Annotated in this window: 340 protein-coding genes, 1 tRNA gene and 3 pseudogenes (1 of these 344 running past the window's edge); 132 read left to right on the forward strand and 212 right to left on the reverse strand. The window is 64.8% G+C overall.

Going from position 1 to position 347,655, the window contains the following annotated elements:
- From A3M7_RS0105165 to A3M7_RS0105180, 5 genes and pseudogenes are all read right to left on the reverse strand, one after another.
- A protein-coding gene (locus A3M7_RS0105165; RefSeq protein ID WP_027542962.1) for a 3'-5' exonuclease crosses the window boundary here: on the reverse strand, positions 1-316 show its 5' end (the start). It extends 356 nt beyond the left edge of the window; the window shows 316 of its 672 coding nt (coding positions 1-316); its start codon is at positions 314-316; the stop codon falls past the left edge of the window.
- 1 nt (position 317) lies between these two features.
- Positions 318-1,697: a putative nucleotidyltransferase substrate binding domain-containing protein gene (locus tag A3M7_RS0105170; protein ID WP_245284206.1), complete on the reverse strand. Its 1,380-nt coding sequence runs from the start codon at positions 1,695-1,697 to the stop codon at positions 318-320.
- 150 nt (positions 1,698-1,847) lie between these two features.
- Positions 1,848-2,195 (reverse strand): annotated as a pseudogene (locus A3M7_RS50380) (cyclic nucleotide-binding domain-containing protein); the annotation flags it as partial.
- A gap of 42 nt (positions 2,196-2,237) precedes the next feature.
- Positions 2,238-3,887, reverse strand: coding sequence for a cation acetate symporter (locus A3M7_RS0105175; protein WP_049823239.1), 1,650 nt, complete (start codon positions 3,885-3,887; stop codon positions 2,238-2,240).
- Between the two features lie 38 nt (positions 3,888-3,925).
- On the reverse strand, positions 3,926-4,228 hold the full coding sequence (locus tag A3M7_RS0105180; RefSeq protein WP_027542965.1) for a DUF485 domain-containing protein: 303 nt from the start codon (positions 4,226-4,228) through the stop codon (positions 3,926-3,928).
- 321 nt (positions 4,229-4,549) lie between these two features.
- Here A3M7_RS0105180 and A3M7_RS0105185 point away from each other — a divergent pair, with 321 nt between their 5' ends.
- The gene (locus A3M7_RS0105185) at positions 4,550-5,341 is read left to right on the forward strand and encodes a class I SAM-dependent methyltransferase (RefSeq protein ID WP_027542966.1); all 792 of its coding nucleotides are present in this window, start codon (positions 4,550-4,552) and stop codon (positions 5,339-5,341) included.
- A gap of 106 nt (positions 5,342-5,447) precedes the next feature.
- On the opposite strand, the gene A3M7_RS0105190 is transcribed toward A3M7_RS0105185, so the two are convergent.
- The 3 genes from A3M7_RS0105190 to A3M7_RS0105200 form a co-directional block, all read right to left on the reverse strand.
- The gene (locus A3M7_RS0105190; RefSeq protein WP_027542967.1) at positions 5,448-5,933 is read right to left on the reverse strand and encodes a hypothetical protein; all 486 of its coding nucleotides are present in this window, start codon (positions 5,931-5,933) and stop codon (positions 5,448-5,450) included.
- A gap of 166 nt (positions 5,934-6,099) precedes the next feature.
- The gene (locus tag A3M7_RS0105195) at positions 6,100-6,552 is read right to left on the reverse strand and encodes a DNA polymerase III subunit chi (RefSeq protein WP_027542968.1); all 453 of its coding nucleotides are present in this window, start codon (positions 6,550-6,552) and stop codon (positions 6,100-6,102) included.
- Positions 6,549-8,048 (reverse strand): leucyl aminopeptidase, encoded by a 1,500-nt coding sequence (locus A3M7_RS0105200; protein ID WP_027542969.1) that lies wholly within the window; start codon positions 8,046-8,048, stop codon positions 6,549-6,551. The genes A3M7_RS0105195 and A3M7_RS0105200 overlap by 4 nt, the downstream gene beginning before the upstream one ends.
- A gap of 338 nt (positions 8,049-8,386) precedes the next feature.
- Between A3M7_RS0105200 and lptF the strand changes: the two genes are divergently transcribed.
- The 14 genes from lptF to A3M7_RS0105275 all read left to right on the forward strand — a co-directional run bounded on the left by lptF (position 8,387) and on the right by A3M7_RS0105275 (position 21,983).
- Complete coding sequence (gene lptF / locus A3M7_RS0105205; protein WP_027542970.1) at positions 8,387-9,556, forward strand: LPS export ABC transporter permease LptF; 1,170 nt, start codon at positions 8,387-8,389, stop codon at positions 9,554-9,556.
- A complete protein-coding gene (gene lptG / locus A3M7_RS0105210) occupies positions 9,553-10,650 on the forward strand; it encodes an LPS export ABC transporter permease LptG (protein ID WP_027542971.1) in 1,098 nt (365 codons plus the stop codon). The genes lptF and lptG overlap by 4 nt, the downstream gene beginning before the upstream one ends.
- Positions 10,650-13,136 (forward strand): LPS-assembly protein LptD, encoded by a 2,487-nt coding sequence (locus A3M7_RS0105215; protein ID WP_027542972.1) that lies wholly within the window; start codon positions 10,650-10,652, stop codon positions 13,134-13,136. Before lptG ends, A3M7_RS0105215 begins: the two co-directional genes overlap by 1 nt.
- 68 nt (positions 13,137-13,204) lie before the next feature.
- Positions 13,205-14,131 carry a peptidylprolyl isomerase gene (locus A3M7_RS0105220; protein WP_027542973.1) on the forward strand — a complete coding sequence of 309 codons (927 nt, stop codon included), beginning with the start codon at positions 13,205-13,207 and terminating at the stop codon, positions 14,129-14,131.
- Positions 14,131-15,168 carry a 4-hydroxythreonine-4-phosphate dehydrogenase PdxA gene (gene pdxA / locus A3M7_RS0105225; RefSeq protein WP_027542974.1) on the forward strand — a complete coding sequence of 346 codons (1,038 nt, stop codon included), beginning with the start codon at positions 14,131-14,133 and terminating at the stop codon, positions 15,166-15,168. Before A3M7_RS0105220 ends, pdxA (A3M7_RS0105225) begins: the two co-directional genes overlap by 1 nt.
- Complete coding sequence (rsmA, locus tag A3M7_RS0105230) at positions 15,168-16,022, forward strand: 16S rRNA (adenine(1518)-N(6)/adenine(1519)-N(6))-dimethyltransferase RsmA (RefSeq protein WP_025576090.1); 855 nt, start codon at positions 15,168-15,170, stop codon at positions 16,020-16,022. The genes pdxA (A3M7_RS0105225) and rsmA overlap by 1 nt, the downstream gene beginning before the upstream one ends.
- Before the next feature lie 98 nt (positions 16,023-16,120).
- Complete coding sequence (locus tag A3M7_RS0105235) at positions 16,121-17,179, forward strand: alcohol dehydrogenase (RefSeq protein ID WP_027542975.1); 1,059 nt, start codon at positions 16,121-16,123, stop codon at positions 17,177-17,179.
- A gap of 74 nt (positions 17,180-17,253) precedes the next feature.
- Positions 17,254-17,484 (forward strand): hypothetical protein, encoded by a 231-nt coding sequence (locus tag A3M7_RS0105240; RefSeq protein ID WP_027542976.1) that lies wholly within the window; start codon positions 17,254-17,256, stop codon positions 17,482-17,484.
- A gap of 199 nt (positions 17,485-17,683) precedes the next feature.
- Complete coding sequence (locus tag A3M7_RS49535; RefSeq protein WP_198033704.1) at positions 17,684-17,875, forward strand: hypothetical protein; 192 nt, start codon at positions 17,684-17,686, stop codon at positions 17,873-17,875.
- Positions 17,876-17,916: 41 nt separating this feature from the next.
- Positions 17,917-18,093 (forward strand): hypothetical protein, encoded by a 177-nt coding sequence (locus A3M7_RS49540; RefSeq protein ID WP_198033705.1) that lies wholly within the window; start codon positions 17,917-17,919, stop codon positions 18,091-18,093.
- 31 nt (positions 18,094-18,124) lie between these two features.
- Positions 18,125-18,370, forward strand: a complete 246-nt coding sequence (locus A3M7_RS0105255; RefSeq protein ID WP_245284199.1) for a hypothetical protein — start codon at positions 18,125-18,127, stop codon at positions 18,368-18,370.
- Positions 18,371-18,727: 357 nt separating this feature from the next.
- Entirely contained in the window at positions 18,728-19,063 is a 336-nt protein-coding gene (locus A3M7_RS0105265; RefSeq protein ID WP_027542979.1) for a hypothetical protein, read from the forward strand.
- A 400-nt stretch (positions 19,064-19,463) separates the two neighbouring features.
- A complete protein-coding gene (locus A3M7_RS43730) occupies positions 19,464-19,970 on the forward strand; it encodes a hypothetical protein (protein ID WP_156936826.1) in 507 nt (168 codons plus the stop codon).
- Positions 19,971-20,762: 792 nt separating this feature from the next.
- On the forward strand, positions 20,763-21,983 hold the full coding sequence (locus A3M7_RS0105275; RefSeq protein ID WP_027542980.1) for a hypothetical protein: 1,221 nt from the start codon (positions 20,763-20,765) through the stop codon (positions 21,981-21,983).
- Here the strand turns inward: A3M7_RS0105275 and gmk are convergent.
- The 9 genes from gmk to A3M7_RS0105320 form a co-directional block, all read right to left on the reverse strand.
- Positions 21,916-22,575, reverse strand: coding sequence for a guanylate kinase (gene gmk, locus A3M7_RS0105280; protein WP_027542981.1), 660 nt, complete (start codon positions 22,573-22,575; stop codon positions 21,916-21,918). The two genes, A3M7_RS0105275 and gmk, sit on opposite strands and share 68 nt — an antisense overlap.
- Positions 22,576-22,578: 3 nt before the next feature.
- Complete coding sequence (locus tag A3M7_RS0105285; protein WP_027542982.1) at positions 22,579-23,466, reverse strand: YicC/YloC family endoribonuclease; 888 nt, start codon at positions 23,464-23,466, stop codon at positions 22,579-22,581.
- Between the two features lie 116 nt (positions 23,467-23,582).
- The gene (gene mltG, locus A3M7_RS0105290) at positions 23,583-24,860 is read right to left on the reverse strand and encodes an endolytic transglycosylase MltG (RefSeq protein ID WP_027542983.1); all 1,278 of its coding nucleotides are present in this window, start codon (positions 24,858-24,860) and stop codon (positions 23,583-23,585) included.
- Positions 24,861-24,985: 125 nt separating this feature from the next.
- The gene (gene fabF, locus A3M7_RS0105295; protein ID WP_027542984.1) at positions 24,986-26,251 is read right to left on the reverse strand and encodes a beta-ketoacyl-ACP synthase II; all 1,266 of its coding nucleotides are present in this window, start codon (positions 26,249-26,251) and stop codon (positions 24,986-24,988) included.
- Positions 26,252-26,359: 108 nt separating this feature from the next.
- A complete protein-coding gene (locus tag A3M7_RS0105300) occupies positions 26,360-26,599 on the reverse strand; it encodes an acyl carrier protein (protein WP_008130699.1) in 240 nt (79 codons plus the stop codon).
- A 311-nt stretch (positions 26,600-26,910) separates the two neighbouring features.
- Entirely contained in the window at positions 26,911-27,648 is a 738-nt protein-coding gene (gene fabG / locus A3M7_RS0105305; RefSeq protein ID WP_027542985.1) for a 3-oxoacyl-[acyl-carrier-protein] reductase, read from the reverse strand.
- 103 nt (positions 27,649-27,751) lie between these two features.
- Positions 27,752-28,711: an ACP S-malonyltransferase gene (gene fabD, locus A3M7_RS0105310; protein WP_027542986.1), complete on the reverse strand. Its 960-nt coding sequence runs from the start codon at positions 28,709-28,711 to the stop codon at positions 27,752-27,754.
- 172 nt (positions 28,712-28,883) lie between these two features.
- Positions 28,884-29,909 carry a fatty acid desaturase family protein gene (locus tag A3M7_RS0105315; RefSeq protein WP_027542987.1) on the reverse strand — a complete coding sequence of 342 codons (1,026 nt, stop codon included), beginning with the start codon at positions 29,907-29,909 and terminating at the stop codon, positions 28,884-28,886.
- A gap of 3 nt (positions 29,910-29,912) precedes the next feature.
- On the reverse strand, positions 29,913-30,620 hold the full coding sequence (locus A3M7_RS0105320; RefSeq protein ID WP_027542988.1) for a TetR/AcrR family transcriptional regulator C-terminal domain-containing protein: 708 nt from the start codon (positions 30,618-30,620) through the stop codon (positions 29,913-29,915).
- Between the two features lie 329 nt (positions 30,621-30,949).
- On the opposite strand from A3M7_RS0105320, the gene rpsF reads away from it, so the two are divergent.
- From rpsF to rplI, 4 genes are all read left to right on the forward strand, one after another.
- On the forward strand, positions 30,950-31,450 hold the full coding sequence (rpsF, locus tag A3M7_RS0105325) for a 30S ribosomal protein S6 (RefSeq protein ID WP_027542989.1): 501 nt from the start codon (positions 30,950-30,952) through the stop codon (positions 31,448-31,450).
- 5 nt (positions 31,451-31,455) lie between these two features.
- Positions 31,456-31,695, forward strand: coding sequence for a 30S ribosomal protein S18 (gene rpsR, locus A3M7_RS0105330; RefSeq protein WP_007592020.1), 240 nt, complete (start codon positions 31,456-31,458; stop codon positions 31,693-31,695).
- Positions 31,696-31,823: 128 nt separating this feature from the next.
- Entirely contained in the window at positions 31,824-32,801 is a 978-nt protein-coding gene (locus A3M7_RS0105335; protein ID WP_027542990.1) for a DUF2232 domain-containing protein, read from the forward strand.
- A gap of 50 nt (positions 32,802-32,851) precedes the next feature.
- Entirely contained in the window at positions 32,852-33,457 is a 606-nt protein-coding gene (gene rplI / locus A3M7_RS0105340; protein WP_027542991.1) for a 50S ribosomal protein L9, read from the forward strand.
- A gap of 77 nt (positions 33,458-33,534) precedes the next feature.
- On the opposite strand, the gene A3M7_RS0105345 is transcribed toward rplI, so the two are convergent.
- The 3 genes from A3M7_RS0105345 to A3M7_RS0105355 form a co-directional block, all read right to left on the reverse strand.
- Positions 33,535-34,002 carry a PaaI family thioesterase gene (locus A3M7_RS0105345; RefSeq protein WP_027542992.1) on the reverse strand — a complete coding sequence of 156 codons (468 nt, stop codon included), beginning with the start codon at positions 34,000-34,002 and terminating at the stop codon, positions 33,535-33,537.
- A gap of 11 nt (positions 34,003-34,013) precedes the next feature.
- Positions 34,014-34,610 (reverse strand): TetR/AcrR family transcriptional regulator, encoded by a 597-nt coding sequence (locus A3M7_RS0105350; protein ID WP_027542993.1) that lies wholly within the window; start codon positions 34,608-34,610, stop codon positions 34,014-34,016.
- 110 nt (positions 34,611-34,720) lie between these two features.
- Complete coding sequence (locus A3M7_RS0105355) at positions 34,721-35,719, reverse strand: hypothetical protein (RefSeq protein WP_027542994.1); 999 nt, start codon at positions 35,717-35,719, stop codon at positions 34,721-34,723.
- Between the two features lie 278 nt (positions 35,720-35,997).
- On the opposite strand from A3M7_RS0105355, the gene A3M7_RS0105360 reads away from it, so the two are divergent.
- The gene (locus A3M7_RS0105360; protein WP_027542995.1) at positions 35,998-37,248 is read left to right on the forward strand and encodes a cyclopropane-fatty-acyl-phospholipid synthase family protein; all 1,251 of its coding nucleotides are present in this window, start codon (positions 35,998-36,000) and stop codon (positions 37,246-37,248) included.
- Between the two features lie 3 nt (positions 37,249-37,251).
- On the opposite strand, the gene A3M7_RS0105365 is transcribed toward A3M7_RS0105360, so the two are convergent.
- Positions 37,252-37,458, reverse strand: a complete 207-nt coding sequence (locus tag A3M7_RS0105365) for a hypothetical protein (protein WP_027542996.1) — start codon at positions 37,456-37,458, stop codon at positions 37,252-37,254.
- Positions 37,459-38,009: 551 nt separating this feature from the next.
- On the opposite strand from A3M7_RS0105365, the gene A3M7_RS0105375 reads away from it, so the two are divergent.
- Both A3M7_RS0105375 and alr read left to right on the forward strand, forming a co-directional pair.
- On the forward strand, positions 38,010-39,521 hold the full coding sequence (locus tag A3M7_RS0105375) for a replicative DNA helicase (RefSeq protein ID WP_027542997.1): 1,512 nt from the start codon (positions 38,010-38,012) through the stop codon (positions 39,519-39,521).
- Positions 39,522-39,567: 46 nt separating this feature from the next.
- The gene (gene alr, locus A3M7_RS0105380; protein ID WP_027542998.1) at positions 39,568-40,845 is read left to right on the forward strand and encodes an alanine racemase; all 1,278 of its coding nucleotides are present in this window, start codon (positions 39,568-39,570) and stop codon (positions 40,843-40,845) included.
- Between the two features lie 12 nt (positions 40,846-40,857).
- On the opposite strand, the gene A3M7_RS0105385 is transcribed toward alr, so the two are convergent.
- Positions 40,858-41,076, reverse strand: coding sequence for a hypothetical protein (locus tag A3M7_RS0105385; RefSeq protein WP_027542999.1), 219 nt, complete (start codon positions 41,074-41,076; stop codon positions 40,858-40,860).
- Between the two features lie 41 nt (positions 41,077-41,117).
- Here A3M7_RS0105385 and A3M7_RS0105390 point away from each other — a divergent pair, with 41 nt between their 5' ends.
- Positions 41,118-41,888 (forward strand): exodeoxyribonuclease III, encoded by a 771-nt coding sequence (locus tag A3M7_RS0105390; protein ID WP_027543000.1) that lies wholly within the window; start codon positions 41,118-41,120, stop codon positions 41,886-41,888.
- 1 nt (position 41,889) lies between these two features.
- On the opposite strand, the gene A3M7_RS0105395 is transcribed toward A3M7_RS0105390, so the two are convergent.
- The 3 genes from A3M7_RS0105395 to A3M7_RS0105405 all read right to left on the reverse strand — a co-directional run bounded on the left by A3M7_RS0105395 (position 41,890) and on the right by A3M7_RS0105405 (position 43,554).
- Positions 41,890-42,708, reverse strand: a complete 819-nt coding sequence (locus A3M7_RS0105395) for a DUF4886 domain-containing protein (protein ID WP_027543001.1) — start codon at positions 42,706-42,708, stop codon at positions 41,890-41,892.
- A gap of 84 nt (positions 42,709-42,792) precedes the next feature.
- Positions 42,793-43,161, reverse strand: a complete 369-nt coding sequence (locus A3M7_RS0105400; protein WP_027543002.1) for a GFA family protein — start codon at positions 43,159-43,161, stop codon at positions 42,793-42,795.
- A gap of 75 nt (positions 43,162-43,236) precedes the next feature.
- Positions 43,237-43,554, reverse strand: coding sequence for a hypothetical protein (locus tag A3M7_RS0105405; protein WP_027543003.1), 318 nt, complete (start codon positions 43,552-43,554; stop codon positions 43,237-43,239).
- 187 nt (positions 43,555-43,741) lie between these two features.
- Between A3M7_RS0105405 and A3M7_RS0105410 the strand changes: the two genes are divergently transcribed.
- From A3M7_RS0105410 to A3M7_RS0105440, 7 genes are all read left to right on the forward strand, one after another.
- Positions 43,742-44,470 (forward strand): sulfite exporter TauE/SafE family protein, encoded by a 729-nt coding sequence (locus tag A3M7_RS0105410; protein WP_027543004.1) that lies wholly within the window; start codon positions 43,742-43,744, stop codon positions 44,468-44,470.
- A gap of 20 nt (positions 44,471-44,490) precedes the next feature.
- Positions 44,491-45,936: a DNA repair protein RadA gene (gene radA / locus A3M7_RS0105415; protein ID WP_025576269.1), complete on the forward strand. Its 1,446-nt coding sequence runs from the start codon at positions 44,491-44,493 to the stop codon at positions 45,934-45,936.
- A gap of 167 nt (positions 45,937-46,103) precedes the next feature.
- A complete protein-coding gene (locus tag A3M7_RS0105420) occupies positions 46,104-46,733 on the forward strand; it encodes a CvpA family protein (RefSeq protein WP_011086837.1) in 630 nt (209 codons plus the stop codon).
- Positions 46,734-46,763: 30 nt separating this feature from the next.
- Positions 46,764-48,287 carry an amidophosphoribosyltransferase gene (gene purF, locus A3M7_RS0105425; RefSeq protein WP_025576266.1) on the forward strand — a complete coding sequence of 508 codons (1,524 nt, stop codon included), beginning with the start codon at positions 46,764-46,766 and terminating at the stop codon, positions 48,285-48,287.
- A 156-nt stretch (positions 48,288-48,443) separates the two neighbouring features.
- Positions 48,444-49,184, forward strand: coding sequence for an SDR family NAD(P)-dependent oxidoreductase (locus A3M7_RS0105430; protein ID WP_027543005.1), 741 nt, complete (start codon positions 48,444-48,446; stop codon positions 49,182-49,184).
- A 91-nt stretch (positions 49,185-49,275) separates the two neighbouring features.
- Positions 49,276-50,424, forward strand: a complete 1,149-nt coding sequence (locus A3M7_RS0105435; RefSeq protein WP_027543006.1) for a hypothetical protein — start codon at positions 49,276-49,278, stop codon at positions 50,422-50,424.
- Between the two features lie 167 nt (positions 50,425-50,591).
- Positions 50,592-51,815 carry an ABC transporter substrate-binding protein gene (locus A3M7_RS0105440; RefSeq protein ID WP_027543007.1) on the forward strand — a complete coding sequence of 408 codons (1,224 nt, stop codon included), beginning with the start codon at positions 50,592-50,594 and terminating at the stop codon, positions 51,813-51,815.
- 174 nt (positions 51,816-51,989) lie between these two features.
- On the opposite strand, the gene A3M7_RS0105445 is transcribed toward A3M7_RS0105440, so the two are convergent.
- From A3M7_RS0105445 to A3M7_RS0105485, 9 genes are all read right to left on the reverse strand, one after another.
- Positions 51,990-55,256 carry an autotransporter domain-containing protein gene (locus A3M7_RS0105445; RefSeq protein WP_063629424.1) on the reverse strand — a complete coding sequence of 1,089 codons (3,267 nt, stop codon included), beginning with the start codon at positions 55,254-55,256 and terminating at the stop codon, positions 51,990-51,992.
- 176 nt (positions 55,257-55,432) lie between these two features.
- A complete protein-coding gene (locus tag A3M7_RS43735; RefSeq protein ID WP_049823226.1) occupies positions 55,433-56,707 on the reverse strand; it encodes a TCR/Tet family MFS transporter in 1,275 nt (424 codons plus the stop codon).
- Positions 56,704-58,086: a ribosome biogenesis GTPase Der gene (gene der / locus A3M7_RS0105455; protein WP_027543009.1), complete on the reverse strand. Its 1,383-nt coding sequence runs from the start codon at positions 58,084-58,086 to the stop codon at positions 56,704-56,706. Before der ends, A3M7_RS43735 begins: the two co-directional genes overlap by 4 nt.
- 177 nt (positions 58,087-58,263) lie before the next feature.
- The gene (locus A3M7_RS0105460; RefSeq protein ID WP_027543010.1) at positions 58,264-58,818 is read right to left on the reverse strand and encodes a hypothetical protein; all 555 of its coding nucleotides are present in this window, start codon (positions 58,816-58,818) and stop codon (positions 58,264-58,266) included.
- A gap of 30 nt (positions 58,819-58,848) precedes the next feature.
- Positions 58,849-59,502: a tetratricopeptide repeat protein gene (locus A3M7_RS0105465; protein ID WP_027543011.1), complete on the reverse strand. Its 654-nt coding sequence runs from the start codon at positions 59,500-59,502 to the stop codon at positions 58,849-58,851.
- A 168-nt stretch (positions 59,503-59,670) separates the two neighbouring features.
- Positions 59,671-61,263 carry a class I adenylate-forming enzyme family protein gene (locus A3M7_RS0105470; RefSeq protein WP_027543012.1) on the reverse strand — a complete coding sequence of 531 codons (1,593 nt, stop codon included), beginning with the start codon at positions 61,261-61,263 and terminating at the stop codon, positions 59,671-59,673.
- A 72-nt stretch (positions 61,264-61,335) separates the two neighbouring features.
- Positions 61,336-61,920 carry an NnrU family protein gene (locus A3M7_RS0105475; RefSeq protein ID WP_027543013.1) on the reverse strand — a complete coding sequence of 195 codons (585 nt, stop codon included), beginning with the start codon at positions 61,918-61,920 and terminating at the stop codon, positions 61,336-61,338.
- A 69-nt stretch (positions 61,921-61,989) separates the two neighbouring features.
- Positions 61,990-62,571, reverse strand: coding sequence for a hypothetical protein (locus tag A3M7_RS0105480; protein ID WP_027543014.1), 582 nt, complete (start codon positions 62,569-62,571; stop codon positions 61,990-61,992).
- A gap of 296 nt (positions 62,572-62,867) precedes the next feature.
- Positions 62,868-64,484, reverse strand: a complete 1,617-nt coding sequence (locus A3M7_RS0105485) for a peptide chain release factor 3 (protein ID WP_027543015.1) — start codon at positions 64,482-64,484, stop codon at positions 62,868-62,870.
- Between the two features lie 158 nt (positions 64,485-64,642).
- On the opposite strand from A3M7_RS0105485, the gene sugE reads away from it, so the two are divergent.
- Positions 64,643-64,957, forward strand: coding sequence for a quaternary ammonium compound efflux SMR transporter SugE (gene sugE, locus A3M7_RS0105490; protein WP_027543016.1), 315 nt, complete (start codon positions 64,643-64,645; stop codon positions 64,955-64,957).
- Here sugE and A3M7_RS0105495 read toward each other — a convergent pair.
- From A3M7_RS0105495 to A3M7_RS0105525, 7 genes are all read right to left on the reverse strand, one after another.
- Positions 64,950-65,957: an inorganic phosphate transporter gene (locus tag A3M7_RS0105495; protein ID WP_027543017.1), complete on the reverse strand. Its 1,008-nt coding sequence runs from the start codon at positions 65,955-65,957 to the stop codon at positions 64,950-64,952. The two genes, sugE and A3M7_RS0105495, sit on opposite strands and share 8 nt — an antisense overlap.
- A gap of 15 nt (positions 65,958-65,972) precedes the next feature.
- Positions 65,973-66,617: a DUF47 domain-containing protein gene (locus tag A3M7_RS0105500; protein WP_027543018.1), complete on the reverse strand. Its 645-nt coding sequence runs from the start codon at positions 66,615-66,617 to the stop codon at positions 65,973-65,975.
- A gap of 157 nt (positions 66,618-66,774) precedes the next feature.
- Positions 66,775-67,743, reverse strand: a complete 969-nt coding sequence (locus A3M7_RS0105505) for a branched-chain amino acid ABC transporter permease (protein ID WP_027543019.1) — start codon at positions 67,741-67,743, stop codon at positions 66,775-66,777.
- 1 nt (position 67,744) lies between these two features.
- Complete coding sequence (locus A3M7_RS0105510) at positions 67,745-68,614, reverse strand: branched-chain amino acid ABC transporter permease (protein WP_027543020.1); 870 nt, start codon at positions 68,612-68,614, stop codon at positions 67,745-67,747.
- A gap of 67 nt (positions 68,615-68,681) precedes the next feature.
- On the reverse strand, positions 68,682-69,899 hold the full coding sequence (locus A3M7_RS0105515) for an ABC transporter substrate-binding protein (protein WP_027543021.1): 1,218 nt from the start codon (positions 69,897-69,899) through the stop codon (positions 68,682-68,684).
- 38 nt (positions 69,900-69,937) lie between these two features.
- On the reverse strand, positions 69,938-70,684 hold the full coding sequence (locus tag A3M7_RS0105520) for an ABC transporter ATP-binding protein (protein ID WP_027543022.1): 747 nt from the start codon (positions 70,682-70,684) through the stop codon (positions 69,938-69,940).
- Positions 70,677-71,432 carry an ABC transporter ATP-binding protein gene (locus tag A3M7_RS0105525; RefSeq protein WP_027543023.1) on the reverse strand — a complete coding sequence of 252 codons (756 nt, stop codon included), beginning with the start codon at positions 71,430-71,432 and terminating at the stop codon, positions 70,677-70,679. Before A3M7_RS0105525 ends, A3M7_RS0105520 begins: the two co-directional genes overlap by 8 nt.
- A 310-nt stretch (positions 71,433-71,742) precedes the next feature.
- Between A3M7_RS0105525 and A3M7_RS0105530 the strand changes: the two genes are divergently transcribed.
- Complete coding sequence (locus tag A3M7_RS0105530; protein WP_198033714.1) at positions 71,743-72,423, forward strand: hypothetical protein; 681 nt, start codon at positions 71,743-71,745, stop codon at positions 72,421-72,423.
- A gap of 24 nt (positions 72,424-72,447) precedes the next feature.
- On the opposite strand, the gene A3M7_RS0105535 is transcribed toward A3M7_RS0105530, so the two are convergent.
- On the reverse strand, positions 72,448-72,801 hold the full coding sequence (locus A3M7_RS0105535) for an ArsC family reductase (protein WP_027543025.1): 354 nt from the start codon (positions 72,799-72,801) through the stop codon (positions 72,448-72,450).
- A 107-nt stretch (positions 72,802-72,908) separates the two neighbouring features.
- Between A3M7_RS0105535 and A3M7_RS0105540 the strand changes: the two genes are divergently transcribed.
- From A3M7_RS0105540 to A3M7_RS0105550, 3 genes are all read left to right on the forward strand, one after another.
- Positions 72,909-73,280 carry a tRNA-binding protein gene (locus A3M7_RS0105540; protein WP_011086810.1) on the forward strand — a complete coding sequence of 124 codons (372 nt, stop codon included), beginning with the start codon at positions 72,909-72,911 and terminating at the stop codon, positions 73,278-73,280.
- 210 nt (positions 73,281-73,490) lie between these two features.
- Positions 73,491-74,123 carry a TetR/AcrR family transcriptional regulator gene (locus A3M7_RS0105545; RefSeq protein WP_027543026.1) on the forward strand — a complete coding sequence of 211 codons (633 nt, stop codon included), beginning with the start codon at positions 73,491-73,493 and terminating at the stop codon, positions 74,121-74,123.
- Positions 74,124-74,126: 3 nt separating this feature from the next.
- The gene (locus tag A3M7_RS0105550; RefSeq protein WP_027543027.1) at positions 74,127-74,909 is read left to right on the forward strand and encodes a sulfite exporter TauE/SafE family protein; all 783 of its coding nucleotides are present in this window, start codon (positions 74,127-74,129) and stop codon (positions 74,907-74,909) included.
- Between the two features lie 2 nt (positions 74,910-74,911).
- Here the strand turns inward: A3M7_RS0105550 and A3M7_RS0105555 are convergent, their stop codons facing one another.
- The 11 genes from A3M7_RS0105555 to A3M7_RS0105605 form a co-directional block, all read right to left on the reverse strand.
- On the reverse strand, positions 74,912-75,616 hold the full coding sequence (locus A3M7_RS0105555; protein WP_027543028.1) for a glutathione S-transferase family protein: 705 nt from the start codon (positions 75,614-75,616) through the stop codon (positions 74,912-74,914).
- A gap of 105 nt (positions 75,617-75,721) precedes the next feature.
- Positions 75,722-75,865, reverse strand: a complete 144-nt coding sequence (locus tag A3M7_RS49545) for a hypothetical protein (RefSeq protein ID WP_198033706.1) — start codon at positions 75,863-75,865, stop codon at positions 75,722-75,724.
- 111 nt (positions 75,866-75,976) lie between these two features.
- On the reverse strand, positions 75,977-76,642 hold the full coding sequence (locus A3M7_RS0105565; RefSeq protein WP_027543029.1) for a DUF429 domain-containing protein: 666 nt from the start codon (positions 76,640-76,642) through the stop codon (positions 75,977-75,979).
- Between the two features lie 30 nt (positions 76,643-76,672).
- Positions 76,673-77,020: a carboxymuconolactone decarboxylase family protein gene (locus A3M7_RS0105570; protein WP_027543030.1), complete on the reverse strand. Its 348-nt coding sequence runs from the start codon at positions 77,018-77,020 to the stop codon at positions 76,673-76,675.
- A 3-nt stretch (positions 77,021-77,023) separates the two neighbouring features.
- Positions 77,024-77,545, reverse strand: coding sequence for an RNA polymerase sigma factor (locus tag A3M7_RS0105575; RefSeq protein WP_027543031.1), 522 nt, complete (start codon positions 77,543-77,545; stop codon positions 77,024-77,026).
- Positions 77,542-77,751, reverse strand: coding sequence for a DUF2892 domain-containing protein (locus A3M7_RS0105580; protein WP_027543032.1), 210 nt, complete (start codon positions 77,749-77,751; stop codon positions 77,542-77,544). Before A3M7_RS0105580 ends, A3M7_RS0105575 begins: the two co-directional genes overlap by 4 nt.
- A gap of 96 nt (positions 77,752-77,847) precedes the next feature.
- Positions 77,848-79,032 (reverse strand): serine hydrolase, encoded by a 1,185-nt coding sequence (locus A3M7_RS0105585; protein WP_027543033.1) that lies wholly within the window; start codon positions 79,030-79,032, stop codon positions 77,848-77,850.
- Positions 79,033-79,106: 74 nt separating this feature from the next.
- Positions 79,107-79,799 (reverse strand): GNAT family N-acetyltransferase, encoded by a 693-nt coding sequence (locus A3M7_RS0105590; RefSeq protein ID WP_027543034.1) that lies wholly within the window; start codon positions 79,797-79,799, stop codon positions 79,107-79,109.
- Between the two features lie 4 nt (positions 79,800-79,803).
- On the reverse strand, positions 79,804-80,151 hold the full coding sequence (locus tag A3M7_RS0105595) for a Lin0512 family protein (RefSeq protein ID WP_018646107.1): 348 nt from the start codon (positions 80,149-80,151) through the stop codon (positions 79,804-79,806).
- A gap of 208 nt (positions 80,152-80,359) precedes the next feature.
- On the reverse strand, positions 80,360-82,024 hold the full coding sequence (locus A3M7_RS0105600) for an acetolactate synthase large subunit (protein WP_027543035.1): 1,665 nt from the start codon (positions 82,022-82,024) through the stop codon (positions 80,360-80,362).
- A 1,020-nt stretch (positions 82,025-83,044) separates the two neighbouring features.
- Entirely contained in the window at positions 83,045-83,938 is an 894-nt protein-coding gene (locus A3M7_RS0105605; protein ID WP_027543036.1) for a LysR family transcriptional regulator, read from the reverse strand.
- A gap of 104 nt (positions 83,939-84,042) precedes the next feature.
- Here A3M7_RS0105605 and A3M7_RS0105610 point away from each other — a divergent pair, with 104 nt between their 5' ends.
- Both A3M7_RS0105610 and A3M7_RS0105615 read left to right on the forward strand, forming a co-directional pair.
- A complete protein-coding gene (locus tag A3M7_RS0105610; RefSeq protein WP_027543037.1) occupies positions 84,043-84,783 on the forward strand; it encodes an SDR family oxidoreductase in 741 nt (246 codons plus the stop codon).
- A 36-nt stretch (positions 84,784-84,819) separates the two neighbouring features.
- Positions 84,820-85,053 (forward strand): 4-oxalocrotonate tautomerase family protein, encoded by a 234-nt coding sequence (locus A3M7_RS0105615; protein WP_027543038.1) that lies wholly within the window; start codon positions 84,820-84,822, stop codon positions 85,051-85,053.
- Positions 85,054-85,110: 57 nt separating this feature from the next.
- Here A3M7_RS0105615 and A3M7_RS0105625 read toward each other — a convergent pair whose 3' ends face one another.
- Complete coding sequence (locus A3M7_RS0105625) at positions 85,111-85,743, reverse strand: PadR family transcriptional regulator (protein ID WP_027543039.1); 633 nt, start codon at positions 85,741-85,743, stop codon at positions 85,111-85,113.
- Between the two features lie 144 nt (positions 85,744-85,887).
- On the opposite strand from A3M7_RS0105625, the gene A3M7_RS43740 reads away from it, so the two are divergent.
- Genes A3M7_RS43740 through A3M7_RS0105645 form a run of 4 tightly spaced genes read left to right on the forward strand, consistent with a single transcriptional unit; the run spans position 85,888 to position 89,278 of the window.
- Positions 85,888-86,580: a GntR family transcriptional regulator gene (locus A3M7_RS43740; RefSeq protein ID WP_049823227.1), complete on the forward strand. Its 693-nt coding sequence runs from the start codon at positions 85,888-85,890 to the stop codon at positions 86,578-86,580.
- Positions 86,577-87,827, forward strand: a complete 1,251-nt coding sequence (locus tag A3M7_RS0105635) for a dicarboxylate/amino acid:cation symporter (protein WP_027543040.1) — start codon at positions 86,577-86,579, stop codon at positions 87,825-87,827. The genes A3M7_RS43740 and A3M7_RS0105635 overlap by 4 nt, the downstream gene beginning before the upstream one ends.
- Positions 87,827-88,870 carry a low specificity L-threonine aldolase gene (locus A3M7_RS0105640; protein ID WP_027543041.1) on the forward strand — a complete coding sequence of 348 codons (1,044 nt, stop codon included), beginning with the start codon at positions 87,827-87,829 and terminating at the stop codon, positions 88,868-88,870. Before A3M7_RS0105635 ends, A3M7_RS0105640 begins: the two co-directional genes overlap by 1 nt.
- 54 nt (positions 88,871-88,924) lie before the next feature.
- The gene (locus tag A3M7_RS0105645; RefSeq protein WP_027543042.1) at positions 88,925-89,278 is read left to right on the forward strand and encodes an MmcQ/YjbR family DNA-binding protein; all 354 of its coding nucleotides are present in this window, start codon (positions 88,925-88,927) and stop codon (positions 89,276-89,278) included.
- Between the two features lie 24 nt (positions 89,279-89,302).
- On the opposite strand, the gene A3M7_RS0105650 is transcribed toward A3M7_RS0105645, so the two are convergent.
- Positions 89,303-89,770 (reverse strand): MarR family winged helix-turn-helix transcriptional regulator, encoded by a 468-nt coding sequence (locus tag A3M7_RS0105650; protein ID WP_027543043.1) that lies wholly within the window; start codon positions 89,768-89,770, stop codon positions 89,303-89,305.
- Between the two features lie 148 nt (positions 89,771-89,918).
- On the opposite strand from A3M7_RS0105650, the gene A3M7_RS0105655 reads away from it, so the two are divergent.
- The 3 genes from A3M7_RS0105655 (at position 89,919) to A3M7_RS0105665 (ending at position 91,739) form a co-directional block, all read left to right on the forward strand.
- Positions 89,919-90,320 carry an Ohr family peroxiredoxin gene (locus tag A3M7_RS0105655; protein WP_027543044.1) on the forward strand — a complete coding sequence of 134 codons (402 nt, stop codon included), beginning with the start codon at positions 89,919-89,921 and terminating at the stop codon, positions 90,318-90,320.
- An 80-nt stretch (positions 90,321-90,400) separates the two neighbouring features.
- Positions 90,401-90,814 (forward strand): cupin domain-containing protein, encoded by a 414-nt coding sequence (locus A3M7_RS0105660; protein ID WP_027543045.1) that lies wholly within the window; start codon positions 90,401-90,403, stop codon positions 90,812-90,814.
- 52 nt (positions 90,815-90,866) lie between these two features.
- Positions 90,867-91,739 carry a helix-turn-helix domain-containing GNAT family N-acetyltransferase gene (locus tag A3M7_RS0105665; RefSeq protein ID WP_027543046.1) on the forward strand — a complete coding sequence of 291 codons (873 nt, stop codon included), beginning with the start codon at positions 90,867-90,869 and terminating at the stop codon, positions 91,737-91,739.
- On the opposite strand, the gene A3M7_RS0105670 is transcribed toward A3M7_RS0105665, so the two are convergent.
- Positions 91,736-92,461: an SDR family oxidoreductase gene (locus A3M7_RS0105670; protein ID WP_027543047.1), complete on the reverse strand. Its 726-nt coding sequence runs from the start codon at positions 92,459-92,461 to the stop codon at positions 91,736-91,738. The two genes, A3M7_RS0105665 and A3M7_RS0105670, sit on opposite strands and share 4 nt — an antisense overlap.
- Before the next feature lie 104 nt (positions 92,462-92,565).
- Here A3M7_RS0105670 and A3M7_RS0105675 point away from each other — a divergent pair, with 104 nt between their 5' ends.
- Complete coding sequence (locus tag A3M7_RS0105675) at positions 92,566-93,456, forward strand: LysR family transcriptional regulator (RefSeq protein WP_027543048.1); 891 nt, start codon at positions 92,566-92,568, stop codon at positions 93,454-93,456.
- A gap of 3 nt (positions 93,457-93,459) precedes the next feature.
- Here the strand turns inward: A3M7_RS0105675 and A3M7_RS0105680 are convergent, their stop codons facing one another.
- From A3M7_RS0105680 to A3M7_RS0105695, 4 genes are all read right to left on the reverse strand, one after another.
- The gene (locus A3M7_RS0105680) at positions 93,460-94,680 is read right to left on the reverse strand and encodes an MFS transporter (protein WP_027543049.1); all 1,221 of its coding nucleotides are present in this window, start codon (positions 94,678-94,680) and stop codon (positions 93,460-93,462) included.
- Positions 94,681-94,846: 166 nt separating this feature from the next.
- Complete coding sequence (locus A3M7_RS0105685; RefSeq protein ID WP_027543050.1) at positions 94,847-96,271, reverse strand: amidase; 1,425 nt, start codon at positions 96,269-96,271, stop codon at positions 94,847-94,849.
- Between the two features lie 170 nt (positions 96,272-96,441).
- On the reverse strand, positions 96,442-97,035 hold the full coding sequence (locus tag A3M7_RS0105690; RefSeq protein WP_027543051.1) for a membrane protein: 594 nt from the start codon (positions 97,033-97,035) through the stop codon (positions 96,442-96,444).
- Between the two features lie 105 nt (positions 97,036-97,140).
- Positions 97,141-97,725, reverse strand: a complete 585-nt coding sequence (locus A3M7_RS0105695; protein WP_027543052.1) for a TetR/AcrR family transcriptional regulator — start codon at positions 97,723-97,725, stop codon at positions 97,141-97,143.
- A 77-nt stretch (positions 97,726-97,802) separates the two neighbouring features.
- Between A3M7_RS0105695 and A3M7_RS0105700 the strand changes: the two genes are divergently transcribed.
- Positions 97,803-98,309: a peptide deformylase gene (locus A3M7_RS0105700; RefSeq protein WP_027543053.1), complete on the forward strand. Its 507-nt coding sequence runs from the start codon at positions 97,803-97,805 to the stop codon at positions 98,307-98,309.
- Positions 98,310-98,373: 64 nt separating this feature from the next.
- On the forward strand, positions 98,374-98,766 hold the full coding sequence (locus tag A3M7_RS51200) for a DUF3551 domain-containing protein (RefSeq protein WP_084301704.1): 393 nt from the start codon (positions 98,374-98,376) through the stop codon (positions 98,764-98,766).
- 140 nt (positions 98,767-98,906) lie between these two features.
- Here A3M7_RS51200 and A3M7_RS0105705 read toward each other — a convergent pair whose 3' ends face one another.
- From A3M7_RS0105705 to A3M7_RS43745, 3 genes are all read right to left on the reverse strand, one after another.
- Positions 98,907-99,785, reverse strand: a complete 879-nt coding sequence (locus A3M7_RS0105705) for a GyrI-like domain-containing protein (protein WP_027543054.1) — start codon at positions 99,783-99,785, stop codon at positions 98,907-98,909.
- Positions 99,786-99,943: 158 nt separating this feature from the next.
- A complete protein-coding gene (locus A3M7_RS0105710; RefSeq protein WP_027543055.1) occupies positions 99,944-100,606 on the reverse strand; it encodes a glutathione S-transferase family protein in 663 nt (220 codons plus the stop codon).
- Positions 100,607-100,708: 102 nt separating this feature from the next.
- Positions 100,709-101,506: an SDR family NAD(P)-dependent oxidoreductase gene (locus tag A3M7_RS43745; RefSeq protein ID WP_049823228.1), complete on the reverse strand. Its 798-nt coding sequence runs from the start codon at positions 101,504-101,506 to the stop codon at positions 100,709-100,711.
- Between the two features lie 89 nt (positions 101,507-101,595).
- Here A3M7_RS43745 and A3M7_RS43750 point away from each other — a divergent pair, with 89 nt between their 5' ends.
- Both A3M7_RS43750 and A3M7_RS0105730 read left to right on the forward strand, forming a co-directional pair.
- Complete coding sequence (locus A3M7_RS43750; RefSeq protein WP_049823243.1) at positions 101,596-102,138, forward strand: helix-turn-helix domain-containing protein; 543 nt, start codon at positions 101,596-101,598, stop codon at positions 102,136-102,138.
- A 59-nt stretch (positions 102,139-102,197) separates the two neighbouring features.
- Positions 102,198-102,611 carry a GFA family protein gene (locus A3M7_RS0105730; RefSeq protein ID WP_027543058.1) on the forward strand — a complete coding sequence of 138 codons (414 nt, stop codon included), beginning with the start codon at positions 102,198-102,200 and terminating at the stop codon, positions 102,609-102,611.
- Between the two features lie 22 nt (positions 102,612-102,633).
- Here the strand turns inward: A3M7_RS0105730 and A3M7_RS0105735 are convergent, their stop codons facing one another.
- The 4 genes from A3M7_RS0105735 to A3M7_RS0105750 all read right to left on the reverse strand — a co-directional run bounded on the left by A3M7_RS0105735 (position 102,634) and on the right by A3M7_RS0105750 (position 105,634).
- The gene (locus tag A3M7_RS0105735; RefSeq protein WP_156936827.1) at positions 102,634-103,095 is read right to left on the reverse strand and encodes a hypothetical protein; all 462 of its coding nucleotides are present in this window, start codon (positions 103,093-103,095) and stop codon (positions 102,634-102,636) included.
- Between the two features lie 124 nt (positions 103,096-103,219).
- Entirely contained in the window at positions 103,220-104,479 is a 1,260-nt protein-coding gene (locus tag A3M7_RS0105740; protein WP_027543060.1) for a serine hydrolase, read from the reverse strand.
- A gap of 130 nt (positions 104,480-104,609) precedes the next feature.
- A complete protein-coding gene (locus A3M7_RS0105745; RefSeq protein WP_027543061.1) occupies positions 104,610-104,972 on the reverse strand; it encodes a helix-turn-helix transcriptional regulator in 363 nt (120 codons plus the stop codon).
- A complete protein-coding gene (locus tag A3M7_RS0105750) occupies positions 104,972-105,634 on the reverse strand; it encodes an SRPBCC family protein (RefSeq protein WP_027543062.1) in 663 nt (220 codons plus the stop codon). The genes A3M7_RS0105745 and A3M7_RS0105750 overlap by 1 nt, the downstream gene beginning before the upstream one ends.
- A 145-nt stretch (positions 105,635-105,779) precedes the next feature.
- Here A3M7_RS0105750 and A3M7_RS0105755 point away from each other — a divergent pair, with 145 nt between their 5' ends.
- Positions 105,780-106,145 carry a bleomycin resistance protein gene (locus A3M7_RS0105755; protein WP_027543063.1) on the forward strand — a complete coding sequence of 122 codons (366 nt, stop codon included), beginning with the start codon at positions 105,780-105,782 and terminating at the stop codon, positions 106,143-106,145.
- Positions 106,146-106,263: 118 nt separating this feature from the next.
- On the opposite strand, the gene A3M7_RS0105760 is transcribed toward A3M7_RS0105755, so the two are convergent.
- The 4 genes from A3M7_RS0105760 to A3M7_RS0105775 all read right to left on the reverse strand — a co-directional run bounded on the left by A3M7_RS0105760 (position 106,264) and on the right by A3M7_RS0105775 (position 110,415).
- On the reverse strand, positions 106,264-108,459 hold the full coding sequence (locus A3M7_RS0105760; RefSeq protein WP_245284200.1) for a hypothetical protein: 2,196 nt from the start codon (positions 108,457-108,459) through the stop codon (positions 106,264-106,266).
- A 171-nt stretch (positions 108,460-108,630) separates the two neighbouring features.
- Positions 108,631-108,927: a hypothetical protein gene (locus A3M7_RS0105765; RefSeq protein WP_027543065.1), complete on the reverse strand. Its 297-nt coding sequence runs from the start codon at positions 108,925-108,927 to the stop codon at positions 108,631-108,633.
- A 242-nt stretch (positions 108,928-109,169) separates the two neighbouring features.
- Positions 109,170-109,553, reverse strand: a complete 384-nt coding sequence (locus A3M7_RS0105770) for a glyoxalase (protein ID WP_027543066.1) — start codon at positions 109,551-109,553, stop codon at positions 109,170-109,172.
- A 121-nt stretch (positions 109,554-109,674) separates the two neighbouring features.
- Positions 109,675-110,415, reverse strand: a complete 741-nt coding sequence (locus A3M7_RS0105775; RefSeq protein ID WP_027543067.1) for a GDSL-type esterase/lipase family protein — start codon at positions 110,413-110,415, stop codon at positions 109,675-109,677.
- A gap of 41 nt (positions 110,416-110,456) precedes the next feature.
- Here A3M7_RS0105775 and A3M7_RS0105780 point away from each other — a divergent pair, with 41 nt between their 5' ends.
- A complete protein-coding gene (locus A3M7_RS0105780) occupies positions 110,457-111,026 on the forward strand; it encodes a GbsR/MarR family transcriptional regulator (protein WP_084301706.1) in 570 nt (189 codons plus the stop codon).
- A gap of 63 nt (positions 111,027-111,089) precedes the next feature.
- The gene (locus tag A3M7_RS0105785) at positions 111,090-111,773 is read left to right on the forward strand and encodes an isoprenylcysteine carboxylmethyltransferase family protein (protein WP_027543069.1); all 684 of its coding nucleotides are present in this window, start codon (positions 111,090-111,092) and stop codon (positions 111,771-111,773) included.
- A gap of 56 nt (positions 111,774-111,829) precedes the next feature.
- On the opposite strand, the gene A3M7_RS43755 is transcribed toward A3M7_RS0105785, so the two are convergent.
- Positions 111,830-112,984, reverse strand: a complete 1,155-nt coding sequence (locus A3M7_RS43755; protein ID WP_049823229.1) for a citrate synthase — start codon at positions 112,982-112,984, stop codon at positions 111,830-111,832.
- 145 nt (positions 112,985-113,129) lie between these two features.
- Between A3M7_RS43755 and A3M7_RS0105800 the strand changes: the two genes are divergently transcribed.
- A complete protein-coding gene (locus A3M7_RS0105800) occupies positions 113,130-114,503 on the forward strand; it encodes a CoA transferase (RefSeq protein WP_084301765.1) in 1,374 nt (457 codons plus the stop codon).
- A gap of 97 nt (positions 114,504-114,600) precedes the next feature.
- Here the strand turns inward: A3M7_RS0105800 and A3M7_RS0105805 are convergent, their stop codons facing one another.
- Positions 114,601-114,966, reverse strand: a complete 366-nt coding sequence (locus A3M7_RS0105805; protein ID WP_027543072.1) for a nuclear transport factor 2 family protein — start codon at positions 114,964-114,966, stop codon at positions 114,601-114,603.
- Between the two features lie 129 nt (positions 114,967-115,095).
- On the opposite strand from A3M7_RS0105805, the gene A3M7_RS0105810 reads away from it, so the two are divergent.
- Positions 115,096-115,980 (forward strand): LysR family transcriptional regulator, encoded by an 885-nt coding sequence (locus A3M7_RS0105810; RefSeq protein WP_027543073.1) that lies wholly within the window; start codon positions 115,096-115,098, stop codon positions 115,978-115,980.
- Between the two features lie 77 nt (positions 115,981-116,057).
- Here the strand turns inward: A3M7_RS0105810 and A3M7_RS46195 are convergent.
- Positions 116,058-116,222 (reverse strand): annotated as a pseudogene (locus A3M7_RS46195) (GMP synthase (glutamine-hydrolyzing)); the annotation flags it as partial.
- Positions 116,223-116,230: 8 nt separating this feature from the next.
- Entirely contained in the window at positions 116,231-117,193 is a 963-nt protein-coding gene (locus A3M7_RS0105820) for an AraC family transcriptional regulator (RefSeq protein ID WP_027543074.1), read from the reverse strand.
- Between the two features lie 213 nt (positions 117,194-117,406).
- On the opposite strand from A3M7_RS0105820, the gene A3M7_RS0105825 reads away from it, so the two are divergent.
- Complete coding sequence (locus A3M7_RS0105825; protein ID WP_027543075.1) at positions 117,407-118,177, forward strand: alpha/beta fold hydrolase; 771 nt, start codon at positions 117,407-117,409, stop codon at positions 118,175-118,177.
- A gap of 472 nt (positions 118,178-118,649) precedes the next feature.
- Here A3M7_RS0105825 and A3M7_RS0105835 read toward each other — a convergent pair whose 3' ends face one another.
- The 4 genes from A3M7_RS0105835 to guaA all read right to left on the reverse strand — a co-directional run bounded on the left by A3M7_RS0105835 (position 118,650) and on the right by guaA (position 124,782).
- Positions 118,650-121,619, reverse strand: coding sequence for a DEAD/DEAH box helicase (locus A3M7_RS0105835; RefSeq protein ID WP_245284201.1), 2,970 nt, complete (start codon positions 121,617-121,619; stop codon positions 118,650-118,652).
- Positions 121,620-121,627: 8 nt separating this feature from the next.
- Complete coding sequence (locus tag A3M7_RS50390) at positions 121,628-122,074, reverse strand: hypothetical protein (RefSeq protein ID WP_245284202.1); 447 nt, start codon at positions 122,072-122,074, stop codon at positions 121,628-121,630.
- 79 nt (positions 122,075-122,153) lie between these two features.
- Complete coding sequence (locus A3M7_RS0105840; RefSeq protein ID WP_027543077.1) at positions 122,154-122,933, reverse strand: Hachiman antiphage defense system protein HamA; 780 nt, start codon at positions 122,931-122,933, stop codon at positions 122,154-122,156.
- Positions 122,934-123,183: 250 nt separating this feature from the next.
- Positions 123,184-124,782, reverse strand: coding sequence for a glutamine-hydrolyzing GMP synthase (gene guaA / locus A3M7_RS0105845; protein WP_027543078.1), 1,599 nt, complete (start codon positions 124,780-124,782; stop codon positions 123,184-123,186).
- Between the two features lie 150 nt (positions 124,783-124,932).
- On the opposite strand from guaA, the gene A3M7_RS0105850 reads away from it, so the two are divergent.
- From A3M7_RS0105850 to A3M7_RS0105860, 3 genes are all read left to right on the forward strand, one after another.
- Positions 124,933-125,304 (forward strand): nuclear transport factor 2 family protein, encoded by a 372-nt coding sequence (locus A3M7_RS0105850; RefSeq protein ID WP_027543079.1) that lies wholly within the window; start codon positions 124,933-124,935, stop codon positions 125,302-125,304.
- Positions 125,305-125,636: 332 nt separating this feature from the next.
- A complete protein-coding gene (locus A3M7_RS0105855; RefSeq protein WP_027543080.1) occupies positions 125,637-125,969 on the forward strand; it encodes a DHCW motif cupin fold protein in 333 nt (110 codons plus the stop codon).
- Positions 125,970-126,236: 267 nt separating this feature from the next.
- Positions 126,237-126,446 (forward strand): cold-shock protein, encoded by a 210-nt coding sequence (locus A3M7_RS0105860; RefSeq protein WP_008141931.1) that lies wholly within the window; start codon positions 126,237-126,239, stop codon positions 126,444-126,446.
- Positions 126,447-126,663: 217 nt separating this feature from the next.
- On the opposite strand, the gene A3M7_RS0105865 is transcribed toward A3M7_RS0105860, so the two are convergent.
- Both A3M7_RS0105865 and A3M7_RS0105870 read right to left on the reverse strand, forming a co-directional pair.
- Positions 126,664-127,965: an RsmB/NOP family class I SAM-dependent RNA methyltransferase gene (locus A3M7_RS0105865; protein WP_027543081.1), complete on the reverse strand. Its 1,302-nt coding sequence runs from the start codon at positions 127,963-127,965 to the stop codon at positions 126,664-126,666.
- 87 nt (positions 127,966-128,052) lie between these two features.
- The gene (locus tag A3M7_RS0105870; protein WP_027543082.1) at positions 128,053-128,475 is read right to left on the reverse strand and encodes an MAPEG family protein; all 423 of its coding nucleotides are present in this window, start codon (positions 128,473-128,475) and stop codon (positions 128,053-128,055) included.
- 156 nt (positions 128,476-128,631) lie between these two features.
- Here A3M7_RS0105870 and A3M7_RS49550 point away from each other — a divergent pair, with 156 nt between their 5' ends.
- From A3M7_RS49550 to A3M7_RS0105920, 10 genes are all read left to right on the forward strand, one after another.
- Positions 128,632-129,246 carry a hypothetical protein gene (locus tag A3M7_RS49550; RefSeq protein ID WP_027543083.1) on the forward strand — a complete coding sequence of 205 codons (615 nt, stop codon included), beginning with the start codon at positions 128,632-128,634 and terminating at the stop codon, positions 129,244-129,246.
- Between the two features lie 70 nt (positions 129,247-129,316).
- Positions 129,317-130,159 carry a metallophosphoesterase gene (locus A3M7_RS0105880; protein ID WP_027543084.1) on the forward strand — a complete coding sequence of 281 codons (843 nt, stop codon included), beginning with the start codon at positions 129,317-129,319 and terminating at the stop codon, positions 130,157-130,159.
- 141 nt (positions 130,160-130,300) lie between these two features.
- Positions 130,301-131,596, forward strand: coding sequence for an amino acid deaminase (locus A3M7_RS0105885; protein ID WP_027543085.1), 1,296 nt, complete (start codon positions 130,301-130,303; stop codon positions 131,594-131,596).
- An 11-nt stretch (positions 131,597-131,607) separates the two neighbouring features.
- Positions 131,608-132,267, forward strand: a complete 660-nt coding sequence (locus A3M7_RS0105890) for an amino acid ABC transporter permease (protein WP_027543086.1) — start codon at positions 131,608-131,610, stop codon at positions 132,265-132,267.
- Positions 132,268-132,277: 10 nt separating this feature from the next.
- Positions 132,278-132,928, forward strand: a complete 651-nt coding sequence (locus A3M7_RS0105895; protein ID WP_027543087.1) for an amino acid ABC transporter permease — start codon at positions 132,278-132,280, stop codon at positions 132,926-132,928.
- Positions 132,915-133,643, forward strand: coding sequence for an amino acid ABC transporter ATP-binding protein (locus A3M7_RS0105900; protein ID WP_027543088.1), 729 nt, complete (start codon positions 132,915-132,917; stop codon positions 133,641-133,643). Before A3M7_RS0105895 ends, A3M7_RS0105900 begins: the two co-directional genes overlap by 14 nt.
- Positions 133,644-133,674: 31 nt before the next feature.
- Positions 133,675-134,472, forward strand: coding sequence for a transporter substrate-binding domain-containing protein (locus A3M7_RS0105905; RefSeq protein WP_027543089.1), 798 nt, complete (start codon positions 133,675-133,677; stop codon positions 134,470-134,472).
- A gap of 55 nt (positions 134,473-134,527) precedes the next feature.
- Positions 134,528-134,872: a RidA family protein gene (locus A3M7_RS0105910; protein WP_018645782.1), complete on the forward strand. Its 345-nt coding sequence runs from the start codon at positions 134,528-134,530 to the stop codon at positions 134,870-134,872.
- A 62-nt stretch (positions 134,873-134,934) separates the two neighbouring features.
- Positions 134,935-135,963 carry a succinylglutamate desuccinylase/aspartoacylase family protein gene (locus A3M7_RS0105915; RefSeq protein WP_027543090.1) on the forward strand — a complete coding sequence of 343 codons (1,029 nt, stop codon included), beginning with the start codon at positions 134,935-134,937 and terminating at the stop codon, positions 135,961-135,963.
- A gap of 40 nt (positions 135,964-136,003) precedes the next feature.
- Positions 136,004-137,068, forward strand: coding sequence for a LacI family DNA-binding transcriptional regulator (locus A3M7_RS0105920; RefSeq protein WP_027543091.1), 1,065 nt, complete (start codon positions 136,004-136,006; stop codon positions 137,066-137,068).
- Between the two features lie 10 nt (positions 137,069-137,078).
- Here the strand turns inward: A3M7_RS0105920 and A3M7_RS0105925 are convergent, their stop codons facing one another.
- Both A3M7_RS0105925 and A3M7_RS0105930 read right to left on the reverse strand, forming a co-directional pair.
- Positions 137,079-137,387 (reverse strand): hypothetical protein, encoded by a 309-nt coding sequence (locus A3M7_RS0105925; protein WP_027543092.1) that lies wholly within the window; start codon positions 137,385-137,387, stop codon positions 137,079-137,081.
- A 160-nt stretch (positions 137,388-137,547) separates the two neighbouring features.
- Positions 137,548-138,570 carry an NADP-dependent oxidoreductase gene (locus A3M7_RS0105930; RefSeq protein ID WP_027543093.1) on the reverse strand — a complete coding sequence of 341 codons (1,023 nt, stop codon included), beginning with the start codon at positions 138,568-138,570 and terminating at the stop codon, positions 137,548-137,550.
- A gap of 184 nt (positions 138,571-138,754) precedes the next feature.
- Here A3M7_RS0105930 and A3M7_RS0105935 point away from each other — a divergent pair, with 184 nt between their 5' ends.
- The gene (locus tag A3M7_RS0105935) at positions 138,755-140,836 is read left to right on the forward strand and encodes a methyl-accepting chemotaxis protein (protein ID WP_049823230.1); all 2,082 of its coding nucleotides are present in this window, start codon (positions 138,755-138,757) and stop codon (positions 140,834-140,836) included.
- A 12-nt stretch (positions 140,837-140,848) separates the two neighbouring features.
- Here A3M7_RS0105935 and guaB read toward each other — a convergent pair whose 3' ends face one another.
- Positions 140,849-142,342, reverse strand: a complete 1,494-nt coding sequence (gene guaB / locus A3M7_RS0105940) for an IMP dehydrogenase (protein ID WP_027543095.1) — start codon at positions 142,340-142,342, stop codon at positions 140,849-140,851.
- A gap of 499 nt (positions 142,343-142,841) precedes the next feature.
- Here guaB and A3M7_RS0105945 point away from each other — a divergent pair, with 499 nt between their 5' ends.
- Entirely contained in the window at positions 142,842-144,332 is a 1,491-nt protein-coding gene (locus A3M7_RS0105945; RefSeq protein WP_027543096.1) for an MFS transporter, read from the forward strand.
- A gap of 9 nt (positions 144,333-144,341) precedes the next feature.
- Here the strand turns inward: A3M7_RS0105945 and A3M7_RS0105950 are convergent, their stop codons facing one another.
- The 3 genes from A3M7_RS0105950 to A3M7_RS0105960 all read right to left on the reverse strand — a co-directional run bounded on the left by A3M7_RS0105950 (position 144,342) and on the right by A3M7_RS0105960 (position 147,087).
- Complete coding sequence (locus A3M7_RS0105950) at positions 144,342-145,037, reverse strand: hypothetical protein (protein ID WP_027543097.1); 696 nt, start codon at positions 145,035-145,037, stop codon at positions 144,342-144,344.
- Between the two features lie 288 nt (positions 145,038-145,325).
- Entirely contained in the window at positions 145,326-146,012 is a 687-nt protein-coding gene (locus A3M7_RS0105955; RefSeq protein ID WP_027543098.1) for an RlmE family RNA methyltransferase, read from the reverse strand.
- Between the two features lies 1 nt (position 146,013).
- On the reverse strand, positions 146,014-147,087 hold the full coding sequence (locus tag A3M7_RS0105960; protein WP_027543099.1) for a Ppx/GppA phosphatase family protein: 1,074 nt from the start codon (positions 147,085-147,087) through the stop codon (positions 146,014-146,016).
- Positions 147,088-147,298: 211 nt separating this feature from the next.
- On the opposite strand from A3M7_RS0105960, the gene A3M7_RS0105965 reads away from it, so the two are divergent.
- Positions 147,299-149,671 carry a xanthine dehydrogenase family protein molybdopterin-binding subunit gene (locus A3M7_RS0105965; RefSeq protein ID WP_027543100.1) on the forward strand — a complete coding sequence of 791 codons (2,373 nt, stop codon included), beginning with the start codon at positions 147,299-147,301 and terminating at the stop codon, positions 149,669-149,671.
- A gap of 180 nt (positions 149,672-149,851) precedes the next feature.
- Here A3M7_RS0105965 and A3M7_RS49555 read toward each other — a convergent pair whose 3' ends face one another.
- Positions 149,852-150,652: a MaoC family dehydratase N-terminal domain-containing protein gene (locus A3M7_RS49555; protein WP_027543101.1), complete on the reverse strand. Its 801-nt coding sequence runs from the start codon at positions 150,650-150,652 to the stop codon at positions 149,852-149,854.
- Positions 150,653-150,758: 106 nt separating this feature from the next.
- Here A3M7_RS49555 and A3M7_RS0105975 point away from each other — a divergent pair, with 106 nt between their 5' ends.
- Genes A3M7_RS0105975 through A3M7_RS0105985 form a run of 3 tightly spaced genes read left to right on the forward strand, consistent with a single transcriptional unit; the run spans position 150,759 to position 154,184 of the window.
- Positions 150,759-151,262 (forward strand): YaiI/YqxD family protein, encoded by a 504-nt coding sequence (locus tag A3M7_RS0105975; RefSeq protein ID WP_027543102.1) that lies wholly within the window; start codon positions 150,759-150,761, stop codon positions 151,260-151,262.
- Between the two features lie 2 nt (positions 151,263-151,264).
- A complete protein-coding gene (locus tag A3M7_RS0105980; RefSeq protein ID WP_027543103.1) occupies positions 151,265-153,076 on the forward strand; it encodes an ABC-F family ATP-binding cassette domain-containing protein in 1,812 nt (603 codons plus the stop codon).
- 28 nt (positions 153,077-153,104) lie between these two features.
- Positions 153,105-154,184, forward strand: coding sequence for a D-TA family PLP-dependent enzyme (locus tag A3M7_RS0105985; RefSeq protein ID WP_027543104.1), 1,080 nt, complete (start codon positions 153,105-153,107; stop codon positions 154,182-154,184).
- Positions 154,185-154,373: 189 nt separating this feature from the next.
- Here A3M7_RS0105985 and A3M7_RS0105990 read toward each other — a convergent pair whose 3' ends face one another.
- From A3M7_RS0105990 to A3M7_RS0106025, 8 genes and pseudogenes are all read right to left on the reverse strand, one after another.
- Complete coding sequence (locus tag A3M7_RS0105990) at positions 154,374-155,606, reverse strand: NAD(P)/FAD-dependent oxidoreductase (RefSeq protein ID WP_027543105.1); 1,233 nt, start codon at positions 155,604-155,606, stop codon at positions 154,374-154,376.
- Between the two features lie 153 nt (positions 155,607-155,759).
- Positions 155,760-156,677, reverse strand: coding sequence for an SDR family NAD(P)-dependent oxidoreductase (locus tag A3M7_RS0105995; RefSeq protein WP_027543106.1), 918 nt, complete (start codon positions 156,675-156,677; stop codon positions 155,760-155,762).
- Positions 156,678-156,907: 230 nt separating this feature from the next.
- The gene (locus tag A3M7_RS0106000; protein ID WP_027543107.1) at positions 156,908-157,387 is read right to left on the reverse strand and encodes a MaoC family dehydratase; all 480 of its coding nucleotides are present in this window, start codon (positions 157,385-157,387) and stop codon (positions 156,908-156,910) included.
- Between the two features lie 130 nt (positions 157,388-157,517).
- Positions 157,518-159,236, reverse strand: a complete 1,719-nt coding sequence (locus A3M7_RS0106005; protein WP_027543108.1) for an AMP-binding protein — start codon at positions 159,234-159,236, stop codon at positions 157,518-157,520.
- Positions 159,237-159,368: 132 nt separating this feature from the next.
- Positions 159,369-160,265, reverse strand: a pseudogene (gene mmsB / locus A3M7_RS0106010) (3-hydroxyisobutyrate dehydrogenase); the annotation flags it as partial.
- A gap of 21 nt (positions 160,266-160,286) precedes the next feature.
- Entirely contained in the window at positions 160,287-161,354 is a 1,068-nt protein-coding gene (locus A3M7_RS0106015; RefSeq protein ID WP_027543110.1) for an enoyl-CoA hydratase/isomerase family protein, read from the reverse strand.
- Positions 161,351-162,496: an isobutyryl-CoA dehydrogenase gene (locus A3M7_RS0106020; RefSeq protein WP_027543111.1), complete on the reverse strand. Its 1,146-nt coding sequence runs from the start codon at positions 162,494-162,496 to the stop codon at positions 161,351-161,353. Before A3M7_RS0106020 ends, A3M7_RS0106015 begins: the two co-directional genes overlap by 4 nt.
- 119 nt (positions 162,497-162,615) lie before the next feature.
- Entirely contained in the window at positions 162,616-164,112 is a 1,497-nt protein-coding gene (locus A3M7_RS0106025; RefSeq protein WP_027543112.1) for a CoA-acylating methylmalonate-semialdehyde dehydrogenase, read from the reverse strand.
- A 102-nt stretch (positions 164,113-164,214) separates the two neighbouring features.
- Here A3M7_RS0106025 and A3M7_RS0106030 point away from each other — a divergent pair, with 102 nt between their 5' ends.
- On the forward strand, positions 164,215-165,138 hold the full coding sequence (locus A3M7_RS0106030) for a LysR family transcriptional regulator (RefSeq protein WP_027543113.1): 924 nt from the start codon (positions 164,215-164,217) through the stop codon (positions 165,136-165,138).
- Positions 165,139-165,234: 96 nt separating this feature from the next.
- Here the strand turns inward: A3M7_RS0106030 and A3M7_RS0106035 are convergent, their stop codons facing one another.
- Complete coding sequence (locus tag A3M7_RS0106035) at positions 165,235-165,855, reverse strand: TetR/AcrR family transcriptional regulator (protein WP_027543114.1); 621 nt, start codon at positions 165,853-165,855, stop codon at positions 165,235-165,237.
- Between the two features lie 64 nt (positions 165,856-165,919).
- Positions 165,920-166,453 carry a PaaI family thioesterase gene (locus A3M7_RS0106040; RefSeq protein WP_027543115.1) on the reverse strand — a complete coding sequence of 178 codons (534 nt, stop codon included), beginning with the start codon at positions 166,451-166,453 and terminating at the stop codon, positions 165,920-165,922.
- Positions 166,454-166,606: 153 nt separating this feature from the next.
- Between A3M7_RS0106040 and A3M7_RS0106045 the strand changes: the two genes are divergently transcribed.
- From A3M7_RS0106045 to A3M7_RS0106055, 3 genes are all read left to right on the forward strand, one after another.
- A complete protein-coding gene (locus A3M7_RS0106045; protein ID WP_027543116.1) occupies positions 166,607-167,377 on the forward strand; it encodes an enoyl-CoA hydratase in 771 nt (256 codons plus the stop codon).
- 285 nt (positions 167,378-167,662) lie between these two features.
- Positions 167,663-168,859: an acetyl-CoA C-acyltransferase gene (locus A3M7_RS0106050; RefSeq protein WP_027543117.1), complete on the forward strand. Its 1,197-nt coding sequence runs from the start codon at positions 167,663-167,665 to the stop codon at positions 168,857-168,859.
- A gap of 112 nt (positions 168,860-168,971) precedes the next feature.
- On the forward strand, positions 168,972-170,267 hold the full coding sequence (locus A3M7_RS0106055; RefSeq protein ID WP_027543118.1) for an MFS transporter: 1,296 nt from the start codon (positions 168,972-168,974) through the stop codon (positions 170,265-170,267).
- Positions 170,268-170,274: 7 nt separating this feature from the next.
- On the opposite strand, the gene A3M7_RS0106060 is transcribed toward A3M7_RS0106055, so the two are convergent.
- The 3 genes from A3M7_RS0106060 to A3M7_RS0106070 form a co-directional block, all read right to left on the reverse strand.
- The gene (locus tag A3M7_RS0106060) at positions 170,275-171,678 is read right to left on the reverse strand and encodes a carbohydrate porin (RefSeq protein WP_027543119.1); all 1,404 of its coding nucleotides are present in this window, start codon (positions 171,676-171,678) and stop codon (positions 170,275-170,277) included.
- A gap of 10 nt (positions 171,679-171,688) precedes the next feature.
- Entirely contained in the window at positions 171,689-172,705 is a 1,017-nt protein-coding gene (locus A3M7_RS0106065) for a transporter (protein WP_027543120.1), read from the reverse strand.
- A gap of 113 nt (positions 172,706-172,818) precedes the next feature.
- On the reverse strand, positions 172,819-173,601 hold the full coding sequence (locus A3M7_RS0106070) for an acetoacetate decarboxylase (protein ID WP_027543121.1): 783 nt from the start codon (positions 173,599-173,601) through the stop codon (positions 172,819-172,821).
- A 225-nt stretch (positions 173,602-173,826) separates the two neighbouring features.
- On the opposite strand from A3M7_RS0106070, the gene A3M7_RS0106075 reads away from it, so the two are divergent.
- Together A3M7_RS0106075 and A3M7_RS0106080 are read left to right on the forward strand one after the other, a co-directional pair.
- Positions 173,827-175,002 (forward strand): patatin-like phospholipase family protein, encoded by a 1,176-nt coding sequence (locus tag A3M7_RS0106075; RefSeq protein WP_027543122.1) that lies wholly within the window; start codon positions 173,827-173,829, stop codon positions 175,000-175,002.
- Between the two features lie 499 nt (positions 175,003-175,501).
- Complete coding sequence (locus A3M7_RS0106080; protein WP_027543123.1) at positions 175,502-176,578, forward strand: hypothetical protein; 1,077 nt, start codon at positions 175,502-175,504, stop codon at positions 176,576-176,578.
- Positions 176,579-176,695: 117 nt separating this feature from the next.
- Here A3M7_RS0106080 and A3M7_RS46215 read toward each other — a convergent pair whose 3' ends face one another.
- Positions 176,696-177,241: a hypothetical protein gene (locus tag A3M7_RS46215; protein ID WP_198033707.1), complete on the reverse strand. Its 546-nt coding sequence runs from the start codon at positions 177,239-177,241 to the stop codon at positions 176,696-176,698.
- 363 nt (positions 177,242-177,604) lie between these two features.
- On the opposite strand from A3M7_RS46215, the gene A3M7_RS0106085 reads away from it, so the two are divergent.
- Complete coding sequence (locus A3M7_RS0106085; protein WP_027543124.1) at positions 177,605-178,246, forward strand: glutathione S-transferase family protein; 642 nt, start codon at positions 177,605-177,607, stop codon at positions 178,244-178,246.
- Positions 178,247-178,336: 90 nt separating this feature from the next.
- Here A3M7_RS0106085 and A3M7_RS0106090 read toward each other — a convergent pair whose 3' ends face one another.
- The 5 genes from A3M7_RS0106090 to A3M7_RS0106110 all read right to left on the reverse strand — a co-directional run bounded on the left by A3M7_RS0106090 (position 178,337) and on the right by A3M7_RS0106110 (position 183,892).
- Positions 178,337-179,002 carry a TadE/TadG family type IV pilus assembly protein gene (locus A3M7_RS0106090; protein WP_027543125.1) on the reverse strand — a complete coding sequence of 222 codons (666 nt, stop codon included), beginning with the start codon at positions 179,000-179,002 and terminating at the stop codon, positions 178,337-178,339.
- Positions 179,002-179,562: a TadE/TadG family type IV pilus assembly protein gene (locus A3M7_RS0106095; RefSeq protein WP_027543126.1), complete on the reverse strand. Its 561-nt coding sequence runs from the start codon at positions 179,560-179,562 to the stop codon at positions 179,002-179,004. The genes A3M7_RS0106090 and A3M7_RS0106095 overlap by 1 nt, the downstream gene beginning before the upstream one ends.
- Before the next feature lie 10 nt (positions 179,563-179,572).
- Positions 179,573-180,997: a TadE/TadG family type IV pilus assembly protein gene (locus A3M7_RS0106100; protein ID WP_027543127.1), complete on the reverse strand. Its 1,425-nt coding sequence runs from the start codon at positions 180,995-180,997 to the stop codon at positions 179,573-179,575.
- Positions 180,998-181,428: 431 nt separating this feature from the next.
- A complete protein-coding gene (locus A3M7_RS0106105) occupies positions 181,429-182,988 on the reverse strand; it encodes an acyl-CoA carboxylase subunit beta (protein WP_027543128.1) in 1,560 nt (519 codons plus the stop codon).
- Positions 182,918-183,892 (reverse strand): IclR family transcriptional regulator, encoded by a 975-nt coding sequence (locus A3M7_RS0106110; RefSeq protein WP_027543129.1) that lies wholly within the window; start codon positions 183,890-183,892, stop codon positions 182,918-182,920. The genes A3M7_RS0106105 and A3M7_RS0106110 overlap by 71 nt, the downstream gene beginning before the upstream one ends.
- A gap of 94 nt (positions 183,893-183,986) precedes the next feature.
- Between A3M7_RS0106110 and A3M7_RS0106115 the strand changes: the two genes are divergently transcribed.
- From A3M7_RS0106115 to glsA, 4 genes are all read left to right on the forward strand, one after another.
- On the forward strand, positions 183,987-184,208 hold the full coding sequence (locus tag A3M7_RS0106115; RefSeq protein ID WP_027543130.1) for an acetyl-CoA carboxylase biotin carboxyl carrier protein subunit: 222 nt from the start codon (positions 183,987-183,989) through the stop codon (positions 184,206-184,208).
- A gap of 224 nt (positions 184,209-184,432) precedes the next feature.
- On the forward strand, positions 184,433-185,596 hold the full coding sequence (locus tag A3M7_RS0106120) for a TAXI family TRAP transporter solute-binding subunit (protein ID WP_027543131.1): 1,164 nt from the start codon (positions 184,433-184,435) through the stop codon (positions 185,594-185,596).
- Between the two features lie 43 nt (positions 185,597-185,639).
- Positions 185,640-187,838, forward strand: coding sequence for a TRAP transporter permease (locus tag A3M7_RS0106125; RefSeq protein WP_027543132.1), 2,199 nt, complete (start codon positions 185,640-185,642; stop codon positions 187,836-187,838).
- A 20-nt stretch (positions 187,839-187,858) separates the two neighbouring features.
- A complete protein-coding gene (glsA, locus tag A3M7_RS0106130; protein ID WP_027543133.1) occupies positions 187,859-189,700 on the forward strand; it encodes a glutaminase A in 1,842 nt (613 codons plus the stop codon).
- 16 nt (positions 189,701-189,716) lie between these two features.
- Here the strand turns inward: glsA and A3M7_RS0106135 are convergent, their stop codons facing one another.
- The 5 genes from A3M7_RS0106135 to A3M7_RS0106155 all read right to left on the reverse strand — a co-directional run bounded on the left by A3M7_RS0106135 (position 189,717) and on the right by A3M7_RS0106155 (position 195,932).
- A complete protein-coding gene (locus A3M7_RS0106135; protein WP_027543134.1) occupies positions 189,717-190,019 on the reverse strand; it encodes a nucleoside triphosphate pyrophosphohydrolase family protein in 303 nt (100 codons plus the stop codon).
- 25 nt (positions 190,020-190,044) lie between these two features.
- Positions 190,045-190,572: a carboxymuconolactone decarboxylase family protein gene (locus tag A3M7_RS0106140; protein WP_011086710.1), complete on the reverse strand. Its 528-nt coding sequence runs from the start codon at positions 190,570-190,572 to the stop codon at positions 190,045-190,047.
- A 98-nt stretch (positions 190,573-190,670) separates the two neighbouring features.
- Positions 190,671-192,902, reverse strand: a complete 2,232-nt coding sequence (locus A3M7_RS0106145) for a N,N-dimethylformamidase beta subunit family domain-containing protein (protein WP_027543135.1) — start codon at positions 192,900-192,902, stop codon at positions 190,671-190,673.
- Positions 192,903-192,915: 13 nt separating this feature from the next.
- On the reverse strand, positions 192,916-194,520 hold the full coding sequence (locus A3M7_RS0106150) for an ABC transporter substrate-binding protein (RefSeq protein WP_027543136.1): 1,605 nt from the start codon (positions 194,518-194,520) through the stop codon (positions 192,916-192,918).
- Positions 194,521-194,540: 20 nt separating this feature from the next.
- Positions 194,541-195,932 carry an aspartate aminotransferase family protein gene (locus A3M7_RS0106155; protein WP_371089997.1) on the reverse strand — a complete coding sequence of 464 codons (1,392 nt, stop codon included), beginning with the start codon at positions 195,930-195,932 and terminating at the stop codon, positions 194,541-194,543.
- Positions 195,933-196,059: 127 nt separating this feature from the next.
- Between A3M7_RS0106155 and A3M7_RS0106160 the strand changes: the two genes are divergently transcribed.
- Positions 196,060-196,818 carry a FadR/GntR family transcriptional regulator gene (locus tag A3M7_RS0106160; RefSeq protein WP_027543138.1) on the forward strand — a complete coding sequence of 253 codons (759 nt, stop codon included), beginning with the start codon at positions 196,060-196,062 and terminating at the stop codon, positions 196,816-196,818.
- Positions 196,819-197,277: 459 nt separating this feature from the next.
- Here A3M7_RS0106160 and A3M7_RS0106170 read toward each other — a convergent pair whose 3' ends face one another.
- From A3M7_RS0106170 to A3M7_RS0106225, 12 genes are all read right to left on the reverse strand, one after another.
- Complete coding sequence (locus tag A3M7_RS0106170) at positions 197,278-197,637, reverse strand: Zn-ribbon domain-containing OB-fold protein (protein ID WP_027543139.1); 360 nt, start codon at positions 197,635-197,637, stop codon at positions 197,278-197,280.
- Positions 197,634-198,770 (reverse strand): thiolase family protein, encoded by a 1,137-nt coding sequence (locus A3M7_RS0106175; RefSeq protein WP_027543140.1) that lies wholly within the window; start codon positions 198,768-198,770, stop codon positions 197,634-197,636. The genes A3M7_RS0106170 and A3M7_RS0106175 overlap by 4 nt, the downstream gene beginning before the upstream one ends.
- Before the next feature lie 152 nt (positions 198,771-198,922).
- Positions 198,923-200,122: a CaiB/BaiF CoA-transferase family protein gene (locus A3M7_RS0106180; protein WP_027543141.1), complete on the reverse strand. Its 1,200-nt coding sequence runs from the start codon at positions 200,120-200,122 to the stop codon at positions 198,923-198,925.
- 126 nt (positions 200,123-200,248) lie between these two features.
- On the reverse strand, positions 200,249-200,455 hold the full coding sequence (locus A3M7_RS0106185) for a hypothetical protein (protein WP_027543142.1): 207 nt from the start codon (positions 200,453-200,455) through the stop codon (positions 200,249-200,251).
- 115 nt (positions 200,456-200,570) lie between these two features.
- Positions 200,571-201,740, reverse strand: coding sequence for an acetyl-CoA acetyltransferase (locus tag A3M7_RS0106190; RefSeq protein WP_027543143.1), 1,170 nt, complete (start codon positions 201,738-201,740; stop codon positions 200,571-200,573).
- Positions 201,741-201,799: 59 nt separating this feature from the next.
- Positions 201,800-202,450, reverse strand: coding sequence for a bifunctional 4-hydroxy-2-oxoglutarate aldolase/2-dehydro-3-deoxy-phosphogluconate aldolase (eda, locus tag A3M7_RS0106195; protein ID WP_027543144.1), 651 nt, complete (start codon positions 202,448-202,450; stop codon positions 201,800-201,802).
- Between the two features lie 13 nt (positions 202,451-202,463).
- Positions 202,464-203,456, reverse strand: coding sequence for a sugar kinase (locus tag A3M7_RS0106200; protein ID WP_027543145.1), 993 nt, complete (start codon positions 203,454-203,456; stop codon positions 202,464-202,466).
- A gap of 29 nt (positions 203,457-203,485) precedes the next feature.
- On the reverse strand, positions 203,486-204,472 hold the full coding sequence (gene denD, locus A3M7_RS0106205) for a D-erythronate dehydrogenase (RefSeq protein WP_027543146.1): 987 nt from the start codon (positions 204,470-204,472) through the stop codon (positions 203,486-203,488).
- 64 nt (positions 204,473-204,536) lie between these two features.
- Positions 204,537-205,460 carry a carbohydrate ABC transporter permease gene (locus A3M7_RS0106210; RefSeq protein ID WP_027543147.1) on the reverse strand — a complete coding sequence of 308 codons (924 nt, stop codon included), beginning with the start codon at positions 205,458-205,460 and terminating at the stop codon, positions 204,537-204,539.
- Complete coding sequence (locus tag A3M7_RS0106215; RefSeq protein ID WP_027543148.1) at positions 205,453-206,403, reverse strand: carbohydrate ABC transporter permease; 951 nt, start codon at positions 206,401-206,403, stop codon at positions 205,453-205,455. Before A3M7_RS0106215 ends, A3M7_RS0106210 begins: the two co-directional genes overlap by 8 nt.
- A gap of 64 nt (positions 206,404-206,467) precedes the next feature.
- Positions 206,468-207,787 (reverse strand): ABC transporter substrate-binding protein, encoded by a 1,320-nt coding sequence (locus tag A3M7_RS0106220; protein ID WP_027543149.1) that lies wholly within the window; start codon positions 207,785-207,787, stop codon positions 206,468-206,470.
- 42 nt (positions 207,788-207,829) lie between these two features.
- Positions 207,830-208,897 carry an ABC transporter ATP-binding protein gene (locus tag A3M7_RS0106225; protein ID WP_027543150.1) on the reverse strand — a complete coding sequence of 356 codons (1,068 nt, stop codon included), beginning with the start codon at positions 208,895-208,897 and terminating at the stop codon, positions 207,830-207,832.
- 200 nt (positions 208,898-209,097) lie between these two features.
- On the opposite strand from A3M7_RS0106225, the gene A3M7_RS0106230 reads away from it, so the two are divergent.
- The 8 genes from A3M7_RS0106230 (at position 209,098) to A3M7_RS0106265 (ending at position 216,814) form a co-directional block, all read left to right on the forward strand.
- Positions 209,098-210,198, forward strand: coding sequence for a LacI family DNA-binding transcriptional regulator (locus A3M7_RS0106230; protein WP_027543151.1), 1,101 nt, complete (start codon positions 209,098-209,100; stop codon positions 210,196-210,198).
- 122 nt (positions 210,199-210,320) lie between these two features.
- A complete protein-coding gene (locus A3M7_RS0106235) occupies positions 210,321-212,150 on the forward strand; it encodes an IlvD/Edd family dehydratase (protein WP_027543152.1) in 1,830 nt (609 codons plus the stop codon).
- Positions 212,151-212,285: 135 nt separating this feature from the next.
- Complete coding sequence (locus tag A3M7_RS0106240; RefSeq protein WP_027543153.1) at positions 212,286-213,017, forward strand: SDR family oxidoreductase; 732 nt, start codon at positions 212,286-212,288, stop codon at positions 213,015-213,017.
- Between the two features lie 123 nt (positions 213,018-213,140).
- On the forward strand, positions 213,141-213,887 hold the full coding sequence (locus A3M7_RS0106245) for an SDR family NAD(P)-dependent oxidoreductase (protein WP_027543154.1): 747 nt from the start codon (positions 213,141-213,143) through the stop codon (positions 213,885-213,887).
- Between the two features lie 71 nt (positions 213,888-213,958).
- A complete protein-coding gene (locus A3M7_RS0106250; protein ID WP_245284203.1) occupies positions 213,959-215,092 on the forward strand; it encodes a serine hydrolase in 1,134 nt (377 codons plus the stop codon).
- A 3-nt stretch (positions 215,093-215,095) separates the two neighbouring features.
- Positions 215,096-215,488, forward strand: a complete 393-nt coding sequence (locus A3M7_RS0106255; RefSeq protein ID WP_027543156.1) for a GFA family protein — start codon at positions 215,096-215,098, stop codon at positions 215,486-215,488.
- Positions 215,489-215,638: 150 nt separating this feature from the next.
- Positions 215,639-216,319 carry a site-2 protease family protein gene (locus A3M7_RS0106260; protein WP_027543157.1) on the forward strand — a complete coding sequence of 227 codons (681 nt, stop codon included), beginning with the start codon at positions 215,639-215,641 and terminating at the stop codon, positions 216,317-216,319.
- A gap of 72 nt (positions 216,320-216,391) precedes the next feature.
- Positions 216,392-216,814, forward strand: coding sequence for a hypothetical protein (locus A3M7_RS0106265; RefSeq protein WP_027543158.1), 423 nt, complete (start codon positions 216,392-216,394; stop codon positions 216,812-216,814).
- Here A3M7_RS0106265 and A3M7_RS0106270 read toward each other — a convergent pair.
- The 6 genes from A3M7_RS0106270 to A3M7_RS0106295 all read right to left on the reverse strand — a co-directional run bounded on the left by A3M7_RS0106270 (position 216,802) and on the right by A3M7_RS0106295 (position 222,656).
- Entirely contained in the window at positions 216,802-217,629 is an 828-nt protein-coding gene (locus A3M7_RS0106270) for a TonB family protein (protein ID WP_027543159.1), read from the reverse strand. The genes A3M7_RS0106265 and A3M7_RS0106270 overlap by 13 nt on opposite strands.
- A gap of 20 nt (positions 217,630-217,649) precedes the next feature.
- Positions 217,650-218,114 carry a TonB system transport protein ExbD gene (gene exbD / locus A3M7_RS0106275; RefSeq protein WP_027543160.1) on the reverse strand — a complete coding sequence of 155 codons (465 nt, stop codon included), beginning with the start codon at positions 218,112-218,114 and terminating at the stop codon, positions 217,650-217,652.
- A 3-nt stretch (positions 218,115-218,117) separates the two neighbouring features.
- The gene (gene exbB / locus A3M7_RS0106280; protein ID WP_027543161.1) at positions 218,118-219,098 is read right to left on the reverse strand and encodes a tonB-system energizer ExbB; all 981 of its coding nucleotides are present in this window, start codon (positions 219,096-219,098) and stop codon (positions 218,118-218,120) included.
- Positions 219,095-219,784 (reverse strand): Fe2+-dependent dioxygenase, encoded by a 690-nt coding sequence (locus tag A3M7_RS0106285; protein ID WP_027543162.1) that lies wholly within the window; start codon positions 219,782-219,784, stop codon positions 219,095-219,097. The genes exbB and A3M7_RS0106285 overlap by 4 nt, the downstream gene beginning before the upstream one ends.
- A gap of 2 nt (positions 219,785-219,786) precedes the next feature.
- Positions 219,787-222,189 carry a TonB-dependent siderophore receptor gene (locus A3M7_RS0106290; RefSeq protein ID WP_027543163.1) on the reverse strand — a complete coding sequence of 801 codons (2,403 nt, stop codon included), beginning with the start codon at positions 222,187-222,189 and terminating at the stop codon, positions 219,787-219,789.
- Between the two features lie 227 nt (positions 222,190-222,416).
- Positions 222,417-222,656: a hypothetical protein gene (locus tag A3M7_RS0106295; RefSeq protein ID WP_027543164.1), complete on the reverse strand. Its 240-nt coding sequence runs from the start codon at positions 222,654-222,656 to the stop codon at positions 222,417-222,419.
- A gap of 399 nt (positions 222,657-223,055) precedes the next feature.
- Between A3M7_RS0106295 and A3M7_RS0106300 the strand changes: the two genes are divergently transcribed.
- The 3 genes from A3M7_RS0106300 to A3M7_RS0106310 all read left to right on the forward strand — a co-directional run bounded on the left by A3M7_RS0106300 (position 223,056) and on the right by A3M7_RS0106310 (position 228,008).
- Entirely contained in the window at positions 223,056-224,228 is a 1,173-nt protein-coding gene (locus A3M7_RS0106300; protein WP_027543165.1) for an efflux RND transporter periplasmic adaptor subunit, read from the forward strand.
- The gene (locus tag A3M7_RS0106305; protein WP_027543166.1) at positions 224,225-227,371 is read left to right on the forward strand and encodes a multidrug efflux RND transporter permease subunit; all 3,147 of its coding nucleotides are present in this window, start codon (positions 224,225-224,227) and stop codon (positions 227,369-227,371) included. Before A3M7_RS0106300 ends, A3M7_RS0106305 begins: the two co-directional genes overlap by 4 nt.
- Before the next feature lie 64 nt (positions 227,372-227,435).
- Positions 227,436-228,008 carry an invasion associated locus B family protein gene (locus A3M7_RS0106310; protein ID WP_027543167.1) on the forward strand — a complete coding sequence of 191 codons (573 nt, stop codon included), beginning with the start codon at positions 227,436-227,438 and terminating at the stop codon, positions 228,006-228,008.
- 13 nt (positions 228,009-228,021) lie between these two features.
- Here the strand turns inward: A3M7_RS0106310 and A3M7_RS0106315 are convergent, their stop codons facing one another.
- Positions 228,022-230,310, reverse strand: coding sequence for an arylsulfatase (locus A3M7_RS0106315; protein ID WP_027543168.1), 2,289 nt, complete (start codon positions 230,308-230,310; stop codon positions 228,022-228,024).
- A gap of 107 nt (positions 230,311-230,417) precedes the next feature.
- Here A3M7_RS0106315 and A3M7_RS0106320 point away from each other — a divergent pair, with 107 nt between their 5' ends.
- On the forward strand, positions 230,418-231,083 hold the full coding sequence (locus A3M7_RS0106320; RefSeq protein ID WP_049823246.1) for a TetR/AcrR family transcriptional regulator: 666 nt from the start codon (positions 230,418-230,420) through the stop codon (positions 231,081-231,083).
- On the opposite strand, the gene A3M7_RS51015 is transcribed toward A3M7_RS0106320, so the two are convergent.
- The 11 genes from A3M7_RS51015 to A3M7_RS0106380 all read right to left on the reverse strand — a co-directional run bounded on the left by A3M7_RS51015 (position 231,065) and on the right by A3M7_RS0106380 (position 240,226).
- Positions 231,065-231,190 carry a hypothetical protein gene (locus A3M7_RS51015; protein WP_256374853.1) on the reverse strand — a complete coding sequence of 42 codons (126 nt, stop codon included), beginning with the start codon at positions 231,188-231,190 and terminating at the stop codon, positions 231,065-231,067. The two genes, A3M7_RS0106320 and A3M7_RS51015, sit on opposite strands and share 19 nt — an antisense overlap.
- 31 nt (positions 231,191-231,221) lie before the next feature.
- Positions 231,222-231,584 carry a DUF1428 domain-containing protein gene (locus A3M7_RS0106330; protein WP_027543170.1) on the reverse strand — a complete coding sequence of 121 codons (363 nt, stop codon included), beginning with the start codon at positions 231,582-231,584 and terminating at the stop codon, positions 231,222-231,224.
- A gap of 174 nt (positions 231,585-231,758) precedes the next feature.
- A tRNA-Gln gene (locus A3M7_RS0106335) sits at positions 231,759-231,832 on the reverse strand.
- A 170-nt stretch (positions 231,833-232,002) separates the two neighbouring features.
- Positions 232,003-232,137: a hypothetical protein gene (locus A3M7_RS51020; RefSeq protein ID WP_256374854.1), complete on the reverse strand. Its 135-nt coding sequence runs from the start codon at positions 232,135-232,137 to the stop codon at positions 232,003-232,005.
- A gap of 115 nt (positions 232,138-232,252) precedes the next feature.
- Positions 232,253-233,062, reverse strand: coding sequence for a hypothetical protein (locus A3M7_RS0106345; RefSeq protein ID WP_156936828.1), 810 nt, complete (start codon positions 233,060-233,062; stop codon positions 232,253-232,255).
- A 457-nt stretch (positions 233,063-233,519) separates the two neighbouring features.
- Positions 233,520-234,491 (reverse strand): tripartite tricarboxylate transporter substrate binding protein, encoded by a 972-nt coding sequence (locus A3M7_RS0106355; RefSeq protein WP_027543172.1) that lies wholly within the window; start codon positions 234,489-234,491, stop codon positions 233,520-233,522.
- A gap of 57 nt (positions 234,492-234,548) precedes the next feature.
- On the reverse strand, positions 234,549-235,679 hold the full coding sequence (locus A3M7_RS0106360) for an iron-containing alcohol dehydrogenase (RefSeq protein ID WP_027543173.1): 1,131 nt from the start codon (positions 235,677-235,679) through the stop codon (positions 234,549-234,551).
- Between the two features lie 13 nt (positions 235,680-235,692).
- Positions 235,693-236,730: a 4-hydroxythreonine-4-phosphate dehydrogenase PdxA gene (gene pdxA, locus A3M7_RS0106365; protein WP_027543174.1), complete on the reverse strand. Its 1,038-nt coding sequence runs from the start codon at positions 236,728-236,730 to the stop codon at positions 235,693-235,695.
- Entirely contained in the window at positions 236,727-237,833 is a 1,107-nt protein-coding gene (locus tag A3M7_RS0106370) for a four-carbon acid sugar kinase family protein (RefSeq protein WP_027543175.1), read from the reverse strand. Before A3M7_RS0106370 ends, pdxA (A3M7_RS0106365) begins: the two co-directional genes overlap by 4 nt.
- The gene (locus A3M7_RS0106375) at positions 237,830-239,275 is read right to left on the reverse strand and encodes an FAD-binding oxidoreductase (protein WP_027543176.1); all 1,446 of its coding nucleotides are present in this window, start codon (positions 239,273-239,275) and stop codon (positions 237,830-237,832) included. The genes A3M7_RS0106370 and A3M7_RS0106375 overlap by 4 nt, the downstream gene beginning before the upstream one ends.
- A gap of 27 nt (positions 239,276-239,302) precedes the next feature.
- The gene (locus A3M7_RS0106380) at positions 239,303-240,226 is read right to left on the reverse strand and encodes a dihydrodipicolinate synthase family protein (RefSeq protein WP_049823233.1); all 924 of its coding nucleotides are present in this window, start codon (positions 240,224-240,226) and stop codon (positions 239,303-239,305) included.
- 125 nt (positions 240,227-240,351) lie between these two features.
- Here A3M7_RS0106380 and A3M7_RS0106385 point away from each other — a divergent pair, with 125 nt between their 5' ends.
- Positions 240,352-241,185: an IclR family transcriptional regulator gene (locus A3M7_RS0106385; protein WP_027543178.1), complete on the forward strand. Its 834-nt coding sequence runs from the start codon at positions 240,352-240,354 to the stop codon at positions 241,183-241,185.
- Between the two features lie 9 nt (positions 241,186-241,194).
- Here A3M7_RS0106385 and rnz read toward each other — a convergent pair whose 3' ends face one another.
- The 4 genes from rnz to A3M7_RS0106405 form a co-directional block, all read right to left on the reverse strand.
- Positions 241,195-242,100, reverse strand: a complete 906-nt coding sequence (gene rnz / locus A3M7_RS0106390) for a ribonuclease Z (protein ID WP_027543179.1) — start codon at positions 242,098-242,100, stop codon at positions 241,195-241,197.
- A 67-nt stretch (positions 242,101-242,167) separates the two neighbouring features.
- Positions 242,168-243,151, reverse strand: coding sequence for an antibiotic biosynthesis monooxygenase (locus A3M7_RS0106395; RefSeq protein WP_027543180.1), 984 nt, complete (start codon positions 243,149-243,151; stop codon positions 242,168-242,170).
- 10 nt (positions 243,152-243,161) lie between these two features.
- Positions 243,162-244,559, reverse strand: a complete 1,398-nt coding sequence (gene guaD / locus A3M7_RS0106400) for a guanine deaminase (RefSeq protein ID WP_027543181.1) — start codon at positions 244,557-244,559, stop codon at positions 243,162-243,164.
- A gap of 15 nt (positions 244,560-244,574) precedes the next feature.
- Complete coding sequence (locus A3M7_RS0106405) at positions 244,575-245,792, reverse strand: multidrug effflux MFS transporter (RefSeq protein ID WP_027543182.1); 1,218 nt, start codon at positions 245,790-245,792, stop codon at positions 244,575-244,577.
- 472 nt (positions 245,793-246,264) lie between these two features.
- On the opposite strand from A3M7_RS0106405, the gene A3M7_RS0106410 reads away from it, so the two are divergent.
- On the forward strand, positions 246,265-247,773 hold the full coding sequence (locus tag A3M7_RS0106410; protein ID WP_027543183.1) for an amidase: 1,509 nt from the start codon (positions 246,265-246,267) through the stop codon (positions 247,771-247,773).
- A 1-nt stretch (position 247,774) separates the two neighbouring features.
- On the opposite strand, the gene A3M7_RS0106415 is transcribed toward A3M7_RS0106410, so the two are convergent.
- Positions 247,775-248,380 carry a TetR/AcrR family transcriptional regulator gene (locus A3M7_RS0106415; protein WP_027543184.1) on the reverse strand — a complete coding sequence of 202 codons (606 nt, stop codon included), beginning with the start codon at positions 248,378-248,380 and terminating at the stop codon, positions 247,775-247,777.
- Positions 248,381-248,581: 201 nt separating this feature from the next.
- Here A3M7_RS0106415 and A3M7_RS0106420 point away from each other — a divergent pair, with 201 nt between their 5' ends.
- Positions 248,582-249,826, forward strand: coding sequence for an efflux RND transporter periplasmic adaptor subunit (locus tag A3M7_RS0106420; RefSeq protein ID WP_027543185.1), 1,245 nt, complete (start codon positions 248,582-248,584; stop codon positions 249,824-249,826).
- A gap of 184 nt (positions 249,827-250,010) precedes the next feature.
- Complete coding sequence (locus A3M7_RS0106425; RefSeq protein WP_027543186.1) at positions 250,011-253,199, forward strand: efflux RND transporter permease subunit; 3,189 nt, start codon at positions 250,011-250,013, stop codon at positions 253,197-253,199.
- Here A3M7_RS0106425 and A3M7_RS0106430 read toward each other — a convergent pair.
- The 16 genes from A3M7_RS0106430 to A3M7_RS0106510 form a co-directional block, all read right to left on the reverse strand.
- Positions 253,196-253,924 (reverse strand): sulfite exporter TauE/SafE family protein, encoded by a 729-nt coding sequence (locus tag A3M7_RS0106430; protein WP_027543187.1) that lies wholly within the window; start codon positions 253,922-253,924, stop codon positions 253,196-253,198. The genes A3M7_RS0106425 and A3M7_RS0106430 overlap by 4 nt on opposite strands.
- 14 nt (positions 253,925-253,938) lie before the next feature.
- The gene (locus A3M7_RS0106435) at positions 253,939-254,172 is read right to left on the reverse strand and encodes a hypothetical protein (RefSeq protein ID WP_027543188.1); all 234 of its coding nucleotides are present in this window, start codon (positions 254,170-254,172) and stop codon (positions 253,939-253,941) included.
- Positions 254,111-254,365, reverse strand: a complete 255-nt coding sequence (locus A3M7_RS49560) for a hypothetical protein (protein WP_198033708.1) — start codon at positions 254,363-254,365, stop codon at positions 254,111-254,113. Before A3M7_RS49560 ends, A3M7_RS0106435 begins: the two co-directional genes overlap by 62 nt.
- A 230-nt stretch (positions 254,366-254,595) precedes the next feature.
- Positions 254,596-255,714: a helix-turn-helix transcriptional regulator gene (locus A3M7_RS0106445; protein WP_027543189.1), complete on the reverse strand. Its 1,119-nt coding sequence runs from the start codon at positions 255,712-255,714 to the stop codon at positions 254,596-254,598.
- 111 nt (positions 255,715-255,825) lie between these two features.
- Positions 255,826-256,944, reverse strand: coding sequence for a helix-turn-helix transcriptional regulator (locus tag A3M7_RS0106450; protein ID WP_027543190.1), 1,119 nt, complete (start codon positions 256,942-256,944; stop codon positions 255,826-255,828).
- 144 nt (positions 256,945-257,088) lie between these two features.
- Positions 257,089-259,242: an autotransporter outer membrane beta-barrel domain-containing protein gene (locus A3M7_RS0106455; RefSeq protein WP_084301740.1), complete on the reverse strand. Its 2,154-nt coding sequence runs from the start codon at positions 259,240-259,242 to the stop codon at positions 257,089-257,091.
- Between the two features lie 225 nt (positions 259,243-259,467).
- Positions 259,468-259,716 (reverse strand): hypothetical protein, encoded by a 249-nt coding sequence (locus A3M7_RS0106460; RefSeq protein WP_027543192.1) that lies wholly within the window; start codon positions 259,714-259,716, stop codon positions 259,468-259,470.
- Between the two features lie 45 nt (positions 259,717-259,761).
- Positions 259,762-259,881: a DUF3455 domain-containing protein gene (locus A3M7_RS46225; protein ID WP_245284204.1), complete on the reverse strand. Its 120-nt coding sequence runs from the start codon at positions 259,879-259,881 to the stop codon at positions 259,762-259,764.
- Between the two features lie 57 nt (positions 259,882-259,938).
- Positions 259,939-260,913, reverse strand: a complete 975-nt coding sequence (locus tag A3M7_RS0106470) for an AraC family transcriptional regulator (RefSeq protein ID WP_027543193.1) — start codon at positions 260,911-260,913, stop codon at positions 259,939-259,941.
- A 230-nt stretch (positions 260,914-261,143) separates the two neighbouring features.
- On the reverse strand, positions 261,144-262,298 hold the full coding sequence (locus A3M7_RS0106475) for a helix-turn-helix transcriptional regulator (RefSeq protein ID WP_027543194.1): 1,155 nt from the start codon (positions 262,296-262,298) through the stop codon (positions 261,144-261,146).
- 296 nt (positions 262,299-262,594) lie between these two features.
- Positions 262,595-263,107: a hypothetical protein gene (locus tag A3M7_RS0106480; protein ID WP_027543195.1), complete on the reverse strand. Its 513-nt coding sequence runs from the start codon at positions 263,105-263,107 to the stop codon at positions 262,595-262,597.
- Positions 263,108-263,208: 101 nt separating this feature from the next.
- Positions 263,209-263,655 carry a MaoC family dehydratase gene (locus tag A3M7_RS0106485; protein WP_027543196.1) on the reverse strand — a complete coding sequence of 149 codons (447 nt, stop codon included), beginning with the start codon at positions 263,653-263,655 and terminating at the stop codon, positions 263,209-263,211.
- Between the two features lie 380 nt (positions 263,656-264,035).
- Positions 264,036-264,458 (reverse strand): hypothetical protein, encoded by a 423-nt coding sequence (locus A3M7_RS0106495; protein WP_027543197.1) that lies wholly within the window; start codon positions 264,456-264,458, stop codon positions 264,036-264,038.
- A 12-nt stretch (positions 264,459-264,470) separates the two neighbouring features.
- Entirely contained in the window at positions 264,471-264,692 is a 222-nt protein-coding gene (locus tag A3M7_RS0106500; RefSeq protein ID WP_027543198.1) for a hypothetical protein, read from the reverse strand.
- Between the two features lie 198 nt (positions 264,693-264,890).
- Positions 264,891-265,703: a lytic transglycosylase domain-containing protein gene (locus A3M7_RS0106505; RefSeq protein WP_027543199.1), complete on the reverse strand. Its 813-nt coding sequence runs from the start codon at positions 265,701-265,703 to the stop codon at positions 264,891-264,893.
- A gap of 243 nt (positions 265,704-265,946) precedes the next feature.
- Entirely contained in the window at positions 265,947-267,764 is a 1,818-nt protein-coding gene (locus tag A3M7_RS0106510; protein ID WP_027543200.1) for an NAD(P)/FAD-dependent oxidoreductase, read from the reverse strand.
- Between the two features lie 174 nt (positions 267,765-267,938).
- On the opposite strand from A3M7_RS0106510, the gene A3M7_RS0106515 reads away from it, so the two are divergent.
- Positions 267,939-269,564: a long-chain fatty acid--CoA ligase gene (locus A3M7_RS0106515; protein ID WP_027543201.1), complete on the forward strand. Its 1,626-nt coding sequence runs from the start codon at positions 267,939-267,941 to the stop codon at positions 269,562-269,564.
- A 55-nt stretch (positions 269,565-269,619) separates the two neighbouring features.
- Complete coding sequence (locus A3M7_RS0106520; protein WP_027543202.1) at positions 269,620-270,831, forward strand: acyl-CoA dehydrogenase family protein; 1,212 nt, start codon at positions 269,620-269,622, stop codon at positions 270,829-270,831.
- Positions 270,832-271,501: 670 nt separating this feature from the next.
- Here A3M7_RS0106520 and A3M7_RS0106535 read toward each other — a convergent pair.
- The 4 genes from A3M7_RS0106535 to A3M7_RS0106550 are packed head-to-tail and all read right to left on the reverse strand — an operon-like array spanning position 271,502 to position 275,095.
- A complete protein-coding gene (locus A3M7_RS0106535; protein ID WP_027543203.1) occupies positions 271,502-272,368 on the reverse strand; it encodes an HlyD family secretion protein in 867 nt (288 codons plus the stop codon).
- A complete protein-coding gene (locus A3M7_RS0106540) occupies positions 272,365-272,571 on the reverse strand; it encodes a DUF1656 domain-containing protein (protein ID WP_027543204.1) in 207 nt (68 codons plus the stop codon). Before A3M7_RS0106540 ends, A3M7_RS0106535 begins: the two co-directional genes overlap by 4 nt.
- Positions 272,568-274,619 carry an FUSC family protein gene (locus A3M7_RS0106545; RefSeq protein WP_027543205.1) on the reverse strand — a complete coding sequence of 684 codons (2,052 nt, stop codon included), beginning with the start codon at positions 274,617-274,619 and terminating at the stop codon, positions 272,568-272,570. The genes A3M7_RS0106540 and A3M7_RS0106545 overlap by 4 nt, the downstream gene beginning before the upstream one ends.
- A 2-nt stretch (positions 274,620-274,621) precedes the next feature.
- Positions 274,622-275,095 carry a MarR family winged helix-turn-helix transcriptional regulator gene (locus A3M7_RS0106550; protein WP_027543206.1) on the reverse strand — a complete coding sequence of 158 codons (474 nt, stop codon included), beginning with the start codon at positions 275,093-275,095 and terminating at the stop codon, positions 274,622-274,624.
- Positions 275,096-275,187: 92 nt separating this feature from the next.
- Here A3M7_RS0106550 and A3M7_RS48310 point away from each other — a divergent pair, with 92 nt between their 5' ends.
- Positions 275,188-275,346: a hypothetical protein gene (locus tag A3M7_RS48310; protein ID WP_245284205.1), complete on the forward strand. Its 159-nt coding sequence runs from the start codon at positions 275,188-275,190 to the stop codon at positions 275,344-275,346.
- Positions 275,347-275,396: 50 nt separating this feature from the next.
- Here the strand turns inward: A3M7_RS48310 and A3M7_RS0106560 are convergent, their stop codons facing one another.
- From A3M7_RS0106560 to A3M7_RS0106580, 5 genes are all read right to left on the reverse strand, one after another.
- A complete protein-coding gene (locus A3M7_RS0106560; RefSeq protein ID WP_027543207.1) occupies positions 275,397-276,305 on the reverse strand; it encodes an amino acid ABC transporter substrate-binding protein in 909 nt (302 codons plus the stop codon).
- A 148-nt stretch (positions 276,306-276,453) separates the two neighbouring features.
- Positions 276,454-277,887, reverse strand: coding sequence for an amidohydrolase family protein (locus tag A3M7_RS0106565; protein ID WP_027543208.1), 1,434 nt, complete (start codon positions 277,885-277,887; stop codon positions 276,454-276,456).
- 16 nt (positions 277,888-277,903) lie between these two features.
- Positions 277,904-278,929 carry an ABC transporter substrate-binding protein gene (locus A3M7_RS0106570; protein WP_027543209.1) on the reverse strand — a complete coding sequence of 342 codons (1,026 nt, stop codon included), beginning with the start codon at positions 278,927-278,929 and terminating at the stop codon, positions 277,904-277,906.
- Between the two features lie 40 nt (positions 278,930-278,969).
- A complete protein-coding gene (locus A3M7_RS0106575) occupies positions 278,970-279,746 on the reverse strand; it encodes an ABC transporter permease (RefSeq protein ID WP_027543210.1) in 777 nt (258 codons plus the stop codon).
- Positions 279,746-280,597 carry an ABC transporter ATP-binding protein gene (locus tag A3M7_RS0106580; RefSeq protein WP_027543211.1) on the reverse strand — a complete coding sequence of 284 codons (852 nt, stop codon included), beginning with the start codon at positions 280,595-280,597 and terminating at the stop codon, positions 279,746-279,748. The genes A3M7_RS0106575 and A3M7_RS0106580 overlap by 1 nt, the downstream gene beginning before the upstream one ends.
- A gap of 193 nt (positions 280,598-280,790) precedes the next feature.
- Here A3M7_RS0106580 and A3M7_RS0106585 point away from each other — a divergent pair, with 193 nt between their 5' ends.
- Positions 280,791-281,549 carry a GntR family transcriptional regulator gene (locus A3M7_RS0106585; RefSeq protein ID WP_027543212.1) on the forward strand — a complete coding sequence of 253 codons (759 nt, stop codon included), beginning with the start codon at positions 280,791-280,793 and terminating at the stop codon, positions 281,547-281,549.
- On the opposite strand, the gene A3M7_RS0106590 is transcribed toward A3M7_RS0106585, so the two are convergent.
- A complete protein-coding gene (locus A3M7_RS0106590) occupies positions 281,546-281,962 on the reverse strand; it encodes a hypothetical protein (RefSeq protein ID WP_027543213.1) in 417 nt (138 codons plus the stop codon). The two genes, A3M7_RS0106585 and A3M7_RS0106590, sit on opposite strands and share 4 nt — an antisense overlap.
- A gap of 162 nt (positions 281,963-282,124) precedes the next feature.
- On the opposite strand from A3M7_RS0106590, the gene A3M7_RS0106595 reads away from it, so the two are divergent.
- From A3M7_RS0106595 to A3M7_RS0106605, 3 genes are all read left to right on the forward strand, one after another.
- Complete coding sequence (locus A3M7_RS0106595; RefSeq protein ID WP_027543214.1) at positions 282,125-283,366, forward strand: amidohydrolase family protein; 1,242 nt, start codon at positions 282,125-282,127, stop codon at positions 283,364-283,366.
- Between the two features lie 79 nt (positions 283,367-283,445).
- Positions 283,446-284,651, forward strand: a complete 1,206-nt coding sequence (locus A3M7_RS0106600; protein WP_027543215.1) for an amidohydrolase family protein — start codon at positions 283,446-283,448, stop codon at positions 284,649-284,651.
- Positions 284,652-284,826: 175 nt separating this feature from the next.
- The gene (locus tag A3M7_RS0106605) at positions 284,827-285,129 is read left to right on the forward strand and encodes a hypothetical protein (protein WP_027543216.1); all 303 of its coding nucleotides are present in this window, start codon (positions 284,827-284,829) and stop codon (positions 285,127-285,129) included.
- A gap of 12 nt (positions 285,130-285,141) precedes the next feature.
- Here the strand turns inward: A3M7_RS0106605 and A3M7_RS0106610 are convergent, their stop codons facing one another.
- From A3M7_RS0106610 to A3M7_RS0106640, 7 genes are all read right to left on the reverse strand, one after another.
- Positions 285,142-286,065 (reverse strand): DUF1932 domain-containing protein, encoded by a 924-nt coding sequence (locus A3M7_RS0106610; protein ID WP_027543217.1) that lies wholly within the window; start codon positions 286,063-286,065, stop codon positions 285,142-285,144.
- On the reverse strand, positions 286,062-286,931 hold the full coding sequence (locus tag A3M7_RS0106615) for a hypothetical protein (protein WP_027543218.1): 870 nt from the start codon (positions 286,929-286,931) through the stop codon (positions 286,062-286,064). The genes A3M7_RS0106610 and A3M7_RS0106615 overlap by 4 nt, the downstream gene beginning before the upstream one ends.
- Positions 286,932-286,958: 27 nt before the next feature.
- Positions 286,959-287,642 carry a 4-carboxy-4-hydroxy-2-oxoadipate aldolase/oxaloacetate decarboxylase gene (locus tag A3M7_RS0106620; RefSeq protein ID WP_027543219.1) on the reverse strand — a complete coding sequence of 228 codons (684 nt, stop codon included), beginning with the start codon at positions 287,640-287,642 and terminating at the stop codon, positions 286,959-286,961.
- Positions 287,639-288,352, reverse strand: coding sequence for a PIG-L deacetylase family protein (locus tag A3M7_RS0106625; RefSeq protein WP_027543220.1), 714 nt, complete (start codon positions 288,350-288,352; stop codon positions 287,639-287,641). Before A3M7_RS0106625 ends, A3M7_RS0106620 begins: the two co-directional genes overlap by 4 nt.
- A 68-nt stretch (positions 288,353-288,420) precedes the next feature.
- A complete protein-coding gene (gene dctA, locus A3M7_RS0106630) occupies positions 288,421-289,719 on the reverse strand; it encodes a C4-dicarboxylate transporter DctA (RefSeq protein ID WP_027543221.1) in 1,299 nt (432 codons plus the stop codon).
- On the reverse strand, positions 289,716-290,600 hold the full coding sequence (locus A3M7_RS0106635) for an amidohydrolase (RefSeq protein ID WP_027543222.1): 885 nt from the start codon (positions 290,598-290,600) through the stop codon (positions 289,716-289,718). The genes dctA and A3M7_RS0106635 overlap by 4 nt, the downstream gene beginning before the upstream one ends.
- A gap of 30 nt (positions 290,601-290,630) precedes the next feature.
- The gene (locus A3M7_RS0106640) at positions 290,631-291,341 is read right to left on the reverse strand and encodes a TetR/AcrR family transcriptional regulator (RefSeq protein WP_027543223.1); all 711 of its coding nucleotides are present in this window, start codon (positions 291,339-291,341) and stop codon (positions 290,631-290,633) included.
- A gap of 113 nt (positions 291,342-291,454) precedes the next feature.
- On the opposite strand from A3M7_RS0106640, the gene A3M7_RS0106645 reads away from it, so the two are divergent.
- The 4 genes from A3M7_RS0106645 to A3M7_RS0106660 all read left to right on the forward strand — a co-directional run bounded on the left by A3M7_RS0106645 (position 291,455) and on the right by A3M7_RS0106660 (position 295,650).
- A complete protein-coding gene (locus tag A3M7_RS0106645) occupies positions 291,455-292,432 on the forward strand; it encodes a tripartite tricarboxylate transporter substrate binding protein (RefSeq protein WP_027543224.1) in 978 nt (325 codons plus the stop codon).
- 14 nt (positions 292,433-292,446) lie between these two features.
- Positions 292,447-293,250, forward strand: a complete 804-nt coding sequence (locus A3M7_RS0106650) for an ABC transporter substrate-binding protein (RefSeq protein WP_027543225.1) — start codon at positions 292,447-292,449, stop codon at positions 293,248-293,250.
- 181 nt (positions 293,251-293,431) lie between these two features.
- Entirely contained in the window at positions 293,432-294,355 is a 924-nt protein-coding gene (locus A3M7_RS0106655; RefSeq protein ID WP_027543226.1) for a PepSY domain-containing protein, read from the forward strand.
- Positions 294,356-294,405: 50 nt separating this feature from the next.
- Positions 294,406-295,650: a DUF763 domain-containing protein gene (locus A3M7_RS0106660; RefSeq protein WP_027543227.1), complete on the forward strand. Its 1,245-nt coding sequence runs from the start codon at positions 294,406-294,408 to the stop codon at positions 295,648-295,650.
- On the opposite strand, the gene A3M7_RS43765 is transcribed toward A3M7_RS0106660, so the two are convergent.
- The 3 genes from A3M7_RS43765 to A3M7_RS0106675 all read right to left on the reverse strand — a co-directional run bounded on the left by A3M7_RS43765 (position 295,551) and on the right by A3M7_RS0106675 (position 298,155).
- The gene (locus tag A3M7_RS43765) at positions 295,551-296,858 is read right to left on the reverse strand and encodes a cytochrome P450 (protein ID WP_049823235.1); all 1,308 of its coding nucleotides are present in this window, start codon (positions 296,856-296,858) and stop codon (positions 295,551-295,553) included. The genes A3M7_RS0106660 and A3M7_RS43765 overlap by 100 nt on opposite strands.
- A gap of 90 nt (positions 296,859-296,948) precedes the next feature.
- Complete coding sequence (locus A3M7_RS0106670; RefSeq protein ID WP_027543228.1) at positions 296,949-297,275, reverse strand: hypothetical protein; 327 nt, start codon at positions 297,273-297,275, stop codon at positions 296,949-296,951.
- Between the two features lie 106 nt (positions 297,276-297,381).
- Positions 297,382-298,155: a ferredoxin--NADP reductase gene (locus A3M7_RS0106675; protein ID WP_027543229.1), complete on the reverse strand. Its 774-nt coding sequence runs from the start codon at positions 298,153-298,155 to the stop codon at positions 297,382-297,384.
- Positions 298,156-298,312: 157 nt separating this feature from the next.
- Between A3M7_RS0106675 and A3M7_RS0106680 the strand changes: the two genes are divergently transcribed.
- The gene (locus A3M7_RS0106680) at positions 298,313-299,509 is read left to right on the forward strand and encodes an amidohydrolase family protein (protein WP_027543230.1); all 1,197 of its coding nucleotides are present in this window, start codon (positions 298,313-298,315) and stop codon (positions 299,507-299,509) included.
- Between the two features lie 124 nt (positions 299,510-299,633).
- Positions 299,634-300,302, forward strand: coding sequence for a hypothetical protein (locus A3M7_RS0106685; RefSeq protein ID WP_027543231.1), 669 nt, complete (start codon positions 299,634-299,636; stop codon positions 300,300-300,302).
- 9 nt (positions 300,303-300,311) lie between these two features.
- Here the strand turns inward: A3M7_RS0106685 and A3M7_RS0106690 are convergent, their stop codons facing one another.
- On the reverse strand, positions 300,312-300,701 hold the full coding sequence (locus A3M7_RS0106690; RefSeq protein ID WP_027543232.1) for a hypothetical protein: 390 nt from the start codon (positions 300,699-300,701) through the stop codon (positions 300,312-300,314).
- Positions 300,702-300,912: 211 nt separating this feature from the next.
- Between A3M7_RS0106690 and A3M7_RS0106695 the strand changes: the two genes are divergently transcribed.
- Positions 300,913-301,674: a CPBP family intramembrane glutamic endopeptidase gene (locus A3M7_RS0106695; protein ID WP_027543233.1), complete on the forward strand. Its 762-nt coding sequence runs from the start codon at positions 300,913-300,915 to the stop codon at positions 301,672-301,674.
- A 25-nt stretch (positions 301,675-301,699) separates the two neighbouring features.
- Here A3M7_RS0106695 and A3M7_RS0106700 read toward each other — a convergent pair whose 3' ends face one another.
- From A3M7_RS0106700 to A3M7_RS0106740, 8 genes are all read right to left on the reverse strand, one after another.
- Entirely contained in the window at positions 301,700-302,155 is a 456-nt protein-coding gene (locus tag A3M7_RS0106700) for a MarR family winged helix-turn-helix transcriptional regulator (protein WP_027543234.1), read from the reverse strand.
- A gap of 25 nt (positions 302,156-302,180) precedes the next feature.
- Complete coding sequence (locus tag A3M7_RS0106705; protein WP_027543235.1) at positions 302,181-302,885, reverse strand: ABC transporter ATP-binding protein; 705 nt, start codon at positions 302,883-302,885, stop codon at positions 302,181-302,183.
- Positions 302,882-303,673 carry an ABC transporter ATP-binding protein gene (locus A3M7_RS0106710; protein ID WP_027543236.1) on the reverse strand — a complete coding sequence of 264 codons (792 nt, stop codon included), beginning with the start codon at positions 303,671-303,673 and terminating at the stop codon, positions 302,882-302,884. Before A3M7_RS0106710 ends, A3M7_RS0106705 begins: the two co-directional genes overlap by 4 nt.
- Positions 303,670-305,559, reverse strand: a complete 1,890-nt coding sequence (locus tag A3M7_RS0106715; RefSeq protein WP_027543237.1) for an ABC transporter permease — start codon at positions 305,557-305,559, stop codon at positions 303,670-303,672. The genes A3M7_RS0106710 and A3M7_RS0106715 overlap by 4 nt, the downstream gene beginning before the upstream one ends.
- A gap of 152 nt (positions 305,560-305,711) precedes the next feature.
- Positions 305,712-306,914, reverse strand: coding sequence for an ABC transporter substrate-binding protein (locus A3M7_RS0106725; protein ID WP_027543238.1), 1,203 nt, complete (start codon positions 306,912-306,914; stop codon positions 305,712-305,714).
- An 80-nt stretch (positions 306,915-306,994) separates the two neighbouring features.
- Positions 306,995-307,579: an amino acid synthesis family protein gene (locus A3M7_RS0106730; RefSeq protein ID WP_018320970.1), complete on the reverse strand. Its 585-nt coding sequence runs from the start codon at positions 307,577-307,579 to the stop codon at positions 306,995-306,997.
- Positions 307,580-307,606: 27 nt separating this feature from the next.
- Positions 307,607-308,506: a UPF0280 family protein gene (locus A3M7_RS0106735; protein WP_027543239.1), complete on the reverse strand. Its 900-nt coding sequence runs from the start codon at positions 308,504-308,506 to the stop codon at positions 307,607-307,609.
- Entirely contained in the window at positions 308,503-309,960 is a 1,458-nt protein-coding gene (locus tag A3M7_RS0106740; protein ID WP_027543240.1) for a hypothetical protein, read from the reverse strand. Before A3M7_RS0106740 ends, A3M7_RS0106735 begins: the two co-directional genes overlap by 4 nt.
- 252 nt (positions 309,961-310,212) lie before the next feature.
- Here A3M7_RS0106740 and A3M7_RS0106745 point away from each other — a divergent pair, with 252 nt between their 5' ends.
- Positions 310,213-310,695, forward strand: a complete 483-nt coding sequence (locus A3M7_RS0106745) for a (2Fe-2S)-binding protein (protein WP_027543241.1) — start codon at positions 310,213-310,215, stop codon at positions 310,693-310,695.
- Positions 310,695-314,216 carry a molybdopterin cofactor-binding domain-containing protein gene (locus A3M7_RS0106750; RefSeq protein ID WP_027543242.1) on the forward strand — a complete coding sequence of 1,174 codons (3,522 nt, stop codon included), beginning with the start codon at positions 310,695-310,697 and terminating at the stop codon, positions 314,214-314,216. Before A3M7_RS0106745 ends, A3M7_RS0106750 begins: the two co-directional genes overlap by 1 nt.
- 235 nt (positions 314,217-314,451) lie before the next feature.
- Here the strand turns inward: A3M7_RS0106750 and A3M7_RS0106755 are convergent, their stop codons facing one another.
- Positions 314,452-315,420 carry a catechol 2,3-dioxygenase gene (locus A3M7_RS0106755; protein WP_027543243.1) on the reverse strand — a complete coding sequence of 323 codons (969 nt, stop codon included), beginning with the start codon at positions 315,418-315,420 and terminating at the stop codon, positions 314,452-314,454.
- Between the two features lie 431 nt (positions 315,421-315,851).
- On the opposite strand from A3M7_RS0106755, the gene A3M7_RS0106760 reads away from it, so the two are divergent.
- The 3 genes from A3M7_RS0106760 (at position 315,852) to A3M7_RS0106770 (ending at position 319,585) form a co-directional block, all read left to right on the forward strand.
- The gene (locus A3M7_RS0106760; RefSeq protein WP_027543244.1) at positions 315,852-317,591 is read left to right on the forward strand and encodes an ATP-binding protein; all 1,740 of its coding nucleotides are present in this window, start codon (positions 315,852-315,854) and stop codon (positions 317,589-317,591) included.
- Positions 317,592-317,864: 273 nt separating this feature from the next.
- Positions 317,865-318,446, forward strand: a complete 582-nt coding sequence (locus A3M7_RS0106765; protein WP_027543245.1) for a peroxidase-related enzyme — start codon at positions 317,865-317,867, stop codon at positions 318,444-318,446.
- A gap of 206 nt (positions 318,447-318,652) precedes the next feature.
- The gene (locus tag A3M7_RS0106770; RefSeq protein ID WP_027543246.1) at positions 318,653-319,585 is read left to right on the forward strand and encodes a hypothetical protein; all 933 of its coding nucleotides are present in this window, start codon (positions 318,653-318,655) and stop codon (positions 319,583-319,585) included.
- Between the two features lie 95 nt (positions 319,586-319,680).
- Here the strand turns inward: A3M7_RS0106770 and A3M7_RS0106775 are convergent, their stop codons facing one another.
- From A3M7_RS0106775 to A3M7_RS0106785, 3 genes are all read right to left on the reverse strand, one after another.
- Positions 319,681-322,233, reverse strand: a complete 2,553-nt coding sequence (locus A3M7_RS0106775; protein WP_027543247.1) for an HAD-IC family P-type ATPase — start codon at positions 322,231-322,233, stop codon at positions 319,681-319,683.
- Complete coding sequence (locus A3M7_RS49565; RefSeq protein WP_198033709.1) at positions 322,230-322,397, reverse strand: hypothetical protein; 168 nt, start codon at positions 322,395-322,397, stop codon at positions 322,230-322,232. The genes A3M7_RS0106775 and A3M7_RS49565 overlap by 4 nt, the downstream gene beginning before the upstream one ends.
- Positions 322,398-322,643: 246 nt before the next feature.
- Positions 322,644-323,375: a Crp/Fnr family transcriptional regulator gene (locus A3M7_RS0106785; RefSeq protein WP_027543248.1), complete on the reverse strand. Its 732-nt coding sequence runs from the start codon at positions 323,373-323,375 to the stop codon at positions 322,644-322,646.
- 150 nt (positions 323,376-323,525) lie between these two features.
- Between A3M7_RS0106785 and A3M7_RS0106790 the strand changes: the two genes are divergently transcribed.
- Complete coding sequence (locus tag A3M7_RS0106790) at positions 323,526-323,729, forward strand: hypothetical protein (protein WP_027543249.1); 204 nt, start codon at positions 323,526-323,528, stop codon at positions 323,727-323,729.
- 29 nt (positions 323,730-323,758) lie between these two features.
- Here A3M7_RS0106790 and A3M7_RS49570 read toward each other — a convergent pair whose 3' ends face one another.
- The gene (locus tag A3M7_RS49570; protein WP_198033710.1) at positions 323,759-323,902 is read right to left on the reverse strand and encodes a hypothetical protein; all 144 of its coding nucleotides are present in this window, start codon (positions 323,900-323,902) and stop codon (positions 323,759-323,761) included.
- 258 nt (positions 323,903-324,160) lie between these two features.
- Here A3M7_RS49570 and A3M7_RS49575 point away from each other — a divergent pair, with 258 nt between their 5' ends.
- A complete protein-coding gene (locus tag A3M7_RS49575) occupies positions 324,161-324,316 on the forward strand; it encodes a hypothetical protein (RefSeq protein ID WP_198033711.1) in 156 nt (51 codons plus the stop codon).
- A gap of 65 nt (positions 324,317-324,381) precedes the next feature.
- Here A3M7_RS49575 and A3M7_RS43770 read toward each other — a convergent pair whose 3' ends face one another.
- The gene (locus A3M7_RS43770) at positions 324,382-325,416 is read right to left on the reverse strand and encodes a serine hydrolase (RefSeq protein ID WP_198033712.1); all 1,035 of its coding nucleotides are present in this window, start codon (positions 325,414-325,416) and stop codon (positions 324,382-324,384) included.
- Between the two features lie 47 nt (positions 325,417-325,463).
- Positions 325,464-326,090, reverse strand: a complete 627-nt coding sequence (locus A3M7_RS0106810) for a ParB-like protein (RefSeq protein ID WP_027543250.1) — start codon at positions 326,088-326,090, stop codon at positions 325,464-325,466.
- Positions 326,091-326,418: 328 nt separating this feature from the next.
- Between A3M7_RS0106810 and A3M7_RS0106815 the strand changes: the two genes are divergently transcribed.
- From A3M7_RS0106815 to A3M7_RS0106840, 6 genes are all read left to right on the forward strand, one after another.
- Positions 326,419-326,760 (forward strand): hypothetical protein, encoded by a 342-nt coding sequence (locus tag A3M7_RS0106815; protein WP_027543251.1) that lies wholly within the window; start codon positions 326,419-326,421, stop codon positions 326,758-326,760.
- Between the two features lie 409 nt (positions 326,761-327,169).
- Positions 327,170-327,457 carry an acyl carrier protein gene (locus A3M7_RS0106820; RefSeq protein WP_007592476.1) on the forward strand — a complete coding sequence of 96 codons (288 nt, stop codon included), beginning with the start codon at positions 327,170-327,172 and terminating at the stop codon, positions 327,455-327,457.
- 10 nt (positions 327,458-327,467) lie between these two features.
- A complete protein-coding gene (locus tag A3M7_RS0106825; protein ID WP_027543252.1) occupies positions 327,468-327,938 on the forward strand; it encodes a 3-hydroxyacyl-ACP dehydratase FabZ family protein in 471 nt (156 codons plus the stop codon).
- Positions 327,935-329,140, forward strand: a complete 1,206-nt coding sequence (locus tag A3M7_RS0106830; protein ID WP_027543253.1) for a beta-ketoacyl-ACP synthase — start codon at positions 327,935-327,937, stop codon at positions 329,138-329,140. Before A3M7_RS0106825 ends, A3M7_RS0106830 begins: the two co-directional genes overlap by 4 nt.
- A gap of 18 nt (positions 329,141-329,158) precedes the next feature.
- Positions 329,159-330,436 (forward strand): beta-ketoacyl-ACP synthase, encoded by a 1,278-nt coding sequence (locus A3M7_RS0106835; RefSeq protein ID WP_027543254.1) that lies wholly within the window; start codon positions 329,159-329,161, stop codon positions 330,434-330,436.
- A gap of 8 nt (positions 330,437-330,444) precedes the next feature.
- On the forward strand, positions 330,445-331,377 hold the full coding sequence (locus A3M7_RS0106840) for a lipid A biosynthesis lauroyl acyltransferase (RefSeq protein ID WP_027543255.1): 933 nt from the start codon (positions 330,445-330,447) through the stop codon (positions 331,375-331,377).
- A gap of 132 nt (positions 331,378-331,509) precedes the next feature.
- Here A3M7_RS0106840 and A3M7_RS0106845 read toward each other — a convergent pair whose 3' ends face one another.
- From A3M7_RS0106845 to A3M7_RS0106880, 8 genes are all read right to left on the reverse strand, one after another.
- Complete coding sequence (locus A3M7_RS0106845) at positions 331,510-332,622, reverse strand: polyamine ABC transporter substrate-binding protein (RefSeq protein ID WP_027543256.1); 1,113 nt, start codon at positions 332,620-332,622, stop codon at positions 331,510-331,512.
- Positions 332,623-332,629: 7 nt separating this feature from the next.
- Positions 332,630-333,808: an aminotransferase gene (locus tag A3M7_RS0106850; protein WP_027543257.1), complete on the reverse strand. Its 1,179-nt coding sequence runs from the start codon at positions 333,806-333,808 to the stop codon at positions 332,630-332,632.
- A gap of 8 nt (positions 333,809-333,816) precedes the next feature.
- A complete protein-coding gene (locus A3M7_RS0106855; protein WP_008139644.1) occupies positions 333,817-334,143 on the reverse strand; it encodes a rhodanese-like domain-containing protein in 327 nt (108 codons plus the stop codon).
- Positions 334,144-334,301: 158 nt separating this feature from the next.
- Entirely contained in the window at positions 334,302-336,233 is a 1,932-nt protein-coding gene (locus tag A3M7_RS0106860; protein ID WP_027543258.1) for a potassium transporter Kup, read from the reverse strand.
- Positions 336,234-336,373: 140 nt separating this feature from the next.
- The gene (locus tag A3M7_RS0106865; protein WP_027543259.1) at positions 336,374-338,272 is read right to left on the reverse strand and encodes a potassium transporter Kup; all 1,899 of its coding nucleotides are present in this window, start codon (positions 338,270-338,272) and stop codon (positions 336,374-336,376) included.
- A 204-nt stretch (positions 338,273-338,476) separates the two neighbouring features.
- On the reverse strand, positions 338,477-339,307 hold the full coding sequence (locus A3M7_RS0106870) for a flagellar motor protein MotB (RefSeq protein ID WP_011086582.1): 831 nt from the start codon (positions 339,305-339,307) through the stop codon (positions 338,477-338,479).
- Positions 339,308-339,331: 24 nt separating this feature from the next.
- Entirely contained in the window at positions 339,332-340,105 is a 774-nt protein-coding gene (locus tag A3M7_RS0106875) for a motility protein A (RefSeq protein ID WP_027543260.1), read from the reverse strand.
- Between the two features lie 205 nt (positions 340,106-340,310).
- On the reverse strand, positions 340,311-341,135 hold the full coding sequence (locus A3M7_RS0106880) for an SDR family NAD(P)-dependent oxidoreductase (RefSeq protein WP_027543261.1): 825 nt from the start codon (positions 341,133-341,135) through the stop codon (positions 340,311-340,313).
- Between the two features lie 101 nt (positions 341,136-341,236).
- Between A3M7_RS0106880 and A3M7_RS0106885 the strand changes: the two genes are divergently transcribed.
- Positions 341,237-341,530, forward strand: coding sequence for a hypothetical protein (locus A3M7_RS0106885; protein WP_027543262.1), 294 nt, complete (start codon positions 341,237-341,239; stop codon positions 341,528-341,530).
- Between the two features lie 9 nt (positions 341,531-341,539).
- Here the strand turns inward: A3M7_RS0106885 and A3M7_RS0106890 are convergent, their stop codons facing one another.
- From A3M7_RS0106890 to A3M7_RS0106905, 4 genes are all read right to left on the reverse strand, one after another.
- Positions 341,540-342,259 carry an RraA family protein gene (locus A3M7_RS0106890; RefSeq protein ID WP_027543263.1) on the reverse strand — a complete coding sequence of 240 codons (720 nt, stop codon included), beginning with the start codon at positions 342,257-342,259 and terminating at the stop codon, positions 341,540-341,542.
- A gap of 221 nt (positions 342,260-342,480) precedes the next feature.
- Positions 342,481-343,362 (reverse strand): phosphatidylcholine/phosphatidylserine synthase, encoded by an 882-nt coding sequence (locus tag A3M7_RS0106895; protein ID WP_027543264.1) that lies wholly within the window; start codon positions 343,360-343,362, stop codon positions 342,481-342,483.
- 87 nt (positions 343,363-343,449) lie between these two features.
- The gene (locus A3M7_RS0106900) at positions 343,450-344,154 is read right to left on the reverse strand and encodes a phosphatidylserine decarboxylase (RefSeq protein WP_256374855.1); all 705 of its coding nucleotides are present in this window, start codon (positions 344,152-344,154) and stop codon (positions 343,450-343,452) included.
- Positions 344,155-344,231: 77 nt separating this feature from the next.
- Complete coding sequence (locus A3M7_RS0106905; RefSeq protein WP_027543266.1) at positions 344,232-346,187, reverse strand: ABC transporter ATP-binding protein/permease; 1,956 nt, start codon at positions 346,185-346,187, stop codon at positions 344,232-344,234.
- 200 nt (positions 346,188-346,387) lie between these two features.
- Here A3M7_RS0106905 and A3M7_RS0106910 point away from each other — a divergent pair, with 200 nt between their 5' ends.
- The gene (locus tag A3M7_RS0106910) at positions 346,388-346,993 is read left to right on the forward strand and encodes a TIGR00730 family Rossman fold protein (RefSeq protein WP_027543267.1); all 606 of its coding nucleotides are present in this window, start codon (positions 346,388-346,390) and stop codon (positions 346,991-346,993) included.
- A gap of 4 nt (positions 346,994-346,997) precedes the next feature.
- On the opposite strand, the gene A3M7_RS0106915 is transcribed toward A3M7_RS0106910, so the two are convergent.
- Entirely contained in the window at positions 346,998-347,375 is a 378-nt protein-coding gene (locus A3M7_RS0106915) for a VOC family protein (protein ID WP_027543268.1), read from the reverse strand.
- Positions 347,376-347,505: 130 nt separating this feature from the next.
- Here A3M7_RS0106915 and A3M7_RS46230 point away from each other — a divergent pair.
- Positions 347,506-347,655, forward strand: a 150-nt coding sequence (locus A3M7_RS46230; RefSeq protein WP_156936829.1) for a helix-turn-helix domain-containing protein, incomplete at its 3' end; no start/stop codon positions are given.

A 347,655-nucleotide genomic window follows, 5' to 3' on the forward strand; every position in this document is an offset into this window, starting at 1 on the left:
AGCCTGGCAGCACCTTCCAGACGATCGGCGACGCTTCGACGTCGGACCGGCGCAAGCGGTGAATCTTGATCGCCTCCGCCTCCAGTTCGCTATCGGGATGGACGATGGCTTCGAAACGCGCGCTGGTCAAAATCCGGTTGCCGCGGATCTTGATTGCGGCAATGGCGACAACGTCGTCCGTTCGTACATTCAGACCGGTGGTCTCGCAATCGATGACGACAAACTCGTCGTCCGGAGCGCGATCGAACATGAAGCGATACGATTGATCGCTCAGGGTCGCCTGGTGCAACAGTCGTTTGATCGCACGGGGCAGCATTCTAGAACACGCCGAGCTTGAAATGATGACCGACAGTTTCCCGAAATTTCTTCACCACCTGGAGCGCGTCACGCAATAGATGACGCTCCATGCTGGACAGTTGCGCCGGTCTCACCAGAGTCCCCGACGCGCCCGCGGATGCGGCCAGCTGCCCGTCGAGCCGAAGCATCAGCAGGAATCGGAAGGCTTGCTTCAGGTCGCGTCCAAAGTCCCGTTGCAGCACGCCGAGATCACAGAGCCGGGAAATCCGCTTGTCGGTGGAGGTCTCGCGCAGGCCCTGTTCGAGCGCCAGACTGCGAACGCCGTGCACGATGGGAAAGATTCCGCCCTTCTTGAGATCCAGCGCATCGCCGGTGCCCTCGGACGTGATCAGGTTGTTGAAGAGGCCGATCGGCGTTTCAAACGCGTCAACGGCGCGCGCGAAGTGGGCCATGAACGCCTGCTCGCCCCGGGTCATGTCGATCAGCGCCGTCTTGGCGTCGTTCAGGAGCTGCTCGTTGCCCGCGATCGCCTGCGCATCGTAGACGATGGCCACATTCATGTGCCCGGCCTGATCGGGAAGCACGATCCAGCGGCGCAAATCCGCGAGATAGTCCGAAAGTGGCCGGGACCATTGCGGATTGCGCACCATGATATCGCCCGGACAGGGCGGAAAGCCGAAGCTCTGCAGAGCGACGAAGAATTCCTGACGGAACGCCTCCAGGATTTCGCCCTGCATCGGACTTGCGAGGATAAGGCCGTTGTCCTGATCGGTACGGATGGTCTGCTCGCCCCGCCCTTCGCTTCCCATCACGATCAAGCAGCTGCTGGTGCGCAGCTCGGCCGGCGCGATCATTTCGAACAATCGAGACAGCAGGCGTCTGTTGAGGTCGGAGACAATCTCCGCAATGACCTCCACCTTGACCCCTTGCCGTCGCAGCACGCGCGTTTGCGTCTCGATTTCCCGCGCCGCGGTGGCGAGGTCCTGCTGACTCGAGGCTCGATCGATGCGGCCGGCGATGACTTGAGCGCTTCCCGCCAAGAACCCCAGCAGATCGATCTCCTCCAAAATACCGATGAGCTCTGCGCCGTCGCGCACGGCAACCCGCCGCTTGTTGTGCTTGGTCATGAGCAGGAGAGCCGAGGAGACGAAATCATCACGGCGCAGCGACACGATGTCGAAATTCGCGAGCTCGCCGACCGGCGTCTGGATGGACTGGCGACGCAGCACCACGGCCTTGGACAGGTTCATGCCGGTCACGATGCCGATCCGCTCGCCGTCCCGGACAAACAGCGCATTGCTGTTGATCTCGCGCATCAGATGCCCGGCGGCCTCGATCGTATCACTGGCGGCCAGAAACACCGGCGGATGCAGGAACAGTTCGCCGACCTTGGCGTGCATCAACGAGCCGTAGCGTCCCGTCTCCTCGTCGTTGGCGAGTTCGTCCAGCTTCCGGGATATCTCACGGTAGAAAAAAGCCGCAAAGCGCGGGTTCGCCTTGATCAGATTGAGCGCGACCTTCCTGGGGATCACGTAGCAAAGCGTCTCGTCGCGGGCGAGAAACTGGTGACCGCTATGGTCGTGAACGAGCGCGCGGCTGTCGAACGTGTCCTTGGGACCGAGCAATGCCAGCAGGTCGGCCTCGTTCCGCTCCTCGACGATGCCCTTGATCACGACATAGAGCGCCTCCGCCGGGACGTCCCGCCTGATGATCGCTTCGCCCGGACTGAAGTACCCGATGTCCAGCGCGGCCCGCAACGTCTCGGCCTCGCTCGGCGTCAGACGATCGAACGGCGGGTTGGTGATATCGAACGCCTTGGGCATTTCGGCCTTTCGAAGATGCGGACCATCCGATGATCCGACGACTGGCCATCGAAAGCGCAGCACCGGCCGGTCCATGTGAACCGGCCGGTACCGAAGCGACGTCCCGCGGATCCTCGCTTAGTGAGCCGTGGCCGAAGCAGCACCGATACCGGTCTGAGATCGGACATATTGCGCGTCAAAGCCATCGCGATCGGCCGCGGCGCGCCTGCTGCGGTCCAGGATCGAGACCAGCCAGATCCCCGCAAAGGCGAGCGCCATCGAGAACAGCGCAGGATTGTCCAACTTGATGGGAGCCGACCCCTTGGCGAAGCCAAGCGTCGCCTCCCAGACTGCCGGCGAGAGGACCACGCCCACAACCGCGCTGAACAGCCCAAGGAAGCCACCGAACACGGCTCCCCGCGTCGTCAGGCCTCTCCAGAAGATCGACATCACCAGCACGGGGAAATTGCAGGACGCCGCGATCGCGAAAGCAAGGCCCACCATGAAGGCGACGTTCTGGTTCTCGAACACGATGCCCAGGAAGATCGCAAGCACGCCGAGCACCAGTGTCGCAATCTTCGAGACCCGGATCTCGTCCTGCTCGTTTGCGTTCCCGCCCTTGATCACCATGCCGTAGAGATCGTGGCTGATGGATGATGCCCCGGCCAGGGCCAAGCCTGACACGACGGCCAGGATTGTGGCAAAGGCAACGGCCGAAATGAAGCCAAGGAACAGATTGCCGCCGACGGCGTTCGCGAGATGGATCGCCGCCATGTTGGAGCCGCCCTTGATCGCCGCGATTCCGCTCTTGGTCTTCTCGAGAATGCTCCCGTCCAGAAACATCGCGTCGGTCGAAACCAGCGTGATCGCGCCAAAGCCGATGATGAAGGTCAGGATATAGAAATAGCCGATGAAACCCGTGGCGTAGAACACCGACTTGCGGGCCGCCTGAGCGTCCTTCACCGTGAAGAAGCGCATCAGGATGTGCGGCAGGCCCGCCGTTCCGAACATCAGCGCCAGACCGAGCGAGATGGCGGAGAGCGGATTGGAAATCAGGCTGCCGGGCTCCATGATCGCGAGTTTCTTGGGATGCACCTCGGTTGCCTTGGTGAACAGCGCTTCCGGGCTGAACCCGAACTTGTAGAGGACCGCGCCGGCCATGAACGTTGCGCCTGAGAGCAACAGCACCGCCTTGATGATCTGCACCCAGGTCGTCGCCTTCATCCCGCCGAACGTCACGTAGATCATCATCAGGCCGCCAACCAGGACGACCGCGATCCAGTAGTCGAGACCGAACAACAGCTGGATCAGCTTACCGGCACCGACCATCTGCGCGATGAGATAGAACGCAACTGTCACCAGCGAGCCGCACGCCGCCAGGATGCGGATCTCGGTCTGCCCGAGCCGAAACGACGTCACGTCGGCAAAGGTGAACTTTCCGAGGTTGCGCAATTGTTCGGCGATCAGAAAGGTGACGATCGGCCATCCCACCAGCCAGCCGACGGAGTAGATCAAGCCGTCGTAGCCCGAAGTATAGACGAGGCCCGATATGCCGAGGAAGGACGCCGCCGACATGTAGTCGCCTGCGATCGCAAGTCCGTTCTGGAAGCCTGTAATTCCGCCACCGGCCGAGTAGAAATCCGCGGCCGATGCGGTCCTCTTGGCGGCCCAATAGGTGATGACGAGAGTCAGGCCAACGAACCCGACGAACATGCCGATCGCCGACCAGTTGGTCGCCTGCTTGGAGCCGCCGTCGATGCTGCCGGCGGCGAGCGCAATGGTGGGCATGCTTGCGAGCAGGATCGCCGAGAGCCAAGAGAATTTTTTCACGGGCGGTTCTCCTCGACAACCTTGCGAATGAGCACGTCGTAACTGGAATTCGCCTGGCGGACATAGATACCCGTCAGCACGAAGGCGAGCACGATGACGGACAGTCCGATTGGAATGCCGATCGTCGTCACGCCGCTGCCCAGCGGTATCCCGAGGAACTTGGGAGCGTAGGCGACCAGCAGGATGAAGCCGAAGTAGATGACGAGCATAACTCCCGACAGCATCCAGCCCAGCGACGAACGTCGGCGCACGAGCTCCTGGTAGTTCGGATCGCGTTCAATCTTGGCGAGGTTGCTCACGTCAATGATCCCCTGGATGATCCTCTGAAATTTCTTGCCATGACGGATGCCCCTTCTCTCGAGGAGCTGTCCTAGCCTGCACTGACGGCCGGCCGGGCTCCATGATCCAGATCAAGCGCGGTCGCTCCTCGTGCGAATGTGTCTGCAGGCGGCGCGTCAAACGGAAACATCCGCGCCTGCCGACGAAATGGCCCGTGTCGCTTGCGCACATTTGGAGTTACGTTGGACGCAATTTGCGTCAGCGCACTTCGGCATTTTCGGCCCAAGCGATTTCCAACCCAGGCGATATGCAAACAAAGGTATGATGAAGGGATAACTCGAATGTCTGCACCCGAACCGATCAAGTTCACCGACGGCGTGGCTTACGAGCGCTTCATGGCCCCCTGGAGCCGATCGGCCGGCGCACTCTTCCTGGACTGGCTGGCGCCAGGCTCCGGATTGACCTGGGTCGATGTCGGTTGCGGCAATGGCGCGTTTACCGAGCTCATCCTTGCGACGTCCGCCCCGTCGTCCGTTTGCGCGATCGATCCCTCCGACGCGCAGATCGCGACGGCGCGCGCGAAACTATCGGCCAAACAGGTCGAGCTTTCGATCGGCGATGCCATGGCCCTTCCCTACGACGCCAACCGCTTTGACGTTGCGGTGATGGCGCTGGCGCTGTTCTTCGTCCCCGACGCGCACAAGGGCGCCGCGGAGATGGTCCGCGTCACCAGGCCCGGCGGCATGGTCGCGTCCTACACCTGGGACATCGTCCGGGGCGGCTCGCCCACGCAGCCGCTGTGGGAGGAGATGGACACTCTCGGCAAACCCGCACAGCGTCCGCCGAGTACGGATGTATCGCGGTTCGAGGCGCTGAAGTCGCTTTGGGCGGAGCTCGGCCTCCGCGAGGTCGAAACCCGCGAACTGGTTGTCGAGCGAACGTTTGCGAATTTCGATGACTACTGGCTGTCGATGGTCGTCAGCAGCCCGGCCGGCGTATTGGCAAGGCTGTCGGAGACGGAGAGCGCGGAGCTCATGCGCCGGCTGAGGGCAAGACTGCCGGCGAGCGCGAGCGGTGAGATCACGGTTCACGCCTCGGCCACCGCGATCAAGGGACGCAAAGCCGCTCGATGATGCGGACGGTCGCGAACGACGATCACCGCAATCCGGGGACCGGGCGGTCAGATCCTGTCGTTCGAATATGCAATGCAAGGACGGCCATAGCCGTCCCGCGCTCGCCTTACGCCGACTTCTTCTTCGCCTTCGGCTTGGTCGCCTTCGGCATGACAGGCGCCTCCGGCGTGCCCTCGATCGAGGACAGGCGGCCGGCGGTGAAGGTATAGATGCCGGCGCGCGGGCCGGTGGTCCAGGTGACCACGGCGACGCGCCGGCCGATGGCATCATTGGAGAGGTTGACGGTCGAGGGCGCGCCGATGCCGCGCACCACGTCGCATTCGGTGTGGCCGAGCGCGACCGTGCCGCCCATCGGCGCCGTCGTCGACGCATTGGCATCAGCCGGTCCGGGAGGCGGCGCCATGCCGGGACAGGCCCCGTCGGCGCTAACCAGATCTTCCGCCGTTACGGGCTTGTCGGGGGTCAGCGGCGGCGATTCAATCGAGATGCTCTTGATGAACAGGCGGCTGGGCGTGTTGAACCACTGGGCATCCTTGGACAGCAGATCGCTCGCGCCCGAGCAGCCCGCGACCAGCGGTGCTAGCGCAGCCAACGCAACTATGAGCGAGCCGGGAAGCTTTTGATGTCGCACGATAAACTAAATTCCCCGCGTGAAGGACCAGCCCTAAACGATTGTCCCAACATCACTTTGCGGCACCAAGGTGGCCAAGACCAGCCTTACCCGAAAAGTGCAAATTATCATTAATTGCTGACGACCGCTAATTCCGCCGCTGCCACCGGCCCCGTTCGTCGGCTTGCCAATAGGTGACATCAAATCCCCGCGCCTTGCAATCCGTCCAGGCGCTGCGGGCGAGCGCCAGCGCGTCCGGATCGTCGCCGTTGAACAGCAGCACCATGCGTTCATAGCCCTGGGCGTCCTGCGGCAGCGCGGCGTTGTCGATCAGGAAGCGGACATGGGCGCCGTTGGGATTGCCCTCCTCGATCGCCAGCACGATCGGCTGGTCGGCGGCATCGTTCACGCGCCATGCCGCGTGCGGCAGGAAGGAATCGTCGCGATAGGTCCACAGATGCGCATCCAGCGCATCGGCGCGTTCCTCCGAGGTCGACTGCACCACGACGCGCCAGCCGCGCTCGAGCGATTTCTCGAGCAGCGGCGGCAACACGCTCTCCACCGTCATGTTTTGCAGATGGTAGAACAGCACTTCCGTCATTTGCGCTCGTAATGATCTGCCACCAGACGATTCAGGAGGCGGACGCCGTAGCCGCTTCCCCAGCTCTGGTTGATGTCGGTCTTCGGCGCGCCCATGGCGGTGCCGGCGATGTCGAGATGCGCCCAGGGCGTGCCGTCGACGAAGCGCTGGAGGAACTGCGCCGCGGTGATCGAGCCGCCATGGCGGCCGCCGGTGTTCTTCATGTCGGCGAACTGGGAATCGATCAGCTTGTCGTATTCGGGGCCGAGCGGCAGGCGCCAGACCTTCTCGCCGCTCTCGATGCCGGCCGTCAGCAGCCGGTCGGCGAGCTCGTCATTGTTGGAGAACATGCCGGCATGCTCGGTGCCGAGCGCGACCACGATCGCGCCGGTGAGCGTCGCCAGGTCCACCATGAATTTCGGCTTGGTCTTCTTGGCCACGTACCAGAGCACGTCGGCCAGCACGAGGCGGCCTTCGGCGTCGGTGTTGATGATCTCGATGGTCTGGCCCGACATCGAGGTGACGATGTCGCCCGGCCGCTGCGCATTGCCGTCCGGCATGTTCTCGACGAGGCCGATGGCGCCGACAACGTTGGCCTTGGCCTTGCGCGCCGCAAGCGCGTGCATCAGCCCGACGACGCAGGCAGCCCCGCCCATGTCGCCCTTCATGTCTTCCATGCTGCCGGCCGGCTTGATCGAGATGCCGCCGGTGTCGAAGCAGACGCCCTTGCCGACGAAGGCGACCGGGGCCTCGCCCTTCTTGCCGCCCTCCCAGCGCATGATCACGGTGCGGCTCGGCCGCGTCGAGCCCTGGCCGACGCCGAGCAGCGCGCCCATGCCGAGCTTGTCCATCGCCTTGACATCGAGCACCTCGACCTTGACGCCGAGCTTGCGGAGCAGGCTCGCGCGGCGCGCGAATTCCTCGGGGAAAAGCACGTTCGGCGGCTCGTTGACGAGGTCGCGCGCGATGATCACGCCGTCGACGACGTGGCCGGCCGAGGCAAACGCCTTCTTGGCCGCGGCGACATCGCCCACCGCAAGCGAGATGTCGGCGCGTGAGCCGCCCTCCTCGCCGTCCTTCTTCTTGGTCTTGTAGCGGTCGAACTTGTAGGCGCGCAGCCGCAGGCCCGCGGCGATCGCAACCGCCTGCTCGCTCGTCATGGCGCCGTCAGGCAGTTCCGCCATAATGGTCATGGCGGCAGTACCGGCGGAGAGCTTGCCCGCCGCCACGCCGCCGAATTTGAGGAAGTCGTTCGCCTTCAGGCCCGTCGCCTTGCCGGCCCCGATCACGATCAGGCGGGTGGCCTTCACCCCTTCCGGCGCCAGGATGTCCAGCGCGGCGCCGCTCTTGCCCTTGAAGGCGGCGGCCGCGGCCGCCCGCTTCACGAGTTCGGTACCGCCGCCCAGTGCCTTGGCGGTCGCGGGGCCCAGCTTCAAACCGTCGTCGCAGAACACGACCAGGATGCCACGGGCGGCGGCAGACAACGGGACGAAGCCGACCTTGATGGCATCGGACATGGGTAACTCCTCCAAAACATGGGGCTTTTTGCCGCTCGACGGTTCCGGCCACGGGCCGGCGCTGAACGGCGATTCACTGGACTTTCCCCACTATGGGCCACCGGCCGGGCAGATGCCAAGCACCGCCCGTGGCCGCCAGGCCACAACGAGCGAAATATTAACCATATATTGAGGGTGCCATGGGCCAGCCATTTTGTTGACGGATCAAAGGGATGGTAGTGAGAGGGTAAGCTGGCTAAGAGCTGTTTGTCCGACCTTGGGGATCCCCTTTCGGGGATTGGTTGGACGGCAGAACTTCGGCCGGCATTGGGGCTTTGGTGGGATTCGTGCGGTAGCGCATGGGGTCAATCGATAGGTATATCTTCCGCACGACGCTGGCGTCGTTTGCGCTGGTCCTGGTCAGCCTCACCGGCGTGATCTGGATTACGCAGGCGTTGCGCGGCATCGACCTGATGACGAGCCAGGGTCAAACCATCCTCACCTTCCTCGGCATCACCAGTCTCGTCGTGCCCGCGCTGGTCCTGATCATCTCGCCGATCGCGCTGATGATCGCGATCTCGCACACGCTGAACAAGCTCGCGACCGATTCCGAGATCATCGTGATGAATGCCGCCGGCTTCTCGCCGTTCCGGCTGTTCTATCCGTTCTTCTACGCGACCTGCGTGGTGGCGCTGCTGGTCGCCTTCATCGCGGCCTATCTGGCGCCCGACGGCATGCGGCGGATCAAGCAGTGGGACGCCGAGATCACCGCCGACGTGCTCACCAACATCCTCCAGCCCGGCCGCTTCGCCCAGCTCGACAAGAACCTGACGATCCGGATTCGCGAACGCCAGCCCGGCGGCATTCTCGCCGGCATCTTCATCGACGACCGCCGCGATCCCAACGAGCGCGTCTCGATCGTCGCCGAGCATGGCGAGGTCGTGAAGAACGACAACGGCTCGTTCCTGGTGCTGGAGACGGGCAATCTCCAGCGCTTCGAGGCGGGCAAACGCGATCCCGCGCTGGTGGCGTTCGGCCGTTACGGCTTCGACATGTCGAAGTTCTCGGGCCAGGGCCGCGACGTCACTCTCGGCATCCGCGAGCGCTATCTCTGGGAGCTGTTCTCGCCGTCCGAGGACGATCCCGTCTACAAGCAGATCCCCGGTCAGTTCCGCTCGGCCCTGCATGACAGCCTGTTGGCGCCGATCTATCCGTTCGCCTTTGCCGTTCTGACCTTCGCCTTCCTCGGTGCGCCGCGCACCACCCGCCAGAGCCGCAATTTCTCGATGGGCTCGTCCGTCGTCGCGGTGTTCGGCCTGCGGATGGCCGGCTTCGCCTGCTCGGTGATGGCGGTGAAGTCGCCGGGCGCTGTGCTGGTCCAATACGCGATGGTTTTGGGCGCCATCGGCGTCGGGATGTGGATGATCGTCGGCGGCATCGTGGTCGAGCCGCCGCCCCGCCTCATGGAGGCGATCAACAGGTCGAACGCGCGCATCGCACGGCTGTTCGGACGGCCGGCCACCGCATGAGCATGCTCACCAACACACTCGGGCGCTATTTCGCCGGCCGCTTCGTGGTCGCGGCGCTCGGCGTGTTCGCCGGCATCTTCCTGCTGCTGGTGCTGGTCGACTACATCGAGATGGTGCGCAAGACGTCGGGCCTTGCATCCGCCTCGGCGATCATGGTGGCCGAAACCTCGCTGTTTCGCGTGCCCCAGTTGCTGGAGAAGCTGACGCCGTTCTGCATGCTGATCGGCGCCATGACCTGCTATCTCGCCCTCTCCCGCCGGCTGGAGCTCGTGGTTGCGCGCGCAGCCGGCGTCTCCGCCTGGCAGTTCATCTCGCCGGCGCTCGGCAGCGCGCTCCTGATCGGGGTGATCGCAACCGTCGCCTACAATCCGATGTCGGCCAATCTGCGCGAGCTCTCCAAGCGCATGGAGGCCGAGCTGTTCGGCTCGGCGCCGGGCGGCGGCATCCAGGACGCCTCCGGCTTCTGGCTCAACCAGGTGACCAACGACGGCCAGACGATCATCAATGCGGCGCGCAGCGAGCAGCAGGGTGTCCGGCTCACGGGGCTCACGCTGTTCCGGTTTGACACAGAGCAGCACTTCAAGGAGCGCATCGAGGCGCGCGAGGCGGAGCTCGAAGCCGGACAATGGATATTCAGGAACGTCCGCCGTTTCTCGCTCGACGCGCCGCCGATCGAGCAGGCCGTCCTGGCGATTCCAACGACGCTGACCGAGGCCCAGGTCCGCAACAGCTTTTCCACACCCGAGACTGTGTCCTTTTGGCAACTACCGAGCTACATCCGCTCCTCCGAAAGCTCAGGCTTCGCGACAGCCGGCTATCGACTCCAGTATCACAAGCTGTTGGCGCAGCCGTTTTTGCTCGCCGCCATGGTGATGCTCGCGGCCTCGGTGTCGTTGCGCTTCTTCCGGATGGGCGGCGTGCAGAAGATGGTTTTGAGTGGCGTGGGCGCAGGCTTTCTGCTCTACGTTCTGTCGAAAGTGACTGAAGACTTGAGCAAGGCTGAGTTGATGCATCCGATCGCTGCGGCGTGGTTGCCCGTGGTGGTGGGCGGCCTCACCGGCTTCTTGGCCTTGTTGTATCAGGAGGACGGTTAGTGACTGCCGTCCGTCGAGGGCCCGTGTCTCGTCTGACGCGCCGCACCGTGGTGCGCGCGAACGGGTGCGGCTTGTCCGTTCGCAGGCTGCTGCTCGCTGTCGTCGCTGCGGCCTCGCTCGGGGCGCTGATCGACCTTGCCGCCGTGGCGCCGGCCTCCGCCCAGAGCTTCACCTACAATCCGCTGCCGCCGCGTCCGAAGCCGCCGAAGGTCGCCAACGACAACCAGATGCTGGTTCAGGCGACCGAGGTCGACTACGACTACAACAATTCGCGCGTCTCCGCGGTCGGTAACGTCCAGCTGTTCTACAACGGCACCAGCGTCGAGGCCGACAAGGTCATCTACGACCAGAAGACCAAGCGGCTCCATGCCGAAGGCAACATCCGCATGACGGATGCCGACGGCAAGATCACCTATGCCGAGATCATGGATCTCTCGGACGACTACCGCGACGGTTTCGTCGATTCGCTGCGCGTGGACACCGCCGACCAGACCCGCATGGCCGCGAGCCGCGCCGACCGCTCCAGCGGCAACTACACGGTGTTCGAGAACGGCGTCTACACGGCCTGCGCGCCGTGCAAGGACGATCCGAAGAAGCCGCCGCTGTGGCAGGTCAAGGGTGCGCGCATCATCCACGACCAGCAGGAGAAGATGCTGTATTTCGAGACGGCGCAGCTCGAATTCTTCGGCGTGCCGCTCGCCTACATGCCCTATTTCTCGACGCCCGACCCGACCGTGAAGCGCAAGACCGGCTTCCTGATGCCGTCCTACTCGTCGAATACGCCGTTCGGCTACGGCGTCGAAGTCCCGTTCTACTGGGCGATCGCGCCCGACATGGACATGACCCTCAACCCGCGCATCACGTCCCGGCAGGGCGTGTTATTCCAGGCTGAATTCCGCCAGCGCCTGCTGGATGGCGCCTACCAGATCCGCGCCTATGGCATCAACCAGCTCGACCCGGGCGCGCTCGCCGGTCAGCCCGGCGACCGCGAGTTCCGCGGCGCGGTCGACACCAAGGGGCAGTTCGCGCTGAATGACAAATGGGTCTGGGGCTGGGAAGGCGTAGTCATGTCCGACTACTACTTCTTCTCGGACTACCGCCTGTCGCAGTACCGTGACCCGCTCGGATCGTTCCTGATCCTGCCGACCGACGCGATGTCGCAGCTCTACCTGACCGGCGTCGGCAATCGCAGCTTCTTCGACGCGCGCACGATGTACTGGCTGAGCTACTCGGGCAACCAGAGCCAGGTGCCGATCGTCTACCCCGTGATCGACTACTCGAACGTGCTCAACTATCCGGTCTTCGGCGGCGAGTTCAGCTACAAGACCAATTTCGTGAACCTGTCGCGTGATACCGCCGTGTTCGATCCGATCACGACGCTCGCCAACACCAACAGCCTGTGCACGACGGCGTCGGCCGATCCGCTCGCGCGCACGCCGTCGCAGTGCCTGCTGCGCGGCTTCCCCGGCACCTATACCCGCCTGTCGGCGGAAGCGCAGTGGCGCAAATCCTTCACCGACCCGCTCGGCCAGATCTGGACGCCGTTCGTCAGCCTCCGCGCCGATGCGATCAACTCATCGGTCTCGAACCAGCCGGGCGTGTCGAACTACCTGCCGGTCGGCGACACCCAGGCGTTCCGCCTGATGCCGACCGTCGGCCTCGAATACCGCTATCCCTTCATCAACGTTCAGCCCTGGGGCTCCACCACGGTCGAGCCGATCGCGCAGATCATCATCCGCCCGAACGAGACCTATGCCGGCAAGCTGCCGAACGAGGACGCGCAGAGCGTGGTGTTCGACACCTCGAACCTGTTCAACGTCGACAAGTTCTCCGGTTACGACCGCGTCGAGGGCGGCGGCCGCGCCAATGTCGGCGTGCAGGCGACCACGCAGTTCGACAAGGGCGGCGCCGTCAAGGCACTGTTCGGCCAGTCCTACCAGCTGTTCGGCATGAACTCCTACGCGGTCCAGGACTCCATCAACACGGGCCTGGATTCCGGCCTCGACAAGCCCCGCTCCGACTACGTGGCGAGCCTCGCCTACTCGCCCAACCGCACCTACACGTTCAGCGTCCGCTCCCGCATGGACGAGCAGACCTGGAACGTCCAGCGCTTCGAGGCCGAAGGCCGCGCCAACTTCGATCGCTGGTCGATCGCCATGATGTACGGCAACTACGCGCCGCAGCCGGAACTCGGCTATCTGACGCGCCGCGAGGGCATCCTGACCACGGGCTCGCTCAAGGTCGCGACCAACTGGGTGGTGTCGGGCTCGGCACGCTGGGACCTCGAGGCCAACAAGATCAACCAGTATGTGCTCGGCGCGGGCTATGTCGACGATTGCTTCGTGCTGGCGGCGAACTATGTAACTTCGTATAGCTACTCCGCGGGCACGACGCCGCCCGTCCTGAGCCATGCGTTCATGTTCCAGATTGGGCTGCGTACGCTGGCGACCTCGTCGACGAGCAGCGGTTCCGGCGTCCTCCAGTAAACGGTTTGAAGTGCCGGTCGCGTTTTCCCAATCGCAGGTTCACCGCGGCTGACATGCGAGCGATAAAAATGACGACTGCTTTGCCTATATTCCGCCTCCTCCTCGTCCTCGCCGCCCTGTTTCTGGCCGCCGCGCCGGCGCGCGCGCAGAACATCGTCGTCATGGTCAACGGCGATCCGATCACCGATTTCGACATCGACCAGCGCTCCAAGCTCGACCAGCTGACGACGCAGAAGACCCCGAGCCGGCAGGACGTCATCAACGAGCTGATCGACGACAGGGTGAAGCTGAAGGAAGGCAAGAAGTACGGCGTCGATCCCGGCGTCTCCGACGTCAACCAGTCCTACGAGGGCATGGCGCAGCGCATGCGCATCTCGACGGATCAGCTGACCAAGTCGCTCGAGGTCAAAGGCGTCCGCCCCGAAACGCTGAAGGCCCGGATGAAGTCCGAGATGGTCTGGACCAGCCTCGTGCGCGGCCGCTTCAAGGAGAAGCTGATGGTCGGCGAGCGCGACGTCGCGCAGGCTGTGCAGGCCCAGACCGGCGACAAGCTCCAGATCGAGGGCACCGAATACAAGATGCAGCCGATCGTGCTGATCGTGCCGCGCGGCTCCTCCCCGACCTTCCTGGAGACGCGGAAGAAGGAAGCCGAGACCTACCGCTCGCGCATTGCGAGCTGCGAGGAGGCCAATTCGCTGTTCCGCTCGACACCGAACGCCACCATCCGCGACAGCGTCACCAAGACGACCGCAGAACTGCCCGATGCACTGCGCAAGGTGCTCGACGACACGCCGATCGGCCATCTCACCGCGCCCGAGGTGACCAAGGCCGGCATCGAGATGGTCGTGCTGTGCTCGCGCAAGCCGACCATGATCGACACGCCGAAGAAGCGCGAGATCCGCGAGAAGATGTACACCGAGAAGTACGAGAAGACCCAGAAGGCCTATCTCGACGAGCTCCGCAAGGCGGCGATGATCGAATATCGCAACCGCTGATGGCCAACCACGCAGCAAAGCCCCTCGCCCTGACGCTGGGAGAGCCTGCCGGCATCGGCCCCGACATCACGATTGCGGCCTGGCTCCGGCGCCGCGAGCTGAACCTGCCCGCCTTCTACCTGCTCGGCGACGAGGCGCTGATCGCGCGACGCGCCAAGACGCTAGACAAGACGCTGGGTAAGGCGCTCGGCGCCGAGATCCGGATCGCCTCCGTGACCGCGCGCGAGGCCGCGGCCGCCTTCACCGAGGCCCTGCCCGTGGTTGCGACCGGCGAGCGCGCAACGGCCGAACCCGGCCAGCCCGACGCCTCGAGCGCGCCGGCCGCGCTCGCCTCGATCCGCCAGGCGGTGGCCGATGTCCGCGCCGGCCGCGCCGGCGCCGTCGTCACCAACCCGATCGCCAAGAGCGTGCTCTACCGCGCGGGCTTCCGCCATCCCGGCCACACCGAATTCCTCGCCGAGCTCGCCGCAGAGGACGGCCGCGTGCCGCAGCCGGTGATGATGCTGTGGTCGCCGCGGCTCGCCGTGGTGCCCGTGACGATCCACGTCTCCTTGCGCGACGCGCTGTCCCAGCTGACGAGCGAATTGATCGTCTCGACCGTGCGCATCGTCGCGGCCGAGCTGAAATCCCGCTTCGGCATCACGAGGCCGCGCATCGCGATCTCCGGGCTCAACCCGCATGCCGGCGAGGACGGCTCGCTCGGCCACGAGGAGCAGACGGTGATTGCGCCGGCGCTCAAGGCGTTGCGCAATGACGGCATCGATGCAAGAGGCCCCCTGCCCGCCGACACCATGTTCCACGAGGCTGCGCGCAACAGCTACGACTGCGCGGTCTGCATGTATCACGACCAGGCGCTGATCCCGATCAAGACGGTCGCCTTCGACGACGCCGTCAACGTCACGCTCGGCCTGCCCTTCATCCGCACCTCGCCCGATCACGGCACCGCCTTCGACATCGCCGGCACCGGCAAAGCCAATCCGGCGAGTCTGATTGCAGCGCTTCAACTCGCCAGCCGCATGGCGGCTGCCAAAACCTGATGAGTGCGATCGACGACCTCCCGCCGCTGCGCGAGGTCATTCGCCAGCACGCGCTGTCGGCCCGCAAATCGCTCGGCCAGAATTTCCTGCTCGATCTCAACCTCACCGCGCGCATTGCGCGCGCGGCCGCGCCGCTGGATGACTCCACCATCGTCGAGATCGGCCCGGGCCCGGGCGGCCTGACGCGTGCGCTGCTTGCGCTCGGCGCCAGGCGCGTCATCGCCATCGAGCATGACGAGCGCGCGATCCCCGCCTTGCAGGATATTTCCGCGCGCTATCCCGGCCGGCTCGAGATCGTCCACGGCGATGCCATGACCTTCGACCCGCGCCCGCTGCTCAATGGCGAACGCGCAAAAATCGTCGCCAATCTGCCCTACAACATCGCGACCCAGCTTCTGATCGGTTGGCTCACCACCGAACCGTGGCCGCCCTGGTACGACATGATGGTCCTGATGTTCCAGCGCGAGGTCGGCGAGCGCATCGTGGCGCGCGAGGACGAAGAGGCCTATGGCCGCCTCGGCGTGCTCGCCAACTGGCGCTGCGAGACCAAGATCCTGTTCGACATTGCGCCGTCCGCCTTCGTGCCGCCGCCGAAGGTGACCTCCTCCGTCGTGCGCCTGGTGCCGCGCACCGAGCCTCTCGCTTGCGATCGCAAGCTGCTCGAACAGGTCGCGGCCGCCGCCTTCGGCCAGCGCCGCAAGATGCTGCGGCAGAGCCTGAAATCGCTGGGCGTCGATCCGGCACGGCTTGCGCAGGCCGCCGGCGTCGATGCGACGCGGCGCGCCGAGACCGTTCCGATATCGGGCTTTGTTGCCATGGCGCGTGAATTGGCGGATATACGAGCCGAAACCTGACGCATGATCCGGAAAAGTGTGAAGCGGTTTTCCGACCAGATCATGCTCAAATAACGAGCCGAAGCGCACGCTTCGGCGAAAATTCCGGAGGAAAGAAAATGGCGTTGATGCGTCGGCAGTCCCTGGTCAAGTTCGATGCGCCGCTGTGCGAGACCATCGTCGACACGCCCAAGCCGCAAGGCCGCGAAGTCCTCGTGCGCATCGAGCGCTGCGGCCTCTGCCATTCCGACCTGCACATCCAGGACGGCTATGCCGATCTCGGCGGCGGCAAGAAGCTCGACACCACGCGCGGCATGACGCTGCCCTTCACGCTCGGCCACGAGATCGCCGGCGTCGTCGATGAAGTCGGCCCTGACGTTCCGGCCGGCCTCGTCGGAGCGAAGAAGGCGGTGTTTCCGTGGATCGGCTGCGGCCAGTGCCGCGACTGCAAGAATGGCGACGAGAACCTCTGCGTCAAGCAACGCTTCCTCGGAGTCTCCATTGACGGCGGCTTTGCGACCCACGTGCTGGTGCCCGACGCGAAATATCTGCTCGACTACGATCCCCTGCCCGTCAACCAGGCCGCGACCTTGATGTGCTCCGGCGTGACCGCCTACGGCGCGCTCAAGCGTCTGGTCGACCGTCCGCGCCAGCGCAACCTGCTGCTGATCGGCCTCGGCGGCGTCGGCATGATGGGCCTGTCGTTCGCGCAAGCCATGTTCAAGCAGCCGATCACGGTCGCCGATCTCTCGCCGGCCGCGCGCGAGACCGCGCTGGAGAACGGCGCCGCGGTCGCCTACGACCCGGCCGAACCGGAAGTGATCCGGCGCATCCTCAAGGAGACCGACGGCGGTTTTGACGAGATCGTCGATTTCGCCGGCAACGAGAAGTCGATGGCGTTTGCGGTCGCGGTCGCCGCGCGCGGCGGCAAGATCGTGGTCTCCGGCCTGATGGGCGGCCAGTTCACGCTGCCGATGGTGCAGTGGGTCTACAAGCGCATGACCATCGAAGGCTTCATGGTCGGCACGCTCGCGGAGGCCCAGGAGCTGATGGCGCTCGCCCGCGCCGGCAAGATCAAGCCGACGCCGATGCGCGAGGAGCCGATGGGCGACGTCCAGAAATGGATCGACGAATTGCGCGCCGGCAAGGTGGTCGGCCGCATCGTGCTGAAGAACTGACACCGTCCGCGGCGGCCGGACGCAAGTTTCGCCCGCCGCGCGGAACGGCGTCAGCCGCGCTGCGTTGGTAGTGCATGTCCATTCGCTGCACCGTCGAGAGCGCATTCTTCATCGCCTGGAGCTTCCTGGAGGGAAGCGGAGAGCTCGGCCCTCCGGACGAGACAGCGAATGTCCTTCTCGACGCCATCGAAGCCCAGCTCAAGACCGGCGAACGCCGGCAGTTGATGCTCGCGAACAGAGCGATCGATACCTGGCGTGCCCACGCGGCGAAGAGCCGGCCGTCGCAGGAAGCCCGCTTCGGGTGACGGGCGATACCGCCGGGCCCCATTCGGGCAAATGCGCCCCCCATCGAGCCCAATGCCTGCCCCTTCGATGAAGACAGGAAGCTCCCGCTTCGCCACACCATCATCCCGATCACCAGCCGATCACTTCGGCCTGACATTGGAACGTCGCGCGCCTCGGGCGCGTTTGTCTCCCGTGAAGGCAACGACGGAGTCAGAGCTGATGACAAAGCCGCTGACGAAGACAGTGCAACCTGTTCCTGAAGAAAACCAGAGCCACAAGGGCGCCGGCAGCGCGCCGTCGATCCCGGTCGACACCACCAAGGGCCACCGCGACGACGAGAAGCCGAATATTCGCGAGCAAGCGGCGCACGGCAACCTGACCCAGAACACAAGCAACAGGCGCATGGGATAAGCGACCAGACAACGGGGGGATTGAGACGAGGAGAAACGAACGTGGTCAATCTCGGCAAGTGGTACGATCCCATATCCGAACGCTGGATCGAACCGCGCGAACCCCGCCTTGAGGCTACATCCTCCCAAGCGAGCGAGAACCACGTCCTGGAGCTTCAGAGGACGGTCGAGATCCGGCGCATCTGGCGCGCGCTCGTCGATTGCTGCGCACGCGATTGATGCTTGCGCGCAGCAGCGGAGGAACCCGCCGTTGGCTGCGCTGTTGTCATTCTGCATGACCGATCCCGCATCACCCGCAAGGCCAGTCGCGGCCGCGATACGCTACCTCTCGATCACCGCCGGTTGCGCCTGCCTGCTGCTCGCGGCCGTCTGCTTCGCCATCGCCTGCCAGGTCTTCATCCAGACCGGCGTGTTCGCGCAATCCTACGTGATGGTGGGTCTCATCAGTGCCGCATTGGGGCTGCTGGCGCTGACGCTGGCGCGCGTGTGGAAATAGGCTTCGCAGTTTCGCTCCTTCGCTTGGCTCTCGCCAGGAAGCCATCTCCCGCTCCGTCCCGGGTTTGCCGCTGGCGAACCCGGTCGCGAACGACCCAAACGTGACATCGGCTTCCGGAAGCGCAGATCTAAATGGTCATTTCTCACACCCTAACAGGACGGGGGCAGACCAGTCGCGAAATGACAGATTTTGTTGACGCAGATCAACGCATTGCGCGGGCGAAGTCATGTCCTTCGAAAGGGCGCAAGTAATGGAGGAAGCCATGAGGCAGGTGAGCAAATTTGCCAACGCGGCCGCGGCGTTCGCGTGTGCGACAACGTTCTCCTTCAATAACGTTCTCTGATTCGGGGGCAGAGAATGAAGCGCGCCCTACTGATCCTGATGTTTGGAATGCTAATGGCTCGCGCCGAGGGTGCTGCCGCGCCGTGCTCGTCCTACTACATTTCCGAAATTAATATCGTGTCGGTAGCCGATACTGATGCTGGCAACGTTCAGACTTATGTTGGATTCGGACAATCGAGTGAAGACTCGGAGAAAAATGCCATGGGGGCCTGTTCGCATCTGAGATTCGATCTTGAGACCTGCTTGGAGTCGGATCGCAGGTCGGGCCGCAATGCCCATTCTGATCCCGCCGATAACTCGCTTCATCTCAAGTACGCGAAGGCGGTGAAGCGCATTACGGGCTGCGAATGAGAATAAGGAACGATGCGCATCGGGTCGCGAAACGCCCCCGCTGAACATGCGCCGGTTCGAAAATTGCAAAGGTTGAGACTTCACCGGGGACCGGCAATGCTCAAGTTTTCCAAACTGGTCTACTTTTTCGCCACACTCATTTCGACCGTGGCGGTGACCAGCGGTGTTGCGTAGCAACACCAACTCGCAGACGGGCTTGGTGTTCAGGGACGCGGAGGCGCTCAGCCAATTCAACAGACTAGCGGATAGCACACCGCAAGCCCATTCAAGTTCGAAATCGAATTTAAGAACCATCATTCTCGTTCAGCTTCCTCGTCCAGCTTCGAGTTTTTGAGTTTTCACACGGTCTGGGCCCAAAGCGGACTTCAGGTACTGCGATGCACATGTACTGAGGGGACGAATGCGTGAAGTTGACTCTCCTTATGCTGCACTTGTTGCCATTTTTTTGGTGCAAGCCATTGCAGCATATGTTGGCGACCTTTGTCGGCGAAGGTTGCGCCCGCTTAGAAGCGAAGAGCGAGCGGACTTTGACCTCCTTAGGGCAGCGGCTCTGACACTTCTTGGCCTCATCATTGGCTTTAGCTTCGCGATGGCGGTCAGCAGGTATGATCAGCGCAAAAATCTGGAAGAAGCTGAGGCAAACGCCATAGGCACGGAATATTTGCGGGCCGACTTATTGCCTGCGGAAGTCGCAGCACGCGTACGTCACTTGCTGCGAAGCTATATCGATCTGCGTATTCTATATTATGACGCCACGGATAAGCGTCGCATAAGTGAGATCAACGCTGATACAGCAAAAGTACAAGCTGCCATGTGGTCGGCGGTTGCGAACTTGGAAAAAGATACGCCATCAGAGGACCCGGACGACCGTGCGGAGGGCGCCGGAAGGTTAACGACGAAGCGCTAGGCCCGCTGAGTAGAAGGATGCAGCGTGCCACATCTCGATCATTTCTTCCCTTCATGCACGCGAACTACTGCAGGCGCTGCACCGGGACGATGAGCGGAGATGATGACCTATCGACCCACTACGCTCTAGCCAAGCTACTTAGCTGTCCCCGTCGTAACTCCCGGCGCCGTCGTAACTCCGCGCCGCACTTGGCGCGCTTCACGGCGACCCTCGCGGCGCACTTGGCGCGCGTCACGACGATCCTCGCGGCGCTCGCGGCGTCCCTCACGTCGATCTTGACGCCTCTCCATACCAGCGGTCTGCGCCTCCGCGTCAGGGACCATCAGTACGGTCGGGAACGCGGCTATTGCAGTCGCCAAGCCCAAAGAAGAAAGCAGCTTCCGTCGAGAGATCATGACTACCTCCCTTACTTGGACTGCCCCAAGAATTGAAAGTTTACTCGCTCTGCCGTCCTCGTCTTGATCTATGTCATTGGACGGTTGCACTCACATCCGCCATCCTTCGAAGGCTCGGGCAGAACCTGCCGCGAGACTGTGGAGCCATGGTCACTGCCCGTTCCATACGCCCCCGCTCCGCGCAGCGGTTCCAAGACCTTCCGCCGCTCCAACTTGCTCGGGAACCTGGAACTCGACCAGGCAACAGCGCCGGCAAAATGCCTGATTTCGCGGCGGAACGACCGCCGCGCAGGCCCGATTTAAGCCTCATCCTCTCCGGATTTGCGGCTCATTGCCACCCAACTCTTTGAAGAGAAAGGAATGGTTAATAGTTGCGTCGCGTAATCGGGAGACCAGGATGGGCAACCGCACCGCAAAGTTCATATCCGCGCTTGTCGGCAGCATCATTGCCGGCGCGCCACTGGCTGCCGTGTCGCAGAACGCGCCGAGCGCATCGAACACGGCCAATGCGGCCGCCGACTGCCTCGCCTCGCCGAAGAGCACCGCGCCGCAGGGACAGCACTGGCACTATCGCCTCGATCGCGCGACCAAGCGGCAGTGCTGGTACCTGCGTGCCGAAGGCGGAAAGGCGACGCAGAGCGCGCAGGCGACGGCCGACACACCAGACGCAGATTCAGCCGCAACGCCATCGGTGCAGAACGCGCGCGCAGAATACATTGCACCGCAGATCGGTGCCGCACCGGGCTCGCCGAACGTGACCGCGCCTGCGCCGGCCGCAACGAGTGCACCGCCGGTCACGCAACAGCCGCCGGGCGCCATCGCCGATAACAACGCGCAACAGCCCGCCGTCGCCGCGCGCTGGCCCGATGCCTCCACGACATCCGCTGCGCCCGCGCCGCAGCCGGCGCCCGCCCCCGCGACCCAGCCGAACACGAAGCCGGCAAAGGGCCCCGCCCCGATGGCACTCGCCGCAGCCGAACTTCCCGCCGACAAGCCAACCGGCTCGCTCCAGACGCTCCTGCTCGTGATCGGCGGCGCCTTGGCGATTGCCGGCATCCTCGCCAGCGTCGTCTACCGCTTCGCCGGCGGGCGCGCGCGCGTCCGCGTCCGGGCGAACGACCACCGCCGCGTGAACTGGGACGATCGGGAGCCGCAGAACCAGGACGAGGACCGCGCGCCGTGGCTCACAGCGATGCCGGCTGTCACACCGCGCGCGCAGCCGCCGCGTCCGATCGACTTCGACGCCGCACGGCCCCAGGCGGCACAGCTCGCCGCAATCGACCGCAAGATCGATATGATCGAAGCGCACGAGCCGGCTGGCGTCACCGAAGTCGCGGAATCCGGCGAGCCCGAGATCGCGGCATTCGACAGGGAATTCGAGATCGAGGCCCGCGCACCGCGGCTCGCAGCCGACCAGGCCGACAGCAATGAAGAGCCGGCCGGTCGCGATGAGGATGCGGTCAACATCGACATCATCACCACGATGCTGGAACGGCTGCTGCAGGAAGGGCCGCGGCTGAAGCAGCCTGGCCTTGGCTCTAACCTTGGCTCTACCCCTGCAGCTGGCCTTGCAAACCTCGCACGAAACCAACGAGGCCAATCCGCCGCTCGCGCTTGAGGCGCTCGGCCTTCAGGATCGACTGCACCTCGGCGAAGGCCTCGTCGACGTCGTGGTTGATCACGATGTAGTCGTACTCGGCCCAGTGGCTCATCTCGTGGCTGGCACGGCTCATGCGCTTGCGGATCACCTCGTCGGAATCCTGCGCGCGCGAATGCAGCCGCTTCTCGAGATCGCCGGCCGACGGCGGCAGGATGAACACGCTGACGACGTCGGCGCGCGCCTTCTCGCGCAGCTGCTGCGTGCCCTGCCAGTCGATGTCGAACAGCACGTCCTGCCCGGCCGATAGCGCCGCCTCGACCGGCGCGCGCGGCGTGCCGTAGCGGTTGTCGAACACGGTCGCCCATTCCAGCAGCTCGTCGTCCTTCACCATCGCCTCGAAGCGGGGCTTGTCGACGAACAGATAGTCGCGGCCGTCGACCTCGCCGGGCCGCATCGGCCGCGTGGTCGCCGAGACCGACATTCGCAGGCCCGGCATGCGCTCGATCAACAAACGCGACAGCGTCGTTTTGCCTGCGCCCGACGGCGAGGACAGCACGAACATCAATCCGCGCCGCTCGACACCGTCAGTTCCGTGACCGTCCGTCGTCATCGATCACTCCAGATTCTGGACCTGCTCGCGAAATTGCTCGACCACGTTCTTCATGGCGAGCCCCGTATTGGTGAGCTCGATGTCGTTCGACTTCGAGCAGCAGGTGTTGACCTCGCGGTGAAACTCCTGCGCCAGGAAATCGAGCTTGCGCCCGATCGGGCCGCCCTTGCCGATCAGCTCGCGCGCCTGCGCGACATGCGAGGCGATGCGGTCGAGCTCCTCGCGGATGTCGGCTCTGGTCGCGATCAGGATCGCCTCCTGCATCAGGCGGTCGGAATCGAAACGGTCGGAGGTGTCCAGCAGCGCAGCGATCTGCTCGGCGAGCCTGGCCTTGATCGCCTCCGGCTTGCGGCCGGGCGCGGCCTCGGCCTTCTTCGCCAGTTGCTCGACCTCGTCCACCCGCTGGGTCAGGATCTGCCCGAGCGAAGTGCCCTCGCGCTTGCGCATCTCGACGAGATCGGCAAGCGCCTTGTCGAAGGCCTCGGCCACAGCAGTGCGCGCCGCCTTGTCCTCCTCCTCGTCGCCCTCGGGCTCGGCGACCTCGACGACGCCCTTGATGGCAAGGAGGCCGTCGACGCTCGGCGCCACCGCATCGACCCTGCCGGCGATCACCGCGGCGGCCCTGAGGACGGCGTTGAGCACGTCCTCGTTGACGCGGACCGTGGCGGCGGCATTGGTGCGCTTGACGGTGAGATTGGCGTAGACGGTGCCGCGCGACAAAAGCTCGCCCGCGCGCTTCTTGGCATACGCCTCGAGCTCGTCAAACCCCTGCGGCAGCCGCACCCTGAGGTCAAAGCCCTTGGCGTTGACCGACTTCAATTCCCATTCGAACGTGTACGGCCCGCTAGCGCCGTGGCTTCGGGCAAAGCCGGTCATGGACGACAGCGCCATCAGGTCAAATTCTCCAGAAACACAGGATTCGCGAGGCCATCAAGGCACGCGAATCTTAAGACTATTTTGCCGGAAAGTGGAATCCACAAAGTCCCGTAGGCAGGTCTGCGCGCGGCCTAGCGCTGGACCACCGGCGGCGAGGGCTGCACCGCGCCCTGCCGGGCAGGAGCGGGACCAGCGGGGCGAGGAGCAGCCGGCGGCTTCTTCTGCTGGTTCGGCCGTGCCGGTGTCGTCGCGGTCGGCGTGTCGGCAGCGCCGGGCGCAGCGGCTGCCGGCGGCTGCGCATCCTCGGCCGGCTCGACCGTGTCGTTCTGGATCTGCTTCTCCATCGCGCGCAGCTTGGCGACGTTTTTCTGGTGCGCGTCGTAGGTCTCGGTGAAGGCATGCCCGCCGGTGCCGTCGGCGACGAAGAACAGGTCGCGGGTGCGGGCCGGATTGGCGGCGGCTTCCAGCGAGGCGCGGCCGGGGTTGGCGATCGGGCCCGGCGGCAGGCCCTCGATCACATAGGTGTTGTAGGGCGAGGGCTGCGTGATCTCGCTGCGCTTGATCGGGCGGCCCAGCGTCCCCTTGCCGCCGACGAGACCGTAGATGATGGTCGGATCGGACTGCAGCTTGATCCTCTGCTTCAACCGGTTAGTGAACACGGCGGCGACGCGGCTGCGCTCGTCGGGCTTGCCGGTCTCCTTCTCGACGATCGAGGCCAGCGTCACCAGTTGCTCCGGAGTCTTGACCGGAATGTCCTGGTTGCGACGCTCCCAGATCTCGGCCAGCACGCGCTTGTGCGCCTGCTGCATGCGCTGGACCACCTGCTCGCGCGTGGTGCCGCGCGGGAACTTGTAGGTCTCGGGCAAGAGCGTGCCCTCACGCGGCAGCTCGCGCACGCTGCCGGTGAAGATATCGTTGTCGGAGAGCCGTGCCACGATCTGCTCCGAGGTCAGGCCTTCGGGAATCGTGACCGCATGCTGCACCACCTTGCCCTCGACGATGGTGGCGATGACGTCGCGCAAGGACGCGTTCTTCTGGAACGAATACTCACCGGGCTTGAGGTCCGAACTCGCCTTCAGCGCGGCCACGCTTGCAATGAACACCCAGGGATTGACGTCGGTCACGCCTTCCCGGTTCAGCGTCTCGGCGATGTCGCGCTTGCCGGCGCGCTGCGGGATGTTGACGATCTTGTCTTCCTTGAGCGGACCCGCCGTTTCGAGCACCTGCCGGCCGTAGTAATACACGGCGCCCGCACCGATCATGGAGATCAGGAGGAGCGTGATGATGGCGTTGCCGACGATCACAAAGGGATTGCGCGCGCGGTCCGATCGCTTCGGCGGCGGCGGGACCTGCTCGGGCTCGAGCGCTGCCCGCGGACTCCGGGGCGAAATGGGCGGCCTTTCACTCATCGAAGCAACCTGAATCCTGCCGGTTCAACCGCGGCCTGACAATCGTTTGCCCTGCCAAATGCACGCGCCCACTACCATGACTATCGCCGAATACGGCAAAACGGTGGATTCGCTTCAAACACAAACTAATTGACCAAACGGCGGACGATCACCGACGCATTGGTACCGCCAAAACCAAAAGAATTCGACAACGCTACGTTGACCTCTCGCTTCTTCGCCGCGTGCGGCACGAGATCGATCGCAGTTTCGACCGACGGATTGTCGAGGTTGATGGTCGGCGGCACGACATTATCGCGAATCGCGAGAATGGCGAAGATCGCCTCGATCGCACCGGCCGCGCCGAGCAGATGGCCGGTCGACGATTTGGTCGAGGACATCGCGACCTTGGAGGCGGCATTGCCGAGCAGACGCTCGACCGCACCGAGCTCGATCTCGTCACCGAGCGGCGTCGAGGTGCCGTGCGCGTTGATGTAGTCGAGATCGGCTGCCGTGAGGCCGGCGCGCTTCAGCGCTGCCGCCATGCTGCGGAAGCCGCCATCGCCGTCGGGCGACGGCGAGGTGATGTGATAGGCATCGCCCGACAGGCCATAGCCGATCACTTCGGCATAGATCCTGGCGCCGCGGCGCCTGGCGTGCTCGAGCTCTTCCAGGACGAGGACGCCGGCGCCCTCGCCCATCACGAAGCCGTCGCGATCCTTGTCGTAGGGACGCGAGGCCTTCTCGGGTGTCTCGTTGAAGCCGGTCGAGAGCGCGCGCGCGGCGTTGAAGCCGGCGATGCCGATACGGCTGATCGGCGACTCGGCGCCACCGGCGACCATGACGTCGGCATCGCCCAGCGCGATCAGGCGGGCGGCATCGCCGACCGCATGTGCTCCGGTCGAGCAGGCCGTGACCACCGAATGGTTAGGCCCCTTCAGCCCGTGCGCGATCGAGACATAGCCCGAGGCGAGATTGATCAGGCGGCCCGGAATGAAGAACGGCGACACCCGGCGCGGGCCGCGCTCCTTCAGCAGGATGGCGGTTTCCGCGATACCGTTGAGGCCGCCGATTCCGGAACCGATCATGGTGCCGGTCGCGCACTTGTCCTCTTCGGTTTCGGGATGCCAGTTGGCATCGTCGAGCGCCTGGCCGGCCGCGGCCATGCCGAAGATGATGAAGTCGTCGACCTTGCGCTGGTCCTTCGGCTCCATCCACTTGTCGGGATTGAAGGTGTCGTTCGACCCGTCGCCGCGCACCACCGTGCAGGCGATCTTGGTCTGAAGATCGGAGACATCGAAGCTCTCGATCCTGCGCGCACCACTTTCGCCGTTGAGGATGCGTTTCCAGGTCGGCTCGACGCCACAGCCGAGTGGCGAGACCATGCCGAGACCCGTGACGACAACCCGCCTCATATCCGAAAACTCCGCATCGAAAGACTCACGGCCAATAGCAAGAAACCGGCTGACCGCTGCGAAGCGGCCCGTCCGGTTTCAATGTTGTCCCCGCGAAAAAGAAGAGCGTTAGCTCTTCGCGTTCTTCTCGAGAAACTTCGTGGCGTCGCCGACGGTGAGAATCGTTTCCGCGGCGTCGTCCGGAATCTCGCAACCGAATTCTTCTTCGAACGCCATCACCAGCTCGACGGTGTCCAGACTGTCGGCGCCGAGGTCGTCGATGAAGCTCGCGGCGTCGACAACCTTCTCGGGTTCAACACCAAGGTGTTCGACCACGATCTTCTTAACCCGCTCGCCAATGTCACTCATTGCATAACCTCGTGTTGTTCCCTGTAGACCCGACCCCCCGGGACGATACGAGCCGTCGTGGTCGTTGACTGCCTTCGCTTACGGACTTTGATTTGGCCCCATCCTAACCGATGCAGGGCCCGGCGAACGACGGCCAAGGCTCCGCATCGCCAATATACAGGGTTTCAAAAACCTGCAATGGCGTTCTTTGCCCATCCGTTGAAGGTCCGGTTACCATACTTCAATTGCCTTGACTACAAGCCTCATTTCGCACCGGAAACGGCCGTTTGCCGCATCCCGCACCGCCATGTGGGCGGTACGGAACGAGGGCTTCAGATCATGGCCATGCCGCCGTTGACATGGATGGTTTGTCCGGTGACGTAGGCCGCTTCGTTTGAGCTCAGGTAGACGGCGGCGGCCGCAATGTCCTCGGGCGTCCCCAGCCGGGCTGCCGGAACCTTTGTCAGAATCGTCTCGCGCTGCTTGTCATTGAGCGCGTCCGTCATCGGCGTCTTGATGAAGCCGGGCGCGATGCAGTTGGCGGTGACGCCGCGCTTGGCGTATTCGGCACCCAGCGTCTTGATCATGCCGATCAAGCCTGCCTTCGACGCGGTGTAGTTGCCCTGCCCGGGATTGCCGGTGACGCCGACCACCGAGGTGATGGCGATGATGCGGCCGAAGCGCTTGCGCATCATCAATTTGGTGGCGGCGCGCGCCAGGCGGAAGGTCGCGGTCAAATTGACGTTGATGACCTCCTCCCAATCCTCGTCGCGAAGCTGCACGAAGAGATTGTCGCGGGTGATGCCGGCATTGGCCACGAGGATGTCGACCTGGCCCATCGCGGCTTCCGCGGCGGGCACCAGCGCCTCGACCTCGTCGGCCTTGGACAGATTGCAGGGCAGCACGAAGGTGCGCTCGCCGAGCTTGCCGGCAAGCTCATCCAGCACTTCCTTCCGCGTCCCTGATATCGCGACCGTGGCGCCCTGCGCGTGCAGCGCCTGCGCGATGGCGCCGCCGATGCCGCCGGTCGCGCCGGTGACGAGCGCCTTTTTGCCAGTCAGATCGAACATCGATAACTCCTTCAAAGCACGATCCGGAAAAGTGCGCAGCGGTTTTCCGGAAAGATCGTGCGCAAACTTAAAGAACCAAGGCGCGATGACGAATCATCGCGCTTCAGGCCTGCTTCGCAGCGGCCAGTGCATCCTTGGCCGCCGCAATGTCGTTCGGCCCGCCCACGGCGACACCGACGGCGCCGTCGGCGATACGCTTGACGAGACCCGTCAGCACCTTGCCGGCGCCGATCTCGAAGAAACGGGTCACGCCCTGCCCTGCCATATAGGCAACCGACTCGCGCCAGCGCACCGTTCCGGTGACCTGCTCGACCAGGCGGCGGCGGATCTCGTCGGGATCGGTGATGGCGCTCGCCAGCACGTTCGACACCAGCGGAGCTGCCGGGGCCTTGATCGTGACCTTGGCCAGCGCCTCCGCCATGGCGTCGGCAGCCGGCTGCATCAGCTTGCAGTGGAAGGGTGCGGACACCGGCAGCAGCATCGCGCGCTTGGCGCCCTTGGTCTTGGCGATCTCGACGGCGCGATCGACCGCCGCCTTGTCGCCGGAGACGACCACCTGCCCGCCGCCATTGTCGTTGGCGGCCTGGCAGACCTGCCCCTGCGCCGCCTCATTGGCGACCTCCATGGCGGCCTCGTAATCGAGACCGAGCAGCGCGGCCATCGCGCCGGCGCCGACCGGCACGGCTTTTTGCATTGCGAGACCGCGGGTGCGAAGCAGCCGCGCCGTGTCGGAAACCGTCAGGCTGCCGGCTGCGGCCAGCGCCGAATATTCACCAAGCGAATGGCCGGCGACAAAGGCCGCATCCCGTCCTACGGAAAAACCGGCTTCAGCCTCGAGCACCCGCAGGGTGGCAACAGAAACCGCCATAAGCGCCGGCTGGGCGTTTTCGGTGAGCTGGAGGGTTTCGGCCGGGCCATCCCAGATGATGGCCGTCAACTTCTCCCCAAGCGCTGCATCGACCTCGTCGAATACGGCGCGCGCCACCGGGAAGGCGTCGGCCAGGGCCTTGCCCATGCCAACCGCCTGGGACCCCTGCCCCGGAAATGTGAATGCTGCCGTCATCGGCGCTCCCTGCTTGTCGAGCACGATCCCTGCGAGAACCGGCAGCCGATTACGCGCGGCCTTGGGCCATGGTTCCGGATCGTGCGTCAAAGGGGGCCGTAGACACCGTCCGGGCCTGCAATGTCAAGCCAAGATGGGAACCTCGACCGGTATCCAACTGGGGATGCGCCCCTTAAAACCCGCCCGCCTTCTGATCTGCGCCGACCTCGGCGCCAGCCCGCGCGCGGCGCGCGCTGCTGGCCAATTGCCCCGGCCGGTCGTCTCGGTTCGGCCTGGCGGTGGCGAGCCGCAGCACGGCGGCGTAGTTCGGCTGCACTTCCATGCGGCCGGCATGCCGGCTCTCGCTGAGCAGGCGATGGACCTTCGGCAGATTGTAGCAGGGCACGTAGAACAGGAGGTGATGCTCGAGGTGATAGTTCACGTAATACGGCGCGATGAACAGGCGCTCGAGAAAATTGGCATGCGTGGTGCGGGTGTTGCGCAGCGGATCGCTGCTGTCGGGGACGACGGCATGCTCGGCGATGTTGCGGATGCGGGTGATGACCATCATCCAGGTCAGCAGCGGCACCAGCCATAGCAGCGGATAGGCCCACCACACGCCTGCCGCCGCAAGCGCTCCGAACATCGCGGCATTGACGAGGCATTGCGGGCCGAGCTTCTCCCAGAAATGCGCAGCGCGCTGCCGCCACGGCCAGTCCTGCGGGCCGAGTGCGTTGAGCAGTTGCGCCTTGCGCTGCTGGTAGCCGGTCTGCCCGGTGATGTCGCGAATGAACTTGCGGCGATAGCTCAGCTGCGTGATCGGAAATGGCGCCGACAGCACGAGATCGGGATCGTCCTCCTGCTGGGTCCGCGCGTGGTGCTGCAAGTGATAGCGGCGATAGGCGCGCGTCTCCGCAAAAACCGGATAAGCGCAGAACCACTGGCTCAGCGTCAAATTGGTGTTCTCGTCGGCGGAGAGACAACCATGCGCGCCGTCGTGCATGAGGATCGACAGGCCCAGTTGGCGCGAGCCGATAATGGCGACGGCGAAGATATAAGTGAGCGGATTGGGCCACCACGCGACCAGCGCGATCGCGCCGATGATCAGCGCCCAGGCATGCGCGATCAGTGCGACCCCCTTCCAGGTTACGCGCTGGCGCACGTCGACGAGCTGGTCCTCGGTCAGGAAATCGCGGGCACGCATGCGAAGCGCGGTCATGGCCTAGCTCTCCTCATCCGAAGTGGTCGATGCGTCGCGGTCGTCGACGAGGCGCAGGCGCGCGGCCTCGCCGGCGGATTTCGCCTGCTCGCCAAGCACGCGCAGCATCTCGGCGCAGAGCTCATCCGGCGAGCGGCCCATGGCATAGCCCTCGAGGATGACGCCGATGGCGACGGCCCAGAACCGCCGCGAGCTCTCGTCGGGCGCGCGCAGGGAACGCCAGCCGTGGCGCGCGACCTGGCTCGCATAGGCACGCGCGCCCTCGGCGTGCAGACGCTCGATGGTGCGCTCGACCAGCGGCGCGAGATCCTGGCGACGCCGCGTCAGCGTCAACGCCTCGGCGAAGAAGGCGACCGAATCGCTCGCCGTCACCGTCTCGGCCAGCGCATGGGTGTAGTCCCGCGGCGTGCGCGCCTTCAGCGCAGCCTGCTCGGTCGCGCGGGCCAGATACAGCAGCTCGCGGCAGGCGCATTCGACGAACAGCGCCTCCTTGGTGCGGAAATAATAGGTGATCTGGCTCGGAAATGCGTCCGCGGCGGCCGCGATGTCGGTGATCGAGGCGCCCGACAGCCCCCGCTCCCGGAACAACGGGCTGGCCGCATCCAGCAGCAGCGAGCGCATTTTGCGGCCGGCCGAGCGTGTGGCCCGCGCCGCATGCCTGGGGTCGCCGGCCGCCGTCTCGGATGGGGCGTGGGCAGATTTGTCTGCCATTGGATCCTCCCGCTGATTTATTTGTATGCTATACAAACAAATAAATCAAGCTGAGGGGTTCGCCCCGTCCCCCACACGGGCGCCAAGGGCCGAAACCTGGCCCTCCAACCTTGCAAAGCCGGTCAAAATCCGTATAAGGCGCGCATCCGCAGACCCCGGCCGGGAGCTGAACGGACGGTCTCAACAAATCATTCGTGATTTTGGTGTGGCAGGGCCAGTCGGCCCGTCGTCCCGTGTTTCCGCCTTCTGAGCTTAATCCCAGAGTCCTTTCCGAAGGTCTCTTAAGGGCTTGACGCCGGGCGATGCGCTAACATGAGGAAAGGACTTCCATGCCTCTTTACGAGCATGTTTTTCTCGCGCGCCAAGACGCGAGCCCGCAGCAGGTCGAAGAGCTGACTGCGCAGATGACCGGCATCGTCGAGGGTCTCGGCGGCAAGATCACCAAGACCGAGAACTGGGGCGTTCGCTCCCTCACCTACCGGATGAACAAGAACCGCAAGGCGCACTTCGTGCTGCTCAACATCGACGCGCCGTCCGCGGCGATCGCCGAGATCGAGCGCCAGGAGCGCATCAGCGAAGACGTGATCCGCTATCTCAGCGTCCGCGTCGAGGAGCTCGAGGAAGGCCCGTCCGCAATGATGCGCAAGGCCGACCGTGACCGCGAGCGTGATGACCGTGGCGGCGGCTTCCGCGGCGAGCGCGAAGGTGGCTTCCGTGGCGACCGCGAGGGTGGTTTCCGTGGCGGCGATCGCGACGGTGGCGGCTTCCGCGGTGATCGCGGTCCGCGCCGTCCGCGCGAAGAAGCTGAAACCACGACGGATGGGGAGTAAGATCAATGGCTGAAGCTGGTGCACGCCGTCCGTTTTTCCGTCGTCGCAAGAGCTGCCCGTTCACGGGCGCCAATGCTCCGAAGATCGACTACAAGGACTCCAAGCTGCTGATGCGTTACGTCTCCGAGCGCGGCAAGATCGTGCCGAGCCGCATCACCGCAGTGTCCGCGAAGAAGCAGCGTGAGCTCGCCCGCGCCATCAAGCGCGCGCGCTTCCTGGGCCTGCTGCCCTACGTCATTCGCTAAGACGAATTCGGCCGGCGGCGACATCGCCGCCGGCCGCACTCTCTAAGTTTCATAAGGCTTCCGGGTCGTCCGGTCGCCGATGGTTGGGGCGCGTTGCCTCTAACCGCTCGAAGGGAGCGGGACAGCTGATGATGGCCTTTGGACTGATAGCCCTGATCGCCGGCGCCGCGTCGGCCCTGATGTTCGCCTCGATCGTTTCGGGCGCGCTGATCTCGCTCGTCCTGTTCTATCTGGCACCGCTGCCGCTGATGGTCGCCGCGATCGGCTGGGGACCGCTTTGCGCGAGCCTTGGCGGCATCGCCGCTGCGATCGGCCTCGGAGCCCTGTTCGGCCTGCCCTACTGCATCGCGTTCGCCGTCACCGTCGCGCTGCCGGCCTGGTGGCTCGGCCATCTCGTCCTGCTCAGCCGGCAGGTGGGACACGTCACGCCGGACGCCGCCACCGAGCCGCCGGCCGAGCCAGAGCTCGAATGGTATCCGGTCGGCCGCATCCTGCTATGGATCGCGGGCTTCGCCACACTGACCACGATCGCCGCCCTGCTCACGCTCGGCACCGACGCCGACACCATCCTGGGCACGCTGCGGCGCGGCCTGATGCGCATCCTCCGCGCCACGGATCCGCAAGCCTCCGGCGAAGCCGACCAGTTCGTCGACGCACTGGTGCGCATCGCGCCAGCCGCCGCCACCATCGTCGCAATGATGACGCTGACCCTCAACCTCTGGCTCAGCGCCAAGGTGACGGCGACGTCGGGCCGGCTGCGCCGCCCCTGGCCGGATCTGATGACGGCCGAGCTGCCGCCGATGACGCTCGTGGCGCTCTGCATCGCGCTCGCCTTCTGCTTCACCGGCGGGCTGCTCGCGATCATCGCGCAGATCACCACGGCGGCGCTGATGATGAGCTATGCGCTGACCGGCTTTGCCGTGCTGCACACGCTGACGCTCGCGCTGAAGAGCCGCACGTTCTGGCTCGGCTCGACCTACGCCGTCGTCGTCGTGTTCGGATGGCCTGTCATCGCGATGGTGATCCTGGGCCTTGCGGATGCCGTGTTCGGCTTCCGCGAGCGCTTCCTGCGCAGCCGCCAGCCGCCGCCGCTGCCGACCCCTTAAGTCCAACCCTGAAACCCCGAACTCACTGAGCACTTCAAAGGAGAACGAATATGGAAGTCATTTTGCTGGAACGCGTGAACAAGCTCGGCCAGATGGGCGAAGTCGTGAAGGTTCGCGACGGCTATGCCCGCAATTTCCTGCTCAAGCGCGGCAAGGCGCTGCGCGCCACCGCCGACAACCGCGCCAAGTACGATGGCATGAAGGCCGACCTCGAGGCCCGCAACCTCGCGTCCAAGGCCGAGGCGTCCAAGGTCGCCGAGAAGATCCAGGGCAAGAACATCATCGTGATCCGCCAGGCCTCGGAAGCCGGCCAGCTGTTCGGCTCGGTCAACGTGCGTGACATCGTCGTGGCGTTCGAAGCCGACGGCGTTGCGCTGTCCCGTCCGCAGGTCCAGCTCGACGCGCCGATCAAGACCATCGGCAAGCACACCATCACCGTTGCCGTGCACCCCGAGGTCGAGGTCGAGATCTCCGTCACGGTTGCGCGCAGCCAGGACGAAGCCGAGCGCATCAACCGCGGCGAGGACATCTCGACCCGCAACGAGGACCGCGATGCGGCCGCCGAGGCGATCGCCGCCGCCGGCGAGTTCTTCGATCCGGAAGCCCAGCACGACGACGTCGAGCCGGCCCCGGCCGCGGAAGAGACCGAGAAGTAAAACGTCAACTCGTCATTCCGGGGCGATGCGAAGCATCGAACCCGGAATCACGAAGACGAATCAAAAGCCCGGCCGCTTCAAGCGGCCGGGCTTTTCGTTTGGGCGGCGACGTCCTCGCTCAGCATCGCGATCGAGGCGAGCGCGGTTGCCGTATGCTTCTCGACACCGTCGCTGACACAGAACACGTCGGCTGCGACCACGGAGACCTGGCGCCCCGGCTTGATCACCCTTGCCCGGCAGATCAGCTTCTCGCCGACAGCGGGCGACAACAAATTGAGCTTGTACTCCGCCGTCAGCGCCGGCTGGCCGCGCGAGGTGGCGGCCGCAATCGTCGTGGCGTTGTCGACCAGAAAGGCGGTGACGCCGCCGTGGAAAAAGCCGTGCTGCTGAAGCAGCTCCGGCCGGCGCTCCACCGCGATCGTGCAGGTGCCGCGCGACAATTCCGAGAGCTCGGCGCCAACGAGGTTCATGAAGCCCTGGCGGCCGACATTGGCGTGGATGCGCTCGGCTACGGCGGCAAATTCCGGATCTGCTTCGGCTCGCATGACATCTCTCCTTATTGTTTGTTGATGCGATCGGGCGGCCGCAGCGCGCGGATGGCGCAGGCGACCAGCGTGTCGGTCTCGCTCCGCGGATCGGCACGATCGCGCCCCGACAGGAACGCGCGGCAGAAGATCTGCGCCGGGCCGATGAGCTGGCTGATGAACGTCACCGGCGTCATCGGCAGGAGCTCGCCGCCGGCAACCAGCGGCGCGCGCCAGCGTTCGATGCCTTCGGCAAGGCGCGCATTCTGCGCGCGCTGGGCGTCGCGGACGTCCTCGCCCCATTCGCTGCGCGAGATCTCGAAGAGATAGCGGGCCTCGCGCCGGCTCGAGACGACCCAGTCGAGATGCGCCCGGATCAGGCGATCGATGCCCTGTTCGGCGTCAGGCACGGGATCGAGCGCGGCCAGCACTGCGGCGTGATAATGCCGCAGCACCTCCAGAAACAACGCGCCGGCCAATTCCTTCTTCGACCCGAAGACATGAAAGAAGCTGCCGTTGGAGGCGCGCGCTTTGGCGCGGATCGCAGCCACCGTCGCAGCTTCGAAGCCGACGCGGTCGAACACGATCAGCCCCGCCGCCAACAGGTCGTCACGCACGCTTGCCGACATCGGCGCCTCCTAGAGTATTACTCTAGAGTACCGCTCTAATCGCGGTCAAGACGATGCGAGGGCCGCGATGAACGCGACCCTCGCAACGCGATCCGACAATGCGGGTTGGCTTAGCGCGAAATCGGCGGCGCCGGCGGTCCTGATGACTCCGCAGGCGGCGGGGCCGCAGCGGTCGCGGGCGGCGCCGCCTCCTGCGGCTTGGCCGCCGGTTCGGAGCTTGCGGCCGGCGCGGCAGGCTTGGGAGCCGCCTCTTCCGCCGCCTTGGGCGCGACCGGCTCGGCCGGCTTCGTGGCGGCCGCCGGCGGGGCCGGCGTCACCTGCGGCACCGGATCGGGCCGCAGCGCCGGAGCGTCGCTGCTGCGCGGCTCGACCTTGGCGCTCTCCGGCTTCGGCTCGGCGGGTTTCTCAGTCGCCTTCTCTGGCTTGGACTCGTCACGACCGGGTTCGACCTTGGCGCTCTCGGGCTTGGACTCCGGCTTGGACTCGGCCTTCGGCTCGCTCTTCTTCTCTTCAGTGGCCGGCGCGGCGGCGTCGACCTTCGGCGCCTCCTCGGTCCCGGGCTTGCCGCGACGCTTGGCTTTGCGCCCCTCAGGCGCTGCCTGGCCCTCGGGCTTTGGACCGCCCTCCTCGGCAGGCCGCGCGGCGCGCTTCTGGCGCGCGCCCTCGGTCGCGGGAGCTGCAGCCTCACCTTCCGGCTTGGCGGCGTCCTGGGAGCGCTGGCGACGGCCCTGATGCTCAGGCGACTGCGCAGGATTGGTGCTCGCTTCCTTGTCCTTGGCGCCGTCCTTCTTGTCCTTGCCGTCCTTGCCACCATCCTTGGCCTGGTAGCGCGTGTCGGTGGCGCCGTTCGAAACAAGGTAGGAGGCCAGCACGCCGGCCATGTCGGAGCTGGTGGTGTAGTGCTGACGCAGGAAACCCGGCAGCGAACCCGGCGCAACAGTCTTCAGCAGTCCCCTCGGGCTCTTGTGGCAGGCATTGCAGGTCTGCGCGAAGAGCTGGGATGGGGCCTTGCCGGCCTCGAGGTTCGTTGCCTGCGCAAGAACGGCATCGGTCGCGCCGAAGCCGATCAGAAGCACTACCGTCGCGAGGCTGAGCGCTCGGCTCGACATTCCCATCATCTCCATTGAATTTCCGCGAATGCGCCGGCGTCCGGCGCGGCGGCGGTCACCTTTTAGCCGATTGAGCCGCGAATGGAAGCAGGCCCCGCGCGCAAGGATGTGATTAAGCGCTTTTGGAATATCGGCTTTGAATACAGCGCAATAGCGGGAGGGGACGACCATCCCTAGATTTGGATGCAAACGCATAGGAACCGGAGCGGGACCTGAGCGTCTGATGTGAAAGCCGGGTTAGTCGCATCTTTTCGGGTTCGCTCGAGAGGAAAGGGTCGATGGACCGTTTGTTGCGTCAATTCCTGTCTCAATTCATTCGCCGCGGGTCGATGACGGTGACCACGGCGAAGGGGGCGAAGTTCACCGTCGGCGACGGCTCGAGCGAGCCGATCGCAGTCCGTTTCGTCACTGCGGACGCAGAACGAAAGATCCTCATCAATCCCGAGCTCGGGCTTGGCGAGGCCTACATGGACGGCGAGTTCGTCGTCGAGCGCGGCACCATAGCTGATGCCCTCGCGATCCTGCTCGATCAACCCGACCTATTGCCGCAGTGGGCAAAGCCCTGGTGGCACCTGCGCTACCTGACGCGGCACCTGAAGCAGTTCAATCCGCGCTCGCGCGCGCGTCGCAATGTCGCGCATCACTACGATCTCGACGCCCGGCTCTATTCGCTCTTCCTCGACGCCGACAAGCAATATAGCTGCGCCTATTTCGAGATGCCGGAGAGCACGCTCGACGATGCGCAGCTCGCCAAGAAGCGGCACATCGCCGCAAAGCTGCGCGTCACGGCTGGCCAGCGCGTGCTCGACATCGGCTCGGGCTGGGGCGGGCTTGGGCTCTATCTCGCCGAGATCGCAGACGCCGACGTCACCGGCATCACCCTGTCGACAGAGCAGTTGCAGATCGCCAATACGCGCGCGGCCGAAAAGGGCCTGACCGGATCGGCCAAATTCCTGCTCCAGGACTATCGCGACATTGACGGGCCGTTCGACCGCATCGTCTCGGTCGGAATGCTGGAGCATGTCGGGGTCAGGTTCTACGACGCTTACTTCCAGCGCTGCGCCGAACTCCTGAGCGAGGACGGTGTCATCCTGCTGCACTCGATCGGCCGTTCGCAGGGCCCGGATTCCACCAATCCCTGGATCGCCAAATACATCTTCCCGGGCGGATATATCCCCGCTCTGTCCGAGGTGCTGCCGGCGATCGAGCGCGCGGGCCTCCTGGTCTGCGACATCGAGATCCTGCGGCTGCATTACGCCGAGACGCTGAAGGCCTGGCGGGAGCGCTTCATGGCGCGGCGCGAGGAGGCCGTGCAGCTTTACGACGAGCGCTTCGCCCTGATGTGGGAATTTTATCTGGCGGCCAGCGAGATGACGTTCCGCAAGCAGCACATGATGAACTTCCAGATCCAGCTCACCAAGCGTCAGGGCGTGGTACCGATGACCCGCGACTACGTCGGGCACGAAGAAGCCCGCCTGCGGGCCATCGAACGCGGCGCCAAGCCAAGGCTGAAGCTGGCTGGTGAATAAAGTCTAGTGACGCAGGGTCGAAATCGGGGACGAGCGGAAAGAAGCCGTTAACGCCAACTGCGCCCGCAGTTCCACCAGGATCTCGGGCGCGACCGGCTGGCGGCGCACTTCGGGGCGCTCGGCGTGCTGCATGGCCGCGATCAGCCCGGACAGCCAAAGCCGGCTGCCTGCTTCGCTTCGCCAGATCTGGTGCTGCCGTTCTGGCCGCATCGCTGCCTCGTCTCCCTGATGACGGGTTACCGGGGACAATCCCCTGTCTGCCCGCCCGTTCCGGCGCTACCCCGAAAGAATCCGGAGAGATGTGATCTGCTTCACATAAGTCTGGTCGGGCCTGGCCTAGACCGTCGCCATGAGCAAAGAGACCCGAACCTCATTCGACGTGCAGGACGACCTCCGCACCGACTACGCCCTGATCGCTACCGGCGTCGGGGCGGCCCTGGTTGCGCTGGTCTACCTCCTGCTGGTCTGAGCCCAAGCCGAAAGCGGCCAGCGTGCGTCATTTCGCGCGCTCTTCATACGTCTGCACGCCAGTCCATTAGGTTCACGCTTCCAGGATATTTCCATGGCACGGTCGCGGCCGCTTCCGGGCCGGGGCGAGTTCCGGAAAAATCCGTCAAGCGCGGTGCATGCTGCGGCTGCTAATCATCCACCATTTTAACTCAGCGGTTGATAGCGGTCAGCTTTTGCTTCCGCTTTGGGCGCAGGCGGCGCTTTATCCCGGCCCCGCATCCGCCCAAGAAAATTGCTAAGCACGTCCGACCATGGCCCTGACTGATTCGAACGTTCTCAAACTCGCGCCTGACGCAGGAACTCCGACCTATCGGAGCGCGCCGCATAATATCGAGGCGGAACAGAGCCTTCTGGGCGCAATCCTGGTCAACAACGATGCCTTCTACCGCGTCTCCGACTTCCTGGAGGCGAAGCATTTCTTCGAGCCGCTGCACCAGACCATCTTCGACACCGCCAGCAGCCTGATCCGGATGGGCAAGATCGCCACGCCCGTCACGCTGAAAACGTTCCTGCCCGCCGATACCGATGTCGGCGGCATGACCATCGGGCAATATCTGGCGCGCCTCGCTGCCGAAGCGACCACCATCATCAACGCCCAGGATTACGGCCGCACCGTCTACGACCTGTCGCTGCGGCGTGACCTGATCGGCATCGGCGAGGACATGGTCAACGTCGCCTACGACGCCCCGGTCGATTTCCAGCCGCGCGCGCAGATCGAGGACGCCGAGCGAAAGCTGTACGAACTCGCCGAGTCCGGCCGCTATGACGGCGGCTTCCAGAAATTCTCGCAGGCGCTGACGGTCGCAGTCGATCTTGCCGCGAAAGCGTTTCAGCGCGATGGAAAGCTGTCGGGCATCTCGACGGGCATGCGCGACCTCGACACCAAGATGGGCGGCCTGCAGCACTCCGACCTCATCATCGTGGCTGGACGCCCCGGCATGGGCAAGACGTCGCTCGCCACCAACATCGCCTACAACGTCGCGCAGGCCTATGTCGCCGAGCTCCAGGCCGACGGCACCACGAAGGCCGCCAATGGCGGCGTGATCGGCTTCTTCTCGTGCGAAATGTCGGCCGACCAGCTCGCCACCCGTATCGTGGCCGAGCGCACCGGCATCCCCTCCTCCCACATCCGCCGCGGCGGCATCACGGAAGCCGATTTCGAGAAGATCCGGCAGGTCTCGATCGAGCTGCAGTCGCTGCCGTTCTATGTCGACGCCACCGGCGGCCTGTCGATCGCTCAGTTGATGGCGCGCGCGCGCCGCCTGAAGCGTCAGAAGGGCCTCGATCTCCTCGTGATCGACTACATCCAGCTGCTGTCGGGCTCGGGCAAGCGCGCCAGCGACAGCCGCGTGCAGGAAATCACGGAGATCACGACCAGCCTGAAGGCACTGGCGAAGGAGCTCAACGTTCCCGTGATCGCGCTGTCGCAGCTCTCGCGCCAGGTGGAATCGCGCGACGACAAGCGGCCGCAACTTTCCGATTTGCGTGAATCCGGATCAATCGAGCAGGACGCCGACGTCGTCCTGTTCGTTTATCGCGAGGAATATTACCTCGCGATGAAGGAGCCCCGCCCAGGCACGCCCGAACACGAGAAGTGGCAGCTTGACATGAGTCTTGCGCACGGCAAGGCCGAAGTCATCATCGGCAAACAGCGCCACGGCCCGACAGGCACCGTTGACTTGGCCTTCGAGGCCTCGGTCACGCGGTTCGGTGACCTCGCGCCTGACAGTCAGCTGCCAGCTCGCAGCGGCAACGACTACTGAGTTCCTTGAACCAGACCGGTCTCTTGCGTAAAACGGCGCCATGACAATTGCGTCCGACCCGAAAATGATCCCGCAATCCGGCCTTCTCTCTGCGGAGGCCAACGAGGCCGCCGCGCTCGCAGCCTTCGGCGGCGTGCTCACCGTCGACCTCGACGCGATCATCGCCAACTGGCGCAAGCTCGAGAAGACGGCGGTGCCGGCCGAATGCTCGGCCGTGATCAAGGCCGATGCCTATGGCTGCGGCGCCGCGCAGGTCGCGCGTGCCCTGAGCAAGGCCGGCTGCAAGACCTTCTTCGTCGCCACCATCGAGGAGGCGCGCAAGGTGCGCGCCGCCGTACCGGAGCCGACCATCTACGTGCTCGGCGGCTATTTCCAGAACACCGGCGAGCACTACGCCCAGATCAATTGCCGTCCGGTGATCGGCGATCTCAACGAGCTCGCCGAATGGGACGTGTTCTGCCGCCGCACCGGCTGGAACGGAGGCGCCGCTGTTCACATCGACACCGGCATGAACCGGCTGGGGCTGACGCTTGCAGAAGCCCAGGCCATCATTCCCCGCATCAATGCCGGCGATCACGGCATCACGCTGGTGATGAGCCATCTGGTCTCGGCCGAGCAGCTCAACAGCCCGGTCAATGCAAAACAGCTCGCCTCCTTCCGCGGCATCGCCAGCGAATTCTCCGGCGTGCCGGCGGCGCTCGCCAATTCGTCCGGAATCTTCCTCGGCGCCCCCTTCCAGTTCGACCTGGTGCGGCCGGGCGCCGCGCTCTACGGCGTCAACCCGACGCCGGAGGCCGACAATCCGATGCAGCCGGTGGTCGACCTCAAGGCGCGCATCGTGCAGACCCGAAATATCGAGCGCGGCGAGAGCGTCGGCTATGGCGGCACCTGGACCGCGCGCCGGCCGACCAAGCTTGCGATCATCGCGGTCGGCTATGCCGACGGCTATTTCCGCGCCGCCAGTTCAAACGACGGCACGCGCGGCGCAGAGGTGATCGTTGCCGGCAAGCGCTGCCCGGTCGCAGGCCGCGTCTCCATGGACCTGATCGCGATCGACATCACCGATCTGCCGCCGAACGCGGCACGGCGCGGCCACATGGTGACGCTGATCGGCGAAGGCATCACCGTCGACGAGCTCGCGCATCATTTCGGCACGATCGGCTATGAGGTGCTGACCAGCCTCGGCCACCGCTATGCCCGCGTCTACAAGGGCGGCAACGTGGAGGAGCCGCTGACACAGCCGTCCTCCGCACAGGCCGCCGAGCAACCGCCCTCGCCGCCGCCGGTCGAGCAGCCGGCGAGCCCGCCGCCGCTGCCGAGCTGAGCTGTCAGCCGCTTACTTCTTCTTCCTGCTGTCGAGCGCCGTCTTGCAGGTCGCGCTGAGCTGGTCACGCTTGCCGTTGAGGCAGGCGACGATGCCGCCGCCCGGCGCGAGGCCGGCGCAGAATTTGTCGTAATCGGCCTTGCACGCGCCGCGCGGATCGGCCGATTGTGCCGAAGCCGCACCGGAGAACGCGGCAACGACGACGATGGCAGCAAAGCTCAACTTGGACATTGTATCTCCGGTGGTCGGAAGGCAGGAGCCAGCAGCTCTACATGAAGATCGCGACGTTCAACATCAACAACATCAACCGCCGCCTGCCCAATCTGCTGGCATGGATGCGCGCGGCTAAGCCTGATGTCGTCGCGCTCCAGGAATTGAAGGCAAGTGATGGCGAATTTCCGGCGGGCGCTATCGAAAAGGCCGGCTATGGCGCAGTATGGCGTGGACAAAAAACCTGGAACGGCGTTGCCATCCTCGCCCGTAATGCCGAGCCCGTTCTCACCCGCGACCGCCTGCCCGGCGACCGTGACGACCACGAGGCGCGCTACATCGAGGCCGCCGTGCGCGGCATCATCGTCACCAGCATCTACCTGCCCAACGGCAATCCCCAGCCGGGGCCGAAATTCGACTACAAGCTCGACTGGTTCGCGCGCCTGAAGCGCCACGCCAAGACCTTCATCAAGCAGGACCTGCCCGCGGTGCTCGCCGGCGACTACAACGTGGCGCCGACGGCGATCGACATTTATCCGACGAGATCCTGGGACAAGGACGCGCTGATCCAGCCAAAGAGCCGCGCGGCCTTTGCCTCGCTGGTCACGCAAGGCTGGTGCGACGCGGTCCGCGAGCTTCATCCGGACAAGCGCATCTACACATTCTGGGACTACAAGCGGAACCGCTGGCCGCGCGATGCGGGCCTGCGGCTCGATCATCTGCTGCTCAGCCCCGCCGTCGTTTCACGCCTGGCCAAGGCCGGTGTCGACAAGACGGTTCGGGGCGAGGACGGCGCGAGCGATCACGCGCCGGCCTGGATCGTCCTGCGCTAGATCAGCGGCCGTAGTACTCCTGCACAGTGTCCCACGCCGCCTTTTGCAGCAGCTGCGCCATCTCGGGATCGAGCCCCATGATGTAGGAATTGCCGACCGGCGAGCGACCTGTCAGCGCGGCGAGCGTCGTGCAGGCCGCCAGATACGTGCCGGCCGGACTCGGATGCCGCTTGTCCGGCGCATAGAGGTTGAGTTCGGGCTGAAGCTTGCGGACGCGCGCGAAGGCAAGGCCCGCGGGAATGACCAGCGCATCATTGGCATTGCCGGCGACCGTGTAGGCCTCGGCCAGTCCCTCGGTCATGTCAGGCTTGTCGGCGTAGGCCCAGGACATGAACAGCACGGGCCGCATGTCGTGGGCGCGGACGATCTCGCTGTCCTTCTTGGCGAAGGCGGCGAAGGCGTCCTTCAATTGCGGATGGATCGGGCACTGGCTGCAATCCATCATCACGACCGCGTCGAACTGCTTGCCGGGCTTGTTGAAGATCACGACGTTCTGCTCGTCGAAGGAGTAGGCGCCGATGCCGCCCGGCCGCAGCAGATTGTCCATGTCGTGCCAGTCGAGGCCGGAGCCGCCGATCGTGGCCATGGTGTTGCGATACGCCGCCTTGTTGGCCGCATCCGCAGCCCGCTCCATGAAGGAGAGATGCCCGGGCATGCCGTTGTTGTAGTAGAAGAAGCTGTTCCCGACGAACAACGCCGCCTTGGGGAAGTCAGGTCCGAGCGTCGTGACCTTCGGCCTGGTCTGCGCCTGCGCCGCGCTGAAGCTGGCCACAACGCCCAGACACATTGCGAGCATCGCTCGCGTCAAAAGACGCATCATGGGTTTCCTCCCCTTTTCTGCTCACCGAGGCCGGAAACAGATCAGCTTTCTCCGGCAGCCTCAAGAGGACGGGAGGCAGCATTCTCACCACAAATTCTTGCCGTCGATCACGTTGACCGGCACGGCGTCCAGATCGAAATCATCGAACAGGCGCGCGTTGACGCCGACCCTGGGATTGTCGAAGTCCGGCTTGCCGGTCGACCAGTCTGGCGACTCCGAATAGGTGCCGCAGCCGCAGTTTGCGCAGAAATGGTGTTTGACGGTGCGGCTGCCCCAGAGATAGGTCGCGACGTTTTCCGGCGGCGACAGCAGGCGGAGCTGCGCCGGCTTGTAATAGGCCCACAACGCGCCGCGCTTGGCGCAGAGCGAACAGGTGCAGCGCGTCACGCTCGAGGGCGCCTCCGTCACCTCGAACACCGTTTCACCGCAATGACAGCTTGCCTCGATCGGCATAACCCGCTCTCCGTTTTGTCAGGAGATGGTCATAGCCGGCCCCTGCTGCCAACATGCTGTCAGCAGCAGAATTCGTCATGGAGTCTCGTTCGATGACAGCCGCCTGGCATTCGCGGCCACATGCTCGCGATAGCGCTGGACGATGGCGGCCGGCGTTGCCCCCGCAAGCAGCCCTGCGGCAGCCTCGAAGGCTGCGGCGATCTTCTCGCTCACCATCAGCACGGCCTCCTGCCCGGCGGCCTCATCGCCGTGGCTGAGCTTCTCGCAGCGCAGCCGCACCACCTCGCTCGCTTCGACCGCAAGCATCGCGCCGGCGTACCAGGGAAAACCGTTGTCGGATCCGCCGAGCACGGCATGGCGGTCGAGCGCGGAGAAGGAACGGTGATCAGGCATCGCGGGACCTCAAATTCTTTGAGCGAAGGCTCCGATCAATACGCTTCAAATTCTAAGGATCAGGCCGCCGAGCAGATCGGATTGGCGGTTCCGGCAACACCGCCGATTAACTACGAGACAAGCGGCCCGATCGTTCGCCCTGTGCGCCTCCTCCAGCTACACTGCGCCGATTCCAGGAGCCCCGCCCTTGGCCTTCCTCTTCGTCCTCACCGTCGGCCTCATCGCCGGCACCATCTCAGGCATCGTCGGCACCGGCTCGTCGATCATGCTGATGCCGGTGCTGGTCTATGCGTACGGGCCGAAGGAAGCTGTGCCGATCATGGCCGTGGCCTCCGTGATGGCGAATTTCTCGCGGATTCTGGCCTGGTGGCGCGAGGTCGACTGGCGGGCCTGCGCAGCCTATTCGGTGACGGGCATTCCGGCCGCAGCGCTCGGCGCGCGCACGCTACTGGCGCTGCCCTCGCACACCGTCGATCTCGCCATCGGCATCTTCCTGATCGCGATGGTGCCGGTCCGGCACTGGCTGGCGCGGCACGACCTCAAGGCCAATCTCTGGCATATGGCGATCGGCGGCGCCGTCATCGGCTACCTCACCGGCATCGTGGTCTCGACCGGCCCGCTCAGCGTGCCGCTGTTCCTGTTCTACGGCCTGTCCAAGGGTGCCTTCCTCGCCACCGAGGCGGCCTCCTCGCTCGGCCTCTACTTCGCGAAGTCCGTGACCTTCGAACGTTTCGGCGCGCTGACCAGCGACGTCTTCATCAAGGGCCTGATCGCAGGCTCTTCGCTGATGTCGGGTGCCTTCATCGCAAAACGCTTCGTGCTGCATTTGAAGGCGGATGTGTTCCGACAGGTGATGGATGCCATCATGGTGGCGGCGGGTCTCTCCATGCTATGGAATGCCACACAATCCCCCTGACGACCGACTCACCTGTCCCCATGGCCAAGAACACGCTTTCCTTCGTCTGCCAGAACTGCGGCGCGGCCTATAACCGCTGGCAGGGCAAATGCGAGTCCTGCGGCGAGTGGAATACGCTTGCCGAGGAAGACACGAGCGGCAGCGTGCCGGTCTCGATCCGCTCCAAGCGCAAGGGCCGGACGTTCGCGCTGGAGAGCCTCGCCGGAAAGAGCCCGGACGCGCCACGCCTCTCCTCAGGGATGACCGAGCTCGATCGCGTCACCGGCGGCGGATTCGTCCGCGGCTCGGTGCTGCTGGTCGGCGGCGATCCCGGCATCGGCAAGTCGACGCTGCTGACGCAGGCCACCAGCATGATGGCGCGCGCCGGCCACCGCATCGTCTACATCTCCGGCGAAGAGGCGGTGGCCCAGGTGCGCCTGCGCGCCGAGCGGCTCGGCCTGTCGGACGCCCCGGTGCAGCTTGCGGCCGAGACCTCGGTCGAGGACATCGTCTCCACGCTGTCGGAGGGCGCGGTTCCCCGCCTGATCGTGATCGACTCGATCCAGACCATGTGGACCGACACCGTGGAATCCGCGCCTGGCACGGTGACCCAGGTGCGCGCCTCCGCGCAGGCGCTGATCCGCTTCGCCAAGAAGACCGGCGCCGCCATCATCCTGGTCGGCCACGTCACCAAGGACGGCCAGATCGCCGGCCCCCGCGTGGTCGAGCACATGGTCGACGCGGTGCTGTCGTTCGAGGGCGAGGGCTCGCAGCAATTCCGTATCCTGCGCGCCGTCAAGAACCGCTTCGGCCCGACCGACGAGATCGGCGTGTTCGAGATGACCGGCCTTGGTCTGCGCGAGGTCACCAATCCCTCCGAACTGTTCCTGTCGGAGCGCGATCTCGGCACGCCGGGCACCGCGGTGTTCGCGGGCATCGAGGGCACGAGGCCGGTCCTGGTCGAATTGCAGGCGCTGGTGGCACCGACCTCGCTCGGCACCCCGCGCCGGGCCGTGGTCGGCTGGGACCCGAGCCGGCTCTCGATGGTGCTGGCGGTGCTGGAGGCCCATTGCGGGGTCAAGCTGTCCGGCCACGACGTCTATCTGAACGTCGCAGGCGGCTTGCGCATCCACGAGCCGGCGGCGGACCTGGCCGCGGCGGCGGCGCTGGTGTCCTCGCTGGTTAACGCCCAGTTACCCACGGACGCAGTCTATTTCGGCGAGATTTCGCTCTCAGGCGTGGTCCGGCCGGTGGCACAGACCCCGGCCCGGTTGAAGGAAGCTGCCAAACTCGGCTTCCAGCGCGCCGTGCTGCCCGAATCGGCCCGAGGCGAAGCCGGCGGCGACGCCGGACTGTCGCTCAATGCCGTGAACAGCCTGACGACTTTGGTGGCCGAGATCGCCGCCCGCGGCTCTCGTCGGGGCGAATCCGGCGGATCGGCAGAGAAAAATGCCACACCGGCAAGATTCCGCCGTGGAGAGGGGTAGCCGGAGGTGACGTCCCCGGCCCCCGCCGCTATACAGCCGTCACAAAAGCAGCACGGGATTGCGTGGTTGCGGCCTTGCCGGGAACGCCGTCTGCCCCTCTTTTAGGGCAGCGGCCAAACACCGATTCGCTGAGCACCTTTGAGAGTACGAGCGGACCAGACCAGCCGATGCCAGTAACACTCCTCGACCTGATCCTGCTCGGTGTGATGCTGATCTCGGGCCTGCTTGCCATGGTCCGCGGCTTCATGCGCGAAATCCTGTCGATCGCAGCCTGGGGCGCGGCGGCGATCGTGACGCTGTACTCCTTCTCCAAGCTGCTGCCGACCGCAAAGACCTATTTCAACAACGACACCGTCGCGAGCGTGGTCGTGGTCGCCGGCGTGTTCGTCGGTACCCTGGTCGTGGTCTCCGTGATCACCGTCCGGATCTCCGACATGATCCTGGATTCGCGGATCGGTGCGCTGGACCGCACCCTCGGCTTCCTGTTTGGCCTCGCTCGCGGGCTTTTGATCGTCGTGGTCGCCTTCCTGTTCTTCACCTGGCTGGTGCCGGACAAGCAGCGCCCGGACTGGGTGACGGGGGCGAAATCCCGCGTGGTGCTCCAGGGAACCGGTGATTGGCTGATGGCGCTCTTGCCGGATGACCCCGAGAACACCATCTTGAAGAGATTCAAGAAAAACAAACCAGATGATGATCAAGCTGATTCCGAGCAGCAGCCTTCGGGCAGTGGCGACGGATACAGTAAACCTGCTCGTGACAGCCTGAAAAAGCTGATCGAGAAACCTGCGGCGCGTTGATTAGGCCCTAAAGAGAGGCGCGGAGACGAGATGCGACACCCTGACCAGGACGCCCAACTTGATCTCGATCCCAAAGCCGGTCTGAGCCCGGCCGCGCTGGAGCTTCAGGACGATCTGGAAGGGGATACGCTCCGCGAGGAATGCGGCGTCTTCGGCATCTACGGCCACCCGGAGGCGGCCGCCATCACGGCCCTCGGTCTCCACGCCCTTCAGCACCGCGGCCAGGAAGCCGCCGGCATCGTCTCCTATGACGGCAGCCGCTTTCACAGCGAACGCCGCCTCGGCCTCGTCGGCGACACCTTCTCCCGCCGCGAGGTGATCGACCGTCTGCCCGGGAACATGGCCGTCGGCCATGTCCGCTACTCCACCACCGGCGCCACCATCCTGCGCAACGTGCAGCCGCTGTTCGCCGAGCTCAATGCCGGCGGCCTTGCGGTCGCCCATAACGGCAACCTCACCAACGGCCTGACGCTGCGCCGCGAGCTCGTGAAGAGCGGCGCGATGATGCAGTCGACCACCGACACCGAGGTGATCCTGCACCTGGTCGCGCGCTCCCGGCGCACCCGCTTCATCGAGCGCTACATCGACGCGCTGCGCGAAATCGAGGGCGCCTATGCGCTGGTCTCGCTCACCAACAAGAAGCTGGTCGGCGCGCGCGACCCGCGCGGCATCCGCCCCCTGGTGCTCGGTGAGCTCGACGGCTGCCCGATCCTGACCTCCGAGACCTGTGCACTCGACATCATCGGCGCGCGCTTCATCCGCGACATCGAGCCGGGCGAAGTCATCGTGTTCGACGAGAACGGCCAGGACATCCACAAGCCGTTCCCGCCGATGGCGCCGCGTCCCTGCATCTTCGAATACATCTATTTCTCCCGTCCGGATTCCATCGTCCACGGCCGCTCGGTCTACGAGGTGCGCAAGGCCTTCGGTGCGCAGCTCGCGCGCGAGAGCCACGTGCCGATCGACGTCGTCGTGCCGGTGCCGGATTCCGGCGTGCCCGCCGCGGTCGGCTACAGCCAGCATTCCGGCGTGCCGTTCGAGCTCGGCATCATCCGCAACCACTATGTCGGCCGCACCTTCATCCAGCCGACGCAGGCGATCCGCGAATCCGGCGTGCGCATGAAGCATTCGGCCAACCGCGCCGCGATCGAAGGCAAGCGCATCATCCTGATCGACGACTCGCTGGTGCGCGGCACCACGTCGAAGAAGATCGTGCGCATGATGCGCGATGCGGGCGCGAAGGAAGTGCATTTCCGCCTCGCTTCGCCCCCGATCCTCTATCCCGACTATTACGGCATCGACCTGCCGGATCGCGGCGGCCTCTTGGCGGCGACGCATTCGCTGGAGGAGATGCGCGAGATCATCGGCGCCGACTCGCTCGCCTTCCTGTCGATCGACGGCATGTACCGCGCCATGGGCGAGCCCGGCCGCGACCCGGCCAATCCGAAATTCTCGGATCACTGTTTCACCGGGGCGTATCCGACCCACCTCACCGACCAGACCCAGACCGAGCAGCAGCCCCGGCAGCTGTCGCTGCTGGCGGAGGCGAGCTAACGCCGAAGGCGTCATCCCGGGGCGCGCGATAGCGCGAACCCGGGATCTCGAAGTCGTATCATAACCTCTGGATTCCGGGTTCGATGCTTCGCATCGCCCCGGAATGACGACCAGGCGGGGGCTTGCCCCAGCCGTTCACGCCTGTAAAACGCGGCCATGACAACGCCCCTCGCCGACCGCATCGCTCTCGTCACCGGCGCCTCGCGCGGCATCGGCTTCGCCACGGCCAAAGCGCTGGCGAAGGCCGGCGCGCACATCGTCGCGGTGGCGCGCACGCAGGGCGGGCTGGAAGAGCTCGACGACGAGATCCGGAAAGAGGGCGGCAGCGCCACGCTGGTGCCGCTCAACCTCACCGATTCCGACGGCATCGCGCGGCTCGGGGCCGGCCTGCACGAACGCTACGGCAAGCTCGACATCCTCATCGGCAATGCCGGCGTGCTCGGGCCCTCCTCGCCGATCGGCCATATCGAGCTGAAGACCTTCAACGACGTCATGGCCGTCAACGTCTCCGCCAACTTCCAGCTCATCCGCTGCATGGAGCCGCTGCTGAAGCAATCAGACGCCGGCCGCGCCGTGTTCATCACCTCGGGCGCCGCCAACAAGGCGACCGCCTATGTCAGCCCCTACGCTGCCTCCAAGGCCGCGCTGGAAACGCTGGCGCGCGCCTGGGCGCAGGAGACCGCGAACACGGCTCTGCGCGTCAACCTGTTCAACCCCGGCCCGGTCCGCACCCGCATGCGTGCCACCCTGATGCCGGGCGAGGATCCCGCGACGCTCGACACCGCCGAGCAGGTCGCCGAATTCATCGTGCCGATGTGCGCGCCCGACTGGACCGAGACTGGCAAGTTCTACGACTACAAGACGCGCAGCCTGATGAGCTTCCGCTCGCCGGCCTGATTGGCTTGGCCAATTGACTTGGGTCCCTCCCCGCGATTGACTGCCCGCGCTCAAGCGGCAGCAAGCCGCAGGCCAAAAAAGGGAGGTTGCCATGGCACCATGGCATGATCGCGCAGGCGCTGGCCGTGCGCTCGCACGCGTCTCTCACGCCTTCTCCATCCTGATCGCGGCACTCGCATTTGCGCTTCCGGGCGTTGCGACCGCCGGCGATGTCCCGACATTCGCCGTCGATCCCTCCTGGCCCAAGCCGCTGCCGAACAACTGGATCCTCGGCCAGGTCGGCGGCATCACCGTCGACTGGCAGGGCCACATCTGGGTGATCCATCGCCCACGCTCGCTCACCGATGACGAGAAGGGCGCGAGCCTCAACCCGCCACGCTCGAAATGCTGCGTCTCGGCGCCGCCCGTGCTCGAATTCGACGCCGACGGCAATCTGCTGCGCTCATGGGGCGGTTCGGGCGAAGGCTACGAATGGGTCGGCCGCGAGCACGGCATCGAGGTCGACGAGCGCGGCTTCGTCTGGGTCGGCGGCAACGCCGACAACGACAACGCGATTCTGAAGTTCACGCTCGACGGCAAGTTCGTCGCCCAGATCGGCAAGATCGCGCCGAGCCTCGGCAGCAACGACACGACGCAGCTCGGCAAACCCGCCGAGACCGCGATCGACAAGGACGCCAACGAAATCTACGTCGCCGACGGCTATGGCAATCGTCGCGTCATCGTGTTCGACGCGAGCACGCTGGCCTACAAGCGGCACTGGGGCGCCTATGGCAACAAGCCGGATGACAGCAAGCAGGCGCCCTACGATCCCAAGGCGCCGGTTGCCCAGCAGTTCGGCAATCCCGTCCATTGCGTGAAGCTCGCCAATGACGGGCTGGTCTATGTCTGCGACCGCATCAACAACCGTATCCAGGTGTTTCGGAAAGACGGCACCTTCGTGAAGGAGTTCTTCTTCGAGAGGAACACGCTCGGCAATGGCGCAGTGTGGGACGTCGCGATCTGGCCCGATCCGAAGCAGACCTGGCTGCTCAGTGCCGACGGCGAGAACAACGAGATCAGGGTGATCAGGCGCGAGGACGGCAGCGTGGTCGGCAGCTTCGGGCACAACGGCCGCAATGCCGGTCAATTCCACTGGGTGCACGCCATGGCGATCGATGCCAAGGGTAACGTCTATACCGCCGAGGTCGATACCGGAAAGCGCATCCAGAAATTCAAGCTGACGTCGGACGCGCTCAAATAGCGCCTTGACGCATTTTGCCCAAAAGTTAACCGACGGATGACGTAACGACGCAGCGTCATCCGGCTTTAGGCGCATTGCCGCCGGCCGTGGGACAGGCTAGAGCCATCAGCCGGAAACAAGGCTCCGCAAGAGAGCCGTCCGCATATTGACAATGGAGGAGACTTTTCATGACGACGTTCGCGCGCCGCTCAGCGGCCCTTCTGGCCTGCGCCGCCTTCGGTTTTGCCACATCCGCCTACGCCCAGGACAAGACCATCAAGATCGGCGTGCTCAACGACATGTCGAGCCTCTATGCCGACATCGGCGGCCCGAACTCGGTCGCCGCGGTGAAGATGGCGGTCGAGGATTCCGGCCTGAAGGCCAAGGGCTGGACCATCGAGGTCCTCTCGGGTGATCACCAGAACAAGCCCGACATCGGCGTCAACATCGCCCGGCAGTGGATCGATGCCGACAAGGTCGATGCCATCGCGGACACGCCGAGCTCCGGCGTTGCGCTTGCAGTGAGCAACCTCGTCAAGGATAAGAACTCGGTGCTGCTCAATTCGGGCGCGGCCACCGCCGACCTGACGGGCAAAGCCTGCACGCCCAACACCATCTCCTTCACCTACGACACCTACATGCTCGCCAACGGCACCGGCAAGGCACTGACCAAGGCCGGCGGCGACAGCTGGTTCTTCCTGACCGCCGACTATGCGTTCGGCCATGCCCTCGAGCGCGACACCTCGGCGGTCGTCACCGCCAACGGCGGCAAGGTGCTCGGCGGCGTCAAGCATCCGCTCAACAGCTCCGATTTTTCGTCCTTCCTGCTGCAGGCGCAGTCGTCCAAAGCCAAGGTCATCGGCCTCGCCAATGCGGGCGGCGACACCACCAACGCGATCAAGCAGGCCGCCGAGTTCGGTATCGTCGCCGGCGGTCAGAAGCTCGCCGCGCTGCTGCTGTTCATCAACGACGTGCACTCGCTCGGCCTGAAGACCGCGCAGGGCCTGACCTTCACCGAATCCTTCTACTGGGATCTCAACGACCAGACCCGCGAATGGTCGAAGCGCTTCCAGAAGGTCTCGCCCAAGGGCGCGATGCCCTCGATGACGGTGGCAGGCCTCTATGCGGAAATCCTGCATTACCTGAAGGCGATGGACGCGCTCGGCGCTAATCCGCATGACGGTGCCAAGGTCGTCGCCAAGATGAAGGAGCTGCCGACCGACGATCCGCTGTTCGGCAAGGGCCCGCTGCGCGCCGACGGCCGCCGCCTCATCCCGGCCTATCTGTTCGAGGTGAAGAAGCCGGAAGAGTCGAAGGGGCCGTGGGATTACTACAAGCTGGTGGCCACCATCGCGCCGGAAGATGCGGCCAAGCCGCTCGAGGCGAGCGAGTGCCCGCTGGTGAAGAAGTGACCGCGTAGCGGACGCGCACAGGCTCCACGACGACATGCCCGGGCAAGAGCGCGAAGCGCGTCTTCGTCCCGGGCATTCACGTTTGGGGCCTGCAAAGGACGAGGGTACCGTCGGGCAAGGCCCCGCTCGCGCCATTTCTCCGGATCGCGTCTCTACAACGCGGACGCGCGCTTCCTACCAGGCATAGCGCACCACGCCCCTTCCGGAGTAGCTTGTGGTGACGTTCGAGAACTCACCCTCAAAGGTTCCGGCGAGCGAGAAACCGTTCAACCATTTCGCCTCGGCGGTCGCCGAGGTGAGCGCCGCATCTCGCGCAGGCGATGCACCGCCGACGACGAAGGATGCGCCCGGCAACGCCTGGAAGGTGGCGGCGATGCCGCGATCGATATTGTCGTCATGTGCCCAGCCGAAGCGGCTGCGCAGGGTGAGGATCGCTCCCGGCAATGCCAACGATCGGTCGGTGCGGAATCCCAATTCGGAGCGCGGCGAGGTAGCGGTCTTGGCCGCATAGGCCAGCGCAAAGGTGTCGGCACCGACAATGGCCCGTTCGGCATAGCCCGGCAGCTCGAAGGTCGCGAATTGCGCGGCGGCATAGGGCGTAAGGCCGATGCCGGCCCACGGGGTGATGAAGCGATAGCCGCCCTCGATACGCCCCGCCCACGCGTTGGCGTTGAACTGCGCACGCAACTGGTCACTGCCCGCAATCGTGACCGTCCGGTTCGTCGTGACGTCCTGCCAGCCATAGGCCAGGGCGCCGGAGAAGTACGCGGCGCCGGCCGTATGACGAACGAATGCACCGGCCTGGAACAGGTCGGAGCGCCCCGAACCGAGACCGTTGGCGACGACGAAGTTGGTACCGCCGCCGGCCAAGGCGAACCCGACCTGGGTGAATGGAGAGATCCGATAATCTGCGCCGACGGCCGTGCCAGCGATGCGGCTGGTGGACGTGTTCGATCCCTGTACGGCATTGCCGTCGGTGGTCTGCGAGCCCCCATAGCCCGCGCCCCACACGCTCCAGCGCTGGCCGAAACCGATCGCGCCCGGCGTCTTGGCGATCATGGCGTAGGCGTCACGCTCGGCACCGGGCCGGCGACCGCCGGCATAGCTATCGGCTGCTCCCTCTTTCCCGAAAGAAGCGGCCGTCGGTGCGGTCCCGTCGCGGCCCGAGGTAAACGGATCGCCCAGCAAATTGACGAAGAGGTTCATCGCGTCGAACGCTGTCTGCTGCGAACCTGTCGCCAGCTCGCCTGAAGCCTGTGTCAGGTTCGCCGGGACATTGCCGGCGAAGATACCGCCAAACGCCGAAGGAACGTTGCCGAGGGAATTGAACGCCTTGTCGAGCGCGGTGGCAACGGCCCGCTGGTTGATGTTGAGGCCGGCAATCTCCCCAAGGCCCGAGCCCAGAACAAGCTGCACCGTTCCGCCCGAATAAGTCAGCGAACCGGAAATTCCCGTCGGCGTCGCTACCGAATCAAAGCGCGAACCGTTCAGCGTCCCCGCGGTCAGGATGGTATGGGGCAAATTGAACCGCAGCGTGCCGTTGGCGAGCGCGACCCGCACCGTCCCGGCCAACGTCGCCGCCCCCGTCACATTGGTGAGGTCGGAAGCCGCCGACGACACTTGCACGAGGTAGGTCGCAGCGGCCGTGAATACAAGGCTGCCCTGAACGTTGATAGTCCCGATCGAGTTGCCCGGAGACAGAATGCCGCCGTTGACCACGGTATTGCCGACGATGCCGTTGCCGCCCAACGTGCCGCCGGCATTGACAACGAGATTGCTGGCCGACGCGATATTGCCGTTCACGATCAGCGCACCGCCGCCGACATTGACGTCGCCGGAGAAGGAGCCGGTGCCGGTCAGCGTCCAGACTGAATCGCCGACCTTGTTGAAGGTCGTGAACCCCCGATATTGGGCGGCCGCACCCAACGTGCTGACATCGAAGGTCGCGGCACCGCTGCCCCCGAGTTGGAACGTATCACTGCCCCCGGCGAGCACGTTGCCCGATATGACCGATCCCGGCGCGAGCGTGAGAACGTTGCCGCTACCGGCGAACTGGATCGCGGCCGTTCCTCCAGTGATCGTCCCCGCATTGAACACGGCCGATCCGCCCGCGCCCGCATAGATGCCGTTACCCGTGAGGCCGGAAATGGAGCCATAGTTGATGACTGAGACGGACCCGAGGCTGGCGCGGACGCCTGTATCGCCGCCACTGATCTGCGCGCCGGCATTGTTGGTCACCACCGCACTCGTCTCGGCGCGAATGGCGTAGCCGAAGCCGCCGGCACTTATGGTTCCGGAATTGACGACGGTTGCGACGCCATTGCTGGCATAGATCCCGTTGTTGATCAGGCTCGTGATCTGCCCGCCAACGCCGTTGGTTACATTGACGTCGGTGAAGGCAAAGATGGCAATATTGTTGAGACCGGAAATGGTCCCGTGATTGGTAACGTGAGCAAAGCCCAAATTGGCAGCCATGCCGCCGGTCATGCTTCCAGTGGCGCCGTTCGTTATTGTCAGATTGGCGTTCGCGGATGCAGCGAAGCCGGTGGAGCTCGAGATTGTGCCGTAATTTGTCGCCGTGATCGATCCGCTGTTGGTGCGGAGGGCAACCGCGGCACCGGTAATGGTTCCGGTGGCCGCGTTGGTGACGTCCATATTGCCGGTTGCCTCCAGACCATAGTTGGCGGTGCCGGCAATCGTGCCGGCGTTGGTGACATTCAACAATTGGTTGGCCTGGACACCGCTTGTCCCGCCGGAAATCAGACCGCCCGCAGCGTTGGAGACGATCCCCGTGCCGTAGGCAATGACACCGTAAGAGGTGCCGATGATATTGCCGGCATTGGTGACATTGCCGACAGCGGAAAAGCCGGAATTAACGCCGAGATCGCCGGTGATGGTGCCGCCCGCATTGTTGGTCACCGTGGCGTTGACGAAGGCGAATACGCCAATGTTTGCATTGCCCGTGATCGTGCCGGAGTTGACGACAGTCACACTGCCGTTGTTCGAGCCGATGCCGGACAAGGCAGTGCCGGTGATGGTGGCGCCGGTGCTGTTGGTGACGGTGACGTCACTTTGAGAGAAGACACCGTTCGTAGCGCCTGTGATGCTTCCCGAATTGCTGACCGTAGCGCTGCCGATATTGATTCCGCTATTCGCGCTTCCCGCGATAGAGGCACCGCTACCGACATTGATGACAATGCCGGTCTGGTTGCCTGTCCCGTAACCGTTGGTCCCGTTCTGATCGGTCGTCGCGCCCGCGCATGTAATGGTCGTGCCTGGCGGAGGATTGGGGCTATTGTCGGCCGCCGGCGAACAGGCCGCATACGCCCCGCCCATCAGAGCCAGCGTGACGGAAGCCGTGATCGCGATTGCAGCGGCAGCTCGCCAAATCAGCAAGCGCTGCCGAGGGAAACACCATATCCGGACCGGCAGGCGCGTCATTTGAATGGCTTGCTTCCGAGGCGTCGGCGGCCCCGGCTTTCAATTGCAAAAAGAACGAATCAACAGATTTATTGAACAGGTTAAGTATCGCCGTCGAAAGGCTCCATGTACGGACTTCTGGCGAGATTCTGACGAATCGGAATCTCTGTTGCGAATTGGCGACAGTCGCAACCGTCCTATCCGCGGCCACCAGTCTGGCGAGCGGATGCGACCGTCGCCAGCGTGCGCATCGCGATGGCTACGCATACCACCATCAGCGCGCCCGCGAGGAGGAATGGCGCGCCGGGCAGATGCAGCGGCGCGCTGCTCCCGATGAAGTATGAAAACGTCAGCGTAAACAGGAACGGCCCGACGAGCTGCGACACGCTCTGCACGCTCGCGGTTGCGCCCTGCAACTGGCCCTGCTGATCGGGCGCGACCAGCCGCGTCATCAGCGATTGCATCGCGGCACCCGAGATGCCCCACAGCGACATCACGGGAATGCCGATCCAGAACAGCGGTCCGGTCGGCGCAGCGCCGAAGATCACGAAGCCGATCGCACCACAGCACAGGCCCAGCAACAATGTATTCCGCTCGCCCAGCGCGCGCACGATCGGGCCGATCGCGAGCCCCTGCACCACCATGGCGCAGATGCCGACCATCGCGAGCGTCAGCCCGACCGTCTTGGAATCCCACCCGTAGCGATAGGTCGCATAGAGCACGAAGGTCGACGGCAGCACGACATGCGCGACCTGCGCGATGAAGTTGACGATCGACAGCGCGACCAGCATCGCGTTGGAACGCAGCAGATGCAGCGCCCCGACCGGATTGGCTCTGGTCCAGCGGAACGGCGCGCGCTTGTCGGGCACCAGCGATTCCGGCAGGACCAGAAGCCCATAGAGCGCATTGGCAAAGCTCAAAGCCGCCGACGCCCAGAACGGCAGGCGCGGATCGATGTCGCCGAGCAGGCCGCCGAGCGCCGGGCCCAGGATGAAGCCGGCGCCGAAGGCCGCGCCAATCCGGCCGAAGATCGCCGCGCGCCGCTCCGGCGGCGTGATGTCGGCGATATAGGCGAACGCCGTCGAGATGCTGGCCGAGGTGATGCCGGAGATCACGCGCCCAATGAACAGCCACGTCAGCGTCGGCGCGAGCGCCATCAGCACGTAGTCGGCGGCGAGCCCGAAATTCGACAGCAGCACCACCGGCCGCCGTCCGAAACGATCCGACAGCGCGCCCAGCACCGGCGAGAACACGAACTGCATCAGCGCCCAGGCGGTGCCGAACAGGCCGAAGATGCGAGCCGCGTGTGCGGTGTCGTTGTCGACGAAGCTCTCGATGAGTTTTGGCAGGATCGGCATGATCACGCCGAGCGCGAGCATGTCGAGCAGGATGGTCACGAAGATGAAGGCGACCGCGCCGCGCCGGACCGGCGCAGCGCCCCGCGCCATCGCCTCGCCGGCATCGCTGCTCACGACGGCCGCTTGCGCTTGTGGGCGAAGGGGTTGGCCTTCTCGCGCAAGGTGATGCGCACAGGCGTGCCCGGCAGATCGAAAGTCTCGCGCATGGAATTGGTCAGGTAGCGCAGGTACGACTGCGGCACCGCGTCGGCCCGCGAGCAGAACAGCACGAAGCTCGGCGGCCGCGCCTTGGTCTGCGTGATGTAGTTCAGCTTCAGCCTGCGGCCGGACACGGCGGGCGGCGGATTGGCCTGGACCGCCTGCTCGAACCAGCGATTGAGCGCGGACGTCGACACGCGTCTGTTCCAGACCGCGTAGGCGTCCTGGATCGCCTGCATTAGGCGATCGATGCCCTCGCCCATCAGGCCCGATACCGCGACGATCGGCACGCCCTTGACCTGCGGCAGCCAGTGGTCGGCGTCGCGGCTCAGGCCCGAGATCGCGCCGCCGCCCTTGGTCTCCATCAGGTCCCATTTGTTGGCGGCGAGCACGAGCGCGCGGCCCTCGCGCTCGACCAGATCGGCAATGCGCAGATCCTGCTCCTCGAAGCGGTTCTGTGTATCCATCATCAGCACGACGACTTCGGCAAAGCGCACCGCGCGCAACGCGTCGGCGACCGAGAGCTTTTCCAGCTTCTCCTCGATGCGCGAGCGACGCCGCAGGCCGGCGGTGTCGAACACGCGAAAATCGCGGCCCTTCCAGTTGATCTCGACCGCGATGGAATCGCGCGTGGTGCCGGCCTCCGGGCTGGTCAGCAGGCGCTCTTCGCCGAGCAAATGGTTGATCAGCGTCGACTTGCCGGCATTTGGCCGGCCAACGATGGCGACCCGGATCGGGCGCGTCGCGGCCTCTTCCTCGGAGAGCGGCGCGTCGTCCTCGTCCTCATCTTCGTCGACGGGCTCGGGCATCAGCTTGGCGAGGGCGTCATAAAGCTCGCCCATCCCCTCGCCGTGCTCGGCCGAGATCTGGATGGGATCGCCAAGACCAAGCGCGAAGGCTTCCATCGCGCCGGCATCGCCATGCTTGCCTTCGCTCTTGTTGGCGACCAGCAGCACCGGCTTGTTGGCCTTGCGGGCAAAATCGGCGAAGGCGCGGTCGGTCGGCGTGAGGCCGATACGGGCATCGACGACGAAGAACAGCGCGTCGGCCTGCGCGATCGCGGCCTCGGTCTGCTCCTGCATCCGCGCGGTCAGCGAGCCCTTGGCGCCCTCGTCGAGGCCGGCGGTGTCGATGATGGTGAATTCGAGGTCGCCGAGCCTGGCCTCACCCTCGCGGCGGTCGCGGGTGACGCCCGGCAGGTCATCGACGAGCGCGAGCTTTTGCCCAACCAGGCGGTTGAACAGCGTCGATTTGCCGACATTGGGCCGGCCGATAATGGCGATCGTGAAGGACATCGGTCATTCGTGCGCTGCGAAGGCCGCGCCTGTCAATGCAATGAAATTATTAAAGCGCGATGAGGCCGGGATGAATCCCCATCGCGCTTCAGCTTGTTGTTTAAGCATGATCTCCGCGCAAACGCGTTCCGCGTTTGTCGCGAGGGAAAACCGCTTCGCACTTTTCCGGGTCATGCTCTAGCGCGAGAAGCTGCCGCTCGGCAGCGGCGCCGGGAAGCCGCCCTGCTGCGATTGCTGCTGCGTGGTCTGGGTCGGTTGGGCCTGCTGGACGGGCTGATCGGGCGGCGGCGCGGTGGTGCGCTTGCGCACGATCTTCTGCTTGGGCGGCGGAGCGGCGGTGGGCGGCGCGGCCTCCGGCTGGGCCTCGCCATCGACTTCGCCGGCAGGCGCATCGGCGGGCGCGGCCGCGCCGGCAGCCGGCTGTCTGGTCTTCTTCGCCTTGGCACCCTTGCCCGGCTTGGCCTGTTCAGGCGGCGGCTCCGCGGGCAAAGCCGCAACGGCAGGCGCATTCGGATCGGGCTGCTGCTGCGCGCCCTTGTACAGATCCTTCGGCACACCCTGCTCGAGGCCCGGCACGCCCTCCGGGAAGACCGGCTTGCGGTCACCCGGCAGCTTCTTCTTGGTGTCGAGGAAATCGAGCATGTCGGTCGGATCGAAGCTGGAGCAGCCGCCCAGGACGCCCGTGAAGGCGATCAGGACGGCGGCTGCGATCAGGCGAGGCGTGCGGCGCATATCGGTGTCTCGTCTCAGCTCTCGGGACCGTCAGCTTTTGGCGACGGGCGGCAGCAGTGCCTGGAGCGCCTCGGCGCGCGAGCGCAGGCTCGCCGGCGATTCGCCGTCCTCGGCGATCGCGTCGAGCCATTTGCGGGCCGCGGTCGTGTCGTTGTTGCGCCAAGCCGACAGCGCCAGCATCTCACGGGCACTGTGGCGGAAAGTCGATTTGGGCGCGGCGGAAGCCTCCAGCCGCTGCTGGATGTCGGCGTAGCTGGCGCTGTCGATCAGCAGGCCCGCGGCGCGCATCTTCGCCAGATCCTGCCACTCGCTGCCGACGCCGCGGTCGGCGGCAATGTCGTCGTACATCTTGGCGGCCGCCTTGGGATCGCGGCTAGCGGCCTCGGCCGCAGCACGCAGCCGCGCCAAGGTGCGATAGCCCGACGGAGCCTTGGCGGCGAGCTCGGTGAAGGCCGTCTCGGCCTCCGCATGCTTGTCCTGCTCGGACAGCTCGACGGCCTTCTCGAAGGCGGCGCCGGCCTCGGCGGCCTTCTTGGCCTCCAGATATTGGTAGCCGCGCCAGCCGCCGACGGCGGCCACGATCAGCACCATCAGGGCGATGAAGTAGATCGAATATTTATCCCACAGCTTCTTGAGCTGTTCGCGACGTACTTCCTCGTCGACTTCGTCAAATAATTCAGACACTTATGCTAATCCCATGCCCGTCCGGGTGCGCGCGCCTCAGCGTTCGCGTCAGGAATCCCGTCCCCGCGTGGCCGCGAGGTAGCCTAACGATATGGCGGTGGCAAGGCAAAGCGAGCCCGATCAAGGCGTTAACCACCCGGGAGAGCCCGGAAGAAGCGCCTGCCCGGCTCAGGTTCCCAAGTGCTCCCGCAACTGCCGCTTCAGCACCTTGCCATTGGCGTTGCGCGGCAGCGGCTCGGTGGTGATCGCCATGGTTTCGGGCACCTTGTAGTCGGACAGCCGCTCCGCGCACCAGGCCTGCAGGGCGTCGGCGGCGACCGGGGTCCGTGTCACCACCACGGCATGGACGCGCTCGCCCAGCACCGGGCATGCCCTGGCAATGATCGCGCTCTCGATTACCGCGGGATGGCCTGCCAGCACGGATTCGACCTCCGCGGAATAGATCTTCAGTCCGCCGCGATTGATCATGTCCTTCTGCCGGTCGAACACGCGGACGAAACCGTCCGCATCGACCGAGCCGAGATCGCCTGAATGCCAGAAACCGGCAGTGAAGCTTTCAGCCGTCGCCTTCGGGTTGTTCCAGTAGCCCTTGATGACGGATGCGCTCTGGATCCAGAGCTCGCCGATCTCGCCATGGGGCAGCTCGCGCCCGTCCGGCCCCATCGCGACGATGCGCGCGCCGGGACACGGCAGGCCGACGCTGTCGATATGGCTTGCCGTGAGCTCGCCAGGCATGATCGTCGAGGGCGATGTCGTCTCGGTCGAGCCGTAGCAGTTCATCAGCTTCAGGCCGGGAATCGTCACCTTGAGCTTCTCGATGGTCGCGACCGGCATCGGCGCGCCGCCGAAACCGCCAATGCGCCAGCTCGACAGATCGTAGCTGTCGAAATCGGGCTGGAGCAGGCACAGATTGTACATCGCCGGCACCATCACGGTGTAGGTGACGCGCTCGCGCGCGGCGAGCTTGAGATAATCGGCGGCCTTGAATTCCGGCATGATGATCAGCGCGCCGCCGCAGCGGATCATGGTCGTGATGTTGGCGACGACACCGGTGACGTGGCCGAGCGGCACCGCGGCGATCGAACGGTCCCTTTCCGTCAATTGCAGGCAGGACACGAACACCGTCGAGGAATGGACGATGTTGCAATGGGCCAGCATCGCGCCCTTCGGCTTGCCTGTCGTGCCCGAGGTATAGAGGATCATCGCGGTGTCCTCTTCGCTCACCTCGACTGGCGCGGCGGCCGCGGCGTTGTCTGCGAGCACCGCGAAGCGCGACACATCCGGGTCGTCGTCGACGGCAACGCGGTGGATCACATCGGGGACATCATGCGCATCCGGCAGCCGCCCGGCGAGCCCGGCCTCGTGGATCAGGATCTTGGCGCCGCAATCGGTGAGCACATAGGCGATCTCCGGCTTCTGCTGGCGCGTGCTGAGCAGCACCGTGACGAGGCCCTCATGCGCGGCGGCAAACAGCAGCAGCGGAAACTCGATGCGGTTGCCGAGCAGGATCGCGACACGATCGCCGCGCTGCAAGCCGAGCCTGCGAAAGCCCGCCGCGATCCGCGCAGCCTGCTCCACCGCCTGCCGCCAGCTCAGCCGGACATTGCCTGAGATCAGCGCTTCGCCGTCGCCGTTGCGTGCGCGGGCCTCTGCAATCATCGCCCAGAGACTGGCCGGCCTGTCGCAGAACGCCGGGACAACCCGATCGCCAAAGCGCGCCTCGAACCGCATCGGCGGGATCTGAGATTGCGACCAGTCCATCGGAATGTCCTAAGCTTGTTGCTCTTGTTACTTCCGCGCATGGACATGCGGGTCCTGTCTTGTGCCGATCGGCTAGACCCCCACGACGGGAACTCCGATCACGACAGGATGGAACGCAAACGCCAGCGCCAGATACGCAACCACGCCGACAGCAACCGCGATCAGGTCGTTGGTGACGCCGCCCACCGGAATCGGCGGGCCGCCACTGTCGGTGCGATGCTTCAGCGAAATGCGGTCATACACCGCCCAGCCCAGGAACGAGCCGAACAGGATGATGGAGCCGAGATCACCATTTGCGAGGAGATGCGCGGCCGCCCACAGCTTGATGCCGGCCAGCATCGGATGTTTCAGCGTCGCATAGATGCGGCCGCGCAGATAAGAGGCGACCACCAGGATGACCGCGGGCAGCATCAGCGCGAGCGTGATATGCTTCATCGCCTTCGGCGGATACCAGACGTCGATCCAGCCGGCCGCACGGTAATGACCAAAGCCCCAGATGATCAGCGCGAGCCCCGCAAGCGAGACAAACGAATAGAGGATCTTGTAGGTCCCCTCGCCCAGCCTTGCGATCGCCTGCGCGCGCGTCTCGCGTTTCGTTGTGAAAACATGGGCCGCGAAAAACAGCACCAGCCCCAGGATCATGACCAGCAGACCCACGACGTCCTCCCCTCAACAGCGCCCCGCCTCTGAGGTATCATCGATTGGCCGCCGGTCGCAACTGATGCGCTACTTGCCCAGCTCCCGATTGTCGACATAGCGGATCGCGATCGGCCGCCCCGCCAGGGCGCCGCCGAGATCGCTGGTGAATTTCAGCGGCAGGCAAGCCTTCAGCGATGCATTGATGGCGTTCAGGTAGGTCGTGCGGGTGTCCGCCGGAACGCCCGCGGTGGCGTATGTGAGGCGTGGCGGGCCGATCAGGCCGCCCGCCTTGTTGAAGCTGAAGCGCACCGACATCTGCATGCCCGCCCGCGCATTGTCCGATGGCGGCGACCAGCAGGTGCGCAGTGCGGCGAAGAGATCGCCGATCGTGTCGAGATCGTGATCCGGTTTCTGGTATTTGGCGCGGTCGGTCTCGGACGGCATGCTCTCGATCGTGAGCTGGAGATTCTGGCCGTAGGGGTAGTCGATCTCGGGAATGCAGGGGCCGGGCTCGAGCGGGCTGCAATAGGACGGCGTGCAGGGCCGATAGTCGAGCACGCTGCACGGCTCATGCGCAAACGGGATCGGATTGATCTGCCGGGGCCGTTCGTCGGCGGCGGCGACCGTCGAGATCGCCAGAAGCAGGAAAACAAGGATGCCGCGCCACATGATGCGAACTCGCGATGTCACATACCGGGAACGTGGCATTGCTCCCGATAGCGTCAACCCTGCCGACGTTCACATGCTCGCGTTCAGGGCACAGTGTCGTCGCCCGGCTTGCCGTCTTCGCTAAAGCTACGCCGGCCCAACACCGAAAGCCCGGCGAAGCCCTTGGCGGAGCCGGGACCGGGCGACCCAGTATTCCAGAGACGTTTGTGATTAAACCGACGGGCCGCGGCGTACTGGATGCCCCGGTCAAGCCGAGGCATGACAGCGGGGGGTGGAGTGCGGGCTAAAACGCGCCCTCACTTCTTCTTGACGTCCTTGACGTTGGTGAACTCGATGCCCTCGGCGCGTTCCCTGGTGTAGCCGAGATAGAACTCGTTCCTCGCCAGATAGACGGGATCACCATCGACGTCGTCGGCGATGCTCGAGGTGTTGGCGGCGATGAAGGTGTCGAGCTTCTTGCGATCGTCTGACGAGACCCATCGCGCAAGCTGGAACTCGCTGACCTCGAACTCGACCGGAAGGGAATATTCCGCCTCCAGCCGTGCTTTCAGCACGTCGAGCTGGAGCGCACCGACCACGCCGACCAGCGCCGGCGCACCGTCGCGCGGGCGGAACACCTGCACGACGCCCTCTTCCGACATCTGCTGAAGCGCTTCCTTCAGCTTCTTCGCCTTCATCGCGTCGGTGAGACGCACGCGGCGGACGATTTCCGGCGCAAAGCTCGGCACCCCGACGAAGTTGAAATCCTCGCCCTCGGTCAGCGTGTCGCCGATGCGCAGCGTGCCGTGATTGGGAATGCCGACGACATCGCCGGCAAAGGCCTCGTCCGCCACCGAGCGGTCTTGCGCGAAGAAGAATTGCGGGCTCGACAGCGGCATGCTCTTGCCGGTGCGCACCAGCTTTGCCTTCATTCCGCGGCTGAGCTTGCCCGAGCACAGGCGCGCGAAGGCGATGCGGTCGCGGTGGTTCGGGTCCATGTTCGCCTGGATCTTGAACACGAAGGCGCTCATGCGCGGATCGGTCGCCTCGACCTTGCGCTGGTCGCTCTCCTGCGCACGCGGCTCGGGCGCGAACTTGCCGAGGCCCTCGAGGAGATCGCCGACGCCGAAATTACGCAGCGCGCTGCCGAAATAGACCGGCGTCAGATGGCCCTCGCGAAACGCGTCCAGCTCGAACGGTTTGGACGCCTCGGTGACGAGCTCGAGTTCGTCCTTCACCGCGGAGACGTCGAGATTGGCGTTGAGCTTGGCGAGCTCCTCGATCTCGATCTGCTGCGCCGCGCCGGTCTTGGCGCCGCCGCCTTCGAGCAGGCGCACGCCGCCATTGACGACGTCATAGGTGCCGAGGAAGTCGCGGCCGCGGCCGACCGGCCAGGTCATCGGCGTGGTGTCGAGCGCCAGCGTCTTCTCGATCTCGTCCAGCAGCTCGAAGACGTCGCGGCTCTCGCGGTCCATCTTGTTGATGAAGGTGATGATCGGAATGTCGCGCAGGCGGCAGACCTCGAACAGTTTTCGGGTGCGCGCCTCGATGCCCTTGGCGGCGTCGATGACCATGACGGCGGAGTCGACGGCCGTCAGCGTGCGATAGGTGTCTTCCGAAAAGTCCTCGTGGCCCGGCGTGTCCAAGAGGTTGAACACGAGGCCCTCGAACTCGAAGGTCATCACGGACGTCACGACCGAGATACCGCGCTCGCGCTCGATCTTCATCCAGTCCGAACGCGTGTTGCGCCGCTCGCCCTTGGCCTTGACCTGACCGGCGAGGTTGATGGCGCCGCCGAACAGCAGCAGCTTTTCGGTCAGCGTGGTCTTGCCGGCGTCGGGGTGGGAGATGATCGCAAAGGTCCGCCGCCGCGCCACTTCAGCGGCAAGCGGGGAACGGGCCGGCGATTCGGCTGGAATGGCGATGTCGGACATGGCGGGAGCGTTTGGCAGGGAAAATGGGCCTGATCAAGCCTCATTTGGTGATTGCGGAGCCCTTCGGCCAGCCCCATATCGCCCCTGGGGGAGGACGGCCTTCCTTTTCATCAGCATATCAGCCGCGGGGACGACCCTGCCTTGCACGGAGGGTCGTCATGGCCTGGAGCATCCTATTCGTCGCCGGTCTGCTCGAGATTACCTGGGCGATCGGCCTGAAATATACTGAGGGTTTTACCAGGCTTGTTCCGTCCGTCATCACGCTCGCGGCGATGGCCGGCAGCGTCATCCTGCTCGGACTCGCCCTCAAATCGCTGCCCGTCGGAACCGCCTATGCGGTGTGGACCGGCATCGGCGCGGTCGGCACCGCGACACTTGGCATCATCCTATTCGGTGAGCCGGCCACGGCGTTCCGGCTTGCCAGCATCGGGCTGATCGTCGCCGGCATCGCCGGGCTGAAATTCGTCACCTGACGAAGATCTTGACCGCCCACCAGGTCAGCGCCGCCACGATCGCGGAGGCCGGGATCGTGATCACCCAGGCATAGACGATCGAGCTGGCGACGTTCCAGCGCACCGCGGAGACCCGGCGGGCCGCGCCAACGCCCACGATCGCGCCGGTGATGGTGTGGGTGGTCGAGACGGGAACCCCGAGGAAGGTCGCCATGAACAGGGTCACGGCGCCGCCGGTTTCGGCACAAAAGCCCTGCATCGGGGTCAGCTTGGTGATGCGCAGGCCCATGGTGCGGACGATGCGCCAGCCGCCCATCAGCGTGCCCAGCGCCATCGCCGCCTGGCAGGACAGCACCACCCAGAACGGCACCGAGAATTCGCTGCCAAGTTGGCCCTGCGAATAGAGCAGCACGGCGATGATGCCCATGGTCTTCTGCGCGTCATTGCCGCCATGGCCGAGCGAATAGAGCGAGGCGGAGGCGAATTGCAGGATGCGGAAAGCGCGGTCGACCGCGAACGGCGTCGAGCGCACCGAGGCCCAGGACACGATCGCAACCAGCATCATCGCCAGCAGGAAGCCGACCAGCGGCGACAGCACGATGGCGAGCACGGTCTTGGTCAATCCGCTCCAGACCGCCGCCGAAATCCCCGCTTTGGCCATGCCGCCGCCGATGAGGCCGCCGATGAGCGCGTGGGACGACGAGGACGGAATGCCGAGCGCCCAGGTCACGAGATTCCAGACGATGGCGCCGACGAGGGCCGCGAAGATCACCTGGGCATCGACGATCGAGGGATCGATGATGCCGGTGCCGATGGTCTGGGCGACGTGCAGCCCGAACACCATGAAGGCGACGAAATTGAAGAACGCGGCCCAGAACACCGCGAATTGCGGCCGCAGCACGCGGGTCGAGACGATGGTCGCGATCGAATTGGCGGCGTCATGCAGGCCGTTCAGGAAGTCGAACAGCAGCGCGACGGCGATCAATCCGACGAGGACGGGAAGACCCAACGCAGCATCCACGGCGAGGCCCCTGCCCTAAACTTGCTCGATGACGATGCTGTTGATCTCGTTTGCGACGTCGTCGAAGCGATCGGCGACCTTTTCGAGATGGTCGTAGATCTCGACGCCGACGATGAAATCCATCGCGCTGCCGTCGCGATGCTTGAGGAACAGCTCCTTCATCCCGATGTCGTGGAGATCGTCGACCCGGCCCTCGAGCTTGGTCAGCTCTTCGGTGATCGCGGTCAGCATGGCGACGTTCTTGCCGATCTGCTGCATCAGGGGCAGCGCACGGCCGACCAGATTGGCGCATTCGATCAGCAGCGCGCCGATCTCGCGCATCGGCGGCTCGAAGGCGCGGACCTCGAACAGCATCACGGCCTTGGCGGTCTGCTGCATCTGGTCGATGGCGTCGTCCATCGAGGTGATGAGGTTCTTGATGTCGCCGCGGTCGAACGGCGTGATGAAGGTGCGGCGCACCGCCGTCAGCACCTCACGGGTGATGTTGTCGGCATCGTTCTCGAACTGGTTGACGCGCTGGCAATAGACCGGCGTCTCCTCGCCCCCGTTGAGCATGCCCTGGAGCGCGATCGAGCCCTGGATCACGGTCTGGGCATGGCGGTCGAACAGGTCGAAGAACCGTTCTTCCTTGGGCAGGAAAGCGCGAAACCATCGCATCATGGGGATAGACTACCGGTTGGAAATGGCCCGGCCCGGGAGGGCCGTCACGAAACTGTCATAGACCATTTTCGATCCACGCGCGCACTACCTCACGCCCGCGGAACCGGGATCATCCACCGCTTTCACTCAACCAGTAAACTGACGTTAAATCAATTACTTAGAGCGAACGCCGGAAGTAATGCGCGATTTCGCCGATGACGCCGCGGCGGAAGGTAAGCACGCAGATCACGAAGATCGAGCCCTGGATCACCGTCACCCACTGGCCGAAGCTCGCCAGATATTGCTGCATGGCGATGATCACGAAGGCACCGACCACCGGTCCGAAGATGGTGCCGAGCCCCCCGACCAGCGTCATCAGCACGACTTCGCCGGACATCGACCAGTGTACGTCGGTGAGCGAGGCATTTTGCGCCACGAACACCTTCAGCGCTCCGGCGAAGCCGGCCAGCGTGCCCGACAGGACGAAGGCCATGAACTTGTAGTGGTCGGTCCGGTAGCCGAGCGAGATCGCGCGCTGCTCGTTCTCGCGGATCGACTTCAGCACCTCGCCGAACGGCGAGTTGATGATGCGGAAGATCAACAGGAAGCCAGCGAGGAAGCCGACCAGCACGACATAGTACAGGACCGTCGGCTTGGTGAGATCGAGAACGCCGAACATGCGCCCCTGCGGAATGCCCTGGATGCCGTCCTCGCCATGGGTGAACGGCGCCTGGAGGTAGATGAAGTACAGCAGCTGCGACAGCGCCAGCGTGATCATCGAGAAATAGATGCCCTGGCGGCGGATCGAGATGTAGCCGGTCACGATCGAGAGCACGAAAGCACCGGCGATACCGACGAGGATGCCGAGCTCGGGCGGCAACGCCCACACCTTCAGCGCATGCGCGCTGCAATAGCCGGCCGTCCCCAGGAACATCGCGTGGCCGAACGACAACAGGCCGCCATAGCCGATCAGAAGATTGAAGGCGCAGGCGAGCAACGCGAAGCACAGCGCCTGCATCACGAAGAACGGATAGACCCCCGTGAACGGCACCGACGCCAGCAGCAGCGCCATCACCACAAACACGATCATCTCGTCACGCATCGCGCGCGGGGTCGCCCGCAGCGTATCGTCCGTCAAGGCTGTCATATCAGGCCGCCCTTCCCGTCAATCCCGTTGGCTTCACCAAGAGCACCAGCACCATCAGCACGAACACGACGGTGTTGGAGGCCTCGGGGTAGAAATACTTGGTCAGGCCCTCGATCACGCCGAGCGCGAAACCGGTGATGATCGAGCCCATGATCGATCCCATGCCGCCGATCACCACCACGGCGAACACGACGATGATGAGGTCGGCGCCCATCAGCGGCCGCACCTGGTTGATCGGCGCCGAGAGCACGCCCGCGAGCGCGGCCAGACCTACGCCGAGACCGTAGGTCAGCGTGATCATGCGCGGCACGTTGATGCCGAAGGCGCGGACCAGCGTCGGATTTTCGGTGGCGGCGCGCAGATAGGCGCCGAGCCGCGTCTTCTCGATCAGGAACCACGTCGCGATGCACACCGCCAGAGAGAACACGACGACCCAGCCGCGATAGATCGGCAGAAACATGAAGCCGAGATTCATGCCGCCCTTGAGCTGGTCCGGAATGGCGTAAGGCAGGCCGGAGGAGCCGAAATAGTTCTGGAACACGCCCTGCACGATCAGCGCGATGCCGAAGGTCAGCAGCAGGCCGTAGAGATGGTCGAGCCCGGTCAGCCATTGCAGCATGGTCCGCTCCAGGATCATGCCGAAGATGCCGACGACGATCGGGGCGACGATCAATGCTGGCCAGTAGCCAATACTGAGATAGTCGTTGTTGAGCAGAAAATAGGCCACGAAAGCGCCCATCATGTAGAGCGCGCCGTGGGCGAAATTGATGATGTTGAGCATGCCGAAGATCACGGCAAGCCCGAGACTGAGCAGCGCGTAGAACGAGCCGTTGATCAGTCCCACCAGTAGCTGTGCGTAGAGAGCCTGCATCAGGATTAGCTTCCGCCACCAAAATGAAAGCCCGCCGGCGGCACGACCGCCCGGCGGGCCACGAGAGTTACTTCTTCACCAGCGGACAGACGCTCTCGGAGAGCGGCCGGAACGCCTGGTCCGCGGGAACGGTGCCCACCAGCTTATAGTAGTCCCACGGCCCCTTCGATTCCGAAGGCTTCTTGACCTCGAACAGGTAGGCCGGGTGAATCTTGCGGCCATCGACCCGGATACTGCCCTGACCGAACAGCGGATCGTCGGTCTGCATCGACTTCATCTTCTCGACCATTTTGGCGCCGTCATGCGGATTGCCGCCCGTCGCCTCCAGTGCCTTGAAGTAATGGATCAGTCCCGAATAGACACCGGCCTGCACCATCGAAGGCTTCGCCTTGTTCTTCATGCGCTCCGAAAAGCGCTTGGAGAAGGCCCGCGTTCCGTCGTTGAGATCCCAATAGAAGGTTTCGGTGAAATTGAGCCCTTGCGCCACGTTCAGGCCGAGCGAGTGAACGTCGGTGATGAACAACAGCAGCCCGGCAAGCTTCTGCCCGCCAGCAACGATGCCGAACTCGGCGGCCTGCTTGATCGAATTGGTGGTATCGCCGCCGGCATTCGCAAGTCCGACGATCTTCGCCTTCGATGCCTGTGCCTGCAAAAGGAACGAGGAGAAGTCTGAGGAATTGAGCGGATGCTTGACGCTGCCGAGCACCTTGCCGCCCGCCTTTTGCACCACCGCCGCCGTGTCGCGCTCCAGCGCCGCGCCGAACGCATAGTCGGCCGTCAGGAAGAACCAGGAATCGCCGCCAGCCTTCACCAGCGCCTGACCGGTGCTGTTGGCCAGCATGTAGGTATCATAGACCCAGTGGATGGTGTTCGGCGAACATTGGGCGTTCGTCAGATCCGACGTCGCCGCACCCGTGTCGATCAGGATCGAATTCTTCTCCTTGACGACGTTGTTGACCGCGAGTGCGACACCGGAGTTCAGCACATCCATGAAGATGTCGACCTTCTCGACGTCGATCCATTGGCGCGCGATGGTGGTGGCGATATCGGGCTTGTTCTGATGATCGGCGGAGATCAAGTCGACCTTCCAGCCCTTGGCGGCAAGCCCGGAATCCTCGATCGCCATCTGGGCTGCCAGCGTGGAGCCCGCGCCACCGAGGTCGGAATAGAGACCGGAATTATCGGTCAGCACGCCGATCTTGACGGTCTTGTCCTGTGCCGACGCGCCGCTTGCGACGAATCCCAACGCCATGCCGAGAAGAAGCGCAGAAAAATGCTGTTTCATATTTCCTCCGGAAAATCCTCTATTGAATGCCTCGGGCGTCAGACGCCGAGATAGGTATGCAGCTTGTTCATGTTCGCAGACAGTTCCGAGTTCGAAAAACCGTCGATCACCTTGCCGTGCTCGACGATGTAATAGCGGTCGGCCACGGTGGATGCGAAGCGGAAGTTCTGCTCGACGAGGAGGATCGTGAAACCCTCCTTCTTGAGCCGCGCAATGGTGTGGCCGATCTGCTGGATGATGACGGGCGCAAGGCCCTCGGTCGGCTCGTCCAGCATCAGGAAGCTCGCGCCGGTGCGCAGGATGCGCGCGATCGCCAGCATCTGCTGCTCGCCGCCGGACAGCTTGGTGCCCTGGCTGTTGAGCCGCTCCTTCAGGTTCGGAAACAGGTCGAAGATCTGCTCGAGCGGCAGTCCGCCTTCGCGGACGACCGGCGGCAATAGCAAATTCTCCCGCACGTCGAGGCTGGCGAAGATCCCCCGCTCTTCCGGGCAGAACGCGATGCCCATGCGCGCGATCTTGTCGGAGGTCGCGCGGATGATCTCCTGGTTGTTGAATTTCACCGAGCCGGTACGCTTGCCGATGATGCCCATGATCGACTTCAGCGTGGTCGTCTTGCCGGCGCCGTTGCGCCCGAGCAGGGTGACGACCTCGCCCGCGTTCACGTCGAAATTGATCCCATGCAGGATGTGGGACTCGCCGTACCAGGCCTCGAGGTTACGGACCTGGAGGATGTTTCCGCCGCTCGCAGCCTTTGCCGGAGCCTCGGCTATCGCAGTGTCAGGCATGACCGGCTCCCAAATAGGCTTCCTTGACGCGCTCGTCCTTGGTGAGCTCGCTGTAATGGCCCTGCGCAAGCACCTGCCCGCGCGTCAGCACGGTGATGATGTCGGAGAGATTGGCCACGACGCTCAAATTATGCTCGACCATCAGGATGGTGTATTTCGCGGAGATGCGCTTGATCAGCGCCGCGATCTTGTCGATGTCCTCGTGGCCCATGCCGGCCATCGGCTCGTCCAGCAACATCATCTCGGGGTCGAGTGCGAGCGTGGTTGCAATCTCGAGTGCGCGCTTGCGCCCGTAGGGCATCTCGACCGCAGGCGTATTGGCAAACTCGCTGAGGCCGACATCGTTCAACAGATCACGTGCTCGATCGTTGAAGCGGTTGAGCACGGACTTGGAGCGCCAGAAATCGAAGGAACTGCCGTGCTGGCGCTGGAGTGCGACGCGAACGTTTTCCAGAGCAGTCATGTGCGGAAACACCGCCGAGATCTGGAACGATCGCACCAGTCCCATGCGGGCCACGTCGGCCGGCGCCATCGCAGTGATGTCCTGGCCCTTGTACAGGATCTTCCCGGCGGACGGCTTGAGGAACTTGGTCAGAAGATTGAAGCACGTCGTCTTGCCGGCGCCGTTCGGGCCGATCAACGCGTGAATGCTCCCACGGCGGACCTTGAGCGCAACGTCGCGGACAGCGAAGAAGCCCGCGAACTCCTTGGTCAAGCCTTCCGTCTCGAGAATGAACTCATCGGCCAAACAGATTTCCCCCTGCCCGCGCGACCCGCGTGGCTGTCCTTGTTGCTTCGGCTTTCAGGAGGCCTTGGAGCCTTCCCGGAACGCCGCCTCCGGGCGCGGAATATGCCGGAGGTGACGGGGGTTAGGCAAGGCGGAAAGCTGAGCAGATCAGGTCTCCGGCTGGGATACGAATGCTCCCTTAGTCGGAGATGTTTTGATGTCACGCCTGCCCGGCCTTCCGGTTCACGAAAGCACCGGTCATCAAGCCGTCGTTAACGGTCTTTCGTCCGGCGCGCCAGCCTTCATAGAATATTTTCCCGCAACGTGGATGATGCGCGGGTTTCGATCTGCCGGGAATATTGTTTTGGATTTCGCAAGCGCAGCTCCCTCCGTCGTCAAGTCGATCAGGCAACGTGATCTCCTGAACACGTGGCTGCGCCTCTATGCGCGCCAGCGGATCGCGCCGGCGATCTGGGAGTACCAGCCTGCGCGGCTCGAGGAAGAGCTGTCCGATCTCATCTATTACACGGTGGACACCTCGACTCCGGTGCCGCGCCTCGTCATCCAGAGCGAAGGCACGCGGATTTCGCGCGCCTATGGACATACCGGCAAGGGCGTGCCGCTGGATGAATATATCGGGCCGCGGCTCGTGCCCTCCGTGATGCCCATCTATTACGAATGCGTCGCGCGCGGGCTTCCGGTCTACAGCGTTGCCGATGTCGACGACATCTACGGGCGCATCGTCGCCTACGAGCGACTGCTGCTGCCGTTCCTGACCGACGGCAAGGTCTGTCACATCATCGCCTCGCTCAAGACCTTCTGCGAGGACGGCGGCTTCGAGATCAAGAATCTGATGCGCGGAAATGACGCGCTGCCGCGCCCGAAATTGCGCGCCGTGATCGATCGCGATCTCTTTCATCGCGCCCCCGGCCGTATCGCGGCCGCCGACGTCGTCGAGTTCGCGGACCGGTCCGGTCCCGCCGACGCCACCGAGATCATCGAGCTGAACTAGCCTTCAGCGCGAATTGGCGCCGGCCTACTTCGTCCTGACGTCCTTGGCGTAGATGTCCGGCTTGAAGCCGACCAGCAGCTTGCCGCCGACTTCCAGCACCGGACGCTTGATCATCGATGGTTGCGCTAGCATCAACGCCAGTGCCTTCTTCTCGGTGAGGCCTTCCTTGTCGGCGTCGGGCAGCTTCTTGAAGGTCGTGCCGGCGCGATTGAGCAGCGTCTCCCAGCCGAGCTTGTCGCTCCACTGCTTGAGCTTGTCCTTCTCGACGCCGGCCGCCTTGTAGTCGTGAAACTCATAGGCAACGCCATGGCTGTCGAGCCAGGCGCGGGCCTTCTTCATGGTGTCGCAGTTCTTGATGCCGTAGATGATGTTGGGCAAGACGCTCCTCGCGCATGCGTGATGCTTCGGCTGCGGCGTTGTACGAAACTCCGGTTCGCGCGACAATATTGCGAGCGATGCTTTCGAACTCTGTCAACGGACACATCATGCACGTCACTCACGATCCCGCCGCGGCCCCGTCGCCGACCATCGACTTCAACAGCTTCCTCGCGGTCGATATCCGCGTCGGCACCATCGTCGATGCCAAGCCGTTTCCGGAGGCACGCAAGCCGGCCTGGCGGCTGTGGATCGACTTCGGCCCGGCGATCGGCGTGCGCAAGAGCTCGGCGCAGATCACCGAGAACCATCCGCTGGAAACGCTGGTGGGACAACAGGTCGCGGCCGTCGTCAATTTCCCCCCGCGCCAGATCGGGCCCGTCGTGTCGGAAGTGCTGACGCTCGGTTTCCCCGATGCCGACGGCAAGGTCGTGCTGGTGCAGCCGGGCAAGCCCGTGCCGAACGGCGGACGGCTGTTCTAGCGGCACAGCATCGCGAGCCAAGCCGTCGCTTCGGCTCGCCAGCCGTTACTCCTCCTGTTCCTCGGCCTGGGGGCCATCCGGACTTGACCAAAACCCTTTGTTCATTTAAAAATGACTGATCGATCGTTTTTTATTTTTTGGGCCGACATTCACGCCGTTTCCGACGAATCGCTAAAACGATCGATCAGTCATTTATTTATGGACGCCCTGATGCCCAAGATCAGCGACAAGCAGCGTGAAGGCCGGCGGCAGCAGATCCTCGAGGCCGCCCTCGCCTGCTTCGCCGAGAACGGCTTTCACCAGACCGGCATGGCCGACATCGTGAAGCGGTCGGGGCTGAGCCATGGCGCGGTCTATCTCTACTTCCAGAGCAAGGGCGACCTGATCGAGGCGCTCGCTGACGACCGGCATCGCCGTGAGGCCGTGCTCAACTCGGTCGCGCAGGGATCGGGCGATCCGATCGAAGGCCTTCACGCGCTGGTCCGGGTTTACGCGCAATGGCTCACCGATCCCGCCGGCGAAGCGCGGCGGCGCGTCGGCATCCATGGCTGGGCCGAAGCGCTGCGCAACCGCCGCGTCCGCACCAGCGTCGTCGAGGGCATCGAGATGCCGCGTGCCCTGATCGTGGCGCTGGTCGAGCGAGCCCAGCACGACGGCCTCGTCAAGCGCGACCTCGGCGCCGACGCCATCGCGCGCGTGCTGATCGCGATCTTCCAGGGCTTTGTGCTGCAAAAATGCTGGGGCGAGGACTTTGACGTCGATGCCTGCATGGCGACAGTCGATGCGGTGATCGACGGCTTCCGCACGACGAAGCCGGACGTCAAGCGACGAACCCGGGCTTGAGCCATGTCCTGGATTGTCGAACTGCTCGCAGGAATCGGCGTCGGCCTCGTCGGCGGCGTGACCTCGGGCTTCATGGGCACGAGCCCGGGCGGCGGTCTCGTGATCTTTTCTGTTCTGCTGCTCGGCGCTGAGCAGCACGTCGCCCAGGGCACCTCGCTGATCACGCAGGTCCCGCCAACCGGCCTCGCCGGTGTGCGCCGCTACTGGCAGAGCGGCAATCGCAGTCCGCTGCAATGGATCGTCTGGATCGGCATCGGATTTCTCGCCGGTGGCGCGGGCGGCGGCTATGCCGCGGCCGCCGTGTCCGATGCAGTCCTGCAATGGACCTACGTCGTCTACCTCGCTCTCTTGATCGCGGCCCTGCTGCTGCGCCGTGACCGTAAGGACGGTGCTGGCGCGGCCGGCGATCCCGCCGAATTGCCGTGGCTTCCGCTGTTCCTCATCGGCACGCTGGCCGGCTTTTCCTCCGGCTTCATGGGCATCGGCGGCGGCCTTGCGATCACCGTCGGCCTCGCAGCGGGCCTGCGCGTGCCGCAACACCAGGCGCAACTCGTCAGCCTCGTCTTCTCGGTGATCCCGACCAACATTCCCGCGGCGTGGATCTACTGGAGCAAGGGGCTCATGGTCGGGTGGCCGGCCATAACAGGCATTGTTATCGGCCTCTGGGTCGGCACCGATCTCGGCGCACGCATGGCCAATGGTGTCAGCAAGTCGGTGCTGCGCCGGGTCATGATCGCCCTCGTCTCGCTGATGGCGCTCTACATGACCCACAAGGCGCTCAGCTAGTTTCACGGACGCTTCGGGATGTTCAACCCGCGCTGCACGGCGGGACGCGCCAGGCCGCGTTCGAGCCAGGCAGCAACCGATTTGAACCGGGTGAATTCGATGAGGTCACCGGCGCCGTAGAAACCGATGAGGTTGCGCACCCAGCCGAGCATGGAGATATCGGCGATGGTGTAGGCGTCATCCATGAACCATTCCCGGCCGGCCAGATGCGTCTCCATCACGCCGAGCAGACGCCTGGACTCGCCCACGTACCGTTCGAGCGGCCGCTTGTCCTCGAAATCCTTGCCGGCGAATTTGTGGAAGAAACCGACCTGGCCGAACATCGGCCCGATGCCGCCCATCTGGAAATGCACCCACTGGATGGCCTGGTAGCGGCGCGCCGCATCCTGCGGCAGCAGCTTGCCGGTCTTCTCCGCGAGGTATTGCAGGATCGCTCCGGATTCGAACAGCGGCAGCGGCCTGCCGCCGGGACCGTTGGGATCGAGGATCGCGGGAATCTTGCCGTTCGGATTAAGCGACAGAAACTCTGATGTCTTCTGGTCGTCCTTGTTGAAGTCGACGAGATGGACTTCGTAAGGCAGCCCGATCTCCTCCAGCATGATCGAAACCTTGACGCCGTTCGGCGTCGGCAGCGAATAGAGCTGAAGCAGCTCCGGATGCTCGGCCGTCCAGCGCTTGGTGATGGGAAAGGTAGAGAGATCGGACATCGGGACCCCGGCATCGTTCGTGAGATTGTCGCCTAATCTAGGCGAGCGGACGAACGGCACAAGACCGATGCAGAGATCACATGATCTTTTCGCACAGGAGTTGGATCACAGCCGCGGCAGCAAGTGACTTGTCGCATACGCGATGTCGCGCTGCGCACGTTGCTTGATGAAGAGCTGCCCGGTGACGAGCAGGGCTCCGATGAAAACGAGCGCGAGCAGCGCGGTCGCGAATTGACTGGTATCATTCATCGCGAAAGTTCTCTGTAATCCCTTCGCACGGGGAACGCGGGCCGACCACCCGCAGTTCCTATATCTGTCAAATAAATTGCCGCTTTATCCCGAGTGCACCTTGGCGCCGCCTCAATAATTGATCTCCATCCGCAATCCGCGCGGATCGATCTCGCCATCGCCGACCGACTGCGTGCTGTCGCGCGCCGCGATCGCGCAGGCGCAGGCGTCGATGAGATCGTCGCGGCCGATGCCGGTGCCGTGGCGCTGCGTCAGCCATTTCCGCAAGCGTGTGAAGCCGCGTCGCTCCAGCAGCGCGATGCGTTGTTCGCGGCCTTGCGCTGACGTCTTGCTGTCGAGCCGCAGGCGGCCGGCGAGATTCCAGAAGATCAACTCCGGATGCGCCTCGCCCATCATCGCTTGCCGCGTGGGCGTCATGATCTCGTCGACCTCCCTGATCTTGTCCCTGATGTTCCAGAGCTGCGCCGACACGCCCCTGCCCTTGCCCTCGCGCGTCCAGTAGTGACGATTGGCTGTCGCCATGTCGGGAAATGTCCAGAGGTCCCGGCGCGCGCCGAGAAACACGGCGGGGCCAACCAGTTCGCGGGCGCGCAAGTCGCACGTTCGATAACCGCTCGGATTCAATCCGATCGGCATGTCGATCATCGCGCGCGCATGCGGCGTCGCGAGCAAGCGCATCAGCCCCGGCGAATAGTCGAAGCCGTGATCGCCGTGCTCGTCGATCCAGGCCGCGACCCAGCCGTAACGAAATCCGTCGAGGCCGAGATAGTTGCTCACGCGCACGATCCAGTCACCGACCGATGCAGCTCATCCCGCCCCCTCGCCTCGATGTCGCTCGAACAGGCGTTGCGCCAACAGCGCATGGCCGAGCGTGCCGCCGGCGCGGACCGCGGCGGCGATCAACGCGGCTTCCGCGACCTCCTCGCGCGTCGCACCGGCCTTCGCCGCCCGTGCCGTATGCACGTCGAGGCAATAAGCGCATTGCGTGGTGAGCGCGACCGCGAGCGAGATCAGCTCGCGATATTTCGGCGGGATCAAGCCGTCCTTGCGCTCGACGGCATGATTGAAGGCGAGGAAGGCGTTGGCCTCGACCGGCGCGAGCGCAACGAAGGCCGGGACGGATTTCAGGTCATCGGGATTTTGATAATCGGTCATGTCTCATCTCGTCAGATATTCGCGCATCAAGGCGCGGGCGCGATGCAGGCGGGCCTTGACGGTCTGCCTGGACGCGCCGAGTGCGACGGCGATTTCGTCGATGGTCATTTCCTTGACGTCGCGCATCAGCGCGACGTCGCGATAGTGCGGCGGCAGCGCTTCGAAAGCCGCGGCCACGTCGAGCCGCAGATCCGCCTCCGGCCGCGACAGCAGTGCGGCCTCCGCTTCACTGAAATCGATGGCCGGCACAAGGCCGGCCTTGCGCGCAAGCCGCAGGCATTCGCGGCGGACCACGCTGAACAGCCAGGCGGAAAACGCCAGCAGCGAGCGGATTCTGCCGACATGGCGGAACAGAATCCACAGCGCCTCCTGCGTCGCATCCTCGGCATCCGCCGAGCTGCGGCAGCTCGCGCGCGCGTAGCGGCGGATATCGGGCTGCGCCGTCGCCAGCAGCGACGCGATCGCCTCGGGATCGCCGAGGCGCGCAGCCTCGAACAGGTTGGGCGGGATCGCAGCCGCACTCACGACACGCCTCCTCGTCCGATCCCGGCCATCGCGCACATCGGGCAGTAGCCGACGAGGCCGGTCAGCGCGACGCCTGCGCCGCCGAGCGCGACCAGCCACGCCGCAAGCCCGGACAGATACGCGAACCCGGCAATCACGACCGCAAGTCCGAGCGCTACCCGCACCGCCTGATGCAGGCCACCGATGTTCTTCCTGTAAAGTCCCATCACATCCTCCGACACGAGCCTAGGCGAAATGCCTCGACGACAAGGAGGACGCGACGGGCGAAAAGGATTCGCGGAGGCCTGCAATTTTTTACGCGGTCAGCCTCCGACCGCCTGGTAGGCCAGGCGCTTGAACTCGAAGAAGAACGGATTCCAGAAGCCCATGTAGCGCTGGGCCATCAGGACACCCGCGGTATTGGCCTGCGGGCAGATCCACCAATGGGTGCCGGCAAGCCCGCCCCACTGGAATTCGCCGGTGGAATTCGGCGGATCGAACGGCGTTGGCGCGAAGGTGACGGCGCCGCCGAGACCAAAACCCTTGCCGGGCATCGGCCCGAGATTGGCGAAACGGATGGTCTGCCCTGCGGGCAGCTGGTTCGTCATCATCTGCCGCAGCGTGTCCGGCTTCAGCAGCGTATCCGACCCGGGCACCAATGCGCGCACCAGCGCGAGCATGTCCGGCAGCGTCGAGACCAGACCTCCCCCGCCGGAGAGCCGCGGGAACGGACGGCGATAGGCCTGCGGATAAGGCAGATTGTCGGCCCGCGTCAGGCCGGGCTTCATCGGGTCGAGCACGTCGGCACCGGTGTAGAGCGCGACCAGCCTGCCCAGCTGCGCTTCGGGCACGTAAAATCCGGTGTCGGTCATGCCGAGCGGATCGAAAATTCGCGCCTTGAGGAAGGCATCGAGGGATGTTCCGGAGACGACCTCGACGACGCGGCCGAGCACGTCGGTCGCCACTGAATATTCCCAGCCGTTGCCGGGATGATAGGACAGCGGCAGATCGGCGAGCTGGTCGATCATGTCGGTCAGCGGCGTCAGCGGATTGAGCACGCGCGCCTCGTTATAGCCTTTGAACAGCACCGCGCCGGGATCGAAGATGCCATAGCTGAGGCCGGAGGTGTGGGTCAGGAGCTGGCGGATCGTGATCGAGCCCTTCGCCGGCTCGACATCGGCAAGGCCCGACGCGCCCTGCTTCAGCACCTTGCGATTGCCGAGCTGCGGCAGGAATTTTTCGACGACATCGTCAAGCCCGATGCGGCCCTCTTCCGTCAGAAGCATGATCGCGCACGTGACGAAGATCTTGGTATTCGAAAACGCGCGGAAAATGTGGTCGGTCCGGAGCGCGGTTTTCGCTTCGCGGTCGGCAAGCCCGACGCATTGCTGGTCAACGACCTCCCGGCCGCGCAGCACCGCCCAGGACACGCCGGGAATGATCTCCTGATCGACGTAGCGCTGCATCGCCGTCCGTACGGCGGAAAAATCGGTTGTCCTGGCGTCCATGTGTTTCCCCCAATTGTGGTTCGGACGGATATAGCGTGAATTCGAAGGAAATGAAGGGCGGCACCTGAGGGAGCCTATCCCTCCTTCATAAACGCAGTGACGTACAGGCGCCGCCGAATCCGCATGCCCTGTCGCTGGTACAGCGCGATCGCGGATGTATTGTTCGAGAACACGTGCAGGAACGGAATTTCGCCGCGCGCCTCGATCCGGCGCGCGACCGCCGCGAGCAGCGCCTGCGCATAGCCACGCCCACGGTATTCCGGATGCACGCAGACGGCCGTCATCTCGACGAACTTTCCCGGCTTCATCCGCTCGCCCGTCATCGCGACCAAGTCGCCGCCGGCGCGGATGCCGAGGAACGTGCCGAGCTCGTGGGTGCGCAGCGCGAATGGCCCGGGCTTGGTCAGCTCCGTCAGCGCCATCATGGCGGGAACGTCGCCGGCGCCCAATGTGACGATCTCGGCATCGCGGAGCGGACTGTCGGCAGGCGAGCCGATCATCTGCTCGCCGGTCTCGGCCAGCACGACCTTGAAGCCGGCGGGCATTTCGACCGGCTCCGGCGTGAACAGCGCGGCAACCTGCGAGCCCGACAGGAGATCATGGAGCGCAGCAAAACTTGCCGGCGACATGTCGACCATGTCGGCAAACGGCGTCATGTCCACGGGATAGCGCAGCGCTCGCGGACCGCCCTCCGCCAGATGCTTCTGGCTCGTTGTCAGCGCGCTCCAGATCGGGCGATCCAGCAGCGCCTCATCGCTGTCGGACACCGGCCTAATCCTTGTCGAAGCTGACGATGACAGCCGCATTGGCGATGAGGATGGGGTCGTTGGCCACTTCCGTAGCCGAGGGAATCTCCAGCCCGCCCTTGACCGCAGTCACGGTCACGGTGCCGTAGGGCAGCTCCTTCGCAACGGCTTCCTTGTCCACCGCCTCAGGGTTGGGCACCCCGATCGTGACATCGACGAACATGTCGTTCGCGGTCTTGCCGATCATCCGGAAGAAACCCAGGCTCGAATGCCTGATCGCATCCGACACCGCCCGCTTCGCCGCCTTGGTGGCGTCCCTGCCGTGGACGTCGACGCCCATGCCCATCTCGGTGACACAACGAACGCGAGTCATTTCAGAATCCTGTGGTTGGTTGGATGGTTGAGAGTGTCGGCGATCAGCGATGGCGACACAAGTACGGTAGACCTATTCGGGCCAAGCCCTCGCTACACACTCCGTCATTGCGAGCGCAGCGAAGCAATCCAGACTGCCGCCGCGGTAAGACCCTGGATTGCTTCGCTGCGCTCGCAATGACGACGAGGAAATAGCTTCGCCCCATCAATCACGCCTTCGACTTCTCGTGAGCCCGCAGCTCATCCACGAGCACCCGCACGTTCTCCGAATAGTCGATCGGGATCACGATCAGGTGCACTCCGCCCTCCTTGAAGGCGGCATCCAGCGTCGGGCCGAAGCTGTCGATGCTCGCGATACGATGGCCCTTGGCCCCATAGGCCTTCGCGTAGAGGACGAAATCGGGATTGCCAAAGGTCATGCCGAAATCGGCGAAATGATCGACGGCCTGCTTCCAGCGGATCATGCCGTAGGCGTTGTCCTCCAGCACCAGCACGACCAGGTTGAGCTTGAGACGGACGGCGGTCTCCATCTCCTGGCTGTTCATCATGAAGCCGCCGTCGCCGGCAACCGCGAGCACGCGGCGGTCGGGAAAGAGCATCGCCGCCATCATCGCCGACGGCAGGCCGGCGCCCATCGTCGCCAGCGCGTTGTCCAGCAAGAGCGTGTTGGCGACGCGGGTACGGTAGTTGCGCGCGAACCAGATCTTGTACATGCCGTTGTCGAGCGCGACGATGCCGTTCTCCGGGATCACCTGGCGGATGTCGTGCACGATCCGCTGCGGCGTCGGCGGCCAGCGTGCCTCGGTGGCGCGGTCGGCGATATGCCTGAGTATCTCCTCACGGAGTGGCAGCAGCGCCGCGGCTTGCGGCAACTTGCCTTCGAGGCGGTCCGCCAGCAGCTCCAGGCTCGGGCCCACGTCGCCGACAACCTCGGCATCCGGGAAATAGACCTGCTCGACGCTGGCCGACGTGTAGCTGACGTGAATCACCTTCGGGCCCGACGGCCCCATGATGAAGGGCGGCTTCTCGATCGGGTCGTGACCGATCGCCACGATCAGATCGGCGGCGTCGATCGCGTCATGGACATAGTCGCGCTCCGACAGCGCCGCGGTGCCCATATAGAGATTGGTGCCGCCGGGCACGGTGCCCTTCCCCATCTGCGTGGTGAAGAAGGGAATGCCGGTTCGCCGCACGAAGCTCGCGATGCCGTGGGTCGATCGTGGCCGGCTGGTCGCAGCGCCCATCATCACCAGCGGATGCCTTGCCGCGAGAATCATCTCGGCCGCACGATCGAGTGCGGCGCGATGGGCGACCGGAATTTCGATCGGATGGACCGGGATCACGGGAACGGCCGGCACTTCGTCGCCCGCGATGTCCTCGGGCAGTTCGAGATGCACCGGCCCCGGCCGCTCCTCCATCGCCACGCGAAAGGCATCGCGCACCACGGTCGGGATGCTTGATGCGCTGATGATCTGCCGCGACAGCTTTGTCAGCGGCTTCATGGTCGCGACCACGTCCACGATCTGGAAACGCGCCTGCCGGCTGCTCATGATCGGCTTCTGGCCGGTGATCAGGATCATCGGCATCGCGCCGAGATGCGCATAGGCCGCCCCGGTGGAGAGATTGAGTGCCCCGGGGCCGAGCGTCGAGAGACAGACCCCGGGCTTACCGGTCAGCCGGCCATGGGTGGCGGCCATGAAGGCGGCCGCCTGCTCGTGGCGGGTCAGGATCAGCTCGATCTTGGAGGTACGGAGCGATTCCACGAGATCGAGATTTTCTTCGCCGGGAACGCCGAAAATGCGGTCGACGCCCTCGTTCTCCAGCGCCGCGACAAACAGGTCCGATCCCTTCACCTTGCGTTCCTGCCCACTCATGTCGCCTCCCGGTCGCTGTTCTGGTCCCGTGTTCCGGGCGCATGGTAGCGGTCTGCGGCGCGGGCACAACTCACAATGCGGCGTGGTCTGTGATGTGCAGTGCGTCCTCAATACTCCGCTGTCATGCCCCGGCTTGACCGGGGCATCCAGTACGCCGCGGCCTCTCGGTCAACTCACTGCTGTCTCTGGATACTGGATCGCCCGATCAAGTCGGGCGATGACAGTGAGAATGTGGCGCGCAACTCGCCTTACATCGTCATTGCGAGCACAGCGAAGCAATGACGGAGCAAGGGGCAGCGCTTGTTCAACTCGCATCACGGTTCGCAGACATAGATCCGCATCCTCGCGGCTCATCTCGCCCGAGCTTTGCTTCATCGCGACACCCTCGTCTGTCAGAGGGCGCAGGGAAGACCGGGTGCCGGCCGGGCACCCACGGTCCACTGTGCGAAAGGTGGCNACAANAATCTGCACAGCGGCATACAGGTGAAGCCCAACACACGGCCTTCCCTGCGCAGTGGTTTGACGGCTTATGCCGAGTTCTCCCCGGGGAGCGATGCACTATTGCCCCCGTCGCCTTGCGGATCGCTGATGCGCGTGCCCGGTCGGGCCGCCACATCACCACAAGACTTGGCGCACAGACCCCGGGCGCCAGGACGACACGGTTTTGCCGTACGCAGATCACACCGGTCGTGTGCACGAAGGCCTTCGCTCACGGTTGCCCGCCCTGCGAAGCTCTTCGCGCCGATGTGACTAGCGTCCACCGCAGCCCACCCCGCATGTCGTGACGATCGCGATACGCCCCTCTGACCGGGATGAGGTGGCGGGAGAATGCGCCAAAGCCGAATTTCGGTAAAGTGGAATATTTTCGCGGCCGCGCGTTGACCGGCATCTTGCGTGTCTTGCCCGTCGGGCAACGCAAGCTCTTGTAGCCCGGATGGAGCGAAGCGATATCCGGGATTCGTGCGAGCGGCGGTCCCGGGTATCGCTTCGCTCACCCGGGCTACGACTCTGCGGCCTCCCTCACAGCTTCGCCTCGGCAAAAATGCCCGATATCCAGTCGAGGAAGACACGCAGACGCAGCGCGGGCTGGCGGTTTTGCAAATACAGCGCGGAGAGCGGCGTCGGCGATGGCGGATGGTCGGCGAGCACCTCCACCAGCGCGCCGCTGGCGAGATCATCCGCGAAGCGATAGCGCGGAGCCTGGGCGAGGCCGAAGCCGAGCCGTGCGAGATCGGCCATGGTGTCGGAATTGTTGACGCGAACCCGGCTCGGCAGCACGACGTGACGCAGCGCGCCGGGAACCGAAAATTCCAGCGGCAGCACGTCGCCGGTGCGCGAGGAGACGAAGGCGACCATCTGATGGCCGTCGAGCGCGTCCGGCGTCGCCGGCATGCCGTGGCTGGCGAGATAGGCCGGGCTCGCCACGGTGATCTCCGCGATCGTGCCGAGGCGGCGCAGGATCATCCCGCTGTCCTCCGGCTCGCCCGACCGGATCACGCAATCGACGCCCTCGCGCACGAGATCGACCAGGCGGTCGCCCTGCCCGATCTGCAATTCGAGTTGCGGATAGCGCGCCAGGAATGCCGGCAGGTGCGGCAGGATGAAGGTGCGGGTCAGCAAGGGATGGGCGTCGATGCGGAGCAGGCCGCGCGGCCGCGCATCGCGCATCGCGGTTTCCGCTTCCTCGACCTCGGCCAGGATGGCGACGCAGCGGCGATAATAGTCCTCGCCGTCGAGCGTCGGCGTGACGTGCCGCGTCGTCCGTTCGAGCAGGCGCGCGCCGAGACGCACCTCGAGGCCGCGCAAGACCTCGCTTGCCGTCGAGCGGGGAATGCCGAGATCGGCGGCCGCGGCCGTAAAACTCTGCCGCTCGACGAGGCGAACGAACAGACGCATGGCGTCAAATCGGTCCATGGCCGATTGTTCACCACAGCCGACAAGTGATGACAAGTCTCGGGCGATTATCCGGCCACGGCGATCAGCTAAATCTCCGGCCGAAGACAACGAGGAGACCTGCCATGACCCACCAACATCAGCGCGCAGCCATCGTGACCGGCGGCTCCCGCGGCATCGGCGCAGCGATCGCCCGCCGGCTGGCACAGGACGGAGTTGCGGTCGCGATCAACTATGCCAGCGGCCGCGCGGCTGCCGACGCGCTGGTCGCCGAGATCGAGGCCGCCGGCGGACAGGCCATCGCCGTGCAGGCCGACCTCGCCGATCCGGTAACCCCTTCGCGGCTGTTCGATGCGGCAGAGCATGCCTTCGGCGGCGTCGACATCCTCGTCAACAATGCCGGCGTCATGGAGCTCGGGCCGCTCGCCGAGGTGACCGATGAGGCGTTCGCGCGGCAGACAGCGATCAATCTCGGAAGCGTGTTCCGGTCCTTGCGCGAGGCGGCGCGGCGGCTGCGCGACGGCGGCCGCATCGTCAGCTTTTCCTCCAGCGTGATCGGTCTCTACCAACCCGGCTACGGCGTCTACGCCGCGACCAAGGCCGCGGTCGAAGCCATGACGCACATCCTCGCCAAGGAGCTCGGCAGCCGGCGCATCACCGTCAACGCGGTGGCGCCCGGGCCGGTCGAGACCCGGCTCTTCCTCGAGGGCAAGAGCGAGCAGCAGGTGCGCGCCGTTGCCGCCATGAACCCGTTCGGCCGCCTCGGCCAGCCCGACGACATCGCAGCAATCGTCGCCTTCCTCACCGCTCGCGACAGCGGCTGGATCAACGGCCAGGTCATCCGCGCCAATGGCGGCGTGGTCTGACGCACGGCACGATCACATCACACGGAGAGACCCATCATGCCTTTCGCCAACGTCAAGATTCCGCAAGCCGCGCTGTCGCGTGCCCAGAAGGCGGAGATCGTGCATCGCCTCACCGCGCTGTTCGTCGACTATTTCGGCGAAGCGGCGCGGCCGCACACGATGGTGCTGATCGAGGAAGTCCCCGACGGCGGCTATGGCCGCGCCGACGAGGTGTTCGTTGTTCCCGACGCCTATCGCGCCCGCGACGCCGTCACGCCAGCTTCAGGCTGAGCTCGGTGCCGCACTTGAGCGGCAGCGTCATCGCGACGAAGCCGTTTTGCGGGTCTGTCACTTGCCGAGGATTTCCGCGGCGGCGCGGTCAAGGATCGCGGCGATGCGGCGTGCTTCAGCGGAATCGCTGCCTTGCATGCTGCGCAGCGCGCGCTTGAGATTGTGGCGAGCCCGATGCAGCTCGTCCGAGGCACCGCCGTCGAGATCGCTGACGCCGGCGAACGCCTCGCGCACCTCGTCCATGCGGCGCCCGATCCGCGACAGCGCCTGAAGGATCGCGTCCGCGGTCGCACGCTGCTCGGCAAGATACGCCTCGCCCTGCGGCGTGATGCTGTAGAGCTTGCGGCCGCCATCCTGTTCGACGCCGGCATGGCCGACCTCTTCGAGATAGGTCAGCGCCGGATAGATCACGCCGGGGCTCGGCGTGTAGAACCCGTCGGAGCGTTCTTCGACGATCTTGATCAGCTCATAGCCATGCGCCGGCTTTTCGGCCAGCAGCGCCAGGATCACGAGCTGAAGGTCCTGCGACGAGAGGCGTCGCGCCCCCGGAAAATCGTCGCCGCCGCGCCCGAAGAAACCGTGCCCACCGCGGCCGAAGCGCCGCCCGCCGCCGTGCCGGCCCATGGCGAAGGCGAAGCGCAATTCATGATCATCCCGGCCGTGCCTGCCGTGGTGTTTGTCTCGAAACATATCATACGTCTCCTCTGTTAGATATATCGTAAGATATGTTTTGAGATGCGATACGCAAGCCACGAGTCCGTGACTTTGTCTCAAGGCTCGTTTCACCAGCAAAATCAGCAGGCCATCTTGACATTCCTCTGACATGTCGCTGGTATGTCAGTTATGCCCGCCGCCTTCCTCGACCGCGACCGCGCCTATTCGCTGCTCCGCGATCTCGTCATCTCGGGCGAGTTTGCGCCTGACGAACCCCTCTCCGAACGCAGCCTGTCGAGCCGGCTGGCGCTGGGCCGCACCCCGATCCGTGAGGCGCTGAAGGCGCTCGCCAAGGACGGCCTGCTCACCATCCATCCCATGCGCGGCACCTTCCTGCGCCAGATGTCCTTCGACGATCTGCGCGAAATTCATGAATTGCGGCTCGCNCTCGAAGGCATGGCCGCCTATCTCGCCGCAACGCGCGGGCCGACGGAGCCGCTGCGCCAATGCGCCGGGGAGTTGCGCAGCATTCAGTCGTGCGAAAACCTCGATGTCGAGGAGGCGCAGCAGGTCGGCTGGGCCTTCCACGACGAACTGTTTCGCGCGACCGGCAATGGCCGGCTGGCGCAGTCCTACGACAATCTGCGCGCGCAAAGCGGTCTCGCCCTCCAGAAGATGCGGCAATACAGCGTCGAGCGCACGCGCCAGGCCGTCAGCGAGCATCTCGATATCTATGCGGCCATCGAAGCGCACGATCCTGACGCCGCGCAGCAGCGCATGTGGCGGCATCTGTCGTCCGCATTCGAGGCCCGCCTCACCGCGCTGGGCGCGATCCGCACGCAATATCCGGGACAAGGAGACCACCACGCATGATCCGGTCGCTGTTCAGATTGCCGCTCGTGTTCCAGATGCTGCTCGGATTGGTGCTGGGCCTCGGCGTCGGGCTGCTCTGGCCGGATTTCGGCGCGAGCCTGCGCCCGGTCGGCACCGCCTTCGTCGAGGCGGTGAAGATGATCGTCATTCCCGTGGTGTTCGCAGCCGTCACGCTCGGCCTCTATCGCATGGGGAGCGAGCTGAAGGTCCTGGGGCGCGTTGCCGCGATCAGCCTCGGCTATTTCTACCTCGCCACCGTGGTCTCGATCCTGATCGGCCTGCTCCTCAACGCCGCCTTCCATCCCGGCGCCGGCGCGCCGCTGGCCGCGACCGGCAAGGTGCCGCCGAACCTCGCGGTGTCCGTGGACTGGATCAAGTTCTTCATGGACATGATCCCCTCCAACATCGTCGCGGCGATGGCCGAGCAGAAGATCTTGCCGACGCTCGTCTTCGCGATTCTGTTCGGCCTGGCCCTCGCCTCGGTGGGCAAGGTCGGCGAGCCCATGGTCGCCGTGCTCGAGGCGGTGATGGCGGCGATGTTCAAGATCACCAAATGGATCACCTCGCTCGCCCCGATCGCCATCTTCGCCGTGATGGCGTGGCTGTTCGCAACCCAAGGCCTCGCCACCGTGCTCGCGCTCGCCAAGCTCGTCGGCGTGATGTATCTGGGCCTCGCCATCATGGTCGCGATCTTCTGGCTGATGCTGCTTGCGATCGGCGAGAAGCCGCTGGCCGTCACCAGGGCGGTGATGGAGCCGATGATCCTGGCCTTCTCCACCCGCTCCTCGGAAGTGACCCTGCCGCTGCACATGGAGAAGTTGCGGGCGATGGGCGCCTCCGAGCGCATCGTCTCGGTGGTGCTGCCGCTCGGCTACGCCTTCAACCGCGACGGCGCCATCATGTATTTTGCGCTGGCCGTCACTTTCCTCGCCGAAGCCTATGGCGTGACGCTGACCTGGTCGACGCTGTTCACCATCGTCATGGTCACGACCATCGCGAGCAAGGGCAGCGCCAACGTCCCCTCCGGCGGGCTCGTCGCCATCGCCATGGTGCTGTCGGCGATCGGGCTGCCGATCGAGGCGCTCGCGGTCATTGCCGGCGTCGACGCCTTCCTCGACATGGGCCGCACCGCGATCAACGTGTTCGGCAACACCGTCGCGGTGAAGCTGGTCGAGAAGTTTGCCGGCGACATGGCCGCCGATGAGGCGCAGCCGGCGGCGGCCGGCCTGCAAATGCAGGACGCCTGATGGCCGCGCGGGAGAACGGCGGCGACGGCATCGTCGATCTGCGCAGCGACACCGTCACGCTGCCGACCGCGGCGATGCTGGAGCGCATGCAGCGCGCCCCGCTCGGCGACGACGGCCGCGAGGGCGATCCGACCGTCCGCGCGCTCGAACAACGCGGCGCTGCCTTGATCGGCAAGGAAGCCGCCCTGTTCGTGCCGAGCGGCACGATGGGCAATCTCCTGGCGATGCTCGCCCATGCCGAGCGCGGCGCGGATGTGTTCGCCGATCGCGGCGCGCATCTGCTCAACTCGGAGCTCGGCAGCGTCATGACGATCGCGGGGCTGGAGCCGAAGCCGATGCCGGGCCGTCGCGGCGCGATGGACGAAGCAGCGCTTGCGGACGCGATCCGCGGCTCGGAACGTCCCGGCCTGATCGCGATGGAAACGACGCATAACGGCGCCGGCGGCGCCGTGCTGCCCCTGCCGCACATGATGCGAATTCACACGCTCGGACAAAGCAACGGGATTCCCGTGCATCTGGACGGCGCCCGCCTCTTCAATGCCTCGGTCGCGCTCGGCGTGCCGGCAGCACGGATCGCCGAACATGCCGACAGCGTGATGGTCTGCCTCTCCAAGGGACTGAGCGCGCCGGTCGGCAGCCTGCTGTGCGGCAGCGCGGCGTTCGTCGCACGGGTGCGGGCCTTGCGAAAGCTCGTCGGCGGCACCATGCGCCAGTCCGGCATCGTCGCGGCCGCGGGCCTCGTCGCGCTGGAGACGATGATCGAGCGCCTCGCCGAAGATCATGCCGCGGCAAGACGGCTCGCCACGGCCTTGAGCTGGCTCGACCCGGCGCTCGCCGATCCCGACCATGTGCAGACCAACATCCTGCGCGTCGACGTCTCCGCAAGCGGGCGCGAGGTTGCCGCATGGGCCGAGGGCGTGAAGCGGCACGGCATCCTGGTGCAGGCCAGCGGCCCCTCGCAGCTCCGGCTCGTCACCCATCGCCACGTCGACGAAGCGGCGGTGGACCGCACCATTGCCGCCTTCGCGGCGCTCGGCCGCTAGCAAGCCGCAAGCGCGCGCATTGCAAGCCGCACGCAGCGTGCTATCGCTCGCGTCATGACTCCGAAAAGTTTCGAAGCGCGCTGCCTGCGCCTGCCCGCCGCCACCAAGGTGGTGCAGTGGGAGGGCACCTCCGTGTTCAAGGTCGGCGGCAAGATGTTCGCGCTCGGCGGCGGCTTTGCCGCAGGCTCCGGCGGCTACATGTTCAAGGTCTCGGACATGGCCTATGCGATGCTGATCGAGCACGGTGTGGCACGTCCGGCGCCGTATCTGGCCCGCGCCAAATGGGTGCAGCTCGTCAGCAACAACGCCCTGCCGGATTCCGAACTCACCGCCTATCTGGCGCAGGCCCATGCGCTGATCGTGGCAAAGCTGACGCGCAAATCGCGCAAGATGCTGGGACTCGACTGAACGCCAGCGCCGGCGCGTCGCACGTCAGGACCGCTCTTGTTCGGATCCGGTGTGGCGCAGCAGATTGTCGCGCAGGCGGCTCACCGTCTTCTGCACCACCGGAAACTCGTCGCCGAGGCCGGTCGCCTCGATCACGGACGCGCCGAGGTCCTGCTCGATCAACTTGCGGCCGGCCGCCGTCAGGCTCACCCGCACCTGCCGCTCGTCGGCGGGATCGCGGTGGCGCCTGATGTAGCCCGTCTGCTCGAGCTTCTTCAGGATCGGCGTCAGCGTGTTGGATTCCAGGAACAGCTTCTCGCCGAGCGCGCTGACGGTCTGCTCATCCTGGTCCGACAGCGCCACCATCGCGATGTACTGGGTGTAGGTCAGCCCGACCTTGTCCAGGAGGGGCTTGTAGGCACGGCCGAAGGCGAGATTGGCCGAATAAACCGCAAAGCACAGGAAATTCGACAGTTTTCGGCCTTTGCCGGCGGCTTTGGGGGAACGGGCCACGGGAACCTCCGCAATTCGTGATCTGCCAACCGATATAAATCGCATCCGATTAAATCGGAAGAGCTTGACCGGCGGATGCGGCGAGTTTATTTCAACGCGCATCCGATTAGATCGGATACGATCTATATCAACCCGAAAGGACCCCGCCATGTCATCCGCTGCCAAGCTTCTCTTCACCGGCAAGACCCACGTCACCTCAGGCTCCGACGGTGCCGCGCGCTCCAGCGACGGCTTTCTCGACATCAAGCTGGCGCAGCCGCATCCGGCCGCCGAAAACCTGTTCGCCGCCGCCTGGTCGGCCTGCTACCTCGGCGCGCTCGGGCTCGCCGCCGCCCAGCGCAAGGTCAAGCTGCCGAGCGAGCCGTCGGTCGACACCGCGATCGACCTGAACAACGCCGGTGGCGCCTTCTTCCTGCGCGCCCGTCTCGACGTCAGCGTCCCCGGCGTCGACCGCGCGGTTGCGCAGGAGCTGATCGAAGCCGCGCACGGCATCTGCCCCTACTCCAAGGCGGTGCACGGCAACATCGAGGTGACCACGACCCTCGTCTGAAGCGCCACGACGCGGGATCCGGCCGAAAGTCGGCCGGGCCCGCGCGGTGCGATCAATCCAGCGAACACACGGAGCCGACCATGAGCCATCGCCTTTTCCCAGCCGTGCGTATCCTCGCCAGCGCCGCCGTACTGGCCGCAAACCTGTTCACCCTGCCGGCAGCGGCGCAGCCGGCCGGTGTCACGCGCACCGACCTCCAGCGCCACGATCTCAGCGCGCCCGGCCGCGAAGCCGTGCAGGTGCGCGTCGACCTCGCCCCCGGTGTTGCGTTCGGCCGGCACACCCATCCGGGCGAAGAGATCGTCTACGTGCTGGCGGGCGCCATCGAATACGCCGTCGAAGGCAAGCCGCCGGTGACGCTGAGGGCCGGTGACGTGCTGTTCATCCCGGCCGGCACGGTGCATGCGGCCAAGAACGTGGGCAACGAGACCGCGAGCGAGCTTGCGACCTATATCGTCGCGAAGGACAAGCCGCTGCTGACGCTGGCGAAGTGAGACCGGCCATCTTCGATTGACCAAATCGATATATCTGACTAAAGTCAGATATATGCTTGATCCCGTCTCCCGCGTCCGCCGCTTCAACCGTGCCGTCACCTCTGCCGTGGGCGCGCTCGATACTTCGTTCCTGGGGCGCGGCCGGCCGCTCGGCGCGGCCCGTGTCTTGAATGCGATCGGGCATGGGCGCACAGACGTCGCGGAGATCCGCGACTATCTCGGGCTCGATTCCGGGCTGATGAGCCGGCTGCTCCGCAGTCTCGAGGACGAAGGACTGGTCGAGACCCATGCACGTGAAAACGATGCGCGCCGCCGCGTGGCCACACTGACGCGCACGGGCCGGCGCGAGTTCGCGGCCTACGAGGCGCTGTCGAATACGCAGGCCGAGAGCTTCCTTGCGCAGCATTCGCAGCGCGAGGCGCTGCTCGCGGCGATGGACATGATCACCTCGGCGCTGACGCGCGAGCGCGTTGCGCTGGAGGAGATGGATCCACGATCCGAAGAGGCACGCTATTGCCTCGGCGAATATTACGCGGAGCTCGGCCGCCGTTTCAAACAGGGCTTTGACGTTTCGCTGTCGCGCGACCCCGATGCCAAGGACATGCGCCGCCCGCGCGGCGCGTTCATCGTCGCAATGTCGGATACGCTGCCGATCGGCTGTGTCGGGCTGAAGGGAACCGATCACGGCTACGCCGAGATCAAGCGGCTGTGGGTCGCTCCCGCCGCGCGCGGATTGCGGCTCGGCCGGCGCCTGATGGACGCGGCCGAGGATGCGGCGCGCGGGCTCGGCGTCGAGCTGCTGCGGCTCGACACCAACAGCGCCCTCCCCGAGGCCGGCCAACTCTACCGCAGCACGGGCTGGAGCGAGATTCCGCGTTTCAATGACGATCCCTATCCGGACCTGTTCTTCGAAAAGCGGCTTTAGGTCGTTCGCGTTGGGCGCACGACGATCTCGTTGACGTCGACGTCATCGGGCTGCGCGATAGCGAAGCGCACCGCGCGGGCGATGGCATCCGGCTGAAGCGCAATGGCCCGATACGTCTTCATCGCCTCTGCGGCCACCGGATCGGTGATGGTGTGGGCGAGCTCGCTTTCGACCACGCCCGGATGGATGCAGGTGACGCGGATGTTGTCGTGCTCCTGGCGCAGGCCATCCGAGATCGCCCGCACCGCATGTTTGGTGGCGCAGTAAACGGCCGCCGTCGGCGACACGCTCAAGGCGCCGATCGAGGCGATGTTGATGATTTGGCCCGAACCGCGCGCGACCATCTCCGGCAGCACGGCGGCGATGCCGTAGAGCACGCCCTTGATGTTGACGTCGATCATCCGGTCCCACTCCCCGACCTTGAGCGAGGCCATCAGCGACAGCGGCATCACGCCGGCATTGTTGACGATGACGTCGACACGGCCCCAGACGCCGCGCGCGGCGTCTGCGAACGCGGCAACGCTGGCGCGGTCGGTCACGTCAAGTGGATGCGCCAATGCCGTTCCACCGGCGCCGTTCAGTTCGGCGGTGAGTTCCTTCAGGCGATCGACACGCCGCGCCCCCAGCATGACCTTTGCGCCGGCGGCAGCGAGTTCGCGCGCGATCCCTGCGCCGATCCCGCTGGATGCGCCGGTGATGAGAATGACTTTGTCGATTGGCATGTGGATCTTCCCGTTGTTTTCGGAGTGATGGCGGGAAGATGGACCGGCGCCGTCGCTGTGATAAGACGACAATGCCTCATCATGGTGATAAGCTATGCTAACCAATGGAACCTGATCTCAACGCCCTCGCCGTCTTTGCGCTGGTCGCCGAAGAGCGGAATTTTCGTGCCGCCGCGGACCGTCTCGGCGTGACCCGCTCGGCGGTGAGCCAGACCATCCGGCGGCTGGAGGAAACTCTCGGCATCGCGCTGGTCCAGCGCACGACCCGCAGCGTCAGCCTGACAGAGGCCGGCGAGCGGCTGCACGCGGAGGTCGCCCCGGCCATCGCGGACATGCGCGCTGCGCTCGACGGCACCGAGGCGCTACGCGGGCGGCCGCGCGGACTTTTGCGCCTTGCCGTCTCCTCGATCGCCGAGCATTTTCTGTCTGGTACGTTTCTCGCCGGCTTCGCTGAAGCCAATCCGGAGGTGCAGCTCGATATCACCGTGACCGACGAGGAGTTCGACATCGTCGCCGCCGGCTATGACGCCGGTGTGCGGCTCGGCGAGGTCATCGAGCAGGACATGATTGCTGTTCCGGTCGCCGGCAACGAACGCCAGCTCGCGGTGTGCGCGCCTGATTTCCGCGACCGCTTCGGCGAGCCCGCGCACCCGTCCGAGCTGGCGTCCTTTCGCTGCATCGGCTGGCGGCCGGCGCCAAACGTCGTGCCCTATCGCTGGGAATTTGCGGAGAGGGGCAAGGAATTCAGCGTCGCGGTCGCGCCTGACATCACGACCAACGACATGGCGCTGATGATCAAGCTCGCCGTGGCCGGCGCCGGCATCACCTTCGGCATGGAGGCGAGCTTTCGCCCCGCGATCGATCGCGGCGAGCTGGTGCCGATCCTGGAAGACTATTGCCCCTCCTTCGCCGGCTTTTATCTCTATTACCCGAGCCGCCGGAATCTTGCACCGAAGCTGCGCGCACTGATCGAGCACGTGCAGCGGCGCGGTTGAGCCTCACGCCGCTACGGCCGCCGCCTGCCCTTGCGGTTTCGCGAACGGGCGGAAAGTCATCGCCATCAGGAAGGCGCCGAAGCCCATCGCACTGGAGGCGATGTAGAGCCAGGCGTAGCTTGAGAACGCGTCGTAGATCAGGCCGCCGGCGAGCGGACCCGTCGCCATGCCGAGGCTGCCGGCCATCGCGGTGCCGCCGATCACCGTGCCCATCATGCGCAGCGGAAAATTTTCCCGCACCAGCACCGCGTAGAGCGGCATGGTACCGGCATAGATGAAACCGAAGATGGCGCCGACCGCGTAGAACGTCGCAAGCTGATGCGCGAAGACGTAGGCGAGCGCGCCGAACGCCTGCAGCAGGAGGCCCGTGACCAGCACACGCTTGGCGCCGAAGCGATCGCCGAGCAGCCCGAAGGCGATGCGGCCGCCCATGCCGGCAAACCCCTCGATGCTGTAGATCGTCACCGCCGCGATCAGCGGGATGCCGCAGCTCACGGCATAGCTGACGGTGTGGATGATCGGGCCGGAATGGGTGGCGCAGCAGAAGAAATTGGTCGCGAGCAGGATGATGAATTGCGGCGAGCGCAGCGCCTCGCCCAGCGACATCTCCGCCTGCGCGGCGTCCTCGCCCGACGGCACGGGCATCGCCTGCGCGAGCGCGGGCGGACGGCGCACAAGCAGCGACACCGGGATCATGATGGCGCCGACCACCAGCGCCACGATCTGCATCGAGGTGCGCCAGTCATGGCCGGAGACGAGCCAGGCCGCGAGCGGCGACATCGTCATCGGCGCCATGCCCATGCCGGCCGACACCAGCGAGACCGCGAGGCTGCGATGGGTGTCGAACCAGCCGGTGACGGTCGCCATCATCGGCGCGAAGATCGCCGCGCAGGAGGCGCCGACCAAGAGGCCGAACACGAACTGGAACGCAATGAGCGAGGTCGCGTGGCTCGCCCCGAACAGGCTCAGCGCCAGCACGGTCGATCCCGTCAGCACCACTGGCCGCGGCCCGAACCTGTCCGTCGCCGTACCCCAGGCCATGCTGGTGAAGGCCATCGCCAGAAAGCCGATCGTCATGGCACTGGAGATGCCGGTCACCGACCAGCCGGTGTCCTTGGCGATCGGCTGCAGGAACACCGGCAGCGAAAACATGCCGCCGATCGCGACGCAGCCAAGCAGGCCGCCGGCGGCGACGATCACCCAGCGATAGTGGGACGAGTTCATTTTCCTTGTCTCCAGACAGTTTGTCTGAGTGAAAGACGGATGGGATCGACGCGGGCCGACAGGCGACGGTACTTTAATTTTCCGGCGTCCGCGCCGCCGGCGCGCGGTTCCGCAAGCGCCGCCTCCAGTGCGGCCTGCTCGCGCCTTAACGCCGTTCGATCGGAGGTCATCGTCCTTGCAGAGACGTCCGCGCGGCGCCATCGACCAGGCCTGGTCGCGCGGCGGTGGCGCAGGCCTGCTCGACGCCCCGGCTCGCGCGCAGGATGTTCTCCTCGGCGAACATCGGCCCCACGATCTGCAGGCCGATCGGCAGTCCCTCGACAAATCCGCACGGCACCGAGGCGGCGGGTTGGCGCGTCAGGTTGAACGGCCATGTCAGCGGCGTCCAGTCGAACCATTGCGGGAAGCGCGCGGCGTCGGGCGTATCGATGCCGGCCGCGAAAGCGGTGATGGGAACCGTCGGCGTCAGCAGCAGGTCGTAGTCCTGATGAAACGCCTGCATCTGCTGGCTCAGCGCGCGCATCTCGACATGGGCGGCTTGCAATTCGCGCGCGGACAGATCCTGGGCCGCGATGATCAATCGCAGCAGGCCCGGATCGAGCGCTGCCAACTGCGCGCCGGTGAAATCACGCACCAGCGCGGCATGCGACGCGCCCCAGATCACTTCCAGCGCATGCTGCGCGCCGGACAGATCGAGAGCAACATTCTGCACGTCGGCGCCTGCCTCCACCAGCGCGTCGATCGCCGGCCGCATGCCGGCCACCACGGCAGGGTCGGCGACCGCAAAGCCGAGATCGGGCGACCATGCGATCCGCAGGCCCGCAACGCCGCGGTCAAGGCCATCGAGATAATCGATGCCGCGATGGGGAATGGCAAAGGAATCACGCGGGTCCGGGCGCGTGAGTACGTTCAACAACAGCGCACTGTCGGCGACATCGCGCGACAGGCCGCCATAGACCGCGAGCGTTCCCATGACGCCGGGGAGGTTCGGCACCACACCATAGCTCGGCTTCAATCCGAACACGCCGCTGAACGCCGCCGGGATGCGGATGGAGCCGCCGCCATCGCCTCCGGTGGCGAGCGGGACCACTCCGGCCGCCACCAATGCGGCCGAGCCGCCGCTGGAGCCGCCGGGCGTGCGGGAAATATCCCAGGGATTGCGGGTGATGCCGGTCAGCGGGCCATGGGTGATGCCCTTCCAGCCAAATTCGGGGGTCGTCGTCTTGCAGAAGAACACGGCCCCGGCCTCGCGCAGCCGGGCCACACCGGGCGTATCCTGCGTGCTGGGCGCGGCCGCAGTGGCGTGGGAGCCGATGCGCATCGGCCAGCCAATGACCTGCGCGGTATCCTTGATCGCGACGGGCACGCCGTCGAGCGGCCCGAGCGGCGTTCCGCGACGCCAGCGATCCGCGGACTCTGCCGCCAGACGCCGCCCCTGCGGCTCATCCAACAAGCACACCGCGTTCAGGACGGGATCGACCGCATGCAGCCGCGCCAGGGTCGCGTCCAGCACATCGACCGGCGACAGCTCGCCCCCGGCGAAGCGCCGGGCCAGTTCACGAGCGGAAAGCCAGTTCAGATCGTCAGACATGAGGCATGCTTGGCGCATGTTCTGGCGCGAGGAGAAGCCCTCGCGCGTTTTGGATCATCGCCTGTAGGTCATAAACCAACTATCGATCAGCCGACCATGCAATTTTCAAGGAGACCGCATTCCAAGGAAAGCACTTGCGCCCACGGGTTCCTGCGGCCAACGCCATCGCATCACCCCAACTGAGCCCGCCTGGCGCCGCGCCGCCACGCGCTGACGGTGAGCCAGATCGCCGAGACCAGGAAGTAGAGCGCGCCGACCGCAGCATAGCCGGCGACATTCGTGATCGACGGAGCCGCGGGCATGGCGGCTTGAGCGATGAAGAAGCCGCCTGCCAGTGCCGATTGGCCACCGCTGAGCGCCATGGCCCACTGCGCGCCAAAACGCCTCCAGCGCCGGATTGCCGTCCCCAGCTGCAGCAATCCGGACAGGATCGCCCATGCACCGAACACGCCGAGCACCCAGTTCATGCTGACCTGCAAGGCAAGGATGACCGCGACGGTGGTCGCCAGGCTGACCAGCACGTTCAGAGCCTGCGTGCGGTTCTGGCCGAGCCCACCGCTGCGCAGCGCGTCGAACCAATTGGCCGCGGCGTCCCAGGCAGGATAAGCGATGAGCAAAGCCGCGGCGACCGGCGCGGAGAACTGACCGACGGCAAACGCAGCGGCGACCCAGGCGACGGAAAACCCCGCGCGCGCGAAGTAGTACAGCTTCAGCCATTGCGCCTGATCGGCCAGGGCGGAATCCAGCTGATGATGGTCTTTCATAATCGTCTCCTTACCTACTAGTTGGTTGTTTTTCGAGCGAAGCGAAGTCGTCGCGACGCAGATGTCTCGCAGGCTTGTGTGATTGTCGGGCTCTTCGGATGAATCTCAGCGCGTCGCGGACAGTCGCTCCAGCAGCGGCCGGGTGATGACACCGAACATCTTGGGATCGCCATAGGCGCGCGCCGACAGCATCGCGCCATGAACGGTCGCCATGAATCCTTCGGCCTCGACCCGCGCGGTGCCGGCGAGTTGCAGTCGCCCCTGCCGCTTGCCGCGCTCCATCACCGAGGTCAGCCAGGATGCCAGGGCGCGGAAGTGCGCGCGGACTTCAAGCGCCACCTCCTCGGGCAGCAGCGGGAGCTCGCTGGCAAGAAGCGCACAGACACAGAAGGGAGCCGTCGCGTCCTTGATGCACGCCTCCCAATAGGCGAGATAGCTTTTGAGCTGCACGCTCGGGTCCGGGATGTTGCGCTCGATTGCGGAAAGTCCCGCCGCGGCCTCCTCGCGATAGCGCGACACGAGGGTGCGGACCAGATCGACCTTGCTGGCGAAATGGTGGTGGATGCTCGGCTTGCGAATTCCGACGACATCGGCGATGTCGGCGTAACTGAAGCCGTTGTAGCCGCCGGCAATGATCAGCGTGCGGGCGCAGGCCAGAATGTCGTCGGCGGTCGAGGAAACATTGGTCATGGCCAGCTAGCTACCTTCCAGTTGGTAGGGCGTCAAGAACCGGGTGCTTCAACCATCCGTGAGTGGTAGGAGCGTGTATGACCATCCGCCCCCTCGTCCGCTACCCCGACCGCCGGCTCGCGATGCCTGCCCGCCCCGTCACCGCATTCGACGACCAGCTCCGCGAGCTTGCCGCGGACCTGCTCGAGACGATGCGCGCCGCGCCCGGCATCGGCATCACGGCGCCGCATATCGGCGTGCCCTTGCGCGTCGTGGTGCTCGAGCTCGACGCCAAGGCCGGCCCGCAGACCTATGTCAATCCGGAGATCACATGGGCTTCGCCGGAGATGATCATGCACCGGGAGGGCAGCGTCTCGATGCCCGGCGTCAACGACGAGGTCCAGCGTCACGCCCGCGTGCGGATCAGCTACTGGGATCTCGACGGCACCATGCAGACCGAAGAGTCGGAAGCCTTGCGGGCCGTATGCCACCAGCACGAGATCGACCAGCTCGACGGGATGTTCTGGATCCAGCGGCTGTCGCGGCTGAAGCGGGAGCGGCTAGTGAAGAAGTTCGAGAAGGTGAACCAATTCCGTGAGTATTGACTTAGATCAATACTGACTGTGGCCTGAGTGCCCCCCGTGTCGTGCGGACTTGGAGGAGGTTCCAATGCGCAAATGGGCTTTGACGATTTTGGCAGTGAGCATGGCCTTAACGGCAGGGCATGCCCGGGCTCAAAGATATGATCCGGCTTACCCCGTTTGCTTGAACGTCGTCTCTCGCGGAATCACCCCATATTACAGATGCAGCTACACGACGATGGACCAATGCAGGGCGTCAGCCAACGGTCAGATGTGCGTCCTCAATCCGTATTACGCCGGCGCGACGGCCAGAGGGACCAATCGGCGTAACTATCGCCAGACGTACACGCCGCCCAAGCCGCCAATCCACTACCGGGCGGCACCGTACAATCAATTCAATGAACCATATTATGGAGCTTCCCAAGGCTATGCGCCGGGCGAAAAGCAACGATTTCTCGACAGCGTGAGACGATACATGTGACGCATGACGGCCGACCGTGGTCGCGCGCGTCTGCCGCCTGGCCGGCGTAATCCGCCGTGTTGAGCGCGCAACGAGGAAAGAAGGCGGATTGCGCCTTGCGGCTCATCCGCCCCACAGCCCTTGCGATCTCCACCAATGCGCTATTTCAGCGGCAGAAACACTTCCGCAACCGTCTCATGCTCCGGCACCTCCGGGAAGAAGTTCAGCCGCTGGCAATAGATCGGGAAGTCGCGAGCCTCCTCGCCGCTCGCCGGAAGCCAGTCGCGATAGAGGTAGAGCGCGGCGGGCTCCAGATTGTCGGTGTAGCCGACGACCCGCAGCACCGCGCAGCGCCCGCCGGGGATCTCGCCGGCCTTGATCTCTTCGCCATTCGCCTCGATCGGCTGGTCGGTCCCGACACAAAGATCCGTGCTGTAAGCGGCCGGCGAGTCAGGACGCCGTTCGGACCGCCAGACATTGAAGGTCGGACTTATCCTCGGGTGCAGGCCCGCTGCCTTGCGCCACGCGATGAACCGCCGGATGGTGTCGCCGAGCGTTGCCGGGTCGCCCCGATGCTCCATGATCGCCACCCGCGTCGGGGGTACATCGCGTATCGTCACGTCGTCAGTGGTAAATCTCTTCATGAGCTTGCTCCTCGCGTTGTCGAGAGGCCCGAAGGCCACAAGCCACGGCTCCCAGTCGGGAGAGTTGCGGAACGACGACGGCGATTGCCCGAACCGTTGCCGAAAGGCGCGGGCGAAGGCATCCGGGGCATCGTAACCGGCGTCCATCGCGATGTCCGTGACGCTTTGGGCGTCCGCGTAGGCCAGCCGGTAGGATGCGCGCTTCATACGGGCCAACTGGACATAGCGATGCACCGACAACCCGAAGGTCGCCGTGAACTGCCGGTGGAAATGAAACTTCGAGAAGGCCGCAACCGCGCTTAAGCTTTCCAGGTCCAGATCGCTGTCGAGATTCCGGTCGATATGCTCCAGCACCCGCCGCATCCGGTCCTGATAGTTTTGCAGCGCCCCCTTCATCGTCCCTCCTCCGTGGCGGCTCCAGTTAGTCGCTGACGGCCATGATTTGCTCGACCGATCTTGCGGTTTGGCAGATCGCAGGACGCGCTCCAGCACCCGCCGCACCCGGTCCCGATAGCTCTGATGCGCCGCCTTCACCGTCCCCGTGGCGGCTCCAGTCAGTCGCTGATGCCAGGCGGCGTATTCCGCTTGTAGTCTTCCAGCTGGGCCTGGATCGCGCGTTGGAACGCTGGTCGGCTTACGCATCTCTCGACGTACGATCTTGTCGCCGAATAGTCGTTCAAAATGCCGCTGTCGGTGAGTTCCCTGAGGACAGTGCTCATCACGATGTCACCGGCCGTGAACCGATCCTCGAGGAATTCCCTGTTCTCGAGCCAGACATTCAAGCCCGTCAGTTTCCGCCGCAGACCGCTTTCCGCGACCGGACGATAGTCCTTCACCCAGGATTCACCTGCATGGAAGGTTTCCAGTCCGGCAAAGTTCTTCGCGTGGGGTTCGACGGAATTCAATGCGGCGATGACCCAGGCGGTCACGCGTGCGAAACCTGCGGCCGTCGTGGGCGCCAGCGCCTCCGACTGCCTGGCAAGGTGCAATACAATCGCTCCGGACTCGAACAGCTCAACTTGATCATCGCGATAGGCTGGCACCTGCCCGAATGGTTGCCAAGCGCGGTATTCGCTCCCGTCCAGAATTTCGCGATCGACCAGGATGACGTCATACGGCGAGCCAGCCTCTTCGAGCGCCCAACGGACCCGATGATCCAGGGCATATCCTTGGGCAAACGGTGGAACCCACCGAAACGCCGCAACCTGCGGAGTCATTGAAGCACCTCTCTCGTATCGTGAGGCAACCTATGGACAGCCGCCACCACTCTCGGTGGTGTTCGCTGCCAAGCGTCTCGAACGGGTCCGAACATTTTGCGCCTAGTCGAGCACTGAACCGCAGGTGAGGTTCGCGATGGCGCCGGTCATTGCGCCGGCGCGGTCCGATGCAACAAAGGCAGCGAATTCCGCCACCTCCGCCAGTTTCGGCGGACGCTGAAGGAGAGCGCCCTTGCGCACCCAATCGTCGAGCATCGTCTCCACCGTCACGCCAGCGCGGTTGGCGAAGCCCTCAAATACCGCCTGCGCGTGCGATGCCGGCAATGCTTCCGGAATTGCGTCCGGGCGAAGACACACGACGCGGACTCCACTTGATCCCAGTTCGGCTGCGAGAAGCCGTGAAAAGGTCTCTATCGCTCCACACGTCACACCAAATCCCAGGACGCCCGGACCGGTTGCGCGTGCCCCCGGGGTTGAAAGGGTGAGAATGACGCCTGAACCCTGCTGGATCATCTGGAGTGCTACAGCCTTGGCCGTAATGAAGTTCGACTTCATGTAGGCTGTCACGGGGAATAAGAAATCCTCGAGCGAGAGCTCGGCAAGAGGCGCGCCCTGGACATGAAACATCCCGATGGCATTCAAGGCTATATCGACGCGCCCGGCAGCGGCCAGGACATGTTCCAAGTGCCGGTCTACCGAGGACGCATCCAGCGCATCGACTTCAGCGATGTCGACAACGCCTCCTTTCCGCTCAATGTCCGCAGCGACTTCTCGAAGCTTGGAGAGCGTCTTTCCAGCGATGAAGACCCTTGCTCCTTCGCGAGCGAATGTCCGCGCGGCCGCGCCGCCAATCGCTCCACCGCCGCCGTATACAACAGCAGTCTTGCCCTCCAACAGCATCGGCGCCTCGCCTCAAACTGATTGCACTTTAAAACTACTTGCATAATGGGATCAGTTTTGTCAATTAGCTTCCAATGAGGACTTTGCGAATGGTTGAGCCACATCGGTCCGGCTGCCCGATCAATCTCACTCTGGAAATGCTTGGCGACAGGTGGAGCCTTATCGTCATCCGCGACATCTTGGTCGGCAATCGCCGGCATTTCCGTGAGTTGCTGACGCAATCCGAAGAAGGGATCGCGTCCAACATTCTGGCGGATCGGTTGCATCGCCTCGTCGATGCCGGGCTGCTCTCAAGATCCGACGATCCAACGCATCGCCAGAAAGCGGTCTACAGCCTGACGGAGCCGGCAATTCAGCTTGTCCCCCTGCTCGCCATGATGGGAGCCTGGGGACGCCGGCATACGCCAGCCACACGCGTTCTTTCGGTTCGCGCGCAACTCCTGGAGGAAGGAGGGCCGGATCTCTGGTCGGACTTCATGGATGAACTGCGGAGTCTCCACCTCGGACGTCCGATGAAGGGGCCGTCTGTCATCGCGAAGCTTCAGGCTGCCTTTGCGAAGGCGGTCACTGGACAGAAAGATGTCACCCCAACACCCGAAAAATTGCCCCGCCGGGTCAAGACGAAGAGATGAGGCTGGTCAAAAACAACGCCTGACATTCCGTTCGGATCAATTTGTGGAGGCCGGCGCCAATGACTCTCACAGGCAGATGTTCTTGCGGATCTGTTCGATATTCGATCTCTGAGCCGCCGATCCGCGGCTTCCAATGCCAGTGCCGCGACTGCCAGCGCGATACGGGGACCGGTCATAGCTCCGTCTTCGTATTCCCGCGCAACGCTCTCTCCGTCACCGGCGAAGTGCGCGAGATCGCCCGCACGGCAGACGGCGGCGCGGTCAAGCGCAAAGGATTTTGTCCGAACTGCGGTTCGCCGATCTACAACAAACCGGACGAGAAACCCGAATTCATCGGCATCTATGTCGGCACGCTGGACGATGCCAGCACGTTCAAACCGGCGGTCGCCCTGTTCTGCTCGCGCGGCTATGCATGGGATCATCTCGATCCAGAGATTCCCAAGCTGCCGGAATGGCATCCGGGTTCGCGTTGACGATAGCCAGGTAGAGCGAAAGCTAGCGACGCATGGCGGCCAGCGTGCACATCACCGCCGAAGCGGCACCAACGCCTCCGACGATGACCCACATGCGCGGACCAAACATCGGCGCCGAACCCAAATGGGGATGCGGGATCACGAATTCATCGAGCCAATAGATCGTCGCCATGCTGATCCCGGCTCCGATGAGAAGGTTGGCGGCGACGATCCATGACTTCGAGAAGGCGCGGTTCGACATCCATCGCGTCGCCGCGCCGACGGCAAAGGCGGCGGGCGCTCCGACGACATAGGCCCCGATCAAAAGGACAGGGATGAGCGTCAGGACACCAAGCGCGGTCGAGACCAGCGAGCCATTCGGCAGAACGGCGTCGCTTGACCTCATGACCATCTGCCAGAAGATTCCCGCGAGCGAGACGGCAAACATCATCGAGAATCCGACCGCCGGCCCCATCAACCCAAACCACAGGACGGACCGTTTCAAGAGATTGCCTTCCAGCCTGTCAATGCGGCTTCAACTCGGCGCCGCCATGTGATTTCGCGATCATGCTCCGATCGGTTGATAGCGCGATAAGTGAAGCGAAAGCGATACCCATCCACATTATGGCTCACCCGCCCGCCATCAGCTCCTTCGCCAGCGCCATATAGGCCGGCAGCGTCACCGGATCGTTGGCGGCGTTGCCCGCGACGGGGTGCGAGGCGTAGCGCGCGATCACCATCTCGGCCTTGGGATCGACGTAGATGCCCTGGCCGTGGACGCCGCGCGCCATGTAGGCGCCGTGGGCGTTGTGCGTGACCCACCATTGATTGCGATAGGAGGCACCTGGCAGCGTGGTGTAGCCGGCCGGCTTGAACTTTTCGGGGTCGCCGCCGCGCGCGATGTCCTCGACAACGGTTGACGGGACAATCTGGCGGCCGTTGAAGCGGCCGTGATTGCGCATGGTCTCGCCGAAACGGGCGAGATCGCGCAGCGTGGTCGACAGGCCGCCGCCGCCGCTCTCGGTGCCGATGCGGTCGACGTGATAATATGCGTCTTCCTCCGCGCCCATGGGCGTCCAGATCCGCTCGGAGAGAAGATCGGACAGCGTCATGCCGCTCGCACGCCTGATGATCCAGGCGAGCACGTCGGTGTTGACGGTCTTGTAGGCAAAGGCCTTGCCGTGCTCGCCCTGCTTCTTCTGCGCGACGAGGAAATCGAAGATGGTGGTCGGGCCGTCATAGTCAGGCGGAATCGGCGCCATGCCGTTGGCGCGCCTGAGGCCCCACACATGCGAGTTCTTGTCGGTGTAGACTTCGGTGTATTCGAGCCCCGTGGTCATATCCATGACCTCGTGCACGCGCGCGTCCCCGAACGCGCTCGCCTTCAGCTCCGGCACATAGTCGGTCACTGGCGCCTGCGGATCGATCCTGCCCTCGGTGACCAGAATGCCGGCCAGCACGCCGGTGAAGGATTTCGTCACCGACATCCCGATATGCGGCTTGTGCGGCTTCAACGCGCCGAAATAGCGCTCATAGATCAGCTTGCGCCGGTGCAGCACCGCGATGCCGTCGGTGTAGGTCTCCTCCAGCATCTTCGCGAAGGTCATGGGGCGGCCGTCCATGGTGGTCGAGGCGAGCGCGCCGATGTCGCGGTCCTCGCGCGGCAACACCGACGCGGGCCCTGCCCCGCGCCAGACGTTCACCGTCGGCACCAGCTGGCGCACATTGCTCCAGGCCCAGCGCAGCTCGGGGAAGCTGCGGAACGAGCCGTCCTGGAAGGCGATGGTGCGGTCGGGCGCGGGCGGGAATCCCTTCATCCAGCCGAGGGATTCCGGGTCGGTTTCGGTCGCGGATGCGGGTTGTTGGTTGGCGGCGGCGGCGACGGACATGCAAGCAGGCTCCGGAAGCGGATGAAGAGCTCGCTCGTATCATGGCGGCACGTGGTCAACATCCAGCATTTGTGCCGAGGTGACCGTCGCCGTGCGCTTGGCAATGAGCGGGGCACGCTGGTCTCCCCGATCAGGCCCTCTTGCCGCTCCGTTTCGTCATCGGCGCGTTACGCCGCTCCCGCTTGCCGCGCGCGATCTCGGTCGCCAGCGCGTCCAGCTTCGGCTCCCAGAAATTCCTGAACTGACCGATCCACGCATCCACCGCCTGAAGTCCCGCCACGTCGACCGCGTAGAACCGTCGTTGCGCCTCCGCCCGAACCGTCGCAAAGCCGCTCTCGCGCAGCACCTTCAGATGCTGCGACACGGCGGCCTGCGTGATCCCGAATTCGGCCCCGATCGCCTCCACGACTTCTCCGGACGCCATTTCCCTCGGTACGAGCAGTTCGAGGATGCGACGACGCACGGGATCGGCGAGGACTTCGAAGATGTGCATCAGCTTCCTGTACCGGGATGCGCGATATCGGGCGGCATTTCGCCGCGATAGAAGGCAATGGTGCGGTCCGAGCGCTCCTTCGCCAAGGCCGGATCGACCCCGCTCGCGACATGCGCTGCGCGCCAATACTCCCCGCTCCTCGTCATGAACTCCTTGCCCTCGGAAGAGCCCATCCACGCCTCCGCCGTCTCATGGTCGACTGCCGCTCCCGTCGCGAGATAGCGCTCAAGTCCCGCAATGGAAAGGTCCCAACCGATCCCCACCGCGCCCGGACCGAACTGATTCCAATGATCCTCGATCATCGCGGTGTGCTCAAGCGTCAAGCGCGCCTGGCTGCGTTCTGCCGCCAGCGCGACATCGATCCAGCTTGTGGCGCCACCGAACTCCCACGTCGCGGCAAAATGAGCTGGCGGCGCGCAAGCCGTGATGGTGCCGCCCGCGTTCCCCTTGAGCTGGTACCTTCCTCCCAATCGGAGGTCACCCTCGACCGGCAGGAACCAGCGCGGGATGCGCTCCTTGCTCGTCAGCGCGTCCCAGAGATCATCGACGCTGGTGTCGTAGAGCCGCGTCAACGTGACCGCGCTGGCCGCTCTCCCGTCCTTCTCGAAATTGCGCACCGAACGCGTGGCGAGCCCCAACACCCTGACAACGTCGATCTCCATCCCGGTTCTCCCTGTCGTTTCACGCCGATGAATATCGGTAGCTACTTATATAAGTCAATACTTAATTTCACCGCGGATCCGAGCCCTGCCGCTCTCTTGCGGGCTGATCAGGCGACTGGCAGTAAGACCGGCGTGGAGCACCCCGATGAGCGACAGCGCGACCCCAAACCTTCCTTCGCGAGACTTCGCGGCGACGGCGAGGTTTTACGCCGCGCTGGGCTTCGGACAGACCTGGCGCGACACGGAGTGGATGATCCTGAAGCGAGGCGATGTGACGCTGGAGTTCTTCCCGCACGCCGATCTCGACCCCGCAACGAGCTGGTTCAGCTGCTGCCTCCGGCTGGATGACGTCAACGCATTCTTCGCGGCCGTTCTCACCGCCGGTGTGCCCGAGATGACGACCGGCTGGCCCCGCGCCCACCTGCCGAAGCGAGAGGCGTGGGGAGGACTAGTGGGTGCCGTCATCGATCCCGACGGAACGCTCGTCAGGATCATTCAGAACGGGGATTGAGGCAGGCGATGGCGCGGTCGGGTGCGCCGTGAGGGTGACGGCACACTGCGACGACATTGCCGCGCGTGCAGCCATCACCCGTGTCACTGACTGTCGTTATCCGGTCCGGCGAAACGGCCTACCCCTTCCGCCGCGTCCGGCGCTTTGCCTTCGCGGCGCGTTTGCGTCCCGGGGCTGCTCGCGTTGGTCCGCGTTCCGCGCGGCCGCCTGTGTCGGCGGTCAGCTCGGGACGCAATCTGGCGAGCTTGGCGCGGTCCGGGAGCATGTCCACGAAGCCGTCGAGCACGCGCGGCGCGGCCGCACCGTCGCCGGCGATGGCCCGCTCGCCTGCCGGCGCCGCGGTCTGGGTGAGAGCCTGCAACCGCCGGCACGCCTCACCGAGGTGATAGGCATCGCCGCCGAGCGCCACCCATTTGCCGACCTCGGGATGCAGCACGAGATTGGCCGACTGGTTGTCGGTCGCGCTGGACGGATAATCGACGAACACGTCGATCCCCGACTGCACGCCCACCATCACGCCCTGCGCCGACCACGACACGGCGACGTCGACGCGGTAGCGGCCCGGCCGCTCGAAGGCGAAGCCGGCCGTGCTCCAGAACACCTTCGCCGAGGCCGTGACGCTCTTGCCGGGTTCGAGCTCGCTCAATTTCGCGTGCTCGCACAGGATGACGAAGGGCCTGACCGGGCGCTCGCGTCCTTCGGCATCGGTGACGGTGATCGACGCGAACAAGGCCTCGATGCTGACGTCGTTCGGCGCGCGCAGCGAGACGCCGCTCGTATTCGTCATCGTCCACGACAGATCCAGCGGCTGGCCGAGCGCGACGCGGTCGGTTGTGGCCGTCACCGCAAGCGTCAGCTCGGAAGGTTCGAAGTCGTGCCGGTCGGCGGCCTGCGGCGCGCCGGTCGGGAACCAGCTTGCGAACGGCCATCCGCCCGGACGAATGACCGGATCCGGCATGTGATTCAGGTGATGACGGACGTTGGTGTTATGCGCGAGCTTGATCTGATCCGGGAACACGCCGGGCTCGCCCGTCGCGGGACCGCCGAGCACGTCTGCGACGCTCGGCGTCGTGGTCATGATCGAGTTGTCGGCCGCCGTCTCCTGCTCCTGGTGGATCTGGTTCAGCGTGTGCGTCAGCTCGTGGGTCGCGCTGCGCAGGAACGCACGCGGCACGTCGCGCTGCTTCCTGTTCGCGGCAAGACCGAAGTTCGACGAGTCCGAGGTGGGATAACCGTCATCGGAGAAACTGGCGCAGCCTTCGCGGGGAACGCCGATCTGGTCGTACATGATGCCGCGCGAGCAGCCGAGCTTCGCGGGCACGACGATCATGTGCACGCGCCATTCGGTGTCGAGATTCGTCGCCGGATTCCGCACGTTGGTCATCAGCGCGTGCAGATCCGCCGAGCTCCAGCAGTTGGTCGCCACCACGCCTGATGGCACCGGGACGTTGAGCTGGTCCTGCACGACCGTCAGCTGCCAGCCGGTCCTGGCGAAGATCGTGTCGAAGAACTCCGTGCCGCCGGAGCCGTCGGGCACGGGCGCGGGCCGCACGGCTCCGACCAGCGTATCGATCTCCAGCGTCGCTCTGCGGAAGAACTTCGATACCCAGGCGAGCGTGACGCTGCCCTTGTCCACACCGCCCTCGAACAGCCGGCCCTCGTAGAACGGCCCGCCGGTCAGGGAGAACGGGAACGGCGCCGGCACCTTCGAAAGCTTCATCGTCACGGTGCGTGACGGCGTCGCCGGAAACGTTCCCTTGAACTGGCCGACCGGCGGCCGCGTGTAATTGAACTGCTCGGCGACGATAGTGAGCTCGCACTTCCTAGGGATCGGGACCGCGATGGGCGCGGAGACGCTGGTCACCCTGAGATAGGAGTGATAGCGCGCGCGGGGGAAGATGGGGATCCTCGGCCTGCGGATCGGGAACGGAATAGCTGGCTCGTCGACCGCGCTGAGCGAACCTGCCACGCTCGTCAATCCCGAGTCCGCTGCGGCTTCATTCTCGTCCTTGTTCCCCACAGGCGGCAACGGATGGGGGAGCGGGCCAATCACCGGCCGCTTCGAGTAGAGATCGCCGCTGACGATCAGATGGTCCGCGCCGCCGTCGGGCGCTGAGCGATCGACGCGCAGCGTGCCCTCGAAGGACACGAAGCCGGCCGTCGGCCTGAAGTTGATCTGGTAGCAGCCTTCGCGAAAGTCGAGCCTGCATAGTCTGAAGGGTGGGAACGGCTGCAGATCGGTCGAGGCCGGCTGGTCGCCGGTGTCGTCATCGCTGAAGCTGATCTGCCGCGACAGCGGTACCTGCGGTTTCATCGCCGGCTCGACCGATGCCCCGGTCATCTTCGCAAGGCTGCCACTCGATTCATTCTCTGAGCAATTGCACATGTCGTCTTCTCCTCGTTGAAAGGGTGAGACGATCGACGTGAGCGGGCTCGCTTGCGGTTGAAGCGGGTAATTTTTTGGTCAGCTGTGGCGTGCACAATCCTACGCGCGCCGATAAGTCACAAGACAGCCCTCTGAATCCGTAAACTCAAATCGGTCGGCCTCAAGTGAAATGTGATACGTCACAAGTTCATCAGTCGCCGTCCCGACGACGAGCGTGTTGGAGTCTTCGAGACGGTAGATTCCCGCGTCCCACCACACCATGCCCTGCCCCTCGCCGCGCATGCCGCGGTAGGTGCCGGTCGAGAATGTGAGGGTGGCGGGATACTTGTCCGCACACGCAGCCGCCGTGGTTTTGGTCCACGTTCCAACCATGCTCTGTTCGTGTTTGTCAGCCATAGTGTCTCCATAGCTCTCATCAACCGGCGCGATCGGCCGGTTGATGGCTATTTCAACATGTCGTTCTGGCGTGTGCAGCTCATTTCAAGCCGGCGTGGCGGCGGGATGTCAAAATCGACCCAAATCACCACGTACAATCACAACAGGTACTTTATCGCAGCATTAACGCAAGCGTGCGTGTGAGATGTTTCACATGAAGGTGCGACAATTGAGCGCCGAAGAGTCTTGCGCCAACGCTAGACCTACTCCGTCATCAGCCGGCTCGGCCAGCCCACGCGGACGAGGAGGTCGTCGGGGCCATTGAGCGCGAATTCATACATGCCCCACGGCTTGTGCTCGGCCAAGCGGCTCGGCTCGGCGATCTCCGGCAACATCGCCGCGGCCAGGCCGCGGACCCGGGGTGTGTAGACGTAGACGCCAAACGGGTTGCTCCCCGGAATGAGCCAGCCTTCGACCGCCTGCTGCAGGTGCACCTCGCCACCAACACCATCCGACAGCATCCGATATTCTTCGTAGCCTTGATCGACCGGCCTGAAGAAGCCGAGCCTGTTCCACCACCGCTCCGCTGCATCAAGGTCGTTGCAGGGAATGATTGCGATCACGCTCGATGTCTGCCGCTCGTCCATGGCGCTGCTCCGTTGAAGATCATGCAATGATTGCACCTTGTGCCTTGCTCGTGACCTCGCTTCGACATCGCACATGGGTTTAGCGCGGCCACGGCGACCGCGATTAGAGGCGAGGATCACCCTAGCAGGCGTCGATGAACTCTTGAATACGATCCGCCACGACCCGTCCCGCACGGCTGTTCAGGTGCACGCCATCGGTATGGAAACGCCATCCATTCATGCGCGCGACCTCGTCGATGCTTCGCCGCAGCACGAGCACACGGAACGCGTCACGATAGAATGGCAAGAAACTGAATGACGTGAATGCCTGACCGGGTGAAGTGCGAAGCTCCTCCGCGATCGCTTCATAGAGCTCAATGTAGCGGCAGTTTTCCTCATCTGCGACGGCCGCCACTATATCGGAATATTCCTTGACCCGGCGGTTGAGCTCCTTCTGGAACGGGTCCTCCGAATCCAGGTTCTCGCCGATCGGGCAGAGTGAGCAAAGCCCGATATCTGCAGCCGCATCGCTCTTCAGCCTGCGGGCCAGTTCCGTGAGGTTCTCGCGGAACCAGCCAGGCGACGGGGCGCATGGAAGGTGCTTCGAAACCGAGAAGAAGCGCCGCGCCCGCCTCGACACGAGGGCGAGGACATCGTTGCCACCAACCCAGACGATGACCTTGCTGGGACGACAGGCAAGCACCGCAGGCAATCGCTTGAGCGCATTGTAGGCCAGGTCACCACCGACACCGAAGTTCTCGAACTCAACTTGCGCATTGCGCGGGCGGGCGCGCAGCTCGGCGATCCAGTCAAACGCCTGCCCCTTGCCTGCCGTGCTGCTCGATCCGAGGCACGCCACGGTTTTCTGCTCGACGGCCGTCATGGTGCTATGGCTCCCGCCGAAGTGCGAACTCCGGCGACATCATGCCGATCCTGCAAGACACGGGCAGCAGCGCGCTGACAGGGAGGCATGAACCCCCGCCTAACGCTTGCAGTCGGCTCTTATTTCTCTATATTCGGGATATGCCGAATATGTCAAACAAAACCAGCAGGGACGAGCAGCGGTTCACGGAGGACGTGGCACGGCTGCTCACGCCCTGGGGCGTACCGCCCGTCGCCGCCCGTCTCTATGGCTATTTGCTTCTCTGCCCTCGCCCCGTCAGCCTCGATCAGATCACCGAAGACCTCGAGATCAGCAAGAGCAGCGCAAGCGTCGCCGCGCGACTGTTGGAGAGTTACACGCTGGCCCGCCGCCATAGCGAAGCTGGGACAAAACGCGCGCTTTATGCCGTAGCAGACGACTACGAAGCCATGATCCGCCAGCAGAATCGTCTGCTCGACGCGTTGGCCGGGCAGTTGAACGCCGGGGCTGAAATAGCTGCGTCCAAGGCGGCAAGCGCGCGTCTCAGGGAGATGGCCGACTTCTATCGGGTCATGCGCGGCGCCATGGAGGACGCCATCAGCCGCTGGACGCGTGGCCGACGACGGCAATGAGGAATCCCGCAGCGGCGCTGACCGTGCGGAAGACTCCGAACCTTCGACGGGAAAGGCAGAAAGATGGGTCTCGTACTAAATCTCATCGTTCAAACGATCGTCTGGTTCGCCTTCATGGGCGCGATCATCTTTGGTGCTGCAGGCACGACGGACTACACCGGCGGGTGGCTCTATCTCGGTGTGATGGTCGCGCTCTCGGTCGTGTTTGGGACAACCATGGCGCGCGTCGATCCGAGCCTGCTCAGAGAGCGGCTCAAGCCGCCCGTACAGAAAGATCAGCCGCGCGCGGACAAGCTGATTCTCATCCCAATCCTGCTCCTCATATTTGGAGGCATGGGCTTCATGGCGGCAGATGCGGCGCGCTGGCGCTGGTCGGCAATGCCATCTTCCGTGCAGTGGGCAGGCTGCGGGCTCCTCCTGGCGGCGATGTTTTTCATTTACTGGACCATGCGCACGAACAGCTTCGCGGCGCCGGTCGTGAAACTGCAAAGGGACCGCGGGCAGGCGGTCATCACAACAGGCCCCTACGCCATCGTCCGCCATCCCATGTATTTCGGCACGCTCTTCTACGTCGCCGGGACATCGCTCGTGCTCGGCTCGTGGTGGGGACTTGCGACGATCCCCGTCCTCGCCCTGTTGTTTGGCGTCCGGATCGGCATCGAGGAGCAGACGCTGCGCGCGGGCCTCGAGGGCTATGACGACTACGCGCGCCGTGTGCGCCGGCGCCTGATTCCGTTCATCTGGTGAGACGGAGCACTATCGCCAGAGGACACACATCGGCTCCGATCAAGCCGTAGCTTGCGCTACTTCTTTAGCATCGGTCCGACATACTGCGCTCTGGGGCGGATCAATCGTCCCGTCTCGATCTGCTCAAGACTGTGCGCGATCCAACCGACGACGCGGCCAAGTGCAAAAATGATGAAAGGCGAGTCAGCCGGGAGCGCATAAGCGTCCGCGAGCGCTGCAAGTGCGAAATCGATGTTGGGCAGTTCTCCGGTCATCGCCTCGGCGACTGAGCAGATCTCCGCGAACATGTCGCTCGGTCGGAACTGCGCCAAAAGGGACGCCGCGCGCGGATCGCCTTCGGGATAGAGCGGCTGGCCAAATGTCGGGAGCGGTTGACCTCGTGATAGCCATTGGCTCACCGCCTGTTTCGACCCGATCTTCTTCGCATCCTGCATGAGCATAAGCAGCATTTTCGAAGCTGCGCCATGAAATGGCCCCGTGAGGGTCGAAAGGCCGGCAAGGACACATGCTGAAAGCGGCGCCCTGGTCGAGGCGCAAATTCGAGCCGCGAACGTGGAGGCGTTGAGCTCGTGGTCGGCTAAGAGAACCAGGGCGCGCCGAAGGATATCTTCGGCCTCTGGCGACGACCATGCTGCCGCCAATCGAATGTGAACCGGTTGGGCTTCGGCGGCTTGCCGACCGATCATCGTGTCGTAGAGGTTACTGCATAGACGCGCACCATGCCCCACGAGGACGGTACGAGAGAGGCCAAGCGTGGGATGCGCTTCGCCAATCTGTTCGGCGAGGAGTTCGAGTGCTGCATTCAAGGGAGAGCGCGCGGGCACCGAAACAACATCGTGCCCCCGGGCCTGGTGAAAATGAACGGGGCCGGTCTCCCATAGTAACGCGGCAATCTCTTCAAGAGACGCCGTTTCTGAAAGCGTTACGGCGTCATGTCCCCGATAGTAGAGACGTCCATCCTGAATGGTGGATATCGCCGAAGGCAGGATTGGATCGCCCCGGTCGATCGTCGATGCGGCGACGGCTGCTGCGGCCCTGCGGCCGGAACGCTGGCCAGCGAGGCCTTTCACGTCGCTACGATGATAGAGGCTGCGCCGTGAGTCAGCAGGATCAGGTTTGACCCGGATGCGGCCGCGGCTCACGTTCGCATAAAGCGTTTGCGGCCGAACGCCGAGGATAGCAATCGCCTCCGACGATGTGATCCAGGTCACCGAGCCACCTTTATGTTGATGTGATCGATCAAGATTGACGTCAACACCATCACGCGGCGAAATTCAATTCACTTCGAAAGCAGTGGGCGGCGCCAGCCAGGTCGGATGCGCACATTCCCGGTGCTCACGGTGAAGGATGCTTGGCATGACAGGGTTTGCCGCTACTTTGACGAAAGAATGCTGGGCTGCTTTGGGCGGCTCCCCCCAAGCGCTTGATCAAGTTGCTTTTGAAAGCCCGGGGGGACTCCCCTCCGTCTTTGCCGTAACCGATCTGGCCAGCGCCACGATTGCGGCTGCTGGATTATCGCTCGCCGAACTGTCGTATGTCCTGAGCGGCAAACAAGCACGAATTCGCGTTGATCGGAGATTGAGCTCAATCTGGTTCTGGGCCTCGATCAGACCGATCGGTTGGCAGCCCCTGCCCGCCTGGGATCCGATCGTCGGGGATTATCCCACCAGCGATGGGTGGATACGACTTCACACCAATGCTCCACACCATCGGGCTGCCGTCCAACGCGTATTGGGACTCGAAGGTGACAAGGCGGCGATAGCTCAAGCGGTCGGAACCTGGTCGAAGACTGCGCTTGAGACCGCGATCATTGAAGCGGGCGGCTGCGCCGCCGAAATGCGATCGATTGCCGAATGGTCTGAGCATCCACAGGGACGCGCTGTATCTCGGGAGCCGCTGGCACATCTGGCCACGGCAGAACCTGGTTCGTTGCCGAAATGGAGCCTCGACCCGATGCGTCCACTCGCCGGGCTGCGAGTTCTGGATCTCACGCGCGTGCTGGCTGGGCCGGTAGCGACCCGCTTTCTGGCAGGTTTTGGTGCGCATGTATTGCGGATCGACTCCAAGGATTGGGACGAACCTGCCATCGTTCCCGAAACAACGCTGGGCAAGAGGTGCGCTCGATTGGATCTTCATACCGTGGAGGATCGGAAAGTCTTCGAGCAATTGCTTTCGCGTGCCGACGTCGTCATCCACGGCTATCGTCCTGGAGCATTGGACAGGTTGGGCTATTCCTCCAAGGTTCGGCGGCAGCTGTCCCCAGGCCTGGTCGATGTCAGCCTGGATGCCTATGGATGGTCCGGCCCATGGGCCGATCGCCGCGGCTTTGACAGTCTCGTCCAAATGAGCACCGGCATTGCCGACTTCGGAATGAAAAGGGCTCAAGCGAACAAGCCTGTACCACTTCCCGTTCAGGCGCTTGACCACGCGACCGGCTATCTCCTGGCAGCGGCCGCCATTCGAGGCGTGACGCGCAGGCTGCAGAAGGGCTGCGGTTGTGACGCGCGGCTCTCGCTCGCGCGCACCGCCCAGACCCTTATCGCACACCCTCTTGACGAGGCTGAGAGCCCGCTCGCTCCTGAGGGACTCTCCGATCGGACAGAAGACATCGAAACGACCTTCTGGGGTCAGGCTCAGCGTGTCCTCCCTCCGGTTCGCATCGATGACATTTCGATGCGTTGGGAGATGCCAGCGCGCCCCCTTGGATCGGATCCGGCCGAATGGTTCTGATCCCTTCGAGCGCGGCCACTGCGATTGCAGCGCCTGCGCAGCATTGACGCGTGTGAGATGCTTCACAGCATGGGTGCGACGATTGAGCACCCAAACATCAGACTTTCGATGTCATCACTTTCTGCACAATCCTCCATGTCCCGTTTACCTTCAGGCACGACAACAGGTCCGTGAAGGTACGCGGTGGTATCTGCAATTTCACCTTCAAGAGCGCGAGCTCTCGCTCAACATCTATCGATAAGATCTGGTCGTCACGCTCGAAGCCATGTTGCTTCGGACTCATGTTGCGGACCGATGCTAGCCACGCCGCAATTGGCGTTACAGCCACATCCCCGTCCTCTCCGACCTTTGTTACCGAACTCGAAGGATGAAATATGGACGCAAATTTCTCCGCATCCATTTCGTAAGCGGCGTCGAAATATGTCTGCGCCAGAGATCGCAAGGCGGGAACATCCGTGTCCATGGTGATCCTGAAGTTGTTTGGCCAAACGTGAGACGGACGCCTCACGCCGTGTTTGCGAAACTAGGCCAAAGTCTTTTATGACGATAGCCGTCTTGCATGGCAAAGCATCATGAGCGATATTCATAAATCATGACGAACGAGCTCAACGAACTTTCTGCTTTCGCGATCGTCGCCAGCGAACGGAACTTTACGCGCGCCGCGGTGAAATTGGGCGTGTCTCAATCGGCACTGAGCCATGCAATCCGGAGGCTCGAGGAACGGCTTGAATTGCAGCTGCTCGCTCGGACCACCAAGAGCGTCGCACCAACGGCTGCCGGGGCTGCCTTGTTGAATGATCTGTCCCCCGCGCTCGAGCAAATCGCTCGTGCGGTCGACCGAGCCCGAAGCGTTCGTCATCAACCTGCAGGGCGCCTGCGAATTGTAATGTCTCGGTCAGCTGCCGTCATGGTGTTGTTGCCGAGGCTCGCGGCCTTCACGGAGGCCTACCCTGACATCGTTCTTGACGTCGTCACCGTCACCGGCCCCGTAGACCTGGTAGCGGGCGAGTACGATGCCGGTATCCAGCTGGGCGAGTACATTCAAAAGGACATGATCGCGGTCCGCGTCACGCCGGAATTGCGATTGGCGGTGGTGGGCTCGCCTCGCTATTTCGCTTCAAGGCGCATCCCCCTCAAGCCGAAGGATCTCAACGACCATCGGTGCATTACATTGCGGCTTACGGGTGGTCCGTATCGATGGGAGTTCCAGCAGGGACGAAAGTCGGTCACGATCAACGTGAACGGACCATTGATAATCGACGATACCCACTTGGTGATGCAAGCGGTGCTGGCTGGCGTTGGCCTCGGCCTAGCCTATGAAGAGCAGGTGGCCGGGCATATTGTGAAGCGTCGACTTATTCGTGTTCTGGAAGATTGGACCCCGCCGATCCCCGGCTTCTTTTTGTATTACCCGAGCCGTCACCATCAGCCAGCCGCGCTATCTGCGCTCGTGAATGCGCTACGATCTCCTGGATAAGGACCGAGCCGCGACAACAGCAATTGTCGCGGCCGAAACCGACCCGTGGAGCGACCGGCGACCTCGGACCGACAAAATCACTCCCACTCGATCGTCCCCGGCGGTTTGCTGGTCACGTCGTACACCACCCGGTTCACGCCCTTCACCTCGTTGATGATGCGCGTGGCGGTCTCGCCCAAACACTTCATGTCGAACTGATAGAAGTCCGCGGTCATGCCGTCGGTGGAGGTGACGGCGCGCAAGGGCGAGGTCAATCGGATGCTTTCACTTCCGAACCGTTCGGTTGCGCGTAGCCTCCATCAAGACGCTGAGCGGCCCGGTAGCGACCGGGCGACAGGCCGTGATGTCGGTGGAACAGTTTTGAAAACGCCGCCGCTGTCTCGTAACCGACCCGGCTCGCAATCCGTGCGATGGGCTCGTCGCTGGTTTCTAGCAGGAACGCCGCTTCCGCCATCCGGCGTTCGATCACGTAACGATGCATGGACTGACCTACGAGCCTGGTGAAGCGCGCCGAAAATACCGAGCGGCCGAGCCCCACGCGCTGACCGAGGCCGCTCAGGGTCCAGGGCCGCTCCGGGTTTTCGTGGATCAGCTTGAGCGCTGGTCCGATATGCGGGTCCGATATGGCCCCGAGCCAGCCGCCTTGTCCGGGACTGAGAGACGCGATCCAGCTTCGGAGCGCCTCGACGAAAAGCACTTCCGTCAGTCGTGAAAGCGCGACGCGTTGCCCGGGACGTTCGAACGCGGACTCGCTGACCATGCGGCGCAGGATGGCTTCGAGCCAGCCACCGTCCGCCGTCGGCTTCAGCAGGAGCACGGGCGGAAGCAGTTCGAGCACGTTGCCAAACAGCGGCCGTGACACGGTGAAATTGCCACAGATCATGGTCGAGAGCGGTTTTGCACGGCCGCCGTGACGAACGACGCCAAGACGTGCCGACGATCGATCGAGGTCCACAATCTGCAAAGGCTTGGCCCGGCGATCCGAATAAAACACATGGGGCTCGCCGCGTGTGATGACGACGAAATCGCCCTCGGTCATCTGGATTTCCTGTCCGTGTTCGAGCGCGAGGGTCGCCGAGCCTCGGCTGAGGTAGTGAAACAGCGCGTAGGGGCGCGCCGGCAGCTCCAGATTCCAGGGGTGGCCGAGCTCGAAGTGGAAGAGCAGCGTCCCACCGAGACGAACGCGATCGAGCACCTGGGCGAGGATATCCATGCCGCCCAGGCTAATCCGATGGACGATCGGACACAACATCCGGACGATTGATCCCTATCGTCCGAAAAGTCCACGGACTAGGTCATCCCGCAGCGGGCCGACATCACGTGCGGCAACCATTTCGCCAACGGCGGACGGAAGAACCGCGACCTGGAAACGCCTGTCCATTCCCCCCGGACCTCATTTCGTCCGACATTCCAACAGGAACATTCAATGCGAAATATCCTCCTCTCAGCCGCCACCGTGCTCCTGGCCGGAACGACATTGGTCGGCTCCGCTTATTCCGCCGAACTGCCCAAGGGCGCAGCCCACAACATCGTGCTCGTGCACGGCGCGTTCGTGGACCAGACGAGCTGGCAGCCCGTTGCCGATATTCTCACGAAGAAAGGCTACCGCGTCACGCTCGTGGAAAATCCGCTCACCTCGCTCGCCGCCGACGTCGATGCCACCAAGCAGGCGCTCGCGAAGCAGGACGGCAAGACTGTTCTTGTCGGCCATTCATGGGGCGGCGTGGTGATCACGCAAGCCGGCGATGATCCCAAGGTTTCGGCGCTGGTCTATGTCTCCGCCTTCGCGCCCGAGGTCGGTGAATCCCTGGCGTCGCTCGCCAAAGCCGGCCCGCCGACCGAAGGCGGCAATGCAATCCATCCGGACGCGAAGGGCAATCTGTACATCGACCCCAAGGTGTTTCCGTCGGCCGTCGCGGCCGACCTTCCTCCGGAGATCGCCGTGCACCTGGCCAACTCGCAGCTTCCGTTGAACCACGTTGCGTTCGAGGCCCCGGTCGACATTGCGGCCTGGCACGACAAGCCGACGTTCTACGTCATCAGCACGAAGGACAAGGTGCTCGCGCCCGAGGCCCAGAAATCGTTCGCGGCCAGGATCAAGGCTCAGACGACCGAAGTCGCCGGCAGCCATGCCTCGCTCGTCGTGCACGCGAAGGTGGTCGCCGAGGTCATCGAAAAGGCAGCGCTCGCGAAGTGACGAACCCGCTCCCGGCGCCTTGGCGTCGGGAGCGGCCTACGTCTGCTCGGAGGACGATTGGAAGGTCGCTTCCGAGATTATCCTGCCGGTCCCGCCTGCACCGGCATCAAAGGCGAGCGAAGGAATTTGGCGCTAGCATTGCGCGCCTATCTATGGCTCGCGCCCCACCGACCCACGTGCTATTCGCAGAAAGCGAATATCCCCCACATTGAGTGCACTGTCACCGTAATTCTCGGCTCGTGGTGGGGACTTGCGAGGGTCCCCATCCTCGCCCTGTTGTTCGGCGTCCGGATCGGCATCGAGGAGCAGACGCTGCGCAGGGGTCTCGAGGGCTATGACGACTACGCGCGCCGTGTGCGCCGGTGCCTGATTCCGTTCATCTGGTGAGACGGCGCTGAACGACCGCACATCGTCGTCGACGGACACCCTGCCCCATACACCGAAATATGTAGGCGGCTCGGTTATCTGCGTTCTAGGCCGTCCACAAATCATCGGGGCCGAGATAGCTCACGTCGAGCTGCGCCACATTCTGAGCGACGTTTGCTCGCACGAGACCGCGCCGATTTGGGTTGAGCGGATGCTGCAGCAGTCCGATTGCGTGTCCATCCGGCGCCAGCACCAGCGGTCGCCCATTCCAGTCATGAAGGCTGACTGGCGCGCCTGGGGGCGCGGGCGCGGCGAACCACTGGACGTTTCCAAGATAGTCTCGCCGCGCCCAGGTCCGGTTATCGGATGGCGTGAACTCCTGGACGAACTCAAGCCACATTGCCCGCGTCTCGGCGGTGGGCCAATTTGGTTGGGCCGACCAGGCCGCCAGGCCGGGCGAACGAAGCCAAATGCGTAATTCCGCGCCGGTTGTGAATGTGGCGCCGGTGTCCGCAACGACCTTGATAGCCGCGAGCCGCGAGTTGAAGCCGGCCTGGATCAGGATTGAAGCGGAGCGATTCATCGTCCCCGTCTCGACAGCCGGCACCGCCAGGCCGAGCTCATGGTCCTCCAATCCAAGGTCGAACACGCCGACGACATCGCCATTGGCGGCGGCACGGACGCGCAGCGCCTCCATGGCCCAAGGCAGGCGATAAACCAAGCCGCTCTCGATGAACTGCAACGCATCGGCTTCTTGGCCAGCTACGATCGCGGCAAGCGGCTGCCCAAGCAGCCAGCATCTGAGGAAGTCCTTCCAATTCGCCGGGAATGGATCCGGCTCGAACGGGTAGAAAGCGAACACGCGCTCCGCGATGCCGGTGATCGCAGCGATCGCCGCCTCATGGTCCGACACCATGAGGGCAGCGTTTGCCTGAACGAGGAGGTCGTTGGCCTCCGGCGCGACGGCGTCGAGTGCATGGCCCGCTTCGAGGCCAAGGCCTGCGAGGAAGTACCCGCGTCGAGTTGCGGCTGTGGAATTCGCCCAGATGTAGCGGCTTCGGGTGAGCAGCGTCGCGTGATAGGCAGCACGCGACGCGTCGTCCACGCGGAGCAAGCGACGCTGCCACAGCGAGGATTGAAGGATGTTGTCGAGTGCGGCCTCGATCTGGTCATCCGGCACGTCGGCCTCGCCAATGAGGCTGAGAATGGCGGTATCGAGCGTCGCCATATGGCGCTCCCACTCGTTCAGCGCCCGCTCGCGCTTGTCGGCCTTTTCGCCAGCGACTTCCGGAAAAGTCCATGCCGCCGCGTTGTTGACGACATAGTCGATGAGCTGGTCAAGGTTCCCGCCAAGCCGCGCATGCATACGCTTGAGCAGCGAGACGATAAGCTGGACGAGCCCGCTCTCCATCTCGCGCGCGCCGGGATCCTCGATCAGCCCGACCCATTCGTTGAGCTTCTTATTCTTCGTGTCCTCAAAGATGGGATAGAGGACAAGGCCCTCGACATCGACGTAGGCGCGGCCCGCCCGGCCGATGACGTTCTTGAATTCGGAGACCTTGATCTTCTCGCCGTGGCGATAGAGCGAATGCATAACGACCGCTGTGGCCGACAAGTTGAGGCCCTGAGCCAGGGTCGGCGATGAGATCGTGACCTTGAGCACGCCGTCACGCAGGAGCTGCTCGACTTCCTTGCGATAGGCGGTCGGCAAGGCACCGTGGTGAAGCGCCACGCCAAGCCGCAGGCATTTGAGAATGTCGCTGTGCGGGCCAAGCCACTCCTCGCCGAGCGCGAGAGCGGTCTGCAGCATGGCGGGATCGACCGTAAGCAAGGGCGCGAGCGCGCCGCGCGAGTGCAGGTCGACGATGACCTTGGCAAACGGCTCTACGCTCCGGCGCTCCGGGCAATAGATCAGCACCGTCTGGCCATCGCTGACGAGCCGCCAAGCGACTGCCAGGCTCAGTTCCTGTTGGTTATCGGGGAAGAGCCGCGTGCGAAGCCTCTTCGGCGGAACGAACAGCGGCGGCGCCACGCCAGTGAGAAACCGAGGCACGAAGGGATTTTCCTCACCGACACGAAGATTGAGGCGCGCCGTCGGCGAGTTCCAGGTCACTTCGCCGAAGCGCAGGCGCGTCGGACGCCAGTCGTGTTTGATAGGCCCACCAGGCTGATCGCGGCGCAGCCACGCCGAAAAGTCCTCGAGCTGATCTCCGTCAGGAAGAATCGCCGAGAGGCACACGATGCGGCGTTGATCGGCGTCATGGCGACGCAGGAGGCGCTGAATCTGCACCTCGTATCGAACCTCGCGTTCGCCAGGTCCGATCATATGGCCTTCGTCGAAGACGAGAAGGCCGACGTCATCGAGTAGCGATGGATCGTTCCTCAAGGCGAAATCTAGCTTCTCGGGGGTTGCTACGACGATATCGCGCTCGCGAATGGCGTCCTCATCGAAGCCGGACACGCCGATGCTGCCGTAGAGGGCGGAGACGGTCTTGCCAAGCGGACCGAAGGTGCGCTGGAGCGTGGTTTCCGTTTGAGCAGAGAGGGCGCGAAGCGGCGTTACGAACATGACTCGCCGCCCGCCCGCCAAACACCTCAAAATGGCCAACTCGGCGATCCGGGTCTTGCCCGCGCTGGTCGGCAGCGAGACGACCAGATTGTCGGTCTGATCGACGGCGCGCGATGCCGCCTCGGTCTGCGACGGCCACAGGTCGACCTCGGCCCGCGGGCGGCGAGCGAGCAGAGCGATGAAGAGCTCTCGAAGGTCGGGCCATGAAGCCGCGGCGCCACCAGCTGGGAGCCGCGGGACCTTCTCGTGAAAGGTGTTCGACCACAGATCGGAGAGCAGATGGATGGCGACCCGGTGTACCCACCATTGCGGCAGAAGGTTCAATTCCGCGCAGATGTCGAGGTTCGCTCGAAGCTGCGCAATCGCCCGGTCGAGAAGGGTGCGCTCACCGCGATCTTGGGCGAGCAGGAACACCGCGAAGGCCCCAAAGAAGGTATCGGTCAGCGCGAGATCTAGGCCTTCCAAGAGAAAGTCCTGTCCACCGCGCTCCGGCGCATCGACGGCCACGGGCCCGGCTAGGCGCTGCTGGAAGAGCGCCGCAATGTCGCATCCGATCCTCGGCCGTCAAGGCGGAAGGCATACACTCGTGCCCGCAGCACAGTGATGTCTCGACGCATCAACAGCGCGAGCATTTGTTCGATGGGGGAGAAATTCTCCTCGGCTGCGACGACCGCAAGGAGCGAATAAGCGCGGGCTGACAGATGAGCGAGATGATAGCTCGCGGCTGCAATAACGAAATGGAAGTCGCGATCTGCTTCGGCGCGATTGCCCTTGGCCATAACCGCCTCAAGGGCGGTCGCCGCCTGATCGAATGCGATCCTCGCCTGGTCCCGATCGTCATCGAGTTCAAGAAGGCGCAGCCCCAGCCCAAGCAACCCATACGCATAACTGTGGAGGTCGAAGCTTAGCTGCGGCGAGAAGGCGGGCGCGCCAGGGGGGAGAACACCGTCGCGCCAGATCATCGCGCGTGCCTGGCCCCGCGCGATGAGCCTGCCGCGAAAGCCCGTCGTCGTAGCATCCGCTATTGCGGCTATGATCGCGTCAGGGCTGGTTGGCATCGGCGATGACCTGAGCGTAGACGGCCCCGACGAAAGCGGCATGTCCGTTGACGTGCAGACCGACCCCCCATTGTCCGATCGGACCGGGGTAGGCCTGCAACGCCTGCGTCAGCAGCGCCTGCGGGGAGTTTCCGGAGAAGGTGAAGAGAAGATGTTTGACGCTTTCGGGCAGAATGCCGTGCCGATAGAGCGCTTCGTCGATTGCGTCGACGAGCGGGGCGTCAGTACCGAACTCCATGAGCCGAGCCGAAATGAAGGACAGCGCATGCGAAGACGGGAGGCCGCCATCCTTATCGAGGCCGGTTCGCGCCTCCTCCAGTGTCTGGGCACGTAGGTCGATGCGGCTCTTCGCTTCCGTCTTCAGGAAGCGGAGGCGCTGTGTCGCCGGATCGAGGATCATGCCGATGACGTCGTCGCCGCGCATTGCCATGTTGCGGTGATCCTTCCAACGCAACCGCTTGATGGGCGCGCGATAGCCGCTGTGCGCTTCGATCCACTCTGTCGCGTAGATCTCGCCGAGGTCGCCCGATCGTATCTGCGGCGTTTGCGGGAGAAGGTCGGTGATCATCTTTGCCGCAGCGGACTTACCCAGCCTCGCGAGCGCGCTGGCGATACGTTCCTCGGCGGCATAGTGTGCGGGCACGGCGGCAGCCGTAACTTGTACGCCGGTCGCGGAGTCCGCCGGCCGTCCCGTCATGACTCGAACATGGTGATTGCCTACGGGCGTGTCGGCGTAGTCGCACCAATCATTGAATTGGACCATGCGCCTCCCGAAAACGCGTGACGGTATTTTTTCGGATGCTGGAGTCGGATGCGAAAAGCACCGTCAAAAGTATCGTCAGATTGTTATGCTGCAACTTCGCCAGCGTGTCACACCCCGATAAAATTAAGCAACTTCAATAACTTAAAAAGGCAATTCGGTTAATGATGCACCCTAGACAGCAGTCTACGTTGCTCGCAAATCACTGCATTTCTGCGAAATTCCACGCTACAGCCGCCAATCGCCGCCCCCCCTACTCCCACTCAATCGTCCCAGGCGGCTTGCTGGTCACATCGTACACCACCCGGTTCACGCCCTTCACCTCGTTGATGATGCGCGTGGCGGTCTCGCCTAAGAACTTCATGTCGAACTGGTAGAAGTCCGCGGTCATGCCGTCGGTGGAGGTGACGGCGCGGAGGCCGACCACGAAGTCGTAGGTGCGGCCGTCGCCCATGACGCCGACGGTCTTGACGGGGAGCAGCACCGCGAAGGCCTGCCAGATATCGTCATAGAGGCCGTGCTTGCGGATCTGGTCGATGTAGACGGCATCGGCCTTGCGCAGGATGTCGAGCTTGTCGCTGGTGATGTCGCCGGGGCAGCGGATGGCGAGGCCCGGGCCCGGGAACGGGTGGCGGCCGACGAAGATTTCGGGGAGGCCCAGTTCGCGCCCTAACTTGCGCACCTCGTCCTTGAACAGCTCGCGCAGGGGCTCGACCAGCTTCATGTTCATGCGCTCGGGCAGACCGCCGACATTGTGGTGCGACTTGATCGTCACCGACGGGCCGCCGGTGAAGGAGACGCTCTCGATCACGTCGGGGTAGAGCGTGCCTTGCGCGAGGAAGTCGGCGCCGCCGAGCTTCTTGGCTTCCTGCTCGAACACCTCGATGAAGAGGCGGCCGATGGTCTTGCGCTTCGTCTCGGGGTCGGTGACGCCTTCGAGCTCGCCCAAAAACTGTTTCGAGGCGTCCACGTGCACGAGCGGGATGTTGTAGTGGTGGCGGAACAGGTCGACCACGGTCTTGGCTTCGTCGAGGCGCAGCATGCCGTGATCGACGAACACACACGTCAGCTGGTCGCCGATGGCTTCGTGGATCAGCACGGCCGCGACCGCCGAATCGACGCCGCCGGAGAGGCCGCAGATCACCTTGCCCTTGCCGACCTGGGCGCGGATTTTTGCGATCTCCTCCTCGCGGAAGGCGCGCATGGTCCAGTCGCCGGTGAGGCCCGCGATCTTGCGCACGAAGTTGCGGATCAGCTTGGCGCCGTCGGGCGTGTGCACCACTTCGGGGTGGAACATCAGGCCGTAATATTTGCGCTTCTCGTCCTGGATGATCGCGAAGGGCGCGTTCGGCGAGGTGCCGGCCACCGAGAAGCCCGGCGGCATCTTGGTGATGCGGTCGCCATGGCTCATCCAGACCTGGTTCTTGCCGCCAAGCGACCAGACGTCCTCGAACAGCTTGCTCTGCGCCTTCACCTCGACGTCGGCGCGGCCGAATTCGCGGTGATGGCCGCCCTCGACCTCGCCGCCGAGCTGGGCCGCCATGGTCATCTGGCCGTAGCAGATCCCCATCACGGGAACGCCGGAGGCGAAGATCAGTTGCGGGGCGCGGGGCGAGCCGGCCTCGTGCACCGATTCAGGCCCGCCGGAGAGGATCACCGCCTTCGGCTTCATCTCCAGAAAAGCCTGTTCGGCCTTGTTGAACGGGACGATCTCGCAATAGACGCCGTCCTCGCGCACGCGACGCGCAATCAGCTGCGTCACCTGGCTGCCGAAGTCGACGATGAGAATCTTGTCATGCGCCGAGGCCACTGATGGCGTCGACGCGGAGCGGTCGTTCTGTGCTGCTGTCATGGCAAGCAGATACGCGACGGCGCGACGACCCGCAACCGCGCAGGTTTGCGCGCCCACATTCTTCTTTGGGCATGGACAAACGGATATAGGTAAGTATTATTGACCTAACTTGCCCCACCCTTCAACCAGGGGCCGATCAGGGAGAATGCCATGCCACAGCACCATCAGCCAACATCGCTTGCCGCGCTCGGCCGGACCTGGGTCGAGGCCTGGAACACGCGCGATCTCGAGCGCGTGCTCACGCTCTATGACGAGGCCGCCGTGATGACCTCGGACCGCATCCCCGCGCTGGGGTTCGACGCCAGCGGCACCGTGCGCGGCAAGGATGCGTTGCGGGCGTACTGGGGCAAGGCGCTCGGGTTTGTGCCGGAGCTGCACTTCACGCTGATCGATGTGTTCGTGAGCCCGGACAGCATGGTGGTGTTCTATGCGAACGAACGGGGGAAGAAGATCTGCGAGTATCTGCGGGTGAATGACGCCGGGCTGATCGTCCAGGGGTCGGCGAACCATCTGGTGGGGTGACGCGTATTGAACGGTGCCGCCCCACCCACCGCTGTCATTCCCCGCGAACACCGCTGTCATTCCCCGCGAAGGCGGGGAATCCAGTACGCCGCGGCTTCTCCGTATCTCGGCGCGGCCTCTGGAATACTGGATCGCCCGCCTTCGCGGGCGATGACAGGGAGAGTGAGGAACGATCTCGCCCCAAGCTCAGATTGCCTCCGCGGATGCATTTCTGGATTGCTTCCGCCTTCGCCAAGGCTTCGGCGGACAAGTCGCTATGCTCGCAATGACGGAGACTGCGGCAACGGCCTGCGCTAACACCGGCATTGCCGGCTCTGAGACAGGATCCCCCCATGAAACTCCCCACTTCCCCCTTCACCGTCACCGACTGGAGCAAGGTCGAGCCGACCACGCATGCCGGGGAGACCGGGCAGGCGCTGTGGCGCACGCTCAATATCGGCGATCTCCGGGTGCGGATGGTCGAGTATTCGCCGGGCTATCTCGCCGACCATTGGTGCGACCGCGGCCACGTGCTGTACGTGCTGAAGGGCGAGCTCGACTCAGAGCTGCGCGACGGCCGCAAGTTCAAGCTCACGGCCGGGATGAGCTACCAGGTTTCGGACTTCGGCGACGCCGCGCACCGGTCCTCGACGGCCACCGGGGCGACGCTGTTCATCGTCGATTGAGACGCGCCGGAGTGGTTAATTTGCACCGCAAAATAGAAAATCCGGGCGAGGTACCGGGCGGCGGGTGATGCCTTGAAGTGGCCCAAAATTCTCGCTATATTGTGATCATCGATACTTGGCCGAACGACTGGGCCGCTTCGCCTCGTCTAAGACAGGCGCGCACGCTTCAGATGATTTCTCCAAAACATCGACTCATCAGGGCTATGGGCGCAGCGCTGCGTTCCGGTCCGCGTGCGTATCCTCTCTAACTAACTAAAGGAAATTCCCATGGCTATGGGCACCGTGAAGTGGTTCAACACCCAAAAGGGTTATGGTTTCATCCAGCCGGACGACGGCCAGAAGGACGTGTTCGTGCACATCAGCGCCGTCGAGCGCGCTGGCCTCTCTTCCCTCAACGAGGGTCAGAAGGTCTCGTTCGACATCGTCGCCGACCGCCGCAGCGGCAAGTCGTCGGCTGACAATCTCCGCGTCGGCTAACGCCCGCGCACCGGCGCTTCTGACCACGGACGTACCGGCAGAGCGCTAGAATAAGAAAGCCCCGCGACCGGGATCCGGTCTGCGGGGCTTTTTGTTTTGGCCCCTTCCGTCATTCCGGGGCTCGCGAAGCGAGAACCCGAAATCCATGAGACCGCAGAAGCTGCCGCGCCATGGATTCCGGGCTCGCCCTGCGGGAGCCCCGGAATGACAACGTTGGTCAGGCGGTCTTCTTCAGCACCGAGACGAAGAACCCGTCCGTCCCCGTCAGGCGCGGCGTCATCAGCCAGCCCTCGGGCGTTTGCTGGGCGGCTTCCGCGAAGGCCTCCGCCTTGTCCCAGAGCACGCTCGCGGTCTGCTCCGGCGGCACCACGGCGAACTCGCCATGGCGGCCGATGAACGCCCTCACCTGCTCGCCGTTCTCTTCCGCCAGCACCGAGCAGGTGATGTAGGCGATGCGGCCACCTGGCTTCACCAGCGGTGCGGCGCGCTCCAGCACCTCGGCCTGGTCGCGCAGGCGGATCTCAAGCGCGCCCGGCCGCATCCGCCATTTGGCGTCGGGGTTGCGGCGCCAGGTGCCGGTTCCCGTGCAGGGGGCGTCGATCACGACGAGGTCGGCCGTGGCGCTGATGTCGGCCAGCGGATCGGCCTCGCCCTTGGGCGTGCGGATATCGGCATTGTGGACGCCGGCGCGCGACAGGCGTTCGTGAATGGGCGCAAGCTGCCGCTTGTCGCGGTCGGTGGCGATCAGGCGGCCCTTGCCCTGCATCATGGCGGCCAGCGCCAGCGTCTTGCCGCCGGCGCCGGCGCAAAGATCGATCACCTGCTCGCCGGGTTTTGCCGCGGTGAACTGGGCTGCAAGCTGCGATCCCTCATCCTGCACTTCAACGGCGCCCTTGATGAAATCCTCCTCGGCCTGGATGCCGGGGTTGCGCGCATCGGCCGAAAGCTCGATGCGCAGGCCGGTTGCGGACCACGGCGTCGGTTTCGCATGAAGATGAGCAAGCGCCTTTAGCACTTTGTCGCGGTTGGATTTTAGCGTGTTGACGCGCAGGTCCAGCGGCGCCCGGCTCGCCATCGCGGCCGCTTCCGCGGCGCGGTCCTCGCCGAACACTTTTGCAAGATGCGGATCGAGCCAATCGGGGTAGTCGCCGGCGATCGCGGCCGGTGCGTCCTCGAGGGAGCGATGGCTGAGCGCCGCCTGTTCGGCCTCCGTCAGCGGCGTCGGCGCAAACCGGCTGCCGTCGAACAAGGCGGCCATGGTGGCCGCATCCATGTTGCGCTCGAGGCGGAGCATGCCGATCAGCCGCGCCCGCGCGGTGTCGGCGTCCATCAGGAAGGCGCTCGAGGCATAGCGGCGCAGCACGTCCCAGACGAGGCCGGCAATCGCGGCGCGGTCGCCTGAGCCGGCGAAGCGGTGCGCGGTGCCCCACTCCTTCAGCGCCTTGGCCGCGGGCACGCGGTCCTTCTCGATGGTGTCGATCAGTTCGATGGCTGCGGACAGCCGGGCAGCGGGAGTCATTTCAAAATCTTTCAGGTCAGGATTTCTTGTTTTTGCGCATGATCTTGTCGGAAAACCGGTATCCACTTTTCCGGATCATGCGCGCGCCTAGATCAGCAACAGCATCCTCAGCGCGAAGTAGATCCACATCGCGAGCAGCACCAGCACGCCGGTGAGCCAGATCGTGGAGCGGCGGCCGAAATCGTTCGAGGAGACGAACACGCCGGCATGGGCGAACCGCGTCACCACGAACACCCAGGACATCAGCACGATGAAGAGATCGGCATGGCGCAAGGGGAGCGCCAGGGCGATCAGGGCGTAGAACAGCACCGGCAGCTCGAACTGGTTGCGGTAGCAATTGGCGATTTGCGTGGCGCTCTTGGGCCAGTTCGGTTCGCCCAGCGCAACGTCGCGGATCTTGGTCTCGCCCGAGACCAGCGAGCGGCGCCGCGCCAGCGCCATGCCGATCAGGAGCGCGAAGGTGAGACCGACCTGCACGAAGACAGGCAGCAGGACCATTTGGGCAGACATCGGAACTTTCCCGTAAGGCGGAACACCGCGGACCGTCATTAGCCGCGACTGCTGGCGCTGACAATCAACGAGTTGAACCGGCGTTCCCGCTCTTGCGACCAACCAGCGATTGTTAAAGCAATTTCGGCCCGTTCGGGCCCAAGGCGAGCTAGCGCCATGAACACCCTCTTCAGCCTTTTGACCGAATCCGCTGACGGCCGGCTCGGCATCCTGATGTCGGCGCTATCAGGCATCGCGGCGGCGCTCGCAGTCGCGCTGGCGATGACGGTGTATTTCCGCATGAGCTACCGGACCTGGCGCGACGTCGTCAGGCATGGCCTGGCCACGCTCGCCGCCCTCGTCCTGTTCGGCTTTGCCGCCTACGACATGCGCCACGCCGCGCTCGCCTATCTCGGCCTCAACCCGTCCAAGCCCGCGGTCGAGTTCGAGATCCGCATGCCCAGGGAGACGCTGACGGCCGTGTCCGATTCCCAGATCGAGCTTCACACCGACCGCAACCAGACGCTGGCGCTGGTCGACGGCGTGCGCGACCTCGCCGACGGCCGCGCGCTGCTGCGCGGCGCGGTGGCGCTCAACCACCGCACCGCCGACCGCGTGCTGGTCGTGAGCCTGCCCGGCAAGGGCACGTTCGAATTCCGCCTCCGCCTTCCGGCCGAGCCGCATCGCTCCGAGCAGTTCGGCCCCTGGCATCTCGCCGACCGCATCGCCTCGCCGCTGGCGGGCAGCGTCGCGCCGCAGGACGCCTACACGATCCGCTACCGCGTGCTTTAAACTTTGTTCGATCGCGGACGATGCAGGCGCCGTCATCGTTCCGACGCTTCGCCGGGCTACACCTTGCCCCATGTCCGCATTTCGCCTGACGCAGATTTCCGACACCCATCTCGGCCGGCGCTTCCCCGGCCTGGTCGCCAACTTCCACCGCGTCTGCGAGCACATCGACGCTGACAGACCCGATCTCGTCGTCAACACCGGCGACGTCTCCTTCGACGGGCCGACCAGCCGCGACGATGTCGTGTTCGCCAAAGGCCTGCACGACGCCCTGCCCGTTCCCTGCCGTTACCTCCCCGGCAATCACGACATCGGCGACAATCCGACCGCGATCGGACCGGCGCCGAAGCCGCCGGTCAGCGAGACGCACCGCCGGCAATTTCGCGACGTCATCGGCGACGACCATTGGTCGTTCGAGGCCGCAGGCTGGTGCTTCATCGGCCTCAACTCGCTGGTGATGAATTCCGGGCTCGCGTTCGAGGCCGAGCAGTTCGACTGGCTCACCCAGGAGATCGCGCACGTGAACGGCAGGCCGGTCGCGCTGTTCCTGCACAAGCCGGTGTTCCTCAACCTGCCCGACGATCCCGAGACAGCGGAGACCGCGATCCGCTACGTGCCGCAGCCGGCGCGGGCGCGGCTGATCGAGATGTTTGCGCGCGTCGATCTGCGCCTCATCGCCAGCGGCCACGTGCACCAGCGCCGCGACTTCACGTTCCGTCATACACGCCACGTCTGGGCACCGTCGGTCGGCTTCAAGATCAACGATGCGCGCCAGGACCGGATCGCGATCAAGGAGACCGGCCTCGTCGAGTACCGCTTCCAGGGCGACAGTCTCGAGGTCCGCCACGTCAGGGCCGCGGGCCAGGTCGACATCGACATCGAGGAAGTCCTCCTGCAGATGGGCGGCGAGCACTAGCTCAATTCGCGAGCACAAATCCCTATCCAAATACCTCACTGCCTCGAACTTGTCCCCATATTGGCCAATTTTGACTAATGACAACGTTGTCATTCGAACATATCGTTCCCCCAGCGGTCGAGGGCCGCCGAGGGAGCGACGATGCAGTTCTTGTCCCGGTGGGATAGCCAACGCCTTTCGACGACGATTCGGGGCATTCCCCTGGTCGATGGCCTGGCCACTGAGGACATCGGCGACCAGCGCTGGTCACCTTCGCGCGGCGATCTTGCCCTGCCCGCCCTCACCCTCGACGAGGCCGCCTTCGCGGCCAACCGCGACCTCTTCCTCAAATGGTGCACGAGCGCAGGCGTCGCGGTCGCGCCCCACGCCAAGACCCCGATGTCGCCGGAGCTCGCCCGCTCGCTGCGCGCAGCCGGCGCTTGGGGCACCACGGTCGCCAACATCCAGCAGGCCGCGGTGCTGCTCGCGAGCGGCGAGCGGCGCCTGCTGCTGGCCAACGAGATCGGCGGGCTCGCGGCCGGCCGGCGGCTCGGCGCGCTGCTCGGCGCCTATCCCGACATCGAATTTCACGCCTTCGCGGATTCACCGGCCGCGGTCGCTGCCCTCGCCGAGGCCGCGCGGATCGCGGGGCGCCGCGAATTGTCCGTGCTGGTCGAGCTCGGCGCAGGCCGCGCCGGCGCGCGCGATCGCGCCGCAATCGAGGCGACGATCGCGGCCGTGCTCGCCGCCGACCGGCTCGTGCTCGGCGGCGTTGCGACCTACGAGGGCGCCGCCGCAACATCCGATCCCGACGAGACGATGCGCGCGATCGCGGCACTGATGGAGCGCACCATCGAGACGTTTGCGCTGGTGCGCGCCGCCGCCCCGCAGCGGCCGTTGATCATGAGCGCCGGCGGCTCGGCCTATTTCGACATCGTCGCGCGCGCGCTCGCACCTAGCGCGCAGGCCGACGGCAACGCCGGCGTGATCCTGCGCTCCGGCGCGCTGTTCTTTGCCGATCACGGCATCTACGCCCGCGCCTTCGCGGAAATGGACCGTCGCGGCGGTCTCTTCATCGATGGCACGCGCCACTCTGCGGCGGAGGGTTTCCGCCCTGCACTGACGCTCTGGGCCGAGGTGCTCTCGCGCCCCGAGACGGGCCTCGCGATCGCCGGTTTCGGCATGCGCGACGCCTCCTTCGATCAGGGACTGCCGGTGCCGTTGCGCGTGTTCCGCGACGGCGTCGAGCAGCCGGGGCTCGCCGCTGCGCTGGCGGTAACACGTCTCAACGACCAGCATGCGTTCCTGTCCGTTGCTCCCGAAAGCGCCCTTGCCGTCGGCGACATCATCGCCTTCGGCATTTCGCATCCCTGCACCTGCCTCGACCGCTGGCGCGTGATCCTCGGGCTCGACGCCGACGGCGTCGTCGCGCGTGCCCTCCCCACCCAGTTCGGCTGAGAGCGCATGCGATGAACTTCCTGCCGCTCTGGCGCTATCAGAACCAGCTCATCGACGGGGCCATCGTCACGCTCGAGCTGACGGTGATCGCGGCGCTGGCCGGTCTCGTGATCGGCGTTGCCGGCGCGGTCGCGCTGAACGGCCGCATCACGCCGCTGCGCTGGCTGGTGCGCGGTTACATCGAGCTGTTCCGCAACACGCCGTCGCTGATCCAGATCTTCATCGTCTTCTTCGTGCTGCCGACCTTCGGCCTGAAGCTGCCGGCCTTCGAGGCCGCCGCCGTCGCTCTGTCGCTGTATTTCGGCGCCTATTCGGTCGAGATCATTCGCGCCGGTCTCGACTCCGTGCCGAAGAACCAGATCGAGGCCGGCCAGTGCCTCGGGCTATCCGGCTGGCAGGTGTTCCGTCACATCCTGCTGCCGCCGGCGCTGCGCAACGCCTATCCGGCCGTGACCAGCCAGTTCGTCCTCTTGCTGCTCGGCACCTCGCTCGCCTCGCAGGTCGCCGCCGACGAGCTGTTCCACGTCGCGGGTTTCATCGAGAGCCGCACCTACCGCAGCTTCGAGGTCTATGCGGTGATCTGCGCCGTCTATTTCGCGATGGCGATGTCGTTCAAGGCGCTGTTCGCCATCATCGGTCTGGCGGCCTTCCGCTGGCCGCGACGGCGCTGAGGGGAAAGCGATGCGATCCTTCTCCCTCATCGATTTCGTCTCGCTGTTCGCGGCGCTGCGCTGGACCGTCGCACTCGTCGTGCTCGCGCTCGCCTTCGGCGCGCCGCTGGCACTCGGGCTCGCCATGGGCCGCGTCAGCCGCTTCGCCGGGCTGCGCTGGACGATGGCGGCATGCATCCAGGTGATCCAGAGCGTGCCGCTGCTCGGGCTGTTGTTCTTCTTCTATTTCGGCATGCCGGTGTTTTTGGGAATCCAGGTGCCGGCGCTCGTTGCCGTGACCGTCGCCTACACGCTCTACACCGCCGCCTTCCTCGGCGAGATCTGGCGCGGCGGGCTGGAAGCGGTGAAGCAGGCGCAATGGGAGGCCGGCGCCTGCCTCGGCCTCTCCGCCTGGCAGCAATTCCGCCACATCATCGCGCCGCAGGCGCTGCGGCTGTCGCTGCCGCCGACCGTCGGCTTCCTGGTGCAGCTCATCAAGGGCACCTCGCTCGCCTCGATCCTCGGCTTCGTCGAGCTGGCCCGCGCCGGCCAAGTGGTGAGCGCAGCGACGTTCCAGCCGCTGCTCACCTACGCGCTCGTCGCCGCGATCTATTTCGCGCTGTGCCTGCCGCTCACGCTCTGGTCCCGCTCCTTGGAGGCCCGCCTCGATGGCTCTCGTTGAAATCCGCGACGTGCACAAGACATTCGGCAAGGTCGAGGTGCTCAAGGGCGTCTCGCTCGACGTCGAGGAAGGCGAGATCGTCACGATCATCGGGCGCTCGGGCTCCGGCAAGTCGACGCTGCTCCGCTGCATCAATGCGCTGGAGAGCGTCGATTCCGGCGAGATCCGGGTCGAGGGGCAGAAGGTCCACGCCAGGATGCCCGACCTGAAGAAATTCCGTCAGCGCGTCGGCATCGTGTTCCAGGCCTTCAACCTGTTTCCGCATCTGAAGGTCGAGCGCAATGTCACCCTCGCTCCTCTCCTCACCGGCCGCATCGAGAAGGCGAAAGCCCGCGCACTTGCCGAGGACGTGCTCACCCGCGTCGGCCTTGCCGACAAGATCGACGCCTGGCCCGAGCAGCTCTCCGGCGGCCAGCAGCAGCGCGTCGCGATCGCACGCTGCCTCGCCATGGCGCCTCACCTCATGCTGTTCGACGAGGTGACCTCCGCGCTCGACCCCGAGCTCGTCGGCGAAGTGCTGAAGGTGATGGAGGCGATGGCAGAGCAAGGCATGACCATGATCCTGGTCACGCACGAGATGGGCTTTGCCCGCAACGTCGCCAACCGCATCGTCTTCATGCACCAGGGCCGCGTCTGGGAACAGGGGCCACCTGCAAAACTGTTCGCCAAACCTGAAACCCCCGAGCTCGCCAGCTTCATCGCCTCATCGAAATGATCATCCAGCCATCCGCCACCAGGAGAGAGTCATGAGACAACTGAAATCCCTCTTTGCAATCGCAGCCACGGCACTCGCGGTGATCGCCGCGCCGAACCTCGCGCACGCCGACAAGCTCCAGGACGTGGTCGGCTCCGGCAAGCTGCGCGTCGGCATCCTGACCGACGCCGCGCCCTGGGGCTTCAAGGACGACAAGGGCGAGATCGCGGGTCTCGACGCCGATCTCGCGCGCCTGATCGCCGCCGACATGGGCGTGAAGCTCGAGCTCGTCCCGGTGACGGGCCCAGCACGCATCCCGAGCCTGCTGTCGGACAAGATCGACATGCTGATCGCGGGCCTCGGCGCCACGCCCGAGCGCGCCCAGCAGGTGATGTTCTCGCAGCCCTATGCGGTGGTGAATCTCGGCGTCTACGGCGCCAAGTCGCTGCCCGCCGCCACCGGCAAGAAGCCCGACAATCTCGATGGCCGCAGCGTTGCGGTGGCGAAGGGCTCGACGCTCGACGTCTGGCTCACCGACAACGCACCCAAGGTGAAGCTGGTGCGTTTCGAGGACACGCCGGCCGCGCTCGCCGCCTTCCTCGCCGGACAGGCCGACACCTTCGCCGAGAACAGCGCCATTGCGCTGAAGGTGCAGGACCAGAACCCGACCAAGGAGGTCGAGCTGAAATTCCTGATCCGCCAGTCGCCCGCTCACGTCGGCGTGCGCCAGGGCGAGCAGAACCTGCTCAACTGGATCAACACCGACATCTTCTTCAACAAGCTCAACGGCAAGCTCGGCGCACTTCAGCTGAAATGGTTCAAGGAAGAGCAGACGCTTCCGACGCTGTAAGTTCACAAGCGGCTCCCGCGTCGCGCGGGAGCTGCTTTCACAAGGAGACTTCGAGATGATCAAACGTTACGTCGTCGGCTCGCGCATGAGCCAGGCCGTCGCCGCCGGCGGCATGGTGCACATCGCCGGCCAGGTCGCCGACGACCGCAAGGCCGGCATCGTGTCGCAGACCCAGCAGGTGCTCGCCAAGATCGACGCGCTGCTCAAGGAGGCCGGCTCCGACCGCTCGAAGCTGATCGCGGTCAACGTCTTCCTGCCGCATATCACCGACTTCGACACCATGAACTCGGTCTACGATGCCTGGATCGATCCGGCCAATCCGCCGGCGCGCGCCTGCGTCGAAGCCCGTCTCGCCGATCCCGACCTGCGCGTCGAGATGACCGCGGTCGCCTTGCTGTAAACGCGGCGCTCTTTCTTCAACCTTCGGCCGGCGTCGGCGACGATGCGGCCCCGAGGCAAGCCATGCATACCGGACTTTTCCACGAGATCGATTTCGAGAAGGACCAGAAATGGTCCGGCCATCTCGGTATTCCCTTCTCGATCGATCGATCGCCCTACTTCCAGCTCAAGATCCCGATCTTCCGGATCAAGAACGGCGCCGGGCCCAAGCTTCTTTTGATGGCCGGCAATCACGGCGACGAATACGAGGGCGAGATCACGCTGACGCGGCTCTATCGCCGGCTGGATGCAAACGCCATCAAGGGCGAGATCACCATCCTGCCATTCGCCAATCTTCCCGCCGTGATGGCGGCGCGCCGCCGCTCGCCGCTCGACGAGGGCAATCTCAACCGCGCCTTCCCGGGCGATGCCGCGGGCACGCCGACCTTCCGCCTCGCGCACTTCCTCGAGCACGAGCTGTTTCCGCGCCATGACGTCGTCTTCGACATCCACTCCGGCGGCACGTCGATGGCGCATGTGCCTTGCGCGCTGATCGAGCGGCAGGGGCCGCCCGAGATGTTCGGCCAGGCACTGCGGCTGATGGAAGGGATGGGAATGCCCTTCGCCTTCGTCGCCGAGAACGGCGCCACCGCGCCGACCTCGATGGCGGCGGCCGCGCGCGCCGGTGCTGTCGGGCTGTCAGGGGAGTTCGGCGGCGGCGGCACCGTCACGCCGCAAACGATGGCGCTCACCGCGCGCGCGGTCGACCGGCTGCTGCTCGCGCTCGGCATCGTCCAGGCCCCGGTGCTGGGGCCGCACGCGCCGGTCGAGCGTGCCACCGAGCTGCTGGCGCTGCAAAGCCATGCGCAGGCGGTGTTCGCGACGCGGCGCGGCTGGTTCGAGCCCGCGGTCATGGTCGGCGCGCGCGTTGCGGCCGGCGACGTCGCCGGCTGGTATCATGATTTCGAGCGCCCCGAACTGCCGGAGGAAGTGCTGCGCTTCCCGGTCGACGGCATCGTGATCTCGCAACGCCTGCACACCGACAGCCAGAGCGGCGACTGCCTGGTCCAGGTCGGCCGCGCGCTGTCGCGCGACGAGGTCGTGACGCGCTAACTTTGGAGACGATACCGACTTCGATTACCCTCGGGATTCGATGACCGATCCGGCAAAGCCAGGCTATGACGACGTGGTGCGCATTCCGGCGCCGCCCGGCCGCGCCAGCGCGACCGGACGGCCGCCGCGCATCGCGGAGGTGGCGGAGCGCGCGGGCGTCGCGCCGATCACGGTGTCGCGGGTGCTGCGCCATCCCCAGAAGGTCAACCGCGAGACCCGCGAGCGCATCCTCGAGGTGATCGAGGCGACCGGATACGCCTCCAACCCGCATGCGCGCGCGCTGCGTTCGGGCCGCTCGAACGTGGTCGTCGCCTTCGTCTCCAACATCCTCAGCCAGCAGTTCGGGCTCGCCGTGCGCAGCTTCGCCGCGACGCTGGAGCCCGAAGGCTTCGAGGTGCTGGTCGGCCAGACCTCCTACTCCTATGCCAAGGAGGTCGCGATGATCCAGTCGCTGCGCGGCCTCCGCCCCGCCGCGGTGATGTTCACCGGCGTCATCGAGCTCGAGGAGAATCGCGCCGCGCTCCTGGAGCTCGGCATTCCCGTGATCGAGACCTGGGCGTTTCCGCGCGATCCCATCGACATGCTGGTCGGCCTGCCCAATGCGGATGCCGGTGCGATGGCGGCGCGCAGGCTGGCCGAGGGCGGGCATCGCCGCGTCGCCTTCATCGGCCGCAGCAGCGGCCGTGGCGCGCTGCGCCGCGACGGGTTTCGCGCCGCAGCCGCACAGCTCGGCCTCGAGATCGTCCACGAAATCGGCGTCGGTGAGATCACGGGCCTCGTCGACGGCCGTGCCGCCTTCACCGCCCTGCTCGACCGCGGTGGCCGCGTCGATGCCGTGTTCTGCGCCAACGATCTGCTTGCAACCGGCGCGCTGATCGAGGCGCGCGCCCGCGGCCTGTCGGTGCCGCGCGATCTCGCCGTGCTCGGCTTCGGCGACAACGACGTCGCCGATCAGATCACGCCCGGCCTCACCACCATCTCGTTCGATGCGGCGGCCGTGGGGCGGATCGCGGGCGAACTGCTGCTGGCGCGCCTGTCCGGCACGCAGCTTGCCGAACAGCGGCTCGCCGTCGAGCTGTTCCTGGTCGAGCGCGGCAGCGTTTGAAGATTGCGGCTTACGCCACGCTCTTGAGATCCTGCTGGATCGCAGCCAGCAAGGATTCCAGCGCCGCGCTGTTCACCGGCTTCGCCTCGGCCATCTCGGGCTGGACGTTGACAGACTGGACACCGGCGGGCTGCGCAGCTTTGAGCGGACGCTTCGGGAATGGCGGCGGTGCCGGCATCGCGGGCCGGGTGACATCGCCCTCCTCCTCGGCGTGAACGAACTTGCCATGGATGACGTCGTCGCGGCGGCCCATGACGAACATGGTCGTCCAATAGCCGGCGGCGAGAAGGATTACGCTGAAAACACTGATCTCTAACATCGCAACACCCAAAATATGCGCGATGATTCAATGCCTTCGCCCGCCGGTCAATGAACCGGCGGTCACACCTGCGGCTTTTGCGGGCAGGTGTGACCATTTGGTGACTCTTTTTTAACTATCCCCACCCGGAGTGTAGCTCTGGTGCAACTAGGCCTTGCAGCTAAGCCTTATCTTGCCCGACCCGCACCAGCTGCTTGCCGAAATTGGCCCCCTTCAGGAGCCCCATGAAGGCGCCGGGGGCGCTCTCCAGGCCCTCGGTGACGAACTCCTTGTACTTGACCTTGCCGTCGCGGACCCAGCCGGACATGTCGCGCAAGAAGTCGCCATGGCGGTTGGCGAAGTCGGAGACGATGAAGCCGCGGAAGGTGAGCCGCTTGGTCAGCGTCGCGCGCATCATGCTGGCCGCCCATTTCGGCGGCTTGGCCTCGGTGTCGTTGTAGTGCGCGATCAGGCCGCAGACCGGCACCCGCGCGAACGGATTGAGCAGCGGGAACACCGCTTCGAACACGGCGCCGCCGACATTCTCGAAATAGACGTCGATGCCCTTCGGGCAGGCGAACTTCAGCTTGGCCGGAAAATCGGTTTCGCGATGATCGAGACACGCGTCAAAGCCGAGCTCCTTCACCACGTAGTCGCACTTGTCCTTGCCGCCGGCGATGCCGACCGCGCGCGCCCCCTTGATCTTGGCGATCTGGCCGACGGCCGAGCCGACCGCACCTGACGCGCCGGCGACGACGACGGTCTCGCCTTCCTGCGGCTTGCCGATGTCGAGCAGGCCCGTATAGGCAGTCATGCCGGGCATGCCGAGCACGCCGATCGAGGTCGAGATCGGACCGAGCTTGGGATCGACCTTGATCAGGCCCTTGCCGTTGGAGATCGCATGCGACTGCCAGCCGGTACGGGCTCGCACAATGTCGCCTACCGCGAAATCAGGATTGTTGGAAGCCGCGACCTCACTGACCGCCTCGCCCTCCATCACGCCGCCGATCGGCACCGGCGCGGCATAGGACGGACCGTCACTCATGCGGCCGCGCATATAGGGATCGAGCGACAGCCAGATCGTGCGCAGCAGGACTTCGCCCGCGCCGGGCGTCGGGAGCGCGAATTCCTCGATGCGGAAATCAGACGGCTTGGGTTCGCCGACGGGACGCGCGGCGAGAACGATGCGTTTTGCTTGGGACATGGTGGCTTCCTCCTGACTACTTGTTGCAGTCATTTAGGAGGTGTGTGGGAATGAAGCAAACTCTTGGTCAATTAAGGCTTTGGTCGCGATTGCAAACTAGAATTGTGCGGCCCTCCCATGATCGAAGAGCCCTTTCGTGCCAGAGCTTTCCCTGCCGTCCGAACCTTCCTTCAAGATTGGCGCGATGGGCGGCATAAGCCTGCGCTGGCGCGTCCTGGCCGGCAATCTGATCACGAGCCTTCTCGCTGTAGCCTTCGCCGGTGCGGTCGCCTGGGGCGGATGGGGCGATCTGCGCAAGCGGGAGGCGGCCGCGCGCTCGCTGACCGCCTTCGAGCTGGTGATGAAGGCCAACAGCCTCATTCCGGCCGAACGCTCCGCCTGGTTTGCGATTACAACCCCGGCCGACCCGGCCTCGCCTGAGAAATTGTCGGCGCTCGACAAGACCATCGCCAACACAGATGCGGCCATCGGCGCGGCCAAGGCGGCCATCCGCACGGCGGAGCTGCCGACCAGATCGATCGAAGCAGCCGAACAGGCGTTGCAGCAGACACGCAGCTCGGCGCGCCGGGCGGTGGTCCTGCCCAAGCCGCAGCGCCCCGCCGACAGCCAGACGGCGATCGTGGATGGACTTGCGCGCACCGTCGACGCCCTCACGGCGGCGACAAGCGAAGCCTTGATCAGCCTGTCGCACACCGGCAGCGACATCGAGAATCTCCTGCCCTCGGCGCAGTTGGCGCAGAGCGCACAAGGGATGCGCGCCATCAATGGCGCACGTGCCGCCGTGCTTGGCCTGTTCGCCCGCAATCAGCCCATGTCGCCGGCCCAACGCGTCGACATCACCGAGCTGACCGGTCAAGTCGCGCTGATCTGGACGCAGATCGAGCAGGGAGTCCACAATACCGGCGATGCGCCAGCGCTGGTAAGCGTCTTCAACCAGGTGCGCACGACGCTGATCACCGAAGCGGAGCCGCGGTTCCGGGAGGTAGTCGCAGCAGCACGCGAGGGCCGCCCCTGCCCGGTCAGCGAGGCCGAGTGGCCCGGCTGGATCGGTCGTGTCCTGAACAGCGTGCTCGGTCTGCGCGACGCCGCCCTGGCCTTTGCCCACGAGGCCAACGACGCGGCGATTGCACAGGCGCAGATGCGGCTGACCTGGGCGCTCGCGGCCCTGCTTGTCGTGCTCATCGCCTCGGTCGCCGTCGTGATCGCCGTGATGCGCCAGGTGATCGGTCCGCTGGTGCGGCTGACCGGAGCGACGCTGCGGCTTGCCGACGGCGAGCTCGACGTTGCAATCCCCGACGGCCATCGCAAGGACGAGATCGGCACCATGGCCAACGCGCTGCAGATCTTCAAGGACGCGCTGGTCGCGAAGAAGCTCGCCGACGAGGATGCTGCCCGTAACGCCGAAGCGCAGATCGAGCGCGGCCGCCGCGTCAACGTCATCACGCGCGATTTCGAGACCGCGATCGGCGAGATCGTCAGCACGGTGTCGTCGGCAGCGACCGAGCTTGAAGGTTCGGCCGGCACCTTGAACACGACGGCGGATCGCTCGCGGACGCTGACGACAGCCGTCGCGGCCGCGTCCGAGGAGGCATCCGCCAACGTGCAGTCGGTCGCCTCCGCGACCGAAGAACTCACATCGTCGGTCAACGAGATCAGCCGACAGGTTCAGGAATCGGCGCGCGTCGCCGGCGATGCCGTCGAGCAGGCCCGCCGCACCAACGACCGCGTCGGCGAATTGTCACAAGCGGCAAGCCGGATCGGCGACGTCATCGAGCTGATCAACTCGATCGCGGGCCAGACCAACCTGCTGGCGCTGAACGCGACCATCGAGGCCGCACGCGCCGGCGACGCCGGTCGCGGCTTCGCGGTGGTCGCCTCGGAGGTGAAGGCGCTGGCGCAGCAGACCGCGAAGGCGACCGAGGAAATCCATCAGCAGATCGGAAGCGTCCAGGCGGCAACGCAGGAATCCGTCGGCGCCATCAAGGCGATCAGCGAGACGATCGAGAGACTCTCGGAAATCTCCTCGACGATTGCCGCGGCCGTCGAGGAACAGGGCGCAGCCACGCAGGAAATCGCGCGAAACGTGCAGCAGGCGGCGCACGGCACCCAGCAGGTCTCCGCCAACATCAACGACGTCCAGCAGGGCGCCAGCGCGACCGGCTCAGCCTCGTCCCAGGTGCTGACCGCCGCGCAGTTGCTGGCCTCGGATTCGAGCCGCCTCAAGCTCGAGGTCGGGAAATTTCTCGAGGCCGTCCGCGCGGCCTGAGGCCGCGCGAGACTAACCCCCGCCCGGATAGTTCGGCGCCTCGCGCGTGATGGTGACGTCGTGGACGTGGCTTTCGCGCAGGCCCGCGCCGGTGATGCGGACGAAGTTCGCCTTGTCGTGCAGCTCCTTCATGTCCTTTGCGCCGACATAGCCCATCGCAGCGCGTAGGCCCCCGGCGAGCTGGTGCATGACGTTGCCGACCGGGCCCTTGTAGGGCACCTGGCCCTCGATACCTTCAGGCACGAGCTTGAGCGTGTCCTTGATGTCCTGCTGGAAATAGCGATCGGCAGATCCCCGCGCCATCGCGCCGACCGACCCCATGCCGCGATAGGCCTTGTAGGAACGGCCCTGCCACAGGAAGACTTCGCCGGGCGTCTCGTCGGTGCCGGCGAGCAGCGAACCGACCATCGCGATGTCGGCGCCGGCGGCGAGCGCCTTGGCAAGGTCGCCGGAGAACTTGATGCCGCCGTCGGCGATGACGGGGATGTCGGACTTCTTCGCGGCCTCGACCGCATCCATGATCGCGGTGAGCTGCGGCACGCCGACGCCGGCGACGATGCGCGTGGTGCAGATCGAGCCCGGGCCGATGCCGACCTTGATGCAATCCGCGCCCGCATCGATCAGCGCCTGCGCGCCTTCGGAGGTCGCGACATTGCCGGCGACGACCTGCACCGAGTTGGAGAGACGCTTGATGCGGTTCACCGCGTGCAGCACGTGGCGCGAATGGCCGTGCGCGGTGTCGACGACGACGAGGTCGACGCCGGCGTCGATCAGCCGCTCGGTGCGCTCGAAGCCGGTGTCGCCGACGGTGGTGGCGGCGGCGACGCGGAGGCGCCCCTGCGCGTCCTTGCAGGCGAGCGGATGGGCGACCGCCTTTTCCATGTCCTTGACGGTGACGAGGCCGACGCAGCGATATTGCTCGTCGACCACGAGCAATTTCTCGATGCGATGCTGGTGCAGCATCCGCCGCGCCTCGTCCTGGCTGACATTCTCGCGCACCGTGACGAGGCCTTCATGCGTCATCAGCTCGGAGACTTTTTGCCGGCGGTCGGTGGCGAACCGCACGTCGCGGTTGGTGAGGATGCCGACCAGCTTGCCCGGCGTGGACTTGCCTGCCCCGGTGACGACGGGAATGCCGGAGATGCCGTGATCGCTCATCAGCTTGAGCGCATCGTCGAGCGTGGCCTCGGGGCTGATGGTGAGCGGGTTCACCACCATGCCCGACTCGTAGCGCTTGACCTGGCGGACCTGGGCGGCCTGCCCTTCGGGATCGAAATTGCGATGGATGACGCCGAGACCGCCGGCCTGCGCCATGGCGATCGCCATGCGGGCCTCGGTGACGGTGTCCATGGCGGAGGCCATGATCGGGATGTTGAGCGGGATGGCGCGGGTGACGCGGGAGCGGATGTCGACCTCGCCCGGCATGACGTCCGAGAGGCCTGGCTTCAACAGCACGTCGTCGAACGTAAGGGCTTCGCGGATGCCTTGAACTTGCACCGTGGCCATCTGCCAACTCCTTCCTGCGGCCCTGCCGCAAATAGCTATGGATGAGCGCCGCCCTCGGCGCACCTTGCGGCATCGCCAGAGAATCGGAGCCCATCGGTGGGGTTGACGCGGGTCGATAGCACGGCCGCGTGACGAATCAAAGCAAATCGCACTGCCGGCCAGCCATGCACAGGCTTTTTGGGTAAATTCAGCGTGGATAGCCGGGCGGCGGCCTCCCCCGTCATTCCGGGGCGCGACGACGTCGCGAGCCCGGAATCCATCCCACAACGTCCCTGCGGGCCAATGGATTCCGGGCTCGCGCCAAGTGGCGCGCCCCGGAATGACGAGGAGAGAGACACGCCATGTCCCCTCTCCGCCATCGAGCGCAACCCAGGAGAGAGGGTCACACCGTTATTACCGAGGATTTAGGTGCTATGCGTCGATCCGCAATGGTCGCGGCCCGGCGGCGGTGTTAAGCCGCAATTCCACCCTTCCTTCCGATTTTCATTACCAGTCCGTCATGGTCGACAAGCAACGCGTCATTCCGCTGATCGTGGCCACCGCCCTGTTCATGGAGAACATGGACTCGACGGTGATCGCGACCTCGCTGCCGGCGATCGCGGCCGACATCGGCACCAGCCCGCTGACGCTGAAGCTCGCCATCACCTCCTATCTGCTGTCGCTCGCGGTGTTCATCCCGGCGAGCGGCTGGACCGCCGACCGCTTCGGCGCGCGCATGGTGTTCGCGATCGCCGTCGGCGTGTTCATGGTCGGCTCGGTCGGCTGCGCGCTCTCGACCTCGGTCACCGATTTCGTGTTCGCGCGCATCCTCCAGGGCATGGGCGGGGCGATGATGACGCCGGTCGGGCGTCTCGTGCTGCTGCGCTCGGTCGACAAGAGCGCGCTGGTCAATGCCATGGCCTGGGTGACGGTCCCTGCCCTGATAGGCCCTGTGATCGGCCCGCCGCTCGGCGGCTTCATCACGACCTACGCGTCCTGGCACTGGATCTTCCTGATCAACATCCCGATCGGGCTGCTCGGCATCTTCATGGCCTTGCGCTTCATCGATCCCATCAAGAGCGAGGAGCGCGAGCCGTTCGATCTCTACGGCATGGTGCTCGCCGGGATCGGACTTGCCGGCATCGCCTTCGGCCTGTCGGTGGCCGGCCTCAATTTGCTGCCCTGGAGCACGGTCGCCGCGCTGATCGCGGGCGGCGCGATCTCGATGACGCTCTATGTCATCCATGCCCGGCGCACGGGATCGCCGGTGCTGGACTTCTCGCTGCTGACCCTGCCGACGCTGCGCGCGGCCGTGCTCGGCGGCTTCCTGTTCCGGCTCGGCATCGGCGCGCTGCCGTTCCTGCTTCCGCTCCTGATGCAGATCGGCTTCGGCCTGTCGCCGTTCCATTCCGGCCTCGTCACCTTCGCCTCCTCGCTCGGCGCCATGGGCATGAAGACGCTGGCGGCGCGGATCATCCGCACCTTCGGCTTCCGCAATCTGATGACGGTGAACGCGATCGTCAGCGCGGTTTTCCTCGCCGCCTGCGCGCTGTTCACGGTGACGACGCCGCTGCTCATCATCATGATCATCCTGGTCGTCGGCGGCTTCTTCCGCTCGCTCGAATTTACCGCGATCAACACGGTGGCCTATGCCGAGGTCGAGACCGCGCAGATGAGCCGCGCCACCACGCTCGTCAGCGTCAACCAGCAGCTCGCGGTCTCCGCCGGCGTCGCCGTCGGCGCAGCGTCCGTGGAGACGACGATGTGGCTCAGCCATGTCAGCGAGCTCAACGCCACCGTGTTCGCCCCGGCCTTCGTCGTGGTCGCGCTGACCTCGGCGGCGTCGAGCTGGTTCTTCTGGCAGATGCCCGCCGATGCCGGCCACGAGATCTCCGGCCGCAAGGCGACCGAGATCGCAAGCCGCAAGGGCGCCGGCAAGGGCGCGGAGAAGGCGGCCGTCAAGGCGGCGACGGAAGACACGCAGGACGTGCGGGATCAAAGGCTGGGGTAGAAGCTCCGCTCACCGCGGCAAGACCGCCCTCGCGTTGCTGCGCGTAAAGATTGCGGGCACATCGAACTTGCCGGTCTGCAGATCGTATCGGCAGTGCCAGCCGTTCACCACGCCGGTCTGCATCGGCTTGCGTCCCTTGACGTCGGCATCCGCGGACAGGCCGATCAGAATGTAGCGGTTCGCCGGCCAGTCGACGCCGAACTTGCGATAGTTCTGCTCGAGCCCTTCCAGCAGATATGCGGAGGCGTGGTACTCCGGCTCCTTCACGATCTTTCGCCAGTCAGGCCTGGTCTTCAAATAGTCCCAAGCGAGGTCGCCGAGCGGCTTGTTGCTCGCGCGCGAATAGCCGCCTTGCGGATCGAGACCATATAGATGGAGCGTCAATGTGCCGGAGCCGATCTTCTGGACGCGAACGATCCATTTCAGGTCGTTGGTGAAGATGAAATCCGCAGGATAACCGGCCGGCTCCGGATCGAGCAGCGTGAGTGTGCCCTGCCGGCGGACCCAGAACTGCCATTTCCAGTCGTCGGTCTCCTTGTTCAGATATTGCTCGATGATCGTCGCGCCGTCCGGCGATTTCTGGGTGAATTCCTCGTCGATGCTGTACCCGGCAGGCGGAGCCGACGGCTGCGCGGCAGCCGCATCACCGCAGGCGCCGATCACGCAGGCCATAAGCAGGCCGATCCAGAATGCCCTACCCTTCACGTGCTGGCTCCATCGATCTGTCACGCGATTAGTCGCGCGGAGCCCGATCCAGTTCATTCCAGGCGCCACGGCGGCGTTGGTTAGGCGCAGCCCGCATGGAGCGGAGCGCAATGCGGGAGGTCCCGGATTGCGCTCCGCTTCATCCGGGCTACAATTATTCTCGTCATTGCGGGCGCAGCGAAGTAATCTCGAATCGTTGCGCGGTGACAGTCTGGATTGCTTCATGGCGCCAGCGCAAAATTGCTTCGCAATTTTGTCGCGGGCTCCTCGCAATGACGGAGTTTGCGGCTAATCCTTTGCCCCGCCCCGAAACCCCGTCGCCAGCACGTAGCGCTCCGACGAGTCCTGCCGGCTCGCGGCCGGCTTGACGTGACGGACCGTGGCAAAGTCGCGCTTGAGCTGGGCGAGCAGCTCGGCGTCGGCACCGCTCTGGAACGTTTTTGCCAAAAACGTCCCGCCGGGCTTGAGCACGTCGCACGCAAACGCAGCCGCTGTCTCGATCAGGCCGACGATGCGGAGCTGGTCGGTCTTGCGGTGACCGGTCGTGTTGGCGGCCATGTCGGACATCACGACATCGGCGCCGCCCCCCAGCATCGCGGTGAGCTTTTCCGGCGCGCCGTTGTCCATGAAGTCGAGCTGCGCGAACTCGACGCCGGCAATTTCGGGCATCTCCAAAAGGTCGATCGCAATAACCTTGCCCTTGCCGTCCACCGAGCCGACGCGCTTGGCGGCGATCTGGCTCCAGCCGCCCGGCGCAGCACCGAGATCGACCACGGCCATGCCGTGCTTCAGCAGCCGAAACTTGTCGTCGATCTCGAGCAGCTTGAACGCCGCGCGCGAGCGATAACCCGCCGCCTTGGCCTTCGCCACATAGGGATCGTTGAGCTGCCGCTCCAGCCACAGCTTCGACGACAATTTGCGCTTGCCGCCGGTCTTGACCTGGACGTGCAAGCGGCCGGTGGTGTCCTTGGCCATCTCACCAGCTCCTGAGCGCGCCGTCCTCGCGCATCATCTCGACCAGCATGCCTTCGCGCAGGCCGCGGTCGGCGACGCGCAGGCGCGGCAGCGGAAAGGCGTGGCGGATCGCATCGAGGATGGCGCAGCCGGCCAGCACGAGATCGGCGCGCTCGACGCTGATGCAGCTGTTGTTCGCGCGCTCCTCGTAGCTCATGCCGAGCAGCTTGTTGATGGTCGCGGTGATGTCGGAATCGTTCATCCAGATGCTGTCGATGCGGCGGCGGTCGTAGCGCGCGAGATTGAGATGGATGCCGGCAAGGGTCGTCACGGTGCCGGAGGTGCCGAGCAGGTGCATCTCAGTGAGATCGCCGCCGTGCTGTTCCGCGAACGGCGCAACATGATTTGCGACCTCCCGCTCCATCGCGGCGTAGATCTCCGGCGTCACGTCGCGGCCGCCGAATTGCTCGGCGAGCGTGACCACGCCGAACGGGATCGACATCCAGGCTTTGATGCGCGGCTCCGGATTTGTGGGATCGCGCTCGATCCGCACCAGCTCGGTCGAGCCGCCGCCGATGTCGAACAGGATCGCACCCCTGCCCCTGGGATCGACCAGCGGCGAGCAGCCGAGCACGGCGAGCGAAGCCTCGGTCTCGCGGTCGATCACCTCGAGCTCGATGCCGGTCTCGGCCGCGACGCGGCTGCGAAAGCCCTCCGCGTTCGAGGCCGCACGGCAGGCTTCGGTCGCAATCAGCCGCAGCCGCCGCGCTCTCCGCAAGTTGATCTTGTCGCGGCAGATGCTGAGCGCCGCGATGGCGCGCTCGATCGCGGCCTCGCTGATGGACCCCGTCGCCGAGACCCCCTCGCCGAGCCGGATGATCCGGGAGAAGGAATCGACCACGCGAAAGCCATCACTGGTCGGACAGGCGATCAGGAGCCGGCAATTGTTGGTTCCGAGGTCCAGCGCCGCATAGACGCCGGTTCCCGGCGCTTGCGCGGCGACGGCCGGCTCAGTGGCCAATGCCACCGCCGCCATCGACCCCTCGAGCTCACCGTGCGGCCCATGGCCGTCGCGGAGCCGCGTGTGGTCATTCATACAAACTGTCTTTCCGCGGCCCGCTGGGGCCGAGCTGGAATTGCTTTTTCGCCTGAAACATTAGCAGCGCGGCAGGCCTGCGCAACAACGCATCACATGGGACCATGCCCATTCGTGCGTTGTCGTGAACGGGACCGTGGGCTATTTTTGACGGGTCCGGCCCCCAAGCGCCCCCCAAAACGCGCAATTGCCGGCTTTTCAGGTCAATTCCATGCAAGAACACACCAAATCGTCCACGCTCGAAAACGCTATTGCACTGCAAAAATACGGCGTCGGGCAGCCCGTCCGCCGCAAGGAGGACGACACGCTGGTCCGCGGCAAGGGCCGCTACACCGACGATTTCAACCTGCCCGGCCAGGCCTATGCCGTGGTGGTCCGCTCGACCCATGCCCATGGAATCATCCGCGGCATCGGCCTTGATGCCGTCAAGGCGATGCCGGGCGTGCTGGGGGTCTGGACCGGCAAGGATCTCGATGCGGCCGGCTATGGCCCCTTCACCTGCGGCCTGCCGCTGAAGAGCCGTGACGGCTCGCCCCTGCTCCAGACCAACCGCCAGCCGCTGGCGACCGACAAGGTCCGCTTCGTCGGCGACCCCGTCGCCTTCGTGGTGGCGGAGACGCTGGCCCAGGCGCGCGATGCGGCCGAGGCGGTCGAGCTCGACATCGAGCCGCTGCCGGCGGTGACGGACCCCGAGGAGGCCGCAAAGCCCGGCGCGCCGCAGCTCTACGACCACATCCCGAACAACGTCGCGCTCGACTACCATTATGGCGACGTGGACAAGGTCAATGCGGCCTTTGCCGGCGCCGCCCACGTCACCAAGATCGACATCGAGAACACCCGCGTCGCCGTGGTCTCGATGGAGCCGCGCGTGGGACTTGCCTCCTACGACAAGAAGGCCGAGCGCTACACGCTCCAGGTTCCGACGCAGGGTGTCGCCGGCAACCGCGCCAACCTCGCCAAGAACCTGAAAGTGCCGAACGAGAAGGTGCGCATTCTCACCGCCAATGTTGGCGGCTCCTTCGGCATGAAGAACATCAACTATCCCGAATACATGTGCATCCTGTACGCGGCCAAGGCGCTGGGACGGCCGGTGAAGTGGCTGGACGAGCGCTCGACCAGCTTCCTCTCCGACAGCCACGGCCGTGCGCAGAAGATTCATGCCGAGCTCGCGCTCGACGCCGAGGGGCATTTCCTCGCGGCCAAGCTTTCCGGTTACGGCAATCTCGGCGCCTACATCACCGGCGTTGCGCCGGGCCCGCTCTCGCTCAACACCGGCAAGAACTTTTCCAGCGTCTACCGCACGCCGCTGATGGGCATCGACATCAAGACGGTGCTGACCAACACCACGCTGATGGGCGCCTATCGCGGCGCCGGCCGGCCCGAGGCGAACTACTATATGGAGCGGTTGATCGACCGCGCCGCCGACGAGATGGGCATCAACCGGCTGACGATGCGCAAGCGCAACTTCATCAAGCCGAACCAGATGCCGTTCCCGGCCTCCTCCGGCGTCACCTATGACAGCGGCGACTTCCAGGCGGTCTTCAACAAGGCGCTCGAAATCTCCGACCACGAGAATTTCGCCAAGCGCAAGAAGGAGAGCAAGAAGGCCGGCAAGCTGCGCGGCATCGCCGTCGGCTCCTATCTCGAGGTCACCGCGCCGCCGAGCCCCGAGCTCGGCAAGATCGTGTTCGACCCTGATGGCAGCGTGCAGCTCATCACCGGCACGCTCGATTACGGCCAGGGCCATGCCACCCCGTTCGCGCAGGTGCTGTGCGCCCAGCTCGGCGTCCCCTTCGAGAGCGTCAAGCTGGTGCAGGGCGACAGCGACATCGTTCACACCGGCAACGGCACCGGCGGATCGCGCTCGATCATGGCGAGCGGCATGGCGATCGTCGAGGCCTCCAAACTCGTGATCGAAAAGGGCAAGCGCGCCGCCGCGCACATGCTGGAGGCCTCCGAAGCCGACATCGAGTTCGAAGGCGGCAGCTTCACCATCGCCGGCACCGACCGCAGCATCGACATCATGGAGCTCGCCAAGAAGCTGCATGACGGCAAGGTGCCGGAGGGCGTGCCTGATAGTCTCGACGTCGATCACACCAGCGAGCCGGTGCCCTCTGCCTTCCCGAACGGCTGCCACGTCGCCGAGGTCGAGATCGACCCTGACACCGGCGTGGTGCAGATCGTGCGCTACAGCGCGGTCAACGATTTCGGCACGGTGATCAACCCGCTGCTGGTCGCAGGCCAGCTTCATGGCGGCGTCGTCCAGGGCATTGGACAGGCGCTGATGGAGCACGTCCGCTACGACGAGAGCGGCCAGCCGATCACGGGCTCGCTGATGGACTACGCGCTGCCGCGCGCCGAGGACGTGCCGAACATGACGGTCGGCGACCACCCGGTGCCGGCCACGACCAATCCGCTCGGCAGCAAGGGTTGCGGCGAGGCCGGCTGCGCCGGCAGCCTGTCGACCGTGGTGAACGCCGTGCTCGACGCGCTCTCCGACCACGGCATCAAGCACATCGACATGCCGCTGACGCCGGAGCGGGTGTGGCGCGCGATCCAGGACGCGAAGGGCAAGGCGGCGTAGATTGTTGTTCACCTCTCCCCGCTTGCGGGGAGAGGTCGAAGCCGAAGCGCAGCGCAGGCTTCGGGTGAGGGGGACTCTCCGCGAGTCCCACTATCACCGTCCTTGTGGAGAGTCCCCCTCACCCGGCATCCGCGCTACGCGCGTATTCCGGCCTCTCCCCGCAAGCGGGGAGAGGCGAAGTCAAGCCGCAGCCTCCTCGCGCGGCTGATAGATCGCCGTATGCTGGCAATGCGCCAGGGGTGTCTTGCCGTTGGCGACGACCAGCGCGTCGAGCTCGACGAAGCGGTGGCCCTTCTTCTCGTAGTTCGCGGTCACCTTGGCCCGCGCAACGATCTCGTCGCCGGCGCGCGCGGGCGACAGCAGCTGCATGCGGCTGCCGGCGTGGATCCATGGGCCTAAAATGGTGTTGTCGACGAGGACGCGATTCATGACGCGCTGGATCAGGCCGGGATGGCCGAGCCCCTCACGCGCGAAGATCGGATCGATTTCCCTGATGTCGGCGAGATAGTCCGCGGCCGCCTGCCCGATCCATCGGCGCGGCTCTGTGCCGAGCCATTTGCCGGTCTCGAAGGTCGCCGGGCTGACCGGCTTGCGCTCGGCGACTGCGGGGACCGCGAGATAGTCGCTCAAATCCACCGCAGGCGCGGCCGCCGGCAGCGAGGCCGTCCCGGTGGCGCAGAGCTCGGTGCGGCTAAACACCTCGATCGTGAGCAGGCCATTGTGCTCGGTTGCATCGACATCGGCGCTCTCGCCGTCATAGACCGGCTTGATGAAGCGGGCCTCGACCAGTCCGCGTGACAGGAAATCGCGGCCCCAGTGCGCCAGCGGCACATGCATCATGTAGGCGAAGACGTCGACACCAGGCACCAGCCCGCCGGAAAAGCCGAAGCGACGCGCAACCGTGTCGTCATGCATCTTGTTTTCGGATTGTTTGGCGGTGTTGTAGGCCTCGACGCGGTAGGTCTCGAGCCGGTTCGGCATGGCTGCCCTTCCCCAAAATTCTTGTCGTTACGGACCGATCGTAGGCCCCGGGGAACACCGGTCAATCCCCTCGCCTTTGCGGTCCGAATGGGGTACCACCCCGCCAATGACTGACACGCCCACCCGCATCTATGTCGACGCCGACGCCTGTCCGGTGAAGGACGAGATCTACCGCGTCGCGCTCCGGCACAGCGTGCCCGTGCGCGTGGTGGCCGGCAATTTCATTCGCGTGCCGCAGGATCCCTTGATCGAGCGCATCGCCGCAGGTAGCGGCATGGATGCCGCCGACGACTGGATCGCGGAGCGCGCCAAGTCGGGCGATGTCGTCGTGACCTCCGACATTCCGCTCGCGAGCCGCTGCGTGAAGGCGGGCGCCGACGTGATCGCGCCGAACGGCAAGCCGTTCACCGAGGAATCGATCGGGATGACACTGGCGGTGCGCAATCTCATGACGGATCTGCGCTCGGCGGGCGAAGTCACCGGCGGCCCGCGCTCGTTCGCACCGCGCGACCGGTCGACGTTCCTCTCGGCGCTCGACCAGACGCTGCGCCGGATCCAGCGCCGCCGCGCTGATGCGGCCGCAACGAGCCAGAATTCAAGCCAGGGCTGACGATGGCGCCGCCGCTGATCCAACTCAAGGACATCAAGCTGACGTTTGGCGGCACGCCGCTATTGAACGGCGTCGAGCTCAACGTTGCGACTGGCGAGCGGGTCTGCCTGATCGGCCGCAACGGCTCGGGCAAGTCAACGCTTCTCAAGATCGCGGCCGGCCTCGTCGAGTCCGACGGCGGCACGCGCTTCGTGCAGCCGGGCGCCACGATCCGCTATCTGCCGCAGGAGCCTGATTTCGGCGACCACAAGACCACGCTCGCCTATGTCGAGGCGGGGCTTGCGCCCGGCGACGACCAGCATCAGGCGCGCTATCTGCTCGAGCAACTCGGGCTGACCGGCGACGAGCACCCGCACAACCTCTCCGGCGGCGAAGCGCGCCGCGCGGCGCTCGCGTGTGTGCTGGCGCCCTCGCCCGACATCCTGCTGCTGGACGAGCCGACCAACCATCTCGATCTCTCCACCATCGAATGGCTGGAGCAGGAGCTCGACAGTCGCCGCAGCGCGCTGGTGCTGATCAGCCACGACCGCCGTTTCCTCACCAATCTCTCGCGTTCGACCGCCTGGCTGGACCGCGGGCGGATCAAGCAGATCGACCGCGGTTTTGCCTCGTTCGAGAGCTGGCGCGACGAGGTGCTCGCCGAGGAAGAGCGCGACCAGCACAAGCTCGACCGCAAGATCGTCGACGAGGAGCACTGGCTGCGCTACGGCGTCTCCGGCCGGCGCAAGCGCAACGTCAAGCGGCTTGCCAATCTGCACACGCTGCGCGACCAGCGCCGCAACTATCGCGGCACCGCCGGCAGCGCCAATCTCGCTGCCGCCGAGGCTGAACAGTCCGGCAAGCTGGTGATCGAAGCCAAGGGCATCACCATGGCCTATGGCGAGCGCAAGATCGTCGACAATTTCTCGACCCGCATCCAGCGCGGCGACCGGCTCGGAATCATCGGGCCGAACGGCGCCGGCAAGACCACGCTGGTCAATCTGCTCACCGGCGGCATGCAGCCTGACACCGGCACCGTGCGGCTCGGGGCCAATCTGGAGATGGCGACGCTCGACCAGCACCGCGAAAGCCTCGACCCCAAATCGACGCTGGCGGAGGCGCTGACCGGCGGCCGCGGCGACCAGATCATGGTCGGCGGCAAGCCCAAGCATGTCGTCGGCTACATGAAGGACTTTCTGTTCGCGCAAGAGCAGCGCGGCACGCCACTCGAGGTCCTCTCCGGTGGCGAGCGCGGCCGGCTGATGCTGGCGCGCGCATTGGCCAAGCCCTCGAACCTGCTCGTGCTGGACGAGCCGACCAACGATCTCGACCTGGAAACGCTCGACGTTCTCGAGGACATGCTCGGCGACTACGAGGGCACCGTGATCCTGATCAGCCACGACCGCGACTTCCTCGACCGCGTCGTGACGTCCGTGATCGCGCCCGAGGGCAATGGCAGATGGATCGAATATGCCGGCGGCTACAGCGACATGCTGGCGCAGCGCGGCGCGGACTTGAAGCGCGAGACGGCGAAGGCCCAAGCCCCCGCGGAGAAGAAAGAGGAGCGGCAAGCGGCACCCGCATCCGCGCCAAAGCGGCGTTTGAGCTTCAACGAGAAGCACGCGCTGGAAACACTGCCGAAGAAGATGGAAAAATTGCACGCCGACATCGCCAAGCTGCAACGCGTGCTCGACGATCCCAACCTCTACGCCAAGGATCGCAAGAAATTCGACGACACCTCCGCCGCGATCGCCAAGGCGCATGACGAATTGTCCGCCGCCGAAGAGCGCTGGCTCGAACTCGAAATGCTTCGCGAAGAAATTGAACAGGCTTAGCGCGTATTCCGCCAACCAGGGGACTGCCATGACAACGATTCTCGCCGCCAAGATCGCCCGCGAATACGGCACGCCCTGCGCCGTCATCGACATGGACAAGGTCGAGCGCAACATCGCGCGGATCCAGAAGGCCTGCGACGACGCCGGCGTCGCCAATCGTCCTCACATCAAGACGCACAAGAACCCGACGATCGCAAAGATGCAGGTCGCGGCCGGCGCCAAGGGCATCACCTGCCAGAAGATCGGCGAGGCCGAGATCATGGCCAATGCCGGCATCGACGACATCCTGATCAGCTACAACCTGCTCGGCGAAGAGAAGATGGCGCGGCTCGGCGCGCTGCAGGCGAAGGCGTACATGACGGTTGCCGCGGACAATTCGACGGTCGTCGCAGGTCTGCCCAAGGCCGCCGCGGCCTCGGGCCGTCCGCTCTCGGTGGTGGTCGAATGCGATACGGGCCGCAAGCGCGCGGGCGTCGAGACACCGGCGGAGGCGATTGCGCTGGCGCGCGAGATCGCCGGGTCCAAAGGGCTCGAGTTCGCCGGCTTCATGCTCTATCCCACCGAGACCGGCTGGGCGGACGCGCAAAAATTCTACGACGAGGCGCTGGCCGGCGTGCGCGCGCACGGGCTGGATGCAAAGATCGTCTCGACCGGCGGCACGCCGAACCTCGTCAATCTCGGCAAGCTCAAGGGCGGCACCGAGCATCGCTTCGGCACCTACATCTACAACGACCGCATGCAGGTCGCGGCCGGCTCCGCCACCTGGGACGACTGCGCGCTGCATATCTATTCAACCGTCGTGAGCCGCGCCGCGCCCGAGCGCGGCATTCTCGATGCCGGCTCCAAGACGCTGACCACGGACACCGGCGGGCTCGACGGCCACGGACTGATCCTGGAGCACCCCGAAGCCAAGATCGCGCGCTTCGCCGAGGAGCACGGCTTCCTCGACCTCTCCCGCAGCAACACCCGGCCGAATGTCGGCGATGTCGTGCGCATCGTGCCCAATCATGTCTGCGTCGTCGTCAACATGATGGACGAGGTGCTGATGGTGCGTGGCGAGGAGATCATCGGCACGCTGCCGGTGGCGGCGCGCGGGAAGCTGCGCTAGGCGTGCTGCGGCGCGTCCGCGCCATCCTTCGAGGCTCGGTTTCCGGTGCTCTCGCACCGGAAACGAGCGCCTCAGGATGACGCTCTCGTTAGGCCGACTTATGATGATGCTCGCGGATAGCCGTCACCCTGAGGTGCGAGCCTTGCGGCGCACTGCGCCGCTGGGCGAGCCTCGAAGGGCGACGGCGTTCTAAGAACGCTTCAGCCACTCCAAGACGCCCCTACCCGCGGCAGCCCCCGTCGCGAACGATGCCTGCAGCAGGTAGCCCCCCGTCGGCGCCTCCCAGTCCAGCATTTCGCCGGCGGCGAACACGCCGGGCAGCTTGCGGATCATGAAGCCCGCGTCGAGCTCGTCAAACGAAAGCCCGCCTGCAGTCGAGATCGCGCGATCGATCGGGGCGACGCCGGTGAGCCGAACCGGAATTGCGTTGACCAGGTGTGCGAGCTCGGCCGGCGAGAACGAGGCCAGCGGCCGGCCGGATGCGATGGCGGCCTCCTGCATCAGGCCGATGCCGACCGGTGACAGCTGCGCTGCCTTGCGCAGGAAGTTTGCGAGCGATTGCTTGCCGCGTGTGCCCGACAGGCGCACGGTCAGCGCGGCAGCGTCGAGGTCGGGCCGCAGTGCGATCGTGAGCGTCGCCTGTCCGAGACCCAGCACCGCCTCGCGCAGCTCCGCCGACAGCGCATAGATCGCGCCGCCTTCGATGCCGCCGCGGGTGATCATCGCTTCGCCGCGCACCGTGTGTGCACCGATCGTCAGCGCGACGCCCTTGAGCGGCTGGCCCTCGAAACGATCACGGAACAATTCGGACCATGCGACCGTGAAACCGGAATTGGCCGGCCGCAGCCTCGAGATGACAATGTCTTTGGACGCGAGGATATCGACCCAGCTGCCGTCCGACCCGAGCCGCGGCCAGCTTGCGCCGCCGAGCGCGAGCACGGTGGCGTCGGCTGCAACGGCGGAGGTGCCGCTCGATGTTTGGAACAACAACCGCCCTTCCCCGTCCCAGCCGGTCCAGCGATGGCGGAATGCAAACCGCACGCCGGCGGCGTCGAGCCGCCGCAGCCAGGCGCGCAGCAAGGGCGAGGCCTTGAACGCTTTTGGAAACACGCGGCCGCTGCTGCCGACGAAGGTCGGCTCACCCAGTGCCTCGCTCCAGGCCCGCAGCGCGTCGGGTGAAAAGGCTTCGACCGCCGCTTGCAGCTTCGGCGCCGCCTCGCGATAGCGCGGCATGAACTGCGGCAGCGGCTCGCTGTGGGTGAGATTGAGCCCGCCCCGGCCTGCCATCAGGAATTTACGGCCCGCGGACGGCATCGCGTCGTAAACGGTGACGCGCGCCCCACCCTGCGCCAGCACCTCGGCCGCCATCAGCCCGGCGGGACCTGCGCCGATGATGGCGACGTGGGATTCGGATGGTGTCATGGCGGGAGTTTAGGCCAGATTCTCGCGCCGAAAACAGCGTCATTCCGGGGCGCGCCCGCTTGGGCGCGAACCCGGAATCCATTGGGCGGCAGTTTCTGTAGCACGATGGATTCCGGGCTCGTCGCTTTGCGACGCCCCGGAATGACAGTGGAGCTAGAGCTTGATCCCCGCCCTCGCCGCGGCCTGCGCCACATATTTCTGCGTCTGCTCGAACGCTCCCGTCAGCGCCTTCGCCTTCGACATGTCGCTGATCTCGGCGAAATGCGCGGCGATCGCGTCCGGCGTCCATTCGGACTCCGGCAGGTTGACGCCTTCGCTCTCGACAATCTTGATCACCGCGAAGGAGCCGGCGCCGGCGCCCATGATGGTGCGGGTCGGCGCATCCTCGCTCAGCATGTACTCGACGGCCGGCGTGATCGCGTTCGGCTTCATCAGCTGCAGCGCCTGCGGCGGCAGCAGCTCTTCGGTCATGCGGGTCGCCGCGGTCGGCGAGATGATGTTGACGCGGATGTTGGTCTTGCGGCCCTCCTCGGCCAGCACGTTCATCAGGCCGACCATGCCGGACTTCGCCGCGCCGTAATTGGCCTGGCCGAAATTGCCGTAAAGACCGGAGGACGAGGTGGTCAGCACGATGCGGCCGTAGTTGCGGTCGCGCATGCCGGCCCAGGCCGCCTTGCAGCAATAGAAGGTACCGACGAGATGCACGTCCAGCACCTTCTGGAAATCGGCGGCTTCCATCTTGCCGAACGACTTGTCGCGCAGAATGCCGGCATTGGCGCACAAGAGGTCGACGCTGCCCCACTCCCTGGTGGCGCGCTCGACCATCGCGGTGACCTGCTCGAAATTGGAGACGTCGGCGCCGTCGGCCATCGCGGTGCCGCCTGCCTTGCGGATCTCCTCGACCACGGTTTCCGCCGGCGACAGCGAGCCGCCGGTGCCGTCGCGCGCGCCGCCGAAATCGTTGACCACGACCTTCGCGCCGCGGCTGGCCAGCCCCAGCGCATGCGCCCGTCCGAGACCATTGCCCGCGCCGGTGACGATGGCGACGCGTCCGTCAAACCTGATTGCCATTGTGCTTCCTTTCTTCCTTCTCCCCTTGCGGGAGAAGGTGGCGCGCAAGCGCCGGATGAGGGGTATCTCGCCACAGCCGAGTCCGCGGAGAGATACCCCTCACCCGGCTTCGCGTTCCGCGAAGCCACCCTCTTCCACAAGGGGAGAGGGTAAGAGCGCTCCGCGCGAGATTTGGACAGCTTTTGAGCAGCGATGGATTGCCGGGTCAAGCCCGGCAGCGACGCGTGGTATCAGGCGAAATAGATCAGGCCGAGCCAGTCGGCGACCAGCGCGGGCTTGTCCTCGCCCTCGATCTCCACCGTGACATTGGTGCGGGACTGCAATTCGTTGGGCTTGCGCAGCTTGGCCTCGGCCAGCACGAAACGGCCGCGGACGCGCTTTCCCGAGCGCACCGGCGAGATGAAGCGCAGCTTGTCGAAGCCGTAATTGACGCCCATCGTGGTGCCGGCGATGACAGGCATGACTTCATAAGACATGATCGACAGCAGCGACATCGTCAGAAAACCGTGCGCAATCGTGGTGCCGAACGCGGTCTCCTTCTTCGCCCGTTCAGGGTCGACGTGGATGAACTGGTGATCCTCGATCACGTCGGCATAGGTGTCGATGCGGGGCTGGTCGATCAGGTGCCACGAGGACACGCCGATCTCCTTGCCGACCATGGCCTGATAGGCCTCCAGCGCAATCGGCGGTTTCTTCCAGACTTCGTTCATTGATAGCTCCTGGTGTCGTCATTCCGGGGCGATGCGGAGCATCGAGCCCGGAATCCATCGCACCGCAGAGCGTGTTGCGAAATGGATTCCGGGCTCGCGCTTCGCGCGCCCCGGAATGACGAGATCTCACTTAATTTTCACCCCTGGCTTTCGGCAGTTCCGGAAAATCCTCTTCCCGGAATTCCCGGCCACGCAGGGGATCGCTGCGGTCGTCGTCGCGTTCCAGCCGTCGTAGCTGTACGCGGCGGATTTTGCCAGAGATCGTCTTGGGCAGTTCGGTGACGATCTCGAGACGGCGGATGCGCTTGAACGGCGCAAGGCGCGTATGCAGGTGCTTGAAAATCGACAGCGCCGTCTCCGGCGTTCGCTCGGCGCCCGATGTCAGCAGCACGAAGGCCTTGGGGATCGCCAGCCGGATCGGGTCCGGGCTCGGCACCACCGCGGCTTCTGCGACGAGCTCGTGCTCGAGCAACACGCTTTCCAGCTCGAACGGGCTGATGCGATAGTCGGAGGATTTAAACACGTCGTCGGAGCGGCCGACGAAGGTGAGATAGCCGTCTTCGTCTTCGAACACGACGTCGCCGCTGCGATAGAGCGTGCCTTCGGCGCCCGAAAGCTTGCCGTCGTCGCCCTGATAGCCCTGCATCAGTCCGGCGGGACGGCTCGCCCCGAGCACCAGCGTCACCTCGCCCTCCTTCGCCGGGTTGCCGTCGGCATCGCTGACCTGCACGCGATAGCCCGGCAGCGGGCGGCCCATCGAGCCGACCTTGATGTTTTGCCCCGGCGAGTTGCCAGCAAGCGCGGTGGTCTCGGTCTGGCCGTAACCGTCGCGGATGGTGAGGCCCCAGGCCGCCTGCACCTGATCGATCACCTCGGGATTGAGCGGCTCGCCGGCGCCGCAGACCTCGCGCAACGCGACCTTGAACGACGCGAGGTTCTCCTGGATGAACAGCCGCCACACCGTCGGCGGTGCGCACAGCGTGGTGACGCCACACCGGCCGATGGTGGCAAGCAGCGCCTTGGCATCGAAACGCGGCTGGTTGACCACGAACACGGTGGCCCCCGCATTCCACGGCGCAAAGAAGCAGCTCCAGGCGTGCTTGGCCCAGCCGGGCGAGGAGATGTTGAGGTGGACGTCGCCCGGCTTCAGCCCGATCCAGTACATGGTGGAGAGATGGCCGACGGGATAGCTGCGCTGGCTATGCAGCACCAGCTTTGGCTTTGCCGTCGTGCCCGAGGTGAAATAGAGCAGCATCGGGTCGTCGGCGTTGGTGGGGCCATCGGGCGCAAAACTCTCCGGAGCTTTCGTCGCCTCGTCATAGGCGAGCCAGCCATCGGAGGCATCACCGACCACGATGCGCACGACATTCTCGGCGCCAAGGCTCGCGAACTTCGCGACCTGATCCTGTGCAGCGACCACCGCCCTCGCCTTGCCGCGATCGAGCCGGTCGCGCAGCTCGTCGGCGGTGAGCAGCGTGGTGGCGGGGATGACAACGACGCCGAGCTTCATCGCAGCCAGCATGGTCTCCCACAGCGGAACCACATTGCCCAGCAGCAGCAGGAGATGGTCGCCGCGCCTCAAGCCCTGCGCGCGAAGGAAGTTGGCGACCTGATTGGAGCGGCGCGACAGCGCCGCGAAGGACAATTTCGTCTGCCGGTCCTGTGCGGCATCGACGATCCAGAGCGCGGGCCGGTCCTTGCTCTCCGCATTCGCCGCCAGCCCGGCGTCGAACCAGTCGAGGGCCCAGTTGAAGGGAACCGGATCGGGCCAGCGGAAGCCTTTGACCGCCGTCTCGTAATCCGTGCGGTGCTGTAGAAGGAACGCGCGCGCTTCCTGAAATGTCGTCATGGTCCGAGCCCGTCGAATTGACCTGCGAGCGTAGCCCGGATGGAGCGAAGCGCAATCCGGGGCCGGCTACGCAATTGGCAGCAGCTGACCCGGATTTCGCTTCGCTCCATCCGGGCTACGGGCAAAGCCTCGCTATTTTCCAGCGAGGCTGCGAACGTGCTTGATAATTCCGGAAAAATCCACCCCGCCCTGACCCGCTCTATCGAAGGCCAGATAGATCTCCTGCGCATGCTGGCCGAGCGGCGTGGCCGCGCCCGCGGCCTTGGCCGCGTCCTGCGCCAAGGTCAGGTCCTTCACCATCAGCGCCGAGGCAAAGCCGGGCTTGTAGTCGTTGTTCGCCGGCGAGGTCGGCACCGGGCCCGGCACCGGGCAATAGGTCGTCAGCGACCAGCACTGGCCCGACGAGGTCGAGGCAACGTCGAACAGCGCCTGATGCGAGAGCCCGAGCTTCTCCGCCAACGCAAACGCCTCGCTCACTGCGATCATAGAAATGCCGAGGATCATGTTATTGCAGATCTTGGCCGCCTGGCCGGCGCCGGCGCCGCCGCAATGCACGATCTTCTTGCCCATGTTTTCCAGCACGGGCTTCGCCGCCGCGAACGCCTTGTCGTCGCCGCCGCACATGAAGGTGAGCGTCGCGCCCTTGGCGCCGCCGGTCCCGCCGGAGACCGGCGCGTCCACCGACAGCACGCCGTTCTTGGCGGCCAGCGCGTGTGCCTGCCGCGCGCTCTCGACGTCGATGGTGGAGCTGTCGATGATCAGCGCGCCCTTGGCCATGACGGGGACGACCTCGTTCCAGACGCCGAGCACGTGCTTGCCGGCCGGCAGCATGGTGACGACGACATCGGCACCCTTCACCGCGCCCGGCGCGCTGTCGGCAATGCTTGCGCCATCGGCCTTGGCTTGCGCGCGCGAGGCCTCGACGAGGTCGAACGCGACGACCTTGTGGCCGGCCTTGACCAGATTGGCGGCCATCGGGCCGCCCATGTTGCCGAGACCGATGAATGCGATCGTGGCCATCTTCGCTTCCTCCGCTGAACGTTTCGTTGATTAGTTGAACTTCAATTCGTCGGCGCCAATCCCGGCGAGATACGGCGCCAGCATGTCCGATGTGACGTCCTCGATCCGCGGCGGCGACCAGGTGGGGTTGCGGTCCTTGTCGATCACGGCGGCGCGCACGCCCTCGCGGAAATCATCGCTGCGGAACACTTCCAGCGCGGCGCGATATTCGCGCACCAGACATTCTTCCAGGCTCGACGCGGCGCGGGCCAGGCGCAACAGCTTCAGCGTCACCACCATGCCGCGCGGCGATTTCTCGCCGAGCGTCTTCAGCGTGGCCAGAGCGAATTCGGAACCGTCACGCTTGAGGGCGGCGACGATGTCCTCCATGCGATCGAAACCAAACAGCGCATCGATCATCGGCTCCTTCGCCGCCACCGGTCCTGCGGTCTCGCCGGTCGCAAAGCCGTCGATGAGCTTGCCGACCTCGGCCGCGGTCGCACCGGAGCGCAGCTTCGTCAGGGCCTCGCGGAGCTCCGGCCATTTCGCCGCCGGCACCACCCAATCGGCGAACTTGGCGTGGATCGCATCCGGCCCATTCATGGTCTGGCCGGTCAGGCCGAAATAGGTGCCGATCTCGCCCGGCGAGCGCGATAGCAAATAAGTGCCGCCGACATCGGGAAAGAAACCGAGCCCGACCTCGGGCATTGCGAGCTTGGTGCGGTCGGTGACGATGCGATGACTTGCATGCGCGGAGAGCCCGACGCCGCCGCCCATCACGATGCCGTCCATGAAGGCGACATAGGGCTTTGGGAACTTCTTGATCCGGGCGTTGAGGATGTATTCCTCGCGCCACAGGATCTTGCCGAGATCGCCATGCACCTTCGAGCTTTCCCAGAGCGTGCGGATGTCGCCGCCGGCGCAGAGGCCGCGCTCGCCGGCGCCCTCCAGCAGGATCACGGCGACGGCCGGATCGGCCTCGAAACGGTCGAGCGCGGTCTCGATCTCGCGAAACATCTCGAGGGTGACAGCATTGATGGCCTTGGGACGGTTGAGCCTGATCACGCCGACCGCGCCCTCGACGCGGGCGACCAGATCGCCCTCTTCCACTGCATTCATCGCGCGCCCTCGATCAGTTTGCGCGCCACGATGAGCCGCATGATTTCATTGGTGCCTTCGAGGATCTGGTGCACGCGCAGATCGCGCACGATCTTCTCGATGCCGTATTCGCTGAGATAACCATAGCCGCCATGGAGCTGGAGCGCCTGGTTGGCGACCTCGAAACCGACATCGGTGCCGAAGCGCTTGGCCATCGCGCAGAGCATGGTGGCGTCAGGGTCCTTGCGGTCGAGCGCAGCTGCGGCCCGCCACAGGAAGGTGCGCGCGGCCTCGAGCTCGATCGCCATGTCGGCAAGCTTGAATTGCAGCGCCTGGAATTCGTCGAGGCGTTTTCCAAACGCCTTGCGCTCCTTCATATAGGCGCGCGCCTTGTCGAGCGCCGTTTGGGCACCACCAAGAGAACATGCCGTGATGTTGAGACGGCCGCCATCGAGGCCGGCCATCGCGATCTTGAAGCCGACGCCCTCCTCGCTCAGCCGGTTGGTAACAGGCACGCGGGCGTTCTCGAATATCACGGCGCGGGTCGGCTGCGCGTTCCAGCCCATCTTGCGCTCATTGGCGCCGAACGACACGCCGGGTGTGTCGCCGTCGATGACGAGGGTCGAGATGCCGCCGGGGCCGTCGCCGCCGGTCCGGACCATCGCGACCAAAAGGTCGGTGCCGCCGGCGCCCGAGATGAACTGCTTCTGGCCGTTGAGGACGTAATGATCGCCATCGCGCACCGCGCGGGTGCGTAATGCCGCGGCATCCGAGCCGGCGCCCGGCTCGGTCAGACAGTAGCTGGCGATCAGCTCCATGGTGCAGAGCTTCGGCAGCCATTTGTGGCGCTGGGTGTCGCTGCCGTAGGCATCGATCATCCAGGACGCCATGTTGTGGATGGAGATGAAGGCCGACGTCGTCGGGCAGCCCGTCGCCAGCGCCTCGAAAATCAGCGCCGCGTCGAACCTGGTCATGGCGGAGCCGCCGACATCCTCGCGGATATAGATGCCGCCCATGCCGAGCGTCGCCGCCTCGCGCATCACGTCGACGGGGAAATGCTTCTCCTCGTCCCAGCGCAGCGCGTGCGGCGCGATCTTCTCCGCCGCAAACGCCAACGCCATATCGCGAACCGCGATCTGATCCTCGTTCAGAGCGAACTGCATGCTGGGCTGCTCACTGTTCTCGTCATTGCGAGGAGCGAAGCGACGAAGCAATCCAGTGTGTCCGAGGAGAAAGTCTGGATTGCTTCGCTACGCTCGCAATGACGGGCTGGGCTACAGCCTTACTTCATCAGCGGGATCGAGAACTCCGCGCCTTCCTTGACGCCGGACGGCCAGCGCGAGGTCACCGTCTTGGTCTTGGTGTAGAAGCGGACCGAGTCCGGGCCGTGCTGGTTGAGGTCGCCGAAGCCCGACTTCTTCCAGCCACCGAAGGTGTAATAGGCGATCGGCACCGGAATCGGCACGTTGATGCCGACCATGCCGACATTGACCTTGGCCGCGAAGTCGCGTGCGGCGTCGCCGTCGCGGGTGAAGATCGCAACGCCGTTGCCGTAGTCATGCTCGGACGGCAGCGCCAGCGCTTCCTTATAGTCGTGCGCACGCACGACCGAGAGCACGGGGCCAAAGATCTCTTCCTTGTAGATCCGCATGTCCTTGGTGACGTTGTCGAACAGCGAGCCACCGAGATAAAAGCCCTTCTCGTAGCCCTGCATCTTGAAGCCGCGGCCGTCGACGGCGAGCGTCGCGCCTTCCTTGATGCCGATGTCGATGTAGCCCTTGACCTTCTCCACGGCTTCGCGCGTCACCAGCGGGCCGTAATCGGCCGACGGATCGATCGAGGTGCCGATCTTCAGGGACTCGACGCGCGGGATCAGCTTTTCCATCAGGCGGTCGGCGGTGGACTTGCCGACGGGCACCGCGACCGACACGGCCATGCAGCGCTCGCCGGCCGAGCCGTAGCCCGCGCCGATCAGCGCATCGACCGCCTGGTCCATGTCGGCATCGGGCATGATGATGGCGTGGTTCTTGGCGCCGCCGAAGCACTGGCAGCGCTTGCCGGTCTGGGCGGCGCGCTCATAGATGTATTGCGCGATCGGCGTGGAGCCGACGAAGCCGACGGCCTTGATGTCGGGGTCGTCGAGGATGGCGTCGACCGCTTCCTTGTCGCCGTTGACGACGTTGAGGATGCCGGCCGGCAGGCCCGCCTCCATCATCAGTTCGGCAAGCAGCATCGGCACGCCGGGATCGCGCTCCGACGGCTTGAGGATGAAGGCATTGCCGCAGGCGATCGCGGGCGCGAACTTCCACATCGGAATCATCGCCGGGAAATTGAACGGCGTGATGCCGGCGACGACGCCGAGCGCCTGACGCATCGAATAGATGTCGATGCCGGGGCCGGCGCCCTCGGTGTACTCGCCCTTCATCAGGTGCGGAATGCCGCAGGCGAATTCCGCGACCTCGAGGCCGCGCTGGATGTCGCCCTTGGCGTCGGGAACCGTCTTGCCGTGCTCACGCGCCAGCAGCTCGGCAAGCTTGTCGTAGTCGCGCTGCACCAGCTCGACGAATTTCATCATGACGCGGGCGCGGCGCTGCGGGTTGGTCGCGGCCCATTCCGGCTGCGCGGCGCGGGCGTTCTCGACGGCAGCGCGGACCTCGGCCTTGGACGCCAGCGCCACCTTGGCCTGGACGTCACCGGTCATCGGCTCGAAGACGTCGGCGGTGCGGCCAGAGGTACCCTTGACCTCCTTGCCACCGATGAAATGTCCAATTGAACGCATGGAATGATCTCCTTGAAGCCGAGCCTGATCGCTTTGACAAATCCTATTGACCTGCATTTTATAGGATTCAAGTCTGATATATTGCACCATAGATGTGCGAAAATGCTGGATCAAGGTAGCATCGACTGGGACGACTTTCGCTTCGTGCTGGCCATCGTGCGGGGCGGCTCGGTTTCGGCTGCGGCAAAACAGCTCGGCGTCGACCATGCCACCGTGATCCGCCGCGTCGATCGGCTGGAAAAGCACCTCTCGGCAAAGCTGTTTGACAGGCGCAAGACCGGCTATCTCCTCACCGAGGCCGGTCAGCGCGTCGCCGACAGCGCCGAAGCAATGGAATCGACCATCGTCGCCAACCAGGAACAGGTCGGCGGCTCCGTGGCGCGGCTGACCGGAACGGTGCGGATCGGTGCGCCCGATGGCTTCGGCACCGCCTTCCTGGCGCCGCGGCTGGCGCCCTTCGCGGACCGGTATCCCGATCTCGACCTGCAACTTGTGGCAACCGCGCGGCTGTTCAGTCTCTCCAAGCGCGAGGCCGACATCGCGATCAGCCTGACCATGCCAAAGGAAGGCCGCATCGTCGGCCGCAAGCTGCTCGACTACCGCCTCGGGCTCTATGCCTCCCCCGCCTATCTCGACCGCTTCCCGACGATCGTCTCGCGCGAGGTGCTGCCGCAGCACCGCTTCGTCGGCTACATCGAGGAGCTCCTGTTCACGCCGGAACTCGATTATCTGCCACAGGTGTCGCCGCGGATTTCCGCCCGCTTCCGCAGCGCCAATCTGATCGCACAGCTCAACGCGACGCTCTCGGGCTTCGGCATCGCGGTGCTGCCGCATTTCATGGCGAGCGAATACCCGCAGCTTGTCGCGGTGCTGCCGGAGGAGATCTCGATCACCAGGACATTCTGGATGCTGATGCACGCCGACAGCAAGGATCTCGCCCGGATCAGGGCGGTGGCGGATTACATCGGCGAGATCGTGGAGCGCGAGCGGGCGTTGTTTGCGGGGCGGCAAGCACCGATCCCGTAGGGTGGGCAAAGCGAAGCGTGCCCACCATGCCAACTACGATCACGGAGAGATGGTGGGCACGGCGCAAGAGCGCCTTTGCCCACCCTACGGCGCCACCTAATTCTGCTTCGCCTTCTTCGCTGCCGCCACCTTCGGCTCACGCTTCGCGCCGTCCAGCGCGCTATCCCTGCCCGCCTTCAGCACCTCGTCCGACAGCTCGCTCGAGCCCGCGATGCGCGCCAGCAGCATGGTGCCGGCCATCGTCGCCAGCGTCGCGATCGCCTGCTTGCGCGCGGCCTTGCGCGGCAGGTTCGGGATGTAGTCGGTCATCATCTCGATCATCTCGTCGAGCTTGCCGGAAAAGGCTTTTCGCGTCTTCGGGCTCTCGCGGGCGATCTCTGCGCCCAGCGCAGGAATCGAGCAGCCATGGCCGGGATTGTCGCGGTGCAGCGCGGAGAGATAGGTCTCGGCGATCAGCGCCAGCCGCTTCTCGGGAGAGACCTCGCCACTGATCTTGCGCCAGTGCTCCATCGAGCGGTCCATGGCGTAGCCAAAGGCCTCGATCACCAGCGCCTCGCGGGAATCGAAATGCGCGTAGAAGCCGCCATGGGTCAGGCCCGCCTCCTTCATGAGGTCGGCGACGCCGATGCCGTGCGCACCCTTTTCGCGCAGCCGCACCGAGGCCTTCTTCACGATGCGGTCGTGGGTTTCCTGCTTGTGTTCCCGGGAATAGCGCATGCTGGTCTCATTGAATGTCGGAGATCATCTCATAACACAGAAATGGACCAGACGGTGGATTAATTCACGTTAAGGTATTACCGATCATGGAAAAGGTTGCAGTTGCATGGACTGCGAGCGCGCCCTTGCCGTCGCGGACGAAACCCTCGGTGTAACTGGTCTGCCGTCCGAGCTTAATGACCTTGCCTTCGGCCGAGATCAGCCCGGACCGGACCGACAGCGGGCGCAGGAACGTCATTTTCAGATCGAGGGTCACGGACGACTGCCCGGCCTCCAGCCGGGTCGAAATGGCGCATCCCATGGCGGTGTCGATCAGCGCCGCGGCCGTCGCGCCATGCAGGAGGCCAATGGTATTCTCGAGATCCTCGCGCGGCTCCAATTCCATCACGATCCGGCCCGGCTCGACCACCGCCGTGGTGAAGCCGATCAGCTTTGCGAAGGGCGGCGGCGGCAAGCGGCCGTCGCGAATGCCCAGCATGGCGTCGATACCCGACAGGCCCATCGCCGCTTTCGCGACCGGCGCAGGGACCTGCCAGTCCACCACACGCTCGCGACGCTGCGCGGGCGAAAACAGGTCGAGTTGATCGTTACAGGACATGGCGGCCTCTTTGTATGACAAACATCATACTATGCCACGAACTTCGCGCTGGCAACTCCGTCTCCCGGCCCGCTTGACAAGCAGCGCGTTTCGGCCCGGAAGTGATCCCGACCAGTGCGCCCGCGCACGTCCAACAAACGTCGAGATCCCACGATGGAAATGCTCAACAACCACTGCGGCGTGACGCGCGATGCGCGCGGCGTCGTCCACGTCGCGATCTGCAACGCCGGCTCGCTGAACATCCTCGGCTCGCCCGTGACCGACGCAGTGCGCGAAGGCCTGCAACATCTCGCCACCGACCGCAGCATCCGCGTCGTGGTGCTGCGCGGCCAAAGCGAGAAGAGCATGATCGGCGGCGCCGACATCAAGGAGATGGCCGGGCTCGACCAGACATCGGCCGAGGCCTTCATCAGCCGCCTGCGCGATCTCTGCGAGGCCGTGCGCCAGTTCCCCGCCCCCGTGATCGCGCGCATGCCCGGCTGGTGCCTCGGCGGCGGGCTCGAGGTGGCCGCCGCGTGCGACTTCCGGATCGCCGCGCATGATGCGCATTTCGGCATGCCGGAGGTACGCGTCGGCATCCCCTCGGTGATCCATGCCGCGCTGCTGCCACGCCTGATCGGTTGGGCCCGCGCGCGCTGGCTGGTGATGACCGCGGAGAACATCGACGCGCCGACGGCGCTCGCCTGGGGCCTGGTCGACAAGGTCGCCCCCGAAGGCGGGTTGGATGCAGCCGTCGAGCACACGGTGAAGGCGCTGCTCGAATGCGGCCCCGAGGCGTTGCGGTCGCAGAAGGCGCTGCTGCGGCAATGGGAGGAACTGCCGCTGACGGAGTCGGTGAATCTGAGCGTGAAGGTGTTCGGCGAGTCGTTCCTGACCGACGAGCCGACGCGGCTGATGCAGGCGTTCGTGGATCGGAAGCGGTAGCTGCCTCTGCATCAGCAGGCCGTAGCCACAACAAAGGTGTCATGCCCCGCGAAGGCGGGGCATCCAGTACGCCGCGGCTTCTCCGTATCCACGCGCCGCCTCTGGAATACTGGATCGCCCGCCTACGCGGGCGATGACAGCGGTGTGTGGAACCCCTCCTCCAATCGAACGACCAAATCTCATGCGAACCACAAGATTTTCTCATCCCAACCGCGGTTGCATTTTTTGAGCCGCATCATATGATGACTATAATCTTACTCAGCCGCCATCGCAGGGAGTCCCGTCATGGCCGAAGCCGCCGATCCCATCGTCATCGTCTCCGCCGCCCGCACCCCGCTCGGCCGCTTCATGGGCGAATTGTCGCCGCTCGCCGCGCATAAGCTCGGCTCGCATGTGATCGGCGCGGCGCTGGAGCGCGCAAACCTCGCGCCCGAAAAAGTTGACGAGGTCTTCATGGGCTGCGTGCTGCCGGCGGGACAAGGCCAGGCACCGGCGCGGCAGGCGGCGCGCGCCGCCGGCCTGCCTGACGCGACCGGCGCCACCACGGTCAACAAGGTCTGCGGCTCCGGCATGAAGGCGACCATGCTGGCGCACGACATCATCCGCGCCGGCTCGGCCGAGATCGTCGTCTCCGGCGGCATGGAGAGCATGAGCAATGCGCCCTATCTGCTCGCCAAGGCACGCGGCGGCTATCGCGCCGGCCACGACCGCATCATCGACCACATGATGATGGACGGGCTGGAGGACGCCTACGAGACCGGCCGCTCCATGGGCGATTTCGGCGAGGCCACTGCGGAGGCCTATCAGTTCACCCGCAAGGACCAGGACGCCTATGCGATGGAAACGCTGAGCCGCGCCCGCAAGGCGGTCGAGGGTGGCGCGTTCAAGGCCGAGATCGCGCCGATCACCCTGACCGAGAAGGCCGGTCCGCGCGTCGTCGCCAACGACGAGCATCCGCTGAAGGTCGATCCCGCCAAGATCCCAGGCCTGAAGCCGGCGTTCCGCGCCAACGGCACGATCACGCCGGCAGCTTCCTCCGCAAACGCCGACGGCGCCGCCGCGCTGGTGCTGACCAAGCGCTCGCTGGCCGATCGCAACGGCCTTCCGGCGCTTGCCGTGATCAAGGGCCACGCCACCCACAGCCAGGAGCCGCAATGGTTCACCACGGCGCCGATCCCGGCGATCCGCAAGCTGCTCGACAAGGTCGGCTGGACCGCCGGTGATGTCGATCTGTTCGAGATCAACGAGGCCTTCGCCGTGGTGGCGATGGCGGCGCAGCGCGATCTCGGCATTCCCCGCGACAAGCTGAACATCAATGGCGGCGCCTGCGCGCTCGGCCATCCGATCGGCGCCACCGGCGCGCGGCTGATCGTGACGCTGCTGCATGCGCTCGAGGCGCAGAACCTCAAGCGCGGCGTCGCTGCGCTCTGCATCGGTGGCGGCGAAGCCACGGCCATCGCGGTGGAGCGGCTGACGCACTAGCCGGCATGTCCGAAATTGAGGGAAGTCTGACATTTTAGACTTCCGACAAATATGCCAGATTAGAATGATGACGCGAGTCCCGGGAGGGACCGCCAACCATGATTGAGGCCCAATGATCTCGAACTGGCTCGCGGCAACACTCAGCCGCCGCAATATCCACTACGGCTGGGTGATGGTCGGCGTGACCTTCCTGGCCGCGCTGATCAGCGCCGGCACGGTCGGTGCGCCCGGCGTGTTCATCGTTCCCTTGCAAAAGGAGTTCGGCTGGAGCACGGCGGAGATCTCGTCCGCGCTGTCGATCCGCTTCATCCTGTTCGGGCTGATGGCGCCGTTCGCCGCCGCCCTGCTCAACCGCTACGGCCTGCGCAACGTCACGCTCACGGCGCAGCTGATCGTGGTCTCGGCGCTGGTCGCATCGCTCGGCATGACCGAGGTCTGGCAGCTCATCGCCCTGTGGGGCGTCGTGATCGGCATCGGCACCGGCATGACCGCGCTGGTGCTGGGGGCGACCATCGCCACACGCTGGTTCGCGGCGCGGCGCGGCCTCGTCGTCGGCATCATGACCGCGAGCGTCGCCACCGGCCAGCTTGTGTTCCTGCCGCTGCTCGCAAGCCTCACCGAACGCTTCGGCTGGCGGCTGGCGCTCGGCTTCGTCTGCATCATGCTCGGCGTATCCGCACTCGCAGTCCTGCTCGCGATGCGTGACCGTCCGAGCGACCTCGGCCTGCGCCCGTTCGGCGACGAGGGCAGCGAGCCCCTGCCCGCCCCGCCCGTCAACCACGGCTCGATCACGGCGGTGGCGCTCGGCACGCTGCGCGACGCCTCGAAGTCGAGCGCGTTCTGGATCCTGTTTGCGACCTTCTTCGTCTGCGGCGCCTCGACCAACGGCCTCGTCCAGGTCCACCTGATCCCGATGTGCCTCGATTTCGGCATCCCGCAGGTGCAGGCCGCAAGCCTGCTGGCTGCGATGGGCATCTTCGACTTCTTCGGCACCATCATGTCGGGCTGGCTGTCGGACCGTTACGACAATCGCTGGCTCCTGTTCTGGTACTACGGCCTGCGCGGGCTCTCGCTGATCTTCCTGCCCTTCAGTGACTTCTCGTTCTACGGCCTGTCGATCTTCGCGATGTTCTACGGGCTCGACTGGATCGCCACCGTGCCGCCGACGGTGCGCCTCACCGCGCAGAAGTTCGGCCCCGAGCGCGCCAATCTGGTGTTCGGCTGGATCTTCGCCGGGCATCAGCTCGGTGCCGGCACGGCCGCCTTTGGTGCGGGCCTGTCGCGAACGCTGCTCCAGAGCTACCTGCCGGCCTTCTTCATCGCCGGCGCGCTCTGCGTGTTTGCCTCGCTGATCGTGCTGGCGCTGTCGCGGCAGCCGAAGCCGAAGACGCAGGCCGCGATGGCGTAAGCCAACCCTAGTACCGGATCGTGGTGGTGACGCCGAAGACAGCGGCGTCACCGATCCGCGAAACGCCGCTCGGATCGTTCGGGTTCGGGATGCCGCCCGAGGGGCGGAACACGTACTGGAAATACGGCGCCACCAGCCAGCCCGGCTTGATATGCGCCTCGTAGATCATCTCGATCAGGGTCTCGTTGCTGCGCACCGGGCTCTGCACGCCGGTGAAGGCCTGTGTGTCGAGATCGAGATTGCGGGCGGTGTTCGAGATCCGCATATAGGCCATCGCCACGCCGAAGCGGTCAAGCGGACGGCCTGGGACAAACCCGACGAAGCCGATGCCGCCGTCCAGATAAAGATCGATCAGATTGCGGTCCGGCGGGCTGTAGGCGATGCGGCCGAAGGCGGTGACGCCCGGGATCGAAGCGGAGGTGGTGTTGTCCTTCACCTCCGGCGGGCGGTAGAGCACCTGCTCGATCACGGCGAAGATGCCGTAGTTGCCGCGAAGCTTGGCCGGAACGCCGCTTCCAGAGGGATCGGCGATCGAGAGCCCCTCCGCGGTAAAACGCTGGCTGTCGAACGAGCCATAATGCTTCCAGGCGCCCGGCGTGAAGTTGCCGGCGCGCGGACGGCCGCCGATATCGATGTCGTAGCTGAAACGGACCTGCCCGATCACCCATGGCGGATCGTTGACGCGGAACGCGAGGCCGTGATGGTCGCGAATCTGCGGATCGGCGTCGCCCGGGCCGGACGGATCGCCGTTGAACACCGCGCCATAGGCGGTGATCTGGTCCGACAGCGCGGCCTTGACGCGAATGCCGGGCACCGCGATCGGCGGTGCCGGGCCGCCGGCCGGGAGGTTGGAGGCCTTGATCGCCGGCCAGCCGAAGGTGCCGTTGATGAAGAGGTCGTCGGTCTGGCTGTCGAAGAACTCGACATCCGCGGCCTGCTGGCCGGCCCTGATGTTCAGCCTGTCGCCAAAGAAGCTCTGCTCGAAATAGGCGTTGTAGAGCCGCCGGTCCGGCAGCGCCTCGATCTCGCTGATGGTGGCGAGGTTCTGCACGTAGTTGCGCGAGAGCCCCCGGCCGTAGATCACGAAGGCGTTGGCGTAGAAGCGTCCCCCCGTCCAGCCGACCAGCTTGTCCAGATCAGCATCGACCGAGAGATCGAGGCGACCGAAATGGATGGCGCCGCGCGCGACCCCGCCCGAGACGTTGCCGATGTTGTCGGCGATATAGGTGGCGCCGAAATTCAGGCCCTTGTTGGCGAGCCCGTCATGCCACTCGTTGAACCATTTTGGCGCCAGCCATACGGCCGCGCTTTCGTCCTTGGCGCCGGCGAATGTGCTCGTGCTGGCCAAGGCGCACACCAGCGCAATTGCAGCCACGCTTCGCAGCGGAGATCTGTCGGCAGTGTCGTTCACGGCTGGTGCGCTACTTGAAAATGCCCGTGCGCCGCATGAACAAATAGGCGGCACCGACCGACGAGGCCATCAGCGCCGCCGCCCAGAAAAATCCGCTCTCCACGTCGGTGAGCGGCAGGCCCTTGGTGTTCATGCCGAAGATGCCGGTGATCAGCGTCGGCGGCAGTAGCAGGGAGGTCACGATGGAGAGCGTGTGGAGGTGGCGGTTGCTCTCCTCCTCGTTCTTGAAGCGCAGCTCCTCCTCGAGCAGGCGGCTGCGCTCGCGCAGCTCGACGATGTCGTGATCGAGGCCATCGAGCCGCTGCGCCAGCTTGCCGGCGTGGATCCGCAAGCCCGGCGACAGGTGATCGGTGTTCTTCTGGTCGAGCCGGTGAAACAGCACGCGCAGGCCGGTGAGCTGACGATGCAGCCTGACGCAGGTGCGGCGCAACCGGCCGAGGGTGCGGCGCATCTCTGGCCTCGCCTCGTCGGCGAGGATGCGCTCCTCGATGCCGTCGATCTCCTGCCCAAGCTTGTCGGCCATCCTGTCGAGCGTGTCGGCAACCTCGTCGACGATCTTTTCCAGGAGGTGGGCGACGTTGTCGACGCGGTAGCCGCCTTCGAGCACCCGGCGCGTCGCATCCGCCGAGCACAGCGCCTGATGGCGGCCGCTGACCAGCAGGTGCTCGGTCATGGCGAAGCGCAGGAACGCGGTCTCTTCCGTGGCGCTGTCGATGTCGCGCACGAGGTCGGAGAACACGCCGTAGACGCAGTGGTCGATGACATGGAGCTGCTGGAACGTGTCGTTCGACAGCAGCAGTTCGCGCGCAAGCGGCGGCAGCTGTGAGGCCGCAATCCACGGCCGCGCCCGCGCGTCGGTCAGGTTGAAATGCAGCCAGAGCCGGCCGTCATGGCTGAACTCGATCGGCCGGTCGATCGGCAGCGCCTCGGCGCTGCCGTCGCTGTGCAGGCGGAACGCCCAGACCAGGCCCGGAATGGCAGGCTCAGACCCCGATATCGCGCTGACAAGCTTTGCCGGCTCAGCCATGGTCGCCCCAACCGTCAACACATGCCCCGTCTCCGGAAGATGGCTGACGGCATCTTCCGGACCCACGCGGGTACTCAATTACGCCTCTGTTACAGTTTGATGATGGCGCCGCCCTATTCCGCGGCCAGCCCCGTCGCGGCCGCCGCCTCGGCCTCCCTGATGTAGTCGTGCACGACGCGGCCGAACGGCAGCGTCAGATCGGCGATGTAGTGATGCGCGCCGACGACGCGGCGAACCGGGAAATCGGCAACCGGCGCATTGACGTGCGGCACAAGGTGAAGACGTCCGGGCCCCATCCAGGAGCCCTTCGGCACGATATCGGTGAGGTTGATCGCGACGAGCTGGCAGACTTCGAGACGGCCGTCGACGCCCGGGATCATCTTCAGATTCACCTGCGTCTTCGACAGCGTGGCGCGGGTGAGATCGCCGTTGCCGACCATGCTCTCGTGCTTGTAGCCCATCGTGCCCATGGCGACGAGCTGGCCGGCATATTCCAGCGTCCCCGTCAGCGTGTCCTTGACGATCTCGAGTTTGGGATGGGCGTATTTCTTGGGAAAGCCCCAGATCTCGCGGCCCGCGGCGATCGGCGGATCGTCGTCGAGATACATCTGCGAAACGAAGTTGACCTCCTCGCCATGCAGGCGCGCCGGGATGACGAGCCCGGACTCGGTGTAGCTGCCGAAGCCGGAGGAGTCCGGCATCCTGATCCATTCGTAATGCACGATCGGCTGGTCGATCGGCTCCAGCGGCTCGGGCAGGCCGGCGCGGATCAGGTCCGGATCGGTCTCGTAGGTGATGACGAGGAATTCGCGGTTGACGAAGCGATAGGGACCGGCCGGATAGCTCGGTCCAGCGGCCGGCATGGACGGAAGTCTCAGCACGTCTTCCCTGCGCATCGCTGGTCTCCTCATGTCTGTGATGCCTGCCCGGCAGCGTCGGGCGGTGATGCAGATTGCTAGCGGCCGTCATTGACCGCGATGTGAAGGATTTCCGTCAGGCGCACGACCCGCGGCCATTCCCGTTGCGATTGACCTGCATGCAGACGATGCATCGGGCGCCACCCTTGTCATCACGCCGTCACCGCAGGACGCAATCGTTCGGCGAAGGCAGGAGGCATCGCCATGGACGCCCGCACGTCGCAACCGAGCTATCAGACCCATCAGCCTCCCGCGCGGGGCTGGCGGCCCGAGCGCTGCGACCGCGTCGCGCTGGTGCTGCAAGGCGGCGGCGCGCTTGGCGCCTACCAGGCCGGCGTCTATCAGGCGCTGCACGAGGCCGGCATCGAGCCGGACTGGGTCTGCGGCGTATCGATCGGCGCGATCAACTCCGCCATCATCGCCGGCAACCGGCCGGAGAAGCGGCTCGATGCGCTGCGCGTCTTCTGGGAGCGCATCACCAACCGCAAGGTCTGGCACTATACCCCGGATGGCGACGTCTTCCGCCAGTGGCGCAACCTCACCAGCGCGTGGATGACGTCAGCCATGGGCCAGCCCGGCTTCTTCACCCCGCACCAGGTCAATCCCTGGTTCAGCCCGATCGGCGCCAGGACGGCGACGAGCTATTACGACACGACGCCGCTGCGCGAGAGCCTGCGCGAGCTCGTCGACTTCGATCTCATCAACGAGAAGAAGGTCCGCTTCGCCGTCGGCGCGGTGAACGTGCTCTCCGGCAACTTCATCTATTTCGACAACGCCCATGACGAGATCGGGCCGGAGCACATCATGGCCTCCGGCGCCCTGCCCCCGGCGCTGCCGATGGTGCGGATCGGCACCGATCATTTCTGGGACGGCGGCATCGTCTCCAACACCCCGCTCCAGCATCTGCTCGACCAGGAGGACGCGCTCAATTCGCTGGTATTCCAGGTCGACCTGTTCAGCGCCCGCGGCGTGCTGCCACGCTCGATCCAGGACGTGATGGCCCGCCACAAGGACATCATGTATTCCTCGCGCACGCGCCACAACACCGACGTCTATCGCCGCACGCACAATCTCAAGGTCGTGCTCTACAAGGCCCTGGCGAAGCTGCCGGAGGAGCAACTCTCCGACGAGGAGCGCAATCTCAAGGCCAGCCTCTGCCATATGCCCGAGATCGCCATCCTGCACTTGATCTACCAGCAGAAGGCTTATGAGGGCGACGCCAAGGACCACGAATTCTCGGGCACCTCGATGCGCGAGCACTGGGCGAGCGGCTTCGAGGACACCAAGCGCACGCTGAAGCGGCGCGACTGGATCAAGATGCCCGAGCAAGGCATGGGGCTGGTGGTGCACGACGTGCATCGGGAGACGGAGAGCGCGTAGCGCGGCGACGCTCGCGGCAAGCCTTCCGCAAAGCACTCGAAAACAACCCCATGCAATGTAGCCGATGGCCGGCGGCAGATGCCTCCTGCATCTGCAAAACCATTTGGCACGTTGGGCAAAACAGCGGCATCACGCCATCCTGCCGCAACCGTACGATGCTCAATGAAGGATGCTTCGCAGGGTATCGGCTGACCACGCAATCCCCTGCACGAGAGTCAATTCGGCTGCACCACATTGCGACGCGAACGGACGTGTCGCGGCTTGCCTTCGTAGCTGACACGAACTCTTCTGCCGAGGTCGGCGCCGCTCCCTGCTCGACCGCCCGACGTGCACGAAGATGTCAGCGCCGATATCCTTCAATCGGATGACGGCGTCGGATCGTGACTTTGATAATGAGTCACCACTGAGCGGCCATGAATTTAGCGGCGACAGGTTCCGCCTCACCAACAGCGAGTGACGAGACGATTTCGCCTGGTCTCGATTGCGAGGAGAGATAGAGATGGCGGTTAGAGCTAGTGTCGAAGATGAACGCTTCTATAAAAAGATAGAGAAATCCCTCGATACCACCGCTAGCTTCTGGACCTTCGCGTCCGAGGGATTGAAGACTTACGACAAATATCGGCGAAGCCCGGCCTCTGGGCCGCTCGCCAGGGCGCAAGCGCTCTTGCACGAGTATAACGAAAGCCCGGTGAAACCCGGCACTCTGTCGAAAGTTCTCGCCAAGGCGGACAAAGCCAAGAAGTACTACGAGTACGTCCGCAGAGTAGAGGATGCAGTTGACGAGACGAAGCGAGACGGCGCGCTTCTTAAGCTCGGCATCAAGATCTCCATGGACCTCGCCAAGAAATGGCTTGGTGCATCGCTGACGACGCATCCCTACTATGCCTACCACAAGGTCATGCTCGACGCTCTGGCTGACGCACTCAACGCAGCCCACAACAGCAGATCCACCGTCGACGCCTATCGGCGCGCGGTATCCGCCGCAACCTCGACGGCCGTTGCGAAAGAGTTCAAGCGGCTGGAAGGCAGAAAGGTCGAGATCGTCGCGGCACATGTGGAGTTCACGGACAGGATAGGCGTGGCCGCCGACATCGCGCGCGGCTTGATAGACCAGAAGCTCGCTGAAAGAAAAATCCAACAATATGGCGGAACGGCTCGTATTGCCGCAGCCGTCGCCGATCTCCAGGCGTGGCGCGCGATGTGGGCCGGTCTCGCTTGCGAGTCGATGAAGCTCGTTATCATGGCAGGCACCGAGCTCAACGTTGCCGCCGCAGCGATGCACGAGATGCGACAAACGATGGCCAAGCTCATGGGCGGTGGCACCACGAGTGTGCTAGCCGGTCGTGGCGCCATCAGCGCCATCGAATGGGAAAAGTACGATCAGATAGTCAACAGACGGACGCCAGATCGGGCGGCGATGGACCCGGTCGCATTTGCACAGTCCAATCATGGCCGGGCCCTTGCCTGGACCACGGCCCTTGCAGAAATGTGCGATTTCGTCACAACCGACGAGGTCTACTTCCCAAGCAAATTCAATACTCAGCTCGAGCGACTGAACAAAGTTCTGTACGTCTGATAAGCCTGTCTTTGTCAACGGTTGGGGTGGGCGAAGGCGAGCCGCCAATGGTCTGGCAGCCCGCCGAGGTCCCGTTCCTGCTTCCGTCACATATCGAGATTGATGTCGGCGTTTCCCTCAACTCGTCGTGCCGCGCGGGTTGACGACCGTATACCCCCGCAAGGAACGCGCGTGCATTCTTGTTGCGTGTCCGCCCGAGTTGGCGTCATACGCCATCCAGATGTCTCCCCCGAGGTGCTGCTCCAGGACGAACACGTGGCCGCGTCGTGCCGCCACCATTCCCGGCGCTGGCGATGTACGCGGAAAACGCAGCCAGTTGGCCGCGAGATTCAATTCCGGCACCATACGACCGAACACGCGCAGGGCCGCGCCGCAACCGCAGAAGGACGAAGGACAACCGGCCGGTCGACCGCCGACGATCCGATCGCCAGGGGCATTCACCGTCGCAACGGCGCTGCCAGCGACGGCCATTGTGAGTTGTCTTGAATTGGGCGCCTGTGATGAGTACCTGGAAACGCGCTCGCGCCGCGTTTGCGAATGCGAGAAGTCGCAGGGCATGATGACGTTGCATTCCGGCGCGCGATCAATGCGGTAGGGTCGTGCTTCCGAAGCAATAGAGCTGACGGCAACAAGAAAACACGCAAAAAGAACTGGCTTGAACATTGCAGGACTCCGAGTTGAAGTGTCCTGCCCCGGAAGACGAGCAACTGATAACAGTTTGGCTGAAATGGGCCTAAAGAGCGGCCGAAAATGGCTGCATTTGCGGGCCGCTCTCCTCAATCCCCCATAAGCCACACGTTGCGACCGAAATGATTAACTCGCAGAGTACGAACGTCCGCCTTCGACACTTCCAGCGCTCCCGACAAGCGACCAGCTTCGCGCTGCGCCGGAAGCGGGAGGTCGCGACCACCTGCGACGCCGAAGGCGTTGCGCAGGAGTCTTCGACGAGCCTTGTACATATCGTGTCAGAGTGGAAATCTCGCTCCCGCGAATTTAGGCACTCAAGCCGGCGTAAGGACGCTCACTATGCTCACTGTCTATGGCGAAGGTCGTGGATTCCGTATCGTTTGGCTGCTCGAGGAATTGGGAGTGGCTTATCGGCTGCGCCCGGTCGATCTGCGGGCTGTCGAGAATGATCCCGATTTTCTTGCGATCAACCCCGCCGGCTTTATCCCGGCGCTACAGGACGGCGAGATGATCATGGTCGAATCGATCGCGATCCTCGAATACCTGCTTGCCCGCCACGGTCCGAGCCCACTCGCCGTCGTCCCGGATGATCCCGCTTTCGGCGCCTATCTGCAATTCCTCCATTTGGGAGAGGCTGGGCTCGCTGGACCAATGAATGCCGTCTTCGTCGGTCGCGCACTCGCGCCCGAAGCAGAGCGAAACGCCCGGGTCACAAACTGGGCACTGGAGACCTTTCATAGCCGGCTGGGATTGGTCATCCAGCGTCTCGCGGATCGTCCATTTCTCGCCGGAGACCAGTTCACTGCTGCCGACATTTCAGTGAGCTACGCTCTCCTGCTTGGTCTGCGAACCGGCAACTATACCCCGGGTTCAGTCGAGCGTGCCTATCTCGCCCGCACGACGACACGCCCCGCCTACGCCCGAGCGATGGAAATCTGCCAAGCTACCAAAGCTTGGGCGGAGCGATCACCGACGCTGTAGAGCCAAGTCGTGAATCCATAGACGGGATTCCCACGAGCGTGGTTTTCCGATTCAGGAATGCCCGCCTGCATCCCGGTTAATCGCCGCCGCTTAGCAGGTCTTCTGCTGCAGATGCTGGACGCATGTGCACGTCGTCGTCATCGTCGCGGAATACTTCACGTCGTAATATGGAAAGCTCGACGTGGCCGGGCTGTTCGTCGAGCAGCGCGGGAACAGGTAGTAGCTGTCGGTCAGCTTGACGGTGCCGGCGATCGTGTAGCCGAGGTTGGGTGTGTAGTCATAGGATACCTCGCTCAGGATGAGCGAGATATTGGCGTTGTTGGGATTGCTCGGATTGGTCGCGGTGAACTGGGACAAGGTCATCTGCTGACCCACGGTTCTCGCCCCCGACGAGCTCGTCGACGTGCTCCATTGCACCGTCGCATTGCCGTTGCTGTCGGTCGAGACTCCAGAGACCGTGATCGTCATCAGGGAAGTGCTGCCGTTCTTGACGGCGTAAGGCGCCATGATTGCCGTCGCGGCGCCAAGAATTGCTTGCATGCGGGTCGCGCTCACCTGCGTGTTCTGCGAAACCATGTCGGCGACACTGTGCGCGGTCGCGCTGACCTTGATGTTCATGGCGAGCCCGTTTCCCAGCTCGACGCCGCCGATGTAGAGCAGAAGCATGAACGGGGCGACGATGGCGAACTCCGTCGCTGCAACGCCGCGAACGTCGGTTCGCAGGCGCCGTGCGCGAGACGACAGGACGGCGATCATCAGGTAGCTCCTGGCTCGTTCTGGAACGCGGCGGACGACATGATCAGCCGGTTGCCGTTGGAAAGATTCGAGAGATTGAAACCGAGCGGCCCGAGGAACACCGGCCATTGGTACATCACCCGGAGAACGACGATGTCGCCGGAATTGCCGGGATCGTACTGCCAGGTGTTCTGGACCGTTCCCGTGCCGTCGAAGGTCAAGGCCGGAATGCCCGTATCGGCGGCGGACCACGACGTCGCCACCTGCATGTCGACCATCAGGCCGCTGCAGTTGAACAGGATCACGACCTGGTCGCAGACCTTCTGCTTGAATACATCCTTCGTCATCTGCGCGGACTGAACCTGTCCCGTCATGACGAGGCGCGCCGATTGGCGCACGACGGATTCGAGCAGTTGCTGGGCAAAGAAGACGAGGAACGTCTGAATAAGCGCGACGACGAGGGCGAGGAACGGCGCGGCAACGAGCGCGAATTCGACGGCCGTGGCTCCTGATTTATCTCGAACGAAGGCGCCGCAGCGATTGCGGCGTCTCGTTGTGGTTGCGACGTCCGGTCCGGTCATGGCGCGCTCTCTACTGCACGAGGCTGGCTGTGCTGGACGCAACCTTGATGAAGAGGTTGGTCAGAGCCGCGGAAATGTCGCCACCATTCTGAACGCTCGCGTACAGACCCGGCGATGCGCAGGATTGCAGCCGCTGCGCGATCGTGCCCGTTGACGAGGTCGGATTGTTGAACTGTGCGATACGGTTCTTGTACCAACTGTCGTTCAATTGCAGATACTCGGTGTAGAGGATCGCGATGCGAATGTTCCGCTTCTTGATGGTATCGCATACCGTCGTGTTGAGCGGTTGCTGGCATCGCACGGTCGTCGAGTTGGCTGTCGGGAGTGGATAGGTGGCATTGCTGTCGCAGCTGCCCCCCGTTTTGGCGATCAGCTTATCTTCGACGCCGTCGGTGACGAGGAAGACCACCTCCTGCGGCGTATCACCCGATTGATTGGTGCCGGTGCCGGGATCGGGCATCGCGGTGTTGAGGTCCGTCAGCCCCTTCGAGATATCCGTACCGTAGTCTGTGGTGTAGACGCAGTTGTTCTTGCTGTCGACAATGACGCAGTTCTGGTGGTCGCTCGTCATAATCTGAATATTGGCGATCTTCGTGCCGGCGGTGGTCGGGGTGGTCAGCGTCTGGATCGTGTTCAGGGCGTAGTCGAAGGTGTAGATTGCGGCCTTGTAGGTCGTGTTGTTGAGCGCCGACATGCACTGCATGACGCCGCCCGATACACCCGACTGCGGGCACGTCCAGGGTCCGACCATCAGTTGCGTAACGGCATTGGTCACGAGATCGATGCGCAGCGTGATGTTGTTCGCACGGGCGATGGTGAGATTATCCTTGTTCGTAGAGCTTGGAGCCGCGTTGTTGGGATGCGCCTCGTGACAAGCGAACGCGCAATTCGCCGCGTACGACGGCTGACTCTTCGTCGCGGCGATCATGTTGTCGATGTCGGTCTGGGTCGCCGCGAGCGCCATCGACGGCGAGTCGTCCAGCAGCAGGTAGAAGTTCATGTTGGGTGCGCTCGACGCCTTCGCCGTCGCGGAGCCCGCGACCTGCCAGGTCTGCTTGCCAAGGACACCGGGGAAATTGTTGATGGACTCCGCGGTGTACGAGACGGTGATGGTCCGCGCGAGACCGGAATCGGTGACAGTGACCGTCGGTGTCGGCGTCGCGGACAGCCCGGGAAGATTCGCCTTCGCGGCAAAGACGGCTTGCGCGGTCGCCTTGACGACGGTGGTGTCGGTCTGCGTCAGCATCGCGGGCCTCACGGCCGCGACCGCGGCCGCGTCGGCAGCCGCGTTCAATTGCTCCCGCTTGCGCAGGGCCAGCGTATAGTCGAGCGCCATGCCCAGCAGAAAGATGATGGGAATCATCGTGAGCGCGAAGATGATGGCGACGTTGGCCTTCCGGTCTCTCGCGAAACGAAGCACTACGCGGCCGAGCATGCCTTCACCCTGGTTGCCGTCGTTGCGGCGAAGAAATTTTCCAAAACACCGGTGACGGGAGGAGATGGGCAGGGCCTTGCCGCCGGCCACCCGATCGTCACGGGCGAAATATGGCGACAGCCATCTTAATCAACGCTTACGGGAACCCTGTAAACAGGGACCGCACCAATGAGATGTGTCATATTGAGAAAGCATCATTAACACCGCTTAAACGAGATCATCGAGGATGAGCCCGGTCGGGTCACGAATTCGGGGCGAACCGGTAACCCCGAACCTTCGCGGAACCCCGTCCCGGACGGGTACGGAGCGCAAACGCTCGCGCCGGGGGCCCGGATCTCGTCCGGACCGTCCGCGGATTCCGGGCTGCCTCGCGGAGCCCGTCGTCGGGCCGCGCCCCGCGCGGACCCGTCGGCTCGCGATGACGGTTGCCGTTACGGCCTGATCGTCATGTTTCCGGGAGGTCCGGCCTTGCGGAGCGGCTCGGCCAGCCTTGCGAACTCGCAGAGCAACGATCTCGTCTTCCGGGGATCGATGATCTCCTCGACCCAGAACTTCTCGGCCGAGCGGAACGGCGAGCGCAGCTTGTTCAGCCGCTCCTCGATCTCCCTCAGCTTCGCCGCCTTGTCCTCGGCCGCATCGATGTCGGCGCGGTAGGCCGCTTCGATGCCGCCTTCGAGCGGGAGCGAGCCCCAATAGGCCGACGGCCAGGCATAGCGGATCGAGAAGCGGTCGGCCGGCTGATGCACCACGCCGGCCACACCAAAGGCGTTGCGCAGGATCACCGTGCACCAGGGCACGGTGGTCTGGTTGACCGCGGCCATGGCGCGGACGCCGTGGCGGATGGTCGCCGCCTTCTCGGCATCGAGGCCGATCATGAAGCCGGGGCAGTCCATGAGATAGACGACGGGCAGATGGAAGGTTTCCGCGAAATCGACCCAGCGCACCACCTTCTGGCAGGCATCCGCCGTCCATGAGCCGCCATAGTGAAAACTGTCGCTGGCGAGCAGCAGCACCGCCCTGCCCTCGAGCCGTGCGAGGCCGACGATAACAGGCTTGCCGAAATTCTTCGCGACCTCGAAGAACGAGCCCTTGTCGACGACGGACTCGATGATCGGCCGCATCTTGTAGACCTGCTTGCGGTTGCGCGGCACCGCGTTCATCAGCGCTTCCTCGGTGCGCTCGGGATTGTCGGTGCAGGGCAAGGTCGGCGGCAGCTCGTAGACCGACGACGGCAGATAGGACAGGAAGCGCCGCGCGCAGGCGAACGCCCCTTCTTCCGTATCGACAGCGTGATCAACCGCACCGGCACGGGTCTGGATATCCGCGCCGCCGAGCTCCTCCTTCGAGAGGTCCTGTCCCAGTGCCTTCACCACCGGCGGCCCCGCGACGAACATCGCGGACTTCCTGGTCATGATGGAATAGTGGCTGGCGGCAAGACGCGCGGCACCGAGCCCTGCGACCGAGCCGAGGCCGAGCGCGACCACCGGTACGCGCGACAGGTTTTCGGTCGTGAAGCGATACCAGCGCGTGCCGCCGATACCGCCAGGCAGGTTCGCCGCGCCCTTGGTCTCGATGGTCTTGACCGAGCCGCCGCCGCCGGAGCCTTCGATGATGCGGACGATGGGCAGACGGAAGTCGTGCGCCATCTCCTCCGCCATCAAGGGCTTGGCCGAGATCGAGGCATCCGCCGAGCCGCCGCGCACGGTGAAATCGTCGCCGACCACGACCACGGTGCGGCCGTCGACGCGCGCGCGGCCGAACACGCAGTTCGCCGGCGTCAATTTCTGCAACTCGCCGCTGGAATCGTACTCGCCGATACCGGAGACGGCACCGATCTCGTGAAAGCTGCCTTTATCGATCAGCTTGTCGATGCGCTCCCGAACAGTCAGCCGGCCCTGGTCATGCTGTCGCTTGACCTTGTCAACGCCGCCCATCTCCCGCGCGAAGGCTTCGCGCCGGGCGAGCTCGTCGAGTTCCGGCTTCCAGTTCATTCACTCCCTCCGAATTGATCGGCTTGTTATTGTTGTGCACGGCCATTGCGACCGGTTTGCGCGAGATGCGGTTGTTGAAGACATCGCCTTCCGCGCCCTCCAGCAAGCTGCCGAGCGAACGGCCGAGCGCGAGCATCAGCGGCGCGACTTCGGCATGCAGCCGTTGCTCGTCATACATCGCGGACAGAAGGCCGATCGTGATGACGACGAAGGTCTGGTACTGCGGCGACCAGATCGGCACCGCGAGACCATTGATGTGCGGGCTCCACAGACCGCAGGCCACGACATAGCCGCGCTCGTGCAGCGATTGCCGGTTGGCTTCGATGCGGGGCTTCAGGATCTTGGCCGCCTCGGGCGCTTCGCGCTCCATGTCCGCAATGAAGGCATCGCCGACCTCGGGCGCCAGCGCCGCAGTGTAGGCCGCGCCTGCCGCGGTCGAGGCCATCGAGATGCGGCTGCCGGTGCCTTCATGCAGGCCAAGCGCTGTCGCCGAGCGCGCGAACTGGAGATAGACGAGATGGAAGCGATCGGGGACGACGAAGCCGACCGTACCAGGCAATTGCTCGGCGACTTCCTGGAGCCGCTGGCGGATCATGCTGCGCAGCTGCGCGCCCTTCATCATCGAGGCGCTCATCGCCACCGCGCTCGGACCGATGCGATATTTCTGATCGCGCGGCAGATAGACGAGCTGGCCCATGCGCGTCAGCGTGTGCGTGAGCCGCGACACGGTCGAGCGCGGCAGGCCGCAGCGATTTGAAATCTCGAGATTGCCGAGCCTGCTATCGTGGCCCTCGAAGCATCGCAACACGTCGAACGCGCGCGACACCACCTGGATGACATCACCCTCACCGGCTTCGCCAGCGAGCGCACCTTGTCTACTCAACCGCTCCGAACGTCGTCCCATGATCCCTACCAGTTGTTCCGCTCTGCGGAATTAAATTCCGCTTGCAGAAGAAGCTACCTCAGGCATTTTGCGACCACAACAAAAAGGCGATGGCATGCCAGAAATTAAGATCGTCACGGAAGTCGCGGGACGCGTCTGCGCAACTCCCGTGCAAGTTGGAGGAACCGTCGCGGATGGCGACGACGTTGTGGTGGTCGAGGCGATGAAGATGGAGATACCCGTGCCGTCGCCCGCGAGCGGCACGATCACATCGCTTCTGGTGAAGCTCGACGACATCGTCGCCGAGGGACAGGCGATCGCGATCGTCGCGAGTTGAGCGCGGATGCGGTGCGCTCGCAGCCGCGACAATGTGTCAGAGGGCGCCCCGCACGCGGATCAAGTGCTCTTGATGCGATCAGTCGCACCACAAGCGAGATCGCGCATTCACGGGACGGCGTTGCCATCGCTTGATCGCGGTGACATGATCTGTTTCAAACAAAATCTGTTTCAAACAAAGTAAGAAAATCTTCGCGGCAAACGCGATGATCATTGGAGAGAAACATGCTTCGTGGGCTGCTCGTGCTCGCGCCTGCCTTGGTTGCGGGCATTTCTTTTGCGTCTACACGCTATTCGTTCGCCGAAGACGTCAAGCTGCCGGCGACCTTGACGTTTACCGCCTATGACACCGGCACCGCCGGCTTCAACATCGCGGTCGGCGTCGGCAAGATGATGAAGGACAAATACGGCACCGACGTGCGCGTGCTCCCCGCAGGCAACGACGTCGCACGGCTTGCGCCGTTGCGCGCCAAGCGTGCCGTGTCGGCGGCGATGGGATCGGGGACCTATTTCGCGCAGGAAGGCGTGTTCGAGTTCGGCGCGAAAGAATGGGGCCCGCAGCCGCTCCAGATCCTGCTCTCGAGCGTCGATTGCAATTGCGGTTCGCTTGGCGTCGCCGCCGATACCGGTGTGAAAGATCTGAAAGACCTGAAAGGCAAGCGCGTCGGATTCGTCGTGGGCTCGCCGGCGCTGAACCAGAACTCGCTCGCGGTGCTTGCCTTCGCCGGGCTGACGCAGAAGGACGTCAAGGTCGTCGAGTTCGCCAGCTACGGCGCGATGTGGAAGGGCCTGATCAACAACGACACCGACGCCGCGTTCGGCACCACCATCACCGGCCCCGCCAAGGAGGCCGAGACCTCGCCGCGCGGCCTGATCTGGCCGCCGCTGCCGGCCAAGGACAAGGAGGGCTGGGCGCGGATGCAGAAGGTCGGCTCGTTCTTCTTCCCGCAACTTGCGACCTGCGGCGCCGGCATCTCGCCGGACAAGCCGATCGAGCTCGGCAATTACCCCTACCCGATCTTCGTGACCTACGCCGCGCAACCGGCCGACCAGGTCTACGCCATCACCAAGGCGATGGTCGTGAATTACGACGCCTACAAGGACTCCGCGCCCGGCGCGGGCGGTCTCGCCGCCGACCGGCAGACCAAGAACTGGGTGGTGCCGGTGCATCCCGGCGCGGTGAAGGCGCTGAAGGAGGCCGGGCAATGGAGCGACGCGCAGGACGCGCACAATGCCAAGTTGATCAAGCGGCAGGAAGTGCTCGCGACCGCCTGGACGGATTACGGCAAATCCAATCCACCGTCGGACGAAAGAGCTTTCCTCGACGGCTGGATGAAGGCCCGCGCCACGGCGCTTGCCAAAGCCGACATGCCGAACGGGTTTGACTGATCGCCAAACCAGCCTGCCGCACATACGTTGAGGGAGAGCGCCGATGTCAGAGACTGCGGCAGCGCCGGCGAAGAAGGTTGAATTCGAGGATCCGCATCTTGGCGCCGCCGCCGATCTGCAGGAAGCCGAGGTCACGCGCGTCCGCACCTTGAAGGGCACGTGGCGCTGGGTGCTGATGGCAGCCACGGCGGCCACCATTCTTCTCTGCGTCAACCAGCAATTCTCGCTGCGCTTCTTTGTCGACTACACACAGCTCAACACCGAATATTTTTATCTGCTGATCGCCCTGATGCTGCCGTTCACCTTCCTGATCTTTCCGGGATCGGAGAAGGCACCGCTCGACCGCATCCCCTGGTACGACCTCCTGCTGTTCGCGGCGACCTTCGGCTCGGCGATCTGGCTGATGCTCAACATCCGCAAAGCCGCGCAATTCGGCTGGGAGTTTGACGGCGCGCCGAGCAACGTCATCGCCGCCGGGCTCGTGATGTGGTTCGTCCTGATGGAGGCGCTGCGCCGCACCGGCGGCTGGAGCCTGCTGCTCAGCGTGCTGCCCTTCACCCTCTACCCGCTGTTTGCGGATTCATCCTGGCTCGGGCCGTTCCGCGGCACGCAATCGACGCTGCAACAGACCACGTCCTATCACATGCTCTCCGGCGAGAGCCTGCTCGGCATTCCCATCCAGGCGTTTGCCGACACCGTGATCGGCTTCCTCGTGTTCGGCACCGCGCTGATGATGACGGGCGCGGGCAAATTCTTCATCAACATCGCCTTTGCGATGTGCGGCACGTTCCGCGGCGGCGCGGCAAAGGTCTGCGTGTTCGCCTCCGGCCTGCTCGGCACCGTCGGCGGCAGCATCGTCTCCAACGTGCTGACCGCCGGCACGATGACGATCCCCGCGATGAAGAAGACCGGCTTCACGCCGTCCTATTCCGGTGCGATCGAGGCCTGCGCCTCGACCGGCGCGGTGCTGGCGCCGCCGGTGCTGGGCGCCACCGCGTTCGTGATGGCGCAGTTCATGAACACGGGCTATGCCGACGTCGCGCTCGCCGCGACCATCCCCTCGATCCTCTATTATGTGGGCCTGTTCGCCCAGGTCGACGCCTATGCCGCGCGCCACAAGCTGAAAGGCCTGCCCCGCGCCGAGCTGCCGCGCTTCTGGGACGCTTTCAAAGAGGGCTGGTATTATCTGTTCGTGATCGTCGTCCTCGTGGTGATGCTGCTCTACTTCAAGCGCGAGAGCCATGCACCGTTCTATGCCTCCGTGCTGCTCGTGATCCTGCATCAATGGTCGGGCCCGGCGCCGTGGAAGCTGGGCAACACGCTCGTGCTCGCCGGCTCGATCGCGGCAACGGCCGCCATGTTCTGGTTCGGCGTGCTCAACGCCGCGCTGTGGGGCATGTGCCTGCTGGCCGCGTTGAACGAGTTCTTTCCCGGCAAGAACTGGGGCGGCGCGCGCTGGCTGCACTTCCTCGAACTGAACGGCAAGACCTTCGTCGAGCTGATCGCGATCCTCGCCGGCTGCGGCCTGCTGATCGGCGCCTTCTCGCTGACCGGCGTGATCTCGAGCCTTGCCAACGATCTGCTCAGCATCGCCGGGGGCGATGCGTTCCTGCTGCTCATCATGTGCGCCATCACCAGCCTGATCCTCGGGCTCGGGCTGACCACGACCTCCTGCTACATCTTCCTGGCCATTCTGGTGGCGCCGGCGCTGGAGAAGCTCGGACTGAACAAGATGGCCGTGCACATGTTCATCTTCTACTGGGGCATGCTGTCTTCGATCACGCCGCCGGTGGCGATCGCCTCCTTCGCGGCCGCCGGCATCGCCGGTGCGCCCGCGATGAAGACGGGCTGGGAATCGATGTGGGTCGGCAGCATCATCTATTTCATCCCGTTCTTCTTCGTGCTCAATCCGGCGCTGCTGCTTCAGGGCAGCAATCCGTACTTGGAGGCGTTCGGGCTGACCGGGCTTGCCTGCTTCGGCATCGTCTTCATCTGCGGCGGCATCCAGGGCTACCAGGCATACGTCGGCGACTTGCGCGGCGCCGGGATGCTGGAGTGGCCGATCCGCGTCCTGCTGGTGATCGGTGGATTCGTCATCGCGACGCCCGGCGGCGGGATCATGCCGTTGTCGCAGATGCAGGTGACGCTGCTGGGCCTCGCGATCCTCGGGCCCACGGTTTTGCTCGCCCTGCTGCTGGTCCGGCGCCAGACCATGGTCCCGGACGGGTTGCGCGTGCCCTGATTGCGTTGCACAAGGGGGCGATGACGCCGCCGCCCGCCTCAGCCTGGACCCGCTCGAAGCCGCCTTTGCTGCGGTTTCTCGACACATGCCTCAACGAATTCTCCGCCGAAACGTCCGGCGCCGTTGCCGACTACATTCCCGAGCTCGGCAAGGCCGACCCTGCCTATTTTGGCATCAGCCTCGCCACGCTCGACGGCCATGTCTACGAGGTCGGCGACTCCAGGGTGCCCTTCACCATCCAGTCGATGTCGAAGCCGTTCGTGTTCGCGCTGGCGCTGGATCTTCTGGGCGCCGGCCGTGTCGAGAGCGCGATCGGCGTCGAGCCGTCGGGCGATCCCTTTAACTCGATCCGGCTCAATTCCGACAATCACCCGTTCAACCCGATGGTCAATGCCGGCGCGATCGCCTGCACCGGATTGATCTACGACAGCAAGGGCGCGGAGGCCTTCGAGCAGATCCGCCTCGCGCTCAGCCGTTTTGCGGGACGTGATCTCGCCGTGGACGAGGCCGTCTACACCTCCGAAAGCCAGACCGGCGACCGCAACCGCGCCATCGGCTATCTCCTGAAGACCAATGCGGTAATCTCGGACAATGTCGCCGCCGTACTGGACGTCTATTTCCGGCAATGCGCGGTGCTGGTCACGGCGCGCGACATCGCGGTGATGGCGGCAACGCTCGCCAATCGCGGCATCAATCCGGTGACCGGCGAGCAGGTGATGAGCGCTTACGCGATCTCGCGCACGCTGTCGGTGATGACGTCCTCGGGCATGTACGACTATGCCGGCGAATGGATCTACCGCATCGGCATCCCCGCCAAGAGCGGCGTCGGCGGCGGCATTCTGGCGGCCCTCCCCGCCCGGCTCGGGCTCGGCAGCTATTCGCCGAAGCTCGACAAGCACGGCAACAGCGTGCGCGGCATCAAGGTCTGCAAGGCGCTGTCCTCGCATTACGACCTGCACATGCTCAACCGCAGCGACGACGCGCGCAACGCCGTCATCGCCGACTACGACATCGGCAAGAGCCCGTCCCGCCGCGTCCGCCGTCTGCAGGAGCGCGAGATTCTGGCGGCGCATGAGCAGGAGGTGCGGATCATCGAGCTGGTCGGCACGCTGTCGCTGTCGGCGGTCGACTACGTGTCGCGGCGGCTCGCGGGGCGGCCACGGCCGCAATTCGTGATCTTCGACCTCCACCGCGTCACCTCCACCACGCGCGCCGGCGCGCGGCTCGTGGCCGAGGCTTTCGAGGAGCTCGCCGCGTTGAATGTCACGGTGGTGCTATCAGGCGTCAGGCGTGCCTCCAAGGAGTGGAACAGCTTGCGGGAGTGGACCGCGGAGCTGAAGAACGTCCGCGACTTCTACCTGCTCGACACCGCGATCGAATGGGCCGAAGACCAGATCGTCTACCGCCATGGCGGCTCGATCGATTTCCACGAGACCACCGAGCTTGCCGAGCAGCCGCTGCTCGACGGACTGAGCGCAGACGAGCTAAAGGAGCTTGGCGCGATCTGCACGATCAGGACCTATCAGTCCGGCGCAAAGATCCTCACGACAGGCGATCCTGCCGACGCCCTGTTCTTCCTGCGCAGCGGCGCGGTGCATGTCACGCTGCCCGACGGCGTGCGGCTGGCGACGCTGACCGCCGGCATGGCGTTCGGCGAGATGGCCCTGCTGGAGCAGACCCGTTCCGCCGACGTGTTCGCGGACATGGCGGCGACGGCCTTCGAAGCCCCGCTGAAGGATTTCGAGCGCTTCCGCGAGCAGCATCCGCGGGCCTCCGAGCGCATCATGCGCAACCTCGCGCAGCTGCTCGCCGACCGCCTGATCGTCGCCAATGCCAAGGTGGACATCCTGACGTCGACTTGAGCGACGCCGGTATGGCTTATCGGCTTGCCGCCTCGCTGATCCGCCGCCTGATCTTGGCGGCGCTGGCCTTGAGCAATTCGGATGGCTGCTGGCCGGTCGCGGCGCACAGGCAGGCCCAGTAGTAGATGACATCGCCGAGCTCTTCGACGAGACCCGCCTTGTCGAGCCAGTCATCGCGCAGCAGCTTCTTGATGTGATCGGCGACCTCGCCCGATTCACCGGCGAGGCCAAGCCCGAGATAGGACAGCCGCTCGTTCGACGGATGCTCGTCGACTTTCGCAACGCTTGCGGCCCAGGCCGCATATTCATCGATCGTCATCGGCATCCCTCGCCGCGGCTTTGGATCAGCCCACCACTTCCGTGACAGGCTGAAGATCGATCTCGAACGTCTCCAGGAATTTCGACGTCATGATGTAGAAGCCGACCGAGAGCTGGAGCTCGACCAGCGCGGCCGGCGTCAGCTTCGATGCGATCGCCTTGAAGGTCGCGTCCGTCGGCTTGTTCAGCTTGACGATCTCGTCGGTGAAGGCGAGCGCGGCGCGCTGCACTTCATTGAAGCAGGACGCCGCCTGCCAGTTCTCCAGCGCCTCGTTCTGCTCGTCGGTGACGCCAACATTCTTGCCGATGCGCTTGTGCGCGACGATCTCGTAAGGCGCCTCGCACAAGATGCCGGTGCGCGTGATCGCAAGCTCGCGCACGACCGGATCGAGCTCGCCCTTGTGGCGGATAGCCCCGCCGAGCCGGCAGTACTGCTCAAAATAGCTCGGCGAATGCGACATCATCCGGAAGATGTTGGCGTGGCGGTTCTTGTCGAGGATTTCGCGGGTGCGGTCGGACGCCTTGGACGGGTCGCTGTAGTTGATACGGGCCATCAGTCACCTTGGGTCTTGGTCTTGTTGTCGTTTTTAGGAGTTCCCAAGACTAATCTTGCGCTGACGCAAGCGCAACATCATCGCATATCGCGTCATTGCTACGCAGTCGACGCTTTCGGCGCCTGGAACGGCGTGGAATCAGCGAAGCGGCGGACGATATTGGTCACCAACAGGGCCGCCACGTTGTGGTAGCCGTCAACCGGCAACGCACCGATGAAATTCATCGAGCCGACGGAAAAGACTGCGCCGCCTTTCGGCGTCTCGAAGAAGGTCAGGTCCGAACGGATGATCTCCTCGCGCGACGCCGGCCAGGTATGGTCGTAGCGCTCCTCGTTGACCGGCTGATAGGTCGGATCGGTAAGCACGGCCCGGCCGATGATGATCGCATGATGCGGCGTGCCGAGCCGCGTGTCGGCGCGATCGAGCTCGTGGCCGGCGGCGCCCCCGCCCATGAAGCCGCGCTCGCCAAGCTTGGCGCCCGGCCTTGCCAGATCCTCGATACCCTCGCGCATGAATGCGACGCGCGAATCGAGAATGCCGTCGAGGAAGGTGTAGGGGAAACCCATGTACTCCCCTTGCGTACTGAAGCCGACGCCGACCAGCGCCTGCGGCGGGCGGCCGAGCCGTCGCCAGAGGCCGCCATAGGAGCCGTCGAAGGCATGATAGCTCTCGCCGGGCAGCGTTTCCCAGAGACGGATGCCGCCCTCGGCGCGTCGCAATTCGAAAGCCCAGGGGCCCGTCGCGTGCGGCACGACTTTCCAGTAGAAGCCGTTGCCGCCAAGATACATGAAGCGGCCGCCATTGCCGAGATAGGCACTGAGCGCGTCGAGCGTCTCGTGCGTGTGATATTCCGGATGCTGGCCGGTGAGCACGACGCTGTATTGCGACAGCAGCCCGACGCCTTCGGCATGAACGTCGTGATCGGTGATGACTTCGAAGTCGATGCCCTTGCGGGTCAGAAGATCGGTGATGGCGCTGTCGGCGGAGATCCAGTACAGGCCGGAACCGTCATCGCTGGGATCGACTAGATGGATCTGGTTCACGCGCTTGTCGATCAGGGGCCGGCGCATGGTCGACATCACCACGCCGCTGCCGTCCGAATGGAAGTTGTAGGGCGAGACGCCGTATTCGGGATGGCCGTCCGGCGCCTGCGCCAGCGCGCCCCAGGCCAGCGACCGCTCCGTGATCAGGGCTTGCCTGCCCTTCTTCTGAAACTGGCTATAGACCGTGTAACTGAAGGTCGGGGCGAGAAAGGCCACCTTGGCCTGCGATCCCGGTATCCTGGCGCGGACATAGAAGACGATGTTGTCGCGCGCTCCCTCCTTTTCCAGGTGCAGCGCATAGACGCCGCTCTTCCAGTCTTCCGGCACGGTGAAGCTCAGCGACGGCTGCCAGCCGGAATCACCGATATCGTCGTCGTGGAAATGGATCGCGCCCCAGAGCTTCGGCTCCTCCGTCCAGCGATGCGTCACGCCGCCTGTCCAGCGCGATCCCGTCATCGCGCGCGTCGGCAGGTTGATGCAAACGCCGTGCGCGTTGGAAGGACCGATATCGGTCGCAATGTCGGTCGGAATGCCGATGGAAAAATCCCATTCGGCGATGGCCGGGGCCGCAGCTCCGGAGCCTTGCGCGGCGATGACGCCGTCAAGGCCCGCACCGCCATTGGTGATGCGCGGCTGTTCGATCTTGCCGTTGAAATGGTGGACTGCGCCCCGGCTTCCGCGCTCCGCCGCGATCGCCGCCGCCCCCATGCCGGCGAGCGCAGCCTTCGGCGCGCTCAGCATTTTCGTCGCGCGCTCGTCGCGGTCGAGCCTGATCTTGCGGGGGGCCTGTGCGATCGCCAGCGATCCGGTCGCCGGGTCGAACAGGCACGCGATATCGTGCCACGCCCGCTCGGTGAGCGCGACGCCGGTCTCGACCTCGACGGTGTCCTGCCCGGTGACAAGCCGGGCGAAAGCGCCGCTTTCGCCGACGCCGAGCGTCAGCGAGCCGCCGGCGCCCGCCCAGTTCAGCACGGCCCGCTTGCCCGCGGCGAGCAGGGTTGGCCAGACCGTCGCGGCAAAGGCGATCGGACCTGCCGGCAACGCCAGCGCTGATACATCGACCCATGAGCCCTTTGCGATGGTCTGCTCGATCCCGTCGTGCTGGCCTTCGAGATCCCACTTGACCGGAATCTCGCGATAACCGGGCCCCTTCGGGTTCGGGTCACCACAGATGACGCGCGCGATCCGCGCCGAGTAGCGACCGCCGCCCTTGACCGCGATCATGAAGTTGATGTCGTCGCCGGAGCGCACGCTCCAGCGGTCCGCATAGCCGGTGATCGGAAGCATCGAAAATCCTTCTTCAGGCGCCGCGCACGTTCCAGAACAACGGCAGGCCCTTGAGCATGCCCGTCAGGCTCTTCTTGTAAGCGGTCGGCTGATAGAAGACACCAAGCGGAACGTAGGGAACATCGATAAAGCACTGCTTCTGCATCTCGACGCCAATCCTGGCCTGCGCGGCGGCATCGGGCGCGGCGAACCAGGCATCCCGCAGCTGTTCCAGCTTCTCGCTCTTCGCCCAGCCGAAGGTTGCCTTGTCACCGCTGCCGCGGATGAAGTTATGCGCCGAAGGATTCAGCTGCGTGACACCCGCGGAATAGGTGCAGAAGGCGCTGTATCCGCCCTTGTCCGGCGTCTCGCGGTTGCCCATGCGCCGCAGCATCGAGCCCCAGTCCATCGCCGCGTAGTCGAGATTGAAACCGAGCTTGCGGAACAGATCGGCCGCGACTTCGCTCATCTGCCCGATGACAGGGAAATCGCCCGGCGCCATCAGCAGCACTTTCTCGCCCTTGTAGCCGGCGTCCTTGATCGCCTTGGCCGCGGCGGCGACGTCGCGGGGGCCGGTCAGCGCTTCCATGCCGGCATCGTTCGCCATGTTGCCGCCGGGCGCGAAGAAGCCGATCTTGTCCCGCCAGAGACTGCTGTCCTCTCCCGCGACCGCGGACATGAATTCCTTCTGGCTGATGGCGGAGAGCACCGCGCGGCGGATGGCCGGGTTGTCGAAGGGCGGCTGCGTGTGGTTGAAACGCAGCACGCCGACATTGCCGATCGGGTCGAGCAGCTCGACATTCAGCGCCTTGTTGCCCTTTAGCTTCGGCAACAAGTCGACGATGGGCTGATCCCACCAGTCGATCTCGCCCTGCTGAAGCGCGGCCGCCGCCGTCGCGGGGTCCGGGATGACCTGCCACTCGACCCGGTCGAAATGCGCGATCTTCGGACCGGCGAGCAGGCTCGGCGTCCCCTCGGGTCGCGGCACATAGCCGTCGAAGCGCGTGTAGACCAGACGCGCGCCGGGCACGTGCTGATCGGCCTGGAACTTGAACGGACCGGAGCCGATCAGCTCCTTGACCGGCGTGACGCTGTCCGTCTGCGCAAGACGTTCCGGCATGATGAAGGCGACGATGGCGCCCACTTTGCCGAGCGCTAACGGCAGCAGCGGAAACGGCGACTTGAGACGCCATCGCACGGTCTTGTCATCCGGTGCCGAGACTTCGTCGACCAGGTTGAAGAGCGAATTGCCGAAAGCATCGCGCGAGGCCCAGCGTTTCAGGCTCGCCACCACGTCGCGTCCGCGCACGGGCTCACCGTCATGGAATTTCAAGCCATCCCGTAACGTCATCGTCCAGAGCTTGCCGTCGTTCTCGACGGTATGGCCGGCGACCATCTGCGGCTGAACCTCGAATTTTTCATCGACGCCGTAGAGAGTGTCCCAGATCAGGAAGCCGTGGTTCCGGTTGACCAGACCGGTGGTGATCATCGGATCGAGAATTGCGGCATCGGCCTGCGGCACGAAGCGCAGCACGCGCGAGGCTTGCGCGCGGGCCAGCCGCGGCATCGGCAAAGTCGAGCCCAAGGCGACGCCGAGACCGGCGCCCAGGGTGGATCGGAGCAGGTCTCGACGGCGCATGCTATGGTCTCCTCAACGGGTTACGCAGATGGACGTGTCTCGGCAAGCTTCGCTTCGGCGCTGAACAAGGTCCGCCCGAAAAGGTCGAGCGCCTCGTCGATTCCGGCCTCGTCAATGATCAGCGGCGGACAGAACCCGATCGTGTCACCCATCGCGCGGATGATCAGGCCATTCTCGATCGCGAGGGCGTCGAACATCGCGCCGACCTTCAGCACGGGATCGAAGGCCTGCCGTGTCGCGGGGTCGGCGACCAGTTCGACCCCGATCATCAAACCCTCGCCCCGCATCTGGCCGACGATGCGCGAATCCCGCGCGATCTGCTCCAGCCCGGCGCGGAGCCGGCCGCCCATGCGGCGGACATGCGGCACCACATCCATCTCGTGATAGATCTTCAATGTCTCGAGCGCGATGGCCGCGCCGACCGGGTGCCCGGAATTGGTGAAACCGTGGCCGAACAGCTCGCCGCCCTTGTTCATCTCGCTGAGTGCATCCCGGATCGGACGTCCCAGCAACACGGCGGACATCGGGAAGTAGGACGAGGTGATGCCCTTGGCGAGCGCCACCATGTCCGGCTTCATGCCGACCGTCTCGCAGCCGAACCAGTTGCCGGTGCGGCCGAAGCCGCAGACCACCTCGTCGCCAAGCACCAGGATGTCGTGACGGCGCAGCACCGTCTCGATCGCAGCGAAGTATCCCTTCGGCGGCACGACGATGCCGCCGCCGGCGTTGATCGGCTCGGCGATGAAGGCTGCGATCGTGTCGGGCCCCTCGGCCATGATCAGCGCTTCGAGATCGGCGGCGAGGCGATCGACGAATGCCGCCTCGCTCTCGCCCGGCCTGGTGCCGCGATAAGCATCCGGGCAATGCGTGTGCAGGAAACCGTCGAGCGGGAGGCCGAATTCACGGTGCATCCGCGGCAGGCCGCACATCGAAGCCGCAACTATCGTCGAGCCATGGAAACCGCGGTCGCGAGCGATGATCTTCCGCTTCCCGGGCTTGCCATGAACCGCGTGATACACCCAGGCGAGCTTCACCATCGTCTCGGTGGCTTCCGAGCCGGAGGTGGCGAAATAAGCCTGCGCATCCGGGATCGGCGAGATTTCGACCAGCTTCTCGGCGAGGTCGATCGTGTTGTCAGGCGTCTTGTGATTGAAACTGTGATAGAAGCCGAACTTGTCGTAGGCCGCCGCTGCTGCCGCCTTGAGGCGCTTCTCGGAAAAGCCGAGCGAGGTGCACCAGAGCCCGGCCATCGCTTCCAGATAACGCTTTCCGCTCGCGTCATAGACATGGACGCCCTCGCCGCGTGCCATGATCAGCGGTCCGATTTCTGCGTGACGCTGTGGGTTGGTCTGCGAGTGCAGATGGAACGCGATGTCGCGCGCCTCGGCTGAATTGGGCTTGCTGTCGAACACGCGCGCAGCCTCCATCGTCCCACCGACGGAGCATTCCCAACCCCGGTCGCGCGAAACTGGTCAGTCCAAATTGGTCTGACCAGCTTGGCTTTCGTGCGGCAGCTTGTCAAACTCAAATAAAGAGCTGATGAGCACGAAGATGTTGCACGATCCCCCGTCCAAGCCTGAACGCAGCTTCGAGATCGTCGCCCGGCGCATTGCTGCGATGATCCAGGCGAATTACCGGATCGGCCAGCGCCTGCCGGCCGAGCGCGATCTCGCGAAGACCTTTGGCGTGTCGCGGCCGACGGTGCGCGAGGCCATCCTGTCGCTGGCGATGGCCGGCATGCTGAAGGTGCGCAGCAACAGCGGCGTCTATGTGATCAGTCGTCAGGAAGCGCCTGACGTGCATGCGCTCGAAGGTTTCGGGCCGTTCGAGAATCTGGAAGCGCGCCAGCTCATTGAGCCGCAGATCGCGGCGATCGCGGCGCAGCGCGGCACCGAAGCCACCTTCGCGCAGCTCGCCGAAGCGCTCGCCATGATGCGCTGGGAACATGCGCAGGGACGCGAGGCCGACACGTCGGACCACCGTTTCCACATGGTGCTGGCCGAAGCGACGGGGAACGGCACGCTGGTGTCGATCAGCGACTCCTTGTGGCGCGCGCAAACCGAGTCCGGCATCTGGCAGGAAATTCACAACCATATGCGCATGGAGAATTACCGCCCGATGTGGCGCAGGGATCACGAGGCCATCTTCGAAGCCGTTCAAGCGAGGAACCCGCGCAAGGCGAGCCTCGCCATGACGCGTCACCTCAACAACATCAGGGATGCGCTGATGGAGTCTTCGAATGCCAGATCGATGGCCACGACCAAATCTCCCGCGAATGCTCCCAAGAAGGTCCGGTGAAACTTTTCGCGGTTGAATAAAGTTTCCGCAAACCCTGTGCTGCGCGACCGCAAGAGCAACATTATCGAGTCAAAATCCCGCCGCATTGCTGATCGACCTTGGCACAGTCGGTATTCGCCGCGTGGGGACAAATCGCGGTGGATACTCGCAAGGGGTGTTCCGAGTAAAAAACGATTGGCCGTCGGGTGCGCTAGCCGCGCAACGATGAGTCACGCCCAAGTCTAGGGAGAAAAGGCATGAAGGAAGCCACCAAGGGGGCGGCCTCGGGAGCGCTCGCGCATATGCTGGCGGTGACGGCGATGCTCGTCATCGCCAGCATCTTGTTCTACGGGCGCTAGTAAGAGTTGTAAGCGTTGTAAGAGTTTTCGTCGTTCCGGGGTGGCCCTCGCACAGGCCAGGCTCAGAATACCCGTTCCAGGCTCGGTCTTTCGGACCGCCCCCGAATGACGAAATCCCGCGCTACTTGCTCCTGGTGAAGAACGGCACGAGCTTTCCGGCGAACGGCTTGAAGCCCGCATCGACCTCGTCGCCGATGGCGAGGTCGTTCTCGCCATGGGCCATCATGCGAAAACCCTCGGCGCAATCGACCAGCAGGATGTTGTAGGGCACGTGCGCGCGCGTCTCGGGCGTCGCGGCGCGGCAGACCAGCGAGGTCGCATAGACCCTGCCCTTCCCGTTGGCGCGCTGCTCGCGCGGGTCGGACGCACCGCAGGCCGCGCAGAAGGCGCGGTGGAAATACTGCACATGGCCGCATGAATCACAGGCCTGGTAGGTGATGGCCTCCTCGCCTTTGGTCCAGTCCGCGATTCGCCCACTCATCGCACCCGCTCCAGGAACATGCTGACATGGGACGACAGCACGCCGCCGTCGCCGTGCAAGAGTGCGATCGAGGCATCGCGCACCTGGCGGTTCGCCGCCCGCCCCGTCATCTGCAAATGCGCCTCGACCAGATGCGCCATCGCGCCGCCGACGCCGCAATGGCCGTAGCTGAGCAGACCGCCATGGGTGTTGAGCGGCATCGCGCCGTCGCGGCCGAAATGGCCTGATCGCACGCGGGCAGCCGCCTCACCGCGGCCGGCGAGGCCGAGGTCTTCCAGCAGCATCGCGAGGGTAATGGTAAAACTGTCGTAGATCGCCGCGTAGCGCACGTCGGAGATCGCAAGGCCGGTGGCCTCCCTGGCGCGCGCGATCGAGATCTCGGCGCCGAGCTCGCTTAAGCCGGGCGCAGCCGTGACATGCTGATGGGTATGGGCCTGGGCGCAGCCGCGGATGCGCACACCGGCCCCGCCCGTCCGCTCGCGGCTGATGACGAAGGCCGCACCGCCGTCCGACACCGGGCAGCAATCGAGCAGCTTGAGCGGCATCGCGACCGGCTTCGAGGCCATGACGTCGGCAACCGTGATGGGATCGCGGAATTGCGCGCCGGGATGGGTGCAGGCGTGGACGCGCATCAGCACCGCGAATTCGGCAAGGTCCTCTTCGGTCACGCCATATTCGTGCATGTACCTGCTGGCAACGAGGCCGTAATAGGCGGGAATGGTCGGGCCCAGCGGCACCTCGTAATCGGGATGGCCGACCTGCGCCAGCGCCTGGATCGAGGCATCGCGGCTCTGTCCGGTGAGGCGGTTCTCGCCGGCGACGACGAGCACATTGCGCGCGACGCCTGCTTCGACGAGATGATGGGCGAGCATCGTCATCGCCAGCCCGGTTGCGCCGCCGACCTGCACGGCATGGGCGTAGCTCGGGCGGATGCCGAAATGCTCGGCGAAGACGGTCGCCAGCATGATGTGCGGCGACACGGTGGAGTAGCCGCAGAGGACGCCGTCGATCTCAGCACGCTTCAGCCCGGCATCGTCCAGCGCGGCTTGCGCGGCCCTGCTCATCAGGTCGAGCGAGGATGAGCCTTCGTGCTTGCCGAACGGCGTGAGGCCGACGCCGGTGATGAAGCTCATGCTCTCTCCTCCTCGTCATTCCGGGGCGCGACGAAGTCGCGAGCCCGGAATCCATCGTACGGCATGCTTGGAGGATAAATGGATTCCGGGCTCGCGCCCCTGATGGGCGCGCCCCGGAATGACGGATGAGAGAGTTGTCGTCATCGCTACCCCTATTCCGGCGCGGATCGCGTCACGCCGTCGCGTACCAAGGCGGCGATCTCGTCCGCGGAATAACCGATCTCGCTCAGTATCTCCGCGCCGTGCTCGTTGAGACGCGGCGCAAGCCTGATAGGCTCGGCCTCGGTCTCCGACCAGCTCGCCGTCACCTTCATGCTGCGGATCGGTCCTTCCGTCGGATGGTTCACGACCGGGAAGAAATTGGTCGCCTCCAGATGCTCGTCGTGCAGCATCGAGGCGAGGTCGTGCATCGGCATGACCGGCACGTCGGCCTTGGTCAGCAGGTCGATCCATTCGGCTGTCGTGCGCGTCTCGAAGATGCGGGCGAGCTCGGCATAGACGACGTCGATATTGCCGGCGCGGCCGGCGAAGGTCGCGAATTTGGGGTCGGCGCGCAGATCGTCGCGGCCCGTGGCCTTGAAGAAATTTTCCCACTGCTTGTCGTTGTAGACGATGACGCTGAGATAGCCGTCCGAGGTCTTGTAGGGCCTGCGGTCGCGCGAGAGGTGGCGGGCATAGCCGCCCTTGTCGAGCGGCGGCTCAAAGGTGAGCCCGCCCATGTGGTCGCCCATGACGAAGCCGGCCATGGTCTCGAACATCGGGATGTCGACGCGCTGGCCGCGCCCGGTGTGGTCGCGATGCACGAGGCTGGCGCAGATCGCGCCGACGGCGGTGAGGCCGACGATGCGGTCGACAAGCGCGTTCGGTACATAGCGCGGGGTGCCGTCACCGGTCTGCGCCATCAAGGCGGGGAGCGCGGTGGCGCCCTGGATCAGATCGTCATAAGCGGGCTTGGTGGCATAGGGCCCGTCCTGGCCGAAGCCGAACACACCGGCATAGACGAGGCGCGGGTTGATCGCGGAGACGACGTCATAGCCGAGCTGAAGCCGCGCCATCGCCTGCGGGCGAACGTTGTAGACGAGAACGTCGGCATCCCTCAGCAGCCGCAGCACGGCATCGCGCCCCGAAGGCTTCTTCAGATCGAGGCAGATCGAACGCTTGCTGCGGTTGGTGTTGAGAAACACCGGGCCCATGCCGGCGTGGCGCATCGGGCCGATCAGGCGGGTGACGTCGCCGTCCAGCGACTCCACCTTGATCACGTCGGCACCGTAGTCGCCGAGCATCTGGGTCGCGTAGGGCCCCATCAGCACGGTGGTCATGTCGACGACCTTGATGCCCTTCAGCGGCCCCATTGGTTCGCTCCCGATTGCGCGGGCGCAAAGCGCGGCCCGCGATTTCGGTCCAGCTAACGGCAGCGGTGTCGCTCGCGCAAGGGCGGCCGGCGTATGGCCGCATGCGCCGCACGGCAATATCGGCCGCTATTTCTTCTCGCGGGATTCCCGGATCTTCAGGAGCCGGTCGAGTTCTTCGTTCTGCTGGCTGATCCGGTCGGCGATGCGCGACTCGTTCTGCTCGCCGGATGCGGCCGCGGCCTGCTCGATGAGCTGCCGGATATTGTCCTCGAGGATCGCGATGCGATCGTTGAGTGCGTCCATCGACAGCGAGTCTTCGTAACCATTGCTCATGATATATTCCCTGCAAATCAATCAAGAGCTTTAAGGAGACCAGATCAGCCCACCATGATCTAGCGCAACAACGAAGGTGGGCACGGCGCGTCGCGCCTTTGCCCACCCTACAGCCTTACTTCAGTGGCTCCAGCACGGAGACGTAGTTGGCGACCGCGGCGCCGCCCATGTTGAAGATGCCGCCGAGTTTTGCATTTTTGAGCTGCATGCCCTCGGGCGCTTGCCCGGCGAGCTGCATCGCGGTCATCACGTGCATGGAGACGCCGGTGGCGCCGATCGGATGGCCCTTGGCCTTCAACCCGCCGGACGGATTGACCGGCAGCTTGCCGTCCTTGAGGGTCCAGCCTTCCTTGATGGCGCGGGCGCCCTGCCCCTTCGGCGTCAGGCCCATCGCTTCGTATTCGATCAGCTCGGCGACGGTGAAGCAGTCATGGGTCTCGACGAAGGAGAGATCGGTGAGCGCAACGCCCGCCTGCTCCAGCGCCCGCTGCCAGGCGACCGTGCAGCCCTCGAACTGGAGGATGTCGCGCTTGGACATCGGCAGGAAGTCCTGGGCATGCGCGGTGGCGCGGAAGCCGATCGACTTGCTCATGGTCTTGGCGGTCTCGGCGTCGGCCAAGACCAGCGCCGCGGCGCCGTCGGAGACCAGCGAGCAGTCGGTGCGCTTCAGGGGGCCGGCGACGTAAGGGTTCTTCTCGCTCTCGGCGCGGCAGAACTCGAAGCCAAAATCCTTGCGCATCTGGGCGAAGGGATTGGCGACGCCGTTCTTGTGGTTCTTGGCCGCGATCAGCGCCAGCGCATCGGACTGGTCGCCGTATTTCTGGAAATAGGAGCTGGCGATCTTGCCGAACACGCCGGCAAAGCCGCCGACGGTGTCGCCGTCCTCCGGCAGATAGGAGGCCTTGAGCAGGTTCTTGCCGATCTCCGGCCCCGGCGTGCGCGTCATCTGCTCGACGCCGACCACGAGCACGATCCTGGCCGCACCTGCGGCGATCGCGCGCAGGCCCTGGTGCACCGCGGCAGAGCCCGTGGCGCAGGCGTTCTCGACGCGGGTGGCCGGCTTGAACCGCAGCTTCGGGTCGGCCTGGAGCACCAGCGAGGCGGTGAAATCCTGGGGCGAGAAGCCGGCGTTGAAATGGCCGAGCACGATCTCGTCGACGTCGGAGGCCGAAATGCCGGCGTCCGCCAGAGCCTCGTTGGCCACGCGGGTGACGAGGCTTTCGACGGTTTCGGTGTCGAACTTGCCGAACGGCGTGTGCGCCCATCCGACGATGCTGGCGGTCATGGTCTTTTCTCCCTGGCGTCTCTTCCTGAGCTAAGTCTTAGCGCAGGGATGGCAAGACTTCACGCGCCTTTCAGGGCCTTGAGGGTGCGCTGGCAGATGGCAGTTATGCCGGCCCAGTTCCCCGCCCTGATCTCCGCCGTCGGGCACAGCCAGGAGCCGCCGACCGCGACCACGTTGGGCTCCGCCAGCCAGGTCGCGGCATTCGCCTCGCCGACCCCGCCGGTCGGGCAGAACCGCACGTTCGGGAACGGGCCACCGAGCGCGCGCAGGCCCTTGATGCCGCCGGCCTGCTCGGCCGGGAAGAATTTTGCGACGTCGAAGCCGTAGGACAGCGCCAGCATCAGCTCGGATGCCGTGGCAATGCCCGGCGCGAACGGCAACGAGCTGTCAGTGGCGGCCTTCAACAGGTCCGGGGTCAGGCCCGGGCTGATGCCGAACGCGACGCCGAGCTTCTCGACACGGGTGAAGTCCGCCGGATTGAGAATCGTGCCGATGCCGACGACCGCTTCGGGCACCTCGGCCATGATCGCCCTCGCTGCTTCGATCGCAATGGAGGTGCGCAGGGTCACCTCCAAAGTGCGGATGCCGCCGGCGACCAGCGCTTGCGCCAGCGGCACAGCATCCTGGATCCGCTCGATGGTGAGGACGGGAATAACGGTCGCAGCCTTGAACAGCGCGACGAGGTGGTTCTGTTGGGCAGTCGTGGTCATCTCTTGGATCTTTTCACTTGGTCGCTTGACGCGTGGTCGCCGGCCGGTGCCGCTTCTTCGGCGGCATGGCATAGCCCGGAATGATGGCGCCGGGATAGCAGATCACGAGGCTGGCGAGGCGATGGCCGGCCTGGGCCGCCTCGACCGGCTCGGAACCGGCGAGCCGGGCCGCGATATAGGCCGCGGCAAAACTGTCGCCGGCCGCCGTGGTGTCAACGACGGGCTTGGTCATTGGTTCGGCACGGACCTCGCGCGTCCCGCCCGGGAAACGCAGCAGGCTGACGGGCTCGGCGAGCCGGAACACCAGCTCGGGGGAAGGAATGCGCGCCATCAGCTGGTCGTGGCTCTCGCCGGGATAGAGCGCGAGCAGATCCTCGGTCGAGGTCAGCACGATGTCGGCGGTCGCGAACGCCGTGGCAAAGGCCTCGCGGGCGACATCGCGATCAGGCCATCCCCGCGCGCGAAAATTGGTGTCGAACACGAAGCGGGTGCCGAGCAGGCGGGCGCGCTTGATCGCCGCGAACAGGCGCTCGCGGCCGGCCGCATCGTAGATCGAGAGCGTGATCGCGGAGAGATAGACGATGTCGTAGCTCATCAGCGAGTTGAGCAGCTCGTCCGTCTCCGGCAGGCTCATCAGCTGGCGCGCGGCCGCACTGTCGCGCCAGTGGAAGAACTGGCGCTCGCCCTTCGCGTCCGTCTGGATCATGTAGAGGCCGGGTAGCTTGCCCGGCAACCGCACGACGCGCCTCGTGCCGACGCCCTCCGCGGTCCAGGCCGCGATCATCTCGTCGCTCAAGGCATCGTCGCCGAGCGCGGTGAGATAGTCGACCTTGACCTCGAGCCGCGCCAGATAGACCGCGGTGTTGAGGGTGTCGCCGCCGAAGCCGCGCGAATAGAGACCGCCGCCCTGCCCGGCGGACTGTCCGGCAGATTGTCCCGCGGAGTGTCCTCCTTGGGCCTGCCGAAGCTCGACCATGCATTCGCCGATGCAAGCAACGCTCGCCATCACCAGATCCACGCTGTTCATCGATTGCGTCAGGCGACGAAATTGCCGCCGAGCTCGTCTTCGATGTGAATGCGGATGATATCGTCGAAATTCTTCTCGGCGGTGGTGAAGCCGAGCTCGAGCGACCGCTTTGCGTTGAAGTTGCGCGGCCAGCCGCCGACGATGCCGACGATGAAGGGATCGGGCTCCCGCTTGATGCGGGCGGCGACCTTTTCGCCGGCAACGCGCTTCAAGGCGGCAATCTGCTCGCCGACGGTTGCCGAAAGGCCCGGCATGGTCAGGTTACGGCGCGGGCCGACGGCAGCGAGGTCCATAGTACCGGCATGCAGCAGGAAGCCGACAGCCGAACGCGGCGTGGCGTGCCAGTGGCGGACGTCCTCGGACACCGGGAGGACCGCTTCCTTGCCGGCCAGCGGCTCACGCAGGATGTTGGAGAAGAAGCCCGATGCCGCCTTGTTGGGCAGGCCGGGCCGAATGCAGATGGTCGGCAGGCGGATGCCGATGCCGTCAAGGAAGCCGCGGCGGGAATAGTCGGCCAGCAGCAGTTCGCCAATCGCCTTCTGGGTGCCGTAGCTGAGCAGCGGGGTGTGGAAGAACTCGTCGCCGATGGCGTCCGGGAACGGGGCACCGAACACCGCGATCGAGGACGTGAACACCACGCGCGGCTTGTAGCCGCCGCCGACGAGCCGGATCGCGTCGAGCAGCATTCGCGTGCCGTCGAGATTGATGCGGTAGCCCTTGTCGAAATCGAGTTCGGCCTCGCCCGAGACGATCGCGGCAAGATGGAAGATCGCGTCCGGGCGTCCGGCGATCAGCTTTTCGGCCGCGCCCGGCACGGCGAAATCGCCCGACACCGTCTCGACCGGAAAACCGGCCTTCTCCGGCTTCTTGGGCTCGACCACGTCGTGCATGGTCAGCTTCGTGATCTCGCTCTTGCCGAGCCGGCCGTCGCGCAACAGCCGTTCACAGAATTTGCGGCCGACCATGCCGGCGGCGCCCAGAACCAGAATGTGCAAGAGCCTACTCCTTCTTATTGGCCGGAACGCGCCGCTCCTGACGCGCCCTCGGCAAGCCCCGCGATCATTCCTTCACGGCGCCGGTCATCGCCGACACATAATGCTCCACGAAGAAGGCGTAAAGGATGACGAGCGGCAGCGAGCCGGCCAGGGCCCCCGCCATCAGCGAACCCCAGCGGTAGATGTCACCGTCCACGAACTCGTTGACGATCGCGACCGGCACGGTCTTGTTGCTGGTCGACTGCAGGAAGGTCAGCGCGTAGATGAACTCGTTCCAGCACAGCGTGAAGCAGAAGATGAAGGCCGAGATCAGGCCGGGGATTGCGAGCGGCACGACGATCTTGATCAGGATCTGCCAGCGGCTCGCTCCGTCGATCAGCGCGCATTCCTCGAGCTCGAACGGGATGGTCTTGAAATAGCCCATCAGCAGCCAGGTCGAGAACGGGATCAGGATCGTCGGATAGGTCAAGATCAGCGCCAGGGGCGAGTCGAAAAGGCCGTACTGATACACGACGGTGGCGAGCGGAATGAACAGGATCGAAGGCGGCACGAGATAGGCAAGGAAGATCAGGCCCCCGACGAGATTGGCGCCCTTGTAACGCAACCGCACGATGGCGTAGGCCGCAAACACCGATGCGATGATCGAGAGCACCGTGGCGCAGATCGCCACGTACATCGTGTTCCAGAGCCAATGCGGATAGTAGCTCTCGAACAGCAGCTTGTAGAAGTGCTTGAAGGTCGGATTCCAGGTCCAGAACGGATTGAACCTGTCGAGATCGAGCAGCTGCTCGTCCGGCTTCACCGAGGTCAGCGCCATCCAGTAGAACGGGAACAGCAGGACCACGACGATGATCGTGAGCGGCAGATAGAGCGTGACCATGCGTCGCGGCACGGACTGGAGATAGCTCATGCCCTCGCTGTGATCGGCGCGCGTCGGCGCCGATAGCACGGACTTGAGATCGACTTTCGAGGCAGGAAGATCAGTCATTGCTTTCTCCCTGTTGCCACTTGCGACGCTGCAGGCCGAACCAGGAGACCATGATCGCGGCGAGCAGGAACGGAATCATGGCGCTCGAGATCGCGGCGCCCTCGCCGAGCTGTCCCGCGATGATCGCGCGCTGATAGGACAGCGTCGCCATCAGGTGGGTCGCATTGACCGGGCCGCCGCGCGTCATCGCCCAGATCAGCTGGAAGTCGGTGAAGGTGAACAGCACCGAGAAAGTCATCACTACTGCAATGATCGGCGTCAGCAGCGGATAGGTAATGAAGCGGAAATTCTGCCAGCGCGTGGCGCCGTCCAGAGTCGCGGCTTCATAGAGCGAGGGCGATACCGTTTGCAGGCCGGCGAGCAGCGTGATCGCCACGAACGGCACTCCGCGCCAGATATTGGCGAAGATAACGCAGATCCTTGCCCAGGTGGTATCCCCGAGGAAATTGATGTTCTGGCTGATCAACCCGAGATGCCGCAACGACCATGAGATGATGGAAAACTGAGAGTCGAATATCCACCAGAACGCCAGCGCGGAGAGCACCGTGGGCACGATGAAGGGGATCAGAACGGCTGCGCGCAGCAGCGCCTTGAACGGCATGTGCTCGTTCAGCAGCAGCGCGAGATAGAGCCCGACCGCGAATTTAACGGCGCTGGCGACGAAGGTGTAGAGCAGCGTGTTGAACACCGACAGCCAGAAGATGGAATCGTCCCAGAGCCATTCGTAGTTCTCGGTGCCGATGAAGTGCCCGACGCGGCCGATGCGGGTATCGGTGAAGGACAGCCAGATACCGAGCCCGAGCGGATAGGCCAGGAAGAAGATCAGGAATGCCATGGCCGGCACCATGAACCAGAAGCCGAGCCAGTTGCGGTTGTGTTTGAGCTGGTCCCAGGCGCCTTGAATCTGCGGCTTGGCGCGGGGAGCAACTGCGATATCGGCCATGCTCGGATCCCTGATCGGAGTGTTGATGAGTGGGTGGCCGGCGAGACCACCCACTCCGCGACGGCTAACGATAGATGCGCTTCAACTGGCGCTCGGCTTCCGCCATTGAGCCCTTCACATCCTTGGTGCCGGTGCAATAGTTGGCGAACATGTCGACGACGATGAAGTCGGCGATTGCGGTTGCCGCCTTCTCGCCCACGGTGCCGATGCCCGAGGCCGGCAACGTACGCTTGGACGCCTGCGCGAACACGGCGTTCTTGGGATCCGCAGTCCAGACCGGCGCCGTCTCATAGGCGTTCAAGGTCTGCGTCAGATAGCCCTGCGCACCGCTCAACCACTTCTCGTAGTTCTCCTTTTCCAGCATGAAGGCGATGAAGGCCTTCGCTGCGTTCGGATATTTGGTGAAGTTGAATGCGAGGATGGGCAGCGCAAGCTGCAATTCGGTCGGCTTGCCGATCGGACCCACCGGCCACAGGGCGTGATAGGTGTCCTCGGTCAGCTCCTTCTTGCTCGGATCGGTCTTGGCCCCCACGTAGATCGAGATGCCGTTGGCCGTGCAATAGAGTTCGCCAGCCAGGTACGCCTTGTTGTTGGAGGAATCGTTCCATGACGGCGTGCCCGGGATGAAGGTCTCGTAAAGCGCCTTGCAATACTCCAGCGCCTTCGCCGTCTCCGGCGAATTGATGATGACCTTGTCGTTCTGGTCGACCGTGTAGGCGCCGTGCCCCCACAGCACCCAGTGCAGCCACGAATTGCCGTCGCCCGACGCGTGACCGAGAGCGAAGCCGGCCGGGGTGTTGTTTGCCTTGAGGGCCTTGCACATCTCGAGGAAGCCGGTGAAATCCTTCGGGAATTCCTTGAAGCCCGCCTTGTCGAGCGCCGACTTGCGGTAGGTCATGTAACCGCCGTTGGTCGCCACGGGGATGCCGAGCCAGTCATCGCCGAGCTTGCAGGTCTTGGCGGCCGCATCGGTCCAGCCGCCATACTTCTTGCCGAGATAATCGGCGACGTCGTTCATCTTGAGCACTTTGGTGGGGAAGAGCTGCGGCAGCGTGTGCAGGCCCCAGGCGAGATCGAGCCCGGAGCCGGTATTGGCCGCAACGGAGGCCTTCGGCTGCACGTCCTCGAAAGACTCGCTGAACACGTTCATCTCGGTGCCGGTCGCGGTCTTGAACGCCGCGACCATGGCGTTGAATGCTTCGTCCTCCTGCGGCACGAAACGCTTCCAGCGCATCACCGTCAGCTTGGCGCCGGACTCCGCCTTCCACGGCGCGTCCGCCGCCCAAGCCCTTGCGAAGTCGAACAGTGCCGGCCCGGTCAGTGCGCCGGTGGCAGCCAGAGCCGTTCCGCCTTGAAGCAGAGCCCGGCGGGTAAAGTCTTGCATGTCGTCCTCCCTGTGATGCTTTTTCTTGTCTTACGTCTTGGGCTACGCGTTGAGGCGCTTGCCGGTCGCCTCGTCGAACAAGTGAACCACCGACGGATCGGGCCTCAGCCGGACCTTGTCGCCCGGGTTGAACTGGTGACGCTCGCGGAAGACGGCGACGACCTGCTCGCCGCCGAGCTTTGCGAACACCTGGGTTTCCGAGCCGGTCGGCTCGACCACGACGATCTCGGCCTCCGCGCCGTCGTCGGCGATGGTGAAATGCTCGGGCCGGACGCCAAAGACCACGGGACGGCCGTCGGACGCCGCCGGCGCGTTCCTGAGCGGCAGCTTGACGCCGTTCGGCCCTTCGAAGATCGCAGCGCCGTTGACGCGCACATGCCCCTTGAGGAAGTTCATGGCCGGCGAGCCGATGAAGCCGGCGACGAACTGGTTTTCGGGCTTGTCGTAGAGCTCGAGCGGCGTGCCCATCTGCTCGACGATGCCGTCATGCATGACGACGATCTTGTCGGCCATGGTCATGGCCTCGATCTGGTCGTGGGTGACGTAAACGGTCGTGGTCTTGAGCCGCTGGTGCAGCTCCTTGATCTCGGTGCGCATGGCGACGCGCAGCTTGGCGTCGAGATTCGACAAGGGCTCGTCGAACAGGAAGACCTGCGGATCGCGCACGATGGCGCGGCCCATGGCGACGCGCTGGCGCTGACCGCCGGAGAGCTGGCGCGGATAGCGCTCGAGCAGCGGCGACAGCGCAAGGATCTCGGCGGCGCGCTTGACGCGCTTGTTGATCTCGTCGGAGCTCGCGTTCCGCAGCTTCAGCGAGAAGCCCATGTTCTCGCCGACGGTCATATGCGGATAGAGCGCATAGTTCTGGAACACCATCGCAATGTCCCGCTCCTTGGGCTGGACATTGTTGACGACGCGGTCGCCGATCGAGATCGTGCCGGAGGTGATGTTCTCGAGGCCTGCGAGCATGCGCAGGAGCGTCGACTTGCCGCAGCCGGAGGGACCGACCAGGACCACGAACTGGCCGTCCTCGATCGGGATCGAGACGCCGTGCAGGACTTCAAAATTGCCGAACGATTTCCGCACGTCGCGGATTTGCACAGACGACATCTAGCTCCCTCCTCGAAAGTCCACGGCGCCTCGCGCCGCGACCGTCTTGTTTTTTCTGAACTTCGCCGAACGAAGCCCGGTCTTAACAGGCGACATTGTCGGCAGTTTGTGCGGTTTTGGCAATTTGTCTTTGGTTAGTCGTTGCTGGTAGCGCTGTCAACGTTCCTTTGTTTGCGACAATGACTGTGTTAAGAGCAGCAATGGGTCGAAAACGCACCAAGTCAGGCAAAATCCGGCTGGCGGAAGTCGCCGAGCTTGCCGGCGTCAGCCCGATCACGGCGTCCCGCTTCTTCCGTAATCCCGACGCGCTCTCGGTCGCCAAGCGGACGCGGGTTGAGAGCGCGGCCAAGGAGCTCGGCTATGTGCCGAACCTGGCGGCACGCGCGCTCGCCTCGCAACGCACCGAGGTGATCGGTGTCTTGATTCCGTCACTGACCAACAACGTGTTTTCCGACGTGCTGCGCGGCATCTATGACGCCTCCGAAGGCAGCCGTTACTCGATCCAGCTGTCCAACACCCGCTACAGCATCCTCCAGGAAGAGAAGCTGCTGCGCTTGTTTCTTGCGCAGAAGCCGGCCGGGCTGATCGTCACCGGCATCGACCAGACCGAGGAATCGCGCGCGATGCTGGAGGCGGCCGACTGCCCGATCGTGCAGATCATGGAGATCGGCCCCAATCCGGTCGACATGATGATCGGCTTTTCCCACTATGAGGCAGCGCGCGCGGCGATTGCCCACCTGTTCGGGCAAGGTCACCGCAAGGTCGGATTCGTCGGTGCGCGCATGGACCCGCGGGTGCAGCGGCGGCTGGACGGCTATGTCTCGGCCATGAAGGACGCCTCCCTGTTCGAGCAACGGCTCGTCGTCACGACCGCGACGCCGACATCCGTGACGCTCGGCGGCGCCCTCTTCACCGACCTCCTGGCACGCGAACCCGACCTCGATGCGGTGTTCTGCGCCAACGACGACCTCGCGCTCGGCGTGCTGTTCGAATGCCGGCGCCGGGAGATCGCAGTCCCCGAGCAGATCGCCATCGTCGGCTTCAACGACCTCGAATTCATGGCCTCCGCCGTCCCCACCCTCACCAGCGTGCGCACCAACCGCTACGAGATGGGCAGGACGGCCGCCACCATGCTTATCGAGGCGATCGACGGACGGCGCCCGGAGCAGCCGGTGCTCGATCTCGGCTTCAAGGTGATCGAGCGGCAAAGCTCTTCGGCGCGGCGTTCGGACAGCAGGCCGACCGCGTCAGGTGCGGGCACGGCGAACAAAATGGTAGCGTTACCAAGCAGCCATGACTAGTATCGGAATTGTGAGGAAACGCCCCGCCAGCGGGAAGGCAGATCATCGCTCGCGCCGCTGGGCATCGCACAAGCCGACACCCCAAAACCGACGCCAGTGCGTTTGCATTGCAGGAGAACCCAATGACAAAAAAGCCAACCAATGGGCATGCGCCGGCCGGTAACGGCGCCCGCCGCCACCTTCGCTCGCAGGAATGGTTCAACAACCCGCATAATCCGGGCATGACGGCGCTCTATATGGAGCGCTATTTGAACTACGGCCTCACCCGCGCCGAGCTGCAGTCCGGCAAGCCGATCATCGGCATCGCCCAGACCGGCAACGACCTCTCCCCTTGCAACCGCCACCATATCGAGCTCGCCCACCGCGTCCGCGAAGGCATCCGTGAGGCCGGCGGCATTGCGATGGAATTCCCGACCCATCCGATCCAGGAGACCGGCAAGCGCCCGACCGCCGCGCTGGACCGTAACCTTGCCTATCTCGGCCTCGTCGAAATCCTCTACGGCTATCCGCTCGACGGCGTGGTGCTGACCACCGGCTGCGACAAGACCACGCCGGCCTGCATGATGGCGGCGGCGACCGTGAACCTGCCCGCGATCGTGCTCTCGGGCGGCCCGATGCTGAACGGCTGGCATGCCGGCGAGCGCACCGGCTCCGGCACCATCGTCTGGAAGTCGCGCGAGCGGCTTGCCGCCGGCGAGATCGACTATGAAGAGTTCATGGAGATCGTGGCGTCCTCGGCGCCCTCGGTCGGCCATTGCAACACCATGGGCACCGCCTCGACCATGAACGGCCTTGCCGAAGCGCTCGGCTTCTCGCTGCCGGGCTGTGCGGCGATCCCCGCCCCCTATCGCGAGCGCGGCCAGATCTCCTACGAAACCGGAAAACGCATCGTCGAGATGGTCTGGGAGGACCTCAAGCCCTCGGACATCCTGACCCGCAAGGCGTTCGAGAACTGCATCGTGATCAATTCGGCGATCGGCGGCTCGACCAACGCGCCGATCCACATCAACGCGCTCGCCCGCCACATCGGCGTCGAGCTGTCGATCGACGACTGGCAGAAGGTCGGCCACGACGTGCCGCTGCTGGTCAACATGCAGCCGGCCGGCTTCTATCTCGGCGAGGAATTCCACCGCGCCGGCGGCGTGCCGGCCGTGGTGCGCGAATTGATGAAGCACAAGCGCATCCATGAGGACGCCCTCACCGTCAACGGCCGCGGTATCGGCGAGAACTGCAAGGACGCGCCCACGCCCGACAACGACGTGATCTGGGCCTACGACAAGCCGCTGGTGAAGGACGCCGGCTTCCTGGTGCTGAAGGGCAATCTGTTCGATTCCGCGATCATGAAGACCAGCGTGATCTCCAAGGAATTCCGCGACCGCTATCTCAGCAACCCGAAGGACCTCAACGCCTTCGAAGGCCGCGCCATCGTGTTCGAGGGTCCGGAGGATTATCACGCGCGGATCGACGATGCCTCGCTCGACATCGACGAGCGCTGCGTGCTGTTCATCCGCGGCACCGGGCCGATCGGCTATCCCGGCGGCGCCGAGGTCGTGAACATGCAGCCGCCGGCGGCGCTGATCAAACGCGGCATCCACTCCCTGCCCTGCATCGGCGACGGCCGGCAGTCCGGCACGTCGGGTTCGCCCTCGATCCTCAACGCCTCGCCCGAAGCCGCGGCCAATGGCGGCCTCGCGATCCTCAAGACCGGCGACAAGGTCCGCATCGACCTCAACAAGGGCAGCGCCAACATTCTGATCTCGGACGAGGAACTGAAGCAGCGCCACGCCGAGCTCAAGGCCAATGGCGGCTTCAAGCATCCGCCGAACCAGACGCCATGGCAGGAGATCTACCGCAACACCGTCGGCCAGCAATCGACCGGCGCCTGCATGGAGCTCGCCACCCGCTACCAGAACGTCGCCGGCGCGTTTGGCGTGGCGCGGGATAATCACTGACACTGTCATTCCGGGGCGCGACGAAGTCGCGAGCCCGGAATCCATTGATCAACCGACGCTGTGGCCCGATGGATTCCGGGTTCGCGCCAAGAGGCGCGCCCCGGAATGACGACAAAAAAATCAAAGGAGAAAAAAATGGCAGACCGCCTCAAGGGAAAGCGCGCCGTCATCACGGCTGCGGCAGCAGGCATCGGGCGCGCATGCGCGATCGCATTCGCGCGTGAAGGCGCAACCGTCATCGCCACCGACATCAACGAGGCCGGCATCGCGGGCCTGACGAAGGAAGGCATCGCCGAGGTCGCCAAGCTCGACGTCCGCAACACCGCCGACGTCAATGCCTTCGCCAAGCGCGTCGGCAAGATCGACATCCTGCTCAATGCGGCGGGCTTCGTGCACCACGGCACCATCCTGGAATGTTCGGAAGAGGATTTCGACTTTTCGTTCGACCTCAACGTCAAGTCGATGCACCGGACCATCAAGGCGTTCCTGCCCGAGATGCTGGCGGGCGGCGGCGGCAGCATCGTCAACATCTCGTCCTGCGCCGCGCTGCGGCCGCCGGCCAACCGCTACGTCTACAGCTCATCGAAGGCGGCGGTGTCGCTGCTGACGCGCGCGGTGGCGCTCGACTTCATCACCAAGGGCATCCGCTGCAACTCGATCTGCCCCGGCACCGTCGAGACGCCCTCGATGCTCGACCGCGCCGCCGCGCAAGGGCCGCAGGGCAAGGAGATGTTCGTCTCCCGCCAGAAGATGGGCCGGCTCGGCACCGCCGACGAAATCGCGTCCATGGCGGTCTATCTCGGCAGTGACGAGAGCGCATTCACCACCGGCGTCGACCTCGTCGTCGACGGCGGTTACATGCTCTGATCACTCCTCATCCCGAGGAGGCGCGATAGCGCCGTCTCGAGGGATGGGCCACGGGCTTCATGGTTCGAGACGCGCGCCAGGTGCGCGCTCCTCACCATGAGGGATAGATAGAGGGATTTGTCGATGAACAGGATCGATCTCAACGGCCGCGTCGCCGTCGTCACCGGCGGCGCGCAGGGCTTTGGCCGCGCCATCGTTCAGCGCTTCGCCGCCTCCGGCGCCAAGGTCGCGATCTGGGATTTCGACGCCGCACTGGCCGAGAAGGCGGCCAAGGAGATCGGCAGCGAGACCAAGGTCTTCAAGGTCGACGTCACCGATACCGCAGCCGTCGAGCAGGCGCGCGATGCGACGCTGGCCGCCTTCGGCAAGATCGACATCCTGGTCAACAATGCCGGCATCGCCGGCGTCAACAAGCCGGTCTGGGAGACCGACCTCGAGGAATGGCGCAAGGTGCTGCGCATCAACCTCGACGGCCCTTTCATCGTCTGCAAGGCGATCGTGCCTGAAATGCTCAAGCAGAAATACGGGCGGATCGTGAACATCGCCTCGATCGCCGGCAAGGAAGGCAATCCCAACGCCTCGCACTATTCGGCGTCCAAGGCCGGCCTGATCGCGCTGACGAAATCGCTCGGCAAGGAGCTCGCCGCGCATGACATCCTGGTCAATGCGGTGACGCCGGCGGCCGCGAAGACCGCGATCTTCGACCAGATGACGCAGCAGCATATCGACTTCATGCTGTCGAAAATCCCGAAGGGGCGCTTCGTGCTGGTGGAAGAGCTCGCCGCGATGGTGAGCTGGCTCGCATCCGAAGATTGTGCCTTCTCCACCGGCGCGGTGTTTGATATTTCCGGCGGACGGGCGACCTACTGAAGCAGTGGCCGCCTCCTGGAAAGGGGCGGACCATGCGGCTTGGTCGTCGGGACTTTGGGCGTCGGGATTTCATGAAGCTCGCAGCGGGCGCAGGCGCGCTGCCGCTGCTGTCATCGACGATAGCAGCGCAGCTGGCACCCAACCCGCCGAGCATCCGCCCGCCCTCGCCGGCCGAGCGCGGCGCCATGGCACGGCTCGCGCACAGCTTCATGGACAAATACGGCGCGCCGGCGCTGTCCTTCGCGATCGGCTATGCCGGCACTGTTGTCCATGAGGACGCCTTCGGTCTTGCCGATATCGAGCGGAACGAGGCCGTGACGCCGCGGCACCTGTTCCGGATCGCCAGCGTCAGCAAGATGATCACCTCGGTCACGATCTTCCGCCTGATCGAGGAGAACCGCCTCAAGCTGACGGATCGCGTGTTCGGCCCGGGCGCGCTGCTCGGCACCGATTACGGACAGTCGCCCTACTCTGACGGCATCGACCAGATCACGCTCGAGCATCTGCTGACCCACACCGCCGGCGGCTGGAGCAACGACAACCGCGACCCCATGTTCACCCACCCGCGGATGGATCATGCCGAGCTGATCGCCTGGACGCTTGCCAACCGGCCGCTGGACCGGCCACCGGGCCAGCGCTACGCCTATTCTAATTTCGGCTATTGCGTGCTGGGCCGCGTCATCGAGAAGCTCACCGGCCAGTCCTATGCCGAGCATGTCCGCACCGACGTGCTTGCGCGCTGCAGCGTCACCGACATGACGATTGCGGGCAACACGCGCGATCAGCGCCAGGCCGGCGAAGTCGTCTATTACGGTCACGGCGAAAATCCCTACGGCATGAATGTCCGGCGGTTGGATTCCCATGGCGGCTGGATCGCGACGCCGTCGGATCTCGTGCAATTCCTGATGCATGTGGACGGCTACACGAGGCCGGCGAACATCCTGCGGCCGCGCACCATAGAGGTCATGACCACCGCGCCTAGCTACAGCCCGGACTACGCCAAGGGTTTTTGCGTCAACAAGTCAGGCAATTGGTGGCACAATGGCAGCCTGCCGGGCACGAGCACGATTGCCGTGCGCACCCATGGCGGCTTCTGCTGGGCCGCCTTCACCAACACCAGACGCAGGAATTCCGACATGGATGGCGATCTCGACAATCTCAACTGGAACATGGCGCGCCGGGTCGGCGAATGGCGGGTGGCCTGAGCCATGATCCGGGAAGGTGGATGTCTGTGCGGCGCGGTGCGGTTCAAGGCGGAGGGCGAGCCGCTCAACGTCCGCATCTGCCATTGCCGCTTGTGCCAGAAGGCGATGGGCTCGCCCTATTTCGCCCGCGCGCAATTCGACCAGCGCGCGCTGACCATCGAGGGCGAGACCGAGCGCTATGCGTCGTCCGAGAATATCGACCGCGTGTTCTGCAAGCGCTGCGGCACGCGGCTGTTCGCCTGGCGCCGCAACGGCACGCTGGCGGGCGTGGCGCTCGCGACGTTCGACGATCGCAATGCATTTGCACCGACCGAGCACATCTGGGTCTCCGAAAAACTGGCGTGGCTGAAGCTCGACGACGGTCTGACGCAATATCAGGGGACGATCCCGGCGTGAATTTGTTCCGGCGCGGCGGCTGCGGGCCTCGCCGGTCAATCGCAGCGTGGCATTTCAGAATCGGCCACCCTATGTTCAGGGGAAGCGTCGCTGTACCGCCGGTTTGGCCGGACGGCTGCAAGGCCGCAGGCAAACCGGGACGGACGAGCCGTGAACATTTCTTTCTATGACCTGTCGGTGTGGGTGCTGCCGCTCGTGCTCGCCATCACCTTCCACGAGGCCGCGCACGCCTTCGTCGCGCATCGGCTTGGCGACAACACGGCCTGGCAGCTCGGCCGCGTCAGCTTCAACCCGCTCCGCCACATCGACCCGTTCGGTACCCTGATCCTGCCGGCCATGCTGCTGTTTGCGCATTCGTCGTTCCTGTTCGGCTATGCCAAGCCGGTGCCGGTGAATTTTCGCAACCTCAACAACCCCAGGCTCGACATGGTCTGGGTGGCCCTTGCCGGGCCCGCCACCAACATCCTGCTGGCGCTCGCCGCGGCCCTTGCCGTCCACGCCCTGCCCTGGGTCCCCGCCAGTTCGGCGCATTGGTTCGTCGACAACCTCAAGAACGCGATCCTGATCAACGCGATCCTGGCCGTGTTCAACATGATGCCGATCCCGCCGCTCGACGGCGGGCGCGTCGCGGTCGGGCTGCTGCCGCGGCCGCTCGCCCTGCCGCTGGCCCGGCTCGAGCCGTTCGGTATGCTGATCCTGATCGGCCTGTTGATCCTGCTGCCGCTTGCGGGCTCGCAGTTCGGTCTAAATCTTGATGTTATTTCAGCAATACTGCGAACGTTGACCGGTTATGTGATTCAAGCTGTTCTCTTCCTGACCGGCAACGCGTAGTTGAACAACGACACCCGAATACAACGAACACAAGCCGAAGGGCCAGAGGCCGACTTGGTCAAAGCTGCCGATATGCTGATCGCGCGACGCGCCGACACCCGAGCCCGTGCCGATTTTGCCACCTGGAAGATGATGGCCAAGCTCAACGGCTCGTCCGCGCTGCCACCGGAAGCCCAGGAGTTCCTTGCGAGCTACAAGAACCTGCTGGCGCGGATGAGCGAGGGCGAGGCCACCGAAGCCACCATCGGCGCGATCTACAGGGCCTACTATGCCGAGATGGGAGGCGCCGGAGCCCCGCCCGACGTCCGCCCCCGCCCGGCAGAGCCGGCGGCGGACAATGTTACCGCTTTCCGCCGTCCGGCACCGAAGCCGAAGACGACCAGCTTCTTCGGGGCTGGCACGGCCGCTGGAACCCAGAAACGGCCCCTTCCAGTGGCGCTGATCTTCGCCTGCCTGGTCGTGGTCTATGTCGGCATCCGGCTCTACTGGCGCTGAGCCGTCTTCTTCTTTTTCTTCTCGTCCGGCGGCTTGAACTTGATCTCGACGGTGCGTTCGAAGCGATCCTCGATCAGCTCGGTAGGCGGCACCGGGAATGGATCTGACTTGTGGACCATGGAGATCGCAGCGGCATCGTAAGCCGCATCTCCGGACGACTCCACGACGTCGACCGAAACCACGTTTCCTCGTCGATTGAGCGCGAAGCTCACCTTTGCAACCTGGTTCCTGGGCTCCTTGCCCTCCGGATTGACCTTGTGCGCCGCGAGGTGCGCGCTGATCTTGCGGTTCCAATCGGCCGTCAGCCTCAGGAGGTCCTTGCCGATGCCGAGAACCGGCGCCATGGCCTTCTCGGCCTCGCGCGTGGCGTCTTCAAAGGTTTGCCGGTCCATGGCAATCGACTTCTGCGATGCCTCCATGGCCGGCGTTTCGACGGCGGCCACCTTCGGATCGTCGTCCTGTTCCTTCTTCGCCTTGTTTTCGCTGACGAGGCGATCGGGATCCTCGGCCTGTTGCGGCCGATCCTGGGGAAGCTCGGTCTCCTTCAGCTCGGCCTTTTGCTCGGGCAGCGCCGGGCGCTCTTCCTGCTCCTCAGAGTCCGTAGGCCCGGGCGCCCTGTCGGACTCCTGAACCGGCGGCGAAGTCATCTCGACCGCGAACTCCGCTCCCGCAGCGCCCAATCCCTCGTCGCCATCGTCGGCCCGCAAGTTCGCGAGCGCGAGCGCGGCCCCGCCCAAATGGAGCGCGAGCGCCGCGACCGCCGCCAAAATCCAAAGCCTCCTGGCTGGTCTGGGTTCGAGTTCGACGTCAGGCATAGCAGTTCCTTGGCGCACCTCTAAGGCTGTGCAGCGCCCGCCGCAGGTGCTCCCGCCGCCGCGGGAGGCCCCTCGAGCGTAACCAGTTTCACCCGTGTGTAACCGCCGGAGCGCAGCAGCTCCATGACGCCCATCAACTCGCCATAGGGCACGGAGCGATCGGCACGCAGGAAGACGTATTTGTCCTTGCTCATGTCGGACATGCCGTCGAGGGTCGCAATCAAATCGGCCCGGTGGACGGAATCCTCTCCGATGGCAAGCCCCAGATCGCGCTTGATGCTGAGATAGGTCGGCTTGTCCGGCTTCTTCTGCGGCGTCGAGCTCGACGTCGGCAAATCGATCGGCAGATCGACCGTCGAGAGCGGAGCTGCGACCATGAAGATGATCAGCAGCACCAGGATGACGTCGATGAACGGCGTGACGTTGATGTCATGCGTTTCCGAGAAGTCGTCGTCGTCATCGTTGTCTGCGAGCGAAACGGCCATGGTTCACTCCGCCGCGCGTGAATGCAGGTTGCCGTGGCTGCGGTCGAGATCGCGCGAGAGCAGCCGCGCCGCCGCGCCCGAGGCACGGCTGACGAGCTCGAGATAGCCCTTCGTCATGCGCGAGAAGTGATTGTAGATGATGACCGCGGGAATGGCGGCGACGAGACCGATCGCGGTGGCGAGCAGCGCCTCGGCGATGCCGGGCGCGACCACGGCGAGGTTCGTGGTCTGCGACTTCGAGATGCCGATGAAGCTGTTCATGATGCCCCAGACCGTGCCGAACAGGCCGACGAAGGGCGACGTGGAGCCGATGGTCGCGAGCACGCCCATGCCGATGCGGATGCGCCGCGCCTCCGCGCGCACGATCTCGGAAAAGCTCGAGGCTGCGCGCTCCTTGATGCCGGCATCGCTGGACAGGCCGGCCGACATCCGCGCCTCGCGCAGCGCCGCCGCCAGGAAGGACGGCAGGATGCCCTCCTTGGTGCCGAGCGCCATCTGCGCCTCGGCGAGCGAGCGTGCCTCCGAGATCTTCCTCAGTGCCGAACGAAGCCTGCCGGACGCGACCGACAGCTCGATCGACTTGGCGATGAGCACGGTCCAGGTCACGATCGAAGCGAAGGCGAGCCCGATCATCACCGCCTTCACGATGACGTCCGCCGACATGAACATCACCCAGGGCGACAATTCCTTCATGGCCGGCGCGGCAGCGGATGCCGTATCGGGCTTCGCAGTCGCCGGGGCCGTCGCTGCGGGGGACGCCGTCGGTGCCGCGGGAGCGGTCGCCGTCGAGGCCGCAGGCGCCGGGGCGGCAGGCGCGGTTGTCGCTTGTGCCGCGGGGGCCGGGCTGGCCGGAGCCGGCCGGGCCATGGACGGTGCCGGGGCCGCAGGCGGGGTTTGTGTCTGGGCAGAAACAGGCGATGCGAGCCAGGCGGCCGCCAGCATCAAAGCTGCGGCAAGGCTTGCTTGGAAGGACATGATCTTCATACTTCGGCCCAGTAGCGAATGAGGTTGTGATAGATACCCGTCAATTTGACCGTTTCGGGATCGTCACGCCCGAGCCGTTCCACCAGCGCCTGTATCGCGGTGTCGAGGTCAAAGATCATGCTCCGGGCTTGATCGTCCCGTATCATGCTCTGAAGCCAGAAGAAAGATGCAACCCGCGCTCCCCGGGTCACCGGCGTCACGAGATGCAGGCTGGTCGAGGGATAGAGCACGCAGTCGCCGGCTGGCAACTTGACTTCGTGCGAGCCGTAGGTGTCCTCGATCACAAGTTCGCCACCGTCGTACTCGTCCGGCTCGGCGAGGAACAGTGTAACCGACAGGTCTGTGCGGATGCGAAGGCCGGTCAGGCGGTCGCCGCGGATCGCATTGTCGACATGCAGGCCGAAATGATGGCCGCTGGTCGCCGCATAGCGGTTGAACAGCGGCGGGAAGATCTGAAGCGGGATCGCCGCCGCGATGAAGCGCGGGTTCGACGTCAGCGCCGAGATGATGCGGTTGCCGAGCTTGCGCGCGACCTCGCTGTCCGGCGGCAATTGCTCGTTGCGCTTGACCATGGCCGACTGCGACCCTGCGGTGGAGCGGCCGTCCTCCCATTGGCTGGCGTCCATGATGCGGCGGAAATCCGCCACATCATCCTTGCTGAGAACGCCAGGCAGGCACGTCAACATGATCAGAACTTCGCCGTTGTCACGAGATAGAACGCCCTGCCCGGTGCGACCGCGACGAACGGCACGGCGCTACGATAGAGCGTGTCGTAGTAGAGCTTGTCGGTGAGGTTCTGGGCGTAGAACTTCATGGTCCAGTTCTGGTCGATCTTCTTCTCGACGAACGCATCGAAGCGCCAGTAACTCGGCAGTTCGTTGCCCGTGTTGGCCGCAAACGTGCCGCCGTAGACCTTGGAGCGGTACACCGCCTGGCCGCCAATCTCCCAACCGCCGTCGAACTTGTACTTGGTCAGCATGCTGAACGACTGGTGGGCAACGTTGGCAAGCTGCAGCCCCAGATTGGAGGCGATGCCGCTCTGCGTGACCTTGGATTGCATCAGCACCAGGCCGCCGAAGATGCTCCAGCGATCCGTGATCTTGCCCTCGGCCTCGATGTCGATGCCCTGGATTCTGTAGGCTGCGCCTGAGGTGAGCAGGCCGTTGACGGTCTCGCGCGCGTTGTCCTTCGTGGTCTGGAACAGCGCGCCGGTCACCAGGAGATGGCGATCCGCCAGTTCCCACTTGGTGCCGATTTCGGCCGCCTTGTTGCGCTCGGGCCCAAGCAGAACAGTCGTGTTTGCCGGAATGCCACCGTAATCGGTGGCGGTCGCATCGAGCTCCGATCCGAACGGATTGGCCGAGGTCGCGTAGGCTGCATAGACGCTGCCGATCGACATCGGCTTGTAGACCAGGCCGACGTTGTAATTGACGAGATCGTTGTTCTGCTTGAGGTAGGCCGAGTTCGTGGACGAGCTCTGGCTGTAGCCATCGTAGCGCACGCCGCCATTGACGATGATCGTGTCCTGCCAGTTCGCGGTGTCCATGACATAGACGCTGCTGGTGTTGACGCCGTAGCGCGTCGGGTTTCCGGCGAGCCCCGGAATGCCGAAGGGAATGTTGGTGTATTGCGGGGAGTAGAGATTGACCCCCGTCACGGCACCACTGCTGGTGAAGGGGCTCCCGGCCAGTTCCGACGCGAGGCCGGCGTAGCGGTCGATCGAGATGTTCTCGTTCGAATATTCGACGCCGAACACTGCGGTATGCTTGACCCCGCCGGTGTCGAGCTTGAACGTGGCCTCGTTCTGGTTGGCCCACACGTCCACGTTCTGGTAGCGGCTCTGCGCGCTCGCCGTCGTGGTCCAGAGCAGCGGATTGGGGCTGGTCGTGTTCGGGTTCTGCGGCAGCGTGCCGATATAGTTCAGCAGCGAGTGCTCGCCGCGCACCTTGCTGGTCAGCGTAATGGCCTCGTTGACCTTGTACTCGATCGTGCCGGTGCCGAAATCCTGCCGCGCGGTCTGGAAGTCGCGGTTCAGGAAGCCGTACCAGTTTCCGCGCGGAATGCCGGCCGACGTCACCGGCACGTTGCCCTGCTTGTAATAAGGCACGCCGAAATCAGGATAGCCGCTGAGGTCGGTGTGGACGTAGTTCGTGGTGATCTTGATGTCGTTGGTCGGGGTGTACCTGGTCGAGATGAAGGTACCCCAGCGATTGTCGGTCACATAGTCGCGGCCCGCGACGTTGGCGTCCTGGAACAGGCCGCCCGTGCGCACCGAGAACGTGGGATCGACGACCTGGTTGACGTCGAGCGTGACGCGCTTGGTCCTGTCGGTGCCGAACTCGGTATCCATCCGCTTGAAGTTGACGTCGCCCGCCTGCTTGGTGACGATGTTGATGGCGCCGCCGGCGGTGCCGCGGCCGGCATAGGAGGACGCCGGACCGCGCAGGATCTCGATCTGCTCGGTGAAGAAGTTCTCGCGGATGGAGACCGCGGGATCGCGGATGCCGTCGATGAAGACGTCGTTGCGCGCGTCGAAGCCGCGGATGAAGAAGCGGTCGCCGAACGCATTGCCGCCCTCGCCCGATCCCAGCGTCACGCCGGCGGTCGAGCGACCGATCTCCTTCAGCGTCGTGGCGTTCTTGTCCTCGAGCACTTCCTTGCTGAGCACCGTGATGGTCTTCGGCGTGTTCAACATCGGCTCGGGAAACTTGCCGGAGGCCTGGACGTGGTCGACCTTGTAGGGCGCGACCGGATCGGAATAGGGATTCCGGTCCGCTTCGCCGGCCGGTGCCGCGGGAGCGGCCTGCTGCGCAGCCTGCTGCCGCTGCGCGGCGCGGCGAAGCGCGTTGCGCGCGCGGACCTGATCCGGCGTGGGCTTCGAGGCCGTCGGGCGCGGACGCTGGACCGGAGCATCGACCGTCACCGGCGGCAGGTTCGACTGCTGCGCCTCTGCGCCGCTCGACACCGATGCCGCGGCAATCAGGCTCGCGACTGCCGAGACCTTCTTGCCGGAAATGCCCGCGAACTTCTCATCCACCGGATTGAACGCTGCCACCGAACGCAACGACTTCGGTGCGACCACCTGCCCCATTACAACACGCCCCATCTTCATGTTCGCTCATTCACTTCGATGAGCGATTGGGCTGTTGGTATCGACGGCAAAATAGTGGGTCAATGCGGGCAGGCCGCGAGAACGCTTGAATAAGTCCAGATCAAAACGATTCTAATCTATAGTTTCAAACGGTTCTAAAGAGAGATTGGAGTCGTTCTAAAGCGAGCGCGAAAAAAGCCGCGAAATCGGCGATCGCGCTCGCAGCGTCAATCACTGCTCGGCGGCTTCATCAGCGAGAACAATTCGTCGACAGTCTTGTGCGCGACGGCACGCACGCGATCGGTGCTGTCCATGCCGGCGATGTTGACGCCATTCACCACCGCCTTGATCTCGTCGCGGAAGTCGGTGAGGAAGCGCAAGGGATCGCGCTGCTCGTTGGCGACGCGGGCGATCAATCCCGTGATCAGAATCTGACACGCGATCAGCTTGCCGTTCAATTCGTCCATCCTGCGCTCCCGTTGTGGCGCGCCGATATGAACGATGCGAATTTTCCTGACAACCGAAACACCGCCCGCGCGATTTAGAACCGTTCTCGGAAAGCGCTCGTCCAACCGCTTTTGGCAGGCCGCTGTGCCGGCCTTGCACCCAACTCGCCGCGCCCGCCCACACCGGTTGCGAGCATTGCCTAATTTCTGCACGCTGATCGCTCGCGCCGGGAAAATGCAGCACTGCACACCGGCGCGCCAGAGGGCTGCCTAACGGGTGCAAAGCTTTCCGATTGTTTAGGATTCTCAACCGATAGTGCTGTTTACACTGGAACTTGGCGTGTATTATACAAGCGCCCTGGAACCCTATGATTGCCCGGTAATTCGTAGCTGAGGGCACAAGAGCCGACACGAGCCGATATGAAAACAACACGGCCGATCCTCTGGATTCTGATCATCGCGGCCGTGGCCTCCGCGGGTTACTATGGTTGGCAGAAATTCGGCTCGCCAGACCCCGGAAAAATCCAGACGGCACAAAAGGGTCCGCCCCGCGCGCCGGCCGTTCCCGTGAGCGTTGCGCCGGTCCAGAAAGTCGACTTCCCGGTCTACCTGACCGGTCTAGGCACGGTTCAGGGTTTCAACACCGTCCAGGTCCGGCCCCGGGTTGATGGCCAGATCGACAAGATCGCCTTCGCCGAAGGCCAGATCGCCAAAGAAGGCGAGCTTCTGGTCTCGATCGATCCCCGCCCCTATCAAGCCGCGCTCGACCAGGCCAAAGCCAAGAAGGCGCAGGACGAGGCGAATCTGGCGAACGCCAATCTCGAGCTCCAGCGCGCCATGAAGCTCGGCGAATTCGCTACCGCTCAGCGGGTCGACACCCAGCGCTCCACCGTCGCCCAGCTCACCGCCCAGATCGCCGCCGACGACGCCGCGATCTCCAATGCCCAGACCCAGCTCGACTACACCCAGATCAAGGCGCCGATCACCGGCGTCGCCGGCCTGCGCCAGGTCGACGTCGGCAACATCGTCAATGCCTCGACGCAGACCGGCATCGTCACGATCTCGCAGGTCGAGCCGATCTCCGTGATCTTCACGGCGCCGGAAGACCAGCTCGCCTATATCAACGAGGGCCAGAAGGCCGGGGCGCTCAAGGTGATCGCGTTCACCACCGACGGGAAGAAGACGCTGGCCGAGGGCAAGCTCGCCGTCATCAACAACCAGGTCGACACGACCAGCGGGACTATCCGGCTCAAGGCGGTGTTCGACAACAAGGACCACACGCTGTGGCCGGGACAGTCGGTCTCGACGCGGCTTCTGGTGCGGACGCTGAAGGATGCGACCGTGGTCCCGGATGACGCGGTTCAGCATTCGACCAACGGTCTCTACGCCTATACCGTCAATCGGGACAACAAGGCCGAAGTCCACAAGATCAAGGTCAGCTACGCGATCGACGGACGTTCGGTCGTCGACGAAGGCCTCACGCCCGGGCAGCAGGTGATCACGGGCGGTCAATTCAAGGTACAGCCCGGAAGCCTCGTCTCGACGGCGGTGGCGAGTTCGGACCCGGCCCAGAACAAGGTACGACAGGAATGACCGAGGGCGGGATTTCGGCACCTTTCATCCGTTATCCCATCGGCACCTCGCTGCTGATGGCCGGCATCCTCTTTGTCGGTCTCGTCGCCTATCCCCTGCTCCCGGTCGCGCCGCTGCCGCAGGTCGACTTCCCGACCATCCAGATCACCGCCAACCTGCCGGGCGGCAGCCCCGAGACCATGGCCTCGTCGGTGGCCCAGCCGCTGGAACGCCAGTTCGCCCAGATCCCCGGCATCGCCCAGATGACCTCGACGAGCTATCTGGGCACCGCGTCGATCACCATCCAGTTCGACCTCAACCGCAATATCGACGGCGCTGCCAATGACGTGCAGGGTGCGATCAACGCCGCCAGTGGCCAACTGCCGAAAAATCTTCCCTCGCCGCCGACCTACCGCAAGGTCAACCCGGCCGATGCGCCGGTCCTGCTGCTGTCGGCGACCTCGGAGACGCTGCCCCTGACCACCGTCAGCGACGCCGTCGACGCCCAGCTCGCCCAGCAGATCAGCCAGCTCGCCGGCGTCGCGCAGGTGTTCATCGGCGGCCAGCAGAAGCCGTCCATCCGCATTCAGATCGACCCCGCGAAACTTGTCGCCAAGGGCCTGTCGATGGAGGACGTGCGCAGCCAGATCGCGATCACCACGGTCGACAGCCCGAAGGGCAATATCGACGGCGACAAGCGTGCCTACACGATCTACGCCAACGACCAGCTGACCCAGTCCAAGGACTGGAACGACGTCATCATCGCCTATCGCAACGGCGGCCCGTTGCGGATCCGCGACATCGGCCAGGCGGTCAGCGGCGCCGAAGATGCCAAGCAGGCGGCCTGGGCCAACGGCAAGCGCGGCGTGTTCCTGGTGATATTCAAGCAGCCAGGCGCCAATGTCATCGAGACCGTGGACCGGATCAAGGCGACCTTGCCTCGCCTCGTGGCGGCGATTCCGCCCGCGATCAAGATCGAGCTCATCAGCGACCGCACCACGACCATCCGCGCCGCAGTCGAGGACGTCCAGTTCACACTGCTGCTGACCATCGCCCTGGTGGTCATGGTCATCTTCATCTTCCTGCGCAGCTTCTGGGCGACCGTCATTCCCACCATCACGGTTCCGCTGGCGCTGCTGGGCGCGTGCGCCCTGATGTGGGTCGTGGGCTATTCACTCGACAATCTGTCGCTGATGGCACTCACGATCGCGGTCGGATTCGTCGTCGACGACGCCATCGTGATGCTGGAGAACATCACCCGCTACATCGAGGAAGGCGAATCGCCGATGGCGGCCGCCTTCAAGGGTTCCAAGGAAATCGGCTTCACCATCGTCTCGATCAGCATCTCGCTGGTCGCCGTGCTGATCCCGCTGCTGCTGATGGGCGGCATCATCGGGCGCCTGTTCCGCGAGTTCGCCGTCGTGCTGGCGATGACCATCTTCGTCTCGATGTTCGTGTCGCTGACGCTGACGCCGATGATGGCCTCGCGCTTCCTGCGCGCCCATGGCGAGGTAACCCACGGCAAGTTCTACCAATGGAGCGAGCGCGCCTTTGACGGGATGCTGCGGGGCTACGAATACATCCTCGACCATGCTCTGGCCTGGCGCCGCACCACGCTCACGATCTTCTTCGCCACGCTTGGCCTGTCGATCTACCTGTTCGTGCTGATCCCGAAGGGCTTCTTCCCGCAACAGGACGTCGGCCTGATCACGGCGACCTCCGAAGCCTCACAGGACATCTCGTTCAAGGAGATGCAGCGCCGCCAGGTCGAGCTCGGCAAGATCGTGATGGAAGACCCCGACGTCGCCACGATCGCGATGAACATCGGCGGCAGCGGCCGCGCCGGCAACAACGGCAACATGTTCATCACGCTGAAACCTCGCGACCAGCGCGAGGCATCGGCCCAGCAGATCATCGCACGGCTGCGTCCGAAGTTCGACAAGGTCGAAGGCGCCCGCCTCTACATGCAGGCGGCCCAGGACGTCCGGCTCGGCGGCCGGCCGACCCGCACGCAGTTCGAGTTCACCCTGCAGGACGCCGATCTCGGCGAGCTCAACGACTGGGCGCCGAAGATCCTCGCCAAGATGGCGACGCTGCCCGAGCTGCGCGACGTCGCGACCGACCAGCAGACGCAGGGCACCACGGTTCAGCTCAAGATCAACCGCGACACCGCCTCGCGCTACGGAATCCAGCCGCAGCTGATCGACGACACGCTGTATGACGCCTTCGGACAGCGGCAGGTCACGCAGTATTTCACCCAGCTCAACACCTACAAGGTGATCCTCGAGATCCTGCCGGAGATGCAGGGCAATCTCGACAGCCTCAACAAGCTCTATCTGAAATCGCCGCTCACCGGCGACCAGGTGCCGCTGTCGACCTTCGCGACCTGGACCACCGATCCGGTCCGTCCGCTCTCGATCAGCCACCAGGGCCAGTTCCCGGCGATCACGATCAGCTTCAACCTCGCCCAGGGCGTCGCGCTCGGCCAGGCCACCGAGGCCGTGCAGAAGGCGATGGCCGATCTCGGCGCGCCGCCGACGCTGAATTCGAGCTTCCAGGGCACCGCGCAGGCGTTCCAGCAGTCGCTCGGCACCGTGCCGCTGCTGATCCTCGCCGCCCTCGTCGTGGTGTATCTGATCCTCGGCATCCTCTACGAGAGCTACATCCACCCGATCACGATCCTGTCCACCCTGCCCTCGGCCGGCGTCGGTGCGCTCCTGATCCTGATGGCGGCCGGCTTCGACTTCAGCCTCATTGCATTGATCGGAATCATTCTCCTGATCGGCATCGTGAAGAAGAACGGCATCATGATGGTTGACTTCGCCATCGCCGCCGAACGCGACGAGCACAAGACGCCGGCGGAATCGATCCGCCAGGCCGCATTGCTGCGCTTCCGCCCGATCATGATGACGACGATGGCGGCGCTGCTCGGCGGCGTGCCGCTGATGCTCGGCCACGGCACCGGCGCCGAAATCCGCCAGCCGCTCGGCTACGCCATGGTCGGCGGGCTGATCGTCAGCCAGGCGCTGACGCTGTTCACCACGCCGGTGGTCTATCTCTATCTCGACGAGCTCAACAACTGGTTCTCGGGCTGGGGCCGTTCGGATGACGGCGAAGGCCACGAGACGTCCGCGCACGGCACCGTCAAGCAAGCCGCCGAGTAAGCTTGCGCCGCGGCTCTCGCGACGCTACAGCGAGGCTTCCGGTTCACGCCAACGCAGTCTCGCCATGCCCATGCAATCCAGACTTGTCGCCCTCGCCGCCGCTGTCCTGCTGTCGACCGGTGTCGCCTATGCCCAGCAGGGCGCCAAGAAGAACGGTGCTCCCTCTGCCCCGGCGGCACAGCCCTCGCCCGCGCCGACGCAGCCACAGGCCGACGGCGCTCCGGCGCAGCAAGCCGGCTGGGTCGTGCGCTGCACCAGCGTCAGCCGCGATGCGCCGCTCGAATGCGCGATGGAGCAGAACGCGGTGCTGACCAAGACCGGCCAGACCATCGTCCTGATCAACATCCGCATCGCGCCCGACACCCGCACGCCGGTGGCGCTGCTGCAATTGCCGCTTGGCCTCAACCTTCCGATCGGCGCCAAGCTTCAGGTCGACGAGGGCAAGACCGTCGACCTCCAGATCCAGACCTGCGAGAATCGCGGCTGCTACGCCTCGACGCCGATCGCGGCGGACCTGCTCGCGGCCTTGCGGTCGGGCAAGCAGCTGAAGGTCTCCTTCCAGAACATGGCCAAGGAGACGATCGCGATCCCGATGCCGCTGGGCGATTTCGCGGCGGCCTACGACAAGATCAAGTAACGGGCTTCTTCCGCTACTGCCGCGCCATCTGCGCGTTGCTGACGGCATTGCCGTCGAGCTTCTGGTCGTTGTGCATGGTGACGGTGACGCGCAGCAGCCGGCCCTCGAACTCGAACGGCGCCTCGTAATGCGACACCGGACTGCCGCGGTCGCGGCCGATGTCGAGACCGGACCACGAGATCAGCGTGTGGAAGCCGAGCTGGGTCTGGAGCGTGCCCGCCGGCTCGCCATCGATCAGCAGCGTGTATTCGGTGACGCCAGTGCGCGAGCCCTTGGCCGGCGGCTCCTTGCGCAGGAGGCGTTCGACGTGCACACCGAGCCGCCGCGCGCCTGACCGCACCTTGCGATCGGAGCGGACGACCTGGTGACTGCCGCCGATGTTGAGGTCGTGCACGAGATGGCCGTCCTTGACGTAGAGGCTGTAGCCCGAGGTCGCATCGCCGTGCGCGATCAGCACACCGTTGGCGCCCGCCTCATCGATCTCGACATGCGCCTCGATCGTGTAGCTGCGGCTGCGCACGTCGGGCGCGACGTCGGTCGGCACGTGGCCCATTCCATGATGGAAGACGAAATGGTGACGCGCACCGTGGAAGCGCGAGGCGTTCTCCGCAAAGCGCGGCCCGAAACGGTCGTCGAGCGGCAGCACGTTGTGCTTCTCCGCCTCCTCCCACCAAGTCGCGATCATGCGGCCGAGACGCTCCGGCTCCTTCGTGGCGAGATCATGGGTCTCGGAGAAATCCTGGTCCAGATGAAACAGCTCCCATCTGTCGTTCTCGAACGGCGTGCCGGGCGGATGGTAGGCGACCGCCTTCCACCCCGCCTGCCAGAGGCCGCGATGGCCGAACATCTCGAAATATTGCGGCGAGCTTTTTGAAGGCGCAGACGCGTCCGTGATCGAGCGCGCAAAGCTCTCGCCTTCGAGCGGCATCTGCGGGCAGCCCGCAATTGTGCCGGGCGACTCGATGCCGATCAATTCCAACAGCGTCGGCGTGAGGTCGCAGGCGTGGACGAACTGGTGCCGCAGCTCGCCTTTGCTTGCGATCTTGTTCGGCCAGTTGATGACGAAGGGATCGCGGATGCCGCCGCCATGGGTGTTCTGCTTGTAGCGCCGCAGCGGCGTGTTCGACGCCATCGCCCAGCCATGCGGGAAATTGCTGTGGGTGTCGGGCCCGCCGATGTCGTCGATGCGGCTCAGCTTTTCGGCGATGGGCTCCGGCTTGAAGTTGAACGGCCCCATCGCGTTGACGAAGCCGAGCGGCCCGCCCTCCTGGCTCGCGCCATTGTCGGACATCACGATGATGACAGTGTTGTCGCGGATGCCGGCCGTTTCGAGAAACGCAACGAGCCGGGCAAGATGCCGGTCGGAATGGTCGAGCATGCCGGCAAAGGCTGCTTGCAGGCGCGTGAACACGCGGCGCTCGTCCGCGGAATGATCCTCCCAGGCCTTCACGCCGTCATTGCGCGGCGGCATCCGCGTGTCCTGCGGCACCAGCCCCATCGCCTTCTGGCGCGCCAGGCGCTGCTCCCGTTCGACGTCCCAGCCGTGCGCGAAGGTCGCGTCGTAGCTCCTGATGATATCGGCGGGCGCCTGATGCGGCGCATGGCAGGCGCCGAGCGCAACCCAGGTGAGCCAGGGAATCTCCGGCCGGTCGGCGACGTGATCGCCGATGAAGCGGATCGCCTGGTCGATCAGGTCCTCGGTCAGGTGATAGCCGTCGGCGAAAGTGCCCGGAGGATCGATATGCGTGTTGTCGGACACGAGCTCGGGCGCATACTGATCGGTCTCGGCATCGAGGAAACCGTAGAAGCGATCAAAGCCGCGCCCGAGCGGCCAGCCGTCGAACGGGCCGGTGGCGCCGCTTTCGGTCAGCGGCGTGACGTGCCATTTGCCGACCATGTAGTTGCGATAGCCGTGGGTGCGCAGCATCTCGGCCAGCGTCCCTGCCTCGCGCGCGATCTTGCCGCGATAACCGGGATAGCCGGAATCGAAATTGGCAAGGCAGCCGACGCCGACCGAGTGATGATTGCGTCCTGTCAGCAGCGCGGCGCGCGTCGTCGAGCACATCGCCGTGGTGTGAAAGCCGGAGTAGCGCAGCCCCTCCGCGGCGAGCCGATCGATGGTCGGCGTCTTGATTGTCGAGCCGTAGCAGCCGAAATCGGAGAAGCCGACGTCGTCGAACAGCACGACCAGGATGTTCGGCGTACCCTCGGGCGGCTTCGGCGCCTCCGGCCACCAGGGTTTTGACTCCGCAACCGTCTTGCCGACGGTGCCGCGGAACGGCGTGCCGCTGCCTGCGCTCATCTGCTCCTCCCTGCCTGTTGCGTGAACTGGACGGTTGACCCGCGGTCCGACCACGCTTAAATTATAATCCGAATTATGATTATGATTTTTGCCGGATGCAAGCGCGGATGCGGCCAAGCTCGGACGAACCCGATTTCGACCTTCCCGGCGTTGCCCCGTCGCGCCAGAAGCGCAGCCGCGAGACGACGCTGGCGCTGCTGCGCGCCGGCGCCGATATGCTGCGGGCGCGGAGCCTTGCCGAACTCTCGATCGAGGCGCTCTGCGCCGAGGTCGGCGCCACCGTCGGCGCCTTCTACAGCCGCTTCGAGAGCAAGGAGGCCTATTTCAACGCCCTGATGGCGCTGGCCACGCGCGACGGCGAGCAGCGGCTGGGCGAGATCAGGCGGCCGTCACCCGGCGCCGGCCTCGACAAGCTCTGCCAGGTCATCATCAGCGGCATCATCGCCTGGATGCGCAACCACGAGGGCGTGCTGCGCGCGGCGCTTCAGCATGACGACACCCGCCCGGACAAATGGACGCCGTTCAAGGCGCTCGCGAAGGCGACCACGATGCGCGCCACCCCTCTCCTGCTGCCCGCCATGGGCAAGGGACGCAAGGCCGCAAAAACCCGCACCATCGCTTTCAGCTTCCAGGTCGTGCTGGGCACGCTGGTAAACGCGATCCTCAACGATCCCGGGCCGCTGTCGCTTTCATCGAAAGAGATGGAGACGCGGCTGGCCGGTTGCCTGTTGCTGCTGCTTCAGGCGGAGATGGGTCACTCGACTCCGAGATAGGCCTTCTGCACCTGCGGGTCTTCCGCAAGCGCCGCCGCGGTGCCCGATAGCACGCTCTTGCCGACCTGGAGCACGGACAGCGGACCCGGATTTCGCTTGCGCTCCATCCGGGCTACGAGTCTCCCTGCTCTACCTCACTCAACTGATGACATCGCTCGCGCGCAGCAGAGTCGTGAAGCCACCATAGATCATGCGCTTGCCGTCAAACGGCATGTCGCAGCCCTTGAGCCGCGCATCCGCCATCACCTTCTTGTTGACGGCATCGCGGCTCTCACGGTCGCGGTAGACGATCCAGGAGAACACGACGAGCTCATCCTCCTTCGCCATCACCGCGCGCGGAAACGATGTCAGCTCGCCATAGGGAACGTCGTCGCCGATGCATTCGACATAATCGAGCGCGCCGTGCTCCATCCAGACCGCGCAGGCCATTTTCGCCAGCGCCTTGTAGGCCTCGATCTTGTCCTTCGGCACGGCCAGCACGAAACCATCGACATAGGGCATCACGGATCTCCTTGGGTTGTGTGTCCCAAGGACGACGGAGCGCGCCGCGATCCGACCCCGCCGATGCGCTTTCAGATGAGGCAAACCGTCGCGAGCGGCGGCGCGGCGAGCCGGGCTTCGCAAATGGTGCGGCTGCGGGGCGGGTCAATCATGGCTTGGGAAAAGCGCCTGAATTGGCTGGGGAACCTGGATTCGAACCAAGACAAACAGAGTCAGAGTCTGTTGTGCTACCGTTACACCATTCCCCAACGGAATAGCCGAACAAATTCAATAGCTTACCAATTTGTCCGACTGTGGCCGGAAGCGCGTTTGGCGCAAATCACGGCTCAGGCGTGGCAGCGTTCTACCCGCTCGGCTCCGGGCTGGCAAGCGCGGCGGTGCACGGGGCTGTGAACCGGCACCGGGGACCGAAAGGGGCCTATTCCGGCGCCAGCGTCGCGAGCCCGGCTTCGATAATCGTGATCTCCTCGTTGACCCGCGCGATGGCCGGCTTCGGGTCCACGCCCGTGACGGCCGTCAGTTGCCGGAGAGGCGCCTGCCGATGCGCCGACATCTCGCGAGCCGCATCGCGGTCGTTCAGACGCGGAATCCATCAAAGCTAAGCTCAACGGAACGAGACATCGTAGCACGTCGATGATAACGATTTCGCCCCTGCGGTTCGCTGCGCGCTATCGAATTTCCTCGTGTTGCCGTCGCTTCCGATTTTTCCGCCGTTCAACCGCGTAGCGACCTGGCGAAAACGCCTCGGGCTCATTCAACAAACTCACCGCCGCACGATAACCGTCCCAGTCCGCTTCCTTCATCCCCGTTTCCGCATCGCCCATTGGCACGATACCGTCCAGCTCTTCGCAGCGCATTGTTTCGTCCGAGAAGCAGCTTTCATGCACCGGCTTAACTTGAAACAATGGTCGGCTCTTGGAAATGAATATCTCTCTGCCGGTCGTGATCAGCTGCACGTTGATGAAGAGAGGCCGGCAATAGTTCGCTTCGATGATCGCTTCGTATGGAACGTAGTCACTGGAGCTACGCAAATTGCATGTCGGGCCGATGCTCAGGCCCCACCCCTTTTCGGTCGTTACCAGCAACCCCGACCAAATTTGCAAGATGCCAGGATGAAACAACCCCGCGACCAAGGGGGGCCAACTCTTCTTCATATCCGGAGGTGCGAACCTGCCCCAATAATCGATGAATGCTGGGTCAATGTCGTTCACGACATCATAGGGTACCGCGTCTAACGGGCACCATTCTCCGTTCCTGGCCAGCAGGATCTGGGTCCCATCCCATAGCGCCCGGATATCGCAGGGAGGAAAGATATACCAACCGAAGGAGGACGCCGTCCGAATTGCTTCGCAGTACTGGAATGCGGCCGTGGGCAGCGTTCCAAGAGCAGAAGCGTCCGCGCGAAGTGGCCCGGGCGAACTCAGCAGTGCCTTTCGAAAGACCACGACAGGCCTTCTGGTCGGCGCTTCAGTTTCCATCTTTCACTCTCGCTCACGAGGGCGACGCAGCCTGGCTTCGACATGTCTAGATGACCCAGGCTGCGTCCCACGGCGCTCTGGACCCTATTTGGTCGTCGCGCTCGATGTCGGCTTCTGCTGGTTCCTTGTCGCGCCCTTCTTCAGGTGCTTGGAGATCTTGGCGGGCAGCATGCCGCCATAGCCCATACCGACCTTAGCTCTCATCGGATTTGAGGGCTTCCGTTCAGAACGTCTTCCCATTGAGTGCTCCTGTCTGAGAACGTCGCCGAAAAGTGGCGACTTATGAACTATAGTGTCCGCTCAAAAATAGAGTCAATCTAAGGTTGCATTGCTGGGTGCAGATTTTCTGTGCACGCGCCGTGGTTGCGCCATGGCGACAGGGCCGCGCGACTGCCGCGCGGAGCCGCAATCCGAATTGACCCACATCGAAAGTCGGCAGACGAGCCGACCCCGCCCCCTAGTCCAGCTTGATGTTCGCCGCCTCGATCACCTTCTTCCAGCGCGCTGTCTCCGCGGCGATGTAGGCAGCGAACGGCTCCGAATCCACCGCCACCGCGGCCGCACCGAGCTCGGCCATCTTCTGCACCGTCTCCGGCTGCTGCATGAAGGCGCGGATCTCAGTTGAGAGTTTTTCGACGATCGGCTTCGGCGTGCCCGCAGGAACGAGGAAGCCGTGCCAGGCGACCGCCTCGAAGCCCGGCAGGAATTCGGCGACGGTCGGGACTTCCGGATCGAACGCGGCACGCTTGGGCGTTGCGGTCGCAAGCATCGCGAGCTGGCCGGTCTTCACCTGCGGCAGCAGCAGCGGCACGTTGTCGAAGGCGAGATCGATCTGGCCGCTGAGCAGATCGGTCAGCATCTGGCTCGAGCCCTTGTAAGGCACGTGCACCATCCTGGTGCCGGTCATCTGCTGAAACAGTTCGCCCGCAAGATGCTGCGAGGTGCCGACGCCGGCCGATCCGAACGAGACCTTGTCCGGATTCGCCTTCAGATAGGCGATCAGCTCCGGCACGGTGCGCGCCTTGATCTTGTTGGGGTTCACGACGAGTACGTTGGGCACGATGCTGATCTGGGCGATCGGCACCAGATCCTTGTCCGGCTGGTAGCTGAGCTTCGGCCCATAGAGCGAGGGGTTGATCGCGAGCGCCGACGTGCTGGCAAGGCCGAGCGTGATGCCATCAGGCGCCGATTTCGCCAGCCGCGTCACGCCGAGGATCGAGCCGGCGCCGCCGACATTCTCGACCACGAAGGGCTTGCCGAGCTTGACCTGCAAATGGTTGGAGACCATGCGCGCGAAGATGTCGGCGGTGCCGCCGGCGGCGAAGGGAACGATCACCGTCACCTGCTTGGACGGATAGCCGTCCTGCGCCTTCGCCGGCGACGTCGCCAGCAGCATGACCGAGGCAAGAACAAGCCACATCGATCTCATCGAAGTTTCCCCTGTTTTACTGTGTTGTTGATTGGCTGCCGCGCGCGGCAGAGATAGCTAGAACGCGACCTCGTACATGTTCAGGATCGCATCCCGGCCGAGATCGCGCGGGTTGTTGTCGAGCAGGCGGCGAATGGCGTGCGCCTCGTCGGCCATCACGCCGAGATCGTTCCTGGGCACGCCAAGCGCGGACAGCCGCATCTCGATACCGAGATTCCTGCAGAACTCGTAAGTTGCGTCGAACGCGCGTTTCGCATCGCCCTGCTCCGGCAGTCCGAGCGCCCGGAGCACCGCGACCGTCTTGGCCTCGACCGCCGGCATGTTGAAGGCCAGCGTGTGCGGGAAGATCACCGCGCAGGCGAGCCCGTGCGCGATATGATGGCGCGTGCCAAGCGGATAGGCCACCGCATGGCCGGCGGTGGTGTTCACCGGCCCAAGGCAATAGCCGCCATAGAGCGAAGCCAGGGCAAGACCGGCGCGCGCCTCGCGGTCGCCGCCGTCGGCCACCGCGCGCTTGAGATAGCGCCCGACCAGCCGCGCACCCTCGAGCGCATAGAGGTCGATCGTCGGATGCGCCTTGCGGCTGGTATAGGCCTCGACGCAATGCGCGAGCGCATCGACGCCGGTGGCCGCAGTGACCTCCTTCGGCACGGTCATGGTCAAGTCCGGATCGACGATGGCGATATCGGCGAGCATGAAGCGGCTCTGCACCGCCTGCTTGTTCTGGCTGACGGGATCGGTGACGAGCGCGCGGGTGCCGGCCTCGCTGCCGGTGCCCGACGTGGTCGGGATCTGCATCAGCGCCACGCTGCGGCCGGCCACCTTCTCCGGCCCGACGATATCGGCAAAGGCCACGTCGGAAGTGCAGAGCACCGCGACCAGCTTGGCGAGATCCATCGCGCTGCCGCCGCCGAAGCCGACGACGAGATCGGGCTTGGCCTCGCGCGCCATCGCCACGGCCTTCTCGAGATTGGGCAGGTCCGGCTCGGGCTTGACGTCGCCGAACACCTTCACCACACCCGGCAGCGCCAGCATGTCGACGCGGCGAGCATTAAAAGGATCCGAGATCACCAGCGGCCGCTTGGCGCCGATCCGCTCGGCAAAGCGTGCCGCAGCCGTGATCGTGCCGTTGCCGAATTCCAGGGTGGTGGGACGTTGGATTTCGATAGGCGTGAAAGCGTTAGTCATCGTGCAGTCGATCTCATGATTTGGATGCGGAAGCGCCAGCGGCCAGCCGTTCGGCATAGTCGATGGCCTCGATCAGGCTGTGCTCGTTGGCGATGCCCTTGCCGGCGATGTCGAAGGCGGTGCCGTGATCGACGGAGGTGCGGATGATCGGCAGGCCCAGCGTGATGTTGACGCCGGAGAGCTCCTGCCAGCGGCCGGTCGCGGGATCGACCTGGAAGCCGAGCAGCTTGACGGGAATATGCCCCTGGTCGTGATACATCGCCACCGCCGCATCGAACTGGCCGGCGCGCAGCTTGACGAAGATGGTGTCGCCGGGCACGGGGCCGACGACGTCGAGACCATCGGCGACCGCTTTGGCGATCGTCGGCGCGGACACATCGATATCCTGCCGGCCGAACAGGCCGCCCTCGCCCGCATGCGGGTTGAGCGCCGCGATCGCGATCTTCGGTTTGGCAATGCCGAGCCGGCGCAGCGCATCGTTGGTGAGGTCGATCACCAGGCGCAACCGCTCCGGCGTCAGACGCTTCGGCACGTCCTCCAGCGCGACATGAGTCGAAACATGGCTGACGCGCATGTTGCCATGGGCGAGCAGCATCACCGAGCCGCGCACACCGGTCAGATGGGCCAGCATCTCGGTATGGCCGGGGAAATGATAGCCGGCCTTGTTGAGCGCTTCCTTGTTGAGCGGTGCCGTGACGATGGCCGCGGTACGGCCCGCCTGCGTCAGACGCACGCCCTGCTCGATCGCCTTGTAGGCAAAGCGGCCGCCATCGGCGCTGAGCACGCCGGGCTTGATCGGATCGCCTTCGGCGTCGGCTTGCAGGTAGCAGAGGTTGGGCCATTCGGGATCGTCGGCCGACACCTGCGGGATCGCAACGTCGGTGTCGAGCGCGGCCTTTGCGCCGTCCAGTGCTGCACCGCTGCCGATGACCAGCAGGCGCAGATCGCCCGTCGCGATCCGGTCCTTCAGCCCGACACAGGCCTTGACGATGATCTCCGGCCCGATCCCGGCCGGATCGCCCATGGTGATGGCAAGATGACGAGAGGTCATGTCGGACTCTCCATTCTGAGCAGATGATTGTCCCGGAGCAGATCACGCCAGAGCTCGCGGGTGCCGAACGCTCCGGACTTCGAGACGACGTCAACGCCGGCCCAGCGCCCGCCTTGCAGCACTGAACGCGGAAGTCCCGGCACGATGCGTCCTGTCACCTGGAGGGCATCGGCGCCGAGGGCAATGCATGCGGCTTTCAGAGTCTCGCCGCCGGCAACGATCAATGTGCCGGGCTGATCGAGCGAAGCGATCAGCGCCGTCATCTCGCGCGCGATCCGCCGCGCCGCCTCGGCGCGCGTCAGGCCTTCGGCGAGAGAGAATTTGACCAATGCGATTTCGTCACCGGCGAGCTTGCGCTGGACACGCGCGGCGCCCTCGCCTTCCGCAAGCGCGATGGTCGCCCCGCCGCATGCGGCGAGCTGCGACGCCGTGGCGGCCTGGTCGGAGCCGAACAGCCCCAGCACCGGCAGCTTCAACTGGCTCGGCGCATCGGCACGGTGGCTCCGGGCGAGCGCCCCGGCCAAACCTCCGCTTCCGCACCACAGCACCGGCCCCGGCATGCGCCGTCCCATCTCCACCACACGATCGAGATCGATGTCGCTCTCGGCATCGAAGACCTGAACGCCGGCCTGCGCCAGCGTATCAGCCTGCCCCTGCCGCGCCTCAATGCCCTCGAACTGCAACTGGGCGAGGAGATTGTCGCCGACACGATGCCACTCGCCTTGCACCGTGCGCGCGAATTGCTGGCCATCGACGGTACGGCGCCCCTGATAATCGAAGGCAGGCGCGACCACGCAAGATGCCCAATGGCCGCTGCGCAGGCAGGCGCCGAGCTCTGCCGCCCACGCCCCACGCAGGAGGCTATCGACCTTCTTGTAGCCGATCGTCGCCCCGCGCAGCTGCGGCGCCAGCCGCTCGACGATCTCGACGCTCTCCGCCTTGGAGCGCTCGCGCGTGCCGCTGTCGATCGCAAGGCTCCGGGAGCCTTGCGTCGCGGGCTCTGCCGGCCACGTGACGTCGAACGGTCCGCACAGGCCAACGAACTCCGCCGCGGTGTCGAGCGCACCGGTGAGGTCGTCGGCAAGCAGGCGAACGCTCGTCATCGCCGCACGCCTCCCGCGGCGAAAATCTTGCCCGGATTCATCAGGCCATTCGGGTCGAGCAATTGCTTGATGTCGCGCATCAGCTCGATGTCGAGGGGATCGGCAACGCGAGCGAGCCGGCCGCGATTGGTGATCCCGATGCCGTGCTCGGCGCTGATGGCCCCGCCTTGCGCCGCGGTCTCGTCGTCGACGATCTCGTTGATCTCGGCCACCAGCCTGGCCGTCGCATCCGGGTCCTCGCAATGCACGCGATCCATCAAGGCCACGACATGGATGTTGCCGTCGCCGATATGGCCGTGCATGACCACATTCGCATGCGGCACGGCGGCCTTGATCCGCGCCTCGACATTGTTGACGAAGGCCGCCTGGCGCTCCAGCGGCACGACGCTGTCATGCGACACCACGTAACCGCTGCGCTTGTTGCCTTCGGAGACGCTGTGCCGGACCGCCCAGATCGCCTTCGCCTGCGCCAGGCTGGAGGCCAGTACGGCGTCCTCAGCAAGCCCCGCCTCCATCGCCTCGGCAAGCACCGCAGCCAGCGGCTCGTTCAGGTCCACGCCCGCGAGCGTGTCGGTCAGCTCGACGATCAGATACCACGGCGTCGTCAGCTCGAAGGGGATCGTGACATGCGGCACAGTCTTCGCGATCGCCCCGATCTGCGACCGCGACATGATCTCGAGGCTGCCGAGCCGGTCGCCGACAGCACCGCGCAGGCGCTGCATGATCTCGAGCGCCTGCTCGACACCCTGCAACTTCAACAACGCCAAAGCCGAGCTGCGCGGCGGCGCGAACAGTTTCAGCACCGCCGCGGTGACGATGCCGAGCGTTCCCTCGGCGCCGATGAAGAGCTGCTTGAGCGCGTAACCCGTGTTGTCCTTGCGTAGCGCGCGCAGGCCGTTGAGGACGCGCCCGTCGGGCAGCACGACCTCCAGGCCGAGCACGAGATCGCGCGTCGGCCCGTAGCGCAGCACGGCGGTGCCGCCGGCATTGGTCGAGATGTTGCCGCCGATCTGGCAGGAGCCCTCGGCGCCGAGGCTCAAGGGAAAATAGCGATCGACGTCCCGGGCCGCGTTCTGCACGTCGGCGAGGATGCAGCCGGCCTCCACGGTGATCGTGTTGGCGAGCGGGCTGACGTCGCGCACCGCCCGCATGCGGTCGAGCCGGATCACGACATTGCCCGCGCGATCGTCCGGCGTCGCCGCGCCGCACATCCCGGTGTTGCCACCCTGCGGCACGATGGCGAGCGGCCTTGCCGCGCAGAATTTGACGACGGAGGCGACCTCGGCGGTCGAGCCGGGCTTCACCACCGCGACGGCGCGGCCGTGATAGCGCCCGCGCCAGTCCACCACATAGGGCTCCTGGTCGGGCCCGGACGCGATGACGTGCTTGTCGCCGACGATATCAGCGAGCCCGGCCAACGCATCCTGGAAAGAATCGGACATCGGATCGCCTCGTCGCCCGCGCCAAGTCTAGACGGTGGCGGCGGCGAATGCAGCGGCATCCGCGAGCAGCTCTTTCACCTGAGCCGGCGGCAGCGATTCCAGCGGCGGCCGCAGCCGCTGCCATCCGGAGTGACCGGTACGCTCGGCCACCAGCGCCTTCAGCGAGGCCATCTGCGGGAACCGCGAGACCAGCTCGCGCGCCTTCACGATGCGCGCCTGCGCCGCCTTGAGCGCCGCATCGTCGTCGCTGTCGCGAAAGTGCTTGTAGACATAGGCGAGACTGCGCGCGACGAGATTGGACGTCGCGGTAATGCAGCCTGCGCCGCCCTTGCGCAGCAACGGCAGCATCAACGGGTCCGCGCCGCCCAGGACCGCGAACCCGGGGAAGCGCTCCACCATTGCGGTCATGTTGGCGAAATCGCCGGACGAATCCTTGATGCCGGTGAAGACGGCCGGATAGGCCTTGCGCAGCCGTTCGATCAGCGCATGCGAGATCGGCTGCGCCGACATCTGCGGATAGTGGTAGAGCACGACTTTCAGGCGCGCATCACCGATGCGCTGCACCACTTCGCTGTAGGAGGCGTAGATGCCGTCATCGCTGACGTTCTTGTAGTAGAACGGCGGCAGCATCACCACGGTGTCGACGCCGACCGAAAGCGCGTGACGCGTCAGCGCGATGGTCTCGGTGAGCGCGGCAACGCCGGTGCCGGGCAGAAGCCGCCGCGGCGCGATGCCGGCGGCCACCACGGCTTCGAGCAGCGCAGTGCGCTCCGCAACGGAAAAGGAATTGGCCTCGCCGGTCGTGCCGAGCAGCGCAATGCCGTCGCAGCCCTCATCCAGGAGGTAGCGGCAATGCTCCACGAAACGCGCGTGATCGGGGGTGAGCTCGGCGTCGAGCGGCGTCAGCGCGGCGCAGAACACGCCATGAGGGTGCAGCGATGATGTCGACAAAACTTCCTCCGATCGCCAAATCGATATTGTTCGGAATGCGAACATTTGTTATTTACTGTTGCTGTCAGTAAAATCAGCGCGCGCCTGCGTCAAGGGTGATGCTGTCATGACGGGGGCATTCGAGCATGGCCAAGGTCCAAAAGAGGGTCGCGAAGCGCAAACCTGAAGCTAGTCCAAAGAATCCCAAGAATTATGTCGCTTCCGTCGGCAAGGCGTTTGCCGTGCTCAGGAGTTTCACCAGCGAGGCCTTCGAGCTCACCTTGAGTGAAGTTGCCGCACGCGCCGATCTCGATCGCGGGACCGCGTTCCGGCTGATCCAGACCCTGATCGAGCTCGGCTATCTCCAGCCGGTTCCGCAGAGCCGCCGGTTCCGCCTCGGGCTCGCCTGTCTCGACCTCGGCTACACCGTGCTGTCGCACGGATCGCTGCGAGCCATCGTTGAGCCGCTGCTGCGCGGCCTCGTGCCTGACGTGGGCGATGCGGCCTCGCTCGGCATCCTCGACGGCGGCGACGTAATCTATCTCGCTCGCGTCGGCGCCGGCCTCGACCGTCACAAGATGGATCGCCGGCCGGGTTCGCGCATTCCCGCCTACAGCGCCGCGCTCGGCCATGTCATGCTGGCGCATCTGGCGCGGGGCGAGCAGATCGAGCGACTGGAAGCGCGCCCTCGCGTCAAGCTGTCGGAGCGAACGCTGACCGATCTCGACGCCCTGCTCGCCCGGCTCGACCTCGTGAAGAAGAAAGGCCACGCCGTCTCCGACGGCGAGAACGCCTATGGCTTGCGTACGCTGGCCACGCCGATCTTTGACGCCCAGGGCGTCGTGATCGGGGGATTGAGCGTCACCATCGACGCGATGCGGATGGACATGCCGGCCTTTCGCGACCAGGCGCTGCCGCGACTGATGCAGGTGACGCGCCAGGTGCAGGACATCGCGATCAAGTCGGGATTGTCGGGCTGAGGGCCGCGACTAGACGACGATGTGATCGAAGTCGGCGGCGATCCGGCTGTTCGGGAAGATCCTTGCCGCCTCGGCCCGGATCTCTCCGTCCTCGTAACGTCCCGACATATGGGTCAGCACGAGCTGTCCGACATTGTTCGCGGCGGCAAAGGCGGCTGCTTCTGCTGCGGTAAGGTGGCCATAGTCCCGCGCGGTCGGCGCGTCGCGATCGAGGAACGTCGCCTCGATCACCAGCATGTCGGCGTCAGCGACGTATTGCGACAGCCCCTCGGTGGTCTCGGTGTCGCCGATCACAACGAGCTTCCGGCCGCCGCTCGGCGGCCCCAGCACGTCCTCCGGATCAATGGTCCGGCCGCCTTCGATCACGACCGGCCGGCCTTGAGCCAATTCGCCGCGCAAGGGACCGTCGGGGACACTGAGCGACGCGAGGCGATCGGGCTGAAGGTGGCGACGTGCTGGGCTCTGGAAGGAGAAGCCAAAGCTGTCGGTGTCGCGATGGCGGACCGGAAAGCAGCCGATAGTGAAGTCGCCGGCATCGATGACCTGGCCTTCGGTCAGGGCTGCGAATTCCACAGGGATCGGCGCCCTGCCCGCGCCCCACAGACCCGCCAGCATCCGGATGACGATGTCGAGCGTGCCAGGGCCGCCATGAATGGTCATCGCGTCCGAGGTCTGCCGCAAACCCAGCGTCGAGAACAGGCCGGGAATGCCGAGCACGTGATCGAGATGGGCGTGCGTCAGCAGGATCCGGTCGAGCCGCCGGAAGCCGGCGCCGCTGCGCAGCAGCTGACGCTGCGTGCCCTCACCGCAATCGACCAGGATGCGCTTGCCCACCGCCTCCACCAGGAGGGCGGGATGGTTGCGTTCCGCCGAGGGAACGCTGGCCGAGGTCCCGAGAAATGTCAGGGCGAACATGCTCGTCACTGTCCAGAGACCGCCGCTCTTCCCAACAGCACCGGAGCGGCCGGCACGGTGGACGGTCTCACCGTCCCCAATGCCATGCGAGCAGCAGCGCGTACAGGCCCATCGACGCAGCGTAGAGCGCGGCAAGCAGTGCGTATCCCGCGATCTGCCGACCGAGCGCCGCCTTCGGCGTGACCCACCAGTCCAACGCCTTGAAGGCGGCCGGCACCAGCCACCAGCCGAGCAGCTGGGTGCTCACGAGATTGCCGACGAACAGCGACAGCCAGACCGGCACGCCATGGCTGTCGATCAGCGGCCGGCTGATGAAATAGCCCCAGAGGTAGACCACCGGATAGAGCACCAGCAGGACGATGAGGTTGCTCTTCCAGATCAGCGCGGGGCCCTGCTCCGGCGCCCGCGTCTTGCCGGCCGGGAACCAGAAATTGAAGCCGTAGCTCGCCCGCTTCACATTCATGCCCGCGTTGAAGCGCGCGCCCTCCTTCAGCAGCGTCTGCCGCATGGGAGAGTCGAGCCAGGCATTGAGGTTGGCGTCGCTGTCGAACGACAGGATGACGATCCACTCATCGTGCAGGCCCGGAATGGGCCGCTCGATCTTGTGCCGCAAAAATCCTTTGAACTCGGCTTCCGCGGCCTGGATGCGCTGCTGCCATTTGAGGAATGCGTCCTCGAGCCCGTCAGGTACCTTGAAGGAGATGACGGCTGAGACCGCGCTGTCGCGTTGAACGCCGGTGTCCGGCAGAATATGGACATCCTCCGAACCGACGAAGAATCGTTGTATCTCCGCAATCAGCTTCGCCCGCACCTCGCTCTGAAGCCAGGCGCGCGCCGCGGCCGGGCTGGCGAAGCGCAGGATCGTCACCCAGTCCACATGCGCCGGCGGTTGCGGCGGCACCACCTCCTGGCCGAGGAAGCCCGGCCATGACTTCAGCACCTCGCCGACCTCGCCGTTCCACCGTGCGAACGCGGCAAAGCCGTCGTCGGCGATGCGGCGCTGGATGACGAGGGCGACCGGCTGGCCGGCCGTATCGGGTGATCCGTTCATCGCGTCCGCTTCAGTTCTTCTTGTAGAGACGCTTGCCCATAACCCAGGTCTCGTCGACGCAGCGATCGTCGCCGACCATCATGACGGCGAATAGCATGTTCGCGGCTTCATCGACCGTGCGCGGACCGGCACCGTCGGCGACCAGCGACTGGTGCCAGGGTTGAGCGACCGGGCCGCCGTTCGGATCGAGCGCGACGAAATCGGCTTCCTTGCCGGGCTCGAAATTGCCGAGCTTGTCGTCGATGTAGAGGCCTTCGGCACCGCCGAGCGTAACCGACCAGAAGCCACGATAGGGCGAGAGCTTGTTGCGCTCGGCTTCCGCGAGGTCCTTGCGCGACGGATCGATGCTGCCGTCGAGCATCGTGTTGTTGCACATGCCGACCTTGTAGGCGTCGTCGAGCACGGAGATCATCGAGAAGCGGTTGCCACCGCCCACGTCAGTGCCGAACGACATCTTCACCCGATGCTCCGGATCGGTGGCGCGGCCAAGGCGGAACAGGCCGCTGCCGAGGAACAGGTTCGAGCACGGGCAGAACACCACCGCCGCGCCCTTCTTGGACATGCGGCGGAATTCGTTGTTCGAGAGATAGACGCCATGGCCGCCGGAGAACTTTGGACCGACCAGATCGAACTTCTCGTAGACGCCGAGATAGTCCTGGCAATCCGGGTGCTCGACCAGCACGCCGCTGCACTCGGCCGGGTTCTCGGAGATGTGGGTGTTGACCCAGCAGTCCGGATGCTCGTGCTTGAGGCGCTGACACGCCTTGAGCAGCTCCGGCGAGGCGCCGAAGGCGAAGCGCGGCGTGATGGCGTAGAGGTTGCGCCCCTTGTTGTGGTACTGCGCGATCAGACGCTTGCTGTCGCGATAGAAGTTTTCGGGCGTGTCGATGAATTCGGCCGGCGCGTTGCGGTCGATCCCGGTGAGGCCCGCGATGACGCGCATGTTGCGGCGAGCCGCTTCCTCGAACAGCTCTTCCGTCGAGACCGGCGAGGAGCTGGTGAAGGCCTGGCAGGTTGTGGTGCCGCCGGCGAGCAGTGCGTCGAGAAAACGCTTCACGCCCTCGCGCGCGTAGTTGCGGTCCTTGTACTTGATCTCCTCGGGATAGATCGACTTCTGGAGCCACGGCAGCAGCTGCTCGCCATAGGCACCTAACACCCGGGTCTGCGGCAGATGGATGTGGCCGTCGATGAAGCCGGGTACGATGATGCGGTCCTTGATATGGGTGACTTGCACGCCGGGGTGTGCGGTGGCAATCTTCTCGTAGGGACCGAACGCCTTGATGACGCCGTCGGTGACGACCATGAGGCCGTCCTGATGAAAGCGCGCGGCGGCCTGCTCGTTGCCGACGTGCTTCCAGGGATCGTCGACGAAGTCGAAGAACGTGCCGCGAATACCGATGGTGGTCATGAATTGGGTCCTTCCTTAAGTCTGGGTGGCGTGGCGCGCCGCGGGCAGCGAGATCGCAAGCAGCGTGCCCGCAACAGTGCAGAGGCCGAGATAAAGCCAGCCGATCGGCGCCTGCGTTGCTTCAGGCAGCACCGCCGCGATCGCCATGGCACCGCTCACCGCGAGGTAGCAGAGCGCGCTGATGAGGCCGCCGATCAGGCCGTGGTCACGCTCGAACAGGCCGAGCGCCATGCCGTACATCATCGGGCACAGGACGCCGCAGCCGCCGAGCACCAGCGCGCCGCCGATCGTGATCGACGCAAAATCGAGACCGATGGTCATGCCGGTCGCGGTCAGGACCGCGGAGCCTGCCAGAAACAGCGCGAAGGCGCCGAAGCCCAGCATGCGGGCCGGCATGAAGCGCGCGAAATGCGCGCAACCGAGCTCGCCGGCGAGATTGACGCCGCCAAGGCCGAGCGCGACGAGGCCGTAGATGGCCGCCGAATAACCGAGGCCGGTCTGGTAGAAGAACGGCGCGACGACGCCGAACGCCAGCTGCGCGCTCGCGGCAGCGGCAAAGACCAGCACGAAGGCCAGGAAGCCCGGACGAACGAGCGCCTCTCGGAGGATGCCGGCCGTGCGGCGCGGATCGAACGGCGCGCGCCGCTCTGCCGGCAAGGTTTCGGGCAGCAGCAGCACGACGATCGCGGCGACGATCGCCGCGGCAACGGCGATAATGACGAACACTCCGCGCCATGACGTCAGCTCGACGATGAAGCCGCCGGCCGCCGGCGCAAGCACGGGCGCGAGCCCCCAGGCCGCGCCAAGCAGGCCGGAGATTGCGGTGAGCTCGCGGCCGCGAAAGCAATCGGCCGCGACCGCGTAGGCGACGACGAGGCAGGTGCAGCCGCCGACGCCTTGCAGGAAGCGCAGCGCGAGCAGCAGCGAAGCGCTGGTGGCGAGCGCACAGGCAATGCTCATCGCGATGAGAACCGATAGCCCTGCGAGCAGGACGTTGCGGCGACCCAGCGTATCGGAGGCGATGCCGACTGGCACGAGTGCCAGACTCATACCGAGCATGTAGGCGGTGACGGTGTTCTGCATCGACGCCGGATCGGCGGAAAGATCCACCACCATCTGCGGCAGGCCGGGCGTATAGGCATCGAGTGGAATCTGGCTGAACGGCACGACGCACAACAGGATCGGCACGATCCCACCCTTCGCGCGACCGGCGTCAGAAGCAAGTGCAGTCATGGGTAACGCCCCCTCGATGCCGGCTGCTCCTGTCTTTTCGTGCGCGCAATGCGATGCGACGATGCAGGCTGCGGATATTGACGCGCGGAGCGTGCCAGAACTGTGTGTAAAAATTCTTAGGAGTTCCGATTGAATACGGACTCTGGCGGGCTGCTCTGTCTCTGTTGGAACGCTCAGACAAAAAACGCGAAAACAACCCCATGCACAGTACAAATCATTGAAGAATTTCGCCCCGCGCGGCGTGAGCCCCGCCAGCGCAGACGTTTGACACGTCGGGCAAGACAGGCGCAGGATTGCATGATCGCCGCTTGGGAACTCGCCGTCGAGCCGACGCCATTAACCGTTCGGAAGGCATCGCTGTTTTCGGACGGTGCTGTCCCCCCAAATGGCAAGCAGGTCTGGTGTGTGTCCCGGATTGCGCTACGCTCCATCCGGGCTACGAAGTATCAGCAGTCACACAATGGAGATCGAGATGCAGGGCGGGTTGGCCTCGGATAGCGCTGACTTGGATTACGGCTCGATCAGCGCGCTTCTGGGTGCCCTGCACGCACGCAAGGTGTCTGCGTCGGAACTGCTCGAGCATACGATCGCGCGCATCGAGGCGCTGGACGGGCGGATAAATGCCGTCATCGTTCGCGATTTCGATCGCGCAAGAGACGCCGCACGCGCGGCCGACGCTGCGCTTGGCCGCGGCGAGCGTCAGCCGCTGCTCGGCATTCCCGTGACCCTCAAGGAACCGTTCAACGTCGCCGGCCTGCCGACGACATGGGGCTTTCCGCATTTCAGGGATTTCCAACCGGCGGAGGATGCCCTCGTCGTCTCGCGGTTGAAGGCGGCGGGCGCCGTCATCATCGGCAAGACCAATATCCCGATCGGGCTCAGGGATTTCCAGAGCTACAACGACATCCACGGGACGACGAACAACCCGTGGGATCTCGGCCGGTCACCCGGCGGCTCCTCGGGCGGATCGGGGGCAGCGCTGGCCGCGGGCTTCGGTCCACTCTCGATCGGCTCGGATATCGGCGGATCGATCCGGGTTCCTTCGCATTTCTGCGGCGTGTTCGGACACAAGCCGAGCCTCGGGCTGGTCCCGCTGCGCGGATACAGTCTGCCGCCGGCGCTACCCGTCCCTGGTCAGGGCGATCTGGCTGTCGTTGGACCGATGACGCGCACGGCCTCGGATCTCGCCCTGGCGCTCGACGTGATTGCCGGCCCCGACGAGACGCGGGACGGGATCGGCTATCGCCTTGCACTGCCGGCGCCGCGACATGACCAACTGAGGGATTTCAGGATCCTCGTGATCGATACTCATCCGTTGATGCCGACGGGCGACGCCGTGCGTTCAGCCATTGGACGATTGGCGGACCGGCTCGACAAATCGGAGGCGCGGGTTGCGCGCTCGAGCACGCTGCTACCTGATCTCGCCGAATCCGCGCGGCTCTACATGAAGCTGTTGAACGCCGCGCGGAGCCCGCGCCTGACCCAGGCCGCCCTCGCAGAGGCGCAAGAAGTTGCCGCGGCACTCTCGCCCGACGACCGCAGCCTGCAGGCCGAGCGCGCCCGCGGCTGGGGCATGATCCATCGTGAGTGGCTGGCGACCGACGCGGCCCGCCTGCAACTGCAACAGAGGTGGCAGCAGTTCTTCCGCGAGTTCGATGCGGTGATCTACCCGGCCGCCGCCGTGCCGGCCTTTCCACATGACCAGTCCGAGCCGTTCGACGCGCGGCAGCTCGACATCGATGGAAAGCTCTACAACTACTCCGATGCGTGCTTCATCTGGGCTGATCCCGCATCGACCTGCGGCCTGCCGGCAACCGCCGTTCCGATCGAGCGCACGCCTTCGGGCCTGCCGATCGGCGTCCAGATCATCGGGCCTTATCTCGAGGACCGGACAACGATTGCGCTGGCCGGGCTGATCGAGCGCAAGTTCGGTGGTTTTGTCCCACCGCCGTCGCTGCCGGCAACGTCATCCGCGAAATGAATCAGGTTCTCTCGGCCGACTGCGCCTCGACCGCCTGCACCGCGACGTTCGCCACTTGCCGCAGCGCTTCGCGATCCGCGCCCGAAGACGCCATCACGCCCATACCAACTGAGACCGCCGAGACGTAGCGCGCGAGCGCCGCGGGATCAGAGGTCGGCTTGAGATCGCCCTCCGCCTTGGCGCGGATGAAGCGGTCGCGGAGCTGGTCTTCGTTCTGGGCGCGGCGGGCGGCGAGTTCGAAGGGGACGTTCTCGGAGCCGCTGCCGCAGGCGATGCCGCCTTGCACGAGCAGGCATCCGGGAGGATTGGCAGGATCGGTCTGCTTGTCGGCGATGCCCATCAGCATCCGCTCGGCAACCTCACGAGCGGTCGGCGCGGCAACCACCTCGTCCATCCAGACGCCACGCAATTTGGTGTAGCGATCGAGCGCGGCCTTCAGCAGGCCTTCCTTGTTGCCGAAACAGGCATAAAGGCTCGGTGGGTTGATGCCCATCGCGTCGGTGAGCTGGGCGATCGTGGCGCCCTCATAGCCATGGCGCCAAAACACTTCCATCGCCTGGTCCAACGCCACATCGGCGTCGAACTCGCGGGGGCGTCCCATGCCCATGTGCCTGTCTCCTCGGAATTCACGTTCTGCCTGAGGCTTAACGCCTAATCCTATCTATTTGTTCTAGCTTTATTTTCTCTACCGTCTTCCAATTCTTGCGGTATGCCGCTACAATTTTCTTAGTGAATGGTACATAAGTATCTTGCGCTGCGGTATCCAGCTCCACATCTGTAGTGAACACTACATATCTGGAGCGCGCAAATGCCCCCCTCCCAAAATACCTCTCGCCCTGGCCGTATCCGCCGCCTTCTCGGCGGCGCCGCCATCGTGGGCGCCCTCGCCGTGGCCGGTTCGATCGCGACCGGCCATTACTTTCGCGCCGCGCAGGCGACCGCAACGGCGGCCGCGGCCGAGCAGGCCGTCCCCGTTACGGTCGCGCTAATCGAACCGCGGCCGACCGTGCTGTGGGACGATTTCTCCGGCCGGCTCGAAGCCATCCACCGCGTCGAGCTCCGGCCGCGCGTGGCGGGCGCGATCATGTCGGCCAACTTCACCGAGGGCGCGCTGGTGAAAGCCGGCGATGTGCTGTTCAAGATCGATCCGGCGCCCTACGCGGCCGAGGTGGACAAGGCCAACGCCCAGCTCGAGGCGGCGAAGGCGCGCGTGGTGTTCACCCAGAGCGAGCTCGAGCGCGGCGCGCAGCTCGTCGGCAACGCGGTCGTCACGCGGCGCGACTACGACCAGCGCGACAACGCCAATCGCGAGGCCATCGCCAACGTCAAGGCGGCCGAAGCGACGCTCCAGACCGCAAGGCTCAATCTCGATTACACCGAGGTGCGCGCGCCCGTGGACGGCCGCGTCGGCAAGATCAAGGTCACCGTCGGCAATCTCGTCGCCGCCGGCACCGCCTCCCCGGTGCTGACCTCGCTCGTTTCCGTCAATCCGATCTACGCGTCGTTCGATGCGGATGAAGAGGTCGTGCTGCACGCGCTGAACTCGATCGCAGATGCTTCCGGCAAGCGCGGCAATCTCGACCAGATCCCGGTGGAGATGGCGACCTCCGGCGGTCTTTCGGCGAAAGGCCATATCCAGCTCATCGACAACCAGGTCAACGGCCAGAGCGGCACCATCCGCGTCCGCGCGGTGTTCCAGAACGCGGACGGGCGCCTGATCCCCGGCCAGTTCGCCCGCGTGCGCATGGGCCAGCCGAAGCAGCAGACGCTGGTCATGATCGACGAGCGCGCGATCGGCACCGACCAGGACAAGAAGTTCGTGATGGCGGTCGGCGACGACAGCCGCGCGGTCTACCGTCCGATCACGCTCGGCGGCGCCGTCGACGGCTTGCGCATCGTCACCGCGGGCCTGAAGCCCGGCGACCGCATCGTCGTCAACGGCCTGCAGCGCGTGCGTCCCGGCGCCCTCCTCAAGACGGAGGTGGCGGCGATGGGCGCGCGCGGGCCGCAGCAGGCGTCCAACCACAGCAACCAGGACGTCGTGCAGCGCTAAGTCACGTCATTCCGGGGCGCGACGAAGTCGCGAACTACGGTGCGCAATTGCGCACCTGAGAATCTCGAGACCACGAAACTCCGACCATTTCACCTCCGGATTCCGGGTTCGCGGGCTTCGCCCGCGCCCCGGAATGACGGAGGGGCGGTCGGAGAACCGCAAGATATTGCCCAGGGGCAAAGCCATGAATCTCTCAAAGTTCTTCATCGACCGTCCGATTTTCGCCGGCGTGCTGTCGGTGCTGATCTTCCTCGCGGGCCTGATCTCGCTGTTCGCGATGCCGATCTCGGAATATCCCGACGTGGTGCCGCCCTCCGTCCTCGTGCGCGCGACCTATCCCGGCGCCAATCCGAAGGTGATCGCGGAGACGGTGGCGACCCCGATCGAGGAGCAGATCAACGGCGTCGAAGGCATGCTGTACATGTCGAGCCAGGCCACCACCGACGGCGCCATGACGCTGACGGTGACGTTCCGCCTCGGCACCGATCCCGACAAGGCGACGCAGCTGGTGCAGAACCGGGTGCAGCAGGCCGAGCCGCGCCTGCCGGCCGTGGTGCGCCAGCTCGGCATCATCACCAAGAAGTCGTCGCCCGACCTCACCATGGTCGTGCATCTGCTGTCGCCGAACGGCCGCTACGACATGACGTATTTGCGCAACTACGCGGTGCTCAACGTCAAGGACCGGCTGGCGCGGATCGACGGCGTCGGTGACGTCCAGCTCTACGGCGCCGGCGACTATTCGATGCGGGTCTGGGTCGATCCGCAGAAGGCGGCTGAACACGGGCTGACCGCGAGCGATATCGTCAAATCGATCCAGGCGCAGAACGTCGAGGCCGCAGCCGGCGTGGTCGGCTCCTCCCCGAACGTCAAGGGCATCGACCTTCAGCTCTCCGTCAACGCGGAAGGGCGGCTCGCGAATGAGGAGCAGTTCGGCGACATCGTCGTCAAGACCGGCGCGCGCGGCGAAGTGGTGCGCTTACGCGACGTCGCGCGCATCGAGCTTGGCGCGTCCGAATACGGCCTGCGCTCGCTGCTCGACAACAAGCAGGCGGTGGCGATCCCGATCTTCCAGGCGCCGGGCTCCAATGCGCTCCAGATTTCCGACCACGTCCGCGCCACCATGGCCGAGATCAAGAAGAACATGCCGGAGGGCGTGTCCTACCAGATCGTCTACGACCCCACCCAGTTCGTGCGCTCCTCGATCGAGGCTGTGATCCACACGCTGCTGGAGGCGATCGCGCTGGTGGTGCTGGTCGTGATCCTGTTCCTGCAGACCTGGCGGGCTTCCATCATCCCGCTGCTCGCGGTGCCCGTGTCGATCGTCGGCACCTTTGCCGTGATGCACATGTTCGGCTTCTCCATCAACGCGCTCAGCCTGTTCGGCCTGGTGCTCGCGATCGGCATCGTCGTCGACGACGCCATCGTCGTGGTCGAGAACGTCGAGCGGAACATAGAGGCCGGGCTGTCACCGCGCGATGCCACCTATCAGGCGATGCGCGAGGTTTCAGGTCCGATCATCGCAATCGCGATGGTGCTGATCGCGGTCTTCGTGCCGCTCGCCTTCATCTCCGGCCTCACCGGGCAGTTCTACAAGCAGTTCGCGCTGACGATCGCGATCTCGACCGTGATCTCGGCGGTCAACTCGCTGACGCTGTCCCCGGCGCTGTCGGCGCTGCTGCTCAAGGGCCACAACGAGCCGAAAGACCGGCTGACGATCATCATGGAAAAGAGCCTTGGCTGGTTCTTCCGTGGCTTCAACCGCGCCTTCACGCGTTCATCCGAGAATTACAGCGGCACCGTCACAAAGGTGATCTCCGGCAAGGCCGCGGTGATGGGTCTTTACGTCGTGCTGGTCGGCCTCACCGCCCTCCTGTTCCAGCAGGTGCCGAGCGGCTTCGTCCCCGGCCAGGACAAGCAATATCTCGTCGGCTTCTCGCGGCTGCCTGACGGTGCAACGCTCGACCGCACCGAAGAGGTGATCCGCAAGATGAGCGACGTCGCGCTGACCCAGCCCGGTGTCGAGAGTTCGGTCGCCTTCCCGGGCCTGTCGATCTCCGGCTTTACCAACTCCTCCAATGCCGGCATCGTGTTCTCGACGCTGAAGCCGTTCGACGAGCGCAAGGCTCCGGCCCTGAGCGGGAATGCCATCGCGGCCGATCTCAACAAGAAATACGCCGGCATCCAGGAAGCCTTCATCGCCATGTTCCCGCCGCCGCCGGTCAACGGTCTCGGCACCATCGGCGGCTTCAAGCTCCAGATCGAGGACCGCGCCGGTCTCGGCTACGAGGCGCTGAACGAGGCGACGAAAGCGTTCATGGCGGCAATGCAGAAGGCGCCGGAGATCGCCGGCGTGTTCTCGAGCTTCCAGGTCAACGTGCCCCAGCTCTTCGCCGACATCGACCGCACCAAGGCGCTCCAGCTTGGCGTGCCCGTGACGGAAGTGTTCAACACGCTCCAGATCTACCTCGGCTCCTACTACGTCAACGACTTCAACAAGTTTGGCCGCACCTACTCCGTCTATGTCCAGGCCGATGCGCCGTTCCGTGCCCGTGCCGACGACATCCGACAGCTGAAGGTGCGTTCGTCCTCGGGTGACATGGTGCCGTTGTCGGCACTGCTGAAGATCCGCCAGAGCGCGGGTCCGGAGCGCGCAATCCGCTACAACGGCTTCCTGTCGTCCGATATCAACGCGGCGGCCGCGCCCGGCTTCTCATCCGGCCAGGCGCAGGAAGCGGCGACGCGGATCGCGGCGGAGACGTTACCGCCCGGCTTTGCCTTCGAATGGACCGACCTGACCTATCAGGAATTCATCGCCGGCAATTCCGGGCTCTGGGTGTTCCCGCTGGCGATCCTGCTGGTGTTCCTGGTGCTGGCCGCGCTCTACGAGAGCCTGACCCTGCCGCTCTCGATCATCATGATCGTGCCGATGGGTCTGCTGGCGGCGATGTTCGGCGTCTGGATGTCCAAGGGCGACAACAACGTCTTCACCCAGATCGGCCTCATCGTGCTGGTCGGACTCTCGGCCAAGAACGCGATCCTGATCGTCGAATTCGCGCGCGAGCTCGAATTCGCCGGGCGCACGCCGATCCGGGCCGCGATCGAGGCGAGCCGGCTGCGGCTACGTCCGATCCTGATGACCTCGATGGCGTTCATCATGGGCGTCTTGCCGCTGGTGCTCTCGACCGGCGCGGGCTCCGAGATGCGACGCGCCATGGGCGTTGCCGTGTTCTCCGGCATGATCGGCGTCACCGTGTTCGGCCTGTTCCTGACGCCGGTGTTCTACGTGTTGCTCCGCACCGTCACCGGCATGAAGCCGCTGACGCATCACGGCAGCGACACCAGCGCGGCGCCGGTCCAGGGGCTCACGCACTAGATCAGGGAAATCCCTGACACCAGCAGCAGAGCGAGCACGGTCTTGCGAAAGACCGTCTCGTTGACGCGGTGAAAGGCGATCACACCGAGCGCGGAGCCGGCGAACAGCGCCGGCAGGCTGATCGCGAGGTCGACGAAGACCTTGGACGACAGGTCCTGATGTCCGACCAGCAGCGCGATGGCAAAGATCTGCATCGCGGCGATGAACGGCTGCACCAGGCCCCGCTGCTCGCTCTTGGGCATGCCGCGCATGTCGCACCAGATCGTCGGGATCGCGCCGGGCATGGCGGTCAGCCCGCCGACCAGCCCTCCCCCGAACCCGATCAGCGCGACCCAGTGCCGGCCGACGGCCTCGCCGGCCGTCACCAGCGTCGGCCGCAGCAGCATGTAGGCGGCATAAAGCGCGACGATGATGCCGAAGCCCCGCCTGAGCAGATGCGTATCGGTGGACTGCAACAGCGACACCGCGATGGGAACGCCGATCAATCCGCCGACGATCAGCAGCAGACTGCCTTCCCAGCGGATGCTGCGCCGAAGCGCCCACAGATTGGTCGCCTGCACGCCGATGCTGCACGCCATCATCAGCGGCACCGCCTCCAGCGGCTGAAACACCCGGAGCAGAATCGCGCCCGCCACGGCCGAGAATGCGAATCCCGACAGACCCGAAACGAAGGCGCCGGCGAATACGGCAACGCTGAGCAGAACCAGTGTCGTGACATCAGGCACGGACCGTCCTCCGGTCAATCGTAGGGAATTTGCGAGACGGCAGCGTCGACGTTCTCGGAGCAAACCTGCGGTTCGCGTGGAAACGACACATGCATCGCGTGTGCGTGAGAGCGTTCCAGCATCGCGAGGCCAACCAGTTGGAGCGTGACGAGTGCCGCGGTCACGGCGATCGCGACGATGTTGACGTTACGCACGTTCGAACGTGGTGTGGCCGGCGGCGCGCTCGCACGCATCAGATCCGTGGGCATTTCCTGAAATATCCTCTTTGCTGCTGACCGGAATGATTTCATTCAAAGGCGCTGCGTCGCGCGGCTGTGCCAGATGGCGATAGCGCTGCAACGCGCGCTGCGCGTCGATCGTGCGCTGCTCATGGAACGCCGCGCCGATGCGCGCGGCAATGTCGCGGAGTTTGCGAGCCAGAGCCGGTGACGTCGTACGCATGACAATCTCCTCTCGACCTTCCACCATAAATTGACTGGATTTAGTTCCGCTCGCTGTGAGCTGCTTCACAAAAATGCGAACGCGTCGAACAGGACATCGTGTGACTTCTCCTAGAAGGGATCGCGGCAAACCGCGTCATTCGATCGAATGACCCGCGATAACTTTCTAATGATGTCTCTGTTTGAACCTATTGCGGGCTGCAGCGACTCGTCCCGCGCCTCGAATGCACGTCAGTGCACGAGCGGATTGGAAAATCCCGCCGCAAGCTTCACGAGATCCGCCTGACGAGAAACGCCAGTCTTGGCGAAGACGCGATGCAGATGCGTTTTCACCGTCGTCTCTGCGATGCCGAGCGCAATCGCCGTCTCCGGCACGCCGCCGACCTCGACGATCGACTGCAAGACCCTCAATTCCGCCGGAGTGAGGTCGAACGTGCGATCAATGAGGCCGGCGCACGAGCGGCCGTCGAATTCCGCCTTCCAGACGAACAGGGCTCCGACGGCCGACGTCCGCTCCGTCGCTCCGTCGCGCAGCAGTGACGGCAGCGCGATGACGTTCGCGATATAGTAGGAACCGCCATGGGATATCAGCGAGATCTTTCGACCGGCCGCCGCAGCCATTGCAACCTGCCCCGCGTCGCGGAAGATATCGCGCAGGGCCAGATTTGCCTCGGAGGATCGCGCCACGAGCCGGCCCGAGACCGACCGCAGGACGTCGGCCGCGGCCAGCATCGCCTTGGCGGCAGGATTGCTGTGGACGATATTGCAGGCGGCATCGAGCAGGATGACGCCGGCACTGAGCCGGTCCACGACATCGGCCAGTGCGATCGCTCGCTGCTGCTTTCGCTCGATCGCCCGGTTGATCAGCAGCGCACGGCTTGCGTGCGCGACCAGTGACTGCATTCGCGCGCGCTGCCCGGCATCGAGCATCTCCCTGCCCGGGATCACCGTCAGCAGCATCGGACACGGCGACCTCGAGGGCTCCAGCACCACGTTCGCCACGTCGACATAGCCCTGTGGACGCAGCCATTCCTGATAGAAGCGGCCGCGGCGATATTCCTCGAAGTCCACGAGATCCGGGATGTTGCGCACCTCGCCATAACGGGGAAGCCTGGCGAGCGGATCATACTGCGCGTAGGTCTCGGCATAGAGCTGGATGTAGTGCGGATCGACCCCGCAATAGAAATGCGTCGCGCCGGATTTGCTGACGGGATCCTTCGAGATCAGGCCGCAGGCCTGGCTGCCGATGAACGCATTAACCTTGACGATCACCTCGCTCCACAACTCAGGGTGGAGACCGGCGTCATAGATGCTCTCGATCAACTCGGAATGTTTCGGAGGTCGGGGCATGGGAAGAGCCAGTGGTCAAACATCGAGATCGTGAAATGTTCTTCATGCCCGGCGGCCTAGTTGAGTCTATCACGGAAGCAAAAGGTTCAACTCCGATCGTGATTTTACCGATCAGTTGACGAGCGGATTGGCGAATCCCGCAGCGAGCTTGACGAGGTCGGCCTGCCGGGACACGCCTGTCTTGGCAAAGACGCGGTGCAGATGCGTCTTCGCCGTCGTTTCCGCGATACCCAGCGCAGCCGCCGTCTCGGGAACACCGCCGACCTCCACGATCGACAGGAGCACGCGGAGCTCGGCCGGCGTGAGATCGAAGGTCCGCGCGATCAGTTCGCCGTAGGACTGCCCTCGAAGCGACACCGCGCGCAGCAGCAGCGCGCCGACGGCATCGCCGACGCGTTCGCTGCCGTTGCGCAGCACGGATGACAGCGGCAGGATGTGCGCGACATAGTGCTCGCCGTGGGGCGAAATCAACGGAATCGCGTGCGCCCTTGCGGCCAGCAGGGCAACGTCGCCGCCTGTTGCAAATACCTCGCGCAGGCTCTGATTGGCTTCATTGCTGCAGGTTACGAGCCGCCCGGCAACGGCCCGGACGACGTCGTCCGCCGCAAGCAGGGCATGACCGGCGGAATTGGCATGCACCACCCGGCAGCAGGCATCGAGCAGGAAGACGCCGGATGTCAGATTGTCCAGAACGTCGGCCAGCGCCGTCGCCAGGGTCAGCTTTGCATCGATGGCGCGATTGATCAGGAGCGCGCGGCTGGCGTGCGGGACGATGAACGAGAGACGGTGCTTCATCGCGGGATCGACCATGCGCCGGCCCGACAGCACCGTCATCATCACCGGGCAGCTCGCATTCGACGTGTCGAGCACGACGTTGGCCGCATCGCTGCACCCCTGCGGCCGCATCCATTCCTGATAGAAGCGCCCGCGGCGATACTCATCGAAATCGACGAGGTCCGGAATGCTGACAATCTGCCCGTGCGGCGGCAGCACCGTCAGCGGATCGAACTTCGAGTGGGTCTCGGAATAGAGCTGGATGTAGTGCGGGTCCGCCCCGCAATAATAATGCGTGACACCGAATTTGCTGATGGAATCCTTGGAAAACAGCCCGCAGGCCTGACCGCCGACGAAATCGCGGATGCCGGTGACGACGTCGTTCCACAACGAGGGATCGAGCCCGGCGTCGTAAATGGACTCGACCAGGTCGGGCAGCTTTCGTGGTCCGTGCATCGCTTTAAATGGCCTGAGTGATCAATATCACCAAGCGTAGCACAGCCACGACACGCGGCATCCTCCGATCGGAGGACGCGCCGGCCGGGCGGATGGAGCCCGGCCGGCGGGCGTCGCGTTCAAGCCGCCGGGGCTAATGCCGGCTCAGAACGTGACGCGAACGCCGCCCTTCGCCGTGCCGGTGCGGCTCTGGTCGGACATCATCATGCCCTCGATCGCGCCGAACACGGACACGTTCCTGGTCGTGCGGTAATCGAAGCCGATGCCGGCGACAGCGCCGACGGTGCTGCGGCTGCCGGGCGTCACGAACGACAGGTTCTGGCCGAGCAGCACGGTGTTGATGGTCGTGTCGCCCACACGCTGGAGCGCGATGACGCCGCCATGGATGTTGGCCTTGAACTCGCCGCCGGCAAGGCTTGTCACGCGCGAGAGATCGACCTCGCCGCGCTCCTCGAAATCCTGGAGCGTGCGGCCGCCGACCGACAGACCCTGTGCCGAGCCGGTCTCGCTGTAGCCGTCGAACCGGCCGGCGACGTAACGCAGCCGTGCCGTCGGCGTCAGCAGGTAGCCGTTGCCAACCTCGAGCTTGTAACCGTAGGCGACTTCGGGACTAACGTACCAGCCGCTGTAATTGGCCGTCGCCGTCTCCATGCCGCCGACCGCGGCGTTGTTCAGCACCAGGCGGCGCGATCTATTGTCGGCATTGCCGCCCTGGATCGTGAAGTCGAAGAACTGCGCGGCCCATTCGAACCGGCTGTAGGCGCCGGCGAAGACGTAGTTGGTGTCAACCGACTGCGAGTTGAGATCGACCGAGAGACCACCCTGCCCGCCGCCGAGGAAGGCGCCGACCAGCCAATCCGGCTGCACCTTGCGGTCGATGCCGACGGCTCCGCCCCACGCCGTCGAGGTCGCGCGCAAAGTCGATGCGGTCTCATCCTGGATGCGCTGGCCGCCAAAGCTGTTGACCCAGACCGTGATCGGCGCCGGATCGGTCCACAGGCTGCGCGGCGCCTTGTTAAAGGGGCCGGCTTGTGCAGTTTCCGGCGCATAGGCCATCGCCATCATGTTGCTGCCGGCTGTGCCGCCACCACTCAACCGCCCCTGCACCAGCGAGGAGACGCCACCGGTAAAATCCATCAGCGTGCGGTCGGTCTGTGCCAGCGCGGTCGGATCGAGCGTTGCGAGTGTGAAGCCGAAGGCGACCGAAGGACCGTTGAAGGCGCCTCCCGACGTGATTGTATTGATGGTGCCCTCGAAATTTCTGAAGGTCGGCAGACTGATCGTCGTCAACGACGACACCCTGCTGCTCGGCGCGAGGTTGACGTTGACGACGTCGGCCCCGAAGCCGAAATCGACCACACCGTTGATCTTCGAGCCTGGCAGCAGCGTCAGCGTATCGGCCTTGTTGGAGAGCTGGATCGCCGTCCCGCTGGTGCCGGTGATGGTGCCGGAGTTTGTGATGTTCGATCCGTCGCTCGAAGAGATGCCGATCCTGGCGAGGATGGTGCCGGAGGCGAGATTGGTCAGGTTGACGTTCTGACCCGATACGCCAAACGCGTGACCGGTGATGTCGCCGGCGTTTGCCACTGTCACCAGACCGGAGGCCTGGATGGCACCTCCGCTTGCCGCGATCTGCGAGATGACCCCGGAGCGATTATTGGTGATGTTGAGGATACCGCCGGTGATGCCGCTCGCATCTCCCGAAATCGTTCCGGTGTTCGAGGTCAGATTCACCGTGTCGCCATTGATCCCGACGGTGTCAGGACCCACTCCCGCGATCGTGCCGGAATTGGTCACGGTGACGTTCCTGACCTCGATCCCGCTCCCGCGTCCGCCGGCCTCACTCTTGATCGTGCCTGCATTGTCGATGGTCGCGGAAGCCGCGGTAATGCCGTGAAAACCCACGATCGTGGCCCTGGCAAGATTGGAGACGGTCACACCGCTCCCCGACGCGATCCCGGCCGAAGTAGCTCCGTCGATCGTGCCGGCATTGATGAATACACCGCCGTCGCGGCTCTTGATGCCAAACGCAAAACCGTGAACGTTGGCGCCAGCTTCGATCTTGTAGGTATTGTTGTCGTCAACGAACGTGCCATAGCCGGTACGACTGCCTTGCTGCGTGTCGACGTCACCCGAACAGACAATCGTCGCGTTGCTGACAGGCGCCACCGGCGTGCAAGCGGCAACAGCCCGCTCGACCATGAACAACGGCATAGCCAGTACGGCCGGCACCACAAGGCGCATCGACCGGCACGCCAGACGCCATCGTGCAATACCGCCCAGAGTCTTCACATTCATTTTTAGTTCCTCGGTCGCCGCCGTCTCGCCCCACCGGCGTCAGGCACGTTGTCGCCAGCCTCCTCCGATCGTAGGAGGCTGGCTCACGCCAATTGGATTCGCTGAACGCCAGGGTAGAAAGGATCGTCACGACCGACTTGGACGGCAGCGACCGAGTTTCGGCTCAGAACGAACCGCACCGTTTCGCGGAGCACTGATGCAGAGTTGCGACACTGTGCAAACGCACTACACCTGGTCCCAGCCCGCCCGCTCCGCGCTCTCGGCCCACACCGCGGCGCGATAGATCTCGCGCCCGCTGTTGTCCCTGACGCGGATCCAGGCGTCGCAATCGCGCAGATCGTCGCGCCAGACGAAGAGATGCCGCGCCATCTCGTCGGCCACCACGAAAGTCGCCTTGGCATGTTCGAACACCATGCCGCCCGGGTCGATCTTCACGATATTGCCGACCAGGAGATCAAAGAAGAAACGGTGCATTCAACACTCCGGCCGGCGTTGCCGCACGCAACACTGTGTCATGATCTATTCCGCGCGCCAGAACACGTAGTCGGCCGAATACGGCACGCTGCGATAGGCGCCCGCCTGGGTGCAGGGCCCTCTCACGACGCCTCCTTGCGTGTTGAGTTTTCGATCAAGGATCATGTCAAATCCCTTTCGCCTCTTTGAAATGGCAGCTCTCTGAAATTCGGTCGGGGCCGGTTACAGCACCTCGCCGCTCCTGACGTTGCTTGGCGTCGCGCCATAGGCCCGACGGAAGCAACGGTTGAAATAGGAGAGATCGCCGAAGCCGACGTCGTAGGCGATCGAACTCACCGGCCGCTCGGCGAAGTCAGGCTCGCGCAGCATGCGATGGGCACGCTTGAGGCGTTGCTCGGTCAGGAAGGACGAAAAGGTCTTGCCGTCGGCCTCGAACAATCGCTGGAGATAGCGCGGGGTCACGCCGAGCTCATGCGCAACATTTGCCACCGAAATATCCTGCTGCCAACAATTGTTGACGATGAGGAATTTCGCCTTCTGGAGTCGCGCCGCCTTGATACCGCGCCGTCCGGTCGATTCCCGGGCGTGATCGGTGGCACCGAGAACGAGCGCCAGGAGATCATGCAGATGCGCGACGCCGAGCTGCCGCATCGCCGGTACCGCCAGCGCCTTTTCGTGCAACAGCGCTATCGCGTAGTCGACGAGCAGCCGAAGCCCGGTGGTGCGCTCCGGGATGACGCGCATCACCGCATCGTCGACGTCCACGATCATCGGGGCCAGCACCCTTCGCGGCACGCGCAGCGAGAAGCCACTTCCCAGCGAGAGCCGCTCGAAGGTCGTGACGTCCTCCGCGCTGGTCAGGACCGCCTCTCCTGCCCGAAGCCTCAAATCGTGTCCTCGCTCGGATATGCCGAGAACGCCGGACCTGTTCACGATCAGGGCGAGACTGTCGTCGCCATCTGCAACCAGCTGCTTCGTGCGAATGACCCGCGCTCCGCACAGTCCCCCGATCAGCAACTGGGCTTCCGGCAAGACGTGGGACGTGAAGCTCGCCGCGGCCGGCTTTCCGTCCCTTGCCTCGACCTCCGCCTTCAGCACGCCGCGGCAGTAGAATTCGCGCAGGAGCGGCACGCGCTCGTCTTCGGGAATGTGGTCCGTTGAAACATTGAAAATGGAAAATTCATCCTTGCCGCTCACTGCAATCTCTCCAACCAACGAGCAGGCTCGGCCACGCGCTGTTGTCTCCCGCACCCGCGTTCGATGCCGGCGCGCATTGTTCCGTGGCGCACGCTGCCCTCCTCATTTCAAGTGACGGCCATATACGAAAGTATCAAATGACACGCGTCATACGTTCGGAGGACTCGCGCACCTTGCTCATCACAATGGATTGAGATTGCGCGTTCGCGCGCTTCGCGATGTGAATTGGATCACACCGCGTCGTCGCCGCCGGTCCGCTGGGCAAACGGAACGGAAAATCCGGCGGCGATCTTGACGAGGTCGGCCTGCCTGCCGGCGCCGGTCTTTTCGAACAGCCGGCCGAGATGCGTCTTCACCGTCGTCTCGGCGATACCGAGCTTGGCCGCAATGTCGGGAACCCCGCCGATCTCGACAATCGCCATCAGAACGCGCAATTCTGACGGCGTCAGCCTGAACGCCGCCGCGATTGCGTCGGGCACGAGCGATGACACCATCGTAGCCCTTTGAACGAACAGCACGGTGGCAGCTACATCACGCGGCAGATGGCGTTCCCGCCTCAAGAGAAAAGCGTGGAGCAGATAATGATGTCCGTCGGACGATGTCACGAGCTCGATCTGACGGCGACCGGTTGAATGCATTCCTGCATCCGCGGAAATTTCGAAAAGGCCGCGGAATATTTTGTCCACCTGGGTGTTGCGGGCGACGAGTCTGTCGCCAACCATGGCGAGGAGATTGGCGTCAGCGAAGAGCTGACGGCACGCCGCATTGGCATGGACGACTCTCCCCTCCGCGTCGAGCAGGCAAATCGCCGTGCTCAGTCCGTCCAGGACATCGGCAAGATCGTCCACGGTATGCGAGCGCGCCCTGATCTGGCGACCCATGACCCGCGATCGCTGGATGTGGGGCGCGAGCAGGCACATACGCTCACGCATCGCGTCGTCGACGATCCCGCGGGACCGGTGACGCAACACCTGCAAGATCGTGGTGCGCGCGTCCGATTTCTCGAGCATGACGGTTGCGAGATCGATCGCTCCCTGCGGCTCCACCCACTCTCGATAGAAACTGGTCGCCACGAAGTCGGAATGGGGCATGATGTCGGTCACGCCGACCGTCCGGCCTGCGGCGAGATCGAGGTGGCGATCGAGCAATGGATCAAGTTCTACATATCTGTCGCGATAGAGCTGGCGGAACCGGGTATCCGTGCCAAAATGCTCGTGGATCTCGATAGAAAGCTTGGCTGCATCCCTGGACAGGATGGTGGCGGCACATCCGCCGACGAAATTCGAAACCTGCTCCAACGCCGCGCTGCGCAGCGCGGGATTGGCCGCCGCATCGTAAATCTCGCCGACGAGCGACGAGAACCGGTTTGCCTGGAGGATCGTCATCGGATGGACGACGGGATCTGCGTGTTACCCCGGAGGCGATAGGGGCGAGCGCGTCGGGAACTGAAGGAGGCAGGCCGGCCGATCGCCGTCTTGGACGGGGAAAAAATGCGACAGCGCAATGCTGGAATATCGAACATCGTCCTTGGGTAACGTCAACCGCAGGATGCGGCTTGGACGTTTTCGCCAAAGACTAGGATTAATGCGAACAGCAGTCGGACGGTGTGCGAAGAGTCACGCGCCCACTCGCGACGATCGGCTGCTGTCGCCTGCCCGCGTTGCGGACCGGCCTCCGCGGCCTACTTCCGGTTCTCCTCGCAGAATTTCAGCGCGGCGAGCGCCTCGCCGGCGCGCGGGACCTGCATCTCGATGCTGTCGTCGTCATCGTCCTCGAAATCGAGCGTGAGGCGCTTGGCCTTTGAAAGGCGATCCATGATCGACTGGTCGAATTCGAAGATGCCGCGTACCGTGGTCTTGTCCATCACCTCCCACTTCGCCTTCTTCATGATGTCGGCGTCATCGGTTGCGACGTCGGCCCGGAGGACCTCGCCGACCTTGTCCCACTCCCAGCCGTCGTAGATCATCACGATCACGATGGCCTTCTCGGAATAGGTGATGACGATGACGTAGTCGCGGTTCTCGTCCTCCTTGTCCTTGTAGCCACGGCTCGCATTGCAATGCGTATCCTGCGTACGCTTCTCGATGGTCCAGTCGCCGACCTTGGATTGTTGCGATAGCGCGGGCCTCGAGCTCAAGGCAGCTGCGCTCCAGGCGCCTGCGAGCATTCCGGCGACGAGAAGGAATCGTCTCATGTCAGCCTCCGGCGTATTCCCGGAGCCGAGATGATCACCTCTGCTGGAGGTCCGCAAGAGCTTCAGGCTGCGGGCAAGGCCGACGGCAAGCGGCTTCCATCCTAACCCCGCCGCGGCACGATCGCGATCGGAGTGAAGGTGTAAACCTCCTCGCCGTTCTGGTTGAACATCGTCCATTTCACCAGCGCGATGCCTTGCGGCTTCGACTTCGACGGCGTCAGGCTCATGACCTCACCGACCAGATGCAGACGGTCATTGGGCCGCACCGGAATGGTCCAGCGCAGCCCGTCGACGCCTGCGCCGATCAGCGGATGCGGGCCGAAAGGACGGGCCTGGATCGCGAGGTTCATGGCAATCGCGGCGGTGTGCCATCCTGACGCGGCGAGCCCATTGAACAGGGTCCCCTTGGCGGCTTCGTGGTCGAGGTGCATCGGCTGCGGATCGAACTCGGCCGCGAAGCGCTTGATGTCGGCTTCGGTGACCTGAACTTCGGGGGATTTGAACCGCATTCCGATGCTGAGATCGTCGAACCACTCGACCTGCGCCATGATTTTGCCTCGCCTTGCAAGACCGCCTGCGAAGACGCGCGGCCAAAGAAATTGAGCTAAATGCGCGATGTAGCGGGTGCGCGGCGCACAAACCAGCCCAGGGTTCCCCAAGAAACCCCTTTCCGGGTGCGACGAAACACGCCTGAAACAGATGGCCGGTTATCTAGTTGTCAAAATCATACAGGGACGGCCACCATGCAATTCCTTCTTGATCTGATCCTGGATTATTCCTGCTGCCAAAACCTCGTCGCCCGGCCGCTGCGGGAGGATGAGCTATGATCGAGCTGATCTCCGCCCTCCTCGCTCTTTGCAGCGTCGGCGTCTTCGCGGCGCATGCGCTGGATGCCTATCGCACCACGCATTCCTGAGCGCCTTGCGCGTTAGAACGGCCGCCGGTAAAAATGCTCCGAATGCGTTGCCGGCGGAAACCTGTTGGCGAGCGCCAGCGCGGACTTTTCGTCCGTCTCGAGCGCAATCTTCTGCGCGAGCATCACGTCGCCGGGCACCAGGAAGCCTGACGGGACGAAGCACCACCCCATCATTGCCATGCCGGCATCGTCGATTTCGTGGACGTTGGCGGCCGTGCCGTAGTGGATGCGATACCTCTTGCCGGTATCGCAGCCGATCACGTCGAAATACCGATACTGCTCGAACTGGGCGCGCTGCTCCGGTGTCAGCCACTCGGCCAGAAGCCGGCGGCCGCGCGCATCCGGCGTATTCTCGCCGAAGAAGCGACGGTAGAGTTCGCGCAGCGCATGCAAGCGCGCACGCGCCGGCGCGCGGAACCTGAGTGCCGCGAACATGAGCAGCTCAGATCAGCCGCCGACCAGGCGGGGATAGAATAGCGTTTCCTGCGCGGTCGGGTCGAACGACTTGATACGTGTAACTTCGCCGGGCCCGGTTCGGAAGGCGGCGGTAAAGCCGGCTCCGGTCAGCTCCCGAAAGCGCTGTTCGGCCCGCGCCAGCGCTTCGGCATTGTCGGGATCAAACTCGTGGCGTGTGTCGCCAGTCTGGTCCATCACGATCTGGGTTGCCATGTTGTGTCTCCTCATGCCCAGCCCTGAATCTGATCAAAGCAAACCTCATGCCGTCGGTTCCCGATAGCAACAACTTTCTCGCGCGGGCGCATCACGCCTTGCTGAGCAAGAGCGTTTTCGAGCGAAGTGGATGCCGGTTCGCGTCAAGAAAGCGCGTCAAAACAAGAATCGAGAGCCCCGTTTGAAACGGGGTTCTCGTCAGCGTGAAGCGGCCGTCCCCCCTTCGTCGATCTGCCGTCCCATCAGCGCGATTGCCTTCTGATAGACGCCGGCCGCATTCCAGGCCTCGATCGCGGCGAAATTCGGCTCACCCGGCTGGTAACCGGCTCCCGCACGCCAGCCATGGGCCTTCAGGAAATTCGCGGTCGAGTTCAACGCATTGGCGGCAACCTCGAGATTGCCGGTGCCATAGGCCAGGATGTTCTTGGGCATGAACTGGGTCTGGCCGACCTCGCCATGCATGGAGCCGCGGGTCGCTCCCGACAGGGTACCGCGGTCGATCAGCTTCAGCGCCGCATAGAGCTGGTCGGTGAAGAACTCAGGGCGGCGGCAGTCATAGGCAAGGGTCGCGATCGACGACAGCATGTTCTGGTTGCCGCGCTGGCTGCCGAAACCGGTCTCCATGCCCCAGATCGCGATCAGCGGCCCGGGCGGGACGCCATAGCGCTGCTGGATCGAGGCGAACAAGGCCGCCTGCGACTGCTTGAGCTGCCGTCCCTTGGCGACGATGGTGGTGGCGCCGCGCTTGGCGAGGAACTGATCGAGCGACAGCGAGAAGCTGCGCTGGCCGCGGTCGGCTGCGATGGTCGCGCTGGCGTAGTTTGTCTGCATCAGGGCGGAGATCGCGGTCTGGCCGATGCCCTTACCTTGCGCCTCTGCACTGAACTCGCGCTTCCAGCCTTCGAACCCGGCCGGCGTGCTGCCGCATTGCGCCGCCTCGGCCACGGGCAGAGAGAGAAGCAGCGCGGCCGCGCCGATCACCGCCGTCGCGACTGTCCTGCCCTTGATCATTGCTCGTTCCTCTCCTTACGGCGCGACCGGCTCGCGCGAGCGCATGATCCTACGTCGGTTGCGATCGCTCAAGTCCCGACAGGTACAATCGATCCAAGCAAAGCTCTTGACTCCGGCAAGTCGCAACGCCCGCAAGTCACGCACCCCCGTTCCCACCAGGAAATTCACCATGATGCTCTGGTGCTGCTGGGTCACGCCGCTCAAGCCGGGACCGGGGCGCCGCCCGCCTCCGCGGCCGTCCCCTTAAGTCAATTCCAATCCATCCAGGCTGCCCTCCTTGCGCCATTTGTCGAGCAGCCGCAGGAACGCCACCGGCCCGCGCCAGTATTGGCTGTTTCTTGCCGCGATCGGGTCGAACACGCCTTCATTGTTGTAGTAGCCGGGCGTGCATTCGGCGAGATAGGTCTGGCGACCGAGCGCGGCCTTGACGACCTCGTCGACCCAGGCGCCCTCGGCAGCGAGCGTCGGCTCCAGCGTTCTGGCGCCACGCTTGCGCGCCTGATCGATGACATAGGCGATGTGCTGCGACTGCTCGTCGATGATGTGCGGGAAGTTGGCGCTCTGGCCGGCCTGAACCGTGACGATCAGGAAGCAGTTCGGGAAACCGCGGCTATAGAAGCCGTGCATCGTCTTGACGCCGTCGTGCCAGCGCTCGGACAGGCTCATGCCGTCGCGACCATAGACCTCAAAACCCATGCGGCGGGCATAATCGGTGCCGACCTCGAAGCCGCTGGCATAGATCAGGCAGTCGAGCTCATAGGCCTTGCCATCGACGATCACGGCATTCTCCGTGATGCGCTCGACGCCCTGCCCCCTGGTGTCGACGAGATGTACGTTGGATCGATTAAAAGTGTCGAGATATTCGTCATGGAAGCATGGCCGCTTGCAGAACGCCTTGTACCAGGGCTTGAGCGCGGCCGCGGCCGCCTCGTCCTTCACCACGGCATCGACGCGCGCGCGGATCTCCTCCATCTTGCGGTAGTCGGCCTGCTCGATGACCTTCAGCGCCTCCTCCAGCGAGGTCACCGGCTGCGGCTGGCGGCGCGGCGCCAGCAGGATCTCGCCAAGCAGGCCGGTCCAGCCGTCCTGCACCAGATCCTGCTCGAACGGCTCACCCGAGATCACGGCCGTGAAATTGTCCATGCGCTCGCGTTGCCAGCCGGGCCTGAGGCTCTGCGCCCAGCCCTGATCCGTCGGCCGGTCGTCGCGCACGCCGATCGCCGACGGTGTGCGCTGGAAGACGTAGAGCTCCTTCGCCGAGCGGCCGAGATGCGGCACGCATTGCACGGCGGTGGCGCCGGTGCCGATGATGCCGACGCGCTTGCCGGCGAGACCGGTGAGACCGCCTTCGGATGTACCCCCGGTGTAGCCATAATCCCAGCGGCTGGTGTGAAAGCTGTGTCCGGCAAAACTTTCGATGCCGGGAATGCCCGGCAGCTTCGGCCGGCTCAGCGGGCCGCCGGCCAGGATGACGAAGCGCGCGCGGATGCGATCGCCGCGATCGGTCTCGACCAGCCAGCGCGCCTCCGGCTCCTGCCATTCCATCCGCGAGATGACGGTCTGAAACAGCGCACGCTCGTAGAGGCCGAAGTGACGGCCGATACGGCGGGAATGTTCGTAGATCTCCGGCGCCCGCGCATATTTGCGCACCGGCATGTAGCCGGTCTCCTCCAGCAGCGGCAGATAGATGTAGCTCTCGGTATCGCAGGCCGCGCCGGGGTATCGATTCCAGTACCAGGTGCCGCCAAAATCGGCGGCCTTTTCCACGATACGGAAATCCGCGATGCCGGCTTCGCGCAGGCGCGCGCCGCAGAGAAGGCCGCCAAAGCCGCCGCCGACGATGAGCACTTCGGTCTCTTCGCTGACAGCCTCGCGCGCAAATCCCGGATCGGCCCAGGGATCATCGAGATAGCGGCCGAAATCGCCTGATACCTCGACATATTGCGCCTTGCCCTCGGCGCGCAGACGGCGATCGCGCTCGTCGCGATAGCGTGCGCGGAGTGCGGAAATGTCGATCGTAGGTGTGCCGGCTGCGCCGGTCTTGTGTCTTTCCGCTGACATCCATTTCCTCCACGGCAGACGCTGCTTCGCCGGCTGCTCACCTCACGTTAGCCCTGAAAAAGTGACGCATGCAATCGCGTCCGCCGTTTTTTGCGTGAACGGCGCGTGACGTTCCGGTAACCTCGCGCGCAAATCACAAGCGCCATGCAACGACATGACCACCCGGAGGAAATGATGCAGGGATTGATGATGGACATGCCGCTGCTGATCAGCGGCCTGATCCAGTACGCCGCCGACTATCATGGCGAGGCGGAAATCGTCGCGCGCGAGATCGAGGGCGACATCCATCGCTACACCTATGCGGATGCTCATCCGCGCATCAAGCGCATGGCGCTGGCCTTGAAGCGTCTCGGCATGACTCCTGGCGACCGTGTCGGCACGCTGGCCTGGAATACCCACCGCCATTTCGAGATGTTCTACGCCGCGCCGGGCATGGGCTATGTGCTGCACACCGTCAATCCGCGGCTGTTTCCCGAGCAACTCGTCTACATCGTCAACCACGCCGAAGATCGCCTGCTGTTCATCGACCGCGCCACACTGCCGATCGTCGAGGCGATCGCGCCGCAATTGAAGACGATCGAGGCTTACGTCGTGATGTCCTCGCGCGAGCGGATGCCGGAGACGACACTTACGAACGTCCATTGCTACGAGGAGCTTCTGGGACGGGAGAACGACGCCGGTTTCACCTGGCCGGAGTTCGACGAAAAATCCGCCTCTACCATCTGCTACACCTCGGGGACGACGGGAAATCCCAAGGGCGTGATCTATTCGCACCGCGCCGCGATCCTGCAGACCATGACCTGCTGCAATTTCGACTTCCTGCCGGGACACGTCGAAGGGGTGCGCGAGGTGATGATGCCGATGGCGCCGCTGTTCCACGGCAATGGCTGGAATATGCCGTTCACCGCGCCCTATACCGGCTCGAAGCTGGTGCTGCCCGGCCGCAACTATGAGCCCGACAAGCTCTATGAACTGCTCGAAGGCGAGAAGGTGACGCTGTCGGCGGGGGTGCCGAGCTTCTGGCTGATCCTGCTCGACTGGCTGGGCCGCACCGGCAACAAATTCTCGACGCTGCGCGCGACGCTATCGTCCGGCTCGGCGCCGCCGCGCGCGATGGTCGAGAAGCTCAAGCGCGACTATGACATCGACTACGTCCAGGCCTGGGGCATGACCGAGGCTTTGGGCTGCTCGATGCCCGGCTTGCGACCGGGCTCCGAGCATCTCAGCGACAAGGAGAAATTCGACCGACGCCAGGTCTCGGGCCGCGCTTGTTTCGGCACCACCTTGCGCATCGTCGACGATGGCGGCAACGAGCTGCCGCGTGATGGCAAGACCGTCGGTCATCTGCGCGCGCGTGGTCCCTGGGTCGCCTCGGGCTATATGAAGCTCGACGAAGGCCTCGACCGCGACGGCTGGCTGATCACCGGCGACATGGCGGTGATCGATCCGCAGGGCCACGTCACGCTCACCGACCGCTCCAAGGACGTGATCAAGTCCGGCGGCGAGTGGATCTCCTCGATCCAGCTCGAGGACGTCGCCTTGTCTCATCCCGACGTGCTGCAGGCTGCCGTGGTCGCGATTGCGCATGAGAAGTGGCAGGAGCGCCCCCTGCTCCTCGTGGTTCGCAAGAAGGGCGCGACCGTCGACGGCAAGACCCTGCTCGACCACATGCGCCCGAAGATCGCGAACTGGTGGATGCCTGATGCCGTCGAGTTCCTGGACGAATTCCCGATGACCGGCACCGGAAAGGTGCTCAAATCCGCGTTGCGCGAGAAGTTCAGGGACTACCGCGTCGCTTGAGGCGGCGCGCGATCACGCTGACGTCCGCGCCGTCCATCCATCAAGGAGACGAAAGATGCTGTACCCGATGTCGCCCAAAGTCGTCGAGCTCAAGCGCAAGCTCGAAAGTTTCATGGACCGGCACATCTATCCCAATGAGGAGCGGTTCTATCGCGAGGCCGAAGAGCTCGGGCCCTGGAAGGTCTATCCCGTCGTCGAAGAATTGAAGCCGCTCGCACGCGCGGAAGGCCTCTGGAACCTGTTCCTGCCGCAGTCCAGCCATGGCGCGGGCCTCACCAATCTCGAATATGCCCCGCTCTGCGAAGTGATGGGCCGTTCGCACCTTGCGCCCGAAGTGTTCAACTGCTCGGCGCCCGACACCGGCAACATGGAGGTGCTGGAGCGCTACGGCACGAAAGAGGACAAGGAGCGCTGGCTGAAGCCGCTGCTCGCGGGTGAAATCCGCTCCTGCTTCGCCATGACCGAGCCTGCGGTCGCCTCCTCCGACGCGACCAACATCGAGAGCTCGATCGTACGCGACGGCGACCATTACGTCATCAACGGGCGCAAATGGTACACCACCAACGCGACCGATCCGCGCTGCAAGATCTGCATCTTCATGGGCAAGACCGACCCCGACAATCCGGACCGCCACGAGCAGCAATCCATGATCCTCGTGCCGATGGACACGCCAGGCATCGAGGTGAAGCGTCCCCTCCCCGTGTTCGGCTTCTACGGCGTGCCCGACCGCGCCTCCGAGGTCGTCTTCACCAATGTGCGGGTCCCGAAGGAAAACATGCTGCTCGGCGAAGGCCGCGGCTTCGAGATCGCGCAGGGTCGCCTCGGCCCCGGCCGCATCCACCACTGCATGCGCCTGATTGGCCTTGCCGAACGCACGTTGGAAAAGATGTGCCGCCGCGTTCGCAGCCGCGTCGCCTTCGGCAAGCCGGTCTCCGAGCAGACGGTGACGCAGGAGCGCATCGCGGAATCCCGTATCATGATCGAACAGGCACGGCTGCTGACGCTGAACGCCGCCTACGCAATGGACACGGTCGGCAACAAGGACGCGAAGAGCGAGATCGCGATGATCAAGGTCGCCGTACCCAACATGGCCTGCCAGATCATCGACTGGGCGATCCAGGCCCATGGCGGCGGCGGCACCTCGAACGATTTTGGCCTGACGCAGGCCTATGCCACAGCGCGTCTGCTGCGCCTCGCCGACGGCCCGGACGAGGTACACAGAAACCAGATCGCGCGGTTGGAGTTGAGGAAGTATTCAAATGCCTGAGGAGGCGTTGGCCCATCAGTAAGCATCGAAGCCAACGCAATGGAATCGGCGTCTAATCGAAGCTTGGCGGCTCATCGATGGAGACCGGCACATCCTTCTGCTTCGTAGCTGCTTCGAGCATCGCGTTGAAGATTATGATCGGCAGGTAAAACATAAGCATGATCGTATTCCTCCTGCTGTGACAACCTCGGCTTACAGGGCCAGGTTCCTCGAATTGACACTCGCCGGCCTCGGAACATTCTCGCGGCTTACTTGACTACCGACGAAACCAAGTCGCGAAGAGTCTCAGGAACGCATCGCGTCAATCGCATGAGCGATCAACACCATCGCGCTCGGGGCGATGAGAAACACAAGCAACCAACTCACGTCCGCCTCCAACGCAGGGAGTGAACGCGGTCATCCTTGCACAGTCAAAAACCATCCGACCGGAACCGCTATTCAGCGGCTCGCTGATGCTTCGCAGCAACAAGTGCATCCGCTGTCGGTCCTATCGGCAGAACGCCAAAAGGAGCAACGCGCCAACCACGCATGCCGCTAGGACTAAAAACCAAACGCCCAAAGCAACTCCCCCGACTCACACACGCGAGGCAGGATTAGCTCCGCCATTTGGTATTGAAACGGTCGTTGCCGGTTTTTCCCCAACCCAAACGCGGCTCCATCTGCGCTCGCGTTAGTCCAATACCTCCACCGTCGCCGAGCGTCCCGCAACCAGCGACATCGCGTCGGGAACAGGATCCAGCGCGATGCGCACCGGCACCCGCTGGGCCAGGCGCACCCAGCTGAAGGTCGGGTTGACGTTGGCGAGCAGGTTGGCGCCGTCGGCACGGTCGCGGTCCTCGATGCCGGCGGCGATGCTCTCGACATGGCCCGACAGCGTGACCGTCTCACCCATCAGGCGGACCCGCACCTTGTCGCCGACGCGGATGCGCGCGAGTTTTGTCTCCTCGAAATACCCCTCGACATGCAGCGTGTCGGTGTCGACCAGCGCCATCACGCCCTTCCCGGCCGTGACGTAGGCGCCGGGGCGCAGGTCCATGTTGGTGATCACGCCATTCACGGAGGCATGAACCTCGCTGCGATCGAGGTTGAGCTGGGCGACGGCACGATCGGCGACGGCTTGATCGAAGGCCGCCTTGGCCTGGAGCTGGGTGGCCAGAACCTGTTCCTGCTTCTGCTGCGACACCGCATCGGTCGTCAACGCGCTGTAGCGTTTCAAATCGGCATTGGCCTGATCGAGCGTCGCCTGATGACCGGCCACCGACGCATCGGCCTGGCGTAGCGCCAGCGCAAAACGTTCGCGATCGATCCGGAACAGCACGTCGCCGCGGCGGACTTTCTGGTTATCCTTGACCAGCACCTCGGTGACGAAGCCGGAGACATCAGGGGCGACCTGGACCACGTCGGCGCGGACGCGGCCGTCGCGGGTCCAGGGCTGCTCCATGTAATAGACCCAAAGCTCGCGGCCGACGGCGAGCGCGGCGATGACGGCGATGACCGTCACTGCGAGGCGAGCGAGCCAGGCGAAATTCCCCTTCATGAAAGATACTCCGAGAGATAGACGACGCCGCCAAGAAGGCAGACGAAGATCGAAAAATCGAACAGCGCGCGATGCCAGACCAGCCGGTAGAGGTCGAAGCGCTGCATGAGCCGTCGCAGAATCGCGCTGAGGACGTAGGCGACAATGACCCACAGGAGCAGCGACGGCACGAGCACGCCGTAGATGTCGATCACATATCTCATGCCGCAACACTCTCACCCGCGCGCGGCCGGTAAGCCGGCGCGTCCGGAAACAGGCCACGCCTGATACCGACGAGACCTATCAGGGCGTCTTCGCGCGCGCTGTCATTGGGATCCTTCACCGCCTGGGCCAACGCCCGGTCGACGCTCGTCAACAACTCGGCCGGCATTCCGTCGCCCGCGTAACTGTGGCAGGCGACGGCGAGCCGATCGAGCATGTCGTCGATGACGGCAATGGTGGATGCCGCAAGCCCATAGCGGGCGCGGCGCAGATCGATGATGTTGATCCCGATCCGAAGCTGGGCGAGGCTGTCGGTGTCGCGGCGATCGCTCTCCGAGAGATAAGCGATGCGCTGCACCAGAAGCCCGAGCCGATGCAGCATGAGGCCCGCGAACTCGGCGCGATCGCGCTGGCCGCGCCGTTCGGCGGCGACCGCGAGCGCCTTCCAGTTCGACAGCACCAGGCGATTGGCGACCCATTCCGCGCCGACACCGCGCGCAATCCGCGTCACGATCTCGGCGATGACAACGCCGATGAAGAAGGCCACGGCGGAATTGGCGTAGGATGCAAAGTCCGCGCTGTAGGTCGACTGGATTGCAAGCAGGGTTGCAGTGTTGGCCGCGAGCGCCATCCCGGTTCCCGCCGTGGCCGGACGGCCGATCAAGAAGCCGTAGAGCAAAAAGGTCGGCGCCAGTGCGACCACCAAGACCTCGAGATGGGAGATCGCGGGGACCACCGCGAACAGATAGACCGCGACGACGACGATGGCGACCAGCGACCACCGGCCAAAGCTGCGGATGAAGCGCGCGGGCTCGTCTTGCGCGGCGAAGAACGAGCACGCGACCGCCGCCATCATCGGCGCCGACGCACCGTCCGGCCAGCCGGTCCCGATCCAGAACGCACAGCAGATCAGGATGGCCACGACCGCGCCGGCGGCCGACCACAATGCAAGGCCGCGGTCGCGGTGACGCACGGGCGCGGCGCCGGCCTCGGAATGGAAAGCCAGTTCGAGCGTCGTGACGTTGCGGCTCTCGGCAATCGCCTCGGTCAGCGCACGGCAATCGCGCGAGAGGTCGACCAGCTCGCGCAGCCGCGACAACAGACTGGTGGTGATGATCCGCTCCCAGTCGGCGCCGCCGTCGAGCACCGCCTGCTGCTCCGAGATCCCGGCCCGGATCCGCTCGGCCGGCTGCCGCGCGCCGCCGTCGCTCGCGATCCATTGCGCCACGTCCTCCAGGAGCCGCTTCAGCTCAGGTTGCCGCCGCAAGGCCTGATCCCCCAGCGCGGCCAGCCGATCCTCGAGCGAAGCGATCACCGGCAGCAGAGTCAGCATGCGCAGCCGGATTTCACTGAGGCCGGTCACGGCATTGCGGTCGGTCAACCGGTCATAGGCAAGATGGGTGGAGAGCGTGTCGATCTCGACAATGTCTGTCGCAAGCTTCAGGCGCTTGCCGCGACGGGTTTCGCCCGAGCCCTCCCGCAGCAGCACCACCTCGCTGAGGCGGCGCGCATCCGACAGCCAGCTGTCGACGCGGTGGGCCACGGCCGGTGCGACGCTGCGGGGAAACACGATGGTCGAGACCAGGCTGGCGCAGATGATGCCGAGCGAGATTTCCTCCACCCGCGCAACCGCGGTGTCGAAGATGGCGCCGGGCTCGGACACCGAGGGAAAGCCGATCAGCGCGACCGTGTATCCGGCCAGCATGAAGACGTAGCTGCGTGGCGTGCCGTCGAGCAGCGAGAGATAGAGGCAGAGCCCGACCCAGAGCGCGATGGCGAGGCAGAGCAGTTCCGGCGCATCGATCAGGTTCGGCACCAGCGCCACCGTCATGGTCGCGCCGACCAGCGTGCCCATCACGCGGAAGAACGCCTTCGAGCTGGTCGCGCCCGCCAACGGCTGCGAGGTGATGTAGACGGTCGCCATCGCCCAATAGGGCCGCGGCAGGTCCATGGCGAGTGCGATGACGAGCGCCAGCATCGACGCAGCGAACGTCTTCAAAGCGAAAACGAGGTCCGCATGGCGGACCAGGAACGGCTCATCGGCGCGCATGACTATTTCGTCTCGGAAAACGTCTTGGCTTCATGCAGGCGACTGGCCCGCTGCTCGATGCGCTGGAGCGTCTCGAAGGTTATCGCAAGTTCCTCAGTTCCGATATCCTTGAGCAGGCTTGCCCGCACCCGCCGCAGCGCCCGATTGGTCTCCTCGACCTTGGCCTCGCCCGCCTTCGTCAGATGTAGCGTTTTGGCACGCCGGTCGGTCGGATCCTCGCGGCGCTCCACGAGGCCTTCGGCCTGGAGCAGGTCGATCAGCCGGACCAGCGACGGCCCCTCGACGCCAAGCTCGTCGGCGAGCACGCCCTGACGGACATTCTCGCCCTGGCGCGACAGCAGCAAAAGCGGAATCGCGGTCGCATAGGACAGGCCGTGATCGGACAGCGCCTGATCCGACTCGCGTCGCCACGTGCGAGCGAGACGCGCGATGACTCGGCCGATCTCGGAATGGATATGTGCCTGCGCGGGAGCCATGCAAATTAGATAGGACGCTAACTATTAGGCTGCAACTATCTAATCCGGCGTGGTGCGATCGATCACGCAAATGCGAACCAGGACAATGCAGCATGGGACCGGGTTCCACGACTGAGGCAAGGGAGGCGATAGCGGGCGAGAGCGCGCTGACGCTCGTCCCGACCTCCGTCGTCGTCGCCGTGGACGCCACGGGAATGGGAATCATCCTGCCGCTGCTGCCGTTCTATTCGCAGCGAGATAGATCAAGCTGAGTTCGCAGTGCCCACCTCTCCCTACGGGAGAGGTCGAAACCGCCCTCGCCTCAGTTCACCACGTAGACATCAGGATCGAAGCTCGAGCTCGGCTTCTTGAAGGCGTTGCGCAGGGCCGCCGACATCGGAACGTTGTAGTTGAGGCCGTTCGGCGGCGTCGGCGATTCCAGCCACCTCTTGTAGAGGACCTCGATCTCCGGGCTCGCATAGAGCTCTGCCGTGGCGCGATCGGCGAGTGCCTTGAACGGCGCGTCCTCCCGCCGCAGCATGATCCCGTAGGGCTCCGGTTTCGAGAACGCTTCCTCGCTGATCATGAACAGCGCCGGCTCCTTGGATCGTGCGATCGCGACCGCGAGCTGGACGTCATCGAGCGCGTAGGCCTGGGCGCGATCTGTCTCCAGCAGCAGGAAGGCCTCGGCCTGGTCCTTGGCCGGCATCACATTGATGCCGAGGTTGCGTTCGGTGTTGACCTTGGCGAGCTGCGTCAGGTTGACCGACCCCGCTACCGCCGTGACGGCCTTGCCCTTGAGATCGTCGATGGTGTTGATCTTTGCGGCCTTCTTGGCGGCAAACCGCGTCGCGCTGAGGAAGTGTGTATTGGTGAAGGCGACCTGCTTCTGGCGGTCGGCATTGTTAGTGGTCGCCGAGCAATGCAAGTCGAGCGTCCCGTTGACCATCAGCGGGATGCGGTTCGACGACGTCACTGCGAGAGTGTCGACGGCGATGTCGGGCATGCCGAGCTGCTTCTTCACGGCGTCCACGATCTTGAGGCAGATGTCCATGGCGAAGCCGACCGGCTTCTGGTTTCCGTCCAGATAGCTGAACGGGACCGAGGCCTCCTGATAGCCGAGCGTGATCTTCTTGGTCTCCTTGACCTTCTGGAGCGTGCCCGACAGGTCTTCGGCTGAAGCTGTGCCCGCAAGACATGTGACGGCCAGGAGAACGGTGGGAAGACGCATCGGGGGCTCCTAAAAGGGGGTCATCGACTCGTGTCGAGACGCTATCGCGGAGCTAATAGCCCAGACGTCCGCCAGCCGCCAGAAGAGGCAGCGTCTACCAGCTATCGCGCTTTTATATACAACCTGGTCGAAGGGAGCCTCGGGCGCGCTACTGACAGGTTAGCTGCTGTTCGAACCAGCCGCCCAGCCGCTCCGACAGAGGCAGCCAGGTCCGTTGGAAGCCGGCGAGCTTGCCGACATTTGCGCGGTACATCGTCCGCAACTCCTGTTCGATGGCCGGCAGATCAACGCCGGCGCAGACCCCGTCCCTGACGATCGTCTTGCCGGCAACGACGACCTCTTTGACCAACGATGCGTTGCCGCGCGCGAACAGCAGCGCCATGGGATCGACGGGCATGATCCGGTCGCGATCGAGCCGGTCGAGATCGATCACGACGTAGTCGGCGGGGTTGCCCGCAACGAGCTCGCCGCTCCCCGGCGCGCCGGTCGCCCGGCGCCCGTTGCGGATGGCGAGCGCGAACATCTCGGCCGGCGTCCATGTCGTCTTGAAGCCGAGGCCGCCATGGGCCATCTGCACCAGCCGCATCTCGCGCAGGATGTCGTCGTCCTCGTCCAGCGCCAGCCCGTCGACGCCGACCGCGATGGCGCAGCCGCAGGCGTGCGCGGCGGCGATCGGGGCGAGCCCCGAGCGGAGATGCATGTTCGAGCTGAAATTGGTGACGATGCGCGCGCCGGAGGCCGCGATCATCTCCAGCTCATCGGGACGGGCGTGGATGCAGTGCGCCAGCGTCAGCCGCTCCGAGAGGAAGCCGATGTCGCGGAGCCAGCGCACCATGTCCGGAAAGTTTTGGTCGGCCCAGGCACGCTGATACACGGTCTCCAGCAGATGCATGTGAATGCGGCGGCCGGTCAGCGCCGAATTCTCGGCCACCGCCTCCAGCAGCGGCTTGGAGCACCATTGCACGCCCGCAGGCCCGAGCTGCACATCGACCATCGGGCCGGCGATGGCGGCGGCAATGGCATCGGTCAGCTCGATATAGGCCTTCGGCGACATCGGCGCGCGGACGAACAGCTCCTCGATGGTCTTGCGGTCGTCGCGCGAAAGGCTGGAAAGCACCGGTTCAGCGTCGCCATAAACGATCGGATTCTGGTCGCGCACGGCCATCGCAAAAGCGATGCGGATGCCGACGTCGGATGCAGCCCTCGCAACAGCCTTGACTTCATCGAGCAAAGGAACCGTCCCGCTCGGGCGAGTGTAATGCACCATCATGGCCGCGCAGCCGGCCTTGGCTGACCGGGCCAGCGCGGACGCCGCGGTCAGATAGGGATCGACGGGCGTGCCGAGCACGGTCCGCAGGATCCAGCTTTCCAGGGGCATACCGACCGCGCCGAAGGACGAGGCGGTGGCGCGGGCGTGATCGTGGGCGTTGACGAAGGCCGGAACGACGAAGGAGCGAGGACCGGGCTCCGCCCCTTCAGAGATACCGGTGATGACCCCGCCGTCGTGCCGCAGCACGACGTTGTCGCGGACGCCGCGGTCAGGGCCATGGAACAGGCTGGCTGCCGAAATCTCCGTGACCATGACCGTCGCTCCAAGTTTAGTTGGCAGTATACACCAGCTCCCGCTCCGCGCGCGGCGGCAGGAATTCGCGCGAGAAAACCTCCGCCGGCGTCGGTGCGCGGGCGAGCTGGTAGCCCTCGACCACGATGCCGATGGCCCGCGTCATGCGGTCGTCCTTGATGTCGCCGATGCCGATCTCCTTCATCTCCGGCGACACGATCAGCTTCTCAAAGGAGTATTGCAGCCGGCGCTTCTCGACGGCAACGTCGATCAGATTGTCGTAGTTCAGCGCGGCCTTCATCCCGGCGTTCTGGTCCTTGGCCACCGCGATCGCCCCCTTGTTGATGGCGCGAACGAGGCCGGCGACCGCCTTCGGGTTGGAGGCGAGCAGCTTCTTCGAGACCATCACGCCGTTGGAATAGAGATCGAGGCCGTACTCACCGAACGAGAACCACTTGAAGTCCTTGTCCGGGTCCTGGCGGTTGAGCACGAGGTTGAAGTAGCTGGTGATGTTGAAGACGAGCGCGGCGTCGATGTCGCCCTTGATCAGCATCGGCTCCTGGAGGTTCGGCGCCATGTTGGAGATCTTGATCTTCTCGCCGTCGAGCCCGTTCTTGCGGGTGAACACCGGCAAGAGGCGCGTCGTCGGCGTGCCCTGCGCGCCGCCGAGCGTATGGCCCTCGAAATCCTTGATGGTGTTGATGCCGCTGGTCTTCTTGGCGACGATCGCGAATGGCGGCTGGTTCCACATCATGTAGACCATGACGGGCGCGTCCTGCGGCTTGGTCGAGGCGTTCTGGATGATCGCGTTGACGTCGCCGAAGCCGGCATCATAGGCACCGGACATGACGCGCGTGACGGTGGCGCCGGAGCCTTCGCCCTGGTCGATCACGACGTTGAGGCCCTCCTCCTTGAAGAAGCCATTGTCCTTGGCGTAGAAGAAGGCGGCGTCACTGCCTTGGGTCTTCCAGCCCAGCGTGAACTTGATCGTGGTGTCTTCGGCCGTGGCGACGCCCGCGGACAGGGCCAATCCCAGCAGCGCAACAGTTACTTTTCTCAACATCGAGACCTCCTCAAGCTTCATTGCGTGACGGTGTGAAAAATCAGGTGGCGATCACGTCGTTCTTGCGCGTGGCCCAGCCGGTGACACGGCCTTCGATCAGCGAGAACACGGCGTAGAGCGCGACGCCGAGACCGGCGAGCACGAACAGGCCGGCGAACACCAGCGGCACGTTGAAATTGGAGGACGCGGTCATCATGACGTTGCCGATGCCGCGATTGGAGGCGACGGTTTCCGACAGCACCGCGCCGACGAACGCGTAGGAGATCGCGACCTTCAGCGAGGCAAAGAAGAACGGCATGGTTCTGGGCAGACCGACGTTCCAGAGGATGTCGAACTTGCTAGCGCCGAGCGCCTTCAGCACGTCCTCGAGTTCGGGCTCGGTGGTTGCAAGGCCGGTCGCGATGTTGACCACGATTGGGAAGAAGCAGATCGACAGCGCAGTCAGCACCGCCGGCACGGTGCCCGAGCCGAACCACAGCACGAAGATCGGCACCACCGCGACCTTGGGGATCGAGGAGAAGCCGATCAGCAGCGAATAGCAGGTGTCATAAGCCGTCTTGGAAACGCCGATGATTGCGCCAAGGGCGACACCGAGCGCAACACCGAGCACGAAGCCGAACATCGTCGTCGCAAGCGTCTGCACGATATGCGGCCACAGCACCGGAAAGCGCTGGAACAAGGTCACGAACACCTGCGACGGCCGCGGCAGCACCAAATCCGACATGCCGGTCATCAGACAGAACAGCTCCCAGGCGACGAAGAACAGCACGATCAGCCCCGCCGACCACGCCTTCTGCCTGATATCGATCCCGAACATCAGCCTGTCCCCTGCTCAGCCGCGCTGCGCGCATCCTCGATGAAGGCGCGCAGCTTCTGGTTCAGCGCGACGAAATCCGGCTCGAAGGTCATGGCCACGGTGCGCGGCCGGGCGAATTCGACGCGGCTGTCGTCGAGGATGCGGCCGGGGCGCGCGCTCATCACGCAGATGCGGCCGGCGAGAAAACCGGCCTCGCGCAGATCGTGCGTCACCAGCAGCACGGTCGGCTTATGCGTCATCCAGAGGTTCTGGAGGATCGCCCACAGCTCCTCGCGGGTGAACTGGTCGAGCGCGCCGAAGGGCTCATCGAGCAGCAGCAGGCGCGGCTCGTGGATCAGCGCGCGACAGAGATTGGCGCGCTGGAGCATGCCGCCGGAGAGCTGCCAGGGATAGCGGCTGCCAAATCCCTTGAGACCGACCTGCTCCAGCAGCGCGTTGGCCTTGTCGCGGAATTCGCTCTTGCGCAGCTTGCGGAAGTTCGAGCGGAACGGCTCGACGATCTTCAGCGGCAGCATGATGTTCCGCTCGATCGTCATCCATGGCAGCATGGTCGGGTTCTGGAACGCCATGCCCACCCGCATCGCGCGCGCCACGACCTCGCGGCCACCGACGATGACGACGCCGCTGGTCGGCTGCACCAGCCCGCTGACGAGACGTAAGATTGTCGATTTGCCGCATCCAGACGGGCCGACCAGCGCGACAAACTCGCCGTCGGCGATCTTGAGCGTCGTCTTCGACAGAGCGGGCACGGCCCGGTCGCCGCGCCCGAACGTCACGGAGGCGTCCGAGAGCTCGATGGCGGTCGCGGCGACGGGCTGGCCGTCAAACTGGTCATTAGGTTGCATGCGCATCACGGGAAAAGTGCATGCAAGCTGAGTGCCAGCCGCCTACCTCCGTGAAATCAACGGGCTAGCGAAACGCCGGGCCAGATGGCCGGATTCGATTTAGGCAGCTTGAGCCCCAAACTGCATGCAATTGGAGCGATGGATTGTCGTCGCCCTGTGCTAAAGGAGGGATGACGATCCCACTCCCAAGGATTCGCCGATGGCGGCGCGCGCAAGCAGCAAGACTTCAGAATCGTCGGACAAGGTCAGCGTGATCTGCCGCGCGCTCCGGCGCGCGATCATCGAGCAGGCGCTGGAGCCCGGGGCGAAGCTGCCGGAGGATGCACTCGGCGAGCGCTTTGGCGTCAGCCGCACCATTGCGCGCCACGCGCTGGGCCAACTCGCCGCCGAAGGCCTGGTCGAGCTCCGCCGCAACCGGATCGCGGTGGTGGCGACGCCGAGCTGGCAGGAGGCGCGCGATGCCTTCGACATCCGCATCGAGCTCGAACGGCTGGTGGTCCGCCAGCTCGCGGGCAAGCTGAGCAAGAGCCAGATCGCCGAACTGAACGCCCATGTCGACGCCGAGGACCGCGCGCGCGGTGGCACGGATGCGGTTTCGATCCGGCTCGCCACCGAATTCCACATCCTGCTCGCGCACATGACGAACAGCCCGATCCTGGTGCGCTATGTCAGCGAGGTCGCCTATCGCTGCTGCCTGACGTTGTCGCTCTACAGCCGGCCGCATTCGACCGAATGCGCCATCAACGAGCACCGCGCCATCATTGCCGCGCTCGCCAAGGGCGACGAGGCCAAGGTGATGGAATTGATGCACCATCACCTCGATTCCGTGGCCAATCGCGCGCTGGTCGCCCCTGCCCCGCAGCGCGGCCGCGACTTGCTCGATATTCTCGCGCCCTATGCCGACGAGGTGACGAGCGATCGCGTCGTCAAGCTACCGAAGGTCGCCCGAAGGGGTTAAGCCTCGATCCCGCGCTGGACCAGGATGCGCTCGGCGCTGTCGTTCCAGACGTCCATCTTCACGATCTGTCCGCCCCTCACGACGAAACGATCGACATAGCGATTGGCCTCGAATGGCGTGCCGTCCATCCACTCGCCGTAGAGCGTGCCGACGCTGTAGACGACGGTCTCGTCCGCGCCGGAGCAGACGTCGAACCGGTCCATCTTCTTCTTGACCCAGCGATAGCGCTTGGCGTTGAAACCGGTCGGCCCGCGCGGATGGTCGAACTCGCGTCCGCCTGTGAAGGTGATCACCGTGCCCGGCTTCATGTAGGCCGCAGCAGCGTCGGGATCGGGTATCATCGAGGCCGTCAAATAGGCCTCGACAATCTCGGCGTCGGTCATCGGGCGTTCGGCTTTTGCGGGGGTGGACATGTTAGGTTCTCTTGTTGGGTTCTCCGGAGACGCCGGCATACTACAATTCGTACCTCAAACTGCATGCATATTTATTGGACAATTTGACGGCGGAACTGCACACAATCTGGAGCTGCCCGATCCCGCCGCTTCCGCTAGGCTAACACACCCGAATCTGACGCCATGACCACCCAGACCGCCTTTGACCTAATGTTCCGCAACGCACTGTTGCGATCATCCGCCGCACCCGTCGATATCGGCGTGAAGGGCGGCCGCATCGCCGCGATCGAGCCAAGGCTGACCTGCGAGGCGGTCGAGGTCGATGTCGGCGGACGCCTCGCCCTGCCCGGCTTCGTCGACACCCACATCCATCTCGACAAAGCCTGCCTGCTGGGCCGCTGCGGGCACAATCACGGCAGCGTCTCGGAGGCCATCCGCGCCGTCGCCGGGATGAAGAAGGATTTTACGGTCGAGGACGTCTACGCGCGCGGCGCTCGCGTGCTGGAGCGGGCAATCGTGCACGGCACGACGCGCATGCGTACCCATGTCGAGATCGACCCGCGCATCGGCTTGCGCAGCTTCGAGGCGATCAAGTCGCTCAAGCGCGACTACGCCTGGGCGATCGACCTCGAACTCTGTGTCTTCCCGCAGGAGGGCCTGACCAACGATCCCGGCGCCGAGGAGCTGCTGATCCAGGCGCTGCGCGACGGCGGCGAGGCCATCGGCGGCTGTCCCTACATGGACACGGACCCGAACGCGCATCTCGCGCGCATCTTCGATCTCGCGCAGGACTTCGACGTCGATGTCGATCTCCACCTCGATTTCGACCTCGATCCGTCCTGGTGGCACCTCGACGAAGTCTGCCGGCAGACCGAGCGGCGCAACTATCAGGGGCGCGTCGCGATCGGCCATGCCACGAAACTCTCGGCCTTGCCCCCGGAGCGGCTGAAAGCCGCCACCGCGCAGCTGGCGAAAGCCGGCGTTGCCGTCACCGTGCTGCCCGCGACCGATCTCTATTTGATGGGTCGCGAGGCCACCCACAACGCGCCGCGCGGGCTGACGCTCGCGCACAAGCTCGCGGGCGACGGCGTGCTGTGCTCGGTCGCGACCAACAACGTGCTCAATCCCTTCACGCCGTTCGGCGACGCCTCGCTGCTGCGGATGGCGAATTTCTACGCCAACGTCGCCCATGCCTCCGTGAGCGACTTCGATATCTGCCTCGATCTCGTGACCGAACTGCCGGCACGGCTGATGAACCTCGGCGATTACGGCATCAAGGTCGGTAATCCCGCCGATCTCATCGTGCTCGACACGCAGGACAGCCGCTTCGCCATCGCCGAGCTCCCCGATGTCATGATGGGCTTCAAGGCTGGCCGGCAAACTTTTGAGCGGCCGCGGCCCACTCTGTTCAGCCCCGGACGCTGAGCAGCTCTCGCCGTCCCACGCCTTGCGCCCGCTCCGCGGCCCGCGCAACACTCGGCAAATCGTCCAACGGAGGAACCGGATGGCCTTCGACACACTCTTCCTGAACGCACGCTTCGACGGCGGCGCCCGACATCACATCGCGGTCAAGGATGGCCGTATCGCCGCGATCACGTCCGTTGACCAGCCACCCGCCGGTGCCGAGACGATCGATCTCAAGGATGCCCTTGTCGTTCCCGGCTTTGTCGAGGGTCACATCCATCTCGACACAAGTTTCTATGGCGACGCCTGGCGTCCGCACAAGCCATGCACCGACGGGTTCAACGTGCATGAGCGCGTCGCCTTCCAGGCCGAGAATATGGCCGAGGCCGCGCCGATGGACGTGCGGGCGCGCAACCAGCTCGATCTCTGTATCGGGCACGGCACGACGCAGATGCGCAGCCATGTCATGGTGGACGGCTCGGTCGGCCTGAAATCGCTCGAGACGATCCTGCGCGTGCGCGAGGAGTACAAGGGCCTGATCGACATCCAGCTCGTCGCCTTTCCCCAGAGCGGAATCCTGTCGAGCCCGGGCACGCCGCAGCTGCTCGACGAGGCCATCCGCCTTGGCGCCAACCTCGTCGGCGGGCTCGATCCCGCGAGCTTCGATCGCGACGTTGAAAGGCATCTCGACGTCGTGTTCGACGTCGCCAATAGGCACGGCGTCGATGTCGACATCCATCTGCACGACATGGGCACATTGGGCGCCTTCGAGATCGAGCAGATCGCGGCGCGCACGCGCGCGCTCGGCATGGAGGGACGCGTCGCAATCAGTCACGCATACGGACTCGGCGACATCTCGCCAGATTACCTCAAGAAGATCGCCGATGTTCTCGCCCGCTCCGGCGTCGCGATCATGACCAACGCGCCGGGCGCGCGGCCGTTTCCGCCGATCCTCGCCCTGCGCAACGCCGGCGTAACCGTCTTCAGCGGCAACGACAACATTCGCGATTCCTGGTGGCCCTATGGCGACGGCGACATGCTGCGCCGGGCCACGACACTCGGTTATCGCTCCGGCTTCAACATCGACGAGGAACTGCGCGCCGCATTCGACGTCGTCACCGCATCAGGCGCAAAGGCGCTCCGGCTCGAAGGCTACGGGCTGCGAATCGGCGCGAAGGCCGATTTCGTGGCGCTGAATGCGGAACACGTTCCCGAGGCCGTCGTCGCGGTGCCGCAAGGGCGCTCCGTCTACAAGGACGGCAGACTCGTCGCCGCGAACGGCAGGATGGTAGGGAAATCCGGCTGACGACCGGCCGCTTTCCGTTCGATGTTACCGCCAAGCTTTCCCAAATTCCGAATACGGTAGAATCCCGGATAGTAGATTCTCTCCGATTCCCGATAGGTGCGCGCATTGCAAGTCCCGCGGTGCCGGTCATAGTAGGGCCTGCACTGAAGTCTGCATTCTACGGGGAAGCATGGACATGTTCAGCGCATTCAGCAGCCATTCCGTTCGAGCGAGAACACCGAGCGAGATCGCCGTGAAGCGACTCGACGGCATCGGGCACGTCCTGTCGGACCTCGATCTCGCTGACGTCCAGACTCAGGATGACCTGACACGCGCGCTCATGACGCTCGACACCGCCGACAAGTGCATTCGGGCGATCCGCGCAGAATTCCGGACTGAAGCTGCGAGCGATCGGCTGGTCCGCAAGGCCGAAAGCCTGATGGAATTGATCGAACGCGCCCGCGACGAGCTCATGGGCTGTCGCGCGGCAGTGTCCTGAGCCAGCGTCGCCCTACTTCGTGCGATTGATCTTCGCCAGGATCCGGTCGGCCTCGATGCGCCAGTCGGCGCTGCGGGCAAACTCCCCGGTGCCCCTGGTGCCGAACAACCCTTCGTCGGCGAGATCAGCGACCCAGGCCTGCCGTTCGGCAGTGCCCTGCGCCGACCACGGCGTCAGCCCCGCCTCGCGCACCGTCTCGGCGACCTCGCGCACCTCCTCCGCACGGCGACGGCCGTGCTCGATCACGCGCTGGAAGAAATAGGCACCCTGCTTCTCCCAATTGATCGCGGGAAAGGTTTCCGCAAGCGAGGCCAGCACGGCATCCTCCACGCCATAGGCGCGCGCGGTGGTGAAACTCTCGATGACCATGGCCTCGAGGCCCTTGATCATGATGCTGCGGCACATCTTCACCGCGGAGGACACACCGAGCTTGTCGCTGACGACCTTCGCGGCAAAGCCGATCGCGTTCAGCAGCGGCTCCAGCTCCTTCGCGCCGGGCCCGCCGAGCAGCAGCGGCACCTTGATGCGATACGGCGGCACCGAGGTCATCACGGCGCCCTCGACATAGCGCCCCGCGGCGCCGTCGATCAGCGCGGCAGCACGCTGCTTGGCACCGGGAGACGCCGAATTGAAATCGAGGAACCAGGTGCCCTGATTGATCGCGGCAGCGCAGGCCCTTGCGACCGGAACGGCCTGGCTTGCCGTGACCGCAGAGATGATGAAGTCGGATGTCGCGGTCAGCTCGGCGTGAGAAGCCGCAAAGCCAACGCCGAATTTAGCTGCATGCTCCTTCAGCGCGGCATCCTGCTCGCCACCGAGCTTGATGTCATAGGCGGCAACCTTGATGTCCTGCTGGCGCAAATCTTCGGCCAGGATCCTGCCGACCTCGCCGTAGCCGACCAGCCCGACCTGCCATCGTCTCGGATCTGACATCAGTTCAACCCTCGTGTCGTCCTGTCGAAGAGCTCCTCGACAGCATAGCGGCGCGGGATCAGCGCCTGCTGGAATGCGTAGTCGACGATCAGCTCCAGCGGTTTTCGGTTGGCTTCGATCCCGAACGGGACGAGGTCAGGCGTCGCCGCAGGTCCCACCTGCTCCTTGTTCCGCTTGAGCAGATCATAGACGCCTGCAACCACATCGGGGCGCGACTTCGCGAGCGTCTCGGTCACGACCACGAGATGATTGACCGGGACGACGCCGCGATGCGCGTACCATTTGGCCGCTTCCGCGGCCGGATCGGGGAATAGCGGCTTCAACTCGGGATTGTCAGAGGTCTCGCCGAGGACGGCATCGAGCTCGCCGTCAATCAGCATCTGCAAGATCTTCTTGTCCTTCGGCGCGCGCTCGGTGCTGTCGACATATTCGGCGACATGCGGGTCCTCGAAGGTGACCCAGCGGATCTTGTCGAGATTGACGCCGTAGTCGTTGGCGAGGATGCCCCTGATCCAGGCCCCCGTCGTCGTCGTGAAGGAGCGGATGCCGACGCGCTTGCCTTCGAGATCGCCAGGCCCAAGCGTTCCCCGTTCCGGATTATAGAGCGCATAAGAATGCTGGAAGCGGCCGAGCATGGTCGCCGGCAGCAGCACCAGCGGCTTGCCGTGGGCCTTCGCCATCAGATAGGTGACGATCGCCATCTCGCAGACGTCGAACGCCTGCTCGCGCACCATCGGCTTGAACGCCGTGTTGGTCGGCGTGTACGCGATGAAGTCGAGGTCGAAAAGGTCGGAACGGAGCTCGCCGTTCTTCACCGCCTGGACATGAGGATGACTGCCGAGCACGGCCTTCAGCTTGAGACGATCCATCCGCCCGCTCCGCTTCTGTTGTCCCGCTCAGACGTCCTCGGGATTATCGACATAGACGAGCCCGGCTTTCGCCAGCGCTTCGCGCATGCTGTACATGTCGAGGCCGAGTTCGCCCGAGGCCAGCCGCTTGCGCTTGCCGCCTTCATCCGCGTTGCGCTTCTTCGCCTTCTCGGCGACTTCGGCGGCATAGCGCTTCCGCACCACCACGACGCCGTCGTCATCGGCGACGATGATGTCGCCGGGATCGACGTTGACACCGGCGCAGACCACGGGGACGTTGACCGAGCCGAGTGTGGCCTTGACCGTGCCCTTGGCCGAGACCGCGCGCGACCACACCGGAAACTTCATCTCGTGCAGCGCTTTGACGTCGCGGCAACCGGCATCGATGATCAGCCCCTGCACGCCGCGCGCCTGCAGCGACGTGGCCAGCAGCTCGCCGAACATGCCGTCGGTATTGTCGGTGGTGCAGCCGACGACGAGAATGTCGCCTTTCCTGCACTGCTCGACCGCGACATGGATCATCCAGTTGTCGCCGGGCTGCGCCAGCACGGTGACAGCGGGACCGGCAATCGCCGCGCCGGGCCAGACCGGTCGCAGATAAGGCTTCATCAGGCCGATGCGGCCATAGGCCTCGTGCACGGTCGAGACGCCGTACTCCGCCATTCCGGCGGGATCGGCACGCTCAATGTTGCGAACGACGACCGGCTTCATGCCAGCTCCTCTGCAACCGTCGGAAACAGACGCTGATAGGCCTCGCCATAGGTCATGGGCACGCCGGTGTTGCGGCTGCCCTGGATCCCGCGGTTGAGCGCGACGCGCTCGTAATAGCCCCAGAGATGCTTCTGTGCGGCGAGGATCTGGAACGCCTCGTACTTCTCCTTCCAGACCTCGTCGATCTTGAGCAGCAGATCCGGCTTGTAGTTGCACTGCTCCGGCTGGTGCGGCTCGAACAGGAACACCGGCGGCGCCGAGTACTTGTACTGCGTGCCGGGCTTGTGGCCCATCGCCTGCGCGACCACGCGGGTCTCCTGCGCGAAATGCGCCGCGTTCGGATGGTCGAAATTATAGGGGTCTTCCAGCGCGTGCGTCAGCACGAAGCTCGGATTGAGCTCGCGGTAGATGTCGACCATGCGATCGAAATGCGCCTCGGTGAGCTTCAGCGGATAGTCGCCGCAGTCGAAGAACTCGATCTCCGCGCCGAGCAGCTTGGCCGCCCGCTCCGCCTCGTCCTTGCGACCAGCCTTGACCGATTCCAGCGTCGCGCCCTTCTCCTTCCAGGCGAACTGGCTCTCGCCGCGCTCGCCAAAGGACATGCAGACGATCTTCATGCGATAGCCCTTCTTCGCATGCAGCGCGATAGCGCCGCCGGCGCGCCAGACGAAGTCGCCGGGATGGGCCGTGATCACGAGACCTGTTTTCATGGGACAAACTCCCCTCTCTCATTCGTAAGCATCATAGGCTCCCCTGCTTTATGCAGGCAGCCAATTCATCAGGCCGCGACAGCGGGTTCCTCGCCGTCGAGCACGCGCCTCAGGCGCTCGCCGTCGAGCGCGCCCTCCCATTTGGCAATCGCAATCGTGGCAACCGCGTTCCCGATCAGATTGGTCGGCGTCAGCCCCTGCGACATCAGGCGATGGATGCCGAGCACCAGCGCAACGCTCGTCACCGGAATGGTGCCGGTCGCCGACAACGTCGCCGCCAGCACGACGAAGGCGGCACCGGCGATCCCCGCCGCGCCCTTGGAGGTCACCAGCAGGATCAGCAGCAGCTCGATCTGCTCGGCAAACCCGAACGGCGTGTTAGTCGCCTGCGCCAGGAACACCGAGGCCGCGGCGAGGTAAAGGCAAGTGCCGTCGAGATTGAAGGAATAGCCGGTCGGGATCACGAGGCCGACCACGCTCTTCTCGCAGCCCGCCTTCTCCAGCTTGGTCAGCATCCGCGGCAGCACCGTCTCGGACGAGGTCGTGGCGATGCAGATCAGCAGCTCTTCCCAGATGTAGCGGATCAGCTTGACGAGCGAGAAACCGCACAGCCGGGCGACGGGCCCAAGCGCCACGACGATGAAGATCACGCAAGTGAGATAAAAGCCGCCCAGCAGTTTGCCGAGCGAGGCCAGCGAGCCGACGCCGAACTTGCCGACCGTGAAGGCGATGGCGCCGAACGCGCCGATCGGCGCCGCCCACATCACGAAGCCGACGACGGCGAACACCATCTTGGCGACGATGTCGATCAGATGCACCAGGGGCGCGGCGCGCTCGCCGAGCTGCACCAGTGCGAAGCCGCACAGCACGGAGATAAACAGCACCTGGAGGATGTTGCCCTCGGCAAACGCGCCGATGAACGTGGCGGGCACGATGTTCATCAGGAACGGCACGAAGCCGATCGCACCAGTCTGCTTGACATAGGGCTCGATCGCGCTGGCATTGATGCTGGCGGGATCGATGTTCATGCCGATTCCGGGCTTGAGCAGATTGACCGCGATGAGACCGATGATCAGCGCAATCGTGGTCATGACCTCGAAATAGACGATCGCCTTCACCGCGACGCGCCCGACCCGTGCCATGTCGGCCATATGCGCGATGCCGTGCACGACCGTGCAGAAGATGATCGGCGCGATCAGCATCCGGATCGCCTTGATGAAGGCATCGCCGAGTGGCTGCATCTTGGCACCCGCCTCGGGGTTGACGATCCCAAGCGCGATGCCGGCCGCCATGGCGATGAGCACCTGGATCCAGAGCTCCTTCCACCAGGCGCGGCTGCGCGGCTTGTCGATCGCCATCGCGGTCATTCGTCGAACCCGAACAGGCGCGCGGGGTTGTCGACCAGGATCTTCTGCTGGAACTCCGGCTCCGGCGCGAACAGCGGGATCAGGTCGACGAGGTCGCCGTCATTCGGCATCACCTTGACGTTGGGATGCGGCCAGTCGGTGCCCCAGATGACGCGGTCGGGCGCGGTCTCGACGATCTTTCGCGCGAACGGCACGGCATCCGTAAACGGCGGACCGGCCGAGGACACCCGCTCCGAGCCGCAGATCTTCACCCAGCATTTTTCGTCGCGCTGCATCAGCTCGATCAAAATCTTGAACGGCAGCTGGTCGAGCCCCTCGGAGGCCTTCACCCGCCCCATGTGGTCGATGGTGTAGCTCAGCGGCAGCCTTGTCAGCATGTCCGCATATTCAGGCAGGTCGATCGCATCGAAATGCAGGTCGATGTGCCAGCCGAGCGGCGCGACCATCGCGATGATGCGGTTGAACACGCTCTTGTCGGGGACACCGCCGAGATGGCGGACGAAATTAAAGCGGCAGCCGCGAAAACCGCCCTCGTGCAGAATGTGAAGCCCGCGTTCGGTGATGGTGTCGTCGATATTGGCGACCGCGCGGTAGGCACCATTGCTCTGCGCGATCGCATCGAGCGCGACCGTATTGTCGGTGCCGTGCACGCTGGCATTGACGATGACCGCGCGCTCGACGCCGAGCTTGGCATGCAGCGCACCGAAATCCTCCAGCGGCGAATCCGGCGGGGTGTAGGAACGGTCAGGCGCATAGGGGTATTTCGCGCCGGGCCCGAAGATGTGGCAATGCGCGTCGCAGGACAGCTTTGGCAGCTTGAACTTCGGCGTGCGCGTGTTCGGATCGGGCGGCGGAATGGTCGGCGTGTACATCATCGTCATCACTTGAACCGCCGAGCGAGCTCGCTTCTTTCAGGTCTTGCTGCTGACGACCGGCCGCCGCCGTACCGGCGCGGCCTGATCGAGCGCCGGGGCCTGGAACGCGGCGACGGTGGCCTGCACCAATTGCTCGATGGCGCTGGCGGCATCGCTGCCGTCGGCCTCGCCGCGCGACAGGCGCGAGACACGGTCCGGCGTCACCAGCGAGTAATAGAGCGCGCCGAGCAGGAAGTGGCTGCGCCAGACGATATCGGTGCGCGGAATATGCGGCAGGCTCTCGTGGACCGCGTCGATGAAGGCGTGGCTGGTATCGTCAAAGGTCTGCGCGATGATCTTTCGCGCGACCTCGTTGCCTTCGGCGGACATCACGGCGCGCAGCCGCGTGAAGCGCGCCCCGCCCCCGGCGAGGTCGCTGCCCGAGGTGAAAGCCGGCACCACATAGGCGCGCACCACCGCCTCAAGCCGATCCTGGAGATCGCGCACGCGCTTGGCGGCGGCGAGCAGCTCGGAGCGACGCAGATTCATCGGCCCGCAATGGCGCCGGTAGATCTCCAGCAGCAGGCCGTCCTTGGTCTTGAAATGATAGGTCACGCTGCCGGGATTGGCCCCGGCGGCCTGTGCGATATCGCGCACCGACACGGCATTGAAGCCGTTGGTGGCGAACAGCTCCTCGGCCGCGGCGAGGATCGCCTCGCGCATGTTCGGCTTGCGGGCCGTTTCCTTGCTGGTGGGCTTGCGTACCATGTGATTTGTACTATCGTACAAAAGATCAGGTCTCGTCAACAAAAACCATGGGCAGCGTCCGGACGGCTTCGAGACCGCCATACGCGCGCAAACGCCCTCTAGGAGTGCTGGGAATGCTGGGTTTGAACAAGACAATCGGCGGTTTGATGCTGGGTGCCGGCCTGCTGCTGGGCGGCACCGCACAGGCCGCCGACAATTACCCGAGCAAGCCGGTCCATATCCTCGTGCCCTACGCGGCGGGCGGCGCCGTCGACGTGCTCGCGCGTACGCTCGGCCAGGCGCTGGCCAAGACCTGGGGCCAGCAGCCGGTGATCGACAACCGTCCGGGCGCCGGCGGCATCGTCGCCTCGCAGGCGCTGACGCAGGCCGCGCCGGACGGCTACACGCTGATCCTGGTCGCGAGCGGCCATCCGCTCAACCAGTTCATCTATCCGAGCGTGCCCTACGACACGTTCAAGGATTTCACCGCGATCACCGAAGTCGCCTCCTCGCCGCTCGCGATCGTGGTGGCGAAGGACAGCCCCTACAAGACGCTCGGCGATCTCCTGGCTGCGGCGAAGAAGGAGCCGGACAAGCTCTCCTACGGCATGTCCGGCAACGGCACGTCCGCACATCTCGCCGGCGAGCTGCTCAAACACATGTCCGGCACCAGGATCGTCGCGATCCCCTACAAGGGCGGCGCGCCGGCACTGACCGCTGTCATCGCCGGTGAGATCCCGTTCAGCATCAACCCGCTGGCGGAAGCCATCGGCCAGCTCGAGGGCGGCCCGGTGCGCGCGCTCGCGGTGACCTCCGCCGAACGCTCCAAGGCGCTGCCGGATGTTCCGACCATCGCCGAGGCCGGCGTATCAGGCTACGATGTTTCGGTCTGGTGGGGCGTTCTTGGGCCGGCCAAAATGCCGGCGGAGATCGTGTCCAAGCTCGAGACCGACCTCAAGGCCGCGCTGCAAGACCCCAGCGTGCTGTCGACGCTCGGCAAGATCGGCGCCGCTCCGGTCGGCTCCTCCGCCAAGGATTTCGACGCCTACATGCACGCCGAGGCGACCAAATGGGAGCCGGTGCTGAAAGCCGCCAACATCCGCGCGCAGTAAGGCGGGATCGTCAGATGAGGATATCTTCCTGGAGGCACGGTGCGCTCGCCGCCCTGCTCGCGTTTGCCACCGTCGGCCTCTCCGCCTCGTTCGCGAAGGCCGATGGCGAAGCAAAGCTCCTGGCGCCAAGCGGCACCTTGCGGGTCGGCATCTATCCGGGCAGCCCGACCTCGATGGTGACAGATTCGGCCGGCAAGCCGCACGGCCTCGCCTACGATCTCGGCGGCGAGCTGGCGAAACGGCTCGGCATCGGCGTGGACTATGTCAGGTTCGAGCGCGTCGCTGACATCGTCGCCGCAATTCACGACGGCCAGGTCGACTTCACCGTGACCAATGCCACGCCGGCGCGCGCGAACGAGGTCACGTTCACGCAGCCCGTGCTGGCGATCGAACTCGGCTTTCTCGTCCCCGCGAATTCACAGATCGGCAAGGTCGAGGATATCGACAAGCCGGGTGTGAAGATCGGCGTCACAAAAGGCTCGACCTCCGAGCGCACGCTGCCGACGAAGTTCAAGAACGCGACCATCGTCCCCGCCGAAAGCGTCAAGGTCGCCATCGCCATGTTCGGGCGCGGCGAGATCGACCTTTACGCCACCAACAAGCCGACGCTGTTCGAGATGTCCAACCAGATGCCGGGCGCGAAAATCCTCGACGGCAATTGGGGCTTGGAGCACATGGCGATCGCGATCCCCCGGGGGCGCGAGGACGCGCTTCCCCTGCTCAACCGCTTCGTGACGGAGGAACAGTCCAACGGCGTGCTGGACACGATCCAGCAACAGGCGGGCCTGCGGGGCGCGAGCCGGGCCAAACGCGAGTAGGCCCTACTTCGCCGCCCGCTCCGCGGTCCGCCAGATGATCTCCGTCCAGGTGCAAACGATTGGCATTCGCCAACATCGCCAACTCCGTTTGCTGCAAATCAACGCAACAACATGGACGAAGCGTCATTTGTCTTCGGGGCTGCGCTGGGCGACGAAAGCGTGAGTTCGCCGGAGACCGAGAATGAGCAAACCTCTCTTGTTGACAGTGCATCGCTGGATCACGCTGGTCTTTGCCCTGCCCCTGCTCGCGATCATCGCCACCGGACTGATCCTGTCCTTCGAGCCGCTGGTGCAAGTCAGTGGCATCAGTGGTCCGGCGATTGATTCCGGGCGCATCGTCGAGCTGGTGAAGCGATATGATCCGGAGGGCAAGGCGCGCGGGCTTTCCATCAATGCCGCGAGCCAGCGCATGACGCTGCAAGGCGCCGGTACCCCGGCGATCGATCTCGCAACAGGCGAGCCCGCCGCCGCAGGCTCCAGCCTGTCCGGTCTCCTGCTGTGGGCCCGCATCAACCATGAACGGTTGCTCGGCCAGGCGTGGCTGGTGACGAGCTCGACCGTCGCCATGGTCGCGCTGATGGTGCTCGGCCTCTTCATGGGACTGCCGCGGCTGCGCAACACGCTCTCCGGATGGCACAAGGGCACCGCGTGGTTCGCGCTGCCGCTGATCCTGCTGAGCCCGCTGACCGGCCTGTGTCTGGCGTTCGGCCTGACGTTTCAGACCGCAGTCGCTCCCGCCGGCGGTGGACGTCCAGTTGCCCTGCTAGACGCCGTTCGCATGGTCGCAGACCAGCACGACCTCACCCACGTGATCTCGATCGGCACGCGCGGCGGCCGCGTGATGGCGCGAATCTACGAGGGCGGCGAGCTGCGCGCCTATGCGATCAATTCGAGCGGCGTCGCGGCACTGCCGCGCAACTGGCCGCGCCTGATCCATGAAGGAAACTGGTCGGCCCTGATCGCCTCGCCTCTCAATGTCGTCACCTCGGTCGCGCTTCTGACGCTGCTGTCCACGGGACTTCTGATCTGGACCCGGCGGAAGCTGCGCAAGCGGCGCCCCAGATCGAACGAGCAAGGCGACCCGGCCGTTGTCGGGGCCGCTTAGCAGCATTGCCTGATGCAACCGCCGCCGAACCGCGCTAATCTTGCGCGCTCATGACCAGACGAACCGGCAGCGCCGATCTTCCTCTCCACACCGGACGGGTTCCGCCGTGGCTCGCGAGCCGCATGGCTTCACTTGGTGCGATCGTCACGCAGGCGATCGTGCATCATTACGGCCGTGATGCGTTTCTCCAGCGGCTGTCGCATCCGTTCTGGTTCCAGTCGTTCGGTGCCGTGATGGGGATGGACTGGCACTCCTCGGGGATCACCACCTCCGTGATCGGCGCGCTGAAGCGCGGGCTCGGCCCGCTCCAGGACGAGCTCGGGATCTATGTCTGCGGCGGCCGCGGCCAGCATTCGCGCAAGACGCCGGACGAGCTGTTGCAGCTCGGCGAGCGCGTCGGCTTCGACGGCGCGAAGCTCACCCGCGCCAGCCGGCTGGTGGCGAAGGTCGACAGCGCCGCGGTCCAGGACGGGTTTGACCTTTATCTGCACGGCTTCTTCGTCACCGCCGACGCCAAATGGACCGTAGTGCAGCAGGGCATGAACGGCGACAAGCGGCAGGCCCGCCGCTATCACTGGCATTCCGAGGCACTGAAGAGTTTTGTCGACGCGCCGCACAGCGCTATCGACGGGCCGCAGCAAGGCGAGATCGTCAATCTCACCGACCATCGCGCCGAGATCTCGCGCGCCGCGCAACTCGAACTCCTCGGCGATCTCGGCCCCGATCGCATCGTCGCCGAATTCGAGCGGCTCACCGGGACCGCGCCCGCGCAGGCGATGCTGCCGCACCTGATCATGCCCGCACATCACGATGTCAGGCCCAAGGACGTGTTCGCGCGGCGCCTGCACGGCACGCTCGCTGCCGCCGCCGAGCGTGGCCCGGTCGACTTCCCGGAGCTGTTGCTGACGCCGGGCGTCGGCGCCCGCACGGTGCGTTCGCTCGCGATGGTGGCCGAGGTCGTGCACGGCGCACCCTATCGCTTCAACGATCCCGCGCGCTTCTCGCTCGCTCATGGCGGGAAGGACCGGCACCCCTACCCCGTCCCGATCAAGGTCTATGACGAGACCATTCGCGTGCTGAAGGGCGCGATCCAGAACGCAAGACTTGGGCGCGAGGAAGAGATGCAGGCGCTCAAACGTCTCGACGACCAGGCGCGGCGCCTGGAGCGCACCGCGCGCGGGCCGTCGGTCGAGGCCTACATTGCCGGTGAGCGCGCGGCCTCGCCCGATCTCGACGGTCGCTCCGTGTTCGGCTGGGAGCGCGATCTCGTGGCGTCGCGAAAATCGACGGGCTGACCGTCCCCCGCAACGACAGGCAATCTCGCGATCGCACGCATCCCCGGCCGCTTGCGCCAGTGGATTTGCGCGGGGTCGACCGCGAGCTCGAGTTTCGGCCATCGCGCAAGCAGCGCCTGCAATGCGCAACTCGCCTCGATCCGCGCAAGCTGGTGGCCGAGACAGAAATGAATTCCCGTTCCGAACGACATGTGGCGGTTCGGCTTGCGCGTGAGGTCGAGCCGCTCCGGCTCGTCGTGCACCGCCGGATCCATGTTCGCAGCAGCGAGCATGACCATGACGCGGTCGCCTTTCTTCAGCCGTACGCCCGCAAGCTCGACGTCCCGCCGCAGATAGCGCGGCTTGGAAAACTGCACCGGCGAGACGAAGCGCAGGAATTCCTCGACGGCGAGCGAGATGCGGCTCCAGTCCTCCGCCAGCCAGTCGCGCAGGCCGGGATTCCTGAGCAGCTCGTAGACTGACCCGCTGATCAGATGCGTCGTGGTCTCCGAGCCTGCCGCGAGCAGCAGGAACACCATCGACACCATTTCGTCCGGCGTGATCTGGCCGCCCTCGCGCTCGACCTGGACCAGTTCGGCAATCAGGCCCTCGCCGCCCTGCACGCGCGCGATCTGCAACTGCTGTTCGAGGTAGGCGCGCATCTTGCGGAGCGCGAATAGCAGGCGGAAGAAGCTGACGACATCCGTCAGCGAGGACATCCTATTGGCCCAGGCGATGAATCTTGGGCGATCGGCCGCAGGCAGGCCCAGCAATTCGCAGATCACCGACACCGGCACGATGCGGGCGTATTGCTGGACGAGGTCGGCGGGGCTGCCATCGGCAAACAGGTCGTCCGCCAAACCGTCGGCGATGGCGCGAATGCGCGGCTCCATCGCGACGATCGCGCGGCGGCGGAATGCTTCGTCCACGATACTGCGCAGCCTCGTGTGATCCGGCTCGTCCAACGTCAGCATGTTGTTGGCGACGGTCGTGACAAGCTTCGGCATCCACCAGCGCAAGCCGGCGACGTCGCCGTCCTCCTTGCGCAGCGTGAAGGTGGTGCCGTCCTTCAGCACTTCTGCCGTGGCGTCATGCGTGGTGGTGATCCAGACATCGCCGACCAGAGGAAATCGCGTCGCAACCACGGGGCCGTGCGCGCGCAGCGCCGCGATCGCCGTGGGCGGATCGCGGAAGAAGGCCTCGCTGGTGAAATCGAGGCGCGGTGTCATGGGATCACCGGAATGATTGGTGGCGCTTCAACCAGATGGTACGCGCGGGCCGAGGCACAAGGGCCGGAACCGGTGCGCGCTGAAGAGAGCCTATCCGCGGCCCGGCGAGCGCGGCCCGGTCTTGCGCTGCTGCTGGTTGGTATAGGCGTCCCAATGGCTCCAGCTGCCGCTGCTGAGGCTTTGCAGGTCGGTGGTGAGCGGACGGCGCGTGCGCTTGTCGTGGTCGGCGATGGCACGCTCGGACTGCGCGATCTTGCGCTTGAGTTCCCCGATCGCCTTCTGAGTCTGGCCGTTCCGCTTCGACGAGGCGATCTCGCCCATCGTGAAGCGCGCGGTCTCGAGCGCCTTCAACTCGGCGCGGTTCTTCTTCAACTGAACCCGGTGCCAGGCGATGTTGCTGTCGCTGTCCGCAACCATGTGGGAACTCCGCTGATTCGTTCCCACAGTGTATCGTGCGCCGAATCGGCGCCGCAACGCCCGTGCGAGGGCGAAAATGCGGTCTTCTTGCGCAAGAATTCCGAACTTAGCGCTCGGCGAAGGCCTTTTCGACCACGAACTGGGCCGGCTCGCCGTGATTGCCCTCGATGAAGCCGCGCTCGCCCAGGAGCGTACGGGTGTCCGCAACCAGCGCCGGGCTACCGCAGATCATGACGCGGTCGTGGGCCGCTTCCAGCGCCGGCACGCCGATATCGCTGAACAGCTTGCCTGAGGTGATGAGGTCGGTGATGCGGCCGCGGTTGCGGAAGGGATCGCGGGTCACCGTCGGGTAGTAGATGAGCTGGCTCTGGATGTACTCGCCGAGCAGCTCATCCTTCGGCAGATGCTCGGTGATCATCTCGCCATAGGCGAGTTCCTTGACGTGGCGGCAGCCGTGCAGCAGCACGACCTTCTCGAACCGCTCGTAGGTCTCGGGGTCCTTGATCACGCTCAGGAACGGCGCCAGCCCCGTGCCGGTGCCGATGAGGTAGAGGTTGCGGCCCTCTTCCAGGTTGTCGATCACCAGCGTGCCGGTGGCCTTGCGGCTGACGATGATCTCGTCGCCTTCCTTCAGGTGCTGGAGCCGCGAGGTCAGCGGGCCGTCCGGCACCTTGATCGAGAAGAACTCCAGCGTATCCTCGTAATTGGCGCTGGCGACGCTGTAGGCTCGCAGCAGCGGCTTCTCGCCGACCTTGAGCCCGATCATGGTGAATTCACCGTTGCGGAAGCGGAAGGTCGGGCTGCGGGTGGTCTTGAAGGAGAACAGCGTGTCGGTCCAATGGTGGACGCTCAAAACGCTTTCCTGGTTGAAATTGCTCATCTCACCCTTCTGTGTCGCTAAGTTGCGGTTCCGAGGCGGTCAGCTATGCGTCGTTTGTACACGATCATTCGTGTACTAATGAATAATCCGGCTTGATCCCTTGGTCAAGGCTGCCCAAGATCGACAGCGTTGCAGTTAAGGACAAGGACCCCCTTCCATGGCGCATGACGCACCCCAGGCCACCGGACCCTCGAAGCTCGTGATCCGCAATATCGGCCTGATCCTGTCGGGCGCGCTGGAAAAGCCGATCCTGGACGGCGACACCATCGTCGCCGAGAACGGCAGGATCACCGCGATCGGCCGCTACAAGGATCTCGACACGGAAGGCGCGACCACCATCGTCGATGCCAACGGCACCACGGTGACCCCCGGCCTGATCGACAGCCATGTCCACCCCGTCGCCGGCGACTGGACGCCGCGCCAGAACCAGATCAACTGGATCGACAGCTCCCTCCATGGCGGCATCACCACCATGATCTCGGCAGGCGAAGTGCACATGCCCGGCCGCCCCCGCGACGTGGTGGGGCTGAAGGCGATGGCGATCTTCGCCCAGCGCGCGTTCTGGACGTTGCGTCCGGGCGGCGTGAAGGTTCATGCCGGCGCGCCGGTCATCGAATGCGAGATGGTCGAAGAGGACTTCAAGGAATTGGCCGCTGCCGGCGTCAAGCTGCTCGGCGAGGTCGGCCTCGGTGGCGTCAAGGACGGACCGACGGCGCGAAAAATGGTCGGCTGGGCGCGCAAATACGGCATCCAGAGCACGATCCACACCGGCGGCCCCTCGATCCCCGGCTCCGGCCTGATCGACAAGGATGTGGTGCTGGAGGCCGACACCGACGTGGTCGGCCACATCAATGGCGGCCACACTGCCCTTCCCGACGACCAGATCCGCTGCATCTGCGAGGGCTGCAAGCGCGGGCTCGAGATCGTTCATAACGGCAATGAGCGCTCGGCGCTCTACACGTTGCGCATCGCGCGCGAAATGGGCGACCTCCACCGCGTCATCCTGGGCACCGACGGGCCGGCCGGCTCCGGCGTGCAGCCGCTCGGCATCTTGCGCATGGTCTCGATGCTGTCCTCGATCGGTGAGCTGCCTGCCGAGATCGCGTTCTGCCTTGCCACCGGCAACACGGCGCGGATGCGGCAGCTCGATTGCGGCCTGATCGAGGTCGGCCGCGCTGCGGATTTCGTCATCATGGACAAGGCGCAGCACTCGCCGGGCAAGAACATCCTGGAGAGCGTTCAGCTCGGCGACCTGCCGGGCATCGGCATGACCATCATCGACGGCATCGTCCGCACCCAGCGCAGCCGCAACACCCCGCCGGCGGGCAAGGTGCCGGAAGTGGTGGCGAAGTGACCCAGCCGGAGCGGTCCGCCGCTCGGCGCGCCCCTCGAAAGCATTGAACACATCTCCGGCCTGTCGCGTCTAACGCAGGCAGCCCTGGCGGCGGCATTTCATTTGCTGGAGCGTCGAGGCGGACATGAGAGGTTGGTTGCGGATTGCCGCCGGCGTCGTCGGTGCGGTGGCGGGATTCATCGCCACGCTTCTGCTGCTCGAGCTCGGCGGCCTCGGCAACCGGGCGGACCTGATCACGTCGGGCCTGCTGGCACTGTTCGGCGCGATCGCCGGCCTCGTGCTGGCCACCCGGCTGGCGACACGCATGGACGGAAGCGCGGGCAGCCTCGCGCGCAACAGCCTGAAATCGCTCGCCGTCGTCGTGCTTCTCTGCGCGGCCACCGGTGTCGGCTACTACGCCTACGCCGTGACAACAGCCACGCCCTGGCTCAATCCCAACGCCGCCAACCCCCTGCTTCTGTTCGAGGTACGCCTCCCGGCCGGAACGACGGTGCCGGCATCGGCGCAAGGCATCGCCATCGAGCTGCAAACCGATCTCAACACCATGCCGGGGGAGCCAAGCGTCAGCCGCTTCCGCCGCGACGGCGACAAGCCAGTCATCGCCGGCGAGGTCGAACTCGCCTTTCGAACCTCGCACCGGCAGCTCGCGGTCAACATCGAGCGCCAGCCGAGCCGGCTCTATCCGATCGGAATGTCCGCCAAGGCACCGCACACGGCCGAGTTCGGCCCGTGGCAATCGCAGGCCGACGGCAGCGAAATCCGCTACCGGGCCAAATGGCCGGGAAAGCCGTAAGCCGCCCGATCAGCGCGGCCTGGGCAGCTCACAACGCACATAGACCTGGCGCTTGGCTTGCCCCACCGGGCCGTTGTCGATCACCAGCTTGCCGTCAGCTGCAATTGAGATCCGCGGATCGGAGCGAAACTTGTCTCCCTCGCCTTCGCAGGCGAGCCGCATCTTCCAGCCGAGCTTCCCTTCAGCGGTGATCGCACTGGCGCGGCATCGCGTCTCATACCAATAGAGGCGATTGCCGCCCTCGATGCTCATACGGTTGGGGCTGTCGTCATTGCGGCAATCCTTCTTGGTCGACGCCCAGAACCCTTCATAGGCTTGCGCCGCCCTGGCGGGAGCACACTCGCTCGCCAGCGCCGCGCCAAGACTCAAAACCACCGCAACGCAGTACGCCACTCTCATGCCGGAAAACCTCGATGGAGCCTTCATCGAGATTAGTCGCGAGGTCACCGCAGCTTGTTCAACAGCCCCATCGGCATCTCGCGCCCCTTACGCTCGCTGGAAAAGCGCTGCGCAGACCGGCGTCGGCCGACGGCAAAAAGAGTTTTGCGCGGCGATCATATCTAGCTAAGGTTGCCCGCCATCGGCATCCTATCCGAACAAGGAGCCCTTCGTGAGTGAACAGCTCGCCGACCTTCCGCTTCCAGTCCAGAGCCAGTGGTCTGTGGTCCGCAGCTGCTTCTGGCAAGTGCTGGCAGCCCTGGCAAGCTCCTTATTGGTCAGCTTCGTCGTCGGCTTCGTCGTGGCCTTCGTCGGAGCGGCGACCCGTTCCGCCTCCTTACTCCATGTGACCCAAGAGTTTGCGTACGTCCAATCGCTCGCGATTCTGTCAATGTTGATGGTGAACGCGACGTACCTGCTCTTCGCCCGCGACGAGCTCAAGGAGAGGCTCCGACAGTTTCTTCCCGATCTGATGAACGGACTCCGCCGCCCCGTATCGCTGCTGATCCTGGTTTGCGTGCCGCTGGGCCTGCTCGGCTCGGTTCATTGGGCCATCACCACAACCCAGCTGACGAGGAATTTCCTGCACGATATGTCGCCGATCTATTGGCTGGCCATTGCGGTCCTTCTCGTCATCGTGGCCCCCGTGGCGGAAGAGATTTTTTACCGCGGATACGTATGGGGCCGTCTGTCTAGTATCATGCCACCCTGGAAGGCAGGCACGATCTCCGCTGCTCTCTTCCTCGGCTCGCATGTTCCTAACGGCATCCTCGCGCCCCTGCTCGTGCTGCCGCTGACGATCGTTCTGACCGTCCTGCGACTACGGCACGTTGGAGTGGGCGTGTGCGTACTCGCACATGGCATCTACAACGGGACGATCATTCTCGGCAACCTCGTCCAGACCTACGTTGCACCGCTCCACATGCCTTCATAAGGATCGCGAAATCCGCGGCCGACATTCACCGCAGCTTGTTCAACAGCCCCATCAGCATCTCGCGCTCCTTGGCGTCGAGCGGCGCGAGCGTCTCGCGGGTGATGGCGAGCGCGTTTGGCGCCAGTTTTTCGGCAAGCTGCTGACCGGCACGCGTCAGGCTCACGAGCAGACGCCGTCCGTCCTCGGGATCCTGGCTGGTCTCGGTCAGGCCACGGGCCGTCAGGCGGTCGATCACGCCCTTGATGGTCGCGACATCCATGGCCGTCAGCCGGCCGAGCTGGTTCTGCGAGCACGGCCCGGTCTCGGCGAGCTTTGACAGCGCCGCCCATTGCGTCGGCGTCAGATTGGTGCCGATGTCGCGGGAGAAGATCGAGCTGTGGCGCTGCCAGACCTGGCGCAGGATGAAGCCGACCTGCTCGTCGAGGACGTAAGGCGGTTTTGCCGGTTTGACGCTCTTCTTCGCCGCAACGTTTCTCGCCATCCGCTCGCTGCCCTTCCCTTTGCCCTCACAACGACAGATGCGCGTCGCGGATGTCCGGACGCGCGTCGAGCTCGGCCATGGTACCGCCGAAGCAGATACGGCCGCGCTCGATGATGTAGGCGCGATCGGAGATCAACCGCGCGAAATGCAGATTCTGCTCGGAGACGACAATGCTGACGCCCTCCTTCTTCATGGTCAGGATGGCATCGACCATCTGCTCCACGATCTTCGGCGACAGGCCTTCCGACGGCTCGTCGAGCAGCACCAGCGACGGATTGCCCATCAGCGTGCGCGCGATGGTGAGCATCTGCTGCTCGCCGCCGCTCATGCGGCCGCCCGGTCGGTTCTTCATCTCGCCGAGGTTTGGAAACAGCGTGAACAGCTTGTCGCGCGTCCAGTATGGCGCATTCGAACGCTTCGGCTGCCGGCCGACTTCGAGATTCTCCTCCACCGTCAGATCGGTGAAGATTCGCCGCTCCTCCGGCACATAGCCGAGCCCCTCGCGCACGATCTCGTGCGTCGGCCGCACCGATACGTCCTTACCCTCGAACATGATGCGGCCCGAGCGCTGCGCCACGAGGCCGACGATCGAGCGGAACGTCGTCGACTTGCCGGCGCCGTTGCGCCCGAGCAGCGCAACCACCTCTCCCTGGCCGACCTCGAACCCGATGTCGAACAGGATATGCGCCGGGCCGTAATGGCTGTTGAGGTCCTGCACCGTGAGCTTCATGTCGAGGCTCCCTCGCGATGCTCGGCATCGTAAAGCAGGCCCTCGCCGAGATAGACTGCCTGCACCTGCGGATTGCTGCGCACTTCCGCCGGCGAGCCTTCCGCGATCAGCGTGCCGCGATTGAGCACGATGATGCGGTCGGCATGCTCGAACACCACGTCCATGTCATGCTCGGTGAAGAGCACGCCGATCGATTTCTCCCGGGCGATCTGCGCGGTCAGCCGCATCAGGTCGACACGCTCGCGCGGCGCCATGCCAGCAGTCGGCTCATCCATCAGCAAGAGTTTCGGCTCGTTGGCGAGCGCGACCGCGAGCTCGAGCCGCTTGAGGTCGCCATAGGCCAGCTCGCCGCAGGGCCGGTCAGCATAGCCGCCCATGCCGACGAGCTCGAGCAAGCGGCCGGCTTCGCCGCGATCGAACTTCGGCGCCGAGCCCCAGAGGTTGAACAGCTGCTTCCCGTGCGAGATCAGCGCGACCTGCACGTTCTCGCGCACCGTCATGGTCGCGAACGTCGCGGTGATCTGGAAGGTACGCCCCACCCCGAGCCGCCAGATCTCACGCGGCTTCTTGCCGGTGGTTTCTTCGCCAAGCAGGCGGACCTGGCCGGAATCCGGTTTGTTCTGGCCGTTGAGCATGTCGAAGCAGGTGCTCTTGCCGGCGCCATTCGGGCCGATCAGCGCCAGGATTTCGCCGGCCCGCAGCGAGAACGAGACGCCGCGCACGGCATGGATGCCGCCATAGGATTTGGTCAGGCCTTCGACCGCGAGAAGTGGGGGTGCAACGCTCATTCGGCGGACTCGATCGGCTTGGCAAGCAGAGGAGATCCCGGCGGCGATGTCTTCCTGCGGCGCTGCGCCAGCATTTCCAGCATGCCGACGATGCCTTTGGGGAAGACGACGACGATCAGCACGATGAAGCCGCCGAGCACGAGCTTCGACAGATCGGTCTGGCTGACCAGCCAGATATTGAGGGCCTTGTAGACGATGGCACCGATCACCGCGCCCGACACCGTCTCGACGCCGCCGAGCAGCACCATGACCAGCGCGTCGACCGAGAGCGAGATGCCGAGATTGTCCGGGAAGACGCTGCCCTTGAGATAGGCGAACAGCGCGCCGCCGATGCCGGCGGTCGTGCCCGCGATCACGAAGGCCGTCCACTGGATACGCTTGGCGTTGATGCCGATCGCTTCACTGCGCAGGAGCGAGTCGCGCGTGGCGCGGAGCGCATATCCGAACGGCGAGAACACCATGGCCCGCAGCGCGACCGTGACGAGCGCCGCGACGCCGAGCGCGAGCCAATAGAAATGCGACGGGCTCGCCGCCCATTTTTCCGGCCATACGCCCAGAATGCCATTGTCGCCGCCTGTTACGCTCACCCACTGGAACGCGATCGACCAGACGATCTGGGCGAAGGCGAGCGTCAGCATCGCGAAATAGACGCCGGAGAGTTGCACGGCGAAGAAGCCGAACACGGCGGCGCCCATGCAGCCGAGCAGCGGCCCCAGCAACAGGCAGACGATCATCGGCAGTCCGGCCATCTTGGCGAGGAAGGCGATGCCGTAGGCACCGAGTCCGAAATAGGCGGCGTGGCCGAAGGATGCGAGCCCACCGACCGACATCAGGAAGTGCAGGCTAACGGCGAAGATCACGAAGATCGCGATCTCCGAGCCGACGGTCAGCGCGTAGTTGCCGGCGAACAGCGGCAGCGTCGCGGCGATGACGAGTGTTGCCAGCGCCGCCAGCCGCTCGTTCGACGTCAGCGGACGCCACGGGTTGACGGTGAGACCCGGCGTCCTGCGCGCCGGCGCCTCCGGCTTGCCGAACAGGCCCCAGGGGCGGACGATCAGCACCACCGCCATCACCAGGAAGACGAGGATGATGGAAATCTTCGGGAAGATCAGGATGCCGAAGGCGTTGAGCTCGGAGACCAGCACCGCCGCGACGAAGGCGCCGACGATGCTGCCGAGGCCGCCGATCACCACCACGACGAAGACCTCGACGATGATGCGCAAATCCATCGCGTGATGCACGGCATCGCGCGGGATCTGGAGCGCGCCGCCGAGCGCGGCGAGGAAGACGCCGACTGCGAACACCGACGTGAACAGCCATTTCTGATTGACGCCGAGGGCTGCGACCATGTCGCGGTCCTGCGTTGCCGCGCGCACCAGCACGCCCCAGCGCGTGCGCTGGAACAGCAGCCAGAGAATGCCGAGCACGACCGGGCCGAGCACGATCAGGAACAGGTCATAGCTCGGGATGTTCTGGCCGAAGAAATCGATCGCGCCCTTGAAGCCCGGCGCGCGGCGGCCGACGAGATCGTCGGGTCCCCAGATCAGCACGACAAGGTCCTCGACCATCAAGGTCAGGCCGAAGGTCGCGAGCAACTGGAACAGTTCGGGCGCATGATAGATGCGGCGGAGCAGCACCATCTCGACAATGACGCCGATCAGCGCCACGGCCAGCGCGGCCGCGACAATACTGCCCCAGAAGCCGAATGCGCCCGAAAACCGCTCGCTGAGCGTGAAGGCGATGTAGGCGCCGATCATGTAGAAGGCGCCATGCGCGAAATTCACGATCCGCGTCACGCCAAAGATGATCGACAGGCCCGAGGCCACCAGGAACAGCGACGCTGCGCTGGCGAGTCCGGTCAGAAACTGTACGATATAAAAGGCCATCGGCGGTCCGGGTTAAGCATAAGTCTCAGTATGGGGCTTCATCCTTCGAGACGGCGCTACGCGCCTCCTCAGGATGAGGTCCGGGACCCTCATGGTGAGGAGCGCGGCAACGCCGCGCGTCTCGAACCACGAGGCCCCGGTCTCTCTTCGCATCAATCCTTCGGCCGCAGCTTCTCGACTTCGGCATCGCTGGGCAGATAGTCCGCGCCCTTCTTGTAAGAAGAGTCCACCATCACGCCCTTGCCGTCCTTCAGCGCGGTCTTGCCGACGTAAGCGCCGAGCGTCGACTGGTGGTCGATCTTGCGGAAGGTGATCTCGCCGAACGGCGACGGCATCGACAGGCCCTCCGCCGCGGCAATCAGCTTCTCCGGATCGGTGGAGCCGGCCTTCGCCAGGATCGCAGCGGCGGACTTGATGGTCTGGTAGCCGACGATCGAACCGAGACGCGGATAGTCGTTGTACTTGGCCTGATAGGCCTTCAGGAACGCATCATGCTCGGGCGTCTTGATCGAGTACCAGGGATAGCCGGTGACGATCCAGCCCTCCGGCGTCTCGTCCTTGAGCGGATCGAGATATTCCGGCTCGCCGGTCAGGAAGGAGACGACCTCGCGCCCCTTGAACAGGCCGCGGGTGTTGCCTTCACGCACGAGCTTCACGAGGTCGGCGCCGAAGGTGACGTTGAGGATCGCCTCGGGATTGGCCGCGGCAACCGCCTGCACCACCGGGCCCGCATCGATCTTGCCCTGCGGCGGCCATTGCTCGTCCACCCACTGGATGTCGGGGCGCTTCTCCGACATCAGTTTCTTGAACACGGCGACCGCCGACTGGCCGTACTCATAGTTCGGCGCGATCGTGGCCCAGCGCTTGGCCGGCAGCTTGCTGGCCGCTTCCACCAGCATCGCGGCCTGCATGTAGTTCGAGGGCCGCAGGCGGAAGGTGTACTTGTTGCCCTTCGACCAGGTCACCGCGTCCGTCAGCGGCTCGGCCGCGAGGAAGAACACCTTCTTCTGGTTGGCGAAGTCGCTGACGGCCAGACCGATATTCGACAGGAACGTCCCCGTCAGCATCGCCACGCCTTCGCTCGACACGAGCTCGTTGGCCGCGGTCTGCGCATCCGCCGGCTTGCCGCCATCGTCCTTGGAGACGACGACGAGCTTCTTGCCGTTGATGCCGCCCGCCGCGTTGATCTCTTCGACCGCGAGCTGCCAGCCCTTGCGATAGGGCTCGGTGAAGGCCGGCAGCAGCGAGTAGCTGTTGATCTCCCCGATCTTGATGTCCTGTGCCATGGCCGAATGAGCCATGCCGCCCGCCAGAAGCGCGAAGGCCGCGCCCACAAAATAGTTTCTTGCTCGCATCCCAACCTCCAGTTTTGAACTCTCTACGTCTTCAGCGCGATGTTATCGGAGAAGCTGTGCCGGCCTCCCCGGTTCAAGCTCTATCTCAGACCGTCCTCGCCCTTGACTTCCGCAACCGTCAGCCCGCCGACGCGTGGCAGCGGACGGCCGCTGTCGGTGACGGCGACCGCGACCATGATCTCGTTGGCGCGCGGCGCGTCGTTGATCTGCACTTCCATGCCGTCGAAATGGCTGCGCACGAAGGCTGCATCCTTGTGCCCCAGGGGAATGTCGAGCGTCGTGCCGGGGCCGCTGCGCTTCTTCGACGACGGGATCAGCGCCGCGCCCTTGCTCAGCACCTTGCGCACCGGCGCGCCCATCTTCGGGTGAAGAATCGCCGCCGCATGCTCGAGCTCGCCGTTCTCGCCGACGGCCGCCGCCTTGCCGTAGCTCTGCGCCTTCGCCCCGTCGATCCCGAGCGCCGCGACCGCGCGCTTCGACAGGAGCTCGCCGAGCTCCTCGCCGATCGCGATCAACGGCGAAAGATCCTCGACATATTGTCCGGCGAAGGGATTTTCGATCACGGCAATGGCCGCGGCGCGCCGGGTCGGCGGCGAGACCTGGCGGCCCATCTCCATTTGCGTCTCTTCGACGACGGTGACGATCTTGCGGATGATCGCGCTCATGATTGTTTCCCTTGGGCTCGTCCCTGTTCAGGCATGAACCGCGTTCTCCAGCACAGGCGGGCGCGATCGTTGCCGTTCAATATCTTTCGGTCCGACGACAAGCATATCACCACTGAGCTGCAACACGGCACCCTCGATCAATCCGCGATCGAACAATTGCCGTGCACATTCCGCGCCAAATTCCAGCGCGGCCGCGATCTCCGTCGGCGACAATTCACTGACGCCGCGGGTGACAAGACGCGCGCCGAGATCGCTGTCGGGCTGAAGCTCGTTCGCGGGCTGCCGGACGATGGCGGGATGCCCGGGCAGGTCGACGGCGTTGGCGATGATCGTGGCCGCCGCATCGGCTTGCGCGGCCGTTGCCGCCAGCACCGTCACGGCGTCGGCAATGCCGAGCGAAAAGCTACGGCCGTGGCGCCCGCTGGTCGCGATCCCCCGCACGGGATCATCAGCATCGACCTTCATCCTCCGCATCACGCCGTCGCGACCGGGCCGGTCCATCAGGCCGACCGAAAAATGCTCGCCTCGCGCAAGATGCAGCGCGATGTCGCCGCCATTATTGACATAGGCCTGGTCGAGCGATGCCGCGTTCAGCATTGCCCCCAGAATCTCCTCGGCCACGCTGCCGGCCACCGCGGCCATCGGCGTGATGAAGCAATCGGCGGCATAGGGCGCAACGGCGGCATACATGCGGCGGGCAACGACGCCCTTCAGTGAGCACGTTCCGGGCTCCGCCGCCTTACGCAATTCCGTCAGCTCCACGCAGAGCTCATCGAGCAGCCCGGTGAAACGGCGCGCCGCGGCGTCATAGGCCGCTCGCACCTGGCTCGCATCCCCCCTCGCCTCGACGATCAGATCAATCGGACCATCCTGCAAATGCAGCCGCCGACCATCAGACAGCCATGCGATTTGCGGGAGCCGCGTCATGCCCGGGGCCCCGGAATAGGGTTCTGCCAGGGCAACTGCCGGACATCGTCGCCGCCCTGCACCTCGGAGAGCGGCTTCACATAATCCATGTGTCCGCCGAGTGCGGCATAGTCGGACAGCTTCATCGTGAACTCGATCGGCGCGACCAGAGCGGGCGTCGGCACGTAGCCGAACGCGCCTGAAGGCATCTGCGTCACGTCGACCATGTAGGTGATGCCGCCGCCGGGCCAGACATAGACCGGTGCACCGCCGCTGGTGACGCGGGTCAGCGCGTCCTTCACCGAGCGCGTCAGCCGCACTGGATTGTCGGTGACGCCCGCGCGCAGCGAACCGCCCGCACCGGCCATGAACAGCACGGTGCACAGTGCCGGCTCGCAATTCTCCTGGATGCGCTCGACCGAGAACTTCAAATCATCAGGCATCTCGGTCTCGACCGGCTTCAGGGCCTCGTCGAGCACGTAATAGGAAGAGTGTTCACCCGTCGTGGAGACCATGAGCATGGAGAGGCCAGGCTTGGCCTCCTTGGCATCAAACGGCCCGAGAATCGCGAGCGGATCGGAGATGTTGGTGCCGCCCCAGCCAGTGCCGGGATCGGCGACCTGAAAATAGCGGCCGGGCGTCGAGCGCCGGCCCTTCATCTTGATGCCGGTGTCGGCGATGTCGAGCAGCTTGCCGGCCTGGTGCTCCGAGAGCACGCCGGTGATGTGGTCGTCGACCACGACGACCTCGTCGACCTTGCCGTGCCATTGCTTGGCGAACATGCCGATCGTCGCCGAGCCGCAGCCGACACGCATGCGCTCTTCCTTCACGCCGTTGACGATCGGCGGCTGGCCGGCCTGCACCACCACCGTGGCGCCGCCGTCGATGGTGAGCTCGACCGCCTTGCAATTGGCGAGGTCCATCAGCGTGTCGCAGGTGACGCGGCCCTCCTTCTTGGAGCCGCCGGTCAGGTGATGCACGCCGCCGAGCGACAGCATCTGCGAGCCGTATTCGCTTGTCGTGACGTGGCCGACCGCCTCGCCCTGGGCGCGAACGGTCGCGGTCTCCGGGCCGAGATAGCGGTCGGTGTCGATCTTCACCTTGATGCCGCAATAGGAGAAGATGCCCTCGGTGACGACGGTCACCATGTCGACGCCGTCCACTTCCGCGGAGACGATGAACGGTGCCGGCTTGTAGTCGGGATAGGTCGTGCCCGCGCCGATCGCAGTGACGAAGGTCGAGGGTTCGTGGACGATCTTGCCGTCCCAGTCTTCCGTGCGGCTGAACGGCACGAGCTTGCCGCCATGCGAGACGGTGCGTTCCAGGATCACATGCGGATCGACGCGAACGAGCTTGCCGTCGTGGTTGGCATAACGGTCGCAGGCGCCCGCTGCGCCCGGCTTGATGTAGCACATCACCGGACAGGCATCGCAGCGGATCTTGTCGGTGGCGGCGCTCGTCGTTTCAGTCACCATGTGCAAGCCAGCGGACACTGCGGTTATCATTCGTATACGAACGATGTTGCGCGCGGTCCCGATAGCTGTCAAGCGGCGGCGCGCGCGAAAAGATGCGCCTGCCGAATAAAACCTCATTTGCCTGCCGCCTTTGTCCACAAAGCGGGCAGTCGCGCTGCACTGCGGCATGGCCGCTTGCACGTTTGTGTACAAACGGTATCGTCGCAACGTACAATTTTTGCGACCCGATCATCGCGGGGCTTGGGAACAGGGATGACGCAGACACCGATCCGCCTCACCGTGAACGGCAGGATCCACGAGATCACTGCGGAGCGCCAGACGCCGCTGCTCTATGTGCTGCGCAACGACCTCGCGCTCAACGGCCCGAAATATGGCTGCGGTCTCGGCGAATGCGGCACCTGTACTGTCCTGATCGACGGCGCCGCCGCGCGCTCCTGCGTCATCCCGATCGGCGGCTGCGCGGGACGCGACATCGTGACGCTCGAAGGGCTCGGCACGAGCGACAAGCCTGATCCGGTGCAACAAGCCTTCATCGACGAGCAGGCCGCGCAATGCGGCTACTGCCTCAACGGCATGATCATGACCACCAAGGCGCTGCTCGCGATCAACCCGCGGCCGACCGAGCAGGAAGCGCTGGCGGCGCTGCGCTACAATCTCTGCCGCTGCGGCACGCATGTCGAAATCCTGCGCGCCGTGATGCACGCATCGGGTCAGCTCACTGAGGCCGCCGACTGATGGCCTCCCCTTCCTCGAACAAAGCCGAACGTCAAAGCGGCTCGCTCGTCGTCGTCCACACGGTGGACGAATGCACATCCGAGACCTTCGTCCGCATCACCACGGACGGCTCGGTCACCGCTTACAACGGCCATGTCGACCTCGGCACCGGCATCCGCACCGCGCTCGGCCAGATCGTCGCCGAGGAGCTCGACGTGTCCTTTGCGCGCGTCGTCGTGGTGCTTGGCGATACCGCCGTGGTGCCGAACCAGGGCGCCACGATCGCCAGTGAAACCATCCAGATCACTGCCGTGCCCTTGCGCAAGGCCGCGGCGCAGGCGCGCCAGTTCCTGATCGCGCGCGCGGCCGAGCGGCTGGAGCTGCCGGCGGCCGATCTCACAATCGAAGACGGCCTCGTGCGCGGGCACGACAACCGCAGCGTCAGCTATGGCGAGCTGATCGGCGGCGAGGCGATCCGGCTCGAGCTTGCTGACGACGTCGCCGTCAAACCTGTCGGCGAATACGCCATCGTCGGCCAGTCGATGCCGCGGGTGGATCTGCCGGCGAAGGCCACGGGCGAATTGACCTTCGTGCACGACATCCGCCTGCCCGGCATGCTGCACGGCCGCGTGGTGCGTCCACCCTATGCCGGCGTCGACGCCGGCCCGTTCGTCGGCACCAGCCTCATCGCAGTCGACGAATCCTCGGTGCGCGACGTTCCCGGCATCATGGCCGTCGTGCGCATCGGCGATTTCGTCGGGATCGTCGCCGAGCGCGAGGAGAATGCGATTCGCGCCGCGGAGCAGCTCAAGGTGAGCTGGAAGCCGACGCCCGATCTCACCGATCTCGCCGATGTCGAGACCGCACTGCGCGCCAATCCGTCGACACCGCGGACGTTGATCGACAAGGGCGACGTCGATGCGGCGATATCAGGTGCCGCCAAGCCGATGCAGCGCACCTATGTGTGGCCGTACCAGATGCATGCGTCGATCGGCCCGTCCTGCGCGGTCGCCGACTACCAGAACGGCAACATCCGCGTCTGGTCGGGCACGCAGAATCCGCATCTGCTGCGCGGCGATCTGGCGCTGCTGATCGAGCGTCCCGAGAGCGAGATCGAAGTCATCCGGCTGGAGGCCGCCGGCTGCTACGGCCGCAACTGCGCCGACGACGTCAGCGCGGATGCACTGCTGCTGTCGCGCGCGGTCGGCCGCCCCGTGCGCGTGCAGCTGACGCGCGAGCAGGAGCACGCCTGGGAGCCCAAAGGCACCGCGCAGCTCGTCGACGTCAATGGCGGCCTCAACGCCGACGGCGGCGTCGCGGCCTATGACCTCGCCACGCGCTATCCCTCGAACGCCGCGCCGACGCTGGCGCTGCTGTTGACGGGTCGCGTGTCGCCCGATCCGGCCGTGCTCCAGATGGGCGACCGCACCGCGATCCCGCCTTACGACTACGACCACATGCGCGTCGTCGCCCATGACATGGCACCGATCGTGCGCGCGTCCTGGCTTCGCGGCGTCTCGGCGCTGCCGAACACGTTTGCGCATGAGTCCTATATCGACGAGGCCGCAACGGAAGCCGGCGTCGATCCGATCGAATACCGGCTGCGCTATCTGAAAGACCAGCGCGCCGTCGATCTCGTCAATGCGGTCGCCGAGCGCGCGGGCTGGACGCCGCGGCCGGTCCGCGAAGAGAAAGACGGCGAGGTCGTGCACGGGCGCGGCTTTGCCTATGCGCTCTACGTCCACAGCAAGTTCCCCGGCTATGGCGCGGCGTGGTCGGCCTGGGTCGCCGACGTCGCCGTGAACAAGGCCACCGGCGACGTCAGCGTGACGCGCGTCGTCGCCGGGCAGGACTCCGGCCTGATGATCAATCCGGACGGCGTGCGCCACCAGATCCATGGCAACGTCATCCAGTCCACCAGCCGCGCGCTGATGGAGGAGGTCTCGTTCGAGCGCGGCGCGGTGGCGGCGCGCGAATGGGGCGCCTATCCGATCATCCCCTTCCCCGACGTGCCCAAGATCGACGTCTTGATGTTGCCGCGGCCAGACCAACCGCCCCTCGGCGTCGGCGAATCCGCTTCGGTGCCGAGCGCGGCGGCGATCGCCAATGCGATCTTCGATGCCACCGGTGTGCGCTTCCGCGAGCCACCGTTCACGCCCGAGCGCATTCTGAAGGGATTGCACGGTGAAACATCGCCCGTGCCGCAAGCTCTGCCCGCGCCCGCCGCGCCAAAACCATCCCGCATCTGGGAGGATCCGTTCGCCAAACGCGCCGGCATCTTTGCGACCATTGCCGCCGTCTGCACCGCCGCGATCGGCATTGGCGCCGCCTTCTTGCCCGGGCGCGCCATCGCGCCGATCGCGCGGCCCGATGCATCGGTCTATTCCGCGGCAACCATCGCCCGCGGCCAGCAGCTTGCCGCGCTCGGCAATTGCGCGGAGTGCCACACCACGGTCAACGGTGCGCTCAACGCCGGCGGCCGCGCGCTTCAAACGCCGTTCGGCACGATCTACGCGACTAACATCACGCCCGACGTCGAGACCGGTATCGGCGCATGGTCCTATCCTGCCTTCGAACGCGCGATGCGCGACGGACTGCATCGCGACGGGCGGCAGCTCTATCCCGCTTTCCCCTACACGCATTTTTCGAGGACCAGCGAGGCCGACCTCCAGGCGCTCTACGCCTATCTGATGGCGCAGCCCGCGGTGCGCGCGACGGCGCCCGCGAACACGCTCGCCTTCCCGTTCAACATTCGGCCGCTGCTCGCGGGATGGAATGCGCTGTTTCATCAGAAGGACTTCAAGCCCGATCCCGCCCAATCCGAGCAGTGGAATCGCGGCGCCTATCTCGTCGAGAGTCTCGGCCATTGCGGCGCCTGCCATTCGCCGCGCAACGCGCTCGGCGCCGAGCAGCGCGGGGCCTATCTCGCCGGCGGCTTTGCCGAAGGCTGGGAGGCGCCGCCACTCACGTCACTATCGCACGCACCGATCCCCTGGAGCGAGGACGAGCTCTACGCCTATTTGCGCACCGGCCAGTCGCGCTATCACGGCGTCGCCGCCGGCCCGATGGCGCCTGTTGTCAGGGATCTCACGGCCCTGCCCGACCATGACATTCGCGCGATGGCCGTCTATCTCAACTCGTTCAACGATGCTGCCACCGAGGCGCCGGATGCGCTTGCCGCAAGGCTCGAGAGCGCAACGCAAGTCACCACCGCCGCCTCGACCGGCGCGCGGCTCTATCAGGGCGCCTGCGCCGTCTGCCACGAGGTCGGCGGCCTGCCGCTGTTCGGCAGCCGGCCCTCGCTCGCGCTCAACAGCAATCTGCACAGCGCGACATCGGACAATCTCGTGCAGGTGATCCTGCACGGCATCACCGAGCCCGCATCGAGCGATCTCGGCTACATGCCCGCGTTCAGGAACAGCATGAGCGACGCGCAGGTCGAGGTGCTCGTCACCTTCCTGCGCAAGCAGTTCGCACCTGACAAGCCGGCCTGGACCGGCGTGCGCGAAACGATCGCGCGCGTGCGATCGCCTCCGCACTAAGGCGATACGAAGAAAGGCATGGCAGCAAGCTCGCCTGCGGCCATCCTTCGAGACGCCTGCCTACGGCGGGCCCTCAGGATGAGGTCGCGTTTTGCGGCGAGATATCAGACCCTCATGGTGAGGAGCCCGCCAAAGCGGGCGTCTCGAACCATGCAGGCCGAGCTAGTTCGGCACGCCCAATATCGTGTGCGATAGGGAGGGAACGGAGAAAGCGCTGCTGTCGGCCGCTCATGCTCTACGCGTGCTTCTTCGCCTCCACCGGCGGCGTGCCGTGGGTGTGGAAGGACTCGATCGTCTTCAGGCCCCAAGCCTGGCCTTTCTTGCGCTCCTCTTCCGTCCATACGATCGGCTTCCAGTCCGGTGCGAGGATGAGGCGCGCGCCGGCATTGGCGACCTCGACGCGGTTGCCGCCGGGCTCGTAGACATAGAGGAAGAAGGTCTGCTGGATCGCGTGCTTGTGCGGGCCGGTCTCGATGTGGATGCCGTTCTCCAGGAAGATGTCCGCTGCGCGCAGGATCTCCTCGCGGCTGTCGAGCGCGTAGGTGACGTGGTGGAAGCGGCCCGGCGTGCCGGAATGGTCGAGCGAATAGGCGAAGTCGTAGCTCTTGTTCGACATCGTCAGCCACATCGCGGCCTCGCGGCCGTCATTGAGCACGATCTGCTCGGTGAGCCGGCAGCCGAGATAATTCTCGAAGAACTCGCGGTTCGCCTTGATGTCGACGGCGAGGCAGTTGAGATGATCGAGGCGTCGGACATTGACGCCGCGCGCGGGAAAGCGCTGCGCCTGGTTCTTGAGCGCGGGCTTCAGCTCCGGCGGCGCCTGATACCATTCGGTCTCGTAATAGAGCTCGACGATGTGGCCATCAGGGTCGCGGCAGCGGAAGGTCGGCCCCTGCCCCATGTCGCCGTCGATCCAGCCGATGTCGAAGCCGGAGCCTTTGAGCGCGGCAACCCGGCGCTCCAGCGCCTGCTGGCTGCGCGCGCGCAGCGCCATGTGCTCCATGCCCGAGGTCTTCGACGCCGTCAGCTTGAGCGAGTAGCGCTCGTAATCGTCCCAGCCGCGCAAATAGACCGACTCGCCCTTACGGCCGCTGACCGTCATGCCCATGACGTCGACGAAGAATTTCAGGCTCTCGTCGGGCTTGGGCGTCAGCAGCTCCATATGGCCGAGATGGGCCAGATCGAGGATCGGTTCGGGCTGCATGCTTTCCTCCAGGGCGTGACTGCGATCCGCAGGAACCGGATCGTGCATTCGGGCGCGGGGCCGCAATTGGCTCATGCGCAAGGGGCGGCGCTGAGTTCATTTGTACTAATGTACAAATGATTAGGTCCCGTCAACAAATCAACCCTTGCATCCCGGACCGAATGGCGCCCTGCGCGTGAGGAGAACCACCCCCGAACGGCGGACGGACTGCCCGAATGGTAAAATCTTCCTTAATTCGATTGAGCGCCTGCCGGCCCCAAAAAGGAGCATTTTCCGGCCGTTTCCGCCCCCTGGTATGCATCAGGAACCCACCTGTCGGCCGAATTGTCGCGGATTTAACGAAGCGGCCGCGACTGCCGTTTAACCGTTTGTGCAGCCGCGGCCGCGCATAGTCCGGTGCAAATCCCTCGCTCTTGCCAGGTTCATTCATCGTGACATCCTTTGGACGCGTGATTTCGGTACGCGGATCGCTCGCCCGGGTCGGGCTTCTGGCGGCAAGCCAGATGCCGATCTCGGAGGTTCGGGCGACCGTCGGCCGTTTCGTCAGCATTCGCTGCGCCAGTTCGGTCATCGTCGCGATGATCACCGAGGTCTCCTGCGAGAATCTGTCGAGCGCCGACAATTACATCGCCATCGCCTCGGTCGACCTGCTCGGCGAGATCCTCAACGCCGCCGACAAGGCCAAATTCCAGCGCGGCGTCACCAACTATCCGACCATCGGAGATTCGGTCGACCTGATCACCAGCCAGGAGCTGCGCACCATCTACGCGCCGACCGGGTCGGACCAGATCAATGTCGGCTTCCTCCAGCAGGACCGCTCGGTCGTCGCCTATGTCGATATCGAGGAAATGCTGTCCAAGCATTTTGCCGTGCTGGGATCGACCGGCGTCGGCAAGTCGACCGGCGTGTCGCTGCTGCTCAACGAGATCCTGAAGGCACGGCCGAACCTGCGCATCTTCCTGCTCGACGTGCACAACGAATACGGCCGCTGCTTCGGCGACCGCGCGCTGGTGCTCAACCCGCGGAACCTGAAGCTGCCGTTCTGGCTGTTCAATTTCGAGGAAATCGTCGACGTGCTGTTCGGCGGCCGCGCCGGCGTGCCCGAAGAGCTCGACGTCCTTGCCGAGGTGATCCCGATCGCCAAGGGCATCTACACGCAGTACCAGAACGCCGATCGCCTCGGCCTCAAGCGCATCGATCCCAAGCAGATCGGCTTCACCGTCGATACGCCGGTGCCGTATCGCCTGGTCGATCTGATATCGCTGATCGACGAGCGCATGGGCAAGCTGGAAAACCGCTCCTCGCGCATCATCTATCACAAGCTGATCTCGCGCATCGAGGCGGTCCGCAACGACCCCCGCTATGCCTTCATGTTCGACAACGCCAATGTCGGCGGCGACACCATGGCCGAGGTGATCAGCCATCTGTTCCGCCTGCCCGCCAATGGCAAGCCGATGACGGTGATGCAGCTCGCCGGCTTCCCGGCCGAAGTCATCGATTCCGTCGTCTCCGTGCTGTGCCGCATGGCCTTCGACTTCGGCCTGTGGAGCGACGGCGTCTCGCCGATGCTGTTCGTCTGCGAGGAAGCCCACCGCTACGCCGCCGCCGATCGCAACATCGGCTTTGGACCGACCCGCAAAGCGGTGTCGCGCATCGCCAAGGAAGGCCGCAAATACGGCGTCTATCTCGGGCTGATCACCCAGCGCCCGGCCGAGCTCGACGCCACCATCATCTCCCAGTGCAACACGCTGTTCACGATGCGTCTTGCCAACGAACGCGACCAGGCGCTGCTGCGCGCTGCGGTGTCGGATGCCGCGGCGAACTTGCTGTCCTTCGTGCCATCGCTCGGCACCCGAGAGGTGCTGGCGTTCGGCGAAGGCGTCGCACTGCCGACGCGCCTGCGCTTCAAGGAGGTGCCGCCGCACCAATTGCCGCGCGGCGAGGCCACCATCAGCAGCGTGCCGTCGGTCACCTCCGGTCACGACATGCATTTCGTCGGCGCGGTGCTCGAACGCTGGCGCGGTGCCACCTCGCAGCGCGACACGCCGAACGACCCGGTGTTCTCGGCCCCGCCGGCCAAGACGATGTCCAGCCTCGAAGCCCCGATGCTGCAGCCCTCGATGGGGCTGGACCCCGACCGCTTCTCGCTGCTCAAGAAGCCGCTGCGGTAAGGGGCGGACACCGCTTCCTCACATTGTCATGCCCCGCGACCCGGCTACGCCAAGGCTTCGCCGGGGTTGAGGTCGAGGGGCGCCGAAGCTTTAGCGTAGGCGGCAGGCGGGGCATCCGGTACGCCGCGGCTTCTCGATTCAATCACTGCGACCTCTGGAATACTGGATCGCCCGCCCCAGTGCGCAAGAGCGCACAAGGCGGGCGATGACAGCACGTTGAGGCGGGCACCCGCATCGACTATGGTTGCCGGCCCCAAGCCGGAATCCATGCTCATGACAAAAACAGCCGCGCAACGCTTCCCCGCTCCCGCCCTCGACACGCTGCCTGACGACATCCGCACGCGCCTCCTGACTGTCCAGGAAAAGAGCGGCTTCGTGCCGAACGTCTTCCTGACGCTGGCCTACCGGCCCGACGAGTTCCGCGCGTTCTTCGCCTATCACGACGCGCTGATGGAGAAGGACGGCGGCCTCACCAAGGCCGAACGCGAGATGATCGTGGTGGCGACCTCGGCGGCCAACCAGTGCCAGTATTGCGTGATCGCGCATGGCGCGATCCTGCGCATCCGCGCCAAGAACCCGCTGATTGCCGACCAGGTCGCGGTGAACTATCGCAAGGCCGACATCACGCCGCGGCAGAAGGCAATGCTCGATTTCGCGATGAAGGTCTCGGCCGACGCGCAGCGGATCTCGGAGGAGGATTACGCCGCGCTCGCGCCGCACGGCTTCAGCGACGACGACATCTGGGACATCGCCGCGATCTCGGCCTTCTTCGCGCTGTCGAACCGGCTGGCGAACTTCACCGGCATGCGGCCGAACGACGAATTCTATCTGATGGGCCGGCTGCCCAAGAAGTGACCGACCGCTCCGTGTCGCGAACGCGACGCCGCACCGGAAAATGCAACCTGCGGGGTTCCCGTTTTACGGGAACTCTAACGTTTTCACAATCAGACACGTTTTATTAAGACACTCACCCTCAACTAGCAGAAATACCTCGACACAACTCGCGCAGTCTCCGTCAACGGAGACGCGGATGAGTCGTGCCTGCTTAGGGGATCCGTCTTATGAACGTGCGAGCATTCGCCGTCGCGACTTGCATCGGCGTAACGTTCTTCGCCGCTGGATACGCATGGAACTATCAGCCCGACGCCATCAACCCCGGCGAAATATGGAGCATGCTTCAATCGGAGCACGGCATGGCGCGAGCCGCCGTCGCACGCGTCCTCATCGAGCCGAATTCAGCTCATTTTAGCGGCTTGCGAACGGTCGACGCGGACAACGCAAGATACGTGTGCGGCTCCGTGAAGGCGATGGACAAGGAGAGGCAGTATGTTGAGACCGCCTTCGTTTACACCGTCGCGATCGATTATGCCCGTATCGACGACGACGGTCGGATCACGTCGCAGCGCTCGACATACAGCCCCTGCCCAATCGCGGCCGACGACAAAATTGCCGACCAGAGGACGCTGATCTCGCCCGGCGCCCTGTCGATGATCAAGACCGTCGAAAAGGTCATCCCCAAGTCCAGCGGCGGAACAATGGAACAGCAGCTTGGCCAGTTGGCCGGACAGACGGCAGCACACGCACCAGGCTCGGCAGTCGCGCCGGGATCGGCAGTCTCGTCAGGTTCGGCCGGGCCAGGCTGGACGCCAGCAGAGCAGCATCCAGGTTCGCGCGTGGAGGCGACACGGAAGGATGAACTCACGTGGCGTGTCGACCAGCCGCCGGCGGCATGGCCGACGTTCCCCCCGGGCCATTCCCTGGCGAAATCGACGCAGAAGCGGACGACAGCCGAGGCCCTGGCCTTTGCGAAGGATATCGAGGCTCGCTGGGAGCAGTCGAAATCAGCCGAGGGGCCAACGAGGCGTCCTTCGCCGGAAGAAATCAAGGAGGCATGCCGCGCGCTGCTGACGATCGATCCCACGGACAAGGAATATCCGCGGGCCTGGGCCGCCTTCGTGCGATTACGGAAGATCGATCGCGACGCGGCTGCGTGAAGCAGACGTCCAATCTATCCGTGCCGCCCTTGACGCTGCGTAAGGGAAGACGGAGCCGAGCGAGTCGGAGATGCATCGGGAGACCTGAGCGGTCGCTAGAACCGAAGCCGCCGCGCCCAAATCGGTTTCAGCACTTCGAGCACGGTCAGCACCAGCAGTCCCGCGCCGAGCGTGATCATCAAATCGTCCGCATGCAGCGGACCGAAGCGGAACAGGCTGGAGGCCGGCGGCCAGAGCAGCGCGGTCGCGAGAACGAGAGCGACCACCGCGAAGATCCAGGCCAATGCAGGATTTGGCCGGAAGAATGCGGACGCGAACGATGCGCTGAAGGACCGGTTGACCAGGACCAGAGCGACGATGCAGACGACGAGCGTCACGAAGGCGAGCGTCCTCGCCTCGTCGGCGACGAGACCGGAGCGAAGCGCGCCGACGAATATGATGGCGGTCAGGGCAAAAGCGAGGGCGCCCTGAAGCACGCTCCAGCCAACCAGTGCCCATGAAAACAGCTCGGAATCAGGCCGTCTCGGCGGACGCGTCATCGCATCGCGCTCGCCCCGCTCCGCCTCGAACACCAGCGCACATACGGGGTCGATGATCAGTTCCAGAAACGCGATGTGCACCGGACTGAAGATCAGCGGCAACCCGAACACCAGAGGCAACAGCGCAAGTCCGGCGATCGGGACATGAACGGCGAAGATGAAGGCCATTGCCTTGCGCAGATTGTCGTAGATGCGGCGGCCCAGACGAATGGCCGACACGATCGAACCGAAATCGTCGTCGAGCAGGACGATCGCCGACGCCTCACGCGCGACGTCGGTCCCGCGCCCTCCCATCGCGATGCCGATATGGGCGGCCTTGAGCGAGGGCGCGTCGTTGACGCCGTCGCCGGTCATCGCCACGATCTCGCCGTTGAGCTTCATCGCTTGGACGATGCGCAGCTTCTGTTCCGGCAAGACCCGGGCGAACACGTTCACATGCCCGACGCGTCCCGCGAGCTCCGAGTCGTCCGCCAGCCTGACCTGATCGCCGGTCATGACGTCACGAACATCGAGCCCGGCCTGGTTCGCGATGGCAACGGCTGTTGCCGGATAATCGCCCGTGATCATGACGACGCGGATCCCCGCCGCGCTGCACTCGCCAACCGCCTCCGGGACATGGGGCCGCAGCGGATCGGCAAGCCCGACCAGGCCGACAAATCGAAACGCGAAAGCCTCCTGCGAGGGCGGGAGTGAATCGTCATCGCAGACGGCAACGGCCACCCCCAACACGCGAAGCCCGTCCTTCGCCATCGCGCTGGCGGCATCGCGCACCGCTTCTTGGTCGGCAGCATTCATCCTGCACAGCCGCGCAATCGCTTCGGGCGCCCCCTTGGCGCATGCGAGGAGGTCCGCCCGGCCGGCTATCCGCCAGACCTGCGTCATGGCCAGCAGTTCGGGGCGCAGACCGTAGCCACGCGCCAGCGTCCGCTCGCCATCCGGCGCATCGTCTCCCCGCAAGACGGCGTGCGCGAACAGATGCAGAGCCTTCTCCATCGGGTCGAACGGCTCCGGAGAGCTCGCCAGGGCACCGCAACGCGCCAGCTCGGCAAATTCGGGCCTCGCATCATCCCGCCCGGCGGTCTCCGGACGCATGCGTGCCCCGTCGAGCAGCCGCAGCTCGGCGACGGTCATCTGGTTCTGCGTCAGTGTCCCGGTCTTGTCGGTGCACAGGACGGTCGCAGAACCGAGGACCTCGATGGCGGCGGCTCGCCGCGTCAGGACGCGGGCTTGTGAAATCCGCCAGGCTCCCATTGCCATGAAGACGGTGAGCACGACGCCAAATTCTTCCGGCAGCATCGCCATGCCGATGGCGATGCCCGCAAGCAGCGCTTGCAGCCAATCCCCACGCAAGACTCCGTAGAGCGCGATGGCCGCCAGGCTGACCACCGCGCCGCCGACGAAGCAGAGCCGCACCAGTCTTGCGGTCTGTTGCTGAAGCCGGGGCGGCTCGGCCTGCAAGCCGCGCAGCGACAGCCCGATCTTCCCGATCTCGCTGCGCGGGCCGGTGGCCTCCACCAGCGCCAGGCCCTCGCCGCGCACGACGAGAGAACCGGAATACACGAAGGGCTGATCCTCGCCGCCCGGCCGGTGATCGGCTGACGCGGCCTTGTCGGCGACCTGCTTGCGGACGGGCACCGACTCGCCGGTCAGCAGCGACTCGTCGATTTGCAGATCGCGTGCGTCCACCAGCGCGGCGTCGGCCGGAATCCGGTCCCCTTCGCCAAGAACGAGAAGATCGCCGCGCACGACCTCGCGGCCAGCGATGCGTCGACGCGCACCATCCCGCACCACGAGCGCGCGCGGGCTGCTCAGGTCGCGCAAGGCTTCCAGCACGCGCTCGGTCCGGGTCTCCTGCACAACCGTGATCACGATCGACATCGCACCGAAGACCAGGAGGATCAGCGCTTCCCTGAGATCGCCGAGCAGGAGGTAGACCAGCCCACCACAGAGCAGCAGCACGAGCATCGGCTCGCGCAGCACTTCCATGACGATGCGCAGGGGACTGCGTCGTTCGGGCCGAGGCAATTCGTTGGCGCCGTCTTCTTCCAGCCGCGCCCGGGCCTCGGCCTCGCTCAGCCCGGCCGGTCTCGTGGATTCCGTGCCGCTCACGCCTTCCGCCGCAGGCTCCAGAGACTCCCGGCGAGCAGGACGGCCGTCACGAGCAGTATGGCGACGAAGGTCTGGATGATGGTGAAGTTCAGCGCATCACGCGCAACGAACAGCGCCGTGACGGCTCCGGCGATGACAAACAGAATGCGAAGGATCAGGCTCATCGTCGTGTCTCCAGGTCGCATGATCCGGAGCCCACCTGGCGACGCGGGAGCGCAATGCTGGTTCGGCTGTCATGCCGGCGGACCTTAGCGGCCGGCACCGACGTCGGTTTGCGATACGTCAAGTTCACCTGCGCCGTTGGGCCGCACGTTCGACCCGGTCTGCCGCCTAGGCTTCCTCGACATCCAGCGTAATCGACACTTTCAGGAACGGCGCCCCCTCCTAATGGAATCGCGGCATCGGGCGGCTCAAAGCGTCGGCGACTGGTGGAGATAACGACCGTCGAAATCCGCGAGTTCCAGAAATCGAGCCTCGTCGAGTACGGTGACGCGGCCGCGCTGAAATTCGACGATGCCATCCTGGCGCAACTGCTTGATCACCCGGTTGGCGTGGACCGCCGTGATCCCCAGGGCCTCCCCGATCTGCTCCTGGGTCAGCGGCATCTCGAAATTGTTGTCGTCCACGCGACCGATGACCCTGAGGCGCTCGCGCAGCTCGATCATGACATGGGCGAGGCGCGCAGGCGCCGGACGCTGGCCGACATTGACGATCCATTCGCGAAACATCGCGGCGTCGATCAGCGTGTCCCGCCAAAACATCTCGGCGACGACCGGCCTGCGTTGGTGCAATTTTCGCAGGGTATCGTGGCTGATGAAGCCCAGCGTGCACGGCGTCAGCGTCGAGAGCTCATGGTCCATCACGTGCAGGAACAGGCTCATCAGGTCCGGGATCTCGCCGGGAATGTGCAGGGAGAGAATCTGTCGCTTCCCGCTCGCGATCGTCTTGGAGCGTGCACAAAATCCCTCGACAATCAGGCAGCATTCGGTGGCCCGCTCGCCATCTCTCACCACGGGCGTTTCCGCCGGATACTGTCTCACCGCGATCGGAAGCGCTTCGATTTCCCTGACATCCTCCTCCGAGATGCCGGAAGAGATGCGCAAACGCCTGACAAGCGCAGCACGGATCGTATCGCTGGGCACGCGAAGTCGCTCCGTTCGCATGAATTCGAATCATGGCGCGCTGGGCGCCGGCCGGAATGAAACCCGCGATCCGCGCCCCCGGTTCCAACAAAAGTTAAGGACGCCGCTCGCGTCCACATGGTTGGCTCGGTGTGTCGGAAAGGCAAAACCATGACCAAGAAACGCAACCGCACGCGATCGTCTCTGTCGCTCCAGGAGCGCCTGGACAAGTTCACGCAAGAAGCCCGCGCCGCCGCCAGAAAGCTGCCGGCCGGCGCCGAGCGCCACACGCTGTTGCAGAAGGCACGCGACGGCGAGGCGGCCGCGGAGATCGAGCGCCTGCTGTCCTCGCCGGGACCGCAACAGCCAAAGTGATTGAATCGCGGCTGCGACGCTCTACGCCGCTATCGCGTCGCCATCAACTCGAGCGCAGGGGCAAAGCGCTCGGAAAATGTCAACGTCTTGGCGTGGTGAACTGCGGCGAACGACGCCGAGATGCCTGCTGAGGCAACCGCGAGCAAGGCAATTCCGAAAACCAGACGGCGCATTTCGGCCTCCTGTGTGAGCTCGACTACTCCCAACGGTAGGGACGGCTCTGTTTCAGGATGGTTTCATGGGCGCGGAAAATGATTTCGCTCAAGCAGCTGTGATGAGATCCGGCTTACAGGGCCGCATGCCGTAACCAACTAATAATGGTGGCAGTGTCTTGCAGCGGAACGGGAGCGGCGCTGGGAATTTTACGCCTGCGGCCGCGATCGTGAATCGCAAGACTGCGCTGGAATGCAGAGTCTTCGAGGAATACTCAAATGAACGTCGTCATCCGAAAGCTCAATGGTCTGCGGCACCTCATTGTCGGATCGTGTCAGATCCGAACGCCCTTCCTGGAAACCCAGGACCGCGCGCTGGTCGTCACGTACGCCCGGCGCGTCTACCCGGGCGCCAAGATCTACCAGCGCGACTGATGCGAGCCGTCGCCATCCATCGAGTCGCACGACGATGCGATGCGTCGCAAGGAGCAATTGCAGCTCTATCGCACCAGGTCCAGCTCGAGCCCCGGATGATCTCCGGGCAAAACGGAATTCAAGATCGCCTTGGCCAACGGCATCCCGGCCTCGGACGAGGTCAGCACGACAACTGCATCGCGTGATTCAAGATCGGCCATTGCGAGCGAGCGAAAGCCGGGATTGCTGCCCCAGTGCCAAATCGAGGCCGAACGCCCTCTCTCCTCGATCCCCCATCCCAGCCCCCAGGAAAGACGTGGCGCCTGGAGTCTCACCGGATCGCGCGTGATCAGCGCGAGCAATTGTTCATCGCCGAGCACGGCGGCCATGAAGCGTGCGTAGTCGTTCGCCGAGGTGTACAGCGAGCCGGCCGCGATCTCATAGGGAAAGCGGAGTTGGCGAGGCGTCCCCGAAACGAGGTTTGGTTGGATCGCCGGCGTGAGCTTGAACGCGGTGTTGGTCAGTCCAATCGGAGCGAACACCTCCTGCTCGGCCAGTTGCTGGAGAGGACGTTCGGTCACGGCTTCGAGCATGCGCTGGAGCAGCACGTATCCTTCGCCGGAGTACTGCCAGCGCGCACCTGGGGCAAAATTCGGCGTCAACGGTCCCTTGGAAGCCCAGTTCGGAAAGCCGGCACTATGAGACAGCAGCGCCCGCGGTGTTATGGCGCGCAAGACTTCGACCGGAACCGTGTCGACAACGGGAGCTTCCCTCAGAGCGAAGATGTTTTGCCGGTGCAAATATCCGTCGGGAAATATCTCGTTGAGCGGGCTGTCCAGCGACAACTTTCCTCGCCGCGCCATTTGAAGCACGATGTAGGCCACAACCGGCTTCGACAAAGACGCGGCTTGAAAGACAGCGACAGGGCCCGGATCGGTCCCGCAACCGGACACCGATAGCCGCCGCGCCTCGTGTCCGTTTCTCAGGACGGTAGCGGACACCGCACAGATTTTTGCCTCGGACGCCAGCCGGGCCGATAGGTCGTCAAGGTCATCTGCGTGACCGGGCCTCGACGACGCCATTGCGGCACAAGACGCCAGCAGGAATGAGCGCCGGTCCATCAACACCCCACCCCCCACCCGTGACATCCGAGAGACGCGGGACGCCGTCAATCGTCCGACGCCGGCCCGCACCAGCCGGGCAGATAGATCGCATCCTTGCTCTTGGCCGCAGACATGGCCTTCTCGAGCGCCTTGTCGAAATCGGCATCCACCGCCTTGCGCGACAGTTTACGGCGCAGAAAGTCCGCCCACAGGAATTCGGAGAACGGCGTGGTGTCCTTGGCGAAGCCGCCCAGGCGGCGGAGCTCGCCGGCAAGGCTGCGGAAAGGATCGTCCTTGAGATCGGCAACCGATTTCGGCAGGTCCCGGAACTGCCGCCTCTCCCCCTTGGAATCGTAAGGGTAGACCCAGCGCTTGTTGTCCATCACGCCCCAGAAGGCCTCGCGCTCGACCATCCTGAGGTCGCCGACGACGGTCACCAGCACCTCCTTGACGCCCTCGTCGTGCAATGCGCGGCCGAGATGATGATGGTCGATCACGTAGTAGCGCTCGTCCGGCCCGTACACGACGGGGATCATGTGCTTGCCGAGCAGATCGGCCTGCTTCCTGCGATCGTGCTCGCGCCAGCGCTTGCGCTTCTCCTTGACCTCTCGCATGCCGACCGTCATTTGCGTCGGCCGAAGCGACAGGATCGGCACGGGATGAACCCTCGGCTCGCGCGCGTTCGTGGTCATGGTCGAGGGGCCCTCATTGTTGGTTGCAAACGGTCGTCCGGGTTCCCTGATTATGCCATGGGCCTTGCGGCGACAAAATGCGTTCGGCCCCGACAGGGAGATCACAAGCCGATGTTCTCAGGACCGGGCACGGCAGGCGCCATGGCTGTTTTGCAGCGCAACCCCGCGCATCCTGACACCGGCATGACGACCGCTTTCGCGATCCGTCGCGGGCCTTCGCGAAGAGGGCGTGCAAAAGCGCAATGCACGTACGCGTTGAGAAGATTTTCTGCAACGCGTTCACCACGTATGCTATCAAAAACCGCTGCTTCGGAGTGATCCTCGCACCATGAAATCCCAGCGGCCCATAAGCTCTGATGAGGAGCACCGGGTGCTCCAGTTCAGGCCGCGCACCTCACCCTCCCCGACGGTCCACCGGGGCAACGGCACCGTGCAGCCGCTGCGCGGCGCGCCCAAGCCGCTCGACCTGTCGCGCTACGAGCAGCCTCGCACCGAGCCGGACGATTTCCGCCACCGCATGCTCGCCAACATCGCCGCGCTCGCCTTCACCATCGCGCTGACCGCGATCGGGATCTGGCTTGCCGTGAGCATCGCCGACCTGCGCCGGACCCAGGATTGCGTGCTGATGGGCCGCCGCGACTGTGCCAAGATCACGACGCCGCTCATCTAGGCACGCCCGCCTCCCCGGAGGTCGTCATGCCCGGGCTTGTCCCGCCTGCGCGGCAGAAGCCGCTTCGGCGCGGCGAAGGCCCGGGCATCCACGTTCTTTGTGTTGCAAGGCAAGGCGTGGATGGCCGGGACGATGCCCGGCCATGACGCTGTGGAGGCAGAGCGCCCCAGGCTTCCCAGTCCTGCGCGATCGTCCCTCGCGAAAAGAGGCTCCGGCAGGCATCCCCAGCTCCGTCCCTTGCTGTCCCCTTTGGCCTGTCCGGCTCCATTGAACTCAGGGCGGCGCTCCGATATACGGGCTCTCGACCCGGCCAGAGGGGGGTTGAGGGCGTCATCAGGGGCGCGATGCCCACCCGCCATGCCACTCTGGAACATCTGACAAATATCCGCAATATATCAAAGGCTTAGTGATGTCCTCCACATTCGATCAGGTCGCTACGATCATCGCTGAAACCTGCGACATCCCGCGCGACACGATCACGCCGGATAGCCACGCCATCGATGACCTCGGCATCGACAGCCTCGATTTCCTTGATATCGCCTTTGCGATCGACAAGCAGTTCGGCATCAAGCTGCCGCTGGAAAAGTGGACCCAGGAGGTCAACGACGGCAAAGCGACCACCGAACAATATTTCGTGCTGAAGAACCTGTGCGCGCGCATCGACGAGCTGGTTGCAGCCAAGGGCGCGAGCGCCTAATCGGGCGGCCATGCAACTCGAATACTTCCACATGATCGATCGCATCGTCGACCTCAGGGTCGACGAGAAGAGGATCGTCGTCGAGGCCCAGGTCCCGAAGGAAAGCACCATCTTCGAGGGGCACTTCCCGGGCTATCCCTTGATGCCCGGCGTGCTCCTGATCGAATCGATGGCGCAGGCCTCGGGCTGGCTTCAGCTCGGCGTGTTCAAGTTCGAGCGCATGCCGATCCTGGCCGCCGTCAAGGAGGCCAAGGTGCGCGGCTCGGTATTCCCCGGCGATCTCATGAGCATCGAGGCGAGCCTCACCCATGAGGGCTCGGGCTACGCCATGACCGAAGCCAAGATCAAGGTCGGCGGCAAGCTGCGCGCGAATTCGGCGCTCACCTTCACGCTGATCCCCTTCCCCAATGCGGACATGCGCGGATACATGGCGAAAGTCGCCGAGCGCGTCGGCTTTCCGCAACAGGCCGTATCGCCATGACCGACACCGCTTCGAAGCCCGGCCAGACGGAAGTCTGGATCACCGGCATTGGCCTTGCCACCTCGCTCGGCGAGGGCCTCGACGCCAACTGGGCCGCGCTCCAGGAAAAGCGCATCAATGTCGACGAGAAGGGCTTTGCGCCCTACATCGTGCATCCCCTGATGCCGGTTACCTTCGACACCCAGATCCCGAAGAAGGGCGACCAGCGCCAGATGGAAGCCTGGCAGCGCATCGGCACCTATGCCGCGGGCCTCGCGCTCGACTCCGCGGGGATCAAGGGCAACAAGGACATCCTGTCGAAGATCGACATGGTCGTGGCCGCCGGCGGCGGCGAGCGCGATCTCAACGTCGACACCGGCGTGCTCACGGCCGAGGCCAAGGGGGCGAATGCGCCCGGCTTCCTCAACGAGCGCCTGATGAGCGATCTCAGGCCAACGCTGTTTCTGGCCCAGCTCTCCAATCTCCTCGCCGGCAACATCGCCATCGTGCACGGGCTTGGCGGCACCTCGCGCACCTTCATGGGCGAAGAGGTCGCGGGCGCCGATGCGGCGCGCATCGCACTTGCGCGCATCGCCTCGGGCGAGAGCGACATCGCCCTGATCGGCGGCTCGCATAATGGCGAGCGCAAGGACCTCATGGTCCTCTACGAATTCGGCGACTTCAACCTGAAGGACAAATTCGCGCCCGTCTGGGCGCGCAAGGACCACGCCGGCTTCGCGCTCGGCTCGGCCGGTGCCTTCCTGGTGCTGGAGTCGCGCGCGCACGCGGAAGCCCGCGGCGCCAAGCCGTTCGCAAAACTGTCGAGCGTGGTGGCCGATCTTGCCCGGCGCAAGCAGCCCGGCGACATGGCCGCGACGCTGGAGAAGCTTTGGGCCAAGCTGCCGAAGCGCGAGGGCAAGGGCGCGATCATCACGGGCGCGACCGGCGCAGAGCCCGCGACATCCGAGGAGCGCGGCTTCCTGAAGGACCACGCCGATTTCCCGGTGCGCTCGACCGGCACGATGTTCGGACACACCATGGAGACGCAATTCCCGCTCGGAATCGCGCTCGCCGCGCTCTCGATCTCGCGCGGCGCGCTGTTCCCGCCGAACGATTCCACGGGGACCGAGATTGAAATGCAGGGGGCGCCCACCCAGATTGTGGTCGTGGGGGCCGGACACTGGCGCGGCGAAGGCATGGCGCTGGTCGAGGCCGTGAGCTAGCTCTAGCGGGGGATCGACATGACTGCACCACGCGACAAATTCGGGCGTCCCGTCGTCGTCGTCACCGGCATGGGCATCATGACCTCGCTCGGCGCCGGCAAGGCCGACAATTGGGCGAAACTCGTCGCCGGCGAATCCGGCATCCGCACCATCACGCGCTTTCCGGTCGACGGCCTGAAGACGACGATGGCCGGCACGGTCGATTTCGTCAGCGTCGATCCGTTCTCCTCCACCGGCCTGTCCGAGCGGATGGCCGAGATAGTCACGCAGGAGGCGCTCGAGCAGGCCGGCATCGGCGCCAACGCCGATTTCCCGGGTCCCCTCTTCCTCGCAGTCGCGCCGGTCGAAGTCGAATGGCCGCAGCGCCGCGAGCTCGGCCGCGCCGTCGGCGCACAGGATTTCACCTACGACGATCTGCTGCGCATCTCCGGCGGCGGCAAGTACAGCGCCTATCATCACCGCTTCATGTTCGGCTCGGTCGCAGCCTATCTCGCCGAGACTTTCGGCACCAAGGGCTCGCCGATCTCGCTGTCGACGGCCTGCGCCTCGGGCGCGACCTCGATCCAGCTCGGCGTCGAGGCGATCCGCCGCGGCGAGACCGATGCCGCGCTGTGCGTCGCAACCGACGGCACGGTGAACCCGGAAGCGCTGGTGCGCTTCTCGCTGCTCTCGGCGCTGTCCACCCAGAACGATCCGCCGCAGGCGGCCTCCCGCCCCTTCTCCAAGAATCGCGACGGCTTCGTCATGGCCGAAGGCGCCGGCGCGCTGGTGCTGGAAAGCTATGAAGCGGCGACTGCGCGCGGCGCAAAGATCCTCGGTGTGATCGCGGGCTGCGGCGAGCTCACCGATTCCTTCCATCGCACCCGCTCCTCGCCCGACGGCAAGCCGATCATCGGCTGCATGAACAAGACGCTGGCCGATGCCGGCATGACCCCGGACCAGATCGACCACATCAACGCGCACGGCACCGCGACGCCCGAAAACGACAAGATGGAGTTCAACACGACATCGGCCGTGTTCGGCGAGCTCGCGCAGAAGATCCCGGTCACCTCCAACAAATCGATGGTCGGCCACACCATCTCGGCCGCAGGCGCCGTGGAAGCGATCTTCTCGCTGCTCACCCTCGAGCATCAGCGCATCCCGCCGACGATCAACTACGAGACCCCGGATCCCACGATCCTGTTCGACGTCGTCGGCAACAAGGCGCGCGATGCGCGCGTCACCGCGGTGATGTCGAACTCGTTCGGCTTCGGCGGCCAGAACGCCTCGCTGATCCTGACCCGCGAACCGGCCTGACCGGACGCATGGCGCTGCTGACTGCGAGCACGAAGGCCCGCGCGCGGGAGGCTGCCAAATCGATCGGCGGCAGCCTGATCGGCGCCGCCACCGTCGGCATGCTGCGCACCACGCGCTATTTCGATCCGGTCAAGACCTCGGACTTCTTCTCACGCGTTGTGAAGCTGATCGGCCCGCGCCTGCGCGAGCACCGCATAGGCCGCGCCAATCTCACCGCCGCCTTCCCGGAGAAGTCGCCCGAAGAGATCGAACAGATCCTGATGGGCGTCTGGGACAATCTCGGCCGCGTCGGCGCCGAATTTGCCCATATGGACCACGTCTGGGATTACGACCGCGACCATCCGGAAGTGAGCCGGATCGAATTACCCAAGCGCAGCATCGAGCTGTTCGACCACATCCGCGACGACGGCAAGCCGGCGCTGATCTTCGCCGCGCATCTGGCCAACTGGGAATTGCCCGCGCTCGCCGCCGTCGCGCATGGCCTCGATGCAGCGATCCTCTACCGCCGGCCGAACATTGCGTCTGCCGACCGCATCATCAAGGAGATGCGCCAGGTCAACATGGGCACTCTGATCCCGGCGGGGCGCGATGCGCCGCTGCGGCTCGCGCAGGCGCTGAAGGACGGCAAGCACGTCGCCATGCTGATCGACCAGTATCTGACCGGTGGCGTCGAGGTCACCTTCTTCGGCCGCAAGACCCGCGCCAATCCGATGCTGGCGCGCCTCCTGCGCCAGGTCGAATGCCCGATCCACGGCGTCCGCGTCATCCGCAAGCCCGGCGGCCGTTTCGCCGCGGAATTGACGGAGGAAGTCCAGCCGGTCCGCGATGCCGACGGCAAGATCGACATCCAGGGCACGACGCAGGCGATCACCAACGTGGTGGAGAGCTGGGTGCGCGAGCATCCCGAGCAGTGGCTGTGGCTGCACCGCAGGTGGCGGTAGAACTCTGTCCGTCATGGCCGGGCTTGACCCGGCCATCCAAGCGTCACCACGCTGCAGGAAGGACGTGGATGCCCGGGACAAGCCCGGGCATGACGACTGAGCAAGGGGAGCGTCTGCTCCGTCTCAGCCCGTCTACCGCCCGGTCTTCACCTTCGTCCACAGCCGGTTGATGATCCGCTGGGTCGCCGGCTCGCGCGCCGTGATGACGAACAGCTTTGCGAGCGTCGCCTCGTCCGGATAGATGTTCTTGTCGTTCAAAATCTTCGGATCGACCAGCTTCTGGCTGGCGAGGTTGCCGTTGGCGTAGGACAGGAAGTCCGAGTTCTTGGCGGCCACGTCCGGGCGGTAGAGATAGTTGATCAGCTCGTAGGCCTCCTTGACGTTCTTGGCATCCGCGGGGATCGCGAGATTGTCGAAGAACATCTGCGCGCCCTCCTTCGGGATCGTGTAGCCGATCTCGACGCCGCTCTTGGCCTCGGCCGCGCGAGCGCGGGCCTGCATGATGTCGCCGGACCAGCCGACCACGAAGCAGATCTCGCCGGTGGCGAGCGCGCTCAGATATTCGGACGAGTGAAATTTTCGCACCGACGGGCGAACCTTCGCCACGATGTCGGCCGCCTTCTCGAGGTCCGCCTGCTTGGTCGAGTTCGGATCGAGCCCGAGATAGCTCAGCGCCGCCGGAAAGATGTCGTCGGCGGAGTCGAGCATGTGCACGCCGCAGTCTTTGAACTTGGCGAGGTTCTCCGGCTTGAAGACGATGTCCCAGCTGTCGATCTTGGCGTCTGCGCCCAGGATCTGCTTCACCTTGGCGACGTTGTAGCCGATGCCCGTGGTGCCCCACATGTAGTTGGCGGCGTAGACGTTGCCGGGATCGTAGATGCCGAGGCGCTGCGTCACCACCGGCCAGGCATTGCTCAGGTTCGGCAGCTTCGACTTGTCGAGCTTCTGGAAGATGTTGGCCTTGATCTGGCGCTGGAGGAAATAGGCCGTGGGCACCACCACGTCGTAGCCGGACTTGCCGGCCATCAGGCGCGTCTCCAGCGTCTCGTTGGCGTCGAAGGTGTCGTAGACGACCTTGATGCCGGTCTCCTTGGTGAAGGCCTCAAGGACATCTGGTGCCATGTAGTTGGACCAGTTGTAGAAGTTGACGACGCGCTCCTCTGCCCCGGCTGGGGCCGAAAGGAACGTCAGCGCTGCGGCGATCGCAAAACCAAGGCAAAGCCTGGAGCGGCTGACGTTCGTCATCTCAAATCTACCTCTTGCGTCCACGCACCGCGTCCGACAGCCGCTCCAGCGCGGTGTCGAGCGTCTGGTCCTTCTTGGCAAAGCAGAAGCGCACCACCGAGGTCACCGGGTCCTGCTCGTAGAACGCCGAGACCGGGATCGCCGCGACCTTGTAATCCCTAACGATCCGCCAGCAGAACTCGGTATCGCTCTCGTTGAGCCCGAGCGGCGACAGGTCGACGGTGAGGAAGTAGGTCCCTTGCGACTTCAGCACAGGGAAGCCGAGGCTTTCGAGGCCCTTGGTCAGGCGGTCCCTGCTCCGCGTCAGGTCTTTCCGCATCGACAGGAAATAGTCGTCGGACTTGCCGAGGCCGTAGGCGACGGCGGCCTGCAGGTTCGGCGCGGTGGTGAAAGTCAGGAACTGGTGCACCTTGGCCGCCACCCGCAGCAGCGGCGGCGCGGCGCAGACGAAGCCGATCTTCCACCCCGTCAGCGAGAAGATCTTGCCGGCCGAGCCGACCTTGATGGTGCGCTCGCGCATGCCGGGGATGGTGATCAGCGGGATGTGCTTGTGCTCGTCGAAGGTGACGTGCTCCCAGACCTCGTCGCAGATCGCGATGACGTCGAACTCCTGGCAGTAGCGCGCGAGCAGCTCGAGGTCCTCGCGCGGATAGACCACTGCGGAAGGATTTAAGGGATTGTTGAACAGCACCGCCTTGGTCTTTGAATTGAAGACGCTTTTCAGCATGTCCTCGTTCAGCCGCCAGTGCGGCGGTTCGAGCCGTACCAGGCGCGGAATGCCGCCGGCCTGGCGGATGATCGGCAGGTAGGAATCATAGACCGGCTGGAAGCACACCACCTCGTCGCCGGGCTGGACCACCGCGAGGATGGCCGAGGTCAGCGCCTCGGTGCCGCCGGAGGTGACCATCACCTCGCTCATCGGATCGAGCTTGAGGCCGTGCCAGTGGCCGTAATGGGTCGCGATCGCCTGGCGCAGCTCCGGCAGGCCCATCATCGACGGGTACTGGTTGTAGCCGTTCAGCGAGGCGTCGGCCGCGGCGCGGCGGATGTCCTCGGGGCCGGGATCGTCAGGAAAGCCCTGGCCGAGATTGATGGCGCCGTTGTCGCGGGCGGCCTGCGACATCGCCTCGAAGATGGTGACGGGAAGGTCGGCGAAGACCTTGTTGAGGGACGAGCTCTTGGACATCGGCCGGATCAGCCACCGACCTTGCTGGGAAGACCCGCCGCCTTCCAGCCGAGCATGCCGCCGGCGAGATGCTTGTCGTAAGGCAGGCCCGCCGCCTGCGCCGCGAGCGAGGCCGTCACCGAGCGCTTGCCCGAGCGGCAGGCGAACACGACCTCCTTGCCTTGGGGATCGGGGATCGCCTTGGGGTCGAAGGTCGAGAGCGGAACCACGACGCCGTAGGGATAGGCCTCGGCCTCGACCTCGTTCGGCTCGCGGACGTCGACGAGCAGATAGCGGCCCTCCGCGACACCCTTGGAGACCTCGTCCGGGGTCAGATCCTGTACTTGATTTGCCACATCATCCTCCAACGTCGCGAGCCGCAGCCGGGGCGATCCCGGCGGGCGGCAACCTCGCCTCTCGGGCGGCGAAAATCAAGCGCTACAATGGCTTGAGCCGCGCGGCGCAAGTTAAAGCTAAATCGCAGCGACTTGAAGCGCGGCGTTCAAATGGAGGATTAGATCGTCACCTGCGTTCCGACCTCAACCACGCGGCCGCTAGGGATCTGGAAATAGTCGGTGGCGTCGTTGGCGGAGCGGCTGAGCGAGATGAACAGCCGGTCCTGCCAGCGTGGCATGCCGGAATGGACGGCAGGCTTGAGCGCCCTGCGGGACAGGAAGAACGAGGTCGACATGATGTCGAACTGCCAGCCGAGCTTGCGGGCGATCGCCAGCGCCTTCGGCACGTTGGGCGATTCCATGAAGCCGAACTTCAGCGTCACCTTGGAGAAGGTCGGTGAGATCTGCTCCAGCCTGACGCGCTCGGCGGGGTCGATCCGCGGGGTCTGCGCAGTCTCGATGGTGAGAATGACGTTCTTCTCGTGCAGCACTTTGTAGTGTTTCAGACTATGCATCAGCGCGGTCGGGGCGCTGAGCGGGTCCGAGGTCAGGAACACGGCGGTTCCGGGCACGCGCTGCGGCGGCCGCTTCTCCAGCATCGCAACGAGGTCGGCGAGCGGGAACTCGAGCTTGCGCGACTTCTCGAACAGCAGCCGGCTGCCGCGCCGCCACGTGTACATCAGGATGATCATGAGCGCGCCGAGCGCGAGCGGAACCCAGCCGCCTTCGAACACCTTGAGCAGGTTGGCGGCCAGGAAGGTCAGGTCGAGGAACAGGAAGGGCGCGATCAGCGCGGCCGCCGCGAGCGGCGACCACCGCCAGACCTTCCAGATCACGACAAAGCCCATCATCGCGGTGACCACCATGGTGCCGGTGACGGAGATGCCGTAGGCGGACGCCAGCGCGCTGGAGGAGCGGAACAGCAGCACCAGGAGCACCACCGCGACCAGCAGGAGCTGGTTGATGCGCGGGATGAAGATCTGGCCGGAATGGGCTTCAGACGTATGGCGAATTTCAAAACGCGGCAGCAGCCCGAGCTGGATCGCCTGGCGCGTCAGCGAATAGGCGCCGGTGATGACGGCCTGGCTTGCGATGACGGTGGCGGCGGTGGCGAGCACGACCATGGCGCCGCGGATCCAGCCTTGCGGAAACAATTGGAAGAACGGGCTCTCGATCGCTCCGGGATCGCCGAGCACGAGCGCCCCCTGCCCCAGATAATTCAGCGCCAACGACGGCAGCACGATGAACAGCCAGGCGGTCTGGATCGGCCGCTTGCCGAAATGGCCGAGATCGGCATAGAGCGCCTCCGCACCCGTGACTGCCAGGAACACCGCGCCCAGCGTCACGAAGCCGATGATGCCGTGGTGAAGCATGAAGGACACGGCGTAGAGCGGATTCAGCGCGAACAGCACCTGCGGCTGCTGGATGATCGGATGGATCGCCGCCACCGAAATGACCGCGAACCAGACGCACATGATCGGGCCGAAAAAGGCCGCGACGCGAGCGGTGCCGCGCGACTGCACGGCGAACAGGCCGACCAGGATGATCACGGTCAGCGGCACGATGTAAGGCTCGAAATGCAGCGTGACGTCCTTCATGCCTTCGATCGCCGACAGCACCGAAAGCGCGGGGGTGATGACGGCGTCGCCGTAGAACAGGGCGCCGGATATGATGCCGAGCAGGACGATGGTTGCCCCGCCGGTGCCGACCGCGCGCTGGGCCAGCGCCATCAGCGCCAGCGTGCCGCCCTCGCCGTTGTTGTCGGCGCGGAGCAGGATCACGACGTATTTGAGCGTCACCACGACGATGAGCGCCCAGAGGATCAGGGAGAGCACGCCGAGCACGGCCGCCGGCGTGGCGAGCCCCTCGGTGCCCGAGGAGGCCGCCGTCACCGCCTCACGGAACGCGTAGAGTGGGCTGGTGCCGATGTCGCCATAGACCACGCCGATGCTGCCGAGCGTCAGCGCACCGAAACCGGCCGTGGTGTGGGCCTCGCCATGGCCATTGGCCGCCGCCGTTTCCGGGGCGGGAACTGCTACGTCGCTTGTCATGGGAGAGCCCGGTGGCCTCTAAAAATGCTTCACTGCACAACGGCGGAAGAGCGCGGGCTTATAGTCCTGCGCTGCCGGCATAGCCTAGCCCGTTTATGGGCCCTCGCCATGCAAATTTCGCATAGGTCCGGCGATTGCGTTCAAATGGTGACTTGCGTGCCGACTTCAACCACCCGCCCCGTGGGAATCTGAAAATAGTCGGTGGCGTCGTTGGCGGACCGGCTCAGCGCGATGAACAGATGGTCCTGCCAGAGCGGCATGCCCGACTGCGCCGAGGCCTTCAGCGATCGTCGCGACACGAAGAACGATGTCGACATGATGTCGAACTGCCAGCCCTGCTTGCGCGCGATCGCGAGCGCCTTGGGCACGTTCGGCTGCTCCATGAAGCCGAAGCGCAGGCGGACCTTGGAGAACTTGTCGCTGATCTTCTCCATGCGGAAGCGCTCGGACAGATCGACCCGCGGCGTATGCGCGGTCTCGATGGTCAGGACCACGTTGTGCTCGTGCAGCACCTTGTTGTGCTTGAGGTTGTGCAGCAGCGCGGTCGGCACGAAGGAAGGATCGCTGGTCAGGAACACCGCGGTGCCCTTGACGATATGCGGCGGCCGCTTCTCCAGGCTCCGGATCAGATCGTCCAGCGGCACCTCGATCCGGCGCGTCTTCTGGAGCAGAATGCCGGTCCCCTTGCGCCAGGTCCAGATCGTCCCTGCCATGGCCGCGCCGAACAGCAGCGGCACCCAGGCGCCTTCGAGCAGCTTGAGCAGATTGGCGCTGAAGAAGCTCATGTCCACGACGACGAAGGGCAGGATCACTACCGCAGCCGTCGCCGCGCGCCAGTTCCACAATTTCCAGATCACGACGAAGCCCATGATGCCGTCGGCGACCATGGTGGTGGAGACCGCGATGCCATAGGCCGAAGCCAGATTGCTGGGGGTGTGGAACAACAGCACCAGCAGCATCACGCCGATCAGCAGCAGCCGGTTCACGCGCGGCAGATAGATCTGACCGGCATGGCTTTCGGAGGTGTAGCGCACCTCGAAGCGCGGCAGCAGGCCGAGCTGCACCGCCTGATAGACCAGCGAATACGCGCCGGTGATCACGGCCTGGCTCGCGATCACGGTCGCGGCGGTCGCAAGACCGACCAGCGGCAGCACCAGATGCTCGGGCACCATGCGGTAGAAGGAATGCTCGATCGCGCTCGGATCGGACAGCACCAGCGCGCCCTGGCCGAAATAGTTGATCAAGAGCGAGGGCAGCACGAAGAACATCCAGGCCGCCTGGATCGGCTTGCGGCCGAAATGGCCGAGATCGGCGTAGAGCGCCTCGCCGCCGGTCACCGCCAGGAACACGGCGCCCAGCGTCACCAGGCCGATCGTGCCGTGCGACAGCAGGAATTGCAGCGCGTAATAGGGATTGATCGCGGCGAGCACCGACGGATCGTCGGCGATGTGGACGGCGCCCATCACCGCAATAACGGTGAACCAGATCACCATCACCGGCCCGAAGGCCGAGGCCACCAGCGCAGTGCCCTTGCTTTGCACCGCGAACAGCATCACCAGGATGATGACGGTGAGCGGCACCACATAGTGCTCGAACGCGGGGGTCACGAGCTTCAGGCCCTCGACCGCCGACAGCACCGAGATCGCCGGCGTAATCATGGAATCGCCGATGAACATGGAGGCGCCGACCACGCCGAGCGCGAGCAGGAACCAGCTGCGCCGCCCCAGCGCGCGCTGGCCGAGCGCCATCAGCGAGAGCGTGCCGCCCTCCCCGTTGTTGTCGGCGCGCAAGAGCAGCAGGACGTATTTGGCGGTGACAACGATCAGCAGCGCCCACAGGATCAGCGAGAGCACGCCGAGCACCATGGCTCGCGTGACCGGCTCACCATGGGCCGCGCCCCGCACCGCCTCGTGGAATGCGTAGAGCGGCGAGGTGCCGATGTCGCCGAAAACGACACCGATGCTCCCGAGCGTAAGCGCCCAAAAGCCTGAGGTGACCGGCCCGTCCTGGGTCTCGGCCTGTGTGATGCTCGCCGTCATGAAGGTGGAAAACGCTTCGTCCCTGAATTTGATCCGGCGCCTTTTGACGCTTCCGGCGCGCCTGTCAATCGGCACCCCACCTTAGCAGGCGCTGAGCCGAATGCTGTGACGGCGCGGCCACGCTCGTCGCCAGCGCGACGACATGCCTCAGGTAAGATGGTAGCGCAAGTGCGCCCGCGCGGCCCTTCGGGTCCGGATCATGCCCTACGGCTTCAAATTCGGCGGCAGCGGCGGGTCTTCGCGCATCAGGGTGATGGTCACGCGCCGGTTGGCGGCCAGCGAGGGATCGTCCGGAAACAGCGGCTGGGTGTCTGCCTTGCCGGAGACGGCGAAGATGTGCGAGGCCGGCAGGCCCTCGCGCTCGAGGATCTGCCGCACGGCATTGGCGCGGTCGGCCGACAGATCGAAGGCACCGTAGTCGCTGCGGGTCGGCACGAAACCGGCGGCGGTGTGGCCGGCGATGGAGACGCGAAGCGGCGTGGCCTTGAGCGGAATCGCCAGCTTCTCGACCAGGCGGCGGGTGCGGTCATAGGGCACCTTGGAGCCGTCGGCGAACATCGAGCGGCCGTCCTGGTCGACGATTTCGAGATTGAGACCCTGCTTGGTCTCCTCGAACATGATGTGCTTGGACATCTCGGTCAGTTCCGGCATGTCCTGCAGGGCCTGCCGCAGCGAGGCCGCGGCGAGCGCGAAATTGCGATCGACCTTGATCTTCGCCCCCGACGTGCGGTCGCGGTCTTCCTGGTCCGGGGTCGGCGTGTTGGAGGCATCCTCGGGCTGGATATGGTCGACGTTCTTCAGCCGCGGGCGCGTCGGCAGGCCGTCGGATTCGACGATGCCGGCGTAGCGCGCCTCGCTCTGCACGCCGAAGGCGTCGCGCATCGAGCCGGCGACGATCTTCAGCTTGTTGGCGTCCTGCGTCGAGAATGCGACGAGCATCACGAAGAAGCTCATCATCAGGCCCATCAAATCGGCGAAGGTCACGAACCAGCCGTGACCGCCCCCGTGAGCATCGCCGCGCTTCTTCTTGGCCATGTCTGTCTGTCCCGGCGGGCGGCGTTACGCCGGCACCGGCTCGCCATCGGCGTGGCGGTGCTTCTCCGGTAGATAGGCCAGCAGCATTTCGCGCACCAGCGTCGGGCTCTTGGAGTCGCGGATCATCAGGATGCCGTCGATGATCAGGGTGCGGTTGGTCTCCTCATCCAGCAGCTTGCCGTGCAGCTTGTCGGCGATCGGCAGGCAGAACAGGTTCGCGACGAGCGCGCCGTAGAGCGTTGCGAGCAGCGCGGTCGCCATGAACGGGCCGAGCTTGGAAGGGTCGGTCATGTTCGCGAACATCTGCACCATGCCGATCAGGGTGCCGATCATGCCGAAGGCCGGGGCGCAGTCGCCGATGGCGCGATAGATCTTGCTGCCCTCGTCGAGGTGCATCAGGAAGTTGTCGCGATCGCGCTCGAGATTGTCGCGGATGAAATCGAGGTCGTAACCGTCGGCGACATAGCGGATGCCCTTGGCGAGAAACGGCTCGTCGGTCTCGACCTTTTCGAGACCCACCGGGCCCTGCTTGCGGGCGATCTCGGCGATGCGGGCGAGCTCGTCGACGAGGTCGTGCGCCGACAGCCGGCTCATGGTGAAGGCGAACTTGGCGCCGAGCGGAAGGCCGTGCAGGAGCGCGCTGAGCGGAAAGCGGATCATGGTGGCGGAGATCGAGCCGCCGAAGATGATGATCATCGCATGTTCGGAGATGAACATGTGGAGGTCGCCGCCCATGAAGATCATCGCTGCGATGACGATGATGCCCGCCGTGAGCCCAACGCCCGTCATGATATCCATGAGAGACTCCAAACGCGTACGCAACAACGGCCGTCCTGGCCGCTGGCGCGGCCCAACCCCGAACCGCATCGGAAACCCTAGAGCGCCGCCCTTAAAGCCGCGTAAAGGTTAAGTCGGGACAGCGTGGCGAAGGCGCGCCACGTGCGCCGGACTTGCCGGCCGCCGGCAGGAATCTCAACACTTCGCTAACCATGTTTGCGTGGGGCTAGGACGAGATGCCCACCAGCTCCAGGCTGAGCGCGCGCAGACGCTTGCGCGCGTCGGCGTCGTAGGCTTGCGGATTGGCGCGCGCCTCGTTCATGCCGTTGAAGAACAATCCGCTCTTGCCTGCGACGTCGTCGCCCTCGACGAGGCGCAGGATCGCCGCACCGCCCTGCTCCACCGTCGAGATCGGCGTAATGCCGCCGGCCCGCACCATGGTGGTGTTCATATAGGTCGCCGGATGCAGCGAGTTCACGGTGACACCCGCGCCCTTCACTTCCTCGGCGAAATCGATCGTGAACATGATCTGCGCGAGCTTGCTCTGCGCATAGGCGCGCGAGCCGCTATAGCCCTTGGTGATCATGACGTCGTCGAAGTCGATCGGATGCTGGCCGAGCGAGGCGACGTTGACGATGCGCGACGGCGCCGCGGCCTTCAGCAGCGGCAGCAGGAGATGGGCGAGGAGGAAGCCGGAGAGATAATTGACGGCAAAGCGCAGCTCATGACCATCGGCGCTGACCTGACGCTGCGGCCCGTCATTCTGCGAGCCGATGCCGGCGTTGCTGACGAAGCCGTCGAGACGCTGGTGATCACGTTTCACGGCTTCCGCGAGTGCGCGCGTGCCCGACATCGACGACAGGTCCGCCTGGTAGAAGATCGGCGCGGCATGACCGGCTTTCACGATCTCGTCGATCAGCGTCTTTGCGCGCGCCGCATCGCGGCCGTGGATCAGGACCTTCGCGCCCTCGGCCGCCAGCCGGCGCGCGACGTAGCGGCCGACGCCGTCGGTCGAGCCCGTGATCAGGACCGTCTTGTCATTCATCTTCATCGCAGGCCCTCCGACTGCGGCCCTAGGCCACATCCGTGACCAGGAATCATACAGTATTCTATGGCCGGTGCGGCATGCTCCATCGCAGGAGCCGATTTGCAATGTTGACGCTGTTCAGTCTTCTCACCGCGCTTCCTGCGGTTCTGGCGCTTCATCTGCTCGAGCCGGAACTGGTCCTACCGGCGTTCAGCGCCCTGCTCTTTGTCGAAGCCGCTTTCACGGTGATCGCAGCACGCCTGCTTCACGTCACCGGCCATGCCGAAGGCATCACGCTGTGGGATCTTGCCGGCGGCTTTACCCTGATCGGATGTGCCGCCGCAATGTTCGGCGAGCCGGATCAGGCTGCCCTGTTCCTGATGGAACAGGACGGCCCACGGCCGGCATCGCAGCCGTAAGCTGCAGGCTCAGTGAATCTCCGCCGAGCGCTTCAGCGCGGCCTTCAGCTTCTCCAGCGAGAAGTCGGGGCTGCGGGCGATCTCCAGGATCGGGGTCTCGCGGCGGCCGCAGAGCTCGGCGGCTTCCGGCAGCCTTGCGGCGACGTCGAGCGGGATCACGATGGCGCCGTGCTGATCGGCATGGATGAGATCATCGGACTTCACGGTCATGCCGGCGACGCGGACTTCGCCGCCGAAGCTCTCGGCATGTACCCAGGCATGCGACGGGCCGATCGAGCCGGCCAGCGCCTGGAAGCCAGGGGCCCATTGCGGGATGTCGCGGATCGAGCCATCGGTGATGACGCCGAGGCAGCCGAGCGCCTTATGCACGTTGCTCTGCACCTCGCCCCAGAACGCGCCGTAGCCGACGTCGGGGCCGTCGATGTCCTGGATCACCGAGATGCGCGGCCCGTGTCCGGTGCCGACATATTCGTAATATTCGATGCGGCGCTTCGACTGCTCTTCGGCAGGCAGCGAGGATTTCAGCACCGAGCGGATCGCAACCGTGCGGGCATAGCCGACGATCGGCGGCAGGTCGGGGAACGGACAGACCAGCTGCTTGGTGGTGTAGCCGATCAGCCGCCGCTCGGGCGCCACGATCTCCATGGCATTGCAGATCGTCGGCGTATCATAGCGGCCCAGCGCTTCAAGGACGGAAGCGGGCAGCGGCCCGGTTGCAGTATTCGTCACGGCGTTCTCTCCCAGATTGGCGGCTGATTGACGCGATGCCGCCGGCACAGGGCGATATAGCCGAGATCGGGCCTCAACCCAACTCAGCGCGCCTTCATGGCAGATATCCGCGAAAAACGCTCAGTGCATGATCCAGAAAAGTGCGCAGCGGTTTTCCGAAAAGATCATGCTCAAACAACGGCCTAAAGCGCGATGAGGTTTCAGCCAAATCTCGTCACGCTCTAGTGCAGCCGTCCGGGCCGGTCGTCGTCGTGTGGCGGCTCGGACAGGTTTGCCAGCGTCGGCGCCGAAGGCGGCGAGGAGACCTCGCCTCCCGCAGGCGTGGCGGCCTCCATCGCGCGCGCCTGGTCGCGATAGGATTTGTAGCCGAGCGGCAAAGCGAGAAGATACAACACCGTGCCGATCGACAGCACGTGCCAGGGATAGGCGATCAGGATAGCGATGAAGACGATCACCGCGACGAAGGCCGGCAGCACCAGCTCGGGCGGCACGCGCATGCGCTTGGTCTTGCCGGAGAACACCGGCAGGCGCGACACCATCAGGAAGGCGATCAGCAGCGTATAGGCCGCCGTCACCGCCGCGGGCGCGCGGCCGAGATCGAGGAACGCGGCGTAGATCGGCAGCAGCACCGTGATCGCGCCCGCGGGCGCCGGCACGCCGGTGAAGAAGTTGGCGGCGAAGGCCGGCTTGTTGGGATCGTCCATGGTGGCGTTGAAGCGCGCGAGACGCAGGCCGCCGGAGATCGCGAACACCATCGCGGCGATCCAGCCGGCATTGCCGAGCTCGTGCAATTGCCAGAAATACAGCATCAGTCCGGGCGCGACGCCGAAATTGACGAAGTCGGCGAGGCTGTCGAGCTCGGCCCCGAACTTGGACTGGCCCTTGATCATGCGCGCGATGCGGCCGTCGATGCCGTCCAGCGCGGCCGCGAACACGATGGCATAGACGGCGAGCGACATCCGTCCCTCGATCGACAGCCGGATCGACGTCAGGCCCGCGCAGATCGCCAGCAGCGTGATGACGTTGGGCACCAGCATCCGCACCGGAATCGGGCGGAACCGCCGGCGGCGAACGTCAGGGTCTTTGAAATCATAGGGCGTCATGGCTCGTCCTCACCTTGAGGCGAGATATAGCAAGCCGCGTCCCCCTCCGCCATTGCGGCGGAAGGCCCTCATGGACCGACTTATTGGTTAATTGGCACGGTAGGCGCGGCTCGGGTCCTCGCCGGCCAGATCGGCCAAAATCGTCTCGCCGGCGATCGCGGTCTGCCCTTCCGACACCAGCGCCTTGGTGCCGACAGGCAGATAGACGTCGAGGCGCGAGCCGAAGCGGATCAGGCCGAACCGCTCGCCGGCGCCGATCGCCTGGCCCTCCCTGACGAAGCAGACGATGCGCTTGGCGATCAGGCCTGCGATCTGGACCACGCCGATCCGCGCCGTGGGCGTCGTGATCACCAGCGAGTTGCGCTCGTTGTCCTCGCTCGCCTTGTCGAGCTCGGCATTGATGAAGAGGCCGGGCCGGTAGGCGATGCGGTCCACCCTGCCCGCGATCGGGCTGCGGTTCACGTGGCAGTTGAATACGCTCATGAACACCGAGATGCGCGGCAGCGGCCGGTCGCCGAGCCCGAGCTCGGCCGGCGGCAGCGCCATGGTGATCATCGAGACGCGGCCGTCGGCCGGCGACACCACCAGCCCCTCGCGCACCGGCGTCACCCGCACGGGGTCGCGGAAGAACAGCGCGCACCACACGGTGAGGATGGTGCCAATCCACCCCAACGGCGACCACAGCCAGAACAGGACCAGGCTTGCCAGCGCAAAGCCGCCGATGAAGGGATAGCCCTCCTTGTGGATCGGCGGGATCTGACGCTGGATCGAATCGAGAATGGACATCGCTATCTGCCGCTCAGGGTTGATGGCGCAGGTCGTCCCGCGCGGTGGAGTTGTTTAGGCCAGAGTTGGGACCGGAGACAAGGTCACTCCGCAGCCGCAGGCGTCGTCAGGACGTCCTCGACCGGCGGCGGCTCCCGGTTGGGCGCCTCGCTGGTATCGGCCATCTTGGCCAGCTTCTCGCGCGCGGCCTCCGCCTCGCGCTGCCTGTTCCACATGCTGGCATAGAGGCCGCCCTGCGCAAGCAGCTTTGCGTGGGTGCCACGCTCGGCAATCCGGCCCTGCTCCAGCACGATGATCTCGTCGGCGCCGACGATGGTCGAAAGCCGGTGCGCGATCACCAGCGAGGTGCGGTTCTTCGCCACGCGGTCGAGAGCGCCCTGGATCTCGTGCTCGGTGTGGGTGTCCAGCGCGGAGGTCGCCTCGTCCAGCACCAGGATCGGCGGCGCCTTCAAGACGGTGCGCGCGATCGCGACGCGCTGCTTCTCGCCGCCCGACAGTTTCAGGCCGCGCTCGCCGACCTGGGCCTCATAGCCCTTTGGCGCCATGCGGATGAAAGTGTCGATCTGCGCCAGCTGCGCCGCCTGCTCGACCTCGGCATCGCTGGCGTCCCAGCGGCCGTAGCGGATGTTGTAGCGGATGGTGTCGTTGAACAGCACGGTGTCCTGCGGCACCATGCCGATGGAAGCGCGCAAGCTCGCCTGCGTGACCTCGCGGATATCCTGGCCGTCGATCAGGATCCTGCCGCCGGAGATGTCGTAGAGGCGGAACAGGAGCCGCGAGATGGTCGACTTGCCGGCGCCCGACGGACCGACGATCGCGACCGTCTTGCCGGCCGGCACCTCGAAGCTGATGCCCTTCAGGATCGGACGCGCCGGCTCATAGGCGAAGCGCACGTCCTCGAAACGCAGATTGCCTGCGGAGACGACCAGCGGCAGCGCGTCGGGCGCGTCCTTGATCTCGGCCTCGCGTCCCAGCACGCCAAACATCTTCTCGATGTCGATGATCGCCTGCTTGATCTCGCGATAGACCATGCCCATGAAGTTCAGGGGCTGGTAGAGCTGGATCATCATGGCGTTGACCAGCACGAAATCGCCGACCGTGTTGGTGCCGTCGCGCACGCCGATCGCGCACATCAGCATGGTCGCGGTCAGACCCAGCGTGAAGATCACGGCCTGGCCGGTGTTGAGCACCGCGAGCGACGTATAGGCCTGGACGCTCGACTCCTCGTAGCGCGCGACCGAGCGGTCGTAGCGCTGCGCCTCGCGCGCCTCGGCGCCGAAATATTTCACGGTCTCGTAGTTGAGCAGCGAGTCGATCGCCTTGGTGTTCGCCTCGGTGTCGGAATCGTTCATCTTGCGGCGGATGCCGATCCGCCACTCGGTCGCGATGTAGGTGTAGTACATGTAGACCGCGACCGTGATCAGCGTCGCCACCACGTAGCGCCAGTCGAACTGCCAGAGCAGCACGGCCAGGAGCAGCGAAACCTCGACGATGGTCGGGATTAGCTGGAGAATCACCATGCGCACGATGACCTCGATGCCCTCGCGGCCGCGCTCGAGCACGCGCGTCAGGCCGCCGGTCTTGCGCTCGAGGTGGAAGCGCAGCGACAGCTCGTGCATGTGAATGAAGGTGATGGTGGCGAGCTTGCGCACCGCATGCATGGCGACGCGCGCGAAGAGGCCGTCGCGCCATTGCGTCAGCACCGCCATCAGGATGCGCGTCGCGCCGTAACTGGCGGTCAGCAGCAATGGCGAGGCGATCACCCAGAGGTGCCAGTTGTCGGGCAGCACCGGCGCGGTGTTGGCGCCGGTCAGCGCATCGGTCGCCCATTTGAAGCTGAATGGCACCGTCAGCGTGATCAGCTTGGCGGCGAGCAGCAGCACCATCGACCAGACCACGCGCATCTTCAGGTCGAAGCGGTCGCCCGGCCAGATATAGGGCCACAGGTGCGCCAGCGTGCCCATCAGGGTGGCCCGCTCGAGCGGCCCGCCGGCGGGATCTGGCACGTCGGCGCCGGGCGGCGAATGAGGTTGGTCCATCAAGAAGCCTGAAAGCCCGCCGGATGCGGGCGCGCTGCGATTAACGATTTTCGTTCGTCATATAGAAGCTTCCGGGGGCGAGCGCACCCCGCCAGATGGCGAATCTTTGATTGTTTGTCGCCATTTACCGGTAGATTTCCGGGAGGTCCGAATCACCGATTGGACTTGACGCCTCTTCGCTGCAATGCATCATGGCACCAATGAGCACGATCAAAACCGTTTGCGTCTATTGCGGCTCCGGCCCCGGAACCAATCCCCGCTTCACCGAAGGCGCCAAGGCGTTCGGCAAGGCGCTCGCCGAGAACAACATCCGCCTGGTCTATGGCGGCGGCTCGCTCGGCCTGATGGGCTCGGTCGCAACCTCCGTCCTCGATAACGGCGGCACCGTCACCGGCATCATCCCCGAATTCCTGCGGATGCGCGAGAATGCGCTGACGCGCGTGCAGGAGATGATCGTCACCCCCGACATGCATGAGCGCAAGCGGCTGATGTTCGAACGCTCGGACGCCTTCGTGGCGCTGCCGGGCGGTGTCGGCACGCTGGAGGAGCTGGTCGAGCAGTTGACCTGGAAACAGCTCGGCCGTCACGCCAAGCCCGTGCTGCTCGCCAATTTCGACAATTTCTGGGAGCCGCTGTTCTCGCTGCTGTCGCACATGCGCCAGACCGAGTTCATCCGTGCCGGCCTCTCGGTGGACATCCTCAAGGCCGATCGGGTCGAGGAGATCCTGCCGAAGCTGAAGACCGCCGTGGCAAAGCTCGCCGAGGCGGAAAAAGAGCTCGCTCCGGAAGTCGCGCGCAAGCTCTGACGCCCTACTCCGCGGGAAACGTCACCGCCTCGATCCGGTTGCCGTCGGGATCGACGACGAAGGCCGCGTAATAGCGCACGCGATCGTGCGGGCGGATGCCCGGCGCGCCGTCGGATGCGCCGCCGGCGGACAGCGCTGCGACGTGAAACGCATCGACCTCGGCCGTCGTCTTCGCCCGCAGGCAGATGTGCACGCCGCTCTCCGGGGCTACGCGCGGCATGCCCTCGCGCAAGTTGATCCAGAATTCAGGATAGGCCTTGCCAAAACCGACCGTGCGCGGCCGCGTGACGAGACGCGTGAGGCCGAGGGCGGCGAGCGTCGCCTCGTAGAATGTTGCGGAGCGATCGAGATCGCTGACGCCGACGGAGATGTGGTCGATCATGTGCTGCCCTCCTCACCCCAACTGTCATCGCCCGGCTTGATGTTCAGCCCGGGGACATGACCGACGGGTGTTCGGGGACATAGCCGACACATCATAGTGCACGGATTTGGCAGCGTGGGAGGCCAAGTCCATGCCCTGGCGAGAGGTGTCGGTGATGGATCAGCGGCGGGAGTTCGTTCGGCTTGCGATGCAGGAGGGAGCGAACCGACGGGAGCTCTGTCGACGGTTCAATATCCATCCCGACACAGGCTACAAATGGCTTGCACGATGGCAGGCCGAC

This window comes from Bradyrhizobium sp. WSM2254, from assembly GCF_000472645.1.
GTDB lineage: Bacteria > Pseudomonadota > Alphaproteobacteria > Rhizobiales > Xanthobacteraceae > Bradyrhizobium > Bradyrhizobium niftali.

What these genes read in the sequence shown, in the direction of transcription:
- A3M7_RS0105170 (WP_245284206.1), bottom strand. Translation starts at nt 1,697, where the DNA reads ATGCACGCCAAGGTCGGCGAACTGTTCCTGCATCCGCCGGTGTTTCTG.
- A3M7_RS0105175 (WP_049823239.1), bottom strand. Translation starts at nt 3,887, where the DNA reads ATGCCCACCATTGCGCTCGCCGCCGGCAGCATCGACGGCGGCTCCAAG.
- A3M7_RS0105185 (WP_027542966.1), top strand. Translation starts at nt 4,550, where the DNA reads ATGTCTGCACCCGAACCGATCAAGTTCACCGACGGCGTGGCTTACGAG.
- A3M7_RS0105195 (WP_027542968.1), bottom strand. Translation starts at nt 6,552, where the DNA reads ATGACGGAAGTGCTGTTCTACCATCTGCAAAACATGACGGTGGAGAGC.
- A3M7_RS0105200 (WP_027542969.1), bottom strand. Translation starts at nt 8,048, where the DNA reads ATGTCCGATGCCATCAAGGTCGGCTTCGTCCCGTTGTCTGCCGCCGCC.
- lptF (WP_027542970.1), top strand. Translation starts at nt 8,387, where the DNA reads ATGGGGTCAATCGATAGGTATATCTTCCGCACGACGCTGGCGTCGTTT.
- lptG (WP_027542971.1), top strand. Translation starts at nt 9,553, where the DNA reads ATGAGCATGCTCACCAACACACTCGGGCGCTATTTCGCCGGCCGCTTC.
- A3M7_RS0105220 (WP_027542973.1), top strand. Translation starts at nt 13,205, where the DNA reads ATGACGACTGCTTTGCCTATATTCCGCCTCCTCCTCGTCCTCGCCGCC.
- pdxA (WP_027542974.1), top strand. Translation starts at nt 14,131, where the DNA reads ATGGCCAACCACGCAGCAAAGCCCCTCGCCCTGACGCTGGGAGAGCCT.
- rsmA (WP_025576090.1), top strand. Translation starts at nt 15,168, where the DNA reads ATGAGTGCGATCGACGACCTCCCGCCGCTGCGCGAGGTCATTCGCCAG.
- A3M7_RS0105235 (WP_027542975.1), top strand. Translation starts at nt 16,121, where the DNA reads ATGGCGTTGATGCGTCGGCAGTCCCTGGTCAAGTTCGATGCGCCGCTG.
- A3M7_RS0105240 (WP_027542976.1), top strand. Translation starts at nt 17,254, where the DNA reads ATGTCCATTCGCTGCACCGTCGAGAGCGCATTCTTCATCGCCTGGAGC.
- A3M7_RS49535 (WP_198033704.1), top strand. Translation starts at nt 17,684, where the DNA reads ATGACAAAGCCGCTGACGAAGACAGTGCAACCTGTTCCTGAAGAAAAC.
- A3M7_RS0105265 (WP_027542979.1), top strand. Translation starts at nt 18,728, where the DNA reads ATGAAGCGCGCCCTACTGATCCTGATGTTTGGAATGCTAATGGCTCGC.
- A3M7_RS43730 (WP_156936826.1), top strand. Translation starts at nt 19,464, where the DNA reads ATGCGTGAAGTTGACTCTCCTTATGCTGCACTTGTTGCCATTTTTTTG.
- A3M7_RS0105275 (WP_027542980.1), top strand. Translation starts at nt 20,763, where the DNA reads ATGGGCAACCGCACCGCAAAGTTCATATCCGCGCTTGTCGGCAGCATC.
- gmk (WP_027542981.1), bottom strand. Translation starts at nt 22,575, where the DNA reads ATGACGACGGACGGTCACGGAACTGACGGTGTCGAGCGGCGCGGATTG.
- A3M7_RS0105285 (WP_027542982.1), bottom strand. Translation starts at nt 23,466, where the DNA reads ATGGCGCTGTCGTCCATGACCGGCTTTGCCCGAAGCCACGGCGCTAGC.
- mltG (WP_027542983.1), bottom strand. Translation starts at nt 24,860, where the DNA reads ATGAGTGAAAGGCCGCCCATTTCGCCCCGGAGTCCGCGGGCAGCGCTC.
- fabF (WP_027542984.1), bottom strand. Translation starts at nt 26,251, where the DNA reads ATGAGGCGGGTTGTCGTCACGGGTCTCGGCATGGTCTCGCCACTCGGC.
- A3M7_RS0105300 (WP_008130699.1), bottom strand. Translation starts at nt 26,599, where the DNA reads ATGAGTGACATTGGCGAGCGGGTTAAGAAGATCGTGGTCGAACACCTT.
- fabG (WP_027542985.1), bottom strand. Translation starts at nt 27,648, where the DNA reads ATGTTCGATCTGACTGGCAAAAAGGCGCTCGTCACCGGCGCGACCGGC.
- fabD (WP_027542986.1), bottom strand. Translation starts at nt 28,711, where the DNA reads ATGACGGCAGCATTCACATTTCCGGGGCAGGGGTCCCAGGCGGTTGGC.
- A3M7_RS0105315 (WP_027542987.1), bottom strand. Translation starts at nt 29,909, where the DNA reads ATGACCGCGCTTCGCATGCGTGCCCGCGATTTCCTGACCGAGGACCAG.
- A3M7_RS0105320 (WP_027542988.1), bottom strand. Translation starts at nt 30,620, where the DNA reads ATGGCAGACAAATCTGCCCACGCCCCATCCGAGACGGCGGCCGGCGAC.
- rpsF (WP_027542989.1), top strand. Translation starts at nt 30,950, where the DNA reads ATGCCTCTTTACGAGCATGTTTTTCTCGCGCGCCAAGACGCGAGCCCG.
- rpsR (WP_007592020.1), top strand. Translation starts at nt 31,456, where the DNA reads ATGGCTGAAGCTGGTGCACGCCGTCCGTTTTTCCGTCGTCGCAAGAGC.
- A3M7_RS0105335 (WP_027542990.1), top strand. Translation starts at nt 31,824, where the DNA reads ATGATGGCCTTTGGACTGATAGCCCTGATCGCCGGCGCCGCGTCGGCC.
- rplI (WP_027542991.1), top strand. Translation starts at nt 32,852, where the DNA reads ATGGAAGTCATTTTGCTGGAACGCGTGAACAAGCTCGGCCAGATGGGC.
- A3M7_RS0105345 (WP_027542992.1), bottom strand. Translation starts at nt 34,002, where the DNA reads ATGCGAGCCGAAGCAGATCCGGAATTTGCCGCCGTAGCCGAGCGCATC.
- A3M7_RS0105350 (WP_027542993.1), bottom strand. Translation starts at nt 34,610, where the DNA reads ATGTCGGCAAGCGTGCGTGACGACCTGTTGGCGGCGGGGCTGATCGTG.
- A3M7_RS0105355 (WP_027542994.1), bottom strand. Translation starts at nt 35,719, where the DNA reads ATGTCGAGCCGAGCGCTCAGCCTCGCGACGGTAGTGCTTCTGATCGGC.
- A3M7_RS0105360 (WP_027542995.1), top strand. Translation starts at nt 35,998, where the DNA reads ATGGACCGTTTGTTGCGTCAATTCCTGTCTCAATTCATTCGCCGCGGG.
- A3M7_RS0105365 (WP_027542996.1), bottom strand. Translation starts at nt 37,458, where the DNA reads ATGCGGCCAGAACGGCAGCACCAGATCTGGCGAAGCGAAGCAGGCAGC.
- A3M7_RS0105375 (WP_027542997.1), top strand. Translation starts at nt 38,010, where the DNA reads ATGGCCCTGACTGATTCGAACGTTCTCAAACTCGCGCCTGACGCAGGA.
- A3M7_RS0105385 (WP_027542999.1), bottom strand. Translation starts at nt 41,076, where the DNA reads ATGTCCAAGTTGAGCTTTGCTGCCATCGTCGTCGTTGCCGCGTTCTCC.
- A3M7_RS0105390 (WP_027543000.1), top strand. Translation starts at nt 41,118, where the DNA reads ATGAAGATCGCGACGTTCAACATCAACAACATCAACCGCCGCCTGCCC.
- A3M7_RS0105395 (WP_027543001.1), bottom strand. Translation starts at nt 42,708, where the DNA reads ATGATGCGTCTTTTGACGCGAGCGATGCTCGCAATGTGTCTGGGCGTT.
- A3M7_RS0105400 (WP_027543002.1), bottom strand. Translation starts at nt 43,161, where the DNA reads ATGCCGATCGAGGCAAGCTGTCATTGCGGTGAAACGGTGTTCGAGGTG.
- A3M7_RS0105405 (WP_027543003.1), bottom strand. Translation starts at nt 43,554, where the DNA reads ATGCCTGATCACCGTTCCTTCTCCGCGCTCGACCGCCATGCCGTGCTC.
- radA (WP_025576269.1), top strand. Translation starts at nt 44,491, where the DNA reads ATGGCCAAGAACACGCTTTCCTTCGTCTGCCAGAACTGCGGCGCGGCC.
- A3M7_RS0105420 (WP_011086837.1), top strand. Translation starts at nt 46,104, where the DNA reads ATGCCAGTAACACTCCTCGACCTGATCCTGCTCGGTGTGATGCTGATC.
- purF (WP_025576266.1), top strand. Translation starts at nt 46,764, where the DNA reads ATGCGACACCCTGACCAGGACGCCCAACTTGATCTCGATCCCAAAGCC.
- A3M7_RS0105430 (WP_027543005.1), top strand. Translation starts at nt 48,444, where the DNA reads ATGACAACGCCCCTCGCCGACCGCATCGCTCTCGTCACCGGCGCCTCG.
- A3M7_RS0105435 (WP_027543006.1), top strand. Translation starts at nt 49,276, where the DNA reads ATGGCACCATGGCATGATCGCGCAGGCGCTGGCCGTGCGCTCGCACGC.
- A3M7_RS0105440 (WP_027543007.1), top strand. Translation starts at nt 50,592, where the DNA reads ATGACGACGTTCGCGCGCCGCTCAGCGGCCCTTCTGGCCTGCGCCGCC.
- A3M7_RS0105445 (WP_063629424.1), bottom strand. Translation starts at nt 55,256, where the DNA reads ATGACGCGCCTGCCGGTCCGGATATGGTGTTTCCCTCGGCAGCGCTTG.
- der (WP_027543009.1), bottom strand. Translation starts at nt 58,086, where the DNA reads ATGTCCTTCACGATCGCCATTATCGGCCGGCCCAATGTCGGCAAATCG.
- A3M7_RS0105460 (WP_027543010.1), bottom strand. Translation starts at nt 58,818, where the DNA reads ATGCGCCGCACGCCTCGCCTGATCGCAGCCGCCGTCCTGATCGCCTTC.
- A3M7_RS0105470 (WP_027543012.1), bottom strand. Translation starts at nt 61,263, where the DNA reads ATGGACTGGTCGCAATCTCAGATCCCGCCGATGCGGTTCGAGGCGCGC.
- A3M7_RS0105480 (WP_027543014.1), bottom strand. Translation starts at nt 62,571, where the DNA reads ATGTGGCGCGGCATCCTTGTTTTCCTGCTTCTGGCGATCTCGACGGTC.
- A3M7_RS0105485 (WP_027543015.1), bottom strand. Translation starts at nt 64,484, where the DNA reads ATGTCCGACATCGCCATTCCAGCCGAATCGCCGGCCCGTTCCCCGCTT.
- sugE (WP_027543016.1), top strand. Translation starts at nt 64,643, where the DNA reads ATGGCCTGGAGCATCCTATTCGTCGCCGGTCTGCTCGAGATTACCTGG.
- A3M7_RS0105500 (WP_027543018.1), bottom strand. Translation starts at nt 66,617, where the DNA reads ATGATGCGATGGTTTCGCGCTTTCCTGCCCAAGGAAGAACGGTTCTTC.
- A3M7_RS0105505 (WP_027543019.1), bottom strand. Translation starts at nt 67,743, where the DNA reads ATGACAGCCTTGACGGACGATACGCTGCGGGCGACCCCGCGCGCGATG.
- A3M7_RS0105510 (WP_027543020.1), bottom strand. Translation starts at nt 68,614, where the DNA reads ATGCAGGCTCTCTACGCACAGCTACTGGTGGGACTGATCAACGGCTCG.
- A3M7_RS0105515 (WP_027543021.1), bottom strand. Translation starts at nt 69,899, where the DNA reads ATGAAACAGCATTTTTCTGCGCTTCTTCTCGGCATGGCGTTGGGATTC.
- A3M7_RS0105520 (WP_027543022.1), bottom strand. Translation starts at nt 70,684, where the DNA reads ATGCCTGACACTGCGATAGCCGAGGCTCCGGCAAAGGCTGCGAGCGGC.
- A3M7_RS0105530 (WP_198033714.1), top strand. Translation starts at nt 71,743, where the DNA reads ATGCGCGGGTTTCGATCTGCCGGGAATATTGTTTTGGATTTCGCAAGC.
- A3M7_RS0105540 (WP_011086810.1), top strand. Translation starts at nt 72,909, where the DNA reads ATGCACGTCACTCACGATCCCGCCGCGGCCCCGTCGCCGACCATCGAC.
- A3M7_RS0105545 (WP_027543026.1), top strand. Translation starts at nt 73,491, where the DNA reads ATGCCCAAGATCAGCGACAAGCAGCGTGAAGGCCGGCGGCAGCAGATC.
- A3M7_RS0105550 (WP_027543027.1), top strand. Translation starts at nt 74,127, where the DNA reads ATGTCCTGGATTGTCGAACTGCTCGCAGGAATCGGCGTCGGCCTCGTC.
- A3M7_RS0105555 (WP_027543028.1), bottom strand. Translation starts at nt 75,616, where the DNA reads ATGTCCGATCTCTCTACCTTTCCCATCACCAAGCGCTGGACGGCCGAG.
- A3M7_RS49545 (WP_198033706.1), bottom strand. Translation starts at nt 75,865, where the DNA reads ATGAATGATACCAGTCAATTCGCGACCGCGCTGCTCGCGCTCGTTTTC.
- A3M7_RS0105570 (WP_027543030.1), bottom strand. Translation starts at nt 77,020, where the DNA reads ATGACCGATTATCAAAATCCCGATGACCTGAAATCCGTCCCGGCCTTC.
- A3M7_RS0105580 (WP_027543032.1), bottom strand. Translation starts at nt 77,751, where the DNA reads ATGGGACTTTACAGGAAGAACATCGGTGGCCTGCATCAGGCGGTGCGG.
- A3M7_RS0105585 (WP_027543033.1), bottom strand. Translation starts at nt 79,032, where the DNA reads ATGGACGCCAGGACAACCGATTTTTCCGCCGTACGGACGGCGATGCAG.
- A3M7_RS0105595 (WP_018646107.1), bottom strand. Translation starts at nt 80,151, where the DNA reads ATGACTCGCGTTCGTTGTGTCACCGAGATGGGCATGGGCGTCGACGTC.
- A3M7_RS0105600 (WP_027543035.1), bottom strand. Translation starts at nt 82,024, where the DNA reads ATGAGTGGGCAGGAACGCAAGGTGAAGGGATCGGACCTGTTTGTCGCG.
- A3M7_RS0105605 (WP_027543036.1), bottom strand. Translation starts at nt 83,938, where the DNA reads ATGGACCGATTTGACGCCATGCGTCTGTTCGTTCGCCTCGTCGAGCGG.
- A3M7_RS0105610 (WP_027543037.1), top strand. Translation starts at nt 84,043, where the DNA reads ATGACCCACCAACATCAGCGCGCAGCCATCGTGACCGGCGGCTCCCGC.
- A3M7_RS0105615 (WP_027543038.1), top strand. Translation starts at nt 84,820, where the DNA reads ATGCCTTTCGCCAACGTCAAGATTCCGCAAGCCGCGCTGTCGCGTGCC.
- A3M7_RS0105625 (WP_027543039.1), bottom strand. Translation starts at nt 85,743, where the DNA reads ATGTTTCGAGACAAACACCACGGCAGGCACGGCCGGGATGATCATGAA.
- A3M7_RS0105635 (WP_027543040.1), top strand. Translation starts at nt 86,577, where the DNA reads ATGATCCGGTCGCTGTTCAGATTGCCGCTCGTGTTCCAGATGCTGCTC.
- A3M7_RS0105640 (WP_027543041.1), top strand. Translation starts at nt 87,827, where the DNA reads ATGGCCGCGCGGGAGAACGGCGGCGACGGCATCGTCGATCTGCGCAGC.
- A3M7_RS0105645 (WP_027543042.1), top strand. Translation starts at nt 88,925, where the DNA reads ATGACTCCGAAAAGTTTCGAAGCGCGCTGCCTGCGCCTGCCCGCCGCC.
- A3M7_RS0105655 (WP_027543044.1), top strand. Translation starts at nt 89,919, where the DNA reads ATGTCATCCGCTGCCAAGCTTCTCTTCACCGGCAAGACCCACGTCACC.
- A3M7_RS0105660 (WP_027543045.1), top strand. Translation starts at nt 90,401, where the DNA reads ATGAGCCATCGCCTTTTCCCAGCCGTGCGTATCCTCGCCAGCGCCGCC.
- A3M7_RS0105665 (WP_027543046.1), top strand. Translation starts at nt 90,867, where the DNA reads ATGCTTGATCCCGTCTCCCGCGTCCGCCGCTTCAACCGTGCCGTCACC.
- A3M7_RS0105670 (WP_027543047.1), bottom strand. Translation starts at nt 92,461, where the DNA reads ATGCCAATCGACAAAGTCATTCTCATCACCGGCGCATCCAGCGGGATC.
- A3M7_RS0105675 (WP_027543048.1), top strand. Translation starts at nt 92,566, where the DNA reads ATGGAACCTGATCTCAACGCCCTCGCCGTCTTTGCGCTGGTCGCCGAA.
- A3M7_RS0105680 (WP_027543049.1), bottom strand. Translation starts at nt 94,680, where the DNA reads ATGAACTCGTCCCACTATCGCTGGGTGATCGTCGCCGCCGGCGGCCTG.
- A3M7_RS0105685 (WP_027543050.1), bottom strand. Translation starts at nt 96,271, where the DNA reads ATGTCTGACGATCTGAACTGGCTTTCCGCTCGTGAACTGGCCCGGCGC.
- A3M7_RS0105690 (WP_027543051.1), bottom strand. Translation starts at nt 97,035, where the DNA reads ATGAAAGACCATCATCAGCTGGATTCCGCCCTGGCCGATCAGGCGCAA.
- A3M7_RS0105695 (WP_027543052.1), bottom strand. Translation starts at nt 97,725, where the DNA reads ATGACCAATGTTTCCTCGACCGCCGACGACATTCTGGCCTGCGCCCGC.
- A3M7_RS0105700 (WP_027543053.1), top strand. Translation starts at nt 97,803, where the DNA reads ATGACCATCCGCCCCCTCGTCCGCTACCCCGACCGCCGGCTCGCGATG.
- A3M7_RS51200 (WP_084301704.1), top strand. Translation starts at nt 98,374, where the DNA reads ATGCGCAAATGGGCTTTGACGATTTTGGCAGTGAGCATGGCCTTAACG.
- A3M7_RS0105705 (WP_027543054.1), bottom strand. Translation starts at nt 99,785, where the DNA reads ATGAAGGGGGCGCTGCAAAACTATCAGGACCGGATGCGGCGGGTGCTG.
- A3M7_RS0105710 (WP_027543055.1), bottom strand. Translation starts at nt 100,606, where the DNA reads ATGACTCCGCAGGTTGCGGCGTTTCGGTGGGTTCCACCGTTTGCCCAA.
- A3M7_RS43745 (WP_049823228.1), bottom strand. Translation starts at nt 101,506, where the DNA reads ATGCTGTTGGAGGGCAAGACTGCTGTTGTATACGGCGGCGGTGGAGCG.
- A3M7_RS43750 (WP_049823243.1), top strand. Translation starts at nt 101,596, where the DNA reads ATGGTTGAGCCACATCGGTCCGGCTGCCCGATCAATCTCACTCTGGAA.
- A3M7_RS0105730 (WP_027543058.1), top strand. Translation starts at nt 102,198, where the DNA reads ATGACTCTCACAGGCAGATGTTCTTGCGGATCTGTTCGATATTCGATC.
- A3M7_RS0105740 (WP_027543060.1), bottom strand. Translation starts at nt 104,479, where the DNA reads ATGTCCGTCGCCGCCGCCGCCAACCAACAACCCGCATCCGCGACCGAA.
- A3M7_RS0105745 (WP_027543061.1), bottom strand. Translation starts at nt 104,972, where the DNA reads ATGCACATCTTCGAAGTCCTCGCCGATCCCGTGCGTCGTCGCATCCTC.
- A3M7_RS0105750 (WP_027543062.1), bottom strand. Translation starts at nt 105,634, where the DNA reads ATGGAGATCGACGTTGTCAGGGTGTTGGGGCTCGCCACGCGTTCGGTG.
- A3M7_RS0105755 (WP_027543063.1), top strand. Translation starts at nt 105,780, where the DNA reads ATGAGCGACAGCGCGACCCCAAACCTTCCTTCGCGAGACTTCGCGGCG.
- A3M7_RS0105760 (WP_245284200.1), bottom strand. Translation starts at nt 108,459, where the DNA reads ATGAAACCGCAGGTACCGCTGTCGCGGCAGATCAGCTTCAGCGATGAC.
- A3M7_RS0105765 (WP_027543065.1), bottom strand. Translation starts at nt 108,927, where the DNA reads ATGGCTGACAAACACGAACAGAGCATGGTTGGAACGTGGACCAAAACC.
- A3M7_RS0105770 (WP_027543066.1), bottom strand. Translation starts at nt 109,553, where the DNA reads ATGGACGAGCGGCAGACATCGAGCGTGATCGCAATCATTCCCTGCAAC.
- A3M7_RS0105775 (WP_027543067.1), bottom strand. Translation starts at nt 110,415, where the DNA reads ATGACGGCCGTCGAGCAGAAAACCGTGGCGTGCCTCGGATCGAGCAGC.
- A3M7_RS0105780 (WP_084301706.1), top strand. Translation starts at nt 110,457, where the DNA reads ATGCCGATCCTGCAAGACACGGGCAGCAGCGCGCTGACAGGGAGGCAT.
- A3M7_RS0105785 (WP_027543069.1), top strand. Translation starts at nt 111,090, where the DNA reads ATGGGTCTCGTACTAAATCTCATCGTTCAAACGATCGTCTGGTTCGCC.
- A3M7_RS0105800 (WP_084301765.1), top strand. Translation starts at nt 113,130, where the DNA reads ATGACAGGGTTTGCCGCTACTTTGACGAAAGAATGCTGGGCTGCTTTG.
- A3M7_RS0105805 (WP_027543072.1), bottom strand. Translation starts at nt 114,966, where the DNA reads ATGGACACGGATGTTCCCGCCTTGCGATCTCTGGCGCAGACATATTTC.
- A3M7_RS0105810 (WP_027543073.1), top strand. Translation starts at nt 115,096, where the DNA reads ATGACGAACGAGCTCAACGAACTTTCTGCTTTCGCGATCGTCGCCAGC.
- A3M7_RS0105820 (WP_027543074.1), bottom strand. Translation starts at nt 117,193, where the DNA reads ATGGATATCCTCGCCCAGGTGCTCGATCGCGTTCGTCTCGGTGGGACG.
- A3M7_RS0105825 (WP_027543075.1), top strand. Translation starts at nt 117,407, where the DNA reads ATGCGAAATATCCTCCTCTCAGCCGCCACCGTGCTCCTGGCCGGAACG.
- A3M7_RS50390 (WP_245284202.1), bottom strand. Translation starts at nt 122,074, where the DNA reads ATGATCTGGCGCGACGGTGTTCTCCCCCCTGGCGCGCCCGCCTTCTCG.
- A3M7_RS0105840 (WP_027543077.1), bottom strand. Translation starts at nt 122,933, where the DNA reads ATGGTCCAATTCAATGATTGGTGCGACTACGCCGACACGCCCGTAGGC.
- guaA (WP_027543078.1), bottom strand. Translation starts at nt 124,782, where the DNA reads ATGACAGCAGCACAGAACGACCGCTCCGCGTCGACGCCATCAGTGGCC.
- A3M7_RS0105850 (WP_027543079.1), top strand. Translation starts at nt 124,933, where the DNA reads ATGCCACAGCACCATCAGCCAACATCGCTTGCCGCGCTCGGCCGGACC.
- A3M7_RS0105855 (WP_027543080.1), top strand. Translation starts at nt 125,637, where the DNA reads ATGAAACTCCCCACTTCCCCCTTCACCGTCACCGACTGGAGCAAGGTC.
- A3M7_RS0105860 (WP_008141931.1), top strand. Translation starts at nt 126,237, where the DNA reads ATGGCTATGGGCACCGTGAAGTGGTTCAACACCCAAAAGGGTTATGGT.
- A3M7_RS0105865 (WP_027543081.1), bottom strand. Translation starts at nt 127,965, where the DNA reads ATGACTCCCGCTGCCCGGCTGTCCGCAGCCATCGAACTGATCGACACC.
- A3M7_RS0105870 (WP_027543082.1), bottom strand. Translation starts at nt 128,475, where the DNA reads ATGTCTGCCCAAATGGTCCTGCTGCCTGTCTTCGTGCAGGTCGGTCTC.
- A3M7_RS49550 (WP_027543083.1), top strand. Translation starts at nt 128,632, where the DNA reads ATGAACACCCTCTTCAGCCTTTTGACCGAATCCGCTGACGGCCGGCTC.
- A3M7_RS0105880 (WP_027543084.1), top strand. Translation starts at nt 129,317, where the DNA reads ATGTCCGCATTTCGCCTGACGCAGATTTCCGACACCCATCTCGGCCGG.
- A3M7_RS0105885 (WP_027543085.1), top strand. Translation starts at nt 130,301, where the DNA reads ATGCAGTTCTTGTCCCGGTGGGATAGCCAACGCCTTTCGACGACGATT.
- A3M7_RS0105890 (WP_027543086.1), top strand. Translation starts at nt 131,608, where the DNA reads ATGAACTTCCTGCCGCTCTGGCGCTATCAGAACCAGCTCATCGACGGG.
- A3M7_RS0105895 (WP_027543087.1), top strand. Translation starts at nt 132,278, where the DNA reads ATGCGATCCTTCTCCCTCATCGATTTCGTCTCGCTGTTCGCGGCGCTG.
- A3M7_RS0105900 (WP_027543088.1), top strand. Translation starts at nt 132,915, where the DNA reads ATGGCTCTCGTTGAAATCCGCGACGTGCACAAGACATTCGGCAAGGTC.
- A3M7_RS0105905 (WP_027543089.1), top strand. Translation starts at nt 133,675, where the DNA reads ATGAGACAACTGAAATCCCTCTTTGCAATCGCAGCCACGGCACTCGCG.
- A3M7_RS0105910 (WP_018645782.1), top strand. Translation starts at nt 134,528, where the DNA reads ATGATCAAACGTTACGTCGTCGGCTCGCGCATGAGCCAGGCCGTCGCC.
- A3M7_RS0105915 (WP_027543090.1), top strand. Translation starts at nt 134,935, where the DNA reads ATGCATACCGGACTTTTCCACGAGATCGATTTCGAGAAGGACCAGAAA.
- A3M7_RS0105920 (WP_027543091.1), top strand. Translation starts at nt 136,004, where the DNA reads ATGACCGATCCGGCAAAGCCAGGCTATGACGACGTGGTGCGCATTCCG.
- A3M7_RS0105925 (WP_027543092.1), bottom strand. Translation starts at nt 137,387, where the DNA reads ATGTTAGAGATCAGTGTTTTCAGCGTAATCCTTCTCGCCGCCGGCTAT.
- A3M7_RS0105930 (WP_027543093.1), bottom strand. Translation starts at nt 138,570, where the DNA reads ATGTCCCAAGCAAAACGCATCGTTCTCGCCGCGCGTCCCGTCGGCGAA.
- A3M7_RS0105935 (WP_049823230.1), top strand. Translation starts at nt 138,755, where the DNA reads ATGGGCGGCATAAGCCTGCGCTGGCGCGTCCTGGCCGGCAATCTGATC.
- guaB (WP_027543095.1), bottom strand. Translation starts at nt 142,342, where the DNA reads ATGGCCACGGTGCAAGTTCAAGGCATCCGCGAAGCCCTTACGTTCGAC.
- A3M7_RS0105945 (WP_027543096.1), top strand. Translation starts at nt 142,842, where the DNA reads ATGGTCGACAAGCAACGCGTCATTCCGCTGATCGTGGCCACCGCCCTG.
- A3M7_RS0105955 (WP_027543098.1), bottom strand. Translation starts at nt 146,012, where the DNA reads ATGGCCAAGGACACCACCGGCCGCTTGCACGTCCAGGTCAAGACCGGC.
- A3M7_RS0105960 (WP_027543099.1), bottom strand. Translation starts at nt 147,087, where the DNA reads ATGAATGACCACACGCGGCTCCGCGACGGCCATGGGCCGCACGGTGAG.
- A3M7_RS0105965 (WP_027543100.1), top strand. Translation starts at nt 147,299, where the DNA reads ATGCAAGAACACACCAAATCGTCCACGCTCGAAAACGCTATTGCACTG.
- A3M7_RS49555 (WP_027543101.1), bottom strand. Translation starts at nt 150,652, where the DNA reads ATGCCGAACCGGCTCGAGACCTACCGCGTCGAGGCCTACAACACCGCC.
- A3M7_RS0105975 (WP_027543102.1), top strand. Translation starts at nt 150,759, where the DNA reads ATGACTGACACGCCCACCCGCATCTATGTCGACGCCGACGCCTGTCCG.
- A3M7_RS0105980 (WP_027543103.1), top strand. Translation starts at nt 151,265, where the DNA reads ATGGCGCCGCCGCTGATCCAACTCAAGGACATCAAGCTGACGTTTGGC.
- A3M7_RS0105985 (WP_027543104.1), top strand. Translation starts at nt 153,105, where the DNA reads ATGACAACGATTCTCGCCGCCAAGATCGCCCGCGAATACGGCACGCCC.
- A3M7_RS0105990 (WP_027543105.1), bottom strand. Translation starts at nt 155,606, where the DNA reads ATGACACCATCCGAATCCCACGTCGCCATCATCGGCGCAGGTCCCGCC.
- A3M7_RS0105995 (WP_027543106.1), bottom strand. Translation starts at nt 156,677, where the DNA reads ATGGCAATCAGGTTTGACGGACGCGTCGCCATCGTCACCGGCGCGGGC.
- A3M7_RS0106000 (WP_027543107.1), bottom strand. Translation starts at nt 157,387, where the DNA reads ATGAACGAAGTCTGGAAGAAACCGCCGATTGCGCTGGAGGCCTATCAG.
- A3M7_RS0106005 (WP_027543108.1), bottom strand. Translation starts at nt 159,236, where the DNA reads ATGACGACATTTCAGGAAGCGCGCGCGTTCCTTCTACAGCACCGCACG.
- A3M7_RS0106015 (WP_027543110.1), bottom strand. Translation starts at nt 161,354, where the DNA reads ATGAATGCAGTGGAAGAGGGCGATCTGGTCGCCCGCGTCGAGGGCGCG.
- A3M7_RS0106020 (WP_027543111.1), bottom strand. Translation starts at nt 162,496, where the DNA reads ATGCAGTTCGCTCTGAACGAGGATCAGATCGCGGTTCGCGATATGGCG.
- A3M7_RS0106025 (WP_027543112.1), bottom strand. Translation starts at nt 164,112, where the DNA reads ATGCGTTCAATTGGACATTTCATCGGTGGCAAGGAGGTCAAGGGTACC.
- A3M7_RS0106030 (WP_027543113.1), top strand. Translation starts at nt 164,215, where the DNA reads ATGCTGGATCAAGGTAGCATCGACTGGGACGACTTTCGCTTCGTGCTG.
- A3M7_RS0106035 (WP_027543114.1), bottom strand. Translation starts at nt 165,855, where the DNA reads ATGCGCTATTCCCGGGAACACAAGCAGGAAACCCACGACCGCATCGTG.
- A3M7_RS0106040 (WP_027543115.1), bottom strand. Translation starts at nt 166,453, where the DNA reads ATGTCCTGTAACGATCAACTCGACCTGTTTTCGCCCGCGCAGCGTCGC.
- A3M7_RS0106045 (WP_027543116.1), top strand. Translation starts at nt 166,607, where the DNA reads ATGGAAATGCTCAACAACCACTGCGGCGTGACGCGCGATGCGCGCGGC.
- A3M7_RS0106050 (WP_027543117.1), top strand. Translation starts at nt 167,663, where the DNA reads ATGGCCGAAGCCGCCGATCCCATCGTCATCGTCTCCGCCGCCCGCACC.
- A3M7_RS0106055 (WP_027543118.1), top strand. Translation starts at nt 168,972, where the DNA reads ATGATCTCGAACTGGCTCGCGGCAACACTCAGCCGCCGCAATATCCAC.
- A3M7_RS0106065 (WP_027543120.1), bottom strand. Translation starts at nt 172,705, where the DNA reads ATGGCTGAGCCGGCAAAGCTTGTCAGCGCGATATCGGGGTCTGAGCCT.
- A3M7_RS0106070 (WP_027543121.1), bottom strand. Translation starts at nt 173,601, where the DNA reads ATGCGCAGGGAAGACGTGCTGAGACTTCCGTCCATGCCGGCCGCTGGA.
- A3M7_RS0106075 (WP_027543122.1), top strand. Translation starts at nt 173,827, where the DNA reads ATGGACGCCCGCACGTCGCAACCGAGCTATCAGACCCATCAGCCTCCC.
- A3M7_RS0106080 (WP_027543123.1), top strand. Translation starts at nt 175,502, where the DNA reads ATGGCGGTTAGAGCTAGTGTCGAAGATGAACGCTTCTATAAAAAGATA.
- A3M7_RS46215 (WP_198033707.1), bottom strand. Translation starts at nt 177,241, where the DNA reads ATGTTCAAGCCAGTTCTTTTTGCGTGTTTTCTTGTTGCCGTCAGCTCT.
- A3M7_RS0106085 (WP_027543124.1), top strand. Translation starts at nt 177,605, where the DNA reads ATGCTCACTGTCTATGGCGAAGGTCGTGGATTCCGTATCGTTTGGCTG.
- A3M7_RS0106090 (WP_027543125.1), bottom strand. Translation starts at nt 179,002, where the DNA reads ATGATCGCCGTCCTGTCGTCTCGCGCACGGCGCCTGCGAACCGACGTT.
- A3M7_RS0106095 (WP_027543126.1), bottom strand. Translation starts at nt 179,562, where the DNA reads ATGACCGGACCGGACGTCGCAACCACAACGAGACGCCGCAATCGCTGC.
- A3M7_RS0106100 (WP_027543127.1), bottom strand. Translation starts at nt 180,997, where the DNA reads ATGCTCGGCCGCGTAGTGCTTCGTTTCGCGAGAGACCGGAAGGCCAAC.
- A3M7_RS0106105 (WP_027543128.1), bottom strand. Translation starts at nt 182,988, where the DNA reads ATGAACTGGAAGCCGGAACTCGACGAGCTCGCCCGGCGCGAAGCCTTC.
- A3M7_RS0106110 (WP_027543129.1), bottom strand. Translation starts at nt 183,892, where the DNA reads ATGGGACGACGTTCGGAGCGGTTGAGTAGACAAGGTGCGCTCGCTGGC.
- A3M7_RS0106115 (WP_027543130.1), top strand. Translation starts at nt 183,987, where the DNA reads ATGCCAGAAATTAAGATCGTCACGGAAGTCGCGGGACGCGTCTGCGCA.
- A3M7_RS0106120 (WP_027543131.1), top strand. Translation starts at nt 184,433, where the DNA reads ATGCTTCGTGGGCTGCTCGTGCTCGCGCCTGCCTTGGTTGCGGGCATT.
- A3M7_RS0106125 (WP_027543132.1), top strand. Translation starts at nt 185,640, where the DNA reads ATGTCAGAGACTGCGGCAGCGCCGGCGAAGAAGGTTGAATTCGAGGAT.
- glsA (WP_027543133.1), top strand. Translation starts at nt 187,859, where the DNA reads ATGACGCCGCCGCCCGCCTCAGCCTGGACCCGCTCGAAGCCGCCTTTG.
- A3M7_RS0106135 (WP_027543134.1), bottom strand. Translation starts at nt 190,019, where the DNA reads ATGACGATCGATGAATATGCGGCCTGGGCCGCAAGCGTTGCGAAAGTC.
- A3M7_RS0106140 (WP_011086710.1), bottom strand. Translation starts at nt 190,572, where the DNA reads ATGGCCCGTATCAACTACAGCGACCCGTCCAAGGCGTCCGACCGCACC.
- A3M7_RS0106145 (WP_027543135.1), bottom strand. Translation starts at nt 192,902, where the DNA reads ATGCTTCCGATCACCGGCTATGCGGACCGCTGGAGCGTGCGCTCCGGC.
- A3M7_RS0106150 (WP_027543136.1), bottom strand. Translation starts at nt 194,520, where the DNA reads ATGCGCCGTCGAGACCTGCTCCGATCCACCCTGGGCGCCGGTCTCGGC.
- A3M7_RS0106160 (WP_027543138.1), top strand. Translation starts at nt 196,060, where the DNA reads ATGAGCACGAAGATGTTGCACGATCCCCCGTCCAAGCCTGAACGCAGC.
- A3M7_RS0106170 (WP_027543139.1), bottom strand. Translation starts at nt 197,637, where the DNA reads ATGAGTGGGCGAATCGCGGACTGGACCAAAGGCGAGGAGGCCATCACC.
- A3M7_RS0106175 (WP_027543140.1), bottom strand. Translation starts at nt 198,770, where the DNA reads ATGAGCTTCATCACCGGCGTCGGCCTCACGCCGTTCGGCAAGCACGAA.
- A3M7_RS0106180 (WP_027543141.1), bottom strand. Translation starts at nt 200,122, where the DNA reads ATGGGGCCGCTGAAGGGCATCAAGGTCGTCGACATGACCACCGTGCTG.
- A3M7_RS0106185 (WP_027543142.1), bottom strand. Translation starts at nt 200,455, where the DNA reads ATGAGCAATGGTTACGAAGACTCGCTGTCGATGGACGCACTCAACGAT.
- A3M7_RS0106190 (WP_027543143.1), bottom strand. Translation starts at nt 201,740, where the DNA reads ATGACCGCCAGCATCGTCGGATGGGCGCACACGCCGTTCGGCAAGTTC.
- eda (WP_027543144.1), bottom strand. Translation starts at nt 202,450, where the DNA reads ATGACCACGACTGCCCAACAGAACCACCTCGTCGCGCTGTTCAAGGCT.
- A3M7_RS0106200 (WP_027543145.1), bottom strand. Translation starts at nt 203,456, where the DNA reads ATGGCGAGCGTTGCTTGCATCGGCGAATGCATGGTCGAGCTTCGGCAG.
- A3M7_RS0106210 (WP_027543147.1), bottom strand. Translation starts at nt 205,460, where the DNA reads ATGACTGATCTTCCTGCCTCGAAAGTCGATCTCAAGTCCGTGCTATCG.
- A3M7_RS0106215 (WP_027543148.1), bottom strand. Translation starts at nt 206,403, where the DNA reads ATGGCCGATATCGCAGTTGCTCCCCGCGCCAAGCCGCAGATTCAAGGC.
- A3M7_RS0106220 (WP_027543149.1), bottom strand. Translation starts at nt 207,787, where the DNA reads ATGCAAGACTTTACCCGCCGGGCTCTGCTTCAAGGCGGAACGGCTCTG.
- A3M7_RS0106225 (WP_027543150.1), bottom strand. Translation starts at nt 208,897, where the DNA reads ATGTCGTCTGTGCAAATCCGCGACGTGCGGAAATCGTTCGGCAATTTT.
- A3M7_RS0106230 (WP_027543151.1), top strand. Translation starts at nt 209,098, where the DNA reads ATGGGTCGAAAACGCACCAAGTCAGGCAAAATCCGGCTGGCGGAAGTC.
- A3M7_RS0106235 (WP_027543152.1), top strand. Translation starts at nt 210,321, where the DNA reads ATGACAAAAAAGCCAACCAATGGGCATGCGCCGGCCGGTAACGGCGCC.
- A3M7_RS0106240 (WP_027543153.1), top strand. Translation starts at nt 212,286, where the DNA reads ATGGCAGACCGCCTCAAGGGAAAGCGCGCCGTCATCACGGCTGCGGCA.
- A3M7_RS0106245 (WP_027543154.1), top strand. Translation starts at nt 213,141, where the DNA reads ATGAACAGGATCGATCTCAACGGCCGCGTCGCCGTCGTCACCGGCGGC.
- A3M7_RS0106250 (WP_245284203.1), top strand. Translation starts at nt 213,959, where the DNA reads ATGAAGCTCGCAGCGGGCGCAGGCGCGCTGCCGCTGCTGTCATCGACG.
- A3M7_RS0106255 (WP_027543156.1), top strand. Translation starts at nt 215,096, where the DNA reads ATGATCCGGGAAGGTGGATGTCTGTGCGGCGCGGTGCGGTTCAAGGCG.
- A3M7_RS0106265 (WP_027543158.1), top strand. Translation starts at nt 216,392, where the DNA reads ATGCTGATCGCGCGACGCGCCGACACCCGAGCCCGTGCCGATTTTGCC.
- A3M7_RS0106270 (WP_027543159.1), bottom strand. Translation starts at nt 217,629, where the DNA reads ATGCCTGACGTCGAACTCGAACCCAGACCAGCCAGGAGGCTTTGGATT.
- exbD (WP_027543160.1), bottom strand. Translation starts at nt 218,114, where the DNA reads ATGGCCGTTTCGCTCGCAGACAACGATGACGACGACGACTTCTCGGAA.
- exbB (WP_027543161.1), bottom strand. Translation starts at nt 219,098, where the DNA reads ATGAAGATCATGTCCTTCCAAGCAAGCCTTGCCGCAGCTTTGATGCTG.
- A3M7_RS0106285 (WP_027543162.1), bottom strand. Translation starts at nt 219,784, where the DNA reads ATGTTGACGTGCCTGCCTGGCGTTCTCAGCAAGGATGATGTGGCGGAT.
- A3M7_RS0106290 (WP_027543163.1), bottom strand. Translation starts at nt 222,189, where the DNA reads ATGGGGCAGGTGGTCGCACCGAAGTCGTTGCGTTCGGTGGCAGCGTTC.
- A3M7_RS0106295 (WP_027543164.1), bottom strand. Translation starts at nt 222,656, where the DNA reads ATGGACGAATTGAACGGCAAGCTGATCGCGTGTCAGATTCTGATCACG.
- A3M7_RS0106300 (WP_027543165.1), top strand. Translation starts at nt 223,056, where the DNA reads ATGAAAACAACACGGCCGATCCTCTGGATTCTGATCATCGCGGCCGTG.
- A3M7_RS0106305 (WP_027543166.1), top strand. Translation starts at nt 224,225, where the DNA reads ATGACCGAGGGCGGGATTTCGGCACCTTTCATCCGTTATCCCATCGGC.
- A3M7_RS0106310 (WP_027543167.1), top strand. Translation starts at nt 227,436, where the DNA reads ATGCCCATGCAATCCAGACTTGTCGCCCTCGCCGCCGCTGTCCTGCTG.
- A3M7_RS0106315 (WP_027543168.1), bottom strand. Translation starts at nt 230,310, where the DNA reads ATGAGCGCAGGCAGCGGCACGCCGTTCCGCGGCACCGTCGGCAAGACG.
- A3M7_RS0106320 (WP_049823246.1), top strand. Translation starts at nt 230,418, where the DNA reads ATGCGGCCAAGCTCGGACGAACCCGATTTCGACCTTCCCGGCGTTGCC.
- A3M7_RS51015 (WP_256374853.1), bottom strand. Translation starts at nt 231,190, where the DNA reads ATGGAGCGCAAGCGAAATCCGGGTCCGCTGTCCGTGCTCCAGGTCGGC.
- A3M7_RS0106330 (WP_027543170.1), bottom strand. Translation starts at nt 231,584, where the DNA reads ATGCCCTATGTCGATGGTTTCGTGCTGGCCGTGCCGAAGGACAAGATC.
- A3M7_RS51020 (WP_256374854.1), bottom strand. Translation starts at nt 232,137, where the DNA reads ATGTCGGCGCATCGGCAGGCGCCTCTCCGGCAACTGACGGCCGTCACG.
- A3M7_RS0106345 (WP_156936828.1), bottom strand. Translation starts at nt 233,062, where the DNA reads ATGGAAACTGAAGCGCCGACCAGAAGGCCTGTCGTGGTCTTTCGAAAG.
- A3M7_RS0106355 (WP_027543172.1), bottom strand. Translation starts at nt 234,491, where the DNA reads ATGAGATCGATGTGGCTTGTTCTTGCCTCGGTCATGCTGCTGGCGACG.
- A3M7_RS0106360 (WP_027543173.1), bottom strand. Translation starts at nt 235,679, where the DNA reads ATGACTAACGCTTTCACGCCTATCGAAATCCAACGTCCCACCACCCTG.
- pdxA (WP_027543174.1), bottom strand. Translation starts at nt 236,730, where the DNA reads ATGACCTCTCGTCATCTTGCCATCACCATGGGCGATCCGGCCGGGATC.
- A3M7_RS0106370 (WP_027543175.1), bottom strand. Translation starts at nt 237,833, where the DNA reads ATGACGAGCGTTCGCCTGCTTGCCGACGACCTCACCGGTGCGCTCGAC.
- A3M7_RS0106375 (WP_027543176.1), bottom strand. Translation starts at nt 239,275, where the DNA reads ATGTCCGATTCTTTCCAGGATGCGTTGGCCGGGCTCGCTGATATCGTC.
- A3M7_RS0106385 (WP_027543178.1), top strand. Translation starts at nt 240,352, where the DNA reads ATGGCCAAGGTCCAAAAGAGGGTCGCGAAGCGCAAACCTGAAGCTAGT.
- rnz (WP_027543179.1), bottom strand. Translation starts at nt 242,100, where the DNA reads ATGTTCGCCCTGACATTTCTCGGGACCTCGGCCAGCGTTCCCTCGGCG.
- A3M7_RS0106395 (WP_027543180.1), bottom strand. Translation starts at nt 243,151, where the DNA reads ATGAACGGATCACCCGATACGGCCGGCCAGCCGGTCGCCCTCGTCATC.
- guaD (WP_027543181.1), bottom strand. Translation starts at nt 244,559, where the DNA reads ATGACCACCATCGGTATTCGCGGCACGTTCTTCGACTTCGTCGACGAT.
- A3M7_RS0106405 (WP_027543182.1), bottom strand. Translation starts at nt 245,792, where the DNA reads ATGACTGCACTTGCTTCTGACGCCGGTCGCGCGAAGGGTGGGATCGTG.
- A3M7_RS0106410 (WP_027543183.1), top strand. Translation starts at nt 246,265, where the DNA reads ATGCAGGGCGGGTTGGCCTCGGATAGCGCTGACTTGGATTACGGCTCG.
- A3M7_RS0106415 (WP_027543184.1), bottom strand. Translation starts at nt 248,380, where the DNA reads ATGGGCATGGGACGCCCCCGCGAGTTCGACGCCGATGTGGCGTTGGAC.
- A3M7_RS0106420 (WP_027543185.1), top strand. Translation starts at nt 248,582, where the DNA reads ATGCCCCCCTCCCAAAATACCTCTCGCCCTGGCCGTATCCGCCGCCTT.
- A3M7_RS0106425 (WP_027543186.1), top strand. Translation starts at nt 250,011, where the DNA reads ATGAATCTCTCAAAGTTCTTCATCGACCGTCCGATTTTCGCCGGCGTG.
- A3M7_RS0106435 (WP_027543188.1), bottom strand. Translation starts at nt 254,172, where the DNA reads ATGCCCACGGATCTGATGCGTGCGAGCGCGCCGCCGGCCACACCACGT.
- A3M7_RS49560 (WP_198033708.1), bottom strand. Translation starts at nt 254,365, where the DNA reads ATGCGTACGACGTCACCGGCTCTGGCTCGCAAACTCCGCGACATTGCC.
- A3M7_RS0106445 (WP_027543189.1), bottom strand. Translation starts at nt 255,714, where the DNA reads ATGCCCCGACCTCCGAAACATTCCGAGTTGATCGAGAGCATCTATGAC.
- A3M7_RS0106450 (WP_027543190.1), bottom strand. Translation starts at nt 256,944, where the DNA reads ATGCACGGACCACGAAAGCTGCCCGACCTGGTCGAGTCCATTTACGAC.
- A3M7_RS0106455 (WP_084301740.1), bottom strand. Translation starts at nt 259,242, where the DNA reads ATGAATGTGAAGACTCTGGGCGGTATTGCACGATGGCGTCTGGCGTGC.
- A3M7_RS0106460 (WP_027543192.1), bottom strand. Translation starts at nt 259,716, where the DNA reads ATGCACCGTTTCTTCTTTGATCTCCTGGTCGGCAATATCGTGAAGATC.
- A3M7_RS46225 (WP_245284204.1), bottom strand. Translation starts at nt 259,881, where the DNA reads ATGATCCTTGATCGAAAACTCAACACGCAAGGAGGCGTCGTGAGAGGG.
- A3M7_RS0106475 (WP_027543194.1), bottom strand. Translation starts at nt 262,298, where the DNA reads ATGACGATCCTCCAGGCAAACCGGTTCTCGTCGCTCGTCGGCGAGATT.
- A3M7_RS0106480 (WP_027543195.1), bottom strand. Translation starts at nt 263,107, where the DNA reads ATGAGACGATTCCTTCTCGTCGCCGGAATGCTCGCAGGCGCCTGGAGC.
- A3M7_RS0106485 (WP_027543196.1), bottom strand. Translation starts at nt 263,655, where the DNA reads ATGGCGCAGGTCGAGTGGTTCGACGATCTCAGCATCGGAATGCGGTTC.
- A3M7_RS0106495 (WP_027543197.1), bottom strand. Translation starts at nt 264,458, where the DNA reads ATGTTCGCGGCACTCAGGTTCCGCGCGCCGGCGCGTGCGCGCTTGCAT.
- A3M7_RS0106500 (WP_027543198.1), bottom strand. Translation starts at nt 264,692, where the DNA reads ATGGCAACCCAGATCGTGATGGACCAGACTGGCGACACACGCCACGAG.
- A3M7_RS0106505 (WP_027543199.1), bottom strand. Translation starts at nt 265,703, where the DNA reads ATGATCAAGGGCAGGACAGTCGCGACGGCGGTGATCGGCGCGGCCGCG.
- A3M7_RS0106510 (WP_027543200.1), bottom strand. Translation starts at nt 267,764, where the DNA reads ATGTCAGCGGAAAGACACAAGACCGGCGCAGCCGGCACACCTACGATC.
- A3M7_RS0106515 (WP_027543201.1), top strand. Translation starts at nt 267,939, where the DNA reads ATGCAGGGATTGATGATGGACATGCCGCTGCTGATCAGCGGCCTGATC.
- A3M7_RS0106520 (WP_027543202.1), top strand. Translation starts at nt 269,620, where the DNA reads ATGCTGTACCCGATGTCGCCCAAAGTCGTCGAGCTCAAGCGCAAGCTC.
- A3M7_RS0106535 (WP_027543203.1), bottom strand. Translation starts at nt 272,368, where the DNA reads ATGAAGGGGAATTTCGCCTGGCTCGCTCGCCTCGCAGTGACGGTCATC.
- A3M7_RS0106540 (WP_027543204.1), bottom strand. Translation starts at nt 272,571, where the DNA reads ATGAGATATGTGATCGACATCTACGGCGTGCTCGTGCCGTCGCTGCTC.
- A3M7_RS0106545 (WP_027543205.1), bottom strand. Translation starts at nt 274,619, where the DNA reads ATGCGCGCCGATGAGCCGTTCCTGGTCCGCCATGCGGACCTCGTTTTC.
- A3M7_RS0106550 (WP_027543206.1), bottom strand. Translation starts at nt 275,095, where the DNA reads ATGGCTCCCGCGCAGGCACATATCCATTCCGAGATCGGCCGAGTCATC.
- A3M7_RS48310 (WP_245284205.1), top strand. Translation starts at nt 275,188, where the DNA reads ATGGGACCGGGTTCCACGACTGAGGCAAGGGAGGCGATAGCGGGCGAG.
- A3M7_RS0106560 (WP_027543207.1), bottom strand. Translation starts at nt 276,305, where the DNA reads ATGCGTCTTCCCACCGTTCTCCTGGCCGTCACATGTCTTGCGGGCACA.
- A3M7_RS0106565 (WP_027543208.1), bottom strand. Translation starts at nt 277,887, where the DNA reads ATGGTCACGGAGATTTCGGCAGCCAGCCTGTTCCATGGCCCTGACCGC.
- A3M7_RS0106570 (WP_027543209.1), bottom strand. Translation starts at nt 278,929, where the DNA reads ATGTTGAGAAAAGTAACTGTTGCGCTGCTGGGATTGGCCCTGTCCGCG.
- A3M7_RS0106575 (WP_027543210.1), bottom strand. Translation starts at nt 279,746, where the DNA reads ATGTTCGGGATCGATATCAGGCAGAAGGCGTGGTCGGCGGGGCTGATC.
- A3M7_RS0106580 (WP_027543211.1), bottom strand. Translation starts at nt 280,597, where the DNA reads ATGCGCATGCAACCTAATGACCAGTTTGACGGCCAGCCCGTCGCCGCG.
- A3M7_RS0106585 (WP_027543212.1), top strand. Translation starts at nt 280,791, where the DNA reads ATGGCGGCGCGCGCAAGCAGCAAGACTTCAGAATCGTCGGACAAGGTC.
- A3M7_RS0106590 (WP_027543213.1), bottom strand. Translation starts at nt 281,962, where the DNA reads ATGTCCACCCCCGCAAAAGCCGAACGCCCGATGACCGACGCCGAGATT.
- A3M7_RS0106595 (WP_027543214.1), top strand. Translation starts at nt 282,125, where the DNA reads ATGACCACCCAGACCGCCTTTGACCTAATGTTCCGCAACGCACTGTTG.
- A3M7_RS0106600 (WP_027543215.1), top strand. Translation starts at nt 283,446, where the DNA reads ATGGCCTTCGACACACTCTTCCTGAACGCACGCTTCGACGGCGGCGCC.
- A3M7_RS0106605 (WP_027543216.1), top strand. Translation starts at nt 284,827, where the DNA reads ATGTTCAGCGCATTCAGCAGCCATTCCGTTCGAGCGAGAACACCGAGC.
- A3M7_RS0106615 (WP_027543218.1), bottom strand. Translation starts at nt 286,931, where the DNA reads ATGGATCGTCTCAAGCTGAAGGCCGTGCTCGGCAGTCATCCTCATGTC.
- A3M7_RS0106620 (WP_027543219.1), bottom strand. Translation starts at nt 287,642, where the DNA reads ATGAAGCCGGTCGTCGTTCGCAACATTGAGCGTGCCGATCCCGCCGGA.
- A3M7_RS0106625 (WP_027543220.1), bottom strand. Translation starts at nt 288,352, where the DNA reads ATGAAAACAGGTCTCGTGATCACGGCCCATCCCGGCGACTTCGTCTGG.
- dctA (WP_027543221.1), bottom strand. Translation starts at nt 289,719, where the DNA reads ATGACCGCGATGGCGATCGACAAGCCGCGCAGCCGCGCCTGGTGGAAG.
- A3M7_RS0106635 (WP_027543222.1), bottom strand. Translation starts at nt 290,600, where the DNA reads ATGACGATGATGTACACGCCGACCATTCCGCCGCCCGATCCGAACACG.
- A3M7_RS0106640 (WP_027543223.1), bottom strand. Translation starts at nt 291,341, where the DNA reads ATGGTACGCAAGCCCACCAGCAAGGAAACGGCCCGCAAGCCGAACATG.
- A3M7_RS0106645 (WP_027543224.1), top strand. Translation starts at nt 291,455, where the DNA reads ATGCTGGGTTTGAACAAGACAATCGGCGGTTTGATGCTGGGTGCCGGC.
- A3M7_RS0106650 (WP_027543225.1), top strand. Translation starts at nt 292,447, where the DNA reads ATGAGGATATCTTCCTGGAGGCACGGTGCGCTCGCCGCCCTGCTCGCG.
- A3M7_RS0106655 (WP_027543226.1), top strand. Translation starts at nt 293,432, where the DNA reads ATGAGCAAACCTCTCTTGTTGACAGTGCATCGCTGGATCACGCTGGTC.
- A3M7_RS0106660 (WP_027543227.1), top strand. Translation starts at nt 294,406, where the DNA reads ATGACCAGACGAACCGGCAGCGCCGATCTTCCTCTCCACACCGGACGG.
- A3M7_RS43765 (WP_049823235.1), bottom strand. Translation starts at nt 296,858, where the DNA reads ATGACACCGCGCCTCGATTTCACCAGCGAGGCCTTCTTCCGCGATCCG.
- A3M7_RS0106670 (WP_027543228.1), bottom strand. Translation starts at nt 297,275, where the DNA reads ATGGTTGCGGACAGCGACAGCAACATCGCCTGGCACCGGGTTCAGTTG.
- A3M7_RS0106675 (WP_027543229.1), bottom strand. Translation starts at nt 298,155, where the DNA reads ATGAGCAATTTCAACCAGGAAAGCGTTTTGAGCGTCCACCATTGGACC.
- A3M7_RS0106680 (WP_027543230.1), top strand. Translation starts at nt 298,313, where the DNA reads ATGGCGCATGACGCACCCCAGGCCACCGGACCCTCGAAGCTCGTGATC.
- A3M7_RS0106685 (WP_027543231.1), top strand. Translation starts at nt 299,634, where the DNA reads ATGAGAGGTTGGTTGCGGATTGCCGCCGGCGTCGTCGGTGCGGTGGCG.
- A3M7_RS0106690 (WP_027543232.1), bottom strand. Translation starts at nt 300,701, where the DNA reads ATGAGAGTGGCGTACTGCGTTGCGGTGGTTTTGAGTCTTGGCGCGGCG.
- A3M7_RS0106700 (WP_027543234.1), bottom strand. Translation starts at nt 302,155, where the DNA reads ATGGCGAGAAACGTTGCGGCGAAGAAGAGCGTCAAACCGGCAAAACCG.
- A3M7_RS0106705 (WP_027543235.1), bottom strand. Translation starts at nt 302,885, where the DNA reads ATGAAGCTCACGGTGCAGGACCTCAACAGCCATTACGGCCCGGCGCAT.
- A3M7_RS0106710 (WP_027543236.1), bottom strand. Translation starts at nt 303,673, where the DNA reads ATGAGCGTTGCACCCCCACTTCTCGCGGTCGAAGGCCTGACCAAATCC.
- A3M7_RS0106715 (WP_027543237.1), bottom strand. Translation starts at nt 305,559, where the DNA reads ATGGCCTTTTATATCGTACAGTTTCTGACCGGACTCGCCAGCGCAGCG.
- A3M7_RS0106725 (WP_027543238.1), bottom strand. Translation starts at nt 306,914, where the DNA reads ATGCGAGCAAGAAACTATTTTGTGGGCGCGGCCTTCGCGCTTCTGGCG.
- A3M7_RS0106730 (WP_018320970.1), bottom strand. Translation starts at nt 307,579, where the DNA reads ATGAGCGCGATCATCCGCAAGATCGTCACCGTCGTCGAAGAGACGCAA.
- A3M7_RS0106735 (WP_027543239.1), bottom strand. Translation starts at nt 308,506, where the DNA reads ATGACGCGGCTCCCGCAAATCGCATGGCTGTCTGATGGTCGGCGGCTG.
- A3M7_RS0106740 (WP_027543240.1), bottom strand. Translation starts at nt 309,960, where the DNA reads ATGGTGACTGAAACGACGAGCGCCGCCACCGACAAGATCCGCTGCGAT.
- A3M7_RS0106745 (WP_027543241.1), top strand. Translation starts at nt 310,213, where the DNA reads ATGACGCAGACACCGATCCGCCTCACCGTGAACGGCAGGATCCACGAG.
- A3M7_RS0106750 (WP_027543242.1), top strand. Translation starts at nt 310,695, where the DNA reads ATGGCCTCCCCTTCCTCGAACAAAGCCGAACGTCAAAGCGGCTCGCTC.
- A3M7_RS0106755 (WP_027543243.1), bottom strand. Translation starts at nt 315,420, where the DNA reads ATGCAGCCCGAACCGATCCTCGATCTGGCCCATCTCGGCCATATGGAG.
- A3M7_RS0106765 (WP_027543245.1), top strand. Translation starts at nt 317,865, where the DNA reads ATGACAAAAACAGCCGCGCAACGCTTCCCCGCTCCCGCCCTCGACACG.
- A3M7_RS0106770 (WP_027543246.1), top strand. Translation starts at nt 318,653, where the DNA reads ATGAACGTGCGAGCATTCGCCGTCGCGACTTGCATCGGCGTAACGTTC.
- A3M7_RS49565 (WP_198033709.1), bottom strand. Translation starts at nt 322,397, where the DNA reads ATGAGCCTGATCCTTCGCATTCTGTTTGTCATCGCCGGAGCCGTCACG.
- A3M7_RS0106790 (WP_027543249.1), top strand. Translation starts at nt 323,526, where the DNA reads ATGACCAAGAAACGCAACCGCACGCGATCGTCTCTGTCGCTCCAGGAG.
- A3M7_RS49570 (WP_198033710.1), bottom strand. Translation starts at nt 323,902, where the DNA reads ATGCGCCGTCTGGTTTTCGGAATTGCCTTGCTCGCGGTTGCCTCAGCA.
- A3M7_RS49575 (WP_198033711.1), top strand. Translation starts at nt 324,161, where the DNA reads ATGAACGTCGTCATCCGAAAGCTCAATGGTCTGCGGCACCTCATTGTC.
- A3M7_RS43770 (WP_198033712.1), bottom strand. Translation starts at nt 325,416, where the DNA reads ATGGACCGGCGCTCATTCCTGCTGGCGTCTTGTGCCGCAATGGCGTCG.
- A3M7_RS0106810 (WP_027543250.1), bottom strand. Translation starts at nt 326,090, where the DNA reads ATGACCACGAACGCGCGCGAGCCGAGGGTTCATCCCGTGCCGATCCTG.
- A3M7_RS0106815 (WP_027543251.1), top strand. Translation starts at nt 326,419, where the DNA reads ATGAAATCCCAGCGGCCCATAAGCTCTGATGAGGAGCACCGGGTGCTC.
- A3M7_RS0106820 (WP_007592476.1), top strand. Translation starts at nt 327,170, where the DNA reads ATGTCCTCCACATTCGATCAGGTCGCTACGATCATCGCTGAAACCTGC.
- A3M7_RS0106825 (WP_027543252.1), top strand. Translation starts at nt 327,468, where the DNA reads ATGCAACTCGAATACTTCCACATGATCGATCGCATCGTCGACCTCAGG.
- A3M7_RS0106830 (WP_027543253.1), top strand. Translation starts at nt 327,935, where the DNA reads ATGACCGACACCGCTTCGAAGCCCGGCCAGACGGAAGTCTGGATCACC.
- A3M7_RS0106835 (WP_027543254.1), top strand. Translation starts at nt 329,159, where the DNA reads ATGACTGCACCACGCGACAAATTCGGGCGTCCCGTCGTCGTCGTCACC.
- A3M7_RS0106840 (WP_027543255.1), top strand. Translation starts at nt 330,445, where the DNA reads ATGGCGCTGCTGACTGCGAGCACGAAGGCCCGCGCGCGGGAGGCTGCC.
- A3M7_RS0106845 (WP_027543256.1), bottom strand. Translation starts at nt 332,622, where the DNA reads ATGACGAACGTCAGCCGCTCCAGGCTTTGCCTTGGTTTTGCGATCGCC.
- A3M7_RS0106850 (WP_027543257.1), bottom strand. Translation starts at nt 333,808, where the DNA reads ATGTCCAAGAGCTCGTCCCTCAACAAGGTCTTCGCCGACCTTCCCGTC.
- A3M7_RS0106860 (WP_027543258.1), bottom strand. Translation starts at nt 336,233, where the DNA reads ATGACAAGCGACGTAGCAGTTCCCGCCCCGGAAACGGCGGCGGCCAAT.
- A3M7_RS0106865 (WP_027543259.1), bottom strand. Translation starts at nt 338,272, where the DNA reads ATGACGGCGAGCATCACACAGGCCGAGACCCAGGACGGGCCGGTCACC.
- A3M7_RS0106870 (WP_011086582.1), bottom strand. Translation starts at nt 339,307, where the DNA reads ATGGCCAAGAAGAAGCGCGGCGATGCTCACGGGGGCGGTCACGGCTGG.
- A3M7_RS0106875 (WP_027543260.1), bottom strand. Translation starts at nt 340,105, where the DNA reads ATGGATATCATGACGGGCGTTGGGCTCACGGCGGGCATCATCGTCATC.
- A3M7_RS0106880 (WP_027543261.1), bottom strand. Translation starts at nt 341,135, where the DNA reads ATGAAGATGAATGACAAGACGGTCCTGATCACGGGCTCGACCGACGGC.
- A3M7_RS0106885 (WP_027543262.1), top strand. Translation starts at nt 341,237, where the DNA reads ATGTTGACGCTGTTCAGTCTTCTCACCGCGCTTCCTGCGGTTCTGGCG.
- A3M7_RS0106895 (WP_027543264.1), bottom strand. Translation starts at nt 343,362, where the DNA reads ATGACGCCCTATGATTTCAAAGACCCTGACGTTCGCCGCCGGCGGTTC.
- A3M7_RS0106905 (WP_027543266.1), bottom strand. Translation starts at nt 346,187, where the DNA reads ATGGACCAACCTCATTCGCCGCCCGGCGCCGACGTGCCAGATCCCGCC.
- A3M7_RS0106910 (WP_027543267.1), top strand. Translation starts at nt 346,388, where the DNA reads ATGAGCACGATCAAAACCGTTTGCGTCTATTGCGGCTCCGGCCCCGGA.
- A3M7_RS0106915 (WP_027543268.1), bottom strand. Translation starts at nt 347,375, where the DNA reads ATGATCGACCACATCTCCGTCGGCGTCAGCGATCTCGATCGCTCCGCA.